At 52.7% G+C, this 461,373-nt stretch carries 424 protein-coding genes, 7 tRNA genes, 9 pseudogenes, 1 riboswitch and 1 other annotated feature (2 of these 442 running past the window's edge); of the genes and pseudogenes, 223 read left to right on the top strand and 217 right to left on the bottom strand.

All coding sequences use genetic code 11. The annotated features are described in order from the left end of the window. Window positions 1-944, top strand: the 3' portion of a protein-coding gene (locus J4614_RS08840; RefSeq protein ID WP_023136353.1) for an isovaleryl-CoA dehydrogenase. The gene continues 679 nt to the left of window position 1, outside the view; 944 of the gene's 1,623 nt are visible here — the last part of the coding sequence; its start codon lies beyond the left edge, outside the window; it ends in the stop codon at window positions 942-944. 44 nt (window positions 945-988) lie between these two features. Here J4614_RS08840 and yjfN read toward each other — a convergent pair whose 3' ends face one another. Together yjfN and bsmA are read right to left on the bottom strand one after the other, a co-directional pair. Then, window positions 989-1,264 carry a DUF1471 family protease activator YjfN gene (gene yjfN / locus J4614_RS08835; protein ID WP_001518964.1) on the bottom strand — a complete coding sequence of 92 codons (276 nt, stop codon included), beginning with the start codon at window positions 1,262-1,264 and terminating at the stop codon, window positions 989-991. Between the two features lie 130 nt (window positions 1,265-1,394). Next, window positions 1,395-1,724 (bottom strand): biofilm peroxide resistance protein BsmA, encoded by a 330-nt coding sequence (gene bsmA / locus J4614_RS08830; protein ID WP_000586836.1) that lies wholly within the window; start codon window positions 1,722-1,724, stop codon window positions 1,395-1,397. A gap of 183 nt (window positions 1,725-1,907) precedes the next feature. Between bsmA and yjfP the strand changes: the two genes are divergently transcribed. Next, complete coding sequence (gene yjfP / locus J4614_RS08825; protein WP_000560309.1) at window positions 1,908-2,657, top strand: esterase; 750 nt, start codon at window positions 1,908-1,910, stop codon at window positions 2,655-2,657. Here the strand turns inward: yjfP and ulaR are convergent. Together ulaR and ulaG are read right to left on the bottom strand one after the other, a co-directional pair. After that, the gene (ulaR, locus tag J4614_RS08820; RefSeq protein WP_000133618.1) at window positions 2,654-3,409 is read right to left on the bottom strand and encodes an HTH-type transcriptional regulator UlaR; all 756 of its coding nucleotides are present in this window, start codon (window positions 3,407-3,409) and stop codon (window positions 2,654-2,656) included. The genes yjfP and ulaR overlap by 4 nt on opposite strands. Window positions 3,410-3,513: 104 nt before the next feature. Then, a complete protein-coding gene (ulaG, locus tag J4614_RS08815) occupies window positions 3,514-4,578 on the bottom strand; it encodes an L-ascorbate 6-phosphate lactonase (RefSeq protein ID WP_000049161.1) in 1,065 nt (354 codons plus the stop codon). 362 nt (window positions 4,579-4,940) lie between these two features. On the opposite strand from ulaG, the gene ulaA reads away from it, so the two are divergent. From ulaA to J4614_RS08780, 7 genes are all read left to right on the top strand, one after another. Further along, window positions 4,941-6,338, top strand: a complete 1,398-nt coding sequence (ulaA, locus tag J4614_RS08810) for a PTS ascorbate transporter subunit IIC (protein ID WP_000404876.1) — start codon at window positions 4,941-4,943, stop codon at window positions 6,336-6,338. A gap of 15 nt (window positions 6,339-6,353) precedes the next feature. Further along, window positions 6,354-6,659 carry a PTS ascorbate transporter subunit IIB gene (ulaB, locus tag J4614_RS08805; protein WP_000218358.1) on the top strand — a complete coding sequence of 102 codons (306 nt, stop codon included), beginning with the start codon at window positions 6,354-6,356 and terminating at the stop codon, window positions 6,657-6,659. Between the two features lie 9 nt (window positions 6,660-6,668). Then, window positions 6,669-7,133, top strand: coding sequence for a PTS ascorbate transporter subunit IIA (gene ulaC / locus J4614_RS08800; RefSeq protein ID WP_000776537.1), 465 nt, complete (start codon window positions 6,669-6,671; stop codon window positions 7,131-7,133). A 13-nt stretch (window positions 7,134-7,146) separates the two neighbouring features. Next, window positions 7,147-7,797 (top strand): 3-keto-L-gulonate-6-phosphate decarboxylase UlaD, encoded by a 651-nt coding sequence (ulaD, locus tag J4614_RS08795; protein ID WP_000056761.1) that lies wholly within the window; start codon window positions 7,147-7,149, stop codon window positions 7,795-7,797. A gap of 9 nt (window positions 7,798-7,806) precedes the next feature. After that, window positions 7,807-8,661, top strand: a complete 855-nt coding sequence (gene ulaE / locus J4614_RS08790; RefSeq protein WP_000949530.1) for an L-ribulose-5-phosphate 3-epimerase UlaE — start codon at window positions 7,807-7,809, stop codon at window positions 8,659-8,661. Continuing rightward, window positions 8,661-9,347, top strand: a complete 687-nt coding sequence (locus J4614_RS08785; RefSeq protein WP_001170774.1) for an L-ribulose-5-phosphate 4-epimerase — start codon at window positions 8,661-8,663, stop codon at window positions 9,345-9,347. Before ulaE ends, J4614_RS08785 begins: the two co-directional genes overlap by 1 nt. Before the next feature lie 87 nt (window positions 9,348-9,434). Further along, the gene (locus J4614_RS08780; RefSeq protein WP_000026294.1) at window positions 9,435-9,992 is read left to right on the top strand and encodes a DUF1440 domain-containing protein; all 558 of its coding nucleotides are present in this window, start codon (window positions 9,435-9,437) and stop codon (window positions 9,990-9,992) included. Between the two features lie 52 nt (window positions 9,993-10,044). Here J4614_RS08780 and yjfY read toward each other — a convergent pair whose 3' ends face one another. Further along, entirely contained in the window at window positions 10,045-10,320 is a 276-nt protein-coding gene (gene yjfY / locus J4614_RS08775; protein WP_000466076.1) for a DUF1471 family protein YjfY, read from the bottom strand. 386 nt (window positions 10,321-10,706) lie between these two features. Between yjfY and rpsF the strand changes: the two genes are divergently transcribed. The 5 genes from rpsF (at window position 10,707) to J4614_RS08750 (ending at window position 13,220) form a co-directional block, all read left to right on the top strand. Next, window positions 10,707-11,102, top strand: coding sequence for a 30S ribosomal protein S6 (rpsF, locus tag J4614_RS08770; protein WP_001216673.1), 396 nt, complete (start codon window positions 10,707-10,709; stop codon window positions 11,100-11,102). Window positions 11,103-11,108: 6 nt separating this feature from the next. Then, window positions 11,109-11,423 (top strand): primosomal replication protein N, encoded by a 315-nt coding sequence (priB, locus tag J4614_RS08765; protein WP_001519453.1) that lies wholly within the window; start codon window positions 11,109-11,111, stop codon window positions 11,421-11,423. 4 nt (window positions 11,424-11,427) lie between these two features. Beyond that, window positions 11,428-11,655, top strand: coding sequence for a 30S ribosomal protein S18 (gene rpsR / locus J4614_RS08760; protein WP_000135199.1), 228 nt, complete (start codon window positions 11,428-11,430; stop codon window positions 11,653-11,655). 41 nt (window positions 11,656-11,696) lie between these two features. Beyond that, window positions 11,697-12,146 (top strand): 50S ribosomal protein L9, encoded by a 450-nt coding sequence (gene rplI, locus J4614_RS08755; RefSeq protein WP_001196065.1) that lies wholly within the window; start codon window positions 11,697-11,699, stop codon window positions 12,144-12,146. 147 nt (window positions 12,147-12,293) lie between these two features. Continuing rightward, on the top strand, window positions 12,294-13,220 hold the full coding sequence (locus J4614_RS08750) for a DMT family transporter (RefSeq protein ID WP_000381075.1): 927 nt from the start codon (window positions 12,294-12,296) through the stop codon (window positions 13,218-13,220). 49 nt (window positions 13,221-13,269) lie between these two features. Here J4614_RS08750 and J4614_RS08745 read toward each other — a convergent pair whose 3' ends face one another. Then, window positions 13,270-13,905, bottom strand: coding sequence for an OapA family protein (locus tag J4614_RS08745; RefSeq protein WP_001119444.1), 636 nt, complete (start codon window positions 13,903-13,905; stop codon window positions 13,270-13,272). A gap of 219 nt (window positions 13,906-14,124) precedes the next feature. Here J4614_RS08745 and fklB point away from each other — a divergent pair, with 219 nt between their 5' ends. Together fklB and cycA are read left to right on the top strand one after the other, a co-directional pair. Continuing rightward, on the top strand, window positions 14,125-14,745 hold the full coding sequence (gene fklB / locus J4614_RS08740) for an FKBP-type peptidyl-prolyl cis-trans isomerase (RefSeq protein ID WP_000235161.1): 621 nt from the start codon (window positions 14,125-14,127) through the stop codon (window positions 14,743-14,745). A 295-nt stretch (window positions 14,746-15,040) separates the two neighbouring features. Then, window positions 15,041-16,450 (top strand): D-serine/D-alanine/glycine transporter, encoded by a 1,410-nt coding sequence (cycA, locus tag J4614_RS08735; RefSeq protein ID WP_000228323.1) that lies wholly within the window; start codon window positions 15,041-15,043, stop codon window positions 16,448-16,450. Between the two features lie 111 nt (window positions 16,451-16,561). On the opposite strand, the gene ytfE is transcribed toward cycA, so the two are convergent. From ytfE to J4614_RS08720, 3 genes are all read right to left on the bottom strand, one after another. After that, a complete protein-coding gene (ytfE, locus tag J4614_RS08730) occupies window positions 16,562-17,224 on the bottom strand; it encodes an iron-sulfur cluster repair protein YtfE (protein ID WP_000331467.1) in 663 nt (220 codons plus the stop codon). Window positions 17,225-17,326: 102 nt separating this feature from the next. Further along, the gene (locus tag J4614_RS08725) at window positions 17,327-18,292 is read right to left on the bottom strand and encodes a DMT family transporter (protein ID WP_000623290.1); all 966 of its coding nucleotides are present in this window, start codon (window positions 18,290-18,292) and stop codon (window positions 17,327-17,329) included. Between the two features lie 80 nt (window positions 18,293-18,372). Beyond that, on the bottom strand, window positions 18,373-19,221 hold the full coding sequence (locus tag J4614_RS08720) for an SDR family oxidoreductase (RefSeq protein WP_000560616.1): 849 nt from the start codon (window positions 19,219-19,221) through the stop codon (window positions 18,373-18,375). 87 nt (window positions 19,222-19,308) lie between these two features. Here J4614_RS08720 and J4614_RS08715 point away from each other — a divergent pair, with 87 nt between their 5' ends. Next, window positions 19,309-19,695: a helix-turn-helix domain-containing protein gene (locus J4614_RS08715; protein ID WP_001201297.1), complete on the top strand. Its 387-nt coding sequence runs from the start codon at window positions 19,309-19,311 to the stop codon at window positions 19,693-19,695. 57 nt (window positions 19,696-19,752) lie between these two features. Here J4614_RS08715 and J4614_RS08710 read toward each other — a convergent pair whose 3' ends face one another. Further along, the gene (locus tag J4614_RS08710) at window positions 19,753-21,696 is read right to left on the bottom strand and encodes a bifunctional 2',3'-cyclic-nucleotide 2'-phosphodiesterase/3'-nucleotidase (protein ID WP_023197687.1); all 1,944 of its coding nucleotides are present in this window, start codon (window positions 21,694-21,696) and stop codon (window positions 19,753-19,755) included. Window positions 21,697-21,963: 267 nt separating this feature from the next. On the opposite strand from J4614_RS08710, the gene cysQ reads away from it, so the two are divergent. Beyond that, complete coding sequence (cysQ, locus tag J4614_RS08705; protein WP_000893398.1) at window positions 21,964-22,704, top strand: 3'(2'),5'-bisphosphate nucleotidase CysQ; 741 nt, start codon at window positions 21,964-21,966, stop codon at window positions 22,702-22,704. Here cysQ and J4614_RS08700 read toward each other — a convergent pair. Further along, a complete protein-coding gene (locus J4614_RS08700; protein ID WP_208293137.1) occupies window positions 22,694-23,251 on the bottom strand; it encodes a YtfJ family protein in 558 nt (185 codons plus the stop codon). The two genes, cysQ and J4614_RS08700, sit on opposite strands and share 11 nt — an antisense overlap. Window positions 23,252-23,577: 326 nt before the next feature. Between J4614_RS08700 and J4614_RS08695 the strand changes: the two genes are divergently transcribed. Next, window positions 23,578-23,784, top strand: a complete 207-nt coding sequence (locus J4614_RS08695) for a DUF1107 domain-containing protein (protein WP_000689229.1) — start codon at window positions 23,578-23,580, stop codon at window positions 23,782-23,784. Window positions 23,785-23,867: 83 nt separating this feature from the next. On the opposite strand, the gene J4614_RS08690 is transcribed toward J4614_RS08695, so the two are convergent. Together J4614_RS08690 and msrA are read right to left on the bottom strand one after the other, a co-directional pair. Continuing rightward, window positions 23,868-25,211, bottom strand: coding sequence for a hemolysin family protein (locus J4614_RS08690; RefSeq protein ID WP_000934970.1), 1,344 nt, complete (start codon window positions 25,209-25,211; stop codon window positions 23,868-23,870). A gap of 182 nt (window positions 25,212-25,393) precedes the next feature. Then, window positions 25,394-26,032 (bottom strand): peptide-methionine (S)-S-oxide reductase MsrA, encoded by a 639-nt coding sequence (msrA, locus tag J4614_RS08685; RefSeq protein WP_000051464.1) that lies wholly within the window; start codon window positions 26,030-26,032, stop codon window positions 25,394-25,396. Between the two features lie 212 nt (window positions 26,033-26,244). On the opposite strand from msrA, the gene tamA reads away from it, so the two are divergent. From tamA to J4614_RS08670, 3 genes are read left to right on the top strand one after another with little or no spacing between them, the layout of a single operon-like run. Then, the gene (gene tamA / locus J4614_RS08680) at window positions 26,245-27,978 is read left to right on the top strand and encodes an autotransporter assembly complex protein TamA (protein WP_001120237.1); all 1,734 of its coding nucleotides are present in this window, start codon (window positions 26,245-26,247) and stop codon (window positions 27,976-27,978) included. Next, on the top strand, window positions 27,975-31,754 hold the full coding sequence (gene tamB / locus J4614_RS08675; RefSeq protein ID WP_208293136.1) for an autotransporter assembly complex protein TamB: 3,780 nt from the start codon (window positions 27,975-27,977) through the stop codon (window positions 31,752-31,754). The genes tamA and tamB overlap by 4 nt, the downstream gene beginning before the upstream one ends. A 2-nt stretch (window positions 31,755-31,756) precedes the next feature. Beyond that, complete coding sequence (locus J4614_RS08670; RefSeq protein ID WP_001219167.1) at window positions 31,757-32,101, top strand: gamma-glutamylcyclotransferase; 345 nt, start codon at window positions 31,757-31,759, stop codon at window positions 32,099-32,101. Between the two features lie 54 nt (window positions 32,102-32,155). Here J4614_RS08670 and J4614_RS08665 read toward each other — a convergent pair whose 3' ends face one another. From J4614_RS08665 to fbp, 4 genes are all read right to left on the bottom strand, one after another. Further along, window positions 32,156-33,364, bottom strand: coding sequence for an MFS transporter (locus tag J4614_RS08665; RefSeq protein WP_000203125.1), 1,209 nt, complete (start codon window positions 33,362-33,364; stop codon window positions 32,156-32,158). Continuing rightward, the gene (locus tag J4614_RS08660) at window positions 33,361-34,524 is read right to left on the bottom strand and encodes a metallo-dependent hydrolase (protein ID WP_000977205.1); all 1,164 of its coding nucleotides are present in this window, start codon (window positions 34,522-34,524) and stop codon (window positions 33,361-33,363) included. The genes J4614_RS08665 and J4614_RS08660 overlap by 4 nt, the downstream gene beginning before the upstream one ends. A gap of 409 nt (window positions 34,525-34,933) precedes the next feature. Further along, window positions 34,934-35,464 carry an inorganic diphosphatase gene (ppa, locus tag J4614_RS08655; protein ID WP_000055079.1) on the bottom strand — a complete coding sequence of 177 codons (531 nt, stop codon included), beginning with the start codon at window positions 35,462-35,464 and terminating at the stop codon, window positions 34,934-34,936. A gap of 226 nt (window positions 35,465-35,690) precedes the next feature. Then, complete coding sequence (gene fbp / locus J4614_RS08650; RefSeq protein ID WP_000853764.1) at window positions 35,691-36,689, bottom strand: class 1 fructose-bisphosphatase; 999 nt, start codon at window positions 36,687-36,689, stop codon at window positions 35,691-35,693. A 174-nt stretch (window positions 36,690-36,863) separates the two neighbouring features. Here fbp and mpl point away from each other — a divergent pair, with 174 nt between their 5' ends. Next, the gene (mpl, locus tag J4614_RS08645) at window positions 36,864-38,237 is read left to right on the top strand and encodes a UDP-N-acetylmuramate:L-alanyl-gamma-D-glutamyl-meso-diaminopimelate ligase (protein ID WP_001219832.1); all 1,374 of its coding nucleotides are present in this window, start codon (window positions 36,864-36,866) and stop codon (window positions 38,235-38,237) included. 106 nt (window positions 38,238-38,343) lie between these two features. On the opposite strand, the gene yjgA is transcribed toward mpl, so the two are convergent. Next, entirely contained in the window at window positions 38,344-38,895 is a 552-nt protein-coding gene (yjgA, locus tag J4614_RS08640; RefSeq protein WP_000166287.1) for a ribosome biogenesis factor YjgA, read from the bottom strand. Window positions 38,896-38,990: 95 nt separating this feature from the next. Here yjgA and pmbA point away from each other — a divergent pair, with 95 nt between their 5' ends. The 13 genes from pmbA to J4614_RS08575 all read left to right on the top strand — a co-directional run bounded on the left by pmbA (window position 38,991) and on the right by J4614_RS08575 (window position 49,129). Then, a complete protein-coding gene (gene pmbA / locus J4614_RS08635) occupies window positions 38,991-40,343 on the top strand; it encodes a metalloprotease PmbA (RefSeq protein WP_000852994.1) in 1,353 nt (450 codons plus the stop codon). A gap of 98 nt (window positions 40,344-40,441) precedes the next feature. Continuing rightward, complete coding sequence (gene cybC, locus J4614_RS08630; RefSeq protein ID WP_001232231.1) at window positions 40,442-40,828, top strand: cytochrome b562; 387 nt, start codon at window positions 40,442-40,444, stop codon at window positions 40,826-40,828. Between the two features lie 277 nt (window positions 40,829-41,105). Continuing rightward, on the top strand, window positions 41,106-41,444 hold the full coding sequence (locus J4614_RS08625) for a glycine dehydrogenase (RefSeq protein WP_001255103.1): 339 nt from the start codon (window positions 41,106-41,108) through the stop codon (window positions 41,442-41,444). A gap of 10 nt (window positions 41,445-41,454) precedes the next feature. After that, window positions 41,455-41,817, top strand: a complete 363-nt coding sequence (locus J4614_RS08620; RefSeq protein ID WP_000435389.1) for an SFCGS family glycine-rich protein — start codon at window positions 41,455-41,457, stop codon at window positions 41,815-41,817. Beyond that, window positions 41,817-42,119 carry a DUF4312 family protein gene (locus tag J4614_RS08615; RefSeq protein WP_000975187.1) on the top strand — a complete coding sequence of 101 codons (303 nt, stop codon included), beginning with the start codon at window positions 41,817-41,819 and terminating at the stop codon, window positions 42,117-42,119. The genes J4614_RS08620 and J4614_RS08615 overlap by 1 nt, the downstream gene beginning before the upstream one ends. A gap of 22 nt (window positions 42,120-42,141) precedes the next feature. After that, entirely contained in the window at window positions 42,142-42,918 is a 777-nt protein-coding gene (locus J4614_RS08610) for a DUF4311 domain-containing protein (protein ID WP_000478578.1), read from the top strand. Between the two features lie 11 nt (window positions 42,919-42,929). Beyond that, window positions 42,930-43,574 (top strand): DUF4310 family protein, encoded by a 645-nt coding sequence (locus tag J4614_RS08605; RefSeq protein WP_000392127.1) that lies wholly within the window; start codon window positions 42,930-42,932, stop codon window positions 43,572-43,574. Window positions 43,575-43,632: 58 nt separating this feature from the next. Beyond that, window positions 43,633-44,766: an amidohydrolase/deacetylase family metallohydrolase gene (locus J4614_RS08600; protein ID WP_208293135.1), complete on the top strand. Its 1,134-nt coding sequence runs from the start codon at window positions 43,633-43,635 to the stop codon at window positions 44,764-44,766. Further along, window positions 44,750-45,868 (top strand): DgaE family pyridoxal phosphate-dependent ammonia lyase, encoded by a 1,119-nt coding sequence (locus J4614_RS08595; RefSeq protein ID WP_023138828.1) that lies wholly within the window; start codon window positions 44,750-44,752, stop codon window positions 45,866-45,868. Before J4614_RS08600 ends, J4614_RS08595 begins: the two co-directional genes overlap by 17 nt. Continuing rightward, window positions 45,865-46,605 carry a KDGP aldolase family protein gene (locus tag J4614_RS08590; protein ID WP_000779262.1) on the top strand — a complete coding sequence of 247 codons (741 nt, stop codon included), beginning with the start codon at window positions 45,865-45,867 and terminating at the stop codon, window positions 46,603-46,605. Before J4614_RS08595 ends, J4614_RS08590 begins: the two co-directional genes overlap by 4 nt. A 16-nt stretch (window positions 46,606-46,621) precedes the next feature. Then, a complete protein-coding gene (locus tag J4614_RS08585; RefSeq protein WP_023233269.1) occupies window positions 46,622-48,535 on the top strand; it encodes a BglG family transcription antiterminator in 1,914 nt (637 codons plus the stop codon). A 77-nt stretch (window positions 48,536-48,612) separates the two neighbouring features. Next, a complete protein-coding gene (locus tag J4614_RS08580) occupies window positions 48,613-48,855 on the top strand; it encodes a type II toxin-antitoxin system RelB/DinJ family antitoxin (RefSeq protein ID WP_001631979.1) in 243 nt (80 codons plus the stop codon). Further along, entirely contained in the window at window positions 48,845-49,129 is a 285-nt protein-coding gene (locus tag J4614_RS08575) for a type II toxin-antitoxin system RelE/ParE family toxin (RefSeq protein ID WP_000220578.1), read from the top strand. Before J4614_RS08580 ends, J4614_RS08575 begins: the two co-directional genes overlap by 11 nt. A 3-nt stretch (window positions 49,130-49,132) precedes the next feature. Here the strand turns inward: J4614_RS08575 and nrdG are convergent, their stop codons facing one another. The 5 genes from nrdG to treR form a co-directional block, all read right to left on the bottom strand. Beyond that, on the bottom strand, window positions 49,133-49,597 hold the full coding sequence (gene nrdG / locus J4614_RS08570; protein ID WP_001009178.1) for an anaerobic ribonucleoside-triphosphate reductase-activating protein: 465 nt from the start codon (window positions 49,595-49,597) through the stop codon (window positions 49,133-49,135). Window positions 49,598-49,813: 216 nt separating this feature from the next. Next, on the bottom strand, window positions 49,814-51,952 hold the full coding sequence (nrdD, locus tag J4614_RS08565; RefSeq protein WP_000187815.1) for an anaerobic ribonucleoside-triphosphate reductase: 2,139 nt from the start codon (window positions 51,950-51,952) through the stop codon (window positions 49,814-49,816). A gap of 408 nt (window positions 51,953-52,360) precedes the next feature. After that, entirely contained in the window at window positions 52,361-54,013 is a 1,653-nt protein-coding gene (gene treC, locus J4614_RS08560) for an alpha,alpha-phosphotrehalase (protein WP_000155037.1), read from the bottom strand. 49 nt (window positions 54,014-54,062) lie between these two features. Continuing rightward, window positions 54,063-55,481, bottom strand: coding sequence for a PTS trehalose transporter subunit IIBC (gene treB, locus J4614_RS08555; protein WP_000048818.1), 1,419 nt, complete (start codon window positions 55,479-55,481; stop codon window positions 54,063-54,065). A 137-nt stretch (window positions 55,482-55,618) separates the two neighbouring features. Then, window positions 55,619-56,566 (bottom strand): trehalose operon repressor TreR, encoded by a 948-nt coding sequence (gene treR, locus J4614_RS08550; RefSeq protein WP_001181299.1) that lies wholly within the window; start codon window positions 56,564-56,566, stop codon window positions 55,619-55,621. Window positions 56,567-56,949: 383 nt separating this feature from the next. Between treR and mgtA the strand changes: the two genes are divergently transcribed. After that, window positions 56,950-59,658, top strand: coding sequence for a magnesium-translocating P-type ATPase (gene mgtA, locus J4614_RS08540; protein WP_000920862.1), 2,709 nt, complete (start codon window positions 56,950-56,952; stop codon window positions 59,656-59,658). A gap of 88 nt (window positions 59,659-59,746) precedes the next feature. Here the strand turns inward: mgtA and ridA are convergent, their stop codons facing one another. The 4 genes from ridA to pyrL all read right to left on the bottom strand — a co-directional run bounded on the left by ridA (window position 59,747) and on the right by pyrL (window position 61,756). Continuing rightward, a complete protein-coding gene (gene ridA, locus J4614_RS08535) occupies window positions 59,747-60,133 on the bottom strand; it encodes a 2-iminobutanoate/2-iminopropanoate deaminase (RefSeq protein WP_000047544.1) in 387 nt (128 codons plus the stop codon). A gap of 76 nt (window positions 60,134-60,209) precedes the next feature. After that, window positions 60,210-60,671, bottom strand: a complete 462-nt coding sequence (gene pyrI, locus J4614_RS08530; protein WP_000148567.1) for an aspartate carbamoyltransferase regulatory subunit — start codon at window positions 60,669-60,671, stop codon at window positions 60,210-60,212. 12 nt (window positions 60,672-60,683) lie between these two features. Further along, window positions 60,684-61,619: an aspartate carbamoyltransferase gene (pyrB, locus tag J4614_RS08525; protein ID WP_000013034.1), complete on the bottom strand. Its 936-nt coding sequence runs from the start codon at window positions 61,617-61,619 to the stop codon at window positions 60,684-60,686. A gap of 35 nt (window positions 61,620-61,654) precedes the next feature. Next, window positions 61,655-61,756 carry a pyr operon leader peptide gene (pyrL, locus tag J4614_RS08520; protein WP_000249504.1) on the bottom strand — a complete coding sequence of 34 codons (102 nt, stop codon included), beginning with the start codon at window positions 61,754-61,756 and terminating at the stop codon, window positions 61,655-61,657. Between pyrL and J4614_RS08515 the strand changes: the two are divergent. Beyond that, window positions 61,736-61,877 (top strand): annotated as a pseudogene (locus tag J4614_RS08515) (hypothetical protein). The gene pyrL and the pseudogene J4614_RS08515 sit on opposite strands and share 21 nt — an antisense overlap. On the opposite strand, the gene J4614_RS08510 reads toward J4614_RS08515, so the two are convergent. The 5 genes from J4614_RS08510 to arcA (J4614_RS08490) form a co-directional block, all read right to left on the bottom strand. Further along, window positions 61,847-62,335: an arginine repressor gene (locus J4614_RS08510; protein ID WP_000666051.1), complete on the bottom strand. Its 489-nt coding sequence runs from the start codon at window positions 62,333-62,335 to the stop codon at window positions 61,847-61,849. The pseudogene J4614_RS08515 and the gene J4614_RS08510 sit on opposite strands and share 31 nt — an antisense overlap. A gap of 186 nt (window positions 62,336-62,521) precedes the next feature. Then, window positions 62,522-63,925, bottom strand: coding sequence for a YfcC family protein (locus tag J4614_RS08505; protein WP_000514438.1), 1,404 nt, complete (start codon window positions 63,923-63,925; stop codon window positions 62,522-62,524). 55 nt (window positions 63,926-63,980) lie between these two features. Continuing rightward, a complete protein-coding gene (gene argF, locus J4614_RS08500; RefSeq protein ID WP_000237031.1) occupies window positions 63,981-64,985 on the bottom strand; it encodes an ornithine carbamoyltransferase in 1,005 nt (334 codons plus the stop codon). Window positions 64,986-65,096: 111 nt separating this feature from the next. Beyond that, window positions 65,097-66,029, bottom strand: a complete 933-nt coding sequence (gene arcC, locus J4614_RS08495; RefSeq protein ID WP_000428751.1) for a carbamate kinase — start codon at window positions 66,027-66,029, stop codon at window positions 65,097-65,099. Window positions 66,030-66,039: 10 nt separating this feature from the next. Next, window positions 66,040-67,260 (bottom strand): arginine deiminase, encoded by a 1,221-nt coding sequence (arcA, locus tag J4614_RS08490; protein ID WP_000410838.1) that lies wholly within the window; start codon window positions 67,258-67,260, stop codon window positions 66,040-66,042. Between the two features lie 676 nt (window positions 67,261-67,936). Between arcA (J4614_RS08490) and J4614_RS08485 the strand changes: the two genes are divergently transcribed. Then, the gene (locus J4614_RS08485) at window positions 67,937-68,389 is read left to right on the top strand and encodes a YhcH/YjgK/YiaL family protein (protein WP_000583457.1); all 453 of its coding nucleotides are present in this window, start codon (window positions 67,937-67,939) and stop codon (window positions 68,387-68,389) included. Window positions 68,390-68,461: 72 nt separating this feature from the next. Here the strand turns inward: J4614_RS08485 and argF (J4614_RS08480) are convergent, their stop codons facing one another. Continuing rightward, window positions 68,462-69,466: an ornithine carbamoyltransferase gene (gene argF, locus J4614_RS08480; protein ID WP_000103041.1), complete on the bottom strand. Its 1,005-nt coding sequence runs from the start codon at window positions 69,464-69,466 to the stop codon at window positions 68,462-68,464. Between the two features lie 165 nt (window positions 69,467-69,631). On the opposite strand from argF (J4614_RS08480), the gene rraB reads away from it, so the two are divergent. Continuing rightward, window positions 69,632-70,048: a ribonuclease E inhibitor RraB gene (gene rraB / locus J4614_RS08475; RefSeq protein WP_000002940.1), complete on the top strand. Its 417-nt coding sequence runs from the start codon at window positions 69,632-69,634 to the stop codon at window positions 70,046-70,048. Window positions 70,049-70,059: 11 nt separating this feature from the next. Further along, a pseudogene (gene miaE / locus J4614_RS08470) lies at window positions 70,060-70,871 on the top strand (tRNA isopentenyl-2-thiomethyl-A-37 hydroxylase MiaE). A gap of 244 nt (window positions 70,872-71,115) precedes the next feature. Here the strand turns inward: miaE and J4614_RS08465 are convergent. Both J4614_RS08465 and J4614_RS08460 read right to left on the bottom strand, forming a co-directional pair. Beyond that, a pseudogene (locus J4614_RS08465) lies at window positions 71,116-71,597 on the bottom strand (DUF3617 domain-containing protein). A gap of 106 nt (window positions 71,598-71,703) precedes the next feature. Next, window positions 71,704-72,207 carry a GNAT family N-acetyltransferase gene (locus tag J4614_RS08460; RefSeq protein WP_001519079.1) on the bottom strand — a complete coding sequence of 168 codons (504 nt, stop codon included), beginning with the start codon at window positions 72,205-72,207 and terminating at the stop codon, window positions 71,704-71,706. A 194-nt stretch (window positions 72,208-72,401) separates the two neighbouring features. Between J4614_RS08460 and J4614_RS08455 the strand changes: the two genes are divergently transcribed. Beyond that, window positions 72,402-73,589, top strand: coding sequence for a YjgN family protein (locus J4614_RS08455; protein WP_001066974.1), 1,188 nt, complete (start codon window positions 72,402-72,404; stop codon window positions 73,587-73,589). Between the two features lie 141 nt (window positions 73,590-73,730). On the opposite strand, the gene J4614_RS08450 is transcribed toward J4614_RS08455, so the two are convergent. The 3 genes from J4614_RS08450 to pepA all read right to left on the bottom strand — a co-directional run bounded on the left by J4614_RS08450 (window position 73,731) and on the right by pepA (window position 78,677). After that, complete coding sequence (locus J4614_RS08450; protein WP_000416331.1) at window positions 73,731-76,586, bottom strand: valine--tRNA ligase; 2,856 nt, start codon at window positions 76,584-76,586, stop codon at window positions 73,731-73,733. After that, complete coding sequence (gene holC / locus J4614_RS08445; protein WP_208293157.1) at window positions 76,586-77,029, bottom strand: DNA polymerase III subunit chi; 444 nt, start codon at window positions 77,027-77,029, stop codon at window positions 76,586-76,588. Before holC ends, J4614_RS08450 begins: the two co-directional genes overlap by 1 nt. A 136-nt stretch (window positions 77,030-77,165) precedes the next feature. Continuing rightward, window positions 77,166-78,677, bottom strand: coding sequence for a leucyl aminopeptidase (gene pepA, locus J4614_RS08440; protein ID WP_000397158.1), 1,512 nt, complete (start codon window positions 78,675-78,677; stop codon window positions 77,166-77,168). Window positions 78,678-78,957: 280 nt separating this feature from the next. Between pepA and J4614_RS22065 the strand changes: the two genes are divergently transcribed. The 3 genes from J4614_RS22065 to lptG all read left to right on the top strand — a co-directional run bounded on the left by J4614_RS22065 (window position 78,958) and on the right by lptG (window position 81,254). Further along, window positions 78,958-79,008: a hypothetical protein gene (locus J4614_RS22065; RefSeq protein ID WP_212724070.1), complete on the top strand. Its 51-nt coding sequence runs from the start codon at window positions 78,958-78,960 to the stop codon at window positions 79,006-79,008. Between the two features lie 63 nt (window positions 79,009-79,071). Continuing rightward, window positions 79,072-80,172 (top strand): LPS export ABC transporter permease LptF, encoded by a 1,101-nt coding sequence (gene lptF, locus J4614_RS08435; protein WP_000584132.1) that lies wholly within the window; start codon window positions 79,072-79,074, stop codon window positions 80,170-80,172. Next, window positions 80,172-81,254: an LPS export ABC transporter permease LptG gene (gene lptG / locus J4614_RS08430; RefSeq protein ID WP_001182242.1), complete on the top strand. Its 1,083-nt coding sequence runs from the start codon at window positions 80,172-80,174 to the stop codon at window positions 81,252-81,254. Before lptF ends, lptG begins: the two co-directional genes overlap by 1 nt. Before the next feature lie 215 nt (window positions 81,255-81,469). On the opposite strand, the gene J4614_RS08425 is transcribed toward lptG, so the two are convergent. From J4614_RS08425 to idnD, 4 genes are all read right to left on the bottom strand, one after another. Beyond that, on the bottom strand, window positions 81,470-82,468 hold the full coding sequence (locus tag J4614_RS08425; protein ID WP_001244064.1) for a LacI family DNA-binding transcriptional regulator: 999 nt from the start codon (window positions 82,466-82,468) through the stop codon (window positions 81,470-81,472). Between the two features lie 63 nt (window positions 82,469-82,531). Further along, window positions 82,532-83,851, bottom strand: coding sequence for a gnt-II system L-idonate transporter (idnT, locus tag J4614_RS08420; RefSeq protein ID WP_001128356.1), 1,320 nt, complete (start codon window positions 83,849-83,851; stop codon window positions 82,532-82,534). Between the two features lie 61 nt (window positions 83,852-83,912). Next, complete coding sequence (gene idnO, locus J4614_RS08415; RefSeq protein ID WP_000998688.1) at window positions 83,913-84,677, bottom strand: gluconate 5-dehydrogenase; 765 nt, start codon at window positions 84,675-84,677, stop codon at window positions 83,913-83,915. 24 nt (window positions 84,678-84,701) lie between these two features. Continuing rightward, on the bottom strand, window positions 84,702-85,733 hold the full coding sequence (gene idnD / locus J4614_RS08410) for an L-idonate 5-dehydrogenase (protein WP_195700704.1): 1,032 nt from the start codon (window positions 85,731-85,733) through the stop codon (window positions 84,702-84,704). Window positions 85,734-85,949: 216 nt separating this feature from the next. Between idnD and idnK the strand changes: the two genes are divergently transcribed. Then, window positions 85,950-86,480, top strand: coding sequence for a gluconokinase (gene idnK / locus J4614_RS08405; protein WP_000896756.1), 531 nt, complete (start codon window positions 85,950-85,952; stop codon window positions 86,478-86,480). Between the two features lie 27 nt (window positions 86,481-86,507). On the opposite strand, the gene J4614_RS08400 is transcribed toward idnK, so the two are convergent. Then, window positions 86,508-87,527, bottom strand: coding sequence for an NAD(P)-dependent alcohol dehydrogenase (locus tag J4614_RS08400; protein ID WP_000152558.1), 1,020 nt, complete (start codon window positions 87,525-87,527; stop codon window positions 86,508-86,510). Between the two features lie 222 nt (window positions 87,528-87,749). On the opposite strand from J4614_RS08400, the gene J4614_RS08395 reads away from it, so the two are divergent. The 5 genes and pseudogenes from J4614_RS08395 to J4614_RS08375 all read left to right on the top strand — a co-directional run bounded on the left by J4614_RS08395 (window position 87,750) and on the right by J4614_RS08375 (window position 93,072). Beyond that, window positions 87,750-87,834, top strand: a tRNA-Leu gene (locus J4614_RS08395). Between the two features lie 220 nt (window positions 87,835-88,054). Next, window positions 88,055-88,339 (top strand): annotated as a pseudogene (locus tag J4614_RS22060) (Arm DNA-binding domain-containing protein); the annotation flags it as partial. A 63-nt stretch (window positions 88,340-88,402) separates the two neighbouring features. Further along, window positions 88,403-89,722, top strand: a complete 1,320-nt coding sequence (locus J4614_RS08390) for a site-specific integrase (RefSeq protein WP_347238728.1) — start codon at window positions 88,403-88,405, stop codon at window positions 89,720-89,722. Window positions 89,723-89,845: 123 nt separating this feature from the next. Beyond that, window positions 89,846-91,063, top strand: coding sequence for a hypothetical protein (locus J4614_RS08385; RefSeq protein WP_138019742.1), 1,218 nt, complete (start codon window positions 89,846-89,848; stop codon window positions 91,061-91,063). A 689-nt stretch (window positions 91,064-91,752) separates the two neighbouring features. Further along, a complete protein-coding gene (locus J4614_RS08375) occupies window positions 91,753-93,072 on the top strand; it encodes a hypothetical protein (RefSeq protein WP_094888275.1) in 1,320 nt (439 codons plus the stop codon). A gap of 147 nt (window positions 93,073-93,219) precedes the next feature. On the opposite strand, the gene mobH is transcribed toward J4614_RS08375, so the two are convergent. Then, on the bottom strand, window positions 93,220-94,812 hold the full coding sequence (gene mobH, locus J4614_RS08370) for a MobH family relaxase (protein ID WP_138019741.1): 1,593 nt from the start codon (window positions 94,810-94,812) through the stop codon (window positions 93,220-93,222). Window positions 94,813-95,021: 209 nt separating this feature from the next. On the opposite strand from mobH, the gene J4614_RS08365 reads away from it, so the two are divergent. Both J4614_RS08365 and J4614_RS08360 read left to right on the top strand, forming a co-directional pair. Next, window positions 95,022-95,747, top strand: coding sequence for a hypothetical protein (locus J4614_RS08365; RefSeq protein ID WP_208293134.1), 726 nt, complete (start codon window positions 95,022-95,024; stop codon window positions 95,745-95,747). Continuing rightward, window positions 95,734-96,441, top strand: a complete 708-nt coding sequence (locus tag J4614_RS08360) for an RES family NAD+ phosphorylase (protein ID WP_087650941.1) — start codon at window positions 95,734-95,736, stop codon at window positions 96,439-96,441. The genes J4614_RS08365 and J4614_RS08360 overlap by 14 nt, the downstream gene beginning before the upstream one ends. A gap of 33 nt (window positions 96,442-96,474) precedes the next feature. On the opposite strand, the gene J4614_RS08355 is transcribed toward J4614_RS08360, so the two are convergent. From J4614_RS08355 to J4614_RS08345, 3 genes are all read right to left on the bottom strand, one after another. Next, entirely contained in the window at window positions 96,475-96,846 is a 372-nt protein-coding gene (locus J4614_RS08355) for a hypothetical protein (RefSeq protein WP_138019740.1), read from the bottom strand. 64 nt (window positions 96,847-96,910) lie between these two features. After that, window positions 96,911-97,816 (bottom strand): zincin-like metallopeptidase domain-containing protein, encoded by a 906-nt coding sequence (locus J4614_RS08350; protein WP_208293133.1) that lies wholly within the window; start codon window positions 97,814-97,816, stop codon window positions 96,911-96,913. 63 nt (window positions 97,817-97,879) lie between these two features. Then, on the bottom strand, window positions 97,880-98,170 hold the full coding sequence (locus J4614_RS08345) for a hypothetical protein (RefSeq protein ID WP_025713656.1): 291 nt from the start codon (window positions 98,168-98,170) through the stop codon (window positions 97,880-97,882). A gap of 324 nt (window positions 98,171-98,494) precedes the next feature. On the opposite strand from J4614_RS08345, the gene J4614_RS08340 reads away from it, so the two are divergent. Beyond that, window positions 98,495-99,157, top strand: coding sequence for a hypothetical protein (locus tag J4614_RS08340; protein WP_058668493.1), 663 nt, complete (start codon window positions 98,495-98,497; stop codon window positions 99,155-99,157). Window positions 99,158-99,245: 88 nt separating this feature from the next. Here the strand turns inward: J4614_RS08340 and J4614_RS08335 are convergent, their stop codons facing one another. From J4614_RS08335 to J4614_RS08325, 3 genes are read right to left on the bottom strand one after another with little or no spacing between them, the layout of a single operon-like run. Continuing rightward, window positions 99,246-100,748: a conjugal transfer protein TraG N-terminal domain-containing protein gene (locus J4614_RS08335; RefSeq protein WP_094888280.1), complete on the bottom strand. Its 1,503-nt coding sequence runs from the start codon at window positions 100,746-100,748 to the stop codon at window positions 99,246-99,248. Next, window positions 100,745-102,103: an integrating conjugative element protein gene (locus J4614_RS08330; protein WP_138019738.1), complete on the bottom strand. Its 1,359-nt coding sequence runs from the start codon at window positions 102,101-102,103 to the stop codon at window positions 100,745-100,747. Before J4614_RS08330 ends, J4614_RS08335 begins: the two co-directional genes overlap by 4 nt. 11 nt (window positions 102,104-102,114) lie before the next feature. Beyond that, window positions 102,115-103,047 carry a TIGR03756 family integrating conjugative element protein gene (locus J4614_RS08325; protein WP_237118364.1) on the bottom strand — a complete coding sequence of 311 codons (933 nt, stop codon included), beginning with the start codon at window positions 103,045-103,047 and terminating at the stop codon, window positions 102,115-102,117. A 213-nt stretch (window positions 103,048-103,260) separates the two neighbouring features. Here J4614_RS08325 and J4614_RS08320 point away from each other — a divergent pair, with 213 nt between their 5' ends. The 8 genes and pseudogenes from J4614_RS08320 to J4614_RS08290 all read left to right on the top strand — a co-directional run bounded on the left by J4614_RS08320 (window position 103,261) and on the right by J4614_RS08290 (window position 111,073). Then, a complete protein-coding gene (locus J4614_RS08320) occupies window positions 103,261-103,851 on the top strand; it encodes a tyrosine-type DNA invertase (RefSeq protein WP_094888282.1) in 591 nt (196 codons plus the stop codon). Window positions 103,852-104,219: 368 nt separating this feature from the next. Beyond that, window positions 104,220-104,732: a fimbrial protein gene (locus J4614_RS08315; RefSeq protein WP_009654430.1), complete on the top strand. Its 513-nt coding sequence runs from the start codon at window positions 104,220-104,222 to the stop codon at window positions 104,730-104,732. Between the two features lie 103 nt (window positions 104,733-104,835). Continuing rightward, window positions 104,836-105,521 (top strand): annotated as a pseudogene (locus J4614_RS08310) (molecular chaperone). Window positions 105,522-105,531: 10 nt separating this feature from the next. Further along, window positions 105,532-108,039 carry a fimbria/pilus outer membrane usher protein gene (locus J4614_RS08305; protein ID WP_138019737.1) on the top strand — a complete coding sequence of 836 codons (2,508 nt, stop codon included), beginning with the start codon at window positions 105,532-105,534 and terminating at the stop codon, window positions 108,037-108,039. After that, window positions 108,036-108,989: a fimbrial protein gene (locus J4614_RS08300; RefSeq protein WP_237118352.1), complete on the top strand. Its 954-nt coding sequence runs from the start codon at window positions 108,036-108,038 to the stop codon at window positions 108,987-108,989. Before J4614_RS08305 ends, J4614_RS08300 begins: the two co-directional genes overlap by 4 nt. A gap of 17 nt (window positions 108,990-109,006) precedes the next feature. Then, window positions 109,007-109,462, top strand: a complete 456-nt coding sequence (locus J4614_RS22055; RefSeq protein ID WP_237118355.1) for a hypothetical protein — start codon at window positions 109,007-109,009, stop codon at window positions 109,460-109,462. Beyond that, entirely contained in the window at window positions 109,390-109,974 is a 585-nt protein-coding gene (locus J4614_RS22050; RefSeq protein ID WP_238075546.1) for a fimbrial protein, read from the top strand. Before J4614_RS22055 ends, J4614_RS22050 begins: the two co-directional genes overlap by 73 nt. Window positions 109,975-110,032: 58 nt before the next feature. Next, window positions 110,033-111,073, top strand: coding sequence for a ParB/Srx family N-terminal domain-containing protein (locus J4614_RS08290; protein ID WP_138019736.1), 1,041 nt, complete (start codon window positions 110,033-110,035; stop codon window positions 111,071-111,073). A gap of 80 nt (window positions 111,074-111,153) precedes the next feature. On the opposite strand, the gene J4614_RS08285 is transcribed toward J4614_RS08290, so the two are convergent. The 5 genes from J4614_RS08285 to J4614_RS08265 all read right to left on the bottom strand — a co-directional run bounded on the left by J4614_RS08285 (window position 111,154) and on the right by J4614_RS08265 (window position 114,438). Then, window positions 111,154-112,170, bottom strand: coding sequence for a Gfo/Idh/MocA family oxidoreductase (locus J4614_RS08285; protein WP_094888285.1), 1,017 nt, complete (start codon window positions 112,168-112,170; stop codon window positions 111,154-111,156). Between the two features lie 10 nt (window positions 112,171-112,180). Then, a complete protein-coding gene (locus J4614_RS08280) occupies window positions 112,181-113,161 on the bottom strand; it encodes a PTS glucitol/sorbitol transporter subunit IIB (RefSeq protein ID WP_094888286.1) in 981 nt (326 codons plus the stop codon). Beyond that, window positions 113,158-113,532, bottom strand: coding sequence for a PTS glucitol/sorbitol transporter subunit IIA (locus J4614_RS08275; protein WP_032649173.1), 375 nt, complete (start codon window positions 113,530-113,532; stop codon window positions 113,158-113,160). Before J4614_RS08275 ends, J4614_RS08280 begins: the two co-directional genes overlap by 4 nt. Continuing rightward, window positions 113,529-114,050 (bottom strand): PTS glucitol/sorbitol transporter subunit IIC, encoded by a 522-nt coding sequence (locus tag J4614_RS08270; RefSeq protein WP_138019735.1) that lies wholly within the window; start codon window positions 114,048-114,050, stop codon window positions 113,529-113,531. Before J4614_RS08270 ends, J4614_RS08275 begins: the two co-directional genes overlap by 4 nt. A 112-nt stretch (window positions 114,051-114,162) precedes the next feature. Further along, window positions 114,163-114,438 (bottom strand): helix-turn-helix transcriptional regulator, encoded by a 276-nt coding sequence (locus J4614_RS08265; RefSeq protein WP_138019734.1) that lies wholly within the window; start codon window positions 114,436-114,438, stop codon window positions 114,163-114,165. 76 nt (window positions 114,439-114,514) lie between these two features. Between J4614_RS08265 and J4614_RS22255 the strand changes: the two genes are divergently transcribed. Together J4614_RS22255 and J4614_RS08255 are read left to right on the top strand one after the other, a co-directional pair. Next, window positions 114,515-114,859 carry a helix-turn-helix transcriptional regulator gene (locus J4614_RS22255; protein ID WP_138019733.1) on the top strand — a complete coding sequence of 115 codons (345 nt, stop codon included), beginning with the start codon at window positions 114,515-114,517 and terminating at the stop codon, window positions 114,857-114,859. A gap of 83 nt (window positions 114,860-114,942) precedes the next feature. Further along, window positions 114,943-115,266: a helix-turn-helix transcriptional regulator gene (locus J4614_RS08255; protein ID WP_138019732.1), complete on the top strand. Its 324-nt coding sequence runs from the start codon at window positions 114,943-114,945 to the stop codon at window positions 115,264-115,266. Between the two features lie 272 nt (window positions 115,267-115,538). Here the strand turns inward: J4614_RS08255 and J4614_RS08250 are convergent, their stop codons facing one another. The 10 genes from J4614_RS08250 to J4614_RS08205 all read right to left on the bottom strand — a co-directional run bounded on the left by J4614_RS08250 (window position 115,539) and on the right by J4614_RS08205 (window position 123,158). After that, window positions 115,539-116,030, bottom strand: coding sequence for a GNAT family N-acetyltransferase (locus J4614_RS08250; protein WP_138019731.1), 492 nt, complete (start codon window positions 116,028-116,030; stop codon window positions 115,539-115,541). A gap of 201 nt (window positions 116,031-116,231) precedes the next feature. Continuing rightward, a complete protein-coding gene (locus tag J4614_RS08245) occupies window positions 116,232-118,880 on the bottom strand; it encodes a conjugative transfer ATPase (protein WP_208293132.1) in 2,649 nt (882 codons plus the stop codon). Then, window positions 118,877-119,236: a TIGR03751 family conjugal transfer lipoprotein gene (locus J4614_RS08240; protein WP_138019729.1), complete on the bottom strand. Its 360-nt coding sequence runs from the start codon at window positions 119,234-119,236 to the stop codon at window positions 118,877-118,879. Before J4614_RS08240 ends, J4614_RS08245 begins: the two co-directional genes overlap by 4 nt. Next, window positions 119,233-120,528, bottom strand: a complete 1,296-nt coding sequence (locus tag J4614_RS08235; RefSeq protein ID WP_138019728.1) for a TIGR03752 family integrating conjugative element protein — start codon at window positions 120,526-120,528, stop codon at window positions 119,233-119,235. The genes J4614_RS08240 and J4614_RS08235 overlap by 4 nt, the downstream gene beginning before the upstream one ends. Continuing rightward, entirely contained in the window at window positions 120,525-121,292 is a 768-nt protein-coding gene (locus tag J4614_RS08230; protein ID WP_094888292.1) for a TIGR03749 family integrating conjugative element protein, read from the bottom strand. Before J4614_RS08230 ends, J4614_RS08235 begins: the two co-directional genes overlap by 4 nt. Next, window positions 121,289-121,948 (bottom strand): PFL_4703 family integrating conjugative element protein, encoded by a 660-nt coding sequence (locus tag J4614_RS08225; RefSeq protein WP_138019727.1) that lies wholly within the window; start codon window positions 121,946-121,948, stop codon window positions 121,289-121,291. The genes J4614_RS08230 and J4614_RS08225 overlap by 4 nt, the downstream gene beginning before the upstream one ends. Continuing rightward, complete coding sequence (locus tag J4614_RS08220) at window positions 121,945-122,298, bottom strand: TIGR03750 family conjugal transfer protein (protein ID WP_138019726.1); 354 nt, start codon at window positions 122,296-122,298, stop codon at window positions 121,945-121,947. Before J4614_RS08220 ends, J4614_RS08225 begins: the two co-directional genes overlap by 4 nt. A gap of 1 nt (window position 122,299) precedes the next feature. After that, a complete protein-coding gene (locus J4614_RS08215) occupies window positions 122,300-122,617 on the bottom strand; it encodes a TIGR03745 family integrating conjugative element membrane protein (protein ID WP_208293131.1) in 318 nt (105 codons plus the stop codon). Between the two features lie 9 nt (window positions 122,618-122,626). Beyond that, window positions 122,627-122,860 carry a TIGR03758 family integrating conjugative element protein gene (locus J4614_RS08210; RefSeq protein ID WP_020846005.1) on the bottom strand — a complete coding sequence of 78 codons (234 nt, stop codon included), beginning with the start codon at window positions 122,858-122,860 and terminating at the stop codon, window positions 122,627-122,629. Next, the gene (locus J4614_RS08205; protein ID WP_079779138.1) at window positions 122,853-123,158 is read right to left on the bottom strand and encodes an RAQPRD family integrative conjugative element protein; all 306 of its coding nucleotides are present in this window, start codon (window positions 123,156-123,158) and stop codon (window positions 122,853-122,855) included. Before J4614_RS08205 ends, J4614_RS08210 begins: the two co-directional genes overlap by 8 nt. Before the next feature lie 198 nt (window positions 123,159-123,356). On the opposite strand from J4614_RS08205, the gene J4614_RS22305 reads away from it, so the two are divergent. Further along, on the top strand, window positions 123,357-124,919 hold the full coding sequence (locus J4614_RS22305; RefSeq protein ID WP_138019724.1) for an AAA family ATPase: 1,563 nt from the start codon (window positions 123,357-123,359) through the stop codon (window positions 124,917-124,919). Beyond that, window positions 124,919-125,758, top strand: a complete 840-nt coding sequence (locus J4614_RS08195; protein ID WP_020846008.1) for a hypothetical protein — start codon at window positions 124,919-124,921, stop codon at window positions 125,756-125,758. The genes J4614_RS22305 and J4614_RS08195 overlap by 1 nt, the downstream gene beginning before the upstream one ends. 65 nt (window positions 125,759-125,823) lie before the next feature. Here J4614_RS08195 and J4614_RS08190 read toward each other — a convergent pair whose 3' ends face one another. From J4614_RS08190 to J4614_RS08120, 15 genes are all read right to left on the bottom strand, one after another. Next, a complete protein-coding gene (locus tag J4614_RS08190; protein ID WP_020846009.1) occupies window positions 125,824-126,456 on the bottom strand; it encodes a DUF4400 domain-containing protein in 633 nt (210 codons plus the stop codon). Next, a complete protein-coding gene (traD, locus tag J4614_RS08185) occupies window positions 126,453-128,471 on the bottom strand; it encodes a type IV conjugative transfer system coupling protein TraD (protein WP_138019723.1) in 2,019 nt (672 codons plus the stop codon). The genes J4614_RS08190 and traD overlap by 4 nt, the downstream gene beginning before the upstream one ends. Next, window positions 128,468-128,986 (bottom strand): transglycosylase SLT domain-containing protein, encoded by a 519-nt coding sequence (locus tag J4614_RS08180; RefSeq protein ID WP_138019722.1) that lies wholly within the window; start codon window positions 128,984-128,986, stop codon window positions 128,468-128,470. The genes traD and J4614_RS08180 overlap by 4 nt, the downstream gene beginning before the upstream one ends. Further along, window positions 128,965-129,639 carry a TIGR03759 family integrating conjugative element protein gene (locus J4614_RS08175; RefSeq protein WP_208293130.1) on the bottom strand — a complete coding sequence of 225 codons (675 nt, stop codon included), beginning with the start codon at window positions 129,637-129,639 and terminating at the stop codon, window positions 128,965-128,967. Before J4614_RS08175 ends, J4614_RS08180 begins: the two co-directional genes overlap by 22 nt. A 3-nt stretch (window positions 129,640-129,642) precedes the next feature. Further along, entirely contained in the window at window positions 129,643-130,302 is a 660-nt protein-coding gene (locus tag J4614_RS08170) for a pilus assembly protein PilL (protein WP_094888301.1), read from the bottom strand. 111 nt (window positions 130,303-130,413) lie between these two features. Continuing rightward, window positions 130,414-130,797, bottom strand: coding sequence for a hypothetical protein (locus J4614_RS08165; RefSeq protein ID WP_094888302.1), 384 nt, complete (start codon window positions 130,795-130,797; stop codon window positions 130,414-130,416). A gap of 70 nt (window positions 130,798-130,867) precedes the next feature. Beyond that, entirely contained in the window at window positions 130,868-131,311 is a 444-nt protein-coding gene (locus tag J4614_RS08160) for an STY4534 family ICE replication protein (RefSeq protein ID WP_094888303.1), read from the bottom strand. 247 nt (window positions 131,312-131,558) lie between these two features. Continuing rightward, window positions 131,559-133,364 carry a DNA topoisomerase III gene (locus tag J4614_RS08155; RefSeq protein WP_208293129.1) on the bottom strand — a complete coding sequence of 602 codons (1,806 nt, stop codon included), beginning with the start codon at window positions 133,362-133,364 and terminating at the stop codon, window positions 131,559-131,561. 191 nt (window positions 133,365-133,555) lie between these two features. Next, on the bottom strand, window positions 133,556-133,981 hold the full coding sequence (locus J4614_RS08150; RefSeq protein ID WP_094888305.1) for a DUF3158 family protein: 426 nt from the start codon (window positions 133,979-133,981) through the stop codon (window positions 133,556-133,558). Continuing rightward, on the bottom strand, window positions 133,971-134,582 hold the full coding sequence (locus tag J4614_RS08145; protein ID WP_047459244.1) for a PFL_4669 family integrating conjugative element protein: 612 nt from the start codon (window positions 134,580-134,582) through the stop codon (window positions 133,971-133,973). Before J4614_RS08145 ends, J4614_RS08150 begins: the two co-directional genes overlap by 11 nt. Window positions 134,583-134,741: 159 nt before the next feature. Next, window positions 134,742-135,614, bottom strand: a complete 873-nt coding sequence (locus J4614_RS08140; RefSeq protein WP_094888306.1) for an STY4528 family pathogenicity island replication protein — start codon at window positions 135,612-135,614, stop codon at window positions 134,742-134,744. After that, the gene (locus J4614_RS08135) at window positions 135,604-136,161 is read right to left on the bottom strand and encodes a DUF2857 domain-containing protein (RefSeq protein WP_094888307.1); all 558 of its coding nucleotides are present in this window, start codon (window positions 136,159-136,161) and stop codon (window positions 135,604-135,606) included. The genes J4614_RS08140 and J4614_RS08135 overlap by 11 nt, the downstream gene beginning before the upstream one ends. Beyond that, window positions 136,145-137,428 carry a ParB family protein gene (locus J4614_RS08130; RefSeq protein WP_094888308.1) on the bottom strand — a complete coding sequence of 428 codons (1,284 nt, stop codon included), beginning with the start codon at window positions 137,426-137,428 and terminating at the stop codon, window positions 136,145-136,147. The genes J4614_RS08135 and J4614_RS08130 overlap by 17 nt, the downstream gene beginning before the upstream one ends. Window positions 137,429-137,444: 16 nt before the next feature. Continuing rightward, entirely contained in the window at window positions 137,445-137,639 is a 195-nt protein-coding gene (locus tag J4614_RS08125) for an AlpA family transcriptional regulator (RefSeq protein WP_001561320.1), read from the bottom strand. A gap of 138 nt (window positions 137,640-137,777) precedes the next feature. Beyond that, entirely contained in the window at window positions 137,778-138,668 is an 891-nt protein-coding gene (locus tag J4614_RS08120; protein WP_094888309.1) for a hypothetical protein, read from the bottom strand. Window positions 138,669-138,884: 216 nt separating this feature from the next. Between J4614_RS08120 and J4614_RS08115 the strand changes: the two genes are divergently transcribed. The 3 genes from J4614_RS08115 to J4614_RS08105 are packed head-to-tail and all read left to right on the top strand — an operon-like array spanning window position 138,885 to window position 142,883. Then, on the top strand, window positions 138,885-140,831 hold the full coding sequence (locus J4614_RS08115) for a DUF262 domain-containing protein (protein WP_094888310.1): 1,947 nt from the start codon (window positions 138,885-138,887) through the stop codon (window positions 140,829-140,831). Further along, on the top strand, window positions 140,831-141,979 hold the full coding sequence (locus tag J4614_RS08110) for a DUF3696 domain-containing protein (RefSeq protein ID WP_094888311.1): 1,149 nt from the start codon (window positions 140,831-140,833) through the stop codon (window positions 141,977-141,979). Before J4614_RS08115 ends, J4614_RS08110 begins: the two co-directional genes overlap by 1 nt. Window positions 141,980-141,998: 19 nt before the next feature. After that, entirely contained in the window at window positions 141,999-142,883 is an 885-nt protein-coding gene (locus J4614_RS08105) for a hypothetical protein (RefSeq protein ID WP_094888312.1), read from the top strand. Between the two features lie 61 nt (window positions 142,884-142,944). Here J4614_RS08105 and J4614_RS08100 read toward each other — a convergent pair whose 3' ends face one another. Together J4614_RS08100 and J4614_RS08095 are read right to left on the bottom strand one after the other, a co-directional pair. Further along, the gene (locus tag J4614_RS08100) at window positions 142,945-144,018 is read right to left on the bottom strand and encodes a restriction endonuclease (RefSeq protein WP_094888313.1); all 1,074 of its coding nucleotides are present in this window, start codon (window positions 144,016-144,018) and stop codon (window positions 142,945-142,947) included. After that, window positions 143,954-145,093, bottom strand: a complete 1,140-nt coding sequence (locus J4614_RS08095) for a DNA cytosine methyltransferase (protein WP_094888314.1) — start codon at window positions 145,091-145,093, stop codon at window positions 143,954-143,956. The genes J4614_RS08100 and J4614_RS08095 overlap by 65 nt, the downstream gene beginning before the upstream one ends. 226 nt (window positions 145,094-145,319) lie before the next feature. Between J4614_RS08095 and J4614_RS08090 the strand changes: the two genes are divergently transcribed. The 3 genes from J4614_RS08090 (at window position 145,320) to J4614_RS08080 (ending at window position 147,609) form a co-directional block, all read left to right on the top strand. Continuing rightward, a complete protein-coding gene (locus J4614_RS08090) occupies window positions 145,320-145,775 on the top strand; it encodes a very short patch repair endonuclease (RefSeq protein ID WP_097497718.1) in 456 nt (151 codons plus the stop codon). Between the two features lie 183 nt (window positions 145,776-145,958). Continuing rightward, window positions 145,959-146,381, top strand: a complete 423-nt coding sequence (locus tag J4614_RS08085; protein ID WP_094888316.1) for a FosA7 family fosfomycin resistance glutathione transferase — start codon at window positions 145,959-145,961, stop codon at window positions 146,379-146,381. A gap of 352 nt (window positions 146,382-146,733) precedes the next feature. Further along, window positions 146,734-147,609: a phosphorothioated DNA-binding restriction endonuclease gene (locus J4614_RS08080; RefSeq protein WP_001627678.1), complete on the top strand. Its 876-nt coding sequence runs from the start codon at window positions 146,734-146,736 to the stop codon at window positions 147,607-147,609. 477 nt (window positions 147,610-148,086) lie between these two features. On the opposite strand, the gene J4614_RS08075 is transcribed toward J4614_RS08080, so the two are convergent. From J4614_RS08075 to J4614_RS08065, 3 genes are all read right to left on the bottom strand, one after another. Then, a complete protein-coding gene (locus J4614_RS08075; RefSeq protein WP_000532939.1) occupies window positions 148,087-148,803 on the bottom strand; it encodes a YebC/PmpR family DNA-binding transcriptional regulator in 717 nt (238 codons plus the stop codon). Between the two features lie 559 nt (window positions 148,804-149,362). Beyond that, entirely contained in the window at window positions 149,363-150,994 is a 1,632-nt protein-coding gene (locus tag J4614_RS08070) for a class I SAM-dependent methyltransferase (protein WP_183046169.1), read from the bottom strand. Between the two features lie 4 nt (window positions 150,995-150,998). Continuing rightward, window positions 150,999-151,256: a YjhX family toxin gene (locus J4614_RS08065; RefSeq protein WP_001054380.1), complete on the bottom strand. Its 258-nt coding sequence runs from the start codon at window positions 151,254-151,256 to the stop codon at window positions 150,999-151,001. A gap of 487 nt (window positions 151,257-151,743) precedes the next feature. On the opposite strand from J4614_RS08065, the gene J4614_RS08060 reads away from it, so the two are divergent. From J4614_RS08060 to J4614_RS08050, 3 genes are all read left to right on the top strand, one after another. Continuing rightward, window positions 151,744-152,352: a DUF1062 domain-containing protein gene (locus J4614_RS08060; RefSeq protein WP_000864856.1), complete on the top strand. Its 609-nt coding sequence runs from the start codon at window positions 151,744-151,746 to the stop codon at window positions 152,350-152,352. Window positions 152,353-152,703: 351 nt separating this feature from the next. Then, window positions 152,704-153,615, top strand: coding sequence for a hypothetical protein (locus tag J4614_RS08055; RefSeq protein WP_208293128.1), 912 nt, complete (start codon window positions 152,704-152,706; stop codon window positions 153,613-153,615). 204 nt (window positions 153,616-153,819) lie between these two features. Beyond that, the gene (locus J4614_RS08050; RefSeq protein WP_208293127.1) at window positions 153,820-154,281 is read left to right on the top strand and encodes a DUF302 domain-containing protein; all 462 of its coding nucleotides are present in this window, start codon (window positions 153,820-153,822) and stop codon (window positions 154,279-154,281) included. Window positions 154,282-154,297: 16 nt separating this feature from the next. On the opposite strand, the gene J4614_RS08045 is transcribed toward J4614_RS08050, so the two are convergent. Then, complete coding sequence (locus J4614_RS08045) at window positions 154,298-154,963, bottom strand: dienelactone hydrolase family protein (protein WP_208293126.1); 666 nt, start codon at window positions 154,961-154,963, stop codon at window positions 154,298-154,300. Window positions 154,964-155,312: 349 nt separating this feature from the next. Between J4614_RS08045 and uxuR the strand changes: the two genes are divergently transcribed. Continuing rightward, window positions 155,313-156,086, top strand: a complete 774-nt coding sequence (gene uxuR / locus J4614_RS08040) for a Uxu operon transcriptional regulator (protein ID WP_000841654.1) — start codon at window positions 155,313-155,315, stop codon at window positions 156,084-156,086. Here uxuR and trpS read toward each other — a convergent pair whose 3' ends face one another. Further along, entirely contained in the window at window positions 156,087-157,100 is a 1,014-nt protein-coding gene (gene trpS, locus J4614_RS08035; protein WP_001094612.1) for a tryptophan--tRNA ligase, read from the bottom strand. It abuts the gene before it with no gap. Window positions 157,101-157,817: 717 nt separating this feature from the next. On the opposite strand from trpS, the gene J4614_RS08030 reads away from it, so the two are divergent. Beyond that, window positions 157,818-158,348: an Hcp family type VI secretion system effector gene (locus tag J4614_RS08030; protein ID WP_000907671.1), complete on the top strand. Its 531-nt coding sequence runs from the start codon at window positions 157,818-157,820 to the stop codon at window positions 158,346-158,348. A gap of 238 nt (window positions 158,349-158,586) precedes the next feature. After that, window positions 158,587-159,321, top strand: coding sequence for an aspartate/glutamate racemase family protein (locus J4614_RS08025; protein ID WP_000683247.1), 735 nt, complete (start codon window positions 158,587-158,589; stop codon window positions 159,319-159,321). 5 nt (window positions 159,322-159,326) lie between these two features. Here the strand turns inward: J4614_RS08025 and hypT are convergent, their stop codons facing one another. The 7 genes from hypT to mdtM form a co-directional block, all read right to left on the bottom strand. Beyond that, window positions 159,327-160,235 (bottom strand): hypochlorite stress DNA-binding transcriptional regulator HypT, encoded by a 909-nt coding sequence (hypT, locus tag J4614_RS08020; RefSeq protein ID WP_000383509.1) that lies wholly within the window; start codon window positions 160,233-160,235, stop codon window positions 159,327-159,329. Between the two features lie 118 nt (window positions 160,236-160,353). After that, window positions 160,354-161,526 (bottom strand): beta-aspartyl-peptidase, encoded by a 1,173-nt coding sequence (gene iadA, locus J4614_RS08015; RefSeq protein ID WP_001113051.1) that lies wholly within the window; start codon window positions 161,524-161,526, stop codon window positions 160,354-160,356. A gap of 12 nt (window positions 161,527-161,538) precedes the next feature. Next, a complete protein-coding gene (locus J4614_RS08010) occupies window positions 161,539-162,000 on the bottom strand; it encodes a YjiG family protein (protein ID WP_000211979.1) in 462 nt (153 codons plus the stop codon). Next, the gene (locus tag J4614_RS08005) at window positions 161,997-162,668 is read right to left on the bottom strand and encodes a nucleoside recognition domain-containing protein (RefSeq protein WP_000068750.1); all 672 of its coding nucleotides are present in this window, start codon (window positions 162,666-162,668) and stop codon (window positions 161,997-161,999) included. Before J4614_RS08005 ends, J4614_RS08010 begins: the two co-directional genes overlap by 4 nt. 870 nt (window positions 162,669-163,538) lie before the next feature. Next, window positions 163,539-164,723 carry an MFS transporter gene (locus J4614_RS08000; protein WP_000233266.1) on the bottom strand — a complete coding sequence of 395 codons (1,185 nt, stop codon included), beginning with the start codon at window positions 164,721-164,723 and terminating at the stop codon, window positions 163,539-163,541. 208 nt (window positions 164,724-164,931) lie between these two features. Continuing rightward, window positions 164,932-166,203, bottom strand: a complete 1,272-nt coding sequence (locus J4614_RS07995) for a DUF445 domain-containing protein (protein WP_023212769.1) — start codon at window positions 166,201-166,203, stop codon at window positions 164,932-164,934. A gap of 86 nt (window positions 166,204-166,289) precedes the next feature. Further along, a complete protein-coding gene (gene mdtM / locus J4614_RS07990) occupies window positions 166,290-167,531 on the bottom strand; it encodes a multidrug efflux MFS transporter MdtM (RefSeq protein WP_001188918.1) in 1,242 nt (413 codons plus the stop codon). A gap of 478 nt (window positions 167,532-168,009) precedes the next feature. Here mdtM and J4614_RS07985 point away from each other — a divergent pair, with 478 nt between their 5' ends. Next, window positions 168,010-168,975 (top strand): Rpn family recombination-promoting nuclease/putative transposase, encoded by a 966-nt coding sequence (locus tag J4614_RS07985; RefSeq protein ID WP_131065592.1) that lies wholly within the window; start codon window positions 168,010-168,012, stop codon window positions 168,973-168,975. A 180-nt stretch (window positions 168,976-169,155) separates the two neighbouring features. Further along, entirely contained in the window at window positions 169,156-170,526 is a 1,371-nt protein-coding gene (locus tag J4614_RS07980) for an NAD-dependent succinate-semialdehyde dehydrogenase (RefSeq protein WP_131065591.1), read from the top strand. A 97-nt stretch (window positions 170,527-170,623) separates the two neighbouring features. Here the strand turns inward: J4614_RS07980 and J4614_RS07975 are convergent. Beyond that, window positions 170,624-170,764, bottom strand: a pseudogene (locus J4614_RS07975) (hypothetical protein); the annotation flags it as partial. Between J4614_RS07975 and yjiS the strand changes: the two are divergent. Then, window positions 170,731-170,895 (top strand): DUF1127 domain-containing protein YjiS, encoded by a 165-nt coding sequence (gene yjiS, locus J4614_RS07970; protein WP_000397915.1) that lies wholly within the window; start codon window positions 170,731-170,733, stop codon window positions 170,893-170,895. The pseudogene J4614_RS07975 and the gene yjiS overlap by 34 nt on opposite strands. A 76-nt stretch (window positions 170,896-170,971) precedes the next feature. Here yjiS and J4614_RS07965 read toward each other — a convergent pair whose 3' ends face one another. From J4614_RS07965 to btsT, 6 genes are all read right to left on the bottom strand, one after another. Beyond that, on the bottom strand, window positions 170,972-171,892 hold the full coding sequence (locus J4614_RS07965) for a DUF5655 domain-containing protein (protein WP_001280247.1): 921 nt from the start codon (window positions 171,890-171,892) through the stop codon (window positions 170,972-170,974). Window positions 171,893-172,301: 409 nt separating this feature from the next. Then, complete coding sequence (locus J4614_RS07960; RefSeq protein WP_131065590.1) at window positions 172,302-172,943, bottom strand: LysE family translocator; 642 nt, start codon at window positions 172,941-172,943, stop codon at window positions 172,302-172,304. A 47-nt stretch (window positions 172,944-172,990) separates the two neighbouring features. Beyond that, the gene (locus J4614_RS07955) at window positions 172,991-173,806 is read right to left on the bottom strand and encodes an AraC family transcriptional regulator (protein WP_001128427.1); all 816 of its coding nucleotides are present in this window, start codon (window positions 173,804-173,806) and stop codon (window positions 172,991-172,993) included. A gap of 37 nt (window positions 173,807-173,843) precedes the next feature. Continuing rightward, the gene (gene yjiA / locus J4614_RS07950) at window positions 173,844-174,800 is read right to left on the bottom strand and encodes a GTPase (protein WP_000187838.1); all 957 of its coding nucleotides are present in this window, start codon (window positions 174,798-174,800) and stop codon (window positions 173,844-173,846) included. A gap of 10 nt (window positions 174,801-174,810) precedes the next feature. Continuing rightward, window positions 174,811-175,014 (bottom strand): YbdD/YjiX family protein, encoded by a 204-nt coding sequence (locus tag J4614_RS07945; protein WP_000460616.1) that lies wholly within the window; start codon window positions 175,012-175,014, stop codon window positions 174,811-174,813. Between the two features lie 94 nt (window positions 175,015-175,108). Beyond that, window positions 175,109-177,259: a pyruvate/proton symporter BtsT gene (gene btsT, locus J4614_RS07940; RefSeq protein WP_000379928.1), complete on the bottom strand. Its 2,151-nt coding sequence runs from the start codon at window positions 177,257-177,259 to the stop codon at window positions 175,109-175,111. Between the two features lie 366 nt (window positions 177,260-177,625). Here btsT and tsr point away from each other — a divergent pair, with 366 nt between their 5' ends. After that, window positions 177,626-179,287: a methyl-accepting chemotaxis protein gene (gene tsr, locus J4614_RS07935; RefSeq protein ID WP_000919524.1), complete on the top strand. Its 1,662-nt coding sequence runs from the start codon at window positions 177,626-177,628 to the stop codon at window positions 179,285-179,287. Window positions 179,288-179,455: 168 nt separating this feature from the next. Here tsr and opgB read toward each other — a convergent pair whose 3' ends face one another. The 6 genes from opgB to J4614_RS07905 form a co-directional block, all read right to left on the bottom strand. After that, on the bottom strand, window positions 179,456-181,747 hold the full coding sequence (opgB, locus tag J4614_RS07930) for a phosphatidylglycerol--membrane-oligosaccharide glycerophosphotransferase (RefSeq protein ID WP_023212766.1): 2,292 nt from the start codon (window positions 181,745-181,747) through the stop codon (window positions 179,456-179,458). Between the two features lie 282 nt (window positions 181,748-182,029). Beyond that, entirely contained in the window at window positions 182,030-182,521 is a 492-nt protein-coding gene (locus J4614_RS07925; RefSeq protein WP_001090316.1) for a DUF2501 domain-containing protein, read from the bottom strand. 57 nt (window positions 182,522-182,578) lie between these two features. Continuing rightward, entirely contained in the window at window positions 182,579-183,316 is a 738-nt protein-coding gene (dnaC, locus tag J4614_RS07920) for a DNA replication protein DnaC (RefSeq protein WP_000799924.1), read from the bottom strand. Window positions 183,317-183,318: 2 nt separating this feature from the next. Beyond that, the gene (gene dnaT, locus J4614_RS07915; RefSeq protein ID WP_000098578.1) at window positions 183,319-183,858 is read right to left on the bottom strand and encodes a primosomal protein DnaT; all 540 of its coding nucleotides are present in this window, start codon (window positions 183,856-183,858) and stop codon (window positions 183,319-183,321) included. Window positions 183,859-183,950: 92 nt separating this feature from the next. Then, entirely contained in the window at window positions 183,951-184,424 is a 474-nt protein-coding gene (locus J4614_RS07910) for a threonine/serine exporter (protein ID WP_000511329.1), read from the bottom strand. Further along, the gene (locus tag J4614_RS07905; RefSeq protein ID WP_208293156.1) at window positions 184,415-185,191 is read right to left on the bottom strand and encodes a threonine/serine exporter ThrE family protein; all 777 of its coding nucleotides are present in this window, start codon (window positions 185,189-185,191) and stop codon (window positions 184,415-184,417) included. Before J4614_RS07905 ends, J4614_RS07910 begins: the two co-directional genes overlap by 10 nt. A gap of 711 nt (window positions 185,192-185,902) precedes the next feature. Here J4614_RS07905 and J4614_RS07900 point away from each other — a divergent pair. Further along, the gene (locus J4614_RS07900) at window positions 185,903-186,628 is read left to right on the top strand and encodes a response regulator transcription factor (RefSeq protein WP_000936659.1); all 726 of its coding nucleotides are present in this window, start codon (window positions 185,903-185,905) and stop codon (window positions 186,626-186,628) included. Further along, window positions 186,589-187,263 (top strand): DNA-binding transcriptional activator BglJ, encoded by a 675-nt coding sequence (bglJ, locus tag J4614_RS07895; protein ID WP_000431546.1) that lies wholly within the window; start codon window positions 186,589-186,591, stop codon window positions 187,261-187,263. Before J4614_RS07900 ends, bglJ begins: the two co-directional genes overlap by 40 nt. 50 nt (window positions 187,264-187,313) lie before the next feature. On the opposite strand, the gene J4614_RS07890 is transcribed toward bglJ, so the two are convergent. The 3 genes from J4614_RS07890 to J4614_RS07880 all read right to left on the bottom strand — a co-directional run bounded on the left by J4614_RS07890 (window position 187,314) and on the right by J4614_RS07880 (window position 189,896). After that, a complete protein-coding gene (locus tag J4614_RS07890) occupies window positions 187,314-187,772 on the bottom strand; it encodes a YbaK/EbsC family protein (protein WP_000058271.1) in 459 nt (152 codons plus the stop codon). Window positions 187,773-187,922: 150 nt separating this feature from the next. Beyond that, on the bottom strand, window positions 187,923-188,711 hold the full coding sequence (fhuF, locus tag J4614_RS07885) for a siderophore-iron reductase FhuF (RefSeq protein WP_000331528.1): 789 nt from the start codon (window positions 188,709-188,711) through the stop codon (window positions 187,923-187,925). A 120-nt stretch (window positions 188,712-188,831) separates the two neighbouring features. Beyond that, window positions 188,832-189,896, bottom strand: a complete 1,065-nt coding sequence (locus J4614_RS07880; RefSeq protein ID WP_000211207.1) for a GGDEF domain-containing protein — start codon at window positions 189,894-189,896, stop codon at window positions 188,832-188,834. A gap of 250 nt (window positions 189,897-190,146) precedes the next feature. Here J4614_RS07880 and J4614_RS07875 point away from each other — a divergent pair, with 250 nt between their 5' ends. Further along, window positions 190,147-190,383, top strand: a complete 237-nt coding sequence (locus tag J4614_RS07875) for a DUF1435 domain-containing protein (protein WP_000941878.1) — start codon at window positions 190,147-190,149, stop codon at window positions 190,381-190,383. 31 nt (window positions 190,384-190,414) lie between these two features. On the opposite strand, the gene J4614_RS07870 is transcribed toward J4614_RS07875, so the two are convergent. From J4614_RS07870 to rsmC, 7 genes are all read right to left on the bottom strand, one after another. Beyond that, window positions 190,415-190,501 (bottom strand) — tRNA-Leu (locus tag J4614_RS07870). Between the two features lie 31 nt (window positions 190,502-190,532). Further along, window positions 190,533-190,619 (bottom strand) — tRNA-Leu (locus J4614_RS07865). 27 nt (window positions 190,620-190,646) lie between these two features. Further along, a tRNA-Leu gene (locus tag J4614_RS07860) sits at window positions 190,647-190,733 on the bottom strand. Between the two features lie 84 nt (window positions 190,734-190,817). Further along, window positions 190,818-190,904 (bottom strand) — tRNA-Leu (locus tag J4614_RS07855). 31 nt (window positions 190,905-190,935) lie between these two features. Then, window positions 190,936-191,022, bottom strand: a tRNA-Leu gene (locus J4614_RS07850). A gap of 27 nt (window positions 191,023-191,049) precedes the next feature. Next, a tRNA-Leu gene (locus tag J4614_RS07845) sits at window positions 191,050-191,136 on the bottom strand. Window positions 191,137-191,326: 190 nt separating this feature from the next. Next, window positions 191,327-192,355, bottom strand: a complete 1,029-nt coding sequence (rsmC, locus tag J4614_RS07840) for a 16S rRNA (guanine(1207)-N(2))-methyltransferase RsmC (RefSeq protein WP_001272293.1) — start codon at window positions 192,353-192,355, stop codon at window positions 191,327-191,329. Window positions 192,356-192,457: 102 nt separating this feature from the next. Here rsmC and J4614_RS07835 point away from each other — a divergent pair, with 102 nt between their 5' ends. From J4614_RS07835 to J4614_RS07800, 8 genes are all read left to right on the top strand, one after another. Continuing rightward, window positions 192,458-192,895 (top strand): DNA polymerase III subunit psi, encoded by a 438-nt coding sequence (locus tag J4614_RS07835; protein WP_000204003.1) that lies wholly within the window; start codon window positions 192,458-192,460, stop codon window positions 192,893-192,895. Beyond that, window positions 192,840-193,286 (top strand): ribosomal protein S18-alanine N-acetyltransferase, encoded by a 447-nt coding sequence (gene rimI, locus J4614_RS07830; protein WP_001092434.1) that lies wholly within the window; start codon window positions 192,840-192,842, stop codon window positions 193,284-193,286. The genes J4614_RS07835 and rimI overlap by 56 nt, the downstream gene beginning before the upstream one ends. A gap of 21 nt (window positions 193,287-193,307) precedes the next feature. After that, window positions 193,308-193,985, top strand: coding sequence for a pyrimidine 5'-nucleotidase (gene yjjG / locus J4614_RS07825; RefSeq protein WP_000870686.1), 678 nt, complete (start codon window positions 193,308-193,310; stop codon window positions 193,983-193,985). Between the two features lie 91 nt (window positions 193,986-194,076). Beyond that, entirely contained in the window at window positions 194,077-195,666 is a 1,590-nt protein-coding gene (gene prfC / locus J4614_RS07820) for a peptide chain release factor 3 (protein ID WP_000175965.1), read from the top strand. Between the two features lie 401 nt (window positions 195,667-196,067). Then, complete coding sequence (gene osmY, locus J4614_RS07815; RefSeq protein WP_000178963.1) at window positions 196,068-196,685, top strand: molecular chaperone OsmY; 618 nt, start codon at window positions 196,068-196,070, stop codon at window positions 196,683-196,685. Between the two features lie 128 nt (window positions 196,686-196,813). Further along, window positions 196,814-196,975, top strand: coding sequence for a DUF1328 family protein (locus J4614_RS07810; protein WP_000490276.1), 162 nt, complete (start codon window positions 196,814-196,816; stop codon window positions 196,973-196,975). A 123-nt stretch (window positions 196,976-197,098) separates the two neighbouring features. Beyond that, entirely contained in the window at window positions 197,099-198,172 is a 1,074-nt protein-coding gene (locus J4614_RS07805; protein ID WP_000531540.1) for a patatin family protein, read from the top strand. Beyond that, complete coding sequence (locus J4614_RS07800) at window positions 198,169-198,942, top strand: metal-dependent hydrolase (protein WP_001527541.1); 774 nt, start codon at window positions 198,169-198,171, stop codon at window positions 198,940-198,942. The genes J4614_RS07805 and J4614_RS07800 overlap by 4 nt, the downstream gene beginning before the upstream one ends. A gap of 32 nt (window positions 198,943-198,974) precedes the next feature. Here J4614_RS07800 and J4614_RS07795 read toward each other — a convergent pair whose 3' ends face one another. Both J4614_RS07795 and J4614_RS07790 read right to left on the bottom strand, forming a co-directional pair. Continuing rightward, window positions 198,975-199,838, bottom strand: a complete 864-nt coding sequence (locus J4614_RS07795) for a YjjW family glycine radical enzyme activase (RefSeq protein ID WP_001064951.1) — start codon at window positions 199,836-199,838, stop codon at window positions 198,975-198,977. Continuing rightward, window positions 199,810-201,360, bottom strand: a complete 1,551-nt coding sequence (locus J4614_RS07790; protein WP_001111686.1) for a YjjI family glycine radical enzyme — start codon at window positions 201,358-201,360, stop codon at window positions 199,810-199,812. The genes J4614_RS07795 and J4614_RS07790 overlap by 29 nt, the downstream gene beginning before the upstream one ends. A 259-nt stretch (window positions 201,361-201,619) precedes the next feature. Between J4614_RS07790 and deoC the strand changes: the two genes are divergently transcribed. The 5 genes from deoC to J4614_RS07765 all read left to right on the top strand — a co-directional run bounded on the left by deoC (window position 201,620) and on the right by J4614_RS07765 (window position 206,747). After that, complete coding sequence (deoC, locus tag J4614_RS07785) at window positions 201,620-202,399, top strand: deoxyribose-phosphate aldolase (protein ID WP_001519713.1); 780 nt, start codon at window positions 201,620-201,622, stop codon at window positions 202,397-202,399. A gap of 123 nt (window positions 202,400-202,522) precedes the next feature. Beyond that, window positions 202,523-203,845 carry a thymidine phosphorylase gene (deoA, locus tag J4614_RS07780; RefSeq protein WP_001647417.1) on the top strand — a complete coding sequence of 441 codons (1,323 nt, stop codon included), beginning with the start codon at window positions 202,523-202,525 and terminating at the stop codon, window positions 203,843-203,845. A 51-nt stretch (window positions 203,846-203,896) separates the two neighbouring features. Further along, window positions 203,897-205,120, top strand: coding sequence for a phosphopentomutase (gene deoB / locus J4614_RS07775; protein ID WP_000816459.1), 1,224 nt, complete (start codon window positions 203,897-203,899; stop codon window positions 205,118-205,120). 209 nt (window positions 205,121-205,329) lie between these two features. Further along, window positions 205,330-206,049: a purine-nucleoside phosphorylase gene (deoD, locus tag J4614_RS07770; protein WP_000224864.1), complete on the top strand. Its 720-nt coding sequence runs from the start codon at window positions 205,330-205,332 to the stop codon at window positions 206,047-206,049. 206 nt (window positions 206,050-206,255) lie between these two features. Then, entirely contained in the window at window positions 206,256-206,747 is a 492-nt protein-coding gene (locus tag J4614_RS07765; RefSeq protein WP_000073957.1) for a transposase, read from the top strand. Window positions 206,748-206,831: 84 nt separating this feature from the next. On the opposite strand, the gene lplA is transcribed toward J4614_RS07765, so the two are convergent. Then, entirely contained in the window at window positions 206,832-207,848 is a 1,017-nt protein-coding gene (lplA, locus tag J4614_RS07760) for a lipoate--protein ligase LplA (RefSeq protein ID WP_208293125.1), read from the bottom strand. A 33-nt stretch (window positions 207,849-207,881) separates the two neighbouring features. Continuing rightward, the gene (locus J4614_RS07755; protein ID WP_000090067.1) at window positions 207,882-208,526 is read right to left on the bottom strand and encodes a YtjB family periplasmic protein; all 645 of its coding nucleotides are present in this window, start codon (window positions 208,524-208,526) and stop codon (window positions 207,882-207,884) included. Between the two features lie 116 nt (window positions 208,527-208,642). On the opposite strand from J4614_RS07755, the gene serB reads away from it, so the two are divergent. From serB to nadR, 3 genes are all read left to right on the top strand, one after another. Next, window positions 208,643-209,611, top strand: a complete 969-nt coding sequence (serB, locus tag J4614_RS07750) for a phosphoserine phosphatase (protein WP_001132983.1) — start codon at window positions 208,643-208,645, stop codon at window positions 209,609-209,611. 83 nt (window positions 209,612-209,694) lie between these two features. Next, a complete protein-coding gene (gene radA, locus J4614_RS07745; RefSeq protein ID WP_001029710.1) occupies window positions 209,695-211,077 on the top strand; it encodes a DNA repair protein RadA in 1,383 nt (460 codons plus the stop codon). A gap of 150 nt (window positions 211,078-211,227) precedes the next feature. After that, window positions 211,228-212,460 (top strand): multifunctional transcriptional regulator/nicotinamide-nucleotide adenylyltransferase/ribosylnicotinamide kinase NadR, encoded by a 1,233-nt coding sequence (gene nadR, locus J4614_RS07740; RefSeq protein ID WP_000093829.1) that lies wholly within the window; start codon window positions 211,228-211,230, stop codon window positions 212,458-212,460. 117 nt (window positions 212,461-212,577) lie between these two features. Here the strand turns inward: nadR and ettA are convergent, their stop codons facing one another. After that, the gene (gene ettA / locus J4614_RS07735; RefSeq protein WP_000046773.1) at window positions 212,578-214,245 is read right to left on the bottom strand and encodes an energy-dependent translational throttle protein EttA; all 1,668 of its coding nucleotides are present in this window, start codon (window positions 214,243-214,245) and stop codon (window positions 212,578-212,580) included. 208 nt (window positions 214,246-214,453) lie between these two features. Between ettA and sltY the strand changes: the two genes are divergently transcribed. Together sltY and trpR are read left to right on the top strand one after the other, a co-directional pair. Next, window positions 214,454-216,391 carry a murein transglycosylase gene (gene sltY, locus J4614_RS07730; RefSeq protein WP_000373272.1) on the top strand — a complete coding sequence of 646 codons (1,938 nt, stop codon included), beginning with the start codon at window positions 214,454-214,456 and terminating at the stop codon, window positions 216,389-216,391. Window positions 216,392-216,448: 57 nt separating this feature from the next. Beyond that, window positions 216,449-216,775, top strand: a complete 327-nt coding sequence (gene trpR / locus J4614_RS07725) for a trp operon repressor (protein ID WP_000192003.1) — start codon at window positions 216,449-216,451, stop codon at window positions 216,773-216,775. A gap of 101 nt (window positions 216,776-216,876) precedes the next feature. Here trpR and yjjX read toward each other — a convergent pair whose 3' ends face one another. Further along, entirely contained in the window at window positions 216,877-217,392 is a 516-nt protein-coding gene (gene yjjX / locus J4614_RS07720) for an inosine/xanthosine triphosphatase (protein WP_000554308.1), read from the bottom strand. Window positions 217,393-217,440: 48 nt separating this feature from the next. Between yjjX and gpmB the strand changes: the two genes are divergently transcribed. Beyond that, on the top strand, window positions 217,441-218,088 hold the full coding sequence (gene gpmB / locus J4614_RS07715) for a 2,3-diphosphoglycerate-dependent phosphoglycerate mutase GpmB (RefSeq protein WP_000942363.1): 648 nt from the start codon (window positions 217,441-217,443) through the stop codon (window positions 218,086-218,088). On the opposite strand, the gene robA is transcribed toward gpmB, so the two are convergent. Then, window positions 218,085-218,954 (bottom strand): MDR efflux pump AcrAB transcriptional activator RobA, encoded by an 870-nt coding sequence (gene robA, locus J4614_RS07710; protein WP_000371685.1) that lies wholly within the window; start codon window positions 218,952-218,954, stop codon window positions 218,085-218,087. The two genes, gpmB and robA, sit on opposite strands and share 4 nt — an antisense overlap. Before the next feature lie 211 nt (window positions 218,955-219,165). On the opposite strand from robA, the gene creA reads away from it, so the two are divergent. From creA to creD, 4 genes are read left to right on the top strand one after another with little or no spacing between them, the layout of a single operon-like run. Next, window positions 219,166-219,639: a protein CreA gene (gene creA / locus J4614_RS07705; protein ID WP_000875812.1), complete on the top strand. Its 474-nt coding sequence runs from the start codon at window positions 219,166-219,168 to the stop codon at window positions 219,637-219,639. Window positions 219,640-219,651: 12 nt separating this feature from the next. Beyond that, window positions 219,652-220,341, top strand: coding sequence for a two-component system response regulator CreB (gene creB / locus J4614_RS07700; protein WP_023245570.1), 690 nt, complete (start codon window positions 219,652-219,654; stop codon window positions 220,339-220,341). After that, window positions 220,341-221,765 carry a two-component system sensor histidine kinase CreC gene (creC, locus tag J4614_RS07695; protein WP_208293124.1) on the top strand — a complete coding sequence of 475 codons (1,425 nt, stop codon included), beginning with the start codon at window positions 220,341-220,343 and terminating at the stop codon, window positions 221,763-221,765. The genes creB and creC overlap by 1 nt, the downstream gene beginning before the upstream one ends. 57 nt (window positions 221,766-221,822) lie before the next feature. Then, window positions 221,823-223,172 carry a cell envelope integrity protein CreD gene (creD, locus tag J4614_RS07690; RefSeq protein WP_208293123.1) on the top strand — a complete coding sequence of 450 codons (1,350 nt, stop codon included), beginning with the start codon at window positions 221,823-221,825 and terminating at the stop codon, window positions 223,170-223,172. Between the two features lie 57 nt (window positions 223,173-223,229). Here the strand turns inward: creD and sthE are convergent, their stop codons facing one another. From sthE to arcA (J4614_RS07650), 8 genes are all read right to left on the bottom strand, one after another. Then, on the bottom strand, window positions 223,230-224,315 hold the full coding sequence (sthE, locus tag J4614_RS07685; protein ID WP_001253772.1) for a fimbrial major subunit SthE: 1,086 nt from the start codon (window positions 224,313-224,315) through the stop codon (window positions 223,230-223,232). Window positions 224,316-224,355: 40 nt separating this feature from the next. Next, a complete protein-coding gene (locus J4614_RS07680) occupies window positions 224,356-224,913 on the bottom strand; it encodes a fimbrial protein (protein ID WP_001056991.1) in 558 nt (185 codons plus the stop codon). 17 nt (window positions 224,914-224,930) lie between these two features. Beyond that, on the bottom strand, window positions 224,931-227,468 hold the full coding sequence (locus J4614_RS07675; RefSeq protein WP_023262909.1) for a fimbrial outer membrane usher protein: 2,538 nt from the start codon (window positions 227,466-227,468) through the stop codon (window positions 224,931-224,933). A 45-nt stretch (window positions 227,469-227,513) separates the two neighbouring features. After that, a complete protein-coding gene (gene sthA, locus J4614_RS07670) occupies window positions 227,514-228,197 on the bottom strand; it encodes a fimbrial biogenesis chaperone SthA (protein WP_000680523.1) in 684 nt (227 codons plus the stop codon). 70 nt (window positions 228,198-228,267) lie between these two features. Continuing rightward, the gene (locus tag J4614_RS07665; protein WP_000482239.1) at window positions 228,268-228,813 is read right to left on the bottom strand and encodes a fimbrial protein; all 546 of its coding nucleotides are present in this window, start codon (window positions 228,811-228,813) and stop codon (window positions 228,268-228,270) included. A 338-nt stretch (window positions 228,814-229,151) separates the two neighbouring features. Next, window positions 229,152-229,823, bottom strand: a complete 672-nt coding sequence (locus tag J4614_RS07660; protein ID WP_000811635.1) for a winged helix-turn-helix transcriptional regulator — start codon at window positions 229,821-229,823, stop codon at window positions 229,152-229,154. 384 nt (window positions 229,824-230,207) lie between these two features. Then, window positions 230,208-230,522, bottom strand: coding sequence for a hypothetical protein (locus tag J4614_RS07655; RefSeq protein ID WP_000749515.1), 315 nt, complete (start codon window positions 230,520-230,522; stop codon window positions 230,208-230,210). 266 nt (window positions 230,523-230,788) lie between these two features. After that, window positions 230,789-231,505: a two-component system response regulator ArcA gene (gene arcA / locus J4614_RS07650; protein ID WP_001194359.1), complete on the bottom strand. Its 717-nt coding sequence runs from the start codon at window positions 231,503-231,505 to the stop codon at window positions 230,789-230,791. A gap of 95 nt (window positions 231,506-231,600) precedes the next feature. Between arcA (J4614_RS07650) and yjjY the strand changes: the two genes are divergently transcribed. From yjjY to thrC, 6 genes are all read left to right on the top strand, one after another. Next, window positions 231,601-231,741 carry a protein YjjY gene (yjjY, locus tag J4614_RS07645; protein WP_001541509.1) on the top strand — a complete coding sequence of 47 codons (141 nt, stop codon included), beginning with the start codon at window positions 231,601-231,603 and terminating at the stop codon, window positions 231,739-231,741. Between the two features lie 399 nt (window positions 231,742-232,140). Then, a complete protein-coding gene (locus J4614_RS07640; RefSeq protein ID WP_001266769.1) occupies window positions 232,141-232,827 on the top strand; it encodes a tRNA/rRNA methyltransferase in 687 nt (228 codons plus the stop codon). A 213-nt stretch (window positions 232,828-233,040) separates the two neighbouring features. Then, window positions 233,041-233,106: a thr operon leader peptide gene (gene thrL / locus J4614_RS07635; protein WP_001575544.1), complete on the top strand. Its 66-nt coding sequence runs from the start codon at window positions 233,041-233,043 to the stop codon at window positions 233,104-233,106. After that, window positions 233,042-233,162 (top strand) — a sequence feature (Thr leader region). Its footprint overlaps the gene before it by 65 nt. Before the next feature lie 25 nt (window positions 233,163-233,187). Next, on the top strand, window positions 233,188-235,650 hold the full coding sequence (gene thrA / locus J4614_RS07630) for a bifunctional aspartate kinase/homoserine dehydrogenase I (RefSeq protein WP_023262908.1): 2,463 nt from the start codon (window positions 233,188-233,190) through the stop codon (window positions 235,648-235,650). A gap of 1 nt (window position 235,651) precedes the next feature. After that, complete coding sequence (thrB, locus tag J4614_RS07625; protein ID WP_000241685.1) at window positions 235,652-236,581, top strand: homoserine kinase; 930 nt, start codon at window positions 235,652-235,654, stop codon at window positions 236,579-236,581. A 3-nt stretch (window positions 236,582-236,584) separates the two neighbouring features. Beyond that, the gene (gene thrC / locus J4614_RS07620) at window positions 236,585-237,871 is read left to right on the top strand and encodes a threonine synthase (protein WP_000781100.1); all 1,287 of its coding nucleotides are present in this window, start codon (window positions 236,585-236,587) and stop codon (window positions 237,869-237,871) included. 93 nt (window positions 237,872-237,964) lie between these two features. On the opposite strand, the gene yaaA is transcribed toward thrC, so the two are convergent. Together yaaA and J4614_RS07610 are read right to left on the bottom strand one after the other, a co-directional pair. Continuing rightward, the gene (yaaA, locus tag J4614_RS07615; protein WP_000906175.1) at window positions 237,965-238,738 is read right to left on the bottom strand and encodes a peroxide stress protein YaaA; all 774 of its coding nucleotides are present in this window, start codon (window positions 238,736-238,738) and stop codon (window positions 237,965-237,967) included. A 78-nt stretch (window positions 238,739-238,816) separates the two neighbouring features. Continuing rightward, the gene (locus J4614_RS07610) at window positions 238,817-240,247 is read right to left on the bottom strand and encodes a sodium:alanine symporter family protein (protein ID WP_001642372.1); all 1,431 of its coding nucleotides are present in this window, start codon (window positions 240,245-240,247) and stop codon (window positions 238,817-238,819) included. A gap of 268 nt (window positions 240,248-240,515) precedes the next feature. Here J4614_RS07610 and tal point away from each other — a divergent pair, with 268 nt between their 5' ends. After that, window positions 240,516-241,469: a transaldolase gene (tal, locus tag J4614_RS07605; RefSeq protein ID WP_000130179.1), complete on the top strand. Its 954-nt coding sequence runs from the start codon at window positions 240,516-240,518 to the stop codon at window positions 241,467-241,469. Window positions 241,470-241,728: 259 nt separating this feature from the next. Further along, complete coding sequence (gene mog / locus J4614_RS07600) at window positions 241,729-242,319, top strand: molybdopterin adenylyltransferase (RefSeq protein ID WP_000380373.1); 591 nt, start codon at window positions 241,729-241,731, stop codon at window positions 242,317-242,319. A gap of 55 nt (window positions 242,320-242,374) precedes the next feature. Here the strand turns inward: mog and satP are convergent, their stop codons facing one another. The 3 genes from satP to J4614_RS07585 form a co-directional block, all read right to left on the bottom strand. Further along, on the bottom strand, window positions 242,375-242,941 hold the full coding sequence (gene satP / locus J4614_RS07595) for an acetate uptake transporter (protein WP_000528525.1): 567 nt from the start codon (window positions 242,939-242,941) through the stop codon (window positions 242,375-242,377). Window positions 242,942-243,090: 149 nt separating this feature from the next. Further along, window positions 243,091-243,804 carry an acidic protein MsyB gene (gene msyB / locus J4614_RS07590; RefSeq protein WP_023137528.1) on the bottom strand — a complete coding sequence of 238 codons (714 nt, stop codon included), beginning with the start codon at window positions 243,802-243,804 and terminating at the stop codon, window positions 243,091-243,093. Between the two features lie 35 nt (window positions 243,805-243,839). Then, window positions 243,840-244,244: a DUF2541 family protein gene (locus J4614_RS07585; protein WP_001258082.1), complete on the bottom strand. Its 405-nt coding sequence runs from the start codon at window positions 244,242-244,244 to the stop codon at window positions 243,840-243,842. A 348-nt stretch (window positions 244,245-244,592) separates the two neighbouring features. Between J4614_RS07585 and dnaK the strand changes: the two genes are divergently transcribed. The 4 genes from dnaK (at window position 244,593) to J4614_RS07565 (ending at window position 249,433) form a co-directional block, all read left to right on the top strand. Further along, the gene (dnaK, locus tag J4614_RS07580; RefSeq protein ID WP_000516126.1) at window positions 244,593-246,509 is read left to right on the top strand and encodes a molecular chaperone DnaK; all 1,917 of its coding nucleotides are present in this window, start codon (window positions 244,593-244,595) and stop codon (window positions 246,507-246,509) included. An 85-nt stretch (window positions 246,510-246,594) separates the two neighbouring features. Continuing rightward, on the top strand, window positions 246,595-247,734 hold the full coding sequence (dnaJ, locus tag J4614_RS07575) for a molecular chaperone DnaJ (protein ID WP_001119009.1): 1,140 nt from the start codon (window positions 246,595-246,597) through the stop codon (window positions 247,732-247,734). A 280-nt stretch (window positions 247,735-248,014) separates the two neighbouring features. After that, on the top strand, window positions 248,015-248,962 hold the full coding sequence (locus J4614_RS07570) for a LysR family transcriptional regulator (protein ID WP_001527493.1): 948 nt from the start codon (window positions 248,015-248,017) through the stop codon (window positions 248,960-248,962). A 126-nt stretch (window positions 248,963-249,088) separates the two neighbouring features. Further along, a complete protein-coding gene (locus tag J4614_RS07565) occupies window positions 249,089-249,433 on the top strand; it encodes a phage holin family protein (protein WP_000026889.1) in 345 nt (114 codons plus the stop codon). Window positions 249,434-249,493: 60 nt separating this feature from the next. On the opposite strand, the gene J4614_RS07560 is transcribed toward J4614_RS07565, so the two are convergent. After that, on the bottom strand, window positions 249,494-250,027 hold the full coding sequence (locus J4614_RS07560; RefSeq protein ID WP_001527317.1) for a glycoside hydrolase family 108 protein: 534 nt from the start codon (window positions 250,025-250,027) through the stop codon (window positions 249,494-249,496). Window positions 250,028-250,043: 16 nt separating this feature from the next. Continuing rightward, window positions 250,044-250,487, bottom strand: coding sequence for a transcriptional regulator (locus J4614_RS07555; protein ID WP_000860681.1), 444 nt, complete (start codon window positions 250,485-250,487; stop codon window positions 250,044-250,046). Between the two features lie 380 nt (window positions 250,488-250,867). On the opposite strand from J4614_RS07555, the gene J4614_RS07550 reads away from it, so the two are divergent. The 13 genes from J4614_RS07550 to J4614_RS07490 all read left to right on the top strand — a co-directional run bounded on the left by J4614_RS07550 (window position 250,868) and on the right by J4614_RS07490 (window position 266,992). After that, window positions 250,868-252,967: a glycosyl hydrolase family 18 protein gene (locus tag J4614_RS07550; RefSeq protein ID WP_000235807.1), complete on the top strand. Its 2,100-nt coding sequence runs from the start codon at window positions 250,868-250,870 to the stop codon at window positions 252,965-252,967. Between the two features lie 92 nt (window positions 252,968-253,059). After that, window positions 253,060-256,056 carry a chitinase gene (locus J4614_RS07545; RefSeq protein WP_208293122.1) on the top strand — a complete coding sequence of 999 codons (2,997 nt, stop codon included), beginning with the start codon at window positions 253,060-253,062 and terminating at the stop codon, window positions 256,054-256,056. Window positions 256,057-256,344: 288 nt separating this feature from the next. Beyond that, window positions 256,345-257,040, top strand: a complete 696-nt coding sequence (locus J4614_RS07540; protein WP_000980522.1) for a winged helix-turn-helix transcriptional regulator — start codon at window positions 256,345-256,347, stop codon at window positions 257,038-257,040. Between the two features lie 429 nt (window positions 257,041-257,469). After that, a complete protein-coding gene (locus J4614_RS07535; RefSeq protein ID WP_000743357.1) occupies window positions 257,470-258,012 on the top strand; it encodes a fimbrial protein BcfA in 543 nt (180 codons plus the stop codon). A 100-nt stretch (window positions 258,013-258,112) separates the two neighbouring features. Next, a complete protein-coding gene (bcfB, locus tag J4614_RS07530) occupies window positions 258,113-258,799 on the top strand; it encodes a fimbrial biogenesis chaperone BcfB (protein ID WP_000742551.1) in 687 nt (228 codons plus the stop codon). Between the two features lie 4 nt (window positions 258,800-258,803). Next, a complete protein-coding gene (bcfC, locus tag J4614_RS07525) occupies window positions 258,804-261,425 on the top strand; it encodes a fimbrial usher BcfC (RefSeq protein WP_208293155.1) in 2,622 nt (873 codons plus the stop codon). After that, window positions 261,426-262,433, top strand: a complete 1,008-nt coding sequence (locus J4614_RS07520; RefSeq protein WP_000701256.1) for a fimbrial protein BcfD — start codon at window positions 261,426-261,428, stop codon at window positions 262,431-262,433. It begins immediately after the preceding gene. Next, window positions 262,434-262,979, top strand: a complete 546-nt coding sequence (locus tag J4614_RS07515; RefSeq protein ID WP_208293121.1) for a fimbrial protein BcfE — start codon at window positions 262,434-262,436, stop codon at window positions 262,977-262,979. A 15-nt stretch (window positions 262,980-262,994) separates the two neighbouring features. Then, window positions 262,995-263,513: a fimbrial protein BcfF gene (locus J4614_RS07510; protein WP_001243228.1), complete on the top strand. Its 519-nt coding sequence runs from the start codon at window positions 262,995-262,997 to the stop codon at window positions 263,511-263,513. Beyond that, window positions 263,479-264,210: a fimbrial chaperone BcfG gene (gene bcfG / locus J4614_RS07505; protein ID WP_077909935.1), complete on the top strand. Its 732-nt coding sequence runs from the start codon at window positions 263,479-263,481 to the stop codon at window positions 264,208-264,210. The genes J4614_RS07510 and bcfG overlap by 35 nt, the downstream gene beginning before the upstream one ends. Window positions 264,211-264,274: 64 nt before the next feature. Next, a complete protein-coding gene (locus J4614_RS07500; protein WP_023214082.1) occupies window positions 264,275-265,120 on the top strand; it encodes a DsbA family protein in 846 nt (281 codons plus the stop codon). 67 nt (window positions 265,121-265,187) lie between these two features. Next, window positions 265,188-265,472: a hypothetical protein gene (locus J4614_RS07495; protein ID WP_000558466.1), complete on the top strand. Its 285-nt coding sequence runs from the start codon at window positions 265,188-265,190 to the stop codon at window positions 265,470-265,472. Window positions 265,473-266,830: 1,358 nt separating this feature from the next. Next, window positions 266,831-266,992 carry a hypothetical protein gene (locus tag J4614_RS07490; protein ID WP_001072135.1) on the top strand — a complete coding sequence of 54 codons (162 nt, stop codon included), beginning with the start codon at window positions 266,831-266,833 and terminating at the stop codon, window positions 266,990-266,992. A gap of 204 nt (window positions 266,993-267,196) precedes the next feature. Here J4614_RS07490 and J4614_RS07485 read toward each other — a convergent pair whose 3' ends face one another. Continuing rightward, the gene (locus tag J4614_RS07485) at window positions 267,197-267,493 is read right to left on the bottom strand and encodes a 5'-nucleotidase C-terminal domain-containing protein (protein ID WP_001542932.1); all 297 of its coding nucleotides are present in this window, start codon (window positions 267,491-267,493) and stop codon (window positions 267,197-267,199) included. Window positions 267,494-267,948: 455 nt separating this feature from the next. Between J4614_RS07485 and J4614_RS07480 the strand changes: the two genes are divergently transcribed. The 7 genes and pseudogenes from J4614_RS07480 (at window position 267,949) to nhaR (ending at window position 275,613) form a co-directional block, all read left to right on the top strand. Continuing rightward, a complete protein-coding gene (locus J4614_RS07480) occupies window positions 267,949-268,713 on the top strand; it encodes an outer membrane protein OmpK (protein WP_208293120.1) in 765 nt (254 codons plus the stop codon). Between the two features lie 20 nt (window positions 268,714-268,733). After that, on the top strand, window positions 268,734-270,227 hold the full coding sequence (locus tag J4614_RS07475; protein ID WP_000754364.1) for a sulfatase-like hydrolase/transferase: 1,494 nt from the start codon (window positions 268,734-268,736) through the stop codon (window positions 270,225-270,227). 103 nt (window positions 270,228-270,330) lie between these two features. Further along, on the top strand, window positions 270,331-271,527 hold the full coding sequence (locus J4614_RS07470) for an anaerobic sulfatase maturase (RefSeq protein WP_001189142.1): 1,197 nt from the start codon (window positions 270,331-270,333) through the stop codon (window positions 271,525-271,527). Between the two features lie 17 nt (window positions 271,528-271,544). Further along, window positions 271,545-272,798, top strand: a complete 1,254-nt coding sequence (locus J4614_RS07465) for a hypothetical protein (RefSeq protein WP_000457885.1) — start codon at window positions 271,545-271,547, stop codon at window positions 272,796-272,798. A gap of 65 nt (window positions 272,799-272,863) precedes the next feature. Then, window positions 272,864-273,323: pseudogene (locus tag J4614_RS07460) on the top strand (hypothetical protein); the annotation flags it as partial. Window positions 273,324-273,485: 162 nt separating this feature from the next. Further along, window positions 273,486-274,652, top strand: coding sequence for a Na+/H+ antiporter NhaA (nhaA, locus tag J4614_RS07455; protein ID WP_000681340.1), 1,167 nt, complete (start codon window positions 273,486-273,488; stop codon window positions 274,650-274,652). 61 nt (window positions 274,653-274,713) lie between these two features. Beyond that, window positions 274,714-275,613 (top strand): transcriptional activator NhaR, encoded by a 900-nt coding sequence (gene nhaR, locus J4614_RS07450; protein ID WP_000062872.1) that lies wholly within the window; start codon window positions 274,714-274,716, stop codon window positions 275,611-275,613. Between the two features lie 54 nt (window positions 275,614-275,667). Here nhaR and J4614_RS07445 read toward each other — a convergent pair whose 3' ends face one another. From J4614_RS07445 to rpsT, 3 genes are all read right to left on the bottom strand, one after another. Then, a complete protein-coding gene (locus J4614_RS07445; protein ID WP_001116449.1) occupies window positions 275,668-277,707 on the bottom strand; it encodes a glycoside hydrolase family 31 protein in 2,040 nt (679 codons plus the stop codon). A 39-nt stretch (window positions 277,708-277,746) separates the two neighbouring features. Beyond that, window positions 277,747-279,120, bottom strand: coding sequence for an MFS transporter (locus J4614_RS07440; RefSeq protein ID WP_000099988.1), 1,374 nt, complete (start codon window positions 279,118-279,120; stop codon window positions 277,747-277,749). Window positions 279,121-279,580: 460 nt separating this feature from the next. Further along, complete coding sequence (gene rpsT / locus J4614_RS07435) at window positions 279,581-279,844, bottom strand: 30S ribosomal protein S20 (RefSeq protein ID WP_001518655.1); 264 nt, start codon at window positions 279,842-279,844, stop codon at window positions 279,581-279,583. Window positions 279,845-279,949: 105 nt separating this feature from the next. Between rpsT and J4614_RS07430 the strand changes: the two genes are divergently transcribed. From J4614_RS07430 to rihC, 8 genes are all read left to right on the top strand, one after another. Beyond that, entirely contained in the window at window positions 279,950-280,165 is a 216-nt protein-coding gene (locus tag J4614_RS07430) for a DUF2575 family protein (protein WP_001538903.1), read from the top strand. Between the two features lie 7 nt (window positions 280,166-280,172). Then, entirely contained in the window at window positions 280,173-281,111 is a 939-nt protein-coding gene (ribF, locus tag J4614_RS07425) for a bifunctional riboflavin kinase/FAD synthetase (RefSeq protein WP_000767311.1), read from the top strand. A 44-nt stretch (window positions 281,112-281,155) separates the two neighbouring features. After that, complete coding sequence (ileS, locus tag J4614_RS07420; RefSeq protein WP_001563101.1) at window positions 281,156-283,990, top strand: isoleucine--tRNA ligase; 2,835 nt, start codon at window positions 281,156-281,158, stop codon at window positions 283,988-283,990. Beyond that, a complete protein-coding gene (lspA, locus tag J4614_RS07415; protein ID WP_000042736.1) occupies window positions 283,990-284,490 on the top strand; it encodes a signal peptidase II in 501 nt (166 codons plus the stop codon). Before ileS ends, lspA begins: the two co-directional genes overlap by 1 nt. Window positions 284,491-284,644: 154 nt before the next feature. Next, window positions 284,645-285,094 carry an FKBP-type peptidyl-prolyl cis-trans isomerase gene (fkpB, locus tag J4614_RS07410; protein ID WP_000047269.1) on the top strand — a complete coding sequence of 150 codons (450 nt, stop codon included), beginning with the start codon at window positions 284,645-284,647 and terminating at the stop codon, window positions 285,092-285,094. A gap of 2 nt (window positions 285,095-285,096) precedes the next feature. Further along, window positions 285,097-286,047, top strand: coding sequence for a 4-hydroxy-3-methylbut-2-enyl diphosphate reductase (gene ispH, locus J4614_RS07405; protein ID WP_001166428.1), 951 nt, complete (start codon window positions 285,097-285,099; stop codon window positions 286,045-286,047). A 199-nt stretch (window positions 286,048-286,246) separates the two neighbouring features. After that, window positions 286,247-287,449 (top strand): hypothetical protein, encoded by a 1,203-nt coding sequence (locus J4614_RS07400; protein WP_031601806.1) that lies wholly within the window; start codon window positions 286,247-286,249, stop codon window positions 287,447-287,449. 15 nt (window positions 287,450-287,464) lie between these two features. Then, complete coding sequence (rihC, locus tag J4614_RS07395; protein ID WP_000741408.1) at window positions 287,465-288,385, top strand: ribonucleoside hydrolase RihC; 921 nt, start codon at window positions 287,465-287,467, stop codon at window positions 288,383-288,385. Between the two features lie 21 nt (window positions 288,386-288,406). Here rihC and J4614_RS07390 read toward each other — a convergent pair whose 3' ends face one another. The 6 genes from J4614_RS07390 to citS form a co-directional block, all read right to left on the bottom strand. Continuing rightward, window positions 288,407-289,093: a response regulator gene (locus tag J4614_RS07390; RefSeq protein WP_000377415.1), complete on the bottom strand. Its 687-nt coding sequence runs from the start codon at window positions 289,091-289,093 to the stop codon at window positions 288,407-288,409. Window position 289,094: 1 nt separating this feature from the next. Continuing rightward, on the bottom strand, window positions 289,095-290,714 hold the full coding sequence (locus tag J4614_RS07385; protein ID WP_208293154.1) for a sensor histidine kinase: 1,620 nt from the start codon (window positions 290,712-290,714) through the stop codon (window positions 289,095-289,097). 134 nt (window positions 290,715-290,848) lie between these two features. After that, window positions 290,849-292,150, bottom strand: a complete 1,302-nt coding sequence (locus J4614_RS07380; RefSeq protein WP_000444830.1) for an oxalacetate decarboxylase subunit beta — start codon at window positions 292,148-292,150, stop codon at window positions 290,849-290,851. A 12-nt stretch (window positions 292,151-292,162) separates the two neighbouring features. Then, on the bottom strand, window positions 292,163-293,932 hold the full coding sequence (gene oadA, locus J4614_RS07375; RefSeq protein WP_208293119.1) for a sodium-extruding oxaloacetate decarboxylase subunit alpha: 1,770 nt from the start codon (window positions 293,930-293,932) through the stop codon (window positions 292,163-292,165). A 15-nt stretch (window positions 293,933-293,947) separates the two neighbouring features. Continuing rightward, window positions 293,948-294,187 (bottom strand): oxaloacetate decarboxylase subunit gamma, encoded by a 240-nt coding sequence (locus J4614_RS07370; RefSeq protein WP_001001155.1) that lies wholly within the window; start codon window positions 294,185-294,187, stop codon window positions 293,948-293,950. Between the two features lie 158 nt (window positions 294,188-294,345). Next, window positions 294,346-295,686 carry a citrate/sodium symporter CitS gene (gene citS / locus J4614_RS07365; protein WP_000183607.1) on the bottom strand — a complete coding sequence of 447 codons (1,341 nt, stop codon included), beginning with the start codon at window positions 295,684-295,686 and terminating at the stop codon, window positions 294,346-294,348. A gap of 244 nt (window positions 295,687-295,930) precedes the next feature. Here citS and citC point away from each other — a divergent pair, with 244 nt between their 5' ends. From citC to dapB, 7 genes are all read left to right on the top strand, one after another. Next, complete coding sequence (citC, locus tag J4614_RS07360) at window positions 295,931-296,974, top strand: [citrate (pro-3S)-lyase] ligase (RefSeq protein WP_208293118.1); 1,044 nt, start codon at window positions 295,931-295,933, stop codon at window positions 296,972-296,974. Between the two features lie 29 nt (window positions 296,975-297,003). After that, the gene (gene citD / locus J4614_RS07355) at window positions 297,004-297,297 is read left to right on the top strand and encodes a citrate lyase acyl carrier protein (protein WP_000691461.1); all 294 of its coding nucleotides are present in this window, start codon (window positions 297,004-297,006) and stop codon (window positions 297,295-297,297) included. Further along, window positions 297,294-298,163 carry a citrate (pro-3S)-lyase subunit beta gene (gene citE, locus J4614_RS07350; protein WP_001247811.1) on the top strand — a complete coding sequence of 290 codons (870 nt, stop codon included), beginning with the start codon at window positions 297,294-297,296 and terminating at the stop codon, window positions 298,161-298,163. Before citD ends, citE begins: the two co-directional genes overlap by 4 nt. A gap of 10 nt (window positions 298,164-298,173) precedes the next feature. Next, window positions 298,174-299,694 carry a citrate lyase subunit alpha gene (gene citF, locus J4614_RS07345; protein ID WP_023137177.1) on the top strand — a complete coding sequence of 507 codons (1,521 nt, stop codon included), beginning with the start codon at window positions 298,174-298,176 and terminating at the stop codon, window positions 299,692-299,694. Then, the gene (citX, locus tag J4614_RS07340) at window positions 299,694-300,245 is read left to right on the top strand and encodes a citrate lyase holo-[acyl-carrier protein] synthase (RefSeq protein ID WP_000679050.1); all 552 of its coding nucleotides are present in this window, start codon (window positions 299,694-299,696) and stop codon (window positions 300,243-300,245) included. The genes citF and citX overlap by 1 nt, the downstream gene beginning before the upstream one ends. Beyond that, window positions 300,223-301,131, top strand: coding sequence for a triphosphoribosyl-dephospho-CoA synthase CitG (citG, locus tag J4614_RS07335; protein WP_001103238.1), 909 nt, complete (start codon window positions 300,223-300,225; stop codon window positions 301,129-301,131). The genes citX and citG overlap by 23 nt, the downstream gene beginning before the upstream one ends. Before the next feature lie 179 nt (window positions 301,132-301,310). Continuing rightward, on the top strand, window positions 301,311-302,132 hold the full coding sequence (gene dapB, locus J4614_RS07330) for a 4-hydroxy-tetrahydrodipicolinate reductase (protein ID WP_000544044.1): 822 nt from the start codon (window positions 301,311-301,313) through the stop codon (window positions 302,130-302,132). Window positions 302,133-302,258: 126 nt separating this feature from the next. Here dapB and J4614_RS22030 read toward each other — a convergent pair whose 3' ends face one another. Beyond that, the gene (locus J4614_RS22030) at window positions 302,259-302,423 is read right to left on the bottom strand and encodes a hypothetical protein (RefSeq protein WP_001529894.1); all 165 of its coding nucleotides are present in this window, start codon (window positions 302,421-302,423) and stop codon (window positions 302,259-302,261) included. 747 nt (window positions 302,424-303,170) lie between these two features. On the opposite strand from J4614_RS22030, the gene carA reads away from it, so the two are divergent. From carA to caiF, 3 genes are all read left to right on the top strand, one after another. After that, on the top strand, window positions 303,171-304,319 hold the full coding sequence (gene carA / locus J4614_RS07315) for a glutamine-hydrolyzing carbamoyl-phosphate synthase small subunit (protein WP_208293117.1): 1,149 nt from the start codon (window positions 303,171-303,173) through the stop codon (window positions 304,317-304,319). Between the two features lie 18 nt (window positions 304,320-304,337). Continuing rightward, window positions 304,338-307,565 carry a carbamoyl-phosphate synthase large subunit gene (gene carB, locus J4614_RS07310; RefSeq protein ID WP_001126323.1) on the top strand — a complete coding sequence of 1,076 codons (3,228 nt, stop codon included), beginning with the start codon at window positions 304,338-304,340 and terminating at the stop codon, window positions 307,563-307,565. Window positions 307,566-307,838: 273 nt separating this feature from the next. Further along, complete coding sequence (gene caiF / locus J4614_RS07305; RefSeq protein ID WP_000333324.1) at window positions 307,839-308,234, top strand: carnitine metabolism transcriptional regulator CaiF; 396 nt, start codon at window positions 307,839-307,841, stop codon at window positions 308,232-308,234. Between the two features lie 76 nt (window positions 308,235-308,310). On the opposite strand, the gene caiE is transcribed toward caiF, so the two are convergent. The 6 genes from caiE to caiT form a co-directional block, all read right to left on the bottom strand. Then, entirely contained in the window at window positions 308,311-308,907 is a 597-nt protein-coding gene (gene caiE, locus J4614_RS07300) for a carnitine operon protein CaiE (RefSeq protein WP_000122863.1), read from the bottom strand. Window positions 308,908-309,016: 109 nt separating this feature from the next. Next, on the bottom strand, window positions 309,017-309,802 hold the full coding sequence (gene caiD, locus J4614_RS07295; protein WP_000004378.1) for a crotonobetainyl-CoA hydratase: 786 nt from the start codon (window positions 309,800-309,802) through the stop codon (window positions 309,017-309,019). Between the two features lie 53 nt (window positions 309,803-309,855). After that, entirely contained in the window at window positions 309,856-311,409 is a 1,554-nt protein-coding gene (caiC, locus tag J4614_RS07290) for a crotonobetaine/carnitine-CoA ligase (RefSeq protein WP_000355804.1), read from the bottom strand. A 62-nt stretch (window positions 311,410-311,471) separates the two neighbouring features. Next, window positions 311,472-312,689 carry an L-carnitine CoA-transferase gene (gene caiB, locus J4614_RS07285; protein ID WP_001016212.1) on the bottom strand — a complete coding sequence of 406 codons (1,218 nt, stop codon included), beginning with the start codon at window positions 312,687-312,689 and terminating at the stop codon, window positions 311,472-311,474. 111 nt (window positions 312,690-312,800) lie between these two features. Then, a complete protein-coding gene (gene caiA, locus J4614_RS07280; protein WP_000347134.1) occupies window positions 312,801-313,943 on the bottom strand; it encodes a crotonobetainyl-CoA dehydrogenase in 1,143 nt (380 codons plus the stop codon). A gap of 34 nt (window positions 313,944-313,977) precedes the next feature. Then, window positions 313,978-315,495, bottom strand: a complete 1,518-nt coding sequence (gene caiT, locus J4614_RS07275; RefSeq protein WP_000787073.1) for an L-carnitine/gamma-butyrobetaine antiporter — start codon at window positions 315,493-315,495, stop codon at window positions 313,978-313,980. 480 nt (window positions 315,496-315,975) lie between these two features. Between caiT and J4614_RS07270 the strand changes: the two genes are divergently transcribed. The 7 genes from J4614_RS07270 (at window position 315,976) to J4614_RS07240 (ending at window position 321,845) form a co-directional block, all read left to right on the top strand. Then, a complete protein-coding gene (locus J4614_RS07270) occupies window positions 315,976-316,746 on the top strand; it encodes an electron transfer flavoprotein FixA (RefSeq protein WP_000692185.1) in 771 nt (256 codons plus the stop codon). A 15-nt stretch (window positions 316,747-316,761) separates the two neighbouring features. Continuing rightward, complete coding sequence (locus J4614_RS07265) at window positions 316,762-317,703, top strand: electron transfer flavoprotein subunit alpha/FixB family protein (RefSeq protein ID WP_001032188.1); 942 nt, start codon at window positions 316,762-316,764, stop codon at window positions 317,701-317,703. A gap of 49 nt (window positions 317,704-317,752) precedes the next feature. Then, complete coding sequence (locus tag J4614_RS07260; RefSeq protein WP_001287767.1) at window positions 317,753-319,039, top strand: FAD-dependent oxidoreductase; 1,287 nt, start codon at window positions 317,753-317,755, stop codon at window positions 319,037-319,039. After that, window positions 319,036-319,323, top strand: coding sequence for a ferredoxin-like protein FixX (fixX, locus tag J4614_RS07255; RefSeq protein WP_000203736.1), 288 nt, complete (start codon window positions 319,036-319,038; stop codon window positions 319,321-319,323). The genes J4614_RS07260 and fixX overlap by 4 nt, the downstream gene beginning before the upstream one ends. Window positions 319,324-319,469: 146 nt before the next feature. Next, window positions 319,470-320,810 (top strand): MFS transporter, encoded by a 1,341-nt coding sequence (locus tag J4614_RS07250; protein WP_001187057.1) that lies wholly within the window; start codon window positions 319,470-319,472, stop codon window positions 320,808-320,810. An 88-nt stretch (window positions 320,811-320,898) separates the two neighbouring features. Further along, window positions 320,899-321,129 carry a YgdI/YgdR family lipoprotein gene (locus J4614_RS07245; RefSeq protein WP_001172089.1) on the top strand — a complete coding sequence of 77 codons (231 nt, stop codon included), beginning with the start codon at window positions 320,899-320,901 and terminating at the stop codon, window positions 321,127-321,129. A gap of 299 nt (window positions 321,130-321,428) precedes the next feature. Continuing rightward, window positions 321,429-321,845 carry a hypothetical protein gene (locus tag J4614_RS07240; RefSeq protein ID WP_000767274.1) on the top strand — a complete coding sequence of 139 codons (417 nt, stop codon included), beginning with the start codon at window positions 321,429-321,431 and terminating at the stop codon, window positions 321,843-321,845. 223 nt (window positions 321,846-322,068) lie between these two features. Here the strand turns inward: J4614_RS07240 and srfN are convergent, their stop codons facing one another. Further along, the gene (srfN, locus tag J4614_RS07235) at window positions 322,069-322,359 is read right to left on the bottom strand and encodes a DUF1471 family virulence protein SrfN (RefSeq protein WP_000710534.1); all 291 of its coding nucleotides are present in this window, start codon (window positions 322,357-322,359) and stop codon (window positions 322,069-322,071) included. Between the two features lie 898 nt (window positions 322,360-323,257). Between srfN and J4614_RS07230 the strand changes: the two genes are divergently transcribed. From J4614_RS07230 to folA, 4 genes are all read left to right on the top strand, one after another. Further along, window positions 323,258-325,147, top strand: a complete 1,890-nt coding sequence (locus J4614_RS07230; RefSeq protein ID WP_000066328.1) for a sulfatase-like hydrolase/transferase — start codon at window positions 323,258-323,260, stop codon at window positions 325,145-325,147. A gap of 553 nt (window positions 325,148-325,700) precedes the next feature. After that, window positions 325,701-326,231, top strand: coding sequence for a glutathione-regulated potassium-efflux system oxidoreductase KefF (gene kefF, locus J4614_RS07225; RefSeq protein WP_000600713.1), 531 nt, complete (start codon window positions 325,701-325,703; stop codon window positions 326,229-326,231). Continuing rightward, window positions 326,224-328,086 (top strand): glutathione-regulated potassium-efflux system protein KefC, encoded by a 1,863-nt coding sequence (kefC, locus tag J4614_RS07220; RefSeq protein WP_000377157.1) that lies wholly within the window; start codon window positions 326,224-326,226, stop codon window positions 328,084-328,086. Before kefF ends, kefC begins: the two co-directional genes overlap by 8 nt. A gap of 198 nt (window positions 328,087-328,284) precedes the next feature. Next, the gene (gene folA / locus J4614_RS07215) at window positions 328,285-328,764 is read left to right on the top strand and encodes a type 3 dihydrofolate reductase (protein ID WP_000624379.1); all 480 of its coding nucleotides are present in this window, start codon (window positions 328,285-328,287) and stop codon (window positions 328,762-328,764) included. 150 nt (window positions 328,765-328,914) lie between these two features. Here the strand turns inward: folA and apaH are convergent, their stop codons facing one another. Genes apaH through lptD form a run of 6 tightly spaced genes read right to left on the bottom strand, consistent with a single transcriptional unit; the run spans window position 328,915 to window position 335,655 of the window. Next, window positions 328,915-329,763 carry a bis(5'-nucleosyl)-tetraphosphatase (symmetrical) ApaH gene (gene apaH, locus J4614_RS07210; RefSeq protein ID WP_000257211.1) on the bottom strand — a complete coding sequence of 283 codons (849 nt, stop codon included), beginning with the start codon at window positions 329,761-329,763 and terminating at the stop codon, window positions 328,915-328,917. Window positions 329,764-329,773: 10 nt separating this feature from the next. Then, entirely contained in the window at window positions 329,774-330,151 is a 378-nt protein-coding gene (gene apaG, locus J4614_RS07205; RefSeq protein WP_000610894.1) for a Co2+/Mg2+ efflux protein ApaG, read from the bottom strand. Between the two features lie 2 nt (window positions 330,152-330,153). Beyond that, window positions 330,154-330,975, bottom strand: a complete 822-nt coding sequence (rsmA, locus tag J4614_RS07200) for a 16S rRNA (adenine(1518)-N(6)/adenine(1519)-N(6))-dimethyltransferase RsmA (protein ID WP_208293116.1) — start codon at window positions 330,973-330,975, stop codon at window positions 330,154-330,156. Further along, the gene (gene pdxA, locus J4614_RS07195; RefSeq protein ID WP_000092999.1) at window positions 330,972-331,961 is read right to left on the bottom strand and encodes a 4-hydroxythreonine-4-phosphate dehydrogenase PdxA; all 990 of its coding nucleotides are present in this window, start codon (window positions 331,959-331,961) and stop codon (window positions 330,972-330,974) included. Before pdxA ends, rsmA begins: the two co-directional genes overlap by 4 nt. After that, complete coding sequence (surA, locus tag J4614_RS07190; protein ID WP_000800482.1) at window positions 331,961-333,247, bottom strand: peptidylprolyl isomerase SurA; 1,287 nt, start codon at window positions 333,245-333,247, stop codon at window positions 331,961-331,963. The genes pdxA and surA overlap by 1 nt, the downstream gene beginning before the upstream one ends. A 53-nt stretch (window positions 333,248-333,300) precedes the next feature. Then, complete coding sequence (gene lptD / locus J4614_RS07185) at window positions 333,301-335,655, bottom strand: LPS assembly protein LptD (protein WP_000746125.1); 2,355 nt, start codon at window positions 335,653-335,655, stop codon at window positions 333,301-333,303. A gap of 253 nt (window positions 335,656-335,908) precedes the next feature. Between lptD and djlA the strand changes: the two genes are divergently transcribed. After that, window positions 335,909-336,721, top strand: coding sequence for a co-chaperone DjlA (djlA, locus tag J4614_RS07180; protein ID WP_001200595.1), 813 nt, complete (start codon window positions 335,909-335,911; stop codon window positions 336,719-336,721). 94 nt (window positions 336,722-336,815) lie between these two features. Here the strand turns inward: djlA and rluA are convergent, their stop codons facing one another. The 4 genes from rluA to J4614_RS07160 all read right to left on the bottom strand — a co-directional run bounded on the left by rluA (window position 336,816) and on the right by J4614_RS07160 (window position 343,582). Further along, complete coding sequence (gene rluA, locus J4614_RS07175) at window positions 336,816-337,475, bottom strand: bifunctional tRNA pseudouridine(32) synthase/23S rRNA pseudouridine(746) synthase RluA (RefSeq protein ID WP_000525196.1); 660 nt, start codon at window positions 337,473-337,475, stop codon at window positions 336,816-336,818. Window positions 337,476-337,486: 11 nt separating this feature from the next. Further along, entirely contained in the window at window positions 337,487-340,393 is a 2,907-nt protein-coding gene (rapA, locus tag J4614_RS07170; RefSeq protein WP_001116966.1) for an RNA polymerase-associated protein RapA, read from the bottom strand. Between the two features lie 173 nt (window positions 340,394-340,566). Further along, entirely contained in the window at window positions 340,567-342,918 is a 2,352-nt protein-coding gene (polB, locus tag J4614_RS07165; protein ID WP_023137260.1) for a DNA polymerase II, read from the bottom strand. Window positions 342,919-342,961: 43 nt separating this feature from the next. Further along, on the bottom strand, window positions 342,962-343,582 hold the full coding sequence (locus tag J4614_RS07160; protein ID WP_001628131.1) for a YdcF family protein: 621 nt from the start codon (window positions 343,580-343,582) through the stop codon (window positions 342,962-342,964). Window positions 343,583-344,099: 517 nt separating this feature from the next. On the opposite strand from J4614_RS07160, the gene J4614_RS07150 reads away from it, so the two are divergent. Then, window positions 344,100-344,519, top strand: coding sequence for a DUF4751 family protein (locus tag J4614_RS07150; protein ID WP_015406122.1), 420 nt, complete (start codon window positions 344,100-344,102; stop codon window positions 344,517-344,519). A 5-nt stretch (window positions 344,520-344,524) separates the two neighbouring features. On the opposite strand, the gene araD is transcribed toward J4614_RS07150, so the two are convergent. From araD to araB, 3 genes are all read right to left on the bottom strand, one after another. Continuing rightward, window positions 344,525-345,220, bottom strand: coding sequence for an L-ribulose-5-phosphate 4-epimerase (gene araD, locus J4614_RS07145; RefSeq protein ID WP_000888685.1), 696 nt, complete (start codon window positions 345,218-345,220; stop codon window positions 344,525-344,527). A 140-nt stretch (window positions 345,221-345,360) separates the two neighbouring features. Further along, the gene (araA, locus tag J4614_RS07140; protein ID WP_023212446.1) at window positions 345,361-346,863 is read right to left on the bottom strand and encodes an L-arabinose isomerase; all 1,503 of its coding nucleotides are present in this window, start codon (window positions 346,861-346,863) and stop codon (window positions 345,361-345,363) included. A gap of 10 nt (window positions 346,864-346,873) precedes the next feature. Beyond that, window positions 346,874-348,583 carry a ribulokinase gene (gene araB, locus J4614_RS07135; RefSeq protein WP_208293115.1) on the bottom strand — a complete coding sequence of 570 codons (1,710 nt, stop codon included), beginning with the start codon at window positions 348,581-348,583 and terminating at the stop codon, window positions 346,874-346,876. Between the two features lie 340 nt (window positions 348,584-348,923). Between araB and araC the strand changes: the two genes are divergently transcribed. Further along, entirely contained in the window at window positions 348,924-349,769 is an 846-nt protein-coding gene (gene araC, locus J4614_RS07130; protein WP_000852387.1) for an arabinose operon transcriptional regulator AraC, read from the top strand. Window positions 349,770-349,887: 118 nt separating this feature from the next. Next, a complete protein-coding gene (locus J4614_RS07125) occupies window positions 349,888-350,655 on the top strand; it encodes a DedA family protein (protein WP_001148371.1) in 768 nt (255 codons plus the stop codon). Between the two features lie 38 nt (window positions 350,656-350,693). Here the strand turns inward: J4614_RS07125 and thiQ are convergent, their stop codons facing one another. The 4 genes from thiQ to sgrR form a co-directional block, all read right to left on the bottom strand. Further along, entirely contained in the window at window positions 350,694-351,401 is a 708-nt protein-coding gene (thiQ, locus tag J4614_RS07120; protein WP_023220757.1) for a thiamine ABC transporter ATP-binding protein ThiQ, read from the bottom strand. Next, a complete protein-coding gene (thiP, locus tag J4614_RS07115; RefSeq protein ID WP_023214742.1) occupies window positions 351,385-352,995 on the bottom strand; it encodes a thiamine/thiamine pyrophosphate ABC transporter permease ThiP in 1,611 nt (536 codons plus the stop codon). Before thiP ends, thiQ begins: the two co-directional genes overlap by 17 nt. Next, window positions 352,971-353,954, bottom strand: a complete 984-nt coding sequence (gene thiB, locus J4614_RS07110; RefSeq protein WP_000915330.1) for a thiamine ABC transporter substrate binding subunit — start codon at window positions 353,952-353,954, stop codon at window positions 352,971-352,973. Before thiB ends, thiP begins: the two co-directional genes overlap by 25 nt. 31 nt (window positions 353,955-353,985) lie before the next feature. Continuing rightward, window positions 353,986-354,085, bottom strand: a riboswitch (TPP riboswitch). A gap of 47 nt (window positions 354,086-354,132) precedes the next feature. Next, window positions 354,133-355,791 carry an HTH-type transcriptional regulator SgrR gene (gene sgrR / locus J4614_RS07105; RefSeq protein WP_001139030.1) on the bottom strand — a complete coding sequence of 553 codons (1,659 nt, stop codon included), beginning with the start codon at window positions 355,789-355,791 and terminating at the stop codon, window positions 354,133-354,135. Window positions 355,792-355,883: 92 nt separating this feature from the next. Here sgrR and sgrT point away from each other — a divergent pair, with 92 nt between their 5' ends. Continuing rightward, complete coding sequence (gene sgrT, locus J4614_RS07100) at window positions 355,884-356,006, top strand: glucose uptake inhibitor SgrT (protein ID WP_000553886.1); 123 nt, start codon at window positions 355,884-355,886, stop codon at window positions 356,004-356,006. 285 nt (window positions 356,007-356,291) lie between these two features. On the opposite strand, the gene leuD is transcribed toward sgrT, so the two are convergent. The 5 genes from leuD to leuL all read right to left on the bottom strand — a co-directional run bounded on the left by leuD (window position 356,292) and on the right by leuL (window position 361,147). Continuing rightward, the gene (gene leuD, locus J4614_RS07095; protein WP_000818267.1) at window positions 356,292-356,897 is read right to left on the bottom strand and encodes a 3-isopropylmalate dehydratase small subunit; all 606 of its coding nucleotides are present in this window, start codon (window positions 356,895-356,897) and stop codon (window positions 356,292-356,294) included. Window positions 356,898-356,907: 10 nt separating this feature from the next. Then, entirely contained in the window at window positions 356,908-358,308 is a 1,401-nt protein-coding gene (gene leuC, locus J4614_RS07090; RefSeq protein WP_001140632.1) for a 3-isopropylmalate dehydratase large subunit, read from the bottom strand. 2 nt (window positions 358,309-358,310) lie between these two features. Further along, window positions 358,311-359,402 (bottom strand): 3-isopropylmalate dehydrogenase, encoded by a 1,092-nt coding sequence (gene leuB, locus J4614_RS07085; protein WP_000042325.1) that lies wholly within the window; start codon window positions 359,400-359,402, stop codon window positions 358,311-358,313. After that, on the bottom strand, window positions 359,402-360,973 hold the full coding sequence (gene leuA, locus J4614_RS07080) for a 2-isopropylmalate synthase (RefSeq protein ID WP_000082819.1): 1,572 nt from the start codon (window positions 360,971-360,973) through the stop codon (window positions 359,402-359,404). Before leuA ends, leuB begins: the two co-directional genes overlap by 1 nt. Before the next feature lie 87 nt (window positions 360,974-361,060). Further along, entirely contained in the window at window positions 361,061-361,147 is an 87-nt protein-coding gene (gene leuL / locus J4614_RS07075) for a leu operon leader peptide (RefSeq protein WP_001575587.1), read from the bottom strand. 656 nt (window positions 361,148-361,803) lie between these two features. Here leuL and leuO point away from each other — a divergent pair. The 23 genes from leuO to mutT all read left to right on the top strand — a co-directional run bounded on the left by leuO (window position 361,804) and on the right by mutT (window position 389,176). After that, window positions 361,804-362,748: a transcriptional regulator LeuO gene (gene leuO, locus J4614_RS07070; protein WP_001115421.1), complete on the top strand. Its 945-nt coding sequence runs from the start codon at window positions 361,804-361,806 to the stop codon at window positions 362,746-362,748. A gap of 321 nt (window positions 362,749-363,069) precedes the next feature. After that, complete coding sequence (gene ilvI / locus J4614_RS07065; RefSeq protein WP_039513871.1) at window positions 363,070-364,794, top strand: acetolactate synthase 3 large subunit; 1,725 nt, start codon at window positions 363,070-363,072, stop codon at window positions 364,792-364,794. Window positions 364,795-364,796: 2 nt separating this feature from the next. Further along, window positions 364,797-365,303 carry an acetolactate synthase small subunit gene (ilvN, locus tag J4614_RS07060; RefSeq protein WP_024132263.1) on the top strand — a complete coding sequence of 169 codons (507 nt, stop codon included), beginning with the start codon at window positions 364,797-364,799 and terminating at the stop codon, window positions 365,301-365,303. Between the two features lie 266 nt (window positions 365,304-365,569). Next, a complete protein-coding gene (gene cra / locus J4614_RS07055; RefSeq protein ID WP_000762406.1) occupies window positions 365,570-366,574 on the top strand; it encodes a catabolite repressor/activator in 1,005 nt (334 codons plus the stop codon). A 605-nt stretch (window positions 366,575-367,179) separates the two neighbouring features. Beyond that, a complete protein-coding gene (gene mraZ / locus J4614_RS07050; protein WP_000488294.1) occupies window positions 367,180-367,638 on the top strand; it encodes a division/cell wall cluster transcriptional repressor MraZ in 459 nt (152 codons plus the stop codon). A gap of 1 nt (window position 367,639) precedes the next feature. Continuing rightward, window positions 367,640-368,581 carry a 16S rRNA (cytosine(1402)-N(4))-methyltransferase RsmH gene (gene rsmH / locus J4614_RS07045; protein WP_000970444.1) on the top strand — a complete coding sequence of 314 codons (942 nt, stop codon included), beginning with the start codon at window positions 367,640-367,642 and terminating at the stop codon, window positions 368,579-368,581. Continuing rightward, a complete protein-coding gene (gene ftsL, locus J4614_RS07040) occupies window positions 368,578-368,943 on the top strand; it encodes a cell division protein FtsL (RefSeq protein ID WP_000625651.1) in 366 nt (121 codons plus the stop codon). The genes rsmH and ftsL overlap by 4 nt, the downstream gene beginning before the upstream one ends. 15 nt (window positions 368,944-368,958) lie before the next feature. Continuing rightward, on the top strand, window positions 368,959-370,725 hold the full coding sequence (ftsI, locus tag J4614_RS07035) for a peptidoglycan glycosyltransferase FtsI (RefSeq protein WP_000642235.1): 1,767 nt from the start codon (window positions 368,959-368,961) through the stop codon (window positions 370,723-370,725). Further along, window positions 370,712-372,199, top strand: a complete 1,488-nt coding sequence (murE, locus tag J4614_RS07030) for a UDP-N-acetylmuramoyl-L-alanyl-D-glutamate--2,6-diaminopimelate ligase (RefSeq protein ID WP_001726862.1) — start codon at window positions 370,712-370,714, stop codon at window positions 372,197-372,199. The genes ftsI and murE overlap by 14 nt, the downstream gene beginning before the upstream one ends. Continuing rightward, a complete protein-coding gene (gene murF / locus J4614_RS07025; protein ID WP_208293114.1) occupies window positions 372,196-373,554 on the top strand; it encodes a UDP-N-acetylmuramoyl-tripeptide--D-alanyl-D-alanine ligase in 1,359 nt (452 codons plus the stop codon). The genes murE and murF overlap by 4 nt, the downstream gene beginning before the upstream one ends. Continuing rightward, window positions 373,548-374,630: a phospho-N-acetylmuramoyl-pentapeptide-transferase gene (mraY, locus tag J4614_RS07020; protein ID WP_000964138.1), complete on the top strand. Its 1,083-nt coding sequence runs from the start codon at window positions 373,548-373,550 to the stop codon at window positions 374,628-374,630. Before murF ends, mraY begins: the two co-directional genes overlap by 7 nt. A 2-nt stretch (window positions 374,631-374,632) precedes the next feature. Continuing rightward, entirely contained in the window at window positions 374,633-375,949 is a 1,317-nt protein-coding gene (gene murD / locus J4614_RS07015; protein ID WP_208293113.1) for a UDP-N-acetylmuramoyl-L-alanine--D-glutamate ligase, read from the top strand. Next, entirely contained in the window at window positions 375,949-377,193 is a 1,245-nt protein-coding gene (ftsW, locus tag J4614_RS07010; RefSeq protein WP_001239803.1) for a cell division protein FtsW, read from the top strand. Before murD ends, ftsW begins: the two co-directional genes overlap by 1 nt. Next, window positions 377,190-378,257: an undecaprenyldiphospho-muramoylpentapeptide beta-N-acetylglucosaminyltransferase gene (gene murG, locus J4614_RS07005; protein WP_000016613.1), complete on the top strand. Its 1,068-nt coding sequence runs from the start codon at window positions 377,190-377,192 to the stop codon at window positions 378,255-378,257. The genes ftsW and murG overlap by 4 nt, the downstream gene beginning before the upstream one ends. A gap of 118 nt (window positions 378,258-378,375) precedes the next feature. Continuing rightward, window positions 378,376-379,851 (top strand): UDP-N-acetylmuramate--L-alanine ligase, encoded by a 1,476-nt coding sequence (murC, locus tag J4614_RS07000; RefSeq protein WP_001096069.1) that lies wholly within the window; start codon window positions 378,376-378,378, stop codon window positions 379,849-379,851. Next, a complete protein-coding gene (locus tag J4614_RS06995) occupies window positions 379,844-380,764 on the top strand; it encodes a D-alanine--D-alanine ligase (protein ID WP_079982194.1) in 921 nt (306 codons plus the stop codon). Before murC ends, J4614_RS06995 begins: the two co-directional genes overlap by 8 nt. A 1-nt stretch (window position 380,765) precedes the next feature. Beyond that, complete coding sequence (ftsQ, locus tag J4614_RS06990; RefSeq protein ID WP_000075728.1) at window positions 380,766-381,596, top strand: cell division protein FtsQ; 831 nt, start codon at window positions 380,766-380,768, stop codon at window positions 381,594-381,596. Then, a complete protein-coding gene (ftsA, locus tag J4614_RS06985) occupies window positions 381,593-382,855 on the top strand; it encodes a cell division protein FtsA (RefSeq protein WP_000588463.1) in 1,263 nt (420 codons plus the stop codon). Before ftsQ ends, ftsA begins: the two co-directional genes overlap by 4 nt. Window positions 382,856-382,916: 61 nt before the next feature. Then, a complete protein-coding gene (ftsZ, locus tag J4614_RS06980) occupies window positions 382,917-384,068 on the top strand; it encodes a cell division protein FtsZ (protein WP_000462785.1) in 1,152 nt (383 codons plus the stop codon). A 100-nt stretch (window positions 384,069-384,168) separates the two neighbouring features. Further along, window positions 384,169-385,086, top strand: coding sequence for a UDP-3-O-acyl-N-acetylglucosamine deacetylase (gene lpxC, locus J4614_RS06975; RefSeq protein WP_000595487.1), 918 nt, complete (start codon window positions 384,169-384,171; stop codon window positions 385,084-385,086). Window positions 385,087-385,364: 278 nt separating this feature from the next. After that, window positions 385,365-385,862 (top strand): secA translation cis-regulator SecM, encoded by a 498-nt coding sequence (secM, locus tag J4614_RS06970; RefSeq protein WP_000014336.1) that lies wholly within the window; start codon window positions 385,365-385,367, stop codon window positions 385,860-385,862. A 61-nt stretch (window positions 385,863-385,923) separates the two neighbouring features. Continuing rightward, window positions 385,924-388,629: a preprotein translocase subunit SecA gene (gene secA, locus J4614_RS06965; RefSeq protein ID WP_000905754.1), complete on the top strand. Its 2,706-nt coding sequence runs from the start codon at window positions 385,924-385,926 to the stop codon at window positions 388,627-388,629. 151 nt (window positions 388,630-388,780) lie between these two features. Then, the gene (gene mutT, locus J4614_RS06960) at window positions 388,781-389,176 is read left to right on the top strand and encodes an 8-oxo-dGTP diphosphatase MutT (RefSeq protein ID WP_000736058.1); all 396 of its coding nucleotides are present in this window, start codon (window positions 388,781-388,783) and stop codon (window positions 389,174-389,176) included. A 33-nt stretch (window positions 389,177-389,209) separates the two neighbouring features. On the opposite strand, the pseudogene J4614_RS22025 reads toward mutT, so the two are convergent. Further along, window positions 389,210-389,338, bottom strand: a pseudogene (locus J4614_RS22025) (aldo/keto reductase); the annotation flags it as partial. Between the two features lie 36 nt (window positions 389,339-389,374). Here J4614_RS22025 and J4614_RS06955 point away from each other — a divergent pair. Beyond that, window positions 389,375-389,494 (top strand): annotated as a pseudogene (locus J4614_RS06955) (LysR family transcriptional regulator); the annotation flags it as partial. On the opposite strand, the gene yacG reads toward J4614_RS06955, so the two are convergent. The 3 genes from yacG to coaE are packed head-to-tail and all read right to left on the bottom strand — an operon-like array spanning window position 389,491 to window position 391,055. Beyond that, window positions 389,491-389,682 (bottom strand): DNA gyrase inhibitor YacG, encoded by a 192-nt coding sequence (gene yacG / locus J4614_RS06950; RefSeq protein ID WP_001286419.1) that lies wholly within the window; start codon window positions 389,680-389,682, stop codon window positions 389,491-389,493. The pseudogene J4614_RS06955 and the gene yacG overlap by 4 nt on opposite strands. Window positions 389,683-389,691: 9 nt before the next feature. Next, window positions 389,692-390,435 (bottom strand): cell division protein ZapD, encoded by a 744-nt coding sequence (gene zapD / locus J4614_RS06945; protein ID WP_000557441.1) that lies wholly within the window; start codon window positions 390,433-390,435, stop codon window positions 389,692-389,694. Beyond that, window positions 390,435-391,055 carry a dephospho-CoA kinase gene (gene coaE / locus J4614_RS06940; protein ID WP_115286342.1) on the bottom strand — a complete coding sequence of 207 codons (621 nt, stop codon included), beginning with the start codon at window positions 391,053-391,055 and terminating at the stop codon, window positions 390,435-390,437. The genes zapD and coaE overlap by 1 nt, the downstream gene beginning before the upstream one ends. A gap of 225 nt (window positions 391,056-391,280) precedes the next feature. Here coaE and J4614_RS06935 point away from each other — a divergent pair, with 225 nt between their 5' ends. Beyond that, window positions 391,281-392,324: a GMP reductase gene (locus J4614_RS06935; RefSeq protein ID WP_001217361.1), complete on the top strand. Its 1,044-nt coding sequence runs from the start codon at window positions 391,281-391,283 to the stop codon at window positions 392,322-392,324. Window positions 392,325-392,354: 30 nt separating this feature from the next. Here the strand turns inward: J4614_RS06935 and hofC are convergent, their stop codons facing one another. The 4 genes from hofC to nadC all read right to left on the bottom strand — a co-directional run bounded on the left by hofC (window position 392,355) and on the right by nadC (window position 396,494). Next, on the bottom strand, window positions 392,355-393,557 hold the full coding sequence (hofC, locus tag J4614_RS06930) for a protein transport protein HofC (protein WP_208293112.1): 1,203 nt from the start codon (window positions 393,555-393,557) through the stop codon (window positions 392,355-392,357). Further along, complete coding sequence (gene gspE, locus J4614_RS06925; protein ID WP_208293111.1) at window positions 393,547-394,932, bottom strand: type II secretion system protein GspE; 1,386 nt, start codon at window positions 394,930-394,932, stop codon at window positions 393,547-393,549. Before gspE ends, hofC begins: the two co-directional genes overlap by 11 nt. A gap of 9 nt (window positions 394,933-394,941) precedes the next feature. Then, window positions 394,942-395,379, bottom strand: coding sequence for a prepilin peptidase-dependent pilin (ppdD, locus tag J4614_RS06920; protein ID WP_076934752.1), 438 nt, complete (start codon window positions 395,377-395,379; stop codon window positions 394,942-394,944). A gap of 221 nt (window positions 395,380-395,600) precedes the next feature. After that, window positions 395,601-396,494 (bottom strand): carboxylating nicotinate-nucleotide diphosphorylase, encoded by an 894-nt coding sequence (gene nadC, locus J4614_RS06915; RefSeq protein WP_001135136.1) that lies wholly within the window; start codon window positions 396,492-396,494, stop codon window positions 395,601-395,603. Between the two features lie 87 nt (window positions 396,495-396,581). Here nadC and ampD point away from each other — a divergent pair, with 87 nt between their 5' ends. Beyond that, window positions 396,582-397,145: a 1,6-anhydro-N-acetylmuramyl-L-alanine amidase AmpD gene (ampD, locus tag J4614_RS06910; protein ID WP_000936326.1), complete on the top strand. Its 564-nt coding sequence runs from the start codon at window positions 396,582-396,584 to the stop codon at window positions 397,143-397,145. After that, window positions 397,142-397,996, top strand: a complete 855-nt coding sequence (gene ampE / locus J4614_RS06905; RefSeq protein ID WP_000172039.1) for a beta-lactamase regulator AmpE — start codon at window positions 397,142-397,144, stop codon at window positions 397,994-397,996. Before ampD ends, ampE begins: the two co-directional genes overlap by 4 nt. Before the next feature lie 91 nt (window positions 397,997-398,087). Here ampE and J4614_RS06900 read toward each other — a convergent pair whose 3' ends face one another. From J4614_RS06900 to aroP, 3 genes are all read right to left on the bottom strand, one after another. Then, window positions 398,088-399,038 carry a family 43 glycosylhydrolase gene (locus J4614_RS06900; RefSeq protein ID WP_208293110.1) on the bottom strand — a complete coding sequence of 317 codons (951 nt, stop codon included), beginning with the start codon at window positions 399,036-399,038 and terminating at the stop codon, window positions 398,088-398,090. Further along, complete coding sequence (locus J4614_RS06895) at window positions 399,038-400,444, bottom strand: MFS transporter (RefSeq protein ID WP_000357539.1); 1,407 nt, start codon at window positions 400,442-400,444, stop codon at window positions 399,038-399,040. The genes J4614_RS06900 and J4614_RS06895 overlap by 1 nt, the downstream gene beginning before the upstream one ends. Before the next feature lie 163 nt (window positions 400,445-400,607). Beyond that, complete coding sequence (aroP, locus tag J4614_RS06890) at window positions 400,608-401,981, bottom strand: aromatic amino acid transporter AroP (protein ID WP_000969487.1); 1,374 nt, start codon at window positions 401,979-401,981, stop codon at window positions 400,608-400,610. A gap of 562 nt (window positions 401,982-402,543) precedes the next feature. Between aroP and pdhR the strand changes: the two genes are divergently transcribed. The 5 genes from pdhR (at window position 402,544) to J4614_RS06865 (ending at window position 410,233) form a co-directional block, all read left to right on the top strand. Continuing rightward, complete coding sequence (gene pdhR / locus J4614_RS06885) at window positions 402,544-403,308, top strand: pyruvate dehydrogenase complex transcriptional repressor PdhR (protein ID WP_000331771.1); 765 nt, start codon at window positions 402,544-402,546, stop codon at window positions 403,306-403,308. Window positions 403,309-403,467: 159 nt separating this feature from the next. Then, a complete protein-coding gene (gene aceE / locus J4614_RS06880) occupies window positions 403,468-406,131 on the top strand; it encodes a pyruvate dehydrogenase (acetyl-transferring), homodimeric type (protein WP_000003841.1) in 2,664 nt (887 codons plus the stop codon). Window positions 406,132-406,145: 14 nt separating this feature from the next. Further along, window positions 406,146-408,035 carry a pyruvate dehydrogenase complex dihydrolipoyllysine-residue acetyltransferase gene (aceF, locus tag J4614_RS06875; protein WP_017441555.1) on the top strand — a complete coding sequence of 630 codons (1,890 nt, stop codon included), beginning with the start codon at window positions 406,146-406,148 and terminating at the stop codon, window positions 408,033-408,035. Window positions 408,036-408,235: 200 nt separating this feature from the next. Beyond that, window positions 408,236-409,660 (top strand): dihydrolipoyl dehydrogenase, encoded by a 1,425-nt coding sequence (gene lpdA / locus J4614_RS06870; protein ID WP_001529952.1) that lies wholly within the window; start codon window positions 408,236-408,238, stop codon window positions 409,658-409,660. Window positions 409,661-409,948: 288 nt separating this feature from the next. Further along, window positions 409,949-410,233, top strand: a complete 285-nt coding sequence (locus J4614_RS06865; RefSeq protein ID WP_000765363.1) for an outer membrane protein — start codon at window positions 409,949-409,951, stop codon at window positions 410,231-410,233. Window positions 410,234-410,270: 37 nt separating this feature from the next. Here the strand turns inward: J4614_RS06865 and J4614_RS06860 are convergent, their stop codons facing one another. Both J4614_RS06860 and J4614_RS06855 read right to left on the bottom strand, forming a co-directional pair. Further along, window positions 410,271-411,062: a DUF2950 family protein gene (locus tag J4614_RS06860; RefSeq protein ID WP_208293109.1), complete on the bottom strand. Its 792-nt coding sequence runs from the start codon at window positions 411,060-411,062 to the stop codon at window positions 410,271-410,273. A 12-nt stretch (window positions 411,063-411,074) separates the two neighbouring features. After that, window positions 411,075-412,670 carry a DUF3300 domain-containing protein gene (locus tag J4614_RS06855; RefSeq protein ID WP_208293108.1) on the bottom strand — a complete coding sequence of 532 codons (1,596 nt, stop codon included), beginning with the start codon at window positions 412,668-412,670 and terminating at the stop codon, window positions 411,075-411,077. 388 nt (window positions 412,671-413,058) lie between these two features. On the opposite strand from J4614_RS06855, the gene acnB reads away from it, so the two are divergent. The 6 genes from acnB to J4614_RS06825 all read left to right on the top strand — a co-directional run bounded on the left by acnB (window position 413,059) and on the right by J4614_RS06825 (window position 420,412). Continuing rightward, window positions 413,059-415,656: a bifunctional aconitate hydratase 2/2-methylisocitrate dehydratase gene (gene acnB, locus J4614_RS06850; protein WP_000888949.1), complete on the top strand. Its 2,598-nt coding sequence runs from the start codon at window positions 413,059-413,061 to the stop codon at window positions 415,654-415,656. A 188-nt stretch (window positions 415,657-415,844) separates the two neighbouring features. After that, window positions 415,845-416,207 (top strand): protein YacL, encoded by a 363-nt coding sequence (gene yacL / locus J4614_RS06845; RefSeq protein WP_000384308.1) that lies wholly within the window; start codon window positions 415,845-415,847, stop codon window positions 416,205-416,207. A 233-nt stretch (window positions 416,208-416,440) separates the two neighbouring features. Next, complete coding sequence (locus J4614_RS06840; protein WP_001022084.1) at window positions 416,441-417,394, top strand: 2-keto-3-deoxygluconate permease 1; 954 nt, start codon at window positions 416,441-416,443, stop codon at window positions 417,392-417,394. Further along, window positions 417,391-418,662, top strand: a complete 1,272-nt coding sequence (locus J4614_RS06835; RefSeq protein WP_000782193.1) for a D-threonate kinase — start codon at window positions 417,391-417,393, stop codon at window positions 418,660-418,662. The genes J4614_RS06840 and J4614_RS06835 overlap by 4 nt, the downstream gene beginning before the upstream one ends. Continuing rightward, window positions 418,652-419,635 (top strand): D-threonate 4-phosphate dehydrogenase, encoded by a 984-nt coding sequence (locus tag J4614_RS06830; protein ID WP_208293107.1) that lies wholly within the window; start codon window positions 418,652-418,654, stop codon window positions 419,633-419,635. The genes J4614_RS06835 and J4614_RS06830 overlap by 11 nt, the downstream gene beginning before the upstream one ends. A gap of 9 nt (window positions 419,636-419,644) precedes the next feature. After that, window positions 419,645-420,412, top strand: a complete 768-nt coding sequence (locus tag J4614_RS06825; RefSeq protein ID WP_000678254.1) for a DeoR/GlpR family DNA-binding transcription regulator — start codon at window positions 419,645-419,647, stop codon at window positions 420,410-420,412. A gap of 29 nt (window positions 420,413-420,441) precedes the next feature. Here the strand turns inward: J4614_RS06825 and speD are convergent, their stop codons facing one another. The 3 genes from speD to J4614_RS06810 all read right to left on the bottom strand — a co-directional run bounded on the left by speD (window position 420,442) and on the right by J4614_RS06810 (window position 422,571). Then, a complete protein-coding gene (gene speD / locus J4614_RS06820; protein ID WP_000734276.1) occupies window positions 420,442-421,236 on the bottom strand; it encodes an adenosylmethionine decarboxylase in 795 nt (264 codons plus the stop codon). Window positions 421,237-421,256: 20 nt separating this feature from the next. Next, on the bottom strand, window positions 421,257-422,117 hold the full coding sequence (speE, locus tag J4614_RS06815) for a polyamine aminopropyltransferase (protein ID WP_079841608.1): 861 nt from the start codon (window positions 422,115-422,117) through the stop codon (window positions 421,257-421,259). Window positions 422,118-422,223: 106 nt separating this feature from the next. Further along, window positions 422,224-422,571 carry a YacC family pilotin-like protein gene (locus J4614_RS06810; RefSeq protein ID WP_000846613.1) on the bottom strand — a complete coding sequence of 116 codons (348 nt, stop codon included), beginning with the start codon at window positions 422,569-422,571 and terminating at the stop codon, window positions 422,224-422,226. Between the two features lie 201 nt (window positions 422,572-422,772). Between J4614_RS06810 and cueO the strand changes: the two genes are divergently transcribed. Further along, the gene (gene cueO / locus J4614_RS06805) at window positions 422,773-424,383 is read left to right on the top strand and encodes a multicopper oxidase CueO (RefSeq protein WP_000946047.1); all 1,611 of its coding nucleotides are present in this window, start codon (window positions 422,773-422,775) and stop codon (window positions 424,381-424,383) included. A 77-nt stretch (window positions 424,384-424,460) separates the two neighbouring features. Here the strand turns inward: cueO and J4614_RS06800 are convergent, their stop codons facing one another. Beyond that, window positions 424,461-426,851 carry a pyrroloquinoline quinone-dependent dehydrogenase gene (locus tag J4614_RS06800; RefSeq protein ID WP_000829733.1) on the bottom strand — a complete coding sequence of 797 codons (2,391 nt, stop codon included), beginning with the start codon at window positions 426,849-426,851 and terminating at the stop codon, window positions 424,461-424,463. A gap of 205 nt (window positions 426,852-427,056) precedes the next feature. Here J4614_RS06800 and hpt point away from each other — a divergent pair, with 205 nt between their 5' ends. Further along, window positions 427,057-427,593 carry a hypoxanthine phosphoribosyltransferase gene (hpt, locus tag J4614_RS06795; protein ID WP_000683342.1) on the top strand — a complete coding sequence of 179 codons (537 nt, stop codon included), beginning with the start codon at window positions 427,057-427,059 and terminating at the stop codon, window positions 427,591-427,593. A 57-nt stretch (window positions 427,594-427,650) separates the two neighbouring features. Here the strand turns inward: hpt and can are convergent, their stop codons facing one another. Then, window positions 427,651-428,313 (bottom strand): carbonate dehydratase, encoded by a 663-nt coding sequence (gene can / locus J4614_RS06790; protein WP_000651590.1) that lies wholly within the window; start codon window positions 428,311-428,313, stop codon window positions 427,651-427,653. A 108-nt stretch (window positions 428,314-428,421) separates the two neighbouring features. Here can and J4614_RS06785 point away from each other — a divergent pair, with 108 nt between their 5' ends. Then, entirely contained in the window at window positions 428,422-429,348 is a 927-nt protein-coding gene (locus J4614_RS06785; RefSeq protein WP_000150628.1) for an ABC transporter ATP-binding protein, read from the top strand. Continuing rightward, on the top strand, window positions 429,345-430,115 hold the full coding sequence (locus tag J4614_RS06780) for an ABC transporter permease (RefSeq protein ID WP_000983418.1): 771 nt from the start codon (window positions 429,345-429,347) through the stop codon (window positions 430,113-430,115). The genes J4614_RS06785 and J4614_RS06780 overlap by 4 nt, the downstream gene beginning before the upstream one ends. A gap of 113 nt (window positions 430,116-430,228) precedes the next feature. Here J4614_RS06780 and J4614_RS06775 read toward each other — a convergent pair whose 3' ends face one another. From J4614_RS06775 to J4614_RS06760, 4 genes are read right to left on the bottom strand one after another with little or no spacing between them, the layout of a single operon-like run. After that, window positions 430,229-431,305: a fimbrial protein gene (locus J4614_RS06775; RefSeq protein ID WP_000794035.1), complete on the bottom strand. Its 1,077-nt coding sequence runs from the start codon at window positions 431,303-431,305 to the stop codon at window positions 430,229-430,231. Window positions 431,306-431,313: 8 nt separating this feature from the next. Continuing rightward, window positions 431,314-433,860: a fimbrial outer membrane usher protein gene (locus J4614_RS06770; protein WP_023220742.1), complete on the bottom strand. Its 2,547-nt coding sequence runs from the start codon at window positions 433,858-433,860 to the stop codon at window positions 431,314-431,316. A gap of 26 nt (window positions 433,861-433,886) precedes the next feature. Beyond that, window positions 433,887-434,570, bottom strand: coding sequence for a fimbrial biogenesis chaperone StiB (gene stiB / locus J4614_RS06765; RefSeq protein ID WP_001086399.1), 684 nt, complete (start codon window positions 434,568-434,570; stop codon window positions 433,887-433,889). Between the two features lie 47 nt (window positions 434,571-434,617). Next, complete coding sequence (locus J4614_RS06760; protein WP_001632325.1) at window positions 434,618-435,169, bottom strand: fimbrial protein; 552 nt, start codon at window positions 435,167-435,169, stop codon at window positions 434,618-434,620. 365 nt (window positions 435,170-435,534) lie between these two features. Between J4614_RS06760 and J4614_RS06755 the strand changes: the two genes are divergently transcribed. Together J4614_RS06755 and J4614_RS06750 are read left to right on the top strand one after the other, a co-directional pair. Then, window positions 435,535-435,975 carry a PTS sugar transporter subunit IIA gene (locus J4614_RS06755; RefSeq protein ID WP_000901969.1) on the top strand — a complete coding sequence of 147 codons (441 nt, stop codon included), beginning with the start codon at window positions 435,535-435,537 and terminating at the stop codon, window positions 435,973-435,975. A 61-nt stretch (window positions 435,976-436,036) separates the two neighbouring features. After that, window positions 436,037-437,266 (top strand): polysaccharide deacetylase family protein, encoded by a 1,230-nt coding sequence (locus J4614_RS06750; protein WP_208293106.1) that lies wholly within the window; start codon window positions 436,037-436,039, stop codon window positions 437,264-437,266. A gap of 6 nt (window positions 437,267-437,272) precedes the next feature. Here the strand turns inward: J4614_RS06750 and panD are convergent, their stop codons facing one another. The 16 genes from panD to thpR all read right to left on the bottom strand — a co-directional run bounded on the left by panD (window position 437,273) and on the right by thpR (window position 452,252). Beyond that, window positions 437,273-437,653, bottom strand: a complete 381-nt coding sequence (gene panD / locus J4614_RS06745; protein WP_000621526.1) for an aspartate 1-decarboxylase — start codon at window positions 437,651-437,653, stop codon at window positions 437,273-437,275. 94 nt (window positions 437,654-437,747) lie between these two features. After that, window positions 437,748-438,602, bottom strand: a complete 855-nt coding sequence (gene panC, locus J4614_RS06740) for a pantoate--beta-alanine ligase (protein ID WP_000905340.1) — start codon at window positions 438,600-438,602, stop codon at window positions 437,748-437,750. Window positions 438,603-438,727: 125 nt separating this feature from the next. After that, window positions 438,728-439,522, bottom strand: a complete 795-nt coding sequence (gene panB / locus J4614_RS06735; RefSeq protein ID WP_000043006.1) for a 3-methyl-2-oxobutanoate hydroxymethyltransferase — start codon at window positions 439,520-439,522, stop codon at window positions 438,728-438,730. Window positions 439,523-439,643: 121 nt separating this feature from the next. Further along, window positions 439,644-440,912: a fimbrial-like adhesin gene (locus tag J4614_RS06730; protein ID WP_208293105.1), complete on the bottom strand. Its 1,269-nt coding sequence runs from the start codon at window positions 440,910-440,912 to the stop codon at window positions 439,644-439,646. A gap of 21 nt (window positions 440,913-440,933) precedes the next feature. Beyond that, the gene (locus tag J4614_RS06725; RefSeq protein WP_183046210.1) at window positions 440,934-441,518 is read right to left on the bottom strand and encodes a fimbrial-like protein; all 585 of its coding nucleotides are present in this window, start codon (window positions 441,516-441,518) and stop codon (window positions 440,934-440,936) included. An 11-nt stretch (window positions 441,519-441,529) separates the two neighbouring features. After that, complete coding sequence (locus J4614_RS06720; protein ID WP_310887700.1) at window positions 441,530-442,138, bottom strand: fimbrial protein; 609 nt, start codon at window positions 442,136-442,138, stop codon at window positions 441,530-441,532. Window positions 442,139-442,148: 10 nt separating this feature from the next. Beyond that, entirely contained in the window at window positions 442,149-442,715 is a 567-nt protein-coding gene (locus J4614_RS06715; RefSeq protein WP_208293104.1) for a fimbrial protein, read from the bottom strand. After that, window positions 442,702-445,308 (bottom strand): outer membrane usher protein, encoded by a 2,607-nt coding sequence (locus J4614_RS06710; protein ID WP_238075548.1) that lies wholly within the window; start codon window positions 445,306-445,308, stop codon window positions 442,702-442,704. The genes J4614_RS06715 and J4614_RS06710 overlap by 14 nt, the downstream gene beginning before the upstream one ends. A 59-nt stretch (window positions 445,309-445,367) precedes the next feature. Further along, a complete protein-coding gene (locus J4614_RS06705; RefSeq protein WP_183052992.1) occupies window positions 445,368-446,105 on the bottom strand; it encodes a fimbrial chaperone in 738 nt (245 codons plus the stop codon). Between the two features lie 266 nt (window positions 446,106-446,371). After that, the gene (locus J4614_RS06700) at window positions 446,372-446,965 is read right to left on the bottom strand and encodes a fimbrial protein (protein ID WP_208293102.1); all 594 of its coding nucleotides are present in this window, start codon (window positions 446,963-446,965) and stop codon (window positions 446,372-446,374) included. 403 nt (window positions 446,966-447,368) lie between these two features. Then, the gene (folK, locus tag J4614_RS06695; RefSeq protein ID WP_208293101.1) at window positions 447,369-447,848 is read right to left on the bottom strand and encodes a 2-amino-4-hydroxy-6-hydroxymethyldihydropteridine diphosphokinase; all 480 of its coding nucleotides are present in this window, start codon (window positions 447,846-447,848) and stop codon (window positions 447,369-447,371) included. Then, on the bottom strand, window positions 447,845-449,242 hold the full coding sequence (gene pcnB, locus J4614_RS06690) for a polynucleotide adenylyltransferase PcnB (protein WP_204100804.1): 1,398 nt from the start codon (window positions 449,240-449,242) through the stop codon (window positions 447,845-447,847). The genes folK and pcnB overlap by 4 nt, the downstream gene beginning before the upstream one ends. A 161-nt stretch (window positions 449,243-449,403) precedes the next feature. Then, window positions 449,404-450,300 carry a tRNA glutamyl-Q(34) synthetase GluQRS gene (gluQRS, locus tag J4614_RS06685; RefSeq protein ID WP_208293100.1) on the bottom strand — a complete coding sequence of 299 codons (897 nt, stop codon included), beginning with the start codon at window positions 450,298-450,300 and terminating at the stop codon, window positions 449,404-449,406. Between the two features lie 68 nt (window positions 450,301-450,368). Next, window positions 450,369-450,824, bottom strand: coding sequence for an RNA polymerase-binding protein DksA (gene dksA / locus J4614_RS06680; protein ID WP_001155232.1), 456 nt, complete (start codon window positions 450,822-450,824; stop codon window positions 450,369-450,371). Window positions 450,825-451,000: 176 nt separating this feature from the next. Next, complete coding sequence (gene sfsA, locus J4614_RS06675) at window positions 451,001-451,705, bottom strand: DNA/RNA nuclease SfsA (RefSeq protein ID WP_183052995.1); 705 nt, start codon at window positions 451,703-451,705, stop codon at window positions 451,001-451,003. Between the two features lie 16 nt (window positions 451,706-451,721). Next, complete coding sequence (gene thpR, locus J4614_RS06670; RefSeq protein ID WP_001294186.1) at window positions 451,722-452,252, bottom strand: RNA 2',3'-cyclic phosphodiesterase; 531 nt, start codon at window positions 452,250-452,252, stop codon at window positions 451,722-451,724. A 72-nt stretch (window positions 452,253-452,324) separates the two neighbouring features. On the opposite strand from thpR, the gene hrpB reads away from it, so the two are divergent. The 5 genes from hrpB to fhuD form a co-directional block, all read left to right on the top strand. After that, complete coding sequence (gene hrpB, locus J4614_RS06665; RefSeq protein WP_208293153.1) at window positions 452,325-454,754, top strand: ATP-dependent helicase HrpB; 2,430 nt, start codon at window positions 452,325-452,327, stop codon at window positions 454,752-454,754. 140 nt (window positions 454,755-454,894) lie between these two features. Next, window positions 454,895-457,414: a bifunctional glycosyl transferase/transpeptidase gene (mrcB, locus tag J4614_RS06660; RefSeq protein ID WP_000918126.1), complete on the top strand. Its 2,520-nt coding sequence runs from the start codon at window positions 454,895-454,897 to the stop codon at window positions 457,412-457,414. 291 nt (window positions 457,415-457,705) lie between these two features. Further along, a complete protein-coding gene (gene fhuA, locus J4614_RS06655) occupies window positions 457,706-459,895 on the top strand; it encodes a ferrichrome porin FhuA (protein ID WP_000113229.1) in 2,190 nt (729 codons plus the stop codon). A gap of 48 nt (window positions 459,896-459,943) precedes the next feature. Continuing rightward, window positions 459,944-460,741, top strand: coding sequence for a Fe3+-hydroxamate ABC transporter ATP-binding protein FhuC (fhuC, locus tag J4614_RS06650; RefSeq protein WP_001157204.1), 798 nt, complete (start codon window positions 459,944-459,946; stop codon window positions 460,739-460,741). Continuing rightward, on the top strand, window positions 460,741-461,373 hold the 5' portion of the coding sequence (gene fhuD, locus J4614_RS06645; RefSeq protein WP_001205358.1) for a Fe(3+)-hydroxamate ABC transporter substrate-binding protein FhuD. It continues 258 nt past the right edge of the window; 633 of the gene's 891 nt are visible here — the first part of the coding sequence; its start codon is at window positions 460,741-460,743; its stop codon lies off the right edge, out of view. The genes fhuC and fhuD overlap by 1 nt, the downstream gene beginning before the upstream one ends.

Raw genomic sequence — 461,373 nt, 5'->3', positions numbered from 1 at the left:
TGCTGGCGCAGGCAAAAGGAGGATTATCCTGTTTCTTTGTGCCGCGTTTCCTGCCAGACGGGCAACGGAACTCTGTTCGTCTTGAACGCCTGAAAGATAAACTCGGTAATCGATCTAATGCCAGCGCCGAAGTCGAGTTTCAGGATGCCGTCGGCTGGCGTCTGGGAGAAGAGGGCGACGGGATTCGGCATATCTTAAAGATGGGCGGTATGACGCGTCTTGACTGCGCGCTCGGGAGTCATGGCTTAATGCGGCGTGCGTTTTCAGTCGCGATTTACCATGCTCATCAGCGTCAGGCTTTTGGTAAGCCGCTGATCGAACAACCGTTGATGCGACAAACCTTAAGTCGTATGGCGCTATGCCTGGAGGGGCAGACGGCGCTTTTGTTTCGGCTGGCGCGCGCCTGGGAGCAACGTCGCGAGGCGAAAGAGGCATTATGGGCGCGATTATTCACGCCAGCGGCGAAATTCGCCATCTGTAAGCAGGGAATCCCTTTTGTGGCTGAGGCGATGGAGGTTCTCGGCGGGATGGGGTATTGCGAAGAGAGCGAACTCCCTCGCCTGTACCGTGAAATGCCGGTGAACAGTATCTGGGAAGGTTCCGGCAATATCATGTGTCTGGATGTACTTCGGGTGCTGACAAAACAACACGGCGTCTATGACGTATTGAGTGAAGCTTTTGCGGAAGTCAAAGGTCAGGATCGCCATTACGACCGCGCGGTACGTCAGCTACAGCAACGTTTACGCAAACCGGACGAAGCAATGGGCAGAGAGATTACGCAGCAGCTTTTCCTGCTGGGATGCGGAGCGGAAATGCTGCGTCATGCCTCGCCGCCGCTGGCGCAAGCGTGGTGTCAGATGATGCTGGATACACGCGGCGAAATGCCGCTGCCTGCCCAGGTGCAAAATGATTTACTGTTAAGGGCGACCGGGGGACTGCGGTAACGTTTGGCCTGTGGTACATGCCATCCGGCGCGAGCCACGCGGCATCAGGCATAGAGTATCGCCTGTACGCGCCAGTTATCCGACTGTTGTTCTTCATACATTTGAATAATTCTGTACCAGGACGCACCCTGTTCATCGGCTTTCAGGGCGATAATCCGCTCCACATCCTGTGGGTTTCCTGCAACATTACTGACCGAGATCAGGCCGATTTCATTCAGACCCGTTACGCAGTCAGCACTGGCGAATTCGGCAGACTGTGCCGTCGTACTCACCAGTCCGGCAGAAAGCAGCAGTGAGGATAAGGCAAGTTCTTGTTTCATCGTCAGCTCCTTATTACATACCCCGCATTTAACAGGACGCTCCATCACGGTAAACCTGTTTGTTTATTGTGCACAGGTAAACGCATAGGGACGCAAAGCAATGTAAAACTGACTAAAAATCAATCTACTGTTATTGACGATACAAAATGGCTTGTGAATACCACTGGCCGGTTACAACCGTTTCATCAACCATTAAGATAACGTAATAATCGGCTTTCGCAGCGACGGCTTTCGCTCTGATTTCATCTATTGCATCATCCGGGGAGCCCCGAACCAGCGCGCTTACGGTCCCCATCCGCTGTAGTCCTTGCGTTTGATCGCGACGGATTTCCTGCGGGTGATCGGCGACAGGCGGCGCAGGTTGCGGCGTACCCTGCAGCACGCTACACGCGCTTAATAACAGCGCTGCTATCAATGAAGCAAACCGACGCATAACTCTATCTCGTTTCCTGATAATCATAGTGTAATGCCTTATTGATTTCCCTTTAGGGGGAATGTTCCCGAAGTGTTACCTGTCACGCGATTTTCGAATGAAAACGTTGCGAAAGCGTAACCCAGTTCTCAAACATTATGAATTATTGCGCTATCCATAAACTTGCGTTAAGTATTTCTCCGTGGCATACCGGATAAAAAGGAGAGAATAATGATAGCGATTGAAACACGACAATTAGCCGGAGGCGTCGTACTACATGCCTTCCCGGAAGGGAAACGCGCCGTGCCGCTTCCCTGTGTGGTGTTCTATCATGGCTTCACCTCCTCCAGCCTGGTTTATAGTTATTTTGCCGTTGCCCTGGCACAGGCAGGATTCCGGGTAGTCATGCCGGATGCGCCGGAGCATGGCGCTCGCTTCGGCGGCGACTCACAGGGACGGATACGCCGATTCTGGCAGATTCTGCACCAAAACATGCAGGAATTTACGACGTTACGTGCGGCGATTCAGGCGGAAAATTGGCTACTTGACGGGCGGTTAGCGGTGGGCGGCGCATCCATGGGCGGTATGACGGCGCTGGGCATTATGACGCGTCACCGGGAGGTAAAATGCGGGGCCAGTTTAATGGGGTCGGGCTATTTTACCGGGCTCGCCCGGACGCTTTTCCCGCCGTTATCCCCGCAGAACCCGGCGCAGCAGGCGGAATTCGACAATATCATCGCGCCGCTACGTGAATGGGAAGTCACACACCAGTTAGAGCGACTGGCCGACAGGCCGCTTCTGTTGTGGCATGGTCAGGAGGATGACGTGGTGCCTGCTATCGAAACCTTCCGGCTCCAGCAGGCACTCGCCGCGGCGAAGCTGGATAAGCATGTGACCTGTTTATGGGCCGCAGGCGTGCGGCATCGCATTACGCCAGAAGCGTTGTCGGCGACGGTAGCGTTTTTCCGACAGCATCTTTAAACGCGGAGTATGCTTACACCCTGGGCTTCAAGCTGTTGCAAAACCTGCGGATTGGCATTTTTGCCGGTAATAAGCATAGCGATCTGATCGGCGCGGCTGAACAGCATTCCCGCGCGCTCGCCAATTTTACTGCTATCGACCAGCGCGACCAGTTTCCCGACGACGCTGAGCATTTTTTGTTCCGCCATGGCGGTTAGCATATCGGTCTTGTACAGGCCATCCGCGGTTAAGCCCTTTCCGCTGGTAAACATCCAGTGGCCAGCATAGAGACTGTTTTCACTTCCCTGCGGGCTCAGGGTAATCGACTGGCTTTTGTTGTACTGACCCCCCATGATAATCACGCTGTCATGCTCTTGATCGATCAGATAATTCGCCAGCGGCAGATAGTTGGTAATGATCTGTACCGGCTTCCCGCACATTTCACGCCCCAGCAGGAAAGCGGTGGAGCCGCAGTTAATCACTACGCTTTCACCCGGGTTCACCAGCTGCGACGCCGCTTTCGCGATGCGTACTTTTTCATCGTGGTTTTGCGCCTGGTGCAGATTCATCGGCGTCCAGCGGGGCCGCTGTTGGGTAATGGCCTCTGCGCCGTTGCGCACTTTTTTAAGTTTCCCGCTTTCGTCGAGCTTGTTGATGTCGCGGCGCGCTGTCGCCGGGGAGATCCCCAGACGCTCAATCACGTTTTCGACGGTAACAAAGCCCAACTGTGCCAGCATATCCAGCAGTATTTGATGTCTTTGTGCTTCAGTCATGAGCTATTCCGATACAAATTGATTTGAAAAGATGATATTTGAAATAGCCTGGAAATACTAAAGTAAATGGAAAAAATGCCGGGTAATCCCGGCATGATATCGACTCACAGGAAGGATTTGAACGGTAGATCGGGTTCAATGGTAAAGCAATCGTCAAACCCACGCGGATAGTGGTATTCGAAATTGTCTTTATCCAGCGGCCAGGTAAACTTGCCGCCAACCTGCCAGATAAACGGTTTAAAACCATACTTCAGGCGATCTTTCTTCATTTCCCATAGCACGCGGATCTCTTGCGGATCGGCCTGGAAGTTCGACCAGATATCGTGATGGAACGGGATCACCACTTTGGTATTCAGCGATTCCGCCATGCGTAAAATATCCGCGCTGGTCATTTTGTCCGTAATACCGCGCGGGTTTTCACCGTAAGAACCGAGCGCGACATCAATTTGATGTTCGTTGCCGTGTTTCGCGTAGTAGTTGGAATAGTGAGAATCGCCGCTGTGATAGAGATTGCCGCCCGGCGTTTTAAACAGATAGTTAACCGCGCGTACATCCATGCCGTCCGGCAGTACGCCAGCGGCTTTCTGATCGGCGGGCAGGGTGATTAATGCGGTACGGTCAAAGGCATCAAGCGCATGAATTTCAATATCTTTCACTTTCACGACATCGCCCGGTTTTACCACGATGCAGCGTTCTTTCGGCACGCCCCAGCCAACCCATAAATCCACGCAGGTCTGCGGGCCGATAAACGGAACATCATCGGCGCAATTCTGCATTACGGCAGCCGCGACATTGACGTCAATGTGATCGTTATGGTCGTGGGTCGCCAGTACGGCGTCAATTTGACGGATAGCGAAAGGATCGAGAACAAACGGCGTAGTGCGCAGGTTAGGCTGTAATTTTTTGACGCCAGCCATACGCTGCATCTGATGGCCGGTTTTCATCAACGGATTACCGTGGCTCTGTTTACCGGTACCGCACCAGAAATCGACGCATACGTTAGTGCCGCCTTCAGATTTTAGCCAGATACCGGTACAGCCCAGCCACCACATAGCGAACGTACCCGGCGCGACCTGCTCTTGCTCAATCTCTTCGTTCAGCCAGCTTCCCCACTCCGGAAACGTGCTCAGAATCCATGATTCACGCGTGATGCTTTGTACTTTACTCATCGCATTTACCTTCATGTTTGTTCAAAATGGTTCAAAACGTGATTTGTTTTGATTAATCCTGACACTATTTTCTCAAGAAGGCAATGGGCTATTTTTTGACTTTTGGGTAGAGGAGAACGCCGACAGAAGAAAATTTAATCTTTTCTGGCGTCATGGGGATGTATTCATCTTTATGATTTTACTTATTTTAATGAAGAAATGAGTTATTTATAAGTAAACCATGTATTAAGTGTGCTAATTATTTGCGCGCTACGTCACATTTAATCAAATTCAATCTTGTTGTGATTACTTTTGAAAATTACAGTGGAGGGACATTATTCTGAGCGCCTGCGACTCAGCAACCTTGTCTACCGGAGATCGTTATGGAGATCCTCTACAACATCTTTACCATTTTCTTTAATCAGGTAATGACCAATGCCCCGCTATTACTGGGTATTGTGACCTGCCTGGGCTATATCCTGCTGCGTAAAAGCGTCAGCGTGATCATCAAAGGGACGATCAAAACCATCATTGGCTTCATGCTGCTACAGGCCGGGTCCGGCATTCTGACCAGCACCTTTAAACCGGTGGTGGCGAAAATGTCTGAGGTTTACGGCATCAACGGCGCGATTTCCGATACCTATGCTTCGATGATGGCAACGATCGAACGGATGGGTGATGCGTATAGTTGGGTAGGCTACGCGGTGTTGCTCGCGCTGGCGCTGAATATTTGTTACGTCTTGTTGCGACGCATTACCGGTATTCGCACCATCATGTTGACCGGGCACATCATGTTCCAGCAGGCGGGGCTGATTGCGGTCTCTTTCTATATCTTCGGCTATTCCATGTGGACCACCATTATCTGCACGGCGATACTGGTTTCCCTGTACTGGGGTATTACCTCCAACATGATGTATAAGCCGACTCAGGAAGTGACCGATGGCTGTGGTTTCTCCATCGGTCACCAGCAGCAGTTTGCTTCCTGGATTGCCTATAAAGTCGCGCCGTTCCTGGGCAAAAAAGAGGAAAGCGTTGAAGACCTCAAACTGCCGGGCTGGCTGAACATTTTCCACGACAACATCGTCTCCACGGCGATTGTAATGACCATCTTCTTTGGTGCCATTCTGCTCTCCTTCGGTATCGACACCGTGCAGGCGATGGCGGGCAAAGTGCACTGGACGGTCTACATCCTGCAAACCGGTTTCTCCTTTGCGGTGGCGATCTTCATCATCACTCAGGGCGTGCGCATGTTTGTGGCAGAACTCTCTGAGGCCTTTAACGGTATCTCCCAGCGTCTGATTCCGGGCGCAGTACTGGCGATTGACTGTGCGGCTATTTATAGCTTCGCGCCGAACGCGGTGGTCTGGGGCTTTATGTGGGGCACCATTGGTCAGCTGATTGCGGTTGGCATCCTGGTTGCCTGCGGCTCCTCGATCCTGATTATTCCTGGCTTTATCCCGATGTTCTTCTCTAACGCCACTATCGGCGTGTTCGCTAACCACTTCGGCGGCTGGCGTGCGGCGCTGAAAATTTGTCTGGTGATGGGGATGATTGAAATCTTTGGTTGCGTCTGGGCGGTGAAACTCACCGGTATGAGTGCCTGGATGGGTATGGCGGACTGGTCGATTCTGGCACCGCCGATGATGCAGGGCTTCTTCTCCCTCGGTATCGCCTTTATGGCCGTCATCATTGTAATTGCACTGGCTTATATGTTCTTCGCTGGCCGCGCACTGCGCGCAGAAGAAGATGCAGAAAAACAACTGGCAGAACAGTCTGCTTAATAAGGAGTTTTGATTATGACCGTACGTATTCTGGCTGTGTGTGGCAACGGACAAGGCAGTTCCATGATCATGAAAATGAAAGTGGACCAGTTTTTAACCCAATCAAACATTGACCACACGGTAAACAGCTGCGCGGTTGGCGAGTACAAAAGCGAGTTGAGCGGCGCGGATATCATCATCGCTTCTACCCATATTGCAGGCGAAATCAGCGTGACCGGCAACAAATATGTGGTTGGCGTGCGCAACATGCTCTCTCCAGCTGACTTCGGCCCGAAACTGCTGGAAGTGATCAAAGAACATTTCCCGCAAGACGTGAAGTAAGGATGCAACATGAAATTACGTGATTCACTGGCGGAGAATAATTCTATCCGCCTGCAGGCTGAAGCGAATACCTGGCAGGAAGCCGTCAAGATCGGCGTCGATTTACTGGTGGCTGCCGACGTGGTGGAGTCGCGCTATTACCAGGCCATTCTCGATGGCGTTGAGCAGTTTGGCCCCTATTTTGTGATTGCCCCCGGCCTGGCGATGCCGCATGGCCGCCCGGAAGAAGGGGTCAAGAAAACCGGTTTTTCTCTGGTGACGCTGAAAAAGCCGCTGGAGTTCAACCACGAAGATAACGACCCGGTGGATATTCTGATCACCATGGCGGCGGTCGATGCCAACACTCACCAGGAAGTGGGCATCATGCAGATCGTTAATCTGTTTGAAGACGAAGCCAATTTCGACCGTTTACGCGCCTGCCGTACCGCGCAGGAAGTCCTGGATCTCATTGACCGCACCAACGCGGCAGCTTAAGAAGGAATTGAAAATGTCATTACCAATGTTGCAGGTCGCGCTGGACAACCAGACTATGGATAGCGCCTATGAAACCACCCGCCTGATTGCCGAAGAAGTCGATATCATTGAAGTGGGCACCATTCTGTGCGTGGGCGAAGGCGTGCGCGCCGTTCGCGACCTGAAAGCGCTCTATCCGCACAAAATTGTGCTGGCGGACGCCAAAATTGCCGATGCCGGTAAAATCCTCTCCCGTATGTGTTTCGAAGCCAACGCGGACTGGGTAACGGTGATTTGCTGTGCCGACATCAACACCGCGAAAGGCGCGCTGGATGTGGCAAAAGAGTTCAACGGCGACGTGCAAATCGAGCTGACCGGTTACTGGACCTGGGAACAGGCGCAGCAGTGGCGCGATGCGGGCATTCAGCAAGTGGTTTACCACCGCAGCCGCGACGCGCAGGCCGCAGGCGTGGCGTGGGGTGAAGCGGATATTACTGCGATTAAGCGGCTGTCCGATATGGGCTTTAAAGTGACCGTGACCGGCGGGCTGGCGCTGGAAGACCTGCCGCTGTTCAAAGGCATTCCGATCCATGTCTTTATCGCGGGGCGCAGCATTCGCGATGCCGAATCGCCGGTAGAAGCCGCACGGCAGTTCAAACGCTCCATTGCCCAACTGTGGGGCTAAGGAGCGGCTATGCTGTCGAAACAAATTCCGCTCGGCATCTATGAAAAAGCGCTCCCTGCCGGGGAGTGCTGGCTGGAGCGCCTGCGGCTAGCGAAAACGCTGGGTTTTGACTTCGTTGAAATGTCGGTGGACGAGACCGACGCCCGACTGGCGCGGCTCGACTGGAGTCGCGAGCAGCGCCTGGCGCTGGTGAGCGCGGTTGCTGAAACCGGCGTGCGCGTGCCGTCCATGTGTCTGAGCGCGCATCGTCGTTTTCCACTCGGTAGCGAAGATGACGCGGTACGGGCGCAGGGGCTGGAGATTATGCGTAAAGCGATTCAGTTTGCGCAGGACGTCGGGATTCGCGTCATTCAACTGGCGGGGTACGACGTTTACTATCAGCAGGCCAACGACGAAACGCGTTGCCGCTTCCGCGATGGGTTAAAAGAGAGCGTTGATATGGCCAGCCGCGCCCAGGTGACGCTGGCGATGGAGATCATGGACTACCCGCTGATGAATTCCATCAGTAAAGCGCTGGGCTATGCTCACTACCTCAATAACCCGTGGTTCCAGCTCTATCCGGATATCGGCAATCTGTCTGCCTGGGATAACGACGTACAGATGGAGCTACAGGCGGGAATCGGGCATATCGTCGCGGTACACGTCAAAGATACTAAACCCGGCGTGTTCAAAAATGTGCCGTTTGGCGAAGGCGTTGTCGATTTCGAACGCTGCTTCGAAACGCTCAAACAGAGTGGCTATTGCGGGCCCTATCTGATTGAGATGTGGAGCGAAACAGCAGAGAACCCGGCGGCAGAGGTAGCGAAAGCGCGTGACTGGGTGAAAGCGCGCATGGCCAGCGCCGGTCTGGTGGAGGCAGCCTAATGCAAAAACTCAAGCAGCAGGTATTTGACGCTAACATGGATTTGCCCCGTTATGGACTGGTGACGTTTACCTGGGGCAACGTCAGCGCTATCGATCGCGAACGCGGGCTGGTGGTAATTAAGCCAAGCGGTGTCGCCTATGAAACCATGCAGGCAGATGACATGGTGGTGGTGGATATGGATGGCAAAGTGGTGGGGGGAGGTTATCGTCCTTCTTCCGATACCGCTACCCATCTGGCGCTGTATCAACGCTATCCGTCGCTTGGCGGCGTCGTTCATACCCACTCCACCCACGCCACGGCATGGGCGCAGGCGGGGATGGCTATTCCAGCGCTCGGCACCACGCACGCGGACTATTTCTTTGGCGATATTCCTTGTACCAGAGCGTTAAGCGAAGAAGAAGTGCAGGGCGAGTACGAGCTGAACACCGGTAAGGTGATTATCGAAACGCTGGGCGAGGTGGAACCGCTGCATACGCCAGGCATTGTCGTGTATCAACACGGGCCGTTCGCCTGGGGGAAAGATGCGCACGATGCGGTACATAACGCGGTCGTCATGGAGGAAGTGGCGCGAATGGCGTGGATTGCGCGCGGTATTAACCCTGGCCTCAACCCCATCGACGATTATCTGATGAACAAGCACTTCATGCGTAAGCATGGCCCGAATGCGTATTACGGGCAGAAGTAAAACAACGCTCCGGGATCCTATCCCTCAGGGATGTAATTGGTCAGATTCCGGAGCTTCTTTCATAACACTCTATAGAATCATACTACTGTGTCTATCAACGGATTGTTTGTTAAAACTGACCCACAGCGGCGTCGGTATGGAGTAGCTGCGTTAATTGGTTTTGCAGCGGGTATTATTTCAGCATTTGTAAAATGGGGCGCGGAAGTTCCTTTACCGCCGCGAACGTTTTCCGGCGGGCGCGATGAGTTTAATCCACCGTATATTTTTTTGCGGGATTATTTAGGCATTGACCCAACACAAACGGTTTATACCTTTTCTGAGCATGTTATTAACCCTGTGATGGTAACTCACATTATCTTTTCGCTGGTGTTCGCAATAGGTTACTGCGTCGTCGCGGAAATTTTCCCGAAAGTTAAATTATGGCAGGGGATACTGGCGGGGCTGATTGTTACGGTTGTCGTGCATGGCATATTCTGCCCGGCGCTGAACTTAACGCCTCCGCTTACACAACTTCCTTTTGACGAGTACGCTTCTGAAATTCTGGGACATGTATTTTGGTTTTGGGTGATTGAGTTAATGCGCCGCGATCTGCGAAACCGCATAACGCATGAGCCGGATGCCGAAGTGCCATTAACAACCCGATAAGCGAAAAAAATGCCCCCTGACCAGGGGGCAAAACTATGGTATTTTCCTGATACTAGCGATAAATCTCCGCGCTGGCATGCATGTTGCCGTTACTACCGGGCTCCCGTAACAAAATCGGGTGGTAGTACGTTGCGCCTCGCGCATCAGTTTCTTCTTTCAGCGCCTGGCGGGCCTCGCTTTCAGTCGCGAAATTATGGTTTATGTAAATCACGCCTAAGCTCTGTATATCGTCCATATTTCTGGCCTGACGATTATCAATTTCAATGGCTGCCATTGTATTTACGCTGAGCAAAAATCCAGCCAGAAGGGGGAAAATACGGAAGAACATAGTGACCTCCTCGGCGGCGGTTGCTGACCTGGCCCTGCCTCCTTTTTTGTGAACCTCTGATGTTATTTTAATCGCTACCAGCAGGAGCGATAGCGACCATTTCTGATGCAGTTGTTCAAAAAATTACCGCATTTCCCGCTGATGCCTGATAAATCGTCAACTCGCTAGCTGTTATGGTGGTTAACAGGTCGGTATCTCATCCTTAATCTTTTACATTTCAGAACTGATCGGCAGGCACATAAATAATCGAACTATTGCCTTGAGTTTCGCCGGGCGTGTCAGTATTATAACGCGTCATTTTTCAGCCGACCTTTAACACGTTCCTTGCCTCCATGGGCCGCGGCTGACCCAGACAGGAGGCTGAATAATCCGTAAGGAGCAATTCGATGCGTCATTACGAAATCGTTTTTATGGTCCATCCTGACCAGAGCGAACAGGTTCCGGGTATGATCGAGCGTTACTCTGCTGCCATCACTGGCGCAGAAGGCAAGATCCACCGTCTGGAAGACTGGGGCCGCCGTCAGCTGGCTTACCCGATCAACAAACTGCACAAAGCGCACTATGTTCTGATGAACGTTGAAGCGCCGCAGGAAGTGATCGATGAGCTGGAAACTACCTTCCGCTTCAACGATGCCGTTATCCGCAGCATGGTTATGCGTACTAAGCACGCTGTTACCGAAGCTTCTCCGATGGTTAAAGCGAAAGACGAGCGCCGTGAGCGTCGCGATGATTTCGCTAACGAAACCGCAGATGATGCTGAAGCTGGGGATTCTGAAGAGTAATTTCTGATGACCAACCGTCTGGCGTTGTCCGGCACCGTGTGCAGGGCCCCCCTTCGAAAGGTCAGTCCATCAGGAATTCCGCATTGCCAGTTCGTGCTTGAGCATCGTTCTGTGCAAGAGGAAGCCGGCTTTCACCGGCAGGCGTGGTGCCAAATGCCCGTTATTGTTAGCGGACACGAAAACCAGGCCATTACTCACAGTATAACGGTCGGCAGCCGCATAACCGTTCAGGGGTTTATCTCTTGCCACAAGGCAAAGAACGGTCTGAGCAAAATGGTTCTGCATGCCGAGCAGATTGAATTGATAGATTCTGGAGACTAGCCATATGGCACGTTATTTCCGTCGTCGCAAGTTCTGCCGTTTCACCGCGGAAGGCGTTCAAGAGATCGACTATAAAGATATCGCTACGCTGAAAAACTACATCACCGAAAGCGGTAAGATTGTCCCAAGCCGTATCACCGGTACCCGTGCAAAATACCAGCGTCAGCTGGCTCGCGCTATCAAACGCGCTCGCTACCTGTCTCTGCTGCCGTACACTGATCGCCATCAGTAATCGGTCACGGTCCATTAATACGACTTTGAGAGGATAAGGTAATGCAAGTTATTCTGCTTGATAAAGTAGCAAACCTGGGTAGCCTGGGTGATCAGGTTAACGTTAAAGCGGGCTATGCTCGTAACTTCCTGGTACCACAGGGTAAAGCTGTTCCGGCTACCAAGAAAAACGTTGAATACTTCGAAGCACGTCGCGCTGAACTGGAAGCTAAACTGGCTGACGTTCTGGCTGCTGCAAATGCACGCGCAGAGAAAATCAACGCCCTGGAAACCGTTACTATCGCGTCTAAAGCAGGCGACGAAGGTAAACTGTTCGGTTCCATCGGTACTCGCGACATCGCTGACGCTGTGACTGCAGCTGGCGTTGACGTGGCTAAGAGCGAAGTTCGTCTGCCGAACGGCGTTCTGCGTACCACTGGCGAACACGAAGTGAACTTCCAGGTTCACAGCGAAGTATTCGCAAAAGTTATCATCAACGTGGTTGCTGAGTAATCAGGCATTCTCGTTTTTGCTAGCAACGAAACGTCGGCCCAGCGCCGACGTTTTGCTTTTTTAACCCCATCGCTTTTCGACTGGCTATCTCCCCCTCTTTTCGCGATAATCAAAAATAAAACATTATTTTAATTTCTTGGTGAAAGAATGGATACCCAACGCCAGGCCTCCCCGTTTGCCCGCAAAAACGTCGTTTATGTGTGTGCCGCATTTTGTTGCCTGCTATGGGGTAGCGCTTATCCAGCCATCAAAAGCGGTTATGACCTCTTTCAGATAGCCACCGACGATATCCCTTCTAAAATTGTTTTTGCTGGTTATCGTTTTTTGTTTGCGGGTGGGTTGCTGCTACTGTTCGCGCTGCTTCAGCGTAAACCGATTGGTCGGTTTCGTCCGCGCCAGTTTGCTCAGTTAACGTTACTGGGGCTGACTCAGACGTCGCTGCAATATCTCTTTTTCTATATCGGCCTTGCGTTTACCTCCGGCGTGAAAGGCTCAATCATGAACGCGACAGGCACATTCTTCAGCGTATTGCTGGCGCATTTTATTTATCAGAACGACCGATTGAGCTACAACAAAACGCTCGGCTGTATTCTGGGCTTTGCGGGCGTCATGGTGGTGAACGTCAGCAACGGCCTGGATTTCAGCTTTAATCTGCCGGGAGAAGGCTCCGTGGTGCTGGCGGCGTTTATTCTTTCTGCGGCCACATTGTATGGCAAACGTCTCTCGCAGACGGTCGATCCGATGGTCATGACTGGCTATCAATTGGGGATTGGCGGTCTGGTACTGGTCATTGGCGGCTACGTTTTTGGCGGTACGCTGACGATACATGGCTTCTCGTCGGTGGCGATTTTAGTCTACCTGACGTTGCTCTCGTCGGTCGCTTTTGCGCTATGGAGCATTTTACTCAAATATAATCGCGTGGGGATGATTGCGCCGTTTAACTTTCTGATCCCGGTTTCCGGCGCGGCTCTTTCGGCTATTTTCCTCGGCGAGAATATTCTGGAGTGGAAATACATGATCGCGCTGGTGCTGGTGTGTTCGGGGATCTGGTGGGTGAATAAGGTGAAGCGGTAATGCTTCACCTGAACGAATAGGGTACAGGCGGGGTAAGGCGTAGCCGGCGTTACTGTGCGCGAATAAAACTGCCGTCAGGCTGACGCGTAAACAGCACCTGTTGGCCGTTATCGCCATCTATCGTTAAACCTGTCACCACCCCGCTGGCATTCTGGCGAATTTTAATCATTTGACCATTTTTGAGATTACTCAGCGGCTTGCCAGCGCCTTCTACCTGCGCCATTGCATAAACGTCTGTTGGGGGCAGTCCGTGGTCACGGAACAGTTGCGCCAGAGTTTTACCAGGCTCAACCCGGTACGAGCGCCACTGTTGACCGATGCCGTTATCCTGCTGGAAAGGCTGCGTCTGCGGCTGGTTTTGTTCTTCCGGCTGGCCTTCCTGGATAGGTTCCGGCGCAACGGGCGCCACCTGATCCGGATCGTTTTGCGGCGCGACCAGCTGCGCCTGAAGCTGGGCCTCCGTCGGCGGCTGTGATTGCGATTGCAGATCCAATTGCGCTTCCCGCGTGACGACAGGCGAGTCGCTGGTCTCGCTGGCGGGCAGCAGGAAACCGATCACCAGCACGATAGCGGCAATGATAATGCCACGACGATGCATAGGCGGCAGCGGTTCCATGATGCGAAAATTATCCGGCGCGTGCCAGATTTTCGCCAGGGTTGGTTTTAATTCAAAGCGCCCGGGCATGGTTTACCTCCTGCTCCGCATCTCGTTCCTTAATCATAGAGTATAGATGGCTAACGCTATGATACTGGTAGTGCTATCCGCTTTCGTGACATCAATACGGATAATCTATTGTTTCTTTTTCCCTGCGATTTGTCATCCTCCCTGAGACAAAGTTTTACCAGAAGAAGCGTGGCTGTTATGCTGCCCGCTACTTTTTTGATATCCGATGAAGGAAAAATAATGGCCACCCCGACTTTTGACACTATTGAAGCGCAAGCGAGCTATGGCATTGGTTTGCAGGTAGGGCAGCAGCTCAGCGAATCCGGTCTTGAAGGGCTGTTGCCTGAAGCGCTGGTTGCAGGTATTGCTGATGCGCTGGAAGGTAAACACCCGGCGGTTCCTGTTGATGTGGTGCATCGCGCGCTGCGTGAAATTCATGAGCGTGCGGACGCGGTGCGTCGTGAGCGTTTCAAAGCGATGGCGGCCGAAGGCGTGAAATACCTGGAAGAAAACCGCGAAAAAGACGGTGTGAACAGTACTGAATCTGGTTTACAGTTCCGCGTTCTGACGCAGGGCGAAGGCGCGATTCCGGCGCGTACCGACCGCGTACGCGTGCATTACACCGGTAAGCTTATTGATGGCACCGTATTTGACAGCTCCGTCGCGCGCGGCGAACCGGCTGAATTCCCGGTAAATGGCGTGATCGCCGGCTGGATTGAAGCGCTGACTCTGATGCCAGTAGGTTCCAAATGGGAACTGACTATCCCACAGGAGCTGGCCTATGGCGAGCGTGGGGCCGGGGCATCTATTCCGCCATTCAGCACCCTGGTGTTTGAGGTGGAACTGCTGGAAATTCTCTAAGCGCTCCGGGTTTGCCGGATGACGGCGTAAACGCCTTATCCGGCAACCCTGACTTCAGCAGATGCCAATATTTTATTTTGCAAATGGCGTCGTTACGTGTATTTTTGTGAGCTAATTCGCATTATCAAAGTGATATAACACTCATTTTAAACATAAAATTAACATTGTATTTGAATCTTAGTATTCATCCCGCCGATTCTTACCTAATATCGATGAGTCCTGATAACAGGATCGTCGTATCATAGACCAAAGGCCGTAGAGCCCGCACAACACAGACAGGTACAGGAAGAAAAACATGGTAGATCAGGTAAAAGTCGCAGCCGACGAACAGGCTCCGGCTGAACAGTCGCTACGGCGCAATCTTACAAACCGTCATATACAGCTTATCGCTATTGGCGGCGCTATTGGTACCGGTCTGTTTATGGGATCGGGTAAAACGATCAGTCTCGCCGGACCGTCGATCATTTTTGTGTATATGATCATCGGTTTTATGCTTTTTTTCGTGATGCGCGCCATGGGGGAATTGCTGCTCTCGAATCTGGAATATAAATCGTTTAGCGATTTTGCTTCCGACCTGCTTGGCCCCTGGGCGGGATATTTCACCGGCTGGACGTACTGGTTTTGCTGGGTAGTGACCGGTATGGCTGACGTGGTGGCGATTACCGCCTACGCGCAGTTCTGGTTTCCCGGCCTTTCCGATTGGGTCGCCTCGCTGGCGGTAGTGATCCTGCTGCTAAGCCTCAACCTCGCCACCGTTAAAATGTTTGGTGAAATGGAATTTTGGTTTGCTATGGTCAAAATCGTCGCCATCGTGGCGTTGATTGTGGTCGGGCTGGTGATGATTGCGATGCACTTTAAATCGCCGACCGGCGTTGAAGCGTCTTTTGCGCATCTGTGGAATGACGGCGGCTGGTTCCCGAAAGGTATTAGCGGGTTCTTTGCCGGTTTCCAGATTGCGGTGTTCGCCTTCGTGGGCATTGAGCTGGTCGGTACTACCGCCGCAGAAACTAAAGATCCGGAAAAATCGCTGCCGCGCGCGATTAACTCAATACCGATCCGTATCATCATGTTCTACGTCTTTGCGCTGATTGTCATTATGTCGGTGACGCCGTGGAGTTCCGTGGTGCCGGATAAGAGCCCGTTTGTTGAGCTGTTTGTACTGGTGGGGCTACCTGCCGCCGCGAGCGTGATCAACTTTGTCGTGCTGACCTCGGCGGCGTCTTCCGCCAACAGCGGCGTCTTCTCGACCAGCCGTATGCTGTTTGGCCTGGCGCAAGAAGGCGTGGCGCCAAAAGCGTTCGCTAAGCTATCGAAACGCGCGGTACCGGCGAAAGGCCTGACCTTCTCCTGTATCTGCCTGCTGGGCGGCGTGGTTATGCTGATGGTCAACCCGAGCGTGATTGGCGCATTCACCATGATCACTACGGTTTCGGCTATCCTGTTTATGTTTGTCTGGACCATCATTCTGTGTTCATACCTGGTGTACCGCAAAAAGCGTCCCCACCTGCATGAAAAATCCATCTATAAGATGCCGCTCGGTAAGCTGATGTGCTGGGTCTGCATGGCGTTCTTTGCATTCGTGCTGGTATTACTGACGCTGGAAGACGATACGCGCCAGGCGCTGATCGTGACGCCGCTGTGGTTTATCACGTTGGGTCTGGGCTGGCTGTTGATAGGTAAGAAACGAATGGCGGGAATGCGTTAATTGTTTTGCCCGGTGGCGCTGGCGCTTACCGGGCTTACAGCGTAGCGTTGATTTGTAGGCCGGATAAGGCGCGGTTTACAGCCGCCATCCGGCAAAATGCCTGGCTGGCGATTATTCCCCGGCCAGCGCGCGTGGGAACAGCACGTTATTCTCCAGGCTGATGTGCTCCATCAGATCATCAATCATCTCATTAATGCCGTTATACATCGCTTTCCAGGTGGTGCAGGCTTCTGGCGGCGGCGTTACATTTTGGGTGACGTGTTTGATGACGTCTACCAGCTCTCCCGCCTCGTCATGCTCGATTTCCATTACGCTTATCGGGCCCGTTGCCTGGCGACCCATACCCTGTTTGATCATGGGGAACAGGATCTGTTCTTCTTTCATCATATGGCTGGAAAGCTCTTCATGCAGCGCGGTGAGATATTTTGTCAGGCCGCGTGGGACGTTTGGCTTATCCGCGTGAACGCGTTCCACTTTGGTTGCCTGCAGGATAAGCTCCGGCAGTTGTTCGCGGTGTCGATCATGATAGCGCACCACGATATGGTCAATAATGTCCGCCAGCGGAACGGCGCGCCAGTCTTTTTCGATGGGCTGTTCAGCCAACTGCGCGAGTTGCGCTTCAATGATGTCAATATCGACGTCGTGACGCGCGGCGGCGCGCGCCAGCGTCTGTTTTCCGCCGCAGCAGTAATCCATATCGTACTGGCGAAACAGCGCCGATGCGCGGGGAATAGAGAGCGCCAGTTCGCCTAAAGGTTGATCGCGATAAGCCATTGCCGTTACCTCATTTGCAATAATATAAGTTGTATTATAAATGCATCTTTAAGGCGAGGCTATAACTCTTTCGGGGTGCGTATAATTTAAGCCAGGATGAGATTAGCGTTCCGTGACCGGAACGACGGTCGCTTTTTCCGGTTTCGCTCTCACGGCAATGACCACGCCCGCCACCAGGAGCGCAATGCCGCTTAACGTCAGGAATGGCGGGATTTCCTGGCGCAGAATGAAGGTATAGAGCAGTCCCGCCAACGTCTCAAAAACAATCAGCGGCCCTAAAATAACGGTTGGCAATTTTTGGCTGGCGATATTCCAGCACAGCGCGCCCACCCAGGAACACAGCACCGCGATGGCGATCATCAGACCGATAAACAGCGCGGGATGCGGGCCAAAGGGCAGGGTAAATAGCGGTTTCTGGATACTCAGCCACAGACAGACCGCCGCGTAGCCGATTAACGAGACCGGCAGTGTAACCAGCGCCTGCGCCGTTGCCCACATCATGGGATGTTTGTCGGGATTTTCCCGCAGCCAGCGGGCGTTGCGCAGCGCATACCATGCCCAGCACGCTACGGAAATCAGCGCCAGCACAATGCCTGAACCATAGCGCCAGCCGCTAACATCGGATAATCCCTGACTAAGTTCAGCAATATTGACGCACAGCAGGCCAAAACCGATAAGCGCCAGCGCGGGCGCTAAACGCCGCCAGGATAATCTGCCGTCTCGTTGGCTATAGAGAACGTTAGCGAAAAGCGGAATGACGACCGGCAATGTCCCGATGATCATCGTCGACACCGGCGCGCCGGTTCGCTGAATAGCGCTGGCGAGGCAGGCGTAATAGATTACATTGCCCATCAGGGTCAGCGACAGGGCGGTGGACCAATCTTTGCGCGTCAACTGGCGTAACCGCGTGCGGCCTAACCAGGCAATCGGCAGGGCAATCAGCCCCAGCGCCAGATAGCGTCCCATTGACTGTAAGAGGGCCGGGTAATCCGGCACGATTAACGGGCCGACGAAAATCAATCCCCACATTAGCCCTGCCAGCAGGGCGTATAGCACGCCGCTAATCATCAGATTCTCCTCATAAACCGTTCTGTCATTATCAGAGAAGGTCTATGAGGATGCTACATAAATTAACTAAATTTTAACACTTACAGTACGGAGCGAAGGCTTTCTGTGAGCGTCGTCGTCGGGCGACCGATGAGTTTACGCAGCGTATGGCTGTCATCAAACAGGCCGCCTTTCGCCGCGCCAGCGTCAGAATTGGCTAACATATCCGCCAGTCCGTCAGGCAGGCCTGCGCCTTTCAGCGCGGCGGCAAAATCGACTTCACTCAGGTTCTGGTAGACGATTTTTTTTCCGCTCTGATGAGTAAGTTCATCCGCCAACTGGCTTAATGTCCAGGCGTCATCACCCGCCAGTTCGTAGACATTCCCGGCGTGACCCTCTTCACGGATGACGCGCGCGGCGGCGGCGGCATAGTCAGCGCGCATTGCGGAGGCGATTTTCCCTTCTCCCGCTGCGCCAATAAAGACGCCATGCTTCAGCGCGGCAGGGACGCTCGCCAGGTAGTTTTCCGTATACCAGCCGTTACGTAATAGCGTGTGAGGAATACCTGACTCAGCCAGCATTTTTTCCGTTTCAATATGTTCATCGGCGAGCGCCAGCGGCGATTTATCCGCATGTAGCAGGCTGGTATAGGCGATGAATTTCACCTTCGCGGCAATGGCGGCCTGAATGACGTTGCGGTGCTGCGCGGTGCGTTGTCCCACTTCGCTGGATGAAATGAGCAGCAGTTTATCAACGCCCTGTAAGGCGGTGGTCAGCGCGGCTTCGTTAGCGTAATCCGCCTGGCGAACGGCAATCCCGCGCTGACTGAGCGGGGCGGCTTTTTTCGGGTTACGGACGATCGCGACGAGGTGACTGGCGGGCGTCGTTTTTAGCAGGTTTTCAATAACGTGTTGGCCCAGTTGGCCTGTTGCGCCAGTGATAGCAATCATGGTGAACTCCTCAGTGTTGGTCTTGTGTTTTATTACGCTACCACCTAAACTTACTTTTAGTAAGTACGTACAAAAAGGTAAGTATCAATGCGCGCTCATACTCTTTCCCGGCAGTTGCGTGAAGGCAATCTCTTTGCTGAACAGTGCCCGTCCCGTGAGGTGTTAAAACATGTCACCAGTCGCTGGGGCGTACTGATTCTGGTCGCGTTACGCGACGGTACACACCGTTTTAGCGACCTGCGCCGCAAGATGGGAGGCGTGAGTGAAAAGATGCTGGCGCAGTCGTTACAGGCGCTTGAACAGGACGGATTTCTCAACCGGGTGTCATATCCAGTTGTTCCGCCGCATGTAGAGTACAGCCTGACGCCGCTTGGCGAGCAGGTGAGCGATAAAGTCGCCGCACTGGCGGACTGGATAGAACTGAATTTGCCCCAGGTATTGGCGCAGCGGGAGCGTTTATCAGATGGCGGCTAGCGCTTTATTCGGCCTGCCAGTCAGGCCGAATAAACGCAGCGCCATACGGGACTCACGTTACTTGCTCAAATCCACCTGATAAATGGCAAAACCAATATCATCGACGGCAACCTTCTTCATCGGATACTGCCCTTTCGCTTTAATGAAGGCAGCGGCTTTATCGCCTGGCGATGTTTCAAAGCGGATATCCAGCGCCGTATCGCTGTGGATTGGCGCCAGACGCCAGTTATTATCCGCCGCCGGATGGATTTCGCCCGCGCGTTTTGACTCTGCGCCAATCCATGCCGCCAGCACGGCGCGATTTTCATCCGGAGACGCAAAGGCGATATGGCTGTCGCCCGTGCCGGCAAACTTGCCGCCGTAAGCGCGATAGTTATTCGTGGCGACCAGGAACGTAGCGTTCGGGTCGACAGGCTTACCGTTAAAGGTCAGGTTTTTAATACGTTCCGCCTGCGGATTCACCATCTGGCATTCGCCATCATAGCGGGCGGGCTGTGACACATCGATTTGATAATTCACGCCATCAATGACATCGAAATTATAGGTGCGAAAGCCATCCCAATTGATCAACGATTGCGGTTTGTTGCTGTGAATATCAATCTGATTAAATTGTCCGGCAGAACATTCCAGCCACTCTTTTACCTCCTTGCCGCTGGCTTTCACCACCACCAGCGTATTCGGATAGAGATAAAGATCGGCGGCGTTACGGAAGGTCAACTGGCCTTTTTCCACTTCGACAAAACTGGCAGGATCGTTCTTACGCCCGCCAACTTTAAACGGCGCGGCGGCGGACAGCACCGGCAGTTTCGCCAGATCCGGATCGCCCTGAATAAAGTGTTCCACATACGCTTTTTGCGCGTTATTCACCACCTGTACGGTAGGATCGTCCTGCACCAGAGCAAGATAACTGTACATGTTATCGGCAGACTTGCCGATGGGCTTGCTGACAAACTCGCGGGTGGCATCGTGATCGGCTTTCAGAATATCGACCAGCTTACTGTCTTCCGCCGCCAGCGACTTTTTAGCGGCGGCGTCATAGATAGGCCGCGCTTCCGCTTTCGCCTGCGTAACCTGCCATTTGCCGCTGTCGTTATTGAGCACCAGATCGACCACTCCCAGATGGTCGCCCCACATGCCAGGCATTACCGCAGGAATGCCGTTAAGCGTACCTTTGGCGATATCCGCGCCTTTGATGTCGGCAAAATCTTTACCGGGGAAGACGGCGTGGGCGTGGCCAAACATAATCGCGTCGACGCCGGGAACTTCGCTGAGGTAATAAACCGAGTTTTCCGCCATGCTGTGGTACGGATCGGCAGAAAGGCCTGAGTGAGCAATGACTACCACGATATCAGCGCCTTTCTCGCGCATTTCGGGCACATATTTCCGGGCGGTTTCCGTAATGTCATTGACGGTAACTTTGCCGCTCAGATTCGCTTTATCCCAAATCATGATTTGCGGCGGAACAAAGCCGATATAGCCGATTTTCAGAGTTTGCGGGTTGCCGTCTTTATCTATAACGTTCGTCTCTTTAATCAGATAAGGCGTAAAGAGCGGCTTTTGGGTTTTAACGTCGATAATATTGGCGTTAACATAAGGGAATTTCGCGCCGGCCAGCGCGTTATGCAGATAGTTCAGACCATAATTAAACTCATGGTTGCCGAGGTTTCCAACCGCGTAATCCAGAGTGTTGAGCGCTTTATAGACCGGGTGAACATCACCGTCTTTGAGCCCTTTTGCCGCCATATAATCGCCCAGAGGGCTCCCCTGAATCAGGTCGCCGTTATCCACCAGCACGCTGTTTTTGACTTCATTTCGGGCGGCATGAATCAAACTTGCGGTACGTACCAATCCGAATTTTTCGGTTGCGGTATCCTTGTAATAATCGAAATCCATCATGTTGCTATGTAAATCAGTAGTTTCCATGATGCGGAGATCGACGGTGGCCGCATTCACGCTGGCGGCGATCAGCGTAGCCAGAAGCGTTGCACTAAACTTAATCATCAGAGGCACCTTTTAAGAACGCAATAGAAAAGCCGGATAGTGAAAAATAGCGATGATAAACAGTGAAACCCGATATCGTTCCGACCGTCGCCAGAAGAAGGCGAAACCGCCCCATCCGGCCGATTTTTTGCGAGTGTTCACAGAAGGGTGAATCATGCCATGAAAGGTATTATCAAAACCGCAGACGGTATCACAGTTGGCGGAACCCTTAACGATCGGGTATAAGTAAAACAACGAGTTAACGCCCCCGTCATAAAGAGGTGGAGAATGTTAGAACAAGTATGCCAGCTTGCACGGAACGCGGGCGATGCCATTATGCAGGTTTATGATGGAGCCAAACCGATGGAGTACGCCCGCAAGCAGGACGATTCTCCAGTCACTGCGGCGGATATCGCCGCACATACCGTGATTCTCGAAGGGTTACGCACGCTCACGCCGGATATTCCGGTGCTTTCAGAAGAAGATCCGCCTGCCTGGGAAGTGCGCCAGCACTGGCAGCGCTACTGGCTGGTCGATCCGCTCGACGGCACCAAAGAGTTCATCAAGCGCAATGGCGAATTCACGGTCAATATCGCGCTGATTGAGCAGGGCAAGCCGGTGTTGGGCGTTGTCTATGCGCCGGTGCTGAAAGTGATGTACTACGCGGCGGAAGGTAAGGCCTGGAAAGAGGAGTGCGGGGTGCGTAAGCAGATTCAGGTCCGGGATGCCCGCCCGCCGCTGGTGGTGATTAGCCGTTCGCATACGGATGATGAGCTCACCGAATATCTCCAACAGCTTGGCGAACATCAGACAACCTCTATTGGTTCTTCGCTGAAATTCTGTCTTGTGGCGGAAGGCCAGGCGCAGCTTTACCCCCGATTTGGGCCGACCAGCGTCTGGGACACTGCCGCAGGTCATGCCATTGCCGTTGCAGCCGGGGCACACGTTCACGACTGGCAGGGAAAAACGCTGGACTATACCCCTCGTGAGTCGTTCCTTAACCCCGGCTTCCGGGTGACTATTTACTGAGGAGCTTATGCAGCAGGCCGACCACCTGCTGTACCTCTTGCTGGGTTAACGCGCCATCTTTCACCCATTGAACCCGACCGTCTTTGCCAAGCACAATGACGGCGGACCCCTCTTCTTTTAATTGCCAGGCGTTACGCGCCACGCCATTGCTGTCGACAATAAATTGCGACCACGGATAGAGCTTTTTATTACTTTCTATACTGCTACGCACGAACATACCGGAGCCTGGGATCGCATCATCAGTGTTCACAATTGTGGTCGTCTGGTATCTGTCATGCGGAAGCCCGGCGGATTTAATCGCTTCAATCAGCGTGGCGTTTTTTTCCTTCGCTGACGTTCGACCCGCAATGTGCAGCAGGACGCGCACTTTTCCCGCCAGCTGCGCGCTATTCCAGTTTTTATAACTAAACTCATCTTTATTCAACGTCAGTTCGCCACGGTCGGCAATGCCTACCGGCGGCACCCGTTGGTTAACTTCAAGGTTATGCGCACAAGCCATTATGGGGAGTAGCAGACACGACATCGCCAGAATTTTACGTAGGGTCATGGTCATTCCTTCTTTATTTTTTTGCAGGTGATCCGACCACTTTGGGCCGATAGTTAATCATATGTGCGATTGATGCTTTTTCCCGCAAAGGGGATGCCAGTTTGCGGGCGGGCGCACACTTCCTGTGAAAAATGAAGGCATATACTGAGAAAAATGAGCTGATGTTTAGATAATTCTGAATAACTGTAATCAAAAGGTAAATATACTTATGCACACTGGAAACGACGTAGATATGGTCTATAGTCATATGGCATTAAAATTTGCGCCTTAAAACTGTTGGGCCGATTGTGGCACCGCAAGGGCGTAATACTCTGCAGGAGACAACAATGAAAATTTTCCAACGCTACAACCCGCTACAGGTGGCGAAGTACGTGAAGATCCTGTTCCGTGGACGGTTATATATCAAGGATGTTGGCGCTTTTGAGTTCGATAAGGGTAAGATTCTTATCCCAAAAGTGAGAGACAAGCAGCACTTGTCTGTGATGTCTGAAGTTAACCGTCAGGTTATGCGTCTGCAAACTGAGATGGCGTAACCAAAAGTGCTATGCAGTAGGTTAAAAAAGTAAAAAAAACGGCTCCTGAATCAGGAGCCGTTGATGTTTCTGGCAAACGGATTTCAGGCCGCGCTGTCTTCTTTACCTTGCGCATCGGGCAGTTTCGGTGCCGGTACGTTGCTTTTATTGTCGAGACGCGTCACCAGCAACTGATCGATACGGTAGTTGTCGATATCCACCACTTCAAATTTGTAGCCGGAAAACTTCACCGAATCAGTACGTTTTGGAATCTTGCGCAGCATAAACATCATAAAGCCGCCAATGGTTTCATAGTTGCCGGATTGCGGAAACTCATCGATATCCAGCACGCGCATGACGTCGTCAATCGGCGTGCCGCCGTCAACCAGCCAGGAATTTTCATCGCGTGCCACAATTTGCTCTTCCAGTCCCTGGCCGACCAGGTCACCCATTAGCGTGGTCATCACATCGTTCAGCGTAATGATACCGACGACCAGTGCGTATTCATTCATAATGACCGCGAAATCCTCGCCCGCCGTTTTGAAACTTTCCAGCGCCTCAGAAAGGGTCAGCGTATCCGGCACAATCAAGGTATTGCGAATTTGCACGCCGCCATTCAGCGCCATACTTTGGTTCGCCAGCACGCGGTTCAGCAGATCTTTGGAGTCTACATAGCCGATGATGTGGTCGATATCTTCATTACACACCAAAAATTTTGAGTGCGGATGTTCGGCGACCTTTTTCTTCAGGCTTTGCTCGTCTTCGTGCAGATCAAACCAGATGATACTTTCGCGCGGCGTCATGGAAGACGGTACGGTGCGGGATTCAAGTTCAAACACATTTTCAATCAGTTCGTGCTCTTGCTTGCGCAAGACGCCCGCCAGCGCGCCGGCTTCCACCACTGCGTAAATATCATCAGAAGTAATGTCGTCTTTCCGCACCATTGGAATTTTGAACAGGCGGAAGATGTTGTTTGCCATGCCGTTAAACAGCCACACCAGCGGGCGAAAAACGAACAGGCAGAAGCGCATCGGGTTGATGATACGCAAAGCCACAGCTTCTGGCGCAATCATACCGATGCGTTTCGGGGTTAAATCCGCGAACAGGATAAACAGCCCCGTCACCAGCGAGAAAGAGAGAATAAAGCTCAGCTGCTCGGAGAGTTCTGGCGACATATAGTGCGAGAAAAGGGCGGAAAAGGCGGGCGAAAATGCCGCATCGCCGACGATACCGCCAAGAATAGCGACGGCGTTCAGGCCAATTTGCACAACGGTGAAAAACATGCCGGGATTTTCCTGCATTTTCAATACGCGTTGTGCGTTGATACTGCCTTCATCAGCTAATAACTTAAGTTTAATCTTACGTGATGCGGCAAGCGAGATCTCGGAGATGGAGAAGAACGCACTTACAGCGATCAGGCAGAATATAATGAATATACTGTTTAACATATCTTATCCGGCGAAACGCCAGATCCTCGGAAGGGAAGTTTATAAATCCGTGTGGTAACGTTTAATGAAAACCGGCTCGTAGCAGTGAGCCGATAAGTTCAGGGCTAGTATAGCGTAAGCTACTGTAAAGTCGCCAGAGGGTTCATTTTCAACTCCGACAAGTTCCCCCTACGCCAGCGTCGTCACGCGTCAGGCGGCAGGCAAACGCCGATCCCGCCAATCCCACAGTAACCGTATGGATTTTTGTGCAGATACTGTTGGTGTTCATCTTCGGCGTAGTAAAACGGCGTCGCATGGGCGATTTCCGTGGTAATAGGGCGATGGTTTCCGGCGGCGGCCATTGCCGACTGAAAGCGCTCGCGACTGGCGTGAGCAGCGGCACTCTGTTCCGGCGTTAAGGGATAAATCGCAGAACGGTATTGCGTACCGTGATCGTTACCCTGTTGCATCCCCTGCGTTGGATCGTGATTTTCCCAGAAAATCTGTAAAAGCTGCTCATAACGGATAACGGCAGGATCGTACACTATCCGTACCGCTTCGGCATGACCGGTCTGCCCGGAGCAGACTTCCCGGTAGGTTGGATTAGGCGTGTAACCGCCCGCATACCCTGCCGCGGTGCTATATACGCCGGGCAATTGCCAGAATAAACGTTCTACGCCCCAGAAACAGCCCATAGCGAAGTAGGCGATCTCCATCCCGGCAGGGACATTGGTCATAGAGTGTTCATTTACCGCATGCAGAGTGGCGATCGGCATCGGGGTGTTGCGTCCTGGTAACGCATCTGCTTGAGTAACCAGATGTTTTTTATCAAATAAACTCATGAGCTATTCTCCCGAAAGCGTTAATTGGCGTTAAGGTTGTAACGAGACGCATCTTTGCACACAATAACAACATTAATGTATCTGGATTTAACCATAAGAAATATTTGGGCAGTCGTCTGCTTTTCAATCGAAATTGTTGATTTTATGTTAAGCCGCGGAGCGGTAGTGTGATTTTTTCCAGGGGTGGGAATAGGGGATATTCAGGAGAAAATGTGCCACATATCCGTCAGTTATGTTGGGTTAGCTTACTATGCCTGAGCAGTTCTGCGGTAGCCGCAAATGTTCGTCTGAAAGTCGAAGGGCTATCCGGAGAGCTGGAAAAAAACGTTCGCGCACAGCTCTCTACGATTCAGAGCGATGAGGTGACGCCGGATCGGCGCTTTCGCGCCCGAGTTGATGATGCGATTCGCGAAGGGCTTAAAGCGTTAGGCTATTACGAACCCACTATCAAATTCGACCTGCTTCCACCGCCTGCGAAAGGACGGCAGGTATTAATCGCCAGGGTTACGCCCGGCCAGCCGGTGTTGATTGGCGGTACAGAAGTCATTTTACGCGGCGGCGCGCGCACGGACAAAGATTATCTGGCCTTACTGAAAACGCGTCCGGCAATCGGCACGGTGCTGAACCAGGGAGACTATGACAATTTTAAAAAGTCGTTAACCAGCGTGTCGCTACGTAAAGGCTATTTCGACAGCGAATTCGTTAAAAGTCAGTTGGGAATTGCTCTGGGCCGTCATCAGGCGTTTTGGGATATTGATTATGATAGCGGTGAGCGCTATCGCTTCGGACCTGTCACCTTCGAAGGTTCGCAGATTCGTGATGAATATTTACAAAATCTGTTGCCGTTTAAAGAGGGCGATGAGTACGAATCGAAAGATTTGGCGGAACTAAACCGCCGACTTTCTGCTACCGGATGGTTTAATTCTGTCGTGGTGGCGCCGGAATTTGAGAAATCGCGTAAAACAAAAATTCTGCCGTTAAAAGGCGTGGTATCGCCGCGAACCGAAAACACGATTGAAACCGGGGTGGGGTACTCCACCGATGTTGGGCCGCGCGTGAAAGCGTCGTGGAAAAAACCGTGGATGAACTCTTACGGTCATAGCCTGACCACCAGCACCAGTATTTCTGCACCGGAACAGGTGCTGGATTTTAGTTATAAAATGCCGCTGCTGAAAAACCCGCTGGAGCAATACTATCTGGTACAGGGCGGTTTTAAACGTACCGATTTGAATGATACGGAGCAGGACTCGACCACGCTTGCCGTGTCGCGTTACTGGGACCTTTCCAGCGGTTGGCAGCGGGCGATTAACCTGCGCTGGAGTTTCGACCACTTTACCCAGGGGAACGTCACCAATACCACCATGCTGTTCTACCCGGGCGTGATGATCAGCCGAACCCGCTCGCGAGGGGGGCTGATGCCAACCTGGGGCGATTCGCAGCGCTACTCGGTAGACTATTCGAATACGGCCTGGGGCTCCGACGTGGATTTCTCCGTGCTGCAGGCGCAAAACGTCTGGATTCGGACTTTGTACGATCGCCACCGTTTTGTGATGCGCGCCAATTTGGGCTGGATAGAAACCGGTGATTTCGACAAAGTTCCGCCGGATTTACGTTTCTTCGCCGGGGGCGACCGCAGTATTCGCGGCTATAAATACAAATCTATTTCGCCTAAAGATAGCGACGGCAATCTTAAAGGCGCCTCAAAACTGGCAACCGGATCGCTGGAGTACCAGTATAACGTCACCGGCAAATGGTGGGGGGCGGTGTTTGTCGATAGCGGCGAGGCGGTGAGTGATATTCGCCGTAGCGATTTCAAAACCGGGACCGGGGTCGGCGTGCGCTGGGCGTCGCCGGTTGGGCCTGTCAAACTCGATTTTGCCGTACCGGTCGGCGACAAAGACGAACACGGTTTACAGTTTTATATCGGTCTGGGGCCTGAATTATGAGTTTATGGAAGAAAATAAGCCTCGGAGTGTTGATTTTCATTGTGGTGTTACTGGCGAGCGTTGCGTTTCTGGTCGGGACGACGACGGGGCTGCATCTGGTATTCAGTGCGGCGAACCGCTGGGTGCCGGGGCTGGAGATTGGGCAGGTCACCGGCGGCTGGCGGGACTTATCGTTAAAAAATATCCGCTATGAGCAGCCGGGCGTTGCGGTGAATGCGGGCGAAATTCATCTGGCCGTCGGGCTTGATTGCCTGTGGCGCAGTAGCCTGTGCGTCAATGATCTGGCGCTAAAAGACATTAATGTCGCTATCGACAGCAAAAAAATGCCACCCTCCGAACCGGCGCAAGAAGAGGAAGAAAGCGGACCGCTGAACCTCTCCACCCCCTGGCCCATCACGCTGTCGCGCGTGGCGTTGAATAACATCAATATCAAGATTGATGACACTACCGTTTCGGTGCTGGATTTTACCTCCGGGCTGGCATGGCAGGAGAAAAACCTGACCCTGAAACCGACGCGGCTTCAGGGACTGCTGATCGCTCTGCCGAAGGTCGCTGACGTGGCGCAGGAAGAGGTGGTTGAACCCAAAATCGAGAAACCTCAACCGGATGAAAAGCCGCTTGGCGAAACGCTAAAAGATCTGTTAGCAAAACCGGTAATGCCGGAGATGACCGATGTTCACCTGCCGCTCAATCTGAATATCGAGTCATTTCGCGGCGAGCAGCTACGCATCACCGGCGATACCGATCTGACGGTGCGCACGATGCTGCTTAAAGTCAGCAGTATCGACGGTAATATGAAGCTGGATACGCTGGATATCGACGCCAACCAGGGCACGGTGAAAGCCTCCGGTACGGCGCAGCTCGCCAATAACTGGCCGGTTGATATTACGCTCAACAGTACGCTGAATATCGATCCGCTAAAGGGTGAAAAGATAAAACTCAAGGTCGGCGGCGCGCTACGCGAACAACTGGAGGTCGGGGTGAACCTTTCCGGGCCGATGGATGTCGCGCTTCGCGCCCAGACGCGGCTGGCGGAGGCCGGTTTACCGCTCAATCTTGAAGTCGTCAGCCAACGCATTGCCTGGCCATTGACGGGTGATACCCAGTTTCAGGCTGACGATCTGAAGCTCAAACTGAGCGGTAAGATGACCGACTATACGTTGTCGATGCGAACCGCCGTGAAAGGACAAGATATTCCGCCGGCGACCATCACGCTGGATGCCAAAGGGAATGAGCGGCAGATTAATCTCGATAAACTCACCGTCGCCGCTCTGGAGGGAAAAACCGAACTGAAAGCGCTGGTGGACTGGCAGCAGGCGATTAGCTGGCGCGGCGAACTGACGCTGAATGGCATCAATACCGCTAAAGAGATCCCGGACTGGCCCGCGAAGCTTAACGGCGTCATGAAAACCAAAGGCAGCCTCTACGGCGGCACCTGGCAGATGGATGTCCCGGAGCTCAAGCTGACCGGCAATGTGAAGCAGAACAGCGTTAACGTCAACGGGACGCTAAAGGGCAACAGCTACATGCAGTGGACGATCCCGGGGCTGCACCTTGCGCTGGGCCCAAACAGCGCCGATATAAAAGGCGAGCTTGGCGTTAAGGAGCTGAATCTTGATGCCGCCATCGATGCGCCAGGGCTGGATAATGCGCTGCCAGGACTGGGCGGCATGGCAAAAGGAATCGTTAAAGTCCGCGGTACGGTAGAAGCGCCGCAGTTGTTGGCGGATATCACCGCCCGCGGCTTGCGCTGGCAGGAGCTGTCTGTCGCCCAGGCGCGCATTGAGGGCGATATTAAATCCACCGATCAGATAGCGGGCCATCTCAACGTTCGCGTAGAGCGGATTTCGCAGCCCGACGTTAACATCAATCTGGTGACGCTTGACGCCAAAGGCAGCGAGAAGCAGCATCAGCTACAGCTCCGTGTTCAGGGAGAACCGGTATCCGGTCAACTCTCCCTGACAGGCAGTTTTGATCGCGAGGCGGCGCGCTGGAAAGGGACGTTAAGCGACACCCGTTTCCAGACGCCAGTGGGGCCATGGTCGTTGACCCGCGCGATTGCGCTGGACTACCGTAATAAAGAACAGAAAATCAGTATCGGGCCGCATTGTTGGCTGAACCCGAACGCCGAGCTGTGCATCCCGCAAACCATTGATGCGGGCGCCGCAGGACGGGCGGTGGTCAATCTCAACCGCTTTGATCTGGCGATGCTGAAGCCATTTATGCCTGATACCACGCAGGCCAGCGGGGTCTTTAGCGGGAAAGCGGACGTGTCGTGGGACACCACTCAGGAGGGATTGCCGCAGGGGAAGGTCACTCTTTCCGGTCGTAACGTGAAGGTCACGCAGACCGTCAATGACGCGCCGTTACCGGTCGCGTTTGAGACGCTGAACCTCAGCGCCGAACTGCATAATAATCGCGCCGAGCTGGGATGGCTGATTCGCCTGACGAACAATGGTCAATTCGATGGCCAGGTGCAGGTAACCGATCCTCAGGGGCGGCGCAATCTCGGCGGTAACGTCAACATGCGCAATCTCAATCTGGCGATGGTCAACCCTGTCTTTTCGCGCGGCGAAAAAGCGGCGGGAATGTTAAACGCCAGGCTACGTCTGGGCGGCGATGTGCAAAGCCCGCAGTTGTTTGGCCAGTTGCAGCTTAGCGCGCTGGATATTGACGGTAACTTTATGCCGTTTGAGATGCAGCCGAGCCAGCTCACCATGAACTTTAGCGGTACGCGTTCGACGCTCGCCGGTATCGTGCGAACACAACAAGGGCAAATTAACCTGAACGGTAACGCCGACTGGAGCCAGATTGACAACTGGCGCGCGCGGGTGACGGCGAAAGGCAGCCGGGTGCGGATTACCGTTCCGCCGATGGTGCGCCTGGATGTCTCGCCGGATGTGGTCTTTGACGCGACGCCTTCGCTGTTCACGTTGGATGGGCGTGTGGACGTTCCGTGGGCGCGAATTGTGGTGCACGACCTGCCGGAGAGCGCGGTTGGCGTCTCCAGCGATGTGGTTATGCTCAATAATGACCTGCAACCAGAAACGCCGCAGACAGCGTCTATTCCCATCAACAGTAATCTGACGGTCCACGTCGGCAACAACGTGCGCATCGACGCCTTCGGGCTTAAAGCGCGTTTGACCGGCGATTTGAAAGTCGCGCAGGATAAGCAGGGACTGGGGCTGAATGGTCAAATCAATATTCCTGACGGCCGATTCCGCGCCTACGGCCAGGACCTGCTTGTCCGTAAAGGCGAGCTGCTGTTCTCCGGCCCGCCGGATCAGCCGCTGCTCAATATCGAAGCGATCCGTAACCCTGACGCCACCGAAGACGATGTCATTGCGGGCGTGCGTGTCACAGGCACTGCTGATGAACCCAAAGCGGAAATCTTCTCCGATCCGGCGATGCCGCAGGCTGAAGCGCTTTCTTATCTGCTGCGTGGGCAGGGGTTGGACAGCAATCAGAGTGATAGCGCAGCAATGACTTCCATGCTTATTGGCCTGGGGGTTGCGCAAAGTGGTCAGGTTGTGGGTAAAATCGGAGAGACATTCGGTGTAAGTAATCTGGCGCTGGACACGCAAGGGGTGGGCGATTCGTCTCAGGTCGTGGTCAGCGGCTATGTACTGCCGGGTCTACAGGTGAAGTATGGTGTAGGGATATTTGACTCTCTGGCGACGCTCACGTTACGTTATCGCCTGATGCCTAAGCTATATCTGGAAGCAGTGTCTGGCGTAGATCAGGCACTTGATTTGCTCTATCAGTTTGAGTTTTAGCAATGCGAATATTTGTCTATGGCAGTTTACGACAGAAACAAGGCAACAGTCACTGGATGACCAATGCCCAATTGCTTGGCGATTACCGTATCGATAACTACCAGTTGTATAGTCTGGGCCACTATCCAGGCGCAGTTCCGGGAAACGGAGCGGTATACGGTGAAGTTTATCGAATTGATAACGCCACGCTGGCCGAACTTGATGCTTTGCGCACCAGGGGCGGTGAATACGCACGCCAGTTAATCCAGACGCCTTACGGCAGCGCATGGATGTATGTATATCAACGTCCTGTTGATGGGTTAACTCTGATTGAAAGCGGTGACTGGTTAGACAGAAACCAGCCCTGAACTGAACACGCCACCCTCGGGTGGCGTTGTTTTTTTACATTCTGGCTGATGGCGCTAGCGCCGGGCATGGTGAGCTCTTATTCTGCCGTAGATCAATAATGACGCGCCGCCCAGGATAACAATGCATCCAAGAACCATAAATCCCTGCATATAGCTGCCAGTTGTCCGGTAAAAATAGCCGACCATTAGGCCTGCCAACGTACCGCCGCCGCCAGCGCCGATGCCATTAATAATACCGGAGGCTGGGCCAATCGCATGGGGTTTAACGTTCGACTGGATAATCGACCAGATATTGGGGGTAAAGCTGGCGGCATAATAACCCATCGCCAGGGTAATGAGCGTGATTTTAAAGCCCGGCGCATCGACAAATGGCAAGAGAAATAACATTACGCCGGGGATTAGTAGGCCCAGTGAAGCAATAAGTACACGCTTTTGTGTCTTATCACTGATCCATGAGATAGGGATTGCCAGTATAACCGCAGTCAGATAAGGCAGAGAACTGACCAATGCTTTACTGAATCCGGTATAGCCGAGAGAATTGACAACCATGGGGATCCATAACGTAATTCCCCAGAACAACATCCCTTGAGTGATGTAGGTAAAAATAAGGAGTAGGAAAGGGGTTCCGCCCAGCGATTCCAGGGTAAGTTTAGTTTTCTCTGTTGGCGCCGGCGCACGATAATAAGGCGCTTCTTCCTGTTTTTTCAGCATTGTTATATAAAGTGGAACCACAACAAAAATGCCGATCACACCAGTGATAATAAAAACATTTCGCCAACCGAAGGCAGCATCCAGCGGGGACAAAATCATAAATCCCAGGCCTAATGCCAGGAACTGTCCATAATACTGGATAATGCTGTTCGCCTGCGTCCGTTCTTTGTCTGAAAACCAGTCGCTGGCGAAGCGGGACTGCTGCGGCCAATAAATGCCTTCGGTAATGCCAAGCACCAACCGGCAAATCAAAATAACGTACACTGACGAGGTAAATCCGACAAAAACGGTCGCAATCGACCAGATTAGCACCATCAGAATGACTATTTTTTTCGGATCGTATCGCTGGGTAAATACGCCGCCAAAAATATTTGAAAAGGCATAGCCAATAAGAAATATGGTTAATACAATGCTGGCCGTTGCGCCATCAATATTCAGGTCGTGTGTAATCGTAGGTAACGTAACGGAAAGATTAGAACGGTCAAGATAAGCAACAAAAAGGCCGAACATTAATGTCGCGCCGATCCGTAGCCATTTTTGCATTGAGGTCATTTTTCAACTCCGTTTGGCCGCGCGCCAAAATCAATTTGACGAAATAATATCTCACCGGATTTTATGGTCATTTGTGGTACCAGCACATGCGTCCCCGTGAGCGTTTCACCATGAATATCGGCAAATTCAACATGCCTGTTTTTTAATTTAAAGATGGCGATATCGGCAAATGCCCCAGGGGCCAGCGTACCAATTTCTGCTGCCATGCCCAATAAAACTGCTGGGGTATGGGTACAGGCGTTAATGACATCGGTAAGCGCGACGCCGAGTGCTAAATATTTCGATAAAATCCATGGTAAGGCGTAAACAGGCCAGGCGAGTTTAGTGATGGTTGAGAGATCGCTACTGATGATATCCGGAAGAAAGCCATTGGCGATGGCCCGGCGTGCCGTGTTCATTGAAAAATGGCTGCGACCATTGGCGGCATCAAATATAACGCCTCTTTCCCTTGCCTGACGGACTTCGGCTAAGACAGCGCCTTCATCAGTAAGAATGGTGCTACCTTTGCCGTGAAACGCATGAGCGATAATATCGCCGTGGCGTAGCAAGGAGACAAGTTCTTTCATGGGAACGACGGGATGAGTCGAGTGTATTGCCACGGGGCACCTTAAATCGTTGGCAATACGAAGGGATTCAGTCAGCGGTTTTAAGCCATATTCAGCAATGTCCTCAGTCTGAACCTTGAGTTTTAATCCCTGAAGAACATTGCGATACTGGCGAAACAGCGCGTGGATCTTATTTTCATCAATATTGTCAGGATCATAATTTTCTTGTGACCAGGTTTGGCCCGGCGGCGACACGGTCAGAAACGCTTTGATTCGAACTTTACTGGCGCAAATCACCGTTCGGTAGAAGGCATCAAAGTTTGCCGTACCGGCAGAACCTGCATCCACGACGGTGGTGACGCCATTCGGCGGCATGTACATATCAGGCCTGACGCCGCCTTCCGTCGCGTCATAAAAAACATGCGCGTGATAATCGATAAGACCGGGAGTGACGATCATGCCGTCGGCATGGATAATCCGGGTCTCCGAAGTTACAGGATATTTATCGGCATCAACGATAATATCGTTAATGATGCGTAAATTGTTAATCTCATTAATATTACGAGCGGGATCGATGATATGTCCACCGGTAATTAATATATCATTTTTCATCATAATCTCTTAAAGTAGTAAATAATTATGGCAGCCCTTAAAAATATATTAAAAAGTGTGTTTTGAGCGGATGTTATGTTGGATTAAAAATACGGTTATTGGTAGGGAGAGCTTAGGATACCTTATTAAAAAGGTAATCGGGCTTATGCACTAAATAAGAATTTGGCGCTTGCTAATATTTAGGGCGTAAGTCCATGGGAGTCTGCGGGAATTCACAAAAAAATTATTATCTTAAGCTTTTTAGAGAAAGCGTGAGCGTATTCAACCCTTTTTAATAAAAAATAAGGTAAGGTCTTATTCATTTCGTGAATGTTAAACTAATAATGATAAAAATTGTGTTCTATTCATTAGCCAATAAAAAGGCCCTCATTACTATGAGAGCCTTTATCTTGACGCTTATGTAAAAGCGAACTTATTTCTTCGCTGCGCGCTCGAAGGAGGCAACGATTTCCGCTTTAGCCGCTTCGGCGTTGTCCCAACCGTCAACTTTCACCCATTTGCCTTTTTCGAGATCTTTATAATGCTCGAAGAAATGAGTGATCTGCGCTTTCAGCAGTTCCGGCAGATCGTTCACATCTTTAATGTGATCGTACTCTTTGCTCAGTTTGGTGTGCGGTACGGCAACCAGTTTCGCATCTTCACCGGATTCGTCGGTCATTTTCAGTACGCCAACCGGACGGCAACGGATGACGGCGCCTGGCTGCAGCGGGTACGGCGTCGGGACCAGAACGTCTACCGGGTCGCCGTCCAGAGACAGGGTATGGTTGATGTAACCGTAGTTGCACGGATAGAACATCGCGGTGGACATGAAGCGGTCAACGAACAGCGCGCCGCTCTCTTTGTCAACTTCGTATTTGATCGGATCTGCGTTAGCCGGGATCTCGATAACGACGTAGATATCTTCCGGCAGTTCTTTACCCGCCGGGACGTTGAGTAAGCTCATGTCTGTTTCCTTTGAATTTATGACAAACAAGTGGCGAGTATTATAGCCAACTCACGCCGAAAGTCTTCGCTTGTTTTCGTTTCCGCCTCATCTGGCGCGTCGTTGCGGAGCATGAATGACAAAGGTTAAGAACCGAAAAAATCACGGGCCTGATAAGGCAACGCCGCCATCGGACATGTTATTGCCCAATGGCGGCTTCATGCGTTATTCCGCATGGTGGTAAAGATTACGCGTCCGGGTATTCGCGGATAAAGCGTTCCACATCGTCAACCATATGGCGGTTGCCGACGAAGAACGAGCGGCGCTGGTGAAGGCTTTCCGGAATGATATCCAGAATACGTTCTTTACCATCGCTTGCTTTGCCGCCGGCCTGTTCCGCGAGAAACGCCATCGGGTTGCACTCATACAGCAGACGCAGTTTTCCCTGCGGATGGCTGGCGGTGCTGGGGTAGAGATAGATGCCGCCTTTCAGCAGGTTGCGGTGGAAATCGGCCACCAGAGAGCCAATGTAACGTGAGGTATAAGGGCGACTTGTTGAACTATCCTCTTCCTGGCAGAATTTGATGTACTTCTTCACGCCATTCGGGAACTTAATGTAGTTGCCTTCGTTAATGGAGTAGGTTTTACCCTTTTCCGGGAAACGCATACGTTCCTGGCACAGACAGAACACGCCTAACGACGGATCGTAGGTGAAAGCGTGTACGCCGCAGCCGGTGGTGTAAACCAGCATGGTGGACGAGCCATACACGACATATCCCGCAGCGACCTGTTTGTTGCCCGGTTGCAGGAAATCTTCTTCGGTAACCGGCGTGCCGACAGGCGTCACGCGGCGATAAATCGAGAAAATCGTACCGACAGAGACGTTAACGTCGATGTTAGAAGAGCCATCCAGAGGGTCCATCAGCACCACATATTTTGCGTGTTCGCAGCCTTCAAAGACGACGATTTCGTCCTCTTCTTCCGATGCGATGCCCGCTACAATATCGCGCGCTTTTAGTGCAGCTTTCAGTTTCTCGTTCGCGAACAGATCGAGTTTCTGCTGAACCTCGCCCTGTACGTTCTCAGCACCGCTGGCACCCAGGATATCGACCAGACCGGCCTTGTTGATATCGCGGTGGATGATCTTGGCGCCCAATTTTATTGCCGACAGCAAAGCAGTGAGCTCACCGGTAGCCTGAGAGAACTCGTGCTGCTTTTCGACAATAAATTCACCTAACGTTTTCATAACACTTTCCCTGCAATTGATTGGAGTAAAGCGACCGTAACAATCTTAACAAACATTTCAGATGATGCGCTCAGGTGAATCGCGCCAGCAAAGTACAGATTTACCTGAAATGCGTTTCTCACTTGCCAGACATGTGCGTAAAATGGCTCGCAGATAAAAAAAGGATAGTGACGTATGCGCATTCATATTTTGGGAATTTGTGGCACTTTCATGGGGGGGCTGGCGATGCTGGCTCGCTCGCTTGGTCATGAAGTAACGGGTTCGGACGCCAATGTGTATCCGCCGATGAGTACCTTACTTGAGAAGCAAGGCATTGATCTGATCCAGGGTTATGACGCCAGCCAGCTCGATCCGCAGCCGGATCTGGTGATTATCGGCAATGCGATGACGCGCGGGAATCCGTGCGTGGAAGCGGTGCTGGAAAAAAACATTCCCTTTATGTCTGGTCCACAGTGGCTGCACGACTTTGTGTTGCGCGATCGCTGGGTACTGGCGGTCGCCGGTACCCACGGCAAAACCACGACCGCAGGCATGGCGACCTGGATACTGGAAGCGTGCGGGTACAAACCGGGCTTTGTGATTGGCGGCGTACCGGGTAACTTTGAGGTTTCCGCGCGCCTGGGCGAGAGCCCGTTCTTTGTTATCGAAGCGGATGAGTACGACTGCGCGTTCTTTGATAAACGTTCTAAATTTGTGCATTACTGCCCGCGGACGCTGATCCTCAACAACCTTGAGTTTGATCATGCCGACATCTTCGACGATCTGAAAGCGATCCAGAAGCAGTTCCACCATCTGGTGCGCATCGTACCGGGGCAGGGGCGCATCATCTGGCCGGAAAACGACATCAACCTGAAACAGACCATGGCGCTGGGCTGCTGGAGCGAGCAGGAGCTGGTGGGCGAGCAGGGACACTGGCAGGCGAAGAAGCTGACTACGGATGCTTCCGAGTGGGAAGTGTGGCTGGACGGCGAAAAAGTCGGCGATGTGAAATGGGGCCTGGTCGGCGAACATAACATGCACAACGGTCTGATGGCGATTGCCGCCGCGCGCCACGTGGGCGTCGCGCCCGCAGAAGCGGCCAGTGCTCTGGGGTCATTTATTAACGCCCGCCGCCGTCTGGAACTGCGCGGTGAAGCGAACGGCGTGACGGTGTATGACGATTTTGCTCATCACCCGACGGCAATTCTGGCCACGCTGGCGGCGCTGCGCGGTAAAGTGGGCGGCACCGCGCGCATTATCGCAGTGCTGGAGCCGCGTTCTAACACGATGAAGATGGGGTTATGCAAGGATGACCTGGCACCGTCGTTAGGGCGTGCGGATGAAGTGTTCCTGCTGCAGCCGCCGCATATTCCGTGGCAAGTGGCGGAAGTCGCCGAAGCCTGCGTACAGCCTGCTCACTGGAGTGGCGATGTCGATACGCTGGCGGAAATGGTGGTGAAAACCGCACAGCCTGGCGATCACATCCTGGTGATGAGCAACGGCGGTTTCGGCGGCATCCATCAGAAATTGCTGGATGGGCTGGCGAAAAAAGCACTGGTTGTGGAGTAAAAAATGCCCGGTGGCGCTGCGCTTACCGGGCCTACAATAGGTACATTCCTGTAGGCCGGATAAGGCGCCAGCGCCGCCATCCGGCAGATGCTACCAACGTGTAAAATTATCCTTCGTTTTCCGCCAGCTCGCGCAGATACTGGAAAATCTGACGCGCTGATTTCGGCGGTTTGTTGCCTTCTTTCTCTTTCTTCGCATTGCGGATCAATGAACGAAGCTGTTGACGATCGGCGTGCGGCCACAGGGTCAGTACTTCGGCTACCGCGTCATCGCCTTCGACGATCAGACGATCGCGCAGATGCTCAAGCTTGTGAAACAGCACCACCTGCTGATTATGGCGGTTCTTCAGCTTGTCCAGCGCCTGGCGAATAGGTTCAACGTCGCGTTGGCGCAGCATTTTTCCGATAAGCTGCAACTGGCGGCGGCGTCCTTCCATTTTGATTCGCTGGGCCAGTTCAATGGCGTCGCGCAGATCGGCGTCCAGCGGGATCTTATCCAGCGCGTTTTTCCCCAGATCCACCAGCTCCGCGCCCAGGCGTTTTAATTCCTCGGCATCGCGTTTAATTTCACTTTTACTGACCCAGATAATTTCATCGTCTTCGTCTTCGATGTCATCACCGGGAACGTCGTCGAGCCAGTCTTCGGGCTGCTTTGTCATGTCAGGCTCCTTAAAAAAAGAGGCTAATGTTACCAGTTAAGATGCGCACTGAAAAACGGTTCTCTGTTAGACTTCAGAGAAACTCTCTCTACATTATGGCATTTGCAATGAAAGTAATCTCACAAGTTGAAGCGCAGCGTAAGATTCTGGAAGAAGCAGTTTCGACAGCGCTGGAGTTAGCCTCAGGCAAATCGGATGGGGCGGAAGTCGCCGTCAGCAAGACCACCGGCATTAGTGTCAGCACCCGTTATGGTGAAGTAGAGAATGTCGAATTTAATAGCGACGGCGCGCTGGGCATTACGGTGTATCACCAGAACCGCAAAGGCAGCGCCTCTTCGACGGATTTAAGCCCGCAGGCGATTGCCCGTACCGTGCAGGCCGCGCTGGATATCGCGCGTTACACGTCGCCGGACCCGTGCGCAGGCGTGGCGGACAAAGAACTGCTGGCGTTTGACGCGCCGGATCTGGACTTGTTCCACCCGGCAGAGGTTACGCCAGACGAAGCCATTGAACTGGCCGCGCGTGCGGAACAGGCTTCTCTAAAGGCGGATAAACGCATCACCAATACCGAAGGCGGTAGCTTTAACAGCCATTACGGCATTAAAGTGTTCGGCAACAGCCACGGCATGTTGCAGGGCTATTGCTCCACGCGCCATTCGCTCTCAAGCTGCGTCATCGCTGAAGAGAACGGCGATATGGAGCGTGATTACGCTTACACCATCGGTCGGGCAATGGCGGATCTGCAAGCGCCGGAATGGGTCGGGGCCGAGTGCGCGCGCCGCACCTTATCCCGCCTGTCGCCGCGCAAGCTCTCCACCATGAAAGCGCCGGTCATTTTCGCCAATGAAGTGGCGACAGGGCTATTTGGTCATCTGGTCGGGGCGATTGCCGGCGGCGCGGTCTACCGTAAATCCACTTTTCTGCTCGACTCGCTGGGCAAACAAATTCTGCCGGAATGGTTAACCATCGAAGAACACCCGCATCTGCTAAAAGGGCTGGCGTCTTCACCGTTCGACAGCGAAGGCGTGCGTACGGAGCGCCGGGACATTGTGAAGGATGGCGTACTGACGCAATGGTTGCTGACCAACTATTCTGCCCGCAAACTGGGGCTGAAAAGTACCGGTCATGCCGGCGGCATTCATAACTGGCGTATCGCCGGGCAGGGGCTGAACTTTGAGCAGTTGCTAAAAGAGATGGGCACCGGCCTGGTGGTGACGGAACTGATGGGCCAGGGCGTCAGCGGTATTACCGGCGACTACTCCCGCGGCGCTGCGGGATTCTGGGTTGAAAATGGTGAAATCCAGTACCCGGTAAGTGAAATTACCATTGCCGGTAATTTAAAAGAGATGTGGCGTAATATTGTCACCGTGGGTGATGATATTGAAACGCGCAGTAATATACAGTGCGGTTCGGTATTGTTACCGGAGATGAAAATCGCCGGACAATAATACCCGTCATACTTCAGGCTGCAGGCGCGTTGGCTGCCTGCAACTCGAATTATTCAGGGTATTACACTTATCGTTAATAATAAAAAAGGAAGTGAGCAATGCGTAAAAGCCTGTTAGCTATTCTTGCTGTGTCATCGCTGGTATTCGGTTCGGCTGTTTTTGCTGCCGATCTTGAAGATAATATGGATATTCTCAATGATAACCTGAAAGTTGTTGAGAAAACGGATAGTGCCCCTGAACTGAAAGCGGCATTAACCAAAATGCGCGCGGCCGCGCTGGATGCTCAAAAAGCTACGCCGCCAAAGCTGGAAGATAAAGCGCCGGATAGCCCGGAAATGAAGGATTTTCGTCACGGTTTTGACATTCTGGTCGGCCAAATTGATGGCGCGCTGAAGCTGGCGAACGAAGGTAACGTTAAAGAAGCGAAAGCGGCGGCGGAAGCGCTAAAAACCACCCGCAATACGTATCATAAGAAGTATCGTTAATTTTTGTGGGATGGCGGCTTCGCTTTATCCGCAGGTCGCCATCCGGCAAAATGTAATACCCATCACACTTTCTCACTTTATACGACAACGTCATTGTTTCGCCATTTCCTCTTTATGCCGCGATAGATCTCACACTTTCCCGGCGATAATTCATTAATGCCGCCTTTTCTGTGGCGCAGATCACCTATCCCACTCGCGTTTCCACTTCGAGGTGGAAAATAACTCGCTACAAACTTTTAACCCTTGCCGCTAGTTTTATCTCATTGCCATTAACGGGGTGAGACGCGTGGATAACGGAGCAGTAAAACACGATGCCGGTGAGCGAATTAACGAACTGGCTGAACAGGTGTTAACGCAGGTGGATGGCCTGCTGGGGCGGCATCACATTGTCCCCAATGCGGTACAGACGCAAATGCTGACCTCGCACGTTCGCGCGATGGCGCACCGGTCAATTACCGGCGAGCCTTTACCGGAAGTCGATGCCAGCTTGTTTGATGAAATCTCAGCCGAATCAATGGCGCTCGCCCGCGAAATCGTGGCGGCGTTTGGCAACCTTCCTGACGAAGAAGCCTGGCTATTATCGGTACATTTTGAAGTCGCGAAAGACAACCTCTAAGGAGCAAAAAATGGAACAGATTACCGTCGTGATTGGCGATCGCCTGGGTAAAGGCCAGAAAGTGGCGGCAGGCGTGGAAAAAGCGGGCGGTCGCGCGGTCGTCGTACCGGGCGTCGCGGCAGACATGAAGCTGGGCGATGTGATGAAAGCGGAAAACGCCACCTTCGGCATTTCATTTTGCGGCAGCGGCGGCGCGGGCGCTATCACCGCGCAAAACAAGCATGGCTACAAAGCCAAATATGGAATGCGGTCAGTGGATGAAGGCGTCACCGCTATCAATGAAGGCTGCAACGTGTTGGGTTTCGGCTTTATGGATAAAGAAGAGCTCGGCGAGCGCCTGGTGCAGGCGTGGCAAAAGAAATACGGCGCCTGATGATGAAAGAGCAATTCACCACCACGGTGAGAGTAAAAGGCAAGGGCGACGCCAAAGCACGCGCCTTTGCCGATGCGCTGAACCATGTTCAGTCGGCGGTGATGAGAGAGTCGCCGTATATCTTACTGCGTATTGAGCCACAGGATGTGCGGATTGTTCAGGCGCATGAGTCGGTGCGTAAAGAGGCCTTTCTGTTTTTCTTTTTGCGCCGGGAACGACGCACTTACAGCGTGGAGCTGGATGTGACCGTCAACGTGACCGCCATCAATCTCGACAGGGTGGATTTCGTCGCGAAACGCTGATTTTTATTAAAAAGGCATAGTTATGTTCCTGATAATACTAATTAAATCGCTCATTATCGGCGCGCTGGTCGGCGTAGGGGTGGGCGCTGGGGCTGCACGCATGTTTCACGCGCCAACCACACAGGGGATGGGCGCGTTCCGTACGTTGGGCGAACTCAACTCTTGTGAAGGCGACCCGGCATCTCACTTCTCCTTTGGACTGGGTTTCTTCTTTAACGCCTGGGCGTCGTCTGTGGCGGCCGGATCGTTCACCCAGGATGTCGATCACCGCATCATCCCTAACTGGGGCGCGGCGGCGCTCATGATCAAAAACCGTAACGTTGGCGAGACGCTGCACGACCCGAAAAAAATGGCGATTGCCTGCGCCGTCATCGGCATGATCGTCGTGACGTTCCTTAACCTGACCGCCTCATCCGTGCCAGAAGCGCTACAGGTGACAGCGGTTAAGGTGCTGGTACCGGCGGCAAACCTGCTGGTCAACATCGTCATGCCTGTGATCTTCTGGTTAGCGGCGATCGACGCCGGTAAAAAATCGGGCTTCTGGGCCACCGTTTTCGGCGGCGCGGCGCAGCTCATCATGGGGAACGCCGTACCGGGGCTGGTGCTGGGTATTTTGATCGGTAAAGGCGTAGAAGAGAGCGGCTGGAACCATGTCACCAAAGTGATGATGGTCGCCATCGTTTTGCTGTTTGTGTTGAGCGGCTTCTTCCGCGGCTTCGACATGAAAATGATCGAGTCTTTCAACATGACGGTACCGAACTGGCTTGAACTGATCCACAACTCGCTCAGCGGCAAATAACGGAGGCCACAATGGAAGAGAATAAAGGTTTTTGGTATGCCGACTGGTCGTTCCCGATCTTTGTTGGCCTGCTCTCCTCCGGCGTTTTCGCCGGGACGCATATGTACTATCTGTACGGTATCGGCGCATTTAACGAAGTCGCTTTTGTGGCGATGTTGAAAGCGGGGATGGATACCGGCGTCTACGGCGCGGTCGCCGCTTTCGGCGCCAGCTTTTTATTTGCCCGCATTATCGAAGGTTCGCTGGTCGGGATTCTGGATATCGGCGGGGCAATTCAGACTGGCGTGGGCTTAGGGGTTCCGGCGTTACTGCTGGGGGCTGGCTTTGTCTTCCCGGTGGCGAACTTTATCGCTTCGCTGATAACCGGTCTGGTGATTGGCCTGGCGATTGGCTACATCATTATTCTGGCGCGTAAGTTCACCATTAATCAGAGCGACTCCACGTACGGGGCGGACGTCATGATGGGGGCTGGTAACACTTCAGGCCGTTTTCTGGGGCCGTTGATTATCCTCAGCGCCATGACGGCATCGATTCCTATTGGTCTGGGCTCTCTGGTGGGCGCGCTGCTGTTTTATATCTGGCAGAAGCCGATTACCGGCGGCGCGATTTTAGGCGCGATGATCCTCGGTTCCATCTTCCCGATTGCGATTAGCTAACTGTTGATTTGTAGGCCGGATAAGGCGGTTGCGCCGCCATCCGGCAAAGGAGAGAACGATGTTTGATTTACTCCTGCGCCATGCGTGTCTGGTCGATGACACGCTGACTAATATTGCCCTGCAAGATGGCAAAATCGCGGCGTTGGGTGACGTTGATGGCCCGGCGGTGAAAACCATTGACCTGCGCGGCGAGTGTTACGTTAGTGCGGGTTGGATTGATTCTCATGTTCACTGCTACCCAAAATCGCCGATTTATTTCGATGAGCCGGATAGTATCGGCATCGCGACGGGGGTGACGACGGTGATTGATGCCGGCAGCACTGGCGCAGATGATATTGACGATTTTTACACCCTGACCCGTCAGGCGACCACCGACGTTTATGCGCTATTAAATATTTCACGCGTTGGGCTTATTGCCCAAAACGAGCTGGCTAACATGGCCAATATTGACGCCGATGCGGTCCGGCAGGCGGTAAAACGCCATCCGGATTTTATCGTCGGCCTCAAGGCGCGGATGAGCAGCAGCGTGGTAGGCGTTAACGGCATCACGCCGCTGGAACGTGCTAAAGCCATGCAGCAAGAAAACGGCAACCTGCCGCTGATGGTACATATTGGCAATAACCCGCCGGATCTGGACGAAATCGCGGAGCGTCTGACGGCGGGCGATATCATTACCCACTGTTACAACGGTAAGCCGAACCGTATTCTGACGCCGGAAGGCGAGCTGCGCGCCTCGGTGACACGAGCGCTGGCGCGCGGCGTGCGTCTGGACGTCGGGCATGGTACCGCCAGCCTGAGCTTTGCGGTGGCGAAACGCGCTATTAGCCTGGGGATTTTACCGCATACCATCAGTTCCGATATCTACTGCCGTAACCGCATCAATGGCCCGGTGCATTCGCTGGCTAATGTGATGTCGAAATTCCTCGCCATCGGCATGTCGCTGCCGCAGGTCATTGCGTGCGTGACGGCCAATGCCGCCGATAGCCTGAATCTGAAAACCAAAGGTCGTCTTCAGCCTGGTCTGGATGCCGACCTGACCCTCTTTACGCTTAAACGCCAGCCCACCGTGTTGGTAGACGCGGAACACGACAGCTTACAGGCTGAAGAATTGCTGACGCCGCTTGCCGCGATACGCGCAGGCAAGGGCTATATGACCAAACAAGGGAGCGCGGAACATGCCTTCGATTTTTGAGAAGTATCAATTAAAACAGGTGATTAACGCCTCCGGACGTATGACGGCGCTCGGCGTCTCTACGCCGCGCCCGGAAGTGATAGACGCGGCGATGGCCGGAATGAATCAGTATTTCGAGATGAAAGATCTGGTGAATAAAACCGGTGAGTACATTGCGAAATTGTTGGAGGTGGAAGGGGCGACGGTAGTCTCCTGCGCCAGTGCGGGTCTTGCCCAGTCGGTTGCCGCGGTACTGGTTCAGGACAGCGACTGGCTGCTGGAAAACCTGCACGTTACACCGATTGAAAATAACGAAATCGTCCTGCCAAAGGGCCACAACGTCAACTTTGGCGCGCCGGTGGGAACGATGGTGGCGCTGGGCGGCGGCAAACTGGTGGAAGCCGGTTACGCCAACGAATGTTCCGCCGCGCAGTTGGCGGCGGCCATTACGCCGCGCACGGCGGCTATTCTCTATATCAAATCTCACCACTGTGTACAGAAAAGTATGCTCAGCGTGGAGCAGGCTGCGGTGGTGGCGCGCACGCATAATCTCCCGCTGATTGTAGACGCGGCGGCGGAAGAAGATTTGCAGTGCTACTACCGCATGGGCGCAGATCTCGTTATCTATAGCGGCGCGAAAGCGATTGAAGGGCCGACCAGCGGGCTGGTGATTGGCAAAACGCAGTATGTTGAGTGGGTAAAACGTCAGTCAGCGGGCATAGGCCGGGCGATGAAGGTCGGCAAAGAGGGAATTGTTGGCCTGACCTGCGCCATTGAATTGTACCTGCGGGCGCAAAAAGAGAGCGGCGCGGAGATGGTAGAAAAAATGGCGCCCTTTATCGACACGTTGAACACGTTTAACGGCGTCAGCGCCCGCGTGGTGTGGGACAGCGCCGGACGCGACATCGCGCGCACGGAAATTAAGTTTGATGAAGCCGTTACCGGCATCGCCACAGGCGAACTGGTCGACGCGCTGAAGCAAGGGGAATACGCGATTTACTTTCGCGGATACAAAGCCAACGAAGGAATTATTGAAGCGGATGTCCGCAGCGTCGATCGCGCGCAGTTAGCGATTGTGGCGCGTCGTATTGGCGAGGTGATTAATCAGGAGAAACAAGCATGAAACTGACCCCTAACTTTTACCGCGATCGCGTTTGCCTGAACGTACTGGCCGGTTCGAAAGATAACGCCCGGGAAATCTACGCGGCGGCGGAAGGTCATGTGCTGGTTGGCGTGCTCTCCAAAAACTATCCGGATGTGGCAAGCGCAGTCGCGGATATGCGTGAATATGCGGCGCTTATCGACAATGCGCTCTCCGTCGGACTGGGGGCAGGCGATCCTAACCAGTCGGCGATGGTGAGCGAAATCTCGCGTCAGGTACAGCCGCAGCATGTCAACCAGGTGTTTACCGGCGTCGGGACCAGCCGGGCGCTGCTGGGGCAAAATGAGACGGTGGTGAACGGTCTTGTCTCGCCGACCGGCACGCCGGGACTGGTGAAAATTTCCACCGGCCCGCTAAGCAGCCGCGCGCCGGACGGCATCGTACCCATAGAAACGGCGATTGCGCTACTCAAAGATATGGGCGGCAGCTCCGTTAAATACTTTCCGATGGGAGGACTCACCTGTCGCGACGAGTATAAAGCGGTGGCTGACGCCTGCGCCCGCCATGATTTCTGGCTGGAACCGACGGGCGGTATCGATCTGGAAAACTTCGCCGAGATTCTGCACATCGCCCTTGATGCAGGTGTAAGCAAAATCATTCCTCACATTTATAGTTCGATTATTGATAAGGTGAGCGGCAACACCCGTGCGGACGATGTGCGTCAGTTACTCGCTATCGTCCGGTCGCGTGTCGGCTAATCATGAGGAGAGAGACGTGCGATTCCCCAACCAACGTTTAGCGCAGCTATTTGCGATGCTGCAAAACGAGACGCTGCCGCAGGACGAGCTGGCGCAGCGGTTGTCGGTCTCCACGCGTACTGTTCGGGCGGATATCGCCGCGCTGAACATGTTGCTGACGCCGCATGGCGCGCAATTTACTCTCAGCCGCGGCAATGGGTATCAGCTCAAAATTGATGATCCGGCACGTTATCAATCCCTGCAAACGCAGCAATCTCCCACGCTGGCGCGCGGTCCGCGCACCAGCCAGGAGCGGATACACTATTTGCTGGCGCGTTTTTTAACCTCCGCTTTCTCGCTGAAGCTGGAGGATTTAGCAGATGAATGGTTTGTCAGCCGTGCGACGTTGCAGAACGATATGGCGGACGTGCGCGAGCATTTGCTGCGTTATCATCTGACGCTGGAAACGCGTCCGCGTCATGGCATGAAACTGTTTGGCGGAGAGATGGCGATTCGCGCCTGTCTGACCGACCTTTTATGGACGCTGGCGCAGCAGGAGCCCTCCCATCCGTTAATTGTTAGTACCACGCTGAACACCGAGGTGTCTCAACGGCTGCAGTCTCTTTTGCCGGATATTTTCTCTCATTGTCAAATCCGCCTGACCGATGAGGGCGAGCTGTTTCTGCGTTTATACTGCGCGGTGTCGGTACGGCGTATTCGCGAGGGGTATCCGTTATCGGAATGCGTGGCGGAGGAGGTCGATGAAAAGGTGCGCCATGCGGCGCATGAGATTGCGGAGCTACTACAACAGCTGGCCGACAAGCCGCTGTCGGAGCCGGAAGTAAGCTGGCTGAAGGTGCATATTGCCGCCCGCCAGGTACAGGAGATTGCCCCCAGCGCCATTAATGCCGATGATGAAGAGGCGCTGGTGCGCTATATCCTCAATTTTATTAATACCCAGTACAACTATAACCTGTTGAATGATAAACAGCTTCACGCGGACTTGCTGACCCACATCAAAACGATGATCACCCGCGTGCGCTACCAGATCATGATCCCCAACCCACTACTGGAAAATATTAAGCAGCACTATCCGATGGCGTGGGATATGACGTTGGCGGCGATATCGAGTTGGGGAAAATACACGCCGTATACCATTAGCGAAAACGAAATCGGTTTTCTGGTGCTGCATATTGGCGTTGGGCTGGAACGTAGTTACAACATTGGCTACCAGCGGCAGCCGCAGGTACTGCTGGTGTGTGATGCTGGTAATGCGATGGTGCGGATGATTGAAGCGATACTGGCGCGGAAATACCCGCAGATTGAGATAGCCCGCACTTTGACGCTACGCGACTATGAGGCGCGGGACAGTATTGTGGAGGATTTTGTGATTTCCACGGCGCGGATCGGCGAAAAAGATAAACCGGTCATCATGATCGCGCCCTTTCCTACCGACTATCAATTGGAGCAGATCGGTAAGCTGGTGCTGGTGGACAGAACCCGTCCGTGGATGCTGGATAAATATTTCGATGCCTCGCATTTTCGCATTGTGGAAGGGGAAATAGATCAACAGACGCTGTTTAAAACGCTGTGCGATCAGTTGCACGAGGAAGGCTTTGTTGATGCGGCGTTTCTCGATTCGGTTATTGAACGTGAAGCTATCGTCAGTACGTTATTAGGCGACGGGATTGCCTTGCCACACGCGCTGGGGCTGCTGGCGAAGAAAACGGTGGTTTATACGGTGCTCGCGCCGCAGGGGATTGCCTGGGGTGACGAAACGGCGCACGTTATTTTTTTACTCGCCATCAGCAAAAGTGAATATGAAGAGGCGATGGCCATCTACGATATTTTCGTCACTTTCCTGCGTGAACGCGCCATGACGCGCCTCTGCGCATGTCAGAATTTTACGCAATTTAAAACGGTCGCGATGGAGTGCGTGAGCCGTTTTTGAGAGGCGTTATCCAGAATTCGATGTAATGCGAATGTAATGCTAAACTGCATTACACATTCGATTTTACTGGAGGCATAATGGCCACGCTGAACGTCCGTCTGGATGAAAAACTCAAAAATGAGGCTTATGCCGTGCTGGAAAAACTGAACATTACTCCAACGGAAGCCGTGCGATTACTGTTCCAGTACGTCGCGGAAACGGGGCGCATGCCAGTGAAAACCGTCACTCTTAGCGACAGTGAGGATGCACTGATTCAGACAGTTCGGGAGAGGCTGTCTAGCCCGCAAAAGGGAATCAAGGTTAGTCTGGATGACTTATGAACTGGAATTCGACCCGAGGGCCTTAAAAGAGTGGCATAAGCTGGGCGATACGGTGAAGGCTCAGCTTAAGAAAAAGTTGGCTGATGTGCTATTGAACCCCAGAATCGACTCTGCCCGTTTAAACGGTCTTCCTGACTGCTATAAAATTAAGCTTAAATCGTCCGGTTATCGTCTGGTGTACCAGGTTCGGGATGACGTTGTGATTGTGTTTGTTGTCGCGGTCGGCAAGCGAGAACATTCAGCCGTCTATCACGATGCAAACAAACGGCTTTAGCGATCAACGCAAATGATGCACTACCTGGTTGCTGCTACCGCGCCAGATAAGCGCCGGGTCTTTCAGATCCTGCACAAATTTGCCATCGACCAGCACGTTGATGAGATCGACCACCTGCATCTGTGCGGCGTTAAGTTCATCGAGCTTGTAGCCGGTCCACACCCAGATATCTTTCCCCGGGCACTCCGCGTGGATACGTTGTACCAGTGTCAGGATATCCGGTACGTTTTGCGGATGCAGCGGATCGCCGCCCGACAGCGAGATCCCCTGACGGTGAATGCGCGTGTCGTTCAGATCGGCAATGATCTTATCTTCCATCTCTTTGGTAAACGGCTGGCCGGAGTTCAGCCGCCAGGTGCTTTTGTTATAGCAGCCAGGGCATTCATGCACGCACCCTGACACAAACAGGGTGCAGCGGGTGCCGGGGCCGTTAACGATGTCTACGGGGTAGTATTGGTGAAAGTTCATGTTTCCTCGTTGCATTTGGCGCTGTAGCGGCGTTGGCCGCTCTCACTTACCCAGGTCACTTACTTATGTAAGCTCCCTGGGATTCGTTCGTTTGCCGCCTTGCTACAACACCAACTGCTTAGAGGAAACTCATGAAATTGGAACTATAGCCAGCGGTTGTAGGCCGGATAAGGTGTTTACACCGCCATCCGGCATTTACGCATTGCAAACGGAGAATTAACCTATCTGCCCATTGCCTAAATGCTTCACGCGGCGCTTCACTTCTTCCTGCTTGCCGGCGTTAAACGGACGCGCGTCCGGGCTGCCTAAATAACCGCACACGCGGCGGGTGACCGAGACGCGGGCGGCGTCGTGGTTGCCGCATTTCGGGCAGGTGAAACCTTTACTGGTACATTCGAACTCGCCGGTAAAGCCGCACTCGTAGCATTCATCGATCGGCGTGTTGGTGCCGTAATACGGTACATGCTGATAGCTGTAATCCCAGACATCTTCCAGCGCCTTCAGGTTGTGCTGAATGTTCGGGTATTCGCCGTAGCAAATGAAACCCCCGTTCGCCAGCGGCGGATACGGTGCTTCGAAATCGATTTTGTCGTACGGGTTGACCTTCTTCTCCACGTCGAGGTGGAAGCTGTTGGTGTAGTAACCTTTATCGGTTACGCCCGGCACCACGCCGAACTCGGCGGTATCCAGACGGCAGAAGCGGTCACAGAGGTTTTCACTTGGCGTGCTGTACAGACTAAAGCCGTAGCCGGTCTCTTCTTTCCACTGATCCACGGCCTGACGCAGACGTTCCACAATGGCGATACCTTTGGCGCGCAGCTGCTCGCTGTCATAGACATGTTTGTCGCCAAACAGCGCGTTGATGGTCTCATGAATGCCGATGTAGCCCAGAGAGATGGACGCACGACCATTTTTAAAGATTTCAGACACGTCGTCGTCCGCTTTCAGCCGCACGCCGCAGGCGCCTTCCATATACAGGATAGGCGCGACACGGGCTTTCACGCCTTCAAGGCGGGCGATACGGGTCATCAGCGCCTTCCGCGCCAGCGCCAGACGTTCATCCAGCAGTTTCCAGAATGCGGTTTCGTCGCCTTTTGCTTCCAGCGCGATGCGCGGCAGGTTAAGGCTAATCACGCCCAGGTTGTTACGCCCGTCGTGGATCTGCTCGCCGTTTTCGTTCTCCCACACGCCGAGGAAGCTGCGGCAGCCCATTGGCGTTTTGAACGAACCGGTGACTTTGACCACCTGATCGTAGTTGAGGATGTCCGGATACATGCGCTTGCTCGCGCACTCCAGCGCCAGTTGTTTAATGTCGTAGTTCGGATCGCCAAACTTGTGGTTCAAACCGTCGCGGATAGCGAAGACCAGTTTCGGGAACACGGCGGTTTTGCGATTTTTACCCAGACCGGCGATACGGTTACGTAAAATAGACGCCTGGATCAGACGCGACTCCCAACTGGTGCCGAGGCCAAAACCAAAGGTCACGAAAGGCGTCTGGCCGTTAGCGGTGTGCAGCGTGTTAACTTCGTACTCCAGCGACTGGAAGGCGTCGTAGCACTCTTTTTCGGTGCGAGAACGCGCATATCCTTCGGCATCCGGGATCTGCCACTCATCGGCGGTTTTGCGGTGCTTGTTATAGCTTTCGGTGACAAACGGTGCCAACACTTCATCAATCCGGTTAATGGTGGTGCCGCCATAAATATGGCTGGCGACCTGAGCGATAATCTGCGCGGTAACGGCAGTGGCGGTAGAGATAGATTTTGGCGGTTCGATCTCGGCGTTACCCATCTTAAAGCCCTGGGTCAACATGCCTTTCAGGTCGATCAGCATACAGTTGAACATCGGGAAGAACGGCGAGTAGTCGAGATCGTGATAGTGGATATCGCCGCGCTCATGCGCTTGTACTACGTCACGCGGCAACAGGTGCTGGCGGGCATAGTGTTTGGCGACAATCCCGGCCAGCAAATCGCGCTGGGTGGGAATGACTTTACTGTCTTTGTTGGCGTTTTCATTGAGCAACGCGGAGTTAGTTTGCTCTACCAGGCCGCGAATTTCCTGGTTCAGACGACCACGCTTTTCACGCTGAATGTCGCGATCGTGACGGTATTCGATGTAGGCGCGGGCAAGCTGTTTGTACGGGCCGGACATCAGTTGGTTTTCAACCGCAGTCTGGATCTCGTTAATATCCACCTGACTGCGCGCGTTCATTTGGCTGCTAACGACTTCTGCGACGGTGGCACAGTAATCTGCGTCATCGACTCCCGCTGCTTTAGCTGCACGTAGAATGGCTTCCTTAATGCGCTCTGATTTGAATGGCACTTTACAGCCATCTCGTTTCATCACATGCGGTGTCATGATCACTCCATATTTGTAAGAACAGGTTATCCACAGAGGCCGGGGAAGCCATAACAGGTTTATTCATCTCTTTTCCAATGACTTCCCGCAATCCTGACCCAGGTTATCCACAATTCACCTTGTGTCGAGTGAACGGGTGTTGTAGCAATTGTAGTCAATTAATACAACATATTGGGTCGGCGTGCATTTTAAAGTCTATATGTAGTGATTTGCATCAAGGATGTTTGCAATTTTATTGATGTAGAACAAGGTAAAAATCAGAGCGTACAGATGGCGGGCGCTGTAGCGTTTGTAAAAGATAGCAAGAAAAATCTGATTAATTATTCAACAAAAACAGACAGTAACCAGGAGCAACGCCACAGCCCGTGTCAATAGGTCTGTGGCGTTTATCCGTATAAGGACGTCGCGCTAGCGTTGTAACCACCAGATGGCTTCAAATGGGCGGAGCGTCATCGCCGCTGGCTGGCTGGCGACCTCGCCATAATTGTGCAGTAGCGCCTGCCACTGTCCTTTGATATGCGGCGGATGCCACTCCTGACACTGGTCGCTCAGATTGGCGACGACCAGCAGGGTTTGCCCCTGCCACTGGCGGCGATAACACCATACTGATGGGCTATCCGGGAGGAGATCCTGATAATCGCCCCAGATCAGTACAGGCTGGGTTTTACGTAGCGCAATCAGCTTTTGATAGGTGTAAAACACCGAGTTTTCATCGCGTAATGCCGCCGCGACGTTAACCTCCGTATAGTTATCGCACAGGCTTATCCACGGCTCGCCTTGGGTGAAACCGGCGTTTTTACCGTGGTCCCACTGCATCGGCGTGCGGCTGTTGTCGCGGGATTTACTGGCCAGGATAGCCAGTAGTTCGTCGGGGTCGCGTCCGGCGGCGCGTAGCGCGGCAAACATGTTATGGCTTTCCACGTCGCGATAATCGGTGATGCGGGTAAAGTGTGGGTTGGTCATGCCAATTTCTTCGCCCTGATAGATATAAGGCGTCCCTTGCATACCGTGCAGCGCCATCGCCAGCATTTTCGCGGCTGGAACCCGGTATTCACCCTCGTCGCCAAAGCGGGAAACGATGCGCGGCTGATCGTGATTACACCAGAATAACGCGTTCCAGGCGACGTTATGCATCCCCTGTTGCCAGTGGCGGAACAACGCTTTCAGCGCCACATAATCAGGTTTTGCCAGCGTCCACTTTTCGCCATTCGGGTAATCCACCTTCAGATGATGAAAATTGAAGGTCATCGAGAGTTCGTCGCCGCTAAGCGCGGCATATTGCTGGCAGTTTTCCAGCGTGGTAGAGGACATTTCGCCTACCGTCATCAGATTACGCGGTGTAAAAACGTCACGGTTCATTTCGCGTAAAAACGTATGCGCGCGCGGCCCGTCGGTATAAAAGCGGCGTCCGTCGCCCGTCGGATCGTCAGGAAAATCCTGATCTTTGGCGATCAGGTTCACCACGTCCAGACGCAGGCCATCCACGCCGCGATCGGCCCAGAATTCGCAGACCTTTTTCAGCTCGGCGCGCACGGCGGGGTTTTCCCAGTTCAGGTCGGCCTGTTCAGGCGCGAAAAGGTGTAAATAATATTGTTCGCTCTGGCTATGCCAGCGCCAGGCGCTGCCGCCAAATTTGGATTGCCAGTTATTCGGGCAGACATCCGGCGTGCCATCGCGCCAGATATAAAACTGACGGTATGGACTCTCTTTGTTCAGCGCTTCGCGAAACCAGGCGTGCTGGGTAGAAGTATGGTTAAACACCATATCCAGGATGATGCGAATACCGCGTGCTTTCGCCTGCGCGACCAGCTCGTCAAAATCATCCAGCGTGCCGTAGGTCGGGTCGATGGCCGTATAATTTGCGACGTCATAACCGTTATCCACCTGCGGCGAAATATAAAACGGCGTGAGCCAGATGGCATCTACGCCGAGTCGCTGTAGATAGTCAAGGTGCTGCGTGACGCCGCGTAAATCGCCGGTGCCGCTGCCGGTCGTGTCCTGAAAACTTTTCGGGTAGATCTGATAAATAACGCCGTTTTGCCACCAGAGGGGAATAGTCATTGTTGTTTCCTGCAAGTGCGTTGGGACGCAACTGCGCCCCGAAGAAGTATTAGACAATTTGTAATGTGCCCTGACGATGCTTACGCTGATAGATAAAGGTGGTCAGAATCACCGGGATAACGATCGCGATAACCATCGCCATGCCGTACACCTGCCAGTAGCGCGGCGGTATAGACAGGATGCCCGGCAGGCCGCCCACGCCGATACCGTTGGCGATGACGCCGTTCAGACCGCAGAGCAGTCCCGCCAGACCAGAGCCGATCATCGCGCACAGCATCGGAAAACGATACTTCAGGTTGATACCGTACATCGCCGGTTCGGTTACCCCAAGGTAAGCGGAAATGGCGGCAGGAACGGAGATCTCGCGTTCATTGTGTTTACGGCTGGAGATGATGATGCCCACCACGGCGGAGGCCTGCGCGATATTCGACAGCGCAATCAGCGGCCAGACTGGCGTACCGCCCATGCTCTGGATCATCTGCATATCGATAGCGAGCGTTGTCTGGTGGACGCCGGTAATGACCAACGGGGCATACAGGAAGCCGAACAGCGCCGCGCCTATCGGGGCGAAACTGCCGGTCATCAGATAACGTACCGCAAAGGCCACGCCGTCGCCGATCATACGACCAAAGGGGCCGATAAAGGTGTGGGCGAGAAAGACGGCCAGCATTAACGAACACACCGGGACGACGACCAGGTAGAGATAATCCGGCACGATGCGTTTCAACCGCGTTTCAATAAACCCAAGCGCCAGCCCTGCCAGTAGCGCCGGGATAACCTGCGCCTGGTAGCCCACTTTCTCAATGCTAAATAAGCCGAAGTTCCAGACGTCCGGCGTTTGCTGGCCCAGCAGATACGCATTCATCAACTGCGGCGACACCAGCGTCACGCCGAGCACGATACCAAGAATCGGCGTGCCGCCCATTTTTTTCACCGCCGACCAGCAGATCCCCACCGGCAGATAGAAAAAGATCGCTTCGCCGATCAACCATAAAAAATCATAAAGCGTTTTTAGCGCCGGATGCATCTGCGCCAGCGTTTGGCCGTTGCTCATCGGCACATCGCCGATCACGTTACGAAAGCCTAAGATCAAACCGCCGCTGATCAACGCCGGTAGTAGCGGAAAGAAGATCTCCGCGAAGTGGGAAATTAACTGCTCATGCCATTTCATGTTCTGGCGAGCGGCTTTTTTGGCCTGCTCTTTATCGGCATACGCTTTGCCGGTGGTCTCCAGCAGCGCGTTATAGTAATCGCCGACGTCGGTGCCGATCACCACCTGAAACTGCCCGGCGTTGGTGAAACAGCCTTTAACCATCGGTAATTGTTCGATCTCTTTTGGTCTGGCGTTCGCGGGCTGGTGGAGCACAAAGCGCAGGCGAGTAATGCAGTGGCTCACCGTGGCGATGTTGTCACGCCCGCCGACCAGGTCAATCAGCCGGTCGATATCGGCTTGTTTTACTTTGCTCATCGTAAAGCCTCATGGCAGAGGAGGTATGTTATGGGTTGGCGCAAGAGTATCTCTTCAACGTTGGTTTAAAAATGGGAACGTTCCCGAAACGCAGCGACGATCACAAATTACTCGTGGTATTTCGTTTAATCAGTCACTCAGGCGAGGGTAGAAGGAATGACGATCCGGCGCGGATCGCAGCGGCCATTGATCTGTTCGATCAGCTGCGAAGCCGTCTGTCGTCCGGCTTCAGCATAGCCAGGATCGACAGTGACGATCTCCGGGTGCAGGAATTTTATCAGCGGCGTGTTCCCGACGCTTGCCAGTTGCAGCGTCTCAATACGTTGCTCCTGTAAATACTTACTGGCGCCCAACGCCAGCGTATCGGTGGCGCAGACTAACGCGGTGGTATCCGGCATGATGACGCTTGCCGTATGCTCATAGCCCTGCTTCATGGCAAGACCGGGCAGGGCGGCGACGGGATGAAGTTTATGTTTTTTGCAAAACGCCAGGTATGCGTCATGCCGACGTTTGCCGGTGGTAATATCGCTATGGGGAACGCCCAGAAAGCTAATGTTGCGGTGTCCCTGCTCATACAGCCGCTGCATAAGAATATGAATCGCGCCCTCGTCGTCGTAACAGACGGAGGCAAAACCTTGCGCATCTCTTGCCAGCAGCACCAGCGAGGCTTTCCAGGGGGCGATCAACTCTTCTGTGATGCCGGTAAAGCCAAACAGCACCACGCCATCAATGTTACGTCGTCTGAGCATGCCCAGATGTTCCATTACCAGCGTCGGCGAGAACTGACTTTCCATCATAATAGGGTCGTAGCCTTGTTCATAAAACGCAGGCAGCATGGTTTGAACCGCGAGGTTTTCAGACAACGAATCAAGGCGAGTGACGATAATAGCGACCACTTTATCGCTTTGTCCCCGCATCGCACGGGCGGAGCGGGACGGAGAGAAACCGTGTTGATTCATCACCGCTTCGACACGCTCGCGGGTACGTTCGCTTACGCCGCTTTCATTGTTAAGCACGCGGGAAACGGTTGATTTCCCTACGCCGCTCAGGCGGGCGATGTCTTTGATAGTGAGCCGGTTTTGCATCCTGTTTTCCCGTGGCGTGACGCTGATGGTGATAAAAAGAGTAACTTTACTCAAGCGAAGGGCAATGGGCAAAGTCTGGTTTATCGTTGGTTTAATTACGTAACGGTATGATACCGCCATAATTGCCACAAAACTTATGGATTTATGCGTATAATCCACGGCGCAAATCGTTTACTTACCGGAGGCGACATGGACCCTGAACCCACCCCTCTCCCGCGATGGAGAATTTTCCTTTTCCGGTAAGCCTGCCTCTGCTGTCTTACCGGTGTGTAAGACAGTGACACAATAACGTCCCTGTTTTTATTTAAACATTGCTCATCGGGCAAGGCTTTGCCGTGCCTGAAGAATTTTCTGCGCCTGACTTCGGCGCGGAGGGATTACCTATGCTAAAAACCATTACCCGCCAGCTTTTTGCCCGGCTTAATCGTCATTTGCCTTATCGTCTGGTTCACCGCGATCCGCTGCCCGGGGCGCAGACCGCGGTAAATGCGACTATCCCGCCTTCGCTGAGCGAACGCTGTCTGAAAGTCGCGGCAATGGAGCAGGAGACTCTCTGGCGCGTTTTTGATACGCACCCGGAGGGATTAAACGCCGCCGAGGTAACGCGCGCGCGTGAAAAGCATGGCGAAAACCGCCTTCCGGCACAGAAACCCTCGCCGTGGTGGGTGCATCTGTGGGTATGTTATCGCAATCCTTTCAACATCTTACTCACGATTCTTGGCGGCATTTCTTATGCCACGGAGGATCTGTTTGCCGCAGGCGTTATCGCCCTGATGGTCGGTATCTCAACGCTGCTGAATTTTGTGCAGGAAGCGCGCTCGACGAAAGCAGCGGACGCGCTAAAAGCGATGGTGAGTAATACCGCTACCGTACTGCGGGTTATTAATGAAAATGGCGAAAACGCCTGGCTGGAATTACCCATCGATCAACTGGTGCCCGGCGATATTATTAAGCTGGCGGCGGGGGATATGATCCCGGCGGATTTACGGATTATCCAGGCGCGCGATCTGTTTGTCGCCCAGGCGTCGCTGACCGGCGAATCTCTGCCGGTCGAGAAAGTCGCCGCGACGCGTGAGCCCCGGCAAAATAACCCGCTTGAGTGCGACACGCTGTGCTTTATGGGGACGAACGTCGTGAGCGGAACGGCGCAGGCCGTGGTGATGGCGACCGGCGCCGACACCTGGTTTGGTCAATTGGCGGGGCGCGTGTCGGAACAAGATAACGAGCAGAACGCTTTCCAGAAAGGAATTAGCCGCGTCAGCATGTTGCTGATCCGCTTTATGCTGGTCATGGCGCCGGTAGTACTGATTATTAATGGTTACACGAAAGGTGACTGGTGGGAAGCGGCGTTATTTGCGCTTTCGGTCGCGGTAGGACTCACCCCAGAAATGTTGCCGATGATCGTCACCTCCACCCTCGCGCGCGGGGCGGTGAAGCTTTCGAAACAGAAAGTTATCGTGAAGCACCTTGACGCGATTCAGAACTTCGGCGCGATGGATATTCTGTGCACCGATAAAACCGGCACTCTGACGCAGGATAAAATTGTGCTGGAGAATCATACGGATATCTCTGGTAAGCCCAGCGAGCATGTACTGCATTGCGCCTGGCTGAACAGCCATTATCAGACCGGTCTAAAAAATTTACTGGATACGGCGGTCCTGGAGGGAGTAGACGAAACCGCCGCGCGTCAGCTCTCCGGACGCTGGCAGAAAATCGATGAGATCCCGTTTGATTTTGAGCGTCGCCGGATGTCGGTGGTGGTCGCCGAAGATTCGAGCGTGCATCAACTGGTCTGCAAAGGCGCGTTACAGGAGATCCTGAACGTGTGTACTCAGGTGCGCCACAACGGCGATATTGTGCCGCTGGACGACAATATGCTGCGCCGGGTGAAACGCGTTACCGACACGCTGAACCGTCAGGGGCTACGCGTGGTCGCCGTCGCGACCAAATACCTGCCTGCGCGTGAGGGCGATTACCAGCGTATCGATGAATCTGACCTGATCCTGGAAGGGTATATTGCTTTTCTCGATCCGCCGAAAGAGACCACCGCGCCGGCGCTGAAAGCGCTGAAGGCGAGCGGAATTACGGTGAAAATTCTCACCGGCGACAGCGAGCTGGTAGCGGCGAAAGTTTGCCATGAGGTTGGGCTGGATGCGGGCGATGTCGTTATTGGCAGTGATATTGAAGGGTTAAGCGACGACGCGCTGGCGGCGCTGGCCGCCCGTACGACGTTGTTTGCGCGTCTGACGCCGATGCATAAAGAGCGCATCGTCACTTTACTCAAACGCGAGGGGCATGTGGTCGGTTTTATGGGCGACGGGATTAACGATGCTCCGGCGTTGCGGGCGGCGGATATTGGTATCTCGGTAGATGGCGCGGTGGACATCGCCCGTGAAGCGGCCGATATTATCCTGCTGGAAAAGAGCCTGATGGTGCTGGAAGAAGGCGTCATTGAAGGTCGTCGTACTTTTTCTAATATGTTGAAATATATCAAGATGACGGCCAGCTCAAATTTCGGTAACGTGTTTAGCGTACTGGTGGCGAGCGCCTTTTTGCCGTTCCTGCCAATGCTGCCGCTGCACTTGCTGATTCAAAACCTGCTGTACGATGTATCCCAGGTGGCGATTCCGTTTGATAATGTCGATGAAGAACAAATTCAAAAGCCGCAGCGCTGGAATCCGGCGGATTTGGGGCGCTTTATGGTCTTTTTCGGTCCGATCAGCTCGATTTTCGACATTTTGACCTTTTGTCTGATGTGGTGGGTATTTCATGCGAATACGCCAGAAACGCAAACTTTGTTCCAGTCCGGCTGGTTTGTGGTGGGATTACTGTCGCAAACGCTGATTGTGCATATGATCCGTACCCGTCGTCTGCCGTTTATTCAAAGTCGCGCCGCCTGGCCGCTGATGGCGATGACATTGTTGGTGATGGTCGTGGGAGTTTCGTTGCCGTTTTCGCCGCTGGCGTCTTACCTGCAATTGCAGGCGCTGCCGTTAAGCTATTTCCCGTGGCTGATTGCCATTCTGGCGGGCTATATGACGTTAACCCAGTTGGTGAAAGGGTTTTACAGCCGACGTTATGGCTGGCAGTAAGCGTCGAAGTATTGTGCATTATCGGCCTGGATGGCATACCAGGCCGAATAAGCGATAGCGCCATCCGGCCACTATCTATAAACGAGCGTTAGCGACGAACAGCGATCGCTTCAATCTCAATTTTCACGTCTTTCGGCAGACGGGCAACTTCCACGCAGGAACGCGCCGGGAAGGTGGCGTTGTGCTCGGTGAAGAAGGCTTCGTAGGTGGCGTTGACGGTCGCGAAATCGTTCAGGTCTTTCACGAATACGGTCGTTTTCACAATGTCGCCTACTTTTAGGCCAGCGGCTTCCACGATAGCTTTAACGTTTTCCAGCGACTGACGTGCCTGAGCGGATACGTCTTCCGCTACGGCGCCGGTTTTCGGATCGACCGGGATCTGACCGGAAGTGATTACCATGCTACCCAGGTCAACGCCCTGTACGTATGGGCCGATTGCTGCTGGTGCATTTTCCGTCGCAATAGTTTTGCTCATGATTTCTCCTGAATTACAGCGGTAATAGAATGTCCCCGCTCATTATAGGGAGCCGGGATCTCATAACCAACCCAAATTAGTTGGCCAGCACCACATAATGCGAAAACTCTTTTTCACAGTATTTGCATTTGAGGGCGATATCATTGGCGCGTTTTTTCACTGCAAAGCTGGAGGATACCGGTTCCGCGTGGCTGATGCAGTTGCTGTTCGGGCAAACCAGCACATTATTAATACGCTCTGGCAGGCTGGGGCGTGATTTCCCGACTACGTCGTAGTTGTCGATGCGGTTAACGGTGGCCTGCGGCGCGTACAGAGCAAGTTGGTTAACCTGCTCATCGGTGAGGAAGGTGTTTTCTATTTTGATTAAGTCTTTACGCCCCATCTCACCAGACGGGAGATTCAGACCGATAGTGATTCGCTGATCGGTCTCGGTCAATTTAAACAGACTCAGCAGTTTAAAGCCTACCTGCGCAGGGATATGGTCAATCACGGTGCCGCATTTAATGGCTTCAACCTGCAGTTTGTTATCGTGTGTCATCGCTTTTCTCCCTTACAGACTCAGTTCGCTATTCAGTACCAACGCCAGTAACGCCTGGCGAGCGAAAATACCGTTGCCCGCCTGTTGGAAGTACCAGGCGTGTGGCGTTTTATCCACATCCGTGGTGATTTCATCAATGCGCGGCAGCGGGTGCAGCACTTTCATATTTTCACGCGCGCCGTTCAGGTCGCTGGCGCGCAGAACAAACTGCGCCTTCACATTGGCGTACTCCGACGGGTCGAGACGCTCTTTCTGTACGCGAGTCATATAGAGGATGTCGACGTCGGCCATGACCTCTTCAATAGACCCATGCAGGCTCCAGGCCATCCCTTTTTCATCCAGCATATCCAGAATGTACTGCGGCATCGCCAGTGCGTCCGGCGCGATAAAATAAAAACGGTTGCCGCTAAATTTCGCCAGCGCCTGGGTTAGCGAATGCACGGTGCGGCCATATTTCAGATCGCCGACCATCGCGATATGCAGGTTATCCAGACGGCCCTGTGTTTCCTGGATGGTGAACAGATCCAACAGGGTCTGCGTCGGATGCTGGTTCGAACCGTCGCCCGCATTGAGCACCGGCACATGACCGGAAAACTCCGTCGCCAGACGTGCCGCGCCTTCTTGCGGATGGCGCATCACAATCGCGTCCACGTAAGTGCTAATCACTGAGATCGTGTCGGCTAACGTTTCTCCTTTTTTCCCCAGCGACGTGTTGGCGCTGTCGGAGAAGCCCACTACGCTGGCGCCCAGGCGATGCATTGAAGTTTCAAACGACAGGCGGGTACGCGTGGAGGCTTCGAAAAAGCAGCTGGCGATCACTTTATGTTTCAATAGCTCCGGCTGCGGGTTGGCTTTTAATTTCGCCGCCGTCGCCAGTACCAGATTAAGATCGTCGCGGCTGAGGTCGTTTATGGAAATGATATGTTTTTGATATAGCGGGTTAGCCATGTTTATCTCCTGACGCCTGGGCAAAAAAAAGCCCCTCAATTGAGGGGCTTGGTATTGGTTTTCAACGGAAAGAAAAACGGCAGGCCTGCGTCTTTTTTCAGACGCGGTAAGACAGAATGTCGTACACACTGAACCATGCTTCCTCCCGGCAAATTGTCCGCGATTATACTCAGCTCTGTTTTGGGATCAAGCGAATTAATGCATGATTTACTTGTCGCAAACGGTTCTTATGAATTTAAATTCATTTTAAGCAAATAATTAATTTGTTTGTGTACCAGCGCCGTGCGCTGAACGACCCGCGGTGCGACCCAGACAATACTGCTACCGGCAACGACGCCGAGAATTTCCGGCAATGCGTGGTAATCCAGAATTCTCGCGACGGCGCGACCATAACCTGCCGCCGTATGGATAAGGATAAATTCGCTATTATGTTCAACGCTAACGACCATTTCGGCTATTGAACGTCCGGCATCCGGCGAAGGTCGCCGCTGGGGATTTACGGAATAAATCTTTTGTCCCTTCGTATTTCTGATTTTTATTGCGCCCAGCAGCTTGAGCAGGCGCGAAACCGTAGACTGACTGATACCTTCAAATCCCTCATTTTGTAAATCGCGGCGAATCTCCTCCTGGGACAGGTAACTTTTTTCACTAATCAGGCGCTGACAAACCGCCAGTTGCTGTTGTTCTTTGGCGGAGTAATCATCGTATTCCTTCATAAATGCACCTTATCTTTATTATTGATATCAACGGACTGGCGAAATTCATCACATTTGTCACATTGATTGCGGATCAATCGGGCGGTTTTGCAGGAAAATGAGAAGCCGATCAAAAAAGGTGACGGCGTGCCTGATGGCGCTGTGCTTATCAGTCCTGTCGGATAAGACGCGTCGCCATCTGGCTCGTTACATCATCGCTCCGATGCTCAGTACCGCCATATTCAGCAATGTCAGGATCAGCAACAGCGGGGCGACCCATTTCAGATAGCGGACATAGGGAACCCGCGCGATCGCCAGACCGCCCATGACTACGGCTGAGGTGGGAGTAACCAGGTTCACAATCCCGGAGGCCGACTGGTAGGCGGTTACGACCAAATCCCGCTGTACGTGGGCAAAATCCGCTAACGGCGCCATAATGGGCATCGTCAATACGGCAAGACCGGAAGAGGAGGGCACCAGGAAGGAAAGCAATACTTCCAGCCAGTAGGTTACGTTTATGAAAATGGTGGTAGAGAGGCCGGAAACCAGACTTTCCGCGCTGTGCAAAATGGTGTGGGTAATCATACCGTTATCCATGACCACCACAATGCCGCGCGCGATACCAATAATTAGCGCCACGCCGAGCAAATCCCGCGCGCCGTCGATAAAGGTACTGGTGAACGCTTCCTCGCCCATCCGCGTTATCACGCCAACGATAATCGCCGCCGCCAGAAAAACGCCGGAGATTTCCGCCATCCACCAGCCGAGAACCGCCACGCCGTAAATCATCACCGCGAAAGAGGCGGCGAAGATCAGCAGCACCCATTTCCGGGTAGCCGTAAACTCCAGCAGTGTATTGGCGCGATTGCCGAGGAAATGGGCGCGATTTTCCTCCATTTTATCCGCCACGACAGAAAGCTCAGGATGGGCGCGGACTTTGCGCGCATAGCGCATTACCCAAAACACGCACAGTACGTAGCCGACAATTAACAGCAGTACGCGCATCAGCATTCCCTGAGTAAAAGGGATGCCGGCGGCGTTGGCGGCAATGACCGTGGCGAAAGGGTTAATGGTCGAACCGAGCGTGCCTATCCCCGCGCCGAGTAGTACGGTTGCCGCCGCCACTAACGGATCGAAGCGGGCCGCCATCATAACCGGCACCAGCAGCGTGTAGAAGGGCAACGACTCCTCCGCCATGCCATAGATAGTGCCGCCTGCGGCGAACAGCGCCATCAGAATGGGGATCATCCACTCATCTTTGCCGTTGAGTTTGACTGTTACCCGTTCAATACCGGCATCAATCGCCCCCGTTTTATTCACCACCCCCAGAAAGCCGCCGATAATCAAGACAAACAGCGCGACGTCAATGGCGCCGGCGGTGTAGGTTTCGTGGTTATAGAGGCCGTCAATCGGCGCCAGTAAAACAGCGGTAATCCCTTGCGGATGCGCGTCCACGGGGGCATACGTTCCCGCCACCGGCACCTCTTTTCCCAGCGTGGCGTTCATCGCCATTTGGTATTTTCCCGCCGGCACAATCCAGGTCATCACCGCGACCAGGGCAATAAGAATAAACAGGATGGTATAAGCGGTGGGAAATTTAAATTTACCCATGATGTTCTCTCCTGATATCACGGATATGCGCCGCGAGGGCGCATATCCTGTGGGATTAGTCGCCGAGCGTCGCCACCATGACCGCTTTGATGGTGTGCATCCGGTTTTCCGCTTCATCGAAGACTATCGAGCCTGCGGACTCGAACACCTCTTCCGTGACCTCCAGTCCTTTCAGGCCGTAAGCCATTTCGATTTCGCGTCCCACTTTGGTGTGCTCGTTATGGAAGGCGGGCAGGCAGTGCATAAACTTCACATCAGGATTACCGGTAGCGTTTACCACCTGCTGGTTGACCTGATATGGCGTCATCAGACTGACGCGCTCCGCCCAGGCTTCTTTGGGTTCTCCCATCGAGACCCAGACGTCGGTATAGAGGAAATCCACACCGTGAACGCCGTCTTCAACGCTCTCCGTTAAGGTGATACGAGCGCCGGTAACGCTGGCGATTTCCCGGCACTGCGCGACCAGCGCGGCATCAGGCCAGAAGGACTTTGGCGCTATCAGGCGGATATCCATGCCCATCTTCGCCGCGCCCACCATCAGCGAGTTGCCCATGTTGTTGCGCGCGTCGCCCAGGTAGGCGAAGCTCAGTTCCGGCAGCGTTTTACCCGGCGCGTGTTCCAGCATGGTCATCAGATCGGCCAGGATCTGTGTGGGGTGAAATTCATCGGTCAGGCCGTTCCAGACGGGAACGCCCGCGTATTCCCCCAGCTCTTCCACAATGTGTTGACCAAAACCGCGATATTCGATGCCGTCATACATCCGCCCCAGGACGCGAGCAGTATCTTTCATGGACTCTTTATGGCCGATCTGCGAGCCGCTTGGGCCGAGATAAGTCACCTGCGCGCCCTGGTCGAAAGCGGCGACTTCAAACGCGCATCGGGTGCGGGTAGAGGTTTTTTCAAAAATCAGCGCGATGTTTTTGCCGATCAGCGTTTGCTTTTCGCATCCGGCTTTTTTTGCGGCTTTCAGCTCAATAGCCAGATCGATGAGGTGTTGGATTTCCGCCGGGGTGTAGTCAAGCAGCTTCAAAAAGTTACGATTTTTCAGTGAAATAACCATTACAATATCCTTGTTAAAATGAATTGCCTGATGGCGCTGCGCTTATCCGGCCCACGGTTATGCGCGCGCTGTAGGCCGGATAAGGCGGAAGCCGCCATCCGGTAAAAAGCCTTATGCGTCAACGTCGGCGGTTTCACACCGAATCAAAGTACCTTTCTCGCCCGCGAGAATGGCTTGCCCATCCGCCAGCGAGCCGATTCCGGCAATGCCGCGGCAATGGCTGACAAACTCAGCGCAGGCGGTCACTTTCGGGCCCATCGAACCGGCGTCGAACTGCATTTCACGAAGCAGCTCCGGCGTAACCTGCGCCAGCGGGCGTTGGGTGGGCTTGCCCCAGTCGAGATACACCGCGTCGGCATCGGTCAGAATGAGCAGCGCGTCGGCGTGAATTTGGCTGGCAAGCAGGGCGGCGGACAGATCTTTGTCGATCACCGCCTCGATACCGTGGTAGCCATCGGCTTTTTCCACGACCGGCACACCGCCGCCGCCGTTACAGATAACCAGGTGATCGCGGCTAATCAGCGCGCGGATGGCATCGTTTTCCACAATGCGTTTCGGCTGCGGGGAGGGCACAACGCGGCGGAAGGCGTTACCGTCGGCTTTGAATACCCAGCCCTTTTCTGCCTGTAACGCACGGGCCTGCGCTTCGTCGTAAATCGGTCCGATATATTTGGTTGGATTGAGGAATGCCGGGTCGTTGGCATCGACTTCGACCTGGGTGAGCAGGACGCTGATTTCACGCTCCGGCAGATGATTCTTCAGCGCCTGTTGCAGCATGTAGCCAATCATGCCCTGGCTTTCCGCACCGAGAATATCAAGCGGGTAGGGCGTAACGTTAGCGTAGGCGCTATTTTGTAGCGCCAGCAGTCCTACCTGTGGGCCGTTGCCATGCACTAACACCACGCGCCATTGCCGGGTAAGCTGGGCGATGGTTCTGGCCGCCAGTTCGATATTTTTACGCTGAATATCAGCCTCCAGCGGTTCGCCGCGTTTGAGCAGCGCATTGCCGCCCAGCGCGACGACCAGTGTGCGTTTGTTTTCCATAACGTCTCCTTTAAATACCATCGCGTTCCAGTGGACAGCTCATGCAGCGTGCGCCCCCGCGCCCGCGACCCAGTTCATCGCCGGGAATGGGAAGGACGGTAATGCCGGCTTTGTCGTATTTTTCGTTGGTCCAGATGTTGCGCTCATAGCCCACCACCACGCCGGGACGCAGGGTGAGCACGTTATTGGCGTCATTCCACTGTTCGCGCTCAGCTTCAAATGCGTCGCCGCCAGTGGTGATTAAGCGCACCTGATCGATGCCAAGCGCTTTTTCAAGAGCATGAACCAGCGTGCTCTCCTGGGTTCGTTTCAGACCGCCGCGTCCGTCTGGCGTCAGCGTCCAGCACTGAACGTCCGGGCGAACGACTTCCGGATAGACGGAGAAGGTGTCGATATCAATGTGGGTCATGACGGTGTCAAGGTGCATACAGGAGCGATGTTTTGGCAGTTCAACGGCAATGACGCGTTCCGCCTGACGATGTTTAAACAATGCCTGCGCCAGGAACTCGACGCCCTGCGGCGTAGTACGTTCAGACATACCGATCAACACCGCGCCGCGGCCAATCACCAGCACATCGCCGCCCTCTAAAGTGGCGTGGTCGTAATTAATGTCCTCGTCGCCGAAATATTTAATGAAATCACCGTCTGCGAATTGAGGATGCCAGCGATAAATAGCACGTAAATTATTCGTTTCACGTTGGCGTGCAGGTTTCGCCATGGGGTTAATTGAGACGCCGTTATATATCCAGCAGGACGTGTCACGGGTAAATAGGTGATTCGGTAATGGCTTCATAATAAAGTCATTAATATCGTGAGTATCGACCACCATATTTTTTATGGAGGCGGGGATTTCGCCGTAAGTTAAACCGCCGCTTAAATGGCGAGCCAGTTCACGGTGCGGCATATCCGCCAACCAGGCGCGAATATCTGCGGCAAAGGTGGGCCCAAGGCGATAATCGGAAATTTGCGTGTCCAGTAGCCAGGCTTTAGCGTCAGCCACATCCAGCGTTTGGGTGAGCAGGTCGGTTAACAGCAACACTTCTATCCCTTGCTGGCGCAGCGTGTTGGCAAAAATGTCATGCTCTTCGCCAGCGCGCTCTACGGATAATACATCGTCAAAAAGTAATTCCTGACAATTTGAAGGGGTAAGTCTTTTTAGGCTGAGATTGGGCCGATGCAACATTACACTGCGTAATTGACCGATTTCAGAACCGACAAAATGCTTTTCCATCATTATACCTTTTACATAATTTCAAGAATAAAGAAGGAGTGGCTGCAAATATTTAGCGTGCTTGCAGTCGCGGCGTTTCAGTTAAATTCGGGAGCAATGATTGAATTTTATTTGGGTTGTTAATGTGATGAGATTCACATCAATCAAGGAGTGCTATTTTTCTTATTTAATATATGAGCCGGGTCAGAGAAATTCAAAAAACAATAAGGCATTAAATGAATTACTACGCAGCTATATGGTTTGTTATTTTTTTATTGTTAATTATTTGTTTGTTGTATTGAATGATATTTAAATCTTAACTAATTGAAAACAAAGTGATTATTTTTAAGAGTTGCATAACTATGCGTGAGGGGGATTTTATTATCGGGGATATTTAAATAATTTAAAAATAACTATGGATATAGAAGTCATTTATGCAGGGAGAGCGAATTGTGATCGCTAAAACGTTTTTATGTTAACGCCTTTAATATCAAAGGGTTGTTAGTGATGGCGATTTGGCGCCGCTGGGGTTTATGCATAGGTACTGCATAAAGTTGGGCGAACTATTAACAATATATAAACACCGCTGGCGATAAACATGCGCTGGCGCAAAATCGATGAGAGTAAGGGTAGTATGGCAGCCATTTTTCTCGTATAAAGAGAAAAAATAAAATGCTGTTTTAACTAAGGGGATGCGATGATTATTGGCAATATTGAACATCTGGAGGCCTGGCTGCCGACGGCGTTACGGCAGGCGATTGAGCACGTCAATGCGCATGTCACGGCAACGACCGCGCCAGGTAAGTATGACATTGACGGCGACAGGCTGTTTTATATGATTTCTGAAAATATGACGGAGCCGGGCGAATCGCGCAGCGCAGAGTATCACGCCCGTTATCTTGATATTCAGATTGTGCTACAAGGTCAGGAAGGGATGGCATTCAGTACCCGGCCTGCAGGAACGCCGCACACGGACTGGCTGACGGATAAAGACATTGCATTTTTACCGACGAGCGTCGACGAGAAAACCGTCGTCCTGAACGAAGGCGACTTTGTGGTGTTTTATCCCGGCGAAGTGCATAAGCCCCTGTGCGCGGTGGGAGAACCGGCGCGGGTACGTAAAGCGGTGGTGAAAATGCTGATGGCGTAATATTTTGTCCGGATGGCGGCGCCTGCACGTTGCGATTTTGTAGGCCAACCGCCATCCGGCATCATAACGACATTATTTAGACAGCGTCGCTACCATTACTGCTTTGATGGTATGCATTCGGTTTTCCGCTTCATCAAAGACAATGCTGGCCGCAGACTCAAAAACCTCGTCGGTCACTTCCATCCCGCCATGTAAACCGTACTCTTCGGCCATTTTTTTGCCGAGCGTGGTTTCGTCATCATGGAACGCAGGCAGACAATGCAGGAACTTAACCTGCGGATTGCCGGTTAACGCCATCATCTGGCTGTTGACCTGATAATCACGCAGCAGGGCAATACGCTCCGCCCATTTCTCTTTGGGTTCGCCCATAGAGACCCAAACATCGGTATAGATAAAATCCGCGCCTTTTACGCCCGAGGCGATATCTTCGGTCAGGGTGATGGCGCCACCGTTCTTTTTCGCCATGGCGCTGCACTCCGCCACTAACGCGGCTTGCGGCCAGCAGGCTTTTGGCGCGACCAGACGGAGATCCAATCCTGTTAACGCGGCGGCTTCCAGCATGGAGTTACCCATGTTATTACGCGCGTCTCCGGCATAGACCAACGTCATCTCGTTAAAGGCTTTACCCGGCAGATGTTCCTGCATGGTGAGCAGATCCGCCAGTAATTGCGTTGGGTGATACTCATCGGTTAAACCGTTCCATACCGGCACACCGGAATATTCAGCCAGCGTTTCGACGATCTCCTGGCCATATCCTCGATACTGAATACCGTCAAACATCCGGCCCAGGACGCGGGCAGTATCTTTGATGGACTCTTTATGGCCGATCTGGCTCCCGCTGGAGCCCAGGTACGTCACGCGCGCCCCCTGATCGTATGCGGCAACTTCGAAAGAGCATCGTGTCCGGGTCGAGTCTTTTTCGAAGATGAGCGCAATATTTTTACCCACCAGCTTTTGTTCTTCTTTACCGTTTTTCTTATCGGCTTTCAGTTTGGCGGCAAGCTGCAACAGAGCAGTGAGTTCACTGGCGGTGAAATCAAGTAACTTTAAAAAAGGTTTTTGGTAAAACGTAGACATACTTCCCTCACATGGCTTAGGCCTCTCATTGAATTAAAATTCACTTTATATGGATGATTATTCATTTGCAACCCTGTTTGATAAAACTTTTCTCGATAAGGTGGAGGCAACGTCGGCGGTATGTGACAATAAGAGTATCGGCAGGACATCTATGAGGAACGAGCTATGGCAAACCCGGAATTACTGGAAGAGCAGCGTGAAGAAACGCGGTTAATTATTGAAGAGTTACTTGAGGACGGCAGCGATCCGGATGCGCTGTACACTATCGAGCATCACCTTTCCGCTGACGATTTCGAAACGTTGGAAAAAGCCGCGGTAGAAGCCTTTAAACTCGGCTATGAAGTGACGGAGCCGGAAGAGCTGGAAGTGGAAGAGGGCGATACGGTTATTTGTTGCGACATTCTCAGCGAGTGCGCGTTGAACGCCGAACTCATCGACGCTCAGGTTGAGCAACTGATGAACCTGGCGGAAAAATATGATGTTGAATACGACGGCTGGGGAACCTATTTTGAAGACCCTAATGGCGAAGAGGGTGATGACGACGATTATGTCGATGAAGATGACGACGGCGTGCGTCACTAAAGCTGTATAGTATGACGGTACGGCAGCGTCTGCTGTCGTATTTTTTTACAGGTTACGTATGAATTACCCGCAAATACTCTCTCCGGTGCTTAATTTCCTGCATTGCCCGACGCCGCAGGCGTGGATTGTCCAGGCCCGCGATCCGCAAAATCTTCCTCTTCTGCTTACCGATCACTTGATCTGCGAACTGAAGGCTGCGCAAACCGCGTTGCTGTTGGTGCGTAAATATGTCGCCGATAAATCGGGCGCCGACGCGCTGCTCGCCTGGCTGCAACCTTACGAGGCGTTCGCGTTTCGTCAGGGGCCGGAGCCGGATTTTGTTGCCCTGCATAGACAGATTAGCAAAAGCGCCATGCCGCAAACTGATGACCCCTGGGGTCGTCAGCTTATCGACCGTATGGTGTTATTGATTAAAGAGGAGTTGCACCATTTTTGGCAGGTACGCGAGGTCATGCAGGCCAGAAACATTCCTTATGTGAAAATCACCGCCAGCCGCTACGCGAAAGGAATGTTGAAAGCGGTACGCACGCACGAACCGCTCACCTTAATTGATAAGCTGATTTGTGGGGCGTATATCGAAGCCCGCTCCTGCGAACGTTTTGCCGCTCTGGCGCCCTGGCTGGATGAGGATTTACAGACGTTTTATCTCTCGCTTCTGCGCTCCGAAGCGCGGCATTATCAGGATTACCTGGCGCTGGCGCAGCAGATTTCCACCGAGGACATTTCTGCGCGCGTGCGCTATTTTGGCGAGGTGGAAGCTGACCTTATCTTGTCGCCAGACCGCGAGTTTCGTTTTCATAGCGGCGTGCCAGCCGCCGGATAAAGGGTAAAATTAAAGATTAGCGTTTTTATCTTTTACGCTGTCGCCGTCTGCAAAATTTGTGGTGGTCATCCGCCCGGCATCAAGCTGCTGGCGAGCAGGAAAGGTCATTTTCATGATATTCTGCTCTGAGTAAAGCCTGCCAGCGGCAGGCAAAAAAGAACTCACTCAGTGTTATATTCCCGAAAGGTGACCGTGAACAATGCCATTATTGCATCAATCACTACGGGTTTTTGTGTTGAAATAGTTACTGTTTCACGCCTTTTGACGCTTCAGAGCAGGTCTTGCCAACAAAGGTTTGTTTAATTTTGTTGATGGAGGTTGTTTTATTACCTCCTGCATCGACATCCGATTTCATGGTCATCGCAAATTCTGTATCGCTTATTTTCGTCGTTTCTACAATAGAGTGCGATTTGGCATCAGGATTATTACAGACAGTCTCATTGATCAGTTTGGTATCCGTACTTTCTACAAAAGTTGTCGTGCAACCGCCTGCACTGGTAGAAAACCCCTTCACCATTTTTTTAGAATCTTCAGACATTTTAGGGGTATAACACATAAGCGTCGCTATGCCCGAATTTTTTTCATCCATTAATACTTCTTTTGTATCTGGATTGATGGTGCGCATTTCTATATTTTCCATTCACCGGGCTGTATATCTAAAGCATATACATTAGAGATACTAATAAACATAGCGGGGAAAACAATTGCTGATAATAGGCGTTTCATTTATAACTTCCTTGAATAATAAGTAATTCCCGGATAACAGGATGTTTCCGGGATTACTTATATCAGCAAAAATAATACCTGGCGAGGATAAATAAACGCCTGGTTTTCAGAGATCCTTTAACATCCTCACTTCGCAATCGACATGTCCGGTGCAGCCGAGCGGTTCGCTAATATGTTCAAATCCTAAACGTTCGTATAGCGCAATCGCCTCGCGTAAAAAAGCCGTTGTTTCCAGATAGCAGCGTTTAAAACCCTGTTCACGGGCATGATCCAGTGCCATCAGCGCCAGCTTTTTCGCCAGTCCCTGACCACGAATCACCGGTAAAAAATACATTTTTTGCAGTTCACAAATGTCTGGTTCGCTACAGGATAACGGCGCCACGCCGCCGCCGCCCACCACACAACCGTTTTGCTCTACCACCCAGTAGGCCGCGCCCGGTTGGCTATAAACCTGATACAGTTCATCCAGATTGGGGTCGGCAACGGTATAACCTTTATCGGCGGTAAGTCCGTATTCCGCTGAAACCTGACGGATGACACGGGCAATAGCGGCATTGTCGGCGGTAGTGATTCGGCGCACCGTGAGCGTTGGCGAGGCGACATTATTCATAATATGGCTCAATTTTTAAAATTTATTTATAGATTACTTTAATACCACCGTCTTGAGTCACGCGCAAGGAGATCCTGAATCAGACAAAATAAAAGGCGGAAAAATTAAACAAAAATAGTATCGTAGTCAAATCAGTAACAATTTACTGGTTTTTATTATTAATTCTAATAGATTGTAATTCAGGGATATGATTCATGAATAACGTTATCAGTAGTAAAGATAACCATAATCACACGTTGGTGTTTACAGGCAAGGGCGGAAAGTATTTTGTTATTTGCCTTGTGAATTTCTTGTTGACGTGTATCACGTTGGGAATCTATGCGCCGTGGGCGATGGTGAAATGTCGACGTTATATTTATACTAATATGACGCTAAACAATCAGCCTTTTGCTTACAAAGCCACGGGCGGCGCATTATTTATTAGTGTGTTGTTAGTTTTTATTATTTATATTGTTAGCCTCTCTCTTATTGAACACGGCCATCCCGGTCTCGGTTTTACGCTATTCGGCTTATTAATTGCGATTATTCCTTTTATGGCGGTGAAAGGATTACAGTATCAGGCGATGATGACTTCGCTTAATGGCGTACATTTTGGATTCCAGTGTTCCATGCGGCGCGCCTGGTGGTACATGTTCGCTCTCCCGGTACTCCTGATGGTGGCGCTTTATATTGTTCTTTATATTATCTCACTGGTAACCATCGCCGTCGGCGGTTTAGTGTTCAATATCGTTTTTCTCGGTTTGCTGGCTATTATTGGGATAGGGGTCATTAACGGTATTACCTACAGCAAATGGATGACCTTGTTTGGCAATGGCGCAAACTTTGGCATTCATCGTTTCTCGATTCAGGTTAATGTTAAAACGTGCATCAGAGGGTGCGTGTTGGCAATGTTGACCCTTTTCCCTTTTGCTGTCGTGATTGGTTATCTAATCGCGCCGGTGTTCACCGACATGATTCTTTTGAGTATGATGGGGAATGCGCAGGCAGGAGGGGCGCTTATTCTGCAATATTATGGCCAGATAATGGCATGTTATTTCCTCTATTTTCTCGCGATTATTGTGGTAACCAGTTACTTATATGTGGCGTTACGCAACCTGTTTTTAAACAATTTGTCACTGGCGAACGATTCGATTCGTTTTCATTCCTCTGTCACTGCACACGGTATGCTGTGGCGGTTACTGGTGGTGTTTGTGATTTCCGGCGTGACCTTAGGGCTGGCTTATCCGTGGTTGAAAATTTGGCTGGTGAGCTGGCTGGCGCAGAATACACAGGTCCAGGGCGATCTGGATTCGCTTGAGTTAACCAATGATGAGAAGCCGCTGGAAAACAGCCTGCTAATGTGGATTTCTCGTGGCATCATGCCTTACTTCCCGTTTATCTGATGTAAAAAGGCCGACGTTTACGTCGGCCCATAATTCATGTTGTCGGATGGCGGCGTGAATGCCTTATCCGGCCTACCGATCGCGCCATTTCAATAAGCGAACGTGTAGGCCTGGTAAGCGAAGCGCCATCAGGCTTTCAGATTACAGCGCGCTAATAACCGCCTGCTGCTCAATCAGTTTCGCTTTGGCTTCTGCGTAACCGTCCAGCTTCTCACGCTCTTTGGCAATCACCGCTTCCGGCGCACGGGCGACGAAACCTTCGTTGGACAGTTTGCCTTCGATACGGGCAATCTCGCCTTCGATTTTCGCCACTTCTTTCGCCAGACGCGCCAGCTCATCGTCTTTGTTGATGAGGCCAGCCATCGGGATCAGCAGTTCAGCGCCGTCGATGATTTTGGTCACGGAAACCGGGCCTTTGTCATCGGCTGGCAGCACGGTGATGCTTTCCAGACGCGCCAGGGTTTGCAGGAAGCTACGGTTGTCGTTAACACGACGAACGGCTTCTTCACTACAGCCGCGCAGCAGCAGTTCCAGCGGTTTGCCCGGGGCGATGTTCATTTCCGCACGAATGTTACGTACCGCGACGATCGCCTGCTTCAGCCACTCGGTATCGGCCAACGCGGCTTCATCCACCTGTGCGGCGTTATATTCCGGGAACGGCTGCAGCATGATGGTGTCGGCGGTAATACCGCAAATGACCTTCACGCGCTGCCAGATGGTTTCGGTGATGAACGGGATGATCGGGTGCGCCAGGCGCAGCAGACCTTCCAGTACGGTGACCAGCGTATGGCGGGTGCCGCGCAGTTCAGACTCGGAACCCCCGGTCATTACCGGCTTGGTCAGCTCCAGATACCAGTCGCAGAACTGGTTCCAGGTGAATTCATACAGAATGCCCGCGGCGATATCGAAGCGGAAGCTGTCCAGCGCGTCGCGGTAGGCTTTAACGGTCTGGTTGAATTCCGCCAGGATCCAGCGGTCCGCCAGCGACAGCGTCATTTCGCCGCCGTTGAAGCCGCAATCCTGCTCTTCGGTGTTCATCAGCACAAAGCGGCTGGCGTTCCACAGCTTGTTACAGAAGTTACGATAACCTTCCAGACGCTTCATATCCCAGTTGATGTCGCGGCCGGTCGAGGCCAGCGCCGCCAGGGTAAAGCGCAGGGCGTCGGTGCCGTGCGGCTCAATGCCGTTCGGGAACTGCTTCTCGGTACGCTTGCGAATTTTCTCCGCCATCTGCGGCTGCATCATATTGCCGGTGCGTTTTTCCAGCAGTTCCGGCAGGGAGATGCCGTCCACCATATCCAGCGGGTCGATAACGTTACCCTTGGATTTGGACATCTTCTGGCCTTCGTCGTCGCGAATCAGACCGGTCATATAGACGGTATGGAACGGCACCTGCGGCTTGCCGTTTTCATCTTTGATGAAGTGCATGGTCATCATGATCATGCGGGCAATCCAGAAGAAGATGATATCGAAGCCGGACACCATCACGCTGGTGGGGTGGAACTGACGCAGGGCGTCGGTGTTTTCCGGCCAGCCGAGGGTGGAGAAAGTCCACAGCGCGGAGGAGAACCAGGTATCGAGAACGTCTTCGTCCTGACGCAGCGCAACGTCGGCACCGAGGTTATTTTCCTGACGCACTTCGTCTTCGGTACGGCCAACGTAGACGTTGCCGTCGTTGTCATACCATGCCGGGATACGGTGACCCCACCACAGTTGACGAGAGATACACCAGTCCTGGATATCGCGCATCCAGGAGAAATACATGTTTTCGTACTGCTTCGGTACGAACTGAATGTCGCCGTTTTCAACCGCTTCCACCGCCGGTTTCGCCAGCACGTCGGCACGGACGTACCACTGGTCGGTCAGCATCGGTTCGATAACCACGCCGCCACGGTCGCCGTAAGGGACGGTCAGATCGTGCGGTTTAATTTCTTCCAGCAGGCCCAGCGCGTCAACGGCAGCAACGATGGCCTTACGGGCAGCAAAGCGTTCCAGCTTCTGGAACTCAGCCGGAATCTCGCTGGAATAAACGTCAGACTCTTCACCTTTGGTATCGAACACTTCCGCGCTTTCGCGGATGTCGCCGTCAAAGGTCAGGATGTTGATCATCGGCAGGGCATGACGTTTCCCGACCTCATAGTCGTTAAAGTCGTGCGCCGGGGTGATCTTCACGCAGCCGGTGCCTTTTTCCATATCGGCATGTTCGTCGCCAACGATTGGAATGCGGCGGTTAACCAGCGGCAGAATAACGAATTTGCCAATCAGATCTTTATAACGCGGATCTTCCGGGTTCACGGCCACGCCGGTATCGCCCAGTACGGTTTCCGGACGGGTGGTGGCGACAACCAGGTAATCTTTACCGTCTGCGGTTTTCGCGCCGTCGGCAAGCGGATAGCGGATGTGCCACATCGAGCCTTTGGACTCGCGGTTTTCCACTTCCAGGTCAGAGATGGCGGTACGCAGTTTCGGGTCCCAGTTCACCAGGCGTTTGCCACGGTAAATCAGGTCTTCTTTGTACAGGCGAACAAAGACTTCTTTCACGGCATTGGAAAGGCCTTCGTCCATGGTGAAGCGCTCGCGCTCCCAGTCAACGGAGTTGCCGAGACGGCGCATCTGACGGGTAATGGTGCCGCCGGATTCCGCTTTCCACTGCCAGATTTTGTCGATAAACGCATCGCGGCCGTAGTCGTGACGGGTTTTACCTTCTTCAGCGGCAATCTTGCGCTCAACCACCATCTGGGTCGCGATCCCGGCGTGGTCGGTGCCGACCTGCCACAGGGTGTTTTTACCCTGCATACGCTGGTAACGGATCATGGTATCCATGATGGTTTGCTGGAAAGCATGTCCCATATGCAAACTGCCGGTGACGTTCGGCGGCGGGATCATGATGCAGAAGGACTCTTTGCTTTCGTCGCCGTTAGGCTTGAAATAGCCCTGCTTTTCCCAGTGCTCGTAAAGCGGCTGTTCGATATCTTGGGGGTTATATGTCTTTTCCATTATTTCCAGGTTGCCGTATTCAGGTTAAAACCAGCCACGCGGTAGGCTTTGTAGCGTTCGCGCGCCAGTTGTTTCAAAGTTTCTTCGTAAGGGACGAAGTCTACCACTTCTGTGAAAGCGGTGGCAAAATCTGCAAAGCTTGTACGCAGGCTGATTAAAATATCGCGCGGGCTGCTGTTGCGTTTTTGCGGCCAGGCAATTTCAACCGGCGCGCCGCCGCGTGGGCCTTCGCCTGCCAGATTGTGCGGGACAAAACTTTCCGCCGGTCTTGCCCACAGCGCTTCATCCAGCCGAATGGCCTGCTTCTCATCTTCGCAGGCGATCAGCACGCGCTTGCCGGCGCGCCAACGTTCTGCGGCAATTTCGCACACCAGTTGTTCAACGGCGCTTAAACCGTTGACGGTAGTGTCATCGTCCAGAAGATAGAACGTCGCATTCTTCATATATGGGGCTTCTTGTGGTGGATTTAAATGCGTTGCCATGATGCATCCCGTAGGCCGGATAAGCGCAGCGCCATCCGGCAAAACGCCTGATGGCGGCGCTAATACGCCTTATCAGGCCTACGGGGTAATCTCAAACTTACTCTTCGCCGTTAAAGCCCGCACGATTGAGCAGGAACTGCGACAGCAGCGCTACCGGACGACCCGTCGCGCCTTTCGCTTTGCCGGATCGCCAGGCGGTGCCGGCGATATCCAGGTGCGCCCAGTTATACTTACGGGTAAAGCGTGACAGGAAGCAGCCCGCGGTGATAGCGCCGCCAGGACGACCACCAATATTCGCCATATCCGCAAAGTTGGACTCCAGTTGTTCCTGGAACTCATCGCCCAGCGGCAGACGCCACGCGCGGTCGCCCGCTTGCTCGGACGCGCCGATCAGTTCATGCGCCAGCGGGTTATGGTTCGACATCAGACCGGTAATGTGATGGCCCAGCGCAATCACGCAGGCGCCGGTTAGCGTCGCGACGTCGATAACCGCTTCCGGCTCGAAGCGTTCAACGTAGGTCAGCACGTCGCACAAAACCAGACGGCCTTCGGCGTCGGTGTTCAGGACTTCAACGGTTTGACCAGACATGGTGGTCAGCACGTCGCCCGGACGATACGCGCGTCCGCCCGGCATGTTTTCACAGCCCGCCAGCACGCCGATAACGTTAATCGGTAGCTGAAGCTCGGCAACCATACGCATCACGCCGTAAACCGCCGCCGCGCCGCACATGTCGTACTTCATCTCGTCCATCCCTTCAGATGGCTTGATGGAGATGCCGCCGGAGTCGAAGGTCAGGCCTTTACCCACCAGCACGATCGGGCGCGCGTCTTCGGATGGATTGCCCTTGTACTCAATCACCGACATCAGCGATTCATTCTGCGAACCGTGGCCGACCGCCAGATAAGCGTTCATACCCAGTTCGCGCATTTGCTGTTCGCCGATTACGCGGGTGATGACATTTTTGCTGTAGCTGTCGGCCAACTGGCGCGCCTGTGACGCCAGGTAGGCGGCGTTACAGATATTGGGCGGCATGTTGCCGAGATCTTTCGCTGCCTTAATCCCGGCGGCGATGGCCAGACCGTGCTGAATGGCGCGTTCGCCGCTGGTGAGCTCACGGCGGGTCGGCACATTAAAGACCATCTTACGTAGCGGGCGGCGCGGCTCGCTCTTGTTGGTCTTGAGTTGATCAAAGCTATAAAGCGTCTCTTTGGCCGTTTCGACGGCCTGACGCACTTTCCAGTAGTTGTTGCGGCCTTTGACGTGCAGTTCGGTCAGGAAACAGACGGCTTCCATCGAACCGGTATCATTCAGAGTATTTATCGTTTTCTGAATAACCTGCTTATACTGACGTTCATCAAGCTCGCGCTCTTTGCCGCAACCAATGAGGAGGATTCGCTCGGAAAGAACGTTAGGAACATGGTGCAGCAACAGAGTCTGCCCCGGTTTTCCTTCCAGTTCGCCGCGACGCAGCAATGCGCTGATGTATCCGTCGCTAATTTTGTCGAGCTGTTCTGCAATCGGAGAAAGGCGACGCGGTTCAAAGACGCCCACGACAATGCAGGCACTCCGCTGTTTCTCCGGGCTACCGCTTTTTACACTGAACTCCATGCACTATGCTCCTGAATCTTAAAGACAACAGTGGTGGCTACAGCTATACTCGTCGTCTTTCAAGTTGCAGATGCGTTGGCTGCGCCTGCTCACCCCTGTCGCTTACCTGATGTAAGCTCCGGGGCTCCACAGTCTTGCCGCCTGCCTGCAACTCGAAATCCATTAGAGTATAGAAATTGAAAGCTTTCGTAACTCATATCCGCTGTTGCGGTGACTTCGTGTTAATCTTAACGTTATTACGGCATTGGCACGTCAGAACAAGTTCTGAGAGGTGAATCCGCTGAGTATAATGATCTTAGCGATGATTTCGACGACTCAAGAGAATAAATGACGTTTAAGCCATGAAACAAGCTAAATTCCAGCAAAAAAATGGGTTTTTACGGGCGTATTTAAAGTGATAATCATAAGATATCTGGTGCGGGAGACGCTCAAAAGCCAGCTGGCGATACTCTTCATCTTACTTTTGATCTTCTTTTGTCAAAAGTTAGTGAGGATTCTCGGCGCGGCGGTTGACGGCGATATTCCCGCAAATCTGGTGCTCTCGCTTCTGGGGCTGGGCGTACCGGAAATGGCGCAGCTCATCCTGCCTTTAAGCCTGTTCCTGGGGCTGCTGATGACGCTGGGCAAACTGTATACCGAAAGTGAAATTACGGTCATGCACGCCTGTGGGTTGAGCAAAGCCGTGCTGGTAAAGGCCGCCATGGTACTGGCGTTATTTACCGGTATCCTTGCGGCGGTTAACGTGATGTGGGCCGGTCCCTGGTCGTCAAAACACCAGGATGAAGTGCTGGCGGAGGCGAAAGCGAACCCCGGTATGGCGGCGCTGGCGCAGGGGCAATTCCAGCAGGCGACCAACGGCAGCTCGGTGCTGTTTATCGAAAGCGTTGATGGCAGCGACTTCCACGATGTTTTCCTGGCGCAGATTCGCCCTAAGGGCAATGCTCGTCCTTCTGTGGTAGTGGCTGATTCCGGACACCTTACTCAGTTGCGCGATGGTTCCCAGGTTGTCACCTTAAACAAAGGGACACGTTTTGAAGGAACGGCGTTGCTACGCGATTTTCGCATCACCGACTTCCAGAACTATCAGGCGATTATTGGCCATCAGGCCGTGGCGCTGGACCCGAACGATACCGACCAGATGGACATGCGCACGCTGTGGAATACCGACAACGATCGCGCTCGCGCCGAGCTGCACTGGCGTATCACGTTAGTCTTTACCGTATTTATGATGGCGCTGATGGTCGTGCCGCTCAGCGTGGTGAATCCACGTCAGGGGCGCGTCTTGTCTATGTTGCCCGCCATGCTGCTTTATCTGCTGTTCTTCCTGATCCAGACCTCCATTAAATCGAATGGCGGTAAAGGCAAACTGGACCCGGTTATCTGGATGTGGGCGGTCAACCTGATCTATCTGGCGTTGGCGATTGGTTTAAACCTGTGGGATACGGTGCCGGTCCGCCGCCTGCGTGCCCGTTTTCTGCGTAAAGGAGCGGTATAATGCAGCCATTTGGTGTACTTGACCGCTATATCGGTAAAACCATTTTTACCACCATCATGATGACGTTGTTCATGCTGGTGTCGCTCTCCGGGATCATCAAGTTTGTCGATCAGCTGAAAAAAGCGGGGCAGGGTAACTACGACGCGCTGGGCGCGGGTATGTACACCCTGCTCAGCGTACCTAAGGATATCCAGATCTTCTTTCCTATGGCGGCGCTGCTTGGCGCGTTGCTGGGACTGGGGATGCTGGCGCAGCGTAGCGAACTGGTGGTGATGCAGGCATCGGGTTTCACCCGTATGCAGGTGGCGCTGTCGGTGATGAAAACGGCTATCCCCCTGGTGTTGTTAACCATGGCGATCGGCGAATGGGTCGCCCCGCAGGGCGAGCAGATGGCGCGTAACTATCGTGCGCAGGCGATGTATGGCGGTTCGCTGCTTTCCACCCAGCAAGGTCTGTGGGCGAAAGACGGGAATAACTTTGTCTATATTGAACGGGTGAAGGGCGACGAGGAGCTGGCCGGCATTAGTATTTACGCTTTCAACGATCAGCGTCGTTTGCAGTCGGTGCGTTACGCCGCTTCGGCAAAATTCGACCCGGAGCATAAGGTCTGGCGTTTGTCGCAGGTGGATGAGTCCGATCTGCAAAACCCGAAACAGATCACCGGTTCGCAGACGGTGAGCGGTACCTGGAAAACGAATCTGACGCCGGATAAGTTAGGTGTGGTGGCGCTGGACCCGGATGCGCTTTCCATCAGCGGTCTGCATAACTACGTTAAATATCTGAAGTCGAGCGGACAGGACGCCGGACGTTATCAGCTCAATATGTGGAGTAAAATCTTCCAGCCGCTCTCCGTGGCGGTGATGATGCTGATGGCGCTGTCGTTTATCTTTGGCCCACTGCGTAGTGTGCCGATGGGCGTGCGCGTGGTGACGGGGATTAGCTTCGGCTTCGTCTTTTACGTTCTCGACCAGATTTTTGGCCCGCTGACGCTGGTATACGGCATTCCGCCGATTGTCGGCGCGCTGCTGCCGAGCGCGTCTTTCTTCCTGATTAGCCTGTGGCTAATGCTGCGTAAGTCGTAATCACAGGCTGCCATCCGGCAATGCAGTAAAGCGCAGTGCCTGATGGCGCTGCGCTTATCAGGCCTACCAGGATCCGTAGGCCTGATAAGTCCTTTCCGTCGCCATCCGGCAGACCGCCTGGTATTCCTCGAATGATGTAGCGCGTAACCTGACGCGTGGCGCTTTTGGCTACGCGTTAAGCTCAGGCAAGCTGCGGGAAAAAGTAGTTCAAAAATTTATAATGTGTTGCCGTGATAAATCTGATAACCCAAATCAATCGTATTATGGTTGAGATCGTTATTTTTAATTTTGTTGAGCAACATCTGCGCGGCCCTGCGCCCGATCTCAAAACGAGGGGTAATTACGCTGGCGAGGCTCGGTATCATTTGCCTGCCCATCTCCAGACCGTGGAAGCCGGCGATGGAGATCTGCTCCGGTACGGCCAGTTGACGCTCGCGGCACCACAGTAGAGCGCCCATTGCGATATCGTCATTTGTACAAAAGACGCCATCCACGTCCGGGTGCGCAGTAAGCGCATCACGCATTAGCTGTATCCCCAGATGGATAGAGGAGATAGCGCGGGGATTGATGCGCAACGGCGCCAGCCCCCGGCGCGTCATCGCATCGCAGTAGCCATGATAACGCTGCTCATCACGGATATCGTCTTTTGAACCCAGATAGAGGATTTTACGCCGCTGGCGTTTATCCAGCATGGTGCTGACCATATCAAAGGCGGCCTGACGGTTATCAAACCCCACCTCCATATCTAAGCGATCGCCCTGGATATCCATGAGTTCTACAATCGGAAGGGTAGCTGAGCGCAGGAATTTGACGGTTCTGAGGGTATGATATTTTTCTGAAAGAATAATGCCGTCGATATTGTAAGACAGTAAATTGATAACGGACTCTTCTTCCGAATCGCGATTGTAATTGTAATTCGCAATGAGAGTTTGGTAGTTATGACCCGACGTTACGGATTCAATCCCGGCAAGAATGTCGGCAAACAACTGGTTCTGAAAAGAGGGGATCAGCACGCCCAGAGTGTAACTTTGCGCGTTTAACAGCATAGCTGGCGCGCGATTTGGTATGTAGTTAATTTCCTCCATGATCTGCGCAATACGCTCGCCGGTTTCCCTGGCGACTTTTTTCGGCGAGCGGATGTAACGGCTCACCGTCATTTTTGTCACGCCTGCAAGCGTAGCGATATCCTGCAAAGAAATTCTGTGATTCCTCATGTTTTCTCCAGTACCGGGGGCGGGAACGTCGCCCCCATGGTTAATTGGGCTGCGGATGATGAATTAATGCAGAACCGCATTCAGCGCCAGTACGCCCAGCAATCCCATGACAGAAATCAATGTTTCCATAACGGTCCAGGTGCGTAGGGTTTCCCCGACGCTAAGATTAAAATACCCTTTAAATAGCCAAAAACCGGGATCGTTAACATGTGATGCAATAACGCTTCCTGCGCCTGTCGCCAGTACCATTAACGCCGGATCGGCGTGGGTTACGTTAATAATCGGCAATACGACGCCCGCTGTGGTTATCGCGGCCACGGTCGCGGAACCTAACGCAATACGCAGCACGGCGGCTACCGTCCAGCACATTAATAACGGAGATAGCGATGTGCCGGTCATTAATTGCGAGATATATTGGCCCACGCCGCTATCCACCAGCACTTGCTTAAACGCGCCGCCGCCCGCGATGATAAAAACAATCATCGCAATAGCGCCAATGGACTCGCCGACGATATCCATCACCTGCTCAACCGTACGTCCGTTGCGTCGGCCCAGCGTAAAAATGGCGATGATAATGGCAATAAACAACGCCACTGCTGGATTACCAATAAATTCGAAGAAAACCCGCACGGCATTCGTTTTTGGCAGCGTGATTTCACATACCGCTGCGATGGCCATCAGAATGACCGGGATCACGGCGGCAAAAATACTGTTCCAGAATGACGGCATCTCCTCTTCACTGAATAGGTGAGGATTAAATAATCCTTCAGGCGGCGCTTTCTCAAAGCGCGCCAGCAATTTTGAAAACAGAGGGCCGGCAACAATCACGGTCGGTATGGTAATGATTAACCCATACAGCAGGGTCGTACCGAGATTTGCCTCAAAAATTGTCGCAATAGCGGTAGGGCCGGGATGCGGCGGCAGGAAGCAGTGCGTAACGGATAAGGCGGCGACCATTGGAACCCCGACATACAGCAAGGGCAGTCCCGATGAGGCCACAATCGTAAAAACGAGCGGCAACAGCAGTACGAATCCGACTTCAAAAAACATTGCCAGGCCGACGATAAGCCCGGTGATCACCAGCGCCCATTGCACGCGTTTTTTGCCGAACGTATTAATGAGCGTCGTCGCAATGCGCTGCGCGGCGCCGGTATCGGAAATTAATCTTCCCAGCATCGCGCCAAAACCGAGGATCATGGCGAGTCCGCCCAGAGTACCGCCAATTCCGTTTTGTATGGAGTGCAGGACGTCTTGCGCGCCCATCCCTTCGGCAAATCCCACCACGGCGGCAACCAGAACAAGGGCGATAAAGCCGTTAACTTTAAAGCCAATCATTAAGACCAACAGCAGCGCAACGCCTGCCGCAATAATTATTAATGGCATATTCGTCTCTCTTATTAGCGCCAAAATAGCAGCGCTTACGCGCTGCGTCGTATTTCCCTGGTCAGACGGCAACCAGCATACCGCCATCGACAAACAGCAGATGTCCGTTAACAAAGTCGGAGGCTTTTGACGAGAGAAACACCGCTGCGCCAATAAGCTCCTGGGGATCGCCCCAGCGTGCGGCAGGCGTACGTTTGCATAGCCAGGAGGTGAAGGCTTCATCTTCAACCAGCGCTTTGGTCATCTCCGTTTTGAAGTATCCCGGCGCAATACCGTTGACCTGGATATTATGACGCGCCAGCTCCACGCACATGCCGCGAGTCAGCATCTTCACGGCACCCTTCGACGCGGCGTATGGCGTAATCGTGTCGCGGCCCAGCTCGCTTTGCATCGAACAGATGTTGATCACTTTTCCTGCCTGCCGCGCCACCATACGGCGCGTAACGGCCTGAGAGACGAGAAAAACCGCGGTCTGATTTACGGCGATGACGTCATTCCACTCCTGCTCGGGAAACTCAGTAAACGGATGACGGCGCTGGATACCGGCGTTATTTATCAGGACGTCAATGACGCCGATATCTTTTTCGATATGTTCAACCGCAGCTTCAATATCCTGTTTATGGGTGACATTAAAGGGAGCGGCAATAGCCTTTATCCCTTCCTGCTGAAGTTTCGTCACGGCTGTTTCGGCGCGCTCCGGGGTAATATCGTTAACAATAATGCGCGCGCCATAGCGACCAAGACCGGTTGCCAGCAAATAACCAATTCCCTGAGCGGCTCCGGTGATAAGGATATTTTTACCTGCCAGTGAAAAAAGATCGTTCATGATAGTGTCCCTTATTTTACTTTCTCAGAAAACGAGCTGAACTTTTGCCGCCTGTGTTTTGTCTCCGGCAAAGATCAGCGCCGCTTCCAGGTCGGTAAATGGATATTCCGCGCTCAGTAACGGCAGCGGATTGATAACGCGGTTGGCAAGCCAGGAAACCGCAGTATTAAATTCGGTAGTAAAGCGGAAAGAGCCTTTCAGGGAGATCTCTTTGCTTATTACCATCATCATCGGGAAGTTGGGGACTGCGCCGCCCATGCCAACCTGCACCATCACGCCTTTTGCCCGTGTGACTTCCAGACACGTTGAGATTGAGGAAGGATGCCCGGAGACTTCAAAACTGATATCGAAATACCCTTTTTCTGCTTTCCAGCCATCAAGAGAGTCATGCTGTGGGTTTACCAGCGTATCCGCGCCCATCTGCCGGGCCAGCGAGAGAGAACGGGTACTGATATCAGCACATGCCACTTCCGCTGCGCCCAGCGTTTTTACCGCGCTAACAATCAGGCAGCCGATAGGGCCAACGCCGGAGATAAAGACGCGTTTGCCTTGCAGATCGCCCGCCTCATGAGCCGCATGAATGGCAACCGCCAGCGGTTCGGCAAAGGCCATGGCTTTTTCGTCTGCCTGTTCCGGCCAGGGAATGCACTGAACGGTATCGACAGCTTTAAATCGGGTAAAACCGCCATCGACATGCGGAAAATACATGGCGCTGCCAAAGAAACGCATTTCAGTACAGTGGTTTTCTTCATGCTGCAGACAGTATTTGCAATGACCGCAAGGCTTCGATGGATTAATCGCTACCGGTTGTCCTTCACGTAATAAATCTGAGTCGCTATGAACGATTTTGCCAATCACTTCATGACCTAAAATCATTGGCGCTTTTACTGTAAAATTGCCGACTTTGCCTTCCTGATAATAATGTAAGTCAGACCCACAAATGCCGCCTCGGGTAATTTGTACGAGTGTTCCTTTATTATTCCATTCAATATTTTGTTCCGTAACGGCAACAGCACGCTTACCCGCAACAACGCAGGATTGAGTTTTTACTTCCATAAATTCCTCACTGGTCAGGTAGTTACCCTGAACGCATTTAAGCGGTTTTATTTGTCATTATTTGTGACTTATGTCACGCTGGAAAATTGTTACACTACAATGTTACGCATAACGTGATGTGCCTTAGAGTTCTTCTCTATGGAAATTAAAAAACGTGAAATTGTCGAACGTAGAGGCGTAATATTGTGGTGTGGAATATGACTCAGAGGTATTTAAATGGCCGGGGAAAGCTATATTTTAATGGGTGTTTCAGGTAGTGGTAAATCTTTAATAGGCAGCAAAATTGCAACATTATTTTCTGCGAAGTTTATTGACGGCGATGATCTCCATCCGGCGAAAAACATTGATAAAATGTCTCAGGGAATACCGTTAACTGATGAAGACCGTTTACCCTGGCTGGAACGATTAAATGACGCTTCATACAGTCTTTATAAAAAAAATGAGACGGGATTTATTGTCTGCTCGTCATTAAAAAAACAGTACCGCGATATTTTACGTAAGAGCAGCCCTAACGTACATTTCCTGTGGCTGGATGGCGATTACGCCACCATTCTGCAGCGAATGCAGCGTCGTGCCGGGCATTTTATGCCGCCAGACCTGCTGCAAAGTCAGTTTGACGCGCTGGAGCGACCCTGTGCCGATGAACATGATATTGCGCGTATCGATGTTAATCATGACATCGAGCACGTGACGGAGCAGTGCCGACTGGCTGTACAGGCTTTTCGTCAGGCACTCAGCGCTTCCTGATCATTGTCAAAGCGCTGAGTCAGGCGGTCAGAAGTCAGCTTTTAGCACTACACGATAGCGGGCTTTGCCGTCGCGAACGTGCTGGATAGCCTCGTTGATTTGTGACATTGCGAACAGTTCCGTGGTGGGCGCGACTTTGCTGCGTCCGGCGAATTTCATCAGTTTGCGAAGTTCATATGGCGTTCCGGTTGCCGAGCCTGAGATACTGCGATCGCCGGCAATTAATGTAAACGCCGGTACGGGCAGCGGCTTCAATACGGCCCCAACGGTATGGAAGTTGCCGCCATACGTCAGCGCTTCGAAGTAGGGCTGCCAGTCGAGATCGACGTTGACCGTGTTAATAATGAGATCGAACTGGCCCGCCAGTGCTTTTAACGCTTCCGGATCGCGGCTGTTCACCACGTTATTGGCCCCCATCGCCAGCACTTCCTGCTCTTTCGATGGATTTGAGCTGAACGCGGTGACTTCGCAGCCCATTGCATGTAACAGCTTTATGGCGATATGCCCAAGCCCGCCAATACCGATGACGCCAACGCGGCTGGTAGCAGTAATATGGTGCATCAGTAGCGGTTTAAAGACCGTAATGCCGCCACATAACAGCGGGCCTGCGGACGCCATATCCATATTCTCCGGAAGAGGAATTACCCACTGCCAGCCCGCGCGAAGCTTCTCGGCAAAACCGCCACGATTGAGGATAGTGGGCACTGCGCCTTCCAGGCAGTTAATTTGATTGCCGCTGATACAGGCATCGCAGTGTCCGCAGCTGCGCGCCGTCCAGCCGATTCCAACGCGCTGGCCGACTTTTAGCCCCTTATCCTGTGCCGCGCTGCCGAGTGCGGCCACCCGACCAATGACCTCATGTCCGGCAACCAGAGGGTATTGAGAGAACCCCCATTCATTGTCGATCATCGACAGATCGGAATGGCAGATCCCGCAGTAGTCGACCCGTACCTCGACATCTTCCGGTTGGAGTTCTCCCGCGTCATATTCATAGAGTTCGAGCTCGCCGCCCGCCTCTTTGGCGGCGTAGCTTTTTATTATCGTCATTGTGCTTCCCTTAATGTGGTGTTGAACTGAAAAGTGTAGAGCATGGAGGCAAGGGACGCCTGGCGTTAATCTGCTGGAGAAGGCGGGAAGTAGCCTGATTATTCTATTTAATACTCAACGCTGCTGAAATTTTCAGCACTTAGCGATACAGGTGTATGCTCGTGCTTGCATGGCGGCGTATGACAGGTATAATCCACAACGTTTTCCGCATACCTCTTCAGTGCCGAAGTGGCGAAATCGGTAGACGCAGTTGATTCAAAATCAACCGTAGAAATACGTGCCGGTTCGAGTCCGGCCTTCGGCACCAAGTGATGCAATAATTAGCTACCTAAGGGTGGCTTTTTTTGTGTCCATTTACGTCCAAATTCGTCCATATCCGTCTGTAATTCAAAGATAATTTATTTTTCGATAATAACCATTTTAATTTTATGGTCTTTCCGTGTTGGTCGTTTTTTATCCATTGACATCCAGGTGATTTGGGGGCAAAAAAGGGGGCAAACCCGGTTCGATAGAGGAGTGACCCCCGAATGGCGCTTACAGATCTCGCAATCCGGCATGCCAGGCCGCTTGGCAAGGCATACAGGCTCTCTGACTGTCACGGTCTTTACATTCAGGTGAACCCCAGCGGATCTAAGCTGTGGTATCTGAAATTTCGCTTTGGAAACAAAGAGAACCGTATGGCATTAGGCCCTTATCCGCTCATTTCTCTCGCTCTGGCAAGGGAGAAGCAAGCGGATATAAGAAGGCTTATTTTAGAAGGCATTAATCCGGCGGAAAAACGCAGAGAGGACAAGCGGGGTGGAGAGCCCCTTTATACGTTCGAGTCCGTGGCGCGAGAATGGGTCTCCAGTAACATAAACTGGTCGGCGGAACATATGAAGCGGGTGCTGCGTTATTTTGAGCTTTACGTCTTTCCCACGAACGGTAGTTGTGACATCACCAAACTGAAGGTTAAAGATCTGCTGGTGCCCATCAAAGAGGTGGAGAAGGCGGGCAAACTGGATGTTGCTTCCCGGCTTCAGCAGCGCACTGCCTGCGTGATGCGCTATGCCGTCCAGAACGGCATTATCGATCATAACCCTGCATCAGATTTAACCGGCGCGGTTTCCACGCCCAAAGTGCGTCACCACCCTGCACTGGATCTGAATCTTATCCCTGATTTCCTGGAAAGAATCGACGATTACAAAGGCCGTCAACTGACTCAACTGGCGGTAAAGCTGGCGCTGCTGCTGTTTATCCGCTCCAGCGAACTGCGCTTTGCCCGCTGGGATGAAATTGACCTGCGTAACGCCATGTGGACAATCCCCGCCGAGCGTGAGCCGATCCCCGGCGTTAAATATTCAGCGCGTGGGGCGAAGATGCACTCCCCACACCTGGTCCCATTGTCACGTCAGGCCATCGAACTGCTGCACGAAGTGCGGCAGCATTGCCGACCGGGAACTGAACTGATGTTCCCCGGCGATCACAATTACCGCAAACCAATGAGCGAAAACACCATCAACAAAGCGTTGCGGGTGATGGGCTACGACACCCAGAAAGACGTCTGCGGCCACGGTTTTCGCACTATGGCCTGTAGCGCGCTAGTGGAGTCGGGCCTGTGGTCAAGCGACGCGGTAGAGCGCCAGATGAGCCATCAGGAGCGCAAGCGCGTGCGGGCGGCGTATATCCATAAGGCGCAGCATCTCGAAGAGCGCCGGGAGATGATGCAGTGGTGGGCGGATTATCTGGATGCAAACCGGTTCAGGCATGTGGTGCCGTATGGCTTTAAAAAGTCGCCGGGAGGCACACTCGACCATATGAGCTTCCAGGAGCGCAATGACCGGCAGCTAGAAGAGCTGAAAGCCAGAATACTGGCCGACTCGGAATGGCTGACAGCGTCTGAGTTATCGGCAAAAGCGGGTTTTCGTTCCGCCGATCCTGATGCTGGCCCGAAAGGCTGGAAAGCGGCCGGGAAGATATTCTCGCTGAAGGTCGACGGGGAGGATTTGTATCCGGATTATGTTCTGGATGAGAAAGCGCGACCTCTCAAGGTTGTCAGGTTGATACTCTCGCTGTTCAAGGAACGCAAAACGCCGTGGGGACTGGCTATCTGGTTTGGCTCGGCTAATCGCAGGTTGAGAGGTGGGAAGCCGAAAGATTTGCTGGTGTCAAAGTCCGAGCTGGTTCTGCTGGCGGCTCAGGATGAGGTTGAGTGATGATTACAGGGCGGTATAATCAGTTAAATTAGCTCCTGAGGAATTAAATATTGTAATTTTTCTATGTAATAAAGTATTTTTTATTTAATATATGATTCATTATTTTAATGTGTGGGCTCAAGTATGTTTATACCTAATAGTAAAATAAGCAGATATCTAAGTGCAGAGAGTGTAGGGTTTTGGGTTGATTATGCTCCTGATTCGAAGGCGGTCGGATTAGTTTGTAAGCTTCCGCTTATGATTCTTAAATCAATATTATTAGGAGCTAAGGTAGACCTTCATTTTATGTTTACCGAAATTCCGAATAGATATTTAACAATCGGGGTGACTGTTCATGATGTAGAAGATAATCCCAGCATGTATGTTTATCCCATTAGAGATAAAATAGAAATAAAAGGTCTTAATAAATTACTTGAGAAGAAAAGAATTGAGATAGCATTTTATGATGATTTTAGTCATCCAGCTATTTCATGTGCTACTAATTTACCTCTAGAATTCATCGAAAAACTTAAAATTCTTAAAAACAAGGGGTTTACAACGGTTAAGGATTTCTTCATAGGCCATGCAGTAACAGAATCGTGTTTCAAAGCGTTACATGATTCATATGAATCATCCTCATCTCTGCCAACATCAATTGCCTCGTGTTCTCTGGAATTATATGCAATAAAAAGCTTATTGATTGGAGCCCATGAGTCTGTAGTGAATAAGATTTATTATGATCTTTTTGATGGTAAAAATGGTAGTGAAGGGTACATACAAGAGGACATGATAAAATATGCATTATCATATCTATTTATGAATAATGTAGTAAGTAGTCCAATGATTAGAGAAGGCAATAAGGATAGGGAGTTTACTGACATTGCAGTTTTTGATAACAATAATATTTTACTTATTGAGTCAAAAGCAAGTGCGATAATAGAGAAAGGTAGGTTAACAAACAGTTTCAGACGAGAGTCAGGAACAAGTAAACTGATAAAAAAAGCCATATCTCAAGTCGAAGGAGTATCTAAACTCTGTCACTCTGGGGTGGAAGTAAATATTGGAGTGGAAAATACAAATGTAATTGACAGTAGCAATAATATACATATCTTTATAGTCGTCATTGAGTTAATCTATCTTGATCAAGAACCAAGCTTTAATGAATTAACTAATAAAATATATGATGAAACAGGCTGTAAAGTACAAGTTGTTGACCTTTCGTCTTTAATAAATATTATCAAGCTGAGTCGGGGTATACCTAAGGCATTTTGGAAACATTTAGAAGGAAGATTTGAACTATCATATTATAATAAAACTTATAATATTCGTGATATAGATTCATCATTGCCTGTAAGGTTTTGAAGGTTTTGAAGGTTTTGAAGGTTTTGAAGGTTTTGAAGGTTTTGAAGGTTTTGAAGGTTTTGAAGGTTTTGAAGGTTTTGAAGGTTTTGAAGGTTTTGAAGGTTTTGAAGGTTTTGACTTCAGTCTTGAAGTTATATTTTTTAGATGGCACGTGCTATTGCGTGCCTGCTAGGGTTTTATATTTATAACTATACTTTTCGATATGCGTGTAAGAGCATTTTTTAATGATTCAATGTCGTCGGAAATTAGTAGTGCTTAATCGTAATTGTCATCGATCTCATGACACGCAACATTTCAACTGTAGCGATTTATACTGGTTAAATCATAATTTCTTTTTGATGATTTAATGATTCAATTGTCATCAGTTAAAGGCTCTTAAATATAAAGATGCCGTTTGCTACCAAAAGTTTTCGTTTTTTTAACAATGAAAATGGTATCTTCCCATGGAAAATTTGAATTTCTCAAATTTTATATATTTTAATATGGTTGTGATAATTACTGTAATAAAAATATAAAATTTATTTTTTAAATTTAAAATAAGAGGTTAAAGTAGTCTTTTAGTATATTTTTACAACGTGCTCTTTAATTCATTATTTTTTGGTTTTGAAAGTATTTAACGCTTTAAAATTATTCTTGGTTCCCGTCAGTATATTGTGTATACTATAAAGAATTTTATTTATGAGATCAAAATGCAAATATTAGATGACATTTGGAAATCCATTACAGGTAATATTAAAAGTAAAGTGACAGACCCTATAATTGGAGCATTTGTTATTAGTTGGTCTTTATGTAATTGGGATAAGTTAGCTATACTTTTTTGGGGGAAGGGCTCAGTAAATGAACGAGTGGCCGAATTTACAGGAATGATGTCGGTTTTTAATATCCCCAAGCTGATCGTTTTAGATATTGATTTATTTATCTTACCTGTAGTGCTTACCGGGATGTATATATTTGTATTTCCTTGGGTGTCTCTCTGGATAAGAGGGATACAAAAGCAAAATATTATTAAGCAATATGAGCAAGTAGTTTCTATAGATATAGAGAAATCAGAAAAACAAAAAGAGTTAAATAAATTAATTCTCCGTTCAGATCCAGAGAAAAATTTTTTAGCTAAAGAGGTTGAGCTGGATCTAAGAGTTGAAGAGGATCATCTTACTCGCCGGATGCATCTTACAAAATATATTCAGAACAAAACAGAATCCAGTAAAAAACAGTTAGAGATTAAAAGTATAGAGTTAGAAAAATATAAAATTGAAAATGACTCTGCTAAGATTGATTACGAAAAAAAAGTACGTCAAGAGGAAAGAGATAAATTAAAACATCAAGAAAGTATCGCAGTTCATAATGCTGTATTAGCATCAAATAGGTTTCCATTCTCTTATGGTTTAATGGAATCTCTGTCCTCTAGTTTAGGAAATGATGAAATTACTATCTCATTGAATGGATTGAGTGATTGTATTGCAGCCGTTTTTGGATATGATAATTTCTATTCTTTGATTAATGATTCTGCTTTTAATAATGAGAATTCTAGAAAGTGCATTTACATTTATCATGATTCTGATTATTTAACTAAACGATTTGATTTCATTATTGCTAATGAAGGCGTAACTAGTGAGTACATAAACACAAATATTATTTTTGAGCATGTTTCCATGGTCATGCAACAGTTGGGTTTTAACTTCTTATCTGGAGAATCAATTGCAGAAAAAATTTATGATGATTTAAATAACAACATTTCAATTATTCTCGATGAACCAGCTGTCAATTCAGCGATGGCTGAAACCGATACTATTTTTGACGATGTTTATGTTGAAATATCTAGTGTTATATTTGAAAGTACTCTACAAGTAGCCCTAGTGGGAAATGCAAGTGGTACTCATAGAAAAGATTCAGAGGTTCATGGGCAGGATATAAGTTTTCGTGGTGTGGCTGAATGTACCCCTGTTTTGGGAAAATTCGGCTTGTCAGAGTATAAGTTAGTAATTAACCAAGCCTCTCCTGATTTTTAATTAAGGTTCTCTCTGATTAATAGTGAGGAGCAATGGAATGTTTATAACTATTTTACTGGTTATAAATTGTAATTAACTGGAGATGTCCTTATATTCAATTGTTGAGTCATTTTTGGCATTTGATGAAGTTTATTTAGTAATAGTTAACTAATTATTTAATAACAACTTCAGCCACGGGTTATTCACCGGCATTTTCTCTCCAAGCACCAGCCCAGGATCCGCCATCAGAAACCCTTTCAACTGACTACTTTTCTTTTGTGGCGCGCGAACCTCGCAGGTCCAGATAAAACTGTCATCATTACAGCGCAGGGCCAGCCCTGACTCCTGAAACATTCGTTGCGCCAGCTTCCAGCCGTCACCGGTATCACCTGTTGTTTCTGATGCGTATAACTTAAAGATCCCCGGTGAAATCAAGAAAAGATGGTTTTCCACCACATGTACCTTGCCGTTTCGGGTATTCACCGTGGCTGAAGGGCTGGTGTGGTTCTTCAGCCACTGCAGGAAATTATTATTGTCAACAAGTCTCGGGTCGTCTGCTATCTCCGGTAGCGGTTGAGTGGGGGCGCTAAGTTCAGGGATGGGTTCAGCTTCGCTTACCGGCGTCACATCACCGGCAAAACAGGCGGGACGTTGTTCGCCTGGCTCCCATATTGCAGACGGTGTCAGGTGCAGCAGCGTCAGTGGTTCAACGGGCGACCAGCCCTTATCCGATCGGATAATGCAGCGCCAGATCGCTTTATCCTCATTGGCAACGATAAGCTGATGCGTCAACAGTTCGTCAAACAGGCGGTTATTGTTTTCCGGCACGCTGGATACGCCATGCTGGAGCAGCCAGGCGCGGACCCGGTCGGCGGTGGTTTTGCTGATAAGCCACAGCGCATCCTCCGTCAGCCAGCCATCGGATCCGCATTCGGGATTATTGAGCCGGTACTCGTTCTGTACCAGCGAACGCAAGGCGGAAAGAAGCTGCTGGGGGAAGGACGAGGGCTTTTGCGCCAGCGCGGTTTTGATATTGCCGCCGAGGTATCGGGCGACAGAGGCTTTATCGGCCTGCTGCACCAGTTCAGCCAGTGCGCCAACCCGTTCGTAGTGTCCGGTGAGCTGATAAATCAGGGACGCAAAAGCCGCCGGGTATCCGGCCAGCCAGTTCAGTAATGGCGAGGGTATCAACTGATTAATCAGCATTGCGCCAGCGGCAGGATGTAGATGATAGTCGCGACCGTAGCTCTGGTATTGCCAGCGATAAGGCTGTGTCAGATTATCCTGCCACGGATGCCAGCGGGTACCATCACGTTGATGAACCTCCATATCTACGGCGATTTTTCCTGTATCGTGCAGCAATGCCGCGCAGACCACTGTGACAGTCCATGCGCTGGCCTGCCGGGCCTGTTCTTCGGCACCCGCTTCCGGTGGCAGCAGATAACCCTGGCGCAGTCGGATGGCGTTGCAGGCAACCTCCAGCGAATGATCCAGTAGCCCACCGGGAATATAATGGTGATGGCTTTGTGAGGCGGGTAGAAGCTGCACCAGTGCGGCGAAGCGGTAAATCGCAGTGAGGATCCAGCTATCGAAAAGGGTATCCGGCAGTGGGGTCAGTTGCCGTAACTGGTGCAAATAGGACTGTCGAAACGGCGTCGCCAGCAACTGTTCTGCGGATAGTGGCGCAAACCAGCCCTCCGGCAGCGCAGCGTCTGGCGCAGGTTGCTGACTCTGGGATGGTACTTGTAGCCACTTCAGCATATTTCCCCTTTCCGGGCAGGCCCCTTTGCCCTTGTCGCCCTTCCTTTGCAGTTTCTCCCTTTGGGCCTTTTCCATACAGTAAGTTTTTATCACTCGCGTTGAATATTTAGCATACGCATATTGATACGTGGATGGACAAATTTTGAACTGATAGTTATATTGGTTAGTAAGGTTATCCTGGTTAGATCAAGAGATGCGAGGTATGCGTTATGGCACACGGAACAGCAGTAAGAATGAAGAAAGACGCCGGACGTGTAGTGGTCGATGGTGGAGACGTACGCCTCTCTTTTGCGCGGGATAAACATCAGGGCGTACGCAAACAGGACCAGACTTACACGGTGGAACTGATCGTTAAAGAGGTGGACAGCAGCATTGATGCGCTGCAACACCAGCTTGAAACATTGCTGCGTGCGACAGAAGCGCTGAAGAATAAACGCAGGACTGTGAAATCTGGCAATGTTGAAACTCTGCTGTCATTGTTTAAAACGGCTCTGGAAACAGAACCACAGGAAAAAGGTTTACATGGCCTTGTCGACGAGGAAAGGCTGGCGCAAGCAAGAGCAAGGCTGGTTGACGAAGGCTGGCTGACCGCGCGTGAAATCGCGCAACTGGCGGGGTTTTCTGCGCTGAATCCTTCTTCACAACCCAGCAAGTGGAAGCGTGCAGGCCGTATTTATTCGGTATATAAAAAAGGCGTGGGCGAGGTATTTCCCCGCTATGCGCTGGATGAAAATCTGCGGCCTTTGCCTGTGATTAAAGTGATTCTGGATATTCTGGCCGAAGTGAAAACCCCATGGGGCATAGCCGAGTGGTTCGCCACTTCAAATGATTTGTTAGCCGGGAAGATGCCGCAGGAGATGTTGCTGCGTTATCCGTCTAATGTTATTCAGGCAGCGGAAGCGGAAGCCGGGCGGATGCGGGATGGCGCAGAATAAATCCGCCAGGAACGAGTTTGGTACGCCGCAGGTTCTTGTGGCGTGTATCGCGTCGCCTCCGGACAATATAGTGGTGAACAGGGTCATTCTGCCGCCGGATAGTCGAATGCACCGCTGTCATTCCCTTCAGTGGTCTGGCGATAGTTTTAATCCTGGAAGAGATCTGCAATCTTGGGAATATGGCGCACGCTTCAGTTCCTTTAAGGATGATGCAGGGCAATATGTTCCCTGGCTGTATGCAGCAGGTTCACTGCAGGGCGCGCTGGCGGAGACCGTGTTTCACGATCTTATCGGCGAAGCACGGACAGGCTTTCTCAGCCTCAGGCCTTTCAGAAACTGGGGCTACACGGAACTTGCCAGTACCAGAAAACTGCAACTAGCTAGTCTGAAGTCGCAGGATCTATATCGCATGGGCACCAGTAAGGCTGACTTGATCGAGAGCGGAAGGCTGCTGTATACGCAGACTCGCCTGTGGGCACGGGCAATATATCTTCAGCATTCTGATATCGATGGACTGGTCTGGAAATCGCGGCAGCATGATGACAGTGATGCGTTTGTGCTGTTCGGTGACAGGGTCAAACCGGGAGATCTGCGTATCGCCAGTTCAACGGTTCGCTTTACGGATGATGTTTCTACAGGATACGAAATACAGCAGATGGCACAGCGGCTTGGCGTCATTCTCTCTGATGAATAAAGTGGCCGATCGAAACCGGCCACTCCATTCCACTTACCACCAGGCATAAAACATCAGCCTGTCTCGTTCAAAATCAAATGTCTCAAGCGTCCCCTTCACCCAGATGGTGACGGCGCGGACATCTTTCCAGTAGTGTTCTCCATAATCGGTATATCCATAGAAAAAGCCGTCAATCGTGGGATAAACCGCGCCGCAGTTATCCGGCGTTAGGCTCTGCAGGTCACTCAGAAGTGCCTGCAAATGTGCTTTGGTGACTTCTAACAGCACCTGGTTGCGCACCAGTCCAACGTGTTTATCCACCCATTTGAGTAACGGGTTTACCTTGCGGAAATAACCCACTCTGGCGTACTGGCTTTCATCGGGCGCGTTTTTTGCTCGTTCGAAAAAGAAGAGATCGAGTCCCATATATCACTCCAGAAAAAAGGGGAGCAACTCCCCGACGGGGAAGGCTCCCCGTGCGGGTGGGCTGTCAGGCGCTAAGCTGACAGGGTTGTGGTACAGCGTTGAGTAGCCATTCACTGGCGTGGCGCGCCATACCGCTGGCGCGGCTCACTGCCCGCTTGTCTTGGCGCAGAATATCCAGCCAGTAGCCGATATAGCTGGCGTGCTGGAGCCTGCCCTGAATACCGCAATGGGCGCACAGGAAGGCGCTACCCATCTCCGCCACTAATTCTTCAGCGGCGTAGAGCGCTTCGGTGCGTTCCGCTCCGGCAATACCGGGGCGGTTGAGGCGTGAAGTGTGTCCGGTAGCGTGCGTCAGTTCATGCAGCAGCGTGGCGTAGTACGCCTCGCTGCTTTCAAATTGTTGCGGGTGCGGCATCATCACCAGGTCGGTCGCGGGTTTGTAATACGCTTTCGACTGACGGCGATGGCGCAGCGTCACGCCGCTATTCTTCGCAATGGTTTCGGCCATCTCCACAGGCTCTGCGGGTCGGGTAAACGGCTCGAACAGCGACTGCGGCAGGCCGTCGCACTGCGACAGGTTAAACAGCCGAAATTCCCGAATGATCCCGAAATGCCGCACCTTCGGCTCGCCGTCTTTATCCAGCAACGGCTGACCGAGAGCGTCGGTCTCTTCCTGCGTGCGCGGCAGATACAACACCGCCAGAGAGGATTTCTCTCCCCGGCGCACTTGCCCACCGAGCGCGCTGACCTGGTGGAACGTCAGCCAGCGGTCGCTGGCGAAACTCTGTTTGTCGGCACTGTTCCACAGCAGCGGTACATTGATGCCGTGATACGGACGACCGGATAACGCATTGATCGGGAACGGCGGCTCGCCATCGCGCCACGGGCGGATCCACGGCACATTGCCGTTTTCCAGCTCAGCAATAATCTGGTCGGTGACTTTCTGGTAGATATCGTTGCTTCTGTCCATTGTGCGATCCTCATGGAAGAATCCGGAGCTGCCTCCATCCGGAAGCGACTCGGCGGGGAGAGGTTATGCCTGTTCAGCCATCGAGACCTGCACATAGTGGCCGTGATAGTTGAGCGACAGAGGTAATGCGACAGGGACTTTCATATCGCCCTGCGGCGGCTGGCAGTAGATCGTAAAGGTGACTTTCTTGCGGGATGCCCCAGCGGTGCGCAGGGTCAGCAGTACGGCGAGCAACAGATTGCCCAACCGTTCTTCCACCTGTTGCGGGTCGGCGGGAAATTCCACAGCGGATTGCCAGACATCAGGGGCGATAACCACCGGCATTAACGACGGTTTTTTATCGAAAAGCGACATGGTGTTTCTCCTGTAAATGAGCAGGGAACACCCTTCGCAGGGCATTTCCCTGCGGGATGAATGGTACGGGTATCCTGCGCATTTGCGCCGTTCGTGCCTTCCGGATACATGGCGAACTTACTGCATGGCTGGCGGTAGTGTTTTCTGCGCGGATGATAAAAGGGAGGGGAAAATCTTTACTTGGGCTGAAGAGTTTACGGTGCACCAAGTAGATGTAACTTTCTGAATTAATGGCTAAAAATCTATTGATATTGAATATTGCAAATGTTTACTGAATTTTATTTTTGATGAGACTAATATTGTGCTCGATTATAGGGGAGCATCATGAGTGAAAGTGTAAGTTACTTTGACAAAGTCATATCTTTAATAAATGCGGTGGTACCAGTCCTAGCTATTTATTTTGCTCAGAGGCTTTGGCATGCCAAAAATATTGAGCGAGCGCATCAGGCGGCAAATGATTTTCTTGACGAAATGACATCATTACCAATGAGAGTAATGTTACTAGAAACAGAGATGGTCAGAGGGTTAGTTAGAGCTGAATCAGTTATTAGTTATAAAAATAAAAATGAATTTGTGTGTGAGTTGCTGCGTCTTATGGATAATTCGAATAAGATCAAACTTTCGTTTTTTAATTCCTATGAAAGAGTTGTTCGAAGGGGGATTAACATCAAACCTTCCCAAAAACATATGAAACTCGAAAAATCTGTTATTGAGTTTACTGAACATGTTTCAAAAATTCTCCAGAATGCAGCAGAGGCTATTAGTAGATCGACAACAACAGAAGAATATAGAGAGCCATTCAGAACGTTAGCTGGTGCTAGAATTGTTATAACCAAAAATAAAAATACACTCAATGAAGCCTGTGCTGCTACAAAGGATATTTCGTTTGATGACTATTTTTCCTTTCCTTCAGCATATGGTTGGTTCAGGCATAAATGGGATAGTTTGATTCGACCTTTTTTATTTAAACCGTTTAAAAATATGTAAGGATAGATTGAAGCCATTTTCTAATACTTTTTGCCAGTTATTGTTATTAGATGATTATTCAGATTTAAAACCTTCTCAAGAATATTATCTACGGTAAACGCGTTTTACTGACGATCATTTTCCCGACCTGTTCGCCAGCGCTGCGGATATCACCGACAGCGCTGCCCATCACCCCAGCGACTGCTGTGCCGATCCTGACGCCTGCCCACGTCAGCGCGCCCAGCCAGAATGCGGGTAACACCAGGAACATCACGCCCATAATAATATTCACAATCAGATCGTCGGAGGTGTTTTGCAGGCCCCAGAGGTTGAAGTACGAGTGGGTGTCGCTGTCGTACATCATCTGCATCAGCCAGTTATCCAGCCAGCGTGCCAGTTCCCACCAGAAGGTGAGGAAGAACAGGGCGAACTGCACAAAGCTTAGCGTGATGACCGCTTTAAGATCCCATGCCGAGAACAGCAGGATCACCGGAATACAAATCACCAGCGCCATTTCGAGAAACGCCTGCACCATCGGCAGCGCCTGACGGACGTTATCAAATGCCGGAAAAAGAGCGTAGCTCGAAAGCCCCGCGCCGATGATCCCGCCGACGCGGCTGAGCAACTGCGTCTGGCTGAGATTATCTCCCGCACTCCCGCCAAACCCGTTGTACACCAGCCCACCCTGCGATACCTGCATATTGCGCGGGCTCACCAGCGAGCGCAGTACCGCTTCTTCATACTCCTCTTTAGACTGCCCAAGTTTTTGTAGTTGCTGCCAGAGCGTGGTATCGACCTGCTTCAGCAAGCGGTTTTTCAGCCCCGAATCGCCATCGGACCACCACTCCTTACACGCTGGATAGCCACCGCCACCCATATCGCTCAGGCCATCATCACGGCTGGCGTCATAAGGCCAGGCGGCGCGGGGCGAACGGGAATGATCGTGGTCGTAATAGCCCGGCGTGGAGAGATAAAAAGACGATCCCACCCAGTCCACCTCCCGGCTTTGCTCCTCACTGATATCACTGCCCAACCGCTTGAGGCGTGCGCGCGACGGCCCATAGCAGCCGTTAACGAAATCTTGTAGTTCCTGCGCCAGTGCTGGATCGGCGATCCGGGTGTGTTGCACCTCAAAGCGCAGCTGGCGCAGGTCCGGTTTGCAGGGCAGCACCGCGACGGCGGCGCTGGTGATACCTTTGCCCAACGCATGAGTGAAGTACCACCACACCGGAACGGACGCGCTCTGGCCGCTAAGTTCGTTGATCAGTGGCGCATAGCCGGAATCGCCGGGTTGCATCACCGACCAGCCGCATTGCTTCGTACGCTGGCTGTCGTAGGCGAGGGTATTGATATCGACATTGAGGAACGGCACGCCCGCGAAGAGGATCACCAGCAGGGCGCTGTAGAGCGAGTGTTCCACCCAGACGACCAACAGGCGGGCGACATTGCCTTCGTCCGCCCCCTGACCACGCGCTTTCAGCCACAGGGCAACCAGTTTTGCCAGCAGAGGCAGGGCGAATAGCCCGGTGGCGGTCAGCGTCTGCCACACGCCGTTGTTCACCAGCCAGCCGAGCAGGGTAAGTACGTACTCGAAATAGCTGTTGGCGGTCATCGCGGACTGTCCGGCTGCGGATTATTGAGGTTGTGCAGGCGGCGATCGCTATCGTCCTGCACCTCCACCGCCTGTCCCTGAAGCTGATCGCGCTGCTGTTTGCGTTGTAGGATCTGGCTGGCGGTATTGCGCGTCAGCGCCTGGCGGAAATCGAGTTCCAGCTTCAGCTGGCTCAGCTCTTCATCCAGTTGGGCGGTGGTTTTGCCTAAGCTGTCCTGCGCTTCTTTGACGTTGGCGATATTCGGTTCGCGCATGCCCGCGAGCAGCGTGCGCCGGGCCAGCAGCGCCTGCTCGGTAATGCGGGCCAGCGCCAGCTCTCCCGCCAGCCGTTCGGTGAGGACGGCAACGTCCGGGTCGTCGCGCAGCGCCTCGACCACGCCGCGGGTCAGTTGCATGGATCCGCCAGAGGTTTTCGCCAGATTGTCGAAGCCGGGTTTCTGACTGGCGTTAACCAGATCCGTCAGAAGGGGCAGGATCTTTGCCTTTTCTTCGTCGATCAGCGGATGCAGGCCGATCCCCGCCTGCGCGCCGGAACGTGCATCCGGATCGTCGGTGGTCTGCGCCACGCTAATGATCTGCTCGCCGACAACGCGGGTCGTCCATTCGGCGGCCTCTTCGGGGGATGTCCAGGTGCTACAAAGTTCCCCGTCGCATTCGGAGGAGGTAAGAGACGTGGTGCTGGTAGCGGGCTGCTGGTTGAGGATATTCCAGCCTGCGGCGGTGGCGTCATGGACTACCTTAATCGGCGGCTGGCCTTTGCCGCCTCGCTTTTCGCCACCCACCCAGCGTTTACCCTTTTCGGCGGCCTCTTTTGCCGCTTTCTGGTCGGTGCGAATGGTGTCATTATCGCTGGCGGCGAGGGACTGGTAATTCTCCGCTTTGGCTCCGGAAAACCAGGCGGAATCTGTCGCTAAATCGGTCATCTTCTCCGCCATTTTCTGGCAGTTCAGCAGCGATTTATCAAAATCCAGCCGTCCCTGCAGCACGCCGTTGGTCAGCAGATCATAAAGCTGCGGATTGGCGCGCTGGATAATCATCGCGGGCAGGCTGGCAACCGCGCCAGTGGCGCTCTGGATAACGTTACCCATCAGTTGCTGGAAGCCATCGGTGATGCCGTTTAGCTGGTTGCGCACCGTGGTGTCGATGTCGAAATTGCCGCACATCATATCGGCGTTCCAGCCAATGCCCACGCTGAGCGGCGAGGGGCTGCGGCGTACCGGAGGCGGCATGACTGCCTCGCCGCCTATCTGATAGTAAAGCAGGTCGTCAACCGCGCCTCGCGTGCGGAAGCTGTAGTCGTCTGCCGCCACGCAAACCCAGGCGAAAAACATTAAGACCAGGTAAAGAACTCTCATCACCGCCTCCGTTAACCCGTACTGCCGAGGAAGGTTTGCCCCCGGCGCGGACAGCATTTGTAAGGCCGCCACAGCGTCCAGGCGTACGCGCCATCCTCCGCCAGCTTGTCGGCGTAGGTGTCGGTGGCGCTGCCATCCGGGAACACCGAACAGGCGGCGGATTTTTTCGGCGTGAGCATTTGCCAGCGATGGTTATCGCTGTCACCTTCGATAATCGGTGTGGGCGGCCAGTATCCGGCGCGGGATGAGGCGGTCAGTGGCGTGTAGATATGCGGTTGCCCGGTACGCGTCACCAGATCGGCCGCGCGCTGGGCGATAACGGCGGCGGCTTTATAGTCGTGCGTCTGGCTGATGGCTCCGGCGCGCGGGTAGATATTGCCCCACATATCGCCGTTCTGACCGACTTCCCGCATGCCCGGCGTCAGCGCCTCCGGGTATGTCATTTCCGGCACACCGCTGCGCCATGCCAGCGTATCGAGTTGACTCAGAAAGTACGGTTCAAAAGGCTGCGATGAAGGCGAGCAGATATAGCCAAACTGGGTGAAAAATTTTGCCAGTTCATCGCCTGCCGGGAAGCCGATAGCATCGGCATTCTTAAAGCGAATCTTGCTGTGCTGGCTGGCAGAACGAGGATTAGTATCGCCGCCGCCTTCTGCAACACCGGGCAACGGTGGTCTGAGTAACGACATCTCCGCCCACGGATTCTGCCCGGTGTTGCTGTAAGCCGACACCACCAGATCCGGGCGGAAATGACTGACCTTCACCGACGTGCGCACCGTACAGCCGAACGGCGTGCAATAGAGCCAGTAGCACAGGCCGACAACCCTGTAGTTCACGCAGTCCGGCGACAGGGCGGAAGCGGCAATTTCCGGCGTGGTAATGGCTCTGAGCGGGAAAGCGGCGCATAGCATCAGGGGCAGCAGAAGAGGAAAGCGGTCTGGCATAACGCCTCCGGCAACAGAGTTTTCTTCTGCCGGGTGTAGCGCAATGCTCATACGATCGCTGCTGAAAACTGGAACCAGCCCGTGAAAATTGTTAAGTCTGTCATCAACCTTTGCCGGGCTTTCTGGTGTTATTCTGTGGTTCAGGCCGGGCTACGAAAGTGGTTCCGGCCTGTTTTTTTCTTCATTTTTTATTGTGTTTAAGGAGCAAGGCTTATGCCAGTAAAACGAAAACATCTGACTCGCCATGAAGTGGGACAGATACTGCTTGCAGCGGACAAAGGGATCCATTTTGAGCGTGATTACTGCCTGATTCAGATGTGTTTTTTACACGGTCTGCGGGTCAGTGAACTGTGTGGGATGCGCCTGTCGGATATCGATTTGGTCGGGCGTTCGGTCTATGTCCGACGGCTTAAAAACAGTCTCTCAACGCAGCATCCGCTGTTTGATGCTGAACTGCCCGCGTTGATGCGCTGGCTGAAGGTGCGCCGCCGCTGGCGGGAGGCAGACAGCGACTGGCTTTTTCTGTCGCAGAAAGGAGGCCCGTTGTCGCGCCACCAGGTCAGGTTATTGCTCAGACGTTATGGCGAACTGGGCGGCGTCAGCATTTCCGCATATCCCCATATGCTGAGGCACGGATGCGGCTACGCGCTGGCGGACCTGGGACGTGATACGCGTTTGATACAGGATTATCTGGGGCACCGGAACATCCGGCATACGGTTATTTATACGGCGACAAATACGCAGAGATTTATGAATGTCTGGGGAAATGTGAGAGAAAACCACACAATTAGTGCCAGAATGTAAAGTAGTATCAGAAAAATTTAGCAAAGTGTCAAAATTTTTCTGAGACCCCTTTTGATAACGGACTATCTCTCTGTTTTAAAATAACTATTCCGAAAAAGTGCAGCTTAACACGCCTTTGGTACCCTGCTGGCAACGTGCGTGAGTCGTCCACGTTGCCAGTTTTCATTTGCTCACCGCCTTACTGTTTTATGCCATTCTGCAAGCTCAGTTCCTCTCCCGATGGCATTTTATTTCTCATTCTCTTCTTTCACATCATTTTCTCCTGAACTCACCACTCTGGCACTAACGGGAAAGTCTAACGCAGATTTTTTCACCGCCAGAGTGATGCGGGGCCGAGTCCCGAATGTTCTTTCATCAAGGAGAAACACATGAAAAAAACGATGTTAAGCGCGTGTTTTATGCTGGCGGCGGCTAATGCCATGGCCGCCGACGGTACCATCCATTTCACCGGTAGCATTACCGACCAGACCTGCAAGATCGACACTGGCTCCCAGAATCTACCGGTGAACCTCGGCAATGTTGCCCAGACCGCCCTTAACGGGGCGAAGGGGATGAGAGCGGCGCCAACGCAATTTACCATCAACGTGAGCGAGTGCCCGGAAACGGTCACTGGTGCAAATGTGAAATTTGACGGGACATCCGATAACAACGACCAGAGCCTGCTGGCGCTGGACAGTGGCACGGGCATCGCCACCGGGGTCGGGATCCAGATCGCAGATAAAAACGGCACGGCCATCCCGCTGCACTCCGCTTCATCCGACTACACCCTCGCAGAAGGCGCAAACGCGCTCGACTTTGTCGCCCGCTATGTCTCCACAGGCCCGGCGGTCACCACCGGTACAGCAAACGGTACCTCTGAGTTCACCATCATTTACAAATAACGCTGTGCCGTCGCGGGGCGCATTCTCCTCCTCCTACCCATGCGCCGCCGCATAACAGGGAGCGTTTCGCAGGGATGCGTATTTTTCGTCCGGAGATAACAAGATGAACAGGTATGCAGACATTTTGCTGGCGCTATTGCTGGCCGTATTTACCGTGCAGGCACAGGCCGGAATTGTCATTGGCGGGACACGGATCATTTATAACGGCGACAAAAAAGAGACCTCCGCTTCTATACGCAACCCCGATAGATCCGGCGTCTGGCTGGTGCAGAGCTGGGTAGACAGCGGGATGAAGGGAAGTAAAACGCCATTTATCGTGACGCCGCCGTTATTTCGCATTAATCCAGGCGAAGAGAACATCCTGCGCATTGTGCGCACCGGAGGGAGCCTAGCCTGCCTGAAGACCGGGAATCGGTGTTCTGGCTGAACGTGAAGTCCATTCCCGCCACCGACGACAGCGTGCCCCATAACAATGTTTTGCAGGTGGTGGTGAAATCCCGCCTGAAACTCTTTTACCGCCCGGCGGGGCTGGAAGGACAGCCGGAGACGGCTTACCACCACCTATCCGTTGCCCGCAGCGGCAACCGACTCACCGTCAGCAATCCGACGCCTTACTACATCACGCTTTTCACTCTGAAGGTGGACGGGCAGGAGATTAAAGAGGCCGATATGGTGCCGCCGAAGGGCAGCGTCAGCTTCACGCTGCCATCGGCCACGGCGTCCACGGTGACCTGGCAGTCGATCAGTGATTACGGCGGTGTCAGTCAGACCGAAAGCCGCAAACTCTGAAGGAGGGAATATGAATAACCCCAATTCCCGACTGATGATCTTCCTGCTGGCGCTGTTGCTGATTATGGTGCTCCTGTTGGGTTACCTGCGTCATGCTGAAGCCCGCGAGACTTTCAATACCCACGCGCTGGAGCTGGACAGTCCGAGCCAGGCGGTCGTTGACTTATCTGCCTTTTCCGAATCCGATGGCCAGTTACCGGGCACTTACCGGGTGACGGTGTATGTGAACGGCGAGCAGCAGGGCGAGGCGCAGGATATTGCCTTTGTTGCCGGGGCAGATAAAAAACTCACCGCACAGTTAACCCCGGCGATGCTGAAAGCCTGGGGCGTGAATACCGCCGCGTTTCCTGCGCTTACTGCACTGCCAGCGGACAAACCGCTGGAGGATATTGGCCGCTATATCCCGATGGCTTCCGGCGAACTGCGTTTCAGTAAACTGCAACTAAACCTCAGTATCCCGCAGGCGGCGATGAGCGCCACCGCGCGCGGCTGGGTGGATCCGTCCGAATGGGACGAGGGCGTACCTGCCGCGCTGCTGAACTATAACCTCAGCGGCAGCAATACCTGGCGCGACGGGGAAAATGGCTCCGATGATAACTACTACGCTAACCTGCAGAGCGGGCTGAACCTCGGCGCGTGGCGGCTGCGCAACTATTCCACCTGGAATTACGACGAGGATAACGGCAGCCACTGGGATTCGGTGAACACGTATCTTCAGCGGGACATCCAGCGCCTGCAGGGGCAACTTACGCTCGGCGACAGCTATACCCCGTCGGACATCTTCGACAGCGTGCAGTTTCGCGGCGCGCAACTGGCGTCGGATGACAATATGCTGCCGGACAGCCTGCGCGGATTTGCCCCGATCATCCGCGGTATTGCGCAGTCGAACGCCCAGGTCACCATTAAGCAGAACGGCTACACCATCTACCAGAGCTACGTCGCGCCGGGGGCCTTCGCCATCAGCGATCTCTATCCGACATCCGGCAGCGGCGATCTGGAGGTGACGATTAAAGAAGCCGACGGCAGCGAGCGAACCTTCGTCCAGCCGTTCTCGGCGGTACCGATTATGCAGCGTGAAGGCCGCCTGAAGTATGCCCTCACAGCCGGGAAATACCGTAGTGGCAACAGCGACAGCGATGAGCCGGAGTTTAGCCAGATAACGGCGATTTACGGCCTGCCGCATGCCATCACGATTTATGGCGGCACATTGTACTCGGAGGACTATCAGTCCGGGGCGGCAGGGCTGGGGTTTGGTCTCGGCGAGCTGGGTTCGGTCTCCGCGGATATCACCGCCGCCCACACCACGCTGAATAACGATGAAACTCACGACGGCCAGTCGTACCGGGTGCAGTACTCAAAAGATTTTCAAGCCACCGATACCAGCTTCACCCTGGCGGCGTACCGCTATTCCACGGAAGGGTTCTATACCTTCCAGGAAGCAAACGACTTACGCTCGGACAGCGATGATGGCTGGTGGCTGACATACAACAAGCGGCAGAAACTCCAGCTCGATCTCACCCAGAGTATCGGCAGCTACGGTTCGTTCTTTGTTTCCGGCTACCAGCAGGATTACTGGCATGAGGACGGTTACGAGCGCACCCTCAGCACCGGCTGGAATGGCAACATTAACGGTATCAGCTACAGCGTTTCCTACAGTTACAGTGATTACCCGGACAGCACCCAGCCTGCCGACCAGCAGCTGGCGTTCAGCATCCAGGTACCTCTCAGCCGCTTTATGCCGAACGCATGGGCCAGCTACAGCGTCAACACCGCGAAGCGCGGCGACACCCGCCAGCAGGTGGGCCTCAATGGGACGGCGCTTGCCGATAACAACCTCAGCTACAGCCTCCAGCAGAGCTACACCAACCACGGTGTGGGCGGCTCCGGCAATATCAACGCCGACTACAAAGGCGGGCAGGGGGAAATCACCGGCGGCTACAACTATGACGACGATATGCAGCAGGTGAACTATGGCCTGAAAGGGGGGATTGTCGTCCATCCACATGGCGTCACCCTTTCCCAGCCGCTTGGTGACTCACTTGCCATCGTGAAAGCGCCCGGGGCGGATGACGCGAAGGTGCAGAATAATACCGGGGTCTATACCGACTGGCGCGGCTATGCGGTAGTGCCGTACGTCAACGCCTACCGGAAAAACCGCATCGCACTGGACACAAGTACGCTTGGCGATGGAGTCGATCTCGACACCGCCGTGCAGACGGTGACGCCAACGCAGGGCGCAGTGGTAATGGCGGATTTCAACACCCGCGTCGGACGGCGCGTACTGATGACGCTGCTTTACCGTGGGCTGCCGGTGCCGTTCGGCGCTCAGGCGAAAATGAAGGAAGGCGGCAGCGGTATCGTTGGCGATGACGGCCAGGTGTATCTGACGGGCGTCCCGGATGAAGGTGATATCACGGTGAACTGGAACGGAAAGCAGCAGTGCGTGGTGCATTACCGGTTGCCGGAGAATGCCGCAAACGCGCCGGTAACGGAAACTGAGCAGGAGTGTCGGGAATGAAACTTATTCGCTACATTGTGGCCCTTACGAGTGTCATCATGTTTTCTCTGCCAGTGATGGTCTGGGCGTCATGCGCCTTTACGGGCGGTGCAACCTCAGAAATTAGCGGCTATGTCACATTTGGCAATGTGTCTGTTCAACGCGATGCGCCGATAGGTAGCGTGCTTGCTACGGCGACAACCGGGACTTATAACGGTGGGCAGGCGATTGCCGGATGTTCTGAACCCTGGACTTATCGCTGGGAACTGAGCAAATGGAGCTCGTTGAGTTCTCAGGGCAACAAAGTCTATAACACCAATATTGCAGGAGTGGGGCTCCGGCTAACAAACACTGCATCCGGAAAGTTGCTTCCTTATGACCAGAGTATGGGAACGGGCAGCGTCATTATTAATGCTGATGGTATTAAAGCTGAATTAATCAAAACGGGCGATATTACGGGCGGAACCCTGGATACAGGTATGCTGGCGCGAGCGTCTGTGGCGAACCAGTTTTATTTTGCCAATGTTACCCTGAATGGCACAAATACCATTACCTCTGAATCCTGCTCCGTTACCACTAACCCGGTTAATGTCCCTCTGGGCGACCATGATAAAAGTGAGTTCAGTGGTCCGGGTACCGGAACGGCCTGGCAGACATTCAATATCAATCTGAGTTGTGTTCAGGGCGCGCGAATTAATGTGCGTATTGACGCCACAGCAGATAGTGACGCAGGCGTACCCGGCGTCATTAAACTCGACAGCGATCCCGTTAATGCCAGCGGTGTCGGCGTTCAGGTCTGGTATCGCTATGAAGACAGCCCGGTACAGTTCGGCCAGGAGCGGTATTACTACACCTCGCCATCAGGTGGTAACGAATATGTTCAGCTTCAGGCGCGCTATTACCAGACAACGCAGAGCATCACGGCCGGGAAGGCGAACGCCACAGCGACATTCACGCTGAGCTACAAGTAAATCACCGGAGCAATGACATGAGAAAAGTTATATGTTTCTTGCTGTTGATGCTGGTGGTTTCTCCGATCGCCCGAGCCAGTTGTTCATTTTACAGCGGCGTGTCCGGAGAAGTGCCGGGTTATCTGAACTTCGGCAATGTGGTTGTCCAGCGTGATGCACCGATAGGCAGTGTACTCGCCACCGCAGTAACAGGTGCTTATAACAATGGCAATGCCATTGCAGGATGCACCAGGGAGGCCTGGACCGCTCGCTGGGAGTTGACGCAGTGGGGGACGCTCAGTGGCTATGGCAACGGCGTCTACAATACCAACCTCGTTGGTGTCGGTTTACGTCTGAGTGCAGCACAAACGGGCAAAGTACTGCCCTATGAAGGCAGTTACCCCTACAACGCCGGAGGCTCATGGGCATCTATTCCTGGCGATGGCATCAAAGGGAGCTTATCAAAACGGGAGATATCACCAGTGGCACGTTAACCGACGGTATGCTGGCGCGAGCCTCGGTAGTGAACCAGTTTTATTTTGCTAACGTCACGCTTAACGGCACCAACACTGTCACTGCAGCCTCCTGCTCGGTGACCTCGGTGACCTCGGTGGATGAGCCGGTCCAGCTTGGCGATCACAACAGGCAGGAGTTCAGCGGTGTGGGCTACACCACGGAGTGGAAGGCGTTTAATATCGTGCTGGACTGCAATAAAAGCGCGCATATTTATGTGCAAATTGATGCCACAAAAGATGCGTCGAATGCGCCAGGCGTGATGGCCATTGATTCCGAAAGCGGCGGTACCGCGGCGACGGGCGTTGGGGTTCAGCTTTACTTCGCGCCGGACAACAGCGCGGCGCAGTTCGGGCAGGTAAAGGATTATTATACTTCGCCTAATGGCGGGATGGAGACCGTTCAGCTTAAGGCGCGTTATTACCAGGCGGCTTCAGCGGTGACGGCAGGGCCCGCCAATGAGACGGCGACGTTTACGCTGACGTATAAATAGCTACCTGAACAATTTTACAGGTTTTAGACTAACCCTCTGTTTATCAGGGAAGATGATAATGACCCAATATTGGTGGAAAGATCTTTTTGATCGCGATAATAACTGGCAGGGTCTGGAGCTGACACTCAAGAGCAGCCAGAGGACCGATGTGGCAATGGAAATGCTAAGTGGTCGGTATGGGCGGATGGCGCTGCAGGTCTCCGGGAAGACATTATTCTGGGCATCAATGTTGAAAGATCATTCCGGTGTCTGGTTGGTGTTTAATGCCGATCATTCTGCTTGCCAGACATTATTACCGGCTGTCACATCTGAAGATATTGAGGGGATTAAAAGCAAAGGCGAACGGGCCTGGACAGGTGAATGGTGTCGCTATTTTTCCCGGCAATTAATGAATGCGCCAGTGCCTCTTCTGTCTCCTCGCCGATGGCTGATAAGGCCGATGGAGGCCAAATATTCATTACCCAAATTATCCGGACAGCGTGTTCCTGTAAATAGCTGGCGTTTTGATGCCCCAGAAAGCAGCGGGAATATCGGCTGTAGCTGGACGCTCTATGGCGAAGATTTTCCTGATTTGGTTAATCCTGACAAAGTCAGATTAGTGGATTGGTGGTGGGGAGGTAGCCTGCTACTTGGGCGTTATCCGATACAGCCTGATACCGGAAGGTTGAAATGGTGGCGTAAAAAATGCCGTGAGGGTGCGCTGCCTCCAGTACTTGTCTGGTATATAGCAGGGCTGGGATCATTTGTTATTCTTGATGGTCATTATCGTTTACAGGCAGCGATTGCAGAAGAAATTCCACCTTCATTTTTGGTTCTCAGCGAATTGCAGGAACGGGATTTTGCTACCGATCAAGACCATCGGGCCCGTATTGTCCGGGCTTTAGAACAGCAGCTCAAAAATCCTAAGTGCAAAATCGATGGTGTAAATCAGACGCTGATTAATCTTTATGACACACGCTATCTTTATGCCTCAACCCATAGCCGCGCGACGCTCGGCGAAGGAACGCGCTGGGCACACGAGTTAGAAAGCTATCTGCAACGGCATCAGTTGGAAGACTATCGGGACAGGATACTTAATGGCGTTAACGATGAATGCTGAATTAAGGGTAACAAATGGCGGCATTCTTTAGGGAATACAGAATAAACGGGCTTGCGGATACCAGCATCCCTGCTGGCTGACTATTTTAATGTCACTGGTTTTTGACTTTCGAGACTCTGGTGTACCGCCTCGCAAATACGGCTGACCGCCAGTCCGTCCACTGCGGTGACCGGGTAAGGCGCTTTATGTATGACCGTCCGCACAAAGTCATTGATGGGGTCGATCCCGAAACCGCTGGCGACACCGTTGCGGTAGTTGATGAAGTAGCTGTTGGGTGTGAGTGTCTTATCCGGGGTGGTGATTTCCAGCCCCCGATGCTGTGAAGAGCTTCGGATCCAGGTCGTCCCGCAGAGGATCTCAATGCGTCCGTCATTATCCTTTGGGAACCCCTCCGGCAATACCCACGAATTCTCGACCACCCATGAACTGCCGTCGGCCATTGTCAGCAGGCTCTGTACACTGTCATAAGTGTCTATCCCCCATATGTCCAGCAGTTGTTTTTGTCCTACCGCGTACACCGATGCAACCTCCTGACCGGATAGGTAGCGCACCAGGTCAAAGCAGTGGGAACCGAGAAACCACACCGGGGAGCTTGCGCCCGCCCAGTTCAGCCACTGCGTCGGGACCGTTATCACGTCGTCCATGCTGATATGGCCGCGCAAAATGCATCCGGTCTCCGGATTTTCCAGTTCGGCTTTAATGCGCATTACTGCCGGGTCCCAGCGTTTGTGGAAATCGACGCCGACCAGCAGGTCCCGCTGCTGCGCCATCTCCACGATAAGCTCGCACTCGCGTACTGAGGTGGCGAGCGGTTTCTCCGCCAGCACATGTTTGCCGTAGCGCAGGGCGGTGAGGATGGATTCGGTGTGGTACGGGTCAGGTGTCGCCACCGAGACGATATCAATAGCCTCCTGCTGTAGTAACCGATCCAGTCGTGTGTAGCCCTGGATCCCGTACGCCATGGCAAGATCATCACAGCGTTCCTCATATGTTTCGCAGATGGCGACCAGTACAGTGTCTGGGTTATGGCGGTACGCGTTCATATGGTGTTTGCCGTAGATACCTGCGCCGACCACGGCGGCTCTGATTTTGTTCATTAGTGAGTCCTCAGAATAAGCCCAGGGAAAACAGCCAGCCAATGATGACGGCCAGCGGCCCCGTTAACTGACGTGAGAGCAGAAAGGCAGGGACACCTTTCGCGATGGTCTCCGGCTTCGCCTCCTGCATCGAAAGGCCGACCGGCACGAAGTCGCAGCCGACCTGCACATTGATGGCAAACAGCGCGGGCAGGGCGAAGGCCGGAGATATCGCCCCTGCGCCAATCTGTGTGCCTATCATCACGCCAATCACCTGCGAGATGGCCGCGCCCGGTCCGAGCACCGGGGAGAGGAACGGAATGCCGCAGATAAGCGACAGCAGCACCAGCCCCCACAGTGAGTTCGCCAGCGGTGTCAGGGCGTGGGCAATCAGGCTGCCGAGTGCGGTTTCCTGCACCAGCGCAATCAGCAGCGAGACAAAGGCCATAAACGGGATAACGTTGCGTAGCGACACATCCACCGCCTCACGGCTGGCGGCGAACAGCAGGGCGATAACGTGGCCGACGGCGGTGCCGGTCTGCTCGACCATGTGCACCAGTTTTTCCGTACCATGTGCTGGTGGCAGCGTGGTGATAACCCGTGGCGCAGGCTCCTGAGTCGTTTCAGGCTTGTAGTCAGGGGCTTCGGCGGTATCCACCAGAACCAGCTGTTCCATCGTCACGCCGGAGACGTAGTTCTCTTTGGTGATAAAGTGCGCCAGCGGCCCGGCGCGCCAGGTGGGAAGCACGTTGATGGTCGGGATGCCCTTCTGCGGATACAGACCGCAGCGCAGGGACCCGGCGCAGTTAATCACCACGCACAGAATGTCGTTATCCGGAGGAATGTCTGAGAAGCCGTTGACGATTTCCGATTCGGTGAGTGCGCCGATTTCTATCGCGACGGGATGGATTTCCCGCCCGGTCAGTGACAGCACCTTTTTGCCGCTGCCAACGTACAGCCACAGCCCCTTGCCGTAGCCGCCGGGACCGGGTGGAATGAGTACCGTGTTCATGGCCGCCCCTCCTCTATCACCAGGTTACCGTGCAGGTCATGGAGTTTCGGCACCGGGCCGGAGAGATGGACCGCACCGACGTGGCAGGGATTCAGGTCGCCGTTGAACACCAGCGTCAGGTGGCCGAGTTCAAACAGCGCCTGCTGTGCTCCCTTGCCGACGGCAGTCACCAGATAATCATGGCCCGCCAGCATCAGGCGGTCGCCGGGGAGTATCATCAGGCTCTCTTCCCGGAACGACGGTTCCAGCGATAGCGAGTAATCCAGACAGTCCTTCGGTCCATTGCTGTCGAAGGTGATGAGCATTTTGTCGGTCAGGCCGTCGGCGACAAACAGCCCGATGGCAGTAATACGTGCGCAGTAAATCATCATGGCGCATTCCCCCGCTTGCTGAGCCGTAGGAACAGGTACTCGGTGATAATCCCGCGAATCAGGCCAATCAGCATGGCAGCGGCGATATAGCGCAGCGCCAGCGAGGTGACGGGCAGGCCGAGCGCCTTAACCCCGGCGGCGACGCCAAGCCAGACGAACAGCTCCGACGGCACCACATGGGGAAACAGGCTGGTGAGCGGATGGGCGGTAGTGCCGAGTGCATCCTCATAGCCGGGCTTGCTCTTCTCGGGTAGCAGTTTGCCTAAAGTGAGCGCGCCGGGGCTGCTCATAAAGAACCAGCCGAGCACCGGCAGCACGCCGTAGGTGAGGGTGCGCGAGCGGCCGAGCAGGGCGGCCACTTTCTCCATTCTGACGGTGCCGACCAGCTTCATCAGGAAGTTGATGGCCAGCAGCAGACAGACAAGCATCGGGATAAGCCCCGTCATCATGTCGAGGAAGATTTTGCCTGCGGCCTGGAACAGGTGGATAAAGCCTTCAGCCAGGGAGACCAGAAACATGGCGGCCTCCTGCGAGTGGTGCGATGGTGCATGGTTGTGGTTCGGTGTGCATAAACAACTCTCCTGTCAGGTGTCGTTGGTTAATGCGTCCTGCCACTCATAGCGCGGGTCGTTATGTCCCGGAGTTGTCGGTTGTTGTCATGGGGTGAAGCGGTTTACGGGGTTCACGTTTGTTACTGGAATTGAGGTAACGGCCGGGCCAGATTTCAGACGGATGCACGTCGAGCGCAATGGCAATCAGCCACTCTCCTTTCGGCCACGGGCGGTTCAGGGCATTCGCCAGCGTCGAAGAGGCCAGTCCCGCTTCCCGCGAGAGTTTCGCCAGACTGGTGCCGCGCTTGTGCAGGGCGGCGATGATGTCGGCGGGGTGCCAGTCTTTTTTAGTCATTCCATTTACCTCTCTAATCCAGATGCTACGTTTTTCGTAGTATCTAAGTCATTAAAAAACTACGAATCTCGTAGTTATGCAAAAAAGACTCAGACAACGGGATATTTTCGTCCGTCGATTAAAAGAAGCCCGACAGCGCTTAGACATTTCTCAGACTACTGTGGGGATTGCTGCGGCTGTAGATCCTTCTGTTGCAAGCACCCGTTTCAATCGTTACGAGAAAGGTGTTCATGAGCCTGATATGGAAACCGCTGCACGTATCGCTAATGTGCTGAATGTCCCCCTGCCATGGCTGTTCACTTCGGATGAGAATCTTGCTGAACTGATTCTCAACTTCGCTGCTCTCTCCCCTGATTCGCAGCTCCGGTTACTGGAAGCATCCCGTCAGATGGTGAATATCTCTCCTGAAGATGACGTTTAACAGACGGTCTCTTTTAACCTACCACTGTAATACTACGTTAATCGTAGTATCGGCAGCAAGCAAAAACTACGATTCTCGTAGTTATGAATACAAGTAACCATTACAACGATATTTTTTGCCGTCGCCTGAAGCAGGCTCGACTGGCGAGTGGGCTTTCACAAAAAAGTCTGGGGATCGCTGCAGGGATTGATGAGTTTGTCGCCAGTACGCGTATCAATCGGTATGAAAAGGGTGTGCATGAACCGGGAACTGAGATTGTGCAGAAAATGGCCGAAGTTTTACGGGTGCCGTTGGCTTACTTTTATGCTGAAAATGATGATTTGGCGGAGTTGATGCTAGTTTTCTGGGCATTATCCGAATCAGAACGTCTTGATATTATTAACTTTGCAAAGAAAAAGATTATTTGAGAGCAAATTTATAACATGATTTGACCTAAGTATTAGATACACGGATTTACTGTTACAGAATAGTAGATTGCCAGATAGGAAGATTTAAGGACTATTGGGAGTTAAAAATATGTTGTAGTTACCTATGGTTATGGGTAACTAAATGATTATTTAAGATTTGGTTAATGCTTATGAAGTAAATATTCCTCAGAAAGGAAGTGAAGCGAGCGATTAGTTATCGCCGCGCTTACTCGATTTAATAGATTTGACAATTTTAGCTATGAAATTTTGAACTACACATGAGGCACATATAGGACGAGGGAATAATTCCCTCTCACACTGTTGTATGAATGGCCAGCCTTTGAGAAGCCATGCTTAGCGAATAAGCGTTGCATACCGGTATTATTTTCTCGAACAGTTCCAAAGCATGCTTTACCTGATGCTTTATTAGATATGTACTGGTGTATGGAATCCATTAATACTCCACCGTATCCATTTTTTCTATTTTCTTCAATGACATAAATCCAGCCTATTTCGTACTCATACTTATCTTCATCAGAAAAACCTGCTTTATAAAAAACGCCTGATTTATAAGATTTTTTCGGTCGTTTAAGTGCAGCAATACCAACATATTTATCTTCTTTGATAAAGAAAAGTTGCTCAGCATTTAATATTCTGCCTTTCAGACCGTTAGGATCGACTTCGTCACCCATGAGTATGAGTTCCTCAAATGCTTTCAGTTCATCCGCACTACAATTTTCAGGGCTCTTAGCTAATATTTCCATGTAAACCACTCTTTCTATGTGTTTAATCAATTTTATACATGGATATTATGCTTATTTAAAGTGGTTTTAAACATATAAAGGTAACAGAAGATGAGATAGTTCGGCTTAAGACTAAGCATTTAATTACCAGAGGGTACTTCCATTTAAGTGTAAATCTGAGTTTGCCAAGATTACAATCATAATTGATAAACAAACGAAGTATCATCGGTAGGCAAAAGAGGCCTTAGTCATTATTTTTGCAGCTTCCACCTCACTACACCCCGTCTCTCGCATAATCCGCATCCTCTCTGCCTTCTCATGCTTTTCGGTCATCGCCAGCGCCAGATACAGCGTTGGCGGCACTACCCGAAATAACGCCTCCACACGCGGCGAGAGCACCACGCCCTCGGTATACTGCCCCGGTGATTTCACCGCCGAACGTAGCAACTGTCGCTGCTCATCAGTCAGCGCCTTAAACCGACAAACCTGCTCAATCTCCTCCGGCGGCATCACCAGCAGTTCCCACCACTCGATCATATTGAGCAGCTTCTTCGCCTCATCAGGAAAATCCGCTAGGTTCTGGGTCGCCAGCCACAGCCAGATGCCGAGTTTGCGCCACATCTTCGAGCCCTTAGTCAGAAAGCGCGCCAGCTGCGGATTGACGGTAATGATATGCGCCTCATCGGTGATGTTAACGATGGGGCGGGCGAGGTGCTGGTCGCGCTCGCCGAGGTTATTGATATGGTTAATCAGCGAGATATAACTGATGGCAAGCTGCGCTTCATAGCCTTCGCGGGCAAAGGTGGCGAGATCCACCAGGGTGATGTCCGCCTCCGGCCACATCTGGCCTTCACGGTTAAACAGTTCACCTTCAAACCCGGCGCAGAACAGATTGATGGATTCCGCCATCTCATACGCCCGCTGGCGGCGGGTTTCCGGCAGGCTGGCATCGCGGGAAAGGGCGAACAGTGCATCGCGGATATCCTGGGTCAGCGTCTGGCGTTTTTCCTCGTAGCAGGTATGCGCGGCGGCGATAATCGCCTGACGGATCATCGCCCTGTCTGGTCGGGTGAGGCGTGCATCCTCTTTCGCTTCGCCGCCGGTGATCATCAGCCGGGCGGTGATCTCCATTTCGCCCAGTACGTCGCGCTTGTCGTCGCCCTCGCTCTCTTCGTCCTCCGGCGGTTCGGCATCAGTGACAGCCTGTTCCACCAGTCGCCACGCGTCGGCGAACAGCGGCAGGGTGACGCCGGAGCCGGGGCGCAGGCTGATTTTATTCACCGTCAGGCCGTAGGCGGCGGCGTAGTCCGCCATCAGGCCAAACGAGTTCCCGGCCTCAATGATAAACAGGCGCGGACGATGCAGCGCCATCAGTTGTGCGATTTTGGCGTTCAGCGTGGCGGACTTGCCCGCTCCGGTCGGGCCGAGCAGCAGCAGATGGCCGTTCTGGGCGCGGTCCAGCTTGTTCAGTGGATCGAAGCACAGTGGCGCGCCGCCACGGTTAAAGTAGCAAATCCCCAGATGTCCGGTGCCGGTTTCCCGTCCGTAAACCGGCAGCAGCCCGGCGATATGCTGGACGAAGTTGAGTCGGGTATACAGCCCGCGCGTGTCGCGCAGGGGATCGAAACACATCGGTAGCCAGCGCAGCCAGTGGCTGAGTGGGGCCACTTCGTGCTGCTCCTGCACCGGCACCAGTCCGGCGTTGAGCAACAGGCTGTGTAGCTGGCGCTGCTGGCGAAATAGGGTATCGGTGTCGGGCGCATGCAGGTAGAACGCCAGCGTGCTGCGGTAGAGCTTATGTCCGTCCTTCAGGTAGCTGCGTACCTCGTGGCAGTCGCGGCGGGTGTATTCCGAATCGGTGTTGTCGCCAATCGCCCGTTCGGAAAGATGAATGATGTGCTGCTCCAGTTTGTCCTGCGGATACGCCACCACCGTCAGGTTCATGATGGTGCCTGCAGGCAACAGGTCGAACAGGGCATTGATGCCGTCGCCGCGCGCGGTTTCTCCGGTCAGCAGGCCGGGCGGCGGCGCTTTGCGCAGGCGGTCGACCACCACCACTTTATGCGGGCGGTTATCCAGCCACCAGACACCGTTTTCCACGTCTGAGCGCGGTTCGCTCGTCAGTAGTCGTTCGGCGAAATCGGTGATGACGGGCAGGGATTCCGCTTCCGGTAAATCCAGTTGTCGCCAGAAGGCTTTTTTATCTTCAACGGGCGGCGCGGGGTTAAACCAGCGCACCAGCCAGCGGTGAATGGCCTGCTCATTCTGACGGACTGCGCTTATGCCCGCCGCTTTTAGCCCGGCGGTAAGGCGTTCGCAGATATTATTCAGCGTCTCTTCCGGCGACGCTTCATCCGATGGAAGAGCGGGAAGCCAGCGGTAGACCACCATCCGCGTGCGCCGCCACGTTGTCCGCCAGCGGGTACGGGTGACGGTGTTATCTAGAAACAGCCCTTCATCGCGGGTGAGGGGGGTCATATGGTTTGCCATCTGCGCAAGCCATTCTCGGGTAAAGGCGGAGTCGCGGATCTCCGGCGCGGCGTAAGCTGCAAGTGATGCCAGCCACGCCTCGCTGTCGTCCTCATCCTGACAGAAAAACTGCACCACCCACGGCGCGCGCTCATGCTCGTCAAAGGCATCCTGCAATGCGTCGGTGACGGTATCGCGGACCTGTTCCAGAAACGCCGTCGAGCGGCCTTCGGTACCAACAGGATTTAGCTCAAATACGGCACCTACCGAGCGGCCATCCTCCAGCAACAGCGTCTGTGATTCAGGCAAAAATTCCACCCACGGCAGCCAGTCGACAAACGACGGGCCTCTGCGGTAGCTGGCGTCCAGCGTCTGTTGCGGGAGACCGCGCCGTTCAATCATGGCGGCGTCAGGCGTTCGCCCGGCAATGAATACTGCGGGCGGGTGTAGAAGGGGAAGACGGTGCTGTAACCAGGCACCGGCGTGTTGCCGTTAAGGTGCGGGAAAACGTACAACACCATATCCGGGTTGGGCAGTCGCGGAAACTGGCTGCGGAGAGTGTCTGCCGCAGATTGTTCCACCGGGCCATCCGGCGGGCGGCGCAATTGTGCGCGGGCATCCAGCAAAGCCGCATTGCCGCCGCTTTGCTGCTGCCACAGCGAGAGCATGCTGGCATCAGGATCGACCGGCATCAGTTCCTCCTGTGAGGTGCTGCATCCGGCCAGTAAAAACAGAAGTATCAGGATGGTGTATTTCATTCCAGTCCCCCCGGTGTGCTGGCCTGCTGGTATTTCACTTTGCGGCCTTCCGGCTCGTAGTCGATGGTCAGCGGTTCGGTGAGATGCACCGCCACCTTGTGGCCCGGCGGCACATACACCGCGTCGAACATCTGGCCGTAGTGCTGTTTCATCCAGTCGGCGGTCTCTTTTAATCCGCCGCCGATGGCCTGGCCGAGCACGTACTTGCCGTTGTTGCCCGTCACTGCGCTGGTGATGCTGCCGTCCTCCACCACGGTGGTGCTTTCGCCATTGGCGAAGGCCTGCGCCGCCGCACCGGAACCCGCCAGCAGGAACTGCGAGGTCAGGTACTCCTTCGCATTGCTTTTGCGCTCGCCGGGAATACACGGCAGCCCCTGGTTATCCGAGAGCCAGCCGATCTCCTGCTGCTTGTTGCCGGATTTGCCGCCCTGCGGGACTGTGTGGATGGTGCCGTCGTGGAACACAAAGGTCATTGAGGTGATTTGCCCGCGCACACAGGAGAGCGTCCAGTCGCCGGAGGCGATACCGGAGACCACTGCACCCGCCACGTCCGGCAGTTCGATGCCATTGGCGGTGAGGTTGTCCTCGCCAATCAGAAGTTTAAACGGGTAGGGATCGCTGACGGTGCCGTTAAGCGGCACGCGGCCAATCAGCGCCGTCATCGCCACCGATCCGGTCAGCGTGGCGTTCTGCGGCAGGGTGTAGACCTTCACGTCAGGTTTCGGCGGTGGTTTGTCGGCCGCTTTCAGAGGGACGCGCAGCAGCTTTTCATCCACAAGTGGAGGCGCATCCAGCGGCTCCAGCCAGCGGATATCGGGTTGAACGTCGGCAGGCAGTTCGCCGGGCGTCAGCCCCAGACCGGGCGGGATATCGTCCGGGCGTTTCGCCATCAGGCGGTCGAGTTTATCCAGCAATCCCCGCTGGCTTTTCAGTAGCTCGTCGCGCATCTGGTCCTGCTGCCTGCGCATATCGCCGCGCAACTCCGATACCAGCGTCGCCTGCTGCGCTTTCAGCCGCTTCTCGCGCGCCTGCTGGCTTTCATTATCGCTCTGGATAGCCTGAAGCTCCCGGCGGTACTGCTTCATCTGACCGACCAGCGTGGCGACGGTATCGGCAGGCGTGTCTCCATCAATGCCCAGATCGCGCAGTTCCTCCGGCGTTAATGTTGCCACGCTGCGGGACGGGGATTTCTCAGTGGTGTTTTTGCTGGCTGGGCGCAGCAGTAACCAGACAGTGAGAAAGACAATCACAGGCAGCAGGATTTTCAGCAGGAGGCTCTGGCGCGGCATCATGGTTTCGGCTCCGGCAGCAGGGCGCGGGAAACCGGACCTTCCGTCACCAGGTACACCACCGTGGTATCTTCTGCCAGACCACGCGGGCCGAGCCAGCCATGCTGGAACGCGGCGGCGGTGAACTGCCCCTGAAGCTCGCGCGGATCGAGCGTGATGCGCTGTCCGCTCTGGTTTTGCAGGCGGATGGCGGTGACGGTGGTGGCATTAACCTGCCATGACGCCAGCGGGATGGCGGTAACAGGTTGCTGTGGCAGTAAGGTGGTGATGCGCTTCGTCAGCCGGACGGGGGCAGACGTGACGCCGGGCAGGGCTTCGACGGTGCGCAGCGGCGCATACAGGTTCTGCGCGGCATAGCGTACCAGCAGAATGGGCAGGGGCTCGGTTGATGCTGTCACCGGGACGGACGTTTTTGCTGTGGTAGGCGTCTGCGGCGCATAGCTAATTTGCACGGGTTCAAGTGGCGAAGTGCCCTGGGTGGCCTGAATATCCAGCAGGATCAGCTCGCCGCTGCCGGTATCTCGTAGTTGAATGCGGGTGGACGGGAACGCCGTATTTGCCAGCAGGAAGACCTTACCGCCTGCGCTTTGCAGACGCACTTTGCCTTCCAGCGTGGCGGGATAGCCAATACGCACCGCTTTCCCCACATCGACAATCCGTTCCTGCCCGATATGCAGCGTGACGGGCAGGGGGATGTTTTCCCACTGCACCACTTCCGTGGCGACGACCGGGAAACTGAACAATAAAGCAAAGAGGACTGGCTTCATGGTTTCTCCTCTGCCACCAGACGCTGTGGCGCAGCATCGGTACAGTCGATCGCCAGTCCCCACGGATTTTTCTCCGCATCAATGGCGTAGCGCATCACCTGCAGCGGGTAGCGCACTAGCGCCTTTTTCACCGGCTCGTTCTGGTAATACTCTTCAACTGCCACGTCGAGCGTTACCAGCCAGGCATCCCGGCTTAAGGTCTCGACGCGCGGAACGGGGTGTTTATCGCCGTCATGCACCAGGCTGCTGTAGCCGTGTCCGGGCAGTTCATACACGCCGCGTGTGCGCTCGCGGAGCTCACCGCCGTTGCGCCGTACCTGGAAATCGTGCTCCAGCCGGGTGTGGCAGGCGGGCGTCAGGTAGGCGCGCAGCGAACGAAGGTTACGGGAATAGTCCTCCTCGCCGTTGTCCGGCCAGCGGTTTAGCTGCTGGAAGATATAAAAGGTGAAGGCGTAAACGCTGGCGGGCGGCACCTCCCACCACGGGCGGGTACTGCCGCTGCGCAGGTCCGGCGGGAACCAGAGCGTGAGCTTTTGCGGCGCGCTGTACCAGCCGTAGCCGACGCCCGCCAGGCACAGACACAGCAGAACAGTCACTGCCCGCAGCGTCAGGATATGGTTATCGCGCTCGGCCAGCGCGTGGCGAAAGCGGCTCATCGCGGACTCCTGCGCACTACCCATACGGTACTGTGCTGGACCAGTTGTGAACCCCGAAGATGATGGCGCTCCAGCCAGGCGAGGATCGCCTGCGGTAGCCAGCTGTCGGGCTTACCGCGTTTCGCGCGGGCTAGCATGCGCCCGCCGCCCTGAATCAGTAACGCCGCACCTGTCAGCGCCGAACCGGGGATCAACGGCCAGTAGCGGGTTATCAGGGCCAGCATTATGCCGAACGCGCAGCCGCCGCCAAGACCGCTCGCCAGTGCCAGAAACAGCTCACTGGTGGTCAGGCCGCGCCAGACCACGGGCTCGCGGTTGAGGCGGTCGGGGAGAAAGGGGATGTTCGCCATATTACAGGACGTCCGAAGCCTGGTTGAGCAGCCAGATGATGACCACCAGAAGAATGCTGCCGACGCCCGCCATCGAGCCCAGATCTTTCCACTGCTTGCGCCCGCTCTGGATCTCCGAGTAGGTAGCAATGCAGTTGTTCGCCACCACTAGAAAACCGACGGCGCAGATGGCCAGCGCCAGCAGCACCACGATGTCAAAACCGTAGTTTTGCAGCGTCTCCATAATGCCCTGGCCCTGACTGCGCGACGGATCTTCCATCGTTGGCAGGTCGGCCAAGGTGTTGAACGCAGCAAATAACAGTAACAACAGCCAGCGCATGATGCCTCCTTAGCTCAGTATCAGCCAGAAACAGACCAGCACCAGTAACAGTGAACGAGCCGCCACTGCGCCAAAACTCTGCCAGCTCAGGCGCTGGCGGCAGACGCCCTGCCAGGCGACCATTAGAGTCCAGGCGCACCACAGCAGCAGGACGCTGGTAAACAGACCAAGCACCAGCAGGCTGACGGTCTCTGGTTTGCTCAGGCTAGCAGCCTGGAAGGCGGCGAGTTGCGAATCAGTCATCGGGTTTCTCCCGCTGGTAACTGGCGCTCAGGGGTTGGACTGCGCGAGGTTGTGCCCTTGCCGGGATAAGGTAGTGGCGAATGCCCTGTTCAACGGCAGTGATGTCCTGCTGCGCCTGTAAGTAGTCGAAGAAGTAGCGTGACTGCGGGTCTGTGCTGGCGCTGGTTTGGGCACGCGCCAGTGAGGTTTTAACGCCGTCGAGTTGCTTCAGCGCGAGGGCGAGTTGAGCGGGTTCAGGCGAATCGGCTATTGAATAAAAAGAGACAATCAAAAGTGTTAAAGTGAATCGATTTTTCATCTTAAAATACCTCATTCATTTTACATTATGGTAAACCCCTATCGAAAAACCTCCTTCGATTAACTATTCGTAGGTAAAAAAAATTGTCACAATCTAAACTTGACGGAGTTCCCTCTATAAATAAAATGGATTATATTTTAAAGGTTTGTGAAAGATTGTTTATTTGATTGGAAATTACTTAGAGAAAAGGAGATGTAAGTGAGATTTAAACGTGTTCCTCGAAATTTTAAGTTGTCAGATATAGGTGAACCCATAATGTATCTTATTGACGATAACTGGGATGATTTTAGTTTTCGAACAACGTTCAAAAGTGTTGTATATGATGAGGAAAATAAAAGGCATGACTTGGGGATTTTAAAAATCGGTTGTATAGGGCAAGATGAAAGCCGAACAGAGATAGATGAAAGTTTTTCCGTGCTAAAGGATAACTATTTTTCTTTAGGACAAAGTGTCGATTATTATTTAGGTGTTAGAACGTTAAGTAGAGCATTGCAAACTGAAATATTAAGTGGTCTAAATGATGTTGTATATAATGCTGACTTGCTTTCAAAGGTATCAAATGAAAGGGTAATGACTTATTCTTTATTAAGAGATGTTAGTCTTTCTACAGTAAAAAATCAATTTAGGCGATTAATAGAAGGTGGTGATATTCTTACTGAATATCATTTTGGATTTGTTTCAGGTAATGCTAAAAGCACGATGGATCTTGATTTTCATGTTATTCCAGAGGCAAATCCACCGACTAATATTCATGTGATAATTGGTTCAAATGGAGTCGGTAAAACAAGTTTGCTCAATCATATGATTGAATCAGTGTTAAAAATAAAAAAAATAAATACAAAACACTCTCAATTTTATTTGACTGATGAGGATGATGATAAGACAAAAATTAATGATATTAATGAAATATTTTCTGGGGTCGTATCGGTTGCTTTTAGTGCATTCGACCCATTTACCCCACTTCCTGAGGAAAAAGATAAAACTAAATCGGTAAAATATTCCTATATTGGTTTGAAGCGAGTAAATAATATTGGGGGTAAAATAGGTACTCACAAAAGTAAAAGAATGCTTGAAAATGAGTTTGCCGAAAGTTTATACAGTTGTTGTAAAAAAGAGAAGTCAAACCGTTGGTTACGTTCAATTCACATTTTGGAATCCGATGTTCTATTGAAGGATCATAACTTTGGTGATTTGATTGATTTATATACTCAAATGGATGTGAGTGATAGTGATGAAGATACATTCAAAAGAAACTGCAGAAATAAATTCAGGAAACTGAGTTCAGGACATGCAATTACTATGTTAACGATTACTAAGCTTGTAGAGGTTTTAGAAGAAAAGACATTAGTCCTAATGGATGAACCTGAGTGTCATTTACATCCACCATTACTTTCCTCTTTTATTCGAGCAGTTTCTGAGCTATTGATATATAAAAATGGTGTAGCAATCATTGCAACTCATTCGCCAATTATTCTCCAGGAAGTACCTAAAGTCTGTGTGTGGAAAATTAAACGCTTTGGTGAGATCTCTAAAGCTGAAAGACCTCAAAAAGAGACATTTGGTGAGAATGTCGGATTACTAACAAGTGATGTATTTGGTTTAGAGGTTACTGAATCTGGATTCCACACTTTATTAAATAATGAAATTAGGTCTAATCCAGGGGCAAGTTATAAAAAAATTCTGAGGAAATTTGATGGGCAACTTGGTTCAGAAGCTAAAATGATTTTGCAAGGATTGTTGTATTCCGAAGGAGAAAATTGATGAAAAGGATGAATAAACCAAATGACAATGCTATGGAGGTATTTGCTCTTTGTATTAGTAAGGTAAAAGATGTGAATTTAAGGAGAAATCTTGGGGATATTAAACAATTGATTAATCAGGCTGCTATAGAATATGATGAACATGCACAAAATGCTGATTTATACCGTGTGCCACAATCGATAAATATTAATGATAACATAACAAAAGTAGTTATGGAGAAAGTATACACACAACGAATGGCTAAAGCATCTTCTCCGGGACGTAACGTTTATGACCGATTACGTTCATCTGCTGAGTTTAATCTATGTCCATTATGTGGACATAGGCAAGTTAAAACATTAGATCATTACTTACCGAAATCTAATTATTCCAAGCACGTTGTTATGCCTTTTAATTTAATCCCTGCATGTTCAGACTGTAATAAAGATAAATTAGACGTAGTTGCTTTGGATAAGGAAAGCCAAACTCTACATCCTTACTATGATAATGTAACTGAATATCAATGGTTATTTGCAGAGGTTATCGAAGGTGAGCCTGCATCTGCTCATTTTTACACGCGTGACGTCCCTGAATATGATGATGTTTTAAATAGTAGGATTAGAAATCATTTTGAGATTTTTAAGTTAAACTCATTGTATGTTTCTCAGTCTGGCGTCCTATTGTCTAATCTCAGATATAGAGTGATTGATTTATATGAAAGAGGAGGTTCAGAGGCTGTTACTGATTATTTTTGCGCAGAAGCAGAAAGCAGGGTTAGGTATTGCCTAAACTCATGGGAAACAGCTATTTACTTAGCTTTGTCAGAGAGCGAATGGTACTGTAATGGAGGATTTAGGTAACTATTTTTTGCATTTTTTGATATGCATAGCTATGGTTGAAAATTAGAGAATTTAAAAAGAGTGAGCTATATATATCGCTTAAAACTCCCTGCTGCCATCCACACCGTTATCCCGGGCCATAAGGCGGCAGGGAGTAAAACCAGCATTGCGGGCAGAAACAATGGTTGCGCCAGATAAAACACCCAAACCGTTGAGGTGACTGAACTGCCGAACCTGATGACATAACGATGGAGAAAAACGGATTCCAGCCCGGAGCCAAACCGCCTCAAGTCCCGTTGAACCAGCCCATCAGCCAGCGCGGTTAAGGCACAAAGGCAAAACAGAGGCTGCATGGCGATAAGCCATGTCAGGCGTTGCATAAAACTCACCAGAGTATAGACTAGGGCGATGAACGGTTTGTGCAGAAGCCTGTTGACCATAAGCACGTGAGTTGCTCCTTTTTCCAACAGTGTCACAATGTCATTCCCGAGCGGATGTGGTTGCAACGCGATAACCAGTTCCACCCGTTCCTGTTTCATCACCTGAAAAACATGTCTGCTCCCCTCCTCCGGCCACCAGAAATAGAGCCCCGCCAGTTCCAGTACGATCCGCAGAACCAGCGCGCCGATCACCAATCCGATAAGCCGTCCGGCCAGCGACAGTAGCCAGCCTATTGATCCCTGTGCCGGGCGTGACGGAGGAGGTCGTTGTTCACTCATTCCGGCAGCCCCTGCTGGTGCGCCTGCATCCACGCCGCCAGTTGCGCGACGGACTCCGGTAGTGGGCTGTGCTTATCTGCTACGGGCAGTGGCAGACGAATTTTCCACAGCTGCCCGCCCTCAAGCAGGGCAAAGGCCTGGCCTTTGGGAAGCTGGATCAGCGCGGCGGTATCCAGCAGCGGTACATTGCGGGTGACCACCTGCTCGCGGGTATTGCTGCTGAAGCTGTTGATGCCGCCCGGTGTGTCGGTGACGCCGGAACTCACCTGGCGGCTACGTACTTCGACTTGGGGCAGTTGTTTCGTCAACAGTTCAGCGGTAGCGGTTTCACGCACCCGCAGCATAATCAGGTTATTAAAGTTGCCCACAACCTGGCCTGCCTTGGGCGCGCTGCCGATACGGGCCTGAATGTCGCTCAGGGTCTGGGTATAAGCAGTGACCTGAATACCCGCGCCGCCGCCCTTGTTGACCAGCGGGATAAATTCGTCACCCATTAGTTCGTTAAACTCATCGCAGTGCAGGTTGATGGGCGGCGGTTTTTCACTGCTGGTGGGTAGTCCTTCGTTGAGGCCAAAGTTATACAGATGCCCGGAGACGCTCACCAGATCGGCAAACATTGAGTTACCGACAGCGGCAGCGACCACTGCATCGGAGAGTGCATCCAGCCCGACATACACCACCGCTTTCTGGCGGATCGCCTGCTGCCAGTCGAGGATCGGACGCGTGTCGTCCAGATCGTGGTAGTCCGGGGCGAGCAGGGCGGCGAGCGTGCCGGTGGTCAGCTTTTCCAGCAGCGGCAGCAGCGAGGCGACGATCTTGTCGAAGTAGGTCTTGTCATAGCGCACCGCCGAGAGCAGGCCGTCGAGGATAGGATCGTGTAATTTTTCCGCGTTGAGGTACTGCTCCAGCGCTACCACGTGAGGATCGCGGCCCTGCATATGGCGCGGTGTGTTTTTGTCGTTTACACGCTCCGCCAGTTGCGCCACCACTTCCCACGCCCGCGCGTTGTGGCGCGGCAGCACGATACGGGCATAGTCGATAAACAGGGCATCGATATTGACCACGTGATGGGAAATTAGCTGGTAGTCGGGGCGCTGTCCGAGCGCCACCAGGGCGCGTGCGATGATATTCACAAAGCGCCAGGCGAACTCGCGAAAGGCCGCCGAGTTGCCTTCGCAGGAAAGCTGTCCGGTGAGGCGCGACGCCACTTCCGAGATGCGGCCAAAGCGCCCGATGGCGTTGTAGCGGGCGGAGATATCCGGATACGCCAGATGGAACAGGATAAAGCGGTCGCCGCGTCCGGCGCGCTGCGCTTCTGTCCACAGACGCTTCAGCAGATCCGCGTCGCCTTTCGGATCGAAAACGATCACCACCTCGCCACGGCGGATGTCCTGAGTGGCAAGCAGTTCCGCCAGCCGGGTTTTGCCGACGCGGGTGGTGCCAAGCACCAGCGTGTGGCCGGGGCGTTCACTGAGCGGCAGGGTGACGTCGCATTCTTTCAGTTCCACACCGTGCAGCCACGGATTGCCGCCGACGGGCGGTAGCGGGCGCACTGGATTCAGCCAGCGATCGGCGCTGAGCAGGCGGGCAAGGCGAGGCAGGGTATGTTCGCCGCGTTTTTCGATGTGCCTTGCCAGACGGTAACACCACCCGGGGCGCAGCCAGCGTGCGGCTTCTGGTTGCAGGCAGTCGTACAGCCGTTGGGTGTGGATGGGCTGCCAGCGAAACCCCTTGCCGAGAAACAGTCGCTGGCGGCTGACCGGGATTTTCCGGCTGGTGAGCGCGTAGCGCGGCAGGCGCAGGAGGTTACGGTGGTAGCGCACGATGTGCCAGCCCTGCCAGCCTCGTCGCAGGGCCAGCAGCATCAGGGCGCAGGCTATCAGGCGGGCCTGCCACGGTGTCAGCATCAGCAATGGAGCCTGCGTCAGGCAGATTAATGCGCCACAACTGGCTGTGACGGTGCTGTAAAACTCTACAGGCGGGCGCAGCAGCGCCTCCAGCGCATAGCGGCTCATGGCGGTGCGGCCTGTTGCAGATGGCGGCTGACCAGCTTGCGGTAGCGAGCAGCGGGCGCGCCGCCTGCGGGGCGGTGATAGCGGGCGGCGGCATTGAGCCAGCTTCCGGGACGTTCATCGTAGCGCTGACGCAGCAGTTGCGCGGTGAGCGACAGGTTCTGCAGGGGATGCAGGGCGTCGCAGGGAGAGTCAAAATACGCCCGGTGCCAGCCGATATTGATTTGCCCGAGCCCCACGTCAATGCGCTTCGGGCTGGTGCTGCGGATGGCGGCCAGCAGCGCCTGACAGGCCTGCTCCCGGCTGGCGTAGCGGTAGCCGGTGCCTTTGATATTGAGCGTCCACGGCCATGGGCGATGTTTGCCGCTCAGGTTCGCTCCGCTTTCGGTCTGTGTGACGGCCCACAGCAGTTCCGGCGGCACGCGGAAATGCTCCGCGGCGCGCAGGTACGCTTCCGGCAGGGGTTGTGCCAGCGCCAGGCAGGGCAGCAGCAGGATCAGGGCAGGACCTCGTGCCATTGTTCCCCCTTACGTTCCAGCTCCACCGGGATTTTGCTCTGCCCCAAAAGGAGCCAGCGGCCCGCGTCGTGATTAAGCGTGATGCTGTGTTCACTCACCAGTTTTGCGTCAATACCGTGCGCCATCGCCCAGCGGCGCACCCGGTTATCATCGCCTTCACTGTTGATCAGCCAAATATCCAGCGGGCGCTGTTGCGCCAGCAGGGTACGCAGCAGGCTGTCGCAGGGCGGACAGTCATCTTTAACAAATAGCGAAACGCGGGAAGTGCTGGCAGAGGTGGTGTTCAGCGGCGTCAGGCCCGGATACAGGCGCTGCCAGGCGGCATCATAGGTGCGCTGGAAGGCGAGTTCTTTCTCCAGCCGCTGGTATTCCTGCCTGACCAGCAGTTCGGCGAAGCGCTGACGTTCGTGGTCTGTGTCGGCTTCGACGCCCAGCGTGGTCAGCGGATCGAGCCCCGGCGACCAGACGCCGCGCGCCTGCTGTTTTAGCGTGAGATAGTGCTGCCACTCCTCCGGCGTGATGCCCCAGACGGTGGCCTGCTGTTGCGTGGTCAGCGGTCTGAGAGCGGAGTCCGCATTCTGGCTGGTCTGCACCTGAAGCGGTTGCGCCCATGCGCTGGCGGTGAACAGTAACAGAAGAACCAGGCGTTTCATCGTTTACTCCGGTACTTTCAGCGTCAACTGGCGTTTACCGTGACGGAACACCGCCCGGCGCTCATCAAACCGCTCCAGCCGCCAGCCGCGCCACTGCTCTCCCTTGCGTAACCACACCACCTGGTGGAGATAAACGGCTTCGGGCGGCACAATCACCGTCAGGCGCATATCACCGCGATGTACGATCCCGTCGAGAAAAAACGGGGCCGTTAACGGCCCCAAAGGGCGGAGGGACATGGGATGACGGTAAGCCACCGTCGGGGGGAGGGAACTGTCACTGGCAAAACAAATCTCGCGACGATTTTCGTCGGTGGTCATTCGCCACGCCGGGCCAGCCAGCAGTTGCAGGGCGGCCTTCAGGCGCAGCGGGCCGGAGTGGTACTGACTTATTGGCAACGGGAGGCCATAAAGCTGCGCCCGGCGCGCATCGGCAAGACACAGGCTCCAGCCGCTGTCGCGCAGCAGGTACTGCAATGCTTCCCCTACCGTCGGGTGAAAACCGGGCGGAACGGCCAAGGCTGTAAGCTGTTCGAGTGGCGGCTGTTGCGGTGATGTGCTGACCAGCAGATAGCGGTCGTAGCGGACGACTTCTGGCGTTGCTGGGGAGGCGGTGGCCACGCCGATGAAAATGAACAGGAGCAGGGCTATTAATAGTCGTTTCATCGCATCCTCCACAGGGCTTTGACAGGAGCGTGCTGGATGAGAGGGCTGGGGAATACCGACAACTGTTTGCGGCGTCAAAAAATAGCGCCCGGTTAAGGGCGCGAAATCAATTCAGTAAGGGAATCTTTCCCCCATCAGCCCCAGTGTGGCGGCGCAGGGGATGCCGCGCTCAGTAAAATGAACGCGTAACGTCAGCCTGACGGTGTGCTGCTGCGTACTGCCGTTAGTTTTTTGCGCCAGCACCGAGCGGTAATCAATACGGATGGCGCGTTGCGGCGGCTTCTGGGCGACAAACGCCACTACCGCCGCCATTTCAACGCCTTTCAGTAAATTCTGCATGGCGTTCTCATCCCGGCCCTCAAGACATGTCTTGTGGGCCGGTGGGGTAATGGCCAGTTCCATTGGCAGCTTGGCCGCTATCGCCGCGTCATTCAGATTAAACAACGCGCCCTGGTCAAGGGCTTCTTCACGTGAGTTAAATACGGTATTCATCATGCGTTTCTCCGGTAAAAAGCCAGGGATACGCCCCGACGGGGTATCTCCCCGGCAGGGTGAATGCTGTGTGTCAGAACTGCGGTACAGGCTCTGCTGGCGGTGTGGCTGGCGCTGGCTGTGAATCAGCTTCGCGTTCTGCCCGGTAAACCTCTTCACCGTCAATTTTGATGAGCCCGATGTGCAACAGATGGGCTTTCAGACTGACGTCGGTTTCGCCTTTACGTTCGCCTTTGCTGTAGACAAAGGTGTCGGCATACAGATCGCCGAGGCGGAACTGGATCAGCACCTTGCGTCTCTGCTCGCAGGCGTCGATACAGCGGTGCACCAGTTTCTGCGCTTCCTTACCGCTGACGCGGCAGTCGAACCAGGTGTGCTCCGCGTTGCTGGCTTCGCCCCGTAGTGCGGCAATGTCGCAGCACAGGAACGGTTCGCCTTTTTTCGGGGTCACTTCCCGGATCCGGTTGAGGTAGCCCAGACCGCTGGTGTACAGGTTGAAGTAATGGGTATCGTTCATGGTGGTATCTCCGTGTTGAAAGGTGCGGAGGCCCCAATGCGCGGGGATGCCCCGCTTCGGGTTTGGCTCATTGGCTGCAAGGCCTCTGAGTTACTGGCAGTACGGGCATTCCGCGCTGTGCGCCTCCGCGTTTCAGGAATGCATGGCGGACTTTGGGTAACTCGGTTTACTTTGAGGTGATGGAGTAGAAATATCTTCGGGATAATGTTTACTGCGCGTCGAAAATATTTGCTGTCCAGGTGTGGATTTACTTTTGGTGTAGGAGCTGCCCGACAAGAGAACTGATGTTTTGCTGCTGCACCAGAAACGCCTCCAGCCCCATTTTCCCCGTCGCGATGTCATCCAGCATTTGCTCCCATAGCGCAGTGGTGCCCGGATCTTTCAGTGCTTCCGGGAGAGCATCAATCAACGCGTTGGCGGTATCGGTTGCCAGCAGAAAGCGGCGCTGCTTAATCAGATAACCGCGCTTAAGCAGCGTCTGGATAATCCCGGCGCGGGTGGCTTCGGTGCCAATACCGGCGTTCTCTTTCAGCCGCTGCTTCAGGCGCTCATCGCTGACAAAACGGGCGGCGTTTTTCATCGCGGCAACCAGCGTCCCTTCCGTGTAGTGCTCCGGCGGTTGAGTCTGACGGGCGCGAACGTCCACCTGTTCTACCTCGCAGGTCTGTCCCTGTTGCAGGGCAGGAAGTGCCTGCGTTTCTTCCGGCGATTGGGTTGCCATCTCGCGCAAAAACAGCTGCCGCCAGCCGCTGACAATCACCACAGAGCCACGGGCAGCCAGCGTTTCCCCGGCGCAGTTCAGGCGCAGGTCCGTTTTATCCACCTCATGGTCTGGCAGAAACTGCGTCAGAAAATGGCTACGTACCAGGCCGTAGACCTTGCGCTCATTGTCGCTTAGCTGCGTCAGATCTATCGTTTTACGGGTCGGGATGATGCCGTGGTGAGCGGTGATTTTGCTGTCGTCCCACAGCCGGGAGCGTTGCTGCAGATTCAGTTGCGTTGCGAGGGGCTGGAGTGAGGCGTCGCTGGCGACCAGCGCCGCCAGCACCTGCGGCGCTTCAGCATGCATGGAGAGCGGCAGATAGCCGCAGTCGGTGCGCGGGTAGGTGGTGGCCTTATGGGTTTCATACAGGCGCTGGGCGATGTCCAGCACCTCCTGCGCGCCCATGCCCCACTGTTTTGAGCAGACCTGCTGCAGGGCGCTGAGGGTGAAGGCCTGCGGTGGTGGCGTCTTCTCCCGCCGGGTGGTCACATCCATTACCAGCGCGGTTCCGGCCTGTTGCAGGTGTGCGGTGGCCTCGCGGGCGGCGGATTCGCGGATACAGCGCCCTTCGTCATCGCAGTAAGCTCCATCGGGCTGCCACTGTGCCAGAAAGGAATTGCCGCCTGTATGCAATCGGGCATCCACCCGCCACCAGGAGCGGGGCGTGAAGCGGGCTATCTCCCGGTCGCGCTCCACCACGAGACGCAGGGTCGGCGTCTGCACCCGGCCCACGGAGAGCACGCCTTTGTGCCGCCGGTTCATTAGCGTGCAGGCGCGGGTCATGTTGATGCCGACCAGCCAGTCAGCGCGGGCGCGCGCCAGTCCAGCCTGGTACAGCGGGAAAGTACTGTCACCGGGTCGTAGTGCAGCAAGCGCCTTGTGGATACTGGCCTCATCCAGCGCCGACAGCCACAGTCGCTGGACCGGACCACGCCAGCGGCATTGTTCCAGAATTTCGCGGGCGATGGTTTCGCCTTCGCGATCGGCGTCGGTGGCAATCACCACTGCATCCGCCTGTTTCAGCAGCTTTTCGATGATACGGAACTGCTTGCGTACCTCCGGGCGGATCACCAGCCGCCATGTCGGGGGAATAAGCGGCAGATGCTCTGCCCGCCAGTGTTTCAGTGTGGGATCGTAATCCTCCGGCGCGGCCATGCTCAGCAGATGGCCGAAGCACCAGGTGACGGTTACAGTGGCGTTATGCAGGTAACCATCGCTGCGGTTACGGGCGTCAAGTACGCGGGCAATATCGCGCGCCTGAGAGGGTTTTTCGCACAGGTAAAGTTGCATGGGCTGTCTCCGGTGAAAGGGAGTTCAGCATGGTGTGCCGGAGGGATAAGGCGACAGGGGAAACTGGAGGGAGAAGGTAAAAATTGCACCTTAAAACGTGCATTAAGCGGATAGTGCCTGTTTTTAGGTGCATGCGCTGAGTTTAAAAAAATCGCTAAAGTGACACTCAGGGTTCAACTTTGCGCAAAATTTTAAACCGGCCTGGTTAATGGCTGTATCCGCCGCAGCATAAACATCACCACCGAAAGCTGCGTATTCAGAACCTGCCGCCGCCATTCGAGGGCCATCAGCGCGTCGCGCAGTTCATCTCCCGTGTCCGACTGTTGAATGGCCTCCTGCAACGCCACGCCTCCCGAACGGTTGTTGTCCAGATTACGCCAGCGCAGATAGCTGACGCCGGAGCGTGCCGGGTTGCTGCACAGGATCAGCGGTACATTACGCCCCGGCAATTCATATACCGCCTGTTTTAGCACCGGCTGACGTTGTTGCAGTTGCGCGCGCAGCGTCTGTAATTCCTGCACCAGCGCCTGCAGCTCTCCCTTACCCTTAAAGGCCTTTAAAAGGCCCTTTAGCGAGCTTTTGCGGGCGGCGCTTTCTTCGTTGTCGTCACCGATCATCACGCAGGATCTCCACAAGCATCTTTTTGGGCAAATTCCCGAGCTTATGCGCCATCGTTTGTGCCAGCGGACTGTTCGCCCGCACGTCAGCGCGGGTCACGCCAGTGGTGCGAAAGCGGTTTACGAAGCTGAACACCTGAAGCATCAGGCGTGGAATGGTGGCAATGAAATCGCGCTTCTCCGCCTGGGTGATAAGGCCGAGGTGCCAGGCAAGCAGGGTGCGGCGGACCAGCAGATCGTAATCAATCAACTGTTGCAGCAGGCGCGAACCGGGCGGTGAGAACAGCGCCAGCGGCAGGATGAATTCGGTCGGGGATGGGTTACTGACCTGCGTGGTGTGGATAGCGCCCGGCAGGCTGGCGAAGGCATGGTCCAGCCGGATGTTTTTTTGCTTCAGCAGGTGGGCGATCAGGTTCAGGCGGATGCGCAGTTGCTTCAGCCAGTGGGCGGCCCACGGATCGTCGGCCTCTTCGGCGCGCAGCAGACGCCTGAGTAACGCCAGACAGAGCAGCATGCCGGTGGGATGCGCCTGCCACAGCCGGGCGGCGACGCGGGTGTGCAGGGTGATGCGGATATCGCTGAACAGGGTTGTGCCAGGCATCGGAAATTCTCCATGGATTCAGATGCCCGCAGTGTCGGTCCGCGCAATCAGTCAGGCGACGGGAAACCCATCTGGTCCACAGAAAGTTAATTTCACCGATGAATGAGGCTTGATTGATAGCTGCTATGCCGGATTTATGCGGTGCGCATAAAATACGGGCTATCTGCGCCTGCGCCGAAGCTGATTGAACTCGCCCCGTCTGGCCTTCTCCAGCGTTGCCAGCAGATAGGCGAGGGGGCGGTGAATATCGTGGGCGGCGATCCGCCACAGGCAGTCGTCCAGCACCTGTTGGCAGAGGGCGGGATCCAGATTGCGCATCGCGCGTTCGGCGGCGCGGCGCTCGCTGGCGCTGAAGGGATTATCCACAGGCCAGTGCAGCAGTTGCGTACGCTTTTGATGTTTATTGTTTAAATCTGTACCAGTATGTATGCAAGGCGGCTCAGGTTGCCCGCCAGCTCCCGCCACATCACTGAGTCTTAATTGAAGACTCGGGCATTTTTTACTAAGTCTTCGATTAAGACCAGGGGCGGTCTTCAATGGAGACTCAGTGCAGGTTCGTCCACTGTCCACAGGTTGTTGCAGGGTGAGCAGTAACCCGATGGCGATGTTGCGGATACGCCGGTTACGGTGGCGGGAGCAGGCCGTGAGCAGCGCCAGATATTCGCTGTCCATCCGACAGGCATCGGCATGAGTCAGTGGTGCATCATGCAGGGCGTAGAGGTTGCCAGTGATCCTGCCGCTTTGCTCGTCGCGCAGCCGCTGGCACAGGCTCAGCCAGCGGGTGATCCGCAGCATCATCAGCGCATTGCTGACGGTACTGCGCGAGGCCTTCTCGCCTTCAGGCTGGTCAGAGAGCCAGCCCTGTAGTTCGTTGTAGGAGGGGAAGACGCCGCTGCCGTCGTCGCGGGCGTGCAGGCGCAGCAGTTGCCACGCGAACTTGTCGCGCGGGGAGAGGTTGCGCACCAGCAGCAGGCGCTTCGGCACGCTCTGCTGCGGGTTGCCGAGAAACAGCAGCCGATCGTCACTTTTCATGCAGCAGCTTCTCCTGAGTCCACTGGCGCAGCAGGTTCCAGATGACCGTCAGCGACAGATCATGTTCGCGGGCCATTGCCATCATGGCGGTCAGCGCTTCGGGTGAGTCGAGCTTGTTCATGCCCGTCTTCTGCCACTCGTTCCATACCAGCGCTTCCACCTGCTCATCCGGAGCATTGTTGCGCCCCTGGCGGACAAACAGGCCAATCAGCCGTCGCCGGGCACAGACCTCCGGCGTGGAAAGGCCAAAGTAGTGGTTGATGAATTCGATGGACGCGCCGAGCGACAGGGCTTCCTCCAGACGCTGCTGGAACAGGCGCTCCTGCTCCATCCTCGCCAGCATCCGGCCCAGCATCTCGTGGTCAATGTGGGTGGTGATGAACTGCACCGCGCTGTTGCTGAGAAACAGGATGTCGTCGGCGGTAAGGCGCGTCAGCTCGCACAGCTCCTGCGGGCTGAAGCCGAGCGATTCGCAGTAGCGGATCTGTCCCTCCTTCAGCGCCTGGACGATGTGGATGAGCACCGCCTGGTTAACTGAGGGCGTCATGGCGAACCTCCCGCAGCCGCCGCTGGCGGCACAGGCTGATAAGTTGCATCAGTTGCTGGATCTGAGCGTTGTCGTAGTCCGGCGACAACAGCAGTTCGAGGGTGGGCATCGGCGTGCTGGTGTCGCCATTCAGGGCGGCTAGCACCTGATAGCAGCGCTGTGCCGCCGGGTGGGGAAAATCGTCGCAGGGCGCGAGGGTGAAACCGGCCGGAGCGCTGTCGTCAGGCTGGATACAGGCGTCCAGTCCCCAGCAGGCACACAGCGACCGTGCCGTATGCACCAGCGGTGAGGGCTTTGGCTCATCGGGCGCGGCGGGTTCAGTCGGTGGCTCAGACTCTGATTGTGGTGCTTTTTCCACTTCCGGTGGCGGCGGCCAGAGGACCTTTTCGGCCGGAGGCCCCAGCAGCACCTGCCGCTTGCTCTGGCCATCGGTCAGTTCCGCCAGCAACGTATTCCAGCTCATGCCGCTGCGACAGCTCATCTCGCCGAGCAGTTCGTCCTGTACCAGTTGTGGTACAACGGCTTCCGCCTCGGCGTTGAAGGTGGCAAGGGCGGTACTGAACAGGTCGCCAAATTCGGGCTGGCGTTCCGGCGGCATCAGCTTTACCCAGACCTGTTCCGCTGCGCTGCGTAGTGACAGCAGGCGATCGATAACCTTTCGGGTAAGGCCGCCGTATAGCGCGTTAGGGATGCAGGGCAACAGCCAGTCGACGGTCTGTAGCATCCGGCTGATTTGCGACTGGCTGACGGGATAGCCGTCGCGGGTGAGTTGCTCCGCCAGCGCCAGCTGCGTCGGGCATTCAATGCCTGCCTCGTGGTAAAGATCGCGCAGATGCAGAATGCCTTCCGCCCGTTCGATAAACATCAATCCGTTATGCAGGTCGCTTTCCGCCAGATGGCCGATCAGGCACTGGACTTCGCCTTGCTGCGGTGACAGCGTTTCCGGCCACGGTCTGAACGGCCAGCAGACACGGTGGTAACGCTCATCCTGCGTTTCCTGCCACAGTTCATTGAGGATGGCGAGGCGCGTATTCCCGCCGCTGGCGAGCATATATTTTTCATCACCGGAGCGGCGGGTCAGTACCGGCGGGTTATCCAGCCCACGGGCAAGAATTGACGTCTTCAGCACGTCATAGCCGGGGTTGCGAGTGACGCGGGGATTGAGGGAGAACGGCTGGATTTGCTCCAGACTGACCTGGACCATCTCCTGTTCTCCGGTAGTGCTGGCACCGTGAAGCCAGCGGTTGAGCAGGTGTGAAGCGCACATAATCTTCCTCCGGCATTCAGACATCGCGTGTGAGGCGGATGCGCTGGTGGATCCACGCGTCTACCTCGCTTTCCAGCCAAGCGACGTGGCGGCTGTTGAGTCGAATGGACGGCGGAAACTGTTGCAGCTGGATTTGCCGGTAAATCCACGATTTACCGAAGCCGATTTTGTCTTCCACCTGGCGTAAGCGTAAAAATCTGTCGCTATTCATAACCATTCCTCCTGTGTCCAGATTCGTTCACATCAGCACGATGGGCGTGGTTATCAAAGCAGCAGCGTCCCTGCCAGGCAGTAAAAATCCTTATCTGGGTTAGTGAAAGTTGTTAGTTGAAATGGTTAGTTGATCGCGTTACGGCGGTGCGCCGTGCTGAAGGGCGGTTTTCAGCGTCTCGGGGCTCAGCGGCAGGTGCATACCTTCCTCGCGCGCCCAGCATTCGAAAATGTTCAGCAGTTTGTAGGGATGCTCCAGCATTTCATCGTCTAATTGCGGGTTGTGCTTGCACGCCAGCCACAGCAAACGGGAAAGCGCGGAGCTTATCCGCTCCTTTGATTCCGGCTGATGACGGGTCAGGAAGGCTTCGAGATGAGTGCGGCGGATGACGAACAGAGCGTCAGGAGGTAGCGTGTCCTGCAGGTAGCAGACGGACAGACTGAGCCGGGATTTAAGGTCACTGCGACCATTGCCATACAGCTGGCCAATCAGCAGATGTAACTCTTCCTGAAGGTTGTTTTGCATGGCGAGCAGTTCCAGTAGAAGCTCCCGCAACGATTTGCGGCAACAGAGCTGGTAGTAGCTGTCGTTCTCATCGCAGACCACAATGCCAATCTGGTTGCAGCAGTGGGTATCACTGGGGCTAGGGTGATTCAACGATTTCGCCAGTTGCTGGTGGAGAAGCAGCCGCTCAAGGCCGATTAACGGCAAATTCCACAGATGGCTGGTGGTCAGTTGCAAAGTCGGGTCGCGTCTGCATGGTGGAGAGTTCGCCATCACTTTGCGGTTGCCGGGTTTGTTGCATTGCGAAGGTGGAAAGGGCGGCTTGCTGAATCTGCAGGCAAAGCGGCAAGGAGGATTGAGTGGTCTCAGAAGTACGGGCGAAGGGAAGTAGACCGAGAGAGGCAGATCGCCGTGCAGGGCATGGCGGATCAGGTCGGCGGGCAGCAACGTGATGTTGTGCTGCCGGATGACTTCTGCGGCCTCATCCAGCGTCAGCCACTCCTGGCGGATTTTGTGTGGGGGCATGGGTAACTCCTATTAGTTACATATGATGAGTACTACCTAAAAAAGCCAACTAAAGCGAGGTAAGGTGAGTTCTTTTAACTGGTTGTTTTGTATGTGATCTATTGGTTTTTTTTTTAGGGTTTTTACTGTTTTATTTAGGAAATCAATGATTACGAATAGGCATAAATATGGTATGATAGCCATATAGTATAATATCAATGGATAAAGGCTTCTGTTATGAATTTTGAAGAGCTTATAAATGATATTGAAAGACTCTTAATTGGTAAAGAGTTGCAGTCTATAAATCCTAACACTCCCCCATTATTCCTTTTAAAAATAGACAGGGATATTGGTAAATATTACGTGTCTGTTTCTTTAAATGCTAAGCCTACGGCAAGGTCAATTTCTGAATTTGAATATATATTTAATGACTTACTGCGTAAAGGGTTTTGTAATGTAGATCAGTCATTATATGGTAGTTCTTCAAGCCGTAATCACCCGGAAACAATATTTGCAAACTTGCCTTATATTCAATTCTTTAAGTTCAAGAAAAAGAAACATATATTATTACGTAATAAAAATGTACACGAAGCAGGTCAACTTTCTGAATTACAAGGGGCTGAGTCTCGTGCTATAAGGAAGCAAATAGAAAATTATTTATCTCTAAATTTAAGTGAAATTGCAGAGCAGCAGTTAAAATCATTGGAAAAAATGTTCGATGCGTATGATGCTATTTTAAAAAAATACCCAGGGGATATCCCTGTTATAATGGCTGAGCAAGGCTTGTTGGGATTAAAAAACATTAGCGAAGTACTGATTAATTCTTATGTTTCCTTGGATTTTGACAGTAGTGGCGATAAAATAAATAAATTAAGTAAATTTAAACAGGTAGAGTTATTTAAAGAAGATTTATCTTTAGAGGATTTAATTGAGTCCCCTGAGATAAGTGGAGTTGATTCAGGTGATAAGAATATTGAGGAACAATCGGAATCAGAATTAGCACCTGAGCAAAAACGTACGGGCATTGCAAAAATGCTTATGACTACACCAGTCTTAACACTAATTTTTGATCGTGTAAGATATGATGAAATTGAGTTACAGCCTGATTTCCAGAGAAAAGACCGAATCTGGCCCGAAGATAAAAAATCAAAACTTATAGAGTCAATATTAATGAAGCTTCCATTGCCCGGGTTTTACTTCGGTGAAAAGCCCAACGGTAACTGGGTAGTTATTGATGGCCTTCAAAGAACGACTACTATTTGTGATTTTATGAGCGGTCGTTTCCCATTAAAAGGGCTTTCTATTTTAGAACATTTGAATGGAAAAACTTTTAAAGACCTTACGCGAACTGAGCAACGAGATATTAGAGAGTATCAGATTACTGCTTATCAGATAGAATTGAATGATGATAGTTCGGAATTGGTTGTTGAACTATTCCATAGAATAAATACATATGGTGTGAAGTTAAGTAGTCAAGAAATAAGATCTGCACTTAATAAAGGCAATAGCGTAACTTTTTTACGTTATTTAGCGTCGCTGGAGATTTTCAAAAAAGCAACCCAATACAAAGTAAAACCGGACAGACAAAAAGATATGGAGCTCTGTTTGTCCGCTCTTGCTTTTATGGTGCTTGGTTATAACAACTATAGCCAACATTCATATGATAAATTTCTATGCAGCGCAATGCAGAAGCTAAATAAATACCCATTAGATATTCTTCATGAAGAAGAGATTGATGCTGGAACCGCGCTTATTTCTCCTTCAAGTGAAGCTTTTATAACCTTGTATTCAAAATATAATCAGGCTTTAATCTTAGCAAATGAAGTTTTTGGTGAAATAGCTTTTTCAAAAGATCCGGAAAATAAAAAGTCACCTATTAATAAACAACTCTTTGAGTTAATAGTTACTGTTTTCTCAGTATTTGACTCACATCAAAAGGAGATGATGTTAGCTAATGGTGAAAAATTTATTGATAGCTTATACCTAGCTATTGAGGAGAATAGTAGTCGATATGCTAAGTGGGAGTCTGATACATATGAAAAGGACGATAGAGGATTTAGAGACTCAATATCTACTTCGACAGGTAAAAGAATATCTGTTGTATATCGATTTGATGCTTTTTTAAATATCCTTGAAAAAAGCACAGGAATAATTATTGATAGTAAATTATTACAGGGGGAGTGATGAAAAAAATTACGTCTTTAACATTAAAAAATTTCAAAGCTTATAAAGAACAGAGTTTTGATTTTAGTAATTTAACTGTATTTTGCGGTAATAATTCTGTTGGTAAAAGTACGGCTATTCAAGCTATCGGTATGTTTCTCCAATCAGATATGAATGGTAACAGTAATCTAAAAATAAATGGCGATTTAGTTCATGTCGGAGACTTCGACGATATTCATAATTTCAGTATGCGTGAGGATGATGTTTTATATTTAAAATATACATTTGAAGACGATACGGTTTGCTGGGGATATGGTATAGAAGAAGGGGATGCTAGAGAAGAACTTTCTAGGAAAAATGAATTACCTTTTATTGGGTGTGATAAACAATTAAGAACTATAACAAACTCACTTAAAGATAACTTTTCATTCCAATATTTGGAAGCGGAGAGATTTGGTCCAAGAGATAATATTCCATTATCACAGCACAATTATCATGAAGGTTGGCTTGGGAAAAATGGGGAACATACAATTGAAGTCCTTGAGAGTTTGGTCACAAGGAGGCGTTTAAATTTTTCCGCTCAAGAGGATCCTAGGAAACATGAAGGAATTGTTAATAATAATGTTTTCAATCATATTGAAGCATGGATGTCTGAGATTTCACCAGGGCATCGTATCTCACCTAGAATTGAGGCTAGGGCGAATGTTGCATTTAATGTCATAATCCCTTCACCTGGACAATTAACGAAACCTATTAACATAGGATTTGGATTTAGTTATGCTCTTAGTATTGTCACTGCTTTAATGCTAGCATCAGAAAATGAACTCGTTATTATTGAAAATCCTGAGGCTCATCTACATCCAAGAGGTCAAAGCTATTTAGGTCGACTTATTGCTTTATCAGCAAAAGCAGGGATCCAAGTTATTATTGAGACTCATAGTGATCATCTTCTTAATGGCATAAGAGTAATTGCACGCACAGATCCAACTTTTGATGCTTCTCTTTTTACTCTTTACTATATTTCACGAGAAAATGATGAAACATCTGTCGCGAAAATAAAAATAAATAATGAAGGGAAACTTTCCGAATGGCCTAGAGGGTTCTTTGATCAACAATCACAGGATATGTATACGATAATGACAGGTTCTTTTGATCATCCCAATATTTAATATTGTAGGGACATATAAAATGAAAGCTGGCGTGTTTTTTATTCCTGAATGTTTTGATTTCAATACGGATATTTTATCTTTAAGTTCGGACCTTGATCTGGCTTCGAAACTCGTAGTAAATACCCGTTCAGAATTTATTCACTTTATGAAATCTAGGGAGTTTGACTCGAAAATTGCGGAGTTATTGTTTTCCACATCACCTGATTATGCTGGAATGATGTCAAGATTTTACGATCAGCATCTATCAAAAGTTATAAAAATGGATATTAATGACGATGATATTATTGATATTATAAATAGCGAAGAACCTGAGTATTCTAACCGTTTGTTATCAATTTTTAATACGGGAAAAAAAGATTTAAATATTAAATATGTTAATAGATTAATTGACTCAGAAATTAAGATGAATGATTATTGTACTGATATCTTATTGAATTACCCAAGAAATGACGAGCAATACTGTGAGGATATACAGCAGGTTTATAGAAATTTAATTTTCCTAGATTATCCAGAGGCAAAAGAATTTAAGACATTTAATAGTCTCAAGAGAATGACAGGTGGTTATGATAATTTCTTGAAAGCTATAACCAATTTTTTAAGTTATATGAATAAATTCGAATTCAAAACGAAAGATATGATGGATACATTGAAAATGATGGAGAGTGATTTAGGATCTCCAGTAACTCCGGAAGGAGGAGGGAAGAAAAGTCGATCTTTGAAAAGAGATTTTTTAATTAATGGAAAGCTATATACAAATGTAAACTGCGAATTCCATTTGAAATTAGAAAATGTTGATGATGCTAAGGGAAACAGAAAACACCATAAGAATAGAATTTATTTTGGATTTATTATGATAAGTGATAACAACAGAGTGGCAATAGCTCATATTGGGGAACACATTTGAAATCATTTTAAACCTACTGATAGTATATATCAGTAGGTTCATGTTAATTTGATGTTCTTAGCTATATAACACAATCTTCCATAAAAGAATCTAGAAATAAATCATTTATTCCTTTAGGTTTTCTTCGGTCGCATAGAGAGTATAATTCTTCAACTGAAGAGTAAGGGAAGAATTTAGCTTTTAATTCAATGAATTGGGGCATGTTTGCAAATTCTATCACCTTTGCTCGATATTCATCAGGAGCAACGATAGTCCAACGGATATCTTGTAATCTCGGTGCATGATCATAGAATTGTTTCATGCGAGTCAGACCACTTTTTATACCAGTACTGTGTTCAATCTCCATTACTGCTGGCATCATGCGGCCTTCCCTAAACCAAATGCAGTCTATAAGACGAGCATCTTTAATCGCATCATTATACGAATGGAGTACTTGCTCATCAGATAATGAACTTATTACACCGTCCATTTGCGCTATAGCTTTACCATTATATTGTAAGCTACGATCATTGGCTGCTACCCAAGTATCTAAACCTAAACAATAACCTATTTTTACTAAGGCAATTTGTATCTGAGCATGACGTCTTTTTTCTTCAATAGTCATGCCTTTAGTCGGTTTAATTGTCTCAATATCAACGCTTTGGTGAACAACATCGAAGCTCATTTCAGAGACAACAATATTAGTCTGGTGCTCAATTAACAAACCATTAGTATGTGGCATATCTGGCAGAAAAATCAGATGCTTATGTCCTGGTTTTATAGACTTTTGTGCATTCATGATTTCCAGTCTGGCTGGCCTACACCAATAGAACTCTGGAGTATGCGCGAGCAAGCTCTCCAATACCGAGCGGGTGTTGTAACTGGCACCGAAAACCCTTTCAACGTTGACAGGTCTGTTTTCTTCTAGTGCATTTGCAAGTCGCCAAAGCATTTGAGTCGAAATACTCTCTGTTTTGGCTGTTGCTTGAGTTTGACCCTTCTTGGGATCAAATCTCTTTATTTCGATAGGACCTTCGGGATGTTGGATACGTACAATCTCAATCTTCCCGCTATTCCTATCGTTTATATAGTTAAACAGCGTATTTTTGGGTAAGCTCGAAATCGCCTGAACCAGATTCGATGCCGTTATCCTCATTACTGTATCCTAAATGTTGCAAAATTGATTGGGCAATACCGAGCGCGGCGATATAGGGAACGCCGTTGCCGACTGTTTTAAACATATTCGACAAAGTCATATCCGCTGGTAGCTCAAAATCTTTTGGCAAAGACTGGATTGCCAATGCTTCAGCGACCGTAATACGACGAGGTTTGTATGGATGAAGATGAACTTCATTATTACCATATGCTGCTGTCGGAGAGTATCTCCAGCGATGAAGCCTTTTATATGATTTTTTACTATCATCGCCTTCTTCTACTGACTGGAATCTTGCTAAACCGGCTCGGGCCGTAAATACATGTTTAGCGTTTGGATGATTGATAACATCGTTTTTCTCGAACCAGTATTCTATAGTAAGTTTTTCTGGAATACCTTGTGGGCATTCCATATTTGAGTCTTCTTCGTATGTGTTTGTTGTTGGCCAAGGGAACTGGAAAGCTTCCTTATTAGGGTATATTTGGCCACTCCATTCGAATTTTTTGGCTAAAGACTTATCAAGAAAACCTACTAAAATAATTCTTTCTCGATCTTGAGGCGCACCGTATTCAATTGAATTAATCAATCTTTCATGCAGGATATATCCTGCTGAAGCTAGTTCATTCTTAATTTGTTCGAAAAATTCTCTATGTTTAAGAGTCCGGTATAAGCCTTTTACGTTTTCAAAAAGGAAGAAATCAGGCATCATTTCAATTATCAGGTCAATATAACTTTGTGATAATTTGCCATTTTCACCATCTTTGCCTTTGTTTTTGCCAGCAACAGAAAAGTCAGGGCATGGTGGTCCGCCAATGAAGCCCACGAGGCGATTTTCATCTTTCAGTGTTTTCATGCTATGCTTAATCACTGAATGCTCAATAGTTTCAATGCTTTCTGGGGCATACCCAAAGCGTGGCGGCTGTTTGCCAAGTTTTTTTCTTGAGTGTTTATACGCGTCCATGAAGGGAGGATGGAATTCATTGACGAAAACCACCTCATACCCGGCATTTTCGAAGCCTAGGTCAAGAAAACCTGATCCTGAAAAGAATGAAAATATAGCGGGTTTCATTGTGGACATTTTATACCTATCAAGTTAGCTTAAATTTTTTACTAAATATCGTGCTGTACGATCCTACTATTTTACATGATAACTTATTAATTATCAATTTACTTTTTAATATATTAGCAAATAAGACCTGACACTACAGCAGATTAGATAGTACTCATTGTAATAAAGTTAGGTGTTAATATATTGATTAATGGTATAAGCTACTATTATAGATTTGGAAACCGAAGGAGCTTATATGCCTGATATGAGGTTATTTAAATCAAAAAATACCAAGCTTGAGTTAAGAATCAGGAGGCCGTTGTTTGCAAGAGGGTTTCGTTATCGATTGCATAATAGTGGTTTGCCTGGAAGACCAGATATGTATTTCCCAAAATATAATGCTGTCATTTTTATCCACGGCTGTTTTTGGCATGGGCATGATAACAGCTGCCCTATTTCTCACATTCCTAAAAATAACGAATCCTACTGGCAAAATAAAATCAATAAAAATCATGAGAGAGATGTTAAAAATCAAGATATTCTTGCATCTAAAAACATCCGCGTTCTGATTATATGGGAGTGTGCAATAAAACTTAAAACTATTGATTTTGTCGATTTTATTGATTACATCGATGAATGGCTTAGAGGTGGGGCGAATTCAACACAGATGAGCGCAAAGGAACCAATGCCGACTTTTGAGTTTCCGAAGTGAATTACTATGACAAGACACCTTTAGGAGAATATCTAACATCGTTGTTTATTAAATATATATATGAAATAAAGTCATTGCCAAAAAAATCATTACAAAACAAGGCCCGCAAAAATTCTCTTTCCATGCGGGATTTTATTAGCTATTAATGTTCGGTTAATTTATTAACTGTCAATAGGTATCCCTATGCTTCAATCTCTGAACCACTTAACGCTTGCTGTCAGTAATTTGCAAACTAGCCTGACATTCTGGCGCGATTTGCTGGAGTTGCAGCTTCATGCTGAGTGGGATACCGGTGCTTATCTTACCTGTGGTGACCTTTGGATCTGTCTTTCTTACGACGTATCCCGTAACTACGTAGCCCCGCAGGAAAGCGACTACACCCACTATGCATTCAGCATCGCGCCAGAAGATTTTGAACCGTTCTCGTATAAGCTGAAACAGGTGGGAGTGACGGTCTGGAAAGACAATAAAAGCGAAGGACAATCTTTCTATTTTCTTGACCCGGATGGACACAAGCTGGAGTTGCATGTGGGAGATTTAGCATCTCGACTGGTGCAATGCCGTGAGAAGCCTTACTCTGGAATGCGTTTCGGATCTGGAAAATAATCACGCAACTTTGTGATCTTCCACGCAGTATTCAATTTTATGTCCCATTTTGGGGGCAAATCCTCCAACTAAAATCTCACAACCCATTATTTTTCAATGAATTAAGCGAAAGGGCGAGTCCGGCCTTCGCACCAAAAGCATATAAATGGACCTCAACTGAGATCTTTTTTATGCCTAAAATCCAGAAGTTACCTACCTTTCTCGGCTGAGCGCTGTGTTTTTTCCATTGTTATCAGAATGCTAACTGTTAGTACAGAGCCGATAGACAAAAAGTATGTCTGCAATAATGTCTTGAATGTACATATAGTTGCGAGCATCATCGCAACTATGTGCTCATGAATTCTTCAATGTAATGACCTCTGACAAAACCCTAAAGCAAGCGATATCAAATATTACTATTTGGCGCAAAGGCGAACAGCGTGCGCCGCATAAGCCGTTATTGCTGTTATATGTTCTCTCGCACTATCGGCAGGGTCACGATCGCCTGTTTGATTATGGTTCTGAAATTCATGAGCAATTGCTGGATTTGCTGGAGCGCTATGGGCCACAGCGCCGTGAACAGCGCCCGGATATGCCGTTCTGGCGTCTGAAGGGCGATGGTTTCTGGGAATTGCAAAACGCGGAATTCTGCTCAACCAGCGGTAGCCGCCAGCCACCTAAACGTGAACTCATTGAATATAATGTTGCTGGTGGGTTTGATGTCGACAATTTCGCGCTGGTAACAAAAAAACGTAAGCTAATCGACACGCTGGCGCAGCAGATCCTTGAGGCGCATTTTCCGACCAGTATTCAGGAAGACATCGCTGACGAGATGGGTTTTGATATTCGCACCTCTCTCCGTCAACGCGATCCGAAGTTCCGCCAGGCGGTGCTACGAGCTTACAATTATCAATGTGCGGTCTGCGGCTTCAATATGCGCCACGACAACGCCCCTATAGCCCTTGAAGCAGCCCATATCAGATGGAAGCAACATCATGGTCCTTGTGAAGTGCCTAATGGCCTGGCGTTGTGCGCAATCCATCATAAAGCGTTCGATCGTGGTTCGATTGGTCTGGATGAAAATATGCGCGTGGTGGTTTCCGACGCGGTGAATGGTGGCGGAGTGGTACAGCGGCTGTTCTGGGATTTTGCGGGGAAAGAGATTGCGTTGCCGCAGATGAAAGAAAATTATCCGGGTGAACGGTTTGTGGAATGGCACAAGAGGGAGGTGTTCAGAGGAGGACATTGATCTGGGGGGATTTTGAGTGAGGTATACGTTATCTGCTAAAAACAGAATCACATCAAAGGCATCAAAGTAATCGGCCACGGTTCTCGCACTATGGTCTGTAGCGCGCTGGTGGAGTCATACCTGTAGTCAATCGACGCGTAGAGCGCCAGATGAACCATCACGAGCGCAAGCGGGATTCATAAGGTGCGGCACCTTAAAGAGCACGGGGAGATTGTAAGCAACCCGATATTGCTGGCTTTTGCTTAGCTTGCTGACGGGATTCGTCGGATGAAACATGAAAATTACCTCATGTTTTATATAAGGATTCGACACTATATCAAAACCGGTATCTCTCAACCTTTCAAGACTATGTGTCAGATCAGGTCGTGATAAGACACATAAATTTAAAAATCTATATATCTGGCCAGATAGACTTTTTTATAACAGTTTTATAAATTAAACAAATCTGCCATAGAGACAGATTTGTTTAATTTATAATTAGAGATTTGCAACGTTATGATATACTTTTTGCACATCATCATCATCTTCAAGGGCATCAACAAGTCCTTCAAAGATTTCTAAATCTTCTGGTGAAAGTTCAACTTCTGATTGAGCAATCATTTCTAATTCTGTTGTTGAAAATTCAGTAATTCCAGCTGCTTTTAGCGCTGCAATTCCTTTGTGCAGGTCTGTAGCTTCAGTATAAATAACGATGTTTCCTTCTTCTTCGGTTACATCACGAACATCAACTTCAGCATCAAGCAAAATTTCAAAAATATGGTCAGGGTCTGTTCCTTTAAATACAATCACTCCAGTATTGTCAAACATATAGCTGACAGCACCTGCCGCTCCGATATTCCCGCCTTTTTTATTGAAAATTGTGCGGATATTAGCAATCGTACGGTTAACATTAGACGTCAACGTTTCAGCGATAACCATTGAACCATTTGGTCCAAAGCCTTCATAACGCCCTTGCACGAACGTTTCATCTCCGCCACCTTTGGCTTTATCAATGGCTTTATCAATAACATGTTTTGGAACCTGTGCTTGTTTCGCACGTTCAATAACGAATTTTAAAGCTGAGTTTGATTCCGGGTCTGGTTCACCTTGTTTAGCCGCAGCATAGATTTCTACACCAAATTTTGCATATACTTTAGACGTTGCACCGTCTTTAGCCGTTTTTTTAGCAACAATATTTGCCCATTTACGCCCCACTGGAAACATCTCCTCAAAAAATTATTTACATTAATGACAGGTTAATAACCTACATGCTTTTCTGCCGCATTATATCATAATATATAAATTCTCGTCTATGAGAAATAAAAACATCCAGCTTTTACGGGGGATTACTTTGATTTTAACAATAGCTAATATGGTGGATAAGTCATTTTCTAATTTTCTTCTGGTTCTTTTTTTATTCTTAATAATTGAATTGCAGCAATAACGTCTTATTGATGGTGGTTTCGCTCATCAGGTGAGGTGGAACGCTTGCACGTCTTGCGACATATTGTGGCAGAAACTTAATGGCGAAATTAAGAGCCTATCCCATTAGGGCTATTTTACTTGCCATTTTGGATCTGGGCAGTGCTCAAAATCCTCACGTACTACGTGTACGCTCCGGTTTTTGCGCGCTGTCCGTGTCCAAACTGGCTGCGCCAATAACGCCTGGTGGGATAGTCTCTAAGACGATATTTTCCCGCCTTGAGCCGCGTTAATTTGTTGCATACTTTTAAACGGAGGTATACCTCTTGTAGGCTATACCTCCTGCTTCACGTTATCGCGCGATTAACGCAAATACGCCCCAGCCAAAGTATTCTCGCGTCCAGGTGACGTGACGTTTGGGGGCTGCCGTCAGTTCTGTTCGAACCTCTTGCGCAAACTCATCGTCAGGGTTTTCCTCCAGCCAGCGGCGCATGGTCATCCACTTCGCGGCTTCATATCTGTCCCAGCCTTGCGGGTCCGCCAGCACCATTTCCACTACGTCATAGCCGAGTTGGTCGAAAAAGGCGACCAGCTCGGGCAGGGGGCGAAAATCGGCGACAGATGAGACGCCACAGGCGTGGGCGATCTCTTCCGTTGCGGGGATCCGACGCCAGTACGGTTCGCCGATGAGAATGAGCCCGCCAGGTTTGAGGCTTTTGGCCAGCAGATCTATTGTCCCCGCGACACCGCCCGCAATCCAGGTGGCACCTACGCAGGCCGCCACGTCATATTTTTCCTCGTCGATATAACCGGCCGCGTCGTTATGAATAAAATGTACGTATTCACTGACGCCGAGCTCTTCTGCACGTTGTTTTGCCTGTGTGGTGAAGAGCGGGCTTATATCAATGCCAGTACCTGTAACACCGTAATCGCGAGCCCAGGTGCAGAGCATCTCACCCGAACCGCTACCGAGATCGAGAATCCGCGTGCCTGGTTTCATGCGTAACGCATGGCCCAGCGTGGCGTACTTTTCCGCTGTAAACGGATTATGGATACGGTGTTCGCTTTCGCTAATGGTAAAAATACGTGGGATATCCATTGGGTTATTCCTTTTACTGAGGGCAATACCCTCAGAAGTGGTTGCTTTTTCAGCCAGCAGCGCAAACAGCTTACCTGCAAAAGTCTCGCCGACCGGCCAGGTGTGGCTGTCCGGGCGCTGCAACACAGTGAAGCCAGCATCACCAAGCAGGCTGATATATTCATCATCGCGCCAGGCCTTCATTTGACTGCCGAAACGGGTGGTACAGCCGTTTTCCGCTATTGCCCAGAACTGCGTTGAGCTGGTTTGGGCCTCTTCATCCCAGGCATTTTCCGTTAACAGCAGATGAGGCACGGCAAGAAACAGGCCGTGCGGACAACGCTGCCAGCCTGGCTGCGCCATGCCCTGGCGTTTAACTTCATCGAAGGTATGCACTTCAACAAGCAGTTTGCCGTCCGGTTTCAACCACTGCGCGCAATGACTGATGAGGCTTTGCGCATCTGCAGCGCTAAAGACATTCAGTTCCCCAAACGTCATCATAATGAAATCAAAAGGTTCCGTGGGGTGGTATGTACGAATATCCTGCTGAATGTAGTCAATATTCAGGTTTGCGGCTTGCGCCTGCTGGCGAGCCCATGTGATGGATGCCGGAGAGAAATCTACGCCTGTGCAGTGAAACCCACGCTCCGCTAACAGGCGGGTATAAAAACCGGGTCCACAGCCGAGATCCAGAATGCGGGCGCCAGCGGGTAACTGACGGGTAATCCATATTACCTGTTGCTCAATCACGGTTAGCCGGCGGCTGGCCCAGTCGTGGTCCTGCGACAGATGATTTTCCAGCATGCGTTGGCTGAAGGCTGGCTCGTCCCAGGGAATTTTGCCTTCATCGGGTAATAGCCGAATGCGATGCGTTGCAAAAATAACGGCGCTGATATCCATCATCATCTCCTTAGCGATTGTCAGGCTGGGCGCGAACGTTGTTCAGCCCGGTTGTATTAATGCGGTAGGGCTGACCATTAACGGATTTGATCAGCTTTTTGGTTTTGAGTTTTTTGAATACAGCGAGCGTGCAATCGGCGAGCAACAGCCCTTCGCGGCTATAGCACTCAACGGCGGTGACGCGGCCTGACGCATCGCGGATGTGCGTAATGCGTCCGCCTTTGGCGAGAACGTGTAAGGTGCGTTGTTCCTGACGGGATAAATTCATACTGAAGAACCTGTTTAATCATCATAGGCAAAACGTGCAAACACACTGCGGTGTCCGCATTCGATTTCGGCGCATTGATAATCAGTCCGGCCTGAAAAGGTCGGGGAACTGATTATCGGATGATGACATTCTCCAGCATCAAAGCCTCGGGTTGAGTTGAAAGGTATTTACGTCGTGAATGATAACACCTGTTTTCTGTAAGTGAATAACCGGGAGTGAAAAGTGTGATCTCAAAGGGAGGATCATGCGTTTAGTAAGTCAGTTGAATAGATACCGCCGCTACCATAATGAATATTGATTAAACTCATATACCCGATAATGGCCGCTTTGATAGTCTCGACGTATCTTTTTAGCCATTGACAGGGTTGTTGCGTTGGAAATCTTTTTTTAACCCACTGAAAAATATCACTTAAATATTTTTCATACATAAACATTTATGGTCCGCTGAGTTCGGATCCGGTTTTGTATGGGTTAAAAAAGGTACGTTATGAAAGTCATATGGACTGTCACTCCTGTGGGGTATCAGCGCATAGCGAAACGTTGCCCTTCATGCAGCGTAAAACGGGACTTCACGCCTTCTGGGGCATTTCGGGTTAATTCGCAAAAGAAGGTACTCGATGTCTGGAGTATCTATAAATGCACACACTGCGATTACACCTGGAATATCTCCTTGTTCTCACGCCTGCCAGTCAGCAAAATTAACCGCGATCTTTATTGTCGACTGATGGCGAATGATGCCGCCACGGTGCAATATTTTGCTTATGACAACGCGATCCTGAAGCGAAACAATGCTGAATTATCGGGGCAGCCTGATTTTCACATTCAGGAACGGTGGCTGGTCAGTATCGCCTCCCACAAGCAGGTCAGTATTAGCGTCAGGATTTCCCGTTCTTTTCAGGTCAGCCTGCTGTCGATTTTGAAGAGGCAACTCCTGTTAAGCACAGCCGAAATCAAGAGACGGATTGAAACAGGGCAAATAAGTGGCGTCACGATGAAAATGCTTAAATCGCGAAAACTGAAGAATGCGAAATATGATTTGCAGCTCTCTGTTGAAACACTGTATGACCGGCGAAGGATTGTTCTGACCCGTCGATAAAAACAATAAGCTCACCTTACGTTTAAGTGTGCTGGTATGGCAGTGACGTAACGGAATGAAAGCAGGGCTAAGGGACAGGTGAGCTTTAGTTGAATAACCCTTGTCTGTGGCATTCAGTGAAGACTGAATGCCATGGATAATCCAGATTTTCGCACCAGTGATGATCAGCAGAATGACAAAGGGCGATGGGTTATAATTAACTGTAGAGTAAATAAATATTCACGCAACACCATTAAAAAATAAGAAAAAATGACTCACTGTTGAGCTGATATTAATACCTGAATCACTGAATTAGAGTAATGTGAAGCTATCCATAGCGTAATCTGTTCTGTTGCGGTTAAAGGGGGAGGAATGCACACCTTTAGACCATACTCACTAAGGCATAGCGATCTGTTATATGAAGATATTCCGTTAGAAATACGCGAGCAAATAATATTATTGATTATCAATACGCTAGGAAATTGCTCCTCTTTTTATGATATGACATTATACTGCTATCATAATCGTCATTCTGATGAAGTTTATCGAAGAATATGTAAAACGTTGCGCAAAGAGTATGGCTTATTCACCTTATATGCGCATTCAACGTCATATCTGGATGAAATGAGTAATCTGTTATTAAAAACAGATGATAAAAGAAAGCATATTGATACCATTGAACTTGCTTTTAACTATATAGATACCTACCTTCGGACCTATGAAGTTACGCTTGGGTTAGAACCGGATAAGGCGATTAGTGAATTAAATAATCTATTTCATGAGCATGGTTTAAAATATCGATATGAAAATGGTAGAATTGTAAGGTTGCGCAGAATAAAACGGCTTAAAAACATATGTTATTATTTGTACTCCCCTGGAGAGTATGGCTTTGTCGAATATGATCTTATGGAAGCGTATAATCGCCTGATGCTTAATGATTTTGCCTGTGTCGTAAAGGAATGTCATGCAGCCTTCAGAAGCGTTCTTCTCAGAATTCATGAGAGAAAAGGTATCGTGTATCATGAACAAGATAGTTTAAATACACTAATGGCTAATCTGATGGCGAGAGGCGTTATATCTGCTGAATATACACATAAATTTCATTTTTTAAGTAACGTGCTGGAGTCAGAAATATTTCTGCCGATGGCGCCAGAAAAATCGCATCATCACTACGCAATGATGCTCCGTATCTCTGAAGAGTTGGCCTGTAGTATTTATTATCTTACTGAGCGGAGTATATTTTTTCTTACCCAGCGGGCTGAAGAAGATGGTGCCGCGCCATAATAATGATCGCGCTGTCGCTCAGTCAGACTGCATCATCGTTATTTGAATTTGTTCAGACGTCGGAATTTTTTGTTCTGCCGTCTGTTTTTTTAGTGATGAGCTGTTCAGTGCAATAATAAGGGGTACAGTACGATGACTGATTTTTAAACTGCATATCATCTGTGTCGCATTTACTCATGGGTATTGGGTCAGGGAGAGAGAAGAATGAGTACTATTTTAAAGCCTTTTTTATTGGCGGTAACCCTGATGTTAATCTTAATAAGGCCTGGCTTTGCAACAGAGGATGGAGCGATAACCATGGTTAAAACCTACAGCGCTTATGACTATTTGCAGACCCGAGCGCGGTTGATGCACGCTGTCGCCGATCACGGTCTGGTGTTATTTGGGGAATTTGATCATGCCAGAGCGGCACAGAATGTTAACCTGAAAATGCCGCCGACAACGGTTCTGGTCTTTGGCAATCCTAAAGGCGGAACGCCTCTCATGCTGGCGCATCCCGAACTGGCGCTGGATTTACCGTTTCGGGTGCTCATTAGCCAGCAAGCCGATGGGCGAACGTTAGTCAGTTATCATCCCGCCGAAACGCTGCAACGTTATGGTCTTGATGCCACAGCCATACAGGCTTTGAAAAAACTGGAACAGCTCGTTGAAAAAAGTCTCCAATGAAGCGGAAAATCTGGCTTCAATCGGGCGATGTGTTTGCACGAGTGATGTCGCGAATAAATGCGGTCACATCGTCCATTACCTGATGCGATAAGGCGGCATCGAAGGTGGCGCTATCAGCATCACAGAACCCGTGCCGCGCATCGTACATTTTACACTGCACCCGGGGGCGCTTTTCCAGCGTCTGTCGCATGGCGAGGGGATCAAACGCCGGCTCATAACGCGCGATAATAACCAGTGCCGGACAGAGAGGCGCAAGATGAAGGTACTGGCGTATACGGGAACCGTAATAGCAAATGACGCCATCGCATAACCCACTGGCTGCACTTAGCCATGCGAGCGTTGCTCCGACGCTATATCCTACGACGATTAACGTCTCATACTGCGTTCTGAGATCGTGGAGTAACGTGGTAACGACGGCGGGATCAAAGCCGACATTTGCTGAAAAGTGACGGTAAGCCTCCTCCTGCTGTTCATAGCGAAAGGGGGTATGGTGAGGAAACAGCGCGGGAATATAGATGTCGAATCCGCGCGTCATCCATTCATGGCCTGCGCGTTGGATATGAGCGTTAATACCATAAATTTCATGCAGAATAATCGCTGCCCGGCGATGGCGGCTCGACAGACTGGAGGCGTTGCTTCCCCCGGATACGCCTGGGGCGAAAAACACGGTGTCTTTTATCATAACGCGTTCTTGATACAAAGAGAGCGGCTGGATTTTCGCCGATCACGCTATGTCAGAGGCGTTGTTCCTGTCAATGTACAGACACATTTTATGGCCTGATTTTTGGTTGATAAATTTTATATTGGTAAACCAATATGCTGTTCATATTCAGGCATCAGGGCTAAAGGTGGAACATCAGTCGTGTATTGTCTATTGCCTTTCCTTTTATCTGGCCTCACTAGCGAAACGGGGCGCATTATTGTTTTGTTGGTTGACCAGTTTCGCGTTTTTGGTGTGCTACGCGTGCTATCCCTCTTTACAAATGCTATAGTCTGATACCGGGAAATCGCATCGGACGGGCACGACCAATATGAAATCAAACACTTCTCAGCAAAGACCTTACCAGGAAGTGGGCGCAATGATACGGGATCTGATTGTTCAGACGCCGTACCGCCCCGGGGAGCGCTTGCCGCCGGAAAGAGAGATCGCTGAGAGGCTCAATGTGACGCGTACCGTCGTGCGTGAAGCGCTGATCATGCTGGAAATTAAAGGTCTGGTTGAAGTCCGCCGCGGCGCCGGGATCTACGTGCTTGACAGCGCGGATAATAACGAGATGGAAGGCGCTGACGTCAATCACTGTAATGATGCCGGGCCGTTTGAACTGTTACAGGCGCGTCAGTTGCTGGAAAGCAATATCGCTGAATTTGCCGCTCTGCAGGCCACCCGCGAAGACATCATTAAAATGCGCCAGGCGTTACAACTGGAAGAGCGAGAGCTCGCCTCCAGCGCGCCGGGCGGCTCAGAAAGCGGCGATATGCAGTTTCATCTGGCCATTGCCGAAGCGACCCATAACAGTATGTTGGTAGAGCTCTTCCGTCAGTCCTGGCAATGGCGTGAAAATAATCCGATGTGGCTCCAGCTTCATAGCCATCTGGGCGATACGCTTTACCGTAAGGAGTGGCTGGTTGATCATAAGCAGATCCTCGCAGCGTTAATTAAGAAAGACGCCCGCGCAGCGAAGCTGGCGATGTGGCAGCACCTGGAAAACGTGAAGCAGCGTCTGCTGGAGTTTTCCAATGTTGATGACATCTACTTTGATGGCTATCTGTTTGAGTCATGGCCGCTGGACAACGTTGATGCCTGATTATACCTGGAATAGCGTGGGCAGACCCAGTCCACGTTTTACTTCCTGTAGCGTCTTTTGAGTGACCTCATGCGCCCGCTCGCTACCTTTTTTCAGCAATTCCATTAGCATTCCCTTATCCGCAATAAAGGTTGCCCGCCGTTCGCGTATTGGCGCGATCAGTTCTTGCAGGCAGGTCTCCAGCTCATTTTTACAGACACGATCGCCTAATCCGCCTTGTTGATAATGTACTTTCATCGCCGCGACTTTGGCTTTATCCGGATGGAACGCATCCAGCCACGTAAAGACGACGTTACCTTCTATTTTTCCCGGATCGCTAATTTTTAAATGATTGGGATCGGTGTACATCGCGCTGACCGCACGGTGGATGGTCTCTTCGCTGGCGGAAAGAAGCAGGGTATTGCCGAGCGATTTCGACATCTTGGCGCTGCCGTCAATGCCGGGCAGACGGCCCGTATCGCTCAGGAGCGCCTGACAGGGTCGCAATACCGGCGAGGAGAAAAGACTATTCATCTTATGAACGATCTCATTCGTTTGCTCAATCATGGGCAATTGGTCGTCGCCAACCGGTACCATTTCGGCCTTAAAGGCGGTGATATCTGCCGCCTGGCTAATGGGATACGCCATGAACCCGACCGGCAGGGAACGGGTAAAGCCTTTTTGGGCAATCTCATTTTTTACCGTAGGATTACGCTCCACTCGGGCGACGGTAACGATATTCATATACAGCACCGTTAATTCGGCGAGGGCAGGTAATGCGGATTGCAGGCAGATCGTCGTTAGCGCGGGATCGATGCCGACGGCCAGATAGTCAGCTAACACTTGCGGAATATTATCGCGGATTTTTTGCGGATTACTGCCGTTATCGGTGAGTCCCTGCAGGTCGGCAATCAGGACATACTGTTGGTGATCCTGCTGTAGCGCGACGCGCTGGCGCAGTGAACCGACATAATGGCCGAGGTGCAACGAGCCGGTGGGGCGATCGCCAGTCAGAATGATGGGAAGGGTGTTCATTAAGGACTCCTTTATGCTTACTGTAAAGCCGAAAGACGTCCCGAAACACAGTAGCCGCCTTTCGGCGGCTACTTAAAGAGGGATAGTGATCCGTGCCGCCTTCAGGAAGGCAGCCACCAGCGGAGATGGCGTTGCGTAGCGTTGGATCGTTTCGTGTTCATGTGATCTAACGTATCACGACTAAACGTAAGGGTAAAGCGGCTGGCGTGTCGTCCGGGCATAAAGTCATATCGCCTGAACAGAGAACATGTTACTGACTTTGAAACGCGATTTTATAATTTGCTGTCCAAAAATACGTGGCGCTGAAAGGCGCATTTTTGATGCAAATCATTTATTACTGTGATAACACTGCGCGCGATAAAAACATTAAATATATTCACATAGTAAATATGTTCTATTGGAATGGTTGTTTTCTATATGACAAAAGTCTAAAAAACCCATTGATGTGAAAAGGAATAAGAATTGTCTATATTCCGATTCTGTGTAATTAAGTAATTTCTCGGATAAAAATAAGAAATGATATTGATATTTCTTTTTTGATATGGTTCTTATAGCGGCTATGGTTATTCAGGAAACGATGCTTGAATGCCAGGCGTAATAGATTTCAGGTCAGTAGCGCTATTGTAAAATGGATTGTTGATGGCAGAAGGTATTTAGCAAGAATCCAGTTATAGCAGATTGTCGGTATTTAATCTGGTATACAGAGACACCAACGAAATGGCTGGAAAATGGAACGTTCTTTCATTGTTGGCGTTCCGTCCTTGTCAGCCTGCTTTGCCGCATGATAATCACGGAGGGGGGATGGACGCCATCTATTTAAAACTGGACGGTATTGAAGGCGAAAGCCGGATCAAAGGTTTTGAAAACCAAATAAAACTTATTGCTTACAACCACAACCCGACGAAACGGGAGTCCGGCGAAGCGAGAGGGACATATATTGGAGGATTGACGCTGACAAAGCCTGTCGATCTTGCTACGCCTGGCCTCTATGAGCACTATTGTAACGGGAAAACGGTGAAAGAAGGCGTGCTGACATTATGCCGTCGTGATAAGGGCGCAATGCTGCCATTTATTATTTATACGCTCACCAATGTGCGGATTTCACGCATGAGCAATCATGGCGACGCCGAAGGCAGCGCCACGGAGACCGTGGATTTGGTTTATAGCCATATTCGCTGGGATATTCCCGCATTAGCGTCGAAAAGCAAAACACGGCGGCCCCTTCACCGACAGGCGCTGTGGCGATGAGGATAAAACAAGCGTGCGGACTCGCAGTGGGCAATGCGGTGTAGCGAAATGGCATTTAGCGGCTTGCGAAGGTCGATGAGCGCACATGTAACCAATCGATTGCCTGAAAAGGCGATAACGCGTGGCCCTTACACCCGTTATGATTTTTACGCATAGCCGCTAATAAAACGGCATTTTTTATATACACATCAAGTTGATAGTGTGTTTCTGACCTTGACGTAAATAAGCGGGAAAAGCGATGAAACACACCATTGGGATACTGGGGGGGATGGGACCTGCGGCAACGGCGGATATGTTGGAAAAATTTGTTGAATTGCGACATGCCAGTTGTGATCAACAACACATCCCGCTCATTGTCAGCTCTATCCCTGATATTCCCGATCGTACAGCATGTCTGTTATCCGGCGGGCCTTCGCCATACCGTTATCTGGAGCGTTATCTGCATATGCTGGAAGACGCCGGGGCGGAGTGTATCGTTATCCCATGCAACACTGCGCATTATTGGTTTGATGATTTACAGAACGTCGCGAAAGCGCGAATGATCAGCATTCTGGACGCTACCCTGGGGGATATTCCGCCATCGGCGCGGCACGTTGGTCTGCTGGCGACCAATGCGACGCTGGCGACCGGGTTATATCAAAAGAAAGCTCTGGCGCGGGGGCTGACGTTAATTCAGCCGGAAGACGCGGGGCAGGCGTTGGTAATGCAGGCTATTTATACGCTTAAACGTGGCGATAAAACTGCGGCGCAAGCGCTGCTGCTGCCGCAAATCGATAGCCTTATTGCCCGTGGCGCGCAGGCAATTATTATGGGGTGTACCGAAATTCCGCTTATTGTGGCCGGACATGAACGCGCGATAGCGTGCCCGATGATTGATTCCACAGCGTCGCTGGTGCGCGCGGCGATTCGTTGGTATGAGTCCTGGCCGGACACCCGCGCCTCTTTGACCGGGGAACAACGCCTTACCGCCTGATGTGTTTACAGTGCGGCCTGAAGCCCACGCAGGTCGCGCCAAAATGTTTCGGCTACCTGACTCATGCGGGTATTCATGCGATAAGCATAAGCCTGGATCGGGATAACCAGTTCGTCGGCATCAAGCACGATCAGGCGCCCGTCAGTAATCTCCTGACGGATAGCATACTCGGGCAACCAGGCGATTCCGCAGCCGTCCATCGCAACCTGTTTTAACAATTCACTCATCGAAGAGACGAAAAATGTACTGAAACTCAGTTCAGCATGGCGAGTCAGGGTACGATTTATCAGCCGGCCCATATAGGAGTTCTGACTGTAATTAAGCAGGGGAAAGTGCGGCTGCTCAAGCGTATAGCGCGGCTCGCCCCGGCCATTGTTGGCGCAAACCGGAAACAGTCTCGACTCAAACAGGCGGATGTTATCAAACGGCGCTTGTTGCAGGTTTTCATCGTGATAAGAAAAGATAAAATCGCTTTGCCCCTCACGTAACATATCCACCGCCTGGTCGACATCTATCGCCTCAACGGCGTAGGTAAACTGCGTCGGCATCTGCTTAACGATGGTCGGCAACAGGCCGAGGGAGAGCGAGTGGGCGGCGGCAATCTTGATTTTACGCAGCGTATAATCGCTGCCGCCGCGCAGTTCGGTCAGATTACTTTCCAGCTGCTGTAACAGGTGGCGAACCTGGGAGTGAAAGATTTTACCCTGTTCGGAAAGCTGTAGCGGCGAGACCTGTCGGTTAAACAGTTCAACGCCCACGGCATGTTCCAGGGCGCGAATCCGCCGGCTAAAAGCGGGTTGCGATACGTTGCGGATAATGGCGGCCTGAGAGAAATTGCGGCACTTTTCCAGCGTCAGAAAATCATATAGCCATTTTGTCTCAATATTGTGCAAACCTGCTCCAGTTACATCCATTTACCGTTATCCTGTCAGCCGCCCGAAGAGGCATTCTACGTCCATTCGGGCGGCTGACAACCGCTTATCCCGTCCTCTTTCAGAATGCCGTGATGGGGCAGCCTGAAACTAGCGGGAATTACGCCGGTTCAAAGGTACCTTTTACGCAGGCTTTCCCCTCATTGACCATGCGTTTGCCGCGTGCATACACCTGCTCAATGCGTAAATCTGCGCTAAAGACGAGCAGATCCGCATCGTTACCGGGACGAATCTCGCCTTTGCCGTCCAGACTGAGGAAGGCGGCTACGCTGGTCGTCAGCGGACGCAGAGCATCGGTCAGGCTGAATCCGTAGTGGTTAACCAGCGTCTGCAACGTCTCCAGCAAACTTTCGAAGCCCGCGACGCCGATGCCCGTCAGATTTCCGGCAGCGTCAAATAGCGGCTGGCTGCCGTTGCCGTCTGAACTGAGCGTCACCCGGGAAAGCGGGACGCCGGCTTTTACCGCTCTGGCAATGCCCTCCGCCGGCGCGACGGGATCCGGGATACTGGTGGTAATGTCGATCACGCCGCCTTTAAGCGCAAACGCCAGTGCCTGCTCGAAAAGAGATTCGCTACGGTTGACGTGGGTAGGCAGCAGTTTACCGATCGGCACGTCGCTGTTTTCCAGGATGTCATACAGCGGCTGTAACCCTTTTTTGCTGCTGCCCATATGAAAAACGCTGACACCGGGTTTGCCGCCCAGCAGGCCGCCAACGCGTGATTCGGCGGCCATGCTGGCGAGTTGATTCCCGCCGGGCGCGGCGGAACGGTGGTCGGAGACTGCGCATTTCACGCCAATGACGCGATCGATCAGCGCGACGTCTTTTTCTACCGAGCCAGTAATGGTCGGCGACGGAACGTGATAAGCGCCCGTGAGCATCCAGGCGGTGATCCCCTCCTCATTTAGCGCTCGCGTTTTGGCTAACAGCGACGCGGGATGACGGCTAACGGAGTCGGTGCCAAGCAGGCCGACGACCGTTGTTATCCCAGCTTCCGTCAGGCGGCTCAGGGAGACTTCCGGCGTCCGCGTCGTCGGCCCCGCTTCGCCGCCGCCGCCGATCAGATGAACGTGTTGGTCGATAAAACCCGGGCACAGCATACGACCGCTAAGATTAATCACCGCACAGTCCGGTACGATATCGCCGGGGATGTCAGCGCCGACGGCAATAATTTTGCCATTCGCGAGTAGAACATCACAGATGCCCCGGTCTTCTGGCGCAAACAGGTGCGCACCCTGTAACAAGGTAAACTCCGCGGCGGATAAATCAGGCATGATAACTCCTTATTAAACAATAAGCTGCATGACCCAGATCGACAGCAGCGCATTGATGGCGCAGACTGCGATAATATGCGGGTAATATTTGGCGTTGACTTCGGCAGTACCGAGACAGCGGCCGACATTCTGTACCGGGTTTCCCATCAGGTAAATGGCTGGCAGTAGTACGGTAACATCGTGGCCACTTAGCGCGCCGGCGGTAGCCAGACTGGCCGCCACGCCAACGGCGCCGCCCATACTCATCAGCGAAGCCAGAAGTACCGTAGCCGCTTCGCCGGGAAGCCCCCACAACGCCATCACGGGCTGGCAGATATGGCCTACCCAGTCGAGCAGACCGGTAATTTTCAGCGCCTGAATAATGACAAATGCCATGACCACATTGGGTAACAGGTTGGTTGTGGCGATGGTAAAACCGCGGCGTGCGCCATCGATAAACATATCCATGACATTCTTACGTACCTGAGTCGTCATGATTGGGCTCCTTGCGCAGGGTGACGGCGTTCTTCGATGTTAATCCAGATGCGCAAAAGGTTTGCGCCGATAAATTTGAATAGCAGAATGACCACCAGCGGAATGATGACTGACGTTCCCAGAAAGGCGAATACCGCAACGCCGGAGGAGAAATAGTTGGTGATAATAGCGCTGCCGCTGGTCTGCCAGGCGGCAAAAATCACTTTATCGCGTTCGGTGATTTCGCCTTCCTGCGCCAGCTCTTTGGTCATACCCGCCGCGGCGTCGGTATTTTGCAGGTTGGCGATCAGCGCCAGTGAGCAAATGCCGGGAATGCCAAGCAATGGTTTCAGGATGGGCGTCATCAATTGCTGCGCCGCCCGCAGACCACCCAGTCCATCCGTAATCGCGATGATACCCAGAGAAAGGATAACCGACGGTGCCAGCTCCAGCGCAAAAAGGAAGCCATCTTTCGCGCCCGTTCCGCCCGCGCCGCGAAAGGTCTGCGTACCGGTCACATGACCGAATGACCCGTTGAGTACGGTAAAATCAAAAACGCGCCACCAGCCTTCGCTTCCGGAAAATACGCCGGAAAAGAAAATAATGGTGAGAAAAAACGCCAGGTATCCCTTTATCCCGACCTTTTCTGTATCAAGCGGCATGGCCGCCCCGTCCACTTGTTGCGCCATAGCGATCCCCGAATTTTTTTGATGATGTGTTGGTTGTAGCCACAGGCCAAAAAGCCCGAAACAGAAAGACCTTATCAGCCATAAGGGTAAGGACAAAATGCAAGTATGTATCGTGCTATGCGTTTCTTGCATAGCAGCGCGAAAAATCACCATCTTCGCTACTGCCGGAGGCGCGGGGAACCGTGGACGGTATAACGCGAGGTAAAAAAGCAAAGAAACAGGTGTTGACGAAGACCGGAGCCGGGAGCAGGAAAAAGAGGAAATAAATTTGACGTTAGTCAATTTCACGCCACTTAATTATCGTTGTTAAAAAATAGGATTTTTTAACCTAAATTTTACTTTTTACTGTAATTTTTCACGCCTTAAGAGGAATTGTCACGGTCATGTCAGTAGCCGCTGATGGGTCAGTTTGCGCCCTAAGAATCCTACGGGCAGGTAATAAAAAACGAATCATCTAATTAATTTCATGATGTGATTTATTTATAATTGTGATGATTTGAAAGGGCGCGATAATCATCATAATGGGATATATAGCCAAAATAATTCGAGTTGCTTAAAGGCGGCAAGGGAGTGAGTCCCCAGGAGCATAGATAACGATGTGACTGGGGTGAGCTACGGCCCGTCAGGGCGAGGCCTATGGATGGGCCGGGTAATCCGTAGCCAACACATAAGCAACTTAAAGTATGAAGGGTATATAAAATAATAGGCAGATTGATAACACCAAAAACCATAAAATAAGCATGGTTTTTAGTGTCATTTTTAACTTGAAATAACGTGTTGAGGATGTGCTATTAAAAACAGATCCGCATTGCGCCGCGAATAGCGTTAAAGATACAACCCGGTGCGGAGAGCGCGAGTTTACTCTACCGCTTATTCACGTATCACAAACCGTTTTTGTTTTATCTGCTGCGCGGCGCTGATCAGCGCGGCAAAAAAGAGCGCCGCGGCACCGCAAAGCGTGGCGTTGATAATTGCCGACGCGCCATTGCCTGACAGACTGGCGGCGAGCGGACCGAGAATTTGCCCAATACCATACGTTAGCGTCACCAGGCCTAACAAATTAATATTGCCCGGCGCGCTGAGTTGTCGGGCAAGCGGCATCACCAGCGAGGTTGTGCCCATAAACGTGGCGCCAAAACCAATACTGCTCAGTATTAACAGCAACAACGAGTCGCTGGCGAGAGACAGTAGCACGCAGGCGCTCTGGATCAACAGATTCGCGGTCAGACATGGCAGGACGCCCCAATGTTTTGCCGCCCACAGCCAGCCGAAGCAGCCGGGAATGATCGCCAGGCCGACCAACGACCAAAGATGCGCCGTGAGTAGTGGAGAGCCCGCGCTTTTCGCCATCAGCGGCAAATAGGTAGCGACAATGATGTAGCCGAATCCGGCGAAACCGTACAACAGCGCCAGTTGCCACCAGGGCATAGGCTGATTTTCGATTCTTGCTAAAGGCGCAGGCGGCAGCGCATGAGCGCGGGGGGGAATCAACATTGCCACGATTAATAGCAATATACCGGCGAGCGCTCCGGCCCCCAGCCATAGCGAATGGGCCGAAAGCGCATAATGTAAACCGCCAATGACATATTCGTTGCCCAGTGCAATCCCGGCCCCGACGCCGGAAAAGAGCGCGGCGATCACAAACGGATGGCGGGTATGATGCAACACAATCATTGATCCAAAAATCATCATTCCCGCACTCGCGACGCCTGCCAGGAAGCGTACCAACATGACGACCGCGGGCTGAGTAAATATCGCCATAGACAGAATAAGAATACCGGTGGCGACCGCCGAAGCCAGCAGCATGGGGCGTAGACGAGAGGGGAGATGAAAAAGGCCAAAGGAAAACAGTAAGCTTCCCGCCAGGTACCCTGCATAATTGGCGCTGGCAATCCAGGAGAGCTGATTAAACGTTAGCTGCTTTTCCGCCAGCATTACCGGCAGCATGGGCGTATACAGAAAGCGGCCAACTCCCATCCCCAGCGTCAATACCATCATACCGAAAAGCGCCGTAAAAATGGGATGGCGAGGTGAAGCGCTCTGAGCATGAACCATGGTTTTTCTCTTTGCTAAAGTAAGGCAGGAATGCCGGATTGTTGTTGTAAATGATAATAAAAAGTAAAATTAATGTTTCAAATTTGCAAGAAAAGAAAGTGAAGCGCAGGCGAATAACGGATTGAGAAGAGGGGCATCGGTGGGAAATGGCATTAAATTAATGCCTCCCGCGTGCGGGGTTTGGCAGTTAATCTGAACGAGAACGGCGTTAAATACTGAGCAGTGCCGGTATTTGCGACAGTAAATATAACACCAGACCGATAGCGCCGCCGACCAGCGTGCCGTTCACGCGGATAAACTGCAAATCTTTACCGATATTAAGCTCAATCTGCTGCGACATATCGCGCGCATCCCAGCCTTTTACGGTATCGCTGATGTGGCGCGTCAGGAAGGCGGCGAATTCCGGCGCGACCCGGTGCGCGGCCTGTTCCAGATGACCGTTAAGCGAGGCGCGTAATGCGTCGTCGGCGATCAGCGTCTCGCCAAACCATTGTCCGGCATGAGCGATGCGCTGCTTTACCTTCGAGTCTTCGGCGTTGATATCTGTTTTTAACCACTGACGTAGATCCGCCCAGATCTCGCCGAGATAACGGTTAAACGCCTCATCTTCCTTCAGGTAACTTTTAATGTTTTCTGCCCGGGCAGCCATTTCCGGATCATGTTTAAGTTTATCGATCAGCTTATACGTCGCGCGATCGAAGGCATGACGAATCTGATGCGCGCGATCGTGACTGATATCATCCAGCAGAGAATTTACCGCGTCGGAGACCAGTTCAGCGCTGTGTTCTCCCAGCCATTCGGTCGGCAGAATCTTCGCTTTTAACGGATGCTCGGTCTCCAGCCAGCGTATGATCTGTCTGGCGATAAATGTTCGGGAGCTGTCACGCTGTAACAGGGCGATAAGCTGGGCGATCAGCGTATCGAGTAACACCTGGTGACGATCGTTTTTGGTCATGCTTTCCAGCATCAGGGCGCTGGTGCCGGAAAGATCCACTTTATCAATCGCCTTATGTACCGCTCGCTTGAGCAGCCGCTGAATACGGGCGTCATCGGTCAGTTCCAGAAAGCCGCTCATAATTTGCAGCAGATGCTGCCCGACCCGGCTGGCGTTGTCCGGCTGGCTGAACCAGTTTCCGATAAGCAGCGCGGGTTCATGGCGGCGGATTAGCGCGATCAGCGACTGCGTATCAAGGAACTTCTCCTGCACAAATTGCCCTAGATTTTCGCCGATTCGGTCTTTATTACGGGGAATAATCGCCGTATGTCGTGAAATAAACGGAATGGGAATGCGGCGAAACAGCGCCACCACGGCAAACCAGTCCGCCAGCGCGCCAACCATCGCCGCTTCGGCAATAGCTTTTACGCCCAGCACCCAGAAACTGGGCGGCAGGAAAAGCGTGGTTACAAACGTCGCGGTGGCTATCAGCAACAGTGAGAGCGCCAGGCGTTTGGCGCGTTTGAGTTCGGCGATTTTATTCATAGGGTTAAGGATAGAGCCAGACGGCAGGAACGTGCAAAAAACATCAGATTATCCTGTGCCGGATAAGCCTCTATCCGGCAGAGTAGTTACTTCTCAGCGGCCAGTTCTGCCGCCTCATGCTGGCGCACGCGCTGTAATAATGTCGCCAGGGTGAAGACCACAATCACCCCGGCCACCGCTGCCAGCAGGTGAAACGGCAGTCTCCCGCCGTGAAACCACAGCCAGCGGCCAACTTCGACCGACACCGCCATCACCGTCAGAATCACCATGTTCAGCGAGGCCGAAACCGTCCCTTTTGGCAAGTTGTTGGAGAAAAGCGTGAAGCGAAACAGCGTCGGGAAAATCATGCCAATGCCGAACGCGTACAGGCTGGTGCCCAGCACAGACCAAAGCCAGACGTGCGGCAGAAGAAGATTACCGAGGAGCAATGTCGCCAGCCCGCTTAACTGGATTGGTACGGCGCGCCAGATAAAACGCGGTCGGGTCGGATCTTTCACCAGGCGCACAACGATCATATTGGCCACGATCACCGCGCCGAATACGGGCACCTGCGCCCAGGCGAATTGCGAAGTACTCATCCCGCCGGCATCGATCAGGATCACCGGCGACACCGCCACCCAGCTCATCATCGGGATGTAGCTCAACGACAGCGTCGCCGCCCCGGTGAGAAAAATCGGGTTGCGAAACACATTACGAAAATCGCGCAGTACGCTCACCGCGCTGAACGGCACCGCGCCGCGTTGCACCGTTTCCGGCATCGCCAGCAGCAGGCCGCACAACGCCAACAGTCCCATCACCGCAATAATACCGAACAGCACCTTCCAGTGAACGAAGTGCATCAGCGCGGCGCCGGAGAGCGGGCCGATAACCGGAGCGACCAGCACAATGGAGGTAATAATCGCCATCAGCTTAATGGCTTTGGTTTGACCGAAGGCCTCCTGTACCGTGACGTAGCCGACCGTTGCGATAAAGCAAATGCTGGTGCCCTGCACAAAACGGGCAACCAGAAACTGCGTCATTGAGGTCGTCAACAGCGTTGCCGCGCAGGCGAGAGTAAAAATTAATGCCCCTGCAATCAGCACTGGCCGGCGGCCAATCCTGTCGGATAGCGGCCCCAGAAGCCATTGCAACGCCATTCCGCCCGCCAGATAGAGACTGACCGAGGCCGGCGCAAGACTGACGTCAGCATTAAAATCGCGCACGACGTTAATGATGCCAGGCTGAATCAGATCCGTCGTCAGATAGGCGGCAAAATCGTACAAAATCAGCGCCATCGGGAAAAATAACGTTGTGGCGCGTTGGGAGAAAAACTGAATAATCCGTTGCATAAAAAATGCGCTCCATGTCGGAGAACCCCATGATGGGACAGCGAAACTCAATACCGTCATCGTGACGTCAGGCAGGCGATGGAAACAGCGGCTGCGGATGTACTGAATTTCATGTAATCAAAAACGCTGCCGGTGAAAACACAGACAGGAAGAGACGCGTTCTGCATCTCGTCAGAACGTGTGGCGATTACAGATAACAATCAGCACATCACACCTCGGGAAATTTACGTTGCACGGAAAATATACACATTAAGTGTAATTAAATTTTGATGTTAATCAAAAGAGTTTGTCTGGTTAATAAAGATAAAGGCAGGGCGCGCAGACTGGCGTTTTGCGTGTTCAGTTCCGAAAATGCATGTGCATTACAGATAACAGGATTTATCTTCCGTCGCGCCTCGCAATGCTGAAAAGGTACGGATGAGAAAGGAATTTTCAGGAGGTAGAGTCGCAGCATCCTGGTTTGGGGTGACGGAGCGCCATGAAAAAATCGACGACCTCAACACCGCATGATGCGGTGTTTAAAACCTTTTTGCGCCACCCGGAAACCGCCCGCGATTTTATGGAGATTCATCTGCCGGTGTCGTTACGCCAGCTTTGCGACCTGCGGACGCTAAAGCTGGAGCCCGGCAGTTTTATTGAAAAAAATCTGCGAGCCTATTATTCCGATGTGCTTTGGTCGCTGAAAACGCGCGAGGGCGACGGTTATATCTACGTCGTGATTGAACATCAGAGCACGCCGGATGCGCATATGGCGTTCCGGCTGATGCGGTATTCGATGGCGGCGATGCAGCAGCATCTGGATGCGGGGCATAAGCATCTTCCGCTGGTGGTGCCGATGTTGTTTTATCACGGTGTTGATAGCCCGTATCCTTTTTCGCTGTGCTGGCTGGATGAGTTTGCGAACCCGGAAGTGGCAAGAAGACTCTATGCCGCTGCCTTTCCGCTGGTCGATATAACGGTGGTATCGGATGATGACATTATGCAGCACCGCCGCATTGCGCTGCTGGAGCTCATCCAAAAACATATCCGCCAGCGCGACCTGCTGGGACTGGTTGAACGGATTGCTTCGCTGTTAGTTACTGGTTGCGCTAATGACAGGCAGCTTAAGGCGCTGTTTAATTATCTTATGATTCAGCACGGACACACGCCTCGTTTCACCACGTTTATTCGTGATGTGGTAGGGCATGTCCCGCACACTAAGGAGAGACTGATGACGCTGATAGAGAGGATCCGCGCAGCGGATCGCAGAAAAGGGGAACGGCAAGGAAGACAGGTCGGTCTGGAGGAAGGATTAGCAGAAGGATTAGAAAAAGGGCTGGAAAAAGGTCAGCATGTTGCCGCATTGCGTATCGCCAGACAGATGCTGGCGGACGGACTTGACCGCGAGACTGTCCAGCGGTTCACCGGCCTTACGGCTGAAGAGCTTCAGGATGTTAGCCACTAACGCGGTTCCAGTCTGAATGTTGCAGGCCCGGTGTCCGCCGGGCAACGCTCTCTATAATTATCGCTGATAACCTCACGAATATACCGAACTTTACCGATAGCGCCAGCCATCTCTACTACCCTTATTGTTCTGAGCGGCATTTACGGCTGCCTTAATGACGATAACAAGGAGACATGTGATATGGCTTACCAGACAGTGAATCCTGCCAATAATCAGCTCATTAAAGAGTACCCCCCGCACACGGACGCGGATATTGAAGCCGCGCTGCAAAAAGCTGACGCGCTCTATCACTCCGACTGGTCCAAAGGAGAGATTGACCAACGTCTGCCGGTACTGCATAAGCTGGCTGACTTGATCGACAGCCGTGTTGAAGAACTGGCAAAAATCGCCAGCCAGGAGATGGGCAAGCTCATCGAGCAGAGCCGTGGCGAAGTCAAACTGTGTGCGCAGATCGCTCGCTATTATGCGGATAACGCGAAGCAGTTTCTTGCCCCGGTGCCTTATAAAACCGAGTTTGGCGACGCGTGGGTAGAACATCATCCGATTGGCGTCATCATGGCTGTTGAGCCGTGGAACTTCCCGTACTATCAGTTGATGCGTGTGCTGGCGCCGAACCTGGCCGCTGGTAACCCGGTGCTGGCGAAACATGCCAGCATCGTACCGCACTGCGCCGAGACATTTGCCCATCTGGTGCGTGAAGCCGGCGCGCCGGAAGGCGCATGGACCAACCTGTTTATTTCCTCCGATCAGGTGGCGAATATCATCGCCGACCCGCGCGTGCAGGGCGCGGCGCTGACCGGATCTGAAAAAGCGGGGAGCGCCGTGGCGGCACAGGCGGCGAAGCACATTAAAAAATCGACGCTGGAACTGGGCGGGAACGATGTGTTCGTCGTGCTGGACGATGCCGATCTTGAGAAAGCGGTGAAAATTGGCGTGCAGGCACGGCTCACTAATGCGGGGCAGGTATGTACGGCGGCGAAGCGCTTTATCCTGCATGAGAAAATCGCCGATCAATTCCTCAGCCAGTTCACCGAGGCGTTCAGGAAGGTGAAGGTGGGGGATCAGATGGACGCTTCTACCGAACTGGGGCCGCTGTCGTCGAAAGATGCTCTGGATACACTGACCAGACAGGTCGAGGAAGCGGTGAAAAATGGCGCGACGCTGCACGTTGGCGGCAAGCCGCTGGAAAGCAAAGGCAACTTCTTTGAGCCGACGATTCTGACCCACATTACGCGTGACAACCCGGCGTACTTTGAAGAGTTCTTCGGCCCGGTAGCGCAGATGTATGTGGTGAAAGACAATGACGAGGCGGTAAAACTCGCCAACGATTCTCACTACGGGCTGGGCGGCGCGGTGTTTAGTCAGGATATTGAGCGCGCTAAACGCATGGCCTCCCGGATTGAAACCGGGATGGTTTATATCAACTGGCTGACCGACACCGCAGCGGAGCTGCCGTTCGGCGGCGTTAAGCGTTCGGGCTTCGGACGCGAGCTATCGGATCTGGGGATTAAGGAGTTTGTGAACCAGAAGCTGGTAGTGGTGCGCCGCTAATCCCTGTTGCCCCTCTGAAATCGGGAGGGGCCTGGCTTTTTGCAGCGAAGGACGCGGATCTTAAATCAGAACGAAATAAGCGAACAAAACACCCTAAATCGCCCTCCTTATTTATCCACGTTGCACTAACCGTGTTTTTTATCCCGGTATTGTTTGTACAGACATTCATGATGCCCGCATTTTCTGTTCTATGCGGAGGCCGGTATGGAATTTTACGAGAACCGCCCCAGACAACCATTTATTGGCTTTGTGCAGCTCAGACGGGCGCTAAAAAGGTGGTGGCTGCGTAAGCGGGCCTGTCAGGCGCTGCGACGAATGAGTGACGAGCAGTTAAAGGATATTGGGTTGGAAAGGAAGGATGTGGAATAACAGATAAGAGCCAGTAAAACTGGAAAGGCTGGATAATCTTATCTTAACCTCTCCAGTAGGCGGGTATCCTGGAACGCTAATTTTCTTGCCAGGCTTTCTCGATCAGCAGTTTGGCTTTATCCAGATCATGTTCGTTACGCACAATCAATTCGACGTCGCCGGTTCCCCAGTGGCCAATGTTTGTGACGTCCCGGCTAAATCCTTCTTCAAGCTGGATATGCTGTGGATTGATTTTCAGCCACAGGCGTAGGTGTGGGTCGGTCACGGGATAAACGGCTACGCACAGAAAGTTGCGAATGAGGCGGAAGGCGTCATAGAGCTTAAGCTCTTTAAACTGAACCTCATCACTGAGTGACAGCACATAACTTTTTAGCTGTTCATATAATGAAAGCAGCGCGGGAGAGGCCGAAGAGAGCTGTTCGCGCTGCGTGCGGGTATGGCGTTTGCCGCTGCTGACGGAACCGTTCGCGATGATGTACTGAGGGCTATTTTCGACCACGGCGTTAACCAGTTCCAGCATTAACAGGTCGTCGGCAAAAAGCTTGTAGCGAATCAGGTTGATATTGCGGTTGATTTGCTGAACGGCATGTTCGTCGTATTTATTAAAATCGGCGGCAATACAGATTAACCGTGTGCCGGACCAGTCAATGGCTTTGGCCGCGGTTTTACTTATTTTCTCCATCACCAGCAACTGAAATTCCGCTTTATGATCGAGCAGCCAGTCGAGATAAAACAGCCCCTGGTTAATGACGTTTTCATTGCTGTGGCGTTTATATTCAATAATCACCGGGCAGTTATTTTCGTCGAGGCCGAGGGAATCAATTCGCCCACGATGGGTTTTACCCGTGCGGTATTCGGTCTCGAGAAAGCGGACGCCAAGGAACGTTTCCATATGGGATTCGATCAGCATTTGCAGATCTTTTTCAATGGCTGCGGCTTTGCCCGGCAGTTCTTGTACTTTCCCGCCACCGAGGCGGAAAAGCTGGATATCGCTCATGGATCCCTCCTGAATTTTCTGCGCACTATCATACGTTATGTGAAAAGAGATAAAAGCGGAAATCGGGCTTTTGGAGGTGAGATATGTTATAAGCCCGACAGCAGGTGGTTACCGGGCAGCGGGCCGTAGGTCGGATAAGCGTTAGCGCCATCCGACGCTGTTACAGCAGTTTGCGCATCTTACAGAAGGAAAGTCCAGCTGAAAATCAATGAAAATAAGCCGCTGGATGAGAGGTGATATTATATTTGGTGATGAGAATAAAGCGGCTATTTAGTCGCTTTATTGGTTTCTGGGGCAGGTTAATTTATGGCGGCGTCAGCATTATAAGAAGGAAAGGGTTCGAATGATGCAGACCCTATTCATCTGCCCGGGCAACGTTGACCACCGTATAAAGCTGCCCCTCATCGATTTAACTGGTAATGAACTGCCACACAATCCAGCAGCCAAAGGCGATCAGAATGCCGCCGGCGGCGCGTTCAATTTTCCAGACAAGATTACCCAAGCGAAGTTGAATTTGCGGCAGGGCGATAAGCGTTATCAGCAGCAGATCCCAGAGTAACACTACGCTGGTCATCCAGATTCCACATATGGCCTGCTGTGTAACGGTCACGTTTGGGCCCAGCAGGGCGGTCATTAGCGCCAGATAAAACAGAGCATTTTTCGGATTCAACAGCGATGAACCTAGCCCCAGTAATAGTTGTTTTGCCAGTGACGGACATGCCGATGCGGCGTACCGCCACTCCAGCGGCCCAGCGCGGCTTTTCAACAGTTGACGGCCCACCCATAGCAGGTAGGCGGCACCCAATAGTTCGATGATGGTAAAGAGCAGCGGCGTCTGACGTAGTAGCCCTGACCCAATCACCACCAGCAGAATATAGAGCCCATTTCCCGCCGCAATGCCGAGGCACAGCCCGACGCTGCCGCGCAGCCGATAGCGTACGGCGTAACCGACCAGCAAAAAGAAGTCCGGGCCCGGGCTGAGCAGCGCCATAAAATGCGCCAGCGCCAGTGCGGGAAACGCCGGAGGAAATAACGTTGTAACCTGTTCCATAGTAACCTCAGTGATGATACTGAGGTCAGCCTATACCTGCGGATGCGCTATTTATTGTCGGATATTGATCTGTTCTGCGCGTACTGACGCGGCGTTGCCGCCGTGTAGCTGACGAAGGTTTTGTGGAAATGACTTTGATCGGCGAAACCGGTCTGATAGGCAACATCGGCAATATCGTCCCCGGCGCGCAATCGGTGCCGGGCATATTCAATGCGGGCCATATTGGTAAAGCTGACAGGAGTCAGGCCTGTATCCTGCTTAAAAGTGCGAATCAGAGTCTCCTTACGGAGCGCAAACTCCTGCGCCAGTGTGTCCAGCGTCGGCGGTTCCTGAAGGTTGCTGACTAAGCGGGCAACCAACTGGCGGCTGATGGCGCATGGCGGTTCGGCGTCGGCGCTTTGTAGCGGCAGGGCGCGCAACAGGTGGATAATAAGCGCCGGAAGTCCGGCGGTTTGTTGCTGAGTAATAGACGTCACAATTTGCTGATAAAGCTGGAAAAGCTGCGGGTCCTGCAACTGTGGCTGCGTGGTATGCAGGCGGCTATTCGCCGGCAAATGGGGGAGCTGCGTCAGGCACCAGTCCGCATCGAGATACAGCATATGATAGCTGCGTGGTCGCTCGTGGAGCGGGTTACAACTGTGTGGAGATTGCGGGGGGATCAGGATCAGCTCGCCGGGGCGTAACAGATACTCTTGTCCGTTACTGATGCAGCGGGTTTCTCCGGCGATGATTGCGCCCAGCGACAGTTGCGGGTGGCTGTGGCGCTTATAGGCCTGACGGCTTTCACTGGTGGTACGTAGCTCCAGCCACGGCAGTTGTGGCAGACGCCAGAAGCGTTGGTGAATATCTCGGATAAGGGGCATACAATCTCCTGTGCGGTCCCGGCTTTTCTGCGCCCGTTTACTTCCTTAACCCCGCAAACGCCGCTCTAATCTCGTCTTCCGGCAACTGGATCCCGATAAATACCAGCGTGCTGTGCGGCGTTTCGTCGCCCCACGGTCTGTCCCAGTCGGCGCTGTAGAGACGCTGCACGCCCTGGAACAGCAGACGGTTGGGTTCGCCGTCGATCCACAGCATCCCTTTGTAACGCAGCAGTTTATCCGCTGATTCCAGCAGCAGGTTTTCCATCACCCGCGAAACCTCGCTGATATCCACCGGGTAATCCAGCTCCACCACAATTGACGACACATCGTTCTGTTTATCGGCAATAAAGTGGAAACGCGGTTGGCTTGCCAGCACGTTCTCTTCCAGCATAAAGCCGCTGGTATTAAACAACTGACTCAGGTCAATATCGCCGTGTACCACGGTGTAAACCGGGGCGCGAGCGTTGATACGCGCCAGCCGCTCGCGCAGCTTCTCGCTGTCGCCTGCCACGTCGGTTTTGGTCAGCAGGATACGGTCGGCGTAGCCTATCTGCGACTGGGCGATGGTGAACTGGTTCATCTGCTCGTTAGCGTGCACCGCGTCGACCAGCGCAATCACGCCGTCTAACAGGTAGCGTTCGCATAATACGTCATGGGAGAAAAAGGTCTGAATAATCGGGCCGGGGTCAGCCATGCCGGTGCATTCAATCACCAGGCGGTCGAAAGCAATATCGCCGCGGTCGCGGCTGTCGAGCAGGTCTAATAGCGCATCTTCCAGCTCGTTGGAGCGGGTACAGCAGATGCAGCCGTTGGTCAGGGTTTTGATCTGTGTGGCGCGATCGCCAATCAGTTGATCGTCAACGGAGACTTCGCCAAATTCGTTTTCGATAACGGCGATTTTAAAACCATGTTGTTCGTTGAGGATATGGCGTAGTAGGGTGGTTTTGCCGGCACCAAGAAAACCGGTAAGTAGGGTAACTGCAATCGGGGTCATAGTCTCTCCATTAACAACAGCGCATACCGCCTTTGCCATCGCCGCCGTAACGTGCTTGCTGACGTTCGCGGAAGAACTCTTCATAGGTCATGTACGGCTTGTCGGGATGGTTGGTTTTCATGTGCTCGACATAGTTGTCGTAGTCCGGAATACCAATCAACATTTTTGCCGCCTGGCCGAGATATTTTTTTGCCTGACCTAAAGTATCAAACATTCTGCCGTCCTGTTAATGAATAAAGCCGGATGGCGGCTTGCGCCTTATCCGGCCTACACTAGCCGGGATCGCTGCGCGCTACCCGGCATCAGTTTTAGTGGTGTGAAGAGATCTTCACGCCGCCTTCCGGCACGGGCACATACGGGGTTTCTTTGTCGGTACGTTTATCGCTGTTGCGTACCTTCATCCAGGTGGTGAAACCGTAGAAGATAATACTGTACACCACCACCAGGAACAGAATACTCAAACCAGCGTTAGTGTAGTTGTTCACCACGATATGGTTCATGTTGGCAATCTGCTGCGCGGTCAGGTTGGTGCCGTTGGCAATCTTCTCTTTATACAGGTTTGCCATGTAGAAGAAACCTTCCATCTGTGGGTTGGCGCTGAACAGTTTCAGGCCCAGCGCCCAGGTGGTGCAGATCAGCAGCCATACCGCCGGGATCACCGTCACCCAGATGTACTTGGTGCGCTGCATTTTGATCAGTACCACGGTGCTCAACACTAGCGCCACGGCGGCCAGCATCTGGTTAGAGATACCGAACAGCGGCCACAGGCTCTTCACGCCGCCCAGCGGGTCGACCACGCCCTGATACAGCAGATAGCCCCACAAACCGACGCAGCCTGCGGTACCGATGATACCCGCGACCAGAGAATCGGTTTTTTTCAGGAACGGGACGAAGTTACCCAGCAAATCCTGCAACATAAAGCGGCCGGAACGAGTACCCGCATCCAGTGCGGTCAGGATAAACAGCGCTTCGAACAGAATACCGAAGTGATACCAGAAGCCCATATCCGCCATCGGCAGGACTTTGTGGAACACATGCGCGATACCTACTGCCAGCGTTGGCGCGCCGCCTGCGCGGTTCAATACTGACGGTTCACCGATATCTTTCGCAGTTTGCAGGATTTGTTCCGGGGAAATCACAAAGCCCCAGGAGCTGACGGTCGCCGCTGCATGTGCGGTAACGTCTTTCAACTGCGCCATAATCAGCGGCGCGTTCTCGCCGCCCATCTCGTGCAGGTTTGGCATGGTAATGCCCAGACCTGCCGGCGGGGTGTTCATCGCGAAGTAGAGACCCGGTTCAATGATCGAGGCCGCCACCAGCGCCATCACCGCAACAAAGGACTCCATCAGCATCGCGCCGTAGCCGATAAAACGCGCATCGGTCTCACAGGCCAGCAGTTTCGGCGTGGTACCGGAAGAGATGAGCGCGTGGAAGCCAGAGACGGCGCCACAGGCGATGGTGATGAACAGGAACGGGAACAGAGCGCCTTTCCACAGCGGGCCGGTACCGTCGACGTACTGCGTCAACGCCGGCATTTTCAGTTCCGGGTTGAGGATTACAATCCCCAGCGCCAGACCGACGATCACGCCGATTTTCAGGAAGGTAGCGAGATAGTCGCGCGGGGCGAGGATCAGCCATACCGGCAGCAGCGCGGAAACAAAGGCGTAGCCGATCAGCGCGAAGGTAATGGTGGTGTCTTTAAAGGTCAGCGCCGGGCCCCAGTACGGGTCGTGGGCAATCACGCCGCCGAAGTAAATAGACGCCACCAGCAGCACGATACCAATAACGGAGACTTCGCCTACGCGTCCCGGACGCAGGAAGCGCATGTAGATGCCCATAAACAGCGCAATCGGCACCGTTGAGCAGACGGTGAAGACGCCCCACGGGCTTTCGGCCAGCGCTTTAACCACGATTAATGCCAGCACCGCGAGGATGATGATCATAATTAAGAAGCAGCCGAACAGCGCGATGGTGCCTGGAACGGTACCCATCTCTTCTTTGATCATCTCGCCAAGAGAGGCGCCGTTACGGCGGGAAGAGATGAACAGCACCATAAAGTCCTGCACTGCGCCCGCGAGCACCACGCCCGCCAGCAGCCACAGTGTCCCCGGCAGATAGCCCATCTGCGCGGCCAATACCGGCCCGACCAGCGGACCTGCGCCGGCGATGGCGGCGAAGTGGTGACCAAACAGCACGTAGCGGTTAGTCGGCACGTAGTTCAGGCCGTCGTTATTGATGACCGCCGGCGTCGCGCGCGTCGGGTCGAGCTTCATGACCTTCTGGGCGATATACAGGCTGTAGTAGCGGTAAGCCACCAGATAGACGGAAACGGAAGCGACCACGATCCACAGGGCGCTCACGTGTTCACCCCGACGTAGGGCAACGACCGAGAGGCAGAAAGCACCGATGATTCCGAGAATCACCCAGGGTATGTGCTTGAATATCTTTTTCGTATCCATAGTAAAACCTGGTTGTAAGTTTAATTATCAGCCGAAGCTGGGTGGACATTGAGTTCGTGTTTGAGGAGGTAGATTGACTGCTATGCTGAGAGGATCTTGCCAGATCATCGCGCGCGTAAAGTTAGGTAAATCAGTGAGTGGTTGTATGGCGGTTTAAGCGGTCGGACGTACCGGTAAGCGGTTTCGCGGAGGAGGGCGTGGGCTATTTTATGTGATTGAGATCACGATATAAAATGGGACGATCCTTGTTGCGCGGGGCGTCATAACGACTTAACTGAGCTAATCGTGATATTAATGGCGCGCATCCCATAAAGTTTTCCCTTTCTAGGCCGAAAATTCTGTATCTGTCTAGCGGAAAGAGAAAACATGTTAAAACGAATTAAAATTGTTACCAGCTTACTGCTGGTATTGGCGCTATTTGGCCTTTTACAACTGACATCCGGCGGGCTGTTCTTCAACTCACTGAAGAATGACAAAGAAAACTTCACCGTATTGCAAACCATTCGTCAGCAGCAGTCTGCCCTGAATTCAACCTGGGTGGAGCTGTTGCAAACGCGTAATACCCTGAATCGCGCGGGTATCCGCTGGATGATGGACCAGAGCAATATTGGCAGCGGCGCAACTGTCGCTGAACTGATGCAGGGGGCGACCAATGCGCTGAAGCTGACCGAAAAAAACTGGGCGCAGTATGAGTCATTACCGCGCGATTCACGTCAGAGTGAGGCGGCTTTCCTTGAGATCAAACGAACCTATGATATCTACCACGGCGCATTGGCGGAGCTTATTCAGCTTCTTGGCGCGGGTAAGATTAACGAGTTTTTTGATCAACCGACTCAAAGCTATCAGGACGCTTTTGAGAAGCAGTACATGGCCTATATGCAGCAAAACGATCGTCTGTACGATATTGCTGTTGAGGATAACAACAGTTCCTACAACCAGGCGATGTGGGTACTGGTCAGTGTGCTGATTGCCGTTCTGGTGGTCATTATCGCCGTCTGGTTCGGCATCAAACTGTCGCTTATCGCCCCGATGAATCGTCTGATTGAAAGCATTCGTCATATCGCCAGCGGCGATCTGGTGAAGCGTATCGACGTGGAAGGCTCCAACGAAATGGGGCAGTTGGCTGAAAACCTGCGTCATATGCAAAGTGAACTGATGCGTACTGTTGGCGATGTACGTAACGGCGCGAATGCGATCTATAGCGGCGCCAGCGAGATTGCGATGGGCAACAACGATCTCTCTTCCCGTACTGAGCAGCAGGCAGCGTCTCTGGAAGAGACCGCCGCCAGTATGGAACAACTGACCGCCACCGTGAAACAGAACGCCGAAAACGCCCGTCAGGCCAGTCACCTGGCATTGAGCGCCTCTGAAACAGCGCAAAAAGGCGGCAAAGTAGTGGATAACGTCGTACAAACAATGCGCGATATCGCCTCCAGTTCGCAGAAAATCGCCGATATTATCAGCGTAATCGACGGTATTGCTTTCCAGACCAATATCCTGGCGCTGAATGCGGCGGTAGAAGCGGCGCGCGCAGGCGAGCAGGGACGCGGGTTCGCGGTGGTGGCCGGTGAAGTCCGTAATCTGGCCCAGCGTAGCGCGCAGGCGGCACGAGAGATCAAGAGTCTGATTGAGGATTCCGTGAGCCGTGTTGATGTGGGGTCGACGCTGGTCGAAAGCGCTGGTGAAACCATGGATGAGATCGTCAATGCAGTTACCCGCGTGACCGATATCATGGGCGAGATTGCCTCGGCGTCTGACGAGCAAAGCCGTGGCATCGACCAGGTGGGCCTGGCGGTAGCGGAGATGGATCGCGTAACGCAGCAGAACGCCTCGCTGGTGGAAGAGTCCGCCGCCGCGGCTGCGGCGCTGGAAGAGCAAGCCAGCCGTCTGACCCAGGCCGTCGCGGTGTTCCGTATTCAACAGCAACAGCAGCGTGCGCGTGAAGTGGCAGCGGTAAAAACCCCGGCAGCTGTGTCGTCACCAAAGGCCGCTGTGGCCGACGGCAGCGATAATTGGGAAACGTTTTAAGGGCGTATGGTGAACAGTCGGCCTACAGACGATCGTAGGCCGGATGAGATGTTCACACTTTTGCCTGATGGCGCTTCGCTTATCAGGCCTACGCGCCAGTTTATTGATAAAGATGATGTGTAGGCCGGGTAAGGCGCAGCCGCCACCCGGCATATATGACATTCTCTTTTAACCCTCAACATTCACCACTTTGATCTCCACCATGCCAATCCCCAATTTGCGCGGCGAATGGCCCAAAATATTACCTTCGTTGGTGGAGACGGGAGCGGGCGGCGCAATGACTAGGGTATTCGCGTCCGTCGGGTTGTTGAAATGCAGCGTGATAGTGGACACATCGTGACCCAGCACCAGCGTCTGTTCTTCGTTGCCTACGCGTACCGGAATCGGCCGATTCGCGTTGTCGCCGAAGGCTTTGGCGGTGATCACCAGATCAAACTTTTTCGGCAGCGGCGCTTTATATTCGATTTTAACCTCATCGCCCAACTGCGCATTTGACCAGCGCCCCCAGGACTCCGGCCGGGAAATGCCGCTAAACTGCTTCACCTCCTCCGGCGCGCCCGCCACGTTAAAGATAAAGCTATCGGCTTTATAACGAATATCGTTATCGACAATCTTTAAAGTATCGACGTTGCCTTTGTAGCGTTCCATATCGATCATCGTGTCTTTAAACGTCGTCTTACCCTGCCACTGCGCTTTATCGACATGCTGTACGGTTTGCTGCCCGCCAAGCTGCCCCTGCGAGACGCACCAGTCGGTGGAGAGCGCCAGCGCCGGCGCCCATAGCTGCGCCATTTTGTAGCAGCGATCGATCCAAACGAAATTATCGCGCGGGGCGAAGTCGGCCAACTGGAACCGCAGCGGAGCGGAGTATTCACTTTCCGGTAACGGTTCAACACGCTTATCCGATACGCGCAGTAGTAACGGCAGGCGGAAGTGGCTGCCGGAAAACGCGATCATGTTTTTGTCCCGATCGATAGTGAACGCTTTTATCTCTTTCGGAAAATTCCACAGGCGAATAATATCCGGCTTCATCGCCAGCACTTTCTCTTTTACATTCAGGAACACTTCCGACAGCGACTGCCCGGAAAGGCTGCTACGTCCCAGACCGATAAAATTATCGCCGCCGAGAATATCCAGCACCGTTGCGCCGTTGTCCATCGTGTTGCGTTTGACCGCCAGCGCCTCCTGCTGCGGTTTATCGCCGCGCAGAATGAAAAACAGATTGTTGCGATCTTGCTTATTCAGGTATTTCCAGGCGGTATTGTTCATCGCCAGATGGTCGGAAGAGACGACGATAACGGTATCTTTAAACCACGGTGACGCTTTGATTTTGTTGATAAACTCGGCGATGTTTTCCTGGCTGCAACTTACGGCTCTAAAGGACTGGTTGGGCTTGCCGTCGTAATCGTAGCGTTTGCGGTTGCAGGTGCGTGAGATAAACCCGTCCGGGTGGTGAGTATCTACGGTCAGCGTAAACAGCGAAAAACGCTGGCCTGAGCGGGAAAGCGCTTCAAATTTCTTCCATGCCTCATCAAGCACCGTATCGTCGTAGAAGCCCCAGTCGTTACGATAAGACGGGTCTGCCACCACCGTTTTCAGCTCTTCAGCGCCGTACAGATGATCAAATCCGTGTGATTTCAGGAACACGTCTTTCCCGGCAAAACGCAGGTTAGCGCCCTGCACGAAATAGTTCTGGTAGCCGGAGTTTTTCAGAATATCGCCGAGGCAGATATTCTGCGGAAAGAAGCTGGACACCGACGCTGAGGCATTGCCCTCAAACGGCGCAAAGAGCGGAATACCACACTGGGAAGCCACCATCCCGGCGATGGTGTAATCCGTTCCCGGCAGTTGCATGGTATGGCTGAAATCCAGCCCTTCATTTTTCAGCGCGCCCAACTCTGGCGTGAGATTGGGGAAAGCGTCATTATCAAAATAGGTCCGTTCCAGGCTCTCGCCGTAGATATAGACCAGATTGAGCTTCGGATTAGGAATGGTTTTTGCTGGTTCTTTATAATAAACGGCAAAATCCGGATCGCCATCGCGCATTTGTGATTTTACCAGTTCGGTGATCTGGCGAAACGCCGGGCTGGCGTCGACCGAACCCAACGCCAGCAGTAACGCCAGCAGGCTGTAACCGACATGATGCGGATGGTGACGGCGGCGGCGTAGTACCCATCCCAGCGCGCCGAATACCGCCACTAACGCCAGGGCAATGCCGATTCCCGGCAGAATATATTTGCCGACTCCCGCTCCCGTCAGACTATTCGTGAGCGTATAAAGCACTGCGTCGTTGATCCCGTCGCCGGTAAAATAGTCGCTGGCATACAGGGTAATATTCAGAATGACAAAAAGTCCCAGCACCGTGAGAGTGGCGGCAAACCACCAGGTGTTACGGCCCGCCTTCCAGGCATATATCAGCACAGAGGCGAGAAACAGAGCGACAGAGAGCAACTCGGACAACTGACGATCCTCAATAAACCAGGCTTATCGCTGGCAGGAAAAAATTTCTAACAATGTAATAGCGATGTCACATTGCTGCAATTCTAATGACTTTACACGGCGCTATTATTTAGAATGAGTTTAGAAAGTTGTTTTTTTGATCGGCATCACTTCCTGACATAGCGGTTAATAACAGGAAAAGACGAAAGGAAAAGTCGGGTTAATGCCGTGCTGGCGGGTAAAGGGCCAAAACACGGCTTTTATCAGGACGTCCCGGCGTGGCGCACGGTCAGAAAAACGCAGTCAGGAAAGGAAATTCAGCCCTTGCTGCAACACCAGATCGCAAGCTTTGGTTTTCACCTTTTCCGCCAGCGGCGTACTGCCGATATTATTGAGGTTCAACTGCTGGCCGTCCTTCGTCTTGAGCAACCCTTGCAGGCCGTTCAGGTAGTTAGTGTCCTGCTCCTGCTGTGTAGTATCCAACCCCAACTTGTTCAGAATCTGATTTTTAACGTTTTCCACGTTGGTAGCGGACGCCAGCTTCTGTTTGGCGCAGTACTGCAAAATTCCGGCGGCATTATTCATATTATCAGCGCTGAGCGACTGGGCGCCGTTGCTGAGCAGACCGGTTAGCGCCGAAAGCGACATCCCGCCCTGCTGTGCGTTCGCGCCCTGAGCGCTTAACTGACTGGCGGCGCTGGAAAGCGAATCCTGCCAGGAGGCGGCGATACCGCTGGTGGAAATCAGTACGCAGGCGACCGCCGCGCAGCACAGAACATGTTTCGCTGTATTCATGGTAATCACCTGTGTTATGCCAGCCAGGCGTTGTATCGCCCTGGCGCACGTTGCAATTTAATACTCTTTACCCGTCACCCGGCTGCGGTAACTGTCCCAGGTAAAATTAACCCATAAACTGTTGCCGAGACGCATACGGTCCATGACGCGTTCGCCAAGCATTTTCGTCATCTCTTCCATATTGCTGTTCGTCAACATGCCGGTGGGACGTTTTGACGAGGAACGACGATCGACAATTTGATTGATGATCACTTTTTCATAGCGGGATTCGGTCTGCACGCCGATCTCGTCGATCACCAGCAGATCAACGTTACTCAGATCGTTAAGCAACTGCTCTTCGCTGGTTTCCCGATTGCTGAACGTGTCTTTCATCGCTGACATAATATCCGCTACGGTGATAATCAGTACCGACTTTCCGCGCAGCAGCAGCTCATTACAAATAGCCGCGGCGAGATGATTTTTACCGGTTCCCGGCTTGCCGGAAAAGACAAAGCTGGCGATATTGCCGTCAAATTCATCAACGTACTGTCGGGCTTTGCTTAACGCGTTCATTTGTCCGTCGCACTCAACCCGATAGTTATCAAACGAGCAGTTTTGATGCAGCGGTCGAATGCCGGAACGGTTAAAGGTGCGCTGCATTTTCATTGCCCGGTTTTCCCGCGCCAGCGCCGCCGCCCGGATCTCGCCTTGCTCTTTCTGCCACGCCAGCAGTTCTTCGCCCGTTTTAAACGCCGGCGTAATATGCGCAGGCATCATTTTTTGTAGACGCTGCATCAGGTCGCCAACATTTTTCATCGTTACCCCCTAAAACCTGGTGGAATATGATTGTCAGGTTCGCTGACGCTATTGATGTCGCGCTGCGGCATTCCGCCATTGCTGGAACGGCTGATTTGCACGCTGCGCGCCAGCTTTTGCTGCCACTGGATATGGTGAAAAACCTTACCTTCCGCCTGCCAGTAGGCGATAAACGCCGCCAGCTCTTCTGCGGTGACCGGCTCCCGAAGCGCCACGCCCCAAAGGGCAGCCTGACGCTGAAAATCCGCATCCGGTTGCCAGGCGGGATACATGGCGAATTTTCCGCAGGGAATCGCAACGGGGGCAGCTTCGGGTTCTTCGTAAAATTGCGCGTCTAACGCCACATCGCTTCCCGGACGTGATAACTTTTCTTCAAGCGCCAGCAGTTCAGCCATGCGTGCAGGCGTCACGGCATAAAAGGCAGGCGCATTATTAGCGAATACCGCCACTGCGCCGCCCGTTGACTTCGCCAGTACAGCATGATGATCGTGTAAAAGGACGTCAATACCGATGACGTCCGACGTTAAAATTCTGGAAGACATAATGTTTCTCAATATGGAACAACAACCGAGAAGGGCGACTGTTTTTATAGTACCACACAGACCTGTAAGAACAGCAGGAGGCGTTCCACCGCTCACACGCGGGGGCGTTTGCGGTACAGCCATAATCCCGGTACAGAGAGGCCAATTGAGAGCGCGCCAACAATGGAAGAGGCTTTCAGAAAATTGGTTAGCAGCGTAATCATCATCGGTTCGCTATAGCCCAGATGGCTAATTTTTACTGCGGAAATCATCGCGGTATAGGCGGAAATCCCCGGAAACATCGGGATCACGGCCGCGACGGTAAACACTTTAGGGTGAGCGAGATACCAGCGTGACCACTGAATACCAATACTGCCGACCAGCAGCGAAGCCATAAACGTCGACCATTCGATATTAAAGCCAGCGCTCATCATCAGCATACGCGAGCCATGACCCAGCGCCCCCAGTAGCGCACACCACGGAAGCGCCCGGTGGGGAACATTAAAGACCATCGCAAACCCGACGGCGGGGATCGCAGACAAGATCATGTCCTGCATTAGCGCCAGTAAAAAGTCGATTATACCCATCCTCGTAGCCCCCATACTGTCATTGACATCACTACGCCCACACAGGTGGCCAGTGTCAACAGGCTGGCGATAGCCCAGCGCGCCAGCCCGGTATTAATATGTCCTTTAAACATATCTGCGACGGAATTAATCAGCGGAAAGCCCGGCACCAGTAGCAGTACGCTCGCCGCCATGGCGATAGTGGGCGTCTGGTTAAAGGCGGGGAGGGTGAGCATCAGCCCGGAAATCGTGGTAGCGACAAAGGCGGTAATGCAAAAATTGATCTGCGGATGTAAATGCCGCTGCGCCAGCATCTGGCGAATATACATGGCTATCATACTGGCGAAAAAGGTGATAACCGCGCCATCCCAGCCGCCATTATTCAGCTTACAAAAGCAGGAGCAGGAAAGACCGACCATAAACGCCACCAGCCAGCGCGGATAACGCAGCGGGCGGAGCTGGCTAAAGCGTTTTTCCACGCCTTTGTAATCCAGCAGACGATGTTCCGCGAGGATAACGATATGCTGAACCTCTGTGACGACGTGCATATTAATGCCGCGATCCTGGTTTTTACGTGTCGATGTCAGACATTGTCCGTCTTTAATGGTCGCCAGGACAATGGCGTTAGAGGAGATCGCGCTTTCGACGCTATCCATACCGAGCGCCAAACCGAGGCGGGTGGAAAGCTCATCAACCAGTGCGCTTTCCGCCCCGTGCTGCAATAAAAACAGCCCGCATTGAATACATAACCGTGTTACTGCTCGTTGAATTGATTGCTCTTCTTGCATGACTCGTCCTGTCCGAAAAGACATTCTATGCGCCGCCACTATGACAGAGGCTTTCTTTTTAACACGAAGCGCAGGCATGGTGGCGTTGGTTAAGATCAATTTCTTGTTGATAAAAACGTCAACCGCCAGGCGCAACGCATAAGTTTCCTGAGACGTGCGCTTCGTCACAGGCAGGATATCCTTATGGGCGACGGTTCTCGTATGTCCGTTTCCAGAATAGAGACATTATGCCAGCCTGGCCGTTCATTTTTGAATCAATTACGTGGTGAATTTTATCAACGATATGCATTAATCGTTTTACAACAATGGCGTGAGCAGCAGGTGTAAAAATAGGCGTGACTTAGTGTACTTTGCAGATATTACATGGATTTTATGGGTGACAGTCAGTATTGTTGGGCTTTTATTTCAGGATTCAGCAATATGAATGAAGGACGAACTCATATTTTAAATTTATTAATATGATGAGTTTCGTTAGAATTACTAATGTGCAAATTTAGTTAATTTAATTGTCTTGCTTCTGGTTTTATGAGTAACTATGCGATAGTGATTTCATGTTTTTGTGCTATGTGGATTGTAGCGCAATCAATGTTATATTTTTAAAAATAAAACAAGGATAATTAATCCACTCGGCTTATATTTCTTTGCGCTCATTGTTAATAGTATTTTTATTAATGGGACAATGAAAAGGGGCGGCGTGGGTGCGGAGGAATTATGCTGCCAGGATGCTGCAAAAATGGACTTATTATCAGTAAAACCCCCCTTATACAGGAAGGCCTTAAAGGGGCTATAACAGGTAATTTCCCCGATTATAAACTGGCGTATTGCCGTACGATAGAAGAGCTAACGCTGCTACAACTACGTCGAAGTAATTTAGTTATTGCTGATTTAGCAGTTAACAATGCCTCTCCCCGTGCTATCTGCGAATATTTTTATAGCTTACTCTCGCAATATCGCGACATACATTGGGTATTTCTGGTTCCTAAATCCAGCTATCCACATGCGGTTGATCTCCTGATGGGCCCCGTCAGCACCTTGCTTTCAGACGAAGAGCCAATCGAGAATCTTATTAGCGTTATCCATGCGGGAAACGCTCGTTCAGAAAGAATAAGCAAAACGTTATTATCGCCTCAGGTACCGTCTGAAATTCAGCAGTCCCACGACAGGCCGATTGTCCTTACGCTGTCTGAACGAAAAGTATTACGCCTTTTAGGAAAAGGGTGGGGCATTAACCAAATTGCGGCATTACTTAAAAAAAGTAATAAAACAATTAGCGCCCAAAAAAATAGCGCCATGCGACGCTTATCAATACACAGTAATGCAGAGATGTATGCATGGATAAACAGTTCTCAGGGAGCCAGAGAATTGAACCTACCTTCGGTATATGGAGAAACCATGGAATGGAAAACAGAATCAGCAAGAGAAATGTTGCGCTCGTAGAAAAATGCGTGATGAGCACCATTGGTATTAAAGGGCTATTTGATGCAATGCCGGATTGCCGACATACGCTTCATATTTTTTCAAAACCATCCGCGTTTTATAAGGCTGCGCTAAAGACGCCGTTTTCTGCCGTTATTTTTTCTCTTTCTGCGTTAAGAACTGAACGCCGGACAGGATTATCCAGCCTGACGGAACTGGCGATAAATTATCCCCATATGCGGCGTCTGGTGATTGCAGATGATGATGCTGAAGCCCGCTTAATCAGCGCGCTATCCCCGCTGCCGCTGGATGGGGTCATCAGCAAAGCGTCGCCGTTGGATGTTTTACAGGATGCCTTATTTACATCGCTTAATAGCGCCCGGCGGACAACGGAGCGTACAGATAATCTTTGGGAACTTCACCAGAATTGTATGCTTAGTCCAACCGAGCGGGAGATTCTGCGTTTTATGTCGAACGGCTACTCAATGCCGCAAATTGCCGTCCAGTTAGAACGTAACATTAAGACTATCCGGGCGCATAAGTTTAATGTGATGTCCAAGCTGGGCGTGAGTTCTGATGCCGGGTTACTCGATGCGGCGGATATTCTGTTATATCTGCGCGCCGGCGATGCTACCGCGCTCCAGCATCGGGTATAGCCCGTGCCGGATGCGCCGTGCTTGTTCGGGGAGTCCGGGTGTCAGGCACGTTATTGGCACACGTCAACCCAGGTCGCCGATGTCAGTTCAGCCATTCTTTCCGGCGTGATGCGTACCGCGCTGTGCGTGGCGCCTGCGGCAGGCAATACTTCGTTATACCCCTTCAGAGAGATGTCGCAATAAACGGGCAGCGGGTGCTCCAGCCCAAAGGGACATACGCCGCCGACAGGATGTCCGGTTGCATTGACCACTTCATCGCTGCTCAACATACGGGCTTTTGCGCCGAAAGTGCTTTTAAGCTTCTTATTATCCAGGCGGGCATCGCCTTTAGCGACCACCAGGATAATAGTGTCTTTTACTTTAAGCGAGAGCGTTTTAGCTATCTGCCCTGGCTCTACATTGTGCGCTTTGGCTGCCAGTTCGACAGTCGCTGTACTTTGATTTAATTCGATAATTTCAATATCGGGAGCATGATCGGCCAGAAATTGCCGTACAGATTGCAGACTCATTCTTCTCTCCTGAGACCTTACCAATAGCCACGGTAGACCCAAAAATGGCAAAACGTAATTTGGCATACGGAGAGCGCAGCTGTAAATATAATAATGTGACAGGCCAGCAGCAGTAAGCCGTGACGATAACTGAAGGTAACGTAAAGCGGTTTACTTTAGCGTGCAGTCGCCGCACTGCTGTACATCAGGTAAGCGGTAACGTTGACAGCAGGTTCTGCGTACCAGAAGACCGTCGCGCATTACGACGGTCCGCCACAGCGGGTTATCCTGACCGTCGGATAGCTGCTTTTCAAAAAAACAGCGCTGGCGTAGCGTTGCCAGCAGAGCTTCGCCAAGCAGCGGTTTCATCTCAGTCAGATACCAGTTGATTAAATAACCGGTATTGCTCCAGATAAGTTTCGCGTTGATGTCGCCAGTCGCCTCCAGCGCCTGAATGACCGGCTGTAGTGCGGAGACTACCAGCGTTTCCATTCGTTCTTCCGGGGAATGCCCCGTTGCCAGGTTATCCTGATGCACATCAAGCCAGAAACACGCGGCGCGCCCGGTTTCATGAAATTCAACGTGAATATGTTCTGCGGAGACATCGATAGCGCGCGCTTGCGTCAGTAATGCCAGCATCAGCGGCGGCGCCATCAGCCCGATATACCATTGCGCCCACAGGGAGATTAACGGCTTATTTTCACGTGGCAGGCCTGGCGTGTGGCGATAGATGTGATCGGAATAGGCGGCCAGCAATGAACGAAACGTCGCGGGGCGCGTCCACTGGGCAAGAGTCATCGCCGTTGGCGGCGGCGTTTCATCCAGCCGAATAAAGTCCAACAGGTGCTCACGGGTAGAGGCGATCGTCTCGCGTACTGCGTCCGCCAGCGAGGCGTCTTCCGGCTGGGGAGCGGCTCGCCAGATAATATCGTCAGCAATCGGTGCGGAACGGTAGGCCATAGCGCAGTTTAATGATGTTAATCTAAATGATAATGATTGCTAATCCTATCGATAGCGATAAACGATGGCAAGCGGTTTATGGTTAACGCTGTTGGCGTAGCACGATTACGCCAGCAGGATTCATAGGGCGCGCATGTCGTCGCTGACCAGAATGTGGTTACGTCCAAGATGCTTGGCTTCGTAGAGCGCTTTATCCGCTTTTTCGATAGCGTCTCCGATATTGCGATCCGTCAGGGGCGCAATGCCGATACTGACAGTGACATTGGTGGCGACGCTTTCGTTAAACATATGCGGGATTTTAAGATCGTATACTTCCTGTCGGATACGTTCTGCGGTAGCGCGGGCTTGCTGTGGTTCGGCGGTGGTCAGCAACACCAGAAATTCTTCCCCGCCAAAACGGCAGACGACATCGCGCGATCGCACGGCGTCCCGAATTGCCGCTGAGACGCGAATTAACGCCTGATCGCCCATCATATGACCGTAGTGATCGTTATACGCTTTGAAATGATCGATATCCAATAGCAGAACGTAGTGCTCATGGCTGCCCGGCGCCTGTAACGTATCCAGCCGATTTTGCAGGCCACGGCGGTTATATAAGCCGGTTAATGGATCAAGCATACTCAGGCCATTGAGGGTTTCCCGCTCGGCCAGCAGCTTAAACATGAGCTGTTGGGCAAAATTATCGTAGCGTTTCTGGATAACATGTTGAATAGCGATTCCCACCATTGGCAGGGCCAGCAAATAGAGAATTCGCAAACCTTGTTCATTACCGTTCAGCCACAGGCAGACCGCGACTGGCGGTAGCGAATAGAGCGTAAACGCGACGATATTCGCGGCAAAGGCTATCGAGCCGATAAACAGAACGCTAAGCAGGGAAATCAGTAAAAAAGAGAAATCATAATGGCCTAACGCCGGATACTTTAGCGCAATATGCGCCGCCCATATTCCCCCAAAGAGTAGGGAGATAAAGGGGAGATTAATTCTTTTTTGCCCATATTTCCCATGCCATATCAACAGTAATACGCTCAGGACCACTATCCCGATCATTGGCGTGCAAAATACATTGATCTGATAAAGGGGGAAAACGAGAGTAAATAGCGCCGACACGGCGTTGAGAAACAAGAAAAGACGTAAAGAAAACTGATACTTCTTAATACGAAGCGACCGCCAGGATGGTGTTGTCATGGGTAATTGTCGTTATTTATCGGTGATATACACGGAATCGGGCGCCAACATGAAAATAACGTATGAGAAAAGGTCGCCTAAAGCGAGGTGTTGTTGTTTTTACGTTAACAGTCGGACAATTTATCACCTTACTGAATACGTGTCATCAACCGTTAAGTAAAACTCATCTCTTTAGCTTTCTCCCTGGCTGACAAATGAGAAAATATATCATATGATATTGGTTATCATTATCAATTCCAGAGGTGAAACCATGTTGCAGCGGACGTTAGGCAGCGGATGGGGCGTGTTATTGCCTGGAGTGATTATCGTTGGACTGGCGTTTATCGGCCTGTCAGCTTATGCGCTGAAGCTGTTGATTGTATCAGGATTGCTACTGTCTGCGCTGATGTTGTATCACAAACAATTACGGCATTTTGTATTGCTGCCATCGTGTATAGCGCTTATTGGCGGCATGATGTTGGCAATGATGAACTGGAATCAGGGATGAAAATGAAGAGACAAAGGAAGGATAAGATAATTGGTGCGAGGGGGGGGACTTGAACCCCCACGTCCGTAAGGACACTAACACCTGAAGCTAGCGCGTCTACCAATTCCGCCACCTTCGCACAGTTATCTTACTTTTTGATATCGCCTCGTTGGTGCGAGGGGGGGGACTTGAACCCCCACGTCCGTAAGAACACTAACACCTGAAGCTAGCGCGTCTACCAATTCCGCCACCTTCGCCCAGTGCGAGCAATATCAACGTGGTTTTGGTGCGAGGGGGGGGACTTGAACCCCCACGTCCGTAAGGACACTAACACCTGAAGCTAGCGCGTCTACCAATTCCGCCACCTTCGCATACCATCGATTCTTGAATGATGTTGGCAATGATGAACTGGAATCAGGGATGAAAATGAAGAGACAAAGGAAGGATAAGATAATTGGTGCGAGGGGGGGGACTTGAACCCCCACGTCCGTAAGGACACTAACACCTGAAGCTAGCGCGTCTACCAATTCCGCCACCTTCGCACAGTTATCTTACTTTTTGATATCGCCTCGTTGGTGCGAGGGGGGGGACTTGAACCCCCACGTCCGTAAGAACACTAACACCTGAAGCTAGCGCGTCTACCAATTCCGCCACCTTCGCCCAGTGCGAGCAATATCAACGTGGTTTTGGTGCGAGGGGGGGGACTTGAACCCCCACGTCCGTAAGGACACTAACACCTGAAGCTAGCGCGTCTACCAATTCCGCCACCTTCGCATACCATCGATTCTTGAAAAGAATCACTACCACGGAGGCGCATTCTAGTGGTTTTCAGCTATTCGTCAATAGTTAATTGCATGGGATAGATTGATTGCTGCAAAAATGGGCGCGAGACGTAGGTTGGATAAGACGCCTGGCGTCGCCATCCGGCACATGCAACCAGATGGCGCTGCGCTTATCAGGCCAACTATTTCTTCGCCTGACGGGTCATCACGGTACGATAAACCTTAAAGCGCCCGGTTTGCGCGATGACTTCATGGAAGCCAAAAGTCTCATCCAGAATTTTAGGATAGGGCAGAAAGGCGTTCGCCACGATGCGTAACTCTCCGCCGCTGTTCAGATGGCGCACTGCGCCGCGAATGAGCGTTTGCGCCGCATCGAGGCTGGTTTGCATTCCGTCGTGGAACGGCGGGTTGGAGATGATCATGTCAAAACGTCCTTTGACTTCCGAAAAGACGTTGCTGGCGAATACCTCGCCTTCAAGGCCATTAGCGGCAAGCGTGGCGCGGCTGGCTTCCACCGCCGGAGCGCTGACGTCACACAGCGTCAGGCGCACTTTCGGCGAATGGCTGGCCAGCGCGGCGGAAAGCACGCCAGCGCCGCAGCCGACATCCAGCACTTTACCTTTGGTGTGCGGCGTTAGCGTAGACAGCAGCAGTTGGCTACCGACATCCAGTCCGTCGCGGCTGAATACGCCCGGCAACGTTTTGATAGTCAGCCCGTCGATGTTGTACTCGGCCCACCAGGATTCAAGACTAAACTGCGGCTGCTTTTCCAGACGACCATGGTAAAGGCCGCAACGTCGCGCGCTATCTACTTTGTTCAGCGGCGCATAGTCCGCCAGCATCGGTTCGGCGCTACGCACGCCGCTGCGGTTTTCCCCCACGACGAAAACATCGCTGCCCACCGGCATCAGCGACAAAATATTCATCAACTGGAACTGCGCTTCGGGTTTATTTTTCGGCCAGTAGTAGATCAGCGTATCGCAGTCAGCGACATCGCTGGCTTGCGCGACCAGGCTAAAACGGACGTTATCGCCCATCTGGCGGCTTAACGCCTGCCAGTGGTGAAACTGTTGCGTATACGCGCGGCTGGCGGCGCATTCAAAGCGCGCGGGCAGGTCATCCTGCAAATCTCCGGCAAAAAGAATACGGCTTTGTTCGAAATCATCACTGTGGCGCAGCAAGACTTCACTTGCCGGGGTAAAAGCAGACATGGAATGCTCCTTAATTCAGACTGGCGGCGATTATAGTAGTTTGATGGCGGAGATTCGACAGATTTGCTATATTTGCGCCCCTGATTACAGGAGCGTTTCGCTATGACATCCCGACGAGACTGGCAGTTACAGCAACTGGGTATTACGCAGTGGGCGCTGCGACGTCCTGGCGCGCTACAAGGCGAGATTGCGATTTCCCTTCCCGCGCACGTTCGTCTGATCGTGGTTGCAGAGGAATTACCCGCGCTGAACGAGCCGCTAATGCGCGATATTTTACGCGCGTTGACCGTGAGTCCCGATCAGGTTTTATCCCTGGCGCCTGAGCGCGTCGCCATGCTGCCGCAGGGCAGCCGTTGTAATAGCTGGCGGTTAGGAACTGACGCGCCGCTCCAACTCGAAGGCGCTCAGGTCACGACGCCGGCGTTTAATGAACTCCGGGCAAACCCGGCGGCACGCGCCGCACTATGGCAACAAATCTGCGAACATGAACACGATTTCTATCCTCAGCACGACCGATCTCCCCGCAGCCTGGCAGATTGAGCAACGCGCTCATGCGTTTCCGTGGAGCGAAAAAACGTTTTTCGGCAACCAGGGCGAACGGTATCTCAATCTTAAGCTGACCGCTGCTGACAGAATGGCCGCGTTTGCCATTACACAGGTGGTGCTGGACGAAGCGACGCTGTTCAATATTGCCGTCGATCCGGATTTTCAGCGTCGGGGGCTGGGGCGTATGCTGCTTGAGCATCTGATTGATGAACTGGAAAAACGCGGTGTTGTAACGCTATGGCTGGAGGTACGCGCCTCTAACGCTGCCGCCATCGCGCTGTATGAAAGTCTGGGGTTTAACGAGGCGACGATTCGCCGCAATTACTATCCCACGGCACAAGGGCATGAGGACGCCATCATCATGGCGTTACCGATAAGCATGTAATAAAAGAGGCAAGGTGTAATGATGAAGTGGGACTGGATTTTCTTTGATGCCGATGAAACGCTGTTTACGTTTGATTCTTTCACCGGTTTACAGCGGATGTTCCTTGACTATAGCGTCACCTTTACCGCTGAGGATTTCCAGGATTACCAGGCCGTGAATAAGCCGCTATGGGTGGATTATCAGAACGGCGCGATTACCTCATTACAATTGCAGCACGCGCGTTTTCAAAGTTGGGCTGAACGGCTAAACGTTGCGCCGGGGCTGCTGAATGACGCTTTTATTAGTGCGATGGCGGAGATCTGTTCTCCTTTGCCGGGCGCCGTTTCGCTACTTAATGCGATTCGCGGGCAGGCTAAAATCGGTATTATTACTAACGGTTTTACCGCGCTACAACAAACTCGTCTGGAGCGCACCGGGCTGCGCGAGTATTTCGATCTGCTGGTGATTTCCGAGCAGGTTGGCGTCGCGAAGCCCGATCCGAAAATCTTTAACTACGCCCTGGAGCAGGCGGGGAACCCTGACCGCTCGCGCGTATTAATGGTTGGCGATACCGCGGAATCCGATATTCTTGGCGGCATTAACGCCGGACTGTCGACCTGCTGGCTTAACGCGCATCATCGCGAGCAGCCCGCGGGTATTCATCCAACCTGGACTGTGGCGTCATTAAGCGAACTGGAGCAGCTCCTGTGTAAACACTGATTGCCTCCCCCAGGTTGATGGGTAAAATAGCCGCATTTTTCGTATTCAACATGCGTGGTCAAACGCCGCGCTTACTCAAGAAGATTTGACTATGACGTTGTCTCCTTATTTGCAAGAGGTGGCCAAACGCCGCACTTTTGCCATTATTTCTCACCCGGACGCCGGTAAAACCACCATTACCGAAAAAGTGTTGCTGTTCGGACAGGCGATTCAGACCGCCGGTACGGTAAAAGGCCGTGGCTCCAGCCAACATGCAAAATCTGACTGGATGGAGATGGAAAAACAGCGTGGTATCTCTATCACCACCTCGGTGATGCAGTTCCCGTATCACGACTGTCTGGTGAACCTGCTGGACACCCCGGGGCACGAAGACTTCTCCGAAGATACCTACCGTACCCTGACGGCGGTGGACTGCTGTCTGATGGTGATCGACGCCGCAAAAGGCGTTGAGGACAGGACTCGTAAGCTGATGGAAGTTACCCGTCTGCGTGATACGCCAATCCTGACTTTTATGAACAAACTCGACCGTGATATCCGCGACCCGATGGAGCTGCTGGATGAAGTCGAGAATGAGCTGAAAATCGGCTGCGCGCCGATCACCTGGCCGATTGGATGCGGGAAGCTGTTTAAGGGCGTTTATCACCTTTATAAAGATGAAACTTATCTTTATCAGACCGGTAAGGGCCACACCATTCAGGAAGTGCGCATCGTTAAAGGGCTGAATAACCCGGATCTGGACGCCGCCGTCGGTGAAGACCTGGCGCAGCAGCTGCGCGACGAGCTGGAACTGGTGCAGGGCGCGTCTAACGAGTTTGATGAAGAGCTGTTCCTGGCAGGGGAAATTACCCCGGTATTTTTCGGTACCGCGCTGGGTAACTTTGGCGTTGACCATATGCTGGATGGTTTAGTGGCGTGGGCGCCCGCGCCGATGCCGCGTCAAACCGATACCCGCACAGTGGAAGCCTCGGAAGAGAAGTTCACCGGTTTTGTCTTTAAAATTCAGGCCAATATGGACCCGAAACACCGCGACCGCGTGGCGTTTATGCGCGTGGTTTCCGGTAAGTATGAGAAGGGCATGAAGCTACGCCAGGTCCGTACCGGCAAAGATGTGGTGATTTCCGACGCGTTAACTTTTATGGCGGGCGACCGTTCGCACGTTGAAGAAGCGTACCCGGGCGATATTTTGGGTCTGCATAACCACGGCACCATTCAGATTGGCGATACCTTCACTCAGGGCGAGATGATGAAGTTTACCGGTATCCCGAACTTTGCGCCGGAACTGTTCCGTCGTATTCGCCTGAAAGATCCGCTCAAGCAGAAGCAGCTACTGAAAGGGCTGGTGCAGCTTTCTGAAGAGGGGGCGGTGCAGGTATTCCGTCCCATCTCCAACAACGATCTGATTGTCGGCGCCGTGGGCGTTTTGCAGTTTGACGTTGTTGTCGCGCGCCTGAAAAGCGAATACAACGTTGAGGCGATTTATGAATCCGTCAACGTGGCGACGGCGCGCTGGGTGGAAAGCGCCGATGCGAAGAAATTCGAAGAGTTTAAGCGTAAGAATGAAACGCAGCTGGCGCTGGATGGCGGCGACAACCTCACCTATATCGCCCCCACGATGGTTAACCTGAACCTGACCCAGGAACGTTACCCTGACGTTCAGTTCCGTAAAACGCGCGAACACTGATCCCTTTCCGGGCGCGGCATCCGCCGCGCCTTCGTACTTTCCCTGCCTTTTTAACCGCTTACGGAATGTTCTTAAATCCCGCGTTTTTTCTCCGATCTGCCTGTTTTTTATACGCACCGACAAGCGATTTTAAAATTGTGATCTATATTTAACAAAGTGATGACATAAATGTCGGCTTTAATGCCTGTTCAATGCGTGAATATGAGAGCTTAAAGCTGAGATTTGTTTCAGTCACGATATTAATAACTGAAACGGAAGGGTGGCAGGCGACGCGTCGTTACAAATTCACGAATGTGATGCCAGTCATTGACTTCAGAAACCGGTGAGTTTCACCGCATTCAGCAATGCAACCTCGTGTTGCCTGAGCTCAAATTACGAGCAAACTATACAGGACAAAATCGATGACTATGACAAGACTGAAGATTTCTAAAACTCTGCTGGCCGTAATGTTGACCTCTGCTGTTGCGACAGGTTCTGCCTTTGCAGAAAACGCAACAACGGACAAGGCGCAAAGCGGAACCGAAACCGCAGGGCAAAAAGTCGATAGCTCTATGAATAAAGTCGGTAACTTCATGGATGACAGCGCCATCACTGCGAAAGTAAAAGCTGCGCTGGTAGACCATGACAATATTAAAAGCACCGATATTTCTGTCGAAACCAATCAGAAAGTCGTCACCCTGAGCGGCTTTGTAGAAAGCCAGGCGCAGGCTGAAGCCGCCGTGAAAGTGGCGAAAGGCGTAGAAGGCGTGACCTCCGTTAGCGACAAACTTCACGTTCGCGACAATAAAGAAGGTTCCGTGAAAGGTTATGCCGGCGATACGGCCACGACCAGTGAAGTCAAAGCCAAGTTGCTGGCGGACGATCTCGTCCCTTCCCGTAAAGTAAAAGTGGAAACGACCGATGGCGTCGTACAGCTCTCCGGTACTGTTGAAACTCAGGAACAAAGCGACCGCGCTGAAAGCATCGCGAAAGCCGTTGATGGCGTAAAAAGTGTTAAAAACGATCTGAAAGTTCAGTAATTCGTCGTAATTCGTCCTCCCGACGTTTGTCGGGAGGCGTAATGTGCACCACACTAAAAATATCGCGAATGAGTAGCCTGAGCGCTCATATTTAGCGGTCGACATTAACTATGGTAAAGGAGAGGCTTATGTTTCGTTGGGGCATTATATTTCTGGTTATCGCGTTAATTGCCGCCGCATTGGGTTTTGGTGGACTGGCTGGTACGGCTGCCGGCGCGGCGAAAATCGTCTTCGTCGTCGGGATCGTGCTCTTCCTGGTCAGCCTGTTCATGGGCCGTAAACGACCCTAGCAGGCAGCTGTAAAGATATATTGCTATCAAGCCAGTCCAGCGGACTGGCTTTTACGGTTTTAGCCGTTAACGTTTTGCGTTACCTTGTCAGCCTGGAAAAAAATGAAAAACAGGAAGGCAGAGGTGGGCCAGCGAATACCGGTTACGCTCGGCAATATTGCGCCGTTATCATTAACACCGTTCCGGCCAGGCCGTATGGCGCTGGTCTGCGAGGGCGGGGGGCAGCGGGGCATCTTTACCGCAGGCGTGCTGGATGAGTTTATGCGTGCGCAGTTTAATCCTTTCCATCTCTACTTCGGCACATCAGCCGGTGCGCAAAATCTCTCGGCGTATCTCTGCAACCAGCCCGGCTACGGGCGTAAAGTCATTATGCGCTATACCACCAGGCGCGAATTTTTTGATCCGCTGCGATTTGTACGCGGAGGAAACCTTATTGACCTCGACTGGCTGGTGGAATCCACCGCCGCCCGAATGCCGCTGCAGATGGATACCGCAGCGCGCCTGTTCGACAGCGGAAAATCCTTTTATATGTGCGCCTGCCGGGGGGATGATTACACGCCGGGCTATTTCTCGCCGACAAAACAAAACTGGCTTGATATCATTCGCGCCTCCAGCGCCATACCGGGTTTCTACCGTACCGGCGTTACGTTAGAGGGCATCAACTATCTGGACGGTGGCATTAGCGACGCCATTCCGGTTCAGGAGGCGGCAAAGCGGGGGGCGAAAACCATTGTGGTGATCCGCACCGTACCCTCGCAAATGTATTACACGCCGCAGTGGTTTAAGCGTATGGAGCGCTGGCTGGGGGAGAGCAGTCTACAGCCGTTGGTCAACCTGGTGCAGCATCATGAAACGTCCTACAGCGCGATCCAACAATTTATTGAAAAGCCGCCGGGTAAGCTGCGGATCATTGAAATTTATCCGCCGAAACCGCTGCACAGCATGGCGCTGGGCAGCCGTATCCCGGCGCTGCGTGAGGATTACAAAACCGGGCAATTATGCGGGCGTTATTTCCTTGCCACCGTTGGTAAATTGCTCGCCGCAACGCCGCCTCTCCTGCGCCATACGTCGCGGATTGCCGTGCCGGAAACGGTGGTCGTGCCTCCGGCGCCGGTGGCCAATGATACGCATGTGGCGGAGGTCATTAGCGCGCCGCAGGCAAACGACACCACATTTACCGACGAGGATCTGGCGTGAGCTGGCGCTTTATTGATACGCATTGCCATTTTGATTTCCCGCCCTTTACGGGCGATGAGCGCGCCAGTATTCAGCGTGCCGGTGAGGCGGGCGTTGAAAAAATCATCGTGCCGGCGACCGAGGCGGCTCACTTTTCCCGCGTGCTGGCGCTGGCGGCGCGTTTCCCGTCGCTTTATGCTGCGCTGGGATTGCACCCCATTGTGATTGAGCGTCATGCCGATGACGATCCTGATAAGCTGCAACAGGCGCTGGCGCAACAACAGAACGTCGTGGCGGTAGGCGAGATCGGTCTCGATCTTTATCGCGACGACCCGCAGTTCGCCAGGCAAGAGCGATTTTTAGACGCGCAGCTGCAACTGGCAAAACGCTACGATCTGCCGGTGATCCTGCACTCGCGGCGTACGCATGACAAACTGGCGATGCACTTAAAGCGCCAGGATCTGCCGCGAACCGGTGTGGTGCATGGTTTTGCCGGCAGTCTGCAACAGGCCGAACGCTTTGTGCGACTGGGCTATAAAATCGGCGTCGGCGGCACCATCACCTACCCGCGCGCCAGTAAAACCCGTGATGTTATGGCGCGGTTGCCGCTGGACGCGCTGTTGCTGGAGACCGATGCGCCGGATATGCCGCTAAAGGGGTTTCAGGGGCAGCCGAATCGCCCGGAGCAGGCGGCGCGAGTATTTGATGCGCTCTGCGAATTACGTCCGGAGCCCGCAGAGGTGATAGCCGATACGCTGTATCGCAATACCATTACCTTGTTTTGGCTCTGAGGGCATCGCAGCCGCTGTCCGGTAGGTGACGCTTACAAATATAGCGCCGGCAAAATCAGTTTCGCCACCCCACGCGCGCGCAATCCGTCAGCCAGCTGTTCCACCTCTTGCGGCGTCGCGCCTGGCCAGGCTTTCGCTTCGCCATAGACGCCATGCGCATGAAAGGCATTCAAACGCACCGGAACCTCGCCCAGCGAAGTAATAAACGCTGCCAGTGAATCGATATGCGCCGCATAGTCCACCTGACCCGGGATAACCAGCAACCGCAGCTCCGCCAGTTTTCCCCGCGCAGCAAGAAAGCGGATACTGCGCTTAATATGCGTGTTATCACGTCCGGTCAGACGGTGATGACACTCGCTCTTCCAGGCTTTCAGATCGAGCATTACGCCGTCGCAAACCGGCAGTAGTTTTTGCCAGCCGGTCTCGCTTAACTGACCATTACTGTCCACCAGACAGGTCAGCCGTTGTAACTGCGGATCGGCTTTGATCGCCGTAAATAGCGCCACAATAAACGGTAATTGCGTGGTCGCCTCTCCGCCGCTGACGGTAATACCTTCAATAAACAGCGATGCTTTACGAATATGACGCAGCACATCGTCAACGCTCATGGTTTGCGCCATTGGCGTTGCCCGCTGTGGGCACATTTTCAGGCAGGTATCGCACTGCTCGCAGACGTCCGACCGCCATACCACTTTCCCGCCATCAACGCTGAGGGCGTGATGCGGACACTGCGATACGCATTCCCCGCAGTCGTTACAGCGTCCCATCGTCCACGGGTTATGGCAATTCTTACAGCGCAAATTGCAGCCCTGTAAGAATAATGCCAGGCGGCTGCCTGGCCCATCGACGCAGGAAAACGCAATGATCTTACTGACTAAAGCGCATCTGTTGTTCATGGCTGACTACGCGTGGCTGTCGTTCCAGGATGCGGGTATTACGTGCGGCTTCTTCTCCCAGCCAGGTGGTATTCGTGCGCGAGCCTTCGGCGCGAAATTTCGCCAGATCCGACAGGCGCACCATATAACCGGTGACGCGCACCAGATCGTTGCCGCTGACATTGGCGGTAAATTCCCGCATCCCGGCTTTGAACGCGCCAAGACAAAGCTGGACCAACGCCTGCGGATTACGCTTGATGGTTTCGTCCAGCGTCAGAATGTCGCTGATCCCGGCATGATAAAAGGCATGGTGCGGTGCGACGGTTTGCAAATGGGTGATAGGGTCCGGTTCATCGCCATACGGCAGACGCGCGCCCGGCGTAGTGCCGATATCGGAACTTATGCCAGACTGGGCATGGAGCAGCGCCCGTTGCTTCCAGCCATACTTCACTGGCGTATTTTCGACGAAATCCGCCAGTTGGGCGCTGATACGGTAGCCCAGCTCGTTCGCCGTTTCATTCTTGCCGTAACGGGCGTTCAGGCCCGCGTTTTCGCACAGCAGATTCACGGCTTCCGCCAGCCCGTACATACCGAACATCGGCGCAAAACGTTCGGGATCGATCAAACCTTCCTGTACAAGAAAGCTATTCTCAAAGAAATGTGACTTTTCATAGAGGAATTCACATCGTGAATTAATGATGGCGATCTGCTGTCGGCAGTAGTGCGGTAGCGTACGTGAAAAGAAGTCATCGACAGACGTACTGCGTTCTGCCACGGCTTTCAGGTTGAGACGTACCAGCGTACTGCCGCCGCCGCCAAGCGGTAGCGAGTTATAACAACTGACGATGCCATAATGGCCTTTTGTGAAAATTTTATCATTTACAGGGCCGTTGGAAATGTGTGGCTTACTGCATTCGCAAATGTTTTTGGCGACTTCCAGCAGCAGATCGTCCGGCGTAATTTCCGCATCGTAGATAAACGTCAGGTTAGGCGCCACCTGCTTTAGCTCGGCATCAGCGCGCAAAATCGCTCGTGTGACAGGCGTATCGGCAGGGCCAATATTGGCATGCATAAAGGCGTCTGGCAGCGTTCTGTCGAGATAACGCCAGAAACGTTTTATTCGAATATCGATCGCATCTTGTGTTAGAATTCTAACATACGGTTGCAGCAACGCATCAAGCTGGCCGAGATAAACCGGCATGGACGTCACGGAAGGTACGTGATGATACAGAATGGTGAGTAGGGATAACGCATCATCCAGATCTTTCGCGCCTTCCAGTTCCAGCCACTGTGAACCGTTAGCCAGAAATCGGGCGTAATCGGGCAACACGTAGCGCGGTTTGAAGGGGGCGTGCCCCTCAAACATATCGCAAATGACGCCTTCATCCAGCGCCTGGCGGGCATCTTCCGGCAGGGTGGGATAAGGCAGGGCGTTTTCAGCTTCCAGCGCCAGAAAATGGCGTTTTTGTTCAGGCGTGAGCACCGGGCTGGTCACAATTTGCTGGCAACGCTGCTGGAGCGCAGTTTCGCATGAGGCAGGCATCTTCGTTTCCTCTTTATGCCGGGACGATGCGCTATTGTAGAAAATGGCGGCAAACCGACTTTGATCCTGATGCGCTTATCGCTCGAAGAACAGACGGTGACGGCGGGATAATTTGATTCAGATCTCATTACAGTAATGCAAATTTGTACGTAGTTTTCATTAACTGTGATGTATATCGAAGTGTAATCGCGAGTGAATGTTAGAATATTAACAGACTCGCAAGGTGAAATTTTATACGGCAATGCCGTTGGAGAATGTCATGACTGATTTAAAAGCAAGCAGCCTGCGTGCGCTCAAACTGATGGATCTGACCACTCTGAACGATGACGACACCAATGAAAAAGTGATCGCGTTGTGTCATCAGGCAAAAACCCCGGTCGGGAATACGGCGGCGATTTGTATTTACCCGCGTTTTATCCCGATTGCGCGTAAGACTCTGAAAGAACAAGGTACGCCGGACATCCGCATTGCAACGGTGACTAACTTCCCGCATGGCAATGATGACATCGATATTGCGCTGGCGGAAACCCGTGCGGCGATCGCCTACGGCGCTGACGAAGTGGACGTGGTATTCCCGTACCGTGCGTTGATCGCCGGTAACGAGCAGGTGGGTTTTGACCTGGTAAAAGCCTGTAAAGACGCTTGTGCCGCAGCGAACGTATTGCTGAAAGTGATTATCGAAACCGGCGAGCTGAAAGAAGAGGCGCTGATTCGTAAAGCCTCTGAAATCTCCATTAAAGCCGGTGCGGATTTCATCAAAACCTCTACCGGTAAAGTGCCGGTAAACGCTACGCCGGAAAGCGCGCGCATCATGATGGAAGTGATCCGCGACATGGGCGTTTCCAAAACCGTTGGCTTCAAACCGGCGGGCGGCGTACGTACGGCGGAAGACGCGCAGAAATTCCTCGCGATTGCAGACGAACTGTTTGGCGCTGACTGGGCAGATTCTCGTCACTACCGCTTTGGCGCATCCAGCCTGCTGGCAAGCCTGCTGAAAGCGCTGGGTCACGGCGACGGTAAGAGCGCCAGCAGCTACTAAGCTCTGATTTGCCGGATGGCGCTGCGCTTATCCGGCCTACAAATCCAGGCCTGTAGGCCGGATAAGGCGTTAACCGCCATCCGGCGATGTAAGCCTTCTACTCTTTTCCCTCAGGAGGGTACCGTGTTTCTCGCACAAGAAATTATTCGTAAAAAGCGTGATGGTCATGCGTTGAGTGACGAAGAAATTCGTTTCTTTATCAATGGTATTCGTGACAATACTATCTCTGAAGGGCAGATTGCCGCCCTGGCGATGACCATCTTCTTCCACGATATGACCATGCCGGAGCGTGTTTCGCTGACCATGGCGATGCGGGATTCCGGTACTGTCCTTGACTGGAAAAGCCTGAATCTCAATGGCCCGATTGTCGATAAGCATTCGACCGGCGGCGTAGGGGACGTGACGTCTCTGATGCTGGGGCCAATGGTAGCGGCCTGCGGCGGTTATGTGCCGATGATCTCCGGTCGTGGCCTCGGACATACCGGCGGTACGCTCGATAAACTGGAAGCGATCCCGGGCTTTGATATCTTCCCGGACGACAACCGTTTCCGCGAAATTATTCAAGACGTGGGTGTGGCGATTATTGGGCAAACCAGCTCGCTTGCACCGGCGGACAAACGTTTTTACGCCACCCGCGACATTACCGCGACGGTGGACTCTATTCCGCTGATCACTGGTTCCATCCTCGCCAAGAAACTGGCCGAAGGGCTGGATGCGCTGGTAATGGACGTAAAAGTCGGCAGCGGCGCGTTTATGCCAACCTATGAACTTTCTGAAGCCCTTGCTGAAGCGATTGTCGGCGTGGCAAACGGCGCGGGAGTTCGCACTACGGCGTTGTTAACCGATATGAACCAGGTGCTGGCTTCAAGCGCCGGTAACGCGGTGGAAGTGCGTGAAGCCGTGCAGTTCCTGACCGGTGAATACCGCAATCCGCGCTTGTTTGACGTTACCATGGCGCTATGCGTGGAGATGCTGATCTCCGGCCAGCTGGCGAAAGACGACGCCGAAGCGCGTGCCAAACTGCAGGCGGTGCTGGATAACGGTAAAGCGGCAGAAGTCTTTGGTCGTATGGTGGCCGCGCAGAAAGGGCCGAGCGATTTCGTTGAGAACTACGATAAATACCTGCCGACCGCCATGTTGAGCAAAGCGGTATATGCTGATACCGAAGGGTTTATCAGCGCAATGGATACGCGTGCGCTGGGGATGGCGGTCGTCTCGATGGGCGGTGGCCGTCGTCAGGCGTCTGACACCATTGATTACAGCGTTGGCTTTACCGACATGGCCCGTCTGGGCGACAGCATCGACGGGCAGCGCCCGCTGGCGGTGGTTCATGCCAAAGACGAAGCCAGTTGGCAGGAAGCGGCGAAGGCCGTCAAAGCGGCAATTATCCTTGACGATAAAGCGCCAGCAAGCACACCTTCGGTCTATCGTCGAATTACTGAATAGTTGTATACTGATCTGATCAATTATTTTTGAAGCACTAAGTACGGAGAAGATATGAAACGTGCATTTATTATGGTGCTGGACTCATTCGGCATCGGCGCTACTGAAGACGCGGATCGTTTTGGCGACGTAGGTTCCGACACTCTGGGCCACATCGCAGAAGCTTGCGCCAATGGCGAAGCTGACAATGGCCGTAAGGGCCCGTTGAATCTGCCTAACCTGACTCGTCTGGGGCTGGTGAAAGCGCATGAAGGCTCTACCGGTAAAATTGCCGCCGGTATGGACGGCAACGCGGACGTTATTGGCGCATACGCATGGGCGCACGAACTGTCCTCCGGCAAAGATACGCCGTCAGGCCACTGGGAAATCGCTGGCGTGCCGGTGCTGTTCGACTGGGGTTACTTCAGCGACCACGAAAACAGCTTCCCGCAGGAACTGCTGGATAAGCTGGTGAAACGCGCCAACCTGCCGGGCTATCTCGGTAACTGCCACTCTTCCGGCACCGTTATTCTGGACCAGCTCGGCGAAGAGCACATGAAAACCGGCAAGCCGATTTTCTACACCTCCGCTGACTCCGTGTTCCAGATTGCCTGCCACGAAGAGACCTTTGGCCTGGATAAACTCTACGAGCTATGCGAAATCGCCCGTGAAGAGCTGACCGAAGGCGGCTACAACATTGGCCGCGTGATCGCGCGTCCGTTTATCGGCGACAAGGCCGGTAACTTCCAGCGTACCGGCAACCGTCACGACCTGGCCGTAGAACCGCCAGCGCCGACCGTGCTGCAGAAACTGGTCGATGAAAAACAGGGCCACGTGGTGTCCGTCGGTAAGATTGCCGACATCTACGCCAACTGCGGCATCACTAAGAAAGTGAAAGCGACCGGTCTGGACGCGCTGTTCGACGCGACCCTCAAAGAGATGAAAGAAGCGGGCGATAAAACCATCGTCTTCACCAACTTTGTTGACTTCGACTCTTCCTGGGGCCACCGTCGCGACATCGCGGGCTACGCCGCAGGTCTGGAGCTGTTTGACCGCCGTCTGCCGGAGCTGATGGAGCTGGTGGGTGAAGATGACATTCTGATCCTGACCGCTGACCACGGCTGTGACCCGAGCTGGACCGGTACTGACCATACCCGTGAGCACATTCCGGTGCTGATCTACGGTCCGAAAGTCAAACCGGGCTCTTTAGGTCACCGTGAAACCTTCGCGGATATCGGCCAGACGCTGGCGACCTACTTTGGTACATCGCCGATGGACTACGGTAAAAACATGCTGTGATACCCATTGTCTTTCGCGCTGTAGATGCGTTGACTTCATTCGCTCACCCCGGTCACATAGTTCATCTATGCTCCCGGGGATTCACGAATTCGTCGCCTTCCTACAACGCGAAATCCTTAGGGTATTCCACTGTTTTTGCACACGTTTTGTAGGCCTGATAAGGCGTAGCCGCCATCAGGCAATAACAACAAATTTAAAGGGAACTGAAGATGGCAACTCCACATATTAATGCAGAAATGGGTGATTTCGCTGACGTCGTATTGATGCCGGGCGACCCGCTGCGTGCGAAGCACATTGCTGAGACTTTCCTCGAAGATGTCCGCGAAGTGAACAACGTTCGCGGCATGTTAGGTTTCACCGGGACTTACAAAGGCCGTAAGATCTCCGTGATGGGCCACGGTATGGGTATCCCATCCTGCTCCATCTACACCAAAGAGCTGATCACCGATTTCGGCGTGAAGAAAATCATTCGCGTCGGCTCATGCGGCGCTGTGCGCATGGACGTCAAACTGCGCGACGTGGTGATCGGTATGGGTGCCTGCACCGACTCCAAAGTGAACCGTATCCGTTTTAAAGATCATGACTTCGCGGCTATCGCTGACTTCGACATGGTACGTAACGCGGTTGACGCGGCAAAAGCGCTGGGCGTAGACGCGCGCGTAGGCAACCTGTTCTCCGCTGACCTGTTCTACTCTCCGGACGGCGAAATGTTCGACGTGATGGAAAAATACGGCGTACTGGGCGTAGAGATGGAAGCGGCGGGCATCTACGGCGTTGCGGCTGAGTTTGGCGCGAAAGCGCTGACTATCTGCACCGTGTCCGACCACATCCGTACCCACGAGCAGACCACTGCCGCTGAACGTCAGACGACCTTCAACGATATGATCAAAATCGCGCTGGAATCTGTGCTGCTGGGCGATAAAGAGTAAGATTGTGCTGTGCCCGGTGGCGCTTCGCTTACCGGGCCTACAACGGCCTGCGGTTGTTACCGGATCGACTTGTAGGCTGGATAAGGCGTAGCCGCCATCCGGCAATCTGCTGTTTATACTGCGGGCCTCATTCCCGAATTACCCTCTCCGCATTGCCTTTTGCTATTAACCCGTTACGTTTGGATTTTGTTTAAGGAATGAACAAAATGTCGAACTATCGTCGTTATTACATTAACGGTGGCACCTGGTTTTTCACGGTTAATCTGAAAAACCGGAAAAGTGATTTACTTGTCCGCCAGATTGCGGAATTACGCTCTGCTATTCGCCGAGTGAAAAATACGAAGCCTTTTCAAATTGATGCTTTTGTCGTGTTGCCTGAGCATCTGCATTGCATCTGGACGCTTCCTGAGAACGATTGTGACTTTTCATCTCGCTGGCGGGAGCTTAAAAAGTTATTTACCAAATCGATAATGCGCCATGACGTGTGGCAGCCACGATTCTGGGAGCACGCGATTCGCGACGAAAAGGATTTTCGCCGACATGCCGATTACCTCTACTTCAACCCCGTGAAGCACGGTTGGGTAAGGCGGGTGCAGGACTGGCCGTTTTCGACCTTTCATCGTGATGTTCGCAATGGCGTTTACCCGGTTTATTGGGCGGGGGAGGTGAGGGATCTTGACGCTGGTGAGTGGCGGTAATGCCGGATGGCGCGTTGCTTATCCGGCCTACAGAAAGCACTCATTTGTAGGCCGGATAAGGCGTAGCTGCCATCCGGCAATTCTTTAACGCACGGCCCCTGCGACCCAACTCGCCAGTTCCCGCAACTCACTCTCCTGTTCCGGAAACGTCGCTATCAGCGCTTCGCACGTTTCCTGTAGTTTATCCGCGCGGTACAAACACCCTTGCAGTCGCCCCGCCAGCGCTTCCAGCGGTGCCGGGTTCAGGCTATCGGTAAACACCTGCGCACGGGTGATATGACCTTTCTCGACGTCAAAATGCAGCTCGACGCCGCCCCAGGTGAAGCGTTCGTCCAGCAGATGGCTGAACGCCGGTGCCTGGCCGAAATTCCACTCCCAACTGCTCTGGCGCGCAAAGGTTTCGGCAAAATTCGGCAGATCCGGCGTTTTATCCGGTGAAATCACTTCCGCGTCGACACGTTCGCCGTAATGAGCGAAAAAGGCTTCCGTGACCGCCTGGCAGACCTGTTGATGGGTGATACCCGGTAATAGCTCGGTAAGATTAGCCACGCGGGAGCGAACGGAGGTAATCCCTTTCGCCGCAAGTTTCTTTTTATCGGGATTCAGATAGTTCGCCAGACGGCTGAGGTCGGCGTTCAATAGCAGCGTACCGTGATGGAAACCGCGATCTTTGGTTTCGCGATAGGCTGAACCGGAGACTTTGCGATCGCCGTCCGGCGTTTTTACGACCAGATCGTTGCGTCCCGAAGCATCGGCCATGACCCCCAGTGAATTCAGCGCCGCGAGCACAATATGGGTGGAGATGGTTTTATCGTATTCCGGTTTACCGGCCATAAAGGTAAAACAGGTATTACCGAGGTCATGGAATACCGCGCCGCCGCCGCTGCTACGGCGGGCCAGACGGACGTTATCTTCTTCCATACGCCGCGTATTACACTCTTTCCACGGGTTTTGCGCGCGTCCAATGACCACCGTATCCGCGTTGCGCCACAGGAACAGCACGCGCTGGGTGGCGGGCATCTGGCGGAAAATGCACTCCTCGACCGCCAGGTTAAACCAGGGATCGTAAGAGTCAGAAATAAGCAGGCGTAATGTAGTCATGGTGGTTTTCCTTACCTTTATTAAGCCGTCATTTTACTCTTTTTCCTCACGCTCTTCCTCTTCCGGAACAGGCTTGCTGGCCGTTAACAGGAAGGGGGACTGCTGCCAGCGGGTGCGTTTACCTTGTAGCAAGGTGCGCGTCAGCACCACGCCTATCGCCAGCGAGAGTAGCAGCATCAGGCGTAGAATGTTGGTGGTGTTATCGACCTGCTTTGCTTCGGTGGCCAGCGTGTGGGTATCCAGCGTCAGACGCAGGTAGCCCAAGGGGCCGTTTTTGCCCTGGATAGGCTCGACAATTTGTTGGTTAAAATAGCTGCCCGCTTTTTTGCCATCCAGCGCCAGCCTGTCGCGCACGTTGACGCTTTCGCCAGCGCGAGTAATAAGATCGCCCTGTTCATCATAGACGCCGGCATCCAGAATACGGCTCTCTTGCGTGAGCTGACGCAGCACGGCATTGATGCGATTTTCATCCGGTGTTTCGCTGCGCATCAGCGGGGCGATGTTGAGCGTCACCTGGCGCGCCAGCGTGCGGGCCAGCTCTTCCAGCTGCGGATTGCGCTGTCGCTGGTGGTTTTGACTAAACCAGGACGCGCCCTGCATGAGCGCGACGAGCAGTGTGAGACAGAACAATACAATGACTGCACGATGCAGCCGAAATTTCAGTTTTGCGCGAGCCATATTCCACCTGCTGAAAATTTGAGGCTTAATGTTGCCAGAAGCGATGGTTACAAGGTAGCCTCATGCGTTATTTTCCGCGGGGCGGTTACCGGCCTGAACGATTTACAGGAGCTTTAATGCCTAACATTACCTGGTGCGATCTGCCTGAAGATGTCTCTTTATGGCCTGGTTTGCCTCTTTCTTTAAGCGGCGACGAGGTGATGCCTCTGGATTACCATGCAGGCCGCAGCGGTTGGCTGCTGTATGGGCGCGGGCTGGATAAGCAGCGTTTAACTCAATATCAGACCAAACTGGGCGCCGCAATGGTGATTGTCGCCGCCTGGTGCGTGGAGGATTATCAGGTCATTCGTCTGGCGGGGTCGCTGACGCCGCGTGCGACGCGGCTGGCGCATGAGGCGCAGCTGGATGTCGCGCCGCTGGGTAAAATTCCGCATCTGCGCACGCCGGGGCTGCTGGTCATGGATATGGATTCCACGGCGATCCAGATTGAGTGTATCGATGAAATCGCTAAGCTGGCTGGTACCGGTGAGAAGGTGGCTGAAGTGACGGAGCGCGCGATGCGCGGCGAGCTTGATTTTACCGCCAGCCTGCGCAGCCGCGTGGCGACGCTGAAAGGCGCGGATGCCGATATTTTGCGCCAGGTGCGCGGGAATCTGCCGCTAATGCCAGGATTAACGCAGTTGGTGCTAAAACTGGAAGCGCTTGGCTGGAAAATCGCTATCGCCTCCGGCGGCTTCACTTTCTTCGCCGACTATCTGCGTGACCAGCTACGTCTGACGGCGGCGGTCGCCAATGAGCTGGAGATCATGGACGGTAAATTTACCGGTCACGTTATCGGCGATATTGTGGATGCTGAGTATAAAGCCAATACCTTGCTTCGTCTGGCGCAAGAGCATGATATCCCGCTGGCGCAGACGGTGGCGATTGGCGACGGCGCTAACGATCTGCCAATGATCAAAGCGGCAGGGTTAGGTATTGCCTTCCATGCCAAGCCAAAAGTAAACGAAAAGACGGAGATTACGATCCGCCACGCTGACCTGATGGGCGTGTTTTGCATTCTCTCCGGCAGCATGAACCAGAAATGATTAACCTGCCCAATGGCAAGGCGACCGTAGGCCGGATAAGCGTCAGCGCCATCCGGCAACAGCGTTAACGAAAGAGGTAAAACGTGGCAAAAGCTCCAAAACGCGCCTTTGTTTGTAATGAATGTGGTGCCGATTACCCGCGCTGGCAGGGGCAATGCAGCGCCTGCCATGCCTGGAACACCATTACCGAGGTGCGCCTTGCCGCATCGCCGACGGTGGCGCGTAACGAACGTCTGAGCGGATACGCCGGCAGTGCGGGCGTATCAAAAGTGCAGAAACTGTCTGACATCAGTCTTGAGGAACTGCCGCGCTTTTCTACCGGTTTTAAAGAGTTTGACCGCGTGCTGGGCGGCGGGGTGGTACCCGGCAGCGCCATTTTGATTGGCGGTAACCCCGGCGCGGGCAAATCAACGTTGCTGCTGCAAACGCTGTGCAAGCTTGCCGAGCAGATGAAAACGCTGTACGTCACCGGCGAAGAGTCGCTACAGCAGGTGGCGATGCGCGCGCATCGGCTTGGCCTGCCGACGGCGAATCTGAATATGCTGTCGGAAACCAGCATCGAACAAATTTGCCTGATTGCCGAAGAAGAACAGCCGAAACTGATGGTGATCGACTCCATACAGGTGATGCATATGGCGGACATCCAGTCGTCGCCGGGCAGTGTCGCTCAGGTCCGCGAAACGGCAGCCTACCTGACGCGCTTCGCCAAAACGCGCGGCGTGGCGATCGTGATGGTCGGCCACGTCACCAAAGACGGGTCGCTGGCGGGGCCGAAAGTGCTGGAACACTGTATCGATTGCTCAGTATTGCTCGACGGCGACGCCGATTCTCGTTTCCGCACGCTGCGCAGCCACAAAAACCGCTTTGGCGCAGTCAATGAGCTGGGCGTCTTCGCCATGACCGAACAGGGGTTGCGCGAAGTGAGCAATCCGTCCGCCATCTTTTTAAGCCGTGGCGATGAGGTCACTTCCGGCAGTTCAGTGATGGTCGTCTGGGAAGGTACGCGACCGTTGCTGGTGGAGATTCAGGCGCTGGTCGATCACTCGATGATGGCGAACCCCAGGCGCGTGGCGGTCGGTCTGGAACAAAACCGTCTGGCAATCCTGCTGGCGGTGCTGCACCGACACGGCGGTCTGCAAATGTCGGATCAGGACGTCTTCGTCAACGTGGTCGGCGGCGTGAAAGTCACCGAAACCAGCGCGGATCTGGCTTTACTGCTGGCGATGGTCTCCAGCCTGCGTGATAGGCCGTTGCCGCAGGATCTGGTGGTGTTTGGCGAAGTGGGGCTGGCAGGCGAGATTCGTCCGGTGCCGAGCGGGCAGGAGCGTATTTCCGAGGCGGCGAAACACGGTTTTCGTCGGGCGATTGTGCCTGCCGCCAACGTACCGAAAAAGCCGCCGGAAGGAATGCAGGTGTTCGGTGTTAAAAAGCTCGCAGATGCGTTAAGCGTGTTTGACGACTTATAATTCGCTGTATGCAGCGATGTTGTATAATTTGCCGGATGGCGATGCAATGCGTCTTATCCGGCCTACGGATTGATACGGATTGATGTTGTAGGCCTGATAAGCGAAGCGCCATCAGGCAGTGTTATGCGATTTTTCCAGCAGGAGGCTCTTGTGTCATCGTTCGACTATCTCAAAACCGCGATTAAGCAGCAAGGTTGCACTCTGCAACAGGTGGCTGACGCCAGCGGTATGACCAAGGGGTATCTGAGTCAGTTACTTAACGCCAAAATCAAAAGCCCCAGCGCGCAAAAACTGGAGGCGCTACACCGTTTTCTCGGGCTGGAGTTTCCCCGCCGACAGAAAAACATTGGCGTGGTGTTCGGTAAATTTTATCCATTGCATACCGGACACATCTACTTGATCCAGCGGGCCTGTAGCCAGGTGGATGAGCTGCACATCATTATGGGATATGACGATACGCGCGACCGCGGGCTGTTTGAGGATAGCGCCATGTCGCAGCAGCCCACCGTGTCGGATCGCCTGCGCTGGTTATTGCAAACCTTCAAATACCAAAAAAATATTCGCATCCACGCCTTTAATGAAGAGGGGATGGAGCCTTATCCGCATGGCTGGGACGTCTGGAGCAACGGCATTAAAGCGTTTATGGCAGAGAAGGGAATACAGCCGAGCTGGATCTACACTTCCGAAGAGGCTGATGCGCCGCAGTATCTTGAGCATTTAGGGATTGAGACGGTGCTGGTCGATCCTGAACGCACGTTTATGAATATCAGCGGGGCGCAAATCCGCGAAAATCCGTTTCGTTACTGGGAATATATTCCTACCGAAGTGAAGCCGTTTTTCGTGCGTACCGTCGCTATACTGGGCGGGGAATCAAGCGGCAAGTCTACGCTGGTCAATAAGCTCGCCAATATTTTTAATACCACCAGCGCCTGGGAATATGGCCGCGACTATGTCTTTTCGCATCTGGGCGGCGATGAGATGGCGTTACAGTATTCCGATTACGATAAAATCGCGCTGGGTCATGCACAATATATTGATTTTGCAGTGAAATATGCGAATAAAGTGGCGTTTATCGATACCGATTTCGTCACCACCCAGGCATTTTGCAAAAAATACGAAGGGCGCGAGCATCCCTTTGTCCAGGCGCTGATCGACGAGTATCGCTTCGACCTGGTGATTTTGCTGGAGAATAATACGCCGTGGGTAGCTGACGGACTGCGAAGTCTGGGCAGTTCAGTGGATCGCAAAGCGTTCCAGAACCTGCTGGTCGAGATGCTGAAAGAGAACAACATTGAGTTCGTTCACGTTAAAGAGGCTGATTACGATGGCCGCTTTTTGCGCTGTGTGGAACTGGTGAAAGAGATGATGGGCGAGCAGGGATAAGAACCAATGCCTGATGCGACGCTTACCGCGTCTTATCAGGCCTACAGTTTCACAACGTACTGGAATCGCTGGGTTTGTAGGCCGGGTAAGCGCAAGCGCCACCCGGCATTCAGACATTTATTTGGCAATACGCTTGTACTTGATACGCTTCGGCTCCAGCGCCTCGGCGCCCAGCGTGCGTTTCTTGTACTCTTCGTATTCGGTAAAGTTACCTTCGAAGAATTCCACCTTACCTTCATCCTGATAATCCAGAATGTGGGTGGCGATACGGTCAAGGAACCAACGGTCGTGCGAGATAACCATCGCGCAGCCAGGGAACTCCAGCAGGGCGTTTTCCAGCGCGCGCAGGGTTTCGATATCCAGGTCGTTCGTCGGTTCGTCGAGCAGCAGGACGTTGCCGCCCACCTGCAGCAGCTTCGCCAGGTGCAAACGACCGCGCTCACCGCCGGACAGTTCGCCAACGCGTTTGCCCTGATCGACGCCTTTGAAGTTGAAGCGGCCTACATAGGCGCGGCTTGGCATTTCAGTGTTGCCGATCTTCATGATATCCAGCCCGCCGGACACTTCTTCCCAGACGGTTTTGCTGTTGTCCATCGCGTCGCGGAACTGATCGACCGAGGCCAGCTTGACGGTTTCACCCAGCGTAATGGTGCCGCTATCAGGCTGCTCCTGACCGGACATCATGCGGAACAGGGTCGATTTACCCGCGCCGTTTGGCCCGATGATCCCGACGATAGCGCCTTTCGGCACCGAGAAGCTCAGGTCATCGATCAGTACGCGGTCGCCGTAGGATTTACGCAGGTTGCTGACTTCAATGACTTTGTCGCCCAGACGCGGTCCTGGTGGAATAAACAGTTCGTTGGTTTCGTTACGTTTCTGATACTCAACGCTGTTCAGTTCTTCAAAGCGAGCCAGACGCGCCTTACCTTTCGACTGACGGCCTTTCGCGCCCTGACGCACCCACTCCAGCTCTTTCTCAATGGATTTACGGCGAGCTGCTTCCTGAGACGCTTCCTGCGCCAGACGCTGATCTTTCTGCTCCAGCCAGGAGGAGTAGTTGCCTTCCCACGGAATACCTTCGCCGCGGTCAAGTTCCAGAATCCAACCGGCGACGTTATCGAGGAAGTAACGGTCGTGGGTAATCGCCACGACCGTGCCTTCGAAGTCGTGCAGGAAACGTTCCAGCCATGCAACAGATTCGGCATCCAGGTGGTTGGTGGGTTCGTCGAGCAGCAGCATATCCGGCTTTTCCAGCAACAGACGGCACAGCGCCACGCGACGGCGCTCGCCGCCGGACAGTTTTTCGACTTTGGCATCCCAGTCCGGCAGACGCAGGGCGTCAGCTGCGCGCTCAAGCTGCACGTTCAGGTTATGACCGTCGTGCGCCTGGATAATCTCTTCAAGCCGGCCTTGCTCTGCGGCCAGCTTGTCGAAGTCGGCATCCGGATCGGCGTACAGCGCGTACACTTCATCCAGACGTTTGAGGGCGTTAACCACTTCCGAAACGGCCTCTTCAATCGACTCGCGTACCGTGTGTTCCGGGTTTAGCTGAGGTTCCTGCGGCAGGTAGCCAATCTTAATGCCGGGCTGCGGGCGCGCTTCGCCCTCGATATCTTTATCGAGACCCGCCATGATGCGCAGCAGGGTAGACTTACCGGCGCCGTTAAGGCCCAGCACGCCGATTTTGGCGCCAGGGAAGAAGCTCAGCGAGATGTTTTTCAGAATATGACGTTTCGGCGGAACCACTTTGCCGACACGATGCATGGTATAAACGAATTGAGCCACGTTGGACTTCGCCTCTATGTTTATCGTGATGGTGAATAGATGTCAAAGGCGAAGTGTAGCCTTTTTCCCTGCCTAAGCCCAGCCAGCAGATCGCACTCGCAATAAAAGTAAAAAAGTGTCCGTAACGTGGCGCAAATGGCTATGACTGGTTAGCATAAATTCATTACGCGGCATGATGCTGCATTGGATAACAATTGAGGAAGTGCTTGTGGATAGAGCCAAACCATTTGTCTGGCGTCTCGTCGCCGCCAGCGTATGCCTGCTGACCTTTTGTCACCTCGCGCGGGCCGACTCACTGGAAGAGCAGCGTAACCGCTATGCGCAGATTAAGCAGGCCTGGGACAACCGCCAGATGGATGTGGTAGAGCAGATGATGCCGGGTCTGAAAGATTATCCGCTCTACCCGTATCTGGAATACCGTAAGATCACCGACGATTTGATGAACCAACCGGCGATTGCTGTCACGCAGTTTGTGCGCGCCAATCCTACGCTTCCGCCTGCGCGTACGCTGCAATCACGCTTCGTCAATGAGCTGGCGCGTCGTGAAGACTGGCGCGGCTTGCTGGCGTTTAGCCCGGAGAAACCCGGCACCACGGAAGCGCAATGTAACTATTACTACGCGAAATGGAGTACCGGGCAAACGGAAGCGGCCTGGCAGGGCGCGAAAGACCTTTGGCTGACCGGCAAAAGTCAGCCGAATGCCTGCGATAAACTTTTCAGCGTTTGGCGGGCCTCCGGCAAGCAAGACCCGCTGGCGTATCTGGAACGTATTCGGCTGGCGATGAAAGCCGGGAATACGGGGTTGGTTACGGTGCTGGCCGGACAGATGCCGGCGGAATATCAAACGATCGCCTCAGCGATCATTACCCTGGCTAATGACCCTAATAACGTGTTGACCTTCGCACGCACCACCGGCGCCACCGATTTTACCCGCCAGATGGCGGAAGTCGCGTTTGCCAGCGTCGCCCGCCAGGACGCGGAAAATGCGCGTCTGATGATCCCCTCGCTGGTACAGGCGCAGAAACTTAATGAGGAACAAACGCAGGCGCTGCGCGATATCGTTGCCTGGCGACTGATGGGCAACGATGTGACCGATGCGCAGGCGAAATGGCGCGATGACGCGATTATGCGCTCGCAATCGACGTCGCTTATCGAGCGGCGCGTGCGTATGGCGCTGGGGATGGGCGATCGTCGCGGTCTCAATACCTGGCTTGCCCGACTGCCAATGGAGGCGAAAGAGAAAGACGAGTGGCGTTACTGGCAGGCGGATTTATTGCTGGAGCGCGGTCGTGACGCCGAAGCGAAAGAGATCCTTCATGCTTTAATGCAGAAGCGCGGTTTTTATCCGATGGTCGCGGCGCAGCGTTTAGGCGAAGAGTACACGCTTAAAATCGATAAAGCGCCCGCCAACGTAAACAGCGCGTTGACGCAGGGGCCTGAGATGGCGCGTGTACGGGAGCTGATGTACTGGAACCTGGATAACACGGCGCGCAGCGAATGGGCGAATCTGGTAAAAAGCCGTAGTAAATCTGAACAGGCGCAGCTGGCGCGCTATGCGTTTAACCAGCACTGGTGGGATCTGAGCGTACAGGCGACGATCGCCGGAAAACTGTGGGATCATCTGGAGGAGCGTTTCCCGCTGGCGTATAACGATCTTTTTACCCGCTATACCCGCGGAAAAGATATCTCACAAAGCTATGCCATGGCGATTGCCCGCCAGGAGAGCGCCTGGAACCCGAAAGTAAAATCGCCGGTAGGGGCCAGCGGCTTAATGCAGATTATGCCGGGAACGGCCACCCATACGGTGAAAATGTTTTCGATTCCGGACTACCGCGGCCCCGGTCAACTGCTGGAGCCGGAGACCAACATCAACATTGGCACCAGCTATTTGCAGTATGTCTATCAGCAGTTTGGTAATAACCGTATTTTCGCCTCGGCGGCGTATAACGCCGGGCCGGGACGCGTGCGCACCTGGCTTGGCAATAGCGCCGGGCGTATCGATGCCGTAGCGTTTGTCGAAAGCATTCCCTTTTCGGAAACGCGCGGCTACGTGAAAAACGTTCTGGCCTATGACGCTTACTATCGCCACTTTATGGGGCAGAAAGAGGCCTTAATGAGCGACTCTGAGTGGCAGCGGCGGTATTAATGCAGACGGGTTATGTTATCATTTGTACTCGTGTAACAGTACAAACGGCGGTATAACATGACCCAGCATTCCCCTTATTCATCGGCTATCGCCGAACAACGTAATCAGGAGTGGCTTCGTTTTGTGGAGTTACTCCGTCAGGCATATGCAGAGGATCTGCATCTGCCTTTATTACAACTGATGCTTACGCCGGACGAGCGTGAAGCGCTGGGAACGCGCGTGCGCATTATTGAGGAGTTGCTGCGTGGCGAAATGAGCCAGCGCGAGTTGAAAACCGAGCTGGGGGCGGGCATCGCCACCATCACGCGCGGGTCAAACAGCCTGAAATCCGCGCCGGTTGAACTGCGTCATTGGCTTGAGAATGTACTGCTGAAAAACGCCTGATTTGCTCGTAGGCCGGATAAGGCGAAGCGGCCATCCGGCGACATCGCCGCGAAATGCCTGATGGCGCTGTGCTTATCAGGCCTACAACATAGCGCAAATAATTATCGATACACCGCGTTATGAAACGGGCTTAACGCCAGGATCACCGCCTGGTAGTAAACGCTGGAGCGCGTTAATTTTCCGGCGGTAAATACGCCAATGGCGCCCTCTTTGCGACCAATCTCGTCAATACCTGTGTACTGCGACATCACCGGGCCAAGCGCTTCCCCCTGGTGGACTCTGTCGAGAATGACGGCGGGCAGCGGCAGCGTGGCCGATCGCGCTTCACCGCGCTGAACGCCGTTATCAATCACCACCCAACTGAAGGTGGCGTCATCGTCAATTCCGGCTTCAATGGCTACCCAGAAATCAGCTTGTGGATGCAGGCGTCGCGCATTATCCACGCGATTTCGTGCGCCAGCACGCGTTTCCTCGCTTCCGAAGGGCTGCTCCGGTACGCCGCTCTCGACGGCGACGGGCGTAATATGGCACGATCCTTCGCCGAAAATCTCTTCAAATGCCTGTAGAATTGCCTGAATTTTGGCAGGATTGGTGGTCGCAGAGATAACCTGGTGCATAATTAAGCTCAGTTTTAAAAATTTATCGCAGTATAACGGAAAAAAAACATGTTACAGGTATACCTTGTTCGCCACGGTGAAACGCAGTGGAACGCCGAGCGACGTATTCAGGGCCAATCGGACAGTCCCCTGACAGCAAAAGGCGAGCAGCAGGCCATGCAGGTAGGAGAACGCGCCCGCAGCCTCGGCATCACCCATATCATCAGCAGCGATTTAGGCCGCACAAAACGCACGGCGGAGATTATCGCCCAGGCGTGCGGGTGTGATATCACCTTTGACTCCCGCCTGCGCGAGCTGGATATGGGCGTGCTGGAAAAGCGCCAGATCGATTCGCTGACGGAAGAAGAAGAGGGCTGGCGTCGTCAGTTAGTCAACGGCACGCAGGATGGCCGCATTCCCGGTGGGGAATCAATGCAGGAGTTGAGCGATCGCGTTCATGCCGCGCTGGCGTCCTGTCTGGAGCTACCGCAGGGCAGCCGACCTTTATTGGTCAGTCACGGTATCGCGTTGGGCTGTCTGGTCAGTACTATACTGGGACTACCCGCCTGGGCGGAACGCCGGTTACGTTTGCGCAACTGCTCTATTTCCCGCATCGATTACCAGGAAAGTCAGTGGCTGGCGTCTGGGTGGGTGGTAGAAACCGCAGGGGACGTTTCGCATCTGGACGCCCCTGCATTGGATGAGCTACAGCGTTAACGACGAATCGGGATCAGAAATTCGCAGCGCAGGTTGATAGGGCGATCGCCGGTTTTGGTATCTTCTGACGGGTAGTATCGCTCTATATCCTGTCCTTTACGACGGGTCAGATTCAGCATTGGCATACAGGTGCCGTAAACGGTCAGGATAAAATCCTGCACGCCGGTTCCTAACCCTTCATAGGTGAACATGACGTATTCACCGCCCTGCAACAGCACGGGATGCGCCGACTGAACATAGCCATCGGCCTGCTCTTGCGGCAGTGCGGTGGTATAGAATACTTCCTGCTCATCGTCTTTCTCCATGCTGGGGCGCGTTTCATTAAGCCCATAAAGCACTGGCGGAATAGTTGGCGAATGACCGAGGAAATCATGCCAGAATTGCACGCGCATTTCGTGGCGGAAGTCGGAAATCTGTTCCAGCGAGCAGGAATAGCTCTGCGTGACGCCAAGGAGCGGCGTATCTTCCAGCGTAACGAACTGATGTTCCGGCACGGTAAACTCGCCCAGCCGTAATGGCGGGCGAATGCCAAAGGCGCTCCATTCCGAGGAGCGACGATACAGCGCTGGCGTCTGGGAAAACTGTTTCTTAAAGGCGCGCGTAAAGGTTTGCTGAGAATCGAAGCGGTACTGAAGAGCAATATCCAGAATTGGACGCGCGGTCAAACGCAGCGCCACTGCTGATTTCGATAAACGACGGGCGCGGATGTAAGCGCCAATGGCGTGGCCCGTCACGTCCTTAAACATTCTCTGCAGGTGCCACTTGGAATAGCCTGCTTTTGCCGCCACATTGTCAAGTGACAGCGGCTGATCCAGATGACCTTCCAGCCAGATTAACAGGTCGCGAATTATGCCAGCCTGATCCATAAAATATCCCCATCCTTTCAACAACGAGCACCCGATATCAGGTAAGAGGATAATAGCATTTTTTGTTCTTTTAGCATTCAGTGTTTTTTTTGAGCTTAAATGCTTTTTTTAGGCAACGTGACACGTAATTATTCTAATCCTGTGATCTATAACCATTTTATTTTAGAATGTCTAATAATTACGCAATGTAACTTTTATGAATGGTAACAATATGAAATACAAGAGCTTAGTACTTTTCTCAATTTTGTTGCTGCTGGGGCAGAGCGCCCGCGCGGAACAAATTGGTTCAGTCGATACGGTATTTAAAATGTTCGGTCCTGACCATAAAATCGTGGTAGAAGCTTTTGACGATCCTGATGTCAAAAACGTGACGTGCTATGTTAGCCGGGCGAAAACGGGTGGCATAAAAGGCGGATTGGGGCTGGCGGAAGATACGTCTGACGCCGCCATCTCTTGCCAGCAGGTCGGGCCTATTGAACTGAGCGACAAAATTAAGAGCGGCAAGGCGCAGGGAGAGGTGGTTTTCAAAAAACGCACCTCATTGATATTTAAGTCATTGCAGGTCGTGCGTTTCTATGATGAGAAACGCAACACGCTGGCGTATCTGGCCTACTCCGACAAAGTAGTCGACGGGTCGCCGAAGAACGCCATCAGCGCGGTGCCGGTCATGCCGTGGCGACAATAACAGGGAAAGAGTATGCAGCAACCGCAGGTCTGGTTAGTCGAGGATGAACAGGGAATCGCCGATACGCTCATCTACACCCTGCAACTGGAAGGGTTTACCGTTGAGCTATTCGCTCGCGGGCTGCCCGCGCTGGAAAAATCGCGTCAGCAACGGCCAGATGCGGTGATTCTCGATGTGGGACTACCGGATATCAGCGGCTTTGAGCTGTGTCGGCAGTTGCTGGAACGCCATCCTGCGCTGCCGATTCTTTTCCTGACTGCCCGTAGCGATGAAGTGGATCGATTGCTTGGTCTGGAGATCGGCGCAGATGATTATGTCGCCAAGCCGTTCTCGCCGCGCGAAGTGAGCGCCCGCGTGCGCACGCTGCTGCGCCGGGTGAAAAAGTTTGCTGCGCCGTCGCCGGTGGTGCGTACCGGACATTTTGAACTCAATGAACCGGCGGCGCAGATCGCCTGGTTTGGTACGCCGCTCTCGCTGACGCGTTATGAGTTTCTGCTCCTTAAAACCCTGCTGCTGTCGCCGGAGCGCGTGTACTCGCGCCAGCAATTGATGGATATTGTCTGGTCTGATGCCCAGGAGACCTTCGATCGGACGGTCGATACACACATCAAAACCCTGCGCGCTAAGCTACGCGCGATCAACCCGGATCTCTCGCCAATTAACACGCATCGTGGAATGGGATACAGCCTGAGGAGCGTCTGATGCGCATCGGAATGCGTTTGCTACTGGGCTACTTTCTTATTGTCGCCGTCGCCGCCGTGTTTGTGCTGTCTATCTTTGTTCAGGAGATAAAGCCGGGTGTCCGCCGCGCGACGGAAGGGACGCTGATTGACACCGCGACGCTGCTGGCGGCGCTGGCCCGCGACGATCTCCTTTCCGGCAACCCGACTAACGGCCAGTTGGCGAAGGCATTCGCCCAACTGCAACATCGCCCGTTTCGCGCCAATATCAGCGGGATCGTCAAAGTGCGCAATGAATACCATGTCTACATGACGGATGCGCAGGGTAAGGTGTTGTTTGATTCGGAAAACAGAGCGGTGGGGCAGGATTATTCTCGTTGGAATGACGTCTGGCTTACGCTGCACGGACAGTATGGCGCCCGCAGCACGGCAAAAGATGCTGCCGATCCCAATAGCACCGTGATGTACGTAGCCGCGCCGATAATCAGCGATGGACGGATTATCGGCGTCCTGACTGTCGGTAAACCGAATGCGGCAATGGCGCCGGTGATTAAGCGCAGCGAACGGCGCATTCTGTGGGCCAGCGCCGTTTTACTGGGAATTGCGCTGGCGATTGGCGCGGGGATGGTCTGGTGGATTAACCGCTCCATCGCCCGGTTGACGCGCTATGCGGATTCTGTCACCGAAAACCGCCCGCTTGCGTTACCTGCATTAGGCAGCAGCGAGCTGCGTAAACTGGCGCAGGCGCTGGAGAGTATGCGCATTAAGCTGGAAGGCAAGAATGACATTGAGCAGTACGTGTATGCGTTGACTCATGAGCTGAAAAGTCCACTGGCGGCGATACGCGGCGCGGCGGAGATTCTGCGTGAAGGACCGCCCGCGGATGTGGTTACCCGCTTTACAGAGAATATACTGGCGCAAAATACGCGAATGCAGGCGCTGGTAGAAACCCTGCTGCGCCAGGCGCGGCTGGAAAACCGACAGGATATCCCTCTCGCGCCGGTTGCTGTTGATGAACTATTTACGCAGCTTAGCGAGGCGCGCAGTATTCAGTTGGCGGCAAAAAAGATCACGCTTACTCTACGGCCTTCCTCGCTGGTTGTCGTCGCCGACGCGGAGCTTCTGGCGCAGGCGCTGGGCAATGTGTTGGACAATGCCATCGACTTTACGCCTGAAAATGGCGTTATCACATTAAGCGCTCAGCCGATGGGAGAGAAAGCGATCCTGCAGGTGACGGATTCCGGCTGTGGTATTCCTGATTTTGCGCTGCCGCGCATTTTCGACCGATTCTATTCGTTGCCCCGCGAAAACGGGCGTAAAAGCAGCGGGCTTGGACTGGCGTTTGTCAGCGAGGCGGCGCGGCTGCTCAACGGTGAGGTGACGTTGTGCAACCGTCCCGAAGGCGGCGTGCTGGCCTCGTTGACACTTCACCGTCACTTCACATAACTTCAAATTCTCCCCACATCGCGTTCTTACACTGCTGGCATTGCAAAGGAGAACGCTATGTTGAAATCCCCCCTGTTGTGGAAAATGATTACGTTAGGCGGCGCCATGATCCTGCTGTTAATTCCCCTGATGATGGTACGGCACACCATCGTGGAACGTGCTGATTATCGAAGCCATGTAGAAGCCGCTATTCGTCAGAGTACCAGCGGCCCACAAAAGGTTGTCGGCCCGCTGGTGGCGGTTCCGGTGACAGAGCTCTATACCGTGCTGGAAGAAGAGAAAGAGGTCCAGTATAAGCGCAGCTATCTCTATTTTTGGCTGCCGGAGTCGCTATTGGTTGAAGGCAATCAAAACGTTGAAGCGCGAAAAATAGGTATTTATCAGGGGCAGGTGTGGCATACCGATATGGCGATAAAGGCGGAGTTTGATGTGGCCCGTCTGCATGAGCTGAACAGACCGAACATTACCCTTGGAAAGCCCTTTATCGTCGTGGGCGTCGGCGATGCGCGCGGTATCAGCGCAGTAAAAGCGACGCAGGTGAATGGTGAAACGCTCACTGTAGAACCGGGGACCGGCTTACCGGAAAGTAGAGAGGGCATTCATATCCCGCTGCCGGACAGTCAGTGGGCGACGCGCAACCTGACGTTGGCGATGTCGCTAAATTTAAGCGGAACCGGCAGCTTTTCACTGGTTCCCGTCGGGCGTAGCAGTGAAATGACCCTGACCAGCAACTGGCCGCACCCAAATTTTGTGGGGGATTTTCTTCCCGGTAAACGCGAAATCAGCGGTTCAGGATTTCAGGCCCAGTGGCAAACCAGCCGGTTTGCCACGAATCTCGGCGAACAGTTTGCTGATGCGCAAAAGGTGGATTGGGACAACTTACCGGCGTTTAGCGTCGCTGTATCGACGCCAGCCGATCAGTATCAACTGACGGACAGAGCGACGAAATATGCCATTTTGTTGATTATGCTAACGTTTATGGCTTTCTTTGTCTTCGAAACCCTGACAGGGCAGCGGTTACACCCGATGCAGTATCTGCTGGTGGGGTTATCGCTGGTGATGTTCTACCTGCTGTTGCTGGCACTGTCGGAACATATCGGTTTCACGCCAGCCTGGATCGCCGCAAGCCTGGTGGGTGCGTTGATGAATAGCGTTTATTTGCAGGCGGTGCTGAAAGGATGGCGCAATAGCGTACTGTTTACGCTAGCGTTATTGGCGCTGGATGGCGTGATGTGGGGATTGCTGCGTTCGGAAGATAGCTCGTTGCTTCTGGGTACCGGCGTTCTGCTACTGGCGCTTGGCGGCGTGATGTTCCTGACGCGCCATCTGGACTGGTATTCGCTCTCTTGTCAGCAACGTAAGTCATTACCGCCAGTAAAAGATGACGAATTACGTTTGTGGAAATAAATCTAACGGGCGCGCGCGTTAACGTTTTCCCGCGCAGCGCCAGAAAATGTGATGCCGTTAGTTATAGGTCAGGTTTAATGTTGCCGTGGCATTCGCTTGCCCGGCCGTTACCGTGGCGGCGGTTTTATAGTAGCGCGCGCTAATTTTCAGGGTGGTGGACATATTCATGGTTCCGCCGTTAACCGTCTGGCTGCCATCGGCATTGGTGGTAATAGCGTGAGTAAAGAGATCAATTTTTTGATTGATTGGCAAACTGTCGGTAAAGAAACCGGCGTCCGGCGCCTGAATACCCAACTGTACGCCAACGCCGGTTGCGCTGGTTGGCGCGCTTGCATTGCTCAACTGGATGACTGAATTATCAGGATTGTTTCCGCTGGCCGGTTGGGCGCTTAACGATGCGGAAATAGCGGTGCCTTGTTCGCAGGTCAATAAGATATCCTGCTCGCCTGTGCCCGCGGTTTGACTGTTAGCGAAACTGCCTAAATTGACGCTGCCTAAATCCACGGTGATGGCAGGTGTTTCTACCCGACATCCCATCGCTTTCATAATCAATTGCGTATTCCCCAAATACAGATGGGTCAGGATATCGCCGCCGGAGTCTTCTGTTGCGCTATCGCGAAAAGATACGCGCGCCAGTGGACTTTGGAATGTCGCGGTACCGGAGGTGATCGGACCGCCTAAGGCGACCAGTTCAACATTGTAGGCGGGAGCCATCGCATGGTGTGTTTTATTGCCATCGCCATTATGGTAGGTATTATCGATTGGCATGACATTATCGTAAGGGCCAGCATTCGTTTGGGTTTTAATCGCAATGCCCACGCCGGAAATCCCGGTGCTAAATACCGGCGTGTTGTTCCCGTCATTCGCATTGATTGTCGCCGATGTATTTGACTGCGCGCTACCGGGTTCATATAAAAAACCGACCTTATAATCGCGACTACAGCCATCCATTGTGACTTCGGAGGTGGAAACCCAGCCCGATTGCCACAACACTTCGCCTGCGGTATAGGCGTGGCTATCCACCACAAGCTGCGACGGCGGGGTGATAGTGATCGCGCCTTCATTACCGGAACGTTTACAGGAGGCGTAACCATGACTGGAATACGCGAACAGCAGAATAAGCGCCAGATATAACCTTCTCATGAAAAATTCCTGCTTTTATACCAGGTGAAATAGAAAGATGTTATTGCCATGCGATAGTGATCGTCACAACGGACGTGAAATCCCCTGCCGTGACTTTTCCATACGGGGTATACATCCTTGCGGCGACAGGCAAATTGGCTTCATGGGTATTACTGTTGATATCCACCGTGTAAGTGACGTTGTTGGCCAGATTGACCAGACTTTTGCCGTCCAGGTTAAAAAGCTGTAATCCTAAATCCTGCGCCGGATTGGCCGCGCTGTTTGCATAAATTGCAGAAGCATAATTTGGATCGGGATAAGGTACGCCGTTAAATGAAATCGCGGCTTTTGTGGTCGTTGCCGGGCAATTCGTCATTTTTATGGTGAAAGGAATGGTGGCGGTATTGCCACCGGCCACAGCGATATCCGCCCGGGCATATTGCCCAAGAGAGATCGTGTCGGGGACCGTCACGGTACACGGATCGGCATAAATTAATCCCGTAACGTTAATGTCTACGGCATCTGCGGTATTGTATGCCGCGCTGATCGAGGGCGACCATAATGCCAGACCCGTGAACGTTAACAGGGCGGTTAATGCAGCAAATCTGTTCATATTCATCTTTTATCCCACCAGAATCACTGGCATTGCTCGTGTAAGATTTCTACGCCAGAAGCGGAGGGGGAGCTCGGTATACGATAAGAGACCTGACACTGGTCTGCTGCTGTTGGCCCCCACTTCACTAATAACCGCCCTTGTTTTTCCAGTCCGGTTAACCAGGCCTGCCCCGCATCACCAACAAAACTGCTGTGATTGTCTGGTTTTGTTAAAGACGAGACGGTCGCGCCAAAAGGAACAGGCAGATTGTTTATGCGGGTTAATACCATCAATGCCTTGTAACCAATATTGGTTTTATATTCAGCCCTGACCACCGCGCCACGGGTAGGCACCAGCGTTTTACTGGTATCAATGAGCTCAATATTTTTTCTAATGCCCGTCGTATCTAAAGACACTTCATTACGATGGTAAGGCGAAGCATAAGGTACGACGGCATAGCCCCGAAAATCGGTGTCCACGCCCGTTTCGTTATTCACGGGGACACCCGCTGCGCCAGGGGCTTTAACCAATATGATGGTGTCGTCCATTGGCTGGGATAGTGTCAGGCCATTTCGATGTAACAGTACGCCGCCCTGAACGCCATAATTCAGGCGACGCATATGATTATCGTAGCTATATCCGCCGTTAATATCCGCATACGTCCCGTTATAGGTTGCGCTCACATTACCGCTGGTGGCTTTCTCTTGAGAGGAATAACCTTCCTGAACGCTCCATGAGAGATTTTTCTGTGCCAGCGCTGTTCCGTTTAAACCGACAGTATGCGTGGTATCGCCGTCTTTCGCGGAGTTCATATTGTAGGTGGCATACGTTGACGGCATAAAAGCATCTAACGGAATACTAATATTGATTGAAATTTGCTGGTCATTACTGTCTTCCGTATCGTCGTCTTCATCCTGAGAATTATCGGCGTTCAGCGTATAAGAATAGTTAATGCCATAGCTTACGTTATGCCATGTGTTGTTATAGCCAATACCTAATGATGTGGTATGAGTGTCATTCCAGTAATCTTCATTATATAAAGTGAGTGAAATGGAACCGTAGATAATGTCTTGCGACAACGACAGGTCGGTGCGATTACGTACATGATCATAGTGACTATTATCGCTATAGGTATCCAGCACATCCTCAAGAGCGTAGTAATCTTTGGTCGAATAACGGTAACCGGCGACAGTGAAATTGGTGCCTGTTGACTGAATATCTTTGCTGTAACGAATACGCCAGGATTGTCCGGTAAGCGTATCGCTAACCACATCGCCTGCTTTAATTTTTGACCATGAGTTGGTGACGTCTAGAGACAATGCGCCCAGAGCGCCAAGGTTTAAGCCTGTCCCGATGAGCGCCGCATGATAAATATCATTGCTCAGCGTACTCTCTATTCCGCCATAGGCGGTTATGCCGCCTGCTAATCCGTATAAGGCCGTCAGTTCTGCGAAATTCTGTTGCGCGGAATGCGAATCTGATGAACGCGTGCGGCCTACCGTCAGGTCGTATTTCAGGTGGCCTTCACGCTGTAATACCGGAACGCTGGCGTAGGGCACAATGAAATGCTGTTCAGAACCATCGGATTCTTTGATGGTGACGTACAGGTCGCCCGAACCGCCGGTTGGATAAAGATCGTTGATGGCGAATGGACCCGCCGGAACGTTAGTTTTGTAGATGGTATAACCGTTTTGTTCAACGGTTACCTGCGCGCTGCTTTTGGCCACCCCGCGAATGACCGGGGCGAACCCTTTCATACTGTCCGGCAACATATCGTCATCAGAAGAGATCTGTACGCCCTTAAATGAAATACTGTCAAAGACGTCCGCGGGCGTGTTATTTTCCCCGGCGATCAGCTGTCCTTTTAAAAATTCGATATCGCGAGAAACATAGGTGTAGGCAGAATCCCAGCTATTTTGCCCATCGCTATCATGATTCCAGGTTGAGTAGTTACGAAAACGCCATGCGCCAATGTTAATACCTGGGCGCAGGTTAGCGTATTCGCTATTTTCCGTCCGGTTTTCATCAATATCGTGATCCTGCGATCCGGTAAAACTGTAATTCAGCAAAAAAGCATTAATGCCTTCATCCCATTCGCTGGTAGGGACGAATTCTCGCGGGTCGGCGATCAACGCGATTTGAGGGATCGCTAAATCCAGCCGGTTACCGATGACATTAAACTTTGCTACAGCACCAGCCAGCAGACTAAGATCGGTACACCCGTTTGGGTCATTTTGAAGCTCGGGGAAGTTTTCTGTTTTTACGCCCCACTGCTTGAGTTGTGCAACGCTAAGACACGGCTGTAGGGAGAGCTTATTATCTGCTGATTTTTTATTTTTAAAGGCAATATTTTTTGTTTCAACACTGGCGTTATTAATATAAATATCAACATTATAGGTGCCTTCTGCCTGCCCCCCCTTTTCGAAAACCGATAGATCGACATTCTCCACGCCCGGTTCATCATTTTCCAACGATAATGGATTAAAATGATCATGCGCTAACGCTGGTTTTATGGAACAGCATATAAAGAGAAACGATAACGCTAATTGAGAACGGGGCTCTACTCTGGAGAATTGCACAGTAAAAGTCCTGAAAGGGTAAAAGTAAAGTGAAGTCGTTAATGGCTAGAATGAACCGGAATGCGGCTCTAAACTCATCCCATAATCGCTGATTAATCGCCACGTTACCGTGCCATGAGGGGCGGCAGTAGAACTCAATTTAAATGACGCTGATGATTTTGGCGGAACGAAGGTCGCTGATTTCACTTCATGGCTGTTAAGCGTCACACTGGCAAAGTTCATATAATAGGGAGTAGGGTTATTTACGGTAATAACATCACCTGCCGTCTGCCATTTTAATTGTTGGCTCTGGCTATCAGGCGTCGATTTTGTTAATGCTGGCGGTCGATATATAAGCTTTATTTGGGTATTAATGGAGATTTCCACGCGGTTCGCGGAGGCATTATCATCAATAGAAGGAATACCCTTAATATTGAGCCAGTACATAGATTCCCGATCTGCAGGTAGGGGGGCGCCAGAGCGAATAACCCGAATGCTGTTCTTTTGCCCGGCATCAAGGCGAAAAAGAGGCGGGGTGATAATAAACGCCTGCTTATTTGTGACCTGGGGATCGGCAACCGATAACCATGACTGAACAAGATTCGCTTTGCTGTCTTTATTCTCTACATTGATTGACGACTCATCATTATTGCCGTCGAAAACCAGTCGGGTTCCGCCAACAACAATGCTGGCATGGGCAACATGGCTTGTCAGTAATACGACCAACACGGATTTCTTTATGTGTTTCATTTTTTACTCTGTAAAGATGTTTTACGCTATGGACTGGCATCCTGCCTGTCCATATCAGGATGAGAATGCCTTACTGATACGAAACGGTATACGTAACCTGAGTGCTAACATCTCCACCGGTTACGGTTGCGGAACCATCGTTTGCCATGGCGGCGTAATAGGTAAAGTCTGCTGTCGAGCCGTCGGTTGGCAGGTTTACTGCGGCATCATCCGTGTTATCTGTCACATCGCTATGTGAAGCGTTCTGAATAGAAATACCGACACCCGCGGCGCCCGTTTCCGATCCTTCGTCCGCGTTTTTGAAGTACGTTGGGTTAGAATCATCTGTTGCGCCGTGGAAGCGGAACATGGCCTGGGTTGGTACGCCAGTCCCTGCTTCCGGGCAGCTAACCAGGCTTACGGTAAACGGCACGTAATCGGTTGTGGCGCCTTTTTCCGCGATGCGTTCTTTGCTGTAATTACCTAAATCAATGGTGGTATCCGTGGAGCCATTAACCTGAACCGTACACGCCTGATCGTAAATTTTGCCATTGAACGTAATCGTGTTCTGGGCAAATACCGGTGTGGATGCTACGGCAGTTAACATTGCCAGGATGATAATTTTCTTATTAAACATATTAATTGTTGCCTGATTCTATTCGCTGAAAAATAAAGATAGCTATATAAAATAAAATATTATATTTTACTCTGTATGCGCTTCTTTCTGTTCTGTAGATAAGCAGGCGGCTATTCTACGTATATCAACTATGAACTCAATAAAAATTCTGATGCAATATTGAACGGCAGTCCAGTTTCGGACCCGGTAACAAAGTTTAATAAAATACCACTAAAGAAGTACGGTTGATGACTGGATTTATAGAGCAAGATCTCTTTTTTGATAATAGTTATTATTTCCTGGGGGATTTATTTAACTCTACATGGCTTTATTTTTAAGAATATACGACGCTTGTCCGTTTAAAATGAAACCGGCAGGTTTCGAAGCTCTAACAGTCTTCCATGCAGTATTTTTATATAGTCCCCCGCTTTTAGTTCTGAAAGTACCTGCATGATACGGCTGCGTGAAAGCCCGGTTCTCTGCTGTATGAAGTTCTGTGCGTTGATCTCAAATCGTGAGCTTTCAGGATACGACCACAGTTCAAGTAACAGCGCTTTTATCTGGCTATAGGCGTCCTGCCCGATAAGGTTTCTGTCACGGTTAGTCATGAAAGCAATGCGGTACATCAGGATGTTCGAAATGTCACGCCAGAGATGCTTTTCATCGGCTATTTCCACAAAATCTTTTACTGGGACAGGATAATATTCACAGGTGGTTTCGGCGATAAAAAAGACGTCTGAATTCTCTTCTAACTGGTATAAGTCAGCATAGGCATCTACAAGGCCTAAAATCATTGGTGAGACACCGCAGCCCATTACAATGCTGTCGATACGCCGACATACTTTAATAGCGCCTTTAGTGATTAACAGGATGTGGGATTGATTATCAATCTTGATATCCAGTGTTTTACCGGCCGTAATAGTGACAGGGGAGATGTTTTGAATAACGTGCCGATGAATATTTAAAATGGCTTGCAGGTTTTTTTCTTTCCCTGTGGGACGATACACATTCCCGCCGTTTAACTGCTTCATATCTTCCCCATTATTATGGCTGATAAAGTGGTTGACTATTAAAAGGTAAACATAAATTTAATATTCACTTAAAATTATAATTAAGTAAATTAAAATAGCCAACAAGAATATTTAAGTCAATGTATTCACCTTATCAATGCATGAGCGACAACGCTGTTTGTAAGGTTAACCATAGTAAATGTGATGATTTTATTTGCAATCATTTTATGACAGCTATCATAGGTACCGTGCTTAACGAGCGCGTAGAGCGTACAGGATAGCGAAGCGATGTTCATCGCTGTTGTAGGATACGAATGAGAGAAAAGTACAAAATGCAGGCGGGCGGCGTTTTACTGAGCGAAATCGCCGCCTGCCGGAACTCCTCCCGGCGGGAGCCATAAGCGGTTAGCGGTACTGGACGATCAGGCTTTGAATCTCCGGATGATCTTTTAACGACACGTGCCGTACCGTGGCGATTCCATTCATCAACGAAATAGCGTTTCCAGACGGTGTGGCGACTGTCTGCAAATGGGGGATATTATTCCGCAAACATGATACCTCGATATTGCGATCGTGAGGCGCAAGATTACAACCATATTCGACAATCTGACCTTTGAAATGAATAACGCCTGCGGAGACCGGCGCGGTAGCAGCCAGCGCGGCTGATGAAGCTGACATCGCTGCACAAAACAGGTAGCAGCATAATGGTGATTTTTTCATCCTTTGAAACCTCACGTCCTGTGAGCATCCCCTTATTTTTTGGGGACTAACAAATCCCGTGTATTACTCTTTAATGTAAATACACAAACTACCTTAACTTTCGCAAGCTGAGATAAACAGCGCTATACGACAATTTTTATGTAAAAGAGTACGTCATAACGGCAGGTCAGGAGGGAAAGCGAGGCCGCTTAGCGGAAGGGGAGCATAAGAAACAGCCAGTAAGAATAACTTACCGGCTGTTTTTACGGTTCGGCGCCTGGGCCGAATTAATCCTGCAGGTCGCCGCAGAAGCGATAACCTTCGCCGTGAATGGTGGCGATGATTTCCGGCGTATCCGGCGTGGATTCGAAATGCTTACGAATACGACGAATGGTAACGTCAACAGTACGGTCATGCGGCTTCAGCTCGCGCCCGGTCATTTTCTTCAACAGCTCTGCGCGCGACTGAATTTTGCCAGGGTTTTCGCAGAAGTGAAGCATCGCGCGGAACTCGCTGCGCGGTAGTTTATACTGCTCGCCGTCCGGGCCGATCAGTGAACGACTGTTGATATCCAGTTCCCAACCGTTGAACTTGTAGCTTTCAACGCTACGACGCTCTTCGCTGACGGTACCCAGGTTCATGGTACGGGACAGCAGGTTGCGGGCACGGATGGTCAATTCGCGTGGGTTAAACGGTTTGGTGATGTAATCATCCGCGCCGATTTCGAGGCCGAGAATTTTGTCGACTTCGTTATCGCGGCCCGTCAGGAACATCAGCGCAACGTTAGCCTGTTCACGCAGTTCACGCGCTAACAGGAGACCGTTTTTCCCTGGCAGATTGATATCCATGATCACCAGGTTGATGTCATATTCAGAGAGGATCTGATGCATTTCCGCGCCATCTGTCGCTTCGAATACATCATAGCCTTCCGCTTCGAAAATACTTTTCAACGTGTTGCGTGTTACCAACTCGTCTTCAACGATAAGAATGTGCGGGGTCTGCATGTTTGCTACCTAAATTGCCAACTAAATCGAAACAGGAAGTACAAAAGTCCCTGACCTGCCTGATGCATGTCGCAAATTAACATGATCGGCGTAACATGACTAAAGTACGTAATTGCGTTCTTGATGCACTTTCCATCAACGTCAACAACATCATTAGCTTGGTCGTGGGTACTTTCCCTCTGGACCCGACAGTGTCAAAAACGGCTGTCATCCTAACCATTTTAACAGCAACATAACAGGCTAAGACGTACCGGACACCTAATAAAACTACGCTTCGTTGACATATATCAAGTTCAATTGTAGCACGTTAACAGTTTGATGAAATCATCGTAGCTAAATGCTAGCTTTCATCACAAATTTGCAATATTCCAACTAGTTACGTAAGCCAACTAATAAATGCGATGAATCCAAAGAGCAGGATCTATTTTAAATTAAATTATCCTAAATAAACAGCAGGATAACGATGTTCTGTTAACATAAACAGCAATAGTACAGATACGCAATAGTGTAGCGTCTTTTACGAAATCAAAAATGCTTTTTCAGTGATATCCGTTAAAATTTTGTAAATTTGCGAAGCGTAATATGCTTACAAACGCCAGCTAATTTCCTGTAAATTAGTCAAAAAGAGTAATGAAATGCGTGTAACAATCGTTCTTGTCGCTCCCGCCAGAGCGGAAAATATCGGCGCAGCCGCCCGGGCTATGAAGACCATGGGATTTACTGACCTGCGTATTGTCGACAGCCAGGCGCACCTGGAGCCCGCTACCCGTTGGGTCGCACATGGATCTGGAGATATTATTGATAATATTGAGGTTTTCCACACCCTTGCCGACGCGCTCCACGATGTGGATTTTACCGTCGCGACGACAGCCCGCAGCCGGGCAAAATTTCATTACTACGCTTCGCCCGCTGAACTGGTTCCCTTATTACAGGAAAAATCACGCTGGATGCGTCATGCCGCGCTGGTTTTTGGCCGTGAGGATTCCGGTTTGACCAATGACGAGCTGGCGCTGGCGGATGTATTGACCGGCGTGCCGATGGCGGCGGATTACCCTTCGCTCAATCTGGGTCAGGCAGTCATGGTGTATTGCTATCAATTAGCAGGTTTAATGCAACAGACCACTGAATCCGTTGATATTGCTGATGAATCGCAGTTACAGGCGTTACGCGCGCGCCTTTTACGTCTGTTAACGACTCTGGAGGCGGCCGATGACCACAAATTAACCGACTGGCTACAACAGCGAATCGGCCTGCTGGGACAGCGAGATACGGTAATGTTGCACCGTTTGGTTCATGATATTGAAAAAAAACTAACAAAATAACGTGCTGTAATTTTTAAAATAATAAGAGATTACGTCTGGTTGCAAGAGATCATAACAGGGGGAATTGGTTGAAAATAAATATATCGCCAGCAGCACATGAACAAGTTTCGGAATGTGATCAATTTAAAAATTTATTGACTTAGGCGGGCAGATACTTTAACCAATATAGGAATACAAGACAGACAAATAAAAATGACAGAGTACACAACATCCATGAACCGCATCAGCACCACCACCATTACCACCATCACCATTACCACAGGTAACGGTGCGGGCTGACGCGTACAGGAAACACAGAAAAAAGCCCGCACCTGAACAGTGCGGGCTTTTTTTTCGACCAGAGATCACGAGGTAACAACCATGCGAGTGTTGAAGTTCGGCGGTACATCAGTGGCAAATGCAGAACGTTTTCTGCGTGTTGCCGATATTCTGGAAAGCAATGCCAGGCAAGGGCAGGTAGCGACCGTACTTTCCGCCCCCGCGAAAATTACCAACCATCTGGTGGCGATGATTGAAAAAACTATCGGCGGCCAGGATGCTTTGCCGAATATCAGCGATGCCGAACGTATTTTTTCTGACCTGCTCGCAGGACTTGCCAGCGCGCAGCCGGGATTCCCGCTTGCACGGTTGAAAATGGTTGTCGAACAAGAATTCGCTCAGATCAAACATGTTCTGCATGGTATCAGCCTGCTGGGTCAGTGCCCGGATAGCATCAACGCCGCGCTGATTTGCCGTGGCGAAAAAATGTCGATCGCGATTATGGCGGGACTCCTGGAGGCGCGTGGACATCGCGTCACGGTGATTGATCCGGTAGAAAAATTGCTGGCGGTGGGCCATTACCTTGAATCTACCGTCGATATCGCGGAATCGACTCGCCGTATCGCCGCCAGCCAGATCCCAGCCGATCACATGATCCTGATGGCGGGCTTTACCGCCGGTAATGAAAAGGGTGAACTGGTGGTGCTGGGCCGTAATGGTTCCGACTATTCCGCCGCCGTGCTGGCCGCCTGTTTACGCGCTGACTGCTGTGAAATCTGGACTGACGTCGATGGCGTGTATACCTGTGACCCACGTCAGGTGCCGGACGCCAGGCTGCTGAAATCGATGTCCTACCAGGAAGCGATGGAACTCTCTTACTTCGGCGCCAAAGTCCTTCACCCTCGCACCATTACGCCTATCGCCCAGTTCCAGATCCCCTGTCTGATTAAAAATACCGGCAATCCGCAGGCGCCAGGAACGCTGATCGGCGCATCCAGCGACGATGATAATCTGCCGGTTAAAGGGATCTCTAACCTTAACAACATGGCGATGTTTAGCGTCTCCGGCCCGGGAATGAAAGGGATGATTGGGATGGCGGCGCGTGTTTTCGCCGCCATGTCTCGCGCCGGGATCTCGGTGGTGCTCATTACCCAGTCCTCCTCTGAGTACAGCATCAGCTTCTGTGTGCCGCAGAGTGACTGCGCGCGTGCCCGACGTGCGATGCAGGATGAGTTCTATCTGGAGCTGAAAGCGGGGCTGCTGGAGCCGCTGGCGGTTACTGAGCGGTTGGCGATTATCTCTGTTGTCGGCGACGGTATGCGCACGCTACGCGGCATTTCAGCGAAATTCTTCGCCGCGCTGGCGCGGGCTAATATCAATATCGTGGCGATCGCTCAGGGATCTTCTGAGCGTTCCATTTCTGTGGTGGTGAATAACGACGATGCCACCACCGGCGTGCGGGTAACGCACCAGATGCTGTTCAATACCGATCAGGTGATTGAAGTGTTTGTCATTGGCGTCGGCGGCGTCGGCGGCGCGCTACTGGAACAGCTTAAACGTCAGCAAACCTGGCTGAAGAACAAGCACATCGATCTACGCGTGTGCGGCGTGGCAAACTCAAAGGCGTTGCTAACCAATGTGCATGGCCTGAATCTGGACAACTGGCAGGCGGAACTGGCGCAAGCGAACGCGCCGTTCAATCTGGGACGCTTAATTCGCCTGGTGAAAGAATATCATCTACTCAATCCGGTGATTGTTGATTGTACCTCCAGTCAGGCGGTGGCCGACCAGTATGCCGACTTCCTGCGTGAAGGATTCCATGTGGTGACGCCAAACAAGAAAGCGAACACCTCGTCGATGGACTACTACCATCAGCTACGTTTCGCCGCCGCGCAATCACGGCGCAAATTCTTGTATGACACCAACGTCGGTGCCGGTTTGCCGGTGATCGAAAACCTGCAAAATCTGCTGAATGCGGGTGATGAACTGCAAAAATTTTCCGGCATTCTTTCCGGGGCGCTCTCTTTTATTTTCGGTAAACTGGAAGAGGGGATGAGTCTCTCACAGGCGACCGCTCTGGCGCGCGAAATGGGCTATACCGAACCCGATCCACGCGACGATCTTTCCGGTATGGATGTGGCGCGTAAACTGTTGATCCTCGCCCGCGAGACGGGCCGCGAGCTGGAGCTTTCCGATATCGTGATTGAACCGGTGTTGCCGGACGAGTTTGACGCCTCCGGCGATGTGACCACCTTTATGGCGCATCTGCCGCAGCTTGACGATGCGTTTGCCGCCCGTGTGGCAAAAGCTCGTGATGAAGGTAAGGTATTGCGCTATGTGGGCAATATCGAAGAGGATGGCGTGTGCCGCGTGAAGATTGCCGAAGTTGATGGTAACGATCCGCTCTTCAAAGTGAAAAACGGTGAAAACGCACTGGCGTTCTACAGCCACTATTATCAGCCCTTGCCGTTGGTGCTGCGCGGCTACGGCGCAGGCAATGATGTGACGGCGGCGGGCGTGTTTGCCGATCTGTTACGGACCCTCTCATGGAAGTTAGGAGTTTAACATGGTGAAAGTGTATGCCCCGGCTTCCAGCGCGAACATGAGCGTCGGTTTCGACGTGTTGGGCGCGGCCGTCACACCCGTTGACGGCACGTTGCTGGGCGATGTGGTATCCGTTGAAGCAGCGGACCATTTCCGTCTGCATAACCTGGGGCGATTTGCCGATAAACTGCCGCCGGAGCCGCGTGAAAATATTGTTTATCAGTGCTGGGAACGTTTTTGCCAGGCATTGGGGAAAACCATCCCGGTGGCGATGACGCTGGAAAAAAATATGCCGATTGGTTCCGGGTTAGGGTCCAGCGCCTGTTCCGTCGTTGCTGCGCTGGTCGCGATGAATGAGCACTGCGGCAAACCGTTAAACGACACGCGTCTGTTGGCGCTGATGGGCGAGCTGGAAGGCCGTATCTCCGGCAGCATCCATTACGATAACGTCGCGCCGTGCTTTCTTGGCGGTATGCAGCTGATGATTGAAGAAAACGGCATTATTAGTCAGCAGGTGCCGGGCTTTGATGAGTGGCTATGGGTACTGGCTTATCCGGGCATTAAAGTTTCTACCGCAGAAGCACGGGCCATTTTGCCTGCGCAGTATCGCCGTCAGGATTGCATTGCGCATGGACGGCATCTGGCTGGTTTTATTCACGCCTGTTACTCGCGGCAGCCGCAGCTTGCCGCCGCGCTGATGAAAGATGTTATTGCCGAACCATACCGCGCGCGTTTACTGCCGGGCTTTAGCCAGGCGCGGCAGGCGGTGTCGGAGATCGGCGCGCTGGCGAGCGGGATTTCCGGGTCGGGGCCGACGCTGTTTGCGCTATGCGATAAACCGGAGACGGCGCAGCGCGTCGCGGACTGGCTGAGCAAACATTATCTGCAAAATCAGGAAGGCTTCGTTCATATTTGCCGGCTGGATACGGCGGGCGCACGAGTAGTGGGATAATCAATGAAACTCTATAATCTGAAAGACCATAATGAGCAGGTCAGCTTTGCGCAGGCCGTCACGCAAGGACTGGGCAAACAGCAGGGACTTTTTTTTCCGCACGATCTGCCGGAGTTTAGCCTGACGGAAATTGATGAGATGCTCAACCAGGACTTTGTCAGCCGTAGCGCAAAGATCCTCTCGGCATTTATTGGCGATGAAATACCGCAGCAAATTCTGGAAGAGCGCGTCCGCGCGGCGTTTGCGTTCCCGGCGCCGGTAGCGCAGGTAGAAAGCGATGTCGGCTGCCTGGAGCTGTTCCATGGTCCGACGCTGGCCTTTAAAGACTTCGGCGGGCGTTTTATGGCGCAAATGCTGACGCATATCAGCGGCGACAAACCGGTGACGATTCTGACCGCAACGTCAGGCGATACCGGCGCGGCGGTGGCTCACGCGTTCTATGGCCTGGAAAATGTGCGGGTCGTCATTCTCTACCCGCGCGGTAAAATCAGTCCGTTGCAGGAAAAACTGTTCTGTACGCTGGGCGGCAACATTGAAACCGTGGCGATCGACGGCGATTTCGACGCTTGCCAGGCGCTGGTGAAACAGGCATTTGATGACGAAGAACTGAAAATGGCGCTGGGGCTGAATTCGGCTAATTCAATTAATATCAGCCGCCTGTTGGCGCAAATTTGCTACTACTTTGAAGCCGTGGCGCAACTGCCGCAGGAGGCGCGTAACCAACTGGTGATCTCCGTACCCAGCGGCAACTTTGGCGATTTGACGGCAGGACTGCTGGCGAAGTCGTTAGGCCTACCGGTGAAACGCTTTATCGCCGCTACCAACGTCAACGACACGGTGCCGCGTTTTCTGCATGACGGGAAGTGGGCACCGAAAGCGACGCAGGCGACCCTGTCGAATGCGATGGATGTCAGCCAGCCGAATAACTGGCCGCGCGTGGAGGAGCTGTTCCGCCGTAAAATCTGGCGTCTGACTGAGCTGGGCTATGCGGCGGTGGATGACACTACGACACAACAGACGATGCGCGAGCTGAAAGCGAAAGGTTATATCTCGGAACCTCATGCGGCGGTAGCGTATCGGGCATTACGCGACCAGTTAAACCCTGGCGAGTATGGCTTGTTTCTCGGAACGGCGCATCCGGCGAAGTTTAAAGAAAGCGTGGAGTCCATTCTGGGAGAAACTCTGGCCTTGCCTGAAGCGCTCGCCGAACGCGCCGACCTGCCGCTGCTTTCACATCATTTGCCTGCGGATTTTGCCGCCCTGCGTAAGCTGATGATGACCCGCCAGTAACCATTGCGCCCGGTGGCGCTGTCGCTTACCGGGCCTATGGGGTGGTGTCGATTTGTAGGCCGGATAAGGCGTAACCGCCATCCGGCAATGCCGTTACTGCTCGTAGCGTTTAAAGACCAGCTCGTCTTGTGTGGAGGTTTCTTCATCAAAGAAATACCCTTCACGGTCAAACGCGGTAAGCTGTTCCGGCTTCGTTAAGCGGTTTTCAATAATAAAACGGCTCATCAGTCCGCGCGCTTTTTTGGCGTAGAAGCTTACCACCTTAAACTTGCCGTTTTTCTCATCAAGGAACACGGGCTTAATCAGTTCGGCATTCAGTTTCTTCGGCTTCACCGATTTAAAATATTCCTCGGAGGCCAGATTCACCACCACCCGATCGCCCTGCGCCTCAAGCGCTTCGTTGAGCTTATCGGTAATGATATCGCCCCAGAATTGATAAAGATCTTTGCCGCGCGGATTCTCCAGGCGAATCCCCATCTCCAGACGATAAGGCTGCATTAAATCCAGCGGGCGCAATACGCCATACAAGCCAGAGAGCATACGCAGATGTTGTTGAGCAAAATCAAAATCCGCGTCGTTGAACGTTTCCGCCTGTAGGCCAGTATAAACATCGCCTTTGAACGCCAGAATCGCCTGGCGTGCATTATCCGGCGTAAAATGAGGCTGCCAGTCATGAAAACGCGTGGCGTTGAGATCCGCCAGTTTGTCGCTAATTCCCATCAGCCTGGAAATTTGCGGCGCCGAAAGCTGGCGGGCCTGTTGAATAAGCTGCTGGCTGTGATCCAACAGCTCCGGCTGGGTATAGCGGGTCGTGGCCAGCGGGCTTTGATAATCAAGCGTTTTTGCAGGTGAAATCAGAATCAGCATATCCAGTCCTTGCAGGGAATTTTCTGCGACTTTAGCAAAAAAACGCCGCAGAGTTGACCGATGGCTGCGATTGTCGGCTTAATCGCGCGATGCCGCATCCCAGGTATCTGGCGCCAGTTGTGGTTCGATATCCGGGAAGCGCCGCGGATCGAACTGCGGTCTTACGCCCAGTTTCCGTTGTCGCAGATAATCGCTGGCGAGGGTATACACCACCGGTGAGAGCAACAAAATCGCCGTCAGATTGGTAATGGCCATACAGGCCATGATCATGTCAGCGAGCTGCCATATCAGCGGAAAACTGATAAGCGTACCGGCGATAACCATGCCAAGCGTCGCAAGGCGTAATAGCCAGATGGCCTTTGCGTTATGTAACCGCAGAAAAAACAGATTGTTCTCGGCGTAAATATAGTTGGCGACGATAGAACTGAACGCGAACAGAATGACGATAAGCGCGACAAAACTGGCGCCCCATTCACCGGTCAACGAAACCATTGCATGTTGGAGAAGCTGAATGCCTTCTGTTGACGAGTGGGACGCGTGATTCCCCGCCAGCAGGATAATCATCGCGCTGGCGGTACAGATGATAATGGTGTCACTGAATACGCCAATCATTTGCACAATCCCCTGCGCGACTGGGTGAGGGGGATACGACGTTGCCGCCGCGGCCGCATTAGGCGTTGACCCCATACCCGCTTCATTAGAGAACATCCCACGCTGAAAACCGCTGGTAATAGCCTGAGTGAGCGTATATCCGGCTGCGCCTGCCGCGGCTTCCTGCCAGCCAAATGCGCTTTTGACTATCGAGGCGATAACGCCAGGCATTTGCTCAATATGCCAGAGGCAAATGAACACGCTGCCGGCGACCCACAATAACGCGATGAGGGGAATCAGCCATTGCATCAGGCGGGCGACGCCTTTTATGCCGCGAATGATAATTAACAGGGCACAGAACGCCAGAGCAATGCCGGAGATAAGTGGCGGAATGTTGAAGGCGAAATGGAACGCGCGTGAGACGGCATTCGCCTGCACGCTATTAAAAATCAACCCGTAGGCGACGAGCAGAAAGAGGGCGAAAACCACGCCCATCCAGCGCATTCCCAGCCCGCGCGCCATATACCACGCCGGGCCGCCGCGGAACTGGCCTGTCGGGTCACGTTCTTTATAAAGCTGGGCAAGCGAACACTCGGCGAAGGAGGTCGCCATGCCAATGATGGCCGAGACCCACATCCAGAATACCGCGCCGGGACCGCCTGCGGCGATAGCCAGCGCCACGCCGGCCAGATTACCGCTGCCAATCCGCGCCGCGAGGCTGGTACACAGCGCCTGAAATGACGTCAGGCCGCCTGGCTGCGGGCTAAGGCTGCCTTTCAGACTGCGGCCAAATTGGCGAATATAACGAAACTGAATGAATCCGGTACGCCAGGTAAACCAACATCCTGCGCCGAGCAGCAGGTAAATCATTACCGAGCCCCAGAGTATTTCGTTAATAAAACTGAAAAACTCAGGCATTAACGTCCCTCTTGTTGATGCCGGCACGCTTTGATAATCCTGTATAAGCGTGACCCATGATGTAGATGACCTTGTCAGACTAATATTAACGGCAGTTTACCATAAATACGGCGGTATCCTTTAATTGCGCATCAACCGTCGGCAGATACGCAAACAGTGCACAAGGGCAGCCAGGTGCATGTAGGCGGTTGCGCTGTGAGTGCGTCGTGTTATCATCAGGGTAGACCGGTTACATCCCCTAACAAGCTGTTTAAAGAGAAACTCTATCATGACGGACAAATTGACCTCCCTTCGTCAGTTCACCACCGTAGTGGCTGATACCGGAGATATCGCGGCAATGAAGCTGTACCAGCCGCAGGATGCTACAACTAACCCTTCTCTCATTCTTAACGCAGCGCAAATCCCGGAATATCGTAAGCTGATTGACGATGCTGTCGCCTGGGCGAAACAGCAGAGCAGCAACCGCGCGCAGCAGGTTGTTGACGCGACCGATAAGCTGGCGGTGAATATTGGCCTGGAAATCCTGAAGCTGGTGCCGGGGCGTATTTCTACCGAAGTTGACGCGCGTCTGTCTTATGACACTGAAGCGTCTATCGCCAAAGCAAAACGTATCATTAAACTCTACAATGATGCGGGTATCAGCAACGATCGTATCCTGATCAAGCTGGCGTCCACCTGGCAGGGCATTCGCGCAGCCGAACAGCTGGAAAAAGAAGGCATCAACTGTAACCTGACGCTGCTGTTCTCCTTCGCGCAGGCGCGTGCGTGCGCCGAAGCGGGCGTCTACCTGATCTCGCCGTTCGTAGGTCGTATTCTTGACTGGTATAAAGCCAATACCGACAAGAAAGACTATGCGCCAGCTGAAGATCCGGGCGTGGTTTCCGTAACGGAAATCTACGAGTACTACAAACAGCATGGTTACGAAACCGTCGTTATGGGCGCAAGCTTCCGTAACGTAGGCGAAATTCTGGAGCTGGCGGGCTGCGACCGTCTGACTATCGCGCCGGCATTGCTGAAAGAACTGGCGGAAAGCGAAGGGGCGATTGAGCGTAAGCTCTCTTTCTCCGGCGAAGTCAAAGCGCGTCCGGAACGCATTACCGAAGCCGAGTTCCTGTGGCAGCATCACCAGGATCCGATGGCGGTTGACAAACTGGCGGATGGTATCCGTAAGTTTGCGGTAGACCAGGAAAAACTGGAAAAAATGATCGGCGATCTGCTGTAATCCTGACAGATTGCATGACAATAGCCCGCTTTCCGGCTGAGAGCGGGCTATTTTTTTATTAATGCTGCAGTGACGGGCGCTCTTCTGTGCTAACGCCGGTCATTTCGGTGATATCGGCCATCGGAATAAAATTTTCCAGCATGGCCCGCGCAATAATCTGCTGTCCGCTAACCCAATGGTTTACCTGTTCCGGGATTTAGTATTGCTGTCCATTCGCGTGTATGATTCTGCATAACGCGACTGTTTTAACGGAATAATTATGGATACCTTACGTATTGGCTTAGTTTCTATCTCCGACCGCGCTTCAAGCGGCGTTTACCAGGATAAAGGCATTCCTGCGCTTGAGGAGTGGCTCGCTTCTGCACTGACCACGCCTTTCGAGGTCCAACGGCGCTTAATTCCTGATGAACAGGAAATTATCGAGCAAACGTTGTGTGAACTGGTCGATGAGATGAGCTGTCATCTGGTGCTGACCACTGGCGGTACCGGTCCGGCACGTCGCGACGTCACGCCGGACGCGACCCTTGCCATCGCTGACCGTGAAATGCCAGGTTTTGGCGAGCAGATGCGCCAGATCAGCCTGCGCTTTGTGCCGACCGCCATTCTTTCCCGCCAGGTGGGCGTTATCCGTAAACAGGCGTTAATTCTTAATCTGCCTGGACAGCCAAAATCGATCAAAGAAACGCTGGAAGGCGTAAAAGCGGACGATGGCAGCGTTAGCGTGCCGGGCATTTTTGCGAGCGTGCCGTATTGCATACAGCTGCTTGACGGGCCGTATGTCGAAACCGCGCCGGAAGTGGTTGCCGCTTTCCGTCCGAAGAGCGCCAGACGTGAGAATATGTCATCCTGACCGGAAGATACTGATAGTAGGGTTATTCCTCCCGGTGCGGGAGGAATAAAGAGATTTAGTGCGCTTCGCCGATTGGCAGAATAGTGCGGCCAAATTGCTCGTTTAGCACTTCACCCATCGCCAGATAAATAGCGCTGGCACCGCAAACCAGACCAACCCAGCCTGCGATATGGATAATGGCTTCGTTACCGGTGATATTGCCGACCGCCAGCAGAGCGAACAGTACGGTCAGGCTCAGGAAAACAAATTGCAGCGCGCGGGCGGCTTTCAGCGTACCAAAGAACATAAACAGCGTGAACACGCCCCACAGACCTAAATAAGCGCCGAGTAGCTGAGCGTCAGGCGCATCCGTCAGGCCCATTTTCGGCATCAGCAGGATAGCGACCAGCGTCAGCCAGAACGAACCGTAAGAGGTAAAGGCCGTTAAACCAAAGGTATTGCCTTTTTTGTACTCCAGCAGACCGGCAAAAATTTGCGCGATACCGCCGTAGAAAATCCCCATCGCCAGAATAATACCGTCCAGGGCGAAAAAACCGGCATTGTGCAGGTTAAGCAGAATGGTGGTCATGCCGAAGCCCATCAGGCCCAGCGGTGCCGGATTAGCCAACTTAGTGTTGCCCATAATTCCTCAAAATCATCATAATTGAATGGTGAAATAGTTTCCCAGAATAACGAGTTCCGTATTCGGGGCGCGGCATAATAATCAGGGGGAAGAGGACTGTCTATGATCTAATAAGGGGGAAAAGAAAATATTTCCCCCTGTGAGGGCATTCACGCCTGAACGGCTGCCATCATTCGTCGCAGGCAGGCTATTTGCAACACCGCCGGAATAGTCACGCGATACGCGCTGCCGCTCATCGCTTTGACGCCGTTTAACGCCGCGCCGACCGGGCCGCCAAGACCTGCGCCGCGCAGCAATCCGTGGCCCAGGATGCTCATTGCGGCATGGGTACGCAAAATGCGGGTAAGCTGGGTGGAAAGCAGGTGGGAGACCCCTTTTGCCAGACTGCGATCTTTCATGAGCAGCGGCAGCAGTTCTTCCAGTTCAGAAACTTTGGCGTCTACGGCTTGCAGAAATTCCTGCTTATGCGCCGCGTCCATCTTCTGCCAGGTATGACGTAAAAAATGCTCCAGCAGTTGCTGTTCTATTTCAAACGTCGATATGCTTTTATCTGCTTTGAGTTTTAGCCGCTTTGCGACATCCAGCAGAATCGCGCGGTACTGTTTTCCGTGTCCGCGCAATTTGTTGGCGATACTGTCGCCGCCGTAATGCTGAAACTCGCCGGCAATGAGCTGCCAGTTACGGCGGTGTTGCTCCGGGTGACCTTCCATCGCTTTGAACAGCTCGTTATGACTAAGGACGCTCGACAAGCGAGCTTTGCCCTTTTCGTTATGCGTCAGCAAACGGGCGAAATCGGCGAGTTGTTCTTCGCTACAATGCTGAAGAAAGTCTAAATCCTCGTCGTGTAAATAAGTGACGTTCATTTTCAGTCTGGCTTTTGGAATAGAAATAACAGCGATTAATCGTCGCCAATGACTTTAAGTCTCGCCATATCGGAAGAATTTACCGTATGGCCTGAGAAGGTAATCTTTGATACGCAGCGTTTGTTGTCGTTATCGCTATTAATATTGATCCAGCCTGTCGTCTGGCCCTCTTTGATTGAGGAAGGGACGTTCAGGTTTTGGCTGGCGCTACGCGCAGTTTTAAAATAGACGGATGCGCCGCTAAGTTCGATGTCGCCGTGATCCGCCGTGAGTTGAATGCGCTTCACGATGCGGCAGACGGGAATTTTCAGCGCGAGATCGTTCGTTTCATTTCTGGGCATGGCAATAACACCCAGTATTTTATGGTCGTTCGCGTGCGCGACGCTACTTAACGCCAGGCCGAAAAGCAGGCCGGCGGAAATCGTTAACACAGATCGCATGGAATTTCTCTTTGACGGGTTCAATAAGCAATTACCGTCTATCATACTCTGCTCATGGCAACGATTCAGTTTTGTAATCTTTTCTTTTTATTGCAATTTTTCCGTGAATGGTATTCGTTGTTTAATTTATTTCATGAATATTTATCTGTCTGGTTTTCCATCGCGCCCTCTCGTCACTAAAAAATTTTTTCATCTCCCCCTTGATGACGTGGGTTACGACCCCATCTTGTAGTCAACCGCAGTGGTGAGTCTGAAAAAAAACGATTCAGGGTAGTTGAAACCGCACGTTTCGCCCTTATTACAGATTCACAACCACATGATGACCGAATTTTTAGTGGAGACGTTTAGATGGGTAAAATTATTGGTATCGACCTGGGTACTACCAACTCTTGTGTAGCGATTATGGATGGAACGCAGGCACGCGTGCTGGAGAACGCCGAGGGCGATCGCACTACGCCTTCTATCATTGCTTATACCCAGGATGGTGAAACTCTGGTTGGTCAGCCGGCTAAACGTCAGGCAGTGACAAACCCGCAAAACACCCTGTTTGCGATTAAACGCCTGATTGGCCGCCGCTTCCAGGACGAAGAAGTTCAACGTGACGTTTCTATCATGCCGTACAAAATCATCGGCGCCGACAACGGCGACGCATGGCTTGATGTGAAAGGTCAGAAAATGGCGCCGCCGCAGATTTCTGCCGAAGTGCTGAAGAAAATGAAGAAAACGGCTGAAGATTATCTGGGCGAACCGGTAACTGAAGCGGTTATCACCGTACCGGCTTACTTTAACGATGCTCAGCGTCAGGCTACCAAAGACGCCGGCCGTATCGCAGGTCTGGAAGTCAAACGTATCATCAACGAACCGACTGCCGCAGCGCTGGCTTACGGTCTGGATAAAGAAGTCGGCAACCGTACTATCGCGGTTTACGACCTCGGTGGTGGTACTTTCGATATCTCTATTATCGAAATCGACGAAGTTGATGGCGAAAAAACCTTTGAAGTTCTGGCAACCAACGGTGATACCCACCTGGGTGGTGAAGACTTCGATACCCGCCTGATCAACTACCTCGTTGACGAGTTTAAGAAAGATCAGGGCATTGACCTGCGTAACGATCCGCTGGCAATGCAGCGCCTGAAAGAAGCCGCAGAAAAAGCCAAAATCGAGCTGTCTTCTGCGCAGCAGACCGACGTGAACCTGCCGTACATTACCGCAGATGCCACCGGTCCGAAACACATGAACATCAAAGTGACTCGTGCGAAACTGGAAAGCCTGGTTGAAGATCTGGTGAACCGTTCTATCGAGCCGCTGAAAGTCGCACTGCAGGACGCTGGCCTGTCCGTGTCTGATATCAACGACGTGATCCTCGTCGGCGGTCAGACCCGTATGCCAATGGTGCAGAAAAAAGTGGCTGAGTTCTTTGGTAAAGAGCCGCGTAAAGACGTTAACCCGGACGAAGCTGTGGCTATCGGCGCAGCGGTTCAGGGCGGCGTTCTGACCGGCGACGTGAAAGACGTACTGCTGCTGGACGTTACCCCGCTGTCTCTGGGTATCGAAACGATGGGTGGCGTGATGACTCCGCTTATCACCAAAAACACCACCATCCCGACCAAGCACAGCCAGGTGTTCTCTACTGCGGAAGACAACCAGTCTGCGGTAACCATCCATGTGCTGCAGGGTGAGCGTAAACGTGCGTCTGATAACAAATCTCTGGGTCAGTTCAACCTGGATGGTATCAACCCGGCGCCGCGCGGTATGCCGCAGATCGAAGTTACCTTCGATATCGATGCTGACGGTATCCTGCACGTTTCCGCGAAAGACAAAAATAGCGGTAAAGAGCAGAAGATCACCATCAAGGCATCTTCTGGTCTGAACGAGGAAGAAATTCAGAAAATGGTTCGCGATGCAGAAGCGAACGCTGAATCCGACCGTAAGTTCGAAGAGCTGGTTCAGACCCGTAACCAGGGCGACCATCTGCTGCACAGCACCCGTAAGCAGGTTGAAGAAGCAGGCGATAAACTGCCGGCTGATGACAAAACCGCTATCGAGTCTGCCCTGAGCGCGCTGGAAACTGCCCTGAAAGGCGAAGATAAAGCCGCTATCGAAGCGAAAATGCAGGAACTGGCGCAGGTTTCCCAGAAACTGATGGAAATCGCTCAGCAGCAACATGCGCAGCAGCAGGCTGGCTCCGCTGACGCTTCTGCAAACAACGCGAAAGATGACGACGTTGTCGACGCTGAGTTTGAAGAAGTAAAAGATAAAAAATAATCGCCCTTTGAACGGGTAATTACTGGCACGGGCGAAGAGGTTTCCTCTCCGCCCGTGTATGCATGTTAAGGGCAGATAAAAAGAGATGGCGAAAAGAGATTACTACGAGATTTTAGGCGTTTCCAAAACAGCGGAAGAGCGTGAAATCAAAAAGGCGTATAAGCGCCTGGCCATGAAATATCATCCGGACCGCAATCAGGGTGATAAAGAGGCCGAAGCTAAATTTAAAGAGATTAAAGAAGCCTATGAAGTGCTGACCGATGCGCAAAAACGCGCAGCCTACGATCAGTATGGTCACGCCGCGTTTGAACAAGGCGGTATGGGCGGCGGATTTGGCGGCGGCTTTAATGGCGGCGCTGATTTCAGTGATATCTTTGGTGACGTTTTTGGCGATATCTTTGGCGGCGGGCGTGGTCGCCAACGTGCGGCGCGTGGGGCTGATTTGCGTTATAACATGGATCTCACCCTGGAAGAAGCGGTGCGTGGCGTGACCAAAGAGATCCGTATTCCGACGCTGGAGGAGTGCGACGTTTGCCACGGCAGCGGCGCGAAAGCTGGCACGCAACCGCAAACCTGTCCGACCTGTCATGGTTCTGGTCAGGTACAGATGCGCCAGGGATTCTTTGCTGTACAGCAGACCTGCCCACACTGTCAGGGACGCGGTACGCTGATCAAAGATCCGTGCCATAAATGCCACGGTCATGGGCGTGTTGAAAAGAGTAAAACTCTGTCCGTTAAAATCCCGGCGGGCGTGGATACCGGCGATCGTATTCGTCTGGCAGGCGAGGGCGAAGCGGGCGAGCATGGCGCACCGGCAGGCGACTTGTACGTTCAGGTCCAGGTGAAACAACACCCTATTTTCGAGCGTGAAGGCAATAATCTTTATTGCGAAGTGCCGATCAACTTTGCGATGGCGGCGCTGGGCGGTGAAATTGAAGTGCCGACGTTAGATGGTCGCGTGATGCTGAAAGTACCGAGCGAAACACAAACGGGCAAGTTGTTCCGTATGCGCGGCAAAGGCGTGAAGTCCGTACGCGGTGGCGCGCAGGGCGATTTGCTGTGCCGTGTGGTGGTTGAAACGCCGGTCGGTCTGAGCGAAAAACAGAAGCAATTGCTAAAAGATCTTCAGGAAAGTTTTGGCGGCCCGACGGGAGAGAAAAACAGCCCGCGTTCAAAAAGCTTCTTTGACGGCGTGAAAAAATTCTTTGACGATTTGACTCGCTAATCTTTTTCCCGTTGTATTTTTCTTCAGCCCGGGTGTTTATCCGGGCTTTTTTCTGCCTGTACGCGCCCAGGCTTCTGTTAAACGCATCGTATCCTCTCATTTGTTGATATTTTGTTTTTACTGATAAACAAATTGATGTTAATCAGCAGTTTTGTATACGCTTATTCTTTAAAAAAACGTGATGTGATGACATTAACGATTGCTTTTTTAGATGCTGTGAATTGATTTATCTTGAGTATTATCTATATTGCTTTTTTTAGTTTCCGGAGGCAGACAGCGAATGGGATCGAAAGGTGCCAACAAGAGCTTTGATTATAATTTAATCAAAATTCTTGACGCTGTTATTTTGTCAGGAAATGCGGCTATGGCGGCAAAAAAGCTAGGCATTACACCGGCTGCCGTCTCTATGGCGTTAAAGCGCCTGCAGAGTTATTACCCGGAAGAACTGTTTAGCAGAGGGAAAGGCGGGCTCATCCCCACAGCTAAGGCTGTCGACATTCACCAAAATTTCAGTCAGGTGATGAAACTGGTGGATGACACATTTCTCTGTAATAGCAAAAAAGATGAAGCGTTCCAGATAACGTTATTAGGCAGTGATATTGTTGAAAGCTATTATCTTTCTCAGCTCTATAACAGCGATATTTTTGACCGTATTTTGATAAATCATTTCTCTGTCAGAAATATGAATCGGGAGCATATCAGCGAACTTCTGTTTACTGCACAAGGCGATCTGTTGATTGGTGCCGAACCTTTGCTGGAGTCCGGCATAGAGAATCAAATTATTGATAGTTTTAAATCATTTGTTTGTATCTGTAGCAGTAAACACATGCTGAGTACCCTCTCACAGCTATCGCTACATCATTTTTATTCTTCGCGTCATGCGTTATATCAGCCGGGGATGGGGGCTTCAGTGATATATCATGATAGCGAGTTATTTAAGGATGAGCTTTACTATACTGGCAGGCGTATTGTCGGCTATCGCAGTGATTCGCTTAACGGTTTGATGAGCATGATCGAACGAACCTCATTGATTGCATTGATGCCTTTGAAATTAGCGCTTTTTTATAAAAACCATCGTAAATATGACATTAAATTTATTCAGCCTCCGCCCGAACTGGCTTTGAAGTCAGTTCAGGTCTATGCATCCTGGAATAAAAATAGTAGAAATATATCGACGATTAATGAGATGGTAAGTATGTTACAAACGCTTTCCTCCTTCCGTCGCTAATACACCTCATTTTTACGCTTTGATTTAATATGGTTTTAAATGATGTGCTTTGATTTTCACCCGCCTGACAGGGCGCTTACACTCCTTGTGTTAATTATTCATTTATAATGATTTCGGAGTGTTAAAATGTCTATTCCCAACCATGTGTCGACAACGGAAGTTGTGCTATTGGAGCTAGAGATCTTACTCACTATTATTTCGATTGGCGCGTGGGGAGGCTTTGTCAGCTATCTTTTACGCAAAGATAAGACAGAATATAATAGTTCTCATGAAAGTATAAAATATTGCTTAACGCAGATCGTGATTTCCTGCTTCACCAGTTTCTTGTTAAGCGCGATTGCGATCGAAAAAGAATGCAGTTTCAACATTGTTCTGTTGGCGGCAGGCTTAGGCGGTGTTTTCGCGAGTCCGATCTTAAAAATTCTTGGGCGGCGGATTAAAAAAATTATCGAAGGAAATAATTCAGATTAATTATCATTCACGGTATCAGGCTCATCCGTGAGCCTTTTACGCGTCTTTTTTCAGCCTGGTCTAGGTCACTCTATTCTTGATCCAGCCATAAATAAATTGTTCGTTATTGTGGTTTTTCTCAGCAACGTTTAAGTAGTACGTGCCCTGACTGCAATTGAGAGCTTTCACCAAAACGGCTTCCCCTTCCTGGCCTCGCCAGGCCAAATAATGTTCGAGAGCGGCAAGCGTCCGCGGACCAATATTGCCATCCACATGAACATCCGGGTAGCGTTTACCTTGGTGATTAAAGACGTTCAACCAGCGTTGCAGCCACGTGCTGGGGTGGTAAGCGCCTATGTTGACTGCCGCATCGCACAGCTCGAAGGAGACTGGCCACGATAGCGTCGAGATGACATCAAAGCCTGGTTTTATCCAGTAATCCTCTTCGAGAATCGCGTAGGCTTCAGCGCGGGTCAGATCCCGCATATCGCCAGCATAGCCATGCGCTCGCGCCGTGGCTTCGGTAATGCCCCAATGGGTGGCGCCGCCTTTATCTTTAGGGTTAAATACGTAACCGCCTTCAAGCGCAATAATTCCATCTATAATTGGATTCATCTTCCCTTTCCTTCGCTTAGTGAATATGCAGATACATGAGAGAACCTAACGTTACTGAAAATACGGTCGTCAGGGCGGCGATGGTTTGCCGTACAATCTGTTTTTTTCTTCCCTTTGTTTCGCTATCCGTCGCGATAATGGCGATATCACTATTAACTTTGAGGCCTTGTCTTGGAATGGTAATAAAAAGATCGTTAATACCAAGCGCTTTAAGGTCACGTCTGATTAAATAGAGAATCTGCGTTAGATTTGCATCATTAACATAGTGGCTTCGACTTCCCCATAACGCGGTGGTTATTTTTTGTCGCTCGATAATCTCCAGATGAGCATTCTCGATGATGAAACTGAGACATTTGGCTCTCATCGCAGTCATTTTAATAACCTGTGAATTTGAGACCGTCCTCAGTTCATATTTACCTTCATTGTAAATGCAGTTGCTATTAATGATATAAGTTTTCATAACGTCTTCCTTTAGAAATGTACATCCTGGTTGTCTGTGGTGACTATATTGTATGAGAAATGTCTTAATCCAATAAATGTCACTGGTTTTATTGTATTGTCATTGTCTATAGCGAGTGTAATCACATTATTTCATTGTAATTAAATGATATTTAATTACATGATAAATGATATTTACTATGTTTTCACCAGAACGGACTAAGCGGGCGCTGAGAGGTGTTGTTTTCTCTTCGACAGACGGTGTTGTTAACCTCATTTTTATGATTTTTATATCATCTAAAAAGATGATGTTTTGTGATTAGCTATTTTTTATGCCTGTAACGATTATGGACCCCGCAGAACGAGCTGCGACAATTTTGAAACGTAAAAGGAAATTTGAAAATGGCTACAAGCAAACTGATTCAAGGCGATACAATTACTGAAACTACTCATGCAGCGAATGGTTTTGACCCTGCAACAAGCGATGATAAAATAAGCTATACTTCCGCTCGTGTTGCGAAACCGGTATACAATAAATATAAAAATTCCACGACTAAACCGAAGGTATTCGGTTATTACACCGACTGGTCACAGTATGACAGCCGTCTGCAAGGCAATATGTCCCAACCGGGCCGTGGTTATGATTTAACCAACGTTTCACCGACGGCTTATGACAAACTGATTTTCGGCTTTGTTGGCATCACCGGTTTCAGAAAAATTGATAAAGAAAACCGCGATGTCGTAGCAGAAGCGGCAGCACAGTGCGGCAAAGTGAAATATGAGCCGACCTTCCTCGATCCGTGGGGTGATTTCCAGTCTTATATCAACCTGGGTTTTGAAACCAGCGGCTGGGATGTTGATCCGAAAACCGTGACCCAGGCTAACGCCAAAGGTATGCTGGGCGCACTGCGTGATATGCAGGCAAAAGCGAAAGCCGCAGGTCACACGCTGGCGCTCTCCATGAGTATCGGCGGCTGGAGCATGAGTAACGGGTTCCACGAAACCGCCGCTTCTGACTCTTCTCGTAAAATCTTCGCCAAAGGCGTGGTGAAACTGTTCAAACAGTTCCCGATGTTCAGCGAAGTGGATATTGACTGGGAATACCCGAACGATGAAGGGGCGGGCAACCCGTTTGGTCCGGAAGATGGCGCTAACTACGCGCTGCTGATTGCCGAACTGCGCAAACAGCTGGATTCCGCTGGTCTGAGCAATGTGAAGATCTCTATCGCTGCTTCCGCGGTGACCACGATTTTTGATCACGCTAAAGTAAAAGATCTGCTGGCTGCCGGCCTGTATGGCATCAACCTGATGACCTATGATTTCTTCGGTACGCCGTGGGCGGAAACGCTGGGCCACCACACCAACCGCAAAGCGCTGGAAGAGGGCGGCTGGGCTGTCGAAACCATCGTTGATCACCTGCTGGCGGAAGGTTTCTCCGCTGACCGTATCAACATCGGTTATGCCGGCTATACCCGTAACGCTCGTCAGGCAGAAATTGAATCCCTGTCGCCGCTGAAAGGTTCTTATAACCCGGGAACAGGTGACACTACAGGTTCTTTCGAATCCGGCACCAGCGAATGGTATGACGTCATTTATAGCTACCTGGATCTGGAAAACCAGAAAGGTCGTAACGGTTTCAACGTTTACACCGACCAGGTCGCTGACGCTGACTACCTGTATAGCCCGGAATCCAAACTGTTTTTATCCCTGGATACGCCGCGTACTGTCAAAGCAAAAGGCGAATATGCAGCGAAACTGGGCCTGGGCGGCGTGTTTACCTGGACTATCGATCAGGACAACGGCGTGCTGGTTAACGCCGTGCGTGAAGGTCTGGGTTATGAAATCGAATCTGAAGTTATCGATATGGAACCGTTCTACTTCGAAGGTATCAATGTAGAAAATGGTGAAGAACAGGGCGATAGCGACGACGCGCAGAAAGTCAACCACGCGCCGAAAGCGGCGATTGAACTGCTGGTCGTAGGCGGATCTACGGTACAGCTGTCTGGCGCAGGTTCTTCTGATGAAGATAGTGATGAGTTGTCCTTTAGCTGGGGCGTGCCTTCTCAAATCGCTGTGGCAGACAAAACGGCAGAAATCATTGAGGTTGTGGTACCGGAAGTTAGCGAAAAAACAGCCTTTCAGTTCACCCTGTTTGTACGCGACTGCTACAACGAACCGTCCTCTCAACAGCGCTTTGTTCTGACGGCTGTGCCTGCGCTATCTCAGGTTCAACCGGAACCGGAAGAGGAAGAAGAGATTATCGTTCCTGTACCGGACGAGGAAGAAGATACCACGCCAGCTGAGGATGATACGCCAGCAGATGACAAAACGTCACCTTACGCGCAGTGGGATGCTTTGACCGTTTATGGCGCAAACTGGGGTTCTTTCGAAATCGTTAGCTGGAAAGGCCATAACTATCAGGTGAAATGGTGGTCTATGGGCAACCAGCCTGACCTGAACTGCGGTGTCGGCGGTGCATGGACCGATCTTGGCGCTTACTAATACACGGCATTAAGCACGATGTATTGGGCTTCATGATTCAAGCCCCGGTTTACCGGGGCTTTTCTCCACCAGGGACAGAGGAAGAGTAGACCATGACCATTTCCATCCATGCCAGCGCATTTGACGTCAACAGCTGGTATCAAAAAATCACCTTAACCTTTATTAATGAGAGCGGTAATGCGGTCGATATGAACCATGCCGCAATATCGTTCACGGCCTCCGGGCACATCGATCCATGGGGAAATAGCGGCGGTACGCTCACAGGGAACCTGCCGCTTACGTTGAACGATAGTTCGTATGGCACGCTGGAAACTAACAACATCATCATTAATAACAGCGATGCATTACTTCTTCAGCCGGGCGAACGCGGGACGCTCTCTTTCAGCCTCGCGGCGACACAGGTGCCGGTAAAAATGTCCACCATCACCTTGATGCTGGCGTCATCGTCATCCGAAGACACAGAGTCTGAAACCTTATCCGATGAGGAGACGCCAGCGATACCCGCCGCAGATGAACACCCCGCCGAACCCGATGCGCCGGAAAAGGATAACAACCTTCAGGAACGCGGCCTTACGCTTAACGTTAGCGAGTTGAATACCGCGAGTTGGTATCAACGCGTCACCTTTACGCTGACCAACCTCTACGCCCAGGCGGTAGATCTCAATCAGCTTCAACTGAATTTTACGGCCAGCGCGCACCCCGACCCCTACAGTCCGTTTCAGGGAACAATGCTGGGGAATCAGGCCGTGACGCTGGCCAGCGATGGGGGATGGCCCATCGAGAAGAATACCATCACCATTAATCATGACGGCGCGCTGATGCTGGCGGCGGGAGATACCGCCGAATTACAGTGCTATCTGGCCGCCACGCAGATGCCAGTTGCCATCAGCGATTTGAGCGCGACGTTGGCCCATGACCCTGCCCGTCAGAGAAAAATTTGCGTTCATTTTCCTGCCATGACGCAGACCGTGGCGCTTAAACCGGCGATTGAGCTGCTGTTTCCTGCCGGCGAAACCCGGCGCTTTGTCGGTGAGTGGGGAGAGGTGCTGACAATAGGCGATCTTAGCGCAGGAACGTATCGGCTTACCGTACCGGTACTGGCGAATGATGAGATGCAAATCGCGCCAGTCGAGTCCTCTTTTACCGTTACGCTGCAAACCGGCGATGCCGCCGCGCAGGTCCAGGTATCCTGTCTGCCGATTGTCCGTTATGCCAGCGTGCGTCTGATGATTGACGCCCCTGCGCTTGGTAATGCGAAATTGACCGTTGAGATCGCCGATGCTACGCAAGCGGATGAGCGTACCGTCACGCTTATCGCCAACCAACCGCAGTTAATCACCCGGCTACTGGCGGGGCATCATTATACGGTCAATCTGCAGCCTGCGATGATTAATAACCGCTTTATATCGGCACCCATACAGCTTACGGGTTTTATCCCTGCCGCGGCGCAGGTTGCCGAGGTTGCTGTCGCTTACCAGCAGGCAGCGATCGACACGGCGAGTTTCGTGACGGTGGATGCCACTCTACTGGGCCTGCCTGATGGCGTCGCGCCACAGCGTTATCTGTTCAGCAGCGGTAAATATCAATACTCATTAATACTGGAGAGCGGTAGCGATCGGCAGACGTTGGCATTACGCTTTGCGCCCGGGCTGTATGATGTTCAGACGGACGATATTTTCATCGACAGCGTGCCGTGGCGTTGTGAACAGGCCGGGCCGCTACGGTTATTGCAAAAGGTCAACCATGTGGCGCTGGAGTTTCTGCCCGGCGTGACGCTACAGGTAAAAGGTTGGCCTGATTACCTTGCTCATGGCGGAGTGACGGTTAACGCGCCAGAGACGGTTTCTCTTTATCGCGATATACCGTTTAGCGCGTTGTTTAAATACGATGGTTTTGACGGCGGCGGCGATCCGGTTCCGGCCGCGGAGGTTGACGTGAACGGGGATGGTTTTCTGGATTACGCGACGTTACCGATCCATAAAACCGTTGCGTTGGTGCGCCAGATAGAAAAAGAAGCCGGGCGTAGCGTCATGCCGGTAATGGTTATTTATACCGCGAATGCCAGCGGCGGTAGCGCCCTGGCGGATTTACAGGATGCGCAAAAGCTACGTAACCATTTTGGTAACTTTATTACCCAGTGTCTGGCGGCGCAGTCATACAAAGATGAGACGCATCCTGTCCCGGCGACCTTTGTGCTCAACCCGGATTTTCTGGGGGCGCTACAGCAAGGACCGTATGGCTATACCGTAGTACGGCAAAAAAACAGTGTGCCGGTGAATGCCCAACTGGCGGCGGCGATACAAGCATTACCGGCGATGGCTGGCTTTATCGCGCCTTCGTTGCCGACGTTTAGCGACGATCTCTACGGCTATATTCAGGCGGTGAACTATCTTGTTCGTCAGTTTGCCCCGGATGTGGCTTTTGGCTGGCAGACGAATGTCTGGGCGACAGGAACGGCGGACTGGGTGCTGCGCGATACCGCTGATCCGGTAGCTGAAGGGCAGGCGATCGCCGAATTTATTCATGAACTGGGCGTTTATAGCGGAGAATATGCGCCGGACTTTATTGCGTTTGATAAATTTGAGCGTGACTGTTTCAGTCCTGATGCGCTTGCCCACTATGGCTGGAATGCGACATGCTGGCTTAATTACCTGGCGATGGTCAAACAGGTGACTAAAGCGCTGCTGACGCCCGCCATGCTGTGGCAAATCCCTGGCGGCCATATGCCTACAGTAGAAGAGGGCGTCAGTAAAATCAGCGCTGCGCACTTTGCATCCGGCGGAACCTTTTTTATGGGGGACGCCCGCATTGGCAGCGATCCTGACACGCTCTCTTTGCAGCTACTCAATACGGCCTTAAATAGCGCGACTTACGGCGTCCCGACCGTCGGCGACTTTTTACGTAAAGATAAAGGGTATGACTGGGGCCAGATGCAGGCGCTGAACCTACCGGACTTTAACGTCTTTTCGATCTTATGGGGCGGTGGTTCTACTATCAGTATTACGACAATCCATTCTAACGGTGAAGACGGCGGCTGGCTGGCGGATAAAATGGTAGAGTATTATGCTGCTCCACGCTATTTCAGATAATATCACTGCTTATTTGCATTAATCTGGACTATTAGTTTGAGATTCGAAGGCGCGTTCTTTCGAATCTCTTTTCTTGCGCCCCCTGACCTCTCATTCTTTATGCGTAATTCGTTATTAATTTTCTGTAATCATTTTGTATTAAGAATTGTCTTAATCTTAAAAATATTGCGTATTAGTGCCTTGTGAATACAGAAATACTGCATAGCGATGTTATTTATTATTAATTTAAGTACTTTTTGAGAGGTTATACTGTGGCGCTACATTGAGTAGATAACCGTTAATGAAAAAATGATGAACGACGCTTTTGCTAAAGATAATAATGAGAATTCATTACACTCTTTTCTTTTTTCTCAGCAGGCTAAACCTCACGCGGCGATTGATGCCTTATTTTCGGCATTGTTGCCATTTGGTCAACCGTTTACGCTGGGTATCGGCGATGAGTTTTATTTACAGGCAAATGATGAACACTACATTGTATTACTGGAGTCTGGCGTTGTTTCTTTCTGTCATAATGACAAACGACTCCATATATCTTCATCGTTTGCGCCATCGGTCGTGGGTATGGTTGACAGCTATGGCGCTACCTATAATGTCCCCGCGCGACCGGAACACTTTTTGCTCGCAGAAACGGTTTGTACCGGTAGATTTGTTCGCCTGCCGGATTTTATAAAAATCGCCGATGAATGCGATTTATGGCACGACGTGGCCCGTTGTCTGGCTTACCGTCTGATGGTGATGAGCGCGCGCGATCGTGAATTAGTCGGCGTCGATTCTTATCTGAAAGTTCGGGCGCTGCTGACTGAAATCTGGGCTTATCCACAGGCCTACCGGGAAAGCATTATCGTGTTGAATTTTATTCAACGACGTACCGGGATATCGCGCAGTCGGACCATGAAGATTCTGTCTGAACTAAAAAAAGGCGGGTATATCCATATTGATAATGGGCGGCTGACGGCGCTCGGAAAACTGCCAGTGGCGTATTAATGTACTATATGCAACGATATATTTACATATCTCGACTGAATTTGCCTGTTATCGTTAATAGAATGTTTTACTGAAGGTTGTTATGAAGGCTATTTTTAAAAAGTCAATATGGCCAAAGGAGATGGGCCGAACGGCTGGTGTAAAGTCAATATAAAACAACGTGTTACATCTAGTCCTTTAAAACCAAATGTCGATGATTGCAACTTGCCGTTGGCTTGCTAATAATTAATAACATCGTTATCTCATTATAACGTAAAGATTAACTCACGACGTTGAGTGGCTGTTTTATTGCTTCTGACATTTATATCAGAACAAGAAGACGCTTTTTTTCGCATAAGAAAAAGTCGTGATATTGCTGTGAAGAAATATCAGCAGCCGTTTCGTTAAAAAATCTGATTACCCTCATTTTTATATTTAAAAGGAGCTTGAATGAAAAAGCCTGTACTAGCATTAATGGTCTCTGCGATTGCCTTTGGCGGAATGTTGTCCACCGCGCAAGCGGATACTACAACCGTCACTGGCGGTACGGTAAATTTTGTCGGACAGGTCGTTGACGCCGCCTGTTCTGTTTCCGCTGACTCTGTCGATCAGACCGTGACATTAGGCCAGGTTCGCGCCAGTAAATTAACCGAGGCCGGTATGGTGGCGAATCAAAAAGAAGATTTCACCATTAAACTGGAAGACTGCGATACTCAGACCAGCCAGAATGCGGCGGTGATTTTTAATGGCCAGCAGGACGCAAACCAGCCGGGTTCGCTGGCGAATACCGCTGGGGCAGGTTCGGCGACGAATGTGGCATTACAACTTTATGGACCAGATGGCCAGGCGCTGAATATCGGTGAATCGTCCAGTACTGTTACCTTGAACGATGGCGAAAACGTTATTCCGCTTAGCGTGGATTATATCGCTACCGGTACGGCGACTGCCGGTAATGTTACCGCGACGGCGACATTTAGCATGGTTTATTCCTGATTCCTTATCGGGATTTTTTTCTCGTCTGTTGGGAGGCGAGAAAGGGGAGTTACGCGCGTCACTGCGCGTAACAAACCGACGGCATCAGGATATTACGCAGATGAAAAAAAACGTACCGATTTTCCTTCGATTATTGCTACTGCTGTCGGCGGCCGGCCTGTCGTTTGCCGCGCAGGCGGGAGGCATTGCGCTGGGCGCGACCAGGGTGATTTATCCGCAGGGAAGTAAGCAAACCTCCTTGCCGATTATTAATTCTTCTGCCAGCAATGTTTTTTTAATTCAGTCATGGGTCGCCAATGCCGATGGTTCACGCTCGACGGATTTTATCATCACGCCGCCTCTCTTTGTGATCCAGCCTAAAAAAGAAAATATATTACGTATTATGTATGTCGGGCCGTCATTACCGACCGATCGCGAAAGCGTATTTTATTTAAACAGTAAAGCGATACCCTCTGTCGATAAAAATAAATTGACCGGCAACTCCCTGCAAATTGCGACGCAAAGCGTGATTAAGCTATTTATCCGCCCGAAAAATCTGGCGGAGGCGCCAGCTCATGCCCCGTCGACGCTTCGCTGCCGTAACGAGCGCGGCCAGCTAACGATTACTAACCCTTCGCCGTACTACGTTTCGATGGTTGAACTGTACAGCGCGGGGAAAAAACTGCCGAATACTATGGTACCGCCGAAAGGCGCGATCACTCTCCCGGCGACGCCCGGCCAGGTATCTTTGCGCACGGTAAACGATTTTGGCGCAACGACGCCAGCACGCGTTTGTCCAGCTTCATGATGTTATGCGTAATCAGCTTTTCATGACGCGATATTACTCCAGCGTAGCTAAACCCGTATTAACCCCGCTGGCGTTGGCTATCGCACTGGCGCCTGCGCCGGGGTGGGCGGAAAACTATTTCAACCCGGCATTTCTGTCTGACGACCCGTCTGCGGTGGCCGACTTATCGACCTTTTCCCGTAATGCCCAGGCGGCGGGAATGTATCGCGTTGACGTTTACCTGAACAATACGTTTCTCGCGACCAGAGACATAGCCTTCCAGGCGGTGAAAACGACGGCAAAAAGCGCGCCCACCGATGACAGCGGATTACGCGCCTGCCTGACGCCTGAAATGCTTAAAAATATGGGGGTAAACACCGGGGCGTTTCCACTGTTGGCGAAGGCGGCGGCGGGAAGTTGCCCGGATCTCGCCAGTGCGATACCGGCCGCCCGGACCCGCTTTGATTTTGCGCAGCAACGTCTCGACATTAGCATCCCGCAGGCGGCGATGGTTGCCAGCGCCAGAGGCTATATCCCACCGCAATACTGGGATGAAGGTATTAACGCGTTGCTATTGAATTACACCTTTACCGGCGCGAATAGTCAGGATCGGAGCCCAGGCGGCAGTGCGGAGAACAGCTATTTTCTTGGATTGAATAGCGGCCTTAATCTGGGGGCCTGGCGGTTACGCGACTACTCCACATGGAACGCGAATAGCGGCGACCAGAATAGCGACAGCGACTGGCAGCACATCAGTACCTATCTGGAACGTGATGTGGTCTTTTTGCAGGGAGAACTGACGGCAGGCGATAGTTATACCCCCTCCGCATTATTCGACAGCCTTCCTTTTCGCGGCCTACAACTGGCGTCTGACGACAATATGTTGCCAGACAGCATGAAAGGCTTCGCGCCGACCATTCACGGCATTGCCAGAAGCAACGCGCAAGTGACCATTCGGCAAAACGGCTACATCATCAATCAGCGCTATGTGCCGCCCGGGGCATTTACTATTAATGATCTCTATCCTACCGCCGCCAGCGGCGATTTGACTGTGGAAGTCAAAGAGTCTGACGGTTCTATTAATCGCTATAACGTGCCCTATTCCGCCGTGCCGATTCTACAACGAGAAGGGCGGCTGAAGTATGCGGCGACGGTGGCGGAGTATCGCAGCGATAGTAGTCAAAAAGAGAAGGTGAAATTCAGTCAGGCGACCTTGATATGGGGGTTACCGCATGGTTTTACGCTGTATGGCGGAACACAACTTTCCAGTCATTATCACGCGCTGGCGATCGGCAGCGGCGCAAATCTGGGCGACTGGGGCGCGGTGTCGCTGGATGTCACCCAGGCTACCAGTACGCTGGCGGATAATAACACCTACCAGGGGCAATCGCTGCGTTTCCTGTATGCCAAATCGCTTGCACAGTCAGGAACCAATTTACAGCTTATGGGCTATCGCTATTCAACCTCGGGCTTTTATACGCTGGATGATACCACGTGGAAACGGATGAGCGGCTATGACGATGACAGTCGGACTGACAGCGATAAAAGCAGGCCGGAATGGGCGGATTATTACAATCTTTATTGTACCAGGAGGGGGAAAGTACAACTCGATATCAATCAACAGCTAGGCGGGTTGGGATCGCTTTTTATTACCGGCAGTCAGCAAAGTTACTGGCACACTGATGAAAAGGATTCTTTGTTGCAGGTGGGATACAGCGATACGCTGGCGGGTATTGCATGGAGTGTTTCTTATAACAATAACAAATCCGCAGGCGATGCGGAGCGCGATCAAATTTTCGCGCTGAATATCTCGGTGCCGCTAAGTCAATGGCTGCAACACGATGATGAGGTTACGCGCCATCACAATGTTTACGCTACCTTTAGCACCAGTACGGATAAACAGCATAACGTTACGCAGAATGCGGGCCTTAGCGGCACACTGCTGGACGAAAACAATCTTAGTTACAACATACAGCAAGGTTATCAGAATCACGGTATTGGCGAAAGCGGCTCCGCCAGCCTGGAATACGATGGGGCGAAAGGCAACGCCAACATTGGCTATAACGTTAGCGATAACGGCGATTACCAGCAGGTGAATTATGGCCTGAGCGGCGGCCTGGTGGCGCACGCGCATGGAGTGACGCTAAGCCAGCCGCTGGGCAATACCAATATTTTGATTGCCGCGCCGGGCGCAGCCAACGTCGGCGTTGTCGACCAGCCGGGTATTCATACGGACGCGCGTGGCTATGCGGTGGTGCCGTATGCGACAACATATCGCCAAAACCGTATGGCGCTGGACGTTAACGCGATGGCTGATGATGTCGATATTGATGACGCGGTGACTCGCGTTGTGCCGACCGAAGGTGCGCTGGTTCTGGCCCGCTTTAAAGCGCGAGTCGGCGCGCGTGCCCTGGTAACGCTGAATCATAACGGTAAGCCTGTCCCCTTTGGCGCAACGGTGACGGTGAATGATCGTCATGCGGAGGCGATTGTTGACGAGGCCGGGGAAGTCTATCTTTCCGGGTTGTCAGCGCAAGGCATTCTGCACGTTCGCTGGGGGAACCTGCCGGATCAACAGTGTGTCGCGTCCTATCATCTCTCTTCCTCCCGTCAGATTCTGAGTCGACAACATGCGGAGTGTCATTAAATGAAAATACCTCTTTTATTTGCTCTGCTGGTGGGAAGTGTCGTATCGCAGTACGCATTCGCAGACGTGTGTAAAAACGTTAACGGTGTACCTTCCAGTATTAATTACGATTTAACGACCACTCTGACGGCAGAACAAAACCAGGTGGGAAAGACGGTTCAACTGGAAAAAAGCCAGGAAGTTAATGTACAGGCGGTGTGTCCCGCCGGCGCGGCGACCAATAGCCAGACTTATCGCTCCTATGTGTCGCCATATCCGATCGTAGAAACGAGCGGTAACTGGAAATATTTAAAGCTGGACCCGGACTATCTTGAAGGCGGAATGCGAATTGAGGATTCTTCGGCGGGCGATATCTATCCGCCAATGAACAATGTCCTGATGGGATATGATGAAAATGTGAAAGCGGGTCAACCGTTTTACGTTCGTGACTCAAATCTGGAGTTTCAGCTCAAAATTGTTAAACCGTTCGTCGGCACGGTGAATATTAGTCCTAAGACTATGTTCAATGTTTATGTCATGACCGCCGCAGGCGATCCGCTGACAGATGTCGTGTACAGCATTCTTTATAGTGGAACGGTGACCGTACCGCAAAGTTGCGAAATCAACGCCGGACAAACGATTCTGGTGAATTTCGGCGCATTGTACAGTGGCAATTTCAACCATGCAGGCCAAAAGCCGGAGGGGGTACGAGCGAAAAAATTTAGCGTACCGGTAAAGTGCAGCGGCCTGGATTCGCAGGTCAATTTAACGATGCGTCTTATCGCTACGCCGGATAGCCACGTTCCCCAGGCTATCGCTTCGGATAATGCGGATGTCGGCGTAGTGGTCGAAACCGATGAAGGAAACGCGCTTATCCCCAATGATGCACAGAGCGTCGCGCCTTTTATCACCGATAGCGCCGGACGCGCTAACATCACATTGCAAGCCTACCCGGTGAGTACAACAGGCGAAACGCCAGCGGAAGGGGCGTTTACCGCGCTGGCCAGCCTGCGAGTGGACTTTGACTAAATGAACAGATCACACTGCGCTCTTTTTGCCATGGGACTGATGCTGTGTCCACAAATCAATGCCAGCGCTGACGACCTCGCTTATAACCTCGAATTTACCGGCACTATTGTGGCGCAAACCTGCGACATAGATATTTCCAGCCTCAGTCAAAGTATTGATTTAGGGCAGTTTGCGGTCGGCGATTTTCCTTCGACAGGAACAACGACAAAATTTAAGCCCTTTAATATCAACCTCAAAAATTGTTCCCGAGGAATTGCCGGGGCGAAGATCTGGTTTACCGGCGAACCCGATCCGGACAATCCCGCGCTACTGGCGATCACCGATACCGGGATGGGAAGCGGAAACATGTTAGCAAGCGGGGTAGGGGTGGAAATTCTGAATGATGATCAGGAGACCATCAGTATCAATAATGCCGACTCAGTGGTCTATCCGTTGAAAGCCGGACGCAACACGCTGTCTTTTTATATTCGCTATAAATCGACCCGGCCTACGGTCACGTCCGGGAACGCGACGGCGGTCATGTATTTCGATATGCAGTATGAATGAGGAGCCATCGTAATTATGCGTAACGATATCCTGTACGGCATCGGGATGCTGCTGGCGGCATCCGGCGTCCAGGCGCACGATGGCCGGGTCTATGTCTCCGGAACCATCACGGACAATACGTGTTCGCTCTCTCCAGACTCGGAAAATATTAACGTGGCGATGGGCGCGGTTTCTCAACGGCAGTTTTATCGCGCAGGCGACGGTTCCGCATGGCAACCTTTTGCTATCGATTTACAAAACTGCGGCAGCACTGCCAGCGGCGTAACGGTCAGTTTTAGCGGTGCGGGGGACAGCCGTAATACGGATTTATTGGCGCTTACCGCAGGGGAAAGCGACGCTTCAGGCATTGGGATTGCGCTTTATGATCAAAATAAAACCTTAATCCCACTGGGGCAGGAGAGTGATGTAGTGACGCTCAGTCCGGGCCAGGCGTCGGCGCATCTGCAATTTTACGCGCGTTATCTTGCCGATGGCGGCACGGTAACGCCCGGGGATGCCAATGCCTCCGCAACCTTCATTCTTGCCTATGAATAAGTTCTTTTTACGCTGCGCAATATATTGGTGCTTGCTTCCCATATCATGGGCGCAGGCTGGCGTGGTGATTGGCGGTACTCGCTTTATCTATCATGCGGACGCCCCGGCATTAAGCGTACCGGTAAGTAACCATTCAGAAGCGTCCTGGTTAATTGATACGCATATTTTACCTGGCGGCCGCTGGCCCGGAACCAAAAACGAAGGAAATATCACGCCCTTCGTGGTCACGCCGCCATTATTTATGCTTTCAGCGCGCCAGGAAAACACGCTGCGGGTGGTTTATACCGGCGAACCGCTACCCGCCGACAGGGAAAGTCTGTTTACCTTGAGTATCGCCGCTATTCCCTCCGGTAAACCGGAAGCGAACCGTGTACAAATGGCGTTTCGTTCGGCTTTAAAATTGCTCTATCGCCCTGAGGGACTCGCCGGCAATCCGCAGCAGGCCTACCGGCATCTGAGCTGGTCGCTTACCCCTGATGGCGCGACGGTACGCAATCCGACACCCTATTACGTTACGCTCTTTTTATTACGCGCTAACGAGCGCGCCCAGGACAACGCCGGGGTCGTGGCTCCCTTTGCAACGCGTCAAACGGACTGGTGCCGGCACACGGTTCGCTGCACTGTGCGCTGGCAAAGTATTAATGACTATGGGCGGGTAATGCCAGCGCAAACCGTGGATCTGACGCGTATTCATTAACCTATTTTTCAGGCGTCTCCCGATAGCGGGAGGCTTTCCGATCTTATCGAACGAGACTTTTATTATGTATTATCACGCGTTAAAACTTTCCCGACTGGCGATGTTGACGTTGGCAGGCGTTGCCGTATCCGCCTCGGCAATCGCCGCCGATTCTGCCCCGACGTCGCAAATTGGTCCGACGGCGGAAGCCTACATCGTCAGTCATCCGGATAAAGTGGGAGAGGTGGTGGCAACGTATTTGGCCGAACATCCGGAATTTTTGGTCGCCGCCAGCGAGACATTGCATCAGCGTCAGCAGATTGCGCAACAACAGGCATATGTTCAACTGGCATTACAGTATCGTGCTGAGTTGCTCAGTAGCAGCAGTCCTTCCGTTGGGCCCAACGAGGCAAAAGCGGCGGTGGTGATGTTCTTTGATTACCAGTGCTCGTGGTGTAGCAAAATGGCGCCAGTGGTCGAAAACCTGATTAAGGCGAACCCGGATACCCGGTTTATTTTCAAAGAGTTTCCTATTTTTTCCTCCCGCTGGCCGGTATCCGGACTGGCGGCCAGAGTCGGCGAACAGGTATGGCTTACCCAGGGCGGGGCAAAATATCTCGACTGGCATAATGCCCTGTATGCTACCGGCAAAGTGGAAGGCGCGTTAACGGAACACGATGTCTATACCCTGGCGCAACATTATCTAACGCCGACGCAGTTGACCGCCGTAAAAGAAGCGCAAAGCAGCGGTGCAGTACATGATGCGCTCCTCACTAACCAGGCACTGGCGCAGCATATGGATTTTAGCGGCACGCCTGCTTTTGTCGTCATGCCTCAGACGCAAAACGATGATGTAAAACGGGTGACCGTGATCCCGGGAAGCACGACTCAGGATATGTTGCAAATGGCGATTCAGAAAGCGAAGGGATAGTGTTCACTTGTCGGGAAGCGAAAGCTTCTCGTTATTAACCGCCACCAGAAGTGCAGGAAGGCTTATTATGCATGTCAGACACTATGTGGTGCCCGCGTTGTGGTTGCCGCTCATGGTTATCGGTGCGGCGCAGGCGGGAAGCCAGATACGGTTTCAGGGAACGGTTGTTGAAGCAGGATGCTGGAATGAGACGGGGGTACTGGAAGTGCGTTGCCATCGGCAGGACGGTATTGAGCGCCATATTATCGTGGAGAATATGACTACGTCGATCGCTTCACCGTATGCGATGGTGGAACCTCATTACCTGGATGAGGACAAACAGCTGGCGCTGCTGCGGATTATTTATGACTGAACATAGTATGCACATCTGAAGGAGGCATAATAACGGTGGTTAAGTGCTCCGTTGCTTAAAAACAGAGATGATAACCACCGAAAATATCCGCTTAGTGATCGCCTTATCTTCTCGTACAGCGCTAGAGGCGTATTGGAAGATAAAATAAGGCGAGCATCGCCAGAAATATAGAAATGATTACTGCGATGATATTTTTATGTCGGTATGGTTTTTTACAGGTATAGGGCTGGGGAAGGTCGCTTGTATCAATAACGATCTTTTCATTTATTTTTATACCATGCCTCGGTAAGGTCATAAGTAATTCCTGTAAACCTATTTTTAAGATTGGGGCGTAATAGATAAATTGGCTGTGTCAGGTTAGTATCGCTGATAAATTTGCCCCGTTCCCCCCAAACGGCGTACGCAACACCTTCACGGATAATCAATTCATGATGTGCGTTTTCTATTAAATAGCTCAGGCGCCGGGCCCGCATAAATGCTATTTTGAACGCTGCATTACTGCTCAAAGACGTGATTTTTCTTAATCATTTATTGTAAATAAACTCATTATTTATTTTATGCTGTCTCATGATTACTCCATTTGTGCTTTCAGGCCATGATATCCCACTTGTTCCGTATAGTCAGCATCGTTGCAACGTGTCCGCTATGCTATGAGCAAGGATAGGTTGGGGCGACAGGCCTGAGAAATCAACTGTCATTAAATTGGCTAAATTGTTTAAGTGAAATAAATGTTATTGTTTTTGTGTTCTTTTTATAAGCATGTTGATCCTGTTTTATCAATATTTAATGAGGTATGCATATAACGCGTCGTTTAAGGATTCTTAAACCATTTTTTTGAGCGACAAATAATATGTGTGTCATTATTTTTTATTCAATTGATGAGAATTGTCTGTTGTGATTCATTAATTTGAAAATGCGGTTGGTCACAAAAAAGGACATAAAAATAATATTTTGCTGCCGTTTATGTTTAATTTTATTAAGTGTTGCTATGATTTTAGGTTAAGCATTTTTTATGTGCTTGAATGATAATTTATGTTACCTGGTGTAACGTTTATTTCGGCCTATTGGTCGGTCTTATGGATGCTATAGGATATAGGTAAAAAGAACTAAATAAATATTCGATGATGACTTGCTTTCTCAGGGTGAAATTTTATGAGTTAATAGCGGTATAAAATATTTTTATGATTTTTTTGTTATTGTGTTATACGTAGTGACTATGCTGCACATCTTCAGAATATTACGTTGGACGGGCAGAGAAATTGCCTCTGCATTGCAGAAGTCTCATAACGTATAGTCTGGAGATCATTATGTACGTAAATTAACAGTCCTCACTCGTCATGCCTGTACCAAGAGCGCTGATGAATCAGAAAATTGATACCGATAACGCGATGGTGCAAAACCATAACGCCATATACCAACAGCTCCTCGACCAAATTCGTGAGGACAATACATATAAACATGCCGTTATTACCCTTAATCCTTATGGCACCGCGCCGTTAAGCCTTTATCCTGGTGTCTGAGTTGAAAGCAGCGAACCGGGTATCGTGGAGTTTCTGGTTTTTGACAACGGTAATTACCGTTCCCGCGAAGATAATATCAATCTGCCGCCATCGGATAACGACCGCATGAGAGTTGTTTTATTTATTGATGTCGTCAACACGCATGGTGTGATCCGGAACGATATTATTGATATGTTCCATATAATCAGCAATTTCCTGCGAGGTTTACAGCCCTTTAATGCCTTTGACATTTTTACCTTTCGTGAAGTCAAATCCGCCACGGCCTTTACCGATAAAGGAATCCAGTGCGACGGTACTGAATGTACTGTCTGCGACCTGTTTACCTTTGATATCAAATTTGACAATACGCTGTACCAGCGGTTTTGTGTTGTAGTGTTTGAATTTGGCCGTTTTCGATACATGCTGCATGCCGTTCTTCGGATCGGCTGCATGAGACATCATCGCCTTCAGAGCGTTACCGCTAATTTCCACGCTCATTACGTCGTTAGTAAAAGGATACATACTTAGAACATCACCGATCAGGTAATCATCGTCATATCAATAATGGTGTGATGGAGGGCACCGTTGTAGTGATGGCTGAGCTGGCAGGTTTTCAGGTATTGCTTACAGCGATAGAGTTGCACTCCTGAGGGGGAAATGACCGTTTCGGATCCCTCCCTGAGTTACGGAACAGCGGGGCAAATCACATCAATCTTTGTTATCAGTTATCCAAAAGGTAAAGCTTAGTACAACACTAAATCTGCGGTATGACCTAAAAAGATGAAGTGTTGATTTAATAATAAACATTGAGTTATTTTTTATAAAAAAACATTTCTCGACACATTATTTTTAAATACTTTTATCCTGCGTGATGTGAGATTTATATCACTATTCTATAACTAGATTTGGTTAAACTTTGACACCGGAGTAAAACATATTCATTGATGAATAAAATATAACTATGGGAAATATATTCAATGTCTCTGATAAAGCGAACAGTATTATTTAGTCTCTTACTTACAATATCTACTGTTTTTAGCCATTCTGTACATGCACTGGAATATAAGAATTCATTTGGATCAATTAACGCCGGTTATGCTGACTGGAATAGTGGATTCGTCGATGTACATCGTGGGGAGGTGTGGAAAGTAACTGCTGACTTTGGTGTCAACTTCAAAGAGGCAGAATTCTATTCATTTATTGAAAGCAACGTGTTAAATCACGCTGTTGCTGGAAGAAATCATACTGTTTCTGCCATGACTCATGTACGACTCTTTGATTCAGATTATACTTTCTTCGGCAAGATATATGGTCAATGGGATAACTCATGGGGCGATGACCTCGATATGTTTTATGGAGCGGGGTATTTAGGTTGGAGCGGGAGTTGGGGGTTCTTCAAACCCTATATTGGTCTGCATAATCAATCTGGTGATTATGTCTCGCAGAAATATGGGCAGACAAGCGGCTGGAATGGCTATGTTATTGGCTGGACTGCAGCCTATAATTTTAATTTATTTGGTGAAGATTTTGTTTTATCTGACTGGAATGAAATCGAACTAGATAGAAATGACGCTTATACGGAGCAGCAATTCGGTCGAAATGGATTAAATGGTGGATTAACACTGGCATGGAAATTTTATCCCCGCTGGAAAGCTACTGTGACATATCGTTATTTCGCGAACAAACTAGGTTATGACGGATATGGAGACCAGATGATTTATATGGTCGGATATTCATTTTAAATAAAATCAAAGGAGTTGAAATGAAAAAAACAGTCATTGCCAGCATGATTGGACTGGCGCTTTGTGCGACAAGTACGATATCTGTCGTGCACGCGGCTGCCGAAAAACGCCCGAACTTGGTTTTTATTGTGGCAGATGATCTTGGCTATGGTGATTTGGCGACTTACGGTCACCAGATAGTGAAAACCCCGAATATTGACCGCCTGGCGAAAGAAGGGGTCAAATTCACTGAATACTATGCGCCGGCTCCTTTGTGTTCTCCTTCCCGCGCCGGGATGTTAACAGGCCGTATGCCCTTCCGCACCGGTGTACGCTCCTGGATCCCTGAAGGTACTAATGTTTCTATTGGACGTAACGAATTGACCATAGCCAATCTGCTGAAACAGCAGGGTTACGATACCGCGATGATGGGTAAACTGCATCTCAACGCCGGGGGCGATCGTACCGATCAGCCGCAGCCGAAAGAGTTAGGTTTTGATTACTCGCTGGTGAACCCGGCTGGCTTTGTGACCGATGCTACGCTGGATAATGCCAAAGAGCGCCCGCGTTACGGCGTCGTTCACCCAACCGGCTGGATGCGTAACGGCAAACATATTGATCGTGCCGATAGCATCAGCGGCGAATTTGTCAGTTCTGAAGTGGTGAACTGGCTAGATAACAAGAAAGACGACAAACCGTTCTTCTTATACGTTGCCTTTACGGAAGTTCACAGCCCGCTGGCCTCGCCGAAAAAATACCTCGATATGTATTCACAATACATGAGCGAATACCAGAAGCAGCATCCCGATCTGTTCTACGGCGACTGGGCGGATAAACCGTGGCGCGGTACCGGTGAATATTACGCCAATATCAGCTATATGGATGCGCAAGTCGGTAAAGTACTGGATAAAATTAAAGCGATGGGGGAAGAAGATAATACCATTGTCATCTTCACCAGTGATAACGGCCCGGTGACGCGTGAAGCGCGTAAAGTCTACGAGCTGAACCTCGCAGGCGAGACTGACGGTCTGCGCGGACGTAAAGATAACCTGTGGGAAGGCGGTATTCGCGTTCCGGCAATTATCAAATACGGTAAACACATTCCACAGGGCGTCGTTACCGATACGCCGGTGTATGGTCTGGACTGGATGCCGACGCTGGCGAACATGATGGATTTCAAACTGCCGACTGATCGTACATACGACGGGCAATCGCTGGTTCCGCTGTTGGAGCAGAAAACGTTAAAACGTAATAAGCCGCTGATCTTCGGTATTGATATGCCGTTCCAGGATGATCCGACCGATGAGTGGGCGATCCGCGACGGTGACTGGAAAATGATCATCGATCGTGAAAATAAACCTAAATACCTCTATAACCTGAAAAAAGATCGGTTCGAAACGCTGAACCAAATTGGCAAACAGCCTGAAATTGAAAAACAGCTGTATGGCAAGTTCCTGAAAATGAAACAGGACATCGATAACGACTCATTAATGAAAGCCCGTGGCGACAAACCAACGCCGGTGACCTGGGGCTAAAAGGATAATTATAAAAAATTAAGTATGCCACTTAGGGCTCTGCCCGCCTGATTCAGCGCCCTCGTGCTGAGTCAGGTTCTTTTATTTTAGGGATACGGAAAATATGCAACGGAAAAGCTGTCAGGTAATGATCAAACCGACCGGGTCGGTGTGTAATCTTGATTGTAAATATTGCTTCTATCTGGAAAAGGAAATGCTCTATCCCGATAGAAAAAACCATTACAAGATGACGGAAGAAACGCTAGCGTTGTTTGTGCAACAGCATATTGCGGCGCAGGACGTAGATGAAGTGATTTTTGCGTGGCAGGGTGGGGAACCGACGCTGATGGGGCTGCCATTTTACCGCCAGGCGGTAGCGCTCCAGCAACGTTATGCTAATGGAAAAGCCATCGTTAATACTTTTCAGACCAATGGCATTCTGATTGATGATGAATGGGCAAGATTCTTCAGGGCGCATGACTTTCTGGTTGGTATTTCGATTGATGGCGATGCGGCGCTGCACGACGAATGGCGGGTAACTCGCGCAGGGCAACCTACCCATCATAAAGTTGAACAGGCGATAAAATGCCTGGCGAGTCATGGCGTTGAATTTAATACTCTCACGGTGGTGAGTCAGAGCAATATGCTACACCCGCAGCGGGTTTATGCGTATCTGAAATCTATCGGCAGCCGCTATATGCAGTTTATTCCGCTAGTGGAAAGAGCGGCAAATAAAGACGGAATGCTGGCGCATCCGCAGGACGAGAAAACCGCAGTAACCCCCTGGTCAGTGGACGGATTACAGTTTGGAAAGTTCCTGAATGCCATTTTTGATATCTGGATCCGCGAAGATATTGGTGATATCGGCATTCAACTCTTTGAACAAACGCTGGCGGCATGGTGTGGACTCCCCCCTCAGGTTTGCGTTTTTGCGCCCGTTTGCGGTAGCGCTTTTGCAATGGAAATGAATGGCGATGTGTATAACTGCGATCATTTCGTTTACCCGCAATATAAGCTCGGCAATATTAACGACACGCCGCTGCGTCAGATGAATAATAGCGCGCAAAACCAGCAGTTTGGTCTCGATAAAAGCCGCACGATGGCGCAGGAATGCCATACCTGCCCGTGGCAATTCGCCTGTTATGGCGGTTGCCCTAAACACCGCTTTTTGCCTTCGGCTTGCGGACCGATGAAGCAAAACTATCTTTGTGCCGGCTATCAGTGCTTTTTCTCTCATACCGCACCGATGATGAAAGCGATGAAAACCCTTTACGTAAATAACCTGTCACCGGCGGAGATCCGGTCTGTTTTTTTTAAGTAATGCTCAAGGAGGAACGCATGTTTGCCAATATTAATGTGGACTGCTGTAAAACGCCGGGATGTAAAAATCTGGGCGTGTTGAACAGTCCGGATTATGTCCGCCAGGGAAAAGATGTTCTTTGTCGGGAATGTGGTTTCCTGTTTCCTGTTATTTCCGCTGGGGCGTTAAATCTTTTTCGCCACACGGTAAACCGGGGATGGAAAGGCCTGGTCAAACAGTGTCCTGCCTGCGGCAGCACCTCATTAAAGAAATACGGCTTCTCGACTCAGGGAGAACACCGCATGGCGTGTAGTCAGTGTCGGAAAACGTTCATCGTCCCCGAAAAGGCAAAAAGCGATTGCCGACAGGACGAGCTGGCAACCCTAATTGAGGAAGGGACATCGCTTGCCGGGATCCGCTCACAGCTGAAATTAGACAGCACAGGCCTTAACCGGGCGCTGTTTAAACTATCCCGTAATGCAAACCTTGCGGAGCGATGCCAGCAGTTTCCGGCCTTCGATATCGCACTCAGCACCCGCGCTTTCCGGGTGAACTATAACGGTGGAGACAGCAGCCTGTATGTTCTGGTGACGGCAGAAGAACAAAGCGGAAGGGTGGTGGCGATTTCGTCAAATTATTCAGCACAGCCGCTGGATAAAGCCTGGCAGTATCAGTCGTATTATGAAGAACGGCTACCTCCGGGAACACTGGCGCATATGGTGCAACGTAAGGAAGCGATTACAGCGCGCCGCGAAACTTTATTTGATATCGATTACGGTCCGGCCTCGTTATATAAGAATGACTCCGGAATGATCGTAAAGCCGGTGTTGCCTGCCTACCGCCATTTTGAACTGGTGCGGATGCTGACGGACGAACGCTCCTTAAACGTTCAGCATTACCTCGATCATGAATGCTTTATTCTGGGGGGATGCATGATGGCGAACATGCCGCATGTCCATCAGGGCCGTTGCCATATTTCATTTGTCAAAGAACGCGGTACGACGCCGCTGCAAAAAGATATTCCGCCACGCCTGTTTTTAAGCGGCGGTATCCGTAACAATGTCTGGCGTACTTTTTCTACCCGCGATTATGCTATGGCGGTGTGTAATCTCACCGGTAATAAAAAAATTACCCAGCAACGTTATGCTACGTTACAAGGCGCGACGGCGTTCATTAATTATCTGTATGCGCATCCTTTTTTGGCGCAGCTTAATCGTCTGTCACCGGCAAATGTGACGGCAACGCTGGATTATCTGAAGTATGAATATAATCAATCCCGTAAGGTCGGATAACGCATCGCATGCCGTGTGATAGAGCTGAATCGATGGCTTTTGATTATCAGCCCAACCCTCTCCAGCGTATCTATTTCGTTGTTCCAGCAAGGAACGACAACGATATACTGGAGAGATCATGGGGCCGTTCAAACATCAAAAGAATACGCTTCTTGGCCCGTGTCTTGCCGTCAATCAGAGGATTGATAAGCAAAATGCGATGGTGCTCAACCATACGGCGATTTATGAGCACAGCCTCAGCCAGATTACAGAAAGTAATACAGTACAAAATGCGTTGATTATTCTTAATCCGTTTATGGCCGCGCCATCTCTTGCCAGCCTGGCGAGAGCGATATTATCGATCCGCAGGCGGGCAGTGAGGCGATGGGGCTGCTAATTTTACAGGAGATTGCGCCTACGGAGAAAACCGTGCTTTTTGAAGCGACCATGACGTCAGGTTACTACAAAAACGCGGAAACGAACGGGGAAGGCTATCGCTACGATATTACCAGTTTCCGGGTGTATAAAATGGATCTGTACGCGTAGCGGTCTATCATCAATGACTGACTGCACTAAAAAAGTCCGGCGTAAGTCGGACTTCATTTCGTAAAAAACGAGCTATTCATCATATATAATCTAATTTTAACGATGAGTCAGGCGAGGTAAGATAGTAGATTCGAAGAATTCACCTGATTGAGAGAATAAAAAGTGAAACATCTGCACCGATTTTTTAGCAGCGATGCCTCTGGGGGCATCATTCTCATCATCGCCGCTGCGCTGGCTATGCTGATGGCCAATATGGGCGCGACCAGTGGATGGTATCATGATTTTCTGGAGACGCCGGTTCAGCTACGGGTTGGGGCGCTTGAAATCAACAAAAACATGCTGCTGTGGATCAACGATGCGCTGATGGCCGTGTTTTTCCTGTTGATTGGCCTGGAAGTTAAGCGCGAACTGATGCAAGGCTCGTTAGCCAGTCTGCGCCAGGCCGCTTTTCCGGTGATTGCCGCCATCGGCGGGATGATTGTACCGGCATTGCTCTATCTGGCCTTTAACTACTCCGATCCGGTCACTCGCGAGGGCTGGGCTATTCCTGCCGCGACGGATATCGCCTTTGCGCTGGGCGTGCTGGCGCTGTTGGGCAGCCGGGTTCCGCTGGCGCTGAAAATTTTCCTGATGGCGCTGGCAATCATCGATGATCTCGGCGCCATCGTTATTATCGCACTGTTTTATACCAGCGATCTTTCTATCGTCTCGCTGGGCGTGGCGGCGTTCGCGATTGCCGTGCTGGCGCTGCTGAACCTGTGCGGCGTCAGACGGACAGGGGTATATATTCTGGTCGGGGCAGTGCTGTGGACGGCGGTACTGAAGTCCGGCGTTCACGCGACGCTGGCAGGCGTCATTGTCGGCTTCTTTATTCCGCTGAAAGAAAAACACGGTCGCTCGCCGGCGAAGCGTCTGGAGCATGTTCTGCACCCGTGGGTCGCGTACCTGATCCTGCCGCTCTTCGCTTTTGCGAATGCCGGCGTTTCTCTTCAGGGCGTCACGATTGACGGTCTGACCTCCATGCTGCCGCTGGGAATTATTGCCGGTCTGCTGATTGGTAAGCCGCTGGGGATTAGCCTGTTTTGCTGGCTGGCGCTGCGTTTCAAGCTGGCGCATCTGCCGCAGGGGACCACTTATCAGCAAATCATGGCGGTCGGCATTTTGTGTGGCATTGGCTTTACGATGTCCATCTTTATCGCCAGCCTGGCATTTGGCAATGTCGATCCGGAACTTATTAACTGGGCGAAATTGGGCATTTTGATTGGTTCATTGCTCTCCGCAGTGGTGGGGTATAGCTGGTTGCGCGCGCGTTTGAACGCGCCGGCATAACCAGTACGAAGGAAAGGGGGAGCGATGTATCGCTCCCTTGCGACATTGAACAGGGAGAGGAATGAGCATGTCTCATATTAACTACAACCATCTTTATTACTTCTGGCATGTCTATAAAGAAGGTTCTGTCGTGGGTGCCGCAGAGGCGCTTTTTCTGACGCCGCAAACCATTACTGGTCAAATTAAAGCCCTGGAAGAGCGTTTACAGGGGAAGCTATTTAAACGTAAGGGACGCGGTCTTGAGCCCAGCGAACTGGGCGAGCTGGTTTTTCGCTATGCGGACAAAATGTTTACGCTAAGCCAGGAGATGCTGGATATCGTCAATTACCGCAAAGAATCAAACCTGTTGTTTGATGTCGGCGTCGCCGATGCTTTATCTAAGCGTCTGGTCAGCAGCGTTCTGGATGCAGCGGTGGTGGTGGACGAACCCATACATCTGCGTTGCTTTGAGTCGACGCACGAAATGTTGCTCGAACAGCTCAGCCAGCACAAGCTGGATATGATTATCTCCGACTGCCCGATAGATTCCACGCAGCAGGAGGGGCTATTCTCAGTCAAAATCGGCGAATGCAGCGTCAGTTTCTGGTGTACGAATCCGCTTCCTGAAAAAGCGTTCCCTGCCTGCCTGGAAGAGCGACGGTTGCTGGTGCCGGGACGTCGCTCAATGCTGGGGCGTAAGTTGTTGAACTGGTTTAATTCGCAGGGGTTGCAGGTTGAGATCCTCGGTGAATTTGATGACGCGGCCTTAATGAAGGCGTTTGGCGCGACGCACGATGCGATTTTTGTGGCGCCGAGCCTTTATTCGCTGGATTTTTATGCCGATGAGTCGGTAATAGAGATTGGGCGCGTGGAGAATGTCATGGAAGAATATCATGCGATTTTTGCCGAGAGAATGATCCAGCATCCGGCGGTGCAGCGTATTTGCAATGCGGACTACTCGGCATTGTTTAAACTACAGTAGACGTACCTACCGTAATACTTCCGGCTGCGGTACTAGCCCGCAGCCGGAGTCATTCTACAAATTCAGTAGGCTGCGGTACTGCCCACCTTCGCGGATAAACACCGGAATTCTGTTCAGTGGCGTAGCGTACTGCAGCGTTTGCCCTCCTGAATAGCTTTCACCGGTCGCAAGATCCGTCCATGTTTCCCCTTCCGGTAGCCAGATATCACGTTCGCGCATACCTTCATGCATGACGGGGGCGATCAGCAGGTCAGGACCAAAACAATACTGGTCGGTGATTGCCCAACTTGTTTCCTGTTCGGGGAATTCAAAGAACAGGGGGCGCATCACTGGCGAATTGTGCTTATGGGTTTCCTCCATCAGCGCTTTGATATAGGGCTTGAGTTTTTCTCGCAACGCCAGGCAACCTGTCAGTACGTCGCATACTTCCTCACCGTAGCTCCAGACCTCGTTCGGCGCACCTGTAGGGCACTGGGCGATACCATCCCGGTACGGTTGCGCGGGTAAAATTTGCGGATCGCGGTTGCCGTGCAGACGCATCACCGGACTAAAGACGCCCCACTGGAACCAGCGAATTAGCAATTCATGGAATTTCGGGTCGTGAATATTACCGCCATGAAAACCGCCGATATCCGTCGTCCACCACGGTATCCCCGCGATTCCCATATTGAGTCCGGCGGCAAACTGGTTGCGCAGCGATCTAAACGAGGAGTGAATATCCCCTGACCAGACCAGCGCGCCGTACTTCTGACTGCCGGCCCAGGCGCAGCGTAGCAGGTTGATAACCTGGTCTTCGCCATCAGCTTTCATGCCGTCAAAAAAGGTTTTAGCGTACATACGTGGGTAGATATTGCCCACTTCCAGTACCGGCCCGGCATGGTAGCGATAGTTGTCGTAGTCGTAAACGCTGAACTCAGGTTCGGCTTCATCTAACCAGAATAGCTTCACGCCTTTATCGTAATAGTTGCGTTTGGCTTTGCCCCAGACGTAGTCGCGCGCGCCCGGATGAGTCGCATCAAAGTAAGTGGTATTGCCGAGGAAATCCATATTGATCGGCAAGCCACGTTCCGTTTGTACCAGCCAGCCGTTTTCGCGCATCTCCCGATAGCTTTCGGTACGGTTATCTACCGTCGGCCAGACGGAGACCATCAGCTCAATTCCCAGCGATTTCAGCTCGGCAATCATGGCATCAGGATCGGGCCAGTCGCGCGCATCGAACATCCAGTCACCCTGATTCGGCCAGTGAAAGAAGTCGATAACGATCACTGAGATAGGCAGATTGCGACGCTTATATTCGCGGGCGACCTCCAGCAGCTCTTCCTGCGTACGATAACGGAGTTTGCACTGCCAGAAGCCCATGGCGTAGTCCGGCATCATCGGCGGTGTGCCGGTAGCCAGCGCGTAAGCCCGGCTAATTTCTGCCGGGGTATCGCCAGCCGTGATCCAGTAGTCCAGCTGTTCGCTGACCTGCGCTTCCCATTCGGTAACGTTTTGGGCAAAGGTTACGCGTCCGACTGCCGGATTGTTCCATAAAAATCCGTAGCCCAGACTGGAGAGCATAAACGGTACTGAGGCCTGGGAGTTACGTTGCGCCAGCTCAAGCACGCATCCTTTGAGATCCAGGTTGGCCTGTTGATACTGCCCCATACCATAAATTTTTTCCCCTTCGGTGGCTTCGAAGCGGGCTTTCAGTGAATATTTCCCACCCTGAATAGGGCGGAACTCGCGTCCCTCAAGGTTGAGTGCGCTGACGTACTGGCCGTGAGATGATTCATCCTCGCCAATTTCGCCCCGCAGGCGCCAGAACTCCTGCAACAGGGGTTTGTGTGGATGGCGGTAAAAGGTAACTTGTCCTTTTTGATTGACGATAGCGATAATTTTGCCGTTGGTCAGCGTTGCCTGGTGGTGCTCATAATCAATGTGGCACTGACTTTCTGCGACTGGCTCAGTCAATGCCCAGTCTTCATTTCTCATTACCGGCAGATGACGGCCGCTGCGTACGCGCAGGCTGTTCTCGCCCCAGGGTTCAATCCATAAATAGCGATCGTTTTGCTGCCAGACCAGACGACGCGGGTCTTGTTGCATAAATGGCATGGTGGTGCCTCCCATATTCGAGGGTGAAGGTAAAGAACGTTATGAGTTGATGGTTTCCAGATCGTGGCGAATCTTCTCTTCCATCGCTTCGTATTTGCGAAAGAAAAGTAGTGGGATCGCTGCGAGCGCGAAGAGTAGGGCGGGTGCCCAGATAAAGGCCCAGATAATTCCCTCCAGACCCGCAGCACTCTGGGCATGGTTGGGGACATAGCCAAAACTGTTCATGATCCAGGCGGCGAAAGCGGTGCCGAGGCCACTACCCATCTTGATGCAGAAGGTGCTGCCGAAGGCGATAAGAATGCCGGTAGCCTTAATACCGGTCTTCCAGGCACCGAAATCGACGGCGAACCCCAGCATGGCAAACGGCATTGAGCAGGCGATACCGCTGCCGATATTGCCGAGTATCCAGGCGGCGATGAGGAAAGTAATGTTGTCCGCTGCCAGCCACATCATGACGCCGCCAAACGTGGCGACCAGCAGACCGCCTACCCATATCCAGGTTTTAGCCAGGTATTTGCTAAAGAAGGGGATAGCGATGATAAACAGGATCTGAATCGTCGCCAGGCTGTTAATCAGCGGTACCAGATCTTTACGGTCGAGGTTGTAGGTCAGATAATAGACAATGGTCGTGTTGCGCTGCTGTAGGGCAATCCAGAAGATCAGATTAGCCAGCACCATCAGGATCCACGGCCAGTTACCTTTCATCGCCGCGAAACTTTTTTTCATCGGCAACTTAGGTTCATGCTGTATTTTATCCGTATCCATTTCACGAATGTTTTTAAACGCAAAGAGCGTTAGCGCGCAGGATATAATGGCAAATGTAATTGCCGTATAAATAAAACCAGCGTGATCATCACCGTTACCTAAAAAAGCGACTAACGGCAAGGCGGTCGCGTTCATTAATAAAACCCCAATTTGCCCACCGGTCATTCGCCAGGAATTTAAAACCAGTCTTTCCTTGGGAGATAAGGTCATCAGGGGTAATATTGCACTGAGTGGTGTATTAAGTCCGGTAAATAGAATGCTGGCAATCATATAAGATATTGCTGCATAGATGGCTTTTCCTGTCATACTGATATCAGGAGACCAAAATGACAGCGCGCTGAATACCGCAAAAGGCAGCGGTAACCATAAAAACCAGGGACGACATTTACCGTAGCGTGAACGCGTTTTATCGATGATGATCCCCCATATGGGGGCGTCTATGCCATCGATAATACGCGCCAGCAGCAGGATAACGCCTGCTACGGCAAGGCTAATGCCCGCAACGTCTGTGTAGAAATATAAAATGTACGTTGAACCGAAGCAGTACAGCAGATTACCCGCCACATCCAAAGAGCCGTAGCTAATACGCTGTAGTAAAGACAATGATGCTGACCCGGAAGGCTGGGTATCCTCAATGACAGAACTCATAATGATAACTCCGATATTGGTACGATACGCCCAGAAAAACAACCTCTACTTTCTAAGCAAGTTTTAAATATTATTTTTATGTCGTTTCTGAATTTAACCTCAGATTAAAATGAGTGAGTAAGGTGTACATGAAAAGTAGTTAACCCGACGGCATCAATCAATTATCAAATCTTACATCAGGATTGCGTTTATTAGTTTTTGAATGAGCGATGTTTCTATTTGCTAAGGTGGTCACAGTTTTTTTAATAATGAAATAAAAAAAGGAAAACAGTGAAAGAAAATAACTTTCAAGTATTACGTGACGTGGCTAAGGGAGGAGTAGCTGAAAAAAGAGGCTGGTTAGTAAGAGCGTTAACGAGTGAGATCGGCGCCAGCGGTTGACGAGAAAAACGGCAGATAGCAGGCATAAAAAAACCCGCTTTACGCGGGTTTTTTTACAAAGCTGATAACAAGCAGGCGATTAAGCCAGTTTGTTGATCTGTGCAGTCAGGTTAGCTTTATGACGTGCAGCTTTGTTTTTGTGGATCAGACCTTTAGCAGCCTGACGGTCCACGATCGGTTGCATTTCGTTAAATGCTTTCAGTGCAGCAGCTTTGTCGCCAGCTTCGATAGCTGCGTATACTTTCTTGATGAAAGTACGCATCATAGAGCGACGGCTTGCGTTGTGCTTACGAGCCTTTTCAGACTGAACGGCGCGCTTCTTAGCTGATTTGATATTAGCCAAGGTCCAACTCCCAAATGTGTTCTATATGGACAATTCAAAGGCCGAGGAATATGCCCTTTTAGCCTTCTTTTGTCAATGGATTTGTGCAAATAAGCGCCGTTTAAATTGCAGCACTCGTTGCGTAGTGATGGCGCAGGATTCTACCAGCTTGCGTGCTGTGAATACAGCCTTTCCATGAGAAAAATTGCATTAAGCGGCGGGTTTTGGGGCGGAGTTTGCCGCATGGCGATGAAAAGCATCTTCTTTATGTTTCCTCAGGGCAATAGTCGGTTAACCTTGACCGCTGTACAAGGTATACTCTTGCGATTTTCACTGTTTTGAGTCAGACATGAAGCTGATACGCGGCATACATAATCTCAGTCAGGCCCCGCATGGGTGTGTGCTGACCATTGGTAATTTCGACGGCGTACATCGAGGGCATCGCGCTCTACTGCAGGGTTTGCAGGAAGAAGGACGCAGACGCGGTCTGCCGGTGGTGGTCATGATTTTCGAACCGCAGCCGCTGGAGCTGTTCGCGACGGATAAAGCGCCCGCTCGCCTGACGCGCCTGCGTGAAAAACTGCATTACCTTGCGCAGTGCGGCGTGGACTATGTGCTGTGCGTGAAATTCGATCGCCGCTTTGCCGCTTTGACGGCGCAAACGTTTATCAGCGAACTGCTGGTGGAGCGACTTGGCGTGCAATTTCTTGCCGTCGGCGATGATTTCCGCTTTGGTGCTAGCCGCGCGGGCGATTTCTTGTTATTACAGAAGGCGGGGGCGGAGTATGGTTTTGCGGTTTCCAGCACCCAAACCTTTTGTGAAGGCGGCGTGCGTATCAGTAGTACCGCAGTGAGACAGGCGCTGGCGGAAGATAACCTGGCGCTTGCCGAAAGCCTGCTGGGACATCCCTTTACTATTTCCGGGCGTGTCGTTCATGGCGACGAGCTGGGACGTACCATTGGCTTCCCGACGGCGAACTTACCGCTGCGCCGTCAGGTCTCCCCGGTAAAAGGGGTCTATGCGGTGGAAGTCACCGGGCTTGGCGATAAGCCGTTACCCGGCGTAGCGAACATTGGCACTCGTCCAACGGTGGCTGGCGTGCGTCAACAACTGGAAGTGCACCTGCTGGACGTTGTAATGGACCTCTACGGTCGCCATATAGATGTAATACTGCGTAAAAAGATACGTAATGAGCAGCGATTTGCGTCGCTTGATGAGCTAAAAGCGCAAATCGCACGCGATGAGTTAACGGCCCGCAAGTTTTTTGGGCTAGCCGGGCAGGTGTAATCCTGACGGTGTTTATCAAACCGAAATACGGAACCGAGAATCTGATGAGTGACTATAAATCGACCCTGAATTTGCCGGAAACAGGGTTCCCGATGCGCGGCGACCTCGCCAAGCGTGAACCGGGAATGCTGGCGCGTTGGACCGATGATGATCTGTACGGCATCATTCGTGCGGCCAAAAAAGGCAAAAAAACCTTCATTCTGCATGATGGCCCTCCATATGCGAATGGCAGCATTCATATTGGTCACTCAGTTAACAAGATTCTGAAAGACATTATCGTGAAGTCCAAAGGACTGTCGGGATTTGACTCGCCTTACGTGCCGGGCTGGGACTGTCACGGTCTGCCTATTGAGCTGAAAGTCGAGCAGGAGTTCGGTAAGCCGGGCGAGAAATTTACTGCCGCTGAATTCCGCGCCAAGTGCCGCGAATATGCCGCCACTCAGGTTGACGGCCAGCGTAAGGACTTCATTCGTCTGGGCGTGTTGGGCGACTGGTCGCATCCGTACCTGACCATGGACTTCAAAACCGAAGCCAACATCATCCGCGCGCTGGGCAGAATTATCAAAAACGGTCATCTGCACAAAGGCGCTAAGCCGGTGCACTGGTGCGTTGACTGCCGTTCCGCGCTGGCGGAAGCGGAAGTTGAATATTACGACAAAACGTCGCCGTCTATCGACGTGGCGTTCCGCGCCGTCGATCAGGATGCGGTGAAAGCGAAGTTTGGTTTGCCGGGCGTGAGCGGCCCGATCTCGTTGGTCATCTGGACCACCACGCCGTGGACTCTGCCGGCTAACCGCGCCATCTCCCTGGCGCCGGACTTTGATTATGCGCTGGTGCAGATTGACGGACAGGCGGTGATTCTGGCGAAAGATCTGGTTGAAAGCGTCATGCAGCGTATTGGCGCGGCTGAATACACCATTCTCGGTACCGTAAAAGGCGCGGAGCTGGAACTGCTGCGCTTTACCCATCCGTTTATGGGCTTTGACGTGCCGGCGATCCTCGGCGATCACGTCACCCTGGACGCAGGTACCGGCGCGGTACATACCGCCCCTGGTCACGGCCCGGATGACTACGTGATCGGTCAAAAGTATGGCCTGGAAACGGCTAACCCGGTTGGGCCGGACGGCGCTTACCTGCCAGGCACATATCCAACGCTTGACGGTGTTAACGTCTTCAAAGCGAACGATATCGTTATTGAACTGCTGAAAGAAAAAGGCGCGCTACTGCATGTCGAAAAAATGCAGCACAGCTATCCGTGCTGTTGGCGTCACAAAACGCCGATCATTTTCCGCGCGACCCCGCAGTGGTTCGTCAGCATGGATAAAGAAGGGCTTCGTCAACAGTCCCTGAAAGAGATCAAAGGCGTTCAGTGGATCCCGGACTGGGGTCAGGCGCGTATTGAATCAATGGTCGCTAACCGTCCTGACTGGTGTATCTCACGTCAGCGTACCTGGGGCGTACCGATGTCGCTGTTCGTGCATAAAGAAACGCAGGAGCTACTGCCGATTGAGCGTACTCTGGCGGCGATGGAAGAGGTGGCGAAACGCGTCGAAGTTGACGGTATCCAGGCGTGGTGGGATCTCGACCCGAAAGAGATCCTCGGCGAAGATGCTGATCAATACGAGAAAGTTCCGGATACGTTGGACGTTTGGTTTGATTCCGGTTCCACCAGTTACTCCGTGGTTGACGCACGTCCGGAATTCGCCGGTCACGCTGCCGATATGTATCTGGAAGGGTCTGACCAGCATCGCGGCTGGTTTATGTCCTCCCTGATGATTAGCGTGGCGATGAAAGGCAAAGCGCCATACCGCCAGGTACTGACTCACGGCTTCACCGTCGATGGTCAGGGGCGCAAAATGTCCAAGTCCATCGGTAACACCGTATCGCCGCAGGATGTGATGAATAAACTGGGCGCGGATATCCTGCGTCTGTGGGTGGCGTCTACTGACTATACCGGCGAAATGGCGGTCTCTGACGAAATCCTCAAACGTGCTGCCGACAGCTATCGTCGTATCCGTAATACCGCGCGCTTCCTGCTGGCGAACCTCAATGGCTTCAATCCGGCCACCGATATGGTCAAACCAGAAGAGATGGTGGTGCTGGACAGGTGGGCGGTGGGCTGCGCGAAAACGGCGCAGCAAGAGATTCTGAAGGCATACGAAGCTTACGACTTCCATGAAGTGGTACAGCGCCTGATGCGCTTCTGCTCCGTTGAAATGGGCTCGTTCTACCTCGACATCATCAAAGACCGCCAGTACACCGCGAAGGCGGATAGCGTCGCGCGTCGTAGCTGCCAGACTGCGCTGTATCATATCGCAGAAGCTCTGGTTCGCTGGATGGCGCCGATCATGTCCTTCACGGCTGATGAAATCTGGGGCTACCTGCCGGGCGAGCGTGAAAAATATGTCTTCACCGGCGAATGGTACGACGGGTTGTTTGGCCTGGAAGAGAATGAAGAATTTAATGACGCATTCTGGGACGATGTCCGCTATATCAAGGACCAGGTCAACAAAGAGCTGGAAAATCAGAAAGCCAATGGCATCAAATCGAACCTGGAAGCAAAAGTGACGCTGAAATATGCTGACGATGCTAACGGTACGATTAAGAAGCTGAAACTGTTGGGTGAAGAGGTCAGATTTATCTTCATTACTTCCCAGTTCGTGATTTCTGAGCAAGCGGGGGGTATTGATGATGAAAATATTCAGTACAATGCTGGTAATACGACAGTTCAGGCAGTGGTAACGCGTGCCGAGGGTGACAAGTGTCCGCGCTGCTGGCACTACACTACTGATGTCGGCAAGGTGGCGGAACATGCAGATATCTGCGGACGCTGTGTCAGCAACATCGCCGGTAATGGCGAACAACGTAAATTTGCCTGATGAGTAAACCACTCTGTTCAACAGGACTACGCTGGCTATGGCTGGTAGTAGTCGTGCTGATTATCGATTTGGGCAGCAAATACCTGATCCTCCAGAATTTCGCTCTGGGGGATACGGTAGGGCTGTTCCCGTCGCTTAATCTGCATTATGCGCGTAACTACGGCGCGGCTTTTAGCTTCCTGGCGGATAGCGGCGGCTGGCAGCGCTGGTTCTTTGCCGGGATTGCGATAGGGATCTGCGTAATTCTTTTGGTGATGATGTATCGCTCGAAAGCAACGCAGAAGCTGAATAACATCGCTTATGCGTTAATCATCGGCGGCGCGCTGGGTAACCTGTTCGACCGCCTGTGGCACGGCTTTGTTGTCGATATGATCGATTTTTACGTCGGCGACTGGCATTTCGCGACGTTCAACCTTGCCGATAGCGCGATCTGTATCGGCGCGGCGCTGATTGTACTGGAAGGCTTTTTGCCGAAGCCGACAGCGAAAGAACAGGCATAAGCGTAAATACCGGATAGCGCTTATCCGGTTTTGTAGGCCTGATAAGCGCAGCGCCATCAGGCAAACGTGGTGCCGGATGGCGGTGAAAACGCCTTATCCGGCCTACGGTTTTATCGTTCTTTGTGCCTCCGGGCAAAACACGTGAGCAATTTGCATGTCTAAATCCGTACAGAGCAACAGCGCGATCCTCGTTCACTTCACCCTGAAACTGGATGATGGCTCAACGGCGGAATCTACCCGCAATAACGGCAAGCCAGCCCTGTTCCGTCTTGGCGATACCTCGCTTTCCGAAGGTCTGGAGCAGCAGCTTCTGGGGTTGAAAGAAGGGGAAAAGAAAGCGTTTTCGCTGGAGCCTGACGCCGCGTTTGGCGTCCCCAGTCCGGACTTGATCCAGTATTTCTCGCGCCGTGAGTTTATGGCGGCGGGCGAACCGGAAGTCGGGGCGATTATGCTTTTTACCGCAATGGATGGCAGCGAAATGCCTGGCGTGATTCGCGAAATCAACGGCGACTCGATTACCGTTGATTTTAACCATCCGCTGGCCGGGCATACCGTTCACTTTGATATTGAAGTGCTGGAAATCGATCCGGCGCTGGAGGCATAAACATGCAGATCCTGTTGGCCAACCCACGCGGTTTTTGCGCCGGGGTAGACCGCGCTATCAGCATTGTTGAAAATGCGCTCGCCATTTACGGCGCGCCAATTTACGTTCGGCACGAAGTCGTGCATAACCGCTATGTAGTGGACAGCCTGCGCCAGCGCGGGGCAATCTTTATAGAGCAAATTAGCGAAGTGCCGGATGGCGCCATTCTGATTTTCTCCGCTCATGGGGTTTCCCAGGCGGTGCGTAACGAGGCGAAAAGCCGCGATCTTACCGTTTTTGACGCCACCTGCCCGCTGGTGACGAAAGTCCATATGGAAGTGGCGCGCGCCAGCCGTCGCGGTGAGGAATCTATTCTCATCGGCCACGCCGGGCACCCGGAAGTGGAAGGCACCATGGGGCAGTACAGCAACCCGGAAGGGGGGATGTATCTGGTTGAGTCGCCAGAGGACGTCTGGACGCTGAATGTCAAAAATGAAGGCAAGCTCTCCTTCATGACGCAAACCACGCTTTCCGTGGACGATACGTCCGATGTGATTGATGCGCTGCGTAAACGCTTTCCGAAAATCGTCGGCCCGCGCAAAGACGATATTTGCTATGCCACTACTAATCGTCAGGAAGCGGTGCGGGCGCTGGCGGAGCAGGCTGACGTGGTGCTGGTGGTCGGCTCGAAAAACTCTTCTAACTCTAACCGATTGGCGGAACTGGCCCAACGGATGGGAAGAACCGCGTTTCTTATCGACGATGCGGCGGATATCCAGGAGGCGTGGGTGAAAGAAGCCGCCTGCGTCGGCGTCACCGCTGGCGCTTCCGCGCCGGATATTCTGGTGCAGAATGTTATTGCGCGTCTGCGCGAGTTTGGCGGCGGCGAAGCCGTCACGCTTGAGGGGCGCGAAGAAAATATTGTTTTTGAAGTGCCGAAAGAGCTGCGTGTGGATGTTCGTGAGGTCGAATAAGATTTCATAATTCAGAAATCTGCCTGATGACGCTACGTTGACCAGATCTTAAGAATTTCTTTTGATATTCAATGTGCGACAGGAAGAATAAGGCGTAGTCGTCATCCTTTGCTAATGCCCCACCTTTTTGCTATTCATCTGAAAAACCAGCACAATCGTTGCTGGTTTTTGGGTTGTAATGCCTACAGGGATAAGGGAAATGGGCAAAATAAAATATGGATTGGCAACGTTACTCGCCATCGGATTTTGGATGGGCGCGACAAGCGCCACGGTGCTGGAGCTACCCGCCTGGGAGCGAAACTATACCGGAACTATCGCGGGGAAACCGGTAAACGTTAATATCACGCGATTTGGTAACACGCTTTATGGGTATTACTGCTATGAACCCTGCAATCAGCACAAGGCAGCGATTGCTCTACGCGGCTCACTCCAGGATAAAGAGGTGCATCTTGAAGAACGCGTAAAGGCGCTTTCAGGTTACTGGAATGCGGAAATCTCCAGCAGTGAGATTAAAGGCGAATGGACGTCCGCAGATAAAAAACGACATTTTCCTGTTGCCCTTATCTACCTCAAACCTAAAAACTCCCCTGATATTGTGCTGGTCACGAACACGAATGATGCAGGGGGTTACGACCCTTCCAAAGAGATTGATTGCGGCAATACGCCGGCCATTTCGGCGATAAAATTATACCGTGATGGTAAACTCATACAGACCTTAGATACCGCATCGGTGGGCACTTGTAGCCCGTTTATGCCTCAATGGGGGGATGTCAATTTTGATGGCTACCCGGATCTGTCGATTGTAACAGAGCTACTTGCAGGGCCGGATGCTCCAGTACAAACATGGCTCTATGACCCCGCCAAACAGCGTTATGTTGATGCGCCAGCGTCTTATCAGGGAATCACTTCACCAGAGATCGATGCTGAACATAAACAGATTGTCAGCTATTGGCGCGGCGGTTGCTGCAGTCATGGCGTCAATGTGTATCGCTGGAAAGGAAAAACGATTGAACTGATCGATCGCGGTGAAAGCTATTTTCAGCCTGTGATCAGTAAAGACAAAATGTATAACTGCTACATGATACCTTCCTACGCTGATGGGCGTATTATTTATCCGCTAGTACGTAAAAATGGTCATTTGACGCCGCCTTTTAGCCTTGATGAGACGTGTCAACCTTTTTGGCTAACCGGTAATGTTCGTACCGTGATTCAGGCAGAAAAACCCGGCGCTGAGCCCGAATCGCTTGAGATTCAGTGGCAGGAAAACAAAGCATCGCCAGGGCGTTTTTGCCCATTAGTTCCGTTTGTCGAAGGTAATAAGCTAAGTCCGCGTCTGGTGACGGATGACGATGTGCCTGATACCTGTATCAGTCGCGCTGAGTACGAAGATATAAAACAATAGGTCAGGAGAGCGTTAATGGCAGCATCCCTACACATTATTCTTGATACCGATCCAGGCATTGATGACGCCGCCGCGATTGCCGCTGCGCTGTTTGCCCCCGAGCTGGATCTGCAACTGATGACCACCGTTGCCGGCAACGTTTCGGTCGAAAAAACCACCCGTAACGGCTTACAGCTCCTGCATTTCTGGGACGCCGATGTGCCACTTGCCCAGGGGGCCGCGACGCCGCTGCTGCGTCCGTTACGCGATGCGGCATACGTCCACGGCGAATCCGGCATGGAAGGCTATGATTTTGTCGACCATCAGCGCCAACCGTTGGCGAAGCCAGCGTTTATCGCTATCCGGGATGTGCTGATGAACGCCCCGGAGCCCATGACATTGGTGGCGATAGGGCCATTGACCAATATTGCGTTGCTACTGATGCACTATCCGGAGTGCCGCTTCAACATTCACCGGCTGGTGATTATGGGCGGTTCCGCAGGGCGCGGCAATTTTACGCCTAATGCTGAATTTAACATTGCTGTCGATCCGGAAGCCGCCGCCCACGTATTTCGTAGCGGCATTGAGATTGTGATGTGTGGGCTGGACGTCACCAATCAGGCCGTGTTGACGCCGGAGTATCTGGCTACGCTTCCTGCGCTTAATAAAACCGGCGGCATGCTGCATGCATTGTTCAGCCATTACCGCAGCGGCAGTATGCAAAGCGGTCTGCGGATGCACGATCTCTGCGCTATCGCCTGGCTGGTGCGTCCGGAGCTTTTTACCCTGCAATCCTGTTTTGTGGCCGTAGAAACGCAGGGGCAATATACCGCAGGTACCACGGTGGTGGATATTGAAGGGCGTCTGGGGCAGCCCGCCAACGCGCAGGTGGCGCTGGCGCTGGATGTGGACGGTTTTCGTCAGTGGGTGGCTGAGGTGTTTGCCTGTGCGCCGTAATTACATGTTGGCGCCATAATCTCATACTTTGCCGCGATAGAGTCTCTCCGGCCTGCCCACTTTCCCGTAGCTGATCTCCGCTTCGAGAAAGTTATTTTTCACGCCTTGTTCCAGATAGCGTCGGGCAGTGGTTTTACTGCTGCCCAGAATTTGCGCCAGAGTGTCTGCTGTATGTACTGCCTGCGGGTCGGCGAATATTTGTCGTACCCGGTTGAAGGTGTTTTCATCAATTCCCCGCAGTCCGCTATTCGGTTCTGCGGTTTGTTCTTTGGCCTGGATATTAAATAAGGCATCAACGTGCGTCTGGTTTGCCTGCTCACTGGAACGTAACGAACTGCGGTAACGGGTGAACCGCTCCAGGGTATGCTGCAGGCGCTGATAATGTACCGGCTTAATCAGATAATCGAATACGCCCATGCGTAAGGCATCGCTGATGGTATCCATATGATTGTCGGCGGTAATGAAAATAATTCGCCCCGTGTAGTTGGTGCTGATGGTATGACGAATTAAATCAATCCCTTTGCCATCGGGTAAAAAATTATCCAATAGAATTAACTGTGGTTGATAGAGGCGTATTTGCTTCTTTGCACTTTCCAGTTTGTCTGCGATGCCGACGATTGAAAACTGGGGAAAAAGCTTGATGGTGTCCACCAGGATTTCCGCTAGCATCGGTTCGTCTTCAACGATGAGTGTCGTAATGCTATCCATGTTATTCTTCTCTGGTAAAAGGGATATAGAGGGTAAAAATGGTGCCAAAAGGATTATTGTTATCGACGATAATGTCACCATTGGCCTGCTTGACGTAGCTGTGCACCAACCATAATCCAATTCCGTGATCGCCGTTGTTGTGGGTGGTCACTCCACGCTCGAAAATATGCTGGCGGATATTTTCGTCAATACCACATCCCTGATCGGCAACTTCAATAATGACTTCATTACCTTCGCTGTTGATCAGGCACTCAATCTGTCGCGAGCCTTCGCGATTGAGCAGGGTGGCGTTATAGGCGTTGTCCAATAAATTGCCAAAAATCGAAATCCATTCATTATGCGAGAGCGATGACGGCAGGTGTTCAACAAAGCTTGAAGGATCGAAAATCAGCTCCAGCCCCAGCTCTTTTGCCCGATAATATTTACCGATTAATAGCCCCGCAAGGTGGTGGTCGCGGAAATTATGGGAAATAAAATCGAGTACTTTCTGGTGGCTTTCCGATTGCTGCTGAATCAGCGCCAGCGCATTATCGTAGCGCTTCAGGAACAGCAGTCCGGCAATGGTGGAAATAAGGTTGCGATGTTCATGCTGCACGGCGCGCAGGTTATCGGCGTATTGCCGCACCTGACTTAACTGCAGGCTGAGTGTATTGATATCGTCTTTGTTGCGAAAGCTAATAACCCAGCCCTGAGGCTGGTTGTCAATAATGACCGCCATGCGACTGGCGATGACTTTCATTTGGTTAAAGGTGACGATCTCATCTTTTTTGTTTTTTTGCGGCGCATCGTAAAAAAAAGCCTCCGGCAACACGATATGGTGGATTGCATAGCCAATGAGTTCAGACTCCGGTTGGCTCAGATTCAGTAAGCGGCGAGCCGTTTGGTTAATGGCGGTAATACGGTGATGGGAGTCAATGGCGATCAACCCTTCAAATACCGACTCAAACAACACGCTTTGCTGAATTAATAGTTGTGAAAGCTGCTGCGGCTCCATGTTAAGCATCTGCTTTTTAATATGCAGCGAGAAGCGGCGGGCGCAGTACAACAGCACCAGCAACAGTATCGCCATCGGGAACAGCAACGAGCTGATTTGTAAGTTAAGCCAGCTCTCCAACTGTTCCAGAGTATAGCCGACGGAAACAATACCGATGACTTTACCGGTACTGTCCTGAATCGGGGATTTACCACGTAAGGAAGAGCCTAATGAACCTTTACGCACCGATACGTAGCTTTTAGCGTTATACAGCGCGTCGTCGCTATCGCCGCCCTCCATATATTTGCCGATCTCATTCGGGTTGACGTGATACAGTCGCTGACCTTTTTCGTTGCCAACGGTAATGTAAGTCGCGTCCGAAAACGAGCGCATTGGGTCAATCAGCGCTTTGATGCGTGGCAAATCATGCGCCTCTACGGCTTCAACTAATTCTGGCATAGCGGATATTTGCATTGCCTGAATAAGCGCACGTTGGCCCACCTGATAATGCAGGCGCTCTTTCGTGATATCGGTCAGATACCAGGTGATTGCCAGCATCACGATGGTGGATGTAAACAGGATCAGTAGAAATATCCGGTTTTGAAACGAGCGTCTGGCAAACCAGTGTGTAATTTCCCGTATAAACATATTGGTATTTAGATATTTAATTACGGTATTTTCTTGCATTCGGCATCACCGGAACCTGAACCAGTTCATACTTACTTTTCTTTCAGAAAAAATTTGGATGAAAATGGGATACGACATGCGTATCCCATCCACTATTACATCGCCAGCACGTACTTCAGCATCACCCCGGCAGCTATCGCCGAGCCAATCACTCCGGCCACGTTCGGGCCCATCGCGTGCATCAGCAGGAAGTTCTGCGGGTCTGATTCCAGCCCCACCTTGTTCGATACGCGGGCCGCCATCGGCACCGCCGACACCCCCGCCGAACCGATAAGCGGGTTGATTTTGTTCTTACTGCACAGGTTCAGCAGCTTCGCCATCAGCACCCCGGCCGCCGTCCCGATACCAAAGGCAATCACCCCCAGCAGCAGAATGCCCAGTGTCTGCGGCTGCAGGAACTTGTCCGCCACCAGCTTGGCGCCCACCGACAGTCCGAGGAAGATGGTCACGATATTAATCAGCCCGTTCTGCACCGTGTCGCTCAGACGCTCCACCACGCCGCTTTCGCGCATCAGGTTGCCAAAGCAGAACATCCCCAGCAGCGGCGCGGCGTCCGGCAACAGCAGGGCCACCAGCATGAGCAACACCACCGGGAAGAGGATTTTTTCCCGCTTGCTGACGGTGCGCAGCTGCACCATGCGGATTTTGCGCTCAGTCTCCGTGGTCAGCGCCTTCATAATCGGCGGCTGGATTAACGGCACCAGCGCCATATACGAGTACGCCGCCACCGCAATGGCCCCCAGCAGCTCCGGCGCCAGCTTGCCCGACAGATAAATCGCCGTCGGGCCGTCCGCGCCGCCGATAATGCCGATGGCCGCCGCCTGCGGCAGGGTGAAGGAAATCAGGCCGAAGTAGTTCAGCGTCAGCGCCCCCAGCACGGTGGCGAAGATACCGAACTGCGCCGCCGCCCCCAGCAGCAGGGTGCGCGGGTTGGCCAGCAGCGGGCCGAAGTCGGTCATCGCGCCCACGCCCATAAAGATGACCAGCGGCGCGACGCCGGAGCCAATCGCCACTTTGTAGAACAGCGCCAGCACCCCCGGCGTGTAGCCCATGTCCACCGCCAGGTTCTCCATCTGGCCCTGCACCGACGGCAGCGCCAGCGCTAACGCCTCCTTGATGGCGTGCACGTCCGGCGCGCAGTTAAGCTTCGCGGCAATCACCGCCAGCTGCCCGGCGTCGTGATGTGCCAGCAGGCTTTCCAGCGCGGTCAGCGCCATGCCCGCTTCCGGGATGTTGGAGAGCAGGCCGCCGAAGCCAATCGGCAGCAACAGCAGCGGCTCGAACTTTTTCGCAATCGCCAGCCACAGCAGCAGCAGGCTGACCAGCAGCATGATGGCCTGGCCTGCGCCAAGGTGCATCAGCCCCATGCCCTGAAGCAGGGCGTTCAGACTTTCCATTTCAGTTCTCCGTTACGCCAGCGTCATCAGGGTGTCGCCGACGGAAACCGCGTCCCCGGACTTCACCGCGATACCGCGGACGGTGCCGGCCTGCGCAGCGCGGATTTCGGTTTCCATCTTCATGGCTTCCAGAATCAGCAGCACGTCGCCTTCGGCCACCGTCTGGCCTTCAGCGGCAATCACCTTCCAGATGTTGCCCGCCAGCGGGGCGGTGACCGGGGTGCCTGCGCCTGCCGGGGCGGCTGCCTGAACCGGTGCGGAAGACGGGGTGGCAGCAGTGAGCTGGCTGATATCGCCGCCGTCGCTGACCTTCACCACAAAGGCTTTGCCTTCCACTTCCACGGTGTAGACGCCGGAGGCAGCGGCTTTTGCCGGGGCAGCAGCAGGCTGCGCGGCTTCCGCCTGCGGCAGTGGCTCAAACGCCGCCGGGTTGTGGCGGTTCTCAAGGAATTTGAGGCCGGGTTGCGGGAACAGGGCCACGGTGAGCACGTCGTCGATGGCGTTCTCCGCAAGCGTGATGCCCTTCTCCTGCGCCTGGCGCTTCACGTCCGCTTCCAGTTCAGCCAGTTCCGGTTTGAGTAAATCCGCCGGACGGCAGGTCACCGGAGCGCCCCCTTCCAGCACCCGCGCCTGCAGTGCCGCGTTCACCGGCACCGGGGTGTGGCCGTATTCGCCTTTCAGAATGCCCGCCGTTTCTTTGGCAATGGTTTTGTAGCGTTCGCCGGTCAGGACGTTGAGCACCGCCTGGGTGCCGACAATCTGTGAAGTGGGGGTCACCAGCGGGATAAAGCCGAGGTCCTCGCGCACGCGGGGGATTTCCGCCAGCACCTGGTCGAGTTTGTCCGCCGCGTTCTGCTGCTTCAGCTGGCTTTCGAGGTTGGTGAGCATTCCGCCCGGTACCTGGGCCACCAGAATACGGCTGTCGTAACCCTTCAGCTGGCCTTCAAAGGCGTGGTACTTTTTGCGCACCTCGCGGAAGTACGCCGCGATGCTTTCCAGCTTCAGGATATCCAGCCCGGTGTCATATTTTGTGCCGGCAAGCGTGGCGACCAGCGCCTCGGTGGCCGGGTGGCCGTAGGTGGCGCTCATGGAGGAAATTGCCGTGTCCACGCCGTCAACGCCCGCCTCGATAGCCTTCAGCAGGGCCATCTCCGCCATCCCGGTGGTGGCATGACAGTGCAGGTGCAGGCGCACGTCATAGCGTTTTTTGATTTCGCTGACCAGCTCATACGCCGCCATCGGCGTCAGGATGCCGGACATATCCTTGATGGCAATCGAGTCGACGCCGGTCTCTAACAACTGTTCGGTCAGGTCCAGCCAGGTCTGCAGGGTGTGGGCCGGGCTGGTGGTGTAGGAGAGTGTGCCCTGGGCGTGCGCGCCGTGGCTGCGTACCGCGCTGAGCGCCGCCTTCATATTGCGCGGGTCGTTCATGGCATCGAAGACGCGGAACACGTCCATGCCGTTTTTCACCGCGCGTTCGACGAAGCGTTCCACCACGTCATCGGCGTAGTGGCGGTAGCCGAGCAGGTTCTGCCCGCGCAGCAGCATCTGCAGCGGGGTTTTGGGCATGGCTTTTTTGAGCTCGCGCAGGCGCAGCCACGGGTCTTCGCCGAGAAAGCGGATGCAGGCGTCAAAGGTGGCACCGCCCCAGCACTCCAGCGACCCGTAGCCCACGTCGTCGAGCTGAGCGGCAATCGGCAGCATATCGTCAAGACGCAGGCGGGTGGCAAACAGGGACTGGTGGGCGTCACGCAGGACGACGTCGGTAATGGCAATAGTCATGGTTCCCTCCGGGAATTAAGCGTTAAGGCGGTGATGGTGAATGGCGGCGGCAATCACCGGCTTTAAGCGGGTGAAGTCGTCCACGACGGGAACGGCGCGCGGTGCGGGCGCGGCGACGGGTTCCGGGAAGAAGCGAGTAATCACGGCAGACATGCCGCGAATGGCAAAGATGAGCAGGAACAGAAAGCTCAGTACGAACCCCATCCCTAAAAACATCAGGGTGAAACCTTCACCCAGTAGTACAGCTTCATTCATGAATCATTTTCCATAATGAGAGGCACGACGGTGGCCTTGACGACAACCTTCCTGGTGAATCCGGCTAAGGAGTAGAGTGGATTTCCCTTGGCCACCTCTGGCTTTGGCCTCTACTTTTCTCCAGGTCGTTTGCGGCAAAGACACCGCCGTGCGTTTTTTTACACCATCATGCTGAACACGATGCTAGCGATAACCAGCACAATACCGCCGCCCAGACGAGAGGAAATTTGTGCATATGAAATGAGGTTCATACGGTTACAGGCGGAGAGCACTTCCAGATCGCCGGAGCCGCCGCGGTTGGCCATACAAAGACCCGCAGTAATGGATGATTCAATCGGGTAGAAGCCAATCAACCAGCCCCCGATAGCTGCGCCAACGACAGCGCCGACCACAATGATCGCGGCGATAACGACGTTGGCGAACGTCAGGGCGTCGATGATCTCTTGCAGATCGGTGTAGCAAACACCCACACCTACCATCAACACCCACAGCAGTTGTTTGGAGAAGAAGTCAGAAAGACGTTTCGCCCCGGCTTTAATCTCCGGTGAGCAAAGACCTGATGCGTTCAGAGCAGCAACAATCAGGACCATCCAGGCGAAGTAGTGAATAGAGACGCCGCCGATGCTTGGCAGAATTTTCTTGGCAACAACATAGGCCAGCAGGAAGCAGGTGGTAGACAACACCATGCCAATCGCCGTTTCACGATGGGTAATCTGACCGGCTTTTTCATCATCTTCAGTTTTGAAGGAAGCCTTACGAACCAACTCACCTTCACCGCTAAGCCAGGTGTATTTTTTACCGACCATATCGAGGAGTGCAGCGAAAATAATGGCGAAGATGTTTGCGATGGTCAGAATGGCGATAGCCGTTGAGTAGTACTCTTCGCGAGAACGTCCGGTAACCGAGTGATAAATTTCAGACAGAGGCACGGCGCCCGCGCCGTTACCACCGCCCATAATCGGCAGAACGTACAGCATCATGATACGGTCGACCGGGATACCGAAGCACAGACCAATGACGATGCCAAAAAGGGAAGCGCCGACGATCCCGGCGAGGATGGTTGGGATATAGCCCAGCAGCGATTTTAACAGTAATTTACGGTTTACCGACAGGATCGCGCCTGTGATCAACACTGCGATAAACAGGTTAAGGAAGTTGCTTTTATCCATTACGTTGCTGATCGCATCAATTTCTTTCTGCGTAAATATGCCAGCATAGACAAAATAAGCTGCAACCAGAAATATCATAACCGGTGCGCCGCCAATATATTTATTGAAGATCGGTAAACGTTTGCCGATTTCACCAAAAATGGCCCCCATCACAAACATAAGGGCAAAACCACCGACTAAGTCAGTAGGTATAGCATTATAAAAATGAGAAAGTAATAAAGTAATTAATGCAAAAGCATAAAGCGGTAGCGGCATACCAAAGATTTTGAATCTGAGTAAATCGCTAGCCCCCTTTCTCTCCGTAGCCGAAGCCTGGGTCATGTTGGTCATAAACATTTTCCTGTGTATTGATGGGTAACAAGACCTGCGCATACTAATAAATTCAATGAACCGTGAGATGTGACTATCTTCACTGAATGGTTGTGTTTTTAATTAATTTAATTGTTTTTATTAACTCTGATTAATTAAGGAAATAAAAACTATAAAGGTCATAAAGGCAGCGGGGAAAGTGTGATGTCTATTCCAGACGAATAATATAAACACTGGCGAAATATGCGGCGTTATTTGCTGACGGATGCTGAATAGAGTGAATCTGATATTTAAACGCATTTATTTGCAAAAGGATGTATTGCGTCGCGAGTCGGTCGCCATGTTTCTGGAGGGCGAGGGACTCGCCCTGGAAGACGATTGTGAAATCGCGGTATGCGCATATTGGCGGGGTGAGATAGTCGGGTGCGGTTCTCTGGCCGGGAACGTACTGAAATGCATCGCCGTTTCCCCAGTTTTACAAGGGGAAGGGCTCAGCCTCAAACTGCTGACTGAGTTGCTTACATTGGCCTACGAGTTAAACCGCAGCGAGCTTTTCCTGTTCACTAAGCCGCAAAATCGGTTGCTGTTTTCTGGCGCGGGGTTTTGGCCCATTGCGCAGGCAGGTCAGTTGGCGGTGTTAATGGAGAACAGCAGTGAACGGTTAGCGCGCTTTTGTCGCCAACTGGCGCTTTATCGTCAACCGGGAAAAACGATCGGCGCCATCGTCATGAACGCCAATCCGTTTACATTGGGCCACCGTTATCTGGTGGAGCAAGCGGCTGCGGCCTGTGACTGGCTGCATCTGTTTGTGGTCAAAGAAGATGCTTCATTTTTTTCCTATACCGACCGTTGGGCGCTGATCGAACAAGGAATCGCGGGTATTGACAACGTCACGTTGCATTCCGGCTCCGCTTATATGATCTCGCGTGCGACGTTTCCCGGCTATTTCCTCAAAGAAAAAGGGGTTGTGGACGACTGCCATTGCCAGATCGATCTGCAACTCTTCCGTGAACATTTGGCTCCAGCGCTGGGGATTACCCATCGTTTTGTCGGCAGTGAACCGTTTTGTCCTCTGACCTGTGCCTATAACCAGCGAATGCACGACATTTTACACGATCCGAAGCGCAGCGGCCCGGTTATTGAGGTCGTCGAGCTGGCGCGGGTAGAGAAAAACGGCACGGCTATTTCCGCCTCTCGCGTCAGAAAACTGTATAGCGAACGTAATTGGCCGGCGCTAAGCGCGCTGGTGCCTGATGGTACCCTGGCATATCTGCAGCGGCATGCCGCCAGACACACTGAAACCATATGACGTAACACCGTTAACAAGGAACATAACTAATGAAAATCATTAAAGATGCCCTGGCAGGCACGCTGGAATCCAGCGATGTGATGATCAGGATTGGTCCATCCAGCGAGCCAGGAATTCGGCTGGAGCTAGAGAGTCTGGTGAAGCAGCAGTTTGGCGCGGCGATTGAGCAAGTCGTGCGCGAAACGCTGGCGAAGCTGGGCGTTGAACGCGCGCTGGTTAGCGTCGATGACAAAGGCGCGCTGGAGTGTATTTTACGCGCCCGAGTGCAGGCGGCGGCGCTGCGCGCTGCAGAACAAACGGAAATTCAATGGAGTGCGTTATGAGACCACGTCGCAGTATGTTGTTTATCCCCGGCGCAAATGCGGCCATGTTGAGCACCTCGTTTGTCTACGGTGCGGACGCGGTGATGTTCGACTTAGAAGACGCCGTAGCGTTACGTGAGAAAGATACCGCCCGTCTTTTAGTCCATCACGCGCTTCAACATCCGTTCTATCAGGATGTTGAAAAAGTGGTGCGCATTAATCCACTGAACACGCCGTTTGGTCTGGCCGATCTTGAGGCCGTCGTGCGTGGTGGCGCGGATATTGTGCGTCTACCGAAAACCGACAGCAAAAACGATGTGCTGGAGCTGGAAGCGCAGGTCGAACGGATCGAACGTGAATGTGGACGTGAGGTCGGCAGTACCAGGCTGATGGCGGCGATCGAATCAGCGAAAGGCGTGGTCAATGCCGTCGACATCGCCACCTCCAGCCCGCGCATGGTGGCAATTGCGCTGGCGGCATTTGATTACGTGATGGATATGGGCACCAGCCGGGGCGATGGCACCGAGCTGTTCTACGCCCGCTGCGCAGTGCTGCACGCGGCGCGTGTTGCGGGTATTGCCGCCTATGATGTTGTTTGGTCGGATATCAATAATGAAGAAGGCTTCCTGAAGGAAGTGCAGTTGGCGAAAGGACTTGGTTTTAACGGTAAGTCCTTAGTGAATCCACGTCAGATTGAGCTGTTACATCAGGCTTATTCTCCGACACGTAAAGAAGTTGAGCATGCGTATGAGGTGATTGCCGCCGCTGAAGAGGCTGAGTCTCGCGGTCTGGGCGTCGTTTCACTCAACGGCAAAATGATTGACGGCCCGATTATCGACCACGCGCGCAAAGTGGTGGCGCTGTCGGCTTCCGGTATTCGTGATTAAGGAAGGAACCATGAAAGAGACTGTAACCATGCTCAACCAGCAATATGTCGTACCGGAAGGATTACAGCCCTACCAGGGGGTAACAGCGAACAGCCCGTGGCTTGCCTGTGAAACGGAAAAGCGTCGGCGTAAAATTTGTGACTCGCTTGAAGAGGCTATTCGTCGTTCCGGGCTTAAAAATGGCATGACGATATCCTTCCACCATGCGTTTCGTGGTGGCGACAAAGTTGTCAATATGGTGATGGCGAAGCTGGCGGAAATGGGATTCCGCGATCTGACGCTTGCCTCCAGCTCATTAATTGATGCCCACTGGCCGCTTATCGAACACATTAAAAATGGCGTGGTGCGGCAGATTTACACCTCCGGGCTGCGCGGCAAGTTAGGGGAAGAGATCTCCGCTGGCCTGATGGAAAACCCGGTACAGATCCACTCTCACGGTGGCCGCGTAAAACTGATTCAGAGCGGTGAGCTGAATATTGATGTCGCTTTCCTCGGCGTGCCGTGCTGCGACGAATTTGGTAATGCGAACGGTTTTAGCGGCAAGTCACGCTGCGGCTCTTTGGGGTATGCGCAGGTTGATGCGCAGTACGCTAAATGTGTGGTGCTCCTGACTGAAGAGTGGGTCGAATTCCCCAATTATCCGGCCAGTATCGCGCAGGATCAGGTTGATTTGATCGTGCAGGTGGATGAGGTAGGGGATCCGGAAAAAATTACCGCGGGCGCGATTCGTCTGTCCAGCAACCCGCGTGAACTGTTGATCGCCCGGCAGGCGGCCAATGTGATCGAACACTCCGGTTATTTTTGTGACGGTTTCTCGCTGCAAACCGGCACCGGTGGCGCTTCTCTGGCGGTCACCCGTTTCCTGGAAGACAAAATGCGTCGCCACAACATTACGGCGAGTTTTGGCCTGGGCGGGATCACCGGCACCATGGTGGATCTGCATGAGAAAGGGTTGATCAAAGCGCTGCTGGATACGCAATCATTCGATGGCGATGCCGCCCGTTCGCTGGCGCAGAATCCACATCATATTGAAATCTCAACCAATCAATACGCGAACCCCGCTTCTAAAGGCGCGGCATGCGAACGCCTGAACGTGGTGATGCTGAGCGCACTGGAAATTGACGTGAATTTCAACGTTAACGTGATGACCGGTTCAAACGGCGTACTGCGTGGCGCATCGGGCGGCCATAGCGATACGGCAGCAGGGGCCGATCTCACCATTATTACCGCACCGCTGGTCCGTGGCCGAATCCCATGCGTGGTGGAAAAAGTGCTGACTACCGTCACGCCTGGAGCAAGTGTTGATGTGCTGGTTACCGACCATGGTATTGCGGTGAACCCTGCGCGTCAGGATCTGCTTGATAACCTGCGTGCTGCAGGTGTGGCGCTGATGACCATCGAACAACTGCAACAGCGCGCTGAGCAACTGACCGGTAAACCGCAGCCGATTGAGTTTACCGATCGGGTGGTGGCTGTGGTGCGTTATCGCGACGGTTCAGTGATTGACGTGATTCGCCAGGTTAAAGGCTGATGAAGGGCACAGACCTGCTGTACCAGGGCCAGGCAGTTACGCTGGAGGAGATGCTACAAGCGCGCGATAAACGTGCCGCCAGGCAGCGTCAGGCGTTGAACTGCTATCGGCTACCGTTGATTTCCCTCACGCTGGTTGCACCGGGCGCCGTTAAAAACTCAGCGGTCTGGCGGCGTGTCGCCGATTACGCAATTGCCGAAATACTGGCGCTTTGCGAACAGAAGGAGTGGGTCAACGTCTGGGAAATGCAGGTAAATGAACGCAGCGGCCCGGAATGGATGGCAGCGGTCTGTGCGCCGGCAATGGCGTTGAAACAGCACATGTCGACACTAGAGATGAGCCATCCGTTAGGGCGGCTTTGGGACATCGACATTATTGATAGCGACGGTAAGTCGCTATCACGCCGTGAACTCGGGCATCCTGCCCGGCCATGTTTGATATGCCAGCAGGATGCTCATCTCTGTGCCCGGGGCAAGCATCACACCCTTGACCTTTTGTTGGATGAAATTGCACGAAGGATTGAATGCTATGAACGTGAGCGTTGTGACTGAACGGCGTACGCCAGCGTACTCATCGCTGGCGGCTGGCGAACTTAATGGGTTGGTTGCAAGAGCGCTGCTGACGGAAGCCAGGCTGACACCAAAACCCGGTCTGGTCGATATTCGTAATTCGGGAGCGCATAGGGATATGGATCTGGCGGCATTTGAACGTAGCACTACCGCCATTGCTCCGTGGATGGAAAAGTTTTTTATCATGGGCAACAACACGGCGGCGCTGGCGGCAGAAAATGTCCTGGTGATGCTGCGTCCGCTGGGGATGGCCTGTGAGAACGATATGCTACAGGCGACCAATGGTGTGAATACCCATCGCGGGGCGATTTTCGCTTTTGGCCTGCTGAGCGCAGCGATTGGCCGACTTCTCGCGCGGGGAGAACCGTTGGAGCAAAATCGTATCTGCGACCAGGTTGCCCGCCTGAGTCGGAATATTGTTGCCCACGAGCTCTCAGCAAAAAAAGCGGGAAAACTGACAAAGAGTGAAACCCATTTCCAGTGCTATGGCCTGTCGGGCGCGCGGGGAGAAGCGGAAAGCGGTTTTCGAACCGTCAGAACGCAGGCTTTGCCGGTGTTTAACCGGGTCGTGCAGGAGCATGACGATACCCATCTTGCCCTGCTGCAAACATTGTTGCATCTGATGGCGTGGAATGATGATACCAATCTGGTGTCACGGGGAGGCCTGGAAGGGCTTTACTACGTGCAGCAGCAGGCACAAAAATTGTTGTGGCAAGGGGGCGTATTGGTTGAGGGGGGCATTGAAGCGATGCAGTCCCTCGATGATGAACTCATCCTGCGTAACTTAAGCCCTGGCGGTAGCGCGGATTTACTGGCAGTGACCTGGTTTTTAAGTCATTTTCCTGCCGGTTCCCTCTATCCTGAGTAAGTTTCTCTTCTTTCATTCTCTCCAGCAATGATTCATCCTGCGGGATGAATCATGTCTTTTACTGATATCGCTCCCTGTTTATCATTAATTTCTAATTATCGGCGATTTTAGATGGCGGCCTCCGGGCGCGCTGGTTACTCTGAAAACGGTTTACGCAATTTTTACAAAAGAGAATAGCTATGCATGAAGCACAGATCCGCGTTGCGATTGTCGGCGCCGGTGGCCGCATGGGACGGCAGTTAATCCAGGCCGCCATGGCGATGGAAGGTGTTCAGCTGGGTGCCGCGCTGGAGCGCGAAGGCTCTTCATTGCTGGGTAGCGATGCGGGCGAACTGGCAGGCGTGGGGAAAACGGACGTCATCATTCAAAGCGATCTGGCGTCGGTCAAAGATGATTTCGATGTTCTGGTCGATTTTACCCGTCCTGAAGGCACACTGGCGCATCTGGCATTCTGCCGTAAACATGGTAAAGGGATGGTGATTGGTACTACCGGCTTTGACGACGCCGGTAAACAGGCCATTCGCGAGGCGTCGCAAGAGATTGCGATCGTTTTCGCCGCAAACTTTAGCGTCGGCGTTAACGTCATGCTCAAGCTGCTGGAGAAAGCCGCGAAGGTAATGGGCGACTACACCGATATTGAAATTATTGAAGCGCACCACCGCCATAAAGTGGATGCACCGTCGGGTACGGCGCTGGCAATGGGCGAGGCAATCGCCGGGGCGCTGGATAAAGATCTGAAGGACTGCGCGGTCTACTCGCGTGAAGGTTATACCGGCGAGCGCGTACCGGGAACGATTGGCTTTGCAACCGTTCGGGCGGGCGACATCGTCGGCGAACATACCGCGATGTTTGCCGATATTGGCGAGCGCGTAGAGATTACGCATAAAGCTTCTAGCCGCATGACGTTTGCAAATGGCGCGTTGCGATCGGCATTATGGCTAAAAACGAAGAAAAATGGGCTATTTGACATGCGGGATGTGCTGGGACTGGATGTACTATAACGACTAAATACCTTCGTGATGTGGTTGTGGTAATCAAGATTAATTGATTACAAAGGGCAATATATTATTGCCCTTTTGTTTTTTGCCCCCCGGTTATTCGGTCAGATAAATAACGCCTTTCACCATTCATGTTTCGACAGTTTCTTCGCCCACGATATGTTCTGCCGTTGTTTTCGCGTTAAGAATAGTCAGTTTAAAGACATCCGGGCCAACGGCATCCATTTGCGTGACGTAATTGCCATTACGATAAATGCGGTTAATTAGTCCTTCAGGCGCATCGGTACGGGCCATTACGTTCAACGGGAAAAATACTGCCTGAACTGATGTTAGTCATATTCAGCCGCAGTGGCTTACCGTATGCAAAAGGCACCTCGACCAGACTGATAAGACTGATATCCATCGTGGGGTTAGCGCTGTTCCTCGGGGGCGTTTTATCTCTTTTGTTTCAATAGGTTAGCTTTTTTTATGCTGTAGTGAGGCTGGTTGTGGTTCAATCGTATGCGCTAGTCTTAAAGAAAAAGAAGTTAGACCTTTATATCGCGATTGTGATTCTCATTACATTATCTTAATTTGCTGTTTTTGTCGATTTTTTGATATGTTTGGTTTGTTTTTTATTTTAACAAGTGATTGATTTTTAAATTATTTTTATAGTTAATTTGCTTTATTTTGAATTTTTATTCACTTAATGGTGTTAATGGTTGTTAAATTAATTTTTATCGTTGTTTTTCGTTGTTTTAATGTGAAATTTGACCATTTGGTCCACTTTTTATCGTTCCAGTCAGCTTTTTTCGAAATCAAGGAAGCGCAAGCGTTTTCTATCGTCACTTAGTTGATCTTTTTGCCTCTTAAATAGGATAACTTCCTTATAATGTGCAAAATAACATAAAAAACACCCTCTTTAAGTTGACTTTTATCCGGCTTAACTTCAGAATGCCGCCGTTTGCCAGAAATCCACGGGTAAGCAAATTTGCATTGCTTCATACTGACTGAATGAATTAATATGCAAATAAAGTGAGTGAATATTCTCTGGAGGGTGTTTTGATTAAGTCAGCGCTATTGGTTCTGGAAGACGGAACCCAGTTTCACGGTCGGGCCATTGGGGCAACGGGTTCGGCGGTTGGGGAAGTCGTTTTCAATACTTCAATGACCGGTTATCAAGAAATCCTCACTGATCCTTCCTATTCCCGCCAAATCGTCACTCTTACTTATCCCCATATTGGTAATGTCGGCACCAATGAAGCCGATGAAGAATCTTCTCAGGTTCATGCGCAAGGTTTAGTGATTCGCGATCTGCCGTTGATTGCCAGCAACTTCCGTAACACCGAAGACCTCTCTTCTTACCTGAAACGCCATAACATCGTGGCGATTGCCGATATCGATACCCGCAAGCTGACGCGTCTGCTGCGTGAGAAAGGCGCACAGAACGGCTGCATCATTGCAGGCGATAGCCCGGATGCGAAGCTGGCGCTGGAAAAAGCGAAAGCATTTCCTGGACTGAACGGTATGGATCTGGCGAAAGAAGTGACCACGGCGGAAACTTACCGCTGGACGCAGGGTAGCTGGACGCTGAAAGACGGTTTACCGGAAGCGAAATCTGAGGATGACCTGCCGTTCCACGTGGTGGCCTACGATTTTGGCGCCAAGCGCAACATCCTGCGCATGCTGGCGGATCGCGGCTGCCGCCTGACGGTGGTGCCAGCGCAGACCTCTGCTGAAGAGGTGCTGAAAATGAACCCGGACGGCATCTTCCTGTCGAACGGCCCTGGCGACCCGGCGCCGTGCGACTACGCCATCGAGGCGATTAAGAAATTCCTCCAGACCGACATTCCGCTATTTGGCATCTGCCTCGGCCATCAGCTGCTGGCGCTGGCGAGCGGTGCGAGGACCGTTAAGATGAAGTTCGGCCATCACGGCGGCAACCATCCGGTAAAAGATATGGACCGAAACGTGGTGATGATTACCGCGCAGAACCACGGCTTTGCGGTGGATGAAGACTCGCTGCCAGCCAACCTGCGCGTGACCCACAAGTCGCTGTTCGACGGCACCCTGCAGGGCATTCACCGTACCGATAAACCGGCGTTCAGCTTCCAGGGCCACCCGGAAGCCAGCCCCGGCCCGCACGATGCTGCACCGCTGTTCGACCACTTTATCGAGCTTATTGAGCAATACCGTCAGTCCGCGAAATAATCAGGAGTAATAAGAGCCATGCCAAAACGTACAGATATAAAAAGTATCCTGATTCTGGGCGCGGGCCCGATTGTTATCGGTCAGGCGTGTGAGTTTGACTACTCCGGCGCTCAGGCGTGTAAAGCGCTGCGCGAAGAGGGCTACCGCGTTATTCTGGTGAACTCCAACCCGGCCACCATCATGACCGACCCGGAAATGGCCGATGCCACCTACATCGAGCCGATTCACTGGGAAGTGGTGCGCAAAATCATTGAAAAAGAGCGTCCGGATGCGGTGCTGCCGACCATGGGCGGCCAGACAGCGCTGAACTGCGCGCTGGAGCTGGAGCGGCAGGGCGTGCTCGAAGAGTTCGGCGTCACCATGATTGGCGCCACCGCCGACGCCATTGATAAAGCCGAAGACCGTCGTCGCTTCGATATCGCGATGAAGAAAATTGGTCTCGACACCGCGCGTTCCGGTATCGCGCACACTATGGAAGAAGCGCTGGCGGTTGCCGCTGACGTGGGCTTCCCGTGCATTATTCGTCCGTCCTTTACTATGGGTGGCACCGGCGGCGGTATCGCTTACAACCGTGAAGAGTTCGAAGAAATCTGCGAACGCGGTCTGGACCTCTCGCCAACCAACGAGCTGCTGATTGATGAATCGCTGATCGGCTGGAAAGAGTACGAGATGGAAGTGGTGCGTGATAAAAACGACAACTGCATCATCGTCTGCTCTATCGAAAACTTCGACGCAATGGGTATCCATACTGGGGACTCGATCACCGTGGCCCCGGCACAGACGCTGACCGACAAAGAATACCAAATCATGCGTAACGCCTCGATGGCGGTACTGCGTGAAATCGGCGTCGAAACCGGCGGTTCTAACGTCCAGTTCGCAGTGAACCCGAAAAACGGTCGTCTGATCGTTATCGAAATGAACCCGCGCGTCTCCCGCTCCTCGGCGCTGGCGTCGAAAGCCACCGGCTTCCCGATTGCCAAAGTGGCCGCCAAACTGGCGGTGGGTTATACCCTCGACGAGCTGATGAACGACATCACCGGTGGCCGTACACCGGCCTCCTTCGAGCCGTCTATCGACTACGTTGTCACCAAAATTCCGCGCTTTAACTTCGAGAAATTCGCCGGTGCCAACGACCGTCTGACCACCCAGATGAAATCGGTCGGGGAAGTGATGGCGATTGGCCGCACGCAGCAGGAATCCCTGCAGAAAGCGCTGCGCGGCCTGGAAGTGGGCGCCACCGGTTTCGACCCGAAAGTCAGCCTCGACGACCCGGAAGCGCTGACCAAAATCCGCCGCGAGCTGAAAGACGCGGGCGCCGAGCGTATCTGGTACATCGCCGATGCTTTCCGCGCGGGCTTGTCTGTGGATGGCGTGTTCAACCTGACCAACATCGACCGCTGGTTCCTGGTGCAAATTGAAGAGCTGGTGCGTCTGGAAGAGAAAGTGGCTGAAGTCGGGATTACCGGCCTCAACGCCGACTTCCTGCGTCAGCTCAAGCGCAAAGGGTTTGCCGATGCGCGTCTGGCGAAACTGGCGGGCGTGCGCGAGGCGGAAATCCGCAAGCTACGCGACCAGTATGACCTGCACCCGGTCTACAAGCGTGTGGATACCTGCGCGGCGGAATTCGCCACCGATACCGCCTATATGTACTCCACTTATGAAGATGAGTGCGAAGCGAACCCGTCCGTTGATCGCGATAAAATCATGGTCCTCGGCGGCGGCCCGAACCGTATCGGCCAGGGCATCGAATTTGACTACTGCTGCGTACACGCCTCGCTGGCGCTGCGCGAAGACGGTTACGAAACCATTATGGTCAACTGTAACCCGGAAACCGTCTCCACCGACTACGACACCTCCGACCGCCTGTACTTCGAGCCGGTGACGCTGGAAGACGTGCTGGAAATCGTGCGCATCGAGAAGCCGAAAGGTGTGATCGTACAGTACGGCGGCCAGACGCCGCTGAAGCTGGCGCGCGCGCTGGAAGCGGCAGGCGTGCCGGTTATCGGCACCAGCCCGGACGCCATCGACCGCGCGGAAGACCGTGAACGCTTCCAGCATGCGGTTGACCGTCTGAAGCTGAAGCAACCGGCCAACGCCACCGTCACCGCCATTGAACAAGCGGTTGAGAAGGCGAAAGAAATTGGCTACCCGCTGGTGGTACGTCCGTCTTACGTGCTGGGCGGTCGGGCGATGGAAATTGTCTACGACGAAGCCGACCTGCGTCGCTACTTCCAGACAGCGGTCAGCGTCTCTAACGATGCGCCGGTACTGCTGGACCGCTTCCTTGATGACGCGGTTGAAGTGGACGTGGACGCTATCTGCGACGGCGAAATGGTGCTGATTGGCGGCATTATGGAGCACATTGAGCAGGCGGGCGTACACTCCGGCGACTCCGCCTGTTCCCTGCCGGCCTACACGCTGAGCCAGGAAATTCAGGACGTGATGCGCCAGCAGGTGCAGAAGCTGGCTTTCGAGTTGCAGGTGCGCGGCCTGATGAACGTACAGTTTGCGGTCAAGGACAACGAAGTCTACCTGATTGAGGTCAACCCGCGCGCGGCGCGTACCGTACCGTTCGTCTCCAAAGCCACCGGCGTGCCGCTGGCGAAAGTGGCGGCGCGCGTGATGGCCGGCAAATCGCTGACCGAGCAGGGCGTGACCCAAGAAATTATCCCGCCGTACTACTCGGTGAAAGAAGTGGTGCTGCCGTTCAACAAATTCCCCGGCGTTGACCCGCTGTTAGGGCCAGAAATGCGCTCTACCGGGGAAGTGATGGGCGTCGGTCGTACCTTCGCGGAAGCGTTCGCCAAGGCACAGTTGGGCAGTAACTCCACGATGAAGAAACAGGGCCGTGCGCTGCTCTCGGTTCGCGAAGGCGACAAAGAGCGCGTGGTGGATCTCGCGGCCAAGCTGCTGAAACAGGGCTTTGAGCTGGATGCCACCCACGGTACGGCGATTGTGCTGGGCGAAGCCGGTATCAACCCGCGTCTGGTGAATAAGGTGCATGAAGGTCGTCCGCACATTCAGGACCGCATCAAGAATGGCGAATATACCTATATCATCAATACCACCGCAGGCCGCCGCGCGATTGAAGACTCCAGGGTGATTCGTCGTAGCGCGCTGCAGTATAAAGTGCATTATGACACCACGCTGAACGGCGGTTTTGCAACGACGATGGCGCTCAATGCCGATGCCACCGAGAAGGTAACCTCGGTGCAGGAAATGCACGCGCAGATCAAAAAGTCGTAAATAAAGGGTCCGGTGGATATTGCTCTAACCGGACCTGTAATATAATTCTGAAAGGGTTTCTGTAAAGAAACCCTTTTTTTATCTTGCGTAAGGTCATTCCTGGAGAAGTCCGTTTCCGTAACCACATTTTCTATGTAATAAGCACGATATTGCTCACACTAATCAATATTTAAGTCGCATACTATCTTGCATATCCACAATTTTAATATGGCTTAGTTTTTATTAGTTTGGACAGGCCGTAGCCAGATTTTTAATTTGTGAAATGGTGTGCTTATGTGTGAAAAATATGTTGAAAGACCGCTTTATTTGTTAATTGCTGACTGGATGATGGCAGAGAACCGATGGATCACGGCCAGGGAGATTTCCCGTCAATTTGATATTGAACACTGCAAAGCAATTAATACGCTCTCCTATATTCTGTCAGAAGTGGGGGAAATTGTTTGTGAAGTGAAGATGATCCCTAACCAGATTGCAGGACGGGGCTGCCAGTGCCAGCGTCTGGTGAAAGTCGTGAGTATCGACTCTCAACTCTATCGCCGATTGAATCATAATTTGCAGGAAAGAAAAGTGAGCGTGGCGAAAGCGCCGCGACTGTCTGCCGTTCCTCCCACAGAGCTAAACCGTGAGCAGAAATGGCAGATGATGCTCTCCAAGAGTATGCGTCGATAATTGTCTGTTTACCTGCTGGCGGGGTAAACGGTAATTGACGCGTAGGCCGGATAAGCGTGAGCGCATCCGGCATCAATTACTGTGCTGATTTTGGCTTCACGTCCGTCGTGCCTTTCAGGCGCGGCCGGTTTTCTTCGACCTGCGTTAACGGCTTCGTTTCAGATAACCCCGTTCGACAGCGGATCGCAAGATCCTGATATTCTTTAGTGTTGAGGCGTTTCCAGTGCAGCTCCTGATCCGTAACCTGGCGTAGTACGCGCGCCGGTGAACCCACCAGCAGTTGCCTTGCCTCACCCTGAAATCCGGCTTTGACAAAACTCATGGCGGCGACAATGCTCTCTTCGCCAATCACTGCGCCGTCCATAATGACGCTATTCATGCCGACCAGGGCGTCCCGTCCCACCACGCAGCCATGTAAAATAGCGCCGTGGCCGATATGGCCGTTTTCATGCACGATGGTATCGGTATCGCAGTAGCCATGCATAATGCAGCCATCCTGCAGATTAGATCCTGCCTCCAGGATCAGGCGGCCATAATCCCCACGCAATGACGCGAGTGGGCCAATATAAACGCCGGCGCCCACGATGACATCGCCAATCAGCACGGCGCTGGGATGGACAAACGCGTCCGGGTGTACCACCGGGATCAGTCCTTCAAAGGCGTAATAGCTCATGGTTGTACCTCTGTTTTTTTGCCGGATGGCGGCGTAAACACCTTATCCGGCCTACGGTTGCGCATGTGCTGTAGGCCGGATAAGCGAAACGCCATCCGGCATAGTCACATTAACGACCCTTCCACACCGGATCGCGTTTTTCGGCAAATGCCTGCGGTCCTTCGAGCGCATCTTCTGAATGCAGTACCGACGGATAATGCTTCAGTACGCCGCTGCGGATGTAGCGGTAGCCTTCTTCTACCGGCATTTCGCTGGTCGCGCGATAAATCTCTTTTAGCGCCGCGATAGCCAGCGGGGCGCTATTGACCAGTTGTTGCGCCAGTTCGCGAGCGCTCTCCATCAGTTCGCTCTGGCTGACAACGCGGTTCACGATCCCCCAACGCAGCGCTTCTTCGGCGCTCATTCGTCTGCCGGTCATCACCATTTCGTTGACGATAGCCGGTGGCAGCAGCTTAGGCAGACGCAATACGCCGCCGCTGTCAGGCACGATGCCGAGCTTTGCTTCCGGCAGCGCGAAGCTGGCGTTTTCGGCGCAGACAATAAAGTCCGCCGCCAGCGCCAGCTCAAAACCGCCGCCAAACGCGTAGCCGTTCACCGCGGCGATAACCGGCTTATCGAGGTCAAATATTTCGGTTAAACCGGCAAAGCCGCCGGGACCAAAATCGGCATCCGGCGCTTCACCTTCCGCTGCCGCTTTTAAGTCCCAGCCAGCAGAAAAGAATTTCTCCCCGCCGCCGGTAATGATTGCTACGCGTAATTCCGGATCGTCACGGAAATTAAGAAAAGCTTCACCCATTGCAAAGCTGGTTTTGGCGTCAATGGCATTCGCTTTAGGTCGGTCGAGGGTAATTTCCAGGATCGGGCCGTTACGGGTCAGATGTAATGACTCACTCATAGTTCATCTCCAGATAAATAGTTTCCCGGCGGGAGGGATTCCTGCCGGAAGGTTTATTTCAGATTTTTTTTGATTATTTTTCCTGAACAGTTGCGCGGCAGGTCAGTTCTGATCTCCATAAAAGAGGGAACCTTGAATTTCGCCATATTGTTTTCGCAGAAGCTGAAAAACTCGGCCTCGCTTAATGTTTCACCTTCATTAAGGACGATAAACGCTTTAATGGCTTCATCACGGATCGCATCTTTAATACCGACCACCACAATGTCCTGAATTTTCGGATGCGCAGAAATAATATTTTCCAGCTCGACGCAGGAGACATTTTCCCCGCCGCGTTTAATCATGTTGCAGCGTCTGTCGACAAAATAGAAATAGCCATCCTCATCCTGGTAACCCGAATCACCGGTATGTAACCAGCCCTCTGGTTCCAGCGCCCTGGCGGTTGCCTCCGGCTGCATGTAATACTCTTTGAAGATAGTCTTGCCGGGGATGCCTTTAATACAGATTTCGCCAATTTCTCCGGCGGGCAGCGGGCGATTTTGATCGTCGCGAATTTCAGCTTCATAGCTAAAACCCACGCGACCAATGGAAGGCCAGCGCCGTTTGTCTCCGGGACGGTCGCCAATAATTCCGACAATGGTTTCAGTCATACCATAAGAGGTCAGCAGCCTGACGCCAAAGCGTTCGGTAAAGGCGTCTTTTTCCTGCGCGGATAGATTGAGATAGAACATCACTTCGCGCAGATGATGCTGCCTGTCCGTTGGTGCGGCGGGTTGGACCATCAGCGTGCGGATCATCATCGGGATGCACTCGGTCACCGTCGCCTGATATTTACGTACCTGATCCCAGAAGGCCCTGGCGCTGTACTTTTCCAGGAGCACAAAGGTGCTGCCGGCGGAAAAGGCTGGCATTGCGGCGGTACACTGGCAGTCGATATGAAACGCGGGCATCACCGTCATGTACACGTCATCATCGCGCAGGGCGATTTGCCAGGCAGAGTAGTAGCCTGCAAAACGCAGGTTATAGTGGGTAATCACCACCCCTTTTGGACGCGAGGTGGTACCGGAGGTAAACAGAATTTCCGCCGTATCGTCAGTGGATAACGCGGGCGTATAGCACAGCGTGGCCGACTGGCGTGCTTGTAGTTGGGTAAAGTGGCTCACGCCGTCGTCAGCCGGAAGCTGCTCGCCAATCAGACAGATATGATTAAGCGGAGTGCTATTGTCCTGGCGTATTTCACGGTACATAGGATAAAACTGGGCGCTGGTAACCAGCAGACTCACCTGGCTGTTTTGCAGGATCCAGGCGCTTTCTTCGCCCAGTAAGCGGGCATTAATCGGCACCATAATGGCGCCGATTTTTGCCAGCCCAAACCAGCAAAAGATGAATTCCGGACAGTTATCCAGATGCAGCGCGACCCTATCACCCTTGCGGATCCCTAAGGAGTAAAAAAGGTTCGCCGTGCGGTTAATCTCTTCATTGAGCGAGGCATAGCTAAACTGCCGAACGATTCCCTCACAGGATTCGAAAATTAACGCCGTTTTATCTCCGTACACCCCGGCCAGGTCGTCCCACATCTGACGTAAGTTTTGTCCGCCAACGATATCCATATTGCTTTATCCACTGAAATCAGGCGTGAGCGCTAACCGGAAAACCGATTAGCGCATCGCGTTTAATCCTCAACTTTGGCCAGGCCTTTGCCGACCAGTTCCTTAATATCTGCTTCGCTATAACCAATGTTTTTCAGAATGGCGGCGGTATCCATGCCGTGTGATGGCATGCCACGCCAGATTTTCCCCGGGTTGTTTTTAAATTTCGGCATGATGTTCGGCCCTTTACAGGTGCGACCGTCCATTGTTTGCCACTGAGTAATCGATTCGCGGGCAACGTACTGCGGGTTACCTTCCAGTTCCGGAATGGTGAGCACCTTCGCACAGGCGATATTCAGCTCAGCAAAACGCGCCTGAACGTCGGCGATGGTGTGTGTTGCCAGCCAGGCGTCCAGTTTCTCTTCGACGAGCGGGCCGTAAGGGCATTCCACGCGATGGATGAGCTGCGTGCCTTCCGGAACTTCCGGCGTACCGAGAATATGGGCCAGACCAATATCTTTAAAACACTCGTTGATTTGCGTGATGCCGACCAACTCCATGACGATGTAGCCATCGGCGCATTTATACAGGCCGCAGCCGGCGTAGTAGGGGTCTTTCCCTTTCGTCATACGTGGACAGATTTCGCCGCCGTTGAAGTAGTCCATCATGAAATACTGACCCATGCGCAGCATCACTTCGTACATGGCGATATCGATGCTTTCACCTTTACCCGTTTCGCGTACTTTGTGCAGGGCCGCCAGCGCGGCTGTCGTCGCGGTCATCCCGGAGAAGTAATCGGCGGTATACGGGAAGGCTGGCATCGGCTGATCAACGTCGCCGTTTTGGATCAGATAACCACTGAATGCCTGCGCGATGGTGTTATACGCCGGAAGATTGGTGTACTCCTCGGTACCATACTGGCCGAAGCCGGAAAGGTGGGCAATGACCAGTTTCGGGTTATGTTCCCACAGCACTTCATCAGTAATACCACGGCGGGCAAAGGCCGGGCCTTTACTGGCTTCAATGAAAATATCGGTGGTTTCCATCAGTTTCAGAAACGCTTCCCGACCTTCATCTTTGAAAATATTCAGCGACAGGGCGTGCAGGTTGCGGCGTGAGAGCTGCGGGTAGTTAGGCTGTACGCGGATGGTATCGGCCCATGCGACGTTTTCAATCCAGATAACCTCGGCGCCCCATTCGGCGAACATCTGTCCGGCGAATGGACCGGCGATTTCGATTCCTGAAAAAACAACGCGTACCCCAGCAAGCGGGCCAAAGGTTGGCATTGGTAAATGATTCATCATTTTTCTCCTGGCATTTTTTGCGGTATGTAGGCCGGATAAGCACAGCGCCATCCGGCATGATTGCCTGATGGCGACGCCCCGCGTCTTATCAGGCCTACAAGGGATCGATTAGCGGTATTGCTTGAGTACCGCACGACCCAACGTCAGGATCTGCATTTCATCAGAACCACCAGAAACACGGTCAACGCGCAGGTCACGCCAGAAACGCGTGATGCGGTGGTTGCCCGCGATACCAACACCTCCCAGTACCTGCATGGCGGTGTCTACCACTTCAAACGCGGCGTTGGCGCAGAAGTATTTGCACATTGCCGCGTCGCCGGAGGTAATCGTGCCGTTATCCGCTTTCCACGCGGCTTCCAGCAGCATATTTTTCATGGAGTTCAGTTTGATCGCCATATGCGCAAACTTCTCCTGAATCAGCTGGAAACGACCAATAGCTTCACCAAACTGCACGCGCTGATTAGCGTAACGCGCAGCGTCTTCAAAAGCGCACATTGCAGTACCGTAGTTGGTCAGCGCGACGAGGAAGCGCTCATGGTCAAACTCTTCTTTCACGCGATTGAAGCCGTTACCTTCCCGACCGAACATGTCTTTCTCGTCCAGTTCAACGTCGTCAAAGGTGATTTCACAGCAGCTATCCATGCGCAGACCGAGTTTCTCCAGTTTGTTGACCTTGATACCTGCTTTGCTCATGTCCACAAACCACTCGGTGTAAACCGGTTTATCCGGCGATGCACCGTCTCTCGCCATGACCACGATGTACGGGGTATAGGCGCTACTGGTGATAAAGCACTTACTGCCATTGAGATAAACCTTACCATTTTTGCGTGTATAAGTGGTTTTCAGACTACCAACATCCGATCCCGCTCCCGGTTCGGTGATAGCAGAGTTCCACATCTGCTTACCGGTGCCCCGGAAGGCCATGATTTTATCAATTTGCTCCTGAGTTCCTTCACGCAGGAAAGTGTTAAAACCTCCCGGCAATTGGTACAACACGTAAGTTGGCGCGCCAAGACGTCCCAGCTCCATCCAGACGGCAGCGACGGTAACAAAACCCGCTTCCAGACCGCCGTGTTCTTCCGGGATCAGCAGGCTATCAATACCCATATCCGCCAGTGCTTTTACAAAACGCTCAGGGTAGACGCTGTCACGATCGCACTCGGCAAAATAAGCTTCCCAGTTCTCACTGGCCATCAGTTCGCGAATACCGGCGACAAACAGCTCCTGTTCGTCATTTAAGTTGAAATCCATCTTTCAGCCTCTTGATCAATTGGGTTAATAAGAATTACTTGTCTTTCCAGTGCACTTTGGCGTCTTTAATAAAGGACAGCGTCACCATAATGTTGACGAAGAACAGCGGGCATCCTCCGGCGATAATCGCGGTCTGAATCGGCTTCAACCCACCCAGCGCCAGCAGAACAATACCGATGATGCCGACCAGCACCGACCAGCCGATACGCACTAACAGAGGCGGCTCTTCACCATCGCGAACTTCACGACAGGTCGACATCGCCAGGGTGTAAGAGCAGGCGTTAATCAGCGTGACGGTGGCAATAAAGCAGAGGATGAAGAAGCCCCACATGGTGGCGGTGCTGAGCGGCAAGGCGGCCCAGGTTTCGATAATGGCGCGCGCCACGCCGTGTTGCTCAATGAGTTGCGGGATGTTGAGGATGTTTTTATCCATCAGCAGCAGCGTGTTACTGCCCAGCACTGTCCACAGGATCCAGGTAGACGCGGTCAGACCCATCACCATCCCGAAGCACAGTTCACGTACGGTACGACCACGGGAAATACGGGCCAGGAAGATACTCATCTGGATGGCGTAAATAACCCACCACGCCCAGTAGAAAACAGTCCAGCCCTGTGGGAAGCCGCCTTTACCGATGGCGTCGGTATAGAACAGCATCCGTGGCAGGTGCATTAACAGCATCCCGACGGAGTCGGTGAAGTAGTTCATGATGAAGCTGGCGCCGCTGACGATAAACACCCAGCCGAGCATCAGGAAGCTCAGGTAGCTACGCACATCGCTGGCGATTCTGACCCCTTTTTGCAGGCCGCAGGCCACGCAAATCGCGTTCAGAATGATCCAGCAGGTAATGATGATGGCATCCAATTGCAGCGTATGCGGAATACCGAACAGCCATTGCATACACTCGGTGACCAGCGGGGTAGCCAGACCGAGGCTGGTGCCCATCGCGAAGATCAGCGCCACCAGGTAGAAGTTATCGACGATGGTACCGAACAACCCTTTCGCATGCTTTTCACCGACGAGCGGTACCAGCGTGGAGCTGGGACGGATGACATCCATCTTGCGTACAAAGAAGAAGTAGGCGAAGGCCACGGAAAGGAAGCTATAGGTTGCCCACGGTAGCGGCCCCCAGTGGAACAGGCTGTACGCCAGACCTATCTCTTTCGCGCCGGTGGAGTTTGGTTCCAGGCCGAACGGCGGGGTGGAGATATAGTAGTAGATCTCAATAGAGCCCCAGAACAGAACCGCAGCGGATGTACAGGAGGCGAACATCATGAAAATCCAGCTGGCGGTGCTAAACTCCGGTTTTTCGTCACCTAATCTCTTTTTGGCATAGGGGCCAAAAACCAGCCAGAACCAGCCGAAGAGCATGACGACCATATACCATTCAAATGCCCAACCCCAGACGTTGGTGACATAACTGAATACCGCATTAATAACGACGTTAGCGGCATCAAGATCTCTGACTGTTAGCCAGCAAAGTATCCCGACAATTATTAATGGCGGAAAAAAAACCTTCGGTTCAATTCCCGATTTTTTCTTTTCATTTTTCATAAGTGAATTCCAGTGTGAAAACGAAATTTATTTAGCGTGCCAGTCCATGAACGTTTGTTTATTTATTATTAATGATTTGTTGATAAGTTTTTAACCTCTGGGACGCCTCAATGAGTAACTCATGATGGGTATTCACTTCGGGTGATTCTGTTATCTTCGTCACACTTTTTTGCGTTGATTATTTTGTGTCTAAATTTTGATTTTTGCTTTATTTATCAATTTGTTGGTTGTGGTTTTTTAACTTTTTTAAGTATCTGACGTTCAATATTGTTGAGCCAGCAAACAATATTGAAAATTTTCATATTTGGCATATTTCTTTCAATATTGGTGAGGTGCGTAACACTATTGAAAGTTACGAATATCAATGTGTGACATTTTCAATATTGGTGATTAAGGTTTTATTTCCGAATTAAAGAGCGTGATATCTGTATTTAACACCGCCGATATAAATACGTTTCCTTCATGATTTCTGGAGATGCAATGAAGATAATTACTTGCTACAAATGCGTACCTGATGAGCAGGATATTGCGATTAATAATGCTGACGGAACACTCGATTTCAGCAAAGCGGATAGCAAAATCAGCCAATATGATCTGAATGCAATTGAAGCTGCTTGCCAGTTAAAACAGCAGTTGGGAGACGCTCAGGTTGTCGCCATGAGCGTTGGCGGCAAAGCGCTGACTAATGCAAAAGGGCGCAAAGATGTCCTCTCTCGTGGCCCTGATGAACTGATTGTGGTCATTGACGATCAATTTGAGCAGGCGCTGCCGCAACACACCGCTACCGCGCTGGCCGCTGCCGCGCAAAAATCAGGTTTCGATCTGCTTATCTGCGGTGACGGTTCTTCCGATCTTTATGCTCAGCAGGTTGGTTTGCTGGTGGGCGAAGCGCTGAACATTCCGGCGATTAACGGCGTGAGTAAAATCCTCTCTCTTACCGACAGCACATTGACAGTAGAACGCGAACTGGAAGATGAAGTTGAAACGCTGAGCATCCCGCTCCCGGCGGTGATCGCGGTTTCCACCGACATTAACACCCCACAAATCCCTTCGATGAAAGCCATTCTTGGCGCGGCGAAAAAACCGGTTCAGGTCTGGTCGCCTGCGGATATCGGGCTGAACAGCGTACCCGCGTATTCCGCACAACAGGTTGCCGCACCGAAGCAGCGCGAGCGTCAGCGTGTGGTGATTGAAGGTGACGGTGAAGAACAAATCGCCGCGTTTGTCGAGAATCTGCGCAAAATCATTTAATTATCAGGGGATGTTATGAACAAATTTTCCAGTGTCTGGGTATTCAGCGATACCCCTTCTCGTCTGCCCGAACTGATGAGTGGCGCGCAGGCTGTAGGTGAAAAAGTTAACGCGTTCGTACTGAACGAAGCGGACAGCGCGACAGCATGTCATTTGGGCGCGGATCATGTCTGGCTGCTCAGCGGCAAACCAGAAGACCGCATGATCGAAGACTACGCTGCTGCGATGGCTGAGACTATTCGTCAGCATAGCGAGGGCGGCGCGGTGCTGCTGCCGAATACGCGTCGGGGCAAGCTGTTGGCGGCAAAGCTGGGCTATCGCTTGTCGGCTGCGGTTTCCAACGACGCCAGCGACGTCGCCCTGCAGGATGGAAAAGCGGCGGTTAAACATATGGTCTACGGCGGTCTGGCGATAGGGGCAGAGACCATCGCTTCGCCGTTTGCCGTGATCACACTCAGCAGCGGAACGTTTGACGCACAACAACCGGATGCTTCCCGCAGCGGCGAGATGCACACCGTGCAGTGGCAGGCTCCGGCCACTGCCGTGACCCGCACCGCAACCCAGGCGCGTCAGAGCAACAGCGTTGACCTCGACAAAGCGCGTCTGGTGGTCAGCGTGGGACGCGGCATCGGCAGCAAAGAGAATATCTCGCTGGCCGAAGCGCTGTGCCAGACGATTGGCGCCGAGCTGGCCTGTTCTCGCCCGGTGGCGGAAAACGAGAAGTGGATGGAGCACGAGCGCTACGTCGGTATCTCCAACCTGATGCTCAAGCCTGAACTGTATCTGGCGGTGGGGATCTCCGGGCAGATCCAACACATGGTCGGCGCCAACGGCGCGCAGACGATTTTCGCCATCAACAAAGATAAAAACGCGCCAATCTTCCAGTATGCGGATTTTGGCATCGTTGGCGATGCGCTGAAGATCCTGCCTGCGCTGACGGCTGCCTTAGCGCGATAAACCATTTCGGGCAGGATGCGAAGGTATCCTGCCGCTGACAGGAGTACGTATGTCCGAAGATATCTTTGATGCCATCATCGTGGGTGCAGGTCTGGCCGGTTCGGTTGCGGCGCTGGTGCTTGCTCGCGAAGGTGCACAGGTGCTGGTTATCGAGCGCGGCAATTCTGCTGGCGCGAAGAATGTCACCGGTGGGCGTTTGTATGCACATAGCCTGGAACGCATCATTCCCGGCTTTGCGGATCAGGCCCCCATTGAACGCATGATCACCCACGAAAAACTCGCCTTTATGACCGACAAAGGGGCGATGACGATGGATTATTGCAACGGCGAGGACGCCGCATCGTCGCAGGTTTCTTATTCCGTTTTGCGCAGTAAATTTGACGCCTGGCTGATGGAGCAGGCCGAAGAGGCGGGGGCGCAACTGATCACCGGTATTCGCGTCGATAACGTCGTTCAGCGTGATGGCAGAGTCGTGGGTGTGGAAGCCGATGGCGATATTCTGGAAGCCAAAGTCGTAATCCTCGCTGACGGGGTGAATTCTCTGCTGGCTGAAAAGCTGGGCATGGCCAAACGCGTTGAGGCATCGCATGTTGCTGTCGGCGTGAAGGAACTGATCGAATTGCCGAAGTCGGTCATTGAAGATCGTTTCCAGTTACAGGGCAACGAAGGTGCCGCCTGTCTGTTTGCCGGAGCGCCGACCGATGGTCTGATGGGCGGTGGCTTCCTGTATACGAATGAAACAACCCTTTCCCTGGGGCTGGTCTGTGGACTTCATCATCTGAAAGACGCGAAAAAATCGGTCCCGCAAATGCTGGAAGATTTCAAACAGCATCCGGCAGTTGCGCCGCTGATCGCCGGTGGCAAGCTGGTGGAATATGCCGCACACGTTGTACCCGAGGCGGGAATGAATATGCAGCCTGAACTGGTGGGCGATGGCGTACTGATTGCCGGGGATGCTGCCGGCATGTGTATGAACCTCGGCTTTACCATCCGTGGTATGGATCTCGCCATATCCGCAGGCGAAGCGGCGGCGAAGACGGTGCTTTCGGCGATGAAGCGCGACGATTTTAGCAAGCAATCGCTGGGGGAATACCGTCAGCATCTGGACGAAGGTCCGATGCGCGATATGCGTATGTACCAGAAACTGCCGGCTTTTCTTGATAATCCCCGCATGTTTACCGCTTATCCCGAAATGGCGGTCAATATCGCGCGCGACCTGTTCACCGTGGATGGCTCCGCGCCGGTGCCGATGCGTAAAAAAATCCTGCGCCATGCGAAGAAAGTGGGCTTCATCAACCTGATGAAAGATGGCCTGAAAGGAGTGACCGTATTATGACATCTCCCGTTAATGTGGACGTCAAACTGGGCGTCAATAAGTTCAATGTGGATGAAGACAGCCCGCACATCATTCTCAAAACCGATCCTGATAAACAGGCGCTGGAGGTGCTGATTAAGGCCTGTCCGGCGGGACTGTATAAAAAGCAGGACGACGGCAGCGTTCGTTTTGATTACGCCGGGTGCCTGGAGTGCGGAACGTGCCGGATCCTCGGCCTTGATACGGCGCTGGAAAAATGGGAATACCCGCGCGGGACGTTTGGCGTGGAGTTCCGCTACGGCTAATAAGTACGAAGTTGTGCCCCCGTAGGCCGGATAAGATGCGGTAGCGTCGCCATCCGGTAATCATGTGGCGCCAATGCCGGATGGCGGCGGAAGCGCCTTATCCGGCCTACAGATGCGCTTTGCCCGTGTTGAAACAGGACATCACCATGCAGCAGCCCAGGAACTTTGATGACCTTAAATTCTCCTCCATTCATCGCAGAATTATGCTGTGGGGAAGCGGCGGCCCGTTCCTTGATGGCTACGTGCTGGTGATCATTGGCGTGGCGCTGGAACAACTGACGCCGCTATTGCACCTTGATGCTGAATGGATTGGCGCGCTCGGCGCGGCTACGCTTGCCGGACTGTTTATCGGCACCTCGTTGTTTGGCTATATTTGCGATAAAGTCGGGCGGCGTAAAATGTTCCTGCTTGATATTATCGCTATCGGCGTTATCTCCGTGGCGACCATGTTTGTTTCCACGCCGCTTGAATTGCTGGTGATGCGCGTTTTAATTGGCATTGTTATCGGCGCGGATTACCCTATCGCCACTTCCATGATTACGGAGTTTTCCAACACCCGCCAGCGTGCGTTCTCCATCGGTTTTATCGCCGCGATGTGGTACGTCGGCGCGACCTGCGCCAACCTGGTGGGTTACTGGCTGTATGACATGGAAGGCGGCTGGCGCTGGATGCTTGGCAGCGCCTTTATCCCGTGCTTAATCATTTTGATTGGCCGCTTTGACCTGCCGGAATCACCACGCTGGCTATTGCGAAAAGGACGGGTAAAAGAGTGCGAACAAATGATGATCAAACTGTTCGGCGAACCGGTCTGCTTTGACGATGAGCCGCCGCAGGAGACCCGCTTCCTGCAACTGTTTAATCGCCGTCATTTCCCGTTTGTACTGTTCGTTGCGGCTATCTGGACCTGTCAGGTAATCCCGATGTTCGCTATCTATACCTTTGGGCCGCAGATCGTCGGGTTACTCGGCTGGGAGCAGGGGCGCAACGCGGCGCTCGGCAATGTGGTGATTAGCCTCTTTTTTATGCTGGGCTGTATACCAGCGATGTTCTGGCTAAACAGTATTGGCCGTCGCCCTCTGCTTATTGGCAGCTTCGCCATGATGACTATCGCGCTGGCACTGCTGGGGCTGGTGTCAAATCTGGGCATCATACTGGTCGTGGTGGCGTTTGCGGTATACGCCTTCTTTTCCGGCGGGCCGGGCATACTGCAATGGCTTTATCCTAATGAACTCTTCCCGACGGATATTCGCGCTTCGGCCGTGGGGGTCATCATGTCATTAAGCCGCATCGGAACCATTGTCTCCACCTGGGCATTACCGATTTTTATTACTCGTTACGGCATTAATAACGTCATGCTGATTGGCGCGTTGATTTCGTTAGTCGGGCTTGGCGTATCGGTGATGTTTGCCCCGGAAACTCGCGGCTTGACGCTAACACAGACCGGAAACATGACTTTGCGCGGAACGCCATCGGATAACCCTCGTTAAGAGTGTTCTGCATTTCTCCCTACTTTTCGCCAATAACGCTACAGTTAACAGTCACATGCTAAAACAACTGAAAAGCAGGGAGAACACCATGCAAAAACGTCTTATGACCGCACTGTTTACCGCAGCAACACTATTCACCGTCGCAGGATGCTCTTCTAACCAGGCGGTTGAAACCACGGATGGCAAAACTATTGTCACCGACGGGAAACCCGAGGTCGATAACGATACCGGTATGGTGTCTTACAAAAACGCCGCCACCGGGAAAACCGAACAGATTAACCGCGATCAGCTGAAAAATATGAGCGAGCTGGATAATTAATTCAATTTTTTCTGATTAGCCGCTCAATAATATTCTCTCTTTATGCGCATCCATTTATTCCCATGCGAATAAACGGATGCCTGAACAGGCAGGGACGCCGGAAAACGTCGAAATACGTTAGACCATTCGCCCGTGTTCCCGCTTTCCCCACCGCGCTGTCCGCTTACATGAGGTTACACTCATCGACATTTCTCTGAACAGCGGCTCAACATTTCCCGGAAAAAAACATATCGCAGGGCATTTATCCTTATGATTAGGTATAAATGACCAGGTATAAGGAACAGGAGTCTGTAATGAAACTGAAACTAATACCTTTTTATTTGCTCGCGCTATTTTCTGCCGCCTCCGGAGCTACGGAGATAAACGCCTGCAAAGACCTGATCGGAACATGGAAAACCACGGCAGATAACCCGCCTTATACCATGACAATATTGCCGCCAGTAGAAGGCTGCGGGGAAAAATGTGTGAAACTGAACGTACAGTATGAACTTGACGTGACTCACCGCAACGCGCTTTATTGCCATGAAGGACAAGAGGGGGTAAAAGGGCAGGGCCCCATGGTGATAGCATTTGAAGGGGCGTATGGTGGACACGCTATTGGAACCTATAACCGACAGCTGCAATTACTGTGGGCTGGCGTAATACCGAAAAATAAAAAGGGGAAATGGATAACGAAAATGGAAAATTACTGGTTCAGGCAGGTAAAAGCGCACTAAATATTACCTTAAAACAGCCCGCAAAACCGTCTTATTCACGAAGGGCTTACTGCCTGCGCGCGCACATTCCAACGGCTTGCCTGCCCCGGATGAACTGTTGATAAAAAAGAGGGCCAGCATCTGTTTCCAGTCGGCCCTGAGTGGATTGTGACGTAACATGGCACCTTGCTGGCGCTCTCTTATTATTTCATGCCTGCGCCCTCGTTATGACGCAATCAGAGCTTTATTTCGTCGCATCGTTATAAACTTCGGCAACGGCTTCAAAATTCGGACCATGCTCACGTGCAGCGATAATATGGTAATATTTTCCGCCTTTCGCATCGGCTAATGCTGACAATTTTTCGCGTAAATCAGTGGGTGAGGAAATCTGCCCGCCACTCTGGGACACATTTATGGTGCCGACCTTAACCAGTTTGAAGTGGCTGATTTCTTGCTTAGAGACCTGCTCTGCCGCAAGCGTGCTGAATGAAGCAACCGTTGCCAGTAATGCGGCGGCAATAATGCATTTTTTCATGGTTCTGTTCCTGTTGCATTGATGATAAGGTTTGCGCAATATCAGTAATCCGTAACGAAATTATTTATACCCTTCATACTTCAAGTGGCTTATGTGTTGGCTACGGATTACCCGGCCCATCCATGGGCCTCGCCCTGACGGGCCGTCGCACGCGACGTTCAAATCTGCTCCCGGCAGATTTGCCGCTCACCCCAGTCACATAATTATCTATGCTCCAGGGGACTCACTCCCTTGCCGCCTTTAAGCAACTCGAATTATTTTGGGTATATAACCTCGGTTGATTATCTGAAAATAGACTTATTTGGTGTGACCGTCTTATATCTTGTTATAGTCACCTCTTTATGTTGTTGTCAATGTAAAATAATGCACTGTCAGTTAAAAAGAAACCTAACCCACTGTAAATAATAGTTTTTATATTATTTCTTGTAATGACGGGCTTTTTATTGAATCACGCGGCAATACGCTAGTTTTATTCATAAGCAACATAACAGAATTGAGTTATGTTTTAATTTCCCAGAGTGATATTACCGGTTGTATGTCTATGGTTGCGCGGCCTGTTACTGATAGTGTTTCTTTCGGGGCGATTTTATTGTAGCGGTATAGGATAATCACCGTAGCTGAAGGGAAAAGGCACGAACACAGCGCCATAGAGTATGTTTAATAATGTATTTTTTTATGAAGTAATGTCTGCAGTTGTATCTCTAAAATAAAAACAATGAACTTTTCATCTAAATAATTTTTCAGTGAATTATGGTTATTTATTAATATATTTCTAATTTGAAATACAAATCAATTTATAACACATATTCTTACCCGGAAGGCATTGATACATATCCACGCTTCCTCGTACAGTAATAAATGAATATGTGATAAAGTTACTGACTACAGGTATAATAATATGAGTAATAAAAAAAATCTGTCCACAGAAGAGACGGATCTTACGCGTAGGAAACTGTTAACCAGTGCCGGTATTCTTGCCGCCGGCGGTATGTTATCCGGCGCGGTAAAGGCTGATGAAAAATGCGCCGTCAAGGCGAAACCGGCGTGGGATAAACCGTTTACCGGCGAAATCCCGGAAAAATTGCCAGAAGGATATAATATTCTGTTAGTCGTGACCGACCAGGAGCGTTTTTTTCCTACGTTTCCTTTCCCGGTACCCGGCAGAGAGCGGCTCATGAAAACGGGGGTGACATTCTGTAATCATCAGAATACCAGTAATGTCTGTACGCCTTCCCGCTCCGTATTGTATACCGGCTTACATATGCCCCAGACAAAGATGTTTGATAATCTGGGATTACCCTGGATGCCGTATGACCTTGACCCCGCTCTTGGAACCACAGGCCATATGATGCGGGAACTGGGATACTATACGGCCTATAAAGGTAAGTGGCATCTTACAGAAAAACTGGAGAAGCCTTTGCCTGACGAAAAAGATGAGGATATTGATGTCGGGGATATTCCTGAACCAGAATTACATAAAATTATGGAAAAATATGGTTTTGCTGACTATCACGGCATCGGCGATATTATTGGCCATAGTAAAGGCGGCTATTTTTATGATTCAACCACCACGGCTCAGACTATAAATTGGTTAAGATGCAAGGGGCAGCCCTTGAATGACCAACACAAGCCCTGGTTCCTGGCCGTTAACCTCGTTAATCCTCATGACGTCATGTTTATTGATACCGATAAAGAGGGAGAAAAGGTACAGTGGCGTGGCGAGTTGGATCAGGATGATAATACCCTGGCGCCCACGCAGCCGCCGGAAAACGAGCTTTATCAGGCAAGCTGGCCGAACTATCCGCTGCCGGCAAACAGGCATCAATCATTCAATGAGCAGGGAAGACCGCCGGCGCATCTTGAATACCAGACGGCGCGCGCTGCGCTGGAAGGGCAGTTTCCTGATGAAGATCGTCGTTGGCGTAAACTGCTTGACTACTATTTCAACTGTATCCGCGATTGTGATACTCACCTTGACCGGATATTAAATGAACTTGATGCCCTCAAGTTAACTGATAAAACGATTGTTGTATTTACTGCCGATCATGGCGAATTAGGCGGAAGCCATCAGATGCACGGTAAAGGCGCTTCCGTTTATAAAGAACAGATCCATGTACCGATGATTATTTCCCACCCGGCGTACCCCGGTAATAAGAAATGTCAGGCGTTGACCTGTCATCTTGATATCGCGCCGACATTAGTTGGGCTGACCGGTTTGCCGGAAGAAAAACAGCACCAGGCGTTAGGCAACCGCAAAGGCGTTAATTTTAGCGGATTGCTAAAAAACCCGGAAGGCGTTGCGGTTAATGCGGTGAGAAATGCCAGCTTATATTGCTATGGCATGATCTTGTATACCGATGCCCATTATCTCCACCGCGTTATCGCGCTACAAAGAGATAAACAAAAAACGGTGGCCCAAATCAAGCAGGAAATATCCCATTTGCATCCTGATTTCAGCCATCGTTCAGGGACGCGGATGATTAACGATGGCCGTTATAAGTTTGCACGCTATTTCTCGCTAAGGGAGCATAATACGCCGGAAACCTGGGAGGATCTTATTAAGTACAACGATCTTGAACTTTACGATCTTAAAAATGATCCCGATGAGAACCATAACCTTGCTGCTGATAAACAGAAATATCAGGATCTCATTCTTACGATGAATGAAAAACTGAATAAAATTATCAAGGACGAAATTGGCGTGGATGACGGCAGTTTTATGCCGGATGCGGCCCATGAGCCGTGGGATCTTACTATTGAGCAGTTTAACCGCATGGCGAAAGATTAAGAGCCTGACCCATTAGGCTATTTTACTCGCCATTTTGGGACCGGGCAGTGCTCAAAATCCTCACGTACTACGTGTACGCTCCGGTTTCTGCGCGCTGATCGGCCCCAAACTGGCTTCAACAATTACGCCTGGTGGGCCAGGCTCTAAGTGCCTGACCCATTAGGTTAATTTATGCGTCGGCGATCTGGCATCCAGCGTGTCTGGAGGTTCAGATGCTGTTGGCGCTGCGCTTATTGGGCCTGTGTCATCATGTAATGGATTGATATTACAGTCATTACAGGAAAATTTAGCGCAGCGCCGCCCGACAAGAAGGCCTTAAACCGATTTGTCAGCAATTTAAGGCTGCCATCATCACCAACCTTTCCACACCGGATCGCGCTTTTCCGCAAACGCCTGCGGCCCTTCGAGAGCGTCTTCCGGGGGCAGGATGGCGTCAACTCCTGGCTGGCGTTAATTCAATTTTTTCTGGTTAGCCGCTCAATAATATTCACTATTAGCCTGGCGAATTTGTCACTACACTTTGTGATAAAAAACAGATCATCACAGGCTAATCATGATCCTCATTATTTATGCGCATCCGTATCCGCATCATTCTCATGCGAATAAGCGGATGCTTGAACAGGCAGGGACGCTGGAAAACGTCGAAATACGTTCGCTTTATCACCTCTATCCCGATTTCAATATTGACGTTGCCGCCGAGCAGGAGGCGCTGTCGCGCGCGAGTCTTATCGTCTGGCAGCATCCGATGCAGTGGTACAGCGTCCCTCCTTTACTCAAATTATGGATGGATAAAGTCCTCACCCACGGCTGGGCTTACGGTCACGGCGGTACGGCATTGCGCGGTAAATATCTGCTGTGGGCGGTAACGACCGGCGGCGGTGAAAACCATTTTACTATCGGTTCACATCCGGGATTTGATGTCCTCTCTCAGCCGCTACAGGCGACGGCGCTCTATTGCGGCCTCAAATGGCTGCCGCCGTTTGCCATGCACTGCACGTTCATTTGCGATGACGACACCTTACAGGCGCAGGCGCGTCAGTATAAACAGCGTTTACTGGCATGGCAGGAGGTGAATCATGGATAGCCATACTCTACTGCAGGCGCTGATCTATCTTGGTTCGGCGGCGTTGATTGTGCCGATTGCGGTACGTTTGGGCTTAGGATCGGTGCTGGGGTATCTGATTGCGGGGTGTATTATCGGCCCCTGGGGACTACGGCTGGTGACGGACGCCGAATCTATTCTGCATTTTGCGGAAATCGGCGTCGTGCTGATGTTGTTTGTTATTGGGCTTGAGCTGGACCCGCAACGGTTATGGAAGCTGCGCGCCTCGGTATTTGGCGGCGGCGCGTTACAGATGGTGGTCTGCGGCGGACTGATTGGTCTGTTCTGTATGTTTCTTGGCCTGCGTTGGCAGGTGGCGGAACTGATTGGCATGACGCTGGCGCTTTCGTCCACGGCTATCGCCATGCAGGCAATGGATGAGCGTAACCTGACCGTTTCACAAGTAGGACGTAGCGCATTCGCAGTGCTCTTGTTCCAGGATATCGCGGCGATCCCGCTGGTGGCGATGATTCCGCTGCTGGCCGCCAGCGGCGCATCCACCACGCTTGGCGCGTTTGCGCTATCGGCGTTGAAAGTCGCAGGCGCGTTGGCGCTGGTGGTGCTGCTGGGACGCTACGTCACGCGCCCGGCGCTGCGCTTTGTCGCGCGTTCTGGTTTGCGGGAAGTGTTCAGCGCCGTGGCGCTATTTCTGGTGTTTGGTTTCGGCCTGTTGCTGGAAGAGGTTGGGCTGTCAATGGCGATGGGCGCGTTCCTGGCGGGCGTTCTGCTGGCGAGTTCAGAATATCGTCATGCGCTGGAAAGCGATATTGAACCCTTTAAGGGGTTGCTGCTGGGGCTGTTCTTTATTGGCGTCGGCATGTCGATTGATTTCGGCACGCTGGTGGAGAATCCGCTGCGCATTCTGCTGTTGTTGGCCGGTTTTCTGACAATCAAAATCGTCATGCTGTGGCTGGTCGCGAGGCCCCTGGGTGTACCGGCAAAACAGCGTCGCTGGTTTGCCGTCTTATTAGGCCAGGGAAGTGAGTTTGCGTTTGTGGTTTTTGGCGCGGCGCAAATGGCGGGTGTACTTGAGCCGGAATGGGCAAAAGCGCTGACGCTGGCGGTCGCGCTGTCGATGGCGGCAACGCCGATTTTTCTGGTGCTGCTGACGCGCATGGAGAAGACCGCGACGGGTGAAGCGCGCGAGGCGGATGAAATCGACGAAGAGCAGCCGCGGGTTATTGTGGCCGGGTTTGGACGATTTGGGCAGATAGCCGGGCGTTTGCTGCTGTCGAGCGGGGTGAAGATGGTGGTGCTCGATCACGATCCCGATCATATCGAAACGCTGCGTAAATTCGGCATGAAGGTTTTTTATGGCGACGCGACGCGTATGGATTTGCTGGAATCTGCCGGAGCGGCGAAGGCGGAGGTATTGATTAACGCCATTGACGATCCGCAAACCAATTTGCAACTGAGTGAACTGGTGAAGTCGCATTTCCCGCATCTGCAGATTATCGCCCGCGCCCGTGATGTCGATCATTACATTCGCCTGCGCCAGGCTGGTGTGGCGATGCCCGAACGTGAAACCTTCGAAGGCGCGCTCAAAAGCGGGCGACAGGCGCTGGAAGCGCTGGGGCTGGGGCGTTATGAAGCCCGCGAGCGCGCGGATCTGTTCCGCCATTTTAATACCCGGATGGTGGAAGATATGGCGAAAGGGGAAAACGATCCGTTATCTCGTGCCGCCGCCTATAAACGTACCAGCGCGATGTTGAGCGAAATTATTACCGAGGACCGGGAGCATCTGTCGTTGATTCAGCGCCACGGCTGGCAGGGAACGGCTGAGGGCAAACATTCCGGGGAGGTCGCCGATGAACCCGAGGTCAAACCGTCAATCTAAAGTAAAAAATGTGATGTTCTGCAAACTTTACTGCTAATTGGCTGTTTTTGAACTACTGTAATGCTAGCGCTCCACATCAAATGAGTGGCGTCGCCAGCAGAACGAAAAATTTTCGTGCTCATCCTCTTTTCGTCAGTCGACGAAAGATTGCGCTTTACGTATAGTGGCGGCAATTTTTTTTGTATCAGGAAATAATTAATGATCAGTCTGATTGCGGCGTTAGCGGTGGATCGCGTCATCGGTATGGAAAACGCCATGCCGTGGAACCTGCCTGCCGATCTCGCCTGGTTTAAACGTAACACGTTAAATAAACCTGTCGTCATGGGACGTCACACCTGGGAGTCCATCGGGCGCCCCTTACCGGGACGTAAAAATATTGTTATCAGCAGCCAGCCGGGCACCGACGATCGCGTGCAGTGGGTGAAGTCTGTCGATGAGGCGATTGCCGCTTGCGGCGATGCGCCGGAAATTATGGTCATTGGCGGCGGGCGCGTGTACGAGCAGTTCCTGCCAAAGGCGCAGAAGCTTTATCTGACGCATATTGATGCGGAAGTCGAAGGCGATACCCATTTTCCGGATTATGAACCGGATGACTGGGAATCGGTATTCAGTGAGTTTCACGATGCCGACGCGCAGAATTCTCACAGCTATTGTTTCGAGATTCTGGAACGTCGTTAACACTGTAGTGCCGGATGGCGGCGAAACACGCCTTATCCGGCCTACTCTTGAGCCAGATGTAGGCCTGAAAAGCGTAGCGTCATCAGGCATAAACCAATTCTTGAGCCAGATGTAGGCCTGATAAGCGTAGCGCCATCAGGCATAAACCTATCAGGCGTTGACCGCTTCGCCTTCGCCCATATCCATCTGGCGGTTTGACGGCTGCACAAAATACTGTTTATCTTCCCAGCGTAAACAGGTCAACTCCCCGCCCCAGCAGCAGCCGGTATCCAGCGCGTAAATACCTTCTGGCGTCCCTTTCCCTTCCAGCGACGCCCAGTGCCCGAACGCAATACTGTAAGCCTCGCTCACCGGCCCCGGAATGGCGAACCACGGCTTCAGCGGCGCAGGGGCATTTTCCGGCGACGCTTTGCTGTACATATCCAGTTGACCGTTAGGAAAGCAGTAACGCATACGGGTAAAGGCATTAGTAATAAAGCGTAGCCGCGCCAGACCGCTTAACTCCGGCGACCAGTTATTCGGCATATCGCCATACATCGCGTCGAGGAAAAACGGGTACGAGTCGCTCGACAGCACCGCTTCAACATCGCGGGCGCACTCTTTTGCCGTCTGCAAATCCCACTGCGGGGTAATACCCGCATGCGCCATGACCAGCTTTTTCTCTTCATCTACCTGCAACAGCGGCTGACGGCGTAACCAATTCAACAGCTCATCGGCGTCCGGCGCTTCAAGAAGCGGGGTCAGCCGGTCTTTAGGTTTGTTGCGGCTAATCCCGGCGAATACGGCCAACAGGTGTAAATCGTGATTCCCCAGCACCAAACGCACGCTATTGCCAAGTGATTTGACGTAGCGTAACACGTCCAGCGAACCGGGACCGCGGGCGACCAAATCGCCAGTCAGCCACAGAGTGTCTGTATCTGGCGTAAATTCCACTTGCTGTAATAAGGCGATCAGTTCGTCGTAGCAACCGTGAACGTCGCCGATGAGATAAGTTGCCATTGTTATAATTTTAGTGAATGAGTGTAGGGACGGCGAGTCGAAACACGGGAATGTCGATGGTAAAGGCGTCGCCATTTTCATCGATCATTTCGTAATGACCCTGCATGGTGCCCAGCGGCGTTTCAATTACCGCGCCGCTGGTGTATTGATACTCTTCGCCAGGCGCAATGCGCGGCTGGACGCCAACCACACCTTCGCCCTGGACTTCGGTTTCACGGCCATGACCATTGGTGATTAGCCAGTAGCGGCCCAATAGCTGCACTGGCGCCCGGCCCAGATTGCGGATGGTTACGGTATAGGCAAAAACGTAACGTTCATCGTCAGGTGAGGATTGCGCCTCAATGTAGACGCTTTGCACCTGAATACACACTCTGGGCGAATTGATCATGTTTAACTCTCCTTCAAAGGCGCGTTTACCGACAGATAATTGGCCATCTGGCAGTACTGCGCGACAGAGATATTTTCCGCGCGCATTGCCGGGTCAATACCCATTTCCGTCAACGTCTCAACGCTAAAAAGGTTGCCGAGACTGTTACGGATCGTTTTACGGCGCTGGTTAAAGGCCTCGGTGGTAATACGGCTCAACACGCGAATATCTTTAACCGGGTAAGGCATTGTTGCGTGTGGAACCAGACGCACCACGGCGGAGTCCACTTTGGGCGGCGGCGTGAAGGCGGATGGCGGCACTTCAAGCACCGGGATCACCTGACAGTAATATTGCGCCATCACGCTTAAACGACCATACGCTTTGCTGTTCGGCCCTGCAACCAGACGATTTACCACTTCTTTTTGCAACATAAAGTGCATGTCGGCAATGGCATCAGTATAGCTAAAGAGATGGAACATCAGCGGGGTGGAGATATTATAGGGCAGATTGCCGAACACACGCAGCGGTTGGCCCAACTGCGTAGACAGCTCGCCAAAGTTCATGGTCATGGCGTCCTGCTGATAAATAGTCAGCTTCGGCCCTAAGAACGGATGGGTTTGCAAACGCGCCGCCAGATCGCGGTCAAGTTCAATGACCGTGAGCTTATCCAGTCGTTCGCCGACCGGCTCCGTCAGCGCCGCCAGACCGGGGCCGATTTCAACCATCGCCTGGCCTTTTTGCGGATTAATAGCAGAAACAATACTGTCGATCACAAACCGATCGTTGAGAAAGTTTTGCCCGAAGCGTTTACGGGCTAAATGGCCCTGATGGACTCGATTATTCATTGGGTATTAACAATCATTTTGATGGCGAGATTAAGCGCCGTAATAAAACTGCCGACATCCGCTTTTCCACGGCCCGCCAGTTCAAGCGCGGTGCCGTGGTCAACGGAGGTTCGAATAAAAGGTAGGCCGAGCGTAATATTCACTCCCCGACCGAATCCCTGGTATTTTAGCACGGGCAGGCCCTGATCGTGGTACATCGCCAGCACCGCGTCGGCATTATCGAGATATTTGGGCTGAAACAGCGTATCAGCAGGTAGCGGCCCGTTGAGTTTCATCCCCTGCGCCCGCAGCTCGTCGAGCACCGGAATGATGGTGTCTATCTCTTCCGTGCCCATATGACCGCCTTCGCCCGCGTGCGGATTCAGGCCACAGACAAGAATGCGCGGTTCGGCAATACCAAATTTGGTCCGCAAATCGTGATGCAAAATAGCAATCACTTCGTGCAAAAGCGCAGGGGTGATGGCGTCTGCAATCGCCCGTAGCGGCAGATGCGTGGTCGCCAGCGCCACGCGAAGTTCTTCGGTTGCCAGCATCATCACGACTTTTTTCGCCTGCGAACGCTCTTCGAAAAACTCGGTATGACCGGTAAACGGAATGCCTGCGTCGTTAATAACGCCTTTGTGCACGGGGCCTGTGATCAGCGCGGCAAATTCACCGTTCAGACAGCCATCACACGCTCGCGCCAGCGTCTCTACCACATAGGGGCCATTTTCTACCGTCAACTGACCGGGGATGGCAGGCGCGTGCAGCGAGACCGGCAATAGGGTCAGCGTTCCCGCGGGCTGCGGCGCAGCGGGGACATCAGGCGAGTAAGGGAGAAGCGAGAGGGGCAGGCCGAGCATGGCGGCCCGCTCCGTCAGGAGCGCGCCGTCCGCACAGACGACCAGTTCAATCGGCCACGCGCGTTGCGCCAGTTGGACAACAAGATCGGGGCCAATCCCGGCGGGTTCGCCGGGAGTGATAACAACGCGTTGCGCACTGCTCATTAGTTACTCAAAATCTTAACGTAAGCGCTGGCGCGCTGTTCTTGCATCCAGGTCGCCGCTTCTTCTGAGAATTTACGGTTCATCAGCATACGATAAGCGCGATCTTTCTGCGCCGCATCGGTTTTGTCTACCTTACGCGTATCCAGCAATTCGATCAGATGCCAGCCGAAAGAGGAGTGTACCGGCGCGCTTATTTGGCCTTTATGCAGCTTCGTCAGCGCGTCGCGGAACGCCGGATCGAAAATATCTGGCGTAGCCCAACCCAAATCACCGCCCTGGTTAGCGGAGCCCGGGTCCTGAGAGTACTCTTTCGCCGCAGCGGCAAATGTGGTTTTACCACTCTTAATGTCAGCCGCGATTTCTTCCAGCTTCAGGCGCGCCTGCTGATCGTTCATGATCGGCGACGGCTTAAGCAGAATGTGACGAGCGTGAACTTCGGTCACGGAGATACTCTGGCTCTGACCGCGCAGGTCGTTTACTTTCAGAATGTGGAAGCCGACGCCGGAGCGAATCGGGCCGACAATGTCGCCTTTCTTCGCGGTGCTCAGCGCCTGGGCGAAAATCCCCGGCAGCTCCTGGATACGGCCCCAGCCCATCTGACCGCCTTTTAGCGCCTGCTGGTCGGCAGAGTAGGTAATCGCCAGTTTGCCGAAATCTGCGCCGTTACGCGCTTCTTCAACAATGCTTTCCGCCTGGCGCTGCGCGTCGTTAACCTGCTCGGAGGTTGGGTTTTCCGGCAGAGCAATCAGGATATGGCTCAGGTTCAGCTCGGTGCTGGCGTCGTTTTGGGTGCCAATCTGTTTTGCCAGCGCGTCAACTTCTTGCGGCAAAACGGTGATACGGCGACGAACCTCGTTGTTGCGCACTTCAGAGATAATCATCTCTTTACGAATCTGGTTACGGTAGGTTGAATAGTTCAGCCCATCGTAAGCCAGGCGGCTGCGCATCTGATCCATCGTCATATTGTTTTGTTTGGCGATGTTGGCGATGGCCTGATCCAACTGCTCATCCGTGATCTTCACCCCCATCTTCTGACCCATCTGCAGGATAATTTGATCCATAATCAAACGTTCCAGGATCTGGTGACGCAGCGTGGCGTCGTCCGGAAGCTGCTGACCTGCCTGACCCGCGTTAAGTTTGACTGATTGCATTAAGCCATCAACGTCGCTTTCCAGCACGACGCCATTATTGACGACGGCTGCGACTTTATCGACTACCTGGGGGGCAGCGAAACTGGTATTCGCGATCATGGCGATACCGAGAAGCAGCGTTTTCCAGTTCTTCATACTTTTTCCATTTCAATTAACCGCAATGCGGATTACGTTGTAAATCAATCAGATTACATAGAGCTTTGGTACGGCAGAATGTTCGAACGCAACATTTCTTGCGTGCCGAGGCCGTAGTTAGAGCTCAAACCGCGCAGCTCAATGTTGAAGCCAATCGCGTTATCATAAATCGCGTGTTGTTTATCGTTATCCCAACCGTTCAGCTTACGTTCGTATCCGACGCGGATCGCATAGCAGCAAGAGTTGTACTGCAAGCCGAGCATCTGGTCTGCAGGTTTGCTCGAATTGGTATCGAAGTAGTACGCGCCGACAATCGACCAGCGATCGGCAATCGGCCAACTTGCCACCGCGCCCACCTGGTTGATGCCGTTTTTATACTGCTCTGCCGTGGAATAATACGAAGGCAACGTAGCCTGAATATATTCCGGGCTGGCATAGCGGTAGTTCAACTGTACCAGACGATCCTGATCCCGACGGTATTCGAGGCTGCTGCTGCTGGTAGCGACGCTATCCAGACGGGTATCGTACTGCACTCCGCTACGCAGCCCCCAGCGTTCTGAAATACGCCAGTAAGTGTCGCCTGCCCAAACCAGCGAACCGGTTTTGTCGTCATTCTCCCATTTAATGTTGTCATCGCCGGTGCGAGACTCCGTGAAATAGTAGATTTGACCAACAGAAACGTTAAAACGTTCAACGGCGGCATCATCATAAACGCGTGTTGTGACGCCGGTCGTGACCTGGTTGGCGGAAGCAATACGGTCGAGGCCACCATAAGTGCGGTCGCGGAACAGGCCGTTATAGTCGGATTGCAGCAAAGAAGAATCGTAGTTATAGATGCCGCTCTGGTCGCGGTACGGCACATACAGGTACTGCACGCGTGGTTCCAGCGTCTGGGTATACCCCGGCGCCAGCATCGCCATATCGCGTTCGAAGACGAGCTTACCGTCGACTTTAAACTGTGGCATGACGCGGTTAACCGAATCTTCCAGTTTTTTGCTGTTATTGGCGTTGTACCAGTCCAGATTCGTTTGCTGATAGTGCGTCGCCATCAGCTTCGCTTCGGTGTTCAGGCTGCCCCAGCGGTTGGAGAGCGGCAAATTGATGGTTGGCTCCAGGTGGACGCGGGTCGCTTCCGGCATATTGTCTTTGGTGTTGACGAAATGTACCGCCTGGCCGTAAATCCGGGTATCAAACGGCCCGAGATCGTTATAGTAGTAGTTAACGTCTAACTGCGGCTCCGCAGAGTAGCTGCTGGTGTTCTGATCGTTAAACACCTGGAATTGCTTGGTCGACACCGTAGCGTCAAAGTTTTGTACGGCGTAGCCGACGCTGAATTTCTGCGTTGCGTAGCCGTCGGTACTGGAACCGTACTTACTGTCGAAATCATTAAAATAGCTGGAGTCGCTGACTTTGGTGTAATCGACGTTAAAACGCCACACCTGATCCATCACGCCTGAGTGCTGCCAGTAGAATAACCAGCGGTGCTTATCGCCCTCTTTGGGATGTTCGTCCTCGTAGACTTTATCAGAAGGCAGATAATCTAATTCCATCAACCCGGCGCCTGCCTGCGTGAGATAACGGAATTCGTTCTCCCACATAATATTGCCGCGGCGGTGCATATAGTGCGGGGTGATGGTGGCGTCCATATTGGGCGCGATGTTCCAGTAATACGGTAAGTAGAACTCGAAATAGTTCTTGGTCGTGTATTTCGCGTTCGGGATCAGGAAACCTGAGCGACGTTTGTCACCGACGGGGAGCTGTAAATAGGGGCTATAAAAGATCGGAACCGGACCTACTTTAAACCGGGCGTTCCAGATCTCCGCAACCTGTTCTTCACGGTCATGGATGACTTCACTCCCCACCACGCTCCAGGTATCGGAGCCAGGCAGACAGGAGGTAAAGCTGCCGTTTTCCAGAATGGTATAGCGGTTTTCGCCGCGCTGCTTCATGAGATCGGCTTTACCGCGTCCCTGACGGCCCACCATCTGGTAATCGCCTTCCCAGACGTTCGTGTCTTTGGTGTTCAGGTTCGCCCAGCCCTTCGGCCCTTTAAGGATGACTTGATTGTCATCATAATGCACATTACCCAGCGCATCGACGGTGCGTACAGGTTCCGGCTGACCTTCCGCCTGCTTCTGATGAAGCTGCACTTCATCCGCTTGCAGGCGGCTATTCCCCTGCATAATGTCCACGTTGCCGGTAAAAACGGCATCGTCCGGGTAGTTACCTTTAGCGTTATCGGCATTGATAGTAACCGGCAGATCGTTGGTATCGCCTTTTACCAGAGGACGATCGTAGCTCGGCACGCCCAACATACACTGTGAGGCGAGATCGGCTGCCAGCCCCTGATGACTATAAAGGGCGCTGGCGATCATGGTGGCCAGAAGAGTGGGAATACGTTTTTTCATACGTTGTATTTATTGTTCCATCATCGGTAGCGTTGCGCGTGACAAACGGTCACAGCCTAACTTACTCATCTTCGCTGCGCCAGTGTTAATCCTGCCGTTTAGCGTCTGTGGTGTTAGGCACGGCATTGAATGACAGGTATGATAATGCAAATTATAGGCGATGTCCCACAATTGACCGTAGCCTTCATTCGCAGAAAAGCACCTTATTTTGTGGGAGATAGCCTCACCGATAGCGTAACGTTTTGGGGAGTCTATGCAGTACTGGGGAAAGATAATTGGCGTCGCCGTAGCCCTGATGATGGGCGGCGGCTTTTGGGGCGTGGTCCTGGGTCTGCTGGTGGGCCATATGTTCGACAAAGCCCGCAGCCGAAAAATGGCGTGGTTTGCCAACCAGCGGGAACGGCAGGCGCTGTTTTTTGCCACCACCTTTGAGGTGATGGGCCACTTAACCAAATCAAAAGGACGGGTGACGGAAGCGGATATTCATATCGCCAGTCAGTTGATGGATCGCATGAATTTACACGGCGATTCACGTACTGCCGCGCAGAACGCCTTTCGGGTCGGAAAAGCGGATAATTACCCATTACGTGAAAAGATGCGGCAGTTTCGTAGCGTCTGCTTCGGGCGTTTTGATCTGATCCGGATGTTTCTGGAAATTCAGATCCAGGCGGCGTTTGCCGATGGCTCGCTGCACCCTAATGAGCGGGAAGTGCTGTATGTGATTGCGGAAGAGTTAGGTATTTCCCGCGTACAGTTCGATCAGTTTCTGCGCATGATGCAGGGCGGCGCGCAGTTTGGCGGTGGTTATCATCAACAGTCCGGCGGCGGCTGGCAGCAGGCGCAGCGCGGCCCGACGCTGGAAGATGCCTGTAATGTGCTGGGGGTTAAAACCACCGACGATGCAACCACCATTAAACGCGCTTATCGCAAACTGATGAGCGAGCATCATCCGGACAAACTGGTCGCGAAAGGTTTGCCGCCGGAAATGATGGAAATGGCGAAGCAAAAAGCGCAGGAAATTCAGAAAGCGTATGAGCTAATCAAAGAACAGAAAGGCTTCAAGTGATTGAATTGCCGGATGCGGCTAGCGCCTTATCCGGCCTACGTTAATGAATGTAGGCCGGGCAAGCGAAGCGCCCCGGCATAAATTGGCTCAGAATTTAAAAATCTGCCGGGACTTTAAACGTCATGCTGTTACCGTAAGCGGGATGGGTAATGGTCAGCATTTCGGCGTGTAACTGCAAACGCGGCGCCAGCGACAACGCTTCCGGCGAGGCGTAAAACCGATCGCCTAAAATCGGGTGGCCTAACGCCAGCATATGCACACGAAGCTGATGCGAACGTCCGGTGATCGGTTTTAGCACCACGCGGGCGGTATTATCCGCCGCAAACTCCACCACGTTATATTCCGTTTGCGCCGGTTTGCCGGTTTCATAACACACTTTCTGCTTTGGCCGGTTCGGCCAGTCGCAGATGAGCGGTAAGTCGACCAGTCCTTCCGCCGGGGAGGGATGCCCCCATACGCGCGCCACATACTGCTTTTTCGGCTCACGTTCGCGGAACTGGCGTTTTAGCTCCCGCTCCGCGGCTTTGGTCAGCGCCACTACAATCACGCCGCTGGTGGCCATATCCAGACGATGCACCGATTCTGCCTGCGGGTAGTCGCGCTGGATACGCGTCATAATGCTGTCTTTGTGCGCTTCCAGACGCCCCGGCACGGACAACAGGCCGCTGGGCTTATTGACCACCATAATGTGCTCATCCTGATACAGGATAACCAGCCAGGGTTCCTGCGGCGGATTGTAGTTTTCCATCCCCATGTACGGCTCCGTTATTGGTGCGTGACGACGATAAGACGCAGCGCGTCCAGACGCCAGCCTGCCTGATTCAGGCTTTCCAGCACCTGCTGACGGTTACTGTCGATAGCGGCAAGTTCGTCGTCGCGAATGTTCGGGTTGACGGCGCGAAGCGCTTCCAGACGCGACAGTTCCCCGGACAGTTTTTCATCCGCCTCGCGACGCGCGTTATCAATCAGCGCTCTGGCGGACTTTTCAATCTGAGTTTCGCCCAGTTGCAAAATGGCGTGGACGTCCTGTTGCACGGCGTTAACCAGTTTGCTACCGGTGTGGCGATTCACGGCGCTGAGCTGGCGGTTGAAGGTTTCAAACTCGACCTGGGCGGCCAGATTGTTGCCGTTTTTATCTAACAGCATACGTACCGGCGTCGGCGGCAGGAAGCGGTTCAGTTGTAGCTGTTTCGGCGCCTGCGCTTCCACGACATAAACCAGTTCGACCAGCAGCGTGCCGACGGGCAGCGCTTTATTTTTCAACAACGAAATGGTGCTGCTGCCGGTATCGCCGGAGAGGATCAGATCCAGTCCGTTACGGATGAGCGGATGTTCCCAGGTAATAAACTGCGCATCTTCGCGAGACAGGGCTACGTCACGTTCAAACGTGATAGTACAGCCGTCTTCCGGCAGGCCGGGGAAATCCGGCACCAACATGTGATCGGACGGCGTCAACACGATCAGGTTGTCGCCGCGATCGTCCTGGTTAATGCCGACGATATCGAACAGGTTCATGGCGAACGCGATCAGGTTGGTGTCGTCGTCCTGTTCTTCAATGCTTTGTGCGAGCTGTTGGGCTTTTTCTCCGCCGTTGGAGTGGATCTCCAGCAGGCGGTCGCGGCCCTGTTCTAACTGGGCTTTTAGCGCTTCATGTTGCTCGCGGCAGGATTTGATCAGATCGTCAAACCCGTCGGTTTCTTCAGGCGCGGCCAGATAGTTAATCAGACTGGCGTAGGCTGAATCATAAATCGCGCGACCGGTCGGGCAGGTGTGCTCAAAGGCGTCCAGCCCTTCGTGATACCAGCGAACCAGCACCGACTGGGCGGTTTTTTCCAGGTACGGGACGTGGATCTGGATATCATGCGCCTGGCCGATACGATCCAGACGACCAATACGCTGTTCCAGCAGATCCGGGTTAAACGGCAAGTCGAACATCACCAGATTGCTGGCAAACTGGAAGTTACGTCCTTCGGAGCCGATTTCAGAACATAACAGCACCTGCGCGCCGGTATCTTCTTCGGCGAACCAGGCGGCGGCGCGGTCGCGTTCGATAATCGACATGCCCTCATGGAACACGGCGGCGCGGATGCCTTCGCGTTCGCGCAGCACCTGCTCCAGCTGTAACGCGGTGGTCGCCTTAGCGCAGATCACCAGCACTTTTTGCGAACGATGGCTGGTCAGATAGCCCATTAGCCACTCAACGCGTGGGTCGAAGTTCCACCAGGTGCCGGTATCGCCTTCGAACTCCTGATAAATTTGTTCCGGATAGAGCATATCGCGGGCGCGATCTTCCGCGCTCTTACGCGCGCCCATAATGCCGGAGACCTTAATGGCGGTCTGATACTGGGTCGGCAGCGGCAGTTTTACCGTATGCAGTTCACGTTTCGGGAACCCCTTGACGCCGTTACGGGTGTTGCGGAACAGAACGCGGCTGGTGCCGTGGCGATCCATCAGCATCGACACCAGCTCATCACGGGCGGCCTGCGCGTCGTCGCGATCGCTATTAGCGGCCTGCAACAGCGGTTCAATATCCTGTTCGCCGATCAGATCGCCCAGCCTGTTCAGTTCGTCGTTGCTGAGTTTATTGCCCGCCAGCAGCATGGCCACCGCATCGGCGACAGGGCGGTAGTTTTTCTGTTCTTCGACAAACTGTTCGAAATCGTGGAAACGGTTCGGATCCAGCAGGCGCAGACGGGCGAAATGGCTTTCCATCCCCAGCTGTTCTGGCGTGGCGGTCAGCAGCAGCACGCCCGGTACGCGTTCAGCTAATTGTTCGATGGCCATATATTCACGGCTCGGCGCATCGGTGCTCCACACCAGATGATGCGCTTCGTCGACCACCAGCAAATCCCACTCGGCGTCGCACAAATGTTCCAGACGCTGCTTATTACGGCGGGCGAAATCCAGCGAGCAGATCACCAGTTGCTCGGTTTCAAACGGGTTATACGCGTCGTGCTGCGCTTCGGTATAGCGTTCGTCATCGAACAGCGCGAAGCGCAGGTTGAAACGGCGCAGCATTTCTACCAGCCACTGGTGTTGCAGGGTTTCCGGAACAATGATCAATACGCGTTCCGCCGCGCCGGATAATAACTGTTGATGCAGAATCATCCCGGCTTCAATGGTTTTACCTAAGCCCACCTCATCCGCCAGCAGTACGCGCGGCGCATGGCGACGACCCACATCATGAGCGATATTAAGCTGATGCGGGATCAGGTTGGTCCGCTGACCGCGCAGGCCGCTGTATGGCATCCGGTACTGCTCGCTCTGAAATTTACGGGCGCGATAGCGCAGCGCGAACCGATCCATTCGATCGATTTGACCGGCGAACAGACGATCCTGGGGCTTACTGAAAACCAACTTGCTGTCGAGCAGAACTTCGCGCAACGTCACATTGGTCTCTTCGGTATCCAGGCGGGTGCCGACATAAACAAGCAGGCCATTTTCTTCTTTTACTTCATCGATATGTAGCTGCCAGCCTTCATGGCTTGTAATCGTATCGCCAGGGTTGAACATGACGCGGGTCACGGGAGAATCACTGCGCGCATACAGGCGGTTTTCTCCCGTGGACGGGAAAAGTAAGGTGACGGTTCGCGCATCCATCGCAACAACGGTTCCAAGTCCCAGCTCGCTTTCTGTATCGCTGATCCAGCGTTGACCAAGTGTAAAAGGCATATGTGTTCGGCTCTATATCTTTAATTGCAGGCATTACTCGCCATTCCCAGGCGACAGCACTGGATAATTGCGAGTATACGACCCCGCTACCAGGCTAATGTGGTAGTGGCGTTAATTAGGTCCAGGAATGGAAAGGGCGCTATGGTACTGGAAGGCGGCGCTTTCGTCACGCGTCAAAATAGCCCCAGTTGCCCGGTCAGTAGTGTAGCAAAATTATCTTCAACGAAGGGAAGAATTCCTTCCGCCACGGGTTGTAGCTGGCGGGTAAGATAGTGTTCGTAATCCAGCGGCGACTGCTGGTAATCCACGGGCTCGGGGCCGTTAACAGTCCAGACATATTTTATGGCGCCGCGATTCTGATACTGCGCCGGACGACCCCGCTTCAGGTTTTGTTCATCCGCCAGCCGGGCGGCGCGAACGTGCGGCGGGATGTTACGTTGGTACTCATGTAAAGGGCGACGCAGACGCTTACGATAAACCAACTGCGCGTCCAGTTCGCCCGCCATCAGTTTATCAATAGTCTCGCGCACATAGTCTTGATAAGGTTCATTGCGAAAAACACGCAGATACAGCTCCTGTTGAAAGCGCTGCGCCAGCGGCGTCCAGTCGGTCCGCACCGTTTCCAGACCTTTAAATACCATACGCTGGCTGTCGCCTTCCTGAATCAGGCCCGCGTAGCGTTTTTTACTGCCAGTATCCGCGCCGCGGATGGTCGGCATCAGAAAGCGACAAAAGTGGGTTTCAAACTCCAGCTCCAGCGCGCTGGTCAAATTTTGCTGTTGTAACGTCTGCGCCCACCATTCGTTCACGTGACGCACCAGCCTGTGCCCGATTTCCGCCGCGTCGGCTTCTGAATGCGCGCGCCGGAGCCAGACGAAAGTGGAATCGGTATCGCCATAAATCACGTCATAACCCTGCGCCTCAATCAGCGCTTTGGTCTGGCGCATAATCGCATGACCGCGCATGGTGATTGACGACGCCAGACGGGGATCGAAAAAGCGACAGGCCGTGGTGCCGAGTACGCCATAAAAGGCGTTCATAATGATTTTAAGCGCCTGCGAGAGCGGTTTATTACCCTGACGTTTGGCTTCATCGCGCCCGTGCCAGATTTGGCTAACAATTTCCGGCAGGCAGTGCTTTTCTCGTGAAAACCAGGCGTCAAGGAAACCTTCGGTACTGTGTTCCGGATCCGGCTGCGCCATGCCTTCGACCAGCCCGACGGGATCAATCAAAAACGTGCGGATAATCGACGGGTACAGGCTTTTATAATCCAGCACCAGTACTGAATCGTATAATCCGGGTTGTGAATCCATTACGTAGCCGCCGGGACTTGCCAGCGGCGGCACTTCGCCGAGATTGGGCGCGACATAGCCGGCGCGGTGCATTCGCGGAAAGTAAAGATGCCCAAATGCGGCGACCGAACCGCCGTGGCGATCGACCGGCAGGCCGTTGATCGTCGCGCGTTCCAGCAAAAACGGCATGATCTCGGTTTTATGGAAAATGCGCGTGACCAGCTCGCAGTCTTTCAGGTTGTAGGTGGCGAGGGCGGGTTTATCCTGGGCAAAGCGGCGATCGATCTCATCCATACGATCCCAGGGATTATCAATGGATTTTCCTTCGCCGAGCAGTTCCTGCGAGACGGCTTCCAGCGAAAAAGACGAAAAATTCCAGAACGCGGATTTAAGCGCGTCGATACCATCGATAATGACTCGCCCTCTGGCCTGGGCGAAAAAAACGCCGTTTTTGAAGCCATGTTCGCGCCACTCCAGTTCGCTATTGTCTCGCCCCAGCCGTAAAGGGATACGGTAGCGTTCGGCATGTTTTTGCAGCATACGCAGGTCGAACTGCACCACGTTCCAGCCGATGATGACGTCGGGATCATGTTCGGCAAACCAGGCGTTGAGTTTTTCCAGCAGCTGCGGGCGGCTGGCGACATACACAAGCTCGAAGTCCAGTTGGCGGTCATCGCCATTCGCCGGGCCCAGCATATAAACGGTACGCTGGCCGCAGCCTTCCAGACCAATGCAATACAGTTCGCCGTGTCGCGTGGTTTCGATATCCAGCGAGACCCATTTTAGCGGCGGTCGATAGTCGGGGTGGGGTTTAAGACGCGCATTGCGGATAACGCCGTTGCGCATCTCGCCGTCTACCCAAACGGGCGACGTAATAAAACGCTCCATCAGGTAACGTTCCGGCGGGCGTACATCCGCTTCATAAACGGTGACGCCGTTTTCGCGCAGCAGTTTCTCCATCCGCATAAGCTGGCGGTGAGTACGGCAATACAGACCGGAGACCGGCTGACGATGAAAGTCTCGCAGCTGGAGCGGCGTCAGGCGATAGTCTTTTTCCGCCTGTAGCAGCGAGGCGGCGCGGGAGGTCTGGCTGGTCGGAATAAACGCCACGGACTCTTGCGGCGCCAGCGTCGCCTGCACAGGGCCGTTGTCTGTCGCCAGCCAGAAAGAGACCTCCGTTCCTTGCGGCGTATCCCGCCAGTGCCGGGTTAAAATGAAACCTGCCTGCGCCACGATGATTACCTGTCTAAAAAATTCACGCTAATTATAACCTGTTTTAGGGGGTAATACTGTTATTTTGTACAGGCATATAACGTAAAAGCCGATATCCGCTGTAATAAAAAGTTTCTCGCAGTAAGAAGCGGGTTTTCGCCCACCAGGATTTATAGCGGGTGGATCGCGTGGGTGATGAGCGGCTATCGATACCATTATCCTGAGCGATAGTTTTCAGACGCAGCATATGCAGCGGATCGCTGACCAGTAACGCTGTGCGCCATTGTTGTTGCCGCTGTATCTGTTTTGCGTAACGAATATTTTCGCGCGTCACGGTAGAGCGCTCTTCAATAAAAATCGCCTTAGCCGGAATGCCTTTTTCCAGAACGTATTGACGAGCTATCGCCGCGTCGGAAACCGTTGCGCCAGCGCCGTAGCCGCCGGTTAATACCAACGCGCGGACAATGTGTTGTTGGTAAAGCCAGATGGCATGATCCAGTCTGGCCTGAAAAACGGGAGAAGGCGTTTTTCCGCTAACGCCTGCTCCTGCGACAATCGCGCAGTCAGCTACGCGCGTCTGGTCTTGCTGACTGAACTGATAAATAGCGATAGCGTTATTGATAAACACCGTGGCCATAATGAGAATTATGCCTGCCGCGATTCTGGTGATGTAGCGATATTTCATGAATGAGTTCGTTCCCCGTGACGGGTGTAATGAATATTTTAACGATAAAAGAACTTTTAGCGTCAGATATTTTTGCTGACGTGTATTTATCAATATAATGATGTCGGTGTAGACAGCTGATATAATTATCCTATAACTGCTAATTTTGAATCATGTTTATTTACAATTTTTATCCATAGGTTGGCTGTTTTGTGTCAAGTCTGTTTCCATACATTAAGTATTTTTCAGAATAGTGCTTGCTCGAATTTGTTACTTATTTCTCGGATTAACAAAAAAGCGATATTTTTTGTTTGTTTTAATTAATGAAAAGTGTAAGAATTTTATTTGAAACATCCGCACCGTCAGGTAGAAATATAATATTCCAATTGGCCGCTATGGTTAAATAAAAATGGATTACAGTGCGAATTCGTCGGGAACTCTCTGCATAATTTAATTTTTATTTTAGAATATAATTTTATTTTGACTTTCAGGTGCGGGTGTTTTTATCAAAATGTGTGGTATTCGGGAATTATCTTTTATGAATGTGAATATGCAGGCGTGTCCGGTAGGGAACGCACGTTATCTTTTCGTCAATACTCAACGCGCTAACCCTTCCATAAAAACCGTGAGTCGATTTTTTGAGTATAAAACATGGACAGATCAGATTTGGCGTACCGAAATTATTGAAAACGGCAATGCTTTTTTTCACTGGCAAGGGCACGACAGAAAAAACGGACATCTGGATACCATTATTAACTATCTGTTAAATGGGCAACGCTGGCAGTCAACAATCGAAGATTATATTTTCTTCCATGCGCTGGAAGGAAAAGTGTTGCAGGGACATTATGATAATATTATTGAATATGTGAGTTCTGATAATTACGTCTATCAAAGCGCATTTGCTGAATATATCACCGACCAGACTCATCAACGCGCCCCCAATGGGACGCGTTTTTAGAGGCATTACTGCCCGTAATAGGCTTTTGCGCCGTGTTTGCGTAGATAGTGTTTATCCAGCAGGGATTGCTGCATGTCGGGCAACTGCGGCGCAAGCTGGCGGCAGAAGATCCCCATATAGGCCACTTCTTCCAGCACGATGGCGTTATGCACTGCATCCTCGGCATTTTTACCCCAGGCAAACGGGCCGTGCGAATGGACAAGCACGCCGGGCATTTGAGCGGCGTCAATACCTTGTTTTTCAAAGGTTTCAACAATGACATTGCCCGTTTCCCATTCATACTCGCCATTAATTTCCGCTTCGGTCATTTTGCGAGTGCAGGGAATCGTACCGTAGAAATAGTCGGCATGGGTGGTTCCCGTCGCCGGAATCGGCTGACCCGCCTGCGCCCAGATAGTCGCGTGGCGCGAATGGGTGTGTACGATGCCGCCGATAGTCGGAAATGCCTGATATAACAAACGGTGGGTTGGCGTATCGGACGACGGTTTCTTATGACCTTCAACGACTTCACCAGTCTCCAGGCTGACCACCACCATATCGTCAGCGGTCATGACGCTATAATCGACGCCGGACGGCTTAATCACCAGTACGCCGCGTTCGCGATCGACGGCGCTGACGTTACCCCAGGTGAGGGTGACCAGGTTGTGTTTTGGCAGCGCCAGATTGGCTTCCAGTACCTGGCGTTTGAGATCTTCTAACATTGTTTTCTCCCTGCCGGATGGCGCTTCGCTTATCCGGCCTACGAGCGACGGTGTGCCGGATGGCGACACAAATGCCTTATTCGGCCTACAGGACCGTAGGCCCGGTAAACGCAGTGCCACCGGGCATTCAGACTTCACTTTTAGCGTTTTAAACCGTAATACACCTCGTTCCAGCGCAGCGCGTCCTTAAAGGCCGGCAGACGGGTATCGTTATCAATTACCGCGATTTCGATATCGTGTATTTCTGCGAACTGGCGCATATCGTTCAGATCCAGCGCGTGGCTGAAGACGGTATGGTGCGCGCCGCCAGCCAGAATCCACGCTTCGGAGGCGGTCGGCAGATCCGGCTGCGCCTTCCACAGCGCGTTAGCCACCGGCAGTTTCGGCAGGGAGTGCGGCGTTTTTACGGTGTCAATGCAGTTGACCAGCAGGCGATAACGATCGCCGAGGTCGATCAGGCTGGCGACGATCGCCGGGCCGGTTTGGGTATTGAAAATCAAACGCGCCGGATCTTCCTTACCGCCAATGCCGAGGTGCTGGACGTCGAGGATCGGTTTCTCTTCCACCGCGATGGAGGGACACACCTCCAGCATGTGCGAGCCGAGCACCAGATCGTTGCCTTTCTCGAAGTGGTAGGTGTAATCCTCCATAAATGAGGTGCCGCCCTGCAGACCGGTTGACATCACTTTCATAATGCGAAGCAGAGCGGCGGTTTTCCAGTCGCCTTCGCCCGCAAAGCCGTAGCCCTGTTGCATAAGACGCTGTACGGCCAGACCCGGGAGTTGTTTCAGACCGTGTAAATCTTCAAAGGTAGTAGTGAATGCGTGGAAGCCGCCCTGTTCCAGGAAACGCTTCATACCGAGTTCAATACGCGCCGCTTCCCGCACGTTCTGGCGTTTATCGCCGTGGATCCGGGTGGCGGGCGTCAGGGTATAGCTGCTTTCATACTCGTCAATCAGAGCGTTGATATCGCCGTCGCTGATGGAGTTCACCACCTGCACCAGATCGCCGACCGCCCAGGTATTGACCGAAAAGCCAAATTTGATTTGCGCGGCCACTTTATCACCGTCAGTCACTGCGACTTCACGCATATTGTCGCCGAAGCGGCAGACTTTTAGCTGGCGGGTATCCTGTTTAGAGACCGCCTGGCGCATCCAGGCGCCGATACGCGTATGGGCCTCTTTATCCTGCCAGTGGCCAGTGACGACCGCGTGCTGCTGACGCATCCGCGCGCCGATAAAACCGAACTCGCGGCCGCCGTGCGCAGTCTGGTTCAGGTTCATAAAGTCCATATCGATGCTGTCCCACGGCAGGGCGGCGTTAAATTGGGTATGGAATTGCAGTAGTGGTTTGTTAAGGATACTCAGCCCGTTGATCCACATTTTGGCCGGGGAGAAGGTGTGCAGCCAGACCACCAGTCCTGCGCAGCGATCGTCATAATTGGCGTCACGACAAATGGCGGTAATCTCATCCGGCGAGGTGCCCAGCGGTTTTAATACCAGTTTACATGGCAGTTTGGCTTCGGTATTCAGCGCGTTGACCACATGCTCGGCATGTTGAGTGACCTGACGCAGGGTTTCTGCGCCATACAAATGCTGGCTGCCAATCACAAACCATACTTCATAATTATCAAAAATCGTCATTGTCGTGTCCTTAATGAGTCAGGATTGCCTGATTGGCCGGGGTCGTTGGCGCCGGCGCGGCAGTCGGAAGATAATGTTGTTCTGCGCTTAGCGCCCACTGCTGGTAGCGGCGGTAAAGCTGTTCGAGGCGTTGCGCCTGTTCAGGGCGGGGACGCAGAGTGCGTTCTACCGCGCTTGCCATGCTTTGCTGGGCGGCAGGAATATCGGCATGGACTTTCGCAGCGACGGCGGCAAAGATAGCGGCGCCTAATGCGCAACACTGGTCGGAAGCGACGATCTGCAACGGACGATTCAGTACGTCGCAGCAGACCTGCATAATGACCTGATTTTTACGGGCGATGCCGCCAAGCGCCATCACGTTATTGACCGCGATACCCTGATCGGTAAAACACTCCTGAATGGCGCGCGCGCCGAAGGCGGTCGAGGCGACCAGACCACCAAACAGCGCTGGCGCGTCGGTGGCGAGATTGAGATCGGTAATGACGCCTTTCAGACGCTGATTAGCGTTTGGCGTGCGGCGACCGTTAAACCAGTCGAGCACCACCGGCAGGTGATCCAGGGACGGATTTTTCGCCCAGGCGTCGGTGAGCGCTGGCAGTAGCTGCTTCTGGCTGGCGTTAATCTGGGTTTTCAGTTCCGGGTGCTGCGCGGCAAGTTGCTCCAGCGGCCAGTTCAACACGCGGCTAAACCAGGCGTAGATGTCGCCGAAAGCGGACTGGCCCGCTTCCAGACCGATAAAGTTCGGCACCACGCTGCCATCAACCTGACCGCAAATGCCTTTCACGGCGCGATCCCCGACGCTCTGTTTATCCGCAATCAGAATGTCGCAGGTAGACGTGCCGATGACTTTTACCAGCGTATTGGGCTGCGCGCCCGCGCCGACCGTGCCCATGTGACAGTCGAACGCGCCGCCGGAAATCACTACGCTTTCCGGCAAGCCGAGGCGCTGCGCCCATTCGGCGCACAGGGTGCCCACGGGCAGATCGGCGGTGAAGGTTTCGCTAAATAACGGGTAGCGCAGATGACGGTTAATGCACGGATCGAGTTCATCAAAGAAGCTCGCGGGTGGCAGGCCGCCCCAGCTTTCATGCCACAGCGTTTTGTGCCCGGCGCTGCAGCGGCCACGGCGGATATCCTGCGGGCGAGTGGTGCCGGAAAGCAGCGCCGGCACCCAGTCACACAGCTCAATCCACGAGACGGCGGCCTGCGCGACGGCGCTATCCTGACGGGTGACGTGCAGAATCTTCGCCCAGAACCATTCGCTGGAGTAAATGCCGCCAATATAGCGGGAGTAGTCGACCTTACCTGGCTTATGGCACAGACGAGTGATTTCGTCGGCCTCTTCCACCGCGGTGTGATCTTTCCACAGCACAAACATCGCATTCGGGTTCTCGGCGAACTCCGGACGCAGCGCCAGGACGTTACCGTCGGCGTCAATCGGCGCTGGCGTAGAACCGGTGCTGTCAACGCCAATGCCAACGACATTTGCGCGTTGCGCGGAGCTTAATTGTGCCAGAACGGCTTTCAGCGCGGCCTCCATTGACTCCATGTAGTCGCGCGGATGATGACGGAACTGGTTGTTCGGGCCGTCGCAATAACGGCCTTCTTGCCAGCGCGGATACCACTCTACGCTGGTGGCGATCTCGTCGCCGGTGGCGCAGTCCACTGCCAGAGCGCGCACTGAATCACTGCCAAAATCGAGGCCAATTGCAATTGCCATCGTCTTACTCCATCCAGAAAAACAGGTATGGAGAAACAGTAGAGAGTCGCGGCAAAAACCGTCAGGCAGGATTCGCTAATCTTATGGACAAAAATGCTAATGCTTTGCAAAGTGTGACGCTGTGCAAATATTCAATGTGGACATTCCAGCCATAGTTATAGACACTTCTGTTACTTAATTTTATCGCCTGAACTGTACGCTTTTGTTACAAAGCGCTTTTCACAAGCGGGGTTGATACGTGCTTTCATCAAGCGCAAAGTCTTGCGGAGACGTAAGCACTGTCGTCCTGGTCAATATGGACAATTTGTTTCTTCTCTGAACATCGGGGGGTAGATAAATCATGGCTGAAACGCAAAATGATCCGCTATTGCCGGGATATTCATTTAATGCCCATCTGGTCGCCGGGCTGACGCCGATTGAAGCGAATGGATATCTGGATTTTTTTATCGATCGTCCGTTGGGCATGAAGGGATATATTCTTAACCTGACCATCCGCGGAGAAGGCGTCATTAATAATAATGGCGAGCAGTTTGTCTGTCGGCCTGGCGATATATTATTGTTTCCGCCGGGCGAGATTCATCACTATGGACGGCATCCGGACGCCAGCGAGTGGTATCACCAGTGGGTTTATTTCCGGCCTCGCGCCTACTGGCAGGAGTGGCTGACCTGGCCGACAATCTTTGCCCAGACAGGATTTTTCCGCCCGGACGAGGCGCGCCAGCCGCATTTCAGCGAACTGTTCGGGCAGATCATCAGCGCCGGGCAAGGGGAAGGCCGCTATTCTGAGCTACTGGCGATCAATCTGCTGGAGCAGTTGTTGCTCAGACGTATGGCGGTAATTAATGAGTCGTTGCATCCGCCGATGGATAGCCGTGTGCGCGATGCCTGCCAGTATATCAGCGACCATCTGGCGGACAGCCATTTTGATATCGCCAGCGTCGCCCAGCATGTCTGCCTGTCGCCCTCCCGGTTATCGCATCTGTTTCGCCAGCAGTTAGGCATTAGCGTATTGAGTTGGCGCGAAGATCAGCGTATCAGCCAGGCGAAACTCCTGCTTAGCACCACGCGAATGCCGATAGCGACCGTTGGGCGCAATGTTGGATTTGACGATCAGCTCTATTTTTCGCGGGTATTTAAAAAATGCACCGGGGCAAGTCCTAGCGAGTTCAGGGCCGGATGTGAATAAAAAGTGAATGATGTGTCCACAAAGATGTCATAAGCCGTAACTATTCGGATAATTGACGGCTTGACGAAGGGGGACGGGGTAAGCAGAATCCCTGCTTCATCACGCTGACGGACACACTATGCAAGCACTGCTGGAACACTTTATCACCCAATCCACTCTGTATTCGCTTATCGCCGTGTTGCTGGTCGCCTTCCTGGAATCGCTGGCGCTGGTGGGGTTGATTTTACCCGGCACGGTACTGATGGCGGGGCTGGGCGCGCTTATCGGCAGCGGCGAGCTCAATTTTTGGCATGCCTGGCTGGTGGGTATTATCGGCTGTCTGATGGGCGACTGGATTTCGTTCTGGCTGGGGTGGCGCTTTAAAAAGCCGCTACACCGCTGGTCTTTTATGAAAAAGAACAAGTCGCTGCTGGATAAAACCGAACATGCGCTGCATCAGCACAGTATGTTCACGATCCTGGTCGGACGTTTTGTCGGTCCGACGAGGCCGCTGGTGCCGATGGTGGCAGGGATGCTGGATCTTCCCGTGGCGAAATTTATTGGGCCGAACTTGATTGGCTGTTTGCTGTGGCCGCCGTTTTATTTCCTGCCGGGCATTCTGGCGGGAGCGGCAATCGATATTCCTTCCGATATGCAGAGCGGAGATTTCAAATGGCTGCTGCTGGCGACGGCGTTGCTGCTGTGGGTCGGAGGCTGGCTATGCTGGCGGCTGTGGCGCAGCGGCAAAGCGGCAGTCGATCGTTTAACCGCGTATCTCCCCCGCAGCCGTTTGCTGTATCTGGCGCCGTTGACGCTCGGGATCGGCGTGGTCGCGCTGGTGGTGCTGGTTCGCCACCCGCTGATGCCGGTATATATCGATATTCTGCGCAAAGTTGTGGGTTACTAACGATTCCTTTGCCGGATGGCGGCTTCGCCTTATCCGGCCTACAAAATATGGGATTTGATGCCCAATAGCGCTGAGGCGCTGGCTTGACCGCTTAGTAGCTCGTCTGTTTTGCCTTGCCACGCGATACGCCCGTCGGCGACGACGATTGACCGGGGCGCAATTCGCGCCGCATCTTCCACGCTGTGCGAGACCATCAACAGCGTGAGCTGTCGCTCGCGGCAGATATCGCTGACCAACGTCAGCATCTCCTGACGCAGTGCGGGATCGAGCGCGGAGAACGGTTCATCCAGCAGCAGTACTGGCTGTTCACGTACCAGGCAGCGCGCCAGCGCTACCCGCTGACGCTGGCCGCCGGACAGTTCGCCCGGCAAACGCGCCATCAGACTCTCAATGCCCATCTGACGTGCGATAGCGTCCCGTTTTTCCCGCTGGCTGGCGTTGAGCGTTAACCCGGGGTTTAGCCCCAGACCGATATTTTGCTGTACATTCAGGTGGCTGAATAAATTATTCTCCTGAAACAGCATTGAGACCGGACGGCGTGAGGGCGGCGTAAGCGTATGATCGTCGCCGGCAATCAGTAGCGTACCGCTGGCAGGTGCAAGAAAACCGGCAATTAAATTCAACAACGTGCTTTTTCCCGCGCCGCTGGGGCCAAGAATCGCCACCTGCTCGCCGCGTTCTACCGCCAGCGTAAAACGCATCGGCAAATGATGGTAAAGCCAGGTGATATCAATCAGTTTTAGCATGTCGGCCCGGTAGTTTCTCTATGAGGGTAAATAACGTAAAGCAGAGCAGCAGCAGTATCAGCGCGGTCACCGCGCCGTCCTGGCTGCGGTAGGAGCCGATCTGCTGATACAGATAAAACGGCAGCGTGCGGAAATTGTCATTGCCGAAAAGCGCGACGACGCCAAAATCACCGATAGAAAGTACGCAGGCAAACGCCAGCGCCTGCGCCAGCGGACGTTTCAGCGCCCGCAGTTCCACGACCTTTAACCGCGACCAGCCTTCAATTCCTAATGACTGGCACAGCATTCCATAACGGGCGGTAATATCGCGCATTGGGTTTTCCAGGACTTTTAGCGCGTAGGGGATTGCCATCAGCGCATTGGTGAAAATCACGATGCCGTCGGCGGATTCCGGTAAGCCAACGCTGCTATTGAGCAGTAAAAAGAAGCCTGTCGCCAGCACGATCCCCGGCATCGCGAGGATCAACATCCCGCTGAGTTCCAGCGTTTGTCCGGCGAATAGTTGCTGGCGTTGGCGTAGCTCGCGGCTACTCCACAGCAGCATCATGGTCAGCACCACACACAGAACGCCCGCCGCCAGCGCAATGCGTAGCGATGTCCAGACAGCCTGCCACAGAATGGGTTGCGCCAGCACCTCCGGCAGGCTGCGGTTGACGCCATCGACCACCACGGCGACCAGCGGCGGAAGCAGCAGCAGCAGCGCCAGCACGATTAATAAGGCGTCCGTCAGACGGCTGTGGAGACGATCGTCAGGATCGCGCCAACCCTGCGTCAGCGTCATCCCCGGCGCAATCGCTTTGCTCAGCCGTTGGCTTAGCAGTACCAGCGCCAGGCAGCAGACCATCTGGATTAATGCCAGCATCGCCGCGCGGGCGGGATCGTAGTCATAACTGAGCGCCTGAAAGATAGCCAGTTCGATAGTGGTGGCCTGCGGGCCGCCGCCGAGCGACAGGACCGTTGCGAAACTGGCGAAGCAGAGCATAAAAATCAGCGCCGCGACGGGCGGAATTTGGCGGCGCAGCCACGGCCATTCGACAAAACGAAAAAAATGCCAGCCGCGCATACCGAGCTGGGCGGCGAGCTGGCGCTGCTCGCCGGGAATGCTTTCCAAAGATTGCAGCAACAAACGGCTCGCCATTGGCAGGTTAAAAAAGACGTGCGCCAGTAAAATGCCCTGCAAGCCGTAGGGGGAGAATGTCCACTGAAGCCCCAGCATCTGCCACAGCGAGGCCAGCCAGCCCTGACGGCCATACACGCTAAGAATGCCGAACACGGCAACCAGTACCGGCAGAATCAGCGTCATGGCGCACAGACGCAGCAGCGCCAGACGTCCAGGAAAACGGCGTCGATAAAGCGCGCGGGCGAGAAAAACCGCCGGGACCACAGACAGCACTGCGGACAGAAACGCCTGCCAGAATGAGAAGCGCACCACATGCCACAGATAGCTATCCCGCCAGATTGTCGACCACGCGCCCGCCGGCGCGTTCAGCCAAAGCGCCAGAAAGGCCGCCAGCGCGACGGTTATCATCAGCGCGGCGGCGCACAGCCCCGGAATCAGCCAGCCGGGAATTAACGGCTGACGGCGCGTTGCCATTCGCTAATCCATGCCTGGCGTTGTGCTGCCACTTGTTGCGGCGTGAATTCCAGCGTTGTGGCGGGTTTTGCCAATGATTCAAACCCTGCGGGTAAGGCGACGTCCGCTACCGGGTACATCCAGTTGCCGGTGGGTATGGCGTTCTGAAACGCCGGAGAAACCATAAATTTGAGGAATTTCTCCGCCAGTTCCGGCTGCTTACTGGCGACGGTACGCGCCGCGACTTCTACCTGTAAGTAATGGCCTTCGCTGAAGTTCGCGGCGGCGTAATTGTCCTTCTTCTCTTCAATAATGTGATACGCCGGAGAGGTGGTGTAACTGAGCACCAAATCGCTTTCACCTTTCAGAAATAAACCGTAGGCCTCGCTCCAGCCTTTCGTCACCGTCACCGTTTTGGCCGTCAGTTTTTGCCAGGCCTGCGGCGCGTTATCGCCATAGACTTTGCGCATCCACAGTAACAGCCCCAGCCCTGGCGTACTGGTACGCGGGTCCTGATAAATCACCCGCCATTTTTGATCGCTCTCGACCAGTTCTTTCAGGCTTTTCGGCGGATTTTTCAGTTTGCTTTTATCGTAGACAAAGGCGAAATAGCCGTAATCGAACGGCACAAATGTGTCGTTTTTCCAGCCGCCGGGCACCTTGACCGCCTCATTCGCCACGCCGCTTTTGGCAAAGAGCTTAGTTTGCGTGGCCGCTTCCAGCAGATTGTTGTCCAGCCCCAACACCACATCGGCTTTGCTGTTCTTCCCCTCCATCCGCAGGCGGTTGAGCAGCGAAACGCCATCCTCCAGCGCCACCAGTTTCAGCTCGCAGTTGCAATCGGCTTCAAACGCTTTTTTCACCGCCGGGCCTGGCCCCCAGTCGGCGGCGAACGAGTCGTAGGTATAGACGGTGAGAACGGGTTTGGCGAAAGCAGGCGCCGCGCACAGGAGTAAAAGCGGAAGATATTTTTTTAACACTTTGCACCTCAGTTAAAGAGTGGCAAAGGACTTGAGAGGTAGCCTCAAATCCCTTCGCCGGCATTATCCGGATCAGGTTCGACGGGTATTTTCTCAGCGCGCGCATGAGCGCGGCACCCCGTTGAGTTCGGCGTTAGTGTAGTGATTTTGTTGCCGGGCAGCAATTAAGAGCTGGCTTTTAAGGGTCCGGCGGCGCAAACCACGCCGATTTAAAATCAAACCAGCCGAGGGTATTCATGCGCAGCCCGCGCATACTGCGCTGTCCCTGGATAATCAGCCAGTGGTGGATCAGCGGCACAATCGCTTTGTTGGCCAGCAGTTGCTGGCACCAGTTCGCCAGGTTCATCTTGCCAGCGCGCCACTGCGCGGCGTCGTCCTGCCAGTCGCGCGGAATGCAGTTCTGCAAGAGCGGCACTTCGCACAGGTGCGCGAACAGCGAGAAATCCAGCGGCAGCGTAAAGTTAGCGCTATTGAGCCAGATATCGCTTTCGATCTCGCCGGCGTGCCATTGATCGTAGTCGATCTCCTGAATATGCAAATGCACCTGATGTTCAGCCAGAAGCGCGCTCATGATACGGGCGATAACCCGGTGCTCAATGTGTTCGCGATAGAAGGTCAGCGTGAGGGTTTCCAGACCGGCGGGTTTTTCGCCCGGGCCTGGACGGGCGTGATGCCAGCGCGGTAAAAGCCCATAGGCCGGGAACCAGAGCTGCTGTAGCGGTTCATCGGCATGATAGAGTAAATTGGTGGGGGAGAGGACGTGGCTTACCCATTCTCTGACCTGCGGATGCGCGCCGCGCGGCGTTCTGGCGTCGAATAGCAGGTAATAGCACCCCTCTTCCAGTCGGCTTTCTATCGCTTTTTCACCGCCTTGTATCGGCCCTTCCAGCATCAATCCGCAGGCCGGTTCTTCACTGATATCCGGCAGTACCCAGACGTTCACTTCGTCTATCAACGCCCGATAGCCGAAGTAGTCATCAAAGGCGAGTATCTTGAGCTGGTTCGGCGTATTACGCCGCACGGCATAAGGCCCGGTGCCGATTGGGTGGCTGGCGAAATTAGCCAGCGTTTCCCACTCCCGCGGCAAAATCATCGCCGGGACCTGGCCCAGCAGCCACGGCAACCAGCGATCCGGCTGGGAAAGATGAATATCCAGCGTCCACGCGGTAGGGGAATCTATTTTTGTGATGTGCGAGTAAAGCGGAAGCGTATTGATACGCGTCAGCGAGGCGATGACATCTTCCATCTCCAGCTCGCGGCCATGATGAAAATGAATGCCGGGGCGCAGGTAGAAGCGCCACAGTAAAGGGGAAATTTGCTGCCAGTGGTGCGCAATGTCCGCTTCCAGTTCCCCGTTTTCCTCATTTACCCGCGTGAGCGAACTGAAAATTTGCCGGGCAATATGAGTTTCCGAGCGACGTAATGCGGTTCCCGGCAGGAGATTGTGCATCGGACGATAGTAAAGAACCCGCAGAATATGCCGCCCCTGGCGGAAGCTGCGTCCCAGATGGGAAATCAGCATTTGCCTGACAGCGCTTTTATCGCCGACCAGTTGTACCAGTTGATCGATTCGATCTTGTTCCAGCAGGTCTTCCGCCCGCTGCTGTTGCAGCGCCAGTCCGGTATACAGGAACGTCAGACGCGAACGCTTTCCGCGTCCAACTTCGGCTTCCCATGTTAGCCAACCGCGCGCCTGCATCGTATTTAGCAGCGTACGCATATGGCGACGCGAACAGTTCAGCAGATCCGCCAGCTCATTAAGCGTGGTGTCTTGCGTTTTACCGTCACAACATTGCCAGAGACGGATAAATTGTTGTTGCAGGCGACCTGAGGGCATAAAAGGGGAACTCCGATGAAAAACTCAGCAATTTTATTATCCCTATATTAGGCCAATAATATCTTTCGATGAAGCAAGAGGAAGAGGTCACTATGCACCAGTTCTGGTTGAGATATTTTGCCGCGACGGAAAAAACGTCCTGGCTGGCTTGCCTGAGCGCGCCGCAGCGCTTAAAAATGCTCGCGGAACTGATGCAGTGGGAGGCGACCGATTGAAGCCAATTGCAGACATCATGTGTGACTGAGTATTGGTGTAGGCGATAGCCTAAAATCACCCGCCAGCAGATAATACCTGCTGGCTTTTTTTATTTCGGCTGTTTCTGTGGTCACGCAGGTGGTGACCGGGCGAGTAAAAATCGTATAAAAAATGCCGGAATATCCCCGGCATGAGCGACTGATGAGTAACCCGGAGCTTGATGGCGCTACGCTTATCAGGCCTACAGAATATAATGGCAACCGGGTGATATTGCATAACCTGTAGGCCCGGTAAGGCGTGAAGGGTTACCGCATAAATGCCGGTTGTTTATTTTCGTAGGCGGCAATCGCGTCTTCGTGCTGTAGCGTCAGCCCAATGCTGTCCAGACCGTTCAACATGCAGTGGCGGCGGAAGTCGTCGATTTTAAAGCTGTAGGTCTTATCGCCTGCTTTCACCACCTGTGCTTCCAGATCCACTTCAAATTTAATGCCCGGATTGGCTTTCACCAGGGCAAACAGCTCATCGACCTGTGCGTCGCTCAGGGTTACCGGCAGCAGTTGATTATTGAAACTGTTGCCGTAGAAGATGTCGGCGAAGCTTGGCGCGATCACCACTTTAAAGCCGTAATCGGTCAACGCCCACGGCGCGTGCTCGCGTGACGAGCCGCAGCCAAAGTTTTCCCGCGCCAGCAGTATCGACGCGCCTTGATATTCCGGAAAGTTCAACACGAATTCCGGATTTGGCTGTTGGCCCTTTTCGTCCAGGAAACGCCAGTCGTTAAACAGATGGGCGCCAAAACCGGTGCGCGTAACCTTTTGCAAAAACTGTTTAGGGATAATTGCATCGGTATCGACGTTGGCGGCATCCAGTGGGACAACCAGGCCGGTATGCTGGGTAAATTTCTCTGCCATGGTAGTTTCCTTATTTGATGCTGCGAATGTCGGCGAAGTGGCCGGTAACGGCGGCAGCGGCGGCCATCGCCGGGCTGACTAAATGCGTGCGACCCCCGCGGCCCTGACGGCCTTCAAAGTTACGGTTGCTGGTGGATGCGCAGCGCTCGCCCGGGTTCAGGCGGTCATTATTCATGGCCAGGCACATGGAACAGCCCGGTAAGCGCCATTCAAATCCTGCTTCGATAAAGATCTTGTCCAGACCTTCCGCTTCCGCCTGCGCTTTCACCGGACCTGAACCCGGCACCACCAGCGCCTGCACGCCAGGCGCGACTTTGCGCCCTTTGGCGACTTCCGCCGCCGCGCGCAAATCTTCAATACGCGAATTGGTACAAGAGCCGATAAAGACTTTATCAATAGCAACGTCCGTTAACGGTACGCCCGGCTGTAAGCCCATATAAGCCAGCGCTTTTTCGGCGCTGGCGCGCTCAACCGGATCGCTAAAAGAGGCGGGATCGGGGATGATGTCGGTGACGGAAATCACCTGGCCCGGATTCGTGCCCCAGGTCACCTGCGGCGCGATCTCTTCTGCTCGCAGGGTGACGACAGTATCAAAGGTCGCGCCGTCATCGGTTTTCAGCGTTTTCCAGTACTCGACGGCTTCGTCAAAATCGCGGCCCTTCGGCGCGTGCAAACGCCCTTTTACGTAGTTAAAAGTGGTTTCATCCGGGGCGACCAGACCGGCTTTGGCGCCCATCTCAATCGCCATATTGCACAGCGTCATGCGGCCTTCCATACTCAGCGCGCGGATAGCGTCGCCGCAAAATTCAACCACGTGCCCGGTGCCGCCGGCGCTGCCGGTTTTACCGATGATCGCCAGCACGATGTCTTTGGCGGTAATGCCCGGTGCGGCGTTGCCCGTGACTTCAATCTTCATGGTTTTAGCGCGCCCCTGTTTCAGAGTTTGCGTCGCCAGTACATGTTCTACCTCAGAAGTGCCGATGCCGAAGGCCAGCGCGCCAAACGCGCCGTGGGTGGCGGTGTGGGAGTCGCCGCAGACGATGGTCATGCCCGGCAGGGTGACGCCCTGTTCCGGCCCCATCACATGGACGATGCCCTGATATGGGTGATTCAGGTCATACAGCTCGACGCCGAACTCGTTACAGTTCTTAATCAGCTCCTGCATCTGGATACGCGCCATTTCACCGGAGGCATTAATGTCTTTAGTCTGCGTCGAGACGTTGTGATCCATCGTGGCGAAGGTTTTCCCTGGCTGACGTACCGGACGATGGTGCGCGCGCAGACCGTCAAACGCCTGCGGAGAGGTGACTTCATGCACCAGGTGGCGGTCGATGTACAGCAGCGGCGTTTCGTTTGGCGCCTCAAAGACCACGTGGGCATCAAATAATTTTTCGTATAACGTTTTGGCCATGATTACACCCCTTCTGCGACATAGCGGGCGATAATATCGCCCATCTCATCGGTACTGACTGCGGCAGCGCCCCTGGCTAAATCGCCGGTGCGAACGCCCTCTTCTAATGCGCGATTGATCGCCTGTTCAATGGCCGTTGCCGCATCGTTGGCATCCAGGCTGTAGCGCAGCAGCAGCGCCAGCGACAGGATCTGCGCAATTGGATTGGCGATATTTTTCCCGGCGATATCCGGCGCGGAGCCGCCAGCCGGTTCATACAGGCCAAACCCTTGCTCGTTCAGGCTGGCGGAGGGCAACATCCCCATTGAGCCGGTGATCATGGCGCATTCGTCGGACAGAATGTCGCCGAACAGGTTAGAGCACAGCAGTACGTCAAACTGCGACGGGTCTTTAATCAACTGCATGGTGGCGTTATCGATATACATGTGCGCGAGTTCCACATCGGGATACGTTTTCGCGACATCATTGACGATCTCACGCCACAGGATAGAGCTTTGCAGTACGTTGGCTTTATCAATAGAGGTGACTTTACGGCGGCGTTTACGCGCCGATTCAAAGGCGATACGGGCAATGCGCTCGATCTCAAAGCGGTGATAAACTTCGGTATCAAAGGCTTTTTCGTACTGACCGCTGCCTTCACGGCCTTTTGGCTGTCCGAAATAGATCCCGCCGGTCAGCTCGCGCACGCACAGGATATCGAAACCGTTAGCGGCGATATCGGCGCGCAACGGGCAAAATGCTTCCAGTCCCTGATACAGTTTCGCCGGACGCAGATTACTGAATAATTTGAAATGTTTGCGCAGCGGCAGCAGGGCGCCGCGCTCCGGCTGGCTTTCCGGGGGCAAATTTTCCCATTTCGGGCCGCCGACGGAGCCAAACAGAATGGCATCCGCCTGCTCGCACCCTTCAACGGTGGCTTTCGGCAGTGGATGACCATGATTGTCGATAGCAATACCGCCGACGTCATAGTGGCTGGTGGTGATACGCATATCAAAACGGCTGCGTACCGCATCCATAACTTTCAGGGCTTGCGCCATGACTTCCGGGCCGATACCGTCGCCCGGCAGTACGGCAATATGATAGTTCTTCGACATTACACGGTTTCCTTGTTGTTCTCTTTATTTTGAGCTTTGCGTTGCAATTCTTTTTCAACTTCGGCTGCGCGCCAGATATTGTTCAGTACGTGCACCATCGCTTTGGCGGAGGATTCGACGATATCCGTCGCCAGCCCGACGCCGTGGAAGCGGCGACCATGATGGTTCACGACGATATCGACCTGACCCAGCGCGTCTTTGCCCTGGCCTTTGGCGTTCAGGTCGTATTTAACCAACTCAACGTCGTAGCCAGTGATGCGGTTAATCGCCTGATAGATGGCGTCGACCGGGCCGTTGCCGTTCGCCGCCTCGGCCTTGATCTCTTCACCACAGGCCAGCTTCACGGAAGCAGTGGCGATATCGCTGGAGCCGGACTGCACGCTGAAGTAATCCAGACGGAAATGCTCTGGTTCTTCTTGCTGTTTATTAATAAACGCCAGCGCTTCCAGGTCATAGTCGAACACCTGGCCTTTTTTGTCCGCCAGCTTCAGGAACGCGTCGTACAGGTGGTCCATGTTGTAGTCTGTGTCCTTGTAACCCATCTCTTCCATGCGATGTTTCACGGCGGCACGGCCAGAGCGGGAGGTCAGGTTCAGCTGTATCTGGTTCAGACCGATGGACTCTGGCGTCATGATTTCATAGTTTTCGCGGTTCTTGAGGACGCCATCCTGGTGGATGCCGGAAGAGTGGGCGAAAGCGCCGCTGCCGACAATCGCTTTGTTGGCCGGGATCGGCATGTTACAGATCTGGCTGACGGTCTGGCTGGTGCGCCAGATTTCGTGGTGATTGATATTGGTGTGTACGTTCATGATGTCTTTGCGCACTTTAATCGCCATGATCACTTCTTCCAGTGCGCAGTTACCGGCACGTTCTCCGATACCGTTCATCGCGCCTTCAACCTGACGCGCGCCCGCATGTACTGCCGCCAGCGAGTTGCCTACTGCTATCCCTAAATCGTCGTGGGTATGAACGGAGATGATAGCTTTGTCGATATTGGGGACACGTTCATACAGGCCGGAAATGATTCCCGCGAACTCAAACGGCATGGTATAGCCCACGGTATCGGGAATATTAATGGTTCTCGCGCCGGCGTTTATAGCGGCTTCCACCACGCGCGCCAGATCGTCAACAGGCGTCCGGCCAGCATCTTCGCAGGAGAACTCCACGTCATCAGTGTAATTACGCGCCCGCTTAACCATGTATACCGCGCGTTCGATGACCTCATCCAGCGTGCTGCGCAGCTTGGTGGCGATGTGCATTGGCGAGGTGGCGATAAAAGTATGGATGCGAAACGCGTCGGCGACCTTCAGCGCCTGTGCCGCGACGTCGATGTCTTTTTCTACACAACGCGCCAGGGCGCAAACGCGGCTGTTTTTAATGGTGCGGGCGATGGTTTGGACAGATTCAAAATCACCCGGAGAAGAGACCGGGAAGCCTACTTCCATGACATCAACGCCCATGCGCTCAAGGGCCAGGGCAATCTGCAGCTTCTCTTTCGCGCTCAGGCTGGCCTGTAACGCTTGTTCGCCGTCGCGTAAGGTCGTATCAAAAATAATGACTTGCTGGCTCATGATGTGGTCCTTGTCTCCAGGGGCGCCTTGCGTCAGGCATAAAAAAACCCGCGCAACGGCGCGGGTTTTGTTTGACTTCGAGCTGACTTAATGTTGAATGCCGCCCACCGGTCTACCGCGCACAATAAATGCGTTGAGTAGTAGTAGCCCAGTGAAACGAACGATATGTGACATTAATTCAGCTCCAGCGAATGCGATATGCTTTTAGTGGTACTGGATATGCCGTTTAATGTCAACTCTGATTTCTGTCGCCATTGCATTTTGTTGACCATATCCGGATACGTACTTTAGCTAATTGTGCTGGGCTGCGCGTCCAATAAAGGATAAAAGAACGAGTGGACATTCATACTTTTCATTGTTTGAAATATTTAGGCATTTTTGTTTGCAAATTGGTTAGGGGAATGGCCTGTTAAAGGTATGCTAAAGGTTTGGTTTATCTTTTTGATTTATTTTATATTTTAACAAATAACCTTGTTTACTTAATGGATAAGGATAAAGTTATTGATAAATTAATGTTAACTTTTTAGCTATTAATAATATAAACATTTAATTGAAACTTAAATGATCATTCACTTGGTGTATGATTGTGTATTCGCCATAGTTATGGTTATATTGCTTGCGTAATTTAAACATTATGAATCGCAATGGTGTGACTCAGGACACATTACGCTTGCGCTGGCATTCTATTTGTCTCTGTCAGCGTCTTTATGTTTTCCGAATTTTAACGCTTTCCCTTTTTCTTATTTTATATGCATGGTAAATCATATTTTCAGGAATTATTTCTGCCTTCAGCCAGAAAAAGGGAGTTAAGCGTGACAGTGGAGTTAAATATGCCAGAGGTCAAAACCGAAAAGCCGCATCTTTTAGATATGGGCAAACCACAGCTTCGCATGGTTGATTTGAACCTATTGACCGTGTTCGATGCGGTAATGCAAGAGCAGAATATTACGCGCGCCGCCCACACGCTGGGAATGTCGCAGCCTGCGGTTAGTAACGCCGTAGCGCGTCTGAAGGTTATGTTTAATGACGAACTTTTTGTTCGATATGGACGAGGAATTCAGCCGACTGCCCGTGCATTTCAGTTATTTGGTTCAGTCCGTCAGGCATTGCAATTGGTGCAAAATGAATTGCCGGGATCGGGGTTTGAGCCGACCAGCAGCGAACGTGTATTCAATCTTTGCGTGTGCAGTCCGCTGGATAATATCCTGACGTCACAGATTTATAATCGTGTAGAAAAAATTGCGCCAAATATTCATGTCGTTTTTAAAGCGTCGTTGAATCAGAATACTGAGCATCAGTTACGCTATCAGGAAACCGAGTTCGTTATTAGTTATGAAGAATTCCGTCGCCCTGAGTTTACCAGCGTACCGCTATTTAAAGATGAAATGGTTTTAGTCGCCAGCCGTAAACACCCGCGTATTAGCGGCCCGCTACTGGAAGGCGATGTTTATAATGAACAACATGCGGTTGTTTCTCTCGATCGTTATGCGTCATTTAGTCAGCCGTGGTATGACACGCCGGATAAACAGTCGAGCGTGGCTTATCAGGGCATGGCGCTTATCAGCGTTCTGAACGTGGTTTCGCAGACGCATTTGGTCGCTATTGCCCCGCGCTGGCTGGCGGAAGAGTTTGCGGAGTCGCTGGAGCTGCAAATATTGCCGTTACCTTTAAAACTGAATAGCCGGACATGCTACCTTTCCTGGCATGAAGCGGCTGGGCGTGATAAAGGGCACCAATGGATGGAAGATTTATTAGTTTCTGTTTGTAAGCGATAAAACCGGGCAGAATAAATCAGAAACAAATTCTGGTTTATTCTGCTTTTTAGCGTATATAAAAAATTTTATGCTGAATTAACGGTGAGCGATTCTTTTCGTCGCTGTGAAAAATAGATGAATTGCTGTAAGTCTGCATTTATAAGCGATTATTTATTACCTGGTGTGATTCAGACGGAGTATTTCTCCATTTCTTCTCTTCTTGCCTCCTGATTATTCTAACCTTCCCCATCTTTACGTCATTCCACCCAATTGCCAGGCGTGATAGCGAGCGGTTAAGGTGTCCGTCAAACCGTGATGACAGGTATAAAGTGGAGGCAAGCCGTGGAGATGTTGTCTGGAGCCGAGATGGTCGTCCGATCGCTTATCGATCAAGGCGTAAAGCAGGTGTTCGGCTATCCTGGAGGCGCAGTGCTTGATATTTATGATGCGCTACATACCGTTGGAGGGATCGATCATGTGCTGGTGCGTCATGAGCAGGCCGCGGTGCATATGGCGGATGGCCTGGCGCGAGCCACTGGCGACGTTGGCGTGGTGCTGGTGACTTCCGGACCGGGAGCGACCAATGCGATTACCGGGATTGCTACGGCCTATATGGATTCCATTCCGCTGGTGATTCTTTCCGGCCAGGTCGCCACCTCATTGATTGGCTATGATGCCTTTCAGGAGTGCGACATGGTGGGGATTTCCCGACCGGTGGTCAAACATAGCTTCCTGGTCAAACAGACGGAAGATATTCCCCAGGTGCTTAAAAAGGCCTTCTGGCTGGCGGCAAGCGGACGTCCTGGGCCGGTGGTCGTGGATTTGCCAAAAGATATTTTGAATCCGGCGAAAAAAATGCCGTATGCCTGGCCGGAAACGGTCAGTATGCGCTCTTACAATCCCACAACATCAGGTCATAAAGGACAAATTAAGCGTGCCTTGCAAACGCTGGCGTCGGCAAAAAAGCCGGTGGTCTATGTTGGGGGAGGGGCGATAAGCGCGGCCTGCTATACGCCGCTGCGCCACATCATTGAAACCTTTAACCTGCCGGTGGTCTCTTCATTAATGGGACTGGGCGCGTTTCCTGCTACTCATCGCCAGTCGTTAGGAATGCTGGGAATGCATGGCACTTATGAAGCCAATATGACCATGCATAACGCCGACGTGATTTTCGCTGTTGGCGTACGATTTGACGACCGCACGACGAATAATCTCGCTAAATATTGTCCGAACGCGACGGTATTACACATCGACATTGACCCGACGTCCATATCCAAAACGGTTAACGCTGATATCCCGGTGGTGGGCGATGCCCGCCTGGTACTGGAACAAATGCTGGAGCTACTGGCGCAGGATGCGCCGTCTCAGCCGCAGGATGATATTCGTGACTGGTGGCAGCAGATAGAGATCTGGCGCGCCCGTCAGTGCCTGAAATATGACGCGGAAAGCGAAAGCATTAAACCCCAGGCGGTGATTGAAACCCTCTGGCGTCTGACGAAGGGCGACGCTTACGTGACGTCCGATGTAGGACAACACCAGATGTTTGCCGCCCTCTACTACCCGTTCGATAAACCACGTCGCTGGATTAATTCCGGCGGGCTCGGCACGATGGGTTTTGGCCTACCGGCTGCGCTGGGCGTTAAAATGGCCCTGCCGAAAGAAATGGTGGTCTGCGTGACCGGCGATGGCAGTATACAGATGAACATTCAGGAGCTATCGACAGCCTTACAGTATGAACTGCCGGTACTGGTTCTGAATCTGAACAACCGTTATCTGGGGATGGTGAAACAGTGGCAGGATATGATCTATTCCGGTCGCCATTCTCAGTCTTATATGCAGTCGTTACCGGATTTTGTGCGCCTGGCGGAAGCATATGGCCATGTTGGGCTGCAGATTAACCGTCCGGATGAGCTGGAAAGTAAACTCAGCGAAGCCCTTGAGCATGTGCGTAATAACCGACTGGTGTTCGTCGATGTCACCGTTGATGGCAGCGAGCATGTCTATCCGATGCAGATTCGCGGGGGCGGGATGGACGAAATGTGGTTAAGCAAAACGGAGAGGACCTGATGATGCGCCGGATTTTATCGGTATTACTGGAAAACGAATCTGGGGCGTTATCGCGGGTTATCGGCCTCTTTTCGCAACGCGGATATAATATTGAAAGCCTGACCGTCGCGCCGACGGACGATCCGACGTTGTCGCGCATGACTATCCAGACGGTAGGCGATGAAAAAGTGCTTGAGCAAATTGAAAAGCAACTGCACAAGCTGGTTGATGTGCTGCGCGTCAGCGAGCTGGGACAGGGAGCGCACGTTGAGCGGGAAATCATGCTGGTGAAAATCCAGGCCAGCGGCTACGGACGGGAAGAGGTGAAGCGTAATACGGAAATTTTCCGTGGTCAGATTATTGACGTTACGCCAACGCTGTATACCGTTCAACTGGCGGGTACCAGCGATAAACTGGATGCTTTTCTGGCCTCGCTGCGCGACGTGGCGAAAATTGTTGAAGTGGCGCGTTCAGGCGTCGTCGGGCTTTCGCGCGGCGATAAGATTATGCTGAGCAGATTTGCCGGATGACGACGCGCGTGCGTTTTATCCGGTCTACAGGCTGATATCTGGCCCAGGTCCGATAAGCGTAACGCCATCAGGCAGGTTTGCCGGATATCAGCCAACAGGAATTATCGCCCAACCCAATATCACCGGTTGGGCTTTTTTTTGCGAAATCCGTGGTAACCCGGAATAAAAGCGGTTGCCGGAGTGATCAAACTGCGCTTAGATGTTAACGATTTTAACCCATGCCGACATAAAGGTTATGGTTTGTACAATTTACACAAGGGGCAATTGTGAAACTGGATGAAATCGCTCGGCTGGCCGGTGTCTCGCGCACAACTGCAAGCTACGTTATAAACGGTAAAGCAAAGCAATACCGCGTGAGCGACAAAACCGTAGAAAAAGTCATGGCGGTAGTGCGTGAGCACAATTACCATCCTAACGCTGTGGCTGCCGGGCTGCGTGCTGGACGCACACGTTCCATTGGTCTGGTGATCCCGGACCTTGAAAACACGAGCTACACCCGTATCGCAAATTATCTTGAGCGCCAGGCACGCCAGCGTGGCTACCAACTGCTGATCGCCTGTTCTGAAGATCAGCCGGATAACGAAATGCGCTGCATTGAGCACCTTTTGCAACGCCAGGTGGATGCAATCATTGTTTCAACTTCGTTACCGCCGGAGCATCCCTTCTATCAGCGCTGGGCCAACGATCCGTTCCCCATCGTCGCGCTCGACCGCGCGCTGGATCGCGAACATTTCACCAGCGTGGTCGGCGCCGATCAGGATGATGCCGAGATGTTGGCGGAAGAGCTGCGTAAATTCCCGGCGGAAACGGTGCTTTATTTGGGCGCGCTGCCGGAGTTGTCCGTCAGTTTCCTGCGCGAGCAGGGGTTCCGCACCGCATGGAAAGACGATCCGCGGGAGGTGAATTTCTTATATGCCAACAGCTATGAGCGCGAAGCCGCCGCGCAGCTGTTTGAGAAATGGCTGGAAACGCATCCTATGCCGCAGGCGCTCTTTACGACATCGTTCGCGCTATTACAGGGCGTGATGGACGTTACGCTGCGGCGCGATGGAAAACTGCCCTCGGATTTGGCGATTGCGACCTTCGGCGATCATGAGCTGCTGGATTTTCTGCAATGCCCGGTACTGGCGGTGGCGCAGCGTCATCGTGATGTCGCGGAACGCGTGCTGGAGATTGTGCTGGCAAGTCTTGATGAACCGCGTAAACCGAAACCTGGCTTAACGCGTATTCGGCGAAACCTGTATCGTCGCGGCATTCTGAGCCGTAGCTAAAGGACCGGCGGTAAAAGACTCTCTCTTCTGCCGCCGTCAAACAAATGCGTATCAGTAAAAATATCCCTTAAATAATTAAGATTATTCCTTAAAATTATCCGAAAATTCTTTTTTATTACCTTTCTTTTGTCCGAAATCGTCCATATTCCACTAATTAAGACGTAACGAGTCTTTTCCTTTGTCTTGTTTTGTTACAAGCAGGCAAGAAATCGTCGAATTAACAGCCACTTTTTGTCTTTGGCGCGACAGTCGCTCGTAGGCGCTGGTATAGCAGGCGCTGCACACGTTAAACAGGCACTGTTAACACGGTGCAATATGTCCTAAAATGCCGCTCGCGTCGCAAACTGACACTTTATATTTTTCTCGGATTATATTGAGTCCGTTTTAAACGGCGGTGGGTCTTTGGTTTTTTTCTTACAAATATTCATAACGTTAATTTGGCTTGCGCGCTGGACGGAAATTAATCAACGCAGATATTCGCCGTAAACATTGGCTTTTTTACTTCGGTAAGCGTTGTGACTTGCTTGACAAGCTTTTCCTCCGCTCCGTAAACTCCTTCGAGTGGGAATTTGTGGGATAAAGTGGTAAGAAGGGGTGAGACTGGCATGTTCCGGGGGGCAACGTTAGTCAATCTCGACAGTAAAGGGCGCCTGACCGTGCCGACCCGTTATCGGGAGCAACTGATCGAGAGCGCTACCGGTCAAATGGTATGTACCATTGACATCCATCACCCATGCCTGCTGCTTTACCCCCTGCCTGAATGGGAAATTATTGAGCAAAAGTTATCTCGTCTGTCGAGCATGAACCCGGTAGAACGTCGCGTACAGCGTTTACTGTTGGGCCATGCCAGCGAATGTCAGATGGATGGTGCAGGTCGATTACTGATCGCGCCAGTTCTGCGGCAACATGCCGGACTGACGAAAGAAGTGATGCTGGTTGGACAGTTCAACAAATTTGAGCTGTGGGATGAAACGACCTGGTATCAACAGGTCAAGGAAGATATCGACGCTGAACAGTCAGCTACCGAAACGTTATCGGAGCGGCTGCAGGACTTGTCTCTATAAGATGATGGAAAATTTTAAACACACTACGGTACTGTTGGATGAAGCCGTTAATGGGCTGAATATTCGTCCGGATGGTATCTATATTGATGGCACATTTGGTCGCGGCGGCCACTCGCGCCTGATCCTCTCGCAACTGGGCGAAGAGGGGCGCTTGCTGGCGATCGATCGCGATCCGCAGGCGATCGCTGTTGCGCAGACCATTAATGATCCTCGCTTCTCCATCATTCATGGACCTTTTTCCGCGTTGGCTGATTATGTAGCCGAGCGCGAGCTTACCGGCAAGATTGACGGGATCCTTCTCGATCTTGGCGTCTCTTCTCCGCAGCTTGACGATGCGGAGCGCGGTTTTTCATTCATGCGCGACGGTCCGCTGGATATGCGAATGGACCCCACGCGCGGCCAGTCTGCCGCCGAGTGGTTACAAACGGCGGAGGAGGCGGATATCGCCTGGGTGCTGAAAACATTCGGCGAGGAGCGTTTTGCCAAACGTATTGCTCGCGCCATTGTTGAGCGCAATCGCGAACAGCCGATGACCCGCACCAAAGAGCTGGCGGAAGTGGTTGCGGCGGCGACCCCGGTAAAAGACAAATTCAAACATCCCGCGACCCGTACCTTCCAGGCGGTGCGCATCTGGGTAAACAGTGAACTGGAGGAGATAGAGCAGGCGCTAAAAAGCTCGCTCAGCGTACTGGCCCCAGGCGGGCGGCTTTCAATCATCAGTTTCCACTCGCTGGAAGACCGTATTGTGAAACGCTTTATGCGTGAGCAAAGCCGCGGTCCGCAGGTACCGGCTGGATTACCGATGACGGAAGCGCAGCTCAAAAAACTGGGCGGTCGTGAGTTACGAGCGTTAGGCAAGTTGATGCCGGGTGAAAAAGAGGTAGCTGAAAATCCTCGGGCCCGTAGTTCAGTTCTGCGTATCGCAGAGAGGACGAACGCATGATCAGCAGAGTGACAGAAGCCCTAAGCAAAGTGAAGGGATCGATAGGAAGCAACGAGCGCCATGCCTTGCCTGGCGTGATCGGTGACGATCTTTTGCGGTTCGGGAAGCTGCCACTCTGCTTGTTCATTTGCATCATTTTAACGGCGGTGACGGTGGTCACGACGGCGCACCATACTCGTTTACTCACCGCGCAGCGTGAACAACTGGTTCTGGAGCGCGATGCATTGGACATTGAATGGCGCAACCTGATCCTTGAAGAAAATGCGCTCGGCGATCACAGCCGGGTGGAGCGGATCGCAACGGAAAAGCTGCAAATGCAGCATGTTGATCCGTCCCAAGAAAATATCGTAGTGCAAAAATAAGGATAAACGCGACGCATGAAAGCAGCGGCAAAAACGCAAAAATCGAAACGCCAGGAAGAACAGACCAACTTCATCAGTTGGCGTTTTGCGTTGCTATGCGGCTGTATTTTACTGGCGCTGGTTTTTTTACTTGGACGCGCGGCGTGGCTACAGATTATCGCCCCGGATATGCTGGTGCGTCAGGGCGATATGCGTTCGCTGCGTGTTCAGGAAGTCTCCACCTCACGCGGTATGATTACCGACCGTTCCGGGCGTCCACTGGCGGTCAGCGTACCGGTTAAGGCGATCTGGGCCGACCCGAAAGAAGTTCATGACGCCGGCGGCATCAGCGTCGGCGATCGCTGGAAAGCGCTTTCTACTGCGCTAAATATCCCGCTCGATCAGCTCTCCGCCCGTATCAACGCCAACCCGAAAGGGCGTTTTATTTATCTGGCGCGCCAGGTAAATCCTGACATGGCGGACTACATCAAAAAACTCAAACTGCCGGGCATTCATTTGCGTGAAGAATCACGCCGCTACTACCCGTCAGGAGAAGTAACCGCTCACCTCATCGGTTTTACCAACGTCGACAGTCAGGGGATTGAAGGCGTTGAAAAGAGCTTTGATAAGTGGCTTACCGGTCAGCCTGGCGAGCGAATCGTGCGTAAAGACCGCTATGGTCGCGTGATTGAGGATATCTCCTCCACTGACAGTCAGGCAGCGCACAACCTGGCGTTAAGCATTGATGAACGCTTACAGGCGCTGGTTTACCGCGAACTGAACAACGCGGTGGCGTTTAACAAGGCGGAATCCGGTAGCGCGGTGCTGGTCGATGTCAATACCGGTGAAGTACTGGCGATGGCGAATAGCCCTTCCTATAACCCCAACAACCTTGCCGGTACGCCGAAAGACGCGATGCGTAACCGTACCATCACCGACGTGTTTGAACCGGGTTCTACGGTTAAGCCGATGGTGGTGATGACCGCGCTTCAGCGCGGTATCGTCAACGAAAATACGGTGTTGAATACCGTTCCATACCGAATTAACGGCCACGAAATTAAAGACGTGGCGCGCTACAGCGAATTAACCCTGACCGGGGTTCTACAGAAGTCGAGTAACGTCGGCGTATCCAAACTGGCGTTAGCGATGCCGTCCTCAGCGTTAGTAGATACTTACTCACGTTTTGGGCTAGGAAAGGCGACCAATTTGGGGTTGGTCGGAGAACGCAGTGGCTTATATCCTCAAAAACAACGGTGGTCCGACATAGAGAGGGCCACCTTCTCTTTCGGCTACGGGCTAATGGTAACGCCGTTACAATTAGCGCGAGTCTATGCAACGATCGGCAGCTATGGCATTTATCGCCCGCTGTCGATTACCAAAGTTGATCCGCCTGTACCCGGCGAACGCATCTTCCCTGAATCCACCGTACGCACCGTGGTGCATATGATGGAAAGCGTGGCGCTGCCGGGCGGCGGCGGCGTGAAGGCGGCAATTAAAGGCTACCGTATCGCGATTAAAACCGGTACGGCGAAAAAAGTGGGGCCGGACGGTCGCTACATCAACAAATACATTGCTTACACCGCAGGCGTCGCGCCTGCGAGTCAGCCGCGCTTCGCTCTGGTGGTTGTCATCAACGATCCGCAGGCGGGTAAATACTACGGCGGCGCCGTTTCCGCGCCGGTATTTGGTGCCATCATGGGCGGCGTTCTGCGCACCATGAACATCGAACCGGACGCGCTGGCAACGGGCGAAAAAAATGAATTCGTAATTAATCAAGGCGAGGGAACAGGTGGCAGATCGTAATTTGCGCGACCTTCTTGCTCCGTGGGTGGCTGGACTACCCGCGCGAGAACTGCGAGAGATGACGCTCGACAGCCGTGTGGCTGCGGCGGGCGATCTCTTTGTGGCAGTAGTGGGTCATCAGGCGGACGGGCGTCGATATATCCCGCAGGCGATAGCGCAAGGCGTAGCTGCCATTATTGCAGAGGCGAAAGACGAGGCGGCCGACGGTGAGATTCGCGAAATGCACGGCGTACCGGTCGTCTATCTCAGCCAGCTCAATGAGCGTTTATCTGCGCTGGCGGGCCGCTTTTACCATGAGCCATCTGAAAACATGCGTCTGGTGGCGGTGACCGGCACCAATGGCAAGACCACCACTACTCAACTACTGGCGCAGTGGAGCCAGTTGCTCGGCGAAACCAGCGCAGTGATGGGAACGGTAGGCAACGGACTGTTGGGTAAAGTGATCCCGACGGAGAACACAACCGGTTCCGCTGTGGATGTTCAGCATGTGCTGGCCAGTCTGGTTGCGCAGGGCGCGACCTTCGGCGCGATGGAAGTCTCTTCTCACGGCCTGGTGCAGCATCGCGTGGCGGCGCTGAAATTTGCCGCCTCCGTGTTTACTAATTTGAGCCGCGACCATCTCGACTATCATGGCGATATGGCGCATTACGAGGCGGCAAAATGGATGCTTTATTCCACCCACCATCACGGTCAGGCAATCGTCAACGCCGATGATGAAGTTGGACGCCGCTGGCTGGCGTCGCTACCCGATGCGGTCGCGGTATCAATGGAAGGGCATATCAACCCTAACTGTCATGGTCGTTGGCTGAAAGCGGAGGCGGTGGAGTACCACGACCGCGGAGCGACGATTCGTTTTGCTTCAAGCTGGGGTGAAGGCGAAATCGAAAGCCGCCTGATGGGCGCGTTTAACGTCAGCAACTTACTGCTGGCATTGGCGACGCTACTGGCACTGGGCTATCCGTTAACGGATTTGCTGAAAACCGCCGCGCGTTTGCAGCCGGTTTGCGGGCGTATGGAAGTGTTCACTGCGCCAGGCAAACCGACGGTGGTGGTGGATTACGCGCACACGCCGGATGCGCTGGAAAAAGCGTTGCAGGCGGCGCGCCTGCACTGCGCCGGAAAATTGTGGTGCGTCTTTGGCTGTGGCGGGGATCGTGACAAAGGTAAGCGCCCACTCATGGGGGCCATTGCCGAAGAATTCGCGGATATCGTCGTGGTGACTGACGATAACCCGCGTACCGAGGAGCCGCGCGCCATTATCAACGATATTCTGGCCGGAATGCTGGACGCCGGGCAGGTCAGGGTAATGGAAGGCCGCGCTGAGGCGGTAACCAATGCCATTATGCAGGCAAAAGACAATGACGTTGTGCTGATTGCAGGTAAAGGGCACGAGGATTACCAGATTGTCGGCACGCAGCGTCTTGATTATTCAGACCGCGTGACCGCAGCGCGTTTGCTGGGGGTGATCGCATGATTAGCGTAACGCTCAGCAAAATTGCCGATGTCCTTGGCGCCGAGCACCGCGGGGCGGATCTCACGCTCGATACGGTCATTACCGACACACGGAAAGTGACGCCGGGATGCCTGTTCGTGGCGCTGAAAGGGGAACGCTTTGATGCGCATGATTTTGCTGATAAAGCAAAAGCGAACGGCGCTGGCGCCCTGCTGGTCAGTCGTCCTCTGGATATCGATCTTCCGCAGGTGATTGTAAAAGACACGCGTCAGGCATTTGGCCAACTGGCCGCCTGGGTACGTATGCAGGTACCGGCGCGGGTGGTGGCGTTAACCGGTTCGTCCGGCAAAACTTCGGTCAAAGAGATGACCGCCGCGATTCTTAGCCAGTGCGGAAACACTCTGTATACCGCAGGCAATTTTAACAACGACATCGGCGTTCCGATAACGCTGCTGCGCTTAAACCATGATTATGACTATGCGGTAATCGAGTTAGGCGCTAACCACCAGGGAGAAATCGCCTGGACCGTTAGCCTGACACGCCCGGAAGCGGCGCTGGTCAATAACCTGGCGGCGGCGCATCTGGAAGGCTTCGGCTCGTTGGCTGGCGTGGCGAAAGCGAAAGGCGAAATCTATACCGGTTTGCCTGAGAACGGTATCGCGATTATGAATGCCGATAATAATGACTGGCTGAACTGGCAAAGCATTATTGGCGATCGTCAGGTGTGGCGTTTTTCGCCGAATGCGGCAAACAGCGACTTTACCGCTGCGAATATCCACGTGACGTCACACGGTACCGAATTTACTCTGCAAACGCCGATGGGCAGCATTGATGTGCTGCTGCCGTTGCCGGGGCGGCACAATATTGCCAACGCGCTGGCGGCCGCTGCTTTATCAATGGCGGTGGGGGCGACGCTGATGGCGGTTAAAGCAGGGTTGGCGGCGTTAAAAGCTGTACCCGGGCGTCTGTTCCCGATTCAGCTAAGTGAAAACCAACTGGTACTCGATGATGCTTATAACGCCAACGTCGGTTCGATGACCGCCGCAGTGCAGGTCCTTTCTGAAATGCCCGGCTACCGCGTGCTGGTGGTAGGCGATATGGCCGAGCTGGGCGCAGAAAGCGAAGCGTGCCACATCCAGGTTGGCGAGGCCGCAAAAGCGGCGGGTATTGATCGCGTGTTAAGCACCGGAAAACTCAGTCAGGCTATCAGCCACGCCAGCGGCGTCGGCGAACATTTTGCCGATAAAGCCGCGCTCATTGCGCGTTTACACGCTCTGCTTCAGGAGCAACCAATGATGACTATTTTAGTGAAAGGATCACGCAGCGCCGCGATGGAAGATGTGGTTCATGCGTTACAGGAGAAAGGTTCATGTTAGTTTGGCTGGCCGAGCATTTGGTCAAATATTATTCCGGCTTTAACGTCTTTTCTTATCTGACGTTTCGCGCCATCGTCAGCCTGTTGACCGCGCTGTTCATCTCTTTATGGATGGGCCCGCGTATGATCGCTCGTCTGCAAAAACTCTCTTTTGGCCAGGTGGTACGTAACGATGGCCCGGAATCGCATTTCAGTAAACGCGGTACGCCGACGATGGGCGGCATCATGATCCTGACGGCGATTGTGATTTCCGTTCTGTTATGGGCTTACCCGTCTAACCCGTATGTCTGGTGCGTGCTGGTGGTATTGATTGGCTACGGCATTATCGGTTTTGTCGATGACTATCGCAAAGTGGTGCGGAAAGATACCAAAGGGCTGATTGCGCGCTGGAAATATTTCTGGATGTCGGTTATCGCGCTCGGCGTGGCCTTTGCGCTTTATCTCGTCGGGAAAGACACGCCCGCGACCCAACTGGTGGTGCCGTTCTTTAAAGATGTTATGCCGCAATTGGGGCTGTTTTACATTCTGCTGTCCTACTTTGTCATCGTCGGTACGGGTAACGCCGTGAACCTGACCGACGGGCTTGATGGTCTGGCGATTATGCCGACTGTTTTCGTTGCCGCCGGCTTTGCGCTGGTGGCCTGGGCGACCGGGAACATGAACTTCGCCAATTACCTGCATATTCCGTATTTACGCCATGCGGGGGAGCTGGTGATTGTCTGTACGGCGATTGTCGGCGCGGGATTAGGATTCTTGTGGTTTAACACCTATCCGGCGCAGGTTTTTATGGGCGATGTCGGATCGCTGGCGTTGGGCGGCGCGTTGGGCATTATCGCCGTGCTGCTGCGTCAGGAATTTCTGCTGGTGATCATGGGCGGCGTCTTTGTGGTGGAAACTCTGTCGGTCATCCTGCAGGTGGGTTCCTTTAAACTACGCGGACAGCGTATTTTCCGTATGGCGCCTATCCATCACCACTATGAACTGAAAGGCTGGCCGGAACCGCGCGTGATTGTGCGCTTCTGGATTATTTCGCTGATGCTGGTGCTGATTGGCCTGGCAACGCTGAAGGTACGTTAATCATGGCTGATTACCAGGACAAAAACGTCGTCATTATCGGTCTGGGCTTAACCGGACTCTCTTGCGTGGACTTTTTTCTCGCCCGCGGCGTGACGCCGCGGGTGATGGATACTCGCGTGACGCCGCCGGGTCTGGATAAGCTGCCGCAAGAGGTTGAGCGTCACGTTGGCGGCCTGAACGACGAGTGGCTCTTAGCGGCGGATTTAATCGTCGCCAGCCCTGGCATCGCCCTGGCACATCCCTCTCTTAGCGCTGCCGCCAGCGCTGGAGTGGAAGTTGTCGGCGATATCGAACTGTTTTGCCGCGAAGCGCAAGCGCCGATTGTGGCCATCACCGGCTCGAACGGCAAAAGCACCGTGACCACCTTAGTGGGCGAGATGGCGAAAGCGGCGGGCGTCAATGTCGGCGTTGGCGGCAATATCGGTCTTCCGGCGCTGATGCTGTTGGATGCCGATCGCGAATTGTACGTGCTGGAATTATCCAGTTTCCAACTGGAAACCACGTCAAGTTTGCAAGCGGCGGCGGCAACGGTGCTCAACGTCACTGAAGATCATATGGACCGGTATCCGTTTGGTTTGCAACAGTACCGGGCGGCGAAACTGCGCGTCTACGAGAAGGCGAAAGTGTGCGTGGTGAATGCCGATGACGCGTTGACGATGCCGGTACGCGGGGCCGATGAGCGCTGCGTCAGCTTTGGCGTCAATATGGGTGATTATCACCTTAATCGTCAGCAGGGCGAAACCTGGCTACGAGTCAAAGGCGAGAAGGTGCTGAACGTGAAAGAGATGAAGCTTTCCGGTCAGCATAACTATACCAATGCGTTAGCGGCGCTGGCGCTGGCGGATGCCGTAGGTCTGCCGCGCGCCAGCAGTTTGAAGGCGTTGACGACATTTACCGGTCTGGCGCATCGCTTTCAGCTGGCGTTGGAGCATAACGGCGTACGTTGGATCAATGACTCGAAAGCGACCAACGTCGGCAGTACCGAAGCGGCGCTAAACGGTTTGCATGTGGACGGTACGCTACATCTGCTGCTGGGCGGCGACGGTAAGTCGGCAGACTTTTCTCCGCTGGCGCGCTATCTGACCGGCGATCGTATCCGCCTGTATTGCTTTGGGCGCGATGGCGCGCAGCTTGCCGCACTGCGTCCGGAAATCGCCCAACAGACTGAGACGATGGAAGAGGCGATGCGTTTGCTGGCGCCGCGCGTTCAGCCGGGTGATATGGTGCTGTTGTCGCCCGCCTGCGCCAGTCTCGATCAGTTTAAAAATTTTGAGCAACGGGGCGATGTCTTTACCCGTCTGGCGAAGGAGTTAGGTTGATGCGTTTATCTCTCCCCCGTCTGAGAATGCCGCGCGTACCAGGCTTTGGCCTCCTGGCCTGGCTGTTTGCGGCGCTTAAAGGCTGGGTGATGGCTTCGCGCGATAAAGACGCCGACAGTCTGATCATGTATGACCGCACGCTGCTATGGCTGACCTTCGGGCTGGCGGCGATTGGTTTTGTCATGGTGACGTCGGCCTCCATGCCAGTCGGGCAGCGCCTGGCGAACGATCCGTTTTTGTTTGCCAAACGTGATGCGCTCTATATCTTCCTGGCATTTTGTCTGGCGATGGTCACGCTACGTTTGCCCATGACCTTCTGGCAAAAATACAGCACGACGATGCTGATTGCGTCGATCATTATGCTGCTTATCGTGCTGGTCGTCGGGAGCTCGGTTAACGGGGCGTCGCGCTGGATTGCGCTGGGGCCGCTGCGTATTCAGCCTGCGGAGTTTACCAAGCTGTCGCTGTTCTGCTACCTCGCGAACTATCTGGTGCGTAAGGTTGATGAAGTGCGCAACAATCTGCGCGGCTTTTTAAAACCAATGGGCGTGATTCTGGTGCTGGCGGTGTTACTGCTGGCGCAGCCTGACCTCGGGACGGTGGTCGTACTGTTTGTCACCACGCTGGCGATGCTGTTTCTCGCCGGGGCGAAATTATGGCAGTTCATCGCCATTATCGGGATGGGCATCTCGGCGGTGATTCTGTTAATCCTCGCCGAACCGTATCGTATTCGCCGCGTTACCTCGTTCTGGAATCCTTGGGAAGATCCGTTCGGCAGCGGTTATCAGCTGACGCAGTCGCTGATGGCTTTTGGTCGCGGTGAGATATGGGGGCAAGGGCTGGGGAATTCGGTGCAGAAACTGGAGTATTTGCCGGAGGCGCACACCGATTTCATCTTCGCCATTATTGGGGAAGAACTGGGTTATATCGGTGTGGTATTGGCGCTTTTAATGGTATTCTTCGTCGCTTTTCGCGCGATGTCGATTGGCCGTAAAGCGCTGGAGATTGACCACCGTTTTTCCGGATTTTTAGCGTGTTCTATCGGTATTTGGTTTAGTTTCCAGGCGCTGGTAAACGTTGGCGCGGCCGCGGGGATGCTGCCGACCAAAGGTCTTACGTTGCCGCTGATCAGTTATGGCGGGTCGAGTCTGTTGATTATGTCGACGGCCATTATGTTTTTATTACGTATTGATTATGAAACGCGTCTGGAAAAAGCGCAGGCGTTTACACGAGGTTCTCGATGAGTGGTCAACCGAAGCGGTTAATGGTGATGGCGGGCGGTACCGGCGGGCACGTGTTCCCGGGACTGGCCGTTGCGCATCATTTAATGGCCCAGGGCTGGCAGGTTCGCTGGCTGGGTACCGCCGATCGTATGGAAGCGGATTTAGTGCCGAAGCATGGCATCGACATTGACTTTATTCGGATCTCCGGTCTGCGAGGTAAAGGCGTAAAAGCGCTTCTGGCGGCGCCGCTGCGGATTTTTAACGCCTGGCGGCAGGCGAGGGCGATCATGAAGCGGTTTAAGCCGGATGTCGTACTGGGAATGGGCGGTTATGTTTCCGGCCCCGGCGGTCTTGCTGCCTGGTCATTGGGTATTCCGGTCGTTTTGCATGAGCAAAACGGTATCGCCGGACTAACCAATCAGTGGCTGGCCAAAATCGCGACCACGGTGATGCAGGCGTTTCCCGGTGCGTTCCCGAACGCGGAAGTGGTGGGTAACCCGGTGCGTACCGACGTACTGGCGTTGCCGTTGCCGCAGGTGCGTCTGGCCGGTCGTGACGGCCCGATTCGCGTGTTGGTGGTCGGCGGTTCTCAGGGGGCGCGAGTCCTGAACCAGACGATGCCGCAGGTTGCCGCCAGACTGGGCGATACGGTTACAATCTGGCATCAAAGCGGAAAAGGCGCGCAGCTCACGGTAGAGCAGGCATATGCCGGGGCGGGACAACCGCAACATAAGGTAACGGAATTTATCGATGACATGGCCGCCGCCTATGCGTGGGCGGATGTGGTGGTATGTCGTTCCGGCGCTTTAACGGTGAGCGAGATCGCCGCCGCCGGATTACCGGCGATATTCGTGCCGTTTCAGCATAAAGACAGGCAGCAGTACTGGAATGCGCTGCCGTTAGAAAACGCCGGCGCAGCTAAGATTTTTGAGCAGCCGCAGTTTACTGTAGAGGCTGTCGCCGACACCCTGGCGGGGTGGTCGCGCGAGGCGTTGTTAACCATGGCGGAGCGTGCCCGCGCGGTATCCATTCCGGATGCTACCGAGCGCGTCGCCAGTGAAGTCAGCCGGGTTGCCCGGACATAATTTGTGGCGGTGCCTTTTGCATCGCAGGGTTTTTCTACCCTCAATAATTTGGGTTGCAGGCAAGCCAACGCATCTGCAATTTGAAGTATGGCGGGTATTGGAGTTAATGGCGTAAAGAATGAATACACAACAACTGGCAAAACTGCGTTCCATCGTGCCCGAAATGCGTCGCGTTCGGCACATTCACTTTGTCGGCATCGGTGGTGCTGGTATGGGCGGTATTGCCGAAGTTCTGGCCAATGAAGGGTATCAGATCAGTGGTTCCGATTTAGCGCCGAATCCGGTGACCCAGCAGTTGACGAGCCTGGGGGCGACGATTTTCTTTAACCATCGTCCGGAAAATGTGCGTGATGCCAGCGTGGTCGTCGTTTCCAGCGCAATTTCCGCGGATAACCCGGAAATTGTCGCGGCGCATGAAGCGCGTATTCCGGTTATTCGCCGTGCGGAAATGCTGGCGGAACTGATGCGTTTTCGCCACGGCATCGCCATTGCCGGGACGCACGGAAAAACCACAACGACCGCGATGGTGTCCAGTATTTATGCCGAAGCGGGGCTGGACCCGACTTTCGTGAATGGCGGACTGGTGAAAGCCGCAGGCGTTCATGCGCGTCTGGGCCATAGTCGTTACCTGATTGCCGAGGCAGATGAGAGCGACGCGTCCTTCCTGCATTTGCAGCCGATGGTCGCGATCGTCACCAACATCGAAGCCGACCATATGGATACCTATCATGGCGACTTTGAAAATTTAAAGCAGACGTTTATTAACTTCCTGCATAACCTGCCGTTCTACGGTCGCGCGGTAATGTGCGTCGACGATCCGGTCATCCGCGAGTTGCTGCCGCGGGTGGGGCGTCAGACCACGACGTATGGCTTTAGCGAGGATGCTGACGTCCGCGTAGAAGATTATCAGCAGATAGGGCCGCAGGGGCACTTTACGCTGTTGCGCCAGGGAATGCCGGATCTGCATGTCACGTTGAATGCGCCGGGTCGCCACAATGCTCTGAATGCCGCCGCGGCAGTGGCGGTAGCGACCGAAGAAGGCATCGCCGATGACGCTATCCTGCGCGCGCTGGAAAGCTTCCAGGGGACCGGGCGTCGTTTTGACTTCCTCGGCGAGTTCCCGCTTGAGCCGGTGAATGGTAAAGCCGGGACGGCGATGCTGGTGGATGATTATGGCCATCATCCGACTGAAGTAGACGCCACCATTAAAGCTGCGCGAGCAGGGTGGCCGGATAAAAAACTGGTGATGCTGTTTCAGCCGCACCGTTACACGCGCACGCGCGATCTGTATGACGATTTCGCCAATGTGCTGACCCAGGTTGATGCGCTGCTGATGCTGGACGTTTACCCGGCGGGCGAAGCGCCGATTCCGGGAGCGGATAGCCGTTCTTTATGTCGTACGATTCGTAATCGGGGAAAAATTGACCCGATTCTGGTTTCCGATCCGGCTCAGGTTGCGACAATGTTAGCGCCGGTGCTGACGGGTAACGACTTGATATTAGTGCAAGGCGCAGGAAATGTTGGCAAAATTGCGCGTTACTTATCTGAAATCAAGCTGAAGCCGCAAATCCAGGAGGAAGAACAACATGGCTGATAAAATCGCGGTCCTGTTGGGCGGAACCTCTGCGGAGCGGGACGTTTCGTTAAATTCCGGCGCGGCAGTGTTGGCCGGGTTACGTGAAGGCGGCATTGATGCGCATCCCGTCGATCCGCAAGAGGTCGATGTCGCGCAGCTTAAAGCAATGGGCTTTCAGAAGGTCTTTATTGCGTTGCATGGCCGCGGCGGTGAAGATGGCACCTTACAGGGAATGCTTGAGCTGCTCGGCCTGCCTTATACCGGTAGCGGCGTGATGGCCTCGGCGCTTTCCATGGATAAACTGCGCAGTAAATTGCTGTGGCAGGGCGCAGGCTTACCGGTTGCGCCGTGGGTCGCGCTGACGCGCGCTGAGTTTGAAAAAGGCCTTAGCGAAGAACAAAAAGCGCGAATTTCGGCGCTGGGTTTACCGCTGATCGTCAAACCCAGCCGTGAAGGCTCCAGCGTCGGTATGACGAAAGTAGTAGAAGAAAATGCTTTACAGGGTGCGTTATCATTGGCTTTTCAGCATGATGAAGAAATACTGGTTGAGAAATGGCTGTGCGGTCCGGAATTTACGGTGGCGATAGTTGGCGAAGAAATTTTACCGTCAATTCGTATCCAACCGGCAGGAACCTTCTATGATTATGAGGCGAAGTATCTCTCTGATGAGACTCAGTATTTCTGCCCTGCTGGTTTAGAAGCGTCCCAGGAAGCCGCGCTACAGTCTCTCGTCCTGCAGGCATGGAAAGCTTTAGGCTGCACGGGATGGGGGCGTATTGACGTCATGCTGGACAGCGATGGTCAGTTTTATCTGCTGGAAGCCAATACATCTCCAGGGATGACCAGCCATAGTCTGGTGCCGATGGCGGCGCGTCAGGCGGGAATGAGCTTCTCGCAGTTAGTGGTACGAATTCTGGAGTTGGCGGACTGATATGTCGCAGGCTGCGCTGAACACGCGAAACAGTGATGAAGAGACACCTTCTTCACGCCGCAATAATGGAACGCGTCTTGCAGGTATTTTATTTCTGCTGACGGTACTGTGCACCGTGTTTGTTAGCGGGTGGGTCGTGTTAGGGTGGATGGAAGATGCGCAGCGTTTACCGTTATCAAAGCTGGTATTAACCGGCGAGCGTCACTACACGCGTAACGATGATATCCGTCAGGCGATACTGGCTCTGGGCGCGCCGGGAACCTTCATGACGCAGGATGTGAACATTATCCAGAGCCAGATTGAGCGTTTGCCGTGGATTAAACAGGCCAGCGTCAGAAAACAGTGGCCTGATGAATTGAAGATTCATCTGGTTGAATATGTGCCGATTGCGCGTTGGAATGATCAACATATGGTCGATGCTGAAGGGAACACCTTCAGCGTGCCGTCAGACCGCATCGGCAAACAGGTTTTACCCATGTTGTATGGCCCGGAAGGCAGCGCGAGTGAAGTGTTGCAGGGATACCGCGAGATGGGGCAGGTGCTGGCTAAGGATAAATTCACTCTAAAGGAAGCGGCGATGACCGCACGTCGCTCCTGGCAATTGACGCTTAATAACGGCATTAAGCTCAATCTCGGCAGGGGCGATACGATGAAAAGGTTGGCTCGCTTTGTAGAACTCTATCCGGTTTTACAGCAGCAGGCGCAAACCGATGGCAAACGGATTAGCTACGTTGATTTGCGTTATGACTCAGGTGCGGCAGTTGGCTGGGCGCCGCTCCCCCCTGAGGAATCTAATCAGCAACAGAATCAGGCACAGGCAGAACAACAATGATCAAGGCGACGGACAGAAAACTGGTAGTAGGACTGGAGATTGGCACCGCGAAGGTTGCCGCTTTAGTAGGGGAAGTTCTGCCCGACGGTATGGTCAATATCATTGGCGTGGGCAGTTGCCCATCGCGGGGTATGGATAAAGGCGGGGTGAATGACCTTGAGTCAGTGGTGAAATGCGTTCAGCGCGCCATTGACCAGGCGGAATTGATGGCTGATTGCCAGATCTCCTCGGTATATCTGGCGCTTTCCGGCAAACATATTAGCTGTCAGAATGAAATTGGTATGGTGCCCATTTCCGAAGAGGAAGTGACGCAGGAAGATGTGGAAAACGTCGTGCATACTGCGAAGTCAGTGCGCGTGCGCGATGAACATCGCGTGCTGCATGTGATTCCTCAGGAGTACGCCATTGACTACCAGGAAGGCATTAAAAATCCGGTCGGTCTTTCCGGCGTGCGTATGCAGGCGAAAGTACATTTGATTACCTGCCACAACGATATGGCAAAAAACATTGTCAAAGCTGTTGAACGTTGTGGTCTGAAAGTTGACCAACTGATATTTGCCGGACTGGCGGCCAGTTATTCCGTGTTAACGGAAGATGAACGTGAACTGGGCGTCTGTGTCGTGGATATCGGCGGTGGTACAATGGATATCGCCGTTTATACTGGCGGCGCGCTGCGTCATACCAAAGTGATCCCTTACGCGGGGAACGTGGTGACCAGCGATATCGCTTATGCCTTTGGTACGCCGCCGAGCGATGCTGAAGCCATTAAAGTCCGCCACGGTTGCGCGCTGGGTTCCATCGTCGGTAAAGACGAGAGCGTTGAAGTACCGAGCGTAGGCGGGCGTCCGCCGCGCAGCCTGCAACGTCAGACGCTGGCGGAAGTGATTGAGCCGCGTTACACCGAGCTGCTCAATCTGGTCAACGAAGAGATATTGCAATTACAGGAACAGCTTCGCCAACAAGGGGTAAAACATCACCTGGCGGCGGGGATTGTGTTAACCGGCGGCGCGGCGCAAATCGAAGGGCTTGCTGCTTGCGCTCAGCGCGTGTTTCATACGCAGGTGCGTATCGGCGCGCCGCTGAATATTACCGGTCTGACGGATTATGCCCAGGAGCCGTATTACTCAACGGCGGTGGGATTGCTTCACTACGGGAAAGAGTCCCACTTAAACGGTGAAGCAGAAGTGGAAAAACGTGTTACGGCATCAGTTGGCTCGTGGATCAAGCGACTTAATAGCTGGCTGCGAAAAGAGTTTTAATTTTTTATGAGGCCGCCAGATATTACGGCCTCAGGCGACAGGCACATGACGGAGAGAGATTATGTTTGAACCTATGGAACTAACCAACGACGCGGTGATTAAAGTCATCGGCGTCGGTGGTGGCGGCGGTAACGCTGTTGAACACATGGTGCGCGAGCGCATCGAAGGTGTTGAATTCTTCGCGGTGAATACCGACGCTCAGGCGTTGCGTAAAACGGCGGTTGGCCAGACCATTCAAATTGGTAGCGGCATTACCAAAGGTCTGGGCGCCGGCGCTAACCCGGAAGTCGGTCGTAACGCGGCGGACGAAGACCGTGAAGCGCTGCGTGCGGCGCTTGAAGGCGCAGACATGGTATTTATCGCGGCAGGCATGGGCGGCGGTACCGGTACCGGCGCGGCGCCAGTGGTTGCTGAAGTGGCAAAAGATTTAGGTATTCTGACCGTTGCCGTGGTGACTAAGCCTTTCAATTTTGAAGGCAAAAAGCGCATGGCATTTGCGGAGCAGGGTATCACCGAGCTGTCCAAGCATGTGGACTCGTTGATCACCATCCCGAACGACAAGCTGCTGAAAGTGCTGGGCCGTGGTATCTCCCTGCTCGACGCGTTCGGCGCGGCTAACGACGTGCTGAAAGGCGCGGTTCAGGGTATCGCAGAGCTGATCACCCGCCCAGGCCTGATGAACGTCGACTTTGCTGACGTGCGTACTGTGATGTCTGAAATGGGCTACGCAATGATGGGCTCCGGCGTGGCGAGCGGTGAAGACCGTGCGGAAGAAGCGGCTGAAATGGCTATTTCTTCTCCGCTGCTGGAAGATATCGACCTGTCCGGCGCGCGCGGCGTGTTGGTCAACATTACGGCGGGCTTCGACCTGCGTCTGGACGAGTTTGAAACCGTCGGTAACACTATTCGCGCGTTTGCGTCGGATAACGCCACCGTGGTTATCGGTACCTCTCTGGACCCGGATATGAATGATGAACTGCGCGTGACGGTAGTGGCGACCGGTATTGGTATGGACAAACGTCCGGAAATCACCCTGGTCACCAATAAACAGGTGCAGCAGCCGGTGTTGGATCGTTATCAGCAGCACGGTATGGCGCCGCTGACGCAGGAGCAAAAAACGGTCGCGAAAGTGGTTAACGACAATACACCACAGGCGGCGAAAGAGCCGGATTATCTGGATATCCCCGCATTCCTGCGTAAGCAAGCTGATTAAGAATTAGCTGGAATTTGGGATTCTGGGCTCTTTGTGCTAAACTGGCCCGCCGAATGTATAGTACACTTCGGTTGGATAGGTAATTTGGCGAGATTATACGATGATCAAACAAAGGACACTTAAACGTATCGTTCAGGCGACTGGCGTCGGTTTACACACCGGCAAAAAAGTCACCCTGACATTACGCCCTGCGCCGGCCAATACCGGGGTCATCTATCGTCGCACCGACTTGAATCCACCGGTAGATTTCCCGGCCGATGCCAAATCTGTGCGTGATACCATGCTCTGTACGTGTCTGGTGAATGAGCATGATGTACGGATTTCAACCGTTGAGCACCTGAACGCTGCTCTGGCGGGCTTAGGTATCGATAACATCGTTATTGAGGTTAATGCCCCGGAAATCCCGATCATGGATGGCAGTGCCGCTCCGTTTGTCTACCTGCTGCTTGATGCCGGTATTGATGAACTGAACTGCGCCAAAAAATTCGTACGCATCAAAGAGACTGTTCGGGTTGAAGATGGCGATAAATGGGCTGAATTCAGACCGTACAATGGTTTTACGTTGGATTTCACCATCGACTTTAACCATCCGGCGATCGATTCCAGCAGCCAGCGCTACGCGATGAACTTCTCTGCGGATGCGTTCATGCGCCAGATCAGCCGTGCGCGTACCTTCGGTTTTATGCGTGATATCGAATATCTGCAGTCCCGCGGCCTGTGCCTGGGCGGCAGCTTCGATTGTGCCATCGTTGTTGACGATTATCGCGTATTGAACGAAGACGGCCTGCGTTTTGAAGATGAATTCGTTCGTCACAAAATGCTTGACGCGATCGGTGACTTGTTCATGTGTGGTCACAATATTATTGGTGCGTTTACCGCGTATAAATCCGGTCACGCATTGAATAACAAATTGTTACAGGCAGTCCTGGCAAAACAGGAAGCCTGGGAATTTGTGACCTTCCAGGACGACGCAGAACTGCCGTTGGCTTTCAAAGCGCCTTCGACGGTACTGGCATAACGACATACGCTGTCGTATAAAATTCGACTGGTTAACCTGGCACTCTCTCCGGCCAGGCGAGCCAGTCGTTTTTTTTACTATTCTTTATCTGCGCTTTCCTTAATACAGCCATTTTGACAGGGTTAAATGGAAACACGGCGCGTTCGCTGTTTTCTTAGCCGATTTTCACCTTAGCTTCTCGTCATTACTGCTGTAGCGCGTACGCTTTAATGATAAGATTTGTGCGCAAATTGTTTTGATTCCGTAAGCCCATGAGGGGCATATCAGGTGGCAATGACGTGAGTGGAATACTGACGCGCTGGCGACAGTTAGGCAGACGATACTTCTGGCCGCATCTCTTATTAGGGATGGTCGCGGCGAGTTTTGGTTTGCCCGCGCTCAGTAACGCCGCCGAAACCAATACGCCTGCAAGGACGACCGCCAGCACCGCGTCTAAAGTTAACTTTAGCCATCTTGCGCTGTTAGAAGCCTCTAACCGTCGTCCCAATTTCACCGTAGATTACTGGCATCAGCACGCTATTCGCACGGTGATTCGCCACCTTTCTTTTGCAATGGCGCCGCAAACGCTGCCCGTTGCCGATGCGCCGTCGCCATTACAGGCGCATCATATCGCCTTACTGAATACGCTCAGCGCGATGCTCACGCAGGAGGGCACGCCGCCGGCGATTGTTCGCCGCCTCTCCCTGGCGTATTTTGCGCCACAAACCGCATTTAGCATCCCGGCCTGGATAAGTCAGGCGCAGGGTATCCGCGCCGGTCCGCAACGTCTCAGCTAACGAAAAAAGACCCTTTTACTTTATTTGTAGCTCCGCGGCGCGGGGCATTTGAGACTTTATTATGCTAATCAAATTATTAACCAAAGTATTCGGTAGCCGTAACGATCGTACGCTGCGTCGTATGCGTAAGGCCGTCAGCCTTATTAATGCGATGGAACCGGAGATGGAAAAACTCTCCGATGACGAACTGAAAGCGAAAACCAACGAATTTCGCGCCCGTATTGAAAAAGGCGAAAGCGTAGAGAGCCTGATTCCGGAAGCGTTCGCGGTGGTGCGTGAAGCCAGTAAACGCGTCTTTGGGATGCGTCACTTCGACGTTCAGCTATTGGGTGGTATGGTGCTCAACGATCGCTGTATCGCCGAAATGCGTACTGGTGAAGGTAAAACGCTGACCGCAACGCTGCCAGCCTACCTGAACGCGCTGTCCGGTAAAGGCGTTCATGTGGTAACCGTGAACGACTATCTGGCGCAGCGTGACGCCGAAAACAACCGTCCGCTATTCGAATTCCTCGGCATGTCCGTTGGTATCAACCTGCCAGGTATGCCTGCGCCAGCTAAACGTGAAGCTTACGCTGCCGACATCACTTACGGCACTAACAACGAATACGGTTTTGACTACCTGCGCGATAACATGGCGTTCAGCCCGGAAGAGCGCGTGCAGCGTAAACTGCATTATGCGCTGGTGGATGAGGTCGACTCCATCCTGATCGATGAAGCGCGTACGCCGCTGATTATTTCCGGCCCGGCGGAAGATAGCTCGGAAATGTACAAAAAAGTGAACAAAATCATTCCGCACCTGATTCGTCAGGAGAAAGAAGATTCTGACACTTTCCAGGGAGAAGGCCACTTCTCCGTTGATGAGAAAGCGCGCCAGGTTAACCTGACCGAACGCGGTCTGGTGCTGATCGAAGAGCTACTGGTGCAAGAAGGCATTATGGATGAAGGCGAGTCGCTCTACTCGCCTGGCAATATTATGCTGATGCATCACGTCACCGCCGCGCTGCGCGCGCACGCGCTGTTTACCCGTGACGTGGATTACATTGTGAAAGACGGCGAAGTCATCATTGTTGATGAACATACCGGTCGTACCATGCAGGGGCGTCGCTGGTCTGACGGTCTGCACCAGGCGGTAGAAGCGAAAGAAGGCGTTGAAATTCAGAATGAAAACCAGACGCTGGCGTCTATTACCTTCCAGAACTACTTCCGTCTGTATGAAAAGCTGGCCGGTATGACCGGTACGGCGGATACTGAAGCCTTCGAATTTAGCTCTATCTATAAGCTGGACACCGTCGTTGTTCCGACCAACCGTCCGATGATCCGTAAAGATTTGCCGGATCTGGTCTACATGACCGAAGCGGAAAAAATCCAGGCCATTATCGAAGATATTAAAGAGCGTACCGCGAACGGTCAGCCAGTGCTGGTCGGGACGATTTCTATCGAGAAATCTGAAGTGGTCTCCAGAGAGCTGACCAAAGCGGGCATCAAACATAACGTCCTGAACGCAAAATTCCACGCCAACGAAGCAGGCATCGTTGCGCAGGCTGGTTATCCAGCGGCGGTCACAATCGCTACCAACATGGCGGGGCGTGGTACTGATATTATGCTGGGCGGTAGCTGGCAGGCGGAAGTCGCCGCGCTGGAAGCGCCGACGGAAGAACAGATTGCGCAGATTAAAGCGGACTGGCAGGTACGCCATGACGCGGTTCTGGCTGCCGGCGGTCTGCATATTATTGGCACCGAGCGCCATGAATCCCGCCGTATCGACAACCAGCTGCGTGGCCGTTCCGGTCGCCAGGGCGATCCGGGTTCTTCCCGTTTCTACCTGTCGATGGAAGATGCGCTGATGCGTATTTTCGCCTCCGATCGTGTCTCCGGTATGATGCGTAAACTGGGGATGAAGCCGGGCGAAGCGATTGAGCACCCGTGGGTGACGAAAGCTATCGCTAACGCGCAGCGTAAAGTAGAAAGCCGTAACTTCGATATTCGTAAGCAACTGCTGGAATATGATGATGTGGCGAACGATCAGCGCCGTGCAATTTATACCCAGCGTAACGAACTGCTGGATGTGTCTGACGTGAGCGACACCATTAACAGCATTCGCGAAGATGTCTTTAAGGCGACTATCGACGCCTACATTCCGCCGCAGTCGCTGGAAGAGATGTGGGACATCCCGGGTTTGCAGGAACGCCTGAAAAACGACTTCGACCTGGAGCTGCCGATTGCCGAATGGCTGGATAAAGAGCCGGAGCTGCATGAGGAGACGCTGCGTGAGCGCATCCTGGCGCAGTCTATCGAAGTGTATCAGCGTAAAGAAGAGGTGGTTGGCGCTGAAATGATGCGTCATTTCGAAAAAGGCGTGATGCTGCAAACGCTCGATTCCCTGTGGAAAGAGCACCTGGCGGCGATGGATTACCTGCGTCAGGGTATTCATCTGCGCGGCTATGCGCAAAAAGATCCGAAGCAGGAATACAAGCGCGAATCCTTCGCTATGTTCGCCGCGATGCTGGAATCGCTGAAATATGAAGTGATCAGTACCCTGAGCAAAGTCCAGGTACGTATGCCGGAAGAGGTCGAAGCGATGGAAATGCAGCGTCGCGAAGAGGCGGAGCGCCTGGCGCAGATGCAGCAGTTAAGCCATCAGGATGACGATGCCGCCGTGGCTGCCGATCTGGCCGCCCAAACCGGCGAACGTAAGATTGGACGTAACGATCCTTGCCCTTGTGGTTCCGGTAAGAAATACAAACAGTGTCACGGTCGCCTGAGCTAATGCGATAAACTTACCGGCCTGATAAGACATGATGTGTTGCCATCAGGCCGGTGCTGGCATTATTGCCGAAGGGCGCTACGCTTATTCGGCCTGGCATTGAACACAGATAAAAAGGCGCAGGCGACTGCGCCTTTTTTATGGATGCAACAAGATGAAAAAACTGCAAATCGCGGTTGGGATTATCCGCAACCCGAACGACGAAATTTTTATTACCCGACGCGCCGCGGATGCGCATATGGCGAACAAGCTGGAATTTCCCGGCGGAAAAATTGAAGCCGACGAAACACCTGAGCAGGCGTTGATCCGGGAGCTACAGGAAGAGGTGGGGATTACGCCAACACAGGTGACATTATTCGACACTCTGGAATATCAATTCCCGGATAGACACATTACGCTGTGGTTTTGGCTGGTTGAACGCTGGGAGGGCGAACCGTGGGGGAAAGAAGGACAGCCGGGACGGTGGATCGCGCAAAACGCGTTGAATACGGACGATTTTCCACCGGCCAATGAACCGATTATTCGTAAATTACGCCAATTTGCGCCTTAGTGGGGGATCGCAACACGATCCCCATCGATCTTATTAGCGATTTAATGTCGACATAATTTCCGGCCAGTAGCGGGGGCCGGCCGCGGCGTCGTGAGGAAAAACCGCCTCAATTGCCGTCAGCTCCTGCGGGCTTAGGGTCAGTGATAACGCGCCAGGGTTTTCTGGCGCAGTGGCGGCTACGTTTCTGTTATAGCCTAATCTCGCCGATTTTATTGGTATTATCCCGGCCGCGCGCATATGGCGCCAAAACTACGCGTATTTATTGATTATTTTTGTCATAAGGCGATATTGCCGTCTCAACAGAGCCATCACTGTTAGCGCTCTTCGCTCCAGTCGTCGCTATCAGACTGGTCGCCGCTGCTGGCGATTCGTTTCTCTTCGGCGGCCCATTCGCCCAAATCAATTAACTGACAGCGTTTAGAACAAAATGGACGGAAGGGGCTAATTTCCCCCCAGACGACCGGTTTACCGCAGGTCGGACAGTTTACGACGGTCACGTCAGACATTTTTACTCCTTAGCAACAGGCCAGTTCAAAATCAAGACGCTCCGGCACCAGACCATTTTCACTATCCAGCGGCATAAAGCGAATGGCAAAACGGCTCTTATGGCCGGAAATTTGCGGATAAAGTTGTGAATCGAGCGTCAGCATAAGACGCAGCAAATCGGCGTCGTCCCCGTTATCCTGATAAAAACCGTTCAGGCTGGTTTGCTTACGGAAAGGCGCTGAATTTCGGATCAGATCAAGTACCAAAGTCAGCGCCTGGGTGAGGGGATTCAGGCTGGCAAGCCAGCTTTCAATCTGGGCGTCGCGCTGCGCCTGTTGTAGGTGCAACCAGATATGCAGAGTGGGTAAATCGAAACTGCAACAGCCGCCAGGAATACTTAGGCGTTGACGCACAAGGGCAATCAAGCGATCTTCGCGTAGCTGCTGGCCAATCCTCGGGGCGGAGATCAGCACGCTGCCCGCGGATTTTAACTGCTGGCGCAGGGCTTCAATACGGTCTTGATCGACGCCGGGAACCTCAACCCAGGCCTGTAATTTACGCTGCTGGCGCTCCAGTTCTTTCAGCAGTTCGGTACGGACTTCGCCCCGTTCGAACACATCCAGTAGATCGCTGATGTTACGGAAAAAATGCAGTGCGCCAGCATGGTCTGCAATTGGCAGGTTGATGGAGAGCTGTTGGATCAAAAACTCTATGCGCAGCCACGTACGCATCTTCTCATTGAGAGGGTGTTCAAATAGGACCTGGGTGTGCATTACGGTTTTTCCTGTGAGACAAACTGCGACGCGAGCTTAAGATAACTGGCGTGCAGGCGGGCCACATCTGATGCGATAGCATCCGGTGCGCCGTTATTATCAATAACATCGTCCGCCACGGCAAGGCGCGCTTCACGCGTCGCCTGCGCAGCGAGAATGTGTTCAACATGCTCGCGCGTAACATCATCACGCTGCATTGTGCGCATAAGCTGCGTTTCAGGCGTCACGTCAACCACCAGTACGCGGTTGGCTTTTTGATACAGCTTGTTTTCAACCAGCAGAGGCACAACCCATAACACATAGGGCGACGTAGCCTGTTGAAACTGTCGTTGGGTTTCCTGCTGAATTAAGGGATGAAGCAGAGCGTTAAGCCAGGCTTTTTCTTCCGGATGCGAAAAAATACGCTCACGCAGCGCCCGGCGACGTAACGTGCCGTCGGCGGCGATAAGTTCAGAACCAAAATGTTCCGCTATTGCGTTCAGGGCGGGCTGCCCTGGCTCAACCATCTGGCGCGCGATAATATCCGCGTCGATGACGGTTATTCCGAGGTCAGCGAAGGCATCAGCGACGGTACTTTTACCGCTGCCAATACCGCCGGTTAAGGCTACGGTATACCTCATATCTCCAGCTTCCGGAATTTTAGTTTGATAATCAAAAGGTTAAATTTTAAACATACAAAGACGATGCGCTCTGAGCATTAACCTACTATTCGCCAGGTAAATTTATGGGATTGTAACGTAAAAAAAGAGAATTTCGCAGTCTTGTACGGCCATGATTAGTGCGTATGATAGCGTCACTGGAGTTGTGAGTTTCGATTTTTCGCCATTAACCCCAGGAATCCGCACATGCGTATTGAAGAAGATCTGAAGTTAGGTTTCAAAGACGTTCTTATCCGTCCTAAACGTTCTACCCTCAAAAGCCGTTCCGATGTCGAACTGGAACGTCAATTCACCTTTAAACACTCAGGTCAGACCTGGTCTGGCGTACCGATTATCGCGGCCAATATGGATACCGTCGGGACGTTTGAAATGGCGCAAGCATTGGCCGGGTTTGATATTCTGACTGCTGTACATAAACATTATACCGTTGAAGAGTGGGCAGCTTTTATCAACAAGGCTTCGGCTGATGTTCTGAAGCATGTGATGGTTTCCACCGGGACCTCTGATGCTGATTTCGAAAAAACCGTGCAGATTCTGGCGCTGAATCCTGCGCTGAACTTTGTCTGTATTGATGTGGCCAATGGCTATTCAGAACATTTTGTGCAGTTCGTCGCGAAAGCACGTGAAGCATGGCCGACAAAAACAATCTGCGCAGGCAATGTGGTAACGGGTGAGATGTGCGAAGAGCTTATCCTCTCCGGCGCCGATATCGTGAAAGTGGGAATTGGTCCCGGCTCCGTATGCACGACGCGTGTAAAAACCGGCGTTGGTTATCCGCAACTGTCGGCGGTTATCGAATGTGCTGACGCGGCGCATGGCCTGGGCGGTATGATCGTCAGCGATGGCGGCTGCACCATGCCAGGCGACGTAGCAAAAGCCTTTGGCGGCGGCGCGGATTTCGTTATGTTGGGCGGCATGCTGGCGGGTCACGAAGAGAGCGGCGGCAGCGTGGTAGAAGAGAACGGCGAGAAATTTATGCTGTTCTACGGCATGAGTTCGGAATCTGCGATGAACCGTCATGTCGGCGGCGTTGCGAAATACCGCGCGGCAGAAGGTAAAACGGTTAAATTGCCGCTGCGTGGGCCGGTGGGCAATACTGCCCGCGATATCCTGGGCGGTCTACGCTCAGCCTGCACTTATGTCGGCGCGTCTCGCCTGAAAGAGTTGACCAAACGCACCACCTTTATTCGGGTGCAGGAACAAGAAAACCGCATTTTCAATAGCCTCTAATATTCTGGCTGGCGTAAATGTGCGCCAGCCTTATCCCATCCCGCTCATCGCGTCTCCCAGATGAAAAATCGGCAAATACATCGCCACCACCAGCGTACCGATAATTAAACCGGTGATGATCAATAACGCCGGTTCCAACAGCGACGCCAGATTATCGGCCAGCGCCAGCGTAGTTTCACTGTGGTGACGGGCAAGGTTATGCAGCATGATATCGAGTGAACCGGACGCTTCGCCCGTTCTGACCAGTTGCAGGCATAGCGGACTAAATTCCTGGGTATTTTTTAGCGCCAACCAGACCGGATTGCCCGCGGCGATCTCCTGATGTACCTGCATTAAACGCTGTGACCAGTAAGGGCAGCCGAGACTCTCGATAGCGCTTTCCAGTCCCTGAAGAAAAGGAATGCCTGCGCTTTGGGTTAATGCCAGTACGGTGAATATTTGCGCTAGTTTCTGGCCTCTTATCAGGCGACCCATAACGGGAAGCCGTAGCAGAAGTCGTTGCCGCTGCGCTTGCCAGGACGGTTTTTGTTTTACCCTGCGGTGAGCGATAGCAATGAGCATCGTCAGGAACAAGATGAGCCAACCCCATGTCGACCCCCATTGCGCTATCGCGATAATACCGCGCGTCAGAAGAGGGAGCGGGGTATTGAAGCTACGGTAAATGGCGGCAAATTCCGGCAGAACAAAGTGCAGCATGGCGAAAACGACCAGGGCGGCCATTGTCAGAATAATGGCGGGATAGCGCAGCGCCTTTTTCACGCTAACCGTAATCTGCCGTTGCGCTTTTTGCTGACGGGCCAGTTCAAAGCAGCATTCGGCCAGTTTGCCGGTCAGTTCTCCGGTGCGGATCATCGTCTGGTAGAGCGGCGGAAATACCTGCGGCCAGGAGACTAATGCGCTGGAAAAAGGGACGCCCTGTTCAAGCTCGTGAGCCAGCGTGCGCAACAGCGCTTGCCATTGTCGGTGTGGATGCTGTTGCGCAAGGAGTTCCAGCCCTTCAGAAAGCGTCAGCCCGGCATGAATGAGCGTGGCCAACTGATGAATAATTTCAGCGCTTTGCTCTTCTTTCCACAGTGCGGCGTTAACGCCCATGCGCTTGATGCGAAGCGGCATAATGCGCTGATGTTGCAGGGTGATGATCAGCGCCAGACGATTGTTCGCCCATACAACGTCTTGTTCCAGTTGACCTTTATCGTTAACGCCTTGCCAGCGCCAGAGCTGTTTAACGCTCATGGGGCATTCCCAGAACGCGCAGTATCTCTTCAAAGGACGTCATGCCTTGTTCAACGGCGCGACAGCCATTTTCAAAAAGCGTCCCTGTACCGGTCTGTTGGAGGTGGGCTTCCAGTGCTTGCGCCGATGCGCCGCTCGCAATTAACTGACGTAATGCCGGGGTAACGGTTAACACTTCGAATAACGCGGTTCGGCCATAAAAGCCGTGGTAGCAATGCTGACAGCCGTTTGCCTGCCAGCGCGGTAGCGCGCTGGGCCAAAGATTGGGCGATAGCACTACGGGATCGTTCAGGCGCTGTTTGCAGTGCGGGCAAAGCTTCCTTACCAGGCGTTGCGCTACCACCAGCGTAAGCGCCGATGAGATCATCCAGCGTGCTACGCCCATTTGCTGCAAACGTATCAGCGTTTCACTGGTGGAGTTCGTATGGAGCGTTGAAAGTACCAGATGGCCCGTTTGTGCCGCCTTAATGGCGATTTCTGCGGTGTCGCCGTCACGAATTTCACCTACCATGATGATGTCAGGGTCCTGGCGTAAAAGCGCGCGCAGCACATTTTGAAAGGTGAGCCCGGCGCGGGGATGGATCTGCGTCTGGTTAATCCCATCCAGTGGAATTTCTATTGGATCCTCAACGCTACAGAGGTTGATACCCGGCGTATTCCGGGTTTGTAGCGCGCTGTATAGCGTGACCGTTTTTCCGCTACCGGTGGGGCCAGTCACCAGTACCAGCCCCTGAGGTTGCTGTAGGGCTTGTCTAAAAGCGGTAAGTTGTGCCCCGTACATGCCCAGCGTGTCCAGATCCAGCGTTTGTTCAACCTGATGCAACAACCGTAAGACGACTTTTTCGCCTTCTTTACAGGGAAGCGTGGCGATACGAAAAGAGATGCTGTTGCCCGCCAGGTCAACGGTAAATTGCCCGTCCTGCGGCAGCCGATGTTCAGCGATGTCCAAATTTCCCAGGACTTTCAATCTGGCCGTCAGCGCAAGCCCCATCTCTTTGGCGATGTCCTGCAGAATATGAAGAACGCCATCGATGCGGAGCCTTATCCGGTAGCGGCTGGCGCCTGGTTCGAGATGGATATCAGAGGCGCGTTTCGCCATCGCCGAGCGTAATGTCTGATTGAGAAGCTGGGCCGCGGTTTCTCCGCCTTTCGCGGCGTTTGCCGAGGGTGCCTGATCCGGCTTATGCCGATGATTTTCCATTTGCTGGCGAGTCCAGCACACAATATCAATCTGTTTTTGCGTGGCGAAATGCAGAGCGTCCAGTAACGCATGAGAGGGCGCGTCGACCACCGCAACAGTGATACTGTTGCTGGCGCTATTGATCAGTACAGCCTGATGACGTTGACACAAGGTGTTGAGCTGAGCGTCTTTCATCTTGTCTCCTTAGTTGGCGTCAAAACGGAAGACATCTTCACAAGCCTGTTGTAACGCGCTGTCGCTTTGAATATTGCAGTTACGCGTCCAGCCGGTAATGCCGTTAGCATTGTCCCAGGCGGGCGTCATGATGACGCTAAGCCCGCTCAGACTCTCCTGGCCGGTAAGCGTGATGACGCCTTTTTCCACGCTCATGCCCGAAACATAACGGGTGATGATGGGCGAGGGGATACCGTTGACGCCCGCATCGCATGTGCTCGTCCCACCATGTTCCAGAGCGCAGAGTTCGACGGCGGTACGGTAGGGGACAAACGTTTGCAACATATCCGTCAGCGCCGCTTTACGCAGATAGTTCTGGTAAGCCGGAATGCCAATGGCGCTTAAAATGGCGATGATGCCAATAACGACCATCAGTTCGATAAGCGTGAAACCGCGTTGTTTTTCCATTGTTCGCTCCTTGAGTTAGCTGGCGCTACTGTGGCAAACGCGGGAAGAGCGGGCGAGCGGCAAAAGGTAAAACGGGAAGGCGGATTCTGAAGATTTTCGCTGCGTTACATGACACGGCAACGTTATTGCGAGGCGCTACGAATATTTTACCGAATCACGACGCGGATCTACGGACAGGTGATTTATAGACCCGACGGCGCAGCGCCATCGGGTGGAGAGGATCAGCGAAAACGCATGGAGAGATCGAGCGCGCGTACGTGCTTGGTCAGCGCGCCAACGGAGATGAAATCCACCCCGGTTTCAGCAAATTCGCGTAAGGTTTCCGCGGTGACGTTGCCGGATACTTCCAGCCGCGCCTGGCCGTTGACGCGTTTCACCGCCTCGCGCATCTGGTCGGTGTTGAAATTATCCAGCATGATAATATCCGCGCCTGCTTTCAGCGCATCGTCCAGTTCATCCAGATTTTCGACCTCGACTTCTACCGGCACGTCCGGATGGAGCCAGAACGCTTTTTCCACCGCCTGACGAACAGAACCGGAGGCGATGATATGGTTTTCTTTAATCAGGAACGCGTCAGTGAGGCCCAGACGATGATTGGCGCCGCCGCCGCATAAAACTGCATATTTGAGCGCGGTGCGCAGACCCGGCAGCGTTTTACGCGTGTCGAGCAACTGGGTTTGGGTGCCAGCCAGCAGTCCAACGTAGCGGCGTACTTCACTGGCGACGCCGGAAAGGGTCTGGACAAAGTTTAGCGCCGTGCGCTCGCCGGTCAGCAATACGCGAGCGGGGCCGTTCAGTTCAAACACTGTTTGGTTGGCGTGAATGGCGTCGCCGTCATCGACATGCCAGGTGAGGCGCACATCATCGCCCGCCAGTTGGATGAAGACCTCTTCAACCCAGCGCTTGCCGCAGAAAACGCCGTCTTCACGAGTGATCACCGTGGCATGGGCTTGCGTATCTGCCGGCAAAAGTTGCGCGGTGATATCGTTGCCAGCATCGACTTCTCCACCTAAATCTTCACGCAGCGCCTGAGCAACGGCGGCAGGGATATCGAGATTAATGCGTTCCAGTAGCGCGTCACGTCGGTCGTCTGGGTTATAACGGCGAGGCGGCATGATAAAACTCCAAATTGCTAACGAATCATAAGGTAGAAACATGCTACTCTGAAGCAGCTATAAGCACCACTCAAAAGGAGACTCTGCATGTTGCCAGATAAGGGTTGGTTGGTAGAGGCGCGACGCGTCCCTTCTCCGCATTATGATTGCCGTCCGGATGACGAAAAACCGTCCTTGCTGGTGGTGCATAATATTAGCCTGCCCCCCGGCGAGTTTGGCGGTCCGTGGATCGATGCATTATTCACCGGAACGATAGATCCAGACGCCCATCCTTTTTTTGCAGAAATCGCTCATCTTCGTGTTTCGGCCCATTGTCTGATTCGTCGCGACGGTGAAATCGTCCAGTATGTGCCTTTTGATAAGCGTGCGTGGCATGCGGGCGTGTCAAACTATCAGGGGCGGGAACGTTGTAATGATTTCTCCATTGGTATTGAGCTGGAGGGGACGGATACGCTGGCTTATACCGATGCGCAGTATCAGCAGCTAGCCGCCGTGACGCGCACGCTTATCGCTTGCTATCCGGCGATCGCCGACAATATGACCGGACATTGCAACATTGCGCCTGACCGCAAAACGGACCCTGGCCCTGCCTTTGACTGGCCGCGTTTTCGCGCTTTGGTAGCCCTCTCGTCGCACAAGGAGATGACATGACGCTGTTTACGACATTACTGGTGCTGATTGTCGAGCGCCTGTTTAAGCTGGGCGAGCACTGGCAGCTCGATCATCGGCTGGAGGCGCTATTCCGTCGGATTACGCATTTTTCGATGTTGCGCACGATGGGAATGACGGCGATCGCGATGGTGGTGACTTTTCTACTGCTCCAGGCGTTAAAAGGGCTGCTATTTAACGTGCCGACGCTGGTGGTGTGGATTCTCCTGGGCGTGCTGTGTATCGGCGCGGGCAAAGTGCGAGTACATTATCACGCCTGGCTGAAAGCGGCGTCCCGCAACGATCCGCATCCTTGCGAGGCGATGGCCAGCGAGCTTACGCTGATTCACGGCGTGCCGCCGGATTGTAATGAGCGTGAATTTTTGCGTGAGCTGCAAAATGCGTTGTTATGGATAAATTTCCGTTTTTACCTCGCACCGCTATTTTGGTTTATCGTTGGCGGTCCATGGGGGCCGGTAACGCTGGTGGGCTATGCGTTTTTACGGGCCTGGCAGACCTGGCTGGCGCGCTATCAAACGCCGCACCAACGTTTGCAATCCGGCATTGACGCTATTCTTCATGTGCTGGACTGGATTCCGGTACGTCTGGCGGGCGTAGTGTATGCATTACTGGGGCATGGCGAGAAAGCGTTGCCGGCCTGGTTTGCCTCGCTGGCGGATCTGCATACTTCGCAATATCAGGTGCTCACACGTCTGGCGCAGTTCTCACTGGCGCGCGAACCGCATACTGACAAGGTAGAAACCCCCAAAGCGGCGGTGTCGATGGCGAAGAAGGCCTCGTTTGTGGTGGTGGTGATTATTGCGTTGCTCACCATTTATGGGGCATTAGTGTAGCGTTGTGCCGATGGCGCTAACGCTTATGCGGCCTACAATGGAAAAATCTGTAGGCCCGGTAAGCGTTAGCGCCACCGGGCAGTGCAACGGCTTAGATCGTATCGGCTGGCGGTACGCCAAAATCAGGCATCCCGTTTTCGTCCCAGCGCACCCGTTTCAGACGCGTATGGCGGTTGGGATCGTACAACGGATCGCCTTCAATTTCGGTGTAATTTCTCGCGTGGTACACCAGTACATCTTCACCTTCCGGCGTTTGCGTAAAGCTGTTGTGTCCCGGCCCATACTGGCGATTTTCATAGCTGGTGGTAAAGACCGGGCGCGGTGATTTATGCCAGTTGGCCGGATCGCGCGGATCGTCGTTTACGTTAATCCACAGTAACCCCATACAGTAGTTTTCATCGGTGGCGCTGGCCGAATAGCTGATAAACAGCTTGTCGCCATGCACCACGACGGCCGGACCTTCGTTAACCCAAAAACCCCGGCATTCCCAGTCGTACTCTGGCTTACTGAGTTTTACCGGCTCGCCTTTAATCGTCCACGGATTTTCCAGTTCAGCCAGATAAATATTTGAGTTACCGGCAATATCCGGCGCTTTTTGCGCCCACAGATACCACTGCTTTCCCTGATGATAAAAAGTGGTGGCATCGAGGGCGAAGGTATCAAACGGCGTTTTAATTTGACCTTTCTCCGTCCACTTGCCGGTGAGTGGGTCGGCATCGGCGCACTCCAGGGCAAACATGCGGTGCTGGAACATTCCCAGTTTATCAAGCGCTTGAGTATGGGTAGCGGCAAAATAGATGTACCACTTACCGTTGATGCGGTGCATTTCCGGTGCCCAGATGAGCTGGCTCATCGGGCCACTTTCCGGTTTGCGCCAGACGACAACGGGGTCAGCGGCGCGCAACCCTTCCAGCGAATCAGCCCGGCGGATTTCCAGCCTGTCATATTCCGGTACGGAGGCAATAAAGTAGTAATCGCTGCCGTCGCGTAAAATAAACGGATCGGCACGTTGTTCAATAAACGGGTTTGGCCAGTTTGCCATCAGGCTTTCCTTACGCTTTCAGCGGCTTTGAGCTCCTGCAACTCACTCAATTCGCGGTAATTAGTGCGACGTTTTTCCAAATCGTCCTGGATTTTTTTCATCAGTTCACGGTCAACTTTCAGCAGACGTACCACGCCTGCGGTAATCAGATAGCCAACGCCGGGGATAACGGTAAACAACAGCATAATACCGTTCATCGCCGAGGCGCTTTGCGCTTTGGCGCTGGCGTCATAACCGTACCAGGAGAGCAAAAAGCCGACCATCGCCCCGGCAATCGCCAGGCCCAGTTTCAGGAAGAACAGATTACCGGAGAAGCTAATACCGGTAATGCGTTTGCCGGTTTTCCATTCACCGTAATCATCGACATCCGCCATCAGCGACCAGTGCAACGGGGAAGGGATCTGATGCAGAATATTGAGCAGGAAGTAGAGCGCCACTATCATCACGGTAGCTTTCGGATCAAAGAAATAGAACGCGCAGGAGAAAATCGCCAGCGCGATATTGGTCCAGAAAAATACCTTCAATTTACACCAGCGATCGGTTAAGACTTTTGCCAGCATACTGCCGATCATCATACCGACCACGCCAAGGCTAATAAAAAGCGTAGCGAAATGGGTGCTTTGTCCCATCACCCAGGTGACGTAATACATGGTCGCCGCCATACGGATAAACCCCGGGCAGACGTTACATAAGGTCAATAGCAGAATGCGTACCCATTGATCGTTTTTCCACACGTCTTTGAAATCATTCTTCATATCATCGTGCGTCGGAACGGCAGGGCGAACGCGTTCGCGGACGCTGGCAAAGCAGAACAGAAACATACCCATGCCGATAATCGCCAGCACGGTCATCGCCAACTGATAGCCTTTGGCTTTGTCGCCGCCGCCAAACCAGTCCACCATCGGCAATAGCGTTAACGATAGCAACAGCGTCGCGATGCCGACTAACACGAAGCGATAAGCCTGACAGGCCACGCGCTCTTTTGGATCGTTGGTGATCACGCCGCCCAGTGAGCAATAGGGAATATTGATGGCGGTGTAGGTCACAGAAAGCAGAAAATAGGTGACGAAAGCATAGACAACTTTGCTGTTATAGCCCCAGTCCGGCGTCGTAAACATCAGAACGCTGAACAGCGCGTAGGGAAATGCAATCCACAGTAGCCAGGGGCGGAAACGACCATATTTACTTTGGGTACGATCGGCAAGCGCGCCCATCACCGGATCGGTAACGGCATCGATAACGCGTACTGAAAGGAGTAAAACACCGACTAACGCCGGGGCAAGACCAAAAATATCCGTATAAAAATAATTAACAAACAGCATGATAGCGCCAAAAATAATGTTACATCCGGCGTCGCCCATGCCATACCCGATTTTCTCTCTTACCGAAAGTCTGCCCTTATCCATTGAGACTTCTCCCCATCAGATGATGGCGGTAATTATTCGCCTGCGAGCTTTTATTTGCGTAGCAGGATCACGCCGCTGATATGGATAAAATGGTTATACGTGGGAAACTGTGAGGCAGATAACACCCTCCCCGGACGGGGAGGGCGGAAAAGTAATGCCACGATCAGTGGGCTTTCACCGTTTTTGCCGTTTTTTCTTTACACAGGTAGCCGACGCCCAGGATGAGCAGCCATACCGGAATCAGCCACACGGAGATCGCCATACCTGGCGTCATCAGCATAATGATCAATACCGCCGCCATAAACAGCAGACAGAGAACGTTGCCGAACGGATAAAACAGGGCCGGGAAGCGGGTTTTCACGCCCTGCTGCTGTTTCGCGCGACGGAACATCATATGGGCAAGGCTAATCATCGCCCAGTTAATGACCAGCGCGGAGACCACCAGCGCCATCAGCAGTCCGAATGCGGACTCTGGGGCCAGGTAGTTGAGCAGCACGCACAACGCCGTCACGACGGCGGAAACCAAAATGGAGCTCACCGGCACGCCGCGTTTATCGACGTTCAGCAGCGCTTTCGGCGCATTTCCCTGCTGGGCCAGACCGAACAGCATACGGCTGTTGCAGTAAACGCAGCTGTTATAAACCGATAGCGCGGCGGTGAGAACCACGATATTCAGCGCATTGGCGACAAACGTATCGCCCAGCTCATGGAAGATAAGGACAAACGGGCTGGTATCGGCGGTGACGCGCGTCCATGGCAGCAGCGAAAGCAGAACCGCCAGCGAGCCGATATAAAAAATCAGGATGCGATAGATAACCTGATTGGTGGCTTTGGGGATGCTCTGTTCCGGGTTATCGGCTTCAGCGGCGGTGATCCCTACCAGCTCCAGTCCGCCGAACGAAAACATAATAATGGCCATCATCATCACCAGCCCGGTCCAGCCATGCGGCAGAAAGCCGCCCTGTTCCCACAGGTTGCGCACGGTGGCTTGCGGACCAGCGGTATCGCTGAAGAGTAACCACGCGCCGAACAGAATCATAGCGATGACGGCGATCACTTTAATAATGGCGAACCAAAACTCCATCTCACCGAACACTTTAACGTTGGTCAGGTTGATGGCGTTAATAATCACAAAGAAGGCTGCCGCAGAAGCCCAGGTGGGGATCTCCGGATACCAGAACTGGATATATTTACCCACTGCGGTCAGTTCCGCCATGGCAACTAATACGTACAGTACCCAGTAGTTCCAGCCGGAAGCGAATCCGGCAAAGCCGCCCCAGTATTTATAGGCGAAGTGGCTAAAAGAGCCGGCGACCGGTTCTTCAACTACCATCTCTCCCAGCTGGCGCATAATCAGAAAGGCAATAAAGCCTGCAATCGCATAGCCCAGGATAATTCCTGGCCCCGCCGACTGAATAACGGAGGCGCTTCCCAGGAACAAGCCTGTCCCTATCGCGCCGCCCAATGCGATAAGCTGAATATGGCGGTTTTTCAGGCCGCGCTTGAGCTGCTCGCCGTGCTGCTGACTGTCCATTATAAAACCTCGTGTATCGGGCGCGGTTTATTCATAACGCGCTTATTTTGAACGATGCAGTAGTGCGTGTGTAAGTTTGCAATTCCGCTTTTTGTATTGATTTATTTACAAGCTCGTTTTTTAAAATGTCACTTCAACTCTTTCGTCTTGATCAGAATAATGGTATGTGGCCGCGAATGCACCTGCTTTGTGCAGGGGTGATGACGAGTTGCGTAAAAAGAAAGCACTTGTAAATACCTCCTTTTATTTTCCCTTGCAGAGGTTAATTTATTTTTATTCATTATTTATGCATATAAATGCATTTAATCTGCTGTTGAATCGGTTCAGATGAGATTTTTTGTCGTTTCAAATACGTTAAATCTACCTCCTGGTGGGTAAATTTAACATTTGTGCACAGTTACAGTTTTGAAACATGATTTCTGTAAAATTGTTAAAATGTGCCTCCTTTACTGATTTCAATCAAAACCTGTATGGACAGAAGGTGAATACTTTGTTACTTTAGCGTCACAGACATGAAATTGGTAAGACCAATTGACTCCGGGCAAATGGCTTAAGACAGGAAATCATGGCCTACAGCAAAATCCGCCAACCAAAACTCTCCGATGTGATCGAGCAGCAGCTGGAGTTTTTAATCCTTGAGGGAACATTGCGTCCCGGAGAAAAACTCCCACCGGAACGTGAACTGGCAAAACAGTTCGACGTCTCCCGTCCCTCCTTGCGCGAGGCGATTCAACGTCTCGAAGCGAAGGGATTGTTGCTTCGTCGCCAGGGCGGCGGAACCTTCGTGCAGAGCAGCCTGTGGCAGAGCTTTAGCGACCCGCTGGTGGAACTGCTCTCCGATCACCCTGAATCCCAGTTTGACCTGCTCGAAACGCGCCATGCGCTGGAAGGCATTGCGGCTTATTACGCGGCGCTGCGCAGCACCGACGAAGATAAAGACCGTATTCGCGAGCTGCACCACGCTATTGAGCTGGCGCAAGAGTCCGGCGATCTGGATGCCGAGTCCGAAGCCGTGCTCCAGTATCAAATCGCCGTCACCGAAGCGGCGCACAACGTGGTATTGCTTCATCTGCTAAGGTGTATGGAGCCGATGCTGGCGCAAAACGTGCGGCAGAACTTCGAATTGCTGTATGCGCGTCGGGAGATGCTGCCGCTGGTGAGTACGCATCGCACCCGTATATTTGAAGCCATTATGGCCGGAAAACCAGAAGAAGCGCGTGAAGCGTCACACCGCCATCTGGCGTTTATCGAAGAGATTATGCTGGACAGAAGCCGTGAGGAGAGCCGTCGTGAACGCGCCTTACGCCGTCTGGAGCAGCGCAAGAATTAGTTTTTTCTGGCAGAACGTTAACCAGAAGATGTTGTGAATAACGCGTAAAAATGTGCGCGGCAACTAAACGCAGAACCTGTCTTATTAAGCTTTCTGACGAAAGTTTAATGGGACAGGTTCCAGATAACTCAACGTATTAGATAGATAAGGAATACCCCCATGTCAGAACGTTTCCCAAATGACGTGGATCCGATCGAAACTCGCGACTGGCTACAGGCGATCGAATCGGTCATCCGTGAAGAAGGTGTTGAGCGCGCTCAGTATCTGATTGACCAACTGCTTTCTGAAGCTCGCAAAGGCGGCGTGAAAGTCGCGGCAGGCGCAGGGGCCAGTAATTACATCAACACTATTGCCGTTGAAGACGAACCGGAATACCCGGGCAATCTGGAGCTGGAACGTCGCATTCGTTCTGCTATCCGCTGGAACGCCATCATGACCGTGCTGCGCGCGTCTAAAAAAGACCTTGAGTTGGGCGGCCACATGGCGTCCTTCCAGTCTTCCGCCACGATCTATGATGTCTGTTTCAACCATTTCTTCCGTGCGCGCAACGAACAGGATGGCGGCGACCTGGTATACTTCCAGGGCCACATCTCTCCGGGCATCTACGCTCGCGCGTTCCTGGAAGGTCGTCTGACCCAGGAACAGATGGATAACTTCCGTCAGGAAGTGCATGGCAATGGCCTCTCTTCCTATCCGCACCCGAAACTGATGCCGGAATTCTGGCAGTTCCCGACCGTCTCTATGGGTCTGGGCCCAATCGGTGCTATCTACCAGGCGAAATTCCTGAAATATCTGGAACACCGCGGCCTGAAAGATACCTCTAAACAGACCGTTTACGCCTTCCTCGGCGACGGCGAGATGGACGAGCCGGAATCCAAAGGCGCGATCACCATCGCCACCCGTGAAAAACTGGACAACCTGGTCTTTGTTATCAACTGTAACCTGCAGCGTCTTGACGGCCCGGTCACCGGTAACGGCAAGATTGTTAACGAACTGGAAGGCATCTTTGCAGGTGCTGGCTGGAACGTTATCAAAGTCATGTGGGGCGGTCGTTGGGATGAGCTGCTGCGTAAAGACACCAGCGGTAAACTGATCCAACTGATGAACGAAACCGTTGACGGCGACTACCAGACCTTCAAATCCAAAGACGGCGCTTACGTACGTGAGCACTTCTTCGGTAAATATCCGGAAACCGCCGCGCTGGTGGCCGACTGGACTGACGAGCAGATTTGGGCGCTGAACCGTGGTGGTCACGATCCGAAGAAAGTCTACGCGGCACTGAAAAAAGCGCAGGAAACCAAAGGCAAAGCGACGGTAATCCTGGCCCATACCATTAAAGGTTACGGCATGGGCGACACCGCGGAAGGTAAAAACATCGCTCACCAGGTTAAGAAAATGAACATGGACGGCGTGCGTTACGTCCGCGATCGTTTCAACGTGCCGGTTGCCGATGCTGATCTCGAAAAACTGCCGTACATTACCTTCCCGGAAGGTTCTGAAGAACACAAATACCTGCATGAACGCCGTCAGGCGCTGCATGGCTACCTGCCAAGCCGTCAGCCGAACTTCACCGAGAAGTTAGAGCTGCCTCAACTTTCAGATTTCGGCGCGCTGCTGGAAGAGCAAAGCAAAGAGATTTCCACTACGATCGCTTTCGTGCGTGCCCTGAACGTGATGCTGAAGAACAAGTCGATCAAAGATCGTCTGGTACCGATCATCGCCGACGAAGCGCGTACTTTCGGTATGGAAGGTCTGTTCCGTCAGATTGGTATCTACAGCCCGAACGGCCAGCAGTACACCCCGCAGGACCGTGAGCAGGTTGCTTACTACAAAGAAGACGAGAAAGGCCAGATTCTGCAGGAAGGTATCAACGAGCTGGGCGCAGGCGCATCCTGGCTGGCTGCGGCGACCTCTTACAGCACCAACGATCTGCCGATGATCCCGTTCTACATCTACTACTCCATGTTCGGGTTCCAGCGTATCGGCGACCTGTGCTGGCAGGCTGGCGACCAGCAGGCTCGCGGCTTCCTGATCGGCGGGACTTCCGGTCGTACAACGCTGAACGGCGAAGGTCTGCAGCACGAAGATGGTCACAGCCATATTCAGTCGCTGACTATCCCGAACTGTATCTCTTACGACCCGGCTTACGCTTACGAAGTGGCTGTCATCATGCATGATGGTCTGGAGCGTATGTACGGTGAGAAACAAGAGAACGTTTACTACTACATCACCACCCTGAACGAAAACTACCACATGCCGGCAATGCCAGCAGGTGCCGAGGAAGGTATCCGTAAAGGTATCTACAAACTCGAAACCCTCGAAGGTAGCAAAGGTAAAGTTCAGCTGCTGGGCTCCGGTTCTATCCTGCGTCACGTGCGTGAAGCGGCACAGATTCTGGCGAACGACTACGGCGTAGGTTCTGACGTGTACAGCGTGACCTCCTTCACCGAACTGGCGCGTGATGGCCAGGATTGTGAACGCTGGAACATGCTGCACCCGCTGGAAACCCCGCGCGTTCCGTACATCGCTCAGGTGATGAACGACGCTCCGGCAGTGGCATCTACTGACTATATGAAACTGTTCGCCGAGCAGGTTCGTACTTACGTACCGGCTGACGACTATCGCGTACTGGGTACGGATGGCTTCGGTCGTTCCGACAGCCGTGAGAACCTGCGTCACCACTTCGAAGTTGATGCTTCTTATGTGGTTGTTGCAGCGCTGGGCGAACTGGCTAAACGTGGCGAAATCGACAAGAAAGTGGTAGCGGATGCGATTACCAAATTCAACATCGATGCAGATAAAGTTAACCCGCGTCTGGCGTAAGAGGTAAAAGAATAATGGCTATCGAAATCAAAGTACCGGACATCGGGACAGATGAAGTTGAAATCACCGAGATTCTGGTCAAAGTGGGCGACAAAGTGGAAGCTGAACAGTCGCTGATCACCGTAGAAGGCGACAAAGCCTCTATGGAAGTCCCGTCTCCGCAGGCTGGCGTCGTGAAAGAGATCAAAGTCTCTGTCGGCGACAAAACCGAGACCGGTGCACTTATCATGATTTTCGATTCCGCCGACGGTGCAGCTGACGCTGCACCTGCTAAGGCAGAAGAGAAGAAAGAAGCGGCGCCGGCAGCAGCACCTGCTGCGGCAGCGGCGAAAGACGTTCACGTTCCGGATATCGGCAGTGACGAAGTTGAAGTGACTGAAGTGATGGTGAAAGTGGGCGACACCGTTGAAGCTGAACAGTCGCTGATCACCGTCGAAGGCGACAAGGCCTCTATGGAAGTGCCGGCGCCGTTCGCGGGCACCGTGAAAGAGATCAAAGTGAACACCGGTGATAAAGTGTCTACCGGCTCTCTGATTATGGTCTTCGAAGTGGCGGGCGCTGCGCCTGCCGCAGCACCAGCGAAAGCGGAAGCCGCTCCGGCTGCGGCTGCTCCAGCAGCAGCGACGGGCGTGAAAGACGTTAACGTACCGGATATCGGCGGCGACGAAGTTGAAGTCACCGAAGTGATGGTCAAAGTCGGCGATAAAGTTGCCGCTGAACAGTCGCTGATCACCGTGGAAGGCGACAAAGCCTCCATGGAAGTGCCTGCGCCGTTCGCGGGCACCGTGAAAGAAATCAAAATCAGCACCGGCGATAAAGTGAAAACCGGTTCTCTGATTATGGTCTTCGAAGTAGAAGGCGCAGCGCCTGCGGCCGCTCCGGCTAAACAGGAAGCGGCGGCACCGGCTCCGGCGGCGAAAGCTGAGAAGCCTGCTGCCCCTGCAGCCAAAGCGGAAGGTAAATCTGAGTTCGCTGAAAACGACGCGTACGTTCACGCTACCCCGCTGATTCGCCGCCTGGCGCGCGAGTTTGGCGTCAACCTGGCGAAAGTGAAAGGCACCGGTCGTAAAGGCCGTATTCTGCGCGAAGACGTTCAGGCTTACGTGAAAGACGCAATCAAACGCGCGGAAGCTGCGCCGGCTGCTGCGGGCGGTGGTATCCCGGGTATGCTGCCGTGGCCGAAAGTGGACTTCAGCAAGTTTGGTGAAGTTGAAGAAGTGGAACTGGGCCGTATCCAGAAAATCTCTGGCGCGAACCTGAGCCGTAACTGGGTGATGATCCCGCACGTTACGCACTTCGACAAAACCGATATCACCGATCTGGAAGCGTTCCGTAAACAGCAGAACGCCGAAGCTGAGAAGCGCAAACTGGACGTGAAATACACGCCAGTGGTCTTCATCATGAAAGCGGTTGCCGCTGCTCTGGAACAGATGCCGCGCTTCAACAGCTCTCTGTCCGAAGACGGTCAGCGTCTGACCCTGAAGAAATACATCAACATCGGCGTGGCGGTTGATACCCCGAATGGCCTGGTGGTTCCGGTCTTTAAAGACGTGAATAAGAAGAGCGTGACCGAGCTGTCTCGTGAACTGACCACCATCTCCAAAAAAGCGCGTGATGGTAAGCTGACCGCTGGCGAAATGCAGGGTGGTTGCTTCACTATCTCCAGCATCGGCGGCCTGGGAACTACCCACTTCGCGCCGATTGTCAACGCGCCGGAAGTGGCTATCCTCGGCGTTTCTAAGTCGGCGATGGAACCGGTGTGGAATGGGAAAGAGTTTGTGCCGCGTCTGATGATGCCTATCTCTCTTTCCTTCGACCACCGTGTGATCGATGGTGCTGATGGTGCGCGTTTCATTACCATTATCAACAATATGTTGTCTGACATTCGCCGTCTGGTGATGTAATGAAAAAGCCGGCCCGACGGCCGGCTTTTTTTTGATAATCTCATGGAGTTTGTGAGGTTATTAGCGAAAGCGATAATTCGTGATCCGTTTGTTGTTTCAAAATTGTTAACAATTTTGTAAGATACGAGCGGATAGAACGACCCGGTGGATGATGGGCGATCAAGTACCCCAGACCGCCGGATACAAATAAAGAGGTCATGATGAGTACTGAAATCAAAACTCAGGTCGTGGTACTTGGGGCGGGCCCGGCAGGCTATTCTGCCGCTTTCCGTTGCGCTGATTTAGGTCTGGAAACCGTAATTGTAGAACGCTACAGCACCCTCGGTGGTGTTTGTCTGAACGTCGGCTGTATCCCTTCTAAAGCGCTGCTGCACGTAGCAAAAGTTATCGAAGAAGCCAAAGCGCTGGCTGAACACGGTATCGTCTTCGGTGAGCCGAAAACCGATATCGACAAGATTCGTACCTGGAAAGAGAAAGTGATCACGCAGCTGACCGGCGGTCTGGCGGGTATGGCCAAAGGCCGTAAGGTGAAAGTGGTCAACGGTCTGGGTAAATTCACCGGGGCGAACACCCTGGAAGTTGAAGGCGAAAACGGCAAAACCGTGATCAACTTCGACAACGCGATCATCGCGGCAGGTTCTCGTCCGATCCAATTACCGTTTATTCCGCATGAAGACCCGCGCGTATGGGATTCTACCGACGCTCTGGAACTGAAAGAAGTGCCGAAGCGTATGCTGGTCATGGGCGGCGGTATCATCGGTCTGGAAATGGGTACCGTATACCACGCGCTGGGTTCAGAGATTGACGTGGTTGAAATGTTCGATCAGGTTATCCCGGCGGCTGATAAAGACATCGTTAAAGTCTTCACCAAGCGCATCAGCAAGAAATTCAACCTGATGCTGGAAACCAAAGTGACTGCCGTTGAAGCGAAAGAAGACGGTATCTACGTTTCGATGGAAGGCAAAAAAGCCCCGGCTGAAGCGCAGCGTTATGATGCGGTTCTGGTGGCGATCGGTCGTGTACCGAACGGCAAAAACCTCGATGCGGGCAAAGCTGGCGTGGAAGTTGACGACCGTGGCTTCATCCGCGTTGACAAACAGCTGCGCACCAACGTGCCGCACATCTTTGCTATCGGCGATATCGTCGGTCAGCCGATGCTGGCGCATAAAGGTGTTCACGAAGGTCACGTTGCCGCTGAAGTTATCGCCGGGAAGAAACATTACTTCGATCCGAAAGTTATCCCGTCTATCGCGTACACCGAGCCAGAAGTGGCATGGGTTGGCCTGACCGAGAAAGAAGCGAAAGAAAAAGGCATCAGCTATGAAACCGCCACCTTCCCGTGGGCAGCTTCTGGCCGTGCTATCGCTTCTGACTGCGCAGACGGTATGACCAAACTGATTTTCGACAAAGAATCTCACCGCGTGATCGGCGGGGCGATTGTCGGCACCAACGGCGGCGAGCTGCTGGGTGAAATCGGTCTGGCGATCGAAATGGGCTGTGACGCGGAAGACATCGCGCTGACCATTCATGCGCACCCGACTCTGCATGAGTCCGTGGGCCTGGCGGCGGAAATCTTCGAAGGTAGCATTACTGACCTGCCGAACCCGAAAGCGAAGAAGAAATAATCTTCTGTAGGTGGCAATGCGCCATTCGACACAGAAAAGCGGCTTTACAGCCGCTTTTTTTATGCATGGCAAATCAGATGTGTCAAATGATGGCGAAGGATAACGAAACCGCAAAATTTATCTTTTCCGCAGCAGTGCGCTTTTCAAACCTTATGCCGTCGGTAGTGCCTTTGTCAGTCATTTTCGACCAACTAATTGTTTCATAAGAAATACCTCTCCTTACTTTGTCATCACCCTGAAATTAGTAACGCTATAAAATAATAGCGAGCTAATTATGAGGTTTGATATATGAAACTTTTTCTGACAACAGCAGCGCTAACCGCGACGTTGATCTCCGGCATGGCATTTGCCAGCGATCCCGTCATCCCCTGGGCGACTAACAGCGGCGGTACGGAAAGTACGCATATTGCGGCAATGGGCGAGGATTTGAATGCGCAGCATCAGCAGATCACCCACACGCATGAAGGCGTATGGGCGGCCAATTCCGGCAGCATTCAGGCTGATGAAGCCGCGCTGACCAGCAACAAACCGCCGGTACAAGGCCACCCGGAATTAATGCCGCATCAGGGCTAATGATCACGGCCTGGCGATAACGCCAGGCGCTTACGGGTTATTCGGCGACCTGCCACTGCGCGTCTGGCGCAAAACGCGTGATAGCCTGAACTTTACTCTCCGTCTCCTTGCCTAAATCCGCCTGATAAATACGATCGTCCTGGTTGATCATAAAACTCATCACCCCGGTTTCGCCGTAATGCATCGGCCAGGCCAGAAGCGCCGCGCCGTGACCGTCGTTATCGCTGATAATACGGAAATGGTAGCCGTGGTAACCCTCGTCTGGCGCTGCGGGGCTAAAGTTTGGGCCTAACGGACTGGGGACGTCGCCTGCTTTGGTTGGCCAGTACAGGCCATCTTTTTGGCCTTCGCTACTGATTATCCTGTGTGCCCAGCGATGGTTTTGTAAGTAATAGTCCTGCTGCGCATCAACGTAAGCATGCATGGCCTGTAAGGTAGAAAGTTCATTTCGCCCAATAGTACGGGTGAGGATCTCATTCCCGGCTGCCGCCATATCAAAGCGCCAGCCGCCAGTATCTTTCACCATGGGCACCGGGAGCTGCCAGTCTTCTCGTCCGACATTCAGGTGCGCCGTATTGTCTTTTTGTACAATGCGATGGCCTTCGCGCCAGTCACGATTGAAGCGGGCCACGGCCTCGGGATCGGCACCTTCCGGCGGCAGAAATTGCCGCCAGTCATCGCCCAGTAGCGCGGTAAGCTGCGTTTCGTTTTTTCCGGCTACCGCCGCGGCGAAGGCGCTGGCGGCCGCTTCCGGGGAGGGGAACCGTTCCTGCGCGTAGCCCAGCAAGGGTAATGACAGTAACAGAGCGCTTAACATAACCTTTTTCATTATCTGCTCCGGTTAACGGCGATGAAATTCATGATGTTCAGAAAAATGTTCCCGCGCGGCGGCGCGTTGCTCGGTGTTCAAGTGACTGCCGCGACGGCTTTCCAGGCCGCGTAGCTGTTGCGATTGCCATGACGGCGATCGACTGTCGTTCCCGCTAAACACATTGGCGTGCATATTCTGGCGAAATGCCTGACGCTGCTGTGGCGTAGAGGACGCGATCCGCTGATGCGCCGCGTTACGCTGTTGCTGCGATAAGGGATGCTGCTGCGTCTGGGATTTCAGCGTCGCGCTATGCTGCTGCGCCGTCTGTCGACGCGCGCTGTCATACTGATTGTCATAACCGCGATAATTATTACGCCGGGCTATCTGATTTAATTGTTGTGAGGCCGCTTTACGCTGGGCATCGCGGGTGCCTGGCGCTGGCAAAGAAGCGTTCGCTGTATGGCTGCGCTGTTGGAATTGCGTCATGGCCGCCTGGCGCTGACTGTCGCGAGACACTGGCGCTTGCTGCGTTGCGCTTAACCCGCCGCTAACATTGGTGGGATGGAACCGTTGCGCAACGGTATTATTCGGATAGGGGACGCCATTGCGCCAGGCGGGATTATGCTGCCAGCCCATCGTTTGGCCCGGCAGGTTTTGCCCGGATATCCGATTGAAATTATTGACATTGATATTGATATTATCGCCATTGTGTTGATAACCGTTACCACCATGATGGTAATCATCATCATGATGGTCGTCGTCATGGTGGTGATGATCGTCGTCATCCCAGTCTATGCTGCTGAACAACGCATAGGTGGTGGCGACGCCCAGACTATAACCAAAACCTTTAACAAAACTATCGGCAAACTGCTGTCCCGGAGGGGGCGGTAAATACACCGGCGGATAAGCGGTATTGGGCCAGGCGCCATACACCGTCGCGGGGTTATAGTTCGGCACGTACACCACCTGCGGATTCGCGGGTTCAATTTTGATGACGGTCGACGGTGTCGCTGGCGTACTGGCGGATGTGGTGGTTGTCGTCGTGACGGCGCTAGAAGCGCTGGACTTCGGCACGCTGGTGACGGTTTGCTGCGGCGTTGATTTTAGCGAACCGGTTTGTTGAGCGAGCAGACGCAACCTTTGCACCGCATCCATCACATCCTGTGGCTGGGCTAAGAACGCATCGCCCAGGTTTTGCACCCATTGCGGATTCTCGCCCATAAGCGCCATCAACTGGGGAAAGGCGACCAGCGATTTGACGCTGGGATCCCACGGTTGGCTGGCCACCGCCTGAATAGCGGCATCGCCCTGCAGCGTGGGGTTATCTCGCGACCACTGGACGGCCTGAACCACGTTCGCCGGGTAGGTGGAGGCCATGAGCACCTGCGAAAGCAGGGCATCGGGATAAAGCGCGACAGGCGCGACCCATTGATCGATTTGCGCAGTAGTAAAGGTCGTTTTCGCGACAGGCGCGGGCACAGCGGTCTGCGTTGGCTCAGGGGCGGGAGCTGCCGCCTGCGCGGGCGCTTCGGGAGCGCGGCTTTTAACATACAGTACGCCCGAAGCGGCAAATAACCCGGCACTGCAGACAAGGGCAATGAGATGGGGTTTAAAGGGCAACGTCATTTTATCTCTCCCGATTCCAGAGAATCGCTATGGTCATTATGCCTGCCGCCGACGGGGTGCAGTTTCGCGTGAGTATAAAGGGACGATAGTTTAATTTTTAGCTAATGTTGGGATCGATAACGTTACGTGACGATCAAAGCACGAAATGAGGTAAGCATTTATGGCTGTAGCTCCCGTCTCAGTAGAGCATTAGACCATCCTTAACGATTCAGCCACTTTTTTATGTTGCTTTTTTGTAAACAGATTAACACTTAAAGAAAATCCTGTTATTGTGCCGTATGCGGTACCGGGCATTTACCCTACTAACTACTGTCTCACAGGAGCGTGAAGAGAATCGCCCATCAACAAAAGCGCCGCATTATGACAATGAGAGCGAGGAGATATCGTCGTGCTAGAAGAATACCGTAAGCACGTAGCTGAGCGTGCTGCCCAGGGGATTGTGCCGAAACCTTTAGACGCAACCCAAATGGCTGCGCTTGTCGAGCTGCTGAAGACCCCGCCTGTGGGCGAAGAAGAATTCCTGTTAGACCTGTTGATCAACCGCGTTCCTCCTGGCGTAGATGAAGCCGCTTATGTTAAAGCCGGTTTTCTCGCTGCTGTCGCGAAAGGCGACACCACTTCCCCGCTGGTCTCCCCAGAAAAAGCCATTGAACTGCTGGGCACCATGCAGGGTGGTTACAACATTCATCCGCTGATTGATGCGCTGGACGATGCGAAACTGGCGCCGATTGCTGCCAAAGCGCTGTCTCACACCCTGCTGATGTTCGATAACTTCTACGACGTAGAAGAGAAAGCCAAAGCGGGCAACGAATATGCCAAACAGGTGATGCAATCCTGGGCCGACGCCGAATGGTTCCTGAGCCGCCCGCCGCTGGCGGAAAAAATCACCGTCACCGTTTTCAAAGTGACCGGCGAAACGAATACCGACGATCTCTCTCCGGCGCCGGATGCGTGGTCGAGACCGGATATCCCGTTACATGCGCAGGCGATGCTGAAAAACGCCCGTGAAGGCATTGAGCCGGATCAGCCAGGCGTTGTTGGCCCGATCAAACAAATCGAAGCATTGCAGAAAAAAGGCTACCCGCTGGCTTACGTGGGTGACGTGGTGGGCACCGGTTCTTCCCGTAAATCCGCGACCAACTCCGTGCTGTGGTTCATGGGTGACGACATCCCGAACGTGCCGAATAAGCGCGGCGGCGGTCTGTGCCTCGGCGGCAAAATTGCGCCTATCTTCTTTAACACTATGGAAGATGCGGGCGCGCTGCCGATTGAAGTTGACGTTTCTAACCTGAATATGGGCGATGTGATTGACGTCTACCCGTACAAAGGCGAAGTGCGCAATCATGAAACCGATGAACTGCTGGCAACCTTCGAACTGAAAACCGACGTGCTGATCGACGAAGTGCGTGCCGGTGGTCGTATTCCGCTGATTATCGGCCGTGGCCTGACCACCAAAGCGCGTGAAGCGCTGGGTCTGCCGCACTCTGATGTTTTCCGTCAGGCAAAAGACGTGGCGGAAAGCAGCCGTGGCTTCTCGCTGGCGCAGAAAATGGTCGGTCGCGCCTGCGGCGTGAAAGGCATTCGTCCGGGCGCGTACTGCGAACCGAAAATGACCTCCGTCGGTTCTCAGGATACTACTGGCCCGATGACCCGCGATGAGCTGAAAGACCTGGCCTGTCTGGGATTCTCCGCCGACCTGGTCATGCAGTCGTTCTGTCACACCGCAGCCTATCCGAAGCCGGTTGACGTCACCACGCACCACACGCTGCCAGACTTCATTATGAACCGCGGCGGTGTCTCCCTGCGTCCGGGCGACGGCGTGATCCACTCCTGGCTGAACCGTATGCTGCTGCCGGACACCGTCGGTACCGGCGGCGACTCCCATACCCGTTTCCCGATTGGTATCTCTTTCCCGGCGGGCTCAGGCCTGGTGGCGTTTGCCGCCGCGACTGGCGTGATGCCGCTGGATATGCCGGAATCCGTGCTGGTGCGCTTCAAAGGCAAAATGCAGCCGGGCATCACCCTGCGCGATCTGGTACACGCCATCCCGCTGTACGCCATCAAACAGGGCCTGCTGACCGTTGAGAAGAAAGGCAAGAAAAACATCTTCTCTGGCCGCATCCTGGAAATCGAAGGTCTGCCGGATCTGAAAGTTGAGCAGGCATTTGAGCTGACCGATGCGTCCGCCGAGCGTTCCGCGGCAGGCTGTACCATCAAGCTGAACAAAGAGCCGATCATTGAATACCTGACCTCCAACATCGTCCTGCTGAAGTGGATGATTGCCGAAGGCTACGGCGACCGTCGTACGCTGGAACGTCGTATCCAGGGCATGGAAAAATGGCTGGCGGATCCGCAGTTGCTGGAAGCCGATGCCGACGCAGAGTACGCGGCGGTGATCGACATCGATCTGGCGGATATCAAAGAGCCAATCCTGTGTGCGCCGAACGATCCGGACGACGCGCGTCTGCTGTCTGACGTGCAGGGCGAGAAGATCGACGAAGTGTTCATCGGCTCCTGCATGACCAACATCGGCCACTTCCGTGCCGCCGGTAAGCTGCTGGATAACCATAAAGGCCAGTTGCCAACCCGCCTGTGGGTAGCGCCGCCAACCCGTATGGACGCCGCGCAGCTCACCGAAGAAGGTTACTACAGCGTGTTCGGTAAGAGCGGCGCGCGTATCGAAATTCCGGGTTGTTCCCTGTGTATGGGTAACCAGGCGCGTGTGGCTGACGGTGCGACGGTGGTTTCCACCTCTACCCGTAACTTCCCGAACCGTTTAGGCACTGGTGCGAACGTCTTCCTGGCTTCTGCGGAGCTGGCGGCGGTGGCGGCGCTTATCGGCAAACTGCCGACGCCGGAAGAGTACCAGACCTTTGTGGCGCAGGTGGATAAGACGGCGGTGGATACTTACCGTTACCTGAACTTCGACCAGCTCTCTCAGTACACTGAGAAAGCGGACGGCGTGATTTTCCAGACTGCGGTTTAATTTGCCTGACGGTGTCAGGCTTACCATGCCTACGCCTCTTATTGCCCGGTGGCGGCTACGCTTACCGGGCCTACAACACCCATCGCAACTGCGGTGGGTTTTTATTTTCATTCCGCCTGCTGCTCCCGCTTTTTTTCTTCTCCGCTGCTGCGATAATGACTGTAAGGGCTTTGCAGAGGAAAACAATTATGGATTACGAATTTCTGCGCGACGTTACCGGAGGGGTAAAAGTACGAATGTCGATGGGCCACGAGGTGGTCGGTCACTGGTTTAATGAAGAGGTTAAAGACAATCTCTCGCTACTGGATGAAGTAGAACAAGCCGCGCGTACGGTCAAAGGCAGCGAACGCTCCTGGCAACGAGCAGGGCATGAATACACGATCTGGATGGACGGCGAAGAGGTGATGATTCGCGCCAATCAGCTGGATTTTTCCGGCGATGAGATGGAAGAGGGGATGAGTTATTACGATGAAGAGAGTTTATCCCTGTGCGGCATGGAGGATTTTCTGCGGGTCGTCGCCGCGTATCGGGAATTCGTCAGTAAAGCCTGACCCTCTCTTCGTTATTGTCCCGCAACGCCAGTCGACGGACAGTTGGGGGCGTAGTGGAAACGAAATCACCACACATTCCAGCCGGGAGTATCCCGGCTTTTTTATTGCAGAATGATTTTTTGATTTTTATTAATCATTTTAAAACTGTGATCTGACGCGTTTGTGATCTTAATTTGATTGAATATAATCGTTATGATTTTATTCAATCACAACAAGCAACAGGCGGTAAGACCATGAACATCAAAAAAGCAATAGAGCGCGTACCCGGCGGCATGATGGTCGTACCGCTCGTTATTGGCGCAGTCATTAACACCTTCGCTCCACAGGCGCTTGATATCGGCGGTTTTACCACCGCCTTATTTAAAAACGGCGCGGCGCCGCTGATTGGCGCTTTTCTGCTGTGTATGGGAGCCGGTATCAGTGTGAAAGCCGCACCCCAGGCGCTATTGCAGGGCGGGACGATTACGCTCACTAAGTTGCTTGTCGCCATCGGCATTGGCCTGGGCGTGGAGCATCTTTTCGGCGCGGAGGGTATTTTTGGCCTGAGCGGCGTGGCGATTATCGCGGCGATGAGCAATTCGAATGGCGGACTTTATGCTGCGCTGGTAGGTGAGTTCGGCAATGAGCGCGACGTCGGCGCTATCTCTATTTTGTCTCTTAATGATGGCCCTTTCTTTACGATGATTGCGCTGGGCGCGGCAGGGATGGCGAACATTCCCATTATGGCGCTGGTGGCGGTGCTGGTTCCGTTGGTTGTCGGCATGATCCTCGGCAATCTTGATCCTCATATGCGCGATTTTTTGACCAAAGGCGGCCCGCTGCTCATTCCTTTCTTTGCTTTTGCGCTGGGGGCGGGCATCAACCTGGAAATGTTACTGCAAGGCGGACTTGCCGGAATTCTGCTCGGCGTGCTGACAACGTTTGTTGGCGGTTTCTTTAATATCCGCGCAGATCGTCTGGTTGGCGGAACTGGCATTGCCGGGGCGGCGGCCTCCAGCACCGCGGGTAATGCCGTTGCGACGCCGCTGGCTATTGCGCAGGCCGACCCTTCGCTCGCCGAGGTGGCCGCTGCTGCCGCTCCGCTGATTGCCGCCTCGGTGATCACCACGGCAATCCTGACGCCAGTGTTGACCTCCTGGGTTGCGAAAAAACAGGCGCGTCAGGCTTCTTTGGAGAAAAACGCATGAAAATGATAGTCATCGCCGACGATTTTACCGGATCGAATGATACCGGCGTCCAGTTGGCGAAGAAGGGGGCGAGAACGGAAGTCATGTTGAGCGCGTCGCAAAAACCGTCCCGCCGCGCCGATGTGTTAGTCATTAACACCGAAAGCCGGGCGATGCCCGCAGATCAGGCGGCATCTGCCGTTTATGCCGCGCTTTCCCCGTGGTGTGAGACATCGCCAGCGCCGCTGGTGTACAAAAAAATCGACTCTACATTTCGCGGCAATATCGGCGCCGAAGTGACGGCGGCTATGCGCGCCAGTCAGCGAAAACTGGCCGTTATCGCCGCCGCGATCCCTGCGGCTGGACGCACGACGCTTGAAGGAAAATGTCTGGTTAATGGCGTCCCGCTACTGGAAACCGAATTTGCCAGCGATCCGAAAACGCCCATTGTCTCTTCCCGTATTGCCGAGATAGTGGCGTTGCAAAGTGAGATCCCTGTGTATGAAGTCTTTTTGCAGGATGTTCGACGCGGTGGGTTAAGCGCCTTACTTACGGCTTATGCGGCTGAGGGCGAAGGGATTATCGTCGTGGATGCGGTGGAAGAGCGGGACCTGACGTTGATTGCGCAAGCGGCGTGCGAACAACCGTCGATGCCGCTGCTCGTCGGCGCAGCGGGTCTGGCGAATGCGTTGCCGGTTGAACTTTTTATGCAAGACCGGCAGCGGCTGCCGGTGCTGGTGGTGGCCGGTTCGATGAGCGAAGCCACGCGACGTCAGGTGGATAATGCGCTGTGCCGGGGACGTGCGGAGGTCGTGGATATCGATGCCGCGCGCATGGTGTCGGATAGCGCGGAGCAGGAAATCGCGTCTGTCGTAGAGCAGGCCTGCGCGCTGTTAAGTCAGCATCGACATACGATTTTACGCACCAGCCGTCGCGCAGAAGATCGACAGTTAATCGACGCGTTGTGCGAAAAATCCGCGATGAGCCGTCAGCAATTGGGCGAGCGACTGAGCCAGCGGCTTGGCGTCGTCACGTTAAACATTATCGGGCAGGCGCGGATTGGCGGGTTGTTTCTGACCGGCGGCGATATCGCTACCGCCGTCGCCGGCGCGCTTGGCGCTGAAGGTTATCGCATTCAGAGCGAGGTGGCGCCCTGTATTCCCTGTGGAACGTTTGTAAACAGCGAAATTGACGATCTGCCGGTCATTACCAAAGCGGGCGGATTCGGTTCAGACAGTACGTTGTGTGACGCGCTTTATTATATTGAGGAGATGTATTGTGGAGACTAAAACCGTTGCCATTACCATGGGCGATCCAGCGGGCATTGGGCCGGAAATTATTGTTAAAGCGCTAAGCGAAGACGGTCTCAACGGCGCGCCGCTGGTGGTTATTGGATGCCTCGCAACGTTGAAACGTTTCCAGGCGAAGGGCATTACGCCGAACGTCGAGTTACGGGCCATTGAACGGGTTGCCGAAGCGCGTTTTGCGCCCGGCATCATTCATGTGATTGATGAGCCGCTGGCGCAGCCGGAGGCGCTGGAGGCCGGGAAAGTTCAGGCGCAGGCGGGGGATTTAGCGTATCGCTGCGTGAAGCGTGCCACCGAGTTAGCGTTACGGGGTGACGTACAGGCTATCGCTACCGCGCCGCTGAATAAAGAGGCGCTGCACCTGGCGGGGCACAACTATCCGGGCCATACCGAGCTGCTCGCGACCCTGACCCATAGCCGCGATTACGCGATGGTACTTTACACCGATAAACTAAAAGTGATTCACGTTTCAACGCATATCGCGCTGCGTAAATTCCTTGATACGTTAAGTACCGCGCGTGTCGAAACGGTGATTGGTATTGCTGATACTTTCCTCAAGCGTGTGGGTTACGTTAAACCGCGTATCGCCGTGGCAGGCGTGAATCCTCATGCGGGCGAGAATGGCCTGTTTGGCGATGAAGAGACGCGTATCCTGACGCCAGCTATTACCGATGCCCGTGCAAAAGGTGTGGACGTTTATGGGCCGTGCCCGCCGGATACTGTATTTCTCCAGGCTTATGAGGGGCAGTATGATATGGTGGTGGCGATGTATCATGATCAGGGGCATATCCCGTTGAAATTGCTTGGCTTTTATGATGGCGTGAATATCACCGCGGGGCTGCCGTTTATTCGGACCTCTGCCGATCATGGCACCGCATTTGATATCGCCTGGACGGGAAAAGCAAAATCTGAGAGCATGGCCGTATCGATCAAACTGGCAATGCAACTGGCATAATTCCCTGTTATGAAAGGACAACACCGTCTGGATCTCATTGTGGCGTATCTGAAAAACCATACGCTGGTTACGGTAGAACAGCTGGTTGAGGCGGTTGACGCATCACCAGCCACTATCCGTCGCGATTTGATCAAGCTGGATGAGCAGGGCGTGATCAGCCGTAGTCATGGCGGCGTGGCGCTGCGGCGTTTTGAACCCGCCCAGCCCACCACCAATGAAAAACAACTGCGATCGCCTGCTGAAAAACGGGCGATCGCACGCGTTGCCGCATCGCTGGTGAATGCTGGCGATGCCGTCGTGCTGGATGCAGGTACGACAATGATGGAGCTGGCGAAATGCTTAACCCATCTTCCGCTGCGGGTCATCACCGTCGATCTGCATATTGCGCTGTTTTTAGCTGAGTTCCGGCAAATTGAAGTGACGATTGTCGGCGGTCGTATCGATGACAGCAGTCAGTCCTGTATCGGTGAGCATGGGCGTAAGCTGTTGCGTAGCGTGTATCCGAACATCGCGTTTATGAGCTGTAATTCATGGGGGGTAAAAACGGGCGTGACGACCCCAACGGAAGATAAGGCCGGGCTTAAACAGGAGATTATTGCTAATGCGCAGCGCAAAGTGTTGCTGGCGGACAGCAGTAAGTATGGCGCGCATTCGCTCTTTAATGTGGTGCCGCTTGAGCGCTTTAATGATGTGATTACCGACGTCAATCTGCCGCCGTCAGCGCAGGTTGAACTGAAAGGGCGCGCTTTTGCGCTAACGCTGGTGCAGCCGGAGTGACAGCGCCGTCAGGCGCTGCCAGTGGTGAATCAGACCGCAGAAATATTGCGGCCGTAGTAAATCTCGCGCATCTCTTTCCACAGCGCGGCGGTGATCTCCTGGCGTTCGGTTTCAGTGAGATCTTCCGGTTTGGTGTGAAACATGTAGTGCTTAAGATCGAACTCCTTAAGCAGCATCTTGGTATGGAAAATATTTTCCTGATACACGTTTACATCCACCATGTCATACAGCGACTTCATATCTTCCGACATAAAATTCTGAATAGAATTAATCTCATGATCGATAAAGTGCTTCATACCGTTGACGTCGCGCGTAAAGCCGCGCACGCGGTAATCGATGGTGACAATATCGGACTCTAGCTGGTGGATCAGGTAATTGAGCGCTTTTAGCGGTGAAATCACCCCGCAGGTTGACACTTCGATGTCGGCGCGAAAGGTGCATAGCCCGCCTTCCGGATGGCTTTCTGGATAGGTATGCACGCAGATATGGCTCTTATCGAGGTGCGCCACCACGGTTTCCGGCAGCGGGCCGGGATGTTCGGTTTGATCTATAAGTTTCGGGTCGATCGGCTCTTCGCTCACCAGAATCGTGACGCTGGCGCCCTGGGGTTCATAATCCTGACGGGCGATGTTCAGGATGTTCGCGCCGATAATGGAGCAGGTCTCCGACAGGATCTCGGTCAGTCGGTTGGCGTTATAGAGTTCATCGATATAGGCGATATAGCCATCGCGCTCTTCTGCGGTTTTGGCGTAGCAGATATCGTAAATACAAAAACTCAGGCTTTTCGTCAGATTGTTAAAGCCATGCAGTTTCAGCTTTTTCAATTTTTATCACCTCCTTAACGTCACTGTGCGGACAGTGCGTCATGTAGATATTGCGGTAGCGCAAATGCAGCGGCATGAATAGCCGGGTTGTAATAGCGACATCTGAGGCCGGCGGCATGAAAACGCGCCTGAATAATTTCGCTCGACAGGTGACGAAGAGCGTCGTTGTCCGTCGCCCAGGCGAAGGTCATAATGCCGCCGTAATAGGTCGGAATCGCCGCCTGGTAGAAGCCGACATCGCTGAAGTAATGACTCAGCTTGCGGTGGCTGTCGAGCGCTTCATCCTGTTGCAGGAAGCACACGCCGTTCTGGGCGACAAAAATGCCGCCCGGATTCAGGCAACGCTTACAGCCTTCATAAAAGGCGGAGGTAAACAGGCTTTCGCCGGGGCCTATCGGATCGGTACAGTCGGAAATGATCACATCAAAGGTCTGATGGGTCTGATTGACGAAATTCACGCCGTCGTCGATCACCAGCGTAAAGCGCGGATCGTCGTAGCTGCCGGCATTGTGGTTGGGTAAATACTGGCGGCAAAACGAGACTACGCCAGCGTCTATCTCCACCATGGTGATGGTTTCGACGTTTTTATGCCGGGTAACTTCACGTAGCATTGCGCCGTCGCCGCCGCCGATAATCAGAACGTGTTTCGCATGACCGTGCGCCAGCAGCGGGACGTGGGTCATCATTTCATGATAAATAAACTCGTCGCGTTCGGTGGTCTGTACCACGCCGTCCAGCGCCATCACGCGGCCAAAAGCGGCGTTTTCAAAGATGATTAAATCCTGGTGATCGGTTTTTTCATGATACAGAACGTTGTCTACGGCAAAGTACTGACCAAACTGGTCGTGTAGCGTTTCATGCCACATCGTATTTTCGGCCATTGGCTGATACCTCCATTGTTAACACCCGTAAAAAAAGGGCGCAACATCATAGCTAACAATGACCGTGGATGCACGGTCATTATTTCAGCAATAGGATCGCGGAGGATTATTTAACGTAGGCTAACAGGCTCAGAGAATCGCGGGCCAGAGCTTTACATTTTTTAGCGACCGGAATACCGATGCCGCTAAGATCGCGGTAGCTGTCTTCGCCCAACGATTTCATATCGAAGGTGTCGTAGTTACTCAGGTCCCACTGATTTTGCTGGGCGAAAAAGACCAGCGCACGGCGAATCTGACTGTTGGGTAAATTTTGGTAACCACAGTCATTTTTCAGAAAAACGAAAACCGCCGTTAAATCGGCCATATCTTCAGCTTCGGATTCAGTAAGCGCATAGCTATTTGCGCATAAGGCCATCAGGCTGCCAAACAACACGGGTCTGAAAAACGTCTTCATTGCTTCTACCACGGCATCAGGGAAAGTCAACGTTAGCATACTGAGAACGTAGCGACGACTTTTATTATCAGGATTGGTCGCGGCGTTTTCATTCTTATTGTATTGCTGTCAGGAATGGTAAAGACGTGTTGCTGGCTTGACCTTCCCGTTAGGGCAGGGTCTAAGCTTAGACACCCGCCTGTTCATTATAAGGAAATGATTATGTTACGCCGTGATTTCTTAAAATATTCAGTGGCGCTGGGGGTTGCATCAGCGCTGCCGCTGTGGAGCCGCGCCGCTTTTGCCGCCGAACGTCCCGCGTTGCCTATTCCTGACCTGTTAACGGCAGATGCGAGCAACCGTATGCAGTTAATTGTTAAAGCCGGACAGTCGACATTCGCCGGTAAGAACGCGACAACCTGGGGCTACAACGGTAATTTGCTGGGGCCAGCGGTACAGCTTCACAAAGGAAAAAGTGTGACCGTTGATATCCATAACCAACTGGCCGAAGACACGACGCTTCACTGGCATGGTCTGGAGATTCCGGGCATCGTCGACGGCGGCCCGCAGGGGATTATTCCCGCAGGCGGAACCCGCACGGTGACGTTTACACCGGAGCAACGCGCCGCGACCTGCTGGATTCATCCGCATAAACACGGCAAAACCGGGCGCCAGGTGGCGATGGGCCTTGCCGGACTGGTGCTGATTGAAGATGACGAGATTCGCAAATTGCGCCTGCCGAAACAGTGGGGCATCGATGATGTGCCGGTGATCATTCAGGACAAACGCTTCTCCGCCGATGGTCAGATTGATTATCAACTGGATATTATGACCGCCGCCGTCGGCTGGTTTGGCGATACGCTGCTGACCAATGGCGCTATCTATCCGCAGCATTCTGCGCCGAAAGGCTGGCTACGTCTGCGCTTGCTAAATGGCTGTAATGCGCGTTCGCTGAATATCGCCGCCAGCGATAATCGTCCGCTTTATGTGATCGCCAGCGACGGCGGCCTGCTGGCGGAGCCGGTGAAAGTCACCGAACTGCCGTTATTAATGGGCGAGCGTTTTGAAGTGCTGGTGGATATCAGCGACGGGAAAGCCTTTGATCTGGTGACGCTGCCGGTCAGCCAGATGGGAATGGCGATCGCTCCGTTTGATAAACCGCATCCGGTGATGCGTATCCAGCCGCTGCGGATTACCGCCTCCGGTACGCTGCCGGATACGTTGACGACGATGCCTGCGTTGCCGTCGCTGGAAGGGCTAACGGTGCGCAACCTGAAACTGTCGATGGACCCGCGTCTTGATATGATGGGGATGCAAATGCTGATGAAGAAATATGGCGCTCAGGCGATGAGCGGTATGGATCATGACAGCATGAACGCGCATATGCAGGGCGGCAATATGGGGCATGGCGAGATGGATCATGGCAACATGGATCACAGCGGGATGAATCATGGCGCGATGGGCAATATGAATCACGGCGGAAAATTCGACTTCCATAACGCTAACTTTATCAACGGCCAGGTCTTCGATATGAACAAACCGATGTTCGCGGCGCAAAAAGGCCGACATGAACGTTGGGTGATTTCCGGCGTGGGCGACATGATGCTGCATCCTTTCCATATTCACGGCACGCAGTTCCGTATTCTGTCAGAGAACGGCAAAGCGCCAGCGGCGCACAGAACGGGCTGGAAGGATACGGTACGCGTTGAGGGCGGTATCAGTGAAGTGCTGGTCAAGTTCGATCACGACGCGCCGAAGGAACATGCCTATATGGCGCACTGTCATCTGTTAGAACATGAAGATACGGGAATGATGTTAGGATTTACGGTCTAATCGCTGTCTCCGACGCAGGCCGGGTAAGGAGAAGCCGCCACCCGGCACAATGCCCGGCATACGCCGGGCATTAATGGTTATTTCGCGTCGTCAGGCAAAGCATAGGCGACGATATAGTCGCCCATCTTCGTACCAAACGAACCGTGGCCTCCGGCAGAAACGACCACATACTGCTTACCGTTTACCTCATAGGTCATCGGCGTTGCCTGGCCTCCGGCGGGTAAACGTCCCTGCCACAGTTTTTCTCCGTTGCTCATGTTATAAGCGCGCAGGTAGTTGTCGGCGGTCGCGGCGATAAACAGCACGTTACCGGCGGTTGAGATTGGCCCGCCGAGCATGGGCATCCCCATGTTGAACGGCACCGGAACTGGCATCGGGAACGGCATACTGTCGCGCGGCGTCCCTATACGTTTCTTCCACACGATTTCATTGGTCTTCAGATCCAACGCGGAAATATAGCCCCAGGCCGGTTGTTTACACGGCAGGCCAAACGGCGAAAGGAACGGATTCAGCGTGACGCCGAACGGTACGCCGTACTGTGGCTGAATACCTGCTTCTGTACCGGTACCTTTCGCGTCTTTCGGCGGCTCCATCGGATTACCCGGGCCGCGTGGGATCAGCTTCGAGACAAACGGCAGCGCCATCGGGTTAGCGATAGCGACCTGACGGTCTGGATCGACGGAAATACCGCCCCATTCAAACATCCCCAGGTTGCCAGGGAATACCAATGTCCCCTGCTCGGACGGCGGGGTGAAGATACCTTCATAGCGCAACTGGTGGAACATAACGCGGCACACCAGTTGGTCGAACATGGTCGCGCCCCACATATCCGCGCCGGAGAGATCTTTTTTCGGGCGGAAGGTTAAATCAGAGAACGGCTGAGTTTTGGCGACGTAATCGCCTTTTGCCGCGCCCTGTGGGACCGGTTTTTCCGGAGCGGGCACGACCAGCTCGCCATTACGTCTGTCGAGCACAAAGATATTACCGGTTTTCGCTGGCGCATAGATAACCGGAACGGTGGTACCGTTAACGGTGATATCCGCCAGCGTCGGCTGTGCCGGCAGGTCCATATCCCACAGATCGTGATGGACGGTCTGATAACTCCAGGCCAGTTTCCCGGTGGTGGCATTCAGCGCCAGGATGGAGCTGGCATAACGTTCCTGCTCCGGCGTGCGGTTACCGCCCCAGATATCCGGCGTGGTCACGCCCATCGGCAGATAGACCAGATCCAGTTTCGCATCATAGGCGGCAGGCGCCCAGGAGTTCGGCGAGTTAAAGGTAAAAGCGTGCTCATCGGCTGGAATCGCGTTCGGATCTTTCGCCCCCGGATCGAAGGCCCACAGTAGCTTACCGGTATTAACGTCAAAACCACGGATAACGCCGGACGTTTCGCGGGTAGAGAAGTTATCCGTGACCGAACCGGCAATGACGATCGTTTTATCGGTGATAATCGGCGGCGACGTCGGTTCATACAGTCCCGGCGTGGTGTCCGGCATATTGGTTTGCAGATTCAGGACGCCTTTATTGGCGAAGGTTTCACACAGCTTGCCGGTTTCGGCATTCACCGCGAAAAGGCGACCGTCATTGACCGGGAGGATAATGCGGCGCGGACAGTCGGCGATGACCTCCGGCGAGGCGGTATCCGCTTTGGCCTCATGATAAGAGACGCCGCGGCAGGTCACATGCTGGAAAGACGAATCGGTCTTCAACTGAGGATCAAAATGCCACTTCTCTTTACCGCTGGCGGCGTCTAGTGCGAACAGACGCTGGTGAGCCGTACACAGGTAGAGCGTATCGCCGACTTTAATCGGGGTCACTTCGTTGGTGATTTCGCCCGGATCGTTGGGTTGTTTCAGATCGCCGGTGCGGAAGACCCACGCTTCTTTCAGTTGGTGAACGTTATCCGCAGTGATCTGTTTCAGCGGCGAATAGCGTTGGCCTTCCTGATTACGTCCATAGGCCGGCCAGTCTTCGTCGGCGATCGACGAGCTTGTTGCGGCGGGGGTGGCGTCGGCGCGAAGCGTACCGTTGATCTCCTGCGGGTCGTTGAAGCCAGCCCAGGTCAGAATGCCGCCGCTAATCAGCAGCGCCACGACCAGCGCCGCCACTGCGCCGCTGGAAGGAACCACCAGCCGATGCCAGACAAACGGCAATATTAGCCAGATGCCGAAAAACACCAGAATATCGCTACGCGGCGTGAGCGCCCAGAAGTCGAACCCGACTTCCCACACGCCCCAAATCATTGTCGCCAGCAGCAAGGCGGCATACAGCCACAGCGCGGCACGTTTACTGCGCCATAGCAATCCGGCCACAACCAGCATCACGAGGCCCGCGATGGGGTAGTACCAGGAACCGCCAATAGCAACCAGCCAGACACCTCCGATAAGAAGATACAGCCCGCAAAGTGCTGCAAAGAGGGCCGTCAGCGTCACGAGTAATCGTGGCGATCGTGCGTTATTTTCTGCCATAAAAAGACACCATCCCAAATTGTTAATTTTTTAGTAGCAATTAAGTATAGGAATTAACATGTGTGATCGTCATCACAAAATGAGCTTTCTTATCAAATGCCGCGAATGAATACGTTTGCTGTTATACTGCGTGCCTTGCGCGTCAATGCGGCGTTATTAGTCACCGGCATTGAGTGATTTGTTTTTAAATCATATGGTTATAAATATGAAACATACTGTTGAAGTCATGATCCCCGAAGCGGAGATCAAAGCACGTATTGCCGAGCTGGGTCGTCAGATTACCGAACGTTATAAAGACAGCGGCAGTGAAATGGTGCTGGTAGGTCTGTTGCGTGGCTCATTTATGTTTATGGCGGACCTGTGCCGTGAAGTCCAGGTTCCTCATGAAGTCGATTTTATGACCGCCTCCAGTTATGGTAGCGGCATGTCCACCACCCGCGACGTGAAAATCCTCAAAGATCTGGATGAGGATATTCGCGGTAAAGACGTGCTGATTGTCGAAGACATTATTGATTCCGGTAATACGCTGTCGAAGGTCCGTGAAATCCTGGGCCTGCGCGAGCCGAAATCGCTGGCGATTTGTACGCTGCTGGATAAACCTTCTCGCCGCGAAGTGGACGTGCCGGTTGAGTTCGTTGGCTTTTCGATTCCGGACGAATTCGTAGTCGGTTACGGTATCGACTACGCCCAGCGTTATCGCCATCTACCGTATGTTGGTAAAGTGGTGCTGCTGGACGAGTAAGAGCAGAAATGCCGGATGGCGTCGCTAAAGCGACTTATCCGGCCTATAGCTAATGGCTTATTGGTGGGGAATGTATTTCAGACTTAGGGCGGAGATACCCTTATGATAGCCGTTCTCCAGCGTTTTTTTGTTGGTGGCGGTGACGTCAAGATCGCGCAGCAGGCCATCATTGATACTGTACGCCCAGCCGTGAATGGTCACATTCTGCCCGCGTTTCCACGCTGACTGCATAATGGTGGAATGCCCCAGGTTATAGACCTGCTCCATGACGTTCAATTCATAGAGCGCGTCCAGACGTTGCTCTTCGGGCATTTTTCCCAACAGCGAGCTATGTTTAAGCCAGATGTCGCGGATATGCAGCAACCAGTTATTAATCAAGCCCAGCTCAGGGTTTTCTACCGCAGCCTTGATACCGCCGCAACCGGAGTGGCCGCAAATGATAATATGCTCAACTTCCAGAACATCTACCGCATACTGAACCACGGAGAGACAGTTCAGATCGGTGTGAATAACCAGGTTAGCCACATTACGGTGAACAAACAATTCGCCCGGTTCAAGCCCGGTTAAACGCTCTGCGGGAACGCGGCTGTCGGAACATCCAATCCATAGAAAGCGCGGTTTTTGCGCTTGCGCCAGTTTCTCAAAAAATCCGGGGTCCTCTTCCACCAGCATTTTTGACCATAGTGCATTGTTGCTGATGAGTGTATCTATGTCTTTCATGGAAGTTAACGACCTGTAACCAAATAAGTGCGTTGGGCTAATATAGGGCAACTCCGTAGTTATTTAAACCATATATAAAGTGTAAGAACGTAAAGTAAGTGAGAATTTATGACCATTGCGCTGGAACTTCAACAACTTAAAAAAACCTATCCCGGCGGCGTTCAGGCGCTGCGCGGCATAGATTTGCAGGTCGAAGCGGGGGATTTTTACGCGCTTCTGGGGCCAAATGGAGCAGGGAAATCGACCACCATCGGTATTATCAGCTCATTGGTTAATAAAACGTCCGGGCGCGTTAACGTTTTTGGTTACGACCTGGAAAAAGACGTGGTTAACGCCAAGCGACAGCTTGGACTGGTGCCACAGGAGTTTAACTTTAACCCGTTTGAAACGGTGCAGCAGATCGTAGTGAATCAGGCCGGTTATTACGGCGTGGAACATAAAGAGGCGGTTTTACGTAGCGAAAAGTATTTAAAACAGCTCGATCTGTGGGAAAAGCGTAGTGAACGCGCGCGGATGCTGTCCGGTGGGATGAAACGCCGCCTGATGATCGCCCGCGCATTGATGCATGAACCTAAGCTATTGATTCTCGACGAGCCGACGGCGGGCGTCGATATTGAATTGCGTCGCTCGATGTGGGGATTCCTGAAAGACTTAAACGCCAAAGGCACCACGATTATTCTCACCACCCACTATCTGGAAGAGGCGGAAATGCTGTGCCGCAATATCGGTATTATTCAGCACGGTGAGCTGGTGGAAAATACCTCCATGAAAAATCTGCTTTCAAAGCTGAAATCGGAGACGTTTATTCTGGATTTAGCGCCAAAAAGCCCGCTACCTAAGCTTACGGGTTATCAATATCGTCTGGTGGATACCTCGACTCTGGAGGTTGAAGTGTTGCGCGAGCAGGGGGTTAACAGCGTTTTTAGCCAACTGAGCGAGCAGGGGGTTCAGGTATTAAGTATGCGTAATAAAGCCAACCGTCTGGAAGAACTGTTTGTGTCGCTGGTGCATGAAAAACAAGGAGATCGCGCATGATGCAGCTTTACTGGGTTGCCCTTAAAAGCATCTGGGCGAAAGAGATCCACCGCTTTATGCGGATCTGGGTGCAAACGCTAGTGCCGCCTGTCATCACGATGACGCTCTATTTTATTATTTTCGGTAACCTGATCGGTTCGCGCATCGGCGAAATGCATGGTTTTAGCTATATGCAATTTATTGTGCCGGGCCTGATTATGATGGCGGTTATTACTAACTCCTACGCGAATGTCGCGTCGTCATTTTTTAGCGCCAAGTTTCAGCGCAATATTGAGGAACTGCTGGTCGCGCCGGTACCAACGCACGTGATTATCGCCGGATTTGTCGGCGGCGGCGTGGCGCGCGGGCTGTGCGTGGGGATTCTGGTGACGGCGATTTCGCTCTTTTTTGTGCCTTTCCAGGTGCATTCCTGGGTATTTGTCGCGCTAACGCTGATTCTGACCGCGATTCTGTTCTCGCTGGCCGGACTGCTGAACGCCGTGTTTGCGAAAACCTTTGACGATATCAGCCTGATCCCGACCTTTGTGCTGACGCCGCTGACCTACCTCGGCGGGGTATTTTACTCGCTGACGCTGCTGCCGCCGTTCTGGCAAGGGTTGTCGCACCTGAACCCGATCGTCTACATGATCAGCGGCTTCCGTTATGGTTTCCTGGGTATCCATGATGTGCCGCTGGTCACCACATTTGGCGTACTGGTGATCTTTATCGCCGCTTTCTACCTGCTGTGCTGGTCACTGATCCAGCGTGGGCGCGGGTTGCGCAGTTAAGCGTTGACAGGGGCGTTGGGTTGCGCTTCGCTTCATCCCATCTACGGGCCCGTAATATCAATGGGTTACGGGTCTGTGGGTGGGGGGAGGCTTGCTGAACCCCAACGCTTCTCTCAGCGAATCTGAATCTCCAGCGTGGCGGTAGCCTGGTATTCTCCGGTGTGGGGGACATGTCCGGTGGTATTGACCGGCGCGGCGGTGAACTCGGTGCTGCCTCTACCGTCGGCGTAATCTTCAATCGGCAATTCGGCGCTGCCGCCGGGAACGATGGTCTTATCGTATTTATCGGAAATCCGTATCCCTAAATTCTCATTGTCGGTTTTCAGGTATTCCGGGTTGTGCGGATCGGTTTCTCCATTCAATGACATTGACAGGTTGGTGCCGTCCGCCACGTTGCTACAGGTAAAGTTTACCTGAGTGGTGACGTGCGAGTTCTGCGGACTGTCGCCGAGGTGACGAATATCTTTGCCCTCAATATCCGGCAGCCTAACCTCGATAACCTGCCCGGCGTTGATGGAACAGGACTGCGGCACGGTAATGGTCCCGGACATGGTGACGTGCGCGATAGGGGGAACGGAGGGGGGAATATTATCTCCACTGCTGCCCGGCGTTTTTGATAAATAGAGATTCATGATCGTTGTTTGCGGGATCGAGATTTCTCCGACCAAAGGATGAGTAATATAAATCCTTACCGTGCCTTTATTGCCCGCCGTCATTGATTTCATTTCTGCATCGCCACAGCCGCCTGCGGAGGCATCATTATTGCTGATTGAGGAAAACGGGACGGGAATATATTCGCCAAGCTTCCCGGCTATATACGCTTCGGTACCAATTTCCAGTTTGCCTGCCACGAGGACATAGTAATCCATATGTCCGTAGTATCGCGTCTCGCTGTGCGTGCCTTTCTGTGTCAGATCGCCGGTGGTCGCAGTGAAATAGTTGTACCCGCGATAATCACTGTTATCGCAGTCGCATTTAGCCGAATATTCTCCGCCTGCTGACCAGTGCTCTTCAACGATGGTTCCCGTCTGGTTCCCATCCGTATCGGTAATGGTCTGATTAAAACTAAAAGGAAAATCATGCGTGCCGCTGGTTGGTTGACACCAGCCGCTTCCGTTGCCCATCGTTCCGTCTGCCAGCGCATGGCCTGAAAATAGCGACAACGCCAGCAGCATCCATAAATTCTTCATTGTGTTCCTCACTGGCAGACGGCGTTCGCCATCACGATGCCGTTCATATTTTTGCTGATATCCAGACGGTAATCCGCGCGGCAAGAGGCGCTTCCCCAGTTCACCAGGAGCAGGCCCTCTTCCGGCAGGCCGCTGAGGAAGACCTGGCCTTTATCGCCGACGATACTGGCCAGGTTCGCATCCTGCCCATCGACGCTTGCCGTCGCGCCAAAGGGCACGGGCTCGCCATTGCTGCGCGTCAGCGTTAACAGCGCGCGATAGCCCTTATGCGTGTCATACGCCGCGCGCACCACCGCATTACGCGTCGGGTAGACAGTCTGGTTGTTGAGTGGAATATCCACGTTGTCGGCAAACGTGCTGCTGTCGAGCGAGATATCGTAGCGATAATACGGAGTGACGTTGGGGATCACCGTATAACCCCGGAAGTCGGTGGCGACGCCGGTCTGGTTTTCAACTGAAACGCCGCTGGCTCCGGGCGCTTTAATTAAAATCGCCGCGCCGGTAATTGGCTGGCTCAGGGTAATACCGTTTTCGTGCGCCAGAATGCCGCCGCTGATGCCGTAGCTGACCTGTTGGCTATCTGGCGACTGATTGTAACCGGCGTTGAGGTTGGCATAAGTGCCTTTGTAGCTGGCGTTTACCCCGCCGGAATCACCGTCTTGTGTGCTGTGGCTCTGCTGTAACGACCAGTTCAGGTTTCTGTCACGCAGCGCGGTGCCGCTAAGGGTGGTGCTGTTCACCGTAGCATCGTGCTTACGCGTGTTCAGCATATAGCTGGCGTATAGCCTGGAATCGAACACCGTAAACGGAACATGCAGCGACAGCGTGAACAGCCGATCGTTCTGGTTATAACGATCGTCGTCGTTATCATCATCGTCATTATCCGATCGGTACTGGTAGGTGTTTTTGTTATAGCTGTAGCTTAACGTATAGCTCACCGGGCCCCAGCTATTGTTGTAGTTGGCGCTCAGAGATTCCATCTGCTGCGCGCTGTGCCAGTAATCTTCTTTTACCCAACTTAGCGTTAAGGAACCGAGCGTATCGCTAATTTGCTGGTTGACTGAAGCTTCGAAACGATTATGGCGCTTGCCGTAGTTATCATAAAAATCGTCGTCCGGGTTGATCACCTCGCTCAGCGAATTGTAGTTTTCGCTGGCGTAACGATAGCCGGCCAGCGAAAACGTGGTGCCCGTACTGACGACGCCCTTGCTGTAGCGGACGCGCCAGGATTGCCCGGCTTCTTTGCGGCCATCGTCAAATTTGGCGTGCGACCAGATACCGTCCAGGGAAATGGCCCCCAGCATCTGCATATTTTGCCCGACGCCGAAGGCGACGGACTGGTATTTATCGCCGGCAATCTGGCTGCCGCCGTACAGCGTGATACCCCACGGCAGGCCGTACAGCAGGGTCGCCTGGCCGAAGTCGTCCAGCGTGTGGTTGTCGTAATCACGATATTTACCCACGGTCACGCTGTATTTTGCCCGTCCGGTGCGCTGCAGAATCGGCAGCGAAGAGTAGGGCACGATAAAATGCTGTTCGCTACCGTCGGCTTCTTTTACCGTCACGTCGTAGTCGCCGTTGCTGCCGGTGGGAAACATATCGTTGATTTCAAATTCGCCCGGCGAAACGGCAGTTTGATAGGCGATATAACCGTTTTGCCGCACGATAACCTGCGCGTTTGAACGGGCGATGCCGCGAATCGTCGGGGCGTAACCACGCTGGCTGTTGGGCTGCATTTGATCGTCAGAGGTGAGCTGGAGGCCGCGAAAAGGTACGCTGTCGAACACGTCGGATGGCGTATTGCTGTCTCCGGCGGTGAACTGGCTTTTCAGCGCGATAATGTCGCGCTGTAAATAGTTATAAACGCTGTTCCAGCTACCGCTCTCGCCGTTATTTGCGCTCCAGTTACTGTAGTTGCGAAAACGCCACGGCCCGAGGTTAAAACCCGGCTGGAGAGCGAGATACTTCGATTCCGCATCGTCGGAATCCTCACTGGAACCGTACTCTTTATAGCCGCTGAAACTGTAGTTCAGCATTAGCGCGGTAATTCCCTCCTGCCACTTTTCCGGCGGCACGTAGCCGCGCGCGTTGTTGGCGATGTAGAGTTGAGGGATGCTTATCGATAATGCCTGTTGCTGAAAATCAAACTGCTGGCTGGCGCCGGGGATAGCGCTGAGATTGACGCAGCTTTTTTCACTCTCCAGCGTTGGAAAAAGGTCGGTTTTGACGCCGTTATCTTTTAGTTCCTGAAGCCGTAAACAGCCCTGTAATGCCTGTTGACCGTCACTGAGCGTCGTGAGTTGAAAATCAACGTTTCGCGCGCCGATTTCTGTTTTGTTGATAATGATAGTGACGTAATAGGTGCCAGGAAGTTGGCTTTTGTCGTTATCAAATGTCGACAGATCGACGCTTGTGCTATTCGCCTGCCCATGGTGTTCAATAAATGCCGGATTGAAATAGTCGCGCGCCCATGCAACATGTGCGAACGTGCTGCCCAGCGCGATACACACAGCGCAGCGCGATAAATAAAATCCCCGGTGTTGCCTTTTGCGCATCGGCACTCTCATCCCTGTCACTCTTCTCAAGGCGTTTGTTTATGTTCGGGGCCAGTACCGCCAAAATCGTTGATGATAGACCAGGCGATCGGGCCGCTGGCGGCGGCAGGCAGCGTGTACTGCGCGTTGCCGAAAGGCGCCACATAGCGCGGGGCTTTTACTTTTTGACTGCCAACGGAAAGGGTGGCGAAGTTCATATAATAGGGCGTGGGGTTCTTCACGGTGAGCGTGCGACCCTGACGCGACCACGTTAACCGATCGGCAACCTCTTCTGGCTTTTGGGTTAACGCTTTTGGCCGGTAAATCAGCTTAAATTCCGCTTTAACGGCCAGCATGAGCGTATTGTGCTTATTGTCCGGATTGCTGCTGGGAATCGATTTAATATCCAGCCAGTACAGCGACTCGCGATCTTCCGGCAAATTGCCGCCGGTACGGATAATTCGCAGTACGTTCTTTTGCCCGCCATTAAGGCGAAAAAGCGGCGGGGTGACCATAAACGGCGCATCGCCGCTCGCCCCGGTTTCGCTGATCGATTGCGCCCAGGACTGAATTAAATAGGGAACGTTGTCGCTATTGCTTATCGATATGGATGCATCTTTGGCATCGCCGTGAAAAATAACCCGCGTTGCGCCGATGTTTATCCCTGCGGCATGCGCCAGCGAACCGCACAACAGGCAACAAAGCAACCCTGCTTTAGCCAATGAATTCATTGATGACCTCAATAAACAAATGGGCCAGCCGACGCTGGCCGCCAGGATCAGTTATATTGCAGATAGAATGTTGCGCTTGCATCGACATTTCCCGACCCAACGGGAACCGCAGTGGCGATATAGCGGGCGGTGAAAGGCATTGAGAGTGTCGTCACCCCCTCTTCTGTAGGGAGCGCGACTGCGGAAGACCATGCCTGAAGATCGTTAAAGGTCACTGGCGCACTGTCACCCGTTTTATCAAGAATTTGCACGCCAATATTCTGAGCATCAGCCTCATTTTTCAGGATGGTCGCATCGGTTCCGTCGAGCGTACCTTCAAAGCGTGCCTGTACATTGCTGTAGATGTTTGCGTCGCAGTTTTCGAGATCGATGGTGAAGCCTTTATCCCCTGCCGTTTGCCCTGCGGCAGTAAAAAGAGAGGCAAATTCGTTCTGTAATGTTACCTCTATTAATACTGAATCCGTTTTTACCGTACAGGCGTTTTGCTGAATGAGGCCGGTGATATGTACGGTGCCGTCTTTAGCGGTGTCTGCCAGCGCGGCGGGGGAGAGGGTGATGGCAGCCAGTGCCACAGCGAGTGTTTTTAAGGTGAGTTTCATTATCTTTGATCCTTTAAGATATTATAAATATTGACATAGTAGCAATATTTATTGTGTGGAAAGTTATTGTTCTTTTTATTCCCGAATGAGTAAATATGATGTTCGATGATTTTTGCGGCGCGAAGAAAAATTCAGAATACATAAATATAAAATATTTATAATATATATTTTATTGATTGTTTTGGTGGGTGTTTGTTTAATAATTGCCGTGATTATACTTTCAATGGGCCAGATTCTATGAAGGCTGCGAACATTTTTAAAAATAATGCAAATTTTTTTGAATAAAAAATGATCGTGGTCATAGAGTGTTGTCGGCCAAAAAAACATGCTGACATGCTGGATTGGAGCTCAATGGAGGAGAAGTTATGCTGGGATGGGTGATTACCTGCCATGACGATCGCGCACAGGATATGCTTGATCGCCTGGAGAGAAAAAATGGTCCGCTGGCGCAATGCCGGGCGGTCAATTTTTGGCGCGGCGTGAGCTCAAACATGTTGAGCCGTATGATGTGTGATGCCCTCCATGCCACCGACTCCGGTGAAGGCGTGATATTTTTAACCGACATTTCCGGCGCGGCGCCTTATCGTGTAGCGTCGCTGATGAGCCATAAACATTCTCAATGTGAAGTTATTTCAGGTGTCAGCTATTCATTGATAGAGGAAATGCTTCCTTTGCGAGAGTCGATGAGCAGTTCAGCATTTCGCGACCAGATTGTCGCGCTTGGCGCGCCGGATGTCACCAGTCTCTGGCATCAGCAGCAGAAAAACCCGCCTTTTGTATTGCTACATGATTTGTATGAGTTTTGATCAATACCATTGACGACGCTTTTGCTACAATAACGGCGTTTTTTCGCCTCGGTTATGATATATGGTTATGCGCGTTGTTCTTATCTTGCTGTTCTTTTTCTCCGGTAATGTGTTGGCTGCCTTGCCCGCTCGTTATATGCAAACGACGAAAGACGCCGCCATCTGGTCGCAGATTGGCGATAAAATGGTGACCGTAGGGAATATCCGCGCCGGACAAATTCTTTCCGTAACGCCTGTTGCGGCTGATTATTATGCCTTTAAATTCGGCTTCGGCGAGGGGTTTATCGATAAAGGCCATCTGGAACCTGTGCAGGGAAAACAAAAAGTGGAAGATGGCCTGGGCGATCTTAACAAGCCGCTCAGCAATCAGAATCTGGTGACCTGGAAGGACACGCCGGTGTATAACGCGCCGGACATCAGTAGCGCCCCGTTTGGCGTATTGGTGGATAACTTGCGTTACCCCATTATTAGTAAGCTGAAAGGCAGGCTACATCAAACCTGGTATCAGATCCGTATTGGCGACAGGCTGGCTTATGTCAGCGCCATAGATGCGCAGGAAGACAACGGCATTCCGATTTTGACCTATCATCACATCTTACGTGATGAAGAGAATACCCGTTTTCGCCATACGTCCACCACGACTTCGGTTCGGGCATTCAGCAACCAAATGACCTGGCTTCGCGATCGCGGCTATGCCACGTTGACGATGTACCAACTGGAGGATTACATCCATAACCGCGCGAATTTCCCGGCGCGCGCGGTGGCTATCACCTTTGATGATGGCCTTAAATCGGTGAGTCGCTATGCGTATCCGGTATTAAAGCAGTACGGTATGAAAGCGACGGCATTTATTATTTCATCGCGTATTAAGCGCCATCCGCAAAAATGGAATCCCAGGTCGCTGCAATTTATGAGCGTGTCCGAATTGCGCAAGATAAGCGATGTTTTTGATTTTCAGTCGCATACTCACTTTTTACATCGGGTAGATGGGCATCGTCGTCCGATTTTATATAGCCGCAGCTACCATAATATTCTGTTTGATTTTGAACGTTCGCGGCGGGCGCTCGCACAGTTTACTCCGCACGTATTTTATCTTTCTTATCCCTTTGGCGGCTATAACGCGACCGCGATCAAAGCAGCAAAAGACGCCGGTTTCCATCTGGCGGTCACCACGGTGAGAGGGAAGGTGAAGCCGGGAGATAATCCGATGCTGCTCAAAAGGCTGTATATTTTACGCACGGATTCGCTGGAAACCATGTCGCGGCTGATCAGCAACCAGCCGCAGGGGTAAGGACTATCAGGCAACCTGGACCGGAATGGCTTTCGCGGTACGCTTCATTTCGTTGTCGCCTTCAAAGTAGGCCACTTTCGGCCGCCATGTCCGGGCTTCTTCATCAGACATGGTGACGAAGCTGGCGATAATCACAATGTCGCCAACCTCAGCGCAGTGCGCCGCCGCGCCGTTCACCGAGATGATTCTGGAGCCGCGTTCAGCCGCAATCGCATAGGTTGAGAAACGTTTCCCATTGGTCACGTTCCAGATATCAATCGCTTCGTTTTCCAGAATACCGGAGGCATCGAGAAAATCCTGGTCAATGGCACAGGAACCTTCGTAGTGCAGGTCCGCCTGCGTGACTTTTACGCGGTGGAGCTTGCCTTGCAGCATGGTGCGAATCATAACATCTATACCCTGTCGTTTATCTTGACTAAGCAGGCGCTTGTGGCCTGCTTTGGAAATTCTCAGGCAGTATTGCCCGATTTTTAACCCCTGTCTACTGGGCTAATGTAACGCTTTGATTATCGATCAGACGCGCCTGACCCAGCCAGGCGGCGGCCAGAATCACGGCGCGTTTGCTGGTTTCCGTCAGTTCCAGCAGCGTGTCGGCATCACGGATTTGAATGTCGTCGGCACGGAAGCCTTTTTCATTCAATTCCTGTTCGGCAATGGCAATAATCTCTTGCAGCTCACGATTACCCGCAATCAGTTTTTCAGCGATGCTATTCATCACGTTGTGTAGACCTGGCGCAATTTTGCGCTGCTCTGCGGTCAGATAACTGTTACGTGAGCTGAGCGCCAGGCCGTCTTTGGCGCGGATAATCGGCACGCCGACGATCTCAATGTCATAACTCATATCCGCCACCATTTTGCGAATCAGCGCCAGTTGCTGGAAATCTTTCTCGCCAAAGCAGGCGATATCCGGCTGGATCAGGTTGAACAGCTTGCTGACGATGGTCGAGACGCCGCGGAAGTGGCCCGGACGGCTGGCGCCTTCCAGCATGGTGGAGAGGCCGGGAACATCAACGTACGTCTGGCCTTCCAGCCCCTGCGGGTAAATTTCCTCAACGGCTGGCGCAAAGACATAATCGACTTTGCGCTTGTTCAGCTTTTCACAGTCTTCCTGCAGCGTGCGCGGATAACGCACCAGATCGTCCGGCCGGTCAAACTGCATCGGATTGACGAAAATGCTGACGAACACCACATCAGCCCGGGCTTTTGCCTCATCGACCAGCTTCATATGACCGTCGTGCAGATTGCCCATGGTGGGAACCAGTGCGACGCGTTTGCCTTCCTGACGCAGACGACGGATATGCTGGCGCAGCAGCGGCAGGGTTTCAATGATTAGCACAACAAGACTCCTTGAGTTGCCTGATGATCCTGCCCGATGGCGCTGCGCTTATCAGGCCTACATCCGTTGAGGATCTGTAGGCCGGATAAGACGCGTCGCGTCGCCATCCGGCACGGTTAGAAAAATTAGTGAAAGCTGTGTTCTTCGCCCGGATAAACGCCGGACTCCACTTCAGCTATATACTGCCGTACAGCTGCGCGCATGTCGCCCGTTTCGGCAAGGAAATTTTTCGCAAATTTAGGGATATGGCCGCCGGTGATGCCGAACGCGTCGTGCATTACCAGGATCTGCCCGTCGGTAACGTTGCCCGCGCCGATGCCGATCACCGGAATCGACAGTGCTTCCGTGACGCGCTTCGCCAGTTCAACCGGCACGCATTCCAGCACCAGCAGCTGTGCGCCCGCCGCTTCTAAGGCCAGCGCGTCATCCAGCAGCACCTGCCCGGCGTCGCCGCGCCCCTGAATTTTATAGCCGCCGAAGATATTCACCGACTGCGGCGTCAGCCCCAGATGGCCGCACACCGGCACGGCGCGTTCGGTGAGCATTTTCACCGTATCAACCAGCCATGTGCCGCCTTCGATCTTGACCATATTGGCCCCGGCGCGCATCACGATGGCCGCGTTTTCAAACGCCTGTTCCGGCGTGGCATAAGCCATAAACGGCAGGTCGGAGAGCAGCAGGCAGTTCGGCGCGCCACGGCGAACGGCGCGGGTGTGGTAGGCGATATCTTCCACGGTGACCGGCAGGGTGGAGTCGTGCCCCTGAATTGTCATGCCCAGGGAGTCGCCCACCAGCATCACGTTGATGCCTTCATCGGCGAACAGTTTGGCAAAGCTATAGTCGTAGGCGGTGATTGTCGCGAAGCGCTTCTTTTCCTGTTTGCATTTTTGCAGCAGTGAGATAGTGGTGGGTTTGCTCATAACCTCTCCGGCCATAATATTGATGAATAGAATGGCCGCATTGTAGGGGAATGATCGAAGAAAGTGTTAGCGCTTTGTGGGAAAGGAAAAAACCGGCAGAGGAGGTCTGCCGGAATAAACATCAGGGATAAGTAATGGTGAATTTACCCGTAGCTTTGAATTTTCCTGGGGTTATCGCTTTGTTACCATCCTGTTTCAGGGGCGCCTGGAAATTCATTACCTGCTCAGCATTCCCAATTTCGCTATTTTCGTAATCCGGGGAATTAGTAAAAGAATAAATAGAACTGCTGATGTTTGGCTTAAGTAAGGTCCAGTCAGCAGGGCTGTTTGGATTTTTCTCCCCTTCGATCATAACACCAATGCCACCAGCCGCCTCACTGCCGGTAAGTGTATTACCGAGCAAGGTGTTATCCTGTCCTCCTACCGTTGCAGAACTTAACGTAACATTCAATTCTTTAACGTAAGCGCAATTACTGAGCTTTATGGAAAACTTGCGGTTAATGGTATTCGCCGAAATGTCTTTGGCATTCTGTTCCCCAAATGGGACCGTTGAATTTGTTACCCCATCGCCTGTGACCGCATTGGCCTGGCAGGTAGGATAGTTAATCGTCAACTGATTTGGTGCTATATTGTAATATACATTATGTGAGCCTGAGAAGGCTGGTGATGAAGCAAATTGATAATCATACGATTGTTCTTTTCGTAGCGAGACAGATAACGAAGTTGCTCCGGCAGGATTAAAAGAGTCATCAATATACAAATGATATTTAACCCACAGAACAATACCGCCTAATCCAAAATAGGTCCAGTTGGTTGGCCTCTGACAGAGTTCGAAACGACCATCCTTTGGCATGATATTTGTTAAATCAAATTTTTTTGCGCCGGACGTTTCTCCGTTGCTCCAGTTTACCCAGAATTTTTCATCCCAGTATTGGCCGCCAAAGTTGATGCTGGTGACTTCGATACCCATGTACATACCAGGAGTATTAGTTTCCCATAACATATTACCGTTGTAGGTTTTACCGGAGTTCTTGTAGCCATGATATAGTGTCAGGACATGGTTATCATGATCTTTGTTACAACTTAGCCCAGTACCGGGGTCGAGTTCTGTCGCATTATTCGATACGGAGATTTCACGCAGTCCTGAGCCGTTATGAATAGCTATTGGATTAAGCATGTTTGTGGGCGCATAGGATTTTGTAAAATCCTGCACCGCTCCCCATACGTTTCCCCCTTCATTCTTTGTATATTGGCCTACATATAGTGACCAGCCATACGAAGGCGTCACAAAAGAAACGAAAGATAACAGTAATAATGATATGATTTTAATGACACTCTTTAGTCTCTGAGTGTTTAATAGCATCAGTCGGTGATCGCATTTTGTTATCATAATAGTTAACTGGTCCTCACGTTATTCGTATTCAACATTTACCAGCACGCGGCTGCTGAGTTTGCCGGGGACGACCACGTCGTTACTGAGGACTTTCTGCATCCGGGCATAAAACGTCCATGAGGTATCGCTGTATGTCGTCGCGGCAAAGGTTGCCCGCGAGGAGCCATCGGTGTTCAGAACGTTATGGCGGGGTGACTCGGTGGTAAAAATCACTACGCCGACGTTGGAGGCACCGTCTGTGCTGGTCGCTAAATCATTGGCAAACACCTGCTTATTACCGGTAACGAACTGCCCGCTCTGTGGTAAGAAGTTAAACGTGACGTTCGTGATTGCGCCGCCGCTAACCGGGCAGCTTATCAACTTAATCAGAAATTCCTTGCCGCCCCCGTAGTCCGTTTCCGCCGTGATGCCATCGGCAAAGTAACTCGGCCCGACGGTCGCTAAACTGACTGTACCATTACCGTCAATTTCAATCTGGCAGGTATCTTTCTGCACGGTGGCGGTAAAATCCACGTTGGTGTCGGCATACAGAGAGGCGGTAAACAGGGCTGTAGCCAGCCCTGTGGTTAACGTGAAGAGAGGGATAATACGAGAGCGCGTCATGCTTCTCACCGTTACGGGTAAGTAATGGTAAAGATAGTTGGGGAGTAAAAATCACCCGCCGTCCGGCTTGCGGCCGACAGACCGCCTTCAGCAACCAGACGTGCGCTAAGCGGATAATCGACAGGTGCCGTTGTGCTGGCTCCCGTCAGATCAATATCCTGCGGATTTTTAGACCAGCAGTGGAATTTCACCGTGCCTGAGGTTCCCGGGACGGACGTTGGCCATAATTCTACGTTGGTTCCCACCGCTTTATCAGGGGCGGTTGAGGCGTTAGGGAACTGGCCGTTAGTGTGGTTGGTTCCGGGGCATTGGACGTTGTTAGGCGCTATTACAAGCTGGGCTTTTTTATTGGGTATCCCGGCGCAGTCGCTGAAACGTAATGCAAAGGATTTTACTTTTGTTCCGGCCGCAACTTCAGAAAGATAGACACTACCAAAAGCAATAGTATTGGTGGCAGTGTCGCCATCCAGCACGGATACGGAACATGTACCGCTCGTAATATTAGCATCAACGGTCAAATCCAGGCTTGACGTTCCCGCCAGAGAGGGTATGGATATACTCGCGCTGACTGCTGCCAGTACACCAACAATCACTTTATGTAATAATTGTTTTTTCATCATAATATCCCTATTACTGATAAGTAAAATTAAACGTCGCTTTGGCACTGAAAGCGCCAATCGTTCCTGCGCCGTCAGTCAGTTCACGCAGCGCTACAGTCATTTCCACCGCGTTGACCGTCAGTTCGTCTTGTGCCCAGTCGAATGAACCTGAGCCCGGAGTTAAATAGGTTTCACCTGTTGTCGCTTTACGCTTAATTCCCATACCAATATTTTTGGCGGCGCTGCTGTCAGTCGATTCATTTTTAATAAAATTACCGCTGGTCGACGTAGAGCTGGCCAGAGAGGTCGTAATTTTAGAGGTTCCCGCACTGCAATCGCTGGCAACGATCTTAAAATTTTTCTGCGAATCTGCCGATTTTTTGACGATCTTATCCAGACCTACGTCGCCAACCGTAAGTTTATAGCCGTTTGTCGCATCGCCAGAGATGGAAGATCCGTCTAATGCGGTAATCGACATGCTGCACGTCGTGGCCAGCACGGTAGCGGTAAAGTCAACGTTGATATCTTCCGCCTGACTGGTCAGTGGAAATATCATCGCGAGCACAGAGGCTGCTAAAAGGTGCTTATTCCTTCTCATTGTCTATTCCATTTGATTTAAGGTTATTAACACGACAGGTTACGTGGTCTAACAGTAAGGTCTGGCTGGACCCTACCGTTTGTTGCGTTGCAGGCAACGCAAAGGTTGCTGAACAAGTTACTGGCTGGTTTTCTTCAAACCAACGTACTGAGAGTTCGCCCGCATCGCTGATACCGCGAACAAAAGCCTGTCCGCCCTGGCCCATGTTGCCGATCTGCACATCGTTCTCGTAGATTTCTGCGCCAAACGGCAGAGCTTTGCCGTCATTGCGGGACATGTTAAGAATGACCGAGCGTCCCTGGTCGGTTTCAAAACTGGCTAAGACCACCGCGCCATCGCGCGGCACCAGAGTTGCGCTGGTGCTCTTAAGCTCAACGTCGTTTTCCAGTGTGTCGATATCGACATTGACCAGGTTTTCTCTGTAGGCGGAAAGCGAGTTTGTCGCGCCGTAGCCCCAGCGATCGATGGTGCTGTTGCCACCATTGATGCGTGCGCCTTTCGCACCGGGGGCTTTTACCAGCACGATGGCATCGCTATTACCGAAGTTATCGTTAGTGAACGTCAGGCCGCCGCCATGCAGGACAAAGCCCCCGTTTGTCGCGAGCGAATATTGTCGGCTGCTATCGTTATTGGCAGAGGCTGAGGCCGAAATATCTCCCCACGGGGATTGATAGCTGGCATAGCCGCCGATATCAGAGATGTTCTTGCCCTCTTTCTGCATGGTATAACCCGTATTTACGCTATAGTTCAGCATATTGTCTTCGCTGCTACCGCTGCTGTTCATGCTCAGGTTATGGCCACCGTTAAAGTCCGTCCGCATCTGCGTGGAGAGGGTGTTAAAACCGGAACGGCGACTCTCCCCGCCAAGCAGGTTGGCGAGCGGAATACTCAGGTTGATATAGAGCGAATCATCTTTTTTACCGTCTTCATCCCAGGTGCGTTGCAGGTTGACGCTCATGCTGCCCCATGAGAAGCCTTTGCCGTAGCCCAGCGTATAATCGCTGCGGCTGTCGCCCGCCGCCCAGTAATCTGTCCAGGAGCCTGAGAGATAAAAAGAACCGTAATCAATTTCACCATCCTGTAGCGGCTGGCTGATGCTCAGGGTGACCTGGTTTTTCAGGCGAGAGAAGTTACTCATCGTGTTACGCGGCACTTCATCTCCATATTTAGCGTCGTCAATCAGTTGAAGCGCGTCGTTCAGGCCCAGATAGTTCTGGGTTGAATAACGGTAAGCCGCCACGTTAAACGAGGTCTCGGTGGCTTCAATCAGTTTGTTCCACGTTAAGCGGTAGCTCTGTCCCTGATAGGTTTTATCATCAGGGATCTCCGTGCGGGAGTGGGTGACGTCCAGCGCGATGGCGCCAAACGGTGTGTTGAGGCCCATGCCGAACAACCCCGCCAGGTAGTGATTATCGGTAGCCTGAACGCCAGTATAGGCGGTCAGATAGTTGTTCAAACCGTAATAGTAGGTACCCTGCGCGACATATGGATTATCGTGAAGATCGTCGTCATTCACTTCCCCGGCGCTGACATCCCAGCGCCCGACGCCGGGTTTTTGCATCTGCATTACCGAGGAGAAGGGCTGGCTAAAGGTTCGCTTGCTGCCGTCGGCCTCTTCGATAGTGACGATGAGGTCGCTCCCGTAGCCAGAAGGACTGAGATCGTTAATCTCGAACGGACCTGGCGGCACCGTTGATTCATAAATTTTGTAGCCGCCCTGGGTAATGGTGACTTTGGCGTTGGTATTGGCGACGCCGCGGATCACAGGGGCGTAGTTGGCAAGCTGTGACGGTAGCATACGGGAGTCACTGTACAGACGCACTCCGCGAATGCTGACCGAGTCGAAGGTCTCGCCGGTGGTGTATGTCTCGCCCATCATCAGCTGTGAGCGTAGTGCAGTGAGATCGCGCTGGATGTAGCGGTTCTGAAAATCGAAGTTACTGCCGCTGTTATTGTTCCAGTTATAGTTGCCGTTGGCGCGAAAATGCCAGGCTCCGAGGTTAATGCCGGTATTGAGGGCTGCGTACATACTGTCGTTATCGGTACCGTGATTGGTATTGTGGTAGCCGTTAATGTTGTAGGAGAGTAGCGCGGCCGGGATTCCGTTTTCCCATAGCGACGGTTCCACATAGCCGTCATAACTTTTGTTAACCCATGCCTGAGGCACGACGATATCCAGGCGCTGGTCGCCCATATCAAACGTTACGCTGGATTGTTCAATCAGCGCTGGCAGATTTAAGCAATCGTCGCTCTCGTCGTCGCCTTTCTTCAAAATGGCTTTTTCGCCGACGTTTTGCGGCGGCTTAATGTGTAGCTGCGCCAGATTTTTCACGGTCAGGCAGGCCTCGGCGCTTTTTTTGCCGATGTCGATAAACGGGATGGTCTGGCTGGCGACGGCCTTCTCATTGACAAACACTCTCACGGTGTACGTTCCCACTGGCGTGGGGTTGCCATTAGAATAGCGGCTGACATCAATAGACGTAGCGCCATCGCCCATCAGAAATGTGCTGTCGTATTCAACGATGTCCGCAGCCAGGCCGGGCTGACTGTAAAACAACGCGCAGCACACCGCGAGCAGCGTCTTTTTTGGCATGGTCCTGGTTGTGGAAACGTTTTGCACCGTCTTTTTCATCCTGCTTTGTGATAACGTCATTACAGTGAAGCTGAGCCAGCGATGATGCCGCCGTAGTCATTAATGGACTGGAATTCCAGTTTGCCTGCGCTGGCGTTTTGCAGTCCTTTCACCGTGAAGGCGGCTTTGCCAAAAGGGGCAACCATGGTCGCGTCGACGTCATAGCGTTTTCCGCCGCTGGTGTAGGTGGCAGAGTTAAAGGAGACGTAATACGGGGTCGGGTTATCGGCGCGAAGAACGGCATGGCCCTGTTCGCTGGCGACCTGCCATTTCAGCTGTTTTGCCGCTTCTGCCGGGGCGCCCGGTAAACCCGTCGGGCGATAAAACAGTTTGATGCGGGTGCGAAACGCCAGCTGGAGCAAATTTTTATTTTCTTCCTGGCTGGTATTTACCTTCGGTGGAACTTCCAGCACGTTGAACCAGAAAACGCTTTCGCGATCTTTCGGTAGCGATTCTGTGGCGGTATACATAATTTTTATCGACTGCCCGCGCTTAGGTTCTATTCGTGATACCGGCGGCGTGGCGGCGAAGGGCGCTTTAATACTGCCCGGCTCGGCATTATCGTTGCCGAGATCTATCCAGTTCTGAACTAATAATGGGCTTTTACCTTTATTTTCCAGACGCACGCTGACATCTTTTTTATTTGCATCATAAATAATACGCGTGCCGGAAATAATAATATCGGCCTGGCTGGCAGAGCTAAATAACGCCCCGGTCAGAGCGATAGCAGACAAAGTAAACTTTAAAGAGTGAGACATAAGCCGTCCTTGCTGTATTGAATATCCGAAACAGGGTAAGTAGCGCCGAAATTCGCTACTACCCTGCGATGTGCATCGTCTGTAATACTGTCTGTTAAAGACAGAGAGACTGATGACAAACACCGAAACTAAATAAATGTTGGATTTTATTTAACCCGTAAAAAATCAACTCATTAATATTAATCGAGTTATTGGTTTTGTGGGGCAAGGCGCAATCCAACATTAAACAGCGCCAATAGCGTTGTCAGCAATCTGAGAGGCGACTATTACTCGTAAGTAAAGGTATAAATCGCATTGGTGGAGACCAGACCGGTTGTCACGCTGGCACCTGCATCAGACGATTTCACGTAAGACGCTTTAAAGTTGTAAGTTGCGATACCGTTGGTAAAGATTTTTTCCATAGTGTTAGAAGGATCGTTGATTTTCACCAGCGAGAGAGCGTTGGTATCGTCAACATGGTGAACCGCGATATCAACCGCTTTCGCCGCCTCGATACCGCTGCGGGTCAGCGTTTCGTCGTTATCCAGGGTGCCCTTCGTATTGCTAAAAGAGGAGGACATCGTCAGATATGATTTCGCCAGGCCTGCGCCAGCATCGGAGCAGTCGATAATGATGGAGAAATCTTCTGCGTTTACGCCTGCGGTGCTGTTTTGAACTTCTGCGGTGACATCGCTAACGTGTGCGGTTTTCAGAGTAACCGTACCGTCGGTATTGCTATTACCAACAGCAGAGCTGACGACTTTTTTACAGGTTTCAGCGCTGACCAGACCTTCAAAGTTAATACGACCACCTTCGACAGCCATAACGGAAGAAGAGCCTAAAGCCATAAATACGGCTGTCACCAGGAGAACTTTTTTCATACTTGCATCCTTACAAAATGAGATAAATGTACCACTTCAATAAGATTAAAGAGGGAAGGCACATTCTATGCGTATGTTTCATTATGTAAAATAAAGAAATATTATGTGTTTGTTTAAAAGATATTTGTGGTGAATTTTTTTTGCAAAAGCAAAAATGCTGATTAGGTTTATATTTTTTTTAATGATGTTTAAAAACAAGAAAGTACATTAAATCTGCAAAAAAAACGGCTTTAGGGGGAGAGGGGAGTTAATGAATTCACTGAATCAATTTAATAATTTTACATATAAATGACATTCATTTTTGCTAAACAATCTTTTAAGAGAAAATAACGATCGGATTTATTCCATTAATTAGCGAGCGAAGTAATAATACAGGTTTCTTAAAAATAATATTAATTAAAAATTACCAGTATGCTGGTGCGGGGGTATGTTGATGAACAAGCTGCGTCAGCGCGACGCCATCGTCGGGGAAGCGCAGTTTTGGAGCGATCTCAAACAGCGGCCACAGCATAAAGCCGCGGTTTTTCATGTCGTAGTGCGGCACGGTCAGACGGTCGGTGTTAATCACTTCATCGCCAAACAGCATAATGTCGAGATCCAGCGTGCGCGGCCCCCAGCGTTCCGCTTTGCGCACCCGGCCCTGTTGCAGCTCAATGCGCTGGGTATGGTTAAGCAATTCTTCGGGGGCGAGAGTGGTATCCAGCGCCACCGCGGCGTTCAGGTAATCGGGTTGATCCTGTGGGCCAAGCGGCGGCGTGCGGTAAAACGAAGAAACCGCGACGATACGGCTATCGGGAATGTTGGCGATAGCCTTCAGGGCGGCATTGACCTGCTCCAGCGGAGAGGCCAGATTACTGCCAAGCGCGATATACGCGATCGTCATACGGTGCCCTCGCGGCGCGGCGCGCGTTTGCGCGGACGTGAACGGCGGCGGCGTGGAGCAGGATCGTCGTCCAGCTCGTTGAGCATCCCTTTTTGTTCCGGCGGCGCGGAAGCCTGAAACTCGGCCCACCACTGCGCCAGACGTTGCAGCTCAGTATTATTTTCCACCTGAGCGCGCAGCTCCAGCAAATCAAACGCGGCGCGGAATTTGGGATGTTCCATCAGCTTCCAGGCGCGTTTGCCCTGACGACGGGACATCCGTAACTGAAGCTGCCAAATATCACGGGTAAGTGTGGTAAGGCGTTTCGGGATCGCCAGCGAACGGCAGGCTTCATCCAGCACGTCATTCATGGCCAGCGCGAAAGCGTCGTAATAGGCCAGACCGCTCTCCTGAGCGATTTTTTGCGCCATTTCCAGCAGCGGATACCAGAACATGGCGGCAAACAAAAATGCCGGATTAACGCGCATTTCGTTACGGATGCGGTTATCCGTATTCTTCAACACCAGCGCAATGATGCGTTCCATTGCGCTGTCGCCGTTTTCGGTGAAATAACGCGTAATGGTAGGAAACAACGGCTGGAAGAGGTGGTATTCCCGCAGTTGTTGATAGGTTTCAAAACCGTTCCCCGCCTGCAACAGCTTCAGCGACTCTTCGAACAGGCGCGCGGGAGGAATGTCGTTTAGCAAGGTTGCCAGACGCGGGATTGGCTCAGCCGTTTCAGGGCTGATACGCATATTGAGCTTCGCAGCGAAACGCACGGCGCGCAGCATTCGAACCGGATCTTCGCGGTAGCGCGTTTCCGGATTGCCGATCAGGCGAATCACGCCTTCTTGCAGATCCTGCATCCCGCCGACGTAATCGCGCACGGTAAAATCCGCCACGCTGTAGTAAAGGCTGTTGATGGTGAAATCGCGGCGCTGGGCATCTTCTTCGATAGAGCCGAAGATATTATCGCGCAGCAGCATACCGTTTTGCCCACGCTGGGAGGTCGTACGGTCGCTTTCACTGCCTTCATGATGACCACGAAACGTTGCCACTTCGATAATTTCCGGGCCAAACATCACGTGAGCCAGGCGGAAACGACGCCCCACCAGACGGCAATTGCGGAATAATTTCCGTACCTGATCCGGTGTTGCGTTGGTGGTCACGTCGAAATCCTTCGGCTTTTTGCCGAGCAGGAGATCGCGGACGCCGCCGCCGACCAGGTAGGCTTCATAGCCCGCTTTGTTCAGCCTGTACAGTACCTTGAGGGCATTTTCACTGATATCTTTGCGGGAGATAGCGTGCTGTTCACGCGGGATAATCGTCATATGTGGACGGGCGACGGCTTGTTCTGCCTCGCTCTCCTCGCGGCTTAACACCTTACGGCAAAAATTAGCGACTCGGGTAAAAATAGCGCACCTCGGTAGTGTCATACATTAATAAGATCAACTTACTCTATGTCTTTCGCATTACGGCAGACGGGCGTAAGAGAACAACGCGACCTGGGCTGTAAGCATCATTAACGCCGCAGCAATGCGAAAGACGATGAGCAAAAATAGCGGCTAATCATAGCTCAGCGAGACGCATTTGAGAATGCCGGATTTACATTAGCCGATGTGGGTACGGCTGCAAGCCTCCAGTGCTCCACCGCAAAGCGTAGCAACTCCTCAACAGACATCTCCTGCCACGCTACGACGGCGCGTTGGCCTAAAAAGCGCAATGCCTGGACCAGTACCGGGCGCGGATCGCCTGTCGCAATCGCAGGGGCATGATTTTGCTTGGAAAGTTTAGCGCCTTGTTCGTTGAGCGCCAGCGGAAGGTGCACGTAACCTGGCGCACGCCAGCCAAACTGTTTATACAGCGAAAGTTGTCGGACAGTGGGTTCGATTAAATCTGCGCCGCGGACGATCTCCGTCACCCCCTGAAAATGATCGTCGACCACCACGGCCAGATTATAAGCAAACAGTCCGTCGCGGCGGTGGATAATAAAATCTTCGCTCGCCAGCTGTGGGTCAGCCTGGATGTCGCCGCGCAAGGCATCATGGAAACGCATCACCGGATGCTGCTGTTTAATTCTGACGGCGGCATTCTCCGGCCCGTGGTATAACGTCCGGCAATGGCCGTCGTAAATACCGCCCAGACGTTGAATGCGAGAGCGGGGGCAAGTGCAGTAGTAGCTCAGCCCCTGCTTGTGAAGCCAGGCCAGCGCCTCGCGATAAGCCTCATGACGCTGTGATTGCCATAATACCTCGCCATCCCAGTGCAGGCCGTAATGTTCCAGCTGGCGCAGAATGGTCGCTGCGGCACCGGGAACTTCACGTGGGGGGTCGATATCCTCTATGCGAACGCGCCAAATTCCGCGTTGCGCACGGGCTTGTAGATAGCTGCCGAGGGCGGCGATTAACGAGCCGAAATGTAGTTCGCCGGATGGCGACGGCGCGAAACGGCCAATATAGTGTGAGTCAGTCATGCTGCGGGCAATAAAGAATAAGGCGGGAAAACTCCCGCCTGTCATAAATAGGGTAGAAACGAACGGGATTAACCCGCCATCTGTTTTTCGCGAATTTCAGCCAGCGTTTTGCAGTCGATGCACAGATCGGCTGTTGGACGCGCTTCCAGGCGGCGGATACCAATCTCCACCCCGCAGGACTCGCAATAACCGAAGTCTTCATCTTCCACTTTCTTCAGCGTCTTCTCGATCTTTTTGATCAGTTTGCGCTCACGGTCACGATTACGTAACTCCAGGCTAAACTCCTCTTCCTGCGCGGCGCGATCGACCGGATCGGGGAAGTTGGCGGCTTCGTCCTGCATGTGCGTCACAGTGCGATCGACTTCATCCCGGAGTTGATTACGCCATGCTTCAAGAATACGCTTGAAGTGCGATAGCTGGGCTTCGTTCATATACTCTTCGCCCGGTTTCTCCTGGTACGGCTCCACCCCAGCGATGGCGAGAATACTCAGGGACGATGTTTTACGGTTTTGCCCTTCTTGCATGTTGCTTCTCCTTAACACGCACTATCGATCCCCATGTTCGGGGGAAAATCAGGTCGCTATAAATAGCAGATGCTTTTCCGGATAGCAATTATCTAAACGTAACACTTGACAACCCTGTGAGGAAAAGCGTATTTACGCACGCGGCCAGAATACTTAATAATCAGGCTGTTATTCCACTACAACGTTATGGGTACTGGTTCGTTCAGTTCCATTTTTTGGGCTGAAAGTTCTGCTTTATAAGCTAAAACTTCCACGCCTTTATTCTGAGCCTCGCTCAATAGCTGCGCGTATTTTATATCGATATGACGTGCGGGTGAAAAACGTGTAATGGCGGAGTGCAGCACCGCGAACACCACCACCGCGCGATGACCTGCCGCCGCAACGCCCATCAACTCCCGAAGATGTTTTTGCCCTCGTTCGGTGATGGCGTCGGGAAAATAACCGTTTTCTTTTTCCGCTAACGTGACCGATTTCACTTCAATATAGCAGTCCGGGCGGAAATCTGCCTGTAACATAAAATCTATACGGCTGCGCTCGGCGCCATATTTGACTTCACTTTTCAGAATATTGTACCCCGCCAGCGCCGACAGGCGATTCTCCTGAATCGCTTCTTTCGTTAGCTGGTTCGCCCGCAGCGTATTCACGCAAATGAATGCGCCGGATTGCGTTTCAGTCAATTCCCAGGTATGCGGATATTTGCGTTTAGTATTTTCTGATGTCGAATACCAGACGGTATCGCCAGGCGTGGCGCAGCCGGTCATCGCGCCGGTATTAGGACAGTGCAGCGTAAGCGTCGTACCGTCAGGGGTGATCACATCGGCTAAAAAACGTTTATAGCGCTGAATCAGCGTAGCGCGTTGTAAAGGGGGGGAGAATAGCATCGACATTCCTTCATTATTATTCGCCCAGCGTCCAGCGCTGCAGCTCGGCATAGCGGGTACGGCCTTGCCCATACGAAGAGGCGTAAAGCGCAAATGACGTAACCGGAAATGACCAGCAAAAGCCCGGCGGCGGGATAGCCACCGTATGGCTGGCGTCGCGCAGCAGCGTAATATGCGGGTGAAAAGGCTGCGGGCTTTGGTAACAACCGCTGCGGGCGGCCTGCGCGCGCAGCATATTAGCCAACTGCAACAACCCGCGCGGCGGCTGGCGCATCCCCAGCCACACCACGCGCGAACGCAGCCACTGACCGGCGTCATCCAGATGTAGCGTAAAGCCCGGCTGGCGAATTCGTCCGGCCAGTTGCGCAAGCGCGCGCTGCTTATCGTTACTGACGTCGCCTAAAAAGGCCAGCGTCAGGTGTAGGTTCGCCGCTGCGACGGGGCGTCCGTCTTCAGACGCAAAATGAGCGGCGCGCCAGGCGATAATTTGCGTGCGCGCGTCGTCGGGTAAGTCAATCGCAAAAAACAGCCGTTTTGGCTCAGACATAGGGATACTCGGTTATGGATTAACACGATGCTACAATGCGGCGCAAAGAAAGTTAACCCCGTGGAGCCGTTTGTGACGTCATTGCCCGTTGCCGCCGTATTGCCTGAATTGTTGACAGCCCTAAAAACCGCGCCGCAGGTTTTGTTGTCCGCGCCTACCGGGGCGGGGAAATCCACCTGGCTGCCGTTGCAACTCCTGCAACAAGGTCCGGTTGCTGGAAAAATCCTCCTGCTTGAACCGCGTCGTCTGGCGGCGCGTAATGTCGCGCAGCGTCTGGCGGAAGCGTTGAATGAAAAGCCTGGCGAAACGGTAGGTTACCGGATGCGCGCGCAAAGCTGCGTGGGGCCGCGTACCCGGCTGGAAGTGGTGACAGAAGGCGTATTGACCAGAATGATTCAGCGCGATCCCGAATTACGCGGCGTGGGGCTGGTGATACTGGATGAGTTTCATGAGCGCAGTTTACAGGCGGATTTAGCGTTGGCGCTGTTGCTGGATATCCAGCAAGGGCTTCGTGACGATCTCAGGCTGTTAATCATGTCAGCGACGCTGGATAACGACAGGCTCTGTCAGCGACTGCCTGATGCGCCGACGATCGTCTCGGAGGGGCGCGCGTTCTCGGTGGAGCGACGTTATCAACCGCTTGCGGCGCATTTGCGTTTTGATGAAGCCGTCGCGATGGCGACAGCGGAACTGCTGCGCAATGAAAACGGTTCGCTGCTGCTATTTTTACCCGGCGTAGGCGAAATACAGCGCGTTCATGAACATCTGGCGTCGCGGGTAGGGAGTGATGTCCTGCTTTGTCCGCTGTATGGCGCATTGTCTCTGGAGGCGCAACGCAAAGCGATTGTTCCCGCACCCGCCGGGATGCGTAAAGTGGTGTTGGCGACTAACATTGCCGAAACCAGTTTGACGATTGAAGGGATTCGTCTGGTCGTCGATAGCGCTCAGGAGCGCGTGGCGCGATTCGATGCGCGAACGGGACTGACGCGGCTGGTTACGCAGCGTATCAGTCAGGCGTCAATGACGCAGCGCGCGGGGCGCGCCGGACGACTGGCGCCGGGAATCTGTTTACATCTGCTGGCAAAAGAACAGGCGGAGCGGGCGGCGGCGCAAAGCGATCCGGAAATCTTACACAGCGACCTCTCCGGTTTGTTGATGGAAGTGTTGCAGTGGGGATGTCACGATCCGGCATCGCTTTTCTGGCTGGACAGGCCGCCGGAGGTGAATCTTCAGGCCGCCCGCCGTTTATTATTGATGTTAGGCGCGCTGGAGGGCGAGCGATTAAGCGCGCGGGGCCGGAAAATGGCGGCAATGGGTAACGATCCGCGCCTGGCGGCGATGTTAGTCAACGCCGACGAGGGCGATAGCGCCGCCACCGCCGCCATGCTCGCGGCCATCCTTGAGGACCCGCCGCGCGGCGGCGGTACGGATTTAAGCGTGCTATTTTCGCGGCGGCAGCCGGGCTGGCAGCAGCGTAGCCAGCAGCTTTTAAAACGGCTGCAGGTGCGTAATGGCGAGCCGGATAGCGCGCTTATTATGCCGCTGTTGGCCAGAGCGTTTAGCGACCGCATCGCGCGACGTCGTGGTCAGGAAGGGCGCTATCAGTTAGCCAATGGTATGGGTGCGATGTTAGATGCGGATGACGCGTTGGGACGTCATGAATGGCTGATCGCGCCGCTGTTACTGCAAGGTAGCGCCTCGCCGGACGCCCGAATATTGTTGGCGCAGCCGCTGGATATTGCCTCGCTGATTCAGGCGTGTCCTGATTTACTGCGCCAGTCTGACACGGTTGAATGGGACGAAGCGCAGGGAACGTTGAAAGCGTGGCGCAGAATGCGTATTGGACAGTTGACGGTTAACGTTCAGCCACTGGCGAAACCGTCTGAAGAGGAGCTTCATCAGGCGATGCTGAACGGCATCCGCGATAAAGGTCTGGCCGTCCTTAACTGGACGCCGGAAGCGGAGCAGTTCCGTCTGCGTCTGCACTGTGCGGCGAAATGGCTGCCGGAATATGACTGGCCTGCCGTGGATGAGGCGTCGCTGCTGGCGACTCTGGAAAACTGGTTGCTGCCGCACATGACAGGCGTACAGTCGTTACGGAGTCTGAAATCTCTGAATGTGACTCAGGCGTTACGGGGACTGCTTGACTATGCCATGCTGCAACGTCTGGATAGTGAACTGCCTGGGCATTACACTGTGCCGACGGGAAGCCGAATAACGATTCGTTATCATGAAGATAACCCGCCCGCACTGGCGGTCAGAATGCAGGAAATGTTTGGCGAAGCGAAGACCCCAACCATCGCTCAGGGCCGCGTGCCGCTGGTGCTGGAACTGCTTTCGCCAGCGCAGCGACCGCTACAGATTACGCGCGATTTAAGCGCTTTCTGGCAGGGGGCGTATCGCGAAGTGCAAAAAGAGATGAAGGGCCGTTACCCCAAACATGTCTGGCCGGACGATCCGGCGAATACGGCCCCAACGCGGCGCACGAAGAAGTATTCGTGACGTGTTATACGTTGCCTCCAGGCCGGATAAGGCGTTAATCGCCATCCGGCAAAAGGGTAAATTGAGAGATTTCTTCTTCTGTCGTCTGGCGGAAGAATAGAGAATCGGGCCTTTGCGCCTGTATGTTGCGGAGAAAAAGCATGGCGGGGAATGACCGCGAGCCGATTGGACGTAAGGGGAAACCGTCACGTCCTGTGAAACAAAAGGTGAGCCGTCGTCGGCAGCATGACGACGATTATGATGATGACTATGAGGATGAAGAACCGATGCCGCGTAAAGGTAAGGGCAAAGGGCGTAAGCCTCGTGGCAAGCGCGGCTGGCTGTGGCTATTGCTAAAACTGTTTATCGTTTTTGTGGTGCTGTTCGCCATTTACGGCGTCTATCTGGATCAAAAAATCCGCAGCCGTATCGATGGCAAGGTCTGGCAGCTTCCGGCGGCGGTATATGGCCGGATGGTGAACCTTGAGCCAGACATGCCTGTCAGCAAAAACGAGATGGTGAAATTGCTGGAAGCGACGCAGTATCGTCTGGTGACGAAGATGACCCGTCCCGGCGAATTTACCGTGCAGGCCAATAGCATTGAGATGATCCGTCGTCCGTTTGACTTCCCGGACAGCAAAGAAGGGCAGGTGCGCGCGCGGCTGACGTTCAGTGACGGGCGTCTGGAAACTATCGTCAATCTGGATAACAACCGCCAGTTTGGCTTCTTCCGCCTCGATCCGCGGCTTATCACCATGCTTTCTTCGCCAAATGGCGAGCAGCGTTTATTCGTCCCGCGCAGCGGTTTCCCGGATCTGCTGGTCGATACGCTGTTGGCGACGGAAGACCGTCATTTCTATGAGCATGATGGCATTAGTCTTTACTCTATCGGGCGTGCGGTACTGGCCAACCTGACGGCGGGACGTACGGTGCAGGGGGCAAGTACGCTGACCCAGCAGCTGGTGAAGAACCTGTTCCTCTCCAGCGAAAGATCATACTGGCGTAAAGCGAATGAAGCCTACATGGCGCTGATCATGGATGCCCGTTACAGTAAAGATCGTATTCTTGAGCTGTACATGAACGAGGTCTACCTCGGTCAAAGCGGGGATAATGAAATTCGCGGTTTTCCTCTGGCGAGCCTGTATTACTTTGGTCGTCCGGTAGAGGAGCTGAGCCTCGATCAGCAGGCGTTACTGGTTGGGATGGTAAAAGGGGCGTCGATTTATAACCCGTGGCGCAACCCGAAACTGGCGCTGGAGCGTCGTAACCTGGTGCTACGCCTGTTACAGCAGCAGAAAATCATCGATCAGGAACTCTATGACATGCTGAGCGCGCGTCCGCTTGGCGTACAGCCGCGCGGCGGCGTTATTTCACCGCAGCCAGCGTTTATGCAGATGGTTCGTCAGGAACTGCAGGCGAAGCTAGGGGATAAAATTAAAGATCTCTCCGGCGTGAAGATCTTCACCACCTTTGACTCCGTGGCGCAGGATGCCGCAGAAAAAGCCGTTGTCGAAGGCATTCCGGCGTTGAAGAAGCAGCGTAAATTGAGCGATCTGGAAACCGCGATGGTGGTGGTGGATCGCTTTAGCGGCGAGGTGCGCGCGATGGTTGGCGGGGCGGAGCCGCAGTATGCCGGCTATAACCGTGCCATGCAGGCGCGCCGTTCCATCGGGTCGCTGGCGAAACCGGCGACCTATCTGACCGCGTTAAGTCAGCCGAACTTATACCGTCTGAACACCTGGATTGCCGATGCGCCGATTTCTCTGCGCCAGCCGAATGGTCAGGTCTGGTCGCCGCAGAACGACGATCGTCGCTACAGCGAAAGCGGGAAAGTGATGCTGGTGGATGCGTTAACTCGCTCAATGAACGTACCGACGGTCAATCTGGGGATGGCGTTAGGTTTACCGGCGGTAACCGATACCTGGACGAAGCTCGGCGTGCCGAAAGATCAGCTCAATCCGGTTCCGGCGATGCTGTTAGGGGCGCTGAACCTGACGCCGATCGAAGTGGCGCAAGCGTTCCAGACTATCGCCAGCGGCGGAAATCGCGCGCCGTTATCAGCGCTGCGTTCGGTTATTGCGGAAGATGGTAAGGTGCTGTACCAAAGTTATCCGCAAGCTGAACGCGCCGTACCGGCACAGGCGGCTTACCTGACGCTATGGACAATGCAGCAGGTCGTCCAGCGTGGTACGGGGCGTCAGCTTGGCGCGAAATATCCGGGTCTGCATCTGGCGGGTAAAACCGGGACGACAAACAACAATGTCGATACCTGGTTTGCCGGTATCGACGGCAGCCAGGTGACTATCACCTGGGTAGGCCGTGATAACAACCAGCCGACGAAACTGTACGGTGCCAGCGGCGCGATGGCGATTTACCAGCGCTATCTGGCGAACCAGACGCCGACGCCTTTAGTTCTGACGCCGCCGGAAGATGTGGTGGATATGGGCGTTGATTACGACGGTAATTTTGTCTGTAGCGGCGGTATGCGCACTCTGCCGGTCTGGACGGACGATCCAAATACGCTGTGCCAGCAGGGCGAGATGATGCAGCAACAGCAGCCGTCAGGCAATCCGTTCGATCAGTCGTCTCAGCCGCAACAGCCTGCGCAGCAACAGCCGCCGAAAGAAGAGAAGAGCGACGGCGTTGCCGGCTGGATTAAGGAGATGTTCGGCGGCAATTAATCACGGTAATAGTGCCGGGTGGCGCTGTGCTTACCCGGTCTACACCGTTACGCCCCATTACGCGCGACGTAGGCCGAATAAGGCGCTTACGTCGCCATCCGGCAAACCCTCCATAAATAACATTTCAGTCTAATTTATTAACCCTTCCTTTTCATCTGGTTGTTTCTTAACCCCTTAGTTTTCGTAGGGCCGCGTATCGCTTGCCATTGCGACGATATTTCGCCTATCATGCTGCGGTTATAATAATAATTATCGTTTACGTTATCATTCACTTTCATCAGAGATATACCAATGGCGCGTCTTAAAACTGCTCAGCCAAACTCCTCACTGCGTAAAATCGCAGTTGTAGTAGCCACAGCGGTTAGCGGCATGTCTGTCTATGCACAGGCGGCGGTTCAACCGAAAGAAGAAACCATTACCGTAACCGCAGCGCCTGTCGCGCAGGAAAGTGCCTGGGGACCGGCTCCGACCATCGCCGCGAAGCGTTCCGCCACCACCACCAAAACTGATACACCTATCGAAAAAACGCCACAGTCGGTTTCGGTGGTCACTAACGAAGAGATGCAGATGCATCAATTCCAGTCAGTAAAAGAAGCGTTGGGTTACACGCCGGGTGTAACGGTAAGCAGCCGCGGCGCTTCCAATACCTATGACTTCGTGATTATCCGTGGCTTTTCTTCCGTCGGCCTGAGCCAGAATAATTATCTGGATGGCCTGAAATTGCAGGGGAACTTCTACAACGATGCGGTTATTGATCCCTACATGCTTGAGCGTGTTGAGTTGATGCGTGGCCCAACGTCCGTTCTCTACGGTAAGAGCAACCCGGGCGGTATCATTTCGATGGTTAGCAAGCGGCCGACTACTGAGCCGCTGAAAGAAATTCAATTCAAAATGGGGACGGACAATTTGTTCCAGACCGGTTTTGATTTTAGTGATTCCCTGGATGACAACGGTGAGTTCTCATATCGTCTGACGGGACTGGCGCGTTCGACAAACGAACAGCAAAAGAGCTCTGAGTCGCAGCGCTATGCGATTGCGCCCTCTTTTACCTGGCGTCCTGATGAGAAAACGAATTTTACGTTCCTTTCTTATTTCCAGAACGAACCAGAGACTGGCTACTACGGCTGGCTGCCGAAAGAGGGAACGGTTGAACCGTTACCGAATGGTAAACGTCTGCCAACGGATTTCAACGAAGGGGCGTCAAACAACACCTATTCTCGTAACGAGAAAATGGTGGGATACAGTTTCGAGCATGGCTTCAACGACACCTTTACCGTGCGCCAGAATTTACGTTTTGTCGAAATGAAAACCGCGCAAAAAAGCGTCTATGGCACGGGGATTGCGGCGGACGGCCATACGCTTAACCGCGGTACTATCGTTGACAACGAGCGTTTACAGAATTTCAGCGTAGATACACAACTGGAAAGTAAATTCGCGACCGGCGATATTGATCATACGTTGCTGACGGGTGTCGATTTCATGCGTATGCGTAATGATATTAACGCGACGTTTGGTAGCGCGCCGTCAATCGATCTCTATAACAATTACCATCCTGAATACTTTGCTTTCGGCGGCGCTGAGCCGTACCAGATGAACGAAAGTAAACAAACAGGCCTCTATGTTCAGGATCAGGCGGAATGGAATAAGTGGGTATTTACTCTCGGCGGCCGCTATGACTGGTCTAAACAAGCGACAACGGTGCGTCAGAATTCCACTACGCCGACAGAAGGATATATTGAACGTAATGACCACCAGTTCACCTGGCGCGGTGGCGTAAACTACGTATTCGATAATGGAATTTCACCTTACTTCAGCTATAGCCAATCTTTCGAGCCAAGCGCCTTCGATTTGTGGAGCACCCCACGCGTTTCTTACAAGCCGTCAAAAGGCGAGCAATATGAAGCAGGGGTGAAATATGTACCGAAAGACATGCCGGTTGTTGTTACGGGTGCCGTTTATCAGCTGACCAAAACCAATAACCTGACCGCCGATCCAACCAACCCATTAGCGCAGGTGCCGGCAGGCGAAATTCGTGCGCGAGGTGTAGAGCTGGAAGCCAAAGCAGCATTGACGGCTAACATCAATATGACGGCGTCTTACACTTATACTGATGCTGAATACACGAAAGACACTAATCTGAAAGGGAATACGCCAGAGCAGGTGCCTGAACACATGGCGTCGTTGTGGGGCGATTACACCTTCAACGACGGTCCGTTGTCAGGTTTAACGCTGGGAACAGGCGGTCGTTTTATTGGTTCCAGTTACGGCGATCCGGCCAATAGCTTCAAGGTAGGCAGCGCAGCGGTGATGGATGCGGTCGTCAAGTACGATCTGGCGCGTTTTGGTATGGCGGGCTCCAGCATTGCGGTTAACGTTAATAATCTGCTCGACCGCGAATACGTCGCCAGCTGCTTCCAGACCTACGGCTGTTTCTGGGGCGCAGAACGTCAGGTCGTTGCAACGGCAACCTTCCGTTTCTAATTTCTTTTTGGGCACGGCTTGCCGTGCCCGTTTTACAAGTTGGCTGCGATGCAGGAAAACCACATTCATTCCGATACCACCTTTGCGCTGCGAAGCGTCGCCTTTCGTGTGCCGGGCCGCACGCTTTTACACCCTCTCTCGTTAACGTTTCCCGCAGGTCGCGTCACCGGACTTATCGGCCATAATGGTTCCGGTAAATCCACGCTGTTAAAAATGCTGGGCCGCCATCAGCCGCCTTCCGAAGGGGATATTCTGCTCGACAATCAGCCGCTGGCGAGCTGGAGCAGCAAGGCGTTTGCCCGCAAAGTTGCCTATCTGCCTCAACAATTGCCACAGGCGGAAGGAATGACGGTGCGCGAACTGGTAGCGATTGGCCGCTATCCGTGGCACGGCGCGCTGGGGCGCTTTGGCGTCGCGGACCGGGAAAAAGTAGACGAGGCGATTACGCTGGTCGGCTTAAAACCGCTGGCGCATCGTCTGGTAGACAGTCTTTCCGGCGGCGAGCGCCAGCGCGCGTGGATTGCCATGCTGGTCGCGCAGGACAGCCGTTGTCTGCTGCTGGATGAGCCGACGTCAGCGCTGGATATCGCCCATCAGGTTGACGTGCTGGCGCTGGTGCATCGTTTAAGCCAGCAGCGCGGGCTGACGGTGGTTGCGGTGCTGCACGATATCAACATGGCGGCCCGCTACTGTGATTATTTAGTCGCGCTACGCGGCGGTGAAATGATTGCGCAAGGAACGCCTGCGGAACTGATGCGCAGTGACACGCTGGAGCAGATTTACGGTATCCCGATGGGTATCCTTCCGCATCCAGCGGGCGCGGCACCTGTGAGTTTTGTGTATTAATGCGTGATTTATATCCTCTTACTCGCCGCCGTTTATTAACGGCGATGGCGCTCTCGCCGCTGCTGTGGCAAATGAATACGGCGCAGGCTGCCGCTATCGATCCCCGCCGGATTGTGGCGCTGGAGTGGCTGCCGGTTGAGCTGCTGCTGGCGCTCGGTATTACGCCTTATGGCGTGGCGGACGTGCCAAATTATAAGCTGTGGGTTAGCGAACCGCCGTTGCCGGATTCGGTGATTGATGTGGGTCTTCGTACTGAACCCAATCTCGAACTGCTGACAGAGATGAAGCCGTCGTTTATGGTCTGGTCGGCAGGTTACGGACCCTCGCCGGAAAAATTGGCGCGGATCGCGCCGGGGCGCGGGTTCGATTTTAGCGACGGCAAAAAGCCGCTGGCGGTGGCCCGACGCTCGCTGGTTGAACTGGCGCAGACGCTGAATCTGGAAGCTGCGGCAGAAAAACATCTGGCGCAATACGATCGCTTCATCGCCAGCCAGAAGCCGCATTTTATCCGCCGCGGGGGGCGTCCGTTACTGATGACGACGCTTATCGATCCACGGCATATGCTGGTGCTCGGCCCGAATTGCCTGTTCCAGGAGGTGCTGGACGAGTATGGCATTGTCAATGCCTGGCAG

The organism is Salmonella sp. 32031103-2018-00083-FB-01-SM-01 (assembly GCF_017571995.1).
GTDB lineage: Bacteria > Pseudomonadota > Gammaproteobacteria > Enterobacterales > Enterobacteriaceae > Salmonella > Salmonella enterica.
This window is presented reverse-complemented; position numbering and strand designations above follow the sequence as displayed.

Excerpts from the sequence above, each read along its gene's own strand:
- carB (WP_001126323.1), top strand. The coding sequence starts at position 304,338 with ATGCCAAAACGTACAGATATAAAAAGTATCCTGATTCTGGGCGCGGGC.
- J4614_RS08000 (WP_000233266.1), bottom strand. The coding sequence starts at position 164,723 with ATGGTTCATGCTCAGAGCGCTTCACCTCGCCATCCCATTTTTACGGCG.
- J4614_RS08225 (WP_138019727.1), bottom strand. The coding sequence starts at position 121,948 with ATGAGCCGCTTTCGCCACGCGCTGGCCGAGCGCGATAACCATATCCTG.
- J4614_RS06935 (WP_001217361.1), top strand. The coding sequence starts at position 391,281 with ATGCGTATTGAAGAAGATCTGAAGTTAGGTTTCAAAGACGTTCTTATC.
- ulaD (WP_000056761.1), top strand. The coding sequence starts at position 7,147 with ATGTCATTACCAATGTTGCAGGTCGCGCTGGACAACCAGACTATGGAT.
- J4614_RS08060 (WP_000864856.1), top strand. The coding sequence starts at position 151,744 with ATGAAAGTCATATGGACTGTCACTCCTGTGGGGTATCAGCGCATAGCG.
- J4614_RS08210 (WP_020846005.1), bottom strand. The coding sequence starts at position 122,860 with ATGACTGATTCGCAACTCGCCGCCTTCCAGGCTGCTAGCCTGAGCAAA.
- J4614_RS08080 (WP_001627678.1), top strand. The coding sequence starts at position 146,734 with ATGACCTCTGACAAAACCCTAAAGCAAGCGATATCAAATATTACTATT.
- J4614_RS08510 (WP_000666051.1), bottom strand. The coding sequence starts at position 62,335 with ATGAAGGAATACGATGATTACTCCGCCAAAGAACAACAGCAACTGGCG.
- ppdD (WP_076934752.1), bottom strand. The coding sequence starts at position 395,379 with ATGGAAAAACAACGCGGTTTCACGCTTATCGAACTGATGGTCGTTATT.
- idnT (WP_001128356.1), bottom strand. The coding sequence starts at position 83,851 with ATGCCATTAATAATTATTGCGGCAGGCGTTGCGCTGCTGTTGGTCTTA.
- ulaA (WP_000404876.1), top strand. The coding sequence starts at position 4,941 with ATGGAGATCCTCTACAACATCTTTACCATTTTCTTTAATCAGGTAATG.
- creA (WP_000875812.1), top strand. The coding sequence starts at position 219,166 with ATGAAATACAAGAGCTTAGTACTTTTCTCAATTTTGTTGCTGCTGGGG.
- J4614_RS08390 (WP_347238728.1), top strand. The coding sequence starts at position 88,403 with ATGAAGCGGGTGCTGCGTTATTTTGAGCTTTACGTCTTTCCCACGAAC.
- J4614_RS06840 (WP_001022084.1), top strand. The coding sequence starts at position 416,441 with ATGAACATCAAAAAAGCAATAGAGCGCGTACCCGGCGGCATGATGGTC.
- J4614_RS07510 (WP_001243228.1), top strand. The coding sequence starts at position 262,995 with ATGCGTAACGATATCCTGTACGGCATCGGGATGCTGCTGGCGGCATCC.
- J4614_RS08330 (WP_138019738.1), bottom strand. The coding sequence starts at position 102,103 with ATGAGAGTTCTTTACCTGGTCTTAATGTTTTTCGCCTGGGTTTGCGTG.
- J4614_RS07980 (WP_131065591.1), top strand. The coding sequence starts at position 169,156 with ATGGCTTACCAGACAGTGAATCCTGCCAATAATCAGCTCATTAAAGAG.
- J4614_RS08230 (WP_094888292.1), bottom strand. The coding sequence starts at position 121,292 with ATGAAGCCAGTCCTCTTTGCTTTATTGTTCAGTTTCCCGGTCGTCGCC.
- rsmA (WP_208293116.1), bottom strand. The coding sequence starts at position 330,975 with ATGAATAATCGAGTCCATCAGGGCCATTTAGCCCGTAAACGCTTCGGG.
- J4614_RS08460 (WP_001519079.1), bottom strand. The coding sequence starts at position 72,207 with ATGAATAATGTCGCCTCGCCAACGCTCACGGTGCGCCGAATCACTACC.
- J4614_RS07270 (WP_000692185.1), top strand. The coding sequence starts at position 315,976 with ATGAAGATAATTACTTGCTACAAATGCGTACCTGATGAGCAGGATATT.
- dksA (WP_001155232.1), bottom strand. The coding sequence starts at position 450,824 with ATGCAAGAAGGGCAAAACCGTAAAACATCGTCCCTGAGTATTCTCGCC.
- caiB (WP_001016212.1), bottom strand. The coding sequence starts at position 312,689 with ATGAATCATTTACCAATGCCAACCTTTGGCCCGCTTGCTGGGGTACGC.
- yacG (WP_001286419.1), bottom strand. The coding sequence starts at position 389,682 with ATGTCTGACGTGACCGTCGTAAACTGTCCGACCTGCGGTAAACCGGTC.
- J4614_RS08285 (WP_094888285.1), bottom strand. The coding sequence starts at position 112,170 with ATGAACAAAATCAGAGCCGCCGTGGTCGGCGCAGGTATCTACGGCAAA.
- J4614_RS06895 (WP_000357539.1), bottom strand. The coding sequence starts at position 400,444 with ATGGATAAGGGCAGACTTTCGGTAAGAGAGAAAATCGGGTATGGCATG.
- osmY (WP_000178963.1), top strand. The coding sequence starts at position 196,068 with ATGACTATGACAAGACTGAAGATTTCTAAAACTCTGCTGGCCGTAATG.
- J4614_RS08320 (WP_094888282.1), top strand. The coding sequence starts at position 103,261 with ATGCCAGTAAAACGAAAACATCTGACTCGCCATGAAGTGGGACAGATA.
- btsT (WP_000379928.1), bottom strand. The coding sequence starts at position 177,259 with ATGGATACGAAAAAGATATTCAAGCACATACCCTGGGTGATTCTCGGA.
- J4614_RS08055 (WP_208293128.1), top strand. The coding sequence starts at position 152,704 with ATGCACACCTTTAGACCATACTCACTAAGGCATAGCGATCTGTTATAT.
- J4614_RS08250 (WP_138019731.1), bottom strand. The coding sequence starts at position 116,030 with ATGGAAATATTAGCTAAGAGCCCTGAAAATTGTAGTGCGGATGAACTG.
- gspE (WP_208293111.1), bottom strand. The coding sequence starts at position 394,932 with ATGAAAGACGCTCAGCTCAACACCTTGTGTCAACGTCATCAGGCTGTA.
- J4614_RS08620 (WP_000435389.1), top strand. The coding sequence starts at position 41,455 with ATGGAACAGATTACCGTCGTGATTGGCGATCGCCTGGGTAAAGGCCAG.
- rpsR (WP_000135199.1), top strand. The coding sequence starts at position 11,428 with ATGGCACGTTATTTCCGTCGTCGCAAGTTCTGCCGTTTCACCGCGGAA.
- J4614_RS06780 (WP_000983418.1), top strand. The coding sequence starts at position 429,345 with ATGATGCAGCTTTACTGGGTTGCCCTTAAAAGCATCTGGGCGAAAGAG.
- J4614_RS07475 (WP_000754364.1), top strand. The coding sequence starts at position 268,734 with ATGAAAAAAACAGTCATTGCCAGCATGATTGGACTGGCGCTTTGTGCG.
- pyrL (WP_000249504.1), bottom strand. The coding sequence starts at position 61,756 with ATGGTTCAGTGTGTACGACATTCTGTCTTACCGCGTCTGAAAAAAGAC.
- J4614_RS08345 (WP_025713656.1), bottom strand. The coding sequence starts at position 98,170 with ATGTCGCTTTTCGATAAAAAACCGTCGTTAATGCCGGTGGTTATCGCC.
- J4614_RS08360 (WP_087650941.1), top strand. The coding sequence starts at position 95,734 with ATGGCGCAGAATAAATCCGCCAGGAACGAGTTTGGTACGCCGCAGGTT.
- leuD (WP_000818267.1), bottom strand. The coding sequence starts at position 356,897 with ATGGCAGAGAAATTTACCCAGCATACCGGCCTGGTTGTCCCACTGGAT.
- J4614_RS08750 (WP_000381075.1), top strand. The coding sequence starts at position 12,294 with ATGGATACCCAACGCCAGGCCTCCCCGTTTGCCCGCAAAAACGTCGTT.
- J4614_RS08155 (WP_208293129.1), bottom strand. The coding sequence starts at position 133,364 with ATGCAACTTTACCTGTGCGAAAAACCCTCTCAGGCGCGCGATATTGCC.
- yjgA (WP_000166287.1), bottom strand. The coding sequence starts at position 38,895 with ATGACAAAGCAGCCCGAAGACTGGCTCGACGACGTTCCCGGTGATGAC.
- J4614_RS08030 (WP_000907671.1), top strand. The coding sequence starts at position 157,818 with ATGGCTGGAAAATGGAACGTTCTTTCATTGTTGGCGTTCCGTCCTTGT.
- J4614_RS07660 (WP_000811635.1), bottom strand. The coding sequence starts at position 229,823 with ATGAAGCAGTTAAACGGCGGGAATGTGTATCGTCCCACAGGGAAAGAA.
- J4614_RS06800 (WP_000829733.1), bottom strand. The coding sequence starts at position 426,851 with ATGGCAGAAAATAACGCACGATCGCCACGATTACTCGTGACGCTGACG.
- J4614_RS07265 (WP_001032188.1), top strand. The coding sequence starts at position 316,762 with ATGAACAAATTTTCCAGTGTCTGGGTATTCAGCGATACCCCTTCTCGT.
- dnaC (WP_000799924.1), bottom strand. The coding sequence starts at position 183,316 with ATGAAAAATGTTGGCGACCTGATGCAGCGTCTACAAAAAATGATGCCT.
- creD (WP_208293123.1), top strand. The coding sequence starts at position 221,823 with ATGTTGAAATCCCCCCTGTTGTGGAAAATGATTACGTTAGGCGGCGCC.
- citE (WP_001247811.1), top strand. The coding sequence starts at position 297,294 with ATGAGACCACGTCGCAGTATGTTGTTTATCCCCGGCGCAAATGCGGCC.
- J4614_RS07560 (WP_001527317.1), bottom strand. The coding sequence starts at position 250,027 with ATGAATCCAATTATAGATGGAATTATTGCGCTTGAAGGCGGTTACGTA.
- trpS (WP_001094612.1), bottom strand. The coding sequence starts at position 157,100 with ATGAACACCCTTCCCATCATTCTGACTGGCGATCGCCCCACCGGCTCG.
- leuB (WP_000042325.1), bottom strand. The coding sequence starts at position 359,402 with ATGTCGAAGAACTATCATATTGCCGTACTGCCGGGCGACGGTATCGGC.
- hpt (WP_000683342.1), top strand. The coding sequence starts at position 427,057 with ATGAAACATACTGTTGAAGTCATGATCCCCGAAGCGGAGATCAAAGCA.
- nrdD (WP_000187815.1), bottom strand. The coding sequence starts at position 51,952 with ATGACACCGCATGTGATGAAACGAGATGGCTGTAAAGTGCCATTCAAA.
- surA (WP_000800482.1), bottom strand. The coding sequence starts at position 333,247 with ATGAAGAACTGGAAAACGCTGCTTCTCGGTATCGCCATGATCGCGAAT.
- lpxC (WP_000595487.1), top strand. The coding sequence starts at position 384,169 with ATGATCAAACAAAGGACACTTAAACGTATCGTTCAGGCGACTGGCGTC.
- dnaJ (WP_001119009.1), top strand. The coding sequence starts at position 246,595 with ATGGCGAAAAGAGATTACTACGAGATTTTAGGCGTTTCCAAAACAGCG.
- J4614_RS08385 (WP_138019742.1), top strand. The coding sequence starts at position 89,846 with ATGTTTATACCTAATAGTAAAATAAGCAGATATCTAAGTGCAGAGAGT.
- cysQ (WP_000893398.1), top strand. The coding sequence starts at position 21,964 with ATGTTAGAACAAGTATGCCAGCTTGCACGGAACGCGGGCGATGCCATT.
- djlA (WP_001200595.1), top strand. The coding sequence starts at position 335,909 with ATGCAGTACTGGGGAAAGATAATTGGCGTCGCCGTAGCCCTGATGATG.
- J4614_RS08140 (WP_094888306.1), bottom strand. The coding sequence starts at position 135,614 with ATGAAAAGTGACGATCGGCTGCTGTTTCTCGGCAACCCGCAGCAGAGC.
- prfC (WP_000175965.1), top strand. The coding sequence starts at position 194,077 with ATGACGTTGTCTCCTTATTTGCAAGAGGTGGCCAAACGCCGCACTTTT.
- J4614_RS07440 (WP_000099988.1), bottom strand. The coding sequence starts at position 279,120 with ATGAGTTCTGTCATTGAGGATACCCAGCCTTCCGGGTCAGCATCATTG.
- J4614_RS08195 (WP_020846008.1), top strand. The coding sequence starts at position 124,919 with ATGAAAAGGATGAATAAACCAAATGACAATGCTATGGAGGTATTTGCT.
- ftsI (WP_000642235.1), top strand. The coding sequence starts at position 368,959 with ATGAAAGCAGCGGCAAAAACGCAAAAATCGAAACGCCAGGAAGAACAG.
- arcC (WP_000428751.1), bottom strand. The coding sequence starts at position 66,029 with ATGGAAAACAAACGCACACTGGTCGTCGCGCTGGGCGGCAATGCGCTG.
- gluQRS (WP_208293100.1), bottom strand. The coding sequence starts at position 450,300 with ATGACTGACTCACACTATATTGGCCGTTTCGCGCCGTCGCCATCCGGC.
- J4614_RS07880 (WP_000211207.1), bottom strand. The coding sequence starts at position 189,896 with ATGACAACACCATCCTGGCGGTCGCTTCGTATTAAGAAGTATCAGTTT.
- murD (WP_208293113.1), top strand. The coding sequence starts at position 374,633 with ATGGCTGATTACCAGGACAAAAACGTCGTCATTATCGGTCTGGGCTTA.
- J4614_RS08590 (WP_000779262.1), top strand. The coding sequence starts at position 45,865 with ATGAAACTGACCCCTAACTTTTACCGCGATCGCGTTTGCCTGAACGTA.
- bcfC (WP_208293155.1), top strand. The coding sequence starts at position 258,804 with ATGCGTAATCAGCTTTTCATGACGCGATATTACTCCAGCGTAGCTAAA.
- J4614_RS08695 (WP_000689229.1), top strand. The coding sequence starts at position 23,578 with ATGAAAATTTTCCAACGCTACAACCCGCTACAGGTGGCGAAGTACGTG.
- creB (WP_023245570.1), top strand. The coding sequence starts at position 219,652 with ATGCAGCAACCGCAGGTCTGGTTAGTCGAGGATGAACAGGGAATCGCC.
- mgtA (WP_000920862.1), top strand. The coding sequence starts at position 56,950 with ATGCTAAAAACCATTACCCGCCAGCTTTTTGCCCGGCTTAATCGTCAT.
- fixX (WP_000203736.1), top strand. The coding sequence starts at position 319,036 with ATGACATCTCCCGTTAATGTGGACGTCAAACTGGGCGTCAATAAGTTC.
- ftsA (WP_000588463.1), top strand. The coding sequence starts at position 381,593 with ATGATCAAGGCGACGGACAGAAAACTGGTAGTAGGACTGGAGATTGGC.
- J4614_RS07790 (WP_001111686.1), bottom strand. The coding sequence starts at position 201,360 with ATGCCTGCCTCATGCGAAACTGCGCTCCAGCAGCGTTGCCAGCAAATT.
- mraY (WP_000964138.1), top strand. The coding sequence starts at position 373,548 with ATGTTAGTTTGGCTGGCCGAGCATTTGGTCAAATATTATTCCGGCTTT.
- J4614_RS07610 (WP_001642372.1), bottom strand. The coding sequence starts at position 240,247 with ATGCCTGAGTTTTTCAGTTTTATTAACGAAATACTCTGGGGCTCGGTA.
- dnaK (WP_000516126.1), top strand. The coding sequence starts at position 244,593 with ATGGGTAAAATTATTGGTATCGACCTGGGTACTACCAACTCTTGTGTA.
- J4614_RS07245 (WP_001172089.1), top strand. The coding sequence starts at position 320,899 with ATGCAAAAACGTCTTATGACCGCACTGTTTACCGCAGCAACACTATTC.
- ribF (WP_000767311.1), top strand. The coding sequence starts at position 280,173 with ATGAAGCTGATACGCGGCATACATAATCTCAGTCAGGCCCCGCATGGG.
- J4614_RS06715 (WP_208293104.1), bottom strand. The coding sequence starts at position 442,715 with ATGAGAAGGAATAAGCACCTTTTAGCAGCCTCTGTGCTCGCGATGATA.
- J4614_RS08450 (WP_000416331.1), bottom strand. The coding sequence starts at position 76,586 with ATGGAAAAGACATATAACCCCCAAGATATCGAACAGCCGCTTTACGAG.
- hofC (WP_208293112.1), bottom strand. The coding sequence starts at position 393,557 with ATGAGCGTTAAACAGCTCTGGCGCTGGCAAGGCGTTAACGATAAAGGT.
- lspA (WP_000042736.1), top strand. The coding sequence starts at position 283,990 with ATGAGTAAACCACTCTGTTCAACAGGACTACGCTGGCTATGGCTGGTA.
- J4614_RS22030 (WP_001529894.1), bottom strand. The coding sequence starts at position 302,423 with ATGGCCCGTACCGATGCGCCTGAAGGACTAATTAACCGCATTTATCGT.
- J4614_RS08690 (WP_000934970.1), bottom strand. The coding sequence starts at position 25,211 with ATGTTAAACAGTATATTCATTATATTCTGCCTGATCGCTGTAAGTGCG.
- J4614_RS08110 (WP_094888311.1), top strand. The coding sequence starts at position 140,831 with ATGAAAAAAATTACGTCTTTAACATTAAAAAATTTCAAAGCTTATAAA.
- uxuR (WP_000841654.1), top strand. The coding sequence starts at position 155,313 with ATGAAATCAAACACTTCTCAGCAAAGACCTTACCAGGAAGTGGGCGCA.
- J4614_RS06785 (WP_000150628.1), top strand. The coding sequence starts at position 428,422 with ATGACCATTGCGCTGGAACTTCAACAACTTAAAAAAACCTATCCCGGC.
- J4614_RS07835 (WP_000204003.1), top strand. The coding sequence starts at position 192,458 with ATGACATCCCGACGAGACTGGCAGTTACAGCAACTGGGTATTACGCAG.
- J4614_RS07250 (WP_001187057.1), top strand. The coding sequence starts at position 319,470 with ATGCAGCAGCCCAGGAACTTTGATGACCTTAAATTCTCCTCCATTCAT.
- J4614_RS08595 (WP_023138828.1), top strand. The coding sequence starts at position 44,750 with ATGCCTTCGATTTTTGAGAAGTATCAATTAAAACAGGTGATTAACGCC.
- ftsW (WP_001239803.1), top strand. The coding sequence starts at position 375,949 with ATGCGTTTATCTCTCCCCCGTCTGAGAATGCCGCGCGTACCAGGCTTT.
- J4614_RS07390 (WP_000377415.1), bottom strand. The coding sequence starts at position 289,093 with ATGGATAGCATTACGACACTCATCGTTGAAGACGAACCGATGCTAGCG.
- yjiS (WP_000397915.1), top strand. The coding sequence starts at position 170,731 with ATGGAATTTTACGAGAACCGCCCCAGACAACCATTTATTGGCTTTGTG.
- mdtM (WP_001188918.1), bottom strand. The coding sequence starts at position 167,531 with ATGCAACGGATTATTCAGTTTTTCTCCCAACGCGCCACAACGTTATTT.
- J4614_RS08050 (WP_208293127.1), top strand. The coding sequence starts at position 153,820 with ATGAGTACTATTTTAAAGCCTTTTTTATTGGCGGTAACCCTGATGTTA.
- sfsA (WP_183052995.1), bottom strand. The coding sequence starts at position 451,705 with ATGCTATTCTCCCCCCCTTTACAACGCGCTACGCTGATTCAGCGCTAT.
- citG (WP_001103238.1), top strand. The coding sequence starts at position 300,223 with ATGAACGTGAGCGTTGTGACTGAACGGCGTACGCCAGCGTACTCATCG.
- treR (WP_001181299.1), bottom strand. The coding sequence starts at position 56,566 with ATGCAAAACCGGCTCACTATCAAAGACATCGCCCGCCTGAGCGGCGTA.
- apaG (WP_000610894.1), bottom strand. The coding sequence starts at position 330,151 with ATGATCAATTCGCCCAGAGTGTGTATTCAGGTGCAAAGCGTCTACATT.
- lptG (WP_001182242.1), top strand. The coding sequence starts at position 80,172 with ATGCAGCCATTTGGTGTACTTGACCGCTATATCGGTAAAACCATTTTT.
- J4614_RS08070 (WP_183046169.1), bottom strand. The coding sequence starts at position 150,994 with ATGATGATGGATATCAGCGCCGTTATTTTTGCAACGCATCGCATTCGG.
- J4614_RS08615 (WP_000975187.1), top strand. The coding sequence starts at position 41,817 with ATGATGAAAGAGCAATTCACCACCACGGTGAGAGTAAAAGGCAAGGGC.
- J4614_RS07570 (WP_001527493.1), top strand. The coding sequence starts at position 248,015 with ATGGGATCGAAAGGTGCCAACAAGAGCTTTGATTATAATTTAATCAAA.
- J4614_RS07545 (WP_208293122.1), top strand. The coding sequence starts at position 253,060 with ATGACCATTTCCATCCATGCCAGCGCATTTGACGTCAACAGCTGGTAT.
- J4614_RS07125 (WP_001148371.1), top strand. The coding sequence starts at position 349,888 with ATGCAAGCACTGCTGGAACACTTTATCACCCAATCCACTCTGTATTCG.
- J4614_RS06750 (WP_208293106.1), top strand. The coding sequence starts at position 436,037 with ATGGTTATGCGCGTTGTTCTTATCTTGCTGTTCTTTTTCTCCGGTAAT.
- J4614_RS08120 (WP_094888309.1), bottom strand. The coding sequence starts at position 138,668 with ATGCCCCCACACAAAATCCGCCAGGAGTGGCTGACGCTGGATGAGGCC.
- J4614_RS08720 (WP_000560616.1), bottom strand. The coding sequence starts at position 19,221 with ATGATTGCTATCACTGGCGCAACAGGCCAACTGGGCCAACACGTTATT.
- J4614_RS08160 (WP_094888303.1), bottom strand. The coding sequence starts at position 131,311 with ATGAACGATACCCATTACTTCAACCTGTACACCAGCGGTCTGGGCTAC.
- J4614_RS07965 (WP_001280247.1), bottom strand. The coding sequence starts at position 171,892 with ATGAGCGATATCCAGCTTTTCCGCCTCGGTGGCGGGAAAGTACAAGAA.
- dnaT (WP_000098578.1), bottom strand. The coding sequence starts at position 183,858 with ATGTCTTCCAGAATTTTAACGTCGGACGTCATCGGTATTGACGTCCTT.
- J4614_RS06995 (WP_079982194.1), top strand. The coding sequence starts at position 379,844 with ATGGCTGATAAAATCGCGGTCCTGTTGGGCGGAACCTCTGCGGAGCGG.
- ftsL (WP_000625651.1), top strand. The coding sequence starts at position 368,578 with ATGATCAGCAGAGTGACAGAAGCCCTAAGCAAAGTGAAGGGATCGATA.
- J4614_RS08100 (WP_094888313.1), bottom strand. The coding sequence starts at position 144,018 with ATGAGGATAACGGCATCGAATCTGGTTCAGGCGATTTCGAGCTTACCC.
- J4614_RS08205 (WP_079779138.1), bottom strand. The coding sequence starts at position 123,158 with ATGAAAAATCGATTCACTTTAACACTTTTGATTGTCTCTTTTTATTCA.
- robA (WP_000371685.1), bottom strand. The coding sequence starts at position 218,954 with ATGGATCAGGCTGGCATAATTCGCGACCTGTTAATCTGGCTGGAAGGT.
- pdxA (WP_000092999.1), bottom strand. The coding sequence starts at position 331,961 with ATGAGCAGTGCGCAACGCGTTGTTATCACTCCCGGCGAACCCGCCGGG.
- citC (WP_208293118.1), top strand. The coding sequence starts at position 295,931 with ATGCTGAATAGAGTGAATCTGATATTTAAACGCATTTATTTGCAAAAG.
- serB (WP_001132983.1), top strand. The coding sequence starts at position 208,643 with ATGCCTAACATTACCTGGTGCGATCTGCCTGAAGATGTCTCTTTATGG.
- priB (WP_001519453.1), top strand. The coding sequence starts at position 11,109 with ATGACCAACCGTCTGGCGTTGTCCGGCACCGTGTGCAGGGCCCCCCTT.
- J4614_RS07380 (WP_000444830.1), bottom strand. The coding sequence starts at position 292,150 with ATGGAAAGTCTGAACGCCCTGCTTCAGGGCATGGGGCTGATGCACCTT.
- thrB (WP_000241685.1), top strand. The coding sequence starts at position 235,652 with ATGGTGAAAGTGTATGCCCCGGCTTCCAGCGCGAACATGAGCGTCGGT.
- J4614_RS07160 (WP_001628131.1), bottom strand. The coding sequence starts at position 343,582 with ATGAAATATCGCTACATCACCAGAATCGCGGCAGGCATAATTCTCATT.
- J4614_RS07565 (WP_000026889.1), top strand. The coding sequence starts at position 249,089 with ATGTCTATTCCCAACCATGTGTCGACAACGGAAGTTGTGCTATTGGAG.
- J4614_RS08485 (WP_000583457.1), top strand. The coding sequence starts at position 67,937 with ATGATTATTGGCAATATTGAACATCTGGAGGCCTGGCTGCCGACGGCG.
- J4614_RS08275 (WP_032649173.1), bottom strand. The coding sequence starts at position 113,532 with ATGATGATTTACTGCGCACGTATTACTGCCATCGGGCTGTTTGTCGCC.
- J4614_RS08605 (WP_000392127.1), top strand. The coding sequence starts at position 42,930 with ATGGAAGAGAATAAAGGTTTTTGGTATGCCGACTGGTCGTTCCCGATC.
- J4614_RS08090 (WP_097497718.1), top strand. The coding sequence starts at position 145,320 with ATGCCTGATATGAGGTTATTTAAATCAAAAAATACCAAGCTTGAGTTA.
- pyrI (WP_000148567.1), bottom strand. The coding sequence starts at position 60,671 with ATGACACACGATAACAAACTGCAGGTTGAAGCCATTAAATGCGGCACC.
- treC (WP_000155037.1), bottom strand. The coding sequence starts at position 54,013 with ATGACTATTCCCCTCTGGTGGCAAAACGGCGTTATTTATCAGATCTAC.
- J4614_RS08190 (WP_020846009.1), bottom strand. The coding sequence starts at position 126,456 with ATGAGTGAACAACGACCTCCTCCGTCACGCCCGGCACAGGGATCAATA.
- citD (WP_000691461.1), top strand. The coding sequence starts at position 297,004 with ATGAAAATCATTAAAGATGCCCTGGCAGGCACGCTGGAATCCAGCGAT.
- J4614_RS08170 (WP_094888301.1), bottom strand. The coding sequence starts at position 130,302 with ATGAAACGACTATTAATAGCCCTGCTCCTGTTCATTTTCATCGGCGTG.
- J4614_RS07680 (WP_001056991.1), bottom strand. The coding sequence starts at position 224,913 with ATGAATATGAACAGATTTGCTGCATTAACCGCCCTGTTAACGTTCACG.
- J4614_RS07445 (WP_001116449.1), bottom strand. The coding sequence starts at position 277,707 with ATGCCATTTATGCAACAAGACCCGCGTCGTCTGGTCTGGCAGCAAAAC.
- J4614_RS22255 (WP_138019733.1), top strand. The coding sequence starts at position 114,515 with ATGCAAAAAAGACTCAGACAACGGGATATTTTCGTCCGTCGATTAAAA.
- J4614_RS07875 (WP_000941878.1), top strand. The coding sequence starts at position 190,147 with ATGTTGCAGCGGACGTTAGGCAGCGGATGGGGCGTGTTATTGCCTGGA.
- J4614_RS07945 (WP_000460616.1), bottom strand. The coding sequence starts at position 175,014 with ATGTTTGATACTTTAGGTCAGGCAAAAAAATATCTCGGCCAGGCGGCA.
- J4614_RS08165 (WP_094888302.1), bottom strand. The coding sequence starts at position 130,797 with ATGATGAATACCGTATTTAACTCACGTGAAGAAGCCCTTGACCAGGGC.
- J4614_RS06900 (WP_208293110.1), bottom strand. The coding sequence starts at position 399,038 with ATGGCAAACTGGCCAAACCCGTTTATTGAACAACGTGCCGATCCGTTT.
- fklB (WP_000235161.1), top strand. The coding sequence starts at position 14,125 with ATGGCCACCCCGACTTTTGACACTATTGAAGCGCAAGCGAGCTATGGC.
- J4614_RS08150 (WP_094888305.1), bottom strand. The coding sequence starts at position 133,981 with ATGATCGGTGACGACAACGAAGAAAGCGCCGCCCGCAAAAGCTCGCTA.
- murF (WP_208293114.1), top strand. The coding sequence starts at position 372,196 with ATGATTAGCGTAACGCTCAGCAAAATTGCCGATGTCCTTGGCGCCGAG.
- cycA (WP_000228323.1), top strand. The coding sequence starts at position 15,041 with ATGGTAGATCAGGTAAAAGTCGCAGCCGACGAACAGGCTCCGGCTGAA.
- J4614_RS06770 (WP_023220742.1), bottom strand. The coding sequence starts at position 433,860 with ATGCGCAAAAGGCAACACCGGGGATTTTATTTATCGCGCTGCGCTGTG.
- tamB (WP_208293136.1), top strand. The coding sequence starts at position 27,975 with ATGAGTTTATGGAAGAAAATAAGCCTCGGAGTGTTGATTTTCATTGTG.
- J4614_RS08660 (WP_000977205.1), bottom strand. The coding sequence starts at position 34,524 with ATGATGAAAAATGATATATTAATTACCGGTGGACATATCATCGATCCC.
- ridA (WP_000047544.1), bottom strand. The coding sequence starts at position 60,133 with ATGAGCAAAACTATTGCGACGGAAAATGCACCAGCAGCAATCGGCCCA.
- argF (WP_000237031.1), bottom strand. The coding sequence starts at position 64,985 with ATGGTTATTTCACTGAAAAATCGTAACTTTTTGAAGCTGCTTGACTAC.
- J4614_RS08255 (WP_138019732.1), top strand. The coding sequence starts at position 114,943 with ATGAATACAAGTAACCATTACAACGATATTTTTTGCCGTCGCCTGAAG.
- J4614_RS08425 (WP_001244064.1), bottom strand. The coding sequence starts at position 82,468 with ATGAGGAATCACAGAATTTCTTTGCAGGATATCGCTACGCTTGCAGGC.
- araC (WP_000852387.1), top strand. The coding sequence starts at position 348,924 with ATGGCTGAAACGCAAAATGATCCGCTATTGCCGGGATATTCATTTAAT.
- msyB (WP_023137528.1), bottom strand. The coding sequence starts at position 243,804 with ATGAACGTCACTTATTTACACGACGAGGATTTAGACTTTCTTCAGCAT.
- secA (WP_000905754.1), top strand. The coding sequence starts at position 385,924 with ATGCTAATCAAATTATTAACCAAAGTATTCGGTAGCCGTAACGATCGT.
- folA (WP_000624379.1), top strand. The coding sequence starts at position 328,285 with ATGATCAGTCTGATTGCGGCGTTAGCGGTGGATCGCGTCATCGGTATG.
- ftsQ (WP_000075728.1), top strand. The coding sequence starts at position 380,766 with ATGTCGCAGGCTGCGCTGAACACGCGAAACAGTGATGAAGAGACACCT.
- pdhR (WP_000331771.1), top strand. The coding sequence starts at position 402,544 with ATGGCCTACAGCAAAATCCGCCAACCAAAACTCTCCGATGTGATCGAG.
- J4614_RS06810 (WP_000846613.1), bottom strand. The coding sequence starts at position 422,571 with ATGAAGACGTTTTTCAGACCCGTGTTGTTTGGCAGCCTGATGGCCTTA.
- ulaE (WP_000949530.1), top strand. The coding sequence starts at position 7,807 with ATGCTGTCGAAACAAATTCCGCTCGGCATCTATGAAAAAGCGCTCCCT.
- creC (WP_208293124.1), top strand. The coding sequence starts at position 220,341 with ATGCGCATCGGAATGCGTTTGCTACTGGGCTACTTTCTTATTGTCGCC.
- caiF (WP_000333324.1), top strand. The coding sequence starts at position 307,839 with ATGTGTGAAAAATATGTTGAAAGACCGCTTTATTTGTTAATTGCTGAC.
- dapB (WP_000544044.1), top strand. The coding sequence starts at position 301,311 with ATGCATGAAGCACAGATCCGCGTTGCGATTGTCGGCGCCGGTGGCCGC.
- coaE (WP_115286342.1), bottom strand. The coding sequence starts at position 391,055 with ATGAGGTATACCGTAGCCTTAACCGGCGGTATTGGCAGCGGTAAAAGT.
- can (WP_000651590.1), bottom strand. The coding sequence starts at position 428,313 with ATGAAAGACATAGATACACTCATCAGCAACAATGCACTATGGTCAAAA.
- J4614_RS08600 (WP_208293135.1), top strand. The coding sequence starts at position 43,633 with ATGTTTGATTTACTCCTGCGCCATGCGTGTCTGGTCGATGACACGCTG.
- caiD (WP_000004378.1), bottom strand. The coding sequence starts at position 309,802 with ATGAGTGAGTCATTACATCTGACCCGTAACGGCCCGATCCTGGAAATT.
- aceE (WP_000003841.1), top strand. The coding sequence starts at position 403,468 with ATGTCAGAACGTTTCCCAAATGACGTGGATCCGATCGAAACTCGCGAC.
- J4614_RS07230 (WP_000066328.1), top strand. The coding sequence starts at position 323,258 with ATGAGTAATAAAAAAAATCTGTCCACAGAAGAGACGGATCTTACGCGT.
- idnK (WP_000896756.1), top strand. The coding sequence starts at position 85,950 with ATGGCCGGGGAAAGCTATATTTTAATGGGTGTTTCAGGTAGTGGTAAA.
- rplI (WP_001196065.1), top strand. The coding sequence starts at position 11,697 with ATGCAAGTTATTCTGCTTGATAAAGTAGCAAACCTGGGTAGCCTGGGT.
- J4614_RS07585 (WP_001258082.1), bottom strand. The coding sequence starts at position 244,244 with ATGCGATCTGTGTTAACGATTTCCGCCGGCCTGCTTTTCGGCCTGGCG.
- deoC (WP_001519713.1), top strand. The coding sequence starts at position 201,620 with ATGACTGATTTAAAAGCAAGCAGCCTGCGTGCGCTCAAACTGATGGAT.
- J4614_RS08335 (WP_094888280.1), bottom strand. The coding sequence starts at position 100,748 with ATGACCGCCAACAGCTATTTCGAGTACGTACTTACCCTGCTCGGCTGG.
- J4614_RS07985 (WP_131065592.1), top strand. The coding sequence starts at position 168,010 with ATGAAAAAATCGACGACCTCAACACCGCATGATGCGGTGTTTAAAACC.
- mobH (WP_138019741.1), bottom strand. The coding sequence starts at position 94,812 with ATGCTGAAGTGGCTACAAGTACCATCCCAGAGTCAGCAACCTGCGCCA.
- tal (WP_000130179.1), top strand. The coding sequence starts at position 240,516 with ATGACGGACAAATTGACCTCCCTTCGTCAGTTCACCACCGTAGTGGCT.
- nrdG (WP_001009178.1), bottom strand. The coding sequence starts at position 49,597 with ATGAACTTTCACCAATACTACCCCGTAGACATCGTTAACGGCCCCGGC.
- rimI (WP_001092434.1), top strand. The coding sequence starts at position 192,840 with ATGAACACGATTTCTATCCTCAGCACGACCGATCTCCCCGCAGCCTGG.
- yjiA (WP_000187838.1), bottom strand. The coding sequence starts at position 174,800 with ATGACCCCGATTGCAGTTACCCTACTTACCGGTTTTCTTGGTGCCGGC.
- J4614_RS22050 (WP_238075546.1), top strand. The coding sequence starts at position 109,390 with ATGGGCATCTATTCCTGGCGATGGCATCAAAGGGAGCTTATCAAAACG.
- J4614_RS07755 (WP_000090067.1), bottom strand. The coding sequence starts at position 208,526 with ATGGCTCGCGCAAAACTGAAATTTCGGCTGCATCGTGCAGTCATTGTA.
- apaH (WP_000257211.1), bottom strand. The coding sequence starts at position 329,763 with ATGGCAACTTATCTCATCGGCGACGTTCACGGTTGCTACGACGAACTG.
- rluA (WP_000525196.1), bottom strand. The coding sequence starts at position 337,475 with ATGGGGATGGAAAACTACAATCCGCCGCAGGAACCCTGGCTGGTTATC.
- caiA (WP_000347134.1), bottom strand. The coding sequence starts at position 313,943 with ATGGATTTCAACTTAAATGACGAACAGGAGCTGTTTGTCGCCGGTATT.
- J4614_RS06725 (WP_183046210.1), bottom strand. The coding sequence starts at position 441,518 with ATGACGCGCTCTCGTATTATCCCTCTCTTCACGTTAACCACAGGGCTG.
- thrC (WP_000781100.1), top strand. The coding sequence starts at position 236,585 with ATGAAACTCTATAATCTGAAAGACCATAATGAGCAGGTCAGCTTTGCG.
- J4614_RS07655 (WP_000749515.1), bottom strand. The coding sequence starts at position 230,522 with ATGAAAAAATCACCATTATGCTGCTACCTGTTTTGTGCAGCGATGTCA.
- J4614_RS07490 (WP_001072135.1), top strand. The coding sequence starts at position 266,831 with ATGAATCAGAAAATTGATACCGATAACGCGATGGTGCAAAACCATAAC.
- J4614_RS08125 (WP_001561320.1), bottom strand. The coding sequence starts at position 137,639 with ATGAATAGCGACAGATTTTTACGCTTACGCCAGGTGGAAGACAAAATC.
- J4614_RS08240 (WP_138019729.1), bottom strand. The coding sequence starts at position 119,236 with ATGAAATACACCATCCTGATACTTCTGTTTTTACTGGCCGGATGCAGC.
- lpdA (WP_001529952.1), top strand. The coding sequence starts at position 408,236 with ATGAGTACTGAAATCAAAACTCAGGTCGTGGTACTTGGGGCGGGCCCG.
- araA (WP_023212446.1), bottom strand. The coding sequence starts at position 346,863 with ATGACGATTTTTGATAATTATGAAGTATGGTTTGTGATTGGCAGCCAG.
- thrA (WP_023262908.1), top strand. The coding sequence starts at position 233,188 with ATGCGAGTGTTGAAGTTCGGCGGTACATCAGTGGCAAATGCAGAACGT.
- fkpB (WP_000047269.1), top strand. The coding sequence starts at position 284,645 with ATGTCTAAATCCGTACAGAGCAACAGCGCGATCCTCGTTCACTTCACC.
- rpsF (WP_001216673.1), top strand. The coding sequence starts at position 10,707 with ATGCGTCATTACGAAATCGTTTTTATGGTCCATCCTGACCAGAGCGAA.
- rapA (WP_001116966.1), bottom strand. The coding sequence starts at position 340,393 with ATGCCTTTTACACTTGGTCAACGCTGGATCAGCGATACAGAAAGCGAG.
- J4614_RS08785 (WP_001170774.1), top strand. The coding sequence starts at position 8,661 with ATGCAAAAACTCAAGCAGCAGGTATTTGACGCTAACATGGATTTGCCC.
- J4614_RS08710 (WP_023197687.1), bottom strand. The coding sequence starts at position 21,696 with ATGATTAAGTTTAGTGCAACGCTTCTGGCTACGCTGATCGCCGCCAGC.
- J4614_RS06855 (WP_208293108.1), bottom strand. The coding sequence starts at position 412,670 with ATGACGTTGCCCTTTAAACCCCATCTCATTGCCCTTGTCTGCAGTGCC.
- J4614_RS08725 (WP_000623290.1), bottom strand. The coding sequence starts at position 18,292 with ATGATTAGCGGCGTGCTATACGCCCTGCTGGCAGGGCTAATGTGGGGA.
- deoD (WP_000224864.1), top strand. The coding sequence starts at position 205,330 with ATGGCAACTCCACATATTAATGCAGAAATGGGTGATTTCGCTGACGTC.
- J4614_RS07465 (WP_000457885.1), top strand. The coding sequence starts at position 271,545 with ATGTTTGCCAATATTAATGTGGACTGCTGTAAAACGCCGGGATGTAAA.
- J4614_RS07540 (WP_000980522.1), top strand. The coding sequence starts at position 256,345 with ATGATGAACGACGCTTTTGCTAAAGATAATAATGAGAATTCATTACAC.
- ulaR (WP_000133618.1), bottom strand. The coding sequence starts at position 3,409 with ATGACTGAAGCACAAAGACATCAAATACTGCTGGATATGCTGGCACAG.
- J4614_RS08025 (WP_000683247.1), top strand. The coding sequence starts at position 158,587 with ATGAAACACACCATTGGGATACTGGGGGGGATGGGACCTGCGGCAACG.
- J4614_RS08365 (WP_208293134.1), top strand. The coding sequence starts at position 95,022 with ATGGCACACGGAACAGCAGTAAGAATGAAGAAAGACGCCGGACGTGTA.
- J4614_RS08085 (WP_094888316.1), top strand. The coding sequence starts at position 145,959 with ATGCTTCAATCTCTGAACCACTTAACGCTTGCTGTCAGTAATTTGCAA.
- J4614_RS07470 (WP_001189142.1), top strand. The coding sequence starts at position 270,331 with ATGCAACGGAAAAGCTGTCAGGTAATGATCAAACCGACCGGGTCGGTG.
- J4614_RS07960 (WP_131065590.1), bottom strand. The coding sequence starts at position 172,943 with ATGGAACAGGTTACAACGTTATTTCCTCCGGCGTTTCCCGCACTGGCG.
- argF (WP_000103041.1), bottom strand. The coding sequence starts at position 69,466 with ATGTCTACGTTTTACCAAAAACCTTTTTTAAAGTTACTTGATTTCACC.
- J4614_RS08355 (WP_138019740.1), bottom strand. The coding sequence starts at position 96,846 with ATGGGACTCGATCTCTTCTTTTTCGAACGAGCAAAAAACGCGCCCGAT.
- J4614_RS08575 (WP_000220578.1), top strand. The coding sequence starts at position 48,845 with ATGACTTATGAACTGGAATTCGACCCGAGGGCCTTAAAAGAGTGGCAT.
- ilvN (WP_024132263.1), top strand. The coding sequence starts at position 364,797 with ATGCGCCGGATTTTATCGGTATTACTGGAAAACGAATCTGGGGCGTTA.
- J4614_RS06760 (WP_001632325.1), bottom strand. The coding sequence starts at position 435,169 with ATGAAACTCACCTTAAAAACACTCGCTGTGGCACTGGCTGCCATCACC.
- J4614_RS08220 (WP_138019726.1), bottom strand. The coding sequence starts at position 122,298 with ATGGCGAACATCCCCTTTCTCCCCGACCGCCTCAACCGCGAGCCCGTG.
- J4614_RS08180 (WP_138019722.1), bottom strand. The coding sequence starts at position 128,986 with ATGGCACGAGGTCCTGCCCTGATCCTGCTGCTGCCCTGCCTGGCGCTG.
- gpmB (WP_000942363.1), top strand. The coding sequence starts at position 217,441 with ATGTTACAGGTATACCTTGTTCGCCACGGTGAAACGCAGTGGAACGCC.
- ppa (WP_000055079.1), bottom strand. The coding sequence starts at position 35,464 with ATGAGCTTACTCAACGTCCCGGCGGGTAAAGAACTGCCGGAAGATATC.
- J4614_RS08670 (WP_001219167.1), top strand. The coding sequence starts at position 31,757 with ATGCGAATATTTGTCTATGGCAGTTTACGACAGAAACAAGGCAACAGT.
- mrcB (WP_000918126.1), top strand. The coding sequence starts at position 454,895 with ATGGCGGGGAATGACCGCGAGCCGATTGGACGTAAGGGGAAACCGTCA.
- J4614_RS07640 (WP_001266769.1), top strand. The coding sequence starts at position 232,141 with ATGCGTGTAACAATCGTTCTTGTCGCTCCCGCCAGAGCGGAAAATATC.
- J4614_RS08130 (WP_094888308.1), bottom strand. The coding sequence starts at position 137,428 with ATGTGCGCTTCACACCTGCTCAACCGCTGGCTTCACGGTGCCAGCACT.
- J4614_RS07500 (WP_023214082.1), top strand. The coding sequence starts at position 264,275 with ATGTATTATCACGCGTTAAAACTTTCCCGACTGGCGATGTTGACGTTG.
- mraZ (WP_000488294.1), top strand. The coding sequence starts at position 367,180 with ATGTTCCGGGGGGCAACGTTAGTCAATCTCGACAGTAAAGGGCGCCTG.
- J4614_RS06705 (WP_183052992.1), bottom strand. The coding sequence starts at position 446,105 with ATGTCTCACTCTTTAAAGTTTACTTTGTCTGCTATCGCTCTGACCGGG.
- thiQ (WP_023220757.1), bottom strand. The coding sequence starts at position 351,401 with ATGCTAAAACTGATTGATATCACCTGGCTTTACCATCATTTGCCGATG.
- ileS (WP_001563101.1), top strand. The coding sequence starts at position 281,156 with ATGAGTGACTATAAATCGACCCTGAATTTGCCGGAAACAGGGTTCCCG.
- aceF (WP_017441555.1), top strand. The coding sequence starts at position 406,146 with ATGGCTATCGAAATCAAAGTACCGGACATCGGGACAGATGAAGTTGAA.
- murC (WP_001096069.1), top strand. The coding sequence starts at position 378,376 with ATGAATACACAACAACTGGCAAAACTGCGTTCCATCGTGCCCGAAATG.
- J4614_RS08245 (WP_208293132.1), bottom strand. The coding sequence starts at position 118,880 with ATGATTGAACGGCGCGGTCTCCCGCAACAGACGCTGGACGCCAGCTAC.
- J4614_RS08235 (WP_138019728.1), bottom strand. The coding sequence starts at position 120,528 with ATGATGCCGCGCCAGAGCCTCCTGCTGAAAATCCTGCTGCCTGTGATT.
- J4614_RS07535 (WP_000743357.1), top strand. The coding sequence starts at position 257,470 with ATGAAAAAGCCTGTACTAGCATTAATGGTCTCTGCGATTGCCTTTGGC.
- J4614_RS07260 (WP_001287767.1), top strand. The coding sequence starts at position 317,753 with ATGTCCGAAGATATCTTTGATGCCATCATCGTGGGTGCAGGTCTGGCC.
- folK (WP_208293101.1), bottom strand. The coding sequence starts at position 447,848 with ATGACGATCGCGTATATCGCGCTTGGCAGTAATCTGGCCTCTCCGCTG.
- ftsZ (WP_000462785.1), top strand. The coding sequence starts at position 382,917 with ATGTTTGAACCTATGGAACTAACCAACGACGCGGTGATTAAAGTCATC.
- J4614_RS08505 (WP_000514438.1), bottom strand. The coding sequence starts at position 63,925 with ATGGGTAAATTTAAATTTCCCACCGCTTATACCATCCTGTTTATTCTT.
- holC (WP_208293157.1), bottom strand. The coding sequence starts at position 77,029 with ATGAAGAATGCGACGTTCTATCTTCTGGACGATGACACTACCGTCAAC.
- J4614_RS08350 (WP_208293133.1), bottom strand. The coding sequence starts at position 97,816 with ATGGACAGAAGCAACGATATCTACCAGAAAGTCACCGACCAGATTATT.
- rraB (WP_000002940.1), top strand. The coding sequence starts at position 69,632 with ATGGCAAACCCGGAATTACTGGAAGAGCAGCGTGAAGAAACGCGGTTA.
- J4614_RS08375 (WP_094888275.1), top strand. The coding sequence starts at position 91,753 with ATGCAAATATTAGATGACATTTGGAAATCCATTACAGGTAATATTAAA.
- treB (WP_000048818.1), bottom strand. The coding sequence starts at position 55,481 with ATGAGCAAAGTAAAACAAGCCGATATCGACCGGCTGATTGACCTGGTC.
- J4614_RS08145 (WP_047459244.1), bottom strand. The coding sequence starts at position 134,582 with ATGCCTGGCACAACCCTGTTCAGCGATATCCGCATCACCCTGCACACC.
- rsmC (WP_001272293.1), bottom strand. The coding sequence starts at position 192,355 with ATGTCTGCTTTTACCCCGGCAAGTGAAGTCTTGCTGCGCCACAGTGAT.
- J4614_RS07520 (WP_000701256.1), top strand. The coding sequence starts at position 261,426 with ATGAAAATACCTCTTTTATTTGCTCTGCTGGTGGGAAGTGTCGTATCG.
- kefC (WP_000377157.1), top strand. The coding sequence starts at position 326,224 with ATGGATAGCCATACTCTACTGCAGGCGCTGATCTATCTTGGTTCGGCG.
- J4614_RS08135 (WP_094888307.1), bottom strand. The coding sequence starts at position 136,161 with ATGACGCCCTCAGTTAACCAGGCGGTGCTCATCCACATCGTCCAGGCG.
- nadC (WP_001135136.1), bottom strand. The coding sequence starts at position 396,494 with ATGCCGCCTCGCCGTTATAACCCAGACGACCGACGTGACGCGCTACTG.
- J4614_RS07925 (WP_001090316.1), bottom strand. The coding sequence starts at position 182,521 with ATGAATACAGCGAAACATGTTCTGTGCTGCGCGGCGGTCGCCTGCGTA.
- mutT (WP_000736058.1), top strand. The coding sequence starts at position 388,781 with ATGAAAAAACTGCAAATCGCGGTTGGGATTATCCGCAACCCGAACGAC.
- caiC (WP_000355804.1), bottom strand. The coding sequence starts at position 311,409 with ATGGATATCGTTGGCGGACAAAACTTACGTCAGATGTGGGACGACCTG.
- leuO (WP_001115421.1), top strand. The coding sequence starts at position 361,804 with ATGCCAGAGGTCAAAACCGAAAAGCCGCATCTTTTAGATATGGGCAAA.
- J4614_RS08290 (WP_138019736.1), top strand. The coding sequence starts at position 110,033 with ATGACCCAATATTGGTGGAAAGATCTTTTTGATCGCGATAATAACTGG.
- J4614_RS06755 (WP_000901969.1), top strand. The coding sequence starts at position 435,535 with ATGCTGGGATGGGTGATTACCTGCCATGACGATCGCGCACAGGATATG.
- J4614_RS08270 (WP_138019735.1), bottom strand. The coding sequence starts at position 114,050 with ATGTTTCTGGTCTCCCTGGCTGAAGGCTTTATCCACCTGTTCCAGGCC.
- yaaA (WP_000906175.1), bottom strand. The coding sequence starts at position 238,738 with ATGCTGATTCTGATTTCACCTGCAAAAACGCTTGATTATCAAAGCCCG.
- J4614_RS08215 (WP_208293131.1), bottom strand. The coding sequence starts at position 122,617 with ATGCGCTGGCTGTTGTTACTGTTATTTGCTGCGTTCAACACCTTGGCC.
- J4614_RS07795 (WP_001064951.1), bottom strand. The coding sequence starts at position 199,838 with ATGAACAACAGATGCGCTTTAGTCAGTAAGATCATTGCGTTTTCCTGC.
- J4614_RS08300 (WP_237118352.1), top strand. The coding sequence starts at position 108,036 with ATGAAACTTATTCGCTACATTGTGGCCCTTACGAGTGTCATCATGTTT.
- ulaB (WP_000218358.1), top strand. The coding sequence starts at position 6,354 with ATGACCGTACGTATTCTGGCTGTGTGTGGCAACGGACAAGGCAGTTCC.
- arcA (WP_000410838.1), bottom strand. The coding sequence starts at position 67,260 with ATGGAAAAGCATTTTGTCGGTTCTGAAATCGGTCAATTACGCAGTGTA.
- fhuA (WP_000113229.1), top strand. The coding sequence starts at position 457,706 with ATGGCGCGTCTTAAAACTGCTCAGCCAAACTCCTCACTGCGTAAAATC.
- J4614_RS07370 (WP_001001155.1), bottom strand. The coding sequence starts at position 294,187 with ATGAATGAAGCTGTACTACTGGGTGAAGGTTTCACCCTGATGTTTTTA.
- thpR (WP_001294186.1), bottom strand. The coding sequence starts at position 452,252 with ATGTCTGAGCCAAAACGGCTGTTTTTTGCGATTGACTTACCCGACGAC.
- traD (WP_138019723.1), bottom strand. The coding sequence starts at position 128,471 with ATGAGCCGCTATGCGCTGGAGGCGCTGCTGCGCCCGCCTGTAGAGTTT.
- J4614_RS07385 (WP_208293154.1), bottom strand. The coding sequence starts at position 290,714 with ATGTTTATACGGGAAATTACACACTGGTTTGCCAGACGCTCGTTTCAA.
- sthE (WP_001253772.1), bottom strand. The coding sequence starts at position 224,315 with ATGAGAAGGTTATATCTGGCGCTTATTCTGCTGTTCGCGTATTCCAGT.
- sgrT (WP_000553886.1), top strand. The coding sequence starts at position 355,884 with ATGCACCAGTTCTGGTTGAGATATTTTGCCGCGACGGAAAAAACGTCC.
- J4614_RS08095 (WP_094888314.1), bottom strand. The coding sequence starts at position 145,093 with ATGTCCACAATGAAACCCGCTATATTTTCATTCTTTTCAGGATCAGGT.
- J4614_RS07485 (WP_001542932.1), bottom strand. The coding sequence starts at position 267,493 with ATGTATCCTTTTACTAACGACGTAATGAGCGTGGAAATTAGCGGTAAC.
- J4614_RS07900 (WP_000936659.1), top strand. The coding sequence starts at position 185,903 with ATGCTGCCAGGATGCTGCAAAAATGGACTTATTATCAGTAAAACCCCC.
- deoB (WP_000816459.1), top strand. The coding sequence starts at position 203,897 with ATGAAACGTGCATTTATTATGGTGCTGGACTCATTCGGCATCGGCGCT.
- srfN (WP_000710534.1), bottom strand. The coding sequence starts at position 322,359 with ATGAAAAAATGCATTATTGCCGCCGCATTACTGGCAACGGTTGCTTCA.
- ampE (WP_000172039.1), top strand. The coding sequence starts at position 397,142 with ATGACGCTGTTTACGACATTACTGGTGCTGATTGTCGAGCGCCTGTTT.
- J4614_RS07905 (WP_208293156.1), bottom strand. The coding sequence starts at position 185,191 with ATGCAAGAAGAGCAATCAATTCAACGAGCAGTAACACGGTTATGTATT.
- J4614_RS08265 (WP_138019734.1), bottom strand. The coding sequence starts at position 114,438 with ATGACTAAAAAAGACTGGCACCCCGCCGACATCATCGCCGCCCTGCAC.
- J4614_RS07665 (WP_000482239.1), bottom strand. The coding sequence starts at position 228,813 with ATGTTTAATAAGAAAATTATCATCCTGGCAATGTTAACTGCCGTAGCA.
- msrA (WP_000051464.1), bottom strand. The coding sequence starts at position 26,032 with ATGAGTTTATTTGATAAAAAACATCTGGTTACTCAAGCAGATGCGTTA.
- pepA (WP_000397158.1), bottom strand. The coding sequence starts at position 78,677 with ATGGAGTTCAGTGTAAAAAGCGGTAGCCCGGAGAAACAGCGGAGTGCC.
- bsmA (WP_000586836.1), bottom strand. The coding sequence starts at position 1,724 with ATGATTATCAGGAAACGAGATAGAGTTATGCGTCGGTTTGCTTCATTG.
- bglJ (WP_000431546.1), top strand. The coding sequence starts at position 186,589 with ATGGAAAACAGAATCAGCAAGAGAAATGTTGCGCTCGTAGAAAAATGC.
- leuL (WP_001575587.1), bottom strand. The coding sequence starts at position 361,147 with ATGTCACATATCGTTCGTTTCACTGGGCTACTACTACTCAACGCATTT.
- idnO (WP_000998688.1), bottom strand. The coding sequence starts at position 84,677 with ATGAACGATCTTTTTTCACTGGCAGGTAAAAATATCCTTATCACCGGA.
- J4614_RS08745 (WP_001119444.1), bottom strand. The coding sequence starts at position 13,905 with ATGCCCGGGCGCTTTGAATTAAAACCAACCCTGGCGAAAATCTGGCAC.
- tsr (WP_000919524.1), top strand. The coding sequence starts at position 177,626 with ATGTTAAAACGAATTAAAATTGTTACCAGCTTACTGCTGGTATTGGCG.
- cybC (WP_001232231.1), top strand. The coding sequence starts at position 40,442 with ATGCGTAAAAGCCTGTTAGCTATTCTTGCTGTGTCATCGCTGGTATTC.
- rihC (WP_000741408.1), top strand. The coding sequence starts at position 287,465 with ATGGCAGCATCCCTACACATTATTCTTGATACCGATCCAGGCATTGAT.
- J4614_RS07890 (WP_000058271.1), bottom strand. The coding sequence starts at position 187,772 with ATGAGTCTGCAATCTGTACGGCAATTTCTGGCCGATCATGCTCCCGAT.
- J4614_RS08700 (WP_208293137.1), bottom strand. The coding sequence starts at position 23,251 with ATGACCCTACGTAAAATTCTGGCGATGTCGTGTCTGCTACTCCCCATA.
- hypT (WP_000383509.1), bottom strand. The coding sequence starts at position 160,235 with ATGGATGTAACTGGAGCAGGTTTGCACAATATTGAGACAAAATGGCTA.
- J4614_RS07480 (WP_208293120.1), top strand. The coding sequence starts at position 267,949 with ATGTCTCTGATAAAGCGAACAGTATTATTTAGTCTCTTACTTACAATA.
- J4614_RS08715 (WP_001201297.1), top strand. The coding sequence starts at position 19,309 with ATGCGCGCTCATACTCTTTCCCGGCAGTTGCGTGAAGGCAATCTCTTT.
- ulaG (WP_000049161.1), bottom strand. The coding sequence starts at position 4,578 with ATGAGTAAAGTACAAAGCATCACGCGTGAATCATGGATTCTGAGCACG.
- satP (WP_000528525.1), bottom strand. The coding sequence starts at position 242,941 with ATGGGCAACACTAAGTTGGCTAATCCGGCACCGCTGGGCCTGATGGGC.
- mpl (WP_001219832.1), top strand. The coding sequence starts at position 36,864 with ATGCGCATTCATATTTTGGGAATTTGTGGCACTTTCATGGGGGGGCTG.
- thiP (WP_023214742.1), bottom strand. The coding sequence starts at position 352,995 with ATGGCAACGCGCCGTCAGCCGTTAATTCCCGGCTGGCTGATTCCGGGG.
- fbp (WP_000853764.1), bottom strand. The coding sequence starts at position 36,689 with ATGAAAACGTTAGGTGAATTTATTGTCGAAAAGCAGCACGAGTTCTCT.
- ulaC (WP_000776537.1), top strand. The coding sequence starts at position 6,669 with ATGAAATTACGTGATTCACTGGCGGAGAATAATTCTATCCGCCTGCAG.
- panB (WP_000043006.1), bottom strand. The coding sequence starts at position 439,522 with ATGAGCAAACCCACCACTATCTCACTGCTGCAAAAATGCAAACAGGAA.
- J4614_RS06730 (WP_208293105.1), bottom strand. The coding sequence starts at position 440,912 with ATGATAACAAAATGCGATCACCGACTGATGCTATTAAACACTCAGAGA.
- yjfY (WP_000466076.1), bottom strand. The coding sequence starts at position 10,320 with ATGTTCTTCCGTATTTTCCCCCTTCTGGCTGGATTTTTGCTCAGCGTA.
- J4614_RS08105 (WP_094888312.1), top strand. The coding sequence starts at position 141,999 with ATGAAAGCTGGCGTGTTTTTTATTCCTGAATGTTTTGATTTCAATACG.
- oadA (WP_208293119.1), bottom strand. The coding sequence starts at position 293,932 with ATGACTATTGCCATTACCGACGTCGTCCTGCGTGACGCCCACCAGTCC.
- J4614_RS08005 (WP_000068750.1), bottom strand. The coding sequence starts at position 162,668 with ATGGCGCAACAAGTGGACGGGGCGGCCATGCCGCTTGATACAGAAAAG.
- yjjY (WP_001541509.1), top strand. The coding sequence starts at position 231,601 with ATGACTAAAGTACGTAATTGCGTTCTTGATGCACTTTCCATCAACGTC.
- J4614_RS08175 (WP_208293130.1), bottom strand. The coding sequence starts at position 129,639 with ATGAAACGCCTGGTTCTTCTGTTACTGTTCACCGCCAGCGCATGGGCG.
- J4614_RS06865 (WP_000765363.1), top strand. The coding sequence starts at position 409,949 with ATGAAACTTTTTCTGACAACAGCAGCGCTAACCGCGACGTTGATCTCC.
- murG (WP_000016613.1), top strand. The coding sequence starts at position 377,190 with ATGAGTGGTCAACCGAAGCGGTTAATGGTGATGGCGGGCGGTACCGGC.
- J4614_RS08010 (WP_000211979.1), bottom strand. The coding sequence starts at position 162,000 with ATGACGACTCAGGTACGTAAGAATGTCATGGATATGTTTATCGATGGC.
- lptD (WP_000746125.1), bottom strand. The coding sequence starts at position 335,655 with ATGAAAAAACGTATTCCCACTCTTCTGGCCACCATGATCGCCAGCGCC.
- panD (WP_000621526.1), bottom strand. The coding sequence starts at position 437,653 with ATGATTCGCACCATGCTGCAAGGCAAGCTCCACCGCGTAAAAGTCACG.
- zapD (WP_000557441.1), bottom strand. The coding sequence starts at position 390,435 with ATGCACACCCAGGTCCTATTTGAACACCCTCTCAATGAGAAGATGCGT.
- yjjG (WP_000870686.1), top strand. The coding sequence starts at position 193,308 with ATGAAGTGGGACTGGATTTTCTTTGATGCCGATGAAACGCTGTTTACG.
- ampD (WP_000936326.1), top strand. The coding sequence starts at position 396,582 with ATGTTGCCAGATAAGGGTTGGTTGGTAGAGGCGCGACGCGTCCCTTCT.
- J4614_RS06700 (WP_208293102.1), bottom strand. The coding sequence starts at position 446,965 with ATGAAAAAAGTTCTCCTGGTGACAGCCGTATTTATGGCTTTAGGCTCT.
- J4614_RS06835 (WP_000782193.1), top strand. The coding sequence starts at position 417,391 with ATGAAAATGATAGTCATCGCCGACGATTTTACCGGATCGAATGATACC.
- bcfB (WP_000742551.1), top strand. The coding sequence starts at position 258,113 with ATGAAAAAAAACGTACCGATTTTCCTTCGATTATTGCTACTGCTGTCG.
- J4614_RS22055 (WP_237118355.1), top strand. The coding sequence starts at position 109,007 with ATGAGAAAAGTTATATGTTTCTTGCTGTTGATGCTGGTGGTTTCTCCG.
- J4614_RS08115 (WP_094888310.1), top strand. The coding sequence starts at position 138,885 with ATGAATTTTGAAGAGCTTATAAATGATATTGAAAGACTCTTAATTGGT.
- J4614_RS08280 (WP_094888286.1), bottom strand. The coding sequence starts at position 113,161 with ATGAACACGGTACTCATTCCACCCGGTCCCGGCGGCTACGGCAAGGGG.
- yacL (WP_000384308.1), top strand. The coding sequence starts at position 415,845 with ATGGATTACGAATTTCTGCGCGACGTTACCGGAGGGGTAAAAGTACGA.
- speE (WP_079841608.1), bottom strand. The coding sequence starts at position 422,117 with ATGGCCGAAAATACGATGTGGCATGAAACGCTACACGACCAGTTTGGT.
- yjjX (WP_000554308.1), bottom strand. The coding sequence starts at position 217,392 with ATGCACCAGGTTATCTCTGCGACCACCAATCCTGCCAAAATTCAGGCA.
- J4614_RS06775 (WP_000794035.1), bottom strand. The coding sequence starts at position 431,305 with ATGAAGAATTTATGGATGCTGCTGGCGTTGTCGCTATTTTCAGGCCAT.
- fhuC (WP_001157204.1), top strand. The coding sequence starts at position 459,944 with ATGCAGGAAAACCACATTCATTCCGATACCACCTTTGCGCTGCGAAGC.
- iadA (WP_001113051.1), bottom strand. The coding sequence starts at position 161,526 with ATGCCTGATTTATCCGCCGCGGAGTTTACCTTGTTACAGGGTGCGCAC.
- citS (WP_000183607.1), bottom strand. The coding sequence starts at position 295,686 with ATGACCAACATGACCCAGGCTTCGGCTACGGAGAGAAAGGGGGCTAGC.
- stiB (WP_001086399.1), bottom strand. The coding sequence starts at position 434,570 with ATGAATTCATTGGCTAAAGCAGGGTTGCTTTGTTGCCTGTTGTGCGGT.
- J4614_RS07550 (WP_000235807.1), top strand. The coding sequence starts at position 250,868 with ATGGCTACAAGCAAACTGATTCAAGGCGATACAATTACTGAAACTACT.
- cueO (WP_000946047.1), top strand. The coding sequence starts at position 422,773 with ATGTTACGCCGTGATTTCTTAAAATATTCAGTGGCGCTGGGGGTTGCA.
- pyrB (WP_000013034.1), bottom strand. The coding sequence starts at position 61,619 with ATGGCTAACCCGCTATATCAAAAACATATCATTTCCATAAACGACCTC.
- ytfE (WP_000331467.1), bottom strand. The coding sequence starts at position 17,224 with ATGGCTTATCGCGATCAACCTTTAGGCGAACTGGCGCTCTCTATTCCC.
- mog (WP_000380373.1), top strand. The coding sequence starts at position 241,729 with ATGGATACCTTACGTATTGGCTTAGTTTCTATCTCCGACCGCGCTTCA.
- trpR (WP_000192003.1), top strand. The coding sequence starts at position 216,449 with ATGACCCAGCATTCCCCTTATTCATCGGCTATCGCCGAACAACGTAAT.
- caiE (WP_000122863.1), bottom strand. The coding sequence starts at position 308,907 with ATGAGCTATTACGCCTTTGAAGGACTGATCCCGGTGGTACACCCGGAC.
- citF (WP_023137177.1), top strand. The coding sequence starts at position 298,174 with ATGAAAGAGACTGTAACCATGCTCAACCAGCAATATGTCGTACCGGAA.
- J4614_RS06860 (WP_208293109.1), bottom strand. The coding sequence starts at position 411,062 with ATGAAAAAGGTTATGTTAAGCGCTCTGTTACTGTCATTACCCTTGCTG.
- lplA (WP_208293125.1), bottom strand. The coding sequence starts at position 207,848 with ATGACTACATTACGCCTGCTTATTTCTGACTCTTACGATCCCTGGTTT.
- J4614_RS08580 (WP_001631979.1), top strand. The coding sequence starts at position 48,613 with ATGGCCACGCTGAACGTCCGTCTGGATGAAAAACTCAAAAATGAGGCT.
- leuA (WP_000082819.1), bottom strand. The coding sequence starts at position 360,973 with ATGAGCCAGCAAGTCATTATTTTTGATACGACCTTACGCGACGGCGAA.
- rsmH (WP_000970444.1), top strand. The coding sequence starts at position 367,640 with ATGATGGAAAATTTTAAACACACTACGGTACTGTTGGATGAAGCCGTT.
- J4614_RS06710 (WP_238075548.1), bottom strand. The coding sequence starts at position 445,308 with ATGCCAAAAAAGACGCTGCTCGCGGTGTGCTGCGCGTTGTTTTACAGT.
- J4614_RS07955 (WP_001128427.1), bottom strand. The coding sequence starts at position 173,806 with ATGCCCCTTATCCGAGATATTCACCAACGCTTCTGGCGTCTGCCACAA.
- J4614_RS07555 (WP_000860681.1), bottom strand. The coding sequence starts at position 250,487 with ATGAAAACTTATATCATTAATAGCAACTGCATTTACAATGAAGGTAAA.
- arcA (WP_001194359.1), bottom strand. The coding sequence starts at position 231,505 with ATGCAGACCCCGCACATTCTTATCGTTGAAGACGAGTTGGTAACACGC.
- J4614_RS08455 (WP_001066974.1), top strand. The coding sequence starts at position 72,402 with ATGAATAACGTTATCAGTAGTAAAGATAACCATAATCACACGTTGGTG.
- caiT (WP_000787073.1), bottom strand. The coding sequence starts at position 315,495 with ATGAAAAATGAAAAGAAAAAATCGGGAATTGAACCGAAGGTTTTTTTT.
- J4614_RS07150 (WP_015406122.1), top strand. The coding sequence starts at position 344,100 with ATGAATGTGAATATGCAGGCGTGTCCGGTAGGGAACGCACGTTATCTT.
- J4614_RS08315 (WP_009654430.1), top strand. The coding sequence starts at position 104,220 with ATGAAAAAAACGATGTTAAGCGCGTGTTTTATGCTGGCGGCGGCTAAT.
- J4614_RS08325 (WP_237118364.1), bottom strand. The coding sequence starts at position 103,047 with ATGCCAGACCGCTTTCCTCTTCTGCTGCCCCTGATGCTATGCGCCGCT.
- sthA (WP_000680523.1), bottom strand. The coding sequence starts at position 228,197 with ATGAAACACATAAAGAAATCCGTGTTGGTCGTATTACTGACAAGCCAT.
- bcfG (WP_077909935.1), top strand. The coding sequence starts at position 263,479 with ATGCCTCCGCAACCTTCATTCTTGCCTATGAATAAGTTCTTTTTACGC.
- J4614_RS06825 (WP_000678254.1), top strand. The coding sequence starts at position 419,645 with ATGAAAGGACAACACCGTCTGGATCTCATTGTGGCGTATCTGAAAAAC.
- kefF (WP_000600713.1), top strand. The coding sequence starts at position 325,701 with ATGATCCTCATTATTTATGCGCATCCGTATCCGCATCATTCTCATGCG.
- J4614_RS07400 (WP_031601806.1), top strand. The coding sequence starts at position 286,247 with ATGGGCAAAATAAAATATGGATTGGCAACGTTACTCGCCATCGGATTT.
- araD (WP_000888685.1), bottom strand. The coding sequence starts at position 345,220 with ATGTTAGAAGATCTCAAACGCCAGGTACTGGAAGCCAATCTGGCGCTG.
- J4614_RS07495 (WP_000558466.1), top strand. The coding sequence starts at position 265,188 with ATGCATGTCAGACACTATGTGGTGCCCGCGTTGTGGTTGCCGCTCATG.
- J4614_RS07910 (WP_000511329.1), bottom strand. The coding sequence starts at position 184,424 with ATGGGTATAATCGACTTTTTACTGGCGCTAATGCAGGACATGATCTTG.
- J4614_RS07515 (WP_208293121.1), top strand. The coding sequence starts at position 262,434 with ATGAACAGATCACACTGCGCTCTTTTTGCCATGGGACTGATGCTGTGT.
- yjfP (WP_000560309.1), top strand. The coding sequence starts at position 1,908 with ATGATAGCGATTGAAACACGACAATTAGCCGGAGGCGTCGTACTACAT.
- citX (WP_000679050.1), top strand. The coding sequence starts at position 299,694 with ATGAAGGGCACAGACCTGCTGTACCAGGGCCAGGCAGTTACGCTGGAG.
- J4614_RS07995 (WP_023212769.1), bottom strand. The coding sequence starts at position 166,203 with ATGAATAAAATCGCCGAACTCAAACGCGCCAAACGCCTGGCGCTCTCA.
- J4614_RS08400 (WP_000152558.1), bottom strand. The coding sequence starts at position 87,527 with ATGACGATAATAAAAAGCTACGCCGCCAAAGAGGCGGGCGGCGAGCTC.
- pmbA (WP_000852994.1), top strand. The coding sequence starts at position 38,991 with ATGGCATTTGCAATGAAAGTAATCTCACAAGTTGAAGCGCAGCGTAAG.
- J4614_RS06720 (WP_310887700.1), bottom strand. The coding sequence starts at position 442,138 with ATGATGAAAAAACAATTATTACATAAAGTGATTGTTGGTGTACTGGCA.
- idnD (WP_195700704.1), bottom strand. The coding sequence starts at position 85,733 with ATGGAAGTAAAAACTCAATCCTGCGTTGTTGCGGGTAAGCGTGCTGTT.
- J4614_RS08045 (WP_208293126.1), bottom strand. The coding sequence starts at position 154,963 with ATGATAAAAGACACCGTGTTTTTCGCCCCAGGCGTATCCGGGGGAAGC.
- nhaR (WP_000062872.1), top strand. The coding sequence starts at position 274,714 with ATGAGCATGTCTCATATTAACTACAACCATCTTTATTACTTCTGGCAT.
- J4614_RS08065 (WP_001054380.1), bottom strand. The coding sequence starts at position 151,256 with ATGAATTTATCCCGTCAGGAACAACGCACCTTACACGTTCTCGCCAAA.
- J4614_RS08610 (WP_000478578.1), top strand. The coding sequence starts at position 42,142 with ATGTTCCTGATAATACTAATTAAATCGCTCATTATCGGCGCGCTGGTC.
- J4614_RS07810 (WP_000490276.1), top strand. The coding sequence starts at position 196,814 with ATGTTTCGTTGGGGCATTATATTTCTGGTTATCGCGTTAATTGCCGCC.
- J4614_RS08340 (WP_058668493.1), top strand. The coding sequence starts at position 98,495 with ATGAGTGAAAGTGTAAGTTACTTTGACAAAGTCATATCTTTAATAAAT.
- J4614_RS08665 (WP_000203125.1), bottom strand. The coding sequence starts at position 33,364 with ATGACCTCAATGCAAAAATGGCTACGGATCGGCGCGACATTAATGTTC.
- ispH (WP_001166428.1), top strand. The coding sequence starts at position 285,097 with ATGCAGATCCTGTTGGCCAACCCACGCGGTTTTTGCGCCGGGGTAGAC.
- J4614_RS07765 (WP_000073957.1), top strand. The coding sequence starts at position 206,256 with ATGTCGAACTATCGTCGTTATTACATTAACGGTGGCACCTGGTTTTTC.
- J4614_RS08305 (WP_138019737.1), top strand. The coding sequence starts at position 105,532 with ATGAATAACCCCAATTCCCGACTGATGATCTTCCTGCTGGCGCTGTTG.
- yjfN (WP_001518964.1), bottom strand. The coding sequence starts at position 1,264 with ATGAAACAAGAACTTGCCTTATCCTCACTGCTGCTTTCTGCCGGACTG.
- leuC (WP_001140632.1), bottom strand. The coding sequence starts at position 358,308 with ATGGCCAAAACGTTATACGAAAAATTATTTGATGCCCACGTGGTCTTT.
- fhuF (WP_000331528.1), bottom strand. The coding sequence starts at position 188,711 with ATGGCCTACCGTTCCGCACCGATTGCTGACGATATTATCTGGCGAGCC.
- araB (WP_208293115.1), bottom strand. The coding sequence starts at position 348,583 with ATGGCAATTGCAATTGGCCTCGATTTTGGCAGTGATTCAGTGCGCGCT.
- sgrR (WP_001139030.1), bottom strand. The coding sequence starts at position 355,791 with ATGCCCTCAGGTCGCCTGCAACAACAATTTATCCGTCTCTGGCAATGT.